Source organism: Methylothermaceae bacteria B42, assembly GCA_001566965.1.
In the GTDB taxonomy this organism is placed as follows: Bacteria; Pseudomonadota; Gammaproteobacteria; order Methylococcales; family Methylothermaceae; genus Methylohalobius.
In genome coordinates, this window is sequence record LSNW01000032.1 from 170,551 (window position 1) to 631,923 (window position 461,373).

General features: G+C 52.0%; 392 protein-coding genes, 9 tRNA genes, 7 pseudogenes and 1 CRISPR repeat array (1 of these 409 only partly in view). Of the genes and pseudogenes, 210 read left to right on the forward strand and 198 right to left on the reverse strand.

Annotation, left to right across the window (positions count from 1 at the left end):
- The first annotated feature begins 202 nt into the window (after positions 1-202).
- Positions 203-409, forward strand: coding sequence for a hypothetical protein (locus AXA67_12020; GenBank protein KXJ39782.1), 207 nt, complete (start codon positions 203-205; stop codon positions 407-409).
- 93 nt (positions 410-502) lie between these two features.
- Here the strand turns inward: AXA67_12020 and AXA67_12025 are convergent, their stop codons facing one another.
- From AXA67_12025 to AXA67_12035, 3 genes are all read right to left on the reverse strand, one after another.
- Positions 503-1,024, reverse strand: a complete 522-nt coding sequence (locus AXA67_12025) for a hypothetical protein (GenBank protein ID KXJ39783.1) — start codon at positions 1,022-1,024, stop codon at positions 503-505.
- 83 nt (positions 1,025-1,107) lie between these two features.
- A complete protein-coding gene (locus AXA67_12030) occupies positions 1,108-1,527 on the reverse strand; it encodes a hypothetical protein (GenBank protein KXJ39784.1) in 420 nt (139 codons plus the stop codon).
- 462 nt (positions 1,528-1,989) lie between these two features.
- On the reverse strand, positions 1,990-4,512 hold the full coding sequence (locus AXA67_12035) for an alpha-glucan phosphorylase (protein ID KXJ39785.1): 2,523 nt from the start codon (positions 4,510-4,512) through the stop codon (positions 1,990-1,992).
- Positions 4,513-4,911: 399 nt separating this feature from the next.
- Here AXA67_12035 and AXA67_12040 point away from each other — a divergent pair, with 399 nt between their 5' ends.
- From AXA67_12040 to AXA67_12085, 10 genes are all read left to right on the forward strand, one after another.
- Complete coding sequence (locus AXA67_12040; GenBank protein ID KXJ40176.1) at positions 4,912-6,666, forward strand: NADP oxidoreductase; 1,755 nt, start codon at positions 4,912-4,914, stop codon at positions 6,664-6,666.
- A gap of 3 nt (positions 6,667-6,669) precedes the next feature.
- Positions 6,670-7,392 (forward strand): NADP oxidoreductase, encoded by a 723-nt coding sequence (locus AXA67_12045; GenBank protein ID KXJ39786.1) that lies wholly within the window; start codon positions 6,670-6,672, stop codon positions 7,390-7,392.
- Positions 7,385-7,924 (forward strand): NADP oxidoreductase, encoded by a 540-nt coding sequence (locus tag AXA67_12050; GenBank protein ID KXJ39787.1) that lies wholly within the window; start codon positions 7,385-7,387, stop codon positions 7,922-7,924. Before AXA67_12045 ends, AXA67_12050 begins: the two co-directional genes overlap by 8 nt.
- Positions 7,917-9,416 (forward strand): NADP oxidoreductase, encoded by a 1,500-nt coding sequence (locus AXA67_12055; GenBank protein ID KXJ39788.1) that lies wholly within the window; start codon positions 7,917-7,919, stop codon positions 9,414-9,416. Before AXA67_12050 ends, AXA67_12055 begins: the two co-directional genes overlap by 8 nt.
- 93 nt (positions 9,417-9,509) lie before the next feature.
- Entirely contained in the window at positions 9,510-9,740 is a 231-nt protein-coding gene (locus AXA67_12060; GenBank protein ID KXJ39789.1) for a hypothetical protein, read from the forward strand.
- Positions 9,740-10,168 (forward strand): hypothetical protein, encoded by a 429-nt coding sequence (locus AXA67_12065; GenBank protein ID KXJ39790.1) that lies wholly within the window; start codon positions 9,740-9,742, stop codon positions 10,166-10,168. The genes AXA67_12060 and AXA67_12065 overlap by 1 nt, the downstream gene beginning before the upstream one ends.
- Before the next feature lie 16 nt (positions 10,169-10,184).
- Entirely contained in the window at positions 10,185-10,643 is a 459-nt protein-coding gene (locus AXA67_12070) for a hypothetical protein (GenBank protein ID KXJ39791.1), read from the forward strand.
- Positions 10,621-10,962, forward strand: coding sequence for a hypothetical protein (locus AXA67_12075; protein ID KXJ39792.1), 342 nt, complete (start codon positions 10,621-10,623; stop codon positions 10,960-10,962). The genes AXA67_12070 and AXA67_12075 overlap by 23 nt, the downstream gene beginning before the upstream one ends.
- A 232-nt stretch (positions 10,963-11,194) precedes the next feature.
- On the forward strand, positions 11,195-13,435 hold the full coding sequence (locus tag AXA67_12080) for an isocitrate dehydrogenase (protein KXJ39793.1): 2,241 nt from the start codon (positions 11,195-11,197) through the stop codon (positions 13,433-13,435).
- Positions 13,436-13,494: 59 nt separating this feature from the next.
- Positions 13,495-13,692, forward strand: coding sequence for a hypothetical protein (locus tag AXA67_12085; GenBank protein ID KXJ39794.1), 198 nt, complete (start codon positions 13,495-13,497; stop codon positions 13,690-13,692).
- A gap of 13 nt (positions 13,693-13,705) precedes the next feature.
- Here AXA67_12085 and AXA67_12090 read toward each other — a convergent pair whose 3' ends face one another.
- The 4 genes from AXA67_12090 to AXA67_12105 all read right to left on the reverse strand — a co-directional run bounded on the left by AXA67_12090 (position 13,706) and on the right by AXA67_12105 (position 17,394).
- Positions 13,706-14,020 (reverse strand): hypothetical protein, encoded by a 315-nt coding sequence (locus tag AXA67_12090; GenBank protein KXJ39795.1) that lies wholly within the window; start codon positions 14,018-14,020, stop codon positions 13,706-13,708.
- Positions 14,017-14,295, reverse strand: a complete 279-nt coding sequence (locus AXA67_12095) for a toxin (protein KXJ39796.1) — start codon at positions 14,293-14,295, stop codon at positions 14,017-14,019. The genes AXA67_12090 and AXA67_12095 overlap by 4 nt, the downstream gene beginning before the upstream one ends.
- A gap of 146 nt (positions 14,296-14,441) precedes the next feature.
- Positions 14,442-15,983, reverse strand: coding sequence for a hypothetical protein (locus tag AXA67_12100; GenBank protein KXJ39797.1), 1,542 nt, complete (start codon positions 15,981-15,983; stop codon positions 14,442-14,444).
- Positions 15,967-17,394 carry a pyruvate kinase gene (locus AXA67_12105; GenBank protein ID KXJ39798.1) on the reverse strand — a complete coding sequence of 476 codons (1,428 nt, stop codon included), beginning with the start codon at positions 17,392-17,394 and terminating at the stop codon, positions 15,967-15,969. Before AXA67_12105 ends, AXA67_12100 begins: the two co-directional genes overlap by 17 nt.
- 53 nt (positions 17,395-17,447) lie before the next feature.
- Between AXA67_12105 and AXA67_12110 the strand changes: the two genes are divergently transcribed.
- Both AXA67_12110 and AXA67_12115 read left to right on the forward strand, forming a co-directional pair.
- Positions 17,448-18,431: a cytochrome D ubiquinol oxidase subunit II gene (locus tag AXA67_12110; GenBank protein ID KXJ39799.1), complete on the forward strand. Its 984-nt coding sequence runs from the start codon at positions 17,448-17,450 to the stop codon at positions 18,429-18,431.
- A gap of 174 nt (positions 18,432-18,605) precedes the next feature.
- Positions 18,606-19,625: a hypothetical protein gene (locus AXA67_12115; GenBank protein ID KXJ39800.1), complete on the forward strand. Its 1,020-nt coding sequence runs from the start codon at positions 18,606-18,608 to the stop codon at positions 19,623-19,625.
- 52 nt (positions 19,626-19,677) lie between these two features.
- On the opposite strand, the gene AXA67_12120 is transcribed toward AXA67_12115, so the two are convergent.
- A complete protein-coding gene (locus AXA67_12120) occupies positions 19,678-20,883 on the reverse strand; it encodes a hypothetical protein (protein ID KXJ39801.1) in 1,206 nt (401 codons plus the stop codon).
- Between the two features lie 111 nt (positions 20,884-20,994).
- Positions 20,995-22,017, reverse strand: coding sequence for a hypothetical protein (locus tag AXA67_12125; protein KXJ39802.1), 1,023 nt, complete (start codon positions 22,015-22,017; stop codon positions 20,995-20,997).
- A gap of 38 nt (positions 22,018-22,055) precedes the next feature.
- Between AXA67_12125 and AXA67_12130 the strand changes: the two genes are divergently transcribed.
- Complete coding sequence (locus AXA67_12130) at positions 22,056-22,688, forward strand: hypothetical protein (GenBank protein KXJ39803.1); 633 nt, start codon at positions 22,056-22,058, stop codon at positions 22,686-22,688.
- Between the two features lie 7 nt (positions 22,689-22,695).
- Here AXA67_12130 and AXA67_12135 read toward each other — a convergent pair whose 3' ends face one another.
- The 4 genes from AXA67_12135 to AXA67_12150 all read right to left on the reverse strand — a co-directional run bounded on the left by AXA67_12135 (position 22,696) and on the right by AXA67_12150 (position 27,843).
- A complete protein-coding gene (locus tag AXA67_12135) occupies positions 22,696-25,254 on the reverse strand; it encodes a hypothetical protein (protein KXJ39804.1) in 2,559 nt (852 codons plus the stop codon).
- Between the two features lie 309 nt (positions 25,255-25,563).
- A complete protein-coding gene (locus AXA67_12140) occupies positions 25,564-26,859 on the reverse strand; it encodes a selenium-binding protein (GenBank protein ID KXJ39805.1) in 1,296 nt (431 codons plus the stop codon).
- Between the two features lie 48 nt (positions 26,860-26,907).
- Entirely contained in the window at positions 26,908-27,186 is a 279-nt protein-coding gene (locus AXA67_12145; GenBank protein ID KXJ39806.1) for a hypothetical protein, read from the reverse strand.
- Between the two features lie 60 nt (positions 27,187-27,246).
- The gene (locus tag AXA67_12150) at positions 27,247-27,843 is read right to left on the reverse strand and encodes a TetR family transcriptional regulator (protein ID KXJ39807.1); all 597 of its coding nucleotides are present in this window, start codon (positions 27,841-27,843) and stop codon (positions 27,247-27,249) included.
- 182 nt (positions 27,844-28,025) lie between these two features.
- On the opposite strand from AXA67_12150, the gene AXA67_12155 reads away from it, so the two are divergent.
- From AXA67_12155 to AXA67_12200, 10 genes are all read left to right on the forward strand, one after another.
- Positions 28,026-29,435: a glutamate--tRNA ligase gene (locus AXA67_12155; protein KXJ39808.1), complete on the forward strand. Its 1,410-nt coding sequence runs from the start codon at positions 28,026-28,028 to the stop codon at positions 29,433-29,435.
- A gap of 453 nt (positions 29,436-29,888) precedes the next feature.
- Positions 29,889-31,142, forward strand: coding sequence for a formylmethanofuran dehydrogenase subunit B (locus AXA67_12160; protein ID KXJ39809.1), 1,254 nt, complete (start codon positions 29,889-29,891; stop codon positions 31,140-31,142).
- 20 nt (positions 31,143-31,162) lie between these two features.
- Entirely contained in the window at positions 31,163-32,830 is a 1,668-nt protein-coding gene (locus AXA67_12165) for a formylmethanofuran dehydrogenase subunit A (GenBank protein KXJ39810.1), read from the forward strand.
- On the forward strand, positions 32,827-33,723 hold the full coding sequence (locus tag AXA67_12170; protein KXJ39811.1) for a formylmethanofuran--tetrahydromethanopterin N-formyltransferase: 897 nt from the start codon (positions 32,827-32,829) through the stop codon (positions 33,721-33,723). The genes AXA67_12165 and AXA67_12170 overlap by 4 nt, the downstream gene beginning before the upstream one ends.
- Positions 33,720-34,535: a formylmethanofuran dehydrogenase subunit C gene (locus tag AXA67_12175; protein KXJ39812.1), complete on the forward strand. Its 816-nt coding sequence runs from the start codon at positions 33,720-33,722 to the stop codon at positions 34,533-34,535. The genes AXA67_12170 and AXA67_12175 overlap by 4 nt, the downstream gene beginning before the upstream one ends.
- A gap of 35 nt (positions 34,536-34,570) precedes the next feature.
- Positions 34,571-35,686, forward strand: a complete 1,116-nt coding sequence (locus AXA67_12180) for a hypothetical protein (protein KXJ39813.1) — start codon at positions 34,571-34,573, stop codon at positions 35,684-35,686.
- Positions 35,687-35,688: 2 nt separating this feature from the next.
- On the forward strand, positions 35,689-36,780 hold the full coding sequence (locus tag AXA67_12185; GenBank protein KXJ39814.1) for a glycosyltransferase: 1,092 nt from the start codon (positions 35,689-35,691) through the stop codon (positions 36,778-36,780).
- A 76-nt stretch (positions 36,781-36,856) separates the two neighbouring features.
- Entirely contained in the window at positions 36,857-37,477 is a 621-nt protein-coding gene (locus AXA67_12190) for a hypothetical protein (protein ID KXJ39815.1), read from the forward strand.
- Between the two features lie 125 nt (positions 37,478-37,602).
- Positions 37,603-38,700, forward strand: coding sequence for a hypothetical protein (locus tag AXA67_12195; protein KXJ40177.1), 1,098 nt, complete (start codon positions 37,603-37,605; stop codon positions 38,698-38,700).
- A gap of 5 nt (positions 38,701-38,705) precedes the next feature.
- Positions 38,706-39,365 (forward strand): sulfotransferase, encoded by a 660-nt coding sequence (locus AXA67_12200; protein ID KXJ39816.1) that lies wholly within the window; start codon positions 38,706-38,708, stop codon positions 39,363-39,365.
- A 149-nt stretch (positions 39,366-39,514) separates the two neighbouring features.
- Here the strand turns inward: AXA67_12200 and AXA67_12205 are convergent, their stop codons facing one another.
- On the reverse strand, positions 39,515-39,802 hold the full coding sequence (locus tag AXA67_12205) for a hypothetical protein (GenBank protein KXJ39817.1): 288 nt from the start codon (positions 39,800-39,802) through the stop codon (positions 39,515-39,517).
- 194 nt (positions 39,803-39,996) lie between these two features.
- Here AXA67_12205 and AXA67_12210 point away from each other — a divergent pair, with 194 nt between their 5' ends.
- From AXA67_12210 to AXA67_12230, 5 genes are all read left to right on the forward strand, one after another.
- Positions 39,997-40,518 carry a hypothetical protein gene (locus tag AXA67_12210; protein KXJ39818.1) on the forward strand — a complete coding sequence of 174 codons (522 nt, stop codon included), beginning with the start codon at positions 39,997-39,999 and terminating at the stop codon, positions 40,516-40,518.
- Between the two features lie 62 nt (positions 40,519-40,580).
- Positions 40,581-41,249 (forward strand): hypothetical protein, encoded by a 669-nt coding sequence (locus tag AXA67_12215; protein ID KXJ39819.1) that lies wholly within the window; start codon positions 40,581-40,583, stop codon positions 41,247-41,249.
- Positions 41,227-42,321: a hypothetical protein gene (locus AXA67_12220; GenBank protein KXJ39820.1), complete on the forward strand. Its 1,095-nt coding sequence runs from the start codon at positions 41,227-41,229 to the stop codon at positions 42,319-42,321. The genes AXA67_12215 and AXA67_12220 overlap by 23 nt, the downstream gene beginning before the upstream one ends.
- Positions 42,318-43,382: a hypothetical protein gene (locus AXA67_12225; GenBank protein KXJ39821.1), complete on the forward strand. Its 1,065-nt coding sequence runs from the start codon at positions 42,318-42,320 to the stop codon at positions 43,380-43,382. The genes AXA67_12220 and AXA67_12225 overlap by 4 nt, the downstream gene beginning before the upstream one ends.
- Complete coding sequence (locus AXA67_12230; protein KXJ39822.1) at positions 43,379-44,452, forward strand: hypothetical protein; 1,074 nt, start codon at positions 43,379-43,381, stop codon at positions 44,450-44,452. The genes AXA67_12225 and AXA67_12230 overlap by 4 nt, the downstream gene beginning before the upstream one ends.
- Positions 44,453-44,540: 88 nt before the next feature.
- Here the strand turns inward: AXA67_12230 and AXA67_12235 are convergent, their stop codons facing one another.
- The 3 genes from AXA67_12235 to AXA67_12245 are packed head-to-tail and all read right to left on the reverse strand — an operon-like array spanning position 44,541 to position 48,943.
- A complete protein-coding gene (locus AXA67_12235) occupies positions 44,541-46,037 on the reverse strand; it encodes a hypothetical protein (GenBank protein KXJ39823.1) in 1,497 nt (498 codons plus the stop codon).
- Positions 46,034-47,524 carry a hypothetical protein gene (locus AXA67_12240; protein ID KXJ39824.1) on the reverse strand — a complete coding sequence of 497 codons (1,491 nt, stop codon included), beginning with the start codon at positions 47,522-47,524 and terminating at the stop codon, positions 46,034-46,036. Before AXA67_12240 ends, AXA67_12235 begins: the two co-directional genes overlap by 4 nt.
- A gap of 42 nt (positions 47,525-47,566) precedes the next feature.
- A complete protein-coding gene (locus AXA67_12245) occupies positions 47,567-48,943 on the reverse strand; it encodes a capsule biosynthesis protein CapK (GenBank protein KXJ39825.1) in 1,377 nt (458 codons plus the stop codon).
- A gap of 22 nt (positions 48,944-48,965) precedes the next feature.
- Between AXA67_12245 and AXA67_12250 the strand changes: the two genes are divergently transcribed.
- Positions 48,966-49,039, forward strand: a tRNA-Gly gene (locus AXA67_12250).
- A gap of 348 nt (positions 49,040-49,387) precedes the next feature.
- Positions 49,388-49,978: a hypothetical protein gene (locus AXA67_12255; GenBank protein KXJ39826.1), complete on the forward strand. Its 591-nt coding sequence runs from the start codon at positions 49,388-49,390 to the stop codon at positions 49,976-49,978.
- Here AXA67_12255 and AXA67_12260 read toward each other — a convergent pair.
- A complete protein-coding gene (locus AXA67_12260) occupies positions 49,955-51,073 on the reverse strand; it encodes an ATP-dependent DNA ligase (protein KXJ40178.1) in 1,119 nt (372 codons plus the stop codon). The two genes, AXA67_12255 and AXA67_12260, sit on opposite strands and share 24 nt — an antisense overlap.
- A gap of 58 nt (positions 51,074-51,131) precedes the next feature.
- On the opposite strand from AXA67_12260, the gene AXA67_12265 reads away from it, so the two are divergent.
- Positions 51,132-51,386 carry a hypothetical protein gene (locus AXA67_12265; protein KXJ40179.1) on the forward strand — a complete coding sequence of 85 codons (255 nt, stop codon included), beginning with the start codon at positions 51,132-51,134 and terminating at the stop codon, positions 51,384-51,386.
- Here AXA67_12265 and AXA67_12270 read toward each other — a convergent pair.
- Positions 51,383-53,050 carry an energy-dependent translational throttle protein EttA gene (locus tag AXA67_12270; protein KXJ39827.1) on the reverse strand — a complete coding sequence of 556 codons (1,668 nt, stop codon included), beginning with the start codon at positions 53,048-53,050 and terminating at the stop codon, positions 51,383-51,385. The two genes, AXA67_12265 and AXA67_12270, sit on opposite strands and share 4 nt — an antisense overlap.
- 305 nt (positions 53,051-53,355) lie before the next feature.
- Here AXA67_12270 and AXA67_12275 point away from each other — a divergent pair, with 305 nt between their 5' ends.
- The 18 genes from AXA67_12275 to AXA67_12360 all read left to right on the forward strand — a co-directional run bounded on the left by AXA67_12275 (position 53,356) and on the right by AXA67_12360 (position 70,121).
- Complete coding sequence (locus AXA67_12275; GenBank protein ID KXJ39828.1) at positions 53,356-54,201, forward strand: hypothetical protein; 846 nt, start codon at positions 53,356-53,358, stop codon at positions 54,199-54,201.
- Positions 54,202-54,552: 351 nt separating this feature from the next.
- Positions 54,553-55,809, forward strand: a complete 1,257-nt coding sequence (gene glyA, locus AXA67_12280; GenBank protein KXJ39829.1) for a serine hydroxymethyltransferase — start codon at positions 54,553-54,555, stop codon at positions 55,807-55,809.
- A gap of 21 nt (positions 55,810-55,830) precedes the next feature.
- The gene (locus AXA67_12285) at positions 55,831-56,289 is read left to right on the forward strand and encodes an NrdR family transcriptional regulator (GenBank protein ID KXJ39830.1); all 459 of its coding nucleotides are present in this window, start codon (positions 55,831-55,833) and stop codon (positions 56,287-56,289) included.
- 6 nt (positions 56,290-56,295) lie between these two features.
- Positions 56,296-57,393 carry a bifunctional diaminohydroxyphosphoribosylaminopyrimidine deaminase/5-amino-6-(5-phosphoribosylamino)uracil reductase gene (locus AXA67_12290; GenBank protein KXJ39831.1) on the forward strand — a complete coding sequence of 366 codons (1,098 nt, stop codon included), beginning with the start codon at positions 56,296-56,298 and terminating at the stop codon, positions 57,391-57,393.
- A gap of 3 nt (positions 57,394-57,396) precedes the next feature.
- Complete coding sequence (locus tag AXA67_12295) at positions 57,397-58,053, forward strand: riboflavin synthase subunit alpha (protein ID KXJ39832.1); 657 nt, start codon at positions 57,397-57,399, stop codon at positions 58,051-58,053.
- Complete coding sequence (locus tag AXA67_12300; GenBank protein KXJ39833.1) at positions 58,050-59,150, forward strand: 3,4-dihydroxy-2-butanone 4-phosphate synthase; 1,101 nt, start codon at positions 58,050-58,052, stop codon at positions 59,148-59,150. The genes AXA67_12295 and AXA67_12300 overlap by 4 nt, the downstream gene beginning before the upstream one ends.
- Before the next feature lie 6 nt (positions 59,151-59,156).
- The gene (ribH, locus tag AXA67_12305; protein KXJ39834.1) at positions 59,157-59,636 is read left to right on the forward strand and encodes a 6,7-dimethyl-8-ribityllumazine synthase; all 480 of its coding nucleotides are present in this window, start codon (positions 59,157-59,159) and stop codon (positions 59,634-59,636) included.
- Complete coding sequence (locus tag AXA67_12310; GenBank protein ID KXJ39835.1) at positions 59,633-60,100, forward strand: N utilization substance protein B; 468 nt, start codon at positions 59,633-59,635, stop codon at positions 60,098-60,100. Before ribH ends, AXA67_12310 begins: the two co-directional genes overlap by 4 nt.
- 31 nt (positions 60,101-60,131) lie before the next feature.
- Entirely contained in the window at positions 60,132-61,079 is a 948-nt protein-coding gene (locus AXA67_12315) for a thiamine-monophosphate kinase (GenBank protein ID KXJ39836.1), read from the forward strand.
- Positions 61,076-61,546 (forward strand): phosphatidylglycerophosphatase, encoded by a 471-nt coding sequence (locus AXA67_12320; GenBank protein ID KXJ39837.1) that lies wholly within the window; start codon positions 61,076-61,078, stop codon positions 61,544-61,546. The genes AXA67_12315 and AXA67_12320 overlap by 4 nt, the downstream gene beginning before the upstream one ends.
- An 87-nt stretch (positions 61,547-61,633) precedes the next feature.
- A tRNA-Met gene (locus AXA67_12325) sits at positions 61,634-61,710 on the forward strand.
- A 134-nt stretch (positions 61,711-61,844) separates the two neighbouring features.
- The gene (locus AXA67_12330) at positions 61,845-62,324 is read left to right on the forward strand and encodes a ribosome maturation factor RimP (GenBank protein ID KXJ39838.1); all 480 of its coding nucleotides are present in this window, start codon (positions 61,845-61,847) and stop codon (positions 62,322-62,324) included.
- Between the two features lie 5 nt (positions 62,325-62,329).
- A complete protein-coding gene (gene nusA, locus AXA67_12335) occupies positions 62,330-63,835 on the forward strand; it encodes a transcription termination/antitermination protein NusA (GenBank protein ID KXJ39839.1) in 1,506 nt (501 codons plus the stop codon).
- Positions 63,836-63,850: 15 nt separating this feature from the next.
- Positions 63,851-66,421 (forward strand): translation initiation factor IF-2, encoded by a 2,571-nt coding sequence (locus AXA67_12340; GenBank protein KXJ39840.1) that lies wholly within the window; start codon positions 63,851-63,853, stop codon positions 66,419-66,421.
- Positions 66,422-66,424: 3 nt separating this feature from the next.
- The gene (locus AXA67_12345) at positions 66,425-66,793 is read left to right on the forward strand and encodes a hypothetical protein (GenBank protein ID KXJ39841.1); all 369 of its coding nucleotides are present in this window, start codon (positions 66,425-66,427) and stop codon (positions 66,791-66,793) included.
- Positions 66,786-67,700: a tRNA pseudouridine synthase B gene (locus AXA67_12350; GenBank protein ID KXJ39842.1), complete on the forward strand. Its 915-nt coding sequence runs from the start codon at positions 66,786-66,788 to the stop codon at positions 67,698-67,700. The genes AXA67_12345 and AXA67_12350 overlap by 8 nt, the downstream gene beginning before the upstream one ends.
- Before the next feature lie 46 nt (positions 67,701-67,746).
- Positions 67,747-68,016, forward strand: a complete 270-nt coding sequence (locus AXA67_12355; GenBank protein ID KXJ39843.1) for a 30S ribosomal protein S15 — start codon at positions 67,747-67,749, stop codon at positions 68,014-68,016.
- A 68-nt stretch (positions 68,017-68,084) separates the two neighbouring features.
- Positions 68,085-70,121 (forward strand): polyribonucleotide nucleotidyltransferase, encoded by a 2,037-nt coding sequence (locus AXA67_12360; protein ID KXJ40180.1) that lies wholly within the window; start codon positions 68,085-68,087, stop codon positions 70,119-70,121.
- A gap of 55 nt (positions 70,122-70,176) precedes the next feature.
- Here the strand turns inward: AXA67_12360 and AXA67_12365 are convergent, their stop codons facing one another.
- From AXA67_12365 to AXA67_12390, 6 genes are all read right to left on the reverse strand, one after another.
- Entirely contained in the window at positions 70,177-71,040 is an 864-nt protein-coding gene (locus AXA67_12365; protein KXJ40181.1) for a hypothetical protein, read from the reverse strand.
- A 2-nt stretch (positions 71,041-71,042) separates the two neighbouring features.
- Positions 71,043-72,707 (reverse strand): hypothetical protein, encoded by a 1,665-nt coding sequence (locus AXA67_12370; GenBank protein KXJ39844.1) that lies wholly within the window; start codon positions 72,705-72,707, stop codon positions 71,043-71,045.
- Between the two features lie 405 nt (positions 72,708-73,112).
- Complete coding sequence (locus AXA67_12375) at positions 73,113-74,300, reverse strand: peptide ABC transporter permease (protein ID KXJ39845.1); 1,188 nt, start codon at positions 74,298-74,300, stop codon at positions 73,113-73,115.
- A 1-nt stretch (position 74,301) separates the two neighbouring features.
- The gene (locus AXA67_12380) at positions 74,302-75,507 is read right to left on the reverse strand and encodes a peptide ABC transporter permease (GenBank protein ID KXJ39846.1); all 1,206 of its coding nucleotides are present in this window, start codon (positions 75,505-75,507) and stop codon (positions 74,302-74,304) included.
- Positions 75,504-76,181, reverse strand: coding sequence for a macrolide ABC transporter ATP-binding protein (locus AXA67_12385; protein KXJ39847.1), 678 nt, complete (start codon positions 76,179-76,181; stop codon positions 75,504-75,506). Before AXA67_12385 ends, AXA67_12380 begins: the two co-directional genes overlap by 4 nt.
- Positions 76,178-77,338, reverse strand: coding sequence for an efflux transporter periplasmic adaptor subunit (locus tag AXA67_12390; GenBank protein KXJ39848.1), 1,161 nt, complete (start codon positions 77,336-77,338; stop codon positions 76,178-76,180). The genes AXA67_12385 and AXA67_12390 overlap by 4 nt, the downstream gene beginning before the upstream one ends.
- A gap of 265 nt (positions 77,339-77,603) precedes the next feature.
- Here AXA67_12390 and AXA67_12395 point away from each other — a divergent pair, with 265 nt between their 5' ends.
- The 15 genes from AXA67_12395 to AXA67_12465 all read left to right on the forward strand — a co-directional run bounded on the left by AXA67_12395 (position 77,604) and on the right by AXA67_12465 (position 91,708).
- Positions 77,604-78,248 (forward strand): hypothetical protein, encoded by a 645-nt coding sequence (locus tag AXA67_12395; GenBank protein ID KXJ39849.1) that lies wholly within the window; start codon positions 77,604-77,606, stop codon positions 78,246-78,248.
- Between the two features lie 95 nt (positions 78,249-78,343).
- Positions 78,344-78,649: a hypothetical protein gene (locus tag AXA67_12400; protein KXJ39850.1), complete on the forward strand. Its 306-nt coding sequence runs from the start codon at positions 78,344-78,346 to the stop codon at positions 78,647-78,649.
- Positions 78,650-78,805: 156 nt separating this feature from the next.
- Positions 78,806-79,396: a cytochrome C gene (locus AXA67_12405; protein KXJ39851.1), complete on the forward strand. Its 591-nt coding sequence runs from the start codon at positions 78,806-78,808 to the stop codon at positions 79,394-79,396.
- Positions 79,397-79,401: 5 nt separating this feature from the next.
- A complete protein-coding gene (locus AXA67_12410; protein ID KXJ39852.1) occupies positions 79,402-80,853 on the forward strand; it encodes a nitric-oxide reductase in 1,452 nt (483 codons plus the stop codon).
- 169 nt (positions 80,854-81,022) lie between these two features.
- Positions 81,023-82,402 (forward strand): ATP synthase subunit beta, encoded by a 1,380-nt coding sequence (locus tag AXA67_12415; protein ID KXJ39853.1) that lies wholly within the window; start codon positions 81,023-81,025, stop codon positions 82,400-82,402.
- Complete coding sequence (locus AXA67_12420; protein ID KXJ39854.1) at positions 82,399-82,803, forward strand: ATP synthase F0F1 subunit epsilon; 405 nt, start codon at positions 82,399-82,401, stop codon at positions 82,801-82,803. Before AXA67_12415 ends, AXA67_12420 begins: the two co-directional genes overlap by 4 nt.
- Positions 82,796-83,080: an ATP synthase gene (locus tag AXA67_12425; GenBank protein ID KXJ39855.1), complete on the forward strand. Its 285-nt coding sequence runs from the start codon at positions 82,796-82,798 to the stop codon at positions 83,078-83,080. Before AXA67_12420 ends, AXA67_12425 begins: the two co-directional genes overlap by 8 nt.
- Entirely contained in the window at positions 83,080-83,772 is a 693-nt protein-coding gene (locus AXA67_12430; GenBank protein KXJ39856.1) for an ATP synthase subunit A, read from the forward strand. The genes AXA67_12425 and AXA67_12430 overlap by 1 nt, the downstream gene beginning before the upstream one ends.
- A gap of 1 nt (position 83,773) precedes the next feature.
- Positions 83,774-84,040, forward strand: coding sequence for an ATP F0F1 synthase subunit C (locus AXA67_12435; protein KXJ39857.1), 267 nt, complete (start codon positions 83,774-83,776; stop codon positions 84,038-84,040).
- Position 84,041: 1 nt separating this feature from the next.
- Positions 84,042-84,782: a hypothetical protein gene (locus AXA67_12440; GenBank protein KXJ39858.1), complete on the forward strand. Its 741-nt coding sequence runs from the start codon at positions 84,042-84,044 to the stop codon at positions 84,780-84,782.
- Between the two features lie 19 nt (positions 84,783-84,801).
- Positions 84,802-86,244 (forward strand): ATP synthase subunit alpha, encoded by a 1,443-nt coding sequence (locus AXA67_12445; protein ID KXJ40182.1) that lies wholly within the window; start codon positions 84,802-84,804, stop codon positions 86,242-86,244.
- Complete coding sequence (locus tag AXA67_12450) at positions 86,241-87,146, forward strand: hypothetical protein (protein ID KXJ39859.1); 906 nt, start codon at positions 86,241-86,243, stop codon at positions 87,144-87,146. Before AXA67_12445 ends, AXA67_12450 begins: the two co-directional genes overlap by 4 nt.
- Positions 87,147-87,292: 146 nt before the next feature.
- Positions 87,293-89,002, forward strand: a complete 1,710-nt coding sequence (locus AXA67_12455) for a hypothetical protein (protein ID KXJ39860.1) — start codon at positions 87,293-87,295, stop codon at positions 89,000-89,002.
- Positions 89,003-89,005: 3 nt separating this feature from the next.
- Complete coding sequence (locus AXA67_12460) at positions 89,006-89,854, forward strand: hypothetical protein (protein KXJ39861.1); 849 nt, start codon at positions 89,006-89,008, stop codon at positions 89,852-89,854.
- Positions 89,855-90,127: 273 nt separating this feature from the next.
- A complete protein-coding gene (locus AXA67_12465; GenBank protein KXJ39862.1) occupies positions 90,128-91,708 on the forward strand; it encodes a hypothetical protein in 1,581 nt (526 codons plus the stop codon).
- 78 nt (positions 91,709-91,786) lie between these two features.
- Here AXA67_12465 and AXA67_12470 read toward each other — a convergent pair whose 3' ends face one another.
- Positions 91,787-92,071 carry a hypothetical protein gene (locus AXA67_12470; protein KXJ39863.1) on the reverse strand — a complete coding sequence of 95 codons (285 nt, stop codon included), beginning with the start codon at positions 92,069-92,071 and terminating at the stop codon, positions 91,787-91,789.
- A 131-nt stretch (positions 92,072-92,202) separates the two neighbouring features.
- Here AXA67_12470 and AXA67_12475 point away from each other — a divergent pair, with 131 nt between their 5' ends.
- Positions 92,203-92,610, forward strand: a complete 408-nt coding sequence (locus tag AXA67_12475; GenBank protein ID KXJ39864.1) for a glyoxalase — start codon at positions 92,203-92,205, stop codon at positions 92,608-92,610.
- On the opposite strand, the gene AXA67_12480 is transcribed toward AXA67_12475, so the two are convergent.
- The 8 genes from AXA67_12480 to AXA67_12515 all read right to left on the reverse strand — a co-directional run bounded on the left by AXA67_12480 (position 92,607) and on the right by AXA67_12515 (position 101,820).
- Positions 92,607-93,572 (reverse strand): radical SAM protein, encoded by a 966-nt coding sequence (locus AXA67_12480; GenBank protein KXJ39865.1) that lies wholly within the window; start codon positions 93,570-93,572, stop codon positions 92,607-92,609. The two genes, AXA67_12475 and AXA67_12480, sit on opposite strands and share 4 nt — an antisense overlap.
- The gene (locus AXA67_12485) at positions 93,544-94,125 is read right to left on the reverse strand and encodes a hypothetical protein (protein KXJ40183.1); all 582 of its coding nucleotides are present in this window, start codon (positions 94,123-94,125) and stop codon (positions 93,544-93,546) included. Before AXA67_12485 ends, AXA67_12480 begins: the two co-directional genes overlap by 29 nt.
- Before the next feature lie 155 nt (positions 94,126-94,280).
- Positions 94,281-96,008 carry a hypothetical protein gene (locus tag AXA67_12490; protein KXJ39866.1) on the reverse strand — a complete coding sequence of 576 codons (1,728 nt, stop codon included), beginning with the start codon at positions 96,006-96,008 and terminating at the stop codon, positions 94,281-94,283.
- Positions 95,995-96,438: a two-component system response regulator gene (locus AXA67_12495; GenBank protein KXJ39867.1), complete on the reverse strand. Its 444-nt coding sequence runs from the start codon at positions 96,436-96,438 to the stop codon at positions 95,995-95,997. The genes AXA67_12490 and AXA67_12495 overlap by 14 nt, the downstream gene beginning before the upstream one ends.
- On the reverse strand, positions 96,431-98,668 hold the full coding sequence (locus AXA67_12500; GenBank protein KXJ39868.1) for a hypothetical protein: 2,238 nt from the start codon (positions 98,666-98,668) through the stop codon (positions 96,431-96,433). The genes AXA67_12495 and AXA67_12500 overlap by 8 nt, the downstream gene beginning before the upstream one ends.
- On the reverse strand, positions 98,665-99,576 hold the full coding sequence (locus AXA67_12505; protein KXJ39869.1) for a hypothetical protein: 912 nt from the start codon (positions 99,574-99,576) through the stop codon (positions 98,665-98,667). The genes AXA67_12500 and AXA67_12505 overlap by 4 nt, the downstream gene beginning before the upstream one ends.
- Before the next feature lie 322 nt (positions 99,577-99,898).
- Positions 99,899-100,564 (reverse strand): hypothetical protein, encoded by a 666-nt coding sequence (locus tag AXA67_12510; GenBank protein KXJ39870.1) that lies wholly within the window; start codon positions 100,562-100,564, stop codon positions 99,899-99,901.
- A gap of 353 nt (positions 100,565-100,917) precedes the next feature.
- The gene (locus tag AXA67_12515) at positions 100,918-101,820 is read right to left on the reverse strand and encodes a zinc metalloprotease HtpX (protein KXJ39871.1); all 903 of its coding nucleotides are present in this window, start codon (positions 101,818-101,820) and stop codon (positions 100,918-100,920) included.
- Positions 101,821-102,121: 301 nt separating this feature from the next.
- Here AXA67_12515 and AXA67_12520 point away from each other — a divergent pair, with 301 nt between their 5' ends.
- From AXA67_12520 to AXA67_12540, 5 genes are all read left to right on the forward strand, one after another.
- Positions 102,122-103,231, forward strand: a complete 1,110-nt coding sequence (locus AXA67_12520) for a sorbosone dehydrogenase (protein ID KXJ39872.1) — start codon at positions 102,122-102,124, stop codon at positions 103,229-103,231.
- Between the two features lie 100 nt (positions 103,232-103,331).
- Positions 103,332-104,309: a peptidase S49 gene (locus AXA67_12525; GenBank protein ID KXJ39873.1), complete on the forward strand. Its 978-nt coding sequence runs from the start codon at positions 103,332-103,334 to the stop codon at positions 104,307-104,309.
- Complete coding sequence (locus AXA67_12530) at positions 104,306-104,554, forward strand: hypothetical protein (protein KXJ39874.1); 249 nt, start codon at positions 104,306-104,308, stop codon at positions 104,552-104,554. The genes AXA67_12525 and AXA67_12530 overlap by 4 nt, the downstream gene beginning before the upstream one ends.
- A gap of 166 nt (positions 104,555-104,720) precedes the next feature.
- Positions 104,721-105,770: a hypothetical protein gene (locus AXA67_12535; GenBank protein KXJ39875.1), complete on the forward strand. Its 1,050-nt coding sequence runs from the start codon at positions 104,721-104,723 to the stop codon at positions 105,768-105,770.
- Entirely contained in the window at positions 105,748-106,704 is a 957-nt protein-coding gene (locus tag AXA67_12540) for a metallophosphoesterase (GenBank protein ID KXJ39876.1), read from the forward strand. Before AXA67_12535 ends, AXA67_12540 begins: the two co-directional genes overlap by 23 nt.
- Here AXA67_12540 and AXA67_12545 read toward each other — a convergent pair.
- Positions 106,701-107,180: a hypothetical protein gene (locus AXA67_12545; GenBank protein ID KXJ39877.1), complete on the reverse strand. Its 480-nt coding sequence runs from the start codon at positions 107,178-107,180 to the stop codon at positions 106,701-106,703. The two genes, AXA67_12540 and AXA67_12545, sit on opposite strands and share 4 nt — an antisense overlap.
- A gap of 79 nt (positions 107,181-107,259) precedes the next feature.
- On the opposite strand from AXA67_12545, the gene AXA67_12550 reads away from it, so the two are divergent.
- Together AXA67_12550 and AXA67_12555 are read left to right on the forward strand one after the other, a co-directional pair.
- A complete protein-coding gene (locus tag AXA67_12550) occupies positions 107,260-107,658 on the forward strand; it encodes an archease (GenBank protein ID KXJ40184.1) in 399 nt (132 codons plus the stop codon).
- 9 nt (positions 107,659-107,667) lie between these two features.
- Complete coding sequence (locus AXA67_12555) at positions 107,668-109,098, forward strand: RNA-splicing ligase RtcB (protein ID KXJ40185.1); 1,431 nt, start codon at positions 107,668-107,670, stop codon at positions 109,096-109,098.
- Positions 109,099-109,319: 221 nt separating this feature from the next.
- Here the strand turns inward: AXA67_12555 and AXA67_12560 are convergent, their stop codons facing one another.
- The 5 genes from AXA67_12560 to AXA67_12580 are packed head-to-tail and all read right to left on the reverse strand — an operon-like array spanning position 109,320 to position 114,979.
- Positions 109,320-109,886, reverse strand: a complete 567-nt coding sequence (locus AXA67_12560) for a hypothetical protein (protein KXJ39878.1) — start codon at positions 109,884-109,886, stop codon at positions 109,320-109,322.
- Between the two features lie 55 nt (positions 109,887-109,941).
- Positions 109,942-110,604: a hypothetical protein gene (locus tag AXA67_12565; GenBank protein ID KXJ39879.1), complete on the reverse strand. Its 663-nt coding sequence runs from the start codon at positions 110,602-110,604 to the stop codon at positions 109,942-109,944.
- A gap of 1 nt (position 110,605) precedes the next feature.
- A complete protein-coding gene (locus tag AXA67_12570) occupies positions 110,606-111,895 on the reverse strand; it encodes an adenosylhomocysteinase (protein KXJ39880.1) in 1,290 nt (429 codons plus the stop codon).
- A complete protein-coding gene (locus AXA67_12575; protein ID KXJ39881.1) occupies positions 111,874-112,557 on the reverse strand; it encodes a hypothetical protein in 684 nt (227 codons plus the stop codon). The genes AXA67_12570 and AXA67_12575 overlap by 22 nt, the downstream gene beginning before the upstream one ends.
- On the reverse strand, positions 112,550-114,979 hold the full coding sequence (locus AXA67_12580; GenBank protein ID KXJ39882.1) for an ATP-dependent protease: 2,430 nt from the start codon (positions 114,977-114,979) through the stop codon (positions 112,550-112,552). Before AXA67_12580 ends, AXA67_12575 begins: the two co-directional genes overlap by 8 nt.
- A 121-nt stretch (positions 114,980-115,100) precedes the next feature.
- On the opposite strand from AXA67_12580, the gene AXA67_12585 reads away from it, so the two are divergent.
- Positions 115,101-116,378 carry a hypothetical protein gene (locus AXA67_12585; GenBank protein KXJ40186.1) on the forward strand — a complete coding sequence of 426 codons (1,278 nt, stop codon included), beginning with the start codon at positions 115,101-115,103 and terminating at the stop codon, positions 116,376-116,378.
- A 217-nt stretch (positions 116,379-116,595) separates the two neighbouring features.
- Here the strand turns inward: AXA67_12585 and AXA67_12590 are convergent.
- From AXA67_12590 to AXA67_12610, 5 genes and pseudogenes are all read right to left on the reverse strand, one after another.
- A pseudogene (locus AXA67_12590) lies at positions 116,596-117,000 on the reverse strand (hypothetical protein).
- The gene (locus AXA67_12595; protein ID KXJ39883.1) at positions 116,984-117,166 is read right to left on the reverse strand and encodes a hypothetical protein; all 183 of its coding nucleotides are present in this window, start codon (positions 117,164-117,166) and stop codon (positions 116,984-116,986) included. The pseudogene AXA67_12590 and the gene AXA67_12595 overlap by 17 nt, the downstream one beginning before the upstream one ends.
- A 17-nt stretch (positions 117,167-117,183) precedes the next feature.
- A complete protein-coding gene (locus tag AXA67_12600; protein KXJ39884.1) occupies positions 117,184-120,546 on the reverse strand; it encodes a hypothetical protein in 3,363 nt (1,120 codons plus the stop codon).
- Between the two features lie 15 nt (positions 120,547-120,561).
- A complete protein-coding gene (locus AXA67_12605; protein KXJ39885.1) occupies positions 120,562-121,056 on the reverse strand; it encodes a hypothetical protein in 495 nt (164 codons plus the stop codon).
- Positions 121,057-121,439: 383 nt separating this feature from the next.
- On the reverse strand, positions 121,440-124,913 hold the full coding sequence (locus AXA67_12610) for a hypothetical protein (GenBank protein ID KXJ39886.1): 3,474 nt from the start codon (positions 124,911-124,913) through the stop codon (positions 121,440-121,442).
- A gap of 229 nt (positions 124,914-125,142) precedes the next feature.
- Between AXA67_12610 and AXA67_12615 the strand changes: the two genes are divergently transcribed.
- Positions 125,143-125,325 carry a hypothetical protein gene (locus AXA67_12615; GenBank protein KXJ39887.1) on the forward strand — a complete coding sequence of 61 codons (183 nt, stop codon included), beginning with the start codon at positions 125,143-125,145 and terminating at the stop codon, positions 125,323-125,325.
- Here the strand turns inward: AXA67_12615 and AXA67_12620 are convergent.
- From AXA67_12620 to AXA67_12635, 4 genes and pseudogenes are all read right to left on the reverse strand, one after another.
- On the reverse strand, positions 125,322-125,828 hold the full coding sequence (locus AXA67_12620) for a hypothetical protein (GenBank protein KXJ39888.1): 507 nt from the start codon (positions 125,826-125,828) through the stop codon (positions 125,322-125,324). The genes AXA67_12615 and AXA67_12620 overlap by 4 nt on opposite strands.
- Positions 125,829-125,834: 6 nt before the next feature.
- Entirely contained in the window at positions 125,835-126,851 is a 1,017-nt protein-coding gene (locus AXA67_12625; protein ID KXJ39889.1) for a hypothetical protein, read from the reverse strand.
- A gap of 369 nt (positions 126,852-127,220) precedes the next feature.
- Positions 127,221-127,424, reverse strand: a pseudogene (locus tag AXA67_12630) (hypothetical protein).
- A gap of 4 nt (positions 127,425-127,428) precedes the next feature.
- On the reverse strand, positions 127,429-128,001 hold the full coding sequence (locus tag AXA67_12635; GenBank protein ID KXJ39890.1) for a hypothetical protein: 573 nt from the start codon (positions 127,999-128,001) through the stop codon (positions 127,429-127,431).
- A 255-nt stretch (positions 128,002-128,256) separates the two neighbouring features.
- Here AXA67_12635 and AXA67_12640 point away from each other — a divergent pair, with 255 nt between their 5' ends.
- The 5 genes from AXA67_12640 to AXA67_12660 all read left to right on the forward strand — a co-directional run bounded on the left by AXA67_12640 (position 128,257) and on the right by AXA67_12660 (position 130,006).
- A complete protein-coding gene (locus AXA67_12640; GenBank protein KXJ39891.1) occupies positions 128,257-128,535 on the forward strand; it encodes an antitoxin in 279 nt (92 codons plus the stop codon).
- Positions 128,535-128,846, forward strand: coding sequence for an addiction module toxin RelE (locus tag AXA67_12645; GenBank protein KXJ39892.1), 312 nt, complete (start codon positions 128,535-128,537; stop codon positions 128,844-128,846). The genes AXA67_12640 and AXA67_12645 overlap by 1 nt, the downstream gene beginning before the upstream one ends.
- A gap of 159 nt (positions 128,847-129,005) precedes the next feature.
- Positions 129,006-129,590: a hypothetical protein gene (locus AXA67_12650; GenBank protein KXJ39893.1), complete on the forward strand. Its 585-nt coding sequence runs from the start codon at positions 129,006-129,008 to the stop codon at positions 129,588-129,590.
- Positions 129,591-129,842: 252 nt separating this feature from the next.
- Positions 129,843-129,918: transfer RNA gene (locus tag AXA67_12655), tRNA-Ala, on the forward strand.
- Between the two features lie 11 nt (positions 129,919-129,929).
- A tRNA-Glu gene (locus AXA67_12660) sits at positions 129,930-130,006 on the forward strand.
- Positions 130,007-130,056: 50 nt separating this feature from the next.
- On the opposite strand, the gene AXA67_12665 is transcribed toward AXA67_12660, so the two are convergent.
- Positions 130,057-132,162, reverse strand: coding sequence for a glycosyl hydrolase family 57 (locus tag AXA67_12665; protein KXJ39894.1), 2,106 nt, complete (start codon positions 132,160-132,162; stop codon positions 130,057-130,059).
- Positions 132,163-132,359: 197 nt separating this feature from the next.
- On the opposite strand from AXA67_12665, the pseudogene AXA67_12670 reads away from it, so the two are divergent.
- Positions 132,360-132,608: pseudogene (locus tag AXA67_12670) on the forward strand (hypothetical protein).
- An 18-nt stretch (positions 132,609-132,626) separates the two neighbouring features.
- On the opposite strand, the gene AXA67_12675 reads toward AXA67_12670, so the two are convergent.
- The 9 genes from AXA67_12675 to AXA67_12715 form a co-directional block, all read right to left on the reverse strand.
- The gene (locus AXA67_12675) at positions 132,627-132,941 is read right to left on the reverse strand and encodes a hypothetical protein (protein KXJ39895.1); all 315 of its coding nucleotides are present in this window, start codon (positions 132,939-132,941) and stop codon (positions 132,627-132,629) included.
- Between the two features lie 69 nt (positions 132,942-133,010).
- Positions 133,011-135,548: direct repeats of the CRISPR family, unit length 29 nt; unit sequence CGGTTCATCCCCGCACATGCGGGGAACGC.
- A 135-nt stretch (positions 135,549-135,683) separates the two neighbouring features.
- The gene (locus AXA67_12680; protein KXJ39896.1) at positions 135,684-135,989 is read right to left on the reverse strand and encodes a type I-E CRISPR-associated endoribonuclease Cas2; all 306 of its coding nucleotides are present in this window, start codon (positions 135,987-135,989) and stop codon (positions 135,684-135,686) included.
- Positions 135,970-136,881 (reverse strand): type I-E CRISPR-associated endonuclease Cas1, encoded by a 912-nt coding sequence (locus AXA67_12685; GenBank protein KXJ39897.1) that lies wholly within the window; start codon positions 136,879-136,881, stop codon positions 135,970-135,972. The genes AXA67_12680 and AXA67_12685 overlap by 20 nt, the downstream gene beginning before the upstream one ends.
- Positions 136,881-137,540: a hypothetical protein gene (locus tag AXA67_12690; protein KXJ39898.1), complete on the reverse strand. Its 660-nt coding sequence runs from the start codon at positions 137,538-137,540 to the stop codon at positions 136,881-136,883. Before AXA67_12690 ends, AXA67_12685 begins: the two co-directional genes overlap by 1 nt.
- A gap of 12 nt (positions 137,541-137,552) precedes the next feature.
- Positions 137,553-138,275: a hypothetical protein gene (locus AXA67_12695; GenBank protein KXJ39899.1), complete on the reverse strand. Its 723-nt coding sequence runs from the start codon at positions 138,273-138,275 to the stop codon at positions 137,553-137,555.
- Positions 138,268-139,344, reverse strand: a complete 1,077-nt coding sequence (locus AXA67_12700; protein ID KXJ39900.1) for a type I-E CRISPR-associated protein Cas7/Cse4/CasC — start codon at positions 139,342-139,344, stop codon at positions 138,268-138,270. Before AXA67_12700 ends, AXA67_12695 begins: the two co-directional genes overlap by 8 nt.
- Before the next feature lie 13 nt (positions 139,345-139,357).
- On the reverse strand, positions 139,358-139,876 hold the full coding sequence (locus tag AXA67_12705; GenBank protein ID KXJ39901.1) for a hypothetical protein: 519 nt from the start codon (positions 139,874-139,876) through the stop codon (positions 139,358-139,360).
- On the reverse strand, positions 139,873-141,468 hold the full coding sequence (locus AXA67_12710) for a hypothetical protein (GenBank protein KXJ39902.1): 1,596 nt from the start codon (positions 141,466-141,468) through the stop codon (positions 139,873-139,875). Before AXA67_12710 ends, AXA67_12705 begins: the two co-directional genes overlap by 4 nt.
- 430 nt (positions 141,469-141,898) lie before the next feature.
- On the reverse strand, positions 141,899-144,649 hold the full coding sequence (locus AXA67_12715; GenBank protein ID KXJ39903.1) for a hypothetical protein: 2,751 nt from the start codon (positions 144,647-144,649) through the stop codon (positions 141,899-141,901).
- 111 nt (positions 144,650-144,760) lie between these two features.
- On the opposite strand from AXA67_12715, the gene AXA67_12720 reads away from it, so the two are divergent.
- A complete protein-coding gene (locus tag AXA67_12720; protein KXJ39904.1) occupies positions 144,761-145,492 on the forward strand; it encodes a hypothetical protein in 732 nt (243 codons plus the stop codon).
- A gap of 15 nt (positions 145,493-145,507) precedes the next feature.
- Here the strand turns inward: AXA67_12720 and AXA67_12725 are convergent, their stop codons facing one another.
- The 3 genes from AXA67_12725 to AXA67_12735 are packed head-to-tail and all read right to left on the reverse strand — an operon-like array spanning position 145,508 to position 149,594.
- A complete protein-coding gene (locus tag AXA67_12725; protein ID KXJ39905.1) occupies positions 145,508-147,160 on the reverse strand; it encodes a hypothetical protein in 1,653 nt (550 codons plus the stop codon).
- A complete protein-coding gene (locus AXA67_12730) occupies positions 147,135-148,892 on the reverse strand; it encodes a hypothetical protein (protein KXJ39906.1) in 1,758 nt (585 codons plus the stop codon). The genes AXA67_12725 and AXA67_12730 overlap by 26 nt, the downstream gene beginning before the upstream one ends.
- Positions 148,893-148,907: 15 nt before the next feature.
- Complete coding sequence (locus tag AXA67_12735) at positions 148,908-149,594, reverse strand: DNA repair protein (GenBank protein KXJ39907.1); 687 nt, start codon at positions 149,592-149,594, stop codon at positions 148,908-148,910.
- Between the two features lie 78 nt (positions 149,595-149,672).
- On the opposite strand from AXA67_12735, the gene AXA67_12740 reads away from it, so the two are divergent.
- Complete coding sequence (locus tag AXA67_12740) at positions 149,673-151,394, forward strand: DNA polymerase III (protein KXJ39908.1); 1,722 nt, start codon at positions 149,673-149,675, stop codon at positions 151,392-151,394.
- Positions 151,395-151,588: 194 nt separating this feature from the next.
- Here the strand turns inward: AXA67_12740 and AXA67_12745 are convergent, their stop codons facing one another.
- Positions 151,589-152,968: a serine endoprotease DegQ gene (locus tag AXA67_12745; protein ID KXJ39909.1), complete on the reverse strand. Its 1,380-nt coding sequence runs from the start codon at positions 152,966-152,968 to the stop codon at positions 151,589-151,591.
- A 316-nt stretch (positions 152,969-153,284) separates the two neighbouring features.
- Here AXA67_12745 and AXA67_12750 point away from each other — a divergent pair, with 316 nt between their 5' ends.
- Both AXA67_12750 and AXA67_12755 read left to right on the forward strand, forming a co-directional pair.
- Positions 153,285-154,214, forward strand: coding sequence for an ABC transporter (locus AXA67_12750; protein ID KXJ39910.1), 930 nt, complete (start codon positions 153,285-153,287; stop codon positions 154,212-154,214).
- A complete protein-coding gene (locus AXA67_12755) occupies positions 154,214-154,978 on the forward strand; it encodes an ABC transporter permease (protein ID KXJ39911.1) in 765 nt (254 codons plus the stop codon). The genes AXA67_12750 and AXA67_12755 overlap by 1 nt, the downstream gene beginning before the upstream one ends.
- On the opposite strand, the gene AXA67_12760 is transcribed toward AXA67_12755, so the two are convergent.
- On the reverse strand, positions 154,968-155,708 hold the full coding sequence (locus AXA67_12760) for a hypothetical protein (protein KXJ39912.1): 741 nt from the start codon (positions 155,706-155,708) through the stop codon (positions 154,968-154,970). The genes AXA67_12755 and AXA67_12760 overlap by 11 nt on opposite strands.
- 121 nt (positions 155,709-155,829) lie before the next feature.
- Between AXA67_12760 and AXA67_12765 the strand changes: the two genes are divergently transcribed.
- Both AXA67_12765 and AXA67_12770 read left to right on the forward strand, forming a co-directional pair.
- Positions 155,830-156,723: a hypothetical protein gene (locus tag AXA67_12765; GenBank protein ID KXJ39913.1), complete on the forward strand. Its 894-nt coding sequence runs from the start codon at positions 155,830-155,832 to the stop codon at positions 156,721-156,723.
- A gap of 352 nt (positions 156,724-157,075) precedes the next feature.
- Positions 157,076-157,837: a hypothetical protein gene (locus AXA67_12770; GenBank protein ID KXJ39914.1), complete on the forward strand. Its 762-nt coding sequence runs from the start codon at positions 157,076-157,078 to the stop codon at positions 157,835-157,837.
- Here the strand turns inward: AXA67_12770 and AXA67_12775 are convergent.
- A complete protein-coding gene (locus tag AXA67_12775) occupies positions 157,823-158,929 on the reverse strand; it encodes a hypothetical protein (GenBank protein KXJ39915.1) in 1,107 nt (368 codons plus the stop codon). The genes AXA67_12770 and AXA67_12775 overlap by 15 nt on opposite strands.
- A 24-nt stretch (positions 158,930-158,953) precedes the next feature.
- On the opposite strand from AXA67_12775, the gene AXA67_12780 reads away from it, so the two are divergent.
- From AXA67_12780 to AXA67_12795, 4 genes are read left to right on the forward strand one after another with little or no spacing between them, the layout of a single operon-like run.
- Positions 158,954-161,113 carry a hypothetical protein gene (locus tag AXA67_12780; protein KXJ39916.1) on the forward strand — a complete coding sequence of 720 codons (2,160 nt, stop codon included), beginning with the start codon at positions 158,954-158,956 and terminating at the stop codon, positions 161,111-161,113.
- 28 nt (positions 161,114-161,141) lie between these two features.
- Positions 161,142-163,388 carry a hypothetical protein gene (locus tag AXA67_12785; GenBank protein ID KXJ39917.1) on the forward strand — a complete coding sequence of 749 codons (2,247 nt, stop codon included), beginning with the start codon at positions 161,142-161,144 and terminating at the stop codon, positions 163,386-163,388.
- The gene (locus AXA67_12790) at positions 163,378-164,409 is read left to right on the forward strand and encodes a hypothetical protein (GenBank protein KXJ39918.1); all 1,032 of its coding nucleotides are present in this window, start codon (positions 163,378-163,380) and stop codon (positions 164,407-164,409) included. The genes AXA67_12785 and AXA67_12790 overlap by 11 nt, the downstream gene beginning before the upstream one ends.
- Positions 164,406-166,862, forward strand: a complete 2,457-nt coding sequence (locus AXA67_12795) for a hypothetical protein (GenBank protein ID KXJ39919.1) — start codon at positions 164,406-164,408, stop codon at positions 166,860-166,862. Before AXA67_12790 ends, AXA67_12795 begins: the two co-directional genes overlap by 4 nt.
- On the opposite strand, the gene AXA67_12800 is transcribed toward AXA67_12795, so the two are convergent.
- From AXA67_12800 to AXA67_12830, 7 genes are all read right to left on the reverse strand, one after another.
- Positions 166,838-167,908 carry a hypothetical protein gene (locus tag AXA67_12800; GenBank protein ID KXJ39920.1) on the reverse strand — a complete coding sequence of 357 codons (1,071 nt, stop codon included), beginning with the start codon at positions 167,906-167,908 and terminating at the stop codon, positions 166,838-166,840. The two genes, AXA67_12795 and AXA67_12800, sit on opposite strands and share 25 nt — an antisense overlap.
- A 3-nt stretch (positions 167,909-167,911) precedes the next feature.
- Complete coding sequence (locus AXA67_12805) at positions 167,912-169,426, reverse strand: phosphogluconate dehydrogenase (NADP(+)-dependent, decarboxylating) (GenBank protein ID KXJ39921.1); 1,515 nt, start codon at positions 169,424-169,426, stop codon at positions 167,912-167,914.
- 445 nt (positions 169,427-169,871) lie between these two features.
- Positions 169,872-170,963, reverse strand: coding sequence for a GTP-binding protein (gene ychF / locus AXA67_12810; GenBank protein KXJ39922.1), 1,092 nt, complete (start codon positions 170,961-170,963; stop codon positions 169,872-169,874).
- 66 nt (positions 170,964-171,029) lie between these two features.
- Positions 171,030-172,466 carry a mannose-1-phosphate guanyltransferase gene (cpsB, locus tag AXA67_12815; protein ID KXJ40187.1) on the reverse strand — a complete coding sequence of 479 codons (1,437 nt, stop codon included), beginning with the start codon at positions 172,464-172,466 and terminating at the stop codon, positions 171,030-171,032.
- A gap of 59 nt (positions 172,467-172,525) precedes the next feature.
- Positions 172,526-173,686 carry a hypothetical protein gene (locus AXA67_12820; GenBank protein ID KXJ39923.1) on the reverse strand — a complete coding sequence of 387 codons (1,161 nt, stop codon included), beginning with the start codon at positions 173,684-173,686 and terminating at the stop codon, positions 172,526-172,528.
- A gap of 5 nt (positions 173,687-173,691) precedes the next feature.
- On the reverse strand, positions 173,692-174,570 hold the full coding sequence (locus tag AXA67_12825; protein ID KXJ39924.1) for a hypothetical protein: 879 nt from the start codon (positions 174,568-174,570) through the stop codon (positions 173,692-173,694).
- A gap of 4 nt (positions 174,571-174,574) precedes the next feature.
- Positions 174,575-175,381, reverse strand: a complete 807-nt coding sequence (locus AXA67_12830) for a hypothetical protein (protein ID KXJ39925.1) — start codon at positions 175,379-175,381, stop codon at positions 174,575-174,577.
- A 36-nt stretch (positions 175,382-175,417) separates the two neighbouring features.
- On the opposite strand from AXA67_12830, the gene AXA67_12835 reads away from it, so the two are divergent.
- A complete protein-coding gene (locus AXA67_12835) occupies positions 175,418-176,344 on the forward strand; it encodes an acetoin utilization protein (protein ID KXJ39926.1) in 927 nt (308 codons plus the stop codon).
- On the opposite strand, the gene AXA67_12840 is transcribed toward AXA67_12835, so the two are convergent.
- From AXA67_12840 to AXA67_12870, 7 genes are all read right to left on the reverse strand, one after another.
- Complete coding sequence (locus AXA67_12840) at positions 176,320-177,642, reverse strand: UDP-glucose 6-dehydrogenase (GenBank protein ID KXJ39927.1); 1,323 nt, start codon at positions 177,640-177,642, stop codon at positions 176,320-176,322. The genes AXA67_12835 and AXA67_12840 overlap by 25 nt on opposite strands.
- A gap of 23 nt (positions 177,643-177,665) precedes the next feature.
- On the reverse strand, positions 177,666-178,856 hold the full coding sequence (locus AXA67_12845; GenBank protein ID KXJ39928.1) for an O-succinylhomoserine sulfhydrylase: 1,191 nt from the start codon (positions 178,854-178,856) through the stop codon (positions 177,666-177,668).
- Positions 178,857-178,867: 11 nt separating this feature from the next.
- Positions 178,868-180,376 carry an amidophosphoribosyltransferase gene (locus AXA67_12850; GenBank protein ID KXJ39929.1) on the reverse strand — a complete coding sequence of 503 codons (1,509 nt, stop codon included), beginning with the start codon at positions 180,374-180,376 and terminating at the stop codon, positions 178,868-178,870.
- Between the two features lie 29 nt (positions 180,377-180,405).
- Positions 180,406-180,897, reverse strand: a complete 492-nt coding sequence (locus AXA67_12855; protein ID KXJ39930.1) for a hypothetical protein — start codon at positions 180,895-180,897, stop codon at positions 180,406-180,408.
- 78 nt (positions 180,898-180,975) lie between these two features.
- Complete coding sequence (locus tag AXA67_12860) at positions 180,976-182,286, reverse strand: recombination factor protein RarA (GenBank protein ID KXJ39931.1); 1,311 nt, start codon at positions 182,284-182,286, stop codon at positions 180,976-180,978.
- Positions 182,286-182,906, reverse strand: coding sequence for an outer membrane lipoprotein carrier protein LolA (locus AXA67_12865; GenBank protein KXJ39932.1), 621 nt, complete (start codon positions 182,904-182,906; stop codon positions 182,286-182,288). The genes AXA67_12860 and AXA67_12865 overlap by 1 nt, the downstream gene beginning before the upstream one ends.
- 2 nt (positions 182,907-182,908) lie before the next feature.
- Positions 182,909-185,176 carry a cell division protein FtsK gene (locus tag AXA67_12870; GenBank protein ID KXJ40188.1) on the reverse strand — a complete coding sequence of 756 codons (2,268 nt, stop codon included), beginning with the start codon at positions 185,174-185,176 and terminating at the stop codon, positions 182,909-182,911.
- A 167-nt stretch (positions 185,177-185,343) separates the two neighbouring features.
- Between AXA67_12870 and AXA67_12875 the strand changes: the two genes are divergently transcribed.
- Together AXA67_12875 and AXA67_12880 are read left to right on the forward strand one after the other, a co-directional pair.
- Positions 185,344-186,300: a thioredoxin reductase gene (locus AXA67_12875; protein KXJ39933.1), complete on the forward strand. Its 957-nt coding sequence runs from the start codon at positions 185,344-185,346 to the stop codon at positions 186,298-186,300.
- An 11-nt stretch (positions 186,301-186,311) separates the two neighbouring features.
- Positions 186,312-187,379 (forward strand): annotated as a pseudogene (locus AXA67_12880) (hypothetical protein).
- Between the two features lie 275 nt (positions 187,380-187,654).
- Here AXA67_12880 and AXA67_12885 read toward each other — a convergent pair.
- Complete coding sequence (locus AXA67_12885; protein KXJ39934.1) at positions 187,655-188,638, reverse strand: hypothetical protein; 984 nt, start codon at positions 188,636-188,638, stop codon at positions 187,655-187,657.
- A gap of 135 nt (positions 188,639-188,773) precedes the next feature.
- The gene (locus tag AXA67_12890) at positions 188,774-190,225 is read right to left on the reverse strand and encodes an ATP-binding protein (GenBank protein ID KXJ39935.1); all 1,452 of its coding nucleotides are present in this window, start codon (positions 190,223-190,225) and stop codon (positions 188,774-188,776) included.
- Between the two features lie 322 nt (positions 190,226-190,547).
- Here AXA67_12890 and AXA67_12895 point away from each other — a divergent pair, with 322 nt between their 5' ends.
- The 14 genes from AXA67_12895 (at position 190,548) to AXA67_12960 (ending at position 211,819) form a co-directional block, all read left to right on the forward strand.
- Positions 190,548-192,026 carry a hypothetical protein gene (locus AXA67_12895; GenBank protein KXJ39936.1) on the forward strand — a complete coding sequence of 493 codons (1,479 nt, stop codon included), beginning with the start codon at positions 190,548-190,550 and terminating at the stop codon, positions 192,024-192,026.
- Between the two features lie 268 nt (positions 192,027-192,294).
- On the forward strand, positions 192,295-193,548 hold the full coding sequence (locus tag AXA67_12900; GenBank protein ID KXJ39937.1) for a hypothetical protein: 1,254 nt from the start codon (positions 192,295-192,297) through the stop codon (positions 193,546-193,548).
- A complete protein-coding gene (locus AXA67_12905; GenBank protein KXJ39938.1) occupies positions 193,541-194,761 on the forward strand; it encodes a hypothetical protein in 1,221 nt (406 codons plus the stop codon). The genes AXA67_12900 and AXA67_12905 overlap by 8 nt, the downstream gene beginning before the upstream one ends.
- A 257-nt stretch (positions 194,762-195,018) precedes the next feature.
- The gene (locus AXA67_12910; GenBank protein KXJ39939.1) at positions 195,019-195,564 is read left to right on the forward strand and encodes a hypothetical protein; all 546 of its coding nucleotides are present in this window, start codon (positions 195,019-195,021) and stop codon (positions 195,562-195,564) included.
- Between the two features lie 221 nt (positions 195,565-195,785).
- Complete coding sequence (locus AXA67_12915; protein ID KXJ39940.1) at positions 195,786-197,843, forward strand: hypothetical protein; 2,058 nt, start codon at positions 195,786-195,788, stop codon at positions 197,841-197,843.
- A 16-nt stretch (positions 197,844-197,859) separates the two neighbouring features.
- Positions 197,860-199,296, forward strand: a complete 1,437-nt coding sequence (locus tag AXA67_12920) for a hypothetical protein (protein KXJ39941.1) — start codon at positions 197,860-197,862, stop codon at positions 199,294-199,296.
- A 225-nt stretch (positions 199,297-199,521) separates the two neighbouring features.
- The gene (locus AXA67_12925) at positions 199,522-202,647 is read left to right on the forward strand and encodes a hypothetical protein (protein ID KXJ39942.1); all 3,126 of its coding nucleotides are present in this window, start codon (positions 199,522-199,524) and stop codon (positions 202,645-202,647) included.
- Positions 202,648-202,768: 121 nt separating this feature from the next.
- On the forward strand, positions 202,769-203,782 hold the full coding sequence (locus tag AXA67_12930; protein ID KXJ39943.1) for an oxidoreductase: 1,014 nt from the start codon (positions 202,769-202,771) through the stop codon (positions 203,780-203,782).
- A 10-nt stretch (positions 203,783-203,792) separates the two neighbouring features.
- A complete protein-coding gene (locus tag AXA67_12935; protein KXJ39944.1) occupies positions 203,793-204,227 on the forward strand; it encodes a hypothetical protein in 435 nt (144 codons plus the stop codon).
- 116 nt (positions 204,228-204,343) lie between these two features.
- Positions 204,344-205,657, forward strand: a complete 1,314-nt coding sequence (locus tag AXA67_12940; protein ID KXJ39945.1) for a hypothetical protein — start codon at positions 204,344-204,346, stop codon at positions 205,655-205,657.
- A gap of 57 nt (positions 205,658-205,714) precedes the next feature.
- The gene (locus tag AXA67_12945; protein ID KXJ39946.1) at positions 205,715-206,689 is read left to right on the forward strand and encodes a hypothetical protein; all 975 of its coding nucleotides are present in this window, start codon (positions 205,715-205,717) and stop codon (positions 206,687-206,689) included.
- A 39-nt stretch (positions 206,690-206,728) separates the two neighbouring features.
- Positions 206,729-209,812: an acriflavin resistance protein gene (locus tag AXA67_12950; protein ID KXJ39947.1), complete on the forward strand. Its 3,084-nt coding sequence runs from the start codon at positions 206,729-206,731 to the stop codon at positions 209,810-209,812.
- A gap of 85 nt (positions 209,813-209,897) precedes the next feature.
- Positions 209,898-210,524, forward strand: coding sequence for a hypothetical protein (locus tag AXA67_12955; GenBank protein ID KXJ39948.1), 627 nt, complete (start codon positions 209,898-209,900; stop codon positions 210,522-210,524).
- The gene (locus tag AXA67_12960) at positions 210,521-211,819 is read left to right on the forward strand and encodes a hypothetical protein (protein KXJ39949.1); all 1,299 of its coding nucleotides are present in this window, start codon (positions 210,521-210,523) and stop codon (positions 211,817-211,819) included. Before AXA67_12955 ends, AXA67_12960 begins: the two co-directional genes overlap by 4 nt.
- A gap of 96 nt (positions 211,820-211,915) precedes the next feature.
- Here the strand turns inward: AXA67_12960 and AXA67_12965 are convergent, their stop codons facing one another.
- The 7 genes from AXA67_12965 to AXA67_12995 form a co-directional block, all read right to left on the reverse strand.
- Positions 211,916-213,322, reverse strand: a complete 1,407-nt coding sequence (locus tag AXA67_12965) for a ribosome biogenesis GTPase Der (GenBank protein ID KXJ39950.1) — start codon at positions 213,320-213,322, stop codon at positions 211,916-211,918.
- Positions 213,315-214,511: a hypothetical protein gene (locus tag AXA67_12970; protein ID KXJ39951.1), complete on the reverse strand. Its 1,197-nt coding sequence runs from the start codon at positions 214,509-214,511 to the stop codon at positions 213,315-213,317. Before AXA67_12970 ends, AXA67_12965 begins: the two co-directional genes overlap by 8 nt.
- A 5-nt stretch (positions 214,512-214,516) precedes the next feature.
- On the reverse strand, positions 214,517-215,152 hold the full coding sequence (locus tag AXA67_12975) for a hypothetical protein (protein ID KXJ39952.1): 636 nt from the start codon (positions 215,150-215,152) through the stop codon (positions 214,517-214,519).
- Between the two features lie 246 nt (positions 215,153-215,398).
- Positions 215,399-216,676, reverse strand: coding sequence for a histidine--tRNA ligase (locus AXA67_12980; GenBank protein KXJ39953.1), 1,278 nt, complete (start codon positions 216,674-216,676; stop codon positions 215,399-215,401).
- Positions 216,673-217,395 (reverse strand): hypothetical protein, encoded by a 723-nt coding sequence (locus AXA67_12985; protein KXJ39954.1) that lies wholly within the window; start codon positions 217,393-217,395, stop codon positions 216,673-216,675. The genes AXA67_12980 and AXA67_12985 overlap by 4 nt, the downstream gene beginning before the upstream one ends.
- On the reverse strand, positions 217,392-218,504 hold the full coding sequence (locus AXA67_12990) for a bifunctional tRNA (adenosine(37)-C2)-methyltransferase TrmG/ribosomal RNA large subunit methyltransferase RlmN (protein KXJ39955.1): 1,113 nt from the start codon (positions 218,502-218,504) through the stop codon (positions 217,392-217,394). The genes AXA67_12985 and AXA67_12990 overlap by 4 nt, the downstream gene beginning before the upstream one ends.
- Positions 218,479-218,910 carry a nucleoside-diphosphate kinase gene (locus AXA67_12995; GenBank protein KXJ39956.1) on the reverse strand — a complete coding sequence of 144 codons (432 nt, stop codon included), beginning with the start codon at positions 218,908-218,910 and terminating at the stop codon, positions 218,479-218,481. Before AXA67_12995 ends, AXA67_12990 begins: the two co-directional genes overlap by 26 nt.
- Positions 218,911-219,133: 223 nt before the next feature.
- On the opposite strand from AXA67_12995, the gene AXA67_13000 reads away from it, so the two are divergent.
- From AXA67_13000 to AXA67_13015, 4 genes are all read left to right on the forward strand, one after another.
- A complete protein-coding gene (locus AXA67_13000; GenBank protein KXJ39957.1) occupies positions 219,134-220,105 on the forward strand; it encodes a malyl-CoA lyase in 972 nt (323 codons plus the stop codon).
- Positions 220,106-220,117: 12 nt separating this feature from the next.
- Positions 220,118-221,293 (forward strand): succinate--CoA ligase subunit beta, encoded by a 1,176-nt coding sequence (sucC, locus tag AXA67_13005; GenBank protein ID KXJ39958.1) that lies wholly within the window; start codon positions 220,118-220,120, stop codon positions 221,291-221,293.
- Positions 221,290-222,177 (forward strand): succinate--CoA ligase subunit alpha, encoded by an 888-nt coding sequence (locus AXA67_13010; protein KXJ39959.1) that lies wholly within the window; start codon positions 221,290-221,292, stop codon positions 222,175-222,177. Before sucC (AXA67_13005) ends, AXA67_13010 begins: the two co-directional genes overlap by 4 nt.
- Positions 222,178-222,265: 88 nt before the next feature.
- The gene (locus tag AXA67_13015; protein ID KXJ39960.1) at positions 222,266-222,802 is read left to right on the forward strand and encodes a hypothetical protein; all 537 of its coding nucleotides are present in this window, start codon (positions 222,266-222,268) and stop codon (positions 222,800-222,802) included.
- 21 nt (positions 222,803-222,823) lie between these two features.
- Here AXA67_13015 and AXA67_13020 read toward each other — a convergent pair whose 3' ends face one another.
- From AXA67_13020 to AXA67_13050, 7 genes are all read right to left on the reverse strand, one after another.
- Positions 222,824-224,698 (reverse strand): hypothetical protein, encoded by a 1,875-nt coding sequence (locus AXA67_13020; protein ID KXJ39961.1) that lies wholly within the window; start codon positions 224,696-224,698, stop codon positions 222,824-222,826.
- 6 nt (positions 224,699-224,704) lie between these two features.
- A complete protein-coding gene (locus tag AXA67_13025) occupies positions 224,705-225,877 on the reverse strand; it encodes a hypothetical protein (protein KXJ39962.1) in 1,173 nt (390 codons plus the stop codon).
- A 129-nt stretch (positions 225,878-226,006) separates the two neighbouring features.
- A complete protein-coding gene (locus tag AXA67_13030) occupies positions 226,007-226,600 on the reverse strand; it encodes a hypothetical protein (protein KXJ39963.1) in 594 nt (197 codons plus the stop codon).
- A complete protein-coding gene (pabB, locus tag AXA67_13035) occupies positions 226,587-227,984 on the reverse strand; it encodes an aminodeoxychorismate synthase component I (protein ID KXJ39964.1) in 1,398 nt (465 codons plus the stop codon). Before pabB ends, AXA67_13030 begins: the two co-directional genes overlap by 14 nt.
- A gap of 195 nt (positions 227,985-228,179) precedes the next feature.
- Positions 228,180-230,621 carry a hypothetical protein gene (locus AXA67_13040; protein KXJ39965.1) on the reverse strand — a complete coding sequence of 814 codons (2,442 nt, stop codon included), beginning with the start codon at positions 230,619-230,621 and terminating at the stop codon, positions 228,180-228,182.
- 861 nt (positions 230,622-231,482) lie between these two features.
- Positions 231,483-232,532, reverse strand: coding sequence for a hypothetical protein (locus AXA67_13045; protein ID KXJ39966.1), 1,050 nt, complete (start codon positions 232,530-232,532; stop codon positions 231,483-231,485).
- A complete protein-coding gene (locus tag AXA67_13050) occupies positions 232,529-233,698 on the reverse strand; it encodes a hypothetical protein (protein KXJ39967.1) in 1,170 nt (389 codons plus the stop codon). Before AXA67_13050 ends, AXA67_13045 begins: the two co-directional genes overlap by 4 nt.
- Before the next feature lie 8 nt (positions 233,699-233,706).
- Here AXA67_13050 and AXA67_13055 point away from each other — a divergent pair, with 8 nt between their 5' ends.
- Positions 233,707-234,363, forward strand: coding sequence for a hypothetical protein (locus AXA67_13055; protein ID KXJ39968.1), 657 nt, complete (start codon positions 233,707-233,709; stop codon positions 234,361-234,363).
- A gap of 98 nt (positions 234,364-234,461) precedes the next feature.
- On the opposite strand, the gene AXA67_13060 is transcribed toward AXA67_13055, so the two are convergent.
- The 11 genes from AXA67_13060 to AXA67_13110 all read right to left on the reverse strand — a co-directional run bounded on the left by AXA67_13060 (position 234,462) and on the right by AXA67_13110 (position 246,523).
- A complete protein-coding gene (locus AXA67_13060) occupies positions 234,462-234,974 on the reverse strand; it encodes an aldehyde-activating protein (protein KXJ39969.1) in 513 nt (170 codons plus the stop codon).
- Positions 234,975-235,059: 85 nt separating this feature from the next.
- Entirely contained in the window at positions 235,060-235,974 is a 915-nt protein-coding gene (locus AXA67_13065; protein KXJ39970.1) for a hypothetical protein, read from the reverse strand.
- Positions 235,975-236,112: 138 nt separating this feature from the next.
- Positions 236,113-237,006 carry a hypothetical protein gene (locus AXA67_13070; GenBank protein ID KXJ39971.1) on the reverse strand — a complete coding sequence of 298 codons (894 nt, stop codon included), beginning with the start codon at positions 237,004-237,006 and terminating at the stop codon, positions 236,113-236,115.
- Entirely contained in the window at positions 237,003-237,977 is a 975-nt protein-coding gene (locus tag AXA67_13075; GenBank protein KXJ39972.1) for a methenyltetrahydromethanopterin cyclohydrolase, read from the reverse strand. Before AXA67_13075 ends, AXA67_13070 begins: the two co-directional genes overlap by 4 nt.
- 31 nt (positions 237,978-238,008) lie before the next feature.
- Positions 238,009-239,139 carry a hypothetical protein gene (locus AXA67_13080; GenBank protein KXJ39973.1) on the reverse strand — a complete coding sequence of 377 codons (1,131 nt, stop codon included), beginning with the start codon at positions 239,137-239,139 and terminating at the stop codon, positions 238,009-238,011.
- 14 nt (positions 239,140-239,153) lie between these two features.
- Positions 239,154-240,077 (reverse strand): GHMP kinase, encoded by a 924-nt coding sequence (locus tag AXA67_13085; protein KXJ40189.1) that lies wholly within the window; start codon positions 240,075-240,077, stop codon positions 239,154-239,156.
- 309 nt (positions 240,078-240,386) lie between these two features.
- Complete coding sequence (locus AXA67_13090; GenBank protein KXJ39974.1) at positions 240,387-243,485, reverse strand: acriflavin resistance protein; 3,099 nt, start codon at positions 243,483-243,485, stop codon at positions 240,387-240,389.
- 47 nt (positions 243,486-243,532) lie between these two features.
- Positions 243,533-244,771: a hypothetical protein gene (locus AXA67_13095; protein KXJ39975.1), complete on the reverse strand. Its 1,239-nt coding sequence runs from the start codon at positions 244,769-244,771 to the stop codon at positions 243,533-243,535.
- A 131-nt stretch (positions 244,772-244,902) separates the two neighbouring features.
- A tRNA-Arg gene (locus AXA67_13100) sits at positions 244,903-244,979 on the reverse strand.
- A gap of 116 nt (positions 244,980-245,095) precedes the next feature.
- Positions 245,096-245,494, reverse strand: coding sequence for a hypothetical protein (locus tag AXA67_13105; GenBank protein ID KXJ39976.1), 399 nt, complete (start codon positions 245,492-245,494; stop codon positions 245,096-245,098).
- A 216-nt stretch (positions 245,495-245,710) separates the two neighbouring features.
- Positions 245,711-246,523: a tungsten ABC transporter substrate-binding protein gene (locus AXA67_13110; protein ID KXJ39977.1), complete on the reverse strand. Its 813-nt coding sequence runs from the start codon at positions 246,521-246,523 to the stop codon at positions 245,711-245,713.
- Between the two features lie 101 nt (positions 246,524-246,624).
- On the opposite strand from AXA67_13110, the gene AXA67_13115 reads away from it, so the two are divergent.
- A complete protein-coding gene (locus AXA67_13115) occupies positions 246,625-246,828 on the forward strand; it encodes a hypothetical protein (GenBank protein KXJ39978.1) in 204 nt (67 codons plus the stop codon).
- Positions 246,829-246,873: 45 nt separating this feature from the next.
- On the opposite strand, the gene AXA67_13120 is transcribed toward AXA67_13115, so the two are convergent.
- Both AXA67_13120 and leuS read right to left on the reverse strand, forming a co-directional pair.
- Positions 246,874-247,752, reverse strand: coding sequence for a hypothetical protein (locus tag AXA67_13120; protein ID KXJ39979.1), 879 nt, complete (start codon positions 247,750-247,752; stop codon positions 246,874-246,876).
- Between the two features lie 52 nt (positions 247,753-247,804).
- On the reverse strand, positions 247,805-250,267 hold the full coding sequence (gene leuS, locus AXA67_13125) for a leucine--tRNA ligase (protein KXJ39980.1): 2,463 nt from the start codon (positions 250,265-250,267) through the stop codon (positions 247,805-247,807).
- A 92-nt stretch (positions 250,268-250,359) separates the two neighbouring features.
- Between leuS and AXA67_13130 the strand changes: the two genes are divergently transcribed.
- From AXA67_13130 to AXA67_13145, 4 genes are all read left to right on the forward strand, one after another.
- A complete protein-coding gene (locus tag AXA67_13130; protein KXJ39981.1) occupies positions 250,360-251,136 on the forward strand; it encodes a cobyric acid synthase in 777 nt (258 codons plus the stop codon).
- A 14-nt stretch (positions 251,137-251,150) separates the two neighbouring features.
- Positions 251,151-252,122 carry an ABC transporter substrate-binding protein gene (locus AXA67_13135; GenBank protein ID KXJ40190.1) on the forward strand — a complete coding sequence of 324 codons (972 nt, stop codon included), beginning with the start codon at positions 251,151-251,153 and terminating at the stop codon, positions 252,120-252,122.
- A gap of 41 nt (positions 252,123-252,163) precedes the next feature.
- Positions 252,164-252,901, forward strand: a complete 738-nt coding sequence (locus AXA67_13140) for an ABC transporter permease (GenBank protein KXJ39982.1) — start codon at positions 252,164-252,166, stop codon at positions 252,899-252,901.
- Between the two features lie 102 nt (positions 252,902-253,003).
- Positions 253,004-253,735, forward strand: a complete 732-nt coding sequence (locus AXA67_13145; GenBank protein KXJ39983.1) for an ABC transporter — start codon at positions 253,004-253,006, stop codon at positions 253,733-253,735.
- A 444-nt stretch (positions 253,736-254,179) separates the two neighbouring features.
- On the opposite strand, the gene AXA67_13150 is transcribed toward AXA67_13145, so the two are convergent.
- Both AXA67_13150 and AXA67_13155 read right to left on the reverse strand, forming a co-directional pair.
- Positions 254,180-255,268: a hypothetical protein gene (locus AXA67_13150; GenBank protein KXJ39984.1), complete on the reverse strand. Its 1,089-nt coding sequence runs from the start codon at positions 255,266-255,268 to the stop codon at positions 254,180-254,182.
- Between the two features lie 159 nt (positions 255,269-255,427).
- Complete coding sequence (locus AXA67_13155; protein ID KXJ40191.1) at positions 255,428-256,459, reverse strand: S-adenosylmethionine:tRNA ribosyltransferase-isomerase; 1,032 nt, start codon at positions 256,457-256,459, stop codon at positions 255,428-255,430.
- Between the two features lie 47 nt (positions 256,460-256,506).
- Here AXA67_13155 and AXA67_13160 point away from each other — a divergent pair.
- The 4 genes from AXA67_13160 (at position 256,507) to AXA67_13175 (ending at position 258,845) form a co-directional block, all read left to right on the forward strand.
- Positions 256,507-256,593, forward strand: a tRNA-Leu gene (locus AXA67_13160).
- Between the two features lie 218 nt (positions 256,594-256,811).
- Positions 256,812-258,077, forward strand: coding sequence for a molybdopterin molybdenumtransferase (locus tag AXA67_13165; GenBank protein ID KXJ39985.1), 1,266 nt, complete (start codon positions 256,812-256,814; stop codon positions 258,075-258,077).
- Positions 258,078-258,147: 70 nt separating this feature from the next.
- Positions 258,148-258,405: a glutaredoxin gene (locus AXA67_13170; GenBank protein ID KXJ39986.1), complete on the forward strand. Its 258-nt coding sequence runs from the start codon at positions 258,148-258,150 to the stop codon at positions 258,403-258,405.
- A gap of 20 nt (positions 258,406-258,425) precedes the next feature.
- Positions 258,426-258,845 carry a thioredoxin gene (locus tag AXA67_13175; GenBank protein ID KXJ39987.1) on the forward strand — a complete coding sequence of 140 codons (420 nt, stop codon included), beginning with the start codon at positions 258,426-258,428 and terminating at the stop codon, positions 258,843-258,845.
- A 90-nt stretch (positions 258,846-258,935) separates the two neighbouring features.
- Here the strand turns inward: AXA67_13175 and AXA67_13180 are convergent, their stop codons facing one another.
- The 4 genes from AXA67_13180 to AXA67_13195 all read right to left on the reverse strand — a co-directional run bounded on the left by AXA67_13180 (position 258,936) and on the right by AXA67_13195 (position 260,684).
- Positions 258,936-259,112 (reverse strand): rubredoxin, encoded by a 177-nt coding sequence (locus AXA67_13180; GenBank protein ID KXJ39988.1) that lies wholly within the window; start codon positions 259,110-259,112, stop codon positions 258,936-258,938.
- A gap of 94 nt (positions 259,113-259,206) precedes the next feature.
- Positions 259,207-260,013, reverse strand: coding sequence for a hypothetical protein (locus tag AXA67_13185; protein KXJ39989.1), 807 nt, complete (start codon positions 260,011-260,013; stop codon positions 259,207-259,209).
- Between the two features lie 171 nt (positions 260,014-260,184).
- Positions 260,185-260,496 carry a hypothetical protein gene (locus AXA67_13190; protein ID KXJ39990.1) on the reverse strand — a complete coding sequence of 104 codons (312 nt, stop codon included), beginning with the start codon at positions 260,494-260,496 and terminating at the stop codon, positions 260,185-260,187.
- The gene (locus AXA67_13195) at positions 260,496-260,684 is read right to left on the reverse strand and encodes a hypothetical protein (GenBank protein ID KXJ39991.1); all 189 of its coding nucleotides are present in this window, start codon (positions 260,682-260,684) and stop codon (positions 260,496-260,498) included. Before AXA67_13195 ends, AXA67_13190 begins: the two co-directional genes overlap by 1 nt.
- Positions 260,685-260,759: 75 nt before the next feature.
- Here AXA67_13195 and AXA67_13200 point away from each other — a divergent pair, with 75 nt between their 5' ends.
- Complete coding sequence (locus AXA67_13200; GenBank protein KXJ39992.1) at positions 260,760-262,625, forward strand: hypothetical protein; 1,866 nt, start codon at positions 260,760-260,762, stop codon at positions 262,623-262,625.
- Between the two features lie 3 nt (positions 262,626-262,628).
- On the opposite strand, the gene AXA67_13205 is transcribed toward AXA67_13200, so the two are convergent.
- From AXA67_13205 to AXA67_13215, 3 genes are read right to left on the reverse strand one after another with little or no spacing between them, the layout of a single operon-like run.
- Positions 262,629-263,414, reverse strand: a complete 786-nt coding sequence (locus tag AXA67_13205; protein KXJ39993.1) for an enoyl-ACP reductase — start codon at positions 263,412-263,414, stop codon at positions 262,629-262,631.
- 37 nt (positions 263,415-263,451) lie between these two features.
- Positions 263,452-264,255 carry a hypothetical protein gene (locus tag AXA67_13210; protein KXJ39994.1) on the reverse strand — a complete coding sequence of 268 codons (804 nt, stop codon included), beginning with the start codon at positions 264,253-264,255 and terminating at the stop codon, positions 263,452-263,454.
- Positions 264,256-264,257: 2 nt separating this feature from the next.
- Entirely contained in the window at positions 264,258-265,175 is a 918-nt protein-coding gene (locus tag AXA67_13215) for a hypothetical protein (GenBank protein ID KXJ39995.1), read from the reverse strand.
- A 77-nt stretch (positions 265,176-265,252) separates the two neighbouring features.
- Between AXA67_13215 and AXA67_13220 the strand changes: the two genes are divergently transcribed.
- Positions 265,253-265,969, forward strand: a complete 717-nt coding sequence (locus AXA67_13220; protein KXJ39996.1) for an orotidine 5'-phosphate decarboxylase — start codon at positions 265,253-265,255, stop codon at positions 265,967-265,969.
- A gap of 65 nt (positions 265,970-266,034) precedes the next feature.
- Here AXA67_13220 and AXA67_13225 read toward each other — a convergent pair whose 3' ends face one another.
- Positions 266,035-268,179 carry a hypothetical protein gene (locus AXA67_13225; GenBank protein KXJ39997.1) on the reverse strand — a complete coding sequence of 715 codons (2,145 nt, stop codon included), beginning with the start codon at positions 268,177-268,179 and terminating at the stop codon, positions 266,035-266,037.
- A gap of 986 nt (positions 268,180-269,165) precedes the next feature.
- Between AXA67_13225 and AXA67_13230 the strand changes: the two genes are divergently transcribed.
- Complete coding sequence (locus AXA67_13230; GenBank protein KXJ40192.1) at positions 269,166-270,113, forward strand: AAA family ATPase; 948 nt, start codon at positions 269,166-269,168, stop codon at positions 270,111-270,113.
- Between the two features lie 44 nt (positions 270,114-270,157).
- Here AXA67_13230 and AXA67_13235 read toward each other — a convergent pair whose 3' ends face one another.
- On the reverse strand, positions 270,158-271,378 hold the full coding sequence (locus tag AXA67_13235; protein KXJ39998.1) for an argininosuccinate synthase: 1,221 nt from the start codon (positions 271,376-271,378) through the stop codon (positions 270,158-270,160).
- A 525-nt stretch (positions 271,379-271,903) separates the two neighbouring features.
- On the opposite strand from AXA67_13235, the gene AXA67_13240 reads away from it, so the two are divergent.
- The 5 genes from AXA67_13240 (at position 271,904) to AXA67_13260 (ending at position 276,737) form a co-directional block, all read left to right on the forward strand.
- A complete protein-coding gene (locus AXA67_13240) occupies positions 271,904-273,073 on the forward strand; it encodes a hypothetical protein (GenBank protein ID KXJ39999.1) in 1,170 nt (389 codons plus the stop codon).
- 319 nt (positions 273,074-273,392) lie between these two features.
- Positions 273,393-273,914 carry a cytochrome C oxidase subunit II gene (locus AXA67_13245; GenBank protein KXJ40000.1) on the forward strand — a complete coding sequence of 174 codons (522 nt, stop codon included), beginning with the start codon at positions 273,393-273,395 and terminating at the stop codon, positions 273,912-273,914.
- A complete protein-coding gene (locus AXA67_13250) occupies positions 273,911-275,533 on the forward strand; it encodes a cytochrome C oxidase subunit I (GenBank protein ID KXJ40001.1) in 1,623 nt (540 codons plus the stop codon). Before AXA67_13245 ends, AXA67_13250 begins: the two co-directional genes overlap by 4 nt.
- Position 275,534: 1 nt before the next feature.
- Complete coding sequence (locus AXA67_13255; GenBank protein ID KXJ40002.1) at positions 275,535-276,188, forward strand: cytochrome C; 654 nt, start codon at positions 275,535-275,537, stop codon at positions 276,186-276,188.
- A 39-nt stretch (positions 276,189-276,227) separates the two neighbouring features.
- Positions 276,228-276,737: a hypothetical protein gene (locus tag AXA67_13260; protein ID KXJ40003.1), complete on the forward strand. Its 510-nt coding sequence runs from the start codon at positions 276,228-276,230 to the stop codon at positions 276,735-276,737.
- On the opposite strand, the gene AXA67_13265 is transcribed toward AXA67_13260, so the two are convergent.
- Positions 276,731-277,135 carry a twitching motility protein PilT gene (locus tag AXA67_13265; GenBank protein KXJ40004.1) on the reverse strand — a complete coding sequence of 135 codons (405 nt, stop codon included), beginning with the start codon at positions 277,133-277,135 and terminating at the stop codon, positions 276,731-276,733. The two genes, AXA67_13260 and AXA67_13265, sit on opposite strands and share 7 nt — an antisense overlap.
- A complete protein-coding gene (locus AXA67_13270) occupies positions 277,132-277,377 on the reverse strand; it encodes a prevent-host-death protein (protein KXJ40005.1) in 246 nt (81 codons plus the stop codon). Before AXA67_13270 ends, AXA67_13265 begins: the two co-directional genes overlap by 4 nt.
- Positions 277,378-277,520: 143 nt before the next feature.
- On the opposite strand from AXA67_13270, the gene AXA67_13275 reads away from it, so the two are divergent.
- Positions 277,521-277,805 (forward strand): hypothetical protein, encoded by a 285-nt coding sequence (locus tag AXA67_13275; protein KXJ40006.1) that lies wholly within the window; start codon positions 277,521-277,523, stop codon positions 277,803-277,805.
- A gap of 165 nt (positions 277,806-277,970) precedes the next feature.
- On the opposite strand, the gene AXA67_13280 is transcribed toward AXA67_13275, so the two are convergent.
- The 3 genes from AXA67_13280 to AXA67_13290 all read right to left on the reverse strand — a co-directional run bounded on the left by AXA67_13280 (position 277,971) and on the right by AXA67_13290 (position 281,958).
- Positions 277,971-279,077, reverse strand: coding sequence for a hypothetical protein (locus AXA67_13280; protein ID KXJ40007.1), 1,107 nt, complete (start codon positions 279,075-279,077; stop codon positions 277,971-277,973).
- A gap of 121 nt (positions 279,078-279,198) precedes the next feature.
- Positions 279,199-281,628, reverse strand: a complete 2,430-nt coding sequence (locus AXA67_13285) for a hypothetical protein (GenBank protein ID KXJ40008.1) — start codon at positions 281,626-281,628, stop codon at positions 279,199-279,201.
- Positions 281,629-281,652: 24 nt separating this feature from the next.
- Positions 281,653-281,958: a hypothetical protein gene (locus AXA67_13290; protein ID KXJ40009.1), complete on the reverse strand. Its 306-nt coding sequence runs from the start codon at positions 281,956-281,958 to the stop codon at positions 281,653-281,655.
- 182 nt (positions 281,959-282,140) lie between these two features.
- Between AXA67_13290 and AXA67_13295 the strand changes: the two genes are divergently transcribed.
- The 3 genes from AXA67_13295 (at position 282,141) to AXA67_13305 (ending at position 286,194) form a co-directional block, all read left to right on the forward strand.
- Positions 282,141-283,337 (forward strand): glycoside hydrolase family 57, encoded by a 1,197-nt coding sequence (locus AXA67_13295; protein ID KXJ40010.1) that lies wholly within the window; start codon positions 282,141-282,143, stop codon positions 283,335-283,337.
- Between the two features lie 173 nt (positions 283,338-283,510).
- The gene (locus tag AXA67_13300; GenBank protein KXJ40011.1) at positions 283,511-284,980 is read left to right on the forward strand and encodes a glycosyl hydrolase family 57; all 1,470 of its coding nucleotides are present in this window, start codon (positions 283,511-283,513) and stop codon (positions 284,978-284,980) included.
- Positions 284,981-285,009: 29 nt separating this feature from the next.
- A complete protein-coding gene (locus tag AXA67_13305) occupies positions 285,010-286,194 on the forward strand; it encodes a hypothetical protein (GenBank protein ID KXJ40012.1) in 1,185 nt (394 codons plus the stop codon).
- A 30-nt stretch (positions 286,195-286,224) separates the two neighbouring features.
- Here AXA67_13305 and AXA67_13310 read toward each other — a convergent pair whose 3' ends face one another.
- The gene (locus AXA67_13310; GenBank protein ID KXJ40013.1) at positions 286,225-287,355 is read right to left on the reverse strand and encodes a hypothetical protein; all 1,131 of its coding nucleotides are present in this window, start codon (positions 287,353-287,355) and stop codon (positions 286,225-286,227) included.
- Between the two features lie 364 nt (positions 287,356-287,719).
- On the opposite strand from AXA67_13310, the gene AXA67_13315 reads away from it, so the two are divergent.
- The 16 genes and pseudogenes from AXA67_13315 to AXA67_13390 all read left to right on the forward strand — a co-directional run bounded on the left by AXA67_13315 (position 287,720) and on the right by AXA67_13390 (position 307,696).
- On the forward strand, positions 287,720-288,973 hold the full coding sequence (locus AXA67_13315; GenBank protein ID KXJ40014.1) for a pyridine nucleotide-disulfide oxidoreductase: 1,254 nt from the start codon (positions 287,720-287,722) through the stop codon (positions 288,971-288,973).
- Positions 288,974-289,101: 128 nt separating this feature from the next.
- Positions 289,102-290,640 carry a cytochrome d terminal oxidase subunit 1 gene (locus tag AXA67_13320; GenBank protein ID KXJ40015.1) on the forward strand — a complete coding sequence of 513 codons (1,539 nt, stop codon included), beginning with the start codon at positions 289,102-289,104 and terminating at the stop codon, positions 290,638-290,640.
- Between the two features lie 11 nt (positions 290,641-290,651).
- Positions 290,652-291,773 (forward strand): cytochrome d ubiquinol oxidase subunit 2, encoded by a 1,122-nt coding sequence (locus tag AXA67_13325; protein ID KXJ40016.1) that lies wholly within the window; start codon positions 290,652-290,654, stop codon positions 291,771-291,773.
- Positions 291,774-292,130: 357 nt separating this feature from the next.
- Positions 292,131-293,744: pseudogene (locus tag AXA67_13330) on the forward strand (sulfate transporter).
- Between the two features lie 455 nt (positions 293,745-294,199).
- Positions 294,200-296,224: a hydantoin racemase gene (locus AXA67_13335; GenBank protein KXJ40193.1), complete on the forward strand. Its 2,025-nt coding sequence runs from the start codon at positions 294,200-294,202 to the stop codon at positions 296,222-296,224.
- A complete protein-coding gene (locus AXA67_13340) occupies positions 296,224-297,165 on the forward strand; it encodes a formate hydrogenlyase (GenBank protein KXJ40017.1) in 942 nt (313 codons plus the stop codon). The genes AXA67_13335 and AXA67_13340 overlap by 1 nt, the downstream gene beginning before the upstream one ends.
- Entirely contained in the window at positions 297,165-297,848 is a 684-nt protein-coding gene (locus tag AXA67_13345; protein KXJ40018.1) for a formate hydrogenlyase, read from the forward strand. Before AXA67_13340 ends, AXA67_13345 begins: the two co-directional genes overlap by 1 nt.
- The gene (locus AXA67_13350; GenBank protein KXJ40019.1) at positions 297,845-299,311 is read left to right on the forward strand and encodes a hydrogenase 4 subunit F; all 1,467 of its coding nucleotides are present in this window, start codon (positions 297,845-297,847) and stop codon (positions 299,309-299,311) included. Before AXA67_13345 ends, AXA67_13350 begins: the two co-directional genes overlap by 4 nt.
- Positions 299,308-300,876 (forward strand): hydrogenase, encoded by a 1,569-nt coding sequence (locus tag AXA67_13355; protein KXJ40020.1) that lies wholly within the window; start codon positions 299,308-299,310, stop codon positions 300,874-300,876. Before AXA67_13350 ends, AXA67_13355 begins: the two co-directional genes overlap by 4 nt.
- Before the next feature lie 121 nt (positions 300,877-300,997).
- On the forward strand, positions 300,998-301,522 hold the full coding sequence (locus AXA67_13360; GenBank protein ID KXJ40021.1) for a hydrogenase: 525 nt from the start codon (positions 300,998-301,000) through the stop codon (positions 301,520-301,522).
- Positions 301,519-302,217 carry a hypothetical protein gene (locus tag AXA67_13365; protein ID KXJ40022.1) on the forward strand — a complete coding sequence of 233 codons (699 nt, stop codon included), beginning with the start codon at positions 301,519-301,521 and terminating at the stop codon, positions 302,215-302,217. The genes AXA67_13360 and AXA67_13365 overlap by 4 nt, the downstream gene beginning before the upstream one ends.
- A 22-nt stretch (positions 302,218-302,239) precedes the next feature.
- The gene (locus AXA67_13370) at positions 302,240-302,581 is read left to right on the forward strand and encodes an alkylphosphonate utilization protein (protein KXJ40023.1); all 342 of its coding nucleotides are present in this window, start codon (positions 302,240-302,242) and stop codon (positions 302,579-302,581) included.
- A 68-nt stretch (positions 302,582-302,649) separates the two neighbouring features.
- Positions 302,650-302,997 carry a hypothetical protein gene (locus tag AXA67_13375; GenBank protein ID KXJ40024.1) on the forward strand — a complete coding sequence of 116 codons (348 nt, stop codon included), beginning with the start codon at positions 302,650-302,652 and terminating at the stop codon, positions 302,995-302,997.
- A 165-nt stretch (positions 302,998-303,162) separates the two neighbouring features.
- Positions 303,163-304,560 carry a hypothetical protein gene (locus AXA67_13380; protein KXJ40025.1) on the forward strand — a complete coding sequence of 466 codons (1,398 nt, stop codon included), beginning with the start codon at positions 303,163-303,165 and terminating at the stop codon, positions 304,558-304,560.
- Positions 304,542-305,915: a Fis family transcriptional regulator gene (locus AXA67_13385; protein KXJ40026.1), complete on the forward strand. Its 1,374-nt coding sequence runs from the start codon at positions 304,542-304,544 to the stop codon at positions 305,913-305,915. The genes AXA67_13380 and AXA67_13385 overlap by 19 nt, the downstream gene beginning before the upstream one ends.
- 386 nt (positions 305,916-306,301) lie before the next feature.
- A complete protein-coding gene (locus AXA67_13390) occupies positions 306,302-307,696 on the forward strand; it encodes a hypothetical protein (protein KXJ40027.1) in 1,395 nt (464 codons plus the stop codon).
- Here the strand turns inward: AXA67_13390 and AXA67_13395 are convergent.
- Positions 307,689-308,024: a transcriptional regulator gene (locus AXA67_13395; GenBank protein ID KXJ40028.1), complete on the reverse strand. Its 336-nt coding sequence runs from the start codon at positions 308,022-308,024 to the stop codon at positions 307,689-307,691. The two genes, AXA67_13390 and AXA67_13395, sit on opposite strands and share 8 nt — an antisense overlap.
- Complete coding sequence (locus AXA67_13400; GenBank protein KXJ40029.1) at positions 308,014-308,244, reverse strand: AbrB family transcriptional regulator; 231 nt, start codon at positions 308,242-308,244, stop codon at positions 308,014-308,016. Before AXA67_13400 ends, AXA67_13395 begins: the two co-directional genes overlap by 11 nt.
- A gap of 38 nt (positions 308,245-308,282) precedes the next feature.
- Between AXA67_13400 and AXA67_13405 the strand changes: the two genes are divergently transcribed.
- Both AXA67_13405 and AXA67_13410 read left to right on the forward strand, forming a co-directional pair.
- Entirely contained in the window at positions 308,283-309,341 is a 1,059-nt protein-coding gene (locus AXA67_13405; GenBank protein ID KXJ40030.1) for a hypothetical protein, read from the forward strand.
- A gap of 1 nt (position 309,342) precedes the next feature.
- Complete coding sequence (locus AXA67_13410) at positions 309,343-312,579, forward strand: acriflavine resistance protein B (protein KXJ40031.1); 3,237 nt, start codon at positions 309,343-309,345, stop codon at positions 312,577-312,579.
- 42 nt (positions 312,580-312,621) lie between these two features.
- Here the strand turns inward: AXA67_13410 and AXA67_13415 are convergent, their stop codons facing one another.
- Entirely contained in the window at positions 312,622-313,665 is a 1,044-nt protein-coding gene (locus tag AXA67_13415; GenBank protein ID KXJ40032.1) for a UDP-glucose 4-epimerase, read from the reverse strand.
- Entirely contained in the window at positions 313,662-314,819 is a 1,158-nt protein-coding gene (locus AXA67_13420) for a lipid-A-disaccharide synthase (GenBank protein KXJ40033.1), read from the reverse strand. Before AXA67_13420 ends, AXA67_13415 begins: the two co-directional genes overlap by 4 nt.
- A 36-nt stretch (positions 314,820-314,855) precedes the next feature.
- Between AXA67_13420 and AXA67_13425 the strand changes: the two are divergent.
- Positions 314,856-315,305: pseudogene (locus AXA67_13425) on the forward strand (diguanylate cyclase).
- Between the two features lie 730 nt (positions 315,306-316,035).
- Here AXA67_13425 and AXA67_13430 read toward each other — a convergent pair.
- From AXA67_13430 to AXA67_13470, 9 genes are all read right to left on the reverse strand, one after another.
- Complete coding sequence (locus AXA67_13430) at positions 316,036-316,902, reverse strand: hypothetical protein (GenBank protein ID KXJ40034.1); 867 nt, start codon at positions 316,900-316,902, stop codon at positions 316,036-316,038.
- Between the two features lie 223 nt (positions 316,903-317,125).
- Positions 317,126-318,655 carry an ATP synthase subunit alpha gene (locus tag AXA67_13435; protein ID KXJ40035.1) on the reverse strand — a complete coding sequence of 510 codons (1,530 nt, stop codon included), beginning with the start codon at positions 318,653-318,655 and terminating at the stop codon, positions 317,126-317,128.
- A complete protein-coding gene (locus tag AXA67_13440; protein ID KXJ40036.1) occupies positions 318,652-319,392 on the reverse strand; it encodes a hypothetical protein in 741 nt (246 codons plus the stop codon). Before AXA67_13440 ends, AXA67_13435 begins: the two co-directional genes overlap by 4 nt.
- Position 319,393: 1 nt before the next feature.
- Positions 319,394-319,669 (reverse strand): ATP synthase F0F1 subunit C, encoded by a 276-nt coding sequence (locus tag AXA67_13445; protein KXJ40037.1) that lies wholly within the window; start codon positions 319,667-319,669, stop codon positions 319,394-319,396.
- The gene (locus AXA67_13450) at positions 319,666-320,373 is read right to left on the reverse strand and encodes a F0F1 ATP synthase subunit A (protein KXJ40038.1); all 708 of its coding nucleotides are present in this window, start codon (positions 320,371-320,373) and stop codon (positions 319,666-319,668) included. Before AXA67_13450 ends, AXA67_13445 begins: the two co-directional genes overlap by 4 nt.
- 3 nt (positions 320,374-320,376) lie before the next feature.
- Positions 320,377-320,661 (reverse strand): hypothetical protein, encoded by a 285-nt coding sequence (locus tag AXA67_13455; GenBank protein ID KXJ40039.1) that lies wholly within the window; start codon positions 320,659-320,661, stop codon positions 320,377-320,379.
- On the reverse strand, positions 320,654-320,962 hold the full coding sequence (locus AXA67_13460; GenBank protein ID KXJ40040.1) for an ATPase F0F1: 309 nt from the start codon (positions 320,960-320,962) through the stop codon (positions 320,654-320,656). The genes AXA67_13455 and AXA67_13460 overlap by 8 nt, the downstream gene beginning before the upstream one ends.
- Entirely contained in the window at positions 320,959-321,351 is a 393-nt protein-coding gene (locus AXA67_13465) for an ATP synthase F0F1 subunit epsilon (protein ID KXJ40041.1), read from the reverse strand. The genes AXA67_13460 and AXA67_13465 overlap by 4 nt, the downstream gene beginning before the upstream one ends.
- Positions 321,323-322,732 carry an ATP synthase subunit beta gene (locus AXA67_13470; protein KXJ40042.1) on the reverse strand — a complete coding sequence of 470 codons (1,410 nt, stop codon included), beginning with the start codon at positions 322,730-322,732 and terminating at the stop codon, positions 321,323-321,325. The genes AXA67_13465 and AXA67_13470 overlap by 29 nt, the downstream gene beginning before the upstream one ends.
- Positions 322,733-322,800: 68 nt before the next feature.
- Here AXA67_13470 and AXA67_13475 point away from each other — a divergent pair, with 68 nt between their 5' ends.
- Positions 322,801-323,352 carry a hypothetical protein gene (locus AXA67_13475; GenBank protein ID KXJ40043.1) on the forward strand — a complete coding sequence of 184 codons (552 nt, stop codon included), beginning with the start codon at positions 322,801-322,803 and terminating at the stop codon, positions 323,350-323,352.
- Here the strand turns inward: AXA67_13475 and AXA67_13480 are convergent.
- Entirely contained in the window at positions 323,327-324,019 is a 693-nt protein-coding gene (locus tag AXA67_13480) for a hypothetical protein (GenBank protein ID KXJ40044.1), read from the reverse strand. The two genes, AXA67_13475 and AXA67_13480, sit on opposite strands and share 26 nt — an antisense overlap.
- On the reverse strand, positions 324,020-324,964 hold the full coding sequence (locus AXA67_13485; GenBank protein KXJ40045.1) for a hypothetical protein: 945 nt from the start codon (positions 324,962-324,964) through the stop codon (positions 324,020-324,022).
- Positions 324,965-325,194: 230 nt separating this feature from the next.
- Here AXA67_13485 and AXA67_13490 point away from each other — a divergent pair, with 230 nt between their 5' ends.
- On the forward strand, positions 325,195-325,926 hold the full coding sequence (locus AXA67_13490) for a hypothetical protein (protein ID KXJ40046.1): 732 nt from the start codon (positions 325,195-325,197) through the stop codon (positions 325,924-325,926).
- Between the two features lie 27 nt (positions 325,927-325,953).
- Here AXA67_13490 and AXA67_13495 read toward each other — a convergent pair whose 3' ends face one another.
- The 7 genes from AXA67_13495 to sucC (AXA67_13525) all read right to left on the reverse strand — a co-directional run bounded on the left by AXA67_13495 (position 325,954) and on the right by sucC (AXA67_13525) (position 334,210).
- Positions 325,954-327,396 (reverse strand): hypothetical protein, encoded by a 1,443-nt coding sequence (locus AXA67_13495; GenBank protein ID KXJ40194.1) that lies wholly within the window; start codon positions 327,394-327,396, stop codon positions 325,954-325,956.
- A 556-nt stretch (positions 327,397-327,952) separates the two neighbouring features.
- Complete coding sequence (locus AXA67_13500) at positions 327,953-328,864, reverse strand: hypothetical protein (GenBank protein KXJ40047.1); 912 nt, start codon at positions 328,862-328,864, stop codon at positions 327,953-327,955.
- Positions 328,865-328,868: 4 nt separating this feature from the next.
- Entirely contained in the window at positions 328,869-329,666 is a 798-nt protein-coding gene (locus AXA67_13505; protein KXJ40048.1) for an ABC transporter, read from the reverse strand.
- A gap of 5 nt (positions 329,667-329,671) precedes the next feature.
- Complete coding sequence (locus AXA67_13510) at positions 329,672-330,424, reverse strand: ABC transporter (GenBank protein KXJ40049.1); 753 nt, start codon at positions 330,422-330,424, stop codon at positions 329,672-329,674.
- Positions 330,425-330,558: 134 nt separating this feature from the next.
- Positions 330,559-332,181, reverse strand: coding sequence for an NAD synthetase (locus AXA67_13515; protein KXJ40050.1), 1,623 nt, complete (start codon positions 332,179-332,181; stop codon positions 330,559-330,561).
- Positions 332,178-333,044 carry a succinate--CoA ligase subunit alpha gene (locus tag AXA67_13520; protein KXJ40051.1) on the reverse strand — a complete coding sequence of 289 codons (867 nt, stop codon included), beginning with the start codon at positions 333,042-333,044 and terminating at the stop codon, positions 332,178-332,180. The genes AXA67_13515 and AXA67_13520 overlap by 4 nt, the downstream gene beginning before the upstream one ends.
- Positions 333,041-334,210, reverse strand: coding sequence for a succinate--CoA ligase subunit beta (sucC, locus tag AXA67_13525; protein KXJ40052.1), 1,170 nt, complete (start codon positions 334,208-334,210; stop codon positions 333,041-333,043). Before sucC (AXA67_13525) ends, AXA67_13520 begins: the two co-directional genes overlap by 4 nt.
- Positions 334,211-334,458: 248 nt before the next feature.
- Here sucC (AXA67_13525) and AXA67_13530 point away from each other — a divergent pair, with 248 nt between their 5' ends.
- Together AXA67_13530 and AXA67_13535 are read left to right on the forward strand one after the other, a co-directional pair.
- Positions 334,459-335,967: a hypothetical protein gene (locus AXA67_13530; protein ID KXJ40053.1), complete on the forward strand. Its 1,509-nt coding sequence runs from the start codon at positions 334,459-334,461 to the stop codon at positions 335,965-335,967.
- Positions 335,964-337,316, forward strand: coding sequence for a two-component system response regulator (locus AXA67_13535; protein KXJ40054.1), 1,353 nt, complete (start codon positions 335,964-335,966; stop codon positions 337,314-337,316). The genes AXA67_13530 and AXA67_13535 overlap by 4 nt, the downstream gene beginning before the upstream one ends.
- On the opposite strand, the gene AXA67_13540 is transcribed toward AXA67_13535, so the two are convergent.
- The 3 genes from AXA67_13540 to AXA67_13550 all read right to left on the reverse strand — a co-directional run bounded on the left by AXA67_13540 (position 337,313) and on the right by AXA67_13550 (position 342,859).
- On the reverse strand, positions 337,313-337,750 hold the full coding sequence (locus tag AXA67_13540) for a hypothetical protein (protein ID KXJ40055.1): 438 nt from the start codon (positions 337,748-337,750) through the stop codon (positions 337,313-337,315). The genes AXA67_13535 and AXA67_13540 overlap by 4 nt on opposite strands.
- A gap of 373 nt (positions 337,751-338,123) precedes the next feature.
- Entirely contained in the window at positions 338,124-341,972 is a 3,849-nt protein-coding gene (locus tag AXA67_13545; GenBank protein KXJ40056.1) for a hypothetical protein, read from the reverse strand.
- Positions 341,969-342,859 (reverse strand): hypothetical protein, encoded by an 891-nt coding sequence (locus AXA67_13550; GenBank protein ID KXJ40057.1) that lies wholly within the window; start codon positions 342,857-342,859, stop codon positions 341,969-341,971. The genes AXA67_13545 and AXA67_13550 overlap by 4 nt, the downstream gene beginning before the upstream one ends.
- 218 nt (positions 342,860-343,077) lie before the next feature.
- Between AXA67_13550 and AXA67_13555 the strand changes: the two genes are divergently transcribed.
- The 17 genes from AXA67_13555 to AXA67_13635 all read left to right on the forward strand — a co-directional run bounded on the left by AXA67_13555 (position 343,078) and on the right by AXA67_13635 (position 359,691).
- The gene (locus tag AXA67_13555; protein KXJ40195.1) at positions 343,078-343,731 is read left to right on the forward strand and encodes a hypothetical protein; all 654 of its coding nucleotides are present in this window, start codon (positions 343,078-343,080) and stop codon (positions 343,729-343,731) included.
- 4 nt (positions 343,732-343,735) lie between these two features.
- Entirely contained in the window at positions 343,736-344,416 is a 681-nt protein-coding gene (locus tag AXA67_13560; GenBank protein KXJ40058.1) for a heme transporter, read from the forward strand.
- Between the two features lie 172 nt (positions 344,417-344,588).
- A complete protein-coding gene (locus tag AXA67_13565; protein KXJ40059.1) occupies positions 344,589-345,362 on the forward strand; it encodes a heme ABC transporter permease in 774 nt (257 codons plus the stop codon).
- 178 nt (positions 345,363-345,540) lie between these two features.
- The gene (locus AXA67_13570) at positions 345,541-345,711 is read left to right on the forward strand and encodes a heme exporter protein CcmD (protein KXJ40060.1); all 171 of its coding nucleotides are present in this window, start codon (positions 345,541-345,543) and stop codon (positions 345,709-345,711) included.
- Positions 345,708-346,169 carry a cytochrome c biogenesis protein CcmE gene (locus tag AXA67_13575; protein KXJ40061.1) on the forward strand — a complete coding sequence of 154 codons (462 nt, stop codon included), beginning with the start codon at positions 345,708-345,710 and terminating at the stop codon, positions 346,167-346,169. The genes AXA67_13570 and AXA67_13575 overlap by 4 nt, the downstream gene beginning before the upstream one ends.
- Positions 346,166-348,142 (forward strand): cytochrome C biogenesis protein, encoded by a 1,977-nt coding sequence (locus AXA67_13580; protein ID KXJ40062.1) that lies wholly within the window; start codon positions 346,166-346,168, stop codon positions 348,140-348,142. Before AXA67_13575 ends, AXA67_13580 begins: the two co-directional genes overlap by 4 nt.
- On the forward strand, positions 348,142-348,672 hold the full coding sequence (locus tag AXA67_13585; GenBank protein KXJ40063.1) for a thiol:disulfide interchange protein: 531 nt from the start codon (positions 348,142-348,144) through the stop codon (positions 348,670-348,672). Before AXA67_13580 ends, AXA67_13585 begins: the two co-directional genes overlap by 1 nt.
- On the forward strand, positions 348,669-349,124 hold the full coding sequence (locus tag AXA67_13590; GenBank protein ID KXJ40064.1) for a hypothetical protein: 456 nt from the start codon (positions 348,669-348,671) through the stop codon (positions 349,122-349,124). The genes AXA67_13585 and AXA67_13590 overlap by 4 nt, the downstream gene beginning before the upstream one ends.
- 3 nt (positions 349,125-349,127) lie before the next feature.
- Positions 349,128-350,327: a hypothetical protein gene (locus AXA67_13595; GenBank protein ID KXJ40065.1), complete on the forward strand. Its 1,200-nt coding sequence runs from the start codon at positions 349,128-349,130 to the stop codon at positions 350,325-350,327.
- A complete protein-coding gene (locus tag AXA67_13600; protein ID KXJ40066.1) occupies positions 350,324-350,905 on the forward strand; it encodes a hypothetical protein in 582 nt (193 codons plus the stop codon). Before AXA67_13595 ends, AXA67_13600 begins: the two co-directional genes overlap by 4 nt.
- Positions 350,902-352,245, forward strand: a complete 1,344-nt coding sequence (locus AXA67_13605) for a nicotinate phosphoribosyltransferase (protein ID KXJ40067.1) — start codon at positions 350,902-350,904, stop codon at positions 352,243-352,245. The genes AXA67_13600 and AXA67_13605 overlap by 4 nt, the downstream gene beginning before the upstream one ends.
- Positions 352,246-352,477: 232 nt before the next feature.
- Positions 352,478-354,472: a hypothetical protein gene (locus AXA67_13610; GenBank protein KXJ40068.1), complete on the forward strand. Its 1,995-nt coding sequence runs from the start codon at positions 352,478-352,480 to the stop codon at positions 354,470-354,472.
- A 472-nt stretch (positions 354,473-354,944) separates the two neighbouring features.
- A complete protein-coding gene (locus tag AXA67_13615; GenBank protein ID KXJ40069.1) occupies positions 354,945-355,397 on the forward strand; it encodes a hypothetical protein in 453 nt (150 codons plus the stop codon).
- Positions 355,394-356,398, forward strand: coding sequence for an alpha/beta hydrolase (locus tag AXA67_13620; protein KXJ40070.1), 1,005 nt, complete (start codon positions 355,394-355,396; stop codon positions 356,396-356,398). Before AXA67_13615 ends, AXA67_13620 begins: the two co-directional genes overlap by 4 nt.
- A gap of 15 nt (positions 356,399-356,413) precedes the next feature.
- Entirely contained in the window at positions 356,414-356,821 is a 408-nt protein-coding gene (locus AXA67_13625) for a hypothetical protein (GenBank protein ID KXJ40071.1), read from the forward strand.
- Between the two features lie 23 nt (positions 356,822-356,844).
- Positions 356,845-359,223 (forward strand): DNA-binding protein, encoded by a 2,379-nt coding sequence (locus tag AXA67_13630; GenBank protein ID KXJ40072.1) that lies wholly within the window; start codon positions 356,845-356,847, stop codon positions 359,221-359,223.
- Positions 359,224-359,691 (forward strand): hypothetical protein, encoded by a 468-nt coding sequence (locus AXA67_13635; GenBank protein ID KXJ40073.1) that lies wholly within the window; start codon positions 359,224-359,226, stop codon positions 359,689-359,691.
- Here AXA67_13635 and AXA67_13640 read toward each other — a convergent pair.
- The 8 genes from AXA67_13640 to AXA67_13675 all read right to left on the reverse strand — a co-directional run bounded on the left by AXA67_13640 (position 359,659) and on the right by AXA67_13675 (position 371,426).
- A complete protein-coding gene (locus AXA67_13640; GenBank protein ID KXJ40074.1) occupies positions 359,659-360,546 on the reverse strand; it encodes a hypothetical protein in 888 nt (295 codons plus the stop codon). The two genes, AXA67_13635 and AXA67_13640, sit on opposite strands and share 33 nt — an antisense overlap.
- 194 nt (positions 360,547-360,740) lie before the next feature.
- Positions 360,741-362,360, reverse strand: coding sequence for a hypothetical protein (locus tag AXA67_13645; GenBank protein ID KXJ40075.1), 1,620 nt, complete (start codon positions 362,358-362,360; stop codon positions 360,741-360,743).
- On the reverse strand, positions 362,348-365,791 hold the full coding sequence (locus tag AXA67_13650; protein ID KXJ40076.1) for a hypothetical protein: 3,444 nt from the start codon (positions 365,789-365,791) through the stop codon (positions 362,348-362,350). Before AXA67_13650 ends, AXA67_13645 begins: the two co-directional genes overlap by 13 nt.
- A complete protein-coding gene (locus AXA67_13655; GenBank protein ID KXJ40077.1) occupies positions 365,788-368,949 on the reverse strand; it encodes a hypothetical protein in 3,162 nt (1,053 codons plus the stop codon). The genes AXA67_13650 and AXA67_13655 overlap by 4 nt, the downstream gene beginning before the upstream one ends.
- Positions 368,950-369,160: 211 nt before the next feature.
- The gene (locus tag AXA67_13660; GenBank protein KXJ40078.1) at positions 369,161-370,165 is read right to left on the reverse strand and encodes a glycerol-3-phosphate dehydrogenase; all 1,005 of its coding nucleotides are present in this window, start codon (positions 370,163-370,165) and stop codon (positions 369,161-369,163) included.
- 15 nt (positions 370,166-370,180) lie between these two features.
- Positions 370,181-370,642, reverse strand: coding sequence for a preprotein translocase subunit SecB (locus tag AXA67_13665; protein KXJ40079.1), 462 nt, complete (start codon positions 370,640-370,642; stop codon positions 370,181-370,183).
- Between the two features lie 3 nt (positions 370,643-370,645).
- On the reverse strand, positions 370,646-371,089 hold the full coding sequence (locus AXA67_13670; protein KXJ40080.1) for a sulfurtransferase: 444 nt from the start codon (positions 371,087-371,089) through the stop codon (positions 370,646-370,648).
- A gap of 31 nt (positions 371,090-371,120) precedes the next feature.
- On the reverse strand, positions 371,121-371,426 hold the full coding sequence (locus AXA67_13675; protein KXJ40081.1) for an ArsR family transcriptional regulator: 306 nt from the start codon (positions 371,424-371,426) through the stop codon (positions 371,121-371,123).
- A gap of 382 nt (positions 371,427-371,808) precedes the next feature.
- Between AXA67_13675 and AXA67_13680 the strand changes: the two genes are divergently transcribed.
- The 3 genes from AXA67_13680 (at position 371,809) to AXA67_13690 (ending at position 376,145) form a co-directional block, all read left to right on the forward strand.
- Positions 371,809-373,365, forward strand: a complete 1,557-nt coding sequence (locus tag AXA67_13680) for a 2,3-bisphosphoglycerate-independent phosphoglycerate mutase (protein ID KXJ40082.1) — start codon at positions 371,809-371,811, stop codon at positions 373,363-373,365.
- A 66-nt stretch (positions 373,366-373,431) separates the two neighbouring features.
- Complete coding sequence (locus AXA67_13685) at positions 373,432-374,553, forward strand: hypothetical protein (GenBank protein KXJ40083.1); 1,122 nt, start codon at positions 373,432-373,434, stop codon at positions 374,551-374,553.
- Between the two features lie 266 nt (positions 374,554-374,819).
- Positions 374,820-376,145 carry a peptidase S41 gene (locus AXA67_13690; GenBank protein ID KXJ40084.1) on the forward strand — a complete coding sequence of 442 codons (1,326 nt, stop codon included), beginning with the start codon at positions 374,820-374,822 and terminating at the stop codon, positions 376,143-376,145.
- A 93-nt stretch (positions 376,146-376,238) separates the two neighbouring features.
- Here AXA67_13690 and AXA67_13695 read toward each other — a convergent pair whose 3' ends face one another.
- From AXA67_13695 to AXA67_13710, 4 genes are all read right to left on the reverse strand, one after another.
- A complete protein-coding gene (locus tag AXA67_13695; protein KXJ40085.1) occupies positions 376,239-376,721 on the reverse strand; it encodes an oxidoreductase in 483 nt (160 codons plus the stop codon).
- On the reverse strand, positions 376,708-378,357 hold the full coding sequence (locus tag AXA67_13700; GenBank protein ID KXJ40086.1) for a sulfite reductase: 1,650 nt from the start codon (positions 378,355-378,357) through the stop codon (positions 376,708-376,710). Before AXA67_13700 ends, AXA67_13695 begins: the two co-directional genes overlap by 14 nt.
- 275 nt (positions 378,358-378,632) lie before the next feature.
- Entirely contained in the window at positions 378,633-379,592 is a 960-nt protein-coding gene (locus AXA67_13705) for an RNA polymerase sigma factor RpoS (GenBank protein KXJ40087.1), read from the reverse strand.
- Between the two features lie 29 nt (positions 379,593-379,621).
- A complete protein-coding gene (locus AXA67_13710) occupies positions 379,622-380,398 on the reverse strand; it encodes a hypothetical protein (GenBank protein ID KXJ40088.1) in 777 nt (258 codons plus the stop codon).
- Positions 380,399-380,532: 134 nt separating this feature from the next.
- Between AXA67_13710 and AXA67_13715 the strand changes: the two genes are divergently transcribed.
- Entirely contained in the window at positions 380,533-385,167 is a 4,635-nt protein-coding gene (locus AXA67_13715; protein ID KXJ40089.1) for a glutamate synthase subunit alpha, read from the forward strand.
- A 39-nt stretch (positions 385,168-385,206) separates the two neighbouring features.
- Positions 385,207-386,649, forward strand: coding sequence for a glutamate synthase (gltD, locus tag AXA67_13720; protein KXJ40090.1), 1,443 nt, complete (start codon positions 385,207-385,209; stop codon positions 386,647-386,649).
- A gap of 69 nt (positions 386,650-386,718) precedes the next feature.
- On the opposite strand, the gene AXA67_13725 is transcribed toward gltD, so the two are convergent.
- Entirely contained in the window at positions 386,719-387,315 is a 597-nt protein-coding gene (locus AXA67_13725) for a hypothetical protein (GenBank protein ID KXJ40091.1), read from the reverse strand.
- A 98-nt stretch (positions 387,316-387,413) separates the two neighbouring features.
- Here AXA67_13725 and AXA67_13730 point away from each other — a divergent pair, with 98 nt between their 5' ends.
- Positions 387,414-388,643, forward strand: a complete 1,230-nt coding sequence (locus AXA67_13730) for a hypothetical protein (GenBank protein KXJ40092.1) — start codon at positions 387,414-387,416, stop codon at positions 388,641-388,643.
- On the opposite strand, the gene AXA67_13735 is transcribed toward AXA67_13730, so the two are convergent.
- The 11 genes from AXA67_13735 to AXA67_13785 form a co-directional block, all read right to left on the reverse strand.
- A tRNA-Pro gene (locus AXA67_13735) sits at positions 388,644-388,720 on the reverse strand.
- 35 nt (positions 388,721-388,755) lie between these two features.
- The gene (ihfA, locus tag AXA67_13740; GenBank protein ID KXJ40093.1) at positions 388,756-389,055 is read right to left on the reverse strand and encodes an integration host factor subunit alpha; all 300 of its coding nucleotides are present in this window, start codon (positions 389,053-389,055) and stop codon (positions 388,756-388,758) included.
- 2 nt (positions 389,056-389,057) lie between these two features.
- The gene (locus tag AXA67_13745) at positions 389,058-391,448 is read right to left on the reverse strand and encodes a phenylalanine--tRNA ligase subunit beta (GenBank protein KXJ40094.1); all 2,391 of its coding nucleotides are present in this window, start codon (positions 391,446-391,448) and stop codon (positions 389,058-389,060) included.
- A gap of 11 nt (positions 391,449-391,459) precedes the next feature.
- Complete coding sequence (locus tag AXA67_13750) at positions 391,460-392,479, reverse strand: phenylalanine--tRNA ligase subunit alpha (protein ID KXJ40196.1); 1,020 nt, start codon at positions 392,477-392,479, stop codon at positions 391,460-391,462.
- 7 nt (positions 392,480-392,486) lie between these two features.
- Positions 392,487-392,834, reverse strand: coding sequence for a 50S ribosomal protein L20 (rplT, locus tag AXA67_13755; GenBank protein KXJ40095.1), 348 nt, complete (start codon positions 392,832-392,834; stop codon positions 392,487-392,489).
- 83 nt (positions 392,835-392,917) lie between these two features.
- The gene (locus AXA67_13760) at positions 392,918-393,115 is read right to left on the reverse strand and encodes a 50S ribosomal protein L35 (protein ID KXJ40096.1); all 198 of its coding nucleotides are present in this window, start codon (positions 393,113-393,115) and stop codon (positions 392,918-392,920) included.
- A 16-nt stretch (positions 393,116-393,131) separates the two neighbouring features.
- Positions 393,132-393,653 carry a translation initiation factor IF-3 gene (locus AXA67_13765; GenBank protein ID KXJ40097.1) on the reverse strand — a complete coding sequence of 174 codons (522 nt, stop codon included), beginning with the start codon at positions 393,651-393,653 and terminating at the stop codon, positions 393,132-393,134.
- Between the two features lie 18 nt (positions 393,654-393,671).
- Positions 393,672-395,600: a threonine--tRNA ligase gene (locus AXA67_13770; protein ID KXJ40098.1), complete on the reverse strand. Its 1,929-nt coding sequence runs from the start codon at positions 395,598-395,600 to the stop codon at positions 393,672-393,674.
- A 61-nt stretch (positions 395,601-395,661) separates the two neighbouring features.
- A tRNA-Val gene (locus AXA67_13775) sits at positions 395,662-395,738 on the reverse strand.
- 88 nt (positions 395,739-395,826) lie between these two features.
- Entirely contained in the window at positions 395,827-397,113 is a 1,287-nt protein-coding gene (locus AXA67_13780) for a hypothetical protein (protein ID KXJ40099.1), read from the reverse strand.
- Positions 397,110-397,895: an HAD family hydrolase gene (locus AXA67_13785; GenBank protein KXJ40100.1), complete on the reverse strand. Its 786-nt coding sequence runs from the start codon at positions 397,893-397,895 to the stop codon at positions 397,110-397,112. Before AXA67_13785 ends, AXA67_13780 begins: the two co-directional genes overlap by 4 nt.
- A gap of 204 nt (positions 397,896-398,099) precedes the next feature.
- Here AXA67_13785 and AXA67_13790 point away from each other — a divergent pair, with 204 nt between their 5' ends.
- From AXA67_13790 to AXA67_13815, 6 genes are all read left to right on the forward strand, one after another.
- On the forward strand, positions 398,100-398,651 hold the full coding sequence (locus AXA67_13790) for an aldehyde-activating protein (GenBank protein KXJ40101.1): 552 nt from the start codon (positions 398,100-398,102) through the stop codon (positions 398,649-398,651).
- 12 nt (positions 398,652-398,663) lie between these two features.
- Positions 398,664-399,680 carry an isocitrate dehydrogenase gene (locus tag AXA67_13795; GenBank protein KXJ40102.1) on the forward strand — a complete coding sequence of 339 codons (1,017 nt, stop codon included), beginning with the start codon at positions 398,664-398,666 and terminating at the stop codon, positions 399,678-399,680.
- 142 nt (positions 399,681-399,822) lie between these two features.
- Positions 399,823-400,824 carry a hypothetical protein gene (locus tag AXA67_13800; protein ID KXJ40103.1) on the forward strand — a complete coding sequence of 334 codons (1,002 nt, stop codon included), beginning with the start codon at positions 399,823-399,825 and terminating at the stop codon, positions 400,822-400,824.
- Positions 400,821-401,840 (forward strand): hypothetical protein, encoded by a 1,020-nt coding sequence (locus AXA67_13805; protein KXJ40104.1) that lies wholly within the window; start codon positions 400,821-400,823, stop codon positions 401,838-401,840. Before AXA67_13800 ends, AXA67_13805 begins: the two co-directional genes overlap by 4 nt.
- A gap of 366 nt (positions 401,841-402,206) precedes the next feature.
- Complete coding sequence (locus tag AXA67_13810) at positions 402,207-404,963, forward strand: valine--tRNA ligase (GenBank protein KXJ40105.1); 2,757 nt, start codon at positions 402,207-402,209, stop codon at positions 404,961-404,963.
- Between the two features lie 405 nt (positions 404,964-405,368).
- Complete coding sequence (locus AXA67_13815) at positions 405,369-407,675, forward strand: hypothetical protein (protein ID KXJ40106.1); 2,307 nt, start codon at positions 405,369-405,371, stop codon at positions 407,673-407,675.
- Between the two features lie 223 nt (positions 407,676-407,898).
- Here AXA67_13815 and AXA67_13820 read toward each other — a convergent pair whose 3' ends face one another.
- Together AXA67_13820 and AXA67_13825 are read right to left on the reverse strand one after the other, a co-directional pair.
- The gene (locus AXA67_13820; GenBank protein KXJ40107.1) at positions 407,899-410,016 is read right to left on the reverse strand and encodes a hypothetical protein; all 2,118 of its coding nucleotides are present in this window, start codon (positions 410,014-410,016) and stop codon (positions 407,899-407,901) included.
- A gap of 9 nt (positions 410,017-410,025) precedes the next feature.
- Complete coding sequence (locus AXA67_13825; GenBank protein ID KXJ40108.1) at positions 410,026-410,799, reverse strand: hypothetical protein; 774 nt, start codon at positions 410,797-410,799, stop codon at positions 410,026-410,028.
- A gap of 306 nt (positions 410,800-411,105) precedes the next feature.
- Between AXA67_13825 and AXA67_13830 the strand changes: the two genes are divergently transcribed.
- The gene (locus AXA67_13830) at positions 411,106-411,825 is read left to right on the forward strand and encodes an arginyl-tRNA--protein transferase (GenBank protein KXJ40109.1); all 720 of its coding nucleotides are present in this window, start codon (positions 411,106-411,108) and stop codon (positions 411,823-411,825) included.
- A gap of 13 nt (positions 411,826-411,838) precedes the next feature.
- On the opposite strand, the gene AXA67_13835 is transcribed toward AXA67_13830, so the two are convergent.
- From AXA67_13835 to AXA67_13845, 3 genes are all read right to left on the reverse strand, one after another.
- Positions 411,839-412,357, reverse strand: coding sequence for a hypothetical protein (locus AXA67_13835; protein ID KXJ40110.1), 519 nt, complete (start codon positions 412,355-412,357; stop codon positions 411,839-411,841).
- On the reverse strand, positions 412,354-412,806 hold the full coding sequence (locus tag AXA67_13840) for an FMN-binding protein (protein KXJ40197.1): 453 nt from the start codon (positions 412,804-412,806) through the stop codon (positions 412,354-412,356). The genes AXA67_13835 and AXA67_13840 overlap by 4 nt, the downstream gene beginning before the upstream one ends.
- 112 nt (positions 412,807-412,918) lie before the next feature.
- Complete coding sequence (locus AXA67_13845) at positions 412,919-414,304, reverse strand: hypothetical protein (GenBank protein ID KXJ40111.1); 1,386 nt, start codon at positions 414,302-414,304, stop codon at positions 412,919-412,921.
- 314 nt (positions 414,305-414,618) lie between these two features.
- Between AXA67_13845 and AXA67_13850 the strand changes: the two genes are divergently transcribed.
- The 5 genes from AXA67_13850 (at position 414,619) to AXA67_13870 (ending at position 419,146) form a co-directional block, all read left to right on the forward strand.
- A complete protein-coding gene (locus AXA67_13850) occupies positions 414,619-415,386 on the forward strand; it encodes a hypothetical protein (protein KXJ40112.1) in 768 nt (255 codons plus the stop codon).
- Positions 415,383-415,568 carry a hypothetical protein gene (locus tag AXA67_13855; protein ID KXJ40113.1) on the forward strand — a complete coding sequence of 62 codons (186 nt, stop codon included), beginning with the start codon at positions 415,383-415,385 and terminating at the stop codon, positions 415,566-415,568. Before AXA67_13850 ends, AXA67_13855 begins: the two co-directional genes overlap by 4 nt.
- Positions 415,569-415,593: 25 nt before the next feature.
- Positions 415,594-416,271 carry a hypothetical protein gene (locus AXA67_13860; GenBank protein KXJ40114.1) on the forward strand — a complete coding sequence of 226 codons (678 nt, stop codon included), beginning with the start codon at positions 415,594-415,596 and terminating at the stop codon, positions 416,269-416,271.
- A 336-nt stretch (positions 416,272-416,607) separates the two neighbouring features.
- Positions 416,608-418,740, forward strand: coding sequence for a hypothetical protein (locus AXA67_13865; GenBank protein ID KXJ40198.1), 2,133 nt, complete (start codon positions 416,608-416,610; stop codon positions 418,738-418,740).
- A gap of 28 nt (positions 418,741-418,768) precedes the next feature.
- Positions 418,769-419,146 (forward strand): hypothetical protein, encoded by a 378-nt coding sequence (locus AXA67_13870; protein ID KXJ40115.1) that lies wholly within the window; start codon positions 418,769-418,771, stop codon positions 419,144-419,146.
- A gap of 27 nt (positions 419,147-419,173) precedes the next feature.
- Here AXA67_13870 and AXA67_13875 read toward each other — a convergent pair whose 3' ends face one another.
- Positions 419,174-419,365 (reverse strand): hypothetical protein, encoded by a 192-nt coding sequence (locus AXA67_13875; protein ID KXJ40116.1) that lies wholly within the window; start codon positions 419,363-419,365, stop codon positions 419,174-419,176.
- On the reverse strand, positions 419,355-421,145 hold the full coding sequence (locus tag AXA67_13880) for a hypothetical protein (protein ID KXJ40199.1): 1,791 nt from the start codon (positions 421,143-421,145) through the stop codon (positions 419,355-419,357). The genes AXA67_13875 and AXA67_13880 overlap by 11 nt, the downstream gene beginning before the upstream one ends.
- A gap of 577 nt (positions 421,146-421,722) precedes the next feature.
- Here AXA67_13880 and AXA67_13885 point away from each other — a divergent pair.
- The 4 genes from AXA67_13885 to AXA67_13900 are packed head-to-tail and all read left to right on the forward strand — an operon-like array spanning position 421,723 to position 426,438.
- Positions 421,723-423,045: a formylmethanofuran dehydrogenase subunit B gene (locus AXA67_13885; protein KXJ40117.1), complete on the forward strand. Its 1,323-nt coding sequence runs from the start codon at positions 421,723-421,725 to the stop codon at positions 423,043-423,045.
- A 20-nt stretch (positions 423,046-423,065) separates the two neighbouring features.
- Positions 423,066-424,706: a formylmethanofuran dehydrogenase subunit A gene (locus AXA67_13890; protein KXJ40118.1), complete on the forward strand. Its 1,641-nt coding sequence runs from the start codon at positions 423,066-423,068 to the stop codon at positions 424,704-424,706.
- Between the two features lie 14 nt (positions 424,707-424,720).
- A complete protein-coding gene (locus tag AXA67_13895) occupies positions 424,721-425,614 on the forward strand; it encodes a formylmethanofuran--tetrahydromethanopterin N-formyltransferase (protein ID KXJ40119.1) in 894 nt (297 codons plus the stop codon).
- A complete protein-coding gene (locus AXA67_13900) occupies positions 425,611-426,438 on the forward strand; it encodes a hypothetical protein (protein KXJ40120.1) in 828 nt (275 codons plus the stop codon). Before AXA67_13895 ends, AXA67_13900 begins: the two co-directional genes overlap by 4 nt.
- 45 nt (positions 426,439-426,483) lie before the next feature.
- Here AXA67_13900 and AXA67_13905 read toward each other — a convergent pair whose 3' ends face one another.
- The 6 genes from AXA67_13905 to AXA67_13930 all read right to left on the reverse strand — a co-directional run bounded on the left by AXA67_13905 (position 426,484) and on the right by AXA67_13930 (position 431,006).
- Positions 426,484-427,437 (reverse strand): hypothetical protein, encoded by a 954-nt coding sequence (locus AXA67_13905; protein ID KXJ40121.1) that lies wholly within the window; start codon positions 427,435-427,437, stop codon positions 426,484-426,486.
- A 6-nt stretch (positions 427,438-427,443) separates the two neighbouring features.
- Positions 427,444-427,956 (reverse strand): hypothetical protein, encoded by a 513-nt coding sequence (locus tag AXA67_13910; GenBank protein ID KXJ40200.1) that lies wholly within the window; start codon positions 427,954-427,956, stop codon positions 427,444-427,446.
- Positions 427,957-428,148: 192 nt separating this feature from the next.
- Positions 428,149-428,760 carry a hypothetical protein gene (locus tag AXA67_13915; protein ID KXJ40122.1) on the reverse strand — a complete coding sequence of 204 codons (612 nt, stop codon included), beginning with the start codon at positions 428,758-428,760 and terminating at the stop codon, positions 428,149-428,151.
- Positions 428,761-428,835: 75 nt separating this feature from the next.
- Positions 428,836-429,270, reverse strand: coding sequence for a hypothetical protein (locus AXA67_13920; GenBank protein ID KXJ40123.1), 435 nt, complete (start codon positions 429,268-429,270; stop codon positions 428,836-428,838).
- Positions 429,267-430,757: an aminopeptidase gene (locus AXA67_13925; protein KXJ40124.1), complete on the reverse strand. Its 1,491-nt coding sequence runs from the start codon at positions 430,755-430,757 to the stop codon at positions 429,267-429,269. The genes AXA67_13920 and AXA67_13925 overlap by 4 nt, the downstream gene beginning before the upstream one ends.
- Positions 430,758-430,778: 21 nt before the next feature.
- Entirely contained in the window at positions 430,779-431,006 is a 228-nt protein-coding gene (locus AXA67_13930) for a hypothetical protein (protein ID KXJ40125.1), read from the reverse strand.
- A 187-nt stretch (positions 431,007-431,193) separates the two neighbouring features.
- On the opposite strand from AXA67_13930, the gene AXA67_13935 reads away from it, so the two are divergent.
- From AXA67_13935 to AXA67_13995, 13 genes are all read left to right on the forward strand, one after another.
- Positions 431,194-431,463 (forward strand): hypothetical protein, encoded by a 270-nt coding sequence (locus AXA67_13935; protein KXJ40126.1) that lies wholly within the window; start codon positions 431,194-431,196, stop codon positions 431,461-431,463.
- Between the two features lie 19 nt (positions 431,464-431,482).
- A complete protein-coding gene (locus tag AXA67_13940; protein KXJ40127.1) occupies positions 431,483-432,886 on the forward strand; it encodes a poly(A) polymerase in 1,404 nt (467 codons plus the stop codon).
- The gene (locus AXA67_13945; GenBank protein ID KXJ40128.1) at positions 432,886-433,389 is read left to right on the forward strand and encodes a 2-amino-4-hydroxy-6-hydroxymethyldihydropteridine pyrophosphokinase; all 504 of its coding nucleotides are present in this window, start codon (positions 432,886-432,888) and stop codon (positions 433,387-433,389) included. Before AXA67_13940 ends, AXA67_13945 begins: the two co-directional genes overlap by 1 nt.
- The gene (gene panB, locus AXA67_13950) at positions 433,376-434,179 is read left to right on the forward strand and encodes a 3-methyl-2-oxobutanoate hydroxymethyltransferase (protein ID KXJ40129.1); all 804 of its coding nucleotides are present in this window, start codon (positions 433,376-433,378) and stop codon (positions 434,177-434,179) included. Before AXA67_13945 ends, panB begins: the two co-directional genes overlap by 14 nt.
- 16 nt (positions 434,180-434,195) lie before the next feature.
- Entirely contained in the window at positions 434,196-435,041 is an 846-nt protein-coding gene (locus AXA67_13955) for a pantoate--beta-alanine ligase (GenBank protein ID KXJ40130.1), read from the forward strand.
- Entirely contained in the window at positions 435,038-435,658 is a 621-nt protein-coding gene (locus AXA67_13960) for a methylthioribulose-1-phosphate dehydratase (GenBank protein KXJ40131.1), read from the forward strand. Before AXA67_13955 ends, AXA67_13960 begins: the two co-directional genes overlap by 4 nt.
- A complete protein-coding gene (locus AXA67_13965; GenBank protein ID KXJ40132.1) occupies positions 435,655-436,215 on the forward strand; it encodes a cupin in 561 nt (186 codons plus the stop codon). The genes AXA67_13960 and AXA67_13965 overlap by 4 nt, the downstream gene beginning before the upstream one ends.
- Positions 436,212-436,886 carry a haloacid dehalogenase gene (locus AXA67_13970; protein ID KXJ40133.1) on the forward strand — a complete coding sequence of 225 codons (675 nt, stop codon included), beginning with the start codon at positions 436,212-436,214 and terminating at the stop codon, positions 436,884-436,886. Before AXA67_13965 ends, AXA67_13970 begins: the two co-directional genes overlap by 4 nt.
- 52 nt (positions 436,887-436,938) lie before the next feature.
- Complete coding sequence (locus AXA67_13975; protein ID KXJ40134.1) at positions 436,939-437,343, forward strand: hypothetical protein; 405 nt, start codon at positions 436,939-436,941, stop codon at positions 437,341-437,343.
- Positions 437,344-437,432: 89 nt separating this feature from the next.
- Positions 437,433-439,115 (forward strand): NADH-quinone oxidoreductase subunit F, encoded by a 1,683-nt coding sequence (locus AXA67_13980; protein KXJ40135.1) that lies wholly within the window; start codon positions 437,433-437,435, stop codon positions 439,113-439,115.
- A gap of 3 nt (positions 439,116-439,118) precedes the next feature.
- Positions 439,119-441,896, forward strand: coding sequence for a formate dehydrogenase (locus AXA67_13985; GenBank protein ID KXJ40136.1), 2,778 nt, complete (start codon positions 439,119-439,121; stop codon positions 441,894-441,896).
- Positions 441,897-442,132: 236 nt separating this feature from the next.
- Entirely contained in the window at positions 442,133-443,977 is a 1,845-nt protein-coding gene (locus tag AXA67_13990) for a methanol dehydrogenase (GenBank protein ID KXJ40137.1), read from the forward strand.
- A gap of 470 nt (positions 443,978-444,447) precedes the next feature.
- Positions 444,448-445,278 carry an ABC transporter substrate-binding protein gene (locus AXA67_13995; GenBank protein KXJ40138.1) on the forward strand — a complete coding sequence of 277 codons (831 nt, stop codon included), beginning with the start codon at positions 444,448-444,450 and terminating at the stop codon, positions 445,276-445,278.
- 72 nt (positions 445,279-445,350) lie between these two features.
- On the opposite strand, the pseudogene AXA67_14000 reads toward AXA67_13995, so the two are convergent.
- From AXA67_14000 to AXA67_14035, 8 genes and pseudogenes are all read right to left on the reverse strand, one after another.
- A pseudogene (locus AXA67_14000) lies at positions 445,351-445,540 on the reverse strand (hypothetical protein).
- Between the two features lie 101 nt (positions 445,541-445,641).
- The gene (locus AXA67_14005) at positions 445,642-447,426 is read right to left on the reverse strand and encodes an acyl-CoA dehydrogenase (protein ID KXJ40139.1); all 1,785 of its coding nucleotides are present in this window, start codon (positions 447,424-447,426) and stop codon (positions 445,642-445,644) included.
- A gap of 14 nt (positions 447,427-447,440) precedes the next feature.
- Positions 447,441-449,753, reverse strand: a complete 2,313-nt coding sequence (locus AXA67_14010; GenBank protein KXJ40140.1) for a 3-hydroxyacyl-CoA dehydrogenase — start codon at positions 449,751-449,753, stop codon at positions 447,441-447,443.
- A complete protein-coding gene (locus AXA67_14015; protein KXJ40141.1) occupies positions 449,753-450,892 on the reverse strand; it encodes an acetyl-CoA acetyltransferase in 1,140 nt (379 codons plus the stop codon). The genes AXA67_14010 and AXA67_14015 overlap by 1 nt, the downstream gene beginning before the upstream one ends.
- Positions 450,885-452,570 (reverse strand): long-chain fatty acid--CoA ligase, encoded by a 1,686-nt coding sequence (locus tag AXA67_14020; GenBank protein ID KXJ40142.1) that lies wholly within the window; start codon positions 452,568-452,570, stop codon positions 450,885-450,887. Before AXA67_14020 ends, AXA67_14015 begins: the two co-directional genes overlap by 8 nt.
- A complete protein-coding gene (locus tag AXA67_14025; protein KXJ40143.1) occupies positions 452,567-454,903 on the reverse strand; it encodes a hypothetical protein in 2,337 nt (778 codons plus the stop codon). Before AXA67_14025 ends, AXA67_14020 begins: the two co-directional genes overlap by 4 nt.
- A 189-nt stretch (positions 454,904-455,092) precedes the next feature.
- Positions 455,093-455,668, reverse strand: coding sequence for a hypothetical protein (locus AXA67_14030; GenBank protein KXJ40144.1), 576 nt, complete (start codon positions 455,666-455,668; stop codon positions 455,093-455,095).
- A gap of 19 nt (positions 455,669-455,687) precedes the next feature.
- On the reverse strand, positions 455,688-456,131 hold the full coding sequence (locus AXA67_14035) for a hypothetical protein (GenBank protein KXJ40145.1): 444 nt from the start codon (positions 456,129-456,131) through the stop codon (positions 455,688-455,690).
- Between the two features lie 167 nt (positions 456,132-456,298).
- Between AXA67_14035 and AXA67_14040 the strand changes: the two genes are divergently transcribed.
- Entirely contained in the window at positions 456,299-459,997 is a 3,699-nt protein-coding gene (locus AXA67_14040; protein ID KXJ40146.1) for a methionine synthase, read from the forward strand.
- Positions 459,998-460,054: 57 nt separating this feature from the next.
- Here AXA67_14040 and AXA67_14045 read toward each other — a convergent pair whose 3' ends face one another.
- The 3 genes from AXA67_14045 to AXA67_14055 all read right to left on the reverse strand — a co-directional run.
- The gene (locus tag AXA67_14045) at positions 460,055-460,942 is read right to left on the reverse strand and encodes a hypothetical protein (protein ID KXJ40147.1); all 888 of its coding nucleotides are present in this window, start codon (positions 460,940-460,942) and stop codon (positions 460,055-460,057) included.
- A 319-nt stretch (positions 460,943-461,261) separates the two neighbouring features.
- Positions 461,262-461,335 (reverse strand) — tRNA-Gln (locus AXA67_14050).
- 17 nt (positions 461,336-461,352) lie between these two features.
- Positions 461,353-461,373 carry the 3' end of a 30S ribosomal protein S9 gene (locus AXA67_14055; GenBank protein ID KXJ40148.1) on the reverse strand. It continues 375 nt past the right edge of the window, so only the last 21 of its 396 coding nucleotides appear in the window; the start codon falls outside the window, past its right edge; it ends in the stop codon at positions 461,353-461,355.

Here is a 461,373-nt window from a genome sequence, read left to right on the forward strand (position 1 = left end):
TGCAGCATTATGATACTTATTCATGACCGCCTCCTCTGGTAAATGGGCTTAGTGGACTGGCCACTATCCAAGCTTCGAATGAAGTGTACGATGTCAATGCATCAAACAAAGGAGGCGATCGGATGAGATTCTACACCCAACTCCATTAATATTTCTTTAGCGTTGATTTGCATACCAAAGCCCTGTACTTTTTCCGATCCACGTGCGCAAGAATATCAAGGTTGATCTGTCGGTGGCCGATCACCTGCAACATGAAATCACGCAGCTGGAAAACTACATCATCCGCAAAACCAAAGTGTTTGATCAGCGTGTAAACCTCCCCTGTTGCACACCCTTCAGGCAGCTTGCTGTCCAATTGATCCTGTCAAATCTGTGTGCGCAGGCGCAGCCTGACACACAATTAAAATGACGGCAGTAGGAACAGCATAACGTATATTTAATAAATCTGAATATTTCGGAAAAAATCGTTTTACCTATTGACAAGAGGCGGTCATATAGATGTCTAGGACTCGTGTTCTTCGTTACTCTTTCTCTCCTTCTGTGTCGCGGTGATCTTTTTTACTCTACCACCAAGCTCACGCTGCTTCGGAACAAATCTCTCCGCCCAGTCATTGATACACTTTAAAAGTGAACCCACAATATCGCCCGTTAGGATTCCAGAACGTTCCAACTCTTCAGCGAATAGACTTTCGTCAACTCCCTTTTTAAATCTATGTGCGACATATCCCAAGACAGCCCCACCAAGAAAAACGCCTAGGGTGATAGACCCAGCCTCAACGGACTTAATCCCGATATACATAAAGTCAGGCTTGGGCCTACCCCAGTATGGGAAGAAATGTAGAATCCTTTGGCGTAGAATCCAAAAGTCTGGTCCTAAATGGTCGAGATATTCGAATTCAATAATCCTATCTATTGACCCTAGGATTTCGTCAAGATCAAAGCGCGTAATGAATTCATCGTACTCGATGGTGATGATGAATTCGGCTTCGTCGTTGCTTCCAGATTCTCTATCTCTTTGATCCATGATTGAGTCCTAATGACAAGCTCAGCGGCGCACGTATTTGGCGTGTCCGCTGAAGCCGCATGTTAGAAAGTGCTAACGAAATTCTACAGACATATACCATCCCATTTCGCTCTATCAATTTCATCCTCCGTGGGCTCTCTCCCAAGCTTCTCTCGTAGACTGACTTTTATTCTTTCCTTTCTTGCCCTCATTTCTTCTTGGCTTGACCGATCCTTTTCGTTTTTCTTAATATATTTCTTAGTGTTTGGATTTTCTACCTTTTCTTGTTCTTCTTTTATCAGAGTCTTATATAAAGCCAACTCATCCCTCAAAGCTTGAACACGAAATTCAATATAAAAAGCTTTTGCCTTTTCTTCATTACCGCTGCTCTTAGAAAATGCTTTAGCCCACAATCCGTCTCTTCGTATTCCATGTTCCAATTCGCGGAGAGCTTCTGCGTAAAGCTCTTCCTCAAGTAATTTCGCGGATATCCGGCTCTTCATGTATAAATCAAATATAGACATTTCTAACAAACCCTATTTATTTCTTCTAGCATATAAGCATTGTATCTGCCGTGCTGTACACGGCAGATACAATGCTTATATGCTAGGCGGATTCCGTCTACATCAATATATCAAGATACAAGGGTAAAACTATCACAGTTAATAATATCCTCGCAACTTAAAGAGCGTCGCTAGCAGCACCAAGTTGGGTTTTGCAATTAAGTATCCGCTTTTTGATTTTTTTCTGCCCACTGGGTAATAACGGGATAGCAAATCCTTGTTAATTTACCGTGAGGTGAAAGTGCCGGTGGCATAAGCGGTGATTGCATGATTTGATTTCCGTATGGGTACGCCCTTTCCTGGCTGTAGGCGTATCATTCCCATGGGTATTGGGTGGTGCGCGGCGGAAGTGATGCTGATAAGCCAAGTATTTGCATTAACTTGCCTGTGGGGCTTAATTGTCTAGCCTCTCATAAAGGTATTTCAGTGATGCCAAAGGATCAACTGATTCTCCAGCGGTACAAAAACATCAGGATGATGTGGCACGATTCTCACGGTATAGTGCTCTGGCGGGCGCGAGGCCGGAGCCTCTCCCGCATAGAGAAAGCCGCCCATGGCGCCCAGGAGGGGGTGTTGCATTTGCATTGGTTGGCGCCAAGGAGAATCTTCGGGATTCAATGGATCAGCGTAGATTTCCACGCGCACGGATTGCGGATTGATGCTTCCGAAATAGACCGGGATGCTTAAGCGGTGAACCTGATTTGCCGTGTCAATGGCGAGTTCGCCGAAGTGGAGGGTATGCCACTGGCTTTGTAGTTGTTTACGCCAATTCATAATCGCCTTTGCCAAAGCCTGGTTGTCGGCGTCGCGCCGCGCCAATGCTTTGGATTGCGGCAGGTAATATTGATCGGTGTATTGCCGCACCATGCGGTTGGCGGAAAAAAATGGCGTCAGTTTGGCCATGCTTTCGCGCATTTTCGCCACCCAGCGGGGTGGTAACCCCCGGTTGTTCCGCTCATAAAATTCAGGGACGACTTCCCGTTCCAAAATATCGTAAAGTTGATTGGCCTCAAATCTGTCCCAGTCGGGATCGGCATCGTGTTCGGCGCCATCGCCAATGGCCCAGCCCACGGTGGGGTCATAAGCTTCCGCCCACCAGCCATCCAGTTCGGAAATGTTCAAGCCGCCATTGACCAGCACCTTCATTCCGGAGGTGCCGCATGCCTCCCAGGGTCGTCTTGGCGTATTGATCCAGGCATCGACGCCTTCCACCAATTGCTCGGCCATTTGCATGTCGTAATCGGGCAGGAAGACTAGCCGGCCGGCAATTTCAGGATGCCTGCGGATGAAATCAATCCATGCCCGTATCATCGCCTGTCCTTCCAGATCCTCCGGATGGGCTTTGCCGGCCAAGACCAACTGGACCGGATGGAGCGGGTCAGAAAGGAGACGGGTTAGCCGCTCTGGTTGCATTAACAGCAGGTTGGGCCGCTTGTAGCCAGTAAACCGGCGTGCAAATCCCAAAGTTAGAATATTAGGGTCCAAAAGTTCGACTTCCTGGGGGAGATAATTAAACGAGGTGGGCCGCTGCTGTCTGAACTCCCGGACAAAAGACACCAAACGGCGACGATTGGCGGCTCTAAATTCCCATAACTCCTCGGCGCTTACTTTGCGAATCCGGTCGCCAATCTGGCAGGGATCGCAAGTCCAGCGTTCCGCACCGCAAGTGGCGGTCCACAGTCGGTCCGCGCCTGGCGAGTCCCAGGAGGGCGTATGCACACCATTGGTCACATGGCCGACGGGTACTTCCGCTTCCGGCCAGCGTGGGAAAAGGGGCGTGAAAATATGGCGGCTGACCTGGCCGTGAAGACGACTGACTGCGTTGACCGCGCCACTGCCACGGATAGCCAAATAGGCCATATTGAAGGATTCGCCAGGGTGATTGGGGTCCGCTCGTCCCAGGGCGAGAAGGTCATCCAGGGAGATCCCCAGCAAATCGCAATAAAAGCCTAAATACCGTTCAATCAAGGTGGGAGAAAAGCGGTCAAATCCAGCCGCCACCGGTGTATGGGTGGTAAACAGATTGCCGGCCCGAGTAACCGTCAATGCCAGCTCAAAATCTACCTGGTGCCTGGTCATATAACTACGCGCCCGTTCCAGTACCGCAAAGGCGGCGTGGCCTTCGTTGAGGTGGCAAATGGTCGGCTGGATTTCCAATCTTTCCAACAATTGCCAGCCGACAATCCCCAGCAGCATTTCCTGCTGCAGGCGAAGTTCGGTGCCGCCGCCATAAAGACGGTCGGTGATGCAACGGTCCGCAGGTGGATTGGCGGGATCATTCAGATCCAGCAGATATAGCCAGGCTCTTCCCACCTGTGCCTGCCAGACCCTGACCCACAAATCAAAGCCATTGAAGCGGTAACGCATCCGCAGGATTTGGCCGTCATTGGTTCGTACCGGCGTAATCGGCAGCTCCCAGGGATTATTATTTGGATAAACCGCTACCTGTTGGCCCTGTTCATCGAGAATCTGGCGGAAATAGCCTTCCTGATAAAGCAGTCCGATGCCAATGACTGGCACTCCCAGGTCACTGCAAGTTTTGAGGAAATCCCCCGACAAAACCCCCAGCCCACCGGAATAAAGGGGGAGCGCTTCGGTCAGGCCATACTCCATGCTGAAGTAGGCGATAGTTTCCAAAGGGGCATCTTTTTTATATGCTTGAAACCAGGTGGACTTTTCCAGGTAAGTACGGCGTTCTTTGGCCAATTCCTGAAGTTTTTGGCAAAAGGCCTTATCTTGCGCCAGGGCTTGCAGGCGGGTAGGGGAAACGCTTTGTAAAATTAGCCAGGGGTTCCCTGTGCGCTTCCATAGTTCCGGGTCCAGCGTCTCCCAAAGCACATCACTGACATGACTCCACGACCAGCGCAGATCCAGGGCAAGCGGGATCAGATCCGATAAGGGTTCTGGAATAGACAGGAAACTGGGAGGGTGGAAATGCGTTTGCAAGGGCTTGTCTCCATCAACAGTTTCAAGAATTGTACTGGGAAAGCTGCGGGATAATGGGATTTTTTTATCTGGCAGGCAGTAACATTGTTTTGTTCCAAAAGGGGTTTAAAACAGGCTTTTTTTTCAAAACGAAGGGAGTGTGGTGACCAATGCGAATGGTCTGCGGGCATTTGCTCTGTGGCGTGATTGAGCAAAATGTGATTTATCATTTGATGAAGGCGGCGAATGTACCCGGCAAAAACCAGGCGATTGCTGAATAATTCAGCATTTCCCAGGTCACGCGGTTCTTTTGCTTGCTCTTCAATGACACCCTTGGTAGGGTTGAGTTTAAACAGCAGTAGTCTAGATTTTTAGGTCTCGAGGCAGGAGAGCTCGGTGGCGGATATCAGCACAGCTAGCATTGTACAAGAGGCTATCAGAGCTCACGGCAACAGAGCGGAGCATTTGCTGGCTGTCCTTAGGTCTATCCAGAAAGCTTGTCACTATCTGCCGCGCCAGGCGCTCCAACTTGTCGCTGATCATTTCGATCTCCCCCTGGCGCGGGTGGAAGGCGTCGCCGAGTTTTATAGCTTCCTGCATACCCAGCCCCGGGGCGAGTATGACATCTATTTCAGTGACTGCGTCATCGACGTTTTCCATGGCTTTGAAGGTCTGATGCAGCGCCTGTGCAACCGCTTGGGGGTTCAGCCTGGCCAGGTGCGGGGCGACGGACGGGTATCCATTGATACTACCTCTTGTACCGGTTTGTGTGACCAGGGGCCGGCGTTGTTGATCAATGGCTCACCTATTCCCCGTCTGACGCCAACGCTTATCGATACTATCGCCAATCACATCGAACGGCGTGTGCCATTATCTCAATGGCCTGCTGAATGGTTTGTCATTGAAGACAATTTTCAGCGCCGTGATCTGCTGCTCAGCACCCGGTGGCAATCTGGGATGGGCCTCAAGAGTGCTTTGCGCCATGGCGCTGAATGGCTGTTGCATGAACTGGATCTTTCCGGTCTGCGTGGCCGCGGCGGAGCGGGATTTCCTACCGCAAAAAAATGGCGGTTTTGCCGTGAGACTCCAGGCGATCACTATATCGTTTGTAATGCGGATGAAGGCGAACCGGGTACTTTCAAGGACCGGGAACTGCTCAAGCATTATGCCGATCAAGTGTTTGAAGGGATGACCCTGGCTGCCTTTGTTACCGGCGCCCGGCAAGGATTTCTTTATCTGCGGGGGGAATACGAATACCTGCTGCCCCATTTACAAGTAACCCTGCGCCAGCGCCGTCGCCGCGGACTGCTGGGACGGAATATTTGCGGTTTAATGGATTTCCATTTCGACATGGACATAGTGCTCGGCGCCGGCGCTTATATCTGCGGCGAGGAATCGGCTTTATTAAATTCCATCGAGGGCGTGCGGCCCCATCCCCGTAACCGCCCCCCATATCCGGTCACCTGTGGGCTATGGCAACAGCCTACTGTGATCAACAATGTGGAAAGCTTTGCCGCAGCCAGTCTTATTACTGTGCATGGTGGCGCTTGGTTCGCAGAAATCGGTACGGAAAAATCCAAAGGCACCAAGTCGCTTTCGATTAGCGGCGATTGTGATCGGCCCGGCATCTATGAAGTACCGTTTGGTGTCACCGTGGCCGAGGTTCTGGAACTGTGCGGGGCCAGTGAAACCTTGGGGGTGCAGGTGGGTGGTCCGGCGGGGACTTTCGTTCATCCACCGGAATACGGCCGCCGCATAGCTTATGAAGAGTTGGGTACGGGCGGTTCTTTCATGGTATTTGGCGCCGACCGGGATCTGATTGATATTGTCACCCGCTTCGCCGGTTTTTTTGCCCACGAAACCTGTGGCTTTTGCACCCCCTGCCGGATAGGCACATCCTTGCAGTTGAAATTGATGGAAAAAATCCGCCGCGGCTGGGCCACGGCTGGCGATATCCAAGAACTGGAAAAGCTGGGACAATTGCTCGAGGCCAGCCACTGTGGCTTGGGTCATACCGCCCATAATCCGGTGCGGCACACCCTGGCCCGCTATGCCGATTATTACCAGGCCAGGCTCAAGGATCTGGATTACTCCCCGGGTTTTGATCTCGATGCCGAACTGGAAACCGCCCGCCAGTTGACGGGAAGGTTTGGCGATCATATTAAACAGGTGTAAATAATGCCTACATTAATTATCGATGGACAAACCATTGATTTCGAGCCAGACCAGACCATCATCGAGGCAGCCATGGCTGCTGGCATTTACATTCCCCATCTGTGCTGGCATCCTGAGTTTCCACCCCACGGCAGTTGCAAGTTGTGCAGTGTCAAGGTCAATGGCCGGCTCTGTTCTGCCTGCTCCTTTCCCGCCGCTGAAGGGCAGGAGGTCGTGGCCAATTCGGAAGAACTGCGCCAATTGCGTTTGGCGCTTACTCAAATGTTATTCGTGGAAGGCAATCACTTTTGTCCTTCGTGCGAGAAAAGCGGCCAGTGTGAACTCCAGGCGATGGGCTATTACGTTGGCATGACCGACAATCATTATCCCCATTTCTTTCCTATACGCGAGATTGACGCTTCTCATCCCCATGTACTCCTTGACCGCGACCGCTGTATTTTCTGCGAGCTATGCGTGCGCGCCAGCCAGGCCGAGGGCAAGAATGTTTTTGAACTGGCCGAGCGCGGCATTCATACCCGCCTGGTGGTCAATTCGCCTACGGGCAAGCTGGGGGACAGCGATCTGGATGTCAACGACCGCGCCGCCCATATCTGCCCGGTGGGCGCGATTATTATCAAGGAAACCGCTTTCCGAACGCCCATTGGCCAGCGTAAATACGACCACAAGACGATTGCCCAGGTCAGTCTGGCGGAAGAGGCGCCGTTGGTGAGGAAGCGGAATGACTGAAAAGATTCGCATTGCCACCACCTCTCTGGCTGGTTGTTTCGGTTGCCATATGTCGTTCATGGACATTGATGAGCGCTTGCTTGATCTGGCCGAAATTGCCGATTTCGACCGCTCGCCTTTGAGTGATATCAAGCACTGCGAGGGCTGTGACATCGGCATTGTCGAGGGTGGGGTATGTAACGCCGAGAATGTCGAGGTGCTTCGGGAATTCCGCAAGAACTGTAAGATTCTGGTGGCCATCGGCGCCTGCGCTATCAACGGCGGCATTCCCGCTCTGCGTAACCGTTATGATCTGGGCGATTGCCTGGAAGAAGCCTTTCTCACCGGAATCGGCGTGACTGATCCCAAAGTGCCCGGTGATCCGGAGCTACCGTTGCTGCTTGACAAGGTCCACCCGATTCACGAGGTGGTGAAAGTGGATTACTCCATTCCCGGTTGCCCACCGTCGGCCGACACCATTTGGGCTGCCTTGACCGCTCTGATCGAAGGCAACGTGCCGCAACTGCCTTATGAACTGATTCGTTATGACTAAGGAACGTTACCGGTATCTGGAGTCTGCCGGAAATCCGCAAAACCTGCGCCGGGTTGCGATCGATCCTGTGACCCGGGTGGAAGGGCACGGTAAAGTGACCTTGCTGCTCGACGAGGACAACCGCGTGTGTCAGGCGCGGCTGCATATTGTCGAGTTCCGCGGCTTTGAGAAGTTTATTCAGGGACGGCCTTACTGGGAGGTGCCGGTGCTGGTGCAGCGCCTGTGCGGCATCTGCCCGGTCAGCCACCTGCTCGCCGGGGCCAAGGCGGTGGACGGCTTGGTAGGAGTGGATCGCATCCCTCCCAGCGCTGAAAAGCTACGCCGACTGCTCCATTACGGTCAAGTACTCCAGTCCCACGCCCTGCATTTTTTCCATCTGGCTTCGCCGGATTTGCTGTTTGGCTTCGACAGCGAGGCGGAGAAACGTAACATTCTAGAACTGCTACGTTCGGAGCGATTCCGTGACATTGCCCTGGAAGGCGTCAAACTGCGCAAGTTTGGGCAGGAGGTTATCCAGGCAGTGATCGGCAAGCGCATTCACGGGGTTGGTCCGATTCCCGGCGGCATGAACAAGCATTTATCTACACAAGACCAGGATTATCTGGCGCCGCAATTGGATGAAGTGATTCACTGGGCCCGGCATGGCCTTGAATTGATTCGCAGCATCTATCTCGCCAATGCCGACTATCACCAGCGCTTTGCGGTTATCCATTCTCATTTCATGGCGCTGGTGACTCCGGAAGGGGGGCATGAACTCTACGATGGCCGGATCCGGGTCAAGGGCGAGGATGGCCAAATTTTGTTCGACCAGCTAAACGACCAGGACTATACCAATTATATTCACGAACAAGTCAAATCCTGGAGCTACATGAAATTCCCCTATCTGGCTGCCCTGGGTCCGGAGGAGGGTTGGTACCGGGTCGGGCCACTGGCACGGATCAATACCTGTAACTTCATCGATACCCCACTGGCCGAGCAAGCGCGGCAGCAATTTATGGAGTTGGATCATGGATTGCCGGTTCAGGCTTCTTTAGCTTTTCACTGGGCGCGGATGATTGAGATTCTTCACTGTGCCGAGAAAATCCGCGATCTTTTGGCCGATTCCCAGCTTTATGCAGGCGAGCTGGAAGCCAAAGGCAATAGATGTCATGAAGGCATCGGGGTAATCGAAGCCCCGAGGGGAGTGCTGATACATCATTATCAAATCGATGACGATGGTCTGGTGACCAAAGCTAATCTGATTGTCTCCACCACTCACAACAACACAGCCATGAACGAATCCATTCGTCAGGTGGCGGCGGAGTACCTGGATGGGCATCAGCTGACCGAACCGCTCCTCAATCGCATCGAGATCGCCATCCGGGCTTACGATCCTTGTTTGTCATGCGCCACCCATGCCATTGGCAAGATGCCGTTGCAGGTTGAACTGGTAGATGCAGCAGGGGAGACTGTACAGCGACTGATCCGTGATGCTGATGGTAGTGTGCGGTAATTTATACAGTTACCCGGTCTTGAATGATTCACATTTTCCTCAAGCTTTTCGTGCTACACTATTCTCGTGTGGCACGAAAAGCTTGGGGAAAATATGAGTAATCTAACCATTCAGATTGATCGTGAAGTTTTGCGCTATGCGCGTCTTCGTGCGTTGAAGGAAGGTACGTCCGTAAATGCGGTGCTGCGGGAATATCTTGAAAACTATGCCGGGGTTCATAATAAACGCCTGGAGGCGGCCGCGGATTTATTGGGTTTGGCCAAAAAAACCCAATCCCGAAGCGGCGGGCATCGATGGCGGCGGGATGAACTACACCAGCGCTGATGGAATTAGCTTTTTTTGACACCAACATTCTTGTTTATCTGTTTGACGCTGATTACCCGGAAAAGCAGCGTCAAACGGAAGTTCTTGTTTCAGAGGCGATGGCTAATGGCAGCCTGATGATAAGTACGCAGGTACTGCAAGAATTTTATGTCATCACTACCCGCAAGTTAGAGGTGCCATTAACATCAGAACAAGCAGAACAGGCAATCCGTGATTTGTTGGCATTCACAGTTGTTTCCGTTGGCGGAGAAATGGTGTTAGACGCTATCCAGCTCTGCCGCCGTTATGAACTGTCTTTCTGGGATAGCTTGATTATCCAGGCTGCGTTGGAAGGCGGCGCAGGAATACTGTACAGCGAAGACTTGCAAAATAATCAACGGTTTGGGGCATTGCGTATTGTCAATTCCTTTGACAAGCCGAATCATTGATGTTCCAAAAGAGAAAATGAGGAACAAGGTGTTGGTACTGGGATTTGGCAACCCCGGCCGTGGTGACGATGGGTTAGGACCCTTGCTGGTGGAACAGCTCGAAGAACGGGTGGATGCCGACGTGACCCTATTGACAACCATGCAGCTTCAGCCGGAGCATATTTTTGACCTCGACCACCATGAACAAGTGCTGCTGGTGGATGCCGGCTTGAACACGCCGGCGCCGTTTGCTTTCGAGCCATTACAACCCTGTCATGATTCATGCGCCTTTTCCCATGCCCTCAGTCCCTGGACCTTGTTGGCCGTTTACCGTGATACACTAAAAAAAACATCCCCTCCTGCGCATCTTCTTACCATCCGTGGTCAGAACTTTGAGTTGGGAGAATCTCTTTCACCCCAGGCCCATGAACATTTGTGTCAGGCACTCTCTTTTGTTGAATCTTGGTTAGCCAATGCACGAGTTGTCGCTGGCTGAAAATCTGCGCGAAATCATCGAAGCCGAGGCCGGTCGTCAGGGGTTTGGGCAGGTGAAAAAAGTATGTCTGCAGATTGGCAAGTTATCCTGTGTCATGCCATCGGCTATGCGGTTCTGTTTCGATGAGGTCATGCGCGGGAGCATGGCGGAAGGGGCTGTCTTGGAGATAGAAGAGGTCGAGGGAAAAGGATTTTGCCCTGTTTGCCGAACAACGGTATCAATGGAAGCGTTGTATGATTTATGTCCTGAATGTCAAAAGCCAATGGACGTAATTCAGGGGTTGGAGATACGGATTCAGGCGTTGGAGGTTGTGGGATGATTCATCAACGCTCATGAAAGGTATTTCCCGGTGATTCACCGCAGAGACGCAGAGGGCGCAGAGAATTTTTGATTTTTATGTCATTGCAAACGTATTCAAGAAATAACAAATGTATCAGCTCTATTTGCTCTTAATTTTTCTTTAAAAAACTCCGCGCCCTCTGCGTCTCTGCGGTGAAAATTATCGTTTCCAGGGGCATTTTAATATAAACCCAAATTCAGGGGGGAGAGCGATGTCAATTGAAAACTCAAAAATCATTTGGACCAAGGTTGACGAGGCGCCGGCCTTGGCGACTTATTCCTTGCTCCCCATCGTTAAGGCCTTTGTATCGGCCGCGGGAGTAACTTTGGATACCCGGGACATTTCTCTTGCTGGCAGGATTTTGGCCAAATTTCCCGAGAGACTGACCTGGCAGCAGCGTGTCAATGATGATTTGACCGAGTTGGGGGAGCTGGTGAAAAGACCCGAGGCCAATATTATCAAACTTCCCAATATCAGCGCTTCTGTGGTTCAGCTCAAGGCGGCTATCAAGGAACTTCAGGAAAAAGGCTATGATTTGCCGGACTATCCGGAAAATCCCGCCACGCAAGAAGAAATGGACTACCGGGCCCGTTATGACCAGGTCAAGGGAAGCGCGGTCAACCCGGTTCTAAGGCAGGGGAACTCCGACCGCCGGATTCCGCCATCGGTGAAAGAATATGCCCGCAAACACCCACATCCCATGGGGCCTTGGACACCAGATAACCAGGCCCATGTCTCCTGCATGACGGGCGGCGATTTTCGCCACAATGAAAAATCCACTACCATCGGCTCGCAAGAGGCGGGTAATTGCCGCCTCGAAATGCACGGCGATGACGGCGCGGTAACGGTGCTCAAGGATAACATCCCTTTGCTTGAAGGCGAGGTGATTGATATTACTGGAATGCGCCGGGACGCCTTGCGAACCTTCCTTGCCGGGCAAATAGAAGATGCCAAAGCCAAAGATGTGCTGTTTAGTGTTCATCTCAAGGCCACCATGATGAAAGTCAGCGATCCCATCATTTTTGGTCATGTGGTGTCGGTTTTCTTTGAGGATGTGTTCAAGAAACACGCCCAGACCTTCAAGGAACTGGGGGTGAATCCCAATAACGGCTTGGCGGAACTGTATAACAAACTTGCCAAGTTGCCGGCGGAGAAAAGAGCCGAAATCGAAGCCGATATCCAGTCCGTTTATGCCAAGCGCCCCAAATTGGCGATGGTGGATTCCGATAAGGGCATCACCAATCTGCACGCCCCCAACGATGTGATTATCGATGCCTCCATGCCCCGGATGATCCGCGAATCTGGGACCATGTGGGGACCGGATGGAAAGCAGCATCAGGCCAAGGCGGTCATTCCCGATTCCAGCTATGCCGGGGTTTATCAAGCGGTTATCGACCATTGCAAACAACACGGGGCTTTTGATCCCGTCACCATGGGGACGGTGCCCAATGTAGGCCTGATGGTGCAAAAAGCGGAGGAGTACGGTTCCCACGACAAGACCTTCGAAATACAAGGTAAAGGCATCGTCAAGGTGATTTCCGAGGCAGGCAATGTGTTGCTGGAAATTCCGGTGGAGGAAGGGGATATCTTCAGAATGTGCCAGACCAAGGACCTGGCAATCCAGGACTGGGCCAAACTGGCGGTAAACCGGGCCAGGGCTACCGGTTGGCCCACGGTGTTCTGGCTGGATTCAGAGCGCCCCCATGACGCGGAGCTGATCAAGAAGGTCAAAACCTGTCTCCAGCGTCATGATACCTCCGGACTGGAAATCAAGATAATGCCCCCGGTTGAGGCGACCAAATATACTTGCGGGCGGATTTCCCGGGGAGAGAATACCATTTCTGTCACCGGGAACGTGCTACGGGACTATCTCACCGACCTTTTTCCCATCCTGGAAGTGGGCACCAGCGCCAAGATGCTGTCCATCGTGCCCTTAATCAACGGTGGCGGCCTGTTCGAAACCGGCGCGGGGGGATCGGCACCCAAGCACGTCCAGCAATTTCTCAAAGAAGGCCACCTGCGTTGGGATTCCCTGGGTGAATTTCTGGCATTGGCGGCTTCCCTGGCGCATCTGGCAGAAAAATACAACAATCCCAAGGCCCAAGTATTGGCTGATACCTTGGACAAGGCCAACGGCAGATACCTGGAAAATGACAAATCTCCCAAAAGAAAGGTTGGCGAACTGGATACCCGGGGCAGCCATTTTTATCTGGCCCTGTATTGGTCCCAGGAACTGGCCTCCCAGCAGGAACTACCGGAATTGAGAACATGCTTTATTCCCATATTTCAAGCGCTTGCCGAGAACGAGGAAAAAATTGTGGCCGAACTCAACGCCGTCCAGGGCAGGCCGCAAAATATCGGTGGTTACTACCGTCCTGATGATTCATTGGCAGCTCAAGCGATGCGTCCCAGCCGGACGTTTAACCGGATTATTGAATCCGCTTCAGGCTAGCCCGGATATTTCACCAGCCGGATTCGGGCTTTCCAATAATTAACTTATTTTTATACAAAATGCTTAAGATTGATGATTTCCGCGAAATCCAATTTGGATTCAGCCCCAATCCTATCCCGGCCCTGGCTTGTTCAGGCACGCCTGGGCTTGGGCTTCCTTCAAGCCATAGCTACGGCTATGCCTTTCAGTCCAGCCCGGCGCCCAGCCGCACCTGTCCTGCGCCATCATCCGGGATGCTGGTGAAATATCCGGGCTAAATGGTGATACGGGTCAGCAGGGTGTTTCTTCCTCTGGCTTGATTTTCTTGTTGGCCACAACATCCCGCAGGCCGCCGGAGACATATTTGTGCAAAATACTTGCTACCAGGGTTTGGTAAGGAATCCCTTCTTCCAGCGCCCGCCTTTGGAGGGCACGTAAATCCCGGCTTGAAATTCTAATATTAATTCTTTTGTCTTTCTTAAACGTGGCTTCGGCTATGGCTTGAATTTTTTTCTTCCGTTTATCGGTAAGCACCGATTCAAATTCACCCGCTTCAAAGTCTTTGAGGATTTCTTTTTCCTCTTTGCTGAGTTTGGTCTTGCTCATGATTTCTCTCCAAGATACTGCCTGGTTGCTTTCCTGCTGGGAATGATAGTTTTCAGGAATATTTCTTCTGTGTTTTCCACATAGGGCACCAAATAGATATACCCGTCTATATCGATGACAAAGATTCTTTGATTTGGGTACTTTTCCTCATTGGGGTGCTTGATATCGTCCATTAAAGCGCCTTGTTGCAAATAAAAAACGACATCTTCAAAGGAAATACCGCGTTCCTCTATGAGTTGCCAATTTTTATCGGTATTCCAGTTGATGTTTTTCATTAATGAAATTATAACAAAAACAACAAGAATGTGTGCCTTTCGGCATCACTTGTATGGTTGTTGTTTGCTTGCTTGAGTGACGGATGTGGTAGCGTTGCATAAGCCTACTGAAACAGATCAGTCATAGGGTTTCGGTAAGAGAAAAACTACGGAACGGAATTGTCCCGTTCATCATCGTCGGCCAGCATATTTAAGCTTTCATCCGTGCCAGCTTCTTCTCGCAAGGTCTGGGGTAGTGTCTTTTTCACCTTGATGCCCAGTTCCACGAATTGCTCTGCCTGGCGGATCAGATTTCCCCGGCCTTCCACCAGTTTTTGCCGCGCGGTCTGGTAGCTGCCGTGGACGGTGTCGAGTTGTTGGCCGATTTTCTCGAAATCTTCCAGAAAGCCGCGCAGTTTGTCATAGAGCCGCCCGGCGCGTTCGGCGATTTTGCGGGTGTTTTCGTTTTGCCGCTCGAAGCGCCACATGTTTTCAATAGTGCGCAGGGTTGCGAGCAGGGTGGTGGGGGTGACGACAATGATCTTGCGCTCAAAGGCCCAGGAGAAAAGCTGGGGATCTTCTTGAAAAGCAGTGGTGAAGGCGGGTTCGATGGGCATGAACATGAGGACGAAATCAAGGGAATTGACCCCCTGAAGGTGCTCATAATTTTTGCCGCTGAGACTGGTAATGTGGTTGCGGATGGCCAGCAAATGGCTTTTTAGCGCGGCCTTGGCTTCGCTCTCATCGTTGGCGGCGACGTAGCTTTGATAGGCGTTGAGGGAGACTTTGGAGTCAATGATGATGTCCTTGCCTTCCGGCAGATGGATAATGACATCCGGTTGCAGACGTTTGCCTTCGTCATCCCGGAAACTGCCCTGGACTTCGTATTCCTGTCCTTTGCGCAGGCCGGAACGTTCCAGCACGGTTTCCAGTACGATTTCCCCCCAAGTGCCCTGTGCCTTTTTGTCACCCTTGAGGGCCAGGGTCAGGTTGCGGGCTTCTTCGTTCAGGCGCTGGTTCATCTCTTGCAGCTGGCGCAAGTGTTCCTGAAGCGAGCCGCGGCCGCGCTGTTCTTCCGTATGGATTTCGTCAATCCGCTTGCGGAAGTCTTGTAATTGGGTGCGGACCGGAGATAACAGCTCGTCGAGTCCCTTGCGGTTCTGTTCGCTGAATTGGCGGCCTTTTTCCTCGAAGATGCGGTGGGCGAGATTTTCAAATTCGGTTTTCAGTTGGGCGCGGGCTTTGTCCAGTTCGGCAAGTTTTTCCTCATTGTGCCGTTGTTGTTCCGCCAGGCGGGTTTTCATCTCCGCCACTTCCGCGTTGAGAGTATGGCGCTGTTGTTCAAGAGACTCGATGCGTTGATCACGCCGGGCAATGTCTTGTTGTTGTTCCTGGATTTTCTGATCCCGCTCCTGGAGCCGGGTTTCCAGGCGGCTGAGGGTATTTTCAGCCTGTCCCAGGCAGTTTTTCAAATCGGTATTTTCCTGTTTCAGCAGGTCAACCGAATCCTGCAGCCTGTGATTGTCCCCGGTAACCTGCTCTAAACGCTGGCGGAGCAGGGCCAGTTCTTTGTCATGGTTGGCTTGGGCCAGGGCGATTTGGTGGCGGGTTTGGCGTTTGTGGAAAAAAAATACCAATAGGCCACCGGCTAACAGCCCGGCAGCCAGCGCAATCCAAACCCACCATTGGGGATCAAGCGTCATGCGCATGGGGTGTTTCGGGCAAAATGATTTCCAGCCGGTTGGTGCCGCCAGGGTGCCCGCGGGAAGGACCTTGAGTAATTACGACGGGGCCTGAGTCAATGCCCTGATTACGGAGCCACTCGCGGACGATGGTCTCCCAGGGGCGGGAGTCATCACCGGTATAGACCGGATACACCCCGTAACTGAAAAGCAGTTGTTGGCAAGTGACGGGTTTGGGGGACAAGGCGATAATCCAGGAAGGCAAATGAAAACGGCCAATGCGTCTGGCGGTAGAGCCGGTTTCCGTCGGGGTGAAGACATAATGGACATTCAACTGCTCCACGGCAGTGACTACATTGAGGGCAATGACTTCACCGATATCCGGGCTGCGTTTGGGAGTCAATGAAGGAAACCAGTTAAGTTCCTTTTCGCTGTGATGGGCGATTTTGCCCAGCATTTTCACCGCGTCCACGGGAAATTTGCCCAGTGCCGATTCTTCCGACAACATTACCGCGTCGGTGCCGTCCAGCACGGCATTGGCGACATCCGTGGCTTCGGCGCGGGTAGGGCGGTTGTGCTCGGTCATGGATTCGAGCATTTGGGTGGCGGTGATAACCGGTTTGGCGGCTTGATTGGCTTTGCGGATCAAGTGTTTCTGCAGGATGGCGATGGTTTCGATAGAGGTTTCCACGCCTAGATCGCCCCGGGCGACCATGATGCCATCGGCGGCCTGAAGAATGGCATCGATATTATCCAGCGCCGCGGCCCGCTCGATTTTGGCAATCACAAAAGGCGAGGCGTCCAAATGGCGGGCGGCTTCACGAACCTGCATAATATCTTCCGCCATTGACACGAATGACACACTGACAGCGTCTATGGCTTGTTCGCAGGCGAACCTGAGCAAGGCCAGGTCGTGTTCGGTGACCGCTGGCAAGGGAACATGCATTCTGGGAATATTGATGCCCTTGTGGGAGCGAAGTTCACCCCCGACCACCACTTGGCACAGAACGGCATCATTGGAGACCGATTCCACCTTCAATTCGATAAAGCCATCGTTGAGGAAAATGGCCTCTCCGGGACGGACTGCCTGGGTAAGCTGGGGGAAATCCACAAACACGCAACTTTGATCGCCAATCATTGGGCGAGTGGTTAACATAAAGGTTTGGCCGGTTTTTAAAACCAGAGGATCGGGGTCGATTTTTCCGATGCGAAGCTTGGGACCGGGCAGGTCCGCAAGAATAGCCACCCGCCGCTTGGTATTATCTGAAGCCTGGCGGATACGAGAGATGGTTTGCCGCCATTGATCACGTTTACCATGGGCGAGATTCAAGCGGGCGATATTCATCCCGCTGCGAATCATCCTTTCCAGAGTATTGACGTGGTCGGAAGCCGGCCCGATGGTAGCAACGATTTTGGTCTTGGCGTGGGGAAATTTCATCATCTTACTATGGTAACCTGACATGCAAATCCATTAAAGATCAGGAGTTGCTAATGGCGGAACAATCACCTTCCCATCCATTGTTGCCCAAACCCGTATCCCCTCAGCGTTTGGAGCCTTTGCCCTGGCAAGCGCCCAAACCGCCGGAAGAGGATCCTGATGCCCCCCGCCGGGTTCAGCAAATTCTCGCCAGCCCCAGTTACCGGCCGGCGGTGCAGGATGTTCAATTTTTGAACCGTTATGAAACCCGCCCGGCGCGGCTGCAACTGGATTACATGAAACCGGAATTGGGATTGCAGGAAAACGGGGTGCGCAACACCATCGTCGTGTTTGGCAGTACCCGGATTCCAGAACCGGCGGCGGCGAAACGGAAACTGGCAGTGCTGAAGGAAGCACTGGCCAAACGGCCCGATAGCGGGGAACTGCAACAGCGAGTCAAAGTGGCGGAAAAAATCGCCGCCAAAAGCCGCTACTACGATATTGCCCGGGAATTTGGCCGACTGGTGGGTCATGCCGGCCACGGCCCTCTCGATTGCCGCCTGGTGGTCATGACCGGTGGCGGTCCGGGAATGATGGAAGCAGCCAATCGCGGCGCCTTCGATGTGGGCGCCAAAACCGTCGGCCTGAATATCACCTTGCCCCACGAGCAATTTCCCAACCCCTATATTACCCCGGAATTGTGTTTTCAATTCCACTATTTCGCCCTGCGCAAAATGCACTTTTTGCTTCGGGCCAAGGCACTGGTGGTATTCCCCGGCGGATACGGCACTTTTGACGAATTATTCGAGACCCTGACCTTAGTCCAAACCCGCAAAATCCGCCCCTTGCCTGTGGTGCTGGTTGGGAAGGAATATTGGCAGCGGGCAGTTAATTTTGATTTTCTGGTAGAGGAGGGGACCATCGACCCTGAAGATAAGGAATTATTCTGGTATGCAGAGACCGCCCAGGAAATTTGGGATGGCATTGTTTGGTGGTACGAGAGCAACGGAGAGTCACTGATTAATGGTGAGCCTTTTCCAGGAGTGGCAGTGGAGTGATGTGTCTGGTCTATTTTTTGGAATAGCTGTATTTATCCCATGCCATCATTCAGGATGCCGGTAGAATATTTAGCCTAAATTTTGCAAGTGATGCGAGCACCGAGGGTGCCAAGCAAGGCTTTAGGCAAGGCGGCAAGCCGATTTTCGCGCAGGAGTAGCAGCGCCACTTCGAGCATGAAATTGGCGCAGCCAACGCAGCATAAAGGCTTGATTCGGCAGCCGAATGCCGAAATACTTGCAGAATTTAAGTTTAGGTTGATGAAGTTAGAAATTCGTCCCAGACTCCTGGTCAGCGCTTGTCTTCTTGGACAAGAGGTGCGATATGACGGGAGACATAAGTGTCACCTTGATGTCATCGCGCTTGCCAAGGACGTGGATCTCATACCCCTTTGTCCTGAAGTGGCTATCGGCCTTGGCATCCCCCGGCCGCCGATTCAACTGGTGGCAGGGGAAAGCGGGATTAAATTGCTGGAGGTCAATGATCCGAACCTGGACCATACCCAGAAAATGGCGGATTTTGTGCGGTCACAGGTTGGTGAAATGGCGTCAATGGACGGTCTAATTGCCAAACGCAACTCACCCAGCTGCGGTTTGGGTAATGTGCCGGTTTATGAGAAAAATGGGGGGTTGATGCACCATTTTGGTCAGGGGGCTTTTTCCGGTTCTCTACAAAGGGTTTATCCGGCGTTACCTGTAATAGAAGAACAAGATTTGGAAGATGCGCAGAAGCGCGGCAATTTTCTCCTGCGGGTTTTTACCCACAGCCGTTGGCGAGATTTAGGAGGCACTTCGTTGACTCTGGAAGCGCTGAAGGATTTTCATCAATGTCATCGCTATTTGCTCATGGCCCGGAGCTTCAATGCCTATCAGCGCTTGGGAAAGATGTTGCAGAATCGCAAAGTAGCCAATCTATCTGTCAATTATCTCCAGCAAATGATGGCGGTACTGAAGCGTGAAGAAAATCGGCGCAACTTGCTGGAAATTGTGCACGCGATTTCGCAGACATTGGCAAGCCAACTCAATCCATCAACTATCCAGGCCATTGATCAAGCGATCGAATCGTGTGGGGAAAAGGAAACGGCGGTGAGTTCCCTCATGACTTTGCTTCGAGAAAACCTCGCTTGTCTTGATTTCGTTGATCCAGCTATTGAGCTGTTTCTTCACCCTTTCCCCGCGGAGTTAATGGCTGAATAAAGCAAAGGCAGACCGTTGAGACGGTCTGCCAAAGATCTGCGGCTATTTCTGCTTATTTTTTTATCTTGTGATAACGTTTCGCAAACAACCCTGTTGTTTCTTCGCTAAAATCGCTTTCCGACCAGGCGACCGTCGGCCTGCCTTTTGCGTCAATGGCAATGTCCAGTTCAGAATATATATTTGTTGGTAATTCGCTGACTACGTTACCTACGGGTCGCCACCTTTTCTTTCTTAGGAGTTTGACGCGAACAAATGGAGTTTCGGGATTTTCCTTATCAATATAGGCAGTTACCACTTTACCTCTTAAAGTGAAATCCAGCACGGGATTTTCCCCGTAGCCGGGACTGGCCAATTCCTTCCAGCGCTTGCCTTTCCAACGCATCACTTTAATTTGCCCGGTTTCCACGTCAGTCAACGCCAGGTAGACTTTGTTGTCGTACACGGCGATCACAGGCGTGCGAGTGTTGGGCATGTTTCCTCCCAATTGCCGCCATTTTTCGCCATTCCAGCGCCAGACTTCGGTTGTATTATTCCCGCCGTAGGACCCACCGGGCCGATGGGTTGCGATATACACCCGGTCCTTCAAATCGATGTCGATATAGGCTCGCGTTGCCCGTCCGGCAAAACTGGTTAAAGATTCTCCGAGAGATACCCACTGGTTAAGGTCATCATCCCAGCGGGCAGCAAAGGCAAAGTGGGCTTTCGAACCAACGTGAGAACTCCAGGTGACAATGGGAGCACCAGAACTATCCAGTACAATGCCATCACAGGCATTGACATTGAATCGGCGACGGCTCCAATTCCCTGATTCTTTTGCGATGGAGCCGCCAATTGGTTGCCACTGCTGTCCGTCCCATCGAAATACATAGGGGCCGCCTTTGATATCGTCAGACTCAGAGACAATCCCGCCACGTCCAGCAGCGCAAAGGTAAAGGTTTTTCTCCGCATCCTGCCCGATGGAGGGATTTTTCAATCCAGCCAAAGGCTCGCCTATCATTTCCCAGTGTTTATTCCGCCATCTCATGACCAAGGTTTCTGATGCATAGGTTTCCCGGTCAGTGTGGGAAAATGCGAGTACAGGATTTTTCCTGGGATCGGCGCTTAGGGAGAATTTCCCGATAAAATCACTAGGATAGGGATTCAGATTATCTCCCAAGTTTGCCCATTCATGATGACTTTCCGCGCTGAAAGATTGACTGGGTAAAGTAAAAAAGAAAGTTAGGATCGCCGTGACCAACAAGCATTTTGAATTCAACATAACGGTTACCTCCTAAACCGCAGGTTTACCTGATTGCGGGGCTTTAGCCTCTTCTGCATGATTGAATATGATTTCAGTATGCCATTTTTCCAATATTTCCAAAATGGCGGACTAACAAATAAACCGTATTAGCGGTTCTCGCAGTTTCAGTTCGGCAACGACTTCTTCCTCCTCGTGTTGGAAGGTTAGCTGCGCTGAGTGATCTTTTGGCAGTAAAGATCGGACCAACTGCAAGCCGGTCCCTAATCCTGTGCCAGTCATCATATCCAAACTCAACGGCTCTCCTTGGTAGCGATTGCGAATGCGTATTTTGGCGCAGTCAGGGGTTTTTTCCACAGATAGGATAACCTTGGGATCGGCTACGTTGCTGTGTTTGATGGCATTAAACAGCAGTTCGTTGATGACCAAGGTCAAGGAAACCGCTTCTCCATCGTTTACTTCAATGGTGTAGTTAGGTATTTCCGTGACAACGGGAACTTGGCCGAATTTCTGACTCGCCCGGGTGGCGATTTTGACCAGATCGCATAAATAGATCCTGTCATCGGGGCTGCGGCTTCTTAAATTGTAGATAAGGGCGATGGAATTGATTTGCCGTATTGGGGCTTCGAGAAGGGTGGAAACCTCTGGGTGGTTGAGGCGTTCGTTATTGAGCAGGCCAACAATGCCTTGCAGGTTGTTTTTGATGCGATGATGAATTTCCCGAATCAATACGTCATATTTTTGCTTTTCCTTGCTGAGGATTTCTTCGGTTTTGGCCTTGATTTCGGTAATGTCTTGGAGAATCAGCAGCAGTTGCCCCTGATCTGGAAGAATGCGAGCAGAAACTAGGGTAGGAATAGCGGTATTTTTCCATCGGGAGAAGAACCTGACTTCTATGGTTTGGGGTTGGCGCGTTCGCCACAGATCCTTCCACCACTGCTGCATGGTTTTAAGATCCTCGGCAAAAAGCAGGGTTTCCCAGTGTTCGCCGATGAGATCGTTGACGGTACATTGCAGCATGGAGGCAAAATAAGTATTGACGCTTTGAATTCTTCCTTCGGCGTCGATTTGCATTGCCCCAATGAGTGCAGAATCGTAACAATTGCAAGGTTGGGAAAGGTCTTGATTCTCGAATTGGTTGTCAGTTTGGTTCATAATAAAACTATGATTAAACTGGAGAAGGATTATGCACAATGAATTCTGAGACAAAGAAAAAAACCAAAATTCTTTTGGTGGATGATGACCGGTTGATTTTGGGAACCCTTGCGAGCGGTTTGCGGGCCCAAGGGTATGAAGTGTTTGAGGCGGTCAGTGGCAATGAGGCGATAAAGCAGGCAAAGAGCGCAAAACCTGACTTGGCCTTGGTGGATGTGCGGTTGCCCGACTTGAGTGGCCCGGAAATTGCCGAGCGGTTGAGCCAGGAAGACGGTATCCCAGTGCTGTTTTTGTCGGCCTATGATGACCGGGAGTCCGTCGAAAAAGCTACCGCCGTCGGCGGTTTGGGTTATTTGGTGAAACCCTTTGCTATCAACCATTTGCTTCCCACCTTGGAAATTGGTCTGCAACGGGCCCGGGAATTGCGCACATTGAAGGAACGGGAAGCCCGTCTGCAAAAGGCGCTGGTACGCAATCGGGAAATCAATGCGGCAGTCGGTGTCTTGATGGAACGGTATCGGATGCCTTACCGGGAAGCGTATGAAAGTTTGCGCAGCCAAGCGCGTACCCAACGTTGCAAGGTCACGACGTTGGCTGCCCAAGTGATTGAATTTAGCGATTTCGTCAATAGTCTGGTTCGCGATTATTGGCCCAAAAGCCGTAGTGGCTAATTGCAAATCAGGCAAACGCATCTTTTAAGACATTCTCCACCTCGTTGACTGCCATTGGCCGGTGAAATAAATAACCTTGGACTTGATCGCATTTCAAGCGAGTGACTTTTGCCATTTGTTCTTGGTCTTCCACCCCTTCGGCAACCACCTGAAGCCCCAGGCTATGGCCGATACCAACGATATGTTGGGCTAGAGCCAAGTCTTCGGCCGTATCCAGATGCTCGATAAAAATACGGTCGATTTTTAGGGTATTGAATGGGAAGTTGCGCAAATAGCTCAAGGAAGAGTAACCCGTGCCAAAATCATCGATAGCGAACCGCACCCCGGCATCCCTGAGGATTTGGATGTTGTTCATGGTACATCGGTTTCTTTCCATCAACGCTGTTTCAGTGATTTCCAGCTCAAGGCTGGGTGCGGGTAATTTTTCTTCTTCGAGGAGCTTTAGTACCCGTTCGGCGAATTGCTCTTCACCGATTTGATGGCTGGAGATATTGACGGCAATTTGCAGTGGCTGGTGATAATTCATTTGCCACCGGTGAATTTGCGTCAGGGCGGTTCGCAGGCACCATTCTCCTATGTCATGGATCAATCCCAGATTTTCCAGCGCGGGAATGAAGTGGTCAGGGGGGACATTACCCAGTTGCTGGTTGTGCCAGCGAAGCAGGGCTTCAAACCCCATGATGGCACCTGTTTCCAGCATGATTTTGGGTTGATAGACCAAACTTAGTTCTCTTCTCTCCAGCGCGCGGTGCAGTTCACTCTCCAAGGTCACTTGATGGGCGGCTTCGGTTTCCATTTCGGCGTTGTAGCAACAGATTCGGTTGTGTCCCTGGAATTTGGCGCGGTACATGGCGGCATCCGCGTACCGGAGCAGTGTGTGGGGATCGTTGCTGTGGATGGGGTAAAGGCTAATGCCGATGCTGGCTTTGACAAAGAATTCCCGCCCTTTCAAAGAGAAGGGTTGATGGAAGGCTTCTAGAATCTTATTGGCAATGGTATAAGCGCTTTCCAAGGAGGTCAGATCGGTAATGACAAAGGTGAATTCATCACCGCCGAACCGGGCCACGATATCGGTTTCACGGATATGTTGAGAGAGCCGGCAAGAGACTTCCTGGAGCAACAGGTCACCGACCAGGTGCCCAAAATTGTCATTGACTTGTTTAAAATCATCCAGATCCAAGAACATGACCGCTAAAAGCTTTTGATACCGGTGGGCGCGGGATAATTCCGATTGCAGCCGTTCCAAATAGAGATCCCGGTTGGGAAGGTGGGTGAGAGAATCGTATCTGGCCAGCCGGTTCAGATCGGCTTCAGCTTTTTTTCGGGCGCTGATATCGTGTAATACGGCTAGAAATAATGGCGGATTAGAGTGAGTTACCGAATTTACGGCAACCTCCAGATGCAACAAATTGCCCTCTTTGTTGAGGCCAAAGGCTTCTAAATGGTCCCTTTTATGTTGCCAGAGATGTTCCAGTAGGTAATGGGAGAAAATAGGCCGGTACCGCTCTCGAAAAAGCAATTTGCTGATGTTGCTGCCTTGTAACTCTTGGGCGCTATAGCCGAAAAGTTTCTCCAGGGCCTGGTTCCAGACTTCTAAGGTACCGTTAGCGCGAAACGTAATAATGCCGTCGGGAACGCTGTCCATCAGGGCGTCCAGGTGGGCGCTTTTTTGAGAACTGAAAAGTTTGAGAGCCTCCTGTTCTGTGTAATCTTCGATGCTGAAAACAAGGCCAAAATCGCCCTCGCCGGCAAATAAGTCATTCAATTTTATAGGCGCTATCTCAATGTGATACAGACAATGGCGGCCATTGCCGCGGACATATTCAAAGTTGAGGGCGAAGGTGCAGCGATTATGTATTACCGAATTGGCCAAATGAGATAAATCAGGTATGGATAATAAGGCATTGAGTTGTCGATTGACTGGATCCTTACATTCAAGCATTTTGGTCAATTGCGGATTGGCAGTGAGGATTTTTAGTGACTGGGTGGTGACGGCCAGGCCGCAAGGGGCGCTTTCTATGATCCGTTCGGCATAGGTTTTCAACGCCGATATTTGTTCCCGTTCGGAATGAACATAGGTTTCCAGGGCCAGACCCATATCGAAGAAAACTTGTTTGACCAGGGCTTGAGTCAATTGGGCGCAAGTTTCTTGGTCCAGTTCCGGGTCTTGCCACAACGCTGGTAGGATATGGTTCAAATAAAGAGCATAGGCGCCCGAATACCATTTGAGTTCCAGGCCAATTTGTTGATGGGTTTGACCGATTTTAAGCCTTCCCTTGACATAGTCTTGATTACAGCGGCCAGCCACCAGGGTATTGAAATATTGGGTGAGCGTTTCCTTCAAGCGTTCGACTTTTCCCGGGGGGTCGAGCAGTTTTTGTAAGGGCTCGAAACCTTGCAGGTGTTGATAGAAGCGGCCGACAAATTGCTTGCCATGATGCTGCAAGCGGGAACGGTGTTGGCCCAAAATAGCCTTATCTTGATTAGAAATGCCTAGAAAGGTTTGGCGCAGTTTAATGTCTTTCGAAGAAATCATCATCTGCAGGGGTTTAAGCATGCTTTTCATCAAATGAACGAATCCTGGGGAAGCTTTGCTTGTTTCGCAAGCGGCTTCCTCCGGTTAAAGGATGCGGGGGAAGGGCATCTGATGATTAATTCTGGGAAAAGCGGGGATAGGGCTTTTCGGTAAGAACTGATGACTATATCAGTTTTTCGCTACTTTAAATTGCTCAATAAAAAAAAGCAATCCCTGCAAGGAAATTATTCAGGGCTTTGTCATCTATTCAAGCCGGGGCAGATAGTCTGCTTCGAAAGCCTTACCTACAGAGAGGTATTCACAGCGTTCTTCGAAGCAGACCACCCCTCAGCCTAAGTCCTAACGGTAAAGCGCGTGGGCGCCAAAACGCATTTGATGAGGACGGCCCAGTTTTTCCTGGATGAAATCGATGGTAAACAGGGGAGATAAGGTTTTGCCATTCCAGCGATAGGCTTTGACGAATTGCTCGTTGTCTTTCCCCTTTTTGTCCCATTTCGATAACAGGGAAGAGCTGAAATACACCCGCTTTCCATCCCAGCTTTGGGACACCATATTGACCTGGGCGCCGATTTTTTTCTTGTAAACCTCTTTAGGATGGAAGGGATCGGAAATATCAAATAGATGGGCAGTGCCGTCCATGAATGTTGTTACCCACAGCCGCTTATCGTCGCTTTCGATGGAAATATCCACTGGCAGGGGCGTTTTGCTGGGATCGCCAATATCAGAAACTGCTTTGGCGTGCCATTTACCCTTATCATCCAGATAAATCAGCCAGATTTTGGCAGTCAACGCGGTGCTGGTCAGGCAATAGTTATGGTTGGGATTCCAAGCGCAACGGATTTCCAGCGGCGCGCCGGGAACATCGAAGATCATTTTGGGTCGACGGTCGTGCAAGTCCCACAGCACCATGGTATTGCCAAATTCCTTCATCGCTTTTTCGTCTTGCACCAGCTCACCGAAATCGCGCATGTAGTTCTTATGGCCGGTAAAAGAGGAGGTCAGCATGATATCCAGGCGGGGCAGGGCGCGGACGTCGTAGCCATAGCCATCGGCGTATTTGCCGGTTTTGATGGCGCCTCGCAAATTATCGTCGGTGGGCATCCAGTAGGTGGCGACATAGTTTCCGTCATTGGTGTATTCGACCAAGGCCGTGCGTCCGCCATAATCCTTGTTATTGGATAAACCGCTGATAATCATCCTGCCAGGTAGGGCATAGGTGGTATGGGGACCGACCACGCCGCCGCTTTTGGCGACGAAATCGTCGATCACCTTCACCAGTTTGGGCTTGGCCGGGTTGGAGTGGACGTCAAAGATAAAAATTTTGCTGGTATCAAGACCGCCCGCCCACAAATATTTACGGTCATCGGTAAACCCCGAGTGATGGGCTTCGTGCCGGCCACCGACGGAAACCGTGTGGATGACTTTGCCAAAGGTTTTCGATTCCGGGTTGGTATCAATGGTGACCAGTTTATCGGAACCATCCCCCAGGCCTTCCATGCCCAAAGTCCAGACGTAGACAAAGTCTTCTTGACCCACTATTTTGGCCATGTAGGGGGAAAGCGGCGTTTCATCACTGAAGCCCTGTTGCCCGAGAAGCAGGCCTAGTGTGATGAGTATCAAATTTAGTAATCGCATAAGTATTATCCTCTTCAGCCTGATTTGCACCCTCATTGAAGGCGATGATTATTTTGCTTCTGCTGTTGTGGGATCGATTTTGGTTTTAACCTCGCTGATTCGGTTGGCGGGAAATCCCCCTTTGGCGGCGTGTTCTTTAATGGCTTCGGCATTGGGCGCGATGTAAACGCAGTAGATTTTGTCTCCGGTAACGTAGCTTTCAACCCATTGAATAGCCGGTCCCATCTCCCTCAATACACCGCAGGATTTTTGGGAAATGGCTTGCAGTTCTTCGGGGGAAAGACTTCCCGCGTCGGGGATTTCACGTTCAATAATGTATTTAGGCATTTTGGCCTCCTTTGTGTGGTTGAATGATTAGGCTGTTTTTCAAAACGGCCTCTGGAAAAATCATGGGGGCAGGGTTTCTTCAAAAACTTGGGTCATAAAAGCATGGAGCGGTGCTGGAGAACGCTCGATTTTCATTCTTAGTAACGCCCCTTGCCAATAATCCACCATAAAATCAGCCAGGCTTTCGGCACTTCGATCGGTGCGGATGAGCTGTCGCTGTTGAGCCTGGGCCAACCCTTGGCTGATTTTGTTGCGATATTTACGTACCGCCTCTTGCAAGGCTTTGCGGCAGGTGTCGCTGGTATCGCCGATTTCTCCCATCAAATTGCCCAACAGGCAACCCCCTTTGAAATCGTTTTCGATTAATTCTTCAATTAAAGCTTCGAAATACCGCCGCAGGGCAGTGACTGGGTCTAGATCGGGTTGAGTTAAAAATTCATCGAGTTGCTGGATAAAAGGCTCGATATAATGGTGGATAACCTCCGCCCCAAATGCCTCTTTGCTGGGAAAATAGTAGTAGAAAGAACCCTTGGGGATGTCAACCGATGCCAGGATATCTTTGATTCCTGTCCCGTGATACCCTCGCTCCATTAATAGTTGCACTCCTTGGTCCAAGATTTTATCCCGCTTAAGTTGTTTGTTGAGGAGACGGCTCATAATTGTATTATATGACCGGTCGTCTAGCAACGCAATATTTGAATTGACTTACTGCTTTGTGACAATGCTTTGGCCATCGTCCAAAAAGTTTATGCATTAAAGGTTCCAATATGCTTTATCAAGCTAAATTAGCCAGTTTGGTATAATTGCTGGATTTTTAATTTTCCGCCTGGATACGTAACATGACCACCGTACGCACCCGTTTCGCTCCCAGCCCTACCGGTTATCTTCACATCGGCGGTGCACGTACCGCTTTATTCAATTGGTTGTATGCCCGCAGGCATGGCGGCCAATTTATTTTGAGGATTGAAGACACAGATCGTGAGCGTTCCACCCGGGAGTCGGTCAACGCTATTTTGGAAAGCATGGCGTGGCTGGGGCTGGATTATGATGAAGGACCTTATTTTCAAAGCGAGCGCTTTCCCCGTTACCGGGAAGTGATTCAACAGCTATTGGATGAAGGCAAGGCCTATTACTGCTACTGCAGCAAGGAAGAGCTGGATGCCATGCGCCAGGAACAGATGGCGCGCAAACAAAAGCCCCGTTACGATGGCCGTTGCCGCAACCGTACTGAGCCCAAACCCGGCGTTGAGCCGGTGACCCGCTTTAAAAACCCTGATTCCGGCACTGTGGTAATTGATGACTTGGTGCGTGGTCGCGTGGTCTTTCGTAACGAAGAATTGGACGATCTGATTATCGCCCGCTCTGACGGCACGCCTACCTACAATTTGACCGTGGTGGTCGACGACCTGGACATGAAGTTGACCCATGTGATTCGCGGCGACGACCATCTGAACAACACCCCGCGCCAAATCAATATCATGCGGGCTTTGGGCGCCGAGCCGCCTAAATTCGCCCATGTTCCCATGATCTTGGGGGAAGATGGCAGCCGCTTGTCCAAGCGTCACGGCGCCGTGAGTGTGTTGGAATACCGTGATCAGGGTTATTTGCCCGAAGCGTTGCTCAATTATTTGGTCCGGTTGGGGTGGGCTTACGGGGACAAGGAGATTTTCTCCGTGGATGAAATGATTGAGCTGTTTGACATCAGCGATGTCAATAAATCGGCTTCCACCTATAATCCCGACAAGCTATTGTGGCTCAATCACCATTACATCATGCACGCTGACCCCCTGCACGTGGCCCACCATCTGCGTTGGCACCTGGGAAGGCTAGATATTGATCCGGCGGAAGGTGGTCCTGATCCCCTGTTGGTCGTCCTTGCCCAGCGGGAGCGATGCAAAACCCTGGTAGAAATGGCCGAGTCCAGTGTTTTCTTTTATCGGGATTTTGACGAATACGATCCGAAGGCCGCGAAAAAGAACTTAAAGCCGGAAGCGTTGGCGCCCCTGAAAAAGCTTTACGAGCAATTCGAGGATATCAGCGAATGGGAACCGGAGCCGCTCCATCAGATAGTAATAGATACCGCCGAGGCATTGGGGCTAAAGCTTGGCAAAGTGGCCCAGCCGCTTCGGGTTGCCCTGTCAGGCACTTCGGTGTCTCCCCCGATCGATGTCACTTTGCACCTCCTTGGGCGGGAGAAAACATTGGTACGCATTCAGCGGGCTATTCACTATATTGAGCGGCAGAACTAAACCCCATTCCTTACTTGTACCCCAGGAATTGGCAACAGCTGAATTTACAAATTTTCAATCCTGAAATTACATGGGCTGGTGGTATAATTAGAAGCTTATATTTAACCCGGATATTTCACCAGCATCCCGGATGATGGCGCAGGACAGGTGCGGCTGGGCGCCGGGCTGGACTGAAAGCAATAGCCGTAGCTATGGCTTGAAGGAAGCCCAAGCCCAGACGTGCCTGGACAAGCCAGGGCCGGGATAGGATTCGGGCTGAATCCAAATTGGATTTCGTAGAAATCATGAAACTTAAGCATTTTATGGTAAAAAATCAGTTAATTACAAAACAGCCCGAAACCGGCTGGTGAAATATCCGGGTTAAGGGGGGATAAGAATCTGCAGGCTCCATTTGCCTGGTAGCCGGTGGTTCATCCAAGCATTTTTCCGCCAATACAATTTTAGAGTAGACGTATGGCCAAAGAAATTGAGCCGGGTTTGTGGGCACATGTTCCCAGCCCATTTTGCGGCATCGGCGCTGATGATTTGAAAATAAGGGTGCGAGGGGATCAAGTCGAGGTACTGGAGAACGGCGACGATGTGACTCTGCCCGCCTTTGAAGAACCCTTGGGAGAACGGCAACCCAGCATCTCAGGCAAGCCGGTGCCCTTGGAGGAAGCCGTATCCCAGGCCGCCAAAATTTTGAAGCATGCCGAGCTGCCTTTGCTTGGCGGGCTAGCCACGGACGTGGCGGGAATGCGGGCCGCGTTGTCACTGGCTGACCGGCTGGGGGCGGTGGTGGACAACATGAACAGCACTGCCGCCATGCGCAATATATTGGTATTGCAAGACAGTGGCTGGATGACGACTACGTTGGCGGAAGTCAGAAATCGCTGCGACCTGCTGGTGGTGGTCGGCGTTGACATGGAAACCCTATTCCCGCGCTTTTTTGAGCGCCATCTTTGGGTGGATGGCATGTTTGCTGAAAATTCCGCCCGGGAAGTGATTTATCTGGGCAAGGCGCCTTCGGGACAACCAAATAGCGTCAGCAAGGTTCTAGCGTGTTCTGACCAAGACCTTCCCGCCGTAGTTGGCATGTTGCGGGCTCTGATTAATGACAGGCCTATTCAGGCCGAGGCCGTCGGTGGTGTGGCCGTGGAAGAACTCAGATCATTGGCCGATAGCTTGAAAAACGCCCGTTACGGCGTGGTCGCCTGGGCGGCGGCAGCGTTGGATTGGCCCCAGGCGGAATTGACGGTGCAGATTTTGTGCGAGATGGTCAAGGACTTGAATCAAACCACCCGCTGCTCCGGCCTGCCTCTGGGGGGTAAGGAAGGCGACCAGACCGCCAATCAGGTTTGCGGGTGGCAAACCGGTTATCCGGTGCGCACCCGTTTCAGCCGGGGATATCCGGAATATGACCCCTATCTCAATGCATGCGATGTATTGATTGAGAGTGGGGAAGCGGATGCCCTGCTTTGGGTATCGGCCTACAATACCAACCGCACCCCGCCCAAGTGCGGTCTGCCCACCATTGTTCTGGGGCGTTGCGGCATGACCTTCGAGCAATCCCCCGATGTCTATATTCCCATTGGCGTTCCCGGTATCGATCACGCAGGCCATACTTACCGCATGGATAACGTGGTGGCGGTTCGTCTGTTCAAGCTGAGGGAAGCGGGATTGCCCAGCACTGCCCAGGTTTTGCAAGCGATTCAAGAAGCTCTTTGATGATCAATTAAGGAAGTTGCATGCTTATTAAATTGACTGGCGGCACGGTTTATGATCCCGCTCACCGGGTCAACGGCCGCGTCCACGATCTTTATATCCAGGATGGCCGGATTGTCGATCCTCCCGCGGGCGCCCATGTGGATAAGGAATACGATCTTCACGGTATGGTGGTGATGGCCGGCGCCATCGACATGCACACCCATATCGGCGGCGGCAAAGTCAACATTGCCCGCACCTTGTTGCCGGAAGATCACCGCGCCGATCCCGAGGCCCATACCGAATTGCTGCGTTCAGGATGTGGCCACGCCGCGCCCAGCACCCTGACTACTGGCTACCGCTATGCCGAGATGGGTTTTACCACCGCCTTTGAACCGGCGGTGTTGCCGGTCAATGCCCGTCAGGCCCACATGGAGATGGGGGATATTCCCATACTCGATAAAGGCGGCTACGCGATGCTGGGGAGTGACGATTTTCTCCTGCGAATGATGCAGTCCGGCGCCGACCAGAAAGCAATCAACGACTATGTGGCCTGGACCTTGAATGCCAGCCAGTGCATCGGCATCAAGGTGGTCAATCCCGGTGGCATCAGTGCTTTCAAGTTCAATCAGCGGGCGCTGGATTTGGATGAGGAACACGAATATTACGGCGTTACACCGCGCCAGGTGCTAAAAGTACTGGCCACGGCCGTCAATGAATTAGCGGTGCCTCATCCGCTCCACGTTCATGGCTGCAACTTGGGGGTTCCCGGCAACATGGAGACGACCCTCAACACCATTACCGGCATTGAAGGGCTGCCCATGCACCTGACGCACATTCAGTTCCACAGCTACGGGACTGAAGGCGATTTCAAGTTTTCTTCCGGCGCCGCCCAGATTGCCGAAGCCATCAACGCCAACAAAAATATCACCGTGGATGTGGGGCAGATTTTGTTTGGCCAAACAGTCACTGCTTCTGGCGATAATATGCGCCAACACGCCAACGCCGGCCACGCCCATCCTCATAAATGGGTGTGCATGGATATCGAGTGTGATGCCGGCTGCGGGGTGGTGCCTTTCAAATACCGGGACAAGAACTTCGTCAATGCCTTGCAATGGGCCATTGGCCTGGAAATTTTCCTGTTGGTGGACAATCCCTGGCAGGTATTTTTGACTACCGATCATCCCAATGGCGCGCCTTTCACCAGTTATCCGCACCTGATCCGGCTGTTGATGGATCGGTCTTTCCGTAACGAGCAACTTTCCCGCCTGCATCCCGAGGCTCAGAAAATGACGACGCTGGCGTCCATCGAAAGGGAATATTCCTTGTATGAAATCGCCATCATGACCCGGGCGGGCGCCGCCGAGTTGGTAGGGTTGTCGGACCGGGGGCACCTGGGCGCCGGGGCCGCGGCGGATATCACCGTTTATGTCCCCGATGACAATAAGGAAAAAATGTTCAGCCATCCCAAATATGTTTTCAAGGATGGTCAATTGGTGGTCAAGGATGGCGAGGTGGTGAAGGTGGTCTGGGGAACCACCCATGTGGTCAAACCCGAGTACGATCCCGCCATTGAAAAATCCCTGGAAAAATATTTTGACCGTTATATGACTATGAAACTGGATAACTTTGTCATCCGGGAAGAGGAAATTTCCGAAGATGGCCGCGGCAGCATCACTATCCATCCTTGCTGGGGAGGGCGGGGCATATGATTATCAACGGCATTGCTATCGACGATACCTTTGCCGAAGCTTTCCCCATGAAAGCCACCCGGGTCATCATCACCGCACTGAATATGGAATGGGCCTACCATGCCGCCCGTGCCATGTCCGGTTTCGCCACCTCGGTGATTGCCTGCGGCTGCGAGGCGGGAATCGAGCGGGAATTGAGCCCTGAGGAAACCCCCGATGGCCGACCGGGGTTGTCGGTCCTGTTCTTTGCCATGGGCGGCAAGGGCTTGACTAAGCAGGTGCAAACCCGGGCCGGGCAATGCGTTTTGACGTCGCCGACTTCCGCCTTGTTTGCCGGGATTGACGAAGGCAAACCCATCCCCCTGGGAGAAAATATGCGCTACTACGGCGATGGGTTCCAGATTTCCAAGGTCATTAATGGCAAGCGTTACTGGCGCATCCCGGTGATGGATGGCGAATTTCTGACCGAGGAAGCCACCTACATGGTGGAAGCGGTCGGTGGCGGTAATTTCCTGATTCTGGCCGAGTCCCAACCCCAGGCGCTGGCGGCGTGCGAGGCGGCGGTAGCGGCAATGAAAAAGATTCCCAATGTCATTATGCCCTTCCCTGGCGGGGTCGTGCGGTCGGGTTCCAAAGTGGGGTCTAAATACAAGGCGCTGAATGCTTCCACTAACGATGCCTTTTGCCCTACTTTGAAAGGTGTGACGAAAAGCCAACTGTCGCCGGAAATTGAATCGGTGATGGAAATTGTGATTGACGGACTTACCAAAGAGGACATCGACAAGGCGATGAAAGCCGGCATCGAAGCGGTGTGTGAGCTGGGTGTGGAAAAGGGCATCCACCGCATAAGTGCCGGGAATTACGGTGGAAAACTAGGACCCTATCACTTTCATTTGCGGGAGATTTTGGCATGACCGGTAATCCGTTAACCCTGACGTTGAAAGCCCAGCCCCCGCGCCGGGTGGATCTTTCCCCCTTGAGTAGTTTGCCTCATTTGACGCCGGCTGAAATCGCTGCGCTTAAATTGTGCATGGGCAAACGCACTTTGCGGGTGGATGAACTGTTCGAGATGAGTGGCGAAGATACCTCCAAACTGGTGATCCAAAACGGTTGCGCCAAACTGGATTATATCGGTAAAGATGCCGATGCTCTGGAAATCACCGTGGAAGGCGATGCCGGCGCTTATTTGGGCATGGGGATGAAGTCGGGCAGCTTACGGGTGACGGGCAACGCCGGCATATTCGCTGCGTGTGAATTGCGTGGCGGCCTGGTGCAGATTGATGGCAATGCCGGCGATTTTCTCGGTGGCGCTTTGCCCGGCAACAAGCGTGGCATGCGCGGCGGACGGGTGTTGGTCAAAGGCAATGTGGGCGCGCGCTGCGGCGATGAAATGCGGCGCGGCATCATTTTGGTGGAAGGCGATGCTGGCGATTACTGCGCTTCCCGCATGATTGCCGGCACCATTGCCGTCATGGGCAAGACCGGCGCCTATCTCGGTTATGCCCTGCGGCGGGGGACGGTGCTGTTATGGCAATCTCCGCAATCGGTTCCTCCCACCTATGGAGATTGCGGCACCCATACTTTGGCCTTTCTGCCTCTATGGTTCTCCGGCTTGAGAGATCTGGACAGCCTGTTTGCCAAACCCGAATCCGCCTTTAATCGAGTGCACCGGTATGGTGGGGATTTGGCCTCCACCGGGAGAGGAGAGATTCTGGTTCGGGCCTGACGGTTGCGCTGGATTCAGGGACAGAACTCACCGCAATGACCCGGGCCTATCCCCCAGTGGCAATGCTTTTGGCTACCTATGGCGCTGGGGGAGTAGAGCGCATGCTGGTGCACTTGGCCAATGGGCTTCAAGCGCAGGAAGTGCCGGTTTATTTTCTGGTGCCGGAAACAGCGCAATCTTACCTGGACCAACTTTCCCCGATGGTCCAACTTATCCCATTACCCTGTAAATCAGCTTCCTTTGTAGCGGATCTCTGCCAAAGGATTGCGGATATCCAACCCGCGATATTATTATCCGCCAAGCTCAAGGATGATTCCCTGGCGCTTGAGGTTAAATCCCGGCTGGCTATGGCCGGTCTTCGATGCTATTTCCGGGTGGGGAGTCCCTTGAGTATTCAAGGCAGGCGCCAGTATGGCCCCTTGGGATATCGCCGCTATATTCGCCGGATTCGCAGGAATTACCAGCAATGTGACGGGGTCATTGTCAATTCCCTGGGTGTGAGGGAAGATTTGAAAACCAGCTTGGGTTTGCCGGATGACAAGATTCACTTTGCCCCCAACCCGACGGTGACGGGTGAATTATTCCGCAGCGCCCAGGCATCGCCGCAACATCCCTGGTTCCATGATAATCAGGTGCCCGTGATCCTGGGCGTTGGCCGTTTGGTCCGGGCCAAGGATTTCACCACGCTTATCCGCGCCTTTGCCAAAGTGCGCCAGGAACGGCGGTGCCGTTTGGTGTTGATTGGGGATGGGCGGCAGCGGCACAGCCTGCAATCTTTGGCGGGAAAATTAGGCGTTGCGGGGGATGTGAATTTTCTTGGATTTGTGGACAATCCCTTTCCCTATCTGGCCCGGGCCGATCTGTTGGTACTGTCTTCCCGCTGGGAAGGTTGCCCCAATGTTTTGATTGAATCGTTGGCCCTGGGCACACCGGTGGTGGCCACCGCTTGTCCCTGTGGGCCGGCGGAGGTGCTGCATTATGGCCGTTATGGGCCTTTGGTTCCGGTGCGTCATCCGGTGGCCCTGGCCCGGGCAATGCTGGAAACCTTGCAGCGCCCCCTTGCGCCTGAGGTGCTTCGCCAGGGCGCCGCGCCTTATACTTTGGAAAGGAGTATTCCCCAGTATCTCAAAGCCTTTGGTCTGGCTATTTAACGATGACGGATTTGGCCGTGTTTTTAGCGACTTCCGGCCACAGCGGCGTGGACCGGATCATGAAAAACCTGATTCCCGCCATGGCCGCCAAAGGAATCGCCATGGATATTTTGCGACTACGGGATCACGGACCTTACTGGGAAAGCCTGCCTCAAGGCGTGCGCCTGATTGATCTGGGAGCCGGCCACGTGAATACGTCGTTGCCGGCATTGGTGGGCTATCTGCGGAAAGTCCGGCCCAAGGTGCTTTTGACCGATAAAGACCGGGTCAACCGGGCGGCATTGTGGGCAAGGAAAATCGCCCAGGTCCCGACCCGGGTGGTAGTCAGGATTGGCACCACGGTGTCGGAAAATCTGGCCAGAAGAAGCTGGTGGGCCAGAACCAGTCAACGGATTTCGCTGCGCTGCTTTTATCCCTGGGCCGACGGCATTATTGTGCCTTCCCGGGGGGCGGCGGAGGATCTTATTCGAGTCAGTGGCTTGCCGGGACGGAAAATTACTGTTGTGCCAAGTCCTGTCATTGTGCCGGAAATGTTTCAAAAGGCGGCGGAAAAAGCCCCTCATCCGTGGCTGGCGGACAACGAAATCCCGGTAATCATTGGGGTTGGCGAATTGTGCGCACGCAAGGATTTTGCCACCTTGATTCAGGCTTTTGCTCAGATCCGCGCAAAGCGGCTTTGCCGGTTGATCATCCTGGGCGAAGGCCGCCAGCGGTCAAAGCTGGAATCATTGATTTGCGACCTTGGTTTGACGGACTGCGTCCATCTGCCGGGTTTTGTCAATCCCTATCCTTGGCTGTCGCGAGCCAGCGTTTTTGTATCTTCCTCCCGCTGCGAGGGATTGCCGGTGGCGTTGATCGAGGCATTGGCCTTGGGCGTCCCATCGGTGGCCGCCGACTGTCCCAGCGGACCCAGGGAAATTTTGGCCGACGGGCGGTATGGGCCACTGGTGCCGGTGGGGGATAGGCAGGCGATGGCGCAGGCGATAGGGACTCTGCTTGAAGAACCTGTTCCATTAGGAGTTTTGCAGAAAGCTGTACAACCTTATTTTCTGGAAAATAGTTTGGGTGCTTATAGGAGGGTTTTGGGATTATAGCCAGAGAGTGATTGTGTGATTTGGTGCTCTGAAATAGAATGAACCTTTCATTAGGTAAAACAAAGGAGCTGTCACCATGAAAATGGCAATATCTTCAATGATTTGGATGGTTTTGTTAGCATCTATATCGTCATCTGTTCGGGCATCGGATCTTACTTGTGTAAATAAAGGGAACGAACCAACGCCGGTTCAAATAGGAGACAAGGTTTCGTGTGGTTTTGAGCAACCCAATGATGTGGATGTGTTTGTTTTATCAGTGAGTAATGAATCCGGGGTTCAAATTATAGTACTTCCTCCTGATGGAAGCTGTGAAGGTATTGATTATTTCGACCCCGAAGTAGAAGTATTTGATTCTTCCAATAGGCTTATTGGTAAGGATTTTTCATTAGGTTCTGCTAGCTGTTATCTTCCAAGTCTTCGATTATTCCCTGTGGCTGGTGAAACCTATTCCATTGTTGTGAACAGCAATAATAAGCAAGCACAGTCAGGAGATTATACCGTTGAGCTAAAATGTATTTCAGGAGATTGCATAAGTGGGAAATTAGTAAATGCGCAGAAATGCAGTGCTAGGTATGACGGTGCTCATCTTGATATTCCCATGGTTACAGTAGGAGAAAGTTCTTACTGGGCGAAATTAAAGCTTATTTCTTCCGCTCCTTTGACGTTTGAACTTTCCGAATATGGAAATAATAAGTGAGCAGGTATTAGATAGCTGTTCCAACTTATCACGTATTCCTCCAGTTGCTTTGATTGATCATTCAGAAAGTCGCTAACCTCCCCTACTGCAGAGCAACTTATCTGGTGGGGGATCAATTGCCCGTAATTCCAGAAGTGCCTGTTTTCCTGAACTTCTCCGGCAGCGGCGGGGTGGAGAAGATGGTGCTCAATCTGATCCGGGGGTTCAGGGACAGAGGGGTTTCCGTGGAATTGCTGGCCACTTCTCGGGACCGGAAACTACCAGCCTTGGAAGGGGTCAGGGTAATCTATCTGGGCCGCCACACCCGTCTGGCGTTGCCGTCACTGGTGCGATATCTGCGCCGGGAATCTCCGCCCCTGTTGTTTGCCGCCAAGGACCGGGCAATCCGTACTGCTTTACTGGCTCGGCGTCTTGCTGGAGTGGAAACCAAAATTGTGGGGCGCTTGGGGACCCATCTTTCCGAGTCTATGCATCACAAAGCTGCTTGGCAAAGGAAGTTGCGTTGTTTACCGATGCAATACTGGTATCCCAAGGCCGACCGGTTGATTGCGGTTTCCCATGGGGTGGCGGAGGATTTGCGACAGACAGTGGGGTTGTCCCGTCAACAGGTCACGGTGATTCGCAATCCCACCATTACCCCTGAATTGTTTGCTCTCGCCGATACAGCGGACTATCATCCTTGGCTGGATGACCCTGTTCCGGTACTGCTGGGGGTGGGGCGGCTTACCCGGCAAAAAGGATTTGATGTGTTGCTGGAAGCATTCGCCCAGGTGCGAAAACAAAGGCATTGCCGGTTGCTGATTTTGGGGGAGGGCAGGCAACGGTTGAATCTGCAGCAACAGGCGCGCCGGTTGGGCGTTGACAAGGAAGTGGCCATGCCCGGCTTTTCCTCCAATCCCTATGCCGCCATGAAGCGGGCGGACCTGTTTGTATTAGCGTCCCGCTGGGAAGGTTCGCCCAATGTGCTGGTTGAGGCGTTGGCGCTGCAATTGCCGGTGGTGGCCGCCGATTGTCCCAGTGGGCCGAGGGAGATATTGAACAATGGCGCCCATGGTCCGTTGGTGCCGGTGGAAGATGCCACTGCCTTGGCCGGCGCCATCCTCCATCAATTGCAATCTTCGCGGCCCAAGGAGAATTTGCCTCGGGCGCTGGAGGACTATACCCTGGAAAAAAGCGCCGATGCCTATTTGCGGGTTTTCTTGGAAGTGCTCCATACCAGGTAAATCCCATGCTATTGTCACTGCGCTACCGCTTTCTTTTCATACATATCGCCAAGACCGGCGGCACCAGCGTGCGCCGGGCGCTGGGGAAATACCGCTGGCGTGATCCCTGGTATTATCCCCAATGGTTTTGCCATAGGATAAGCGCGTGGTCCGGTCACAGGCTGGGAGTCAAACTGCCCCGTCACGCCAAGGCCATTTGCGCCCAGGAAATGTTGCCAAGGGAGCTTTTTGATGACCTGTTCAAATTTGCTTTTGTGCGCAACCCCTGGGATTTGCAAGTCAGTTCCTATCATCACCTGCGCCGGGAGCGGCCGGCTTTGATTGCCCACTGCCAGGATTTTACCGCTTTCCTGCAATGGAAATTGGACCCGGAAAGAGCCCCTCAGTACCACGCCGATATGACCGCCACGCCGCAGACAGATTTCTTGGTGGATCTTCACGGAAATATGATTGTGGATTTCGTGGGCCGGTATGAAAATCTGGAATCGGACTTTTTGACCCTATGCCGGCGGTTGCAATTGCCGGCCACCCCGTTGCCCAGGCTGAGAAAAGCCAACAACCGGCGCGATTACCGGGATTACTATAACGACACCACCGCCGAGCTTGTGGCCGACCGTTATGCCGAAGATATCCGACGCTTTGGATACCGTTTTGATATGTCTTAACTTATCTCTGTCAGTTTGCTTCTCCGGGGACTGGGAAGGGTCTGCCGGACCGAAATTCGTCCATGAATTTAGGCCCGGAGCGGCCATCCATGGCCGCTGGCAGACCCTTCCCAGCCCCCTCTCGCGGAGCTGATAGGTGTTGAGGTATCTTAATCCTCTGACTTGACGCCGATTTTCTTCAGCTTTCTCGATACAGAGACAAAACGCCCCAGCCCGACCCCATTGACAATCAACCCAATCACCAACATCGCGCCACCCAGCACGGTGAAATAAATATCCCCGGGAAACAACCGGATCAACGTCGCCCCCGCCGCCAGTAAAGCCAGTCCCGTGCGCAGATATGCCAATAAGGTACGTTCGATGGCGAGAACAGTGCGTTCATAGGCTAGGTGATCGCGCAGAATCATGTCTTCAAAAGAAAATTTGGAATAGGGCATCAGACAAATTCAGGTAAACGACGGGCGGGTAAAGAATATCAGATCCAATCTTTTATTGAAAAAATAAAATTACCCTGTTTTTTGTGGAGGATTACCACGACTGATTGAGTCGAAATCATTATTGTTGATGGCGAGGGAGGAGATACATGAAAGACTTCCCTCACATTCGATTAACAAACAGTTAGGAGAGTATTATGAAAATGATTAATCTTTCTTTAATTTTTGGTGTTTTTGCCATTGCTATCAGTGGAAGCCCTGCTGTTATGGCAGATGCGGGGAAAACCATTTATCCAGGTTCCATGTGCGTACCTTGGACTGCAAACGATCCGGTTCCCCGTTTGAATTCGAGCCGAATTTTTAATGATAGTACCCGAAGGTGGATGCGAGTTGATTGTCCGATACTCCATCAAGATTTTAGAAAAGGATTTTTAAATCTTCAAAAAGATTCATTAGATGATGCGGATATCGGAGTGATTGATGCGCATTCAACTAGCAATGCCAGGTGCTGGCTTGCCAGTAGGCACCAAAACCTTTCTCGACTGTATTCTTGGAGTGGAGGCACTCGTAACACAGTGGGATTCGGCTCTCATGAGCAGAATTTGGATTTCAAAGGAGTGCCGGCAAACGATAACACTTGGTATTACATTGGTTGCCTAATCCCACCCAAGCAGCATGGTCGCGCTTCTGGAATCACTTACTACTCCAGTGACGAATAATCAGTCAATAACAATGCGGGCCGCAATCGAGCGGCCCGTTTCTTAAATGGAGGAAATCCATGATGAAAAAACAGTATTTTTTAGTTTTGATCATTATTCTAATGGCCTCAACCTTTGTGTTGGCCTGGAGTTATTTTTCCCTGCCCAAAGCACAAGTTTCTCAACAGCAAGCGGCAGGGAGCCAGGAGAATCTGGCACCTGTCATCGCATCTTTATCCCAATCCGTGAGGGAGTTAGAGAAAAAAATGGAGACTCTCTCGGAAAGGATGGAACAGAAAATGAGCATGTTGAAGCAGCAACGGGCCGTTTCGTCGGATACCCTGGAGAGTTCCGAAGAATCCGAAGAAATCAGTGAGGAACAAGCCCAACAACAAGCAGAAGAATGGTATGAAAGGCAGTTGGAAAAATTGGACGCCGCGTTGGTTACAGCGCCCAAGGATGAAAAGTGGTCTGCCCGCACCACAGAGCGTCTGGAGGAGACCTTTGAAAAATTAAATGATTACGAAATCAGGGAAATGTCCTGTAGCGGCACTCTTTGCAAGCTCAATGCCCGTATTTCTCCCCAAGCGCTGGAACAGGAAGGAGGCATTGACGGTCTCTTGCACGGTACAATGGGTTGGGAAGGACAGACCATGGCGAGCGTAGATGAGGAAACTGGTGAAGTGACAGTGTATTTGTTAAGAGAAGGCGTAGATTTACTTTCTGAAAATGAAAACGGGGAAGTTGAGTAGTTCACTTCCCTCGATACACATTCTCGGCAGCCGTCAGTTAGGTGGCGCGGATAGGTTTTATGTCCGATTGGTCGAGGCGCTTCATCAAGGCGATCATTGGGTGCTGGCGGTCAACCGGCCCGCCAGCCCGGTCTCGCCGCTGCTCGAAAGGGCAGGTGTGCCGCAAGTTCAAGTCCCATTGGCCAATCAATGGGACCTTTGGTCGGTCCTGCAAATAAGGCGGCTGGTCCGGCAGTGGCAGCCGGCGGTGGTGCAGACTTACATGGGCCGCGCCACCCGCCTGACCCGGCTACCCAAAAATTCCAGTACCATTCACATTGCACGATTGGGGGGCTATTACAAAATTGACGGTTATTACCGCCATGCCCACGCCTGGGTAGGCAATACCCAAGGCATTTGTGATTATTTGGTGCGGTCGGGGTTGCCGGCGTCCAGGATTTTTAAAATCGGCAATTTCGTGCCGCCGCCAATGGCGTATTCCCCACATCAGATTAGTGAATTTAAAGCGCATTGGGGTATTCCGGAGGAGGCTCTGGTGATTGCGGCGCTCGGGAGGATGTACCCGGTCAAGGGATTTGAGGATTTACTCCAGGCCTTTGCCCGCTTGCCTGGTGAAATCCATCACCGGCCTTTAAGGCTGGTCATTGCCGGAGACGGCCCTCAATTCGGCAATTTGCGGCAATTAGGCCGTGACTTGGGAATCGCTTCGAGAACTACTTGGACCGGCCAGTTAAATCCGCCCGATCCTCTTTATGCCGTGGCCGATATGCTGGTTTGTCCCTCCCGCCATGAACCCCTGGGGAATGTCATTCTGGAAGCCTGGAATTATCGTTTGCCAGTCGTTGCCACATCAACTTTTGGGGCCACGGAATTGATTGAGCCGGATTTTAACGGAATTTTGGTGGAAATCCGGCAACCACAATCTCTCGCCAGTGCCATTCGGAACCTGCTGGTAATGCCTGAGCATGACCGGCGGAAAATAGGCGAGGCAGGATGGCAAACCCTGAAGCGGCATCATAGCCAACAGGCCGTGGTGCAGGCTTATCTTGAGCTGTACCGACTGCTGACATGAATCCAAACCACAGGTTGCCCGTGACACCGCCCCGGCGAATTTTGATAATCCGCCTCAGCGCCATCGGCGACATCGTCTTTGCCAGTGGTTTGATTCCGGCCTTGAAAGCCCGTTATCCCAACGTGGTCATTGACTGGGTGGTGGAAGAATCCTATCAGGATTTGCTAAAAGCCCATCCCGGCTTGGACAAACTTTATCTTTGGCCCCGCCGGCGCTGGGGTGGCTTGTGGCGGGAAAGGCAATGGCCTACTTTGATTGGCGAAATGAAAACCCTGATAAAACAGTTCAGGGCGCGGCGGTATGACTGGATACTCGATACCCAGGGACTGTTCAAAAGCGGCCTGTTCGCCCGCCTGGCCCAAGGTCAATTCCGGGTGGGGCTGGGATCGCGGGAGGGCAGCCAATGGTGGATGGACCAGGTGGTTTCCCGGAAAACCCAGGACCGCCGCATTGCTTCGGAATATCTCCAATTGCTGCGGGAACTGGGCGTGGAACCTGGGGACACTCCGCTCGATATTTATCTTTCCCTTGGGCATCAAAAGGAAGCGGAGGATATTTTAAAGGGTTTAAATATCCATGGCCCTTACGTGGTCATGTGTCCCTTCACCACCCGGCCCCAGAAGCATTGGCTGCAAGCCCGATGGCCACAGTTGGCTAAATCCGTGCAGTCGCAATGGGGTTTCCCTGGTTTGGTAGTAGGCGCGCCTAGTGATAAAGAGGCAGCGGAAGACATTGCTAAGGAAAGCGGCGCTGCCTGTTTATCGGCTGCGGGATTGACCTCCATTGGCGTCAGTGCCGCATTGATCCAAAAGGCAGCGCTGGTGGTGGGGGTGGATACCGGCATGACCCATCTGGGTATCGCGTTTCAGCGTCCCATGGTGGCCCTATTTGGCGCGACCCGCCCTTATCTTGATCCTGGTTTTGCAAAAGCCAAGGTGCTGTATCGCCCCAGGGAGTGTTCTCCCTGCCGCAAGCGGCCAATCTGTCATGGGCGATATGATTGCATGAGGGAATGGCGGGTAAGCGATGTCATGGAAGCCATTGAAAAGGTAATCCGTTGAAAATACTGCATGTGGAAGGTGGCCGCCATTTATACGGCGGTGCCAGGCAAGTGGCCTATTTGCTTAATGGCCTGAGGGATTATCCGGCAGAGCACATCCTGGTGTGTCACCGGTCCAGCCCGTTGCCGCAAGCCATTGATAATCCAAAAGTCCGTATTTTCCCTTGTCCAGTGGGGGGAGACGCGGACCTTGTCTTCGCCTTTCAACTTTACCGCTGGATTCGGCATGAAAAACCCGATATTTTGCACCTTCACAGCCGCCGGGGTGAATTGCCCGCCATGCTGGCTGGTGTGGCGTCCCAGGTGCCGATGATTGTGACCCGACGGGTGGACAATCCTGAAAACCCATGGTTGGCCAAACTGAAATACCGTCATTTCCGGCGGGTGATTGCCATATCCCAAGGCATAGCCGAAGTACTGATCAAACAAGGCTTGCCCGAAGAGAAACTTTCCCTGGTTCATAGCGGCGTGGATACCCAAATTTTCCGGCCCCCCAGGAAAGAATCTATGCGGGGGCAATTGGGGATCCCGCCGGATCACATCGTCATTGCCGTCGTCGCCCAGCTCATTCCCCGCAAGGGCCATCTGGTTTTATTCGAATCGTTATCCAGACTACGCCGCGACTACCCGGAACTAAAGCTGACTAGTTTGGTGTTTGGCAAGGGACCATTGGAAGCGGAACTGAAGGCGCATTGCCAAAAATTGGGCCTTCAAAATCAAGTCCGGTGGATGGGGTATCGTGAAGACATGGCGGAAATTCTGCCTGCCATGGATGTCGTCGTACACCCGGCTTTGAAAGAAGGGCTGGGAGTAGCTTTGCTGGAAGCGGCCGCCTGCGGCTTGCCCATCATTGCCAGCCGCTCGGGTGGGATGCCGGAAGTGGTTGAAGATGGTGTTAATGGTTTGTTAGTCCCGCCGGGTGATCCAAATGCCTTAGGTTGTGCTATCAATCACCTTGCCCGGGATTCAATGTTAAGATCCAAAATGGGAGAGGCGGGCAGACAAAAAGTATTACGGCAATTCTCTATTGCCAGTATGGTGGAAGGCAATTGGCAAGTTTACAAAAGATAGACAATGCTTTTTAAATCAAAGCCAATGATTTTCCCTTTCATCCCATCGGTTATTATTTAAAACGTATGGGATGCAAGAGGAGAAATCATTATGAGATATGACGTTTATTTCTGCCTATTAACCACATATATCCCGTGGGAAAAAGAAAATACAAAAAACTAGGTAATAGAGGAACGGCAGCGAGTTGCCAATTATCCGGTTTGTATGCCCAAACATCACCTTTGACAGGGTCAACCACTCCCAGAAAGGCATCTAATTCCTTGCTATATTTCCATTTTCCCAGCACCCCCCTAAAAGAAGCTTCTAAGCCCTCTAATGATGGCGCAATAGGGTCGTTTTCATTCGTTAGTAAATTTAATGTCCATTCGCTTGGGTTGTTTTTTACATCGGACGGTGGAAGCAATTCCCATACATCATAATCCCCGCCCCATAATATAAAACGTTGGCGCACAGGATCATAATCCATGCCGTAGTCGCCTAATTTCTGAAAATCAAAAACACCCCCAACTACCTGGGGCACAAAGTTTATATTCTTGTTGTTTTCTCCCGGTTCATCCAATAACCATAGATTAAAGTCTTTGGTTATTCCCGCCATTCTTAGGAAAAGATTATGGTCAGGGGAATAGGCTCCCGCCCCTTGGCCTGAAAAAGTATCACTGGCTGTACCTACTAACTCATAAGCATCTTGAGAAGGGTCACTCAGATCATTTACAGTATATTTAAATAAACTATTTTTGCTTTGTATATACAAGACATCTTTACCCCCTTCAGAGGTATAGGCTGTTGCCCCATTCACCATGGATTCTAATGCCCTTCCATTAATGTTCGAATTCAAAATATTATCCCGGTTTTGCCACATGTTTCCTCCAACTACCTGGGGATACTTGGCAGGATTGACTTGAGAACCGGTCGCGCCACCAACTTTGTTAGGATCAGCTTTGCTTGGATCCCAGAAATAAGGGCCTGACAAAATACTGCTATTACTGGCAAGGTCGGGTCGTCTAAATGGTCCGCTGCCATAGGCTGCTCCCCCAAAAGTTACGAAACGATCCACGGTGGGGAGGTATTCCGAGTTATCATATGTATGTGCCGAAACAGGCGCGTCATCCACGCCGAAGACTGAGGTGAACACCCCGCCCCAAGGATCATGGTCGAGAGGGGTAAATTTAATGGCACTAGGTAACGAAGCTCGCTCCCATTGTAATGTGGAAGCGCGCCAGCGGTAGACATCGTTGCCGGTATAGTTGGCGTGTCCGCCTCCATAAAAAATCAAGTCCCCCCGTTTGCTATCCCACGCCATGGAACTCCAAGCGCCAATAATCCTGCCAGGGTCCCCTTTAACGGTACCTTCGGGAGGGGGATTGGGTATTTGATCCGATGGTGTCCATACCTCCTGGAATTGATTCGTGTTCAGCTTGATCCAGCTATTTTCCGGAATGGTGTTTAATTTTTCGATAGCCGGGGAGATATCGGTAAATGTAAAGTTATCCGCATGAAGAAGTTTTAAAGGCAGAGTAGCGCTGACTAGCGCGGAGGTGAAACAGAGTGATTTTTTAAGTGTATTTTTATTTATCGAATTCCTCATTGTTGATGAGATTGCTTGGTTGTATGGCGTAAAAATAAATTTATAAACTTAAATTTCCATCTTTGCTGTTCTGTTTTTAGGGATTTTAAAGGTATAAACAGAAAGAAAATGGCATAAGAAAATCCTCCTACAAGTGTCATATATAATATATAATATATATCGTTGTTTTTTATATGATTAGGTATCCATGTTTCAGCAGCGAAAAGAGTGATAACTAAAATGGAATTCAATAAGATAGCGGGAGCTATAGCAAAAAAAATTCTCGATTTTTTTGCTTTTATACAACTGGTGGCTAAAAAATACTGATGAAAAGCGGTGTATATAAGGGAGAATACTACCGCCAAGGCAATACCCTTGAGCCCATGGGGGAGGGCGATAATGATAGATAAACACATAATGATTAAGCTTGAAACTAGAACAAACAAATCACGATGCAACCAATTTCTTGCGGCTAATACGTTAGAAGAGAGTGTGCTAACCATCCAAAAAGGCCAAGCATATGCTAATATCATTAAGGGAGTAGAAGATTCAACCCACTTTTCTCCGTATAAAACACTAACTATTGGTTTTGCCAACCACTCCAATCCTACGTAAACAGGTGTTGCATAGACAGCAAGAAGTGCGATGCTTCTAAAGAAAATGTATTGACACCTGTCATGGTTATCTTGTTCAACGGAAAGGACCCGAAATAATACTGGTTGTACTGATCCGGAAAAGAAAGTATGAGGCATCATGGCTAAGCTTTCACCTTTATTATAAAGCCCTACACTTGCGGGTCCCAGTGTGCGGGAGAGAATAAAAATGCTGACTTGATTCCTTAAGTAAAGAATAATGTCACTCATCGCCTTAAACATTCCATATTGTGCCAAATGCTTTCCCTTTTTAAAATCAAAATTAAATCTCGGCAACCATCTGGTAATTATAAACAACATAAATATATTTGTTATTGATCCAATAATTCCACCCCAAATTAAACTCCATACTCCAAAACCTTTGAAAGCTAGGATTATGCTGGATATCGATGAAATTAAAAGCGCTATGAAGTCTAAAAGCATTTTTAGTTGGAAGCGCATTTCTCTCTGCAGCATGCTGTTTGGCAAGTTGGCTAGCGGCCTATAAACAAAAGATATTGCAGATAATCTTAGAAGGTCGGTATATATATCATTGTTATACCATTTGGAAAACCATGGAGAAGAAAAATAAAATATCAAATAGATTAAAGTTCCAGCTAAGAATTGTAAGGTAAATACAATATTGTAATCTTTTTTTGTGACATTTTTTTCGCGTATCAGGGCTTGCACCATCCCTCCTCCAGCGAAAAAGCCTGCCAACCCGGTGAATACCTGAATTGTTAACAGCGTTCCAAATTCCTCCGGCGCCAATAGACGTGCTAATATAATTCCGGTAATAAAATTAAGTACATAATTGGCAGTGTTGCCTGTAAGAACCCACGAAATGGTAGAGTATAAATCTTTTTTTGTTGTCATTAATGGGTTCTTTCTGACTTTTGTGATTAGATTAGGTGAGGATTAAGAGTGTTTGATATGACTGACTACATACCGGTATTTGCCAGATTTATCTGGTACAATATCATTAACAATATCAATTGTTACATCGACATCATTACCCAACCTTTTTCGAATGCCCTCTGCGATTAACTTGTTTTTATCATCCGTCCAATGCTTGGGGTTTCGTACCAGTTTTATTTTTATGAATTTTGGGGATTTTTGAATAATTCTAAACTTTCTTACACCCGGGATATCCCGAACTACATATATTAGGGATAATGCGTGCATTACTGTTCCGTCAGAGCGGATGATAAAATCGGTTTGCCGGCCACTAATTTCTTTTAATACATTTAATCCTCGGCCTTTTTGACATGTTTCAGAACTCCATTTGGCCATATCTCCGGTACGATACCGTATAAATGGTTGAACTTCTGATGCCAGATTGGTAATTGTAACTTCTCCTATCTCACCATCAGCCACTGGGAGATTTTTATTATTAAGAAGCTCTATTATTATCCACTCCGAATTTACCAGCATTTGACCCTGGGGCGATTCCAAAGCCATGAGGCCGGCATCTCTGGCGCCATATTCATTGGCTACTGGTACGTTAAAGATTCTAGTTAAAAGTTCACGTTGGTGGGGGTATAGTGGTTCTCCTGTTGTACAGACGACCTTAAGTTGCGGAATTTTTATTTGTTTTCCTTCTTTTTCCGAATATTCGGCCAGTAAAGCTAGGCTGCTGGCATAGCCATAGATGCATTTGGGTTGATACGCATTCAAAATGTCAATATAGTTGGCCATGTGATGTTCGGACATCTCGAATGCATTTAGAAGCAATTGGTTACATAATCTATCTCGAATCTGTTTGATTTTGTCGGTACGATTTAATTCCGTAGGTGCGCCCCAGAGAAAAACTTCTCTGTCCCCAGGTTCTAATCCCCACCACTTTCTTGCCCTCATTCTGCATGCCGCATCCACTGCCTGACGTTTCCGCCCAAAGTAAAAAATCAATGGTTCTCCCGTTGAACCTCCGGTGTTGTAGCGATAAATTCCACCAGGAGCATCTTTCCAAACCATTTCGTTGCCATGGCGCCGAGCGTCTTCCTTGTCCATGAGAGGTAACTGCTTAAATTCGTCCCAGGTTAAATGCTTAGGGTCGATTCCAGCTTTTCTAATTCTTTCTGCGTGCCAGGGGCAATGATGAAGAGCGGAACTTAGAAGTTTACGCAAACGCTTAAGTTGTAAACGTTTAATTTCTTCACAGGTGAGGTACTGGGTTCGCTCTAATTCCGCCCAATATCCGAAGGTAGGGCGACCGAGCAAAGCTTCATGAGCTCTAAAAATATTCCTGCTAAAAATGCTTGGAAAGGACCAGGTACTTGTTTTAACGAGGGGCATGGATATAATCACATAAGTAAATGCGGGTGTAGTTCAATGGTAGAACCTCAGCTTCCCAAGCTGATGACGTGGGTTCGATTCCCATCACCCGCTCCAGCCCGGTTCTCAGACATTATGGTCCATTGAACAGGCCCCACCACCACAGCACGCCGTTATGGGGTGGCCGCAGTTCCCCTGATTACAGGCAGGCTCAGGGTTTTTCAAGGTTGTACTGGATATGACGTTTCCGCCAGTAATGAGCCTTTCTACCGGCGTATCTGGAGGGGTGTTTCCGGGGTCTATTTCTGCCAAGCGACAAAGCTCTCCCCAGGTTTGAATCGTATCGGTCATTCGGTGACGGACTTCAACCGTAGTCTGATTTGCTTTGCAAAAATAGTCGTAAGTAGGCATGGTGGTTTGTCAGGTAAAAGGGTATTTTATAAATTTTAGTTCAACGGAGACTGAATGGACCGCTTTATTCTCGATACTAGTATTTTCACCAACCCGGATGTCTATTCCCAGTTTGGCGAAGAGCCGCTGGTTGCCATGCACGCCTTTTTGAGCCTTGCCCGTAAAACCGGGGCGGAATTTTACATGCCCAGCTCTGTTTATGATGAACTTCAGCTGATGCGGGAGAAGACCGGGGTGCCCACGGAATTCGAGGCGGTAGTGAGGATTCGTTCCCCCCGGCGTTTCAATATCCAAATCCCGGCCGGCATATTATACGAATTTATTGAAGAGGTGCGAGTCCGCATCGACCGGGGTTTGAGAATTGCGGAGGAGCACGCCAAAATGCTTGGCGACGGTAGCGCGGAAGAAGATGTCGGACGGGTCATCAATCGACTGCGGGGGCGGTACCGGGAGGCGCTGCGACAAGGGATCATCGACAGCCGCGAGGATATGGATGTGTTGCTCCTAGCTTATGAAATGGATGGCGTGTTGCTTTCGGCGGATGCAGGGCTGAGAACCTGGGCGGATAAGGTGGGCGTCAAAATCATCATGCCCCATAACTTGCTTCATGTCATGGAGAAGCTAGTCGAATATCATTCGGCCTGACAACAAATCCCCCAGCATCCCGGTGAGGTGCGGGTAAATACGGTCGAATTCGAGCAGCCAGTGACCTTCTTCCTGATGCAGATCACGCTGCACGATTTTAATGCGTCTGCTGGCCCGTTTGAGGTGATTGAGCATCAATTCGGCGTTTTCTTTCTCCCGGAAACGGCAGCGGAATGTGGTATATACGCGATGTTCCCTGCGATAGTGCTCTACTGCCCGGTGGAGTCCGTCGAGAAATGCCCCTCCCAGATCCTGCTTCATAGTGGCGGAGGCGGTCAACCCATTCTCTTCTAAAAACAGTGCCAGCCGCAGTAACCGATTGGTGAAATATTCCGGGGGCAATTCCATCAGATTATCGGCGGCAGCGCGAATATCATCGATGTTGGAATTGCCGGTCACATATTTGGCCCGGTGATCCCGCTCCGAGTCTTCTTTGAAGACGATGCCTTCGTGCCATTTTTGGTGCAGATCCAAGATTAGATGGCGGATTGCCTCCACATTTTCTATCTCAAATCGGCCAAAACGCGGCACTGATGGCAAGCTGTATTTTTCAAGCAGAGTGAGTTTTTCTTCATAAGGGAAAAAACCAGGCTTGCCAACCGCCATTAAATCAAAGACAAACAACTGGATATCGGTTTTGACAAAAGGCGGATAGCTTTCCAGGTAAGGATTGTCGGGACCTGCGACTTCGGCGCAAACGATTATGCCCGGCTCCTTTTGGAAAATCTCCAAAGGCATCAGATCCGGCAGGCGGTCGGTGGTGAAGGGGCAAATGAATCCCCCGCGGGTCAATGCAACGATTTTGTCCCCTATGCGAGCGATCCTGACATTAAACCCGTTGATTTTTTCTTCCGCCCAGAATGGGGCTTGAAAGTGAGCTTTGAGACCGGCTTCCAGCGCCAATACCCGGCCAATATGGGGATAGCCAAAGACCACCTGTTCCCCAAACACGGCGGTGCCCCGGGGAATGTGTTTCCAATCGTCAATGGCGTGGTAATACTCTAATCCTTTAAAATCTTTCGTTAAAAACTTCTTTCTTTCAAGCGCTGCAGGCAGTTGTTGCAGAACAGTTTGGTCTGTGACGGTGATTGGCATGGCTTTCACTTCAGCGGTATGATGCATGGCATTGTAACTCTGCCCAGATGCCATGACCATGGAATGTCGCGTAGGTTGCGGCGCGTGCTGTATCGCGCCATCCATATCCAGCCCTATTCCGGGGATGCCGGAAGGCAAGCCTGCAGGAGTTCGTTGCATTCAGTTGACCGAAGATAATCGCTGCCGTTTGTTTGGGAAGCCCGAACGCCCCAGTGTCTGCATTCGATTTCAAGCCGAACTTGAAATGTGTGGAGAAAGCAGCACTGAGGCATTGATCAACTTGAAACGCCTGGAAAAGCTGACAGAAGCTTAAGCCACTAACCTTTTGTATTTGATTCGATGGGGCCGGTTGGCGTCATCCCCTAACCGCCGTTTACGGTCTGCTTCATAATCCGCGTAATTTCCCTCAAACCAGACTACTCGGCTGTCTCCTTCAAAAGCCAGCATGTGAGTGGCGATACGATCCAGGAACCAGCGGTCGTGAGAGGTGACCACGACACAGCCGGGAAACGCTAGCAAGGCTTCTTCCAGTGCGCGCAGGGTTTCCACATCCAGATCGTTGGTGGGTTCGTCCAGTAGCAATAAATTGCCGCCGCTTTTGAGCAGCTTGGCCAAGTGGACCCGGTTTCGTTCCCCACCTGATAAGTCCTTGATGCGTTTTTGCTGATCGGCGCCTTTGAAATTGAAACGGCCGACATAGGCGCGGGAAGGGGTCTTGTAATTGCCTACTTCAATCATGTCCAGGCCATCGGAAATTTCTTCCCATACGGTTTTGTCTGGGTCAAGGGATTCGCGGCTTTGATCCACGTAGGCCAACTGCACGGTGTCGCCAATGTGCAAGGTGCCTGCATCGGGTTGCTCCTGGCCGGCAATCATCCGGAAAAGGGTGGTTTTCCCCGCCCCGTTGGGACCAATGACTCCGACAATTCCGCCAGGCGGAAGATTGAAACTCAGTTCTTCAAACAAAAGCCTGTCGCCATAAGCTTTTTTTAATCCATCGGCTTCGACGACCAAATCCCCCAGACGCGGACCGGGCGGGATGTAAATTTCCTGGGTTTCGTTGCGTTTTTGGAATTCCTGAGATGATAGTTCCTCAAACCGGGCCAAGCGGGCCTTGGATTTGGCATGGCGCCCCTTGGGATTGCTGCGCACCCATTCCAATTCCGCTTTCATGGCCTTGATGCGGGCGTTTTCCTGCTTTTCCTCCATTTCCAGGCGTTTTTCCTTTTGCGCCAACCAGGAACTGTAATTACCTTCCCAAGGGATGCCATGGCCCCGATCCAGCTCCAGAATCCAGCCAGCGACGTTATCGAGGAAATAACGGTCATGGGTAACCGCTACCACAGTGCCGGGATATTCGTGCAGAAACCGCTCCAGCCAGGCAACCGATTCAGCATCGAGATGGTTGGTGGGTTCATCCAGCAGTAGCATGTCCGGATTGGACAATAATAACCGGCACAATGCCACCCGCCTTTTTTCACCGCCCGAGAGGGGGCCGATTTTGGCGTCCCAATCCGGCAATCTTAAAGCATCGGCGGCGACTTCCAGTTTGCGTTCCAGATTCCAGGCGTCGGCGGCATCTATTTTGGCCTGTAATTCAGCTTGTTCTGCCAGCAGCCTGTCGAAGTCGGCATCCGGTTCGGCAAAAGCATTGCTTATCTTTTCGAAACGTTTCAATAACGCCACGGTTTCCGCCACCCCTTCTTCGACGGCCTCGCGTACGGTCATTTCAGCGTCCAGTTGGGGTTCCTGGGGTAAAAAACCGATTTTGATGCCGGGCATAGGCCGAGCTTCGCCATCGTGTTCCTTATCCACTCCGGCCATTATCTTCAATAAAGAGGATTTACCCGAACCATTCAGTCCCAATACCCCGATTTTGGCGCCAGGAAAAAACGACAACGAAATATCCTTGAGAATGGTGCGGTTGGGCGGCACGGTTTTGCTCACCCGGTGCATGGTAAAAATATATTGGGCCATGGTTATCAATCAGATGGTTAAACTTGGGCAGGCATTGTACTGTATTTGTGGCAAAAGTGGATTGGCCTGTTTTGTAGAGAGTGAAAGATTCTGGCGAATGATCTTTCATTAAGGTGTAAAAAATAGACGAAAAATGTAGGAAAAAAATGAGATAACTGTCATAAATTTTTTCACTCAATTTGTGTGTTGCATGAAAAAACTAATTAAAACAAATAGATACAAGATTGGCATGGAAAGTGTATTTATACTTGCAGGAGAGGTTGTTGAGGGCACCCTTGTTAAGTATTTAATTTGGAGTGCCAAAGATGCGTTTATTTCAAAAAAGGTTTTTTCACTTAAGTTTAGTGTTAACTTTGACTTTGCCTGCTTTCTCCGTATCGGCGGTCCCTTTTGCCGTGGATGGTGATCTTAAAGACTGGATCAATCAGCCACAAGGCCAGGCTACAGATTGGCAACCTTATAAAACCAACGTTTTCTATTCTATAGAAGACCAATATAAAGATTTCCTTAATCCAGGCTATGGAGGCCAGGATTACGATGCCGAGGCAATGTATGTTGCCATTGATTCAGGTAATTTATACATCACCGTAGTATCCGGTGTTGACTCTTCCGTTATTGACTGGCCCCCTGGTGATATTGCCATTGATTTTGGAAATGACGACACTTTCGAATACGGTGTAGTGACTTATAGCGACGAAGATAATAGTAAAGGAGGGATAGGTTCGGCAGGTGACTTTTACGAAGTGTCAGAATGGAACTACGGGATCTGGGAGGATGATCCAAATACTGGATATAGTAAAAATGCTCATCCAACTAATATCAAGTCAGGTGAGAAAAAGGGTGAAGTGCCTTATTCACTCAATAAAGCCAAGTGGGATGGCAGCCAAATTTCTAAATTAGGAGCATATCCCACCAATTCAGACGACTCACATCAGCATTACGTTTTTGAAACCGCCATTCCCTTGAATCTATTTGACCCTAATCTGCTGGGGCAGAAATTCACCGTTCACTGGACCATGGCCTGCGCCAACGACTGGATTGAAGTGGATCCGGTTACCGTACCCGAACCGCCAGTAACTTTATTGATGGGTATTGGCTTGGCTGGTATGGCGATGCGTAAAGGCTTGAAGCGCCGACAGCCGGATAAGTAACCAAACTGATGTTACGCACTGTCATTTCGAGCGTAGCGAGAAATCTTGCAATCGCCCCAAAATGGATGCTGATGTGTCAGATTTCTCCCTCTGGTCGAAATGACAGTCAAGGATTGCGCAAGCCTGTGCCTATCTGCCGGTGGCTGCGTAACATCAGTAACCAAAGTTCAATGGTGCTCTCTTGATTGCTTGGTATTCTTAGAGGAATACAAAGGTAATCGATATCACAACGCCCTGAGATCAGGGCGTTTTTTTATTTCCGAGGGAAAATTTTGGCCGCGGGGAATGAGAACCCTTTAGAATAGTAACAATATAAAAAATTCGAGAAATTTGTCCAGGAGAGTGATTTTTATGTTCAGCAAAGGTATGGAAATTGCCGGATTTGATGACGATTTGTGGGCGGCGATTCAAAACGAAGTGCGGCGTCAGGAAGACCATGTGGAGTTGATTGCCTCGGAAAATTACGCCAGCCCCCGGGTGCTTCAGGCGCAAGGGACCGTGCTTACCAACAAATATGCGGAAGGCTATCCGGGCAAGCGTTATTACGGTGGGTGCGAGTATGTGGATGTGGTGGAAAGCCTTGCCATCGAACGGGCCAAGGCGCTGTTCGATGCGGACTATGCCAACGTCCAGCCCCATTCCGGTTCCCAGGCCAACGCGGCGGTTTATCTGGCGTTACTTCAGCCGGGCGATACGATTATGGGCATGAGCCTTGCCCACGGTGGCCACTTGACCCACGGCGCCAAGGTGAATTTTTCCGGCAAACTGTTTAACGCGGTGCAATATGGCATCAATCCCGAGACCGGCGAGATCGATTATGGCCAAGTGGAAGCGCTGGCAAAAGAGCATAAACCAAAGATGATTATCGCCGGATTTTCCGCCTATTCCCGGGTGGTGGACTGGCAAAGATTCCGGGAGATCGCCGATGCCATCGGTGCTTGGTTTGTGGTGGATATGGCTCACGTGGCGGGCTTGGTGGCCGCTGGCGTTTATCCCAATCCAGTGCCCCTTGCCGATGTGACTACCACTACAACCCATAAAACGCTTCGTGGCCCCCGTGGCGGGTTGATTTTGGCCAAATCCAATCCGGATTTGGAGAAAAAGCTCAATTCCATGGTCTTTCCGGGCACCCAGGGCGGTCCCTTGATGCATGTGATTGCCGCCAAGGCGGTTTCCTTCCGGGAAGCCCAAGGCCCGGAATTTCGGGATTACCAAGTGCAAGTGGTGGAAAATGCTCGGGCCATGGCGCAAACTTTCATAGAACGCGATTTCCATATCGTCTCCGGTGGCACGGACAACCATTTGTTTCTGGTGGATCTGATTGACAAGGGCATTACCGGCAAGCAAGCGGAGGAAGCGTTGGGGAGGGCCAATATCACCGTCAACAAGAATACGGTTCCCAACGATCCCCAATCACCCTTTGTAACCAGCGGCATCCGGGTGGGTACGCCGGCAGCGACGACTCGGGGTTTTGGGGTCAGGGAATGCCAGCAACTTGCCCATTGGATGTGCGATGTGATGAATAATATCGATGATGAAGATGCCATTGCCCAGATCAAGGACGAGATTCTTAAACTTTGCCGCCGTTTTCCAGTCTATGGCCATTGATGCAGAAAGAATGGATTACCCATGCACTGCCCTTTTTGTAACGCGCCAGATACGCGGGTAATCGACAGCCGCCTGACCCCGGATGGGAAAGTCAGGCGGCGGCGGGAATGCAGCGCGTGCAAAGAGCGCTTTACCACTTACGAAAGTGCGGAATTAACATTGCCAAGAGTGATTAAAAGCGATAACCGGCGAGAAGCTTTTGATGAGGAAAAACTGCGCTGTGGATTGCTGCGGGCATTGGAAAAACGGCCGGTAGCAAGCGAACAGGTGGATGCCTGTGTGCAAAAGATCAAAGAAACCTTAATGCGCCGTGGTGACCGGGAAGTACCCGCACGAATGATTGGGGAGATGGTGATGGATGAGTTGAAGGCTCTGGATAGGGTGGCCTATGTACGCTTTGCATCTGTTTATCGCAGTTTTGAGGATGTGAGCGAGTTCCGCAAGGTCATTGAAGGACTTGAAAGCGAGTCTTCCGATTAATCTTACATGACTCACTCAACAGATCATCATTGGATGGCCCGTGCCCTGAGGCTGGCGGAGCGCGGGTTATTTACGACCGATCCCAATCCCAGGGTAGGGTGTGTTTTGGTCAAAAATGGCCGCATTGTCGGGGAGGGGTGGCACAGAAAAGCCGGTGGACCTCATGCGGAAATTGAAGCATTGAAAGCCGCTGGAACCCACCCTCGCGGCGCGGATTGCTATGTTACCCTGGAGCCTTGCTGCCATCACGGGCGCACACCGCCTTGCACCGATGCCTTGATTAAAGCGGGGATCAAGCGGGTAATTGCGGCAATGATTGATCCCAATCCCCAAGTCGCCGGTAATGGGTTGCAAAAATTACAGGAGACGGGGATTGAAACCGCCAGCGGTATTCTGACCGGTGAGGCTGAATTGCTCAACCGGGGGTTTTGCAAGCGGATGAGGGATGGCCGCCCCTGGGTCACATCGAAGCTGGCCGCCAGCCTGGATGGCAGAACTGCTCTGGCTTCGGGAGAGAGCCGCTGGATTACCTCCAATGCCGCGCGCCGGGATGTGCACCGGATCAGAGCGCGCAGTTCCGCCATCATCACTGGCATCGATACGGTTTTGGCGGATAACCCTGCTTTGACAGCGCGGTTGGAGCCAGAAATAGAAGTCGTACAACCCATCCGCGTGGTAGTGGATTCCAAATTGCGCATGCCCATGGATGCAAAAATGCTTCGACTGCCGGGTGAAACCTGGATCGCCACGGTTGCCAATGATAAAGATAAACGGCAGGCACTGGAACAGCGGGGGGCTAAAGTATTGGTCTTGCCTGATGATGGGCAAGGGAGAGTGGATCTTCGGCAATTGATGGATCACTTAGGCGACAGGCAAATCAATGAAGTATTGATTGAAGCAGGTCCCCGGTTGAATGGCGCTCTGCTAAGTCAAGGATTGGTGGATGAGTGGCTGTTGTATTTGGCGCCTAAATTATTGGGGGATAGCGCCAGAGGCTTGTTCCATTTGCCAGGGATTGAGTCGATGACTGATTCCATCGGCCTTTCAATGACAGATATCCGTCTAATCGGCCCGGATCTAAGAATTCATTTTCATCAAGGTTAAAAGATGTTTACCGGAATCATTCAAGCGATTGGCAGGATTGAAGCCCTGTCTCCCCGGGGCGGCGATGTGCGATTGACCATTGCTTCGGGAAAATTGCCCCTTGACGAAGTCAAGTTGGGCGATAGTATCGCCATCAGCGGCGTTTGCTTGACCGCCGTTGCGGTTGACAGCCAAACCTTTAGCGCGGATGTCTCCCGGGAGACTCTGAGTTTGACCACCCTGGGCAACCTCAAATCGGGCGATCCGGTAAATTTGGAATTGGCCATGACGCCGGCCACCCGCTTTGGCGGGCATATCGTTAGCGGTCATGTGGATGGCATTGGAAAAGTAACCCAACGTTGGGAAGACGCCCGTTCCACGAGATTCCGGATTGAGTCTCCCAAGGCGCTGGCAAAATATATCGCCACCAAGGGTTCGATTTGCGTGGACGGCATCAGTTTGACGGTGAATCGGGTAGAAGGGGCGGCCTTTGAGGTCAATATCATTCCCCATACCCTGGCTGAAACAACCTTAGGCAATACGCTGGTCGGCAATCCGGTCAATTTGGAAGTAGACCTGATTGCCCGCTATCTGGAAAGGCTGTTAATGGGTGATAAGCAGATAGATGGAATTACTCTGGATTTATTGAATCGCAGTGGATTTACCGGGGCGAAGCCATGAATACCATAGAAGAAATCATCGACGACCTCCGCCAGGGCAAGATGGTGGTCATTATGGATGACGAATCCCGGGAGAACGAGGGGGATTTAATTCTGGCGGCCAGTTTCACCCGGCCCGAGGATATCAATTTCATGGCCCACCACGCCCGTGGCTTGATTTGCCTGACATTGACCCGGGAGCGGTGTAAACAATTACGTCTTCCCTTAATGGTGAATGAAAACCAAACCCCCCATTCCACCAATTTCACCGTTTCCATCGACGCCGCCCAAGGCATTACCACGGGTATTTCCGCCGCCGACCGGGCCCTCACCATTCAAGCGGCGGTCGCGCCAAACGCCAAGCCGGAAGATCTGGTTCAGCCGGGACATATTTTCCCTTTGATGGCCCACCCCGGCGGTGTTTTGAGCCGCGCCGGCCATACCGAAGCTGGCTGCGATCTGGCCCGTTTGGCGGGCCTGGAACCTGCGGCGGTCATTGTCGAAATCCTCAACGAAGACGGGACGATGGCCCGGCGTGGGGAGCTGGAACGGTTCGCCCGGGAGTACGGGCTTAAAATTGGCACCATTGCCGATTTGATCCGCTTCAGGATGCAGACCGAGCAAACCGTGGAGCGGGTCAGCGAATGCCATTTCCCGACCGAGTACGGGGATTTTAAGTTGATTGCTTTCCAGGACAAAGTGGATAATAAGCTGCACTTGGCTTTGGTTATGGGCGAAGTGGCGGGGGATGAACCGGTACTGGTCCGGGTGCATGCCCGCAGCCTTCTGACGGACTTGCTGGCATCCACCCGCGAACCCGGCATTACCATCCGGGCGGCGATGCGCAAGATCGCCGAGGAAGGTCGGGGCGTGCTGGTGGTAATTCGTAAAGAAGAAGATAGCAAGTCACTGGTGGAAAAAATCCATCGCTATCAATTACAAGATAACGGGATAGAAACTTCCCCTGAAGAATCGCCGGAAGATTGGCGCGCCACCGGCACCGGCGCGCAGATTCTCGCCGATCTTGGTGTGCATAAATTGAAGGTGTTGGGGGCGCCTAAGAAATTCAAGGGGCTTCCAGGGTATGATCTGGAAGTGGTCGATTACGTGGAGATATAACCGAATATGACAGAGATAAAAACACTGGAAGGCGCCTTACAGGCAACCGGGATGCGTTTCGCTATTGTGGCGGCGCGCTTTAATGGATTCATTGTTGAGCAGTTAGTGCAAGGGGCGGTGGATGGTTTGGTTCGCCACGGCGCGGAACCTGCCAATATTCGAATACTGAAAACACCTGGCGCTTTTGAGTTGCCCTTGGCTATTGAGGCGGTTGCCGAGCACGGTGGAGTGGATGCCATTATCGCTTTAGGGGTCGTCATCCGCGGCGCCACGCCTCATTTCGATTATGTGGCGGGAGAGTGTGTCAAGGGCATTTCGGCGGTTACCATGAAATACAAAGTGCCTGTGGCGTTTGGAGTGTTGACCACTGACACCATCGAGCAAGCCATCGAGCGGGCTGGAACCAAGGCGGGAAACAAGGGGTTTGATGCCGCCATGACAGCCATTGAAATGGTGGATTTATTGCGGCAAATAAAAAATTCATGAGTTTCGAGAAAAAAAAAGCCAAACCTTCGCGCAGTGCTGCCCGGCGCAGTGCGCTGCAAGCCCTGTATCAATGGCAGATGACAGCGCAATCGCCTTTGGATATCGAACGCCAATTCCTCAAATCAGAAGAATCTGGCGGTGCGCTGCCGGAATATTTTTCCGTTTTATTGCGAGGGGTGACCGATCATTGCCAGGAAATTGACCATGCCCTTAGTGAATTCACTGACCGGCCGGTGGTGCAGATTGATCCCATTGAAAGAGCCGTCCTACGTTTGGGCGCTTATGAACTTTTGTACCACTGGGAGGTGCCTTACCGGGTGGTCCTCAATGAAGCCATTAACCTTGCCAAACGCTTCGGCGCTACCCAGCAAAGCTATAAATATGTCAATGGCGTGCTCGACAAACTGGCCCATAAAGTGAGATCAACGGAAGTCAAGGGCACAAATCCTGAACGCACATTCTAATATTTCCCTGAACGATCTTTTCTAACATTCCTTGGACGAATTCGCCCTCATTCAACGCTTTTTCACTCGCCGTCCCAGACGCAAAGATACCTTTGTCGGCATTGGTGACGATGGCGCGCTTTTGTCACCTCCTGAGGGGGAAGCCGTCGTTGCCACCATGGATACGTTGGTGGAAAACGTGCATTTTTTCCCCGAAGTTGCGCCGGAGGATCTCGGCCACAAGGCGTTGGCCGTCAATTTAAGCGATCTTGCAGCCATGGGCGCGAGGCCCGGCTGGGCTTTCCTGGCACTGACTTTACCAAAAGCCGATGAGGCCTGGTTGGAATCCTTTGCCAATGGGCTTTTGTCTCTGGCGGATGAATTCAATGTTGATTTGGCTGGTGGCGATACGACTCGAGGGCCTTTGACTGTCACCCTTCAAGCGTTGGGTTTTGTGAAAGCCTCCCTCGCGCTGAAAAGATCCGGGGCCAAGGTAGGGGATGGGATTTATGTTAGCGGAACCTTGGGCAGCGCCGGCCTGGGTTTGAAAATTCTCCAGCAGCAGATCAGTTGGCCCGATCCCGCTGCAGAAGAACGATTGTTGCGGCCAACCCCAAGGGTACGCTTGGGTATTGCGCTTCGGGGCTTGGCCCATGCTTGTATTGATATTTCCGATGGGCTGGCCGCCGATCTTTATCATATTTTAAATGCCAGTGATGTAGGCGCCAGGGTTGAATTTGACCGCTTGCCTTTGAATAAAGGCGTTAAGCGATATATCGCCGAAACCGGGGATTGGCAAATGCCTTTGACTGCCGGGGATGACTATGAATTGTGTTTCACCATGCCACCGGAAAAGGAGCCGAATCTTGCGGCAAGCTTGCAAAACAGTGGGGTGACATGGCATCGTATTGGGATAATAGAACAACAATCAGGGCTGCGCCTATATAAAGGGGGAAAGGTGACAGTTCTGTCACCTGCGGGGTATCAACACTTTTCATGAGCACAAAACCATTCATTTTTAAAAGCTCGCGCCTGGAATATTGGATAGCCTCCGGCTTTGGGGCGGGGATATCAACCTGCGCACCCGGCACTTTGGGCACCTTGGTCGCTATTCCGTTGTATTGGGGGTTAAAGTCCCTGAGTCCTTCCTTGTATTTGGCCGCCATAGTCTTGGGTTTTATTTTCGGCGTCTATATTTGCAGCCAACTCTGTGATGAATTGGGTTTCGATGATCATCCAGGCATTGTCTGGGATGAAATTGTTGGCTTTTGGATCGCGATGTTGGGATCACCCCTTACCTGGCCTTATATTGTGGTTGGATTTTTGTTGTTCCGTTTTTTTGACATCGTCAAGCCTTGGCCCATCCGTTGGTGCGAGCAAAGAATCAAGGGGGGGCTGGGAGTCATGTTGGATGATGTTTTGGCCGGCGTTTTTACCGCTATCTTATTGAACTTTCTTCCCCTTTAATGGACTAACCGTTTGTCCGAGTGAATGGGGTTTGTAAAACAACTATTGAGATACCGAAAGAATATCGGTATAATCTTACAGATCAATCGCGGGGTGGAGCAGTCCGGTAGCTCGTCGGGCTCATAACCCGAAGGTCGCAGGTTCAAATCCTGCCCCCGCAACCAATTAGCCCCGTTATGGGGTTTTTTATTTTATCTAAGGTGTTCAGACTTAAGAATGCCTTTGCAGGATGCAAGACGATAACAAGATGGGCCCTGGGCCCATTTTTTGTGGGCGGAATATTTGCATCATTTAACATATGAGTAAAGTGTCAGATCAGTTAAAACAGCTATTAGAGCCAGTCATTACCGGACTTGGCTACGAATTGGTCGGTATCGAATGGACCGCCGATCCCAAACAAAGGCGGGTGCTGCGTATTTATATTGATATTGAGGATGGTGTCACCGTTGATGATTGCGAGTTGGTGAGCGGGCAAATCAGCGCGTTGTTGGATGTGGAAGACCCCATTCCTGGAAACTATGTGCTGGAAGTCTCTTCCCCCGGCCTTGACCGACCCTTGTTTACGCTGGCGCATTTTCGCCGTTTCATCGGCGAGCCGGTGCGCATACATTTGCAGCAACCACTGGAGGGCCGAAAACGGTTTAAAGGCACAATTAAAGCGATTCATGATAATCAGGTCACGCTTGTCTCTCAGGAAGGCGAGACGGTGGACATTCCTTTCGAATGGATTGAAAAAGCCCGGTTGGTGCCTGATTACAACGCAATTTTGAAAGGGTAAAGGCGATGACGAATAAAGAAATCCTAAGAGTTGTCGAAGTGGTCTCCAATGAAAAGGACATCGACAAAGAGATTATTTTCCAGGCGCTGGAAACCGCTTTAGCCACGGCAACGGCACGAAAACACGACAACCAGATTGACGTGCGGGTGGAGATCAACCGGGATACCGGCGAATATAAAACCTTCCGGCGCTGGAAGGTGGTCGAGCCAGAGGAGCTGGAAGATCCGGAAAAGGAGATGACGCTGGAGGAAGCTCGCAAACTCGATCCCAATGCTGAAATCGGTAGTTTTGTGGAGCAGCCGATGGAATCGATTGCATTCGGCCGGATTGCCGCGCAAACCGCGAAGCAGGTCATCATCCAGAAGGTCCGGGAAGCTGAACGGCGCAAAGTCGTCGAAGCCTACAAAGATCGTATTGGTCAACTGGTTACTGGCGTGGTCAAGCGGGTAGAGCGGGGTAACGTTTTTCTCGATCTGGGCGGAAATGCAGAGGCTTTAATTCCCCGGGAGGAAACTATCCCGAACGAATCCTTCCGGATTGGCGACCGGGTCCGCGGCTATTTGAAAGAGGTTCGGGAAGACAGCCGCGGTCCTCAATTGATTGTCAGTCGTACCGCGCCTGAGTTATTGATTGAGTTATTCAAGCTGGAAGTACCGGAAATCGGCGAGGGCGTCATTGAAATCAAAGGTGCCGCGAGGGAGCCTGGCGCGCGGGCGAAAATTGCCGTCAAAAGCAACGACCCAAGGCTCGACCCTATTGGCGCTTGTATTGGCATGCGCGGTTCCAGAGTTCAGGCAGTGACCAATGAACTCAACGGAGAAAAGGTCGATATCGTACTCTGGGATGAAAATGACGCCCAGTTTGTGATCAACGCCATGGCCCCGGCGGATATTGTCTCTATCGTGATGGACGAGGATAACCACAGCATGGATATCGCGGTGGCCGACGAGAACCTTTCCCAGGCCATCGGCCGTGGTGGTCAAAACGTGCGCCTGGCCAGTCAACTCACTGGGTGGGAATTGAATGTCATGTCGATTTCCGAAATGGAAGAAAAACGCCAAGGGGAAGCTGAAACCGTCAAGCAAATGTTTATGGATCAGCTGGATATCGATGAGGATCTGGCGGAAACGCTGGTGCAGGAAGGCTTTACCTCTCTGGAGGAGTTGGCCTATGTACCGGCCAAGGAATTAATGGAAATTGAAGCGTTTGATGAAGAACTGGTGGAAGAGCTTCGCCGGCGCGCCAGAGATGCGCTTTTGATCAAGGCCATTGCCAGTGAGGAACAGACTGAACTGCAAGGACCGGAGCAAGACCTTCTAGAAATGGAGGGTATGGATAAAGAATTGGCCTATAAATTGGCCGCCGCCGGCATTCGCTCCATGGAAGATTTAGCGGAAATGTCTGTGGATGAACTAATGGAAATCGCTGACGATTTAGACAAGGAGCGCGCTGCTGAATTGATTATGAAAGCGCGCGAACCGTGGTTTGCGGAAAGTCAGGCGGGTGAGTAAGAAGAGGAAACGCATATGAGTGAAGTGACGGTAAGACAATTGGCTGATACGGTGGGCATCCCCTTGGACCGGCTGCTCAATCAATTGAGTAATGCGGGTTTGGATAAAAATGACGCCGATGATGTATTGAGTGACGAAGAGAAAGTCCAGCTCTTATCTTTTCTCCGCCAGAGTCACGGTAAAAACGAAAAAGTAGAAACTTCCGAACCCAAACGGGTCACCTTGAAGCGAAAAGAAGTCAAGGAACTTAAACAAGGACGCGTGCCGGGTCGCGGGACAAAAACCGTGAGTGTCGAGGTTCGTAAACGCCGGACCTATGTCAAACGCAGCGAAATTTCAGGCCTGACGCCCCAGCAGCAGGAAGCGGAGCGCGCCCGCCAGGCACTGGAAGAACAACGTCGACAGCAGGCGCTGGAAGAAGCCCGTCGCCGTGAGGAGGAAGAACAACGCCGCCTTGCGGAAGAAAAAGCCAGATTAGAAGCAGAGCGTAAGCAGCGCGAGGAAGAAGAAAAGCGCAGGGCCGAAGAAGCGCGGCTTGCACAGGAAGCCAAAACCGCCCAAGCCGAAGGCGCAGCGCCCGAAATTGAAACTCAAGCACCGACGACGCTCGAGAGAGCGATGGAAGCTGAGAAACCGGTGGAAACTGAACCTGTGGAGATTCCACCGGTTGAGACCGGGAAAAAGCCAGAAAAGGCCAAGGCCAAACGCGAAGAAAAGAAAAAAGAAAGGCCCGCCCGTAAGAAACTGGAAGCCTCAGATAAACTCTTGGCAGCCAAAGCGCGCAAGAAAAAGAAGGCCAAGGCGGAAGTCAGCCGGCCTACCACCCCGATGGTTCGAGAAGTGGTGATCCCAGAAGCCATTACCGTTTCGGAATTGGCACAGCGGATGGCGGTCAAGGCTTCAGAAGTCATCAAACAGCTCATGCAGCTCGGCATTATGGCGACGATCAATCAAACCCTGGATCAGGAAACCGCGGCCATCGTCGTCGAAGAACTCGGTCACAAGGTCAAGTTGCAAAGCGCCGAGGACATGGAAGAAGCTCTGCTGGAACAGGCAACCGTGCCACTGTCCGAGGAAAAGCCCCGGCCTCCGGTGGTTACCATCATGGGTCACGTGGATCACGGTAAGACTTCCTTGCTGGATTATATCCGCCGCACCCGGGTGGCAGCCAAGGAAGCAGGCGGCATTACCCAGCATATCGGTGCTTATCAGGTAAAGGCCGATCACGGCAAAATCACCTTTCTGGATACCCCAGGTCACGCCGCGTTTACCGCCATGCGCGCCCGGGGCGCCAAAGTGACGGACATTGTTATTTTGGTGGTGGCCGCCGATGACGGCGTGATGCCTCAAACCAAGGAAGCCATTGAACACGCCCGTGCCGCGGGTGTGCCATTAATCGTGGCTATCAACAAAATCGATAAGCCGGAAGCCGACCCTGACCGGGTGAAGCAAGAACTGGCGGCTTTGGAAGTCATTCCCGAAGATTGGGGCGGTGATACTCAGTTCGTCAATGTCTCGGCCAAGACCGGTCAGGGCGTGGATGAATTGTTGGAAGCCATCCTGCTTCAATCGGAACTGTTGGAATTGAAAGCGCCCACCAAGGGTAGCGCCCGGGGCGTCGTGATTGAATCCCGTCTGGACCGGGGTAGAGGACCTGTGGCCGATGTATTGATCCAGGCCGGGACCTTGAAAAAAGGCGATGCGGTGCTATGCGGTGAACACTATGGCCGGGTGCGCGCCATGTTCGACGAGAACGGCCGCCAATTGAAGGAAGCGGGGCCTTCCACGCCGGCGGAAATTTTGGGTCTTTCCGGTGTACCCCAAGCCGGAGATGATCTCATTGCCGTCAAGGACGAGAAGATTGCCAAGGAAATAGCTGATCTGCGAGCTGAAAAAGCGCGTTCCAAAAAGCTGGCGGCGCAACAAGCAGCCAAGCTGGACGAAGTCTTCCAGAAGATGGAGGAAGGCGAGGTGGTGGATCTCAATTTGGTGGTCAAGGCCGACGTTCAAGGCAGCTTGGAAGCCATCCGCGATGCCCTGACCAAATTGTCCACCGACAAAGTCCGGGTACAAGTAGTCTCCGGTGGCGTTGGCGGGATCAACGAAGGAGATGTCAATTTGGCGCTCGCTTCCAATGCGGTCATTATCGGCTTTAATGTCCGCGCCGATGCCGGCGCGCGCAAGTTGGCCGAAGAAAAGGGCATTGAGATCCGCTATTACAGCGTCATCTACGATGTGATTGACGATGTCAAAAAGTCCATCAAGGGTATGTTGGCGCCAGAAATGAAAGAACGCATCGTCGGCGTGGCCGAGGTCCGCCAAGTGTTCCGTCATCCGAAATTCGGCCAGATTGCCGGTTGCATGGTCAAGGAAGGTTTCGTGCGCCGCAATCTCCCCATCCGCGTGTTGCGGGACAACGTTGTGATCTACGAAGGCCAGTTGGAATCCCTGCGCCGCTTTAAGGAAGATGTCGCGGAAGTCAAAGCCGGCATGGAGTGCGGCATCGGAGTGAAAAATTACAACGATGTCCGTGAAGGGGACTTGATTGAAGTCTTCGAACGAGTAGAGGTGGAAGCCAAGGCTTAACTTATGCCCAAGGAATTTGAACGTTCCCAGCGGGTTGCTTCACAATTGCAGCGGGAATTGGCGGACTTGATTCGCAGCGAATTGAAGGATCCCAGGCTGGGTTGGGTGACCGTCAACGACGTGGAGGTCAGCCGCGATCTGGCGGTTGCCAAAATCTATGTCAGTACTCTGGAGGAAGGGCAGTTGGCGCCTTCCCTGGAAGCGCTACAACACGCGGCCCCTTTTTTGCGGCGTGAATTGGGCAAGCGGTTACGCATGCGTGTCATACCCGAACTGAGATTCTACAAAGATACCGCGATCGAGCGGGGGCAGCGTATCACTCAATTGTTGGATGAGATTGCTAAAAAGCAAGGCAATGAATCAGATGAATAAAGCTAAACGCCCACGGGGCGAAAATATCAACGGCATTGTATTGCTGGATAAATCACCCGGATATACCTCGAACCAGGTATTGCAGAAGGTCAAACGCTTGCTGGGCGCGTGCAAGGCAGGCCATACCGGCAGTTTGGACCCCATGGCCACAGGGCTGTTGCCTATCTGTCTGGGAGAAGCCACCAAGGTATCTCCCTTTTTACTCAATAGCGACAAGCGTTATTTATTTACCATTCGGCTGGGCGTGGCTACAGCGACCGGTGATGCGGAAGGCGAGATTCTCGAACGTCAGCCCGTCCCTGAATTGACCGAACAAGCGGTGGAAAGTGTACTTGAGAGCTTTGTTGGAGAAATCGAGCAGATACCTCCCATGTATTCCGCCCTCAAACAGGGCGGCAAGCGCCTTTATGAACTGGCGCGCCAGGGGATAGAAGTGGATCGTCCGTCCCGTCGGGTGACGGTTCATGAGCTGCATTTGCTGGAAATGGGCCGCGACTGGCTGACCATCGACGCCCTTTGCTCCAAGGGAACCTTCATTCGCACCTTGGCCGAGGACATTGGCAAAGCCCTTGGGACGCTCGGTCATGTGGAAAGCTTGCGCCGCACCCAAGTAGGGGATTTTGACCTCGAGGACGCGATCACCATGGATCAGCTGGAAGCCATGCCCCTGGAAGAACGCCGGGAATTGTTGCGGGCCGTGGATAGCGCCGTGTCATCCTGGCCGGAAGTGGCCTTGTCTGACGATATGGCATTTTACCTGTTGCGGGGACAGCCAGTACTGATTCCCAAATTGCAAGCACAAGGATTTGTCCGCCTGTATAATCGTGACGGACTTTTTTTGGGCGTTGGCGAGGTACTCGATGATGGTCGGGTTGCGCCACGCCGGTTGTTCAAAATGGCGGCATAAAGCCGTTCAATTTTTATTGAAACCATCAATCTAGGAGATAGAAACCATGCCTTTGACCGCTGAAGAAAAAAGCCAAATCATGAAAGAATATCAACGCTCGGAAGGAGATACCGGTTCTCCGGAAGTGCAAGTGGCGCTGTTGACCCATCGCATCAATCAACTGACGCCCCATTTCCAGCAGCATAAAAAAGACGTCCATTCCCGCCGTGGTCTGTTGCGGCTTGTCAATCAGCGCCGCAAGTTGCTCGCCTATCTCAAGCGTAAAGATGTCGAACGCTACCGCAACCTGATTGAAAAACTGGGACTTCGTAAGTAAGACTATTTAAAGGTAAAACAGTGAAACCGATTCGCAAAGAATTTCAGTACGGTGACCGCAAGGTCGTTATGGAAACCGGCGAGATAGCTCGTCAGGCTGATGGCGCCGTGATGGTGGATATGGATGGCACCGTGGTGTTGGTCACGGTGGTAGGCGTCAAGGAGGCTTCACCCGGAACGGATTTCTTTCCCTTGACCGTTAACTACCAGGAAAAGTCCTATGCCGCAGGCCGTATCCCAGGCGGTTTTTTCAAGCGGGAAGGGCGTCCCACGGAGAAAGAGACCCTCACCTCCCGTCTCATCGACCGGCCCATCCGGCCGCTGTTTCCAGAAGGATTTCATAACGAAGTGCAGATTATTGCGACGGTTTTGTCTTCCAATCCGGAAGTGGACGGCGATATTCCCGCCATGATAGGCGCTTCGGCGGCGCTTGCCATTTCAGGCTTGCCTTTTCATGGGCCCATTGGCGCGGCCCGGGTGGGTTATAAAGATGGCCAATACTTGCTCAATCCGGATATCGGTCAATTGGACGACTCCCAGTTGGATCTGGTGGTTGCCGGGACTGAAAAGGCCGTGCTGATGGTGGAATCGGAGGCCAAGGAACTGCCGGAGGACGTCATGCTCAACGCGGTGTTGTTCGGCCACGAGCAGATGCAAGCGGTAATTCAAGCGGTAAACGAGTTGGCGGAAATGGTCAACCCAGAGCCTTGGGAAGTCACCGTCGCCGAGTCCAATCCAGAATTGGAAGAATTAGTGGTTACCCACGCCAGGGACGCGTTGTCGGTGGCCTATCAAATCCGGGTGAAAAAAGAACGTTCCCAGAAGCTCAAGGAAATCCGCCAATCCGTCGTGGAGGCATTAACTTCCGATGAACGTTTCGAACCTGGGGAAGTAAAAGAAGCACTGGAGAAACTGGAGAAGAAACTGGTTCGCGGCAAAATCCTCGAGGATAAGATTCGCATTGATGGCCGGGGTCCGGAAGATATCCGTCCGATCACCATTCGCACCAAAGTGCTTCCCCGCACCCACGGTTCCGCGCTGTTTACCCGCGGCGAAACCCAGGCCTTGGTGATTGCCACCTTGGGTACCGGGCGCGATGCGCAGTTGATTGACGCCATCGAAGGCGAATACTGGGAATCCTTTATGCTCCATTACAACTTCCCGCCTTTCTGCGTGGGCGAGGTGGGCTTTGTTGGATCCCCCAAGCGCCGGGAAATCGGCCACGGCAAATTGGCCAAACGCGCTATCCAGGCGGTGATGCCCAAGGAAGAGGATTTTCCTTATGTGATTCGGGTGGTGTCGGAAATTACCGAGTCCAATGGCTCCAGCTCCATGGCCAGCGTCTGCGGTACCAGTTTGGCGTTGATGGATGCTGGCGTTCCCATCAAGGCGCCCGTGGCCGGCATCGCCATGGGCCTGATCAAAGAAGCGGACACCTATGCCGTTCTGTCCGACATCATGGGGGACGAAGATCACCTGGGCGATATGGATTTCAAAGTGGCAGGGACGGCCGAAGGGGTGACCGCGCTGCAAATGGATATCAAGATCGAGGGGATTACCCCCGAGATTATGCAGACAGCCTTGAACCAAGCCAAACAAGGCCGCTTCCATATTCTTGAAAAGATGAATGAGGTGCTGGCCGAGCCACGTAAAGAAATGTCCGACTATGCGCCCAGAATTACCACATTTCGTATCGATCCCAGCAAGATCCGTGATGTGATTGGTAAAGGCGGGGCTACCATTCGCAGTATCACCGAGGAGACCGGCGTCAGCATTGATATCAGCGATGACGGGATCGTCAAGATCGCTTCGGTGGACAAGCAGGCGGGTCAGGAAGCCCGCCGCCGGGTGGAAGAAATCACCGCCGATGTGGAAGTGGGCAAGGAATACGAAGGCAAGGTGGTGCGGATCATGGATTTTGGCGCTTTCGTCAATATTCTGCCAGGCCGCGATGGTCTGCTGCACATTTCCCAGATTACCGAAGGCCGGCTGGAAAATGTCCGCGATGTCCTCAAGGAAGGGGATGTGGTCAGGGTCAAGGTATTGGAAATCGACCGCCAGGGCCGGGTACGGTTAAGTATGAAAGGGGTCAAGCAACCTTCTTAAGGAGGGCTTTCCCATGAAAACCGGCGGAAATTCCGCCGGTTTTTTCGATTGTTAGTTAACCGTTGCCATCTTTTCCCGCCCAGGCGATGGTTTCCGTGGTGCAAAAAACGCACTCATTGCCTTGATGGTCTATTCCAATCCAACCGTATTCCCGGCCTTTTGTCTGAGCTTCTTTTAAGCACTTTTCTGAGGCAGTCAGTATCGTATGACCGTCCCTCACCCGGGTTTCAAGTCTGGCTGCCAAAGCATCGTCAACAATCTGTTCACCAATGCCAGTACAACTGATGGCCGCAAAAGCCGAGGCGTAATTGCCAGCCACCGTCGCAGAATCGGATATTCGTTCGGGGTAATTGGCCCCGTGACCGCCAGTTGAGGTGGCTGCCGCCAGCCGGCCCTGCTTATCCATTACCACGGCGCCGACGGTGCCGTAACCTTGATTGGGTTGTTTCAGAGTCTTCATCCAGCGTTGTATCGACTCTGGGGTTAGCGGGGACTTAGGTGCAATACCCATTTCCCGGGCAATCAATTGGGCGCCCAAAGGACCCACCACAGATTCTTCCTTTTCTTGCAGATAGGCTGCCAGACGCGATGGGTTGAGAAGATGGGTTGCCAGCATGACGCCGGAAAATTTTCCCCGGCAGCCATCCATTAACGAGGCTGATAGGCGGGCCAAGCCGTCGCTTTGCAGCACGGCCCCCCGGCCGGCATTGAATAACGGGCAATCTTCCAGCTTTTGAACGGCTAGGGTCACGGTTTCCAATGCGCTCAATCCCGACTCAAGTTGAGGCCAGACTTCAGAAAGGATGCGCTGCAATGATAGCTGACGCTGCGCTTCGATGGTTTTATCTTTGGTTTTTTTACCGGCGCCGCCGTGGATCAAGAGAATAGGAGGCGATGCCTGTTGAATGGAAAAAGTCATCATTATGCAAGTTCGAAGGTAGCCTCTTGAGTAGTGCAAACTTGGTTGCGCCCGTTCTTTTTGGCAAGATAAAGACTCTTATCGGCGGTTGCGATTAATTCATCCAGATCGCTCACATTGTAGTCCACGCTTGCTACGCCAATACTGACAGAGAAGAACAGCGATTTATTTCCGTCCGTTAATCTGATATTACTTGCTTTTTCTCGTATCCGTTCAGCAAAAGAAAACGCTTCTGGTAAGGAGGTTTCCCCCATAAACAGGACAAATTCCTCACCACCCCAGCGGGCTGCCACATCTGAAGTTCTGGCTTCCTTCATCAAAATTTGGGCTACTTTTTTTAGCACCACGTCGCCGTAGCTATGGCCAAAAACATCGTTGATTCTCTTGAAGTGATCGATATCTATCATCACCAGTGACATGGCGCGCTTTTTACGAATGCAATTATTCCAAATGGGCCGGGTCTGCCAGTAAAAAGCGCGACGATTGTTCATGCTGGTGAGGGGATCCAACATGGCAAGTTCCAATGCTTCCATTTTTTGGTGATTCAGAGTGCGGAATTGATCGGCAAGCGCGAATGCCAGTAATAGGGCGTCAATGGTTAACCCTATTTCTGCGGATCGGTGACCCAAAATACTATAGGGAATTAGCGCCTCAACGGTCAGTATGCTGAACATGGATGTGACTATATGGGTGACCGTGCCAAGTAGAAAAAAACGGGCGGCACGTTCACCAGCACGTAGTGAAAGCACTCCTAACAGGATCATGCCTATGCAATAAGCTTGCGTAAACATTAAGATTAATGAAATAGCCAGCGGATAGTTATGAGCCACGATTATTATCCCGGCTATCGTGCTAAGGCAGCCCGTGCTGATCCAGATTACCCAGTGATATAACCTGGGAAAAGCGAGTTTTATATCGAGGAAATGAAGAGCAAAAAGAAGGCCCGTAAAAGGGAATAGAAGATTAAAAATGAAGTGAGACGAGAATTGCCACTGAGGCGAGTTAGGCCAGAGCCAACGATAGCCGTGGCCAGTATAGGTGATATTCAATAGCAGGAATGCAGTCAGATAGGCGGAGTAATAAAAATATCGGGCGCTTTTAAGACTCAAGAAGAGTAGGAAGTTATAGGCAGCAAGCAAGGAGAGTCCACCATAAAGCAACCCATAGCTATAACCCTCTAAGAGATCCCTTTGATAGTCCTGGTCAGGGCTGGTGAGAAAAACCGGCAAGATCATGGGCTCGACGGTTGCGGCTCTGATTAAGACTAAGGTTTCCCCGGGAGGGAAAGGATAGTCAAAATCAAAGTACCGATCAGGGATAGGCCGCTGATGAAAAGGAAACATATCTCCGGTCTGGAATTCCTTGATCAGCCGATTATGCGCCAAAAAATAAACGTGGATTTTGTCTAGCCAGGAATTTTTGAGACTAAGCCGCCGAAGCAATGGAGCTTCAGTGTCATTTTTCACTTCTATAGCTAGCCAAATAGGATTGGAACCAATGCCGAAATTGAGTAGCTCATGGGATGAGGTTTTGAATACTCCATGGCGGTATTTTTGTGAGGCGGCGGCCATATCCAACGGTTGGGATTCTTGGAACCATGAAATAGACTTGCCGATCGGCGCGGTACTGGGTTGAGTAATGTTCAGCGTGCCTGCTTGAACAGGCATGAATATCAATCCGAAGAGGCCACAAAATATAAGCCATAAGGAAAACCGTAGAAATTGATATCTCAGCACCTATTCACCGAACTAGCTGTAAGAGGAAAATGCCAGGCAAATTTTTTGATTTCACCTGTTGCGCTCAATCCTATGTATGATAAGAAAACATAGAGCATCACGCGCTTTTCGGCGCCAGCACCACTATTTTATGCGCCATTTCATCTTCCTTGGATCACAGGAACCGCTGAATAATTCAGCGGTTCCTTAAAGAAAGGTAATGCTATTATCCAACGCTTTTGCCATCTAAGCTTAACAGAACCTGACTCAAATTTAGAAATCAAAAAGGTTTCGTAGAGGTTGGAAGTGAAATTTTTTGACTAACGTCTAGGTTAATGATGTTAAGCTGGTTTTTCATTATTCCGCCCGCAAACTCACCACAGGATCCAGTCTAGAAGCCCGCCAGGCTGGCATTACGCCACTAATCAGGCCAACGCTTATTGCAATTGCTTCTGCCAGCAGCGCGTAATCCCAATGGACGCGGGCGGGAATTTCCGGCACGAATAAAGCGATAAGTCCGGCCCCGCCGCTGCCGATGGCAAGTCCGGCGCTGCCGCCAAGCAGGGCCAATAGCATGGCTTCTCCTAAAAACAGCAGCAAGATTTGCCGGCGCCGCGCTCCCAAGGCCCTCAACAGGCCGATTTCGCCACGCCGTTCGGTGACGGCGACGGTTTGGATGGTGAGAATGCCGATGCCGCCGACGACCAATGATATTCCCCCCAAGGTCCCCACGGCCATGGTCAGCACGTCTAAAATCGAGCCCAGGGTTTCCAGCATTTGGTCCTGGGTAATCAAGGTGAAATCTTCCTGGCCATGGCGGCGGAGCAGTAATTCGCGTACCCGCTTGACTACCTGATTGCTGTTTAGTTCGGGACGGTAAAGGATATCGATTTCCATCAGGCTTTCCCGGTTGAAAATGCCGAGGGCGCGTTTGACCGGGATGTAAACCGCATCGTCCAAGTCGAATCCCAGCATTTTTCCCTTCGGCGCCGTGACTCCGACAATGCGGTAACTTTCCCCGGCGATACGAAGTCGCCGGCCCAACGGCGAGCGGGTTCCAAAAAGCGCATGCCGGACTTTGGTTCCCAACACCACCAAGGGACGATTGCCCGGGGGCAAAAAGCGGCCCACTGCCGGACGCATTTGCCAGACCTTAGGCAATTCGGGACCGACCCCGTATAAAGTAGTGCGGCGCGTGTGTTCGCCGGTCTTGACTTCCACATTGCCCATTACCATGGGGACCACGCCGAGTGCGTAAGGCAAACGGCGCAGGGCTCGGGCATCGTTCACCGTCAACGGTCTTACCGTGCTAATCAGGGCGGCAGAGGCGCCAAAGGTTTGGGATTTTCCTGGTGTCACCGCAACGAGATGGGTGCCAAATTGGGTGAATTGCGCCAGTACGAACCGTTCCACGCCGCCGCTAATGGCCGTGAGCAGGACCACCGCGGCAATGCCGATGGCAATCCCCAAGCCAGTGAGAAAGCTGCGGCTGCCATAGGCGGTTACCGACTTGAATATCAGAAAAAAATAATCGATGCCGCGCATATTAATGGGGATGCAGAGCGATTACCGGGTCAAGACGGGCTGCCCGCCGCGCCGGTAACAAGCCAAACATAAGCCCTGTGCCCAGGGCGACTACCGCCGCCATGGGCAAAGACCAAGGGGCAGCCTGCAGTGCTACAGCGGGCCAAAAACGATTGAGCACCGCCAGGGTACTCAGGGCCAGCGTCATGCCGCAACCGGCCCCTAGCAAGGACAAGACCAGAGCTTCAGCCAGGAACAATTGCAATATCCTGGCGGTGCTGGCGCCGAGGGCTTTCAAAAGGCCGATTTCCGGGGTGCGCTGGGCCACGGAAATCAGCATCACGTTCATAATCAAGATGCCGGCCACAATCAAGCTGATGGCGGCGATGCCCGCCACAGCGAGTGTCAGGCTTCGGAGAATGCGGTCAAAGGCTGACAGGATGGCGTCCTGGGTCAAGACGGTAATATCGTTTTCCCCTTCATGGCGGGTTTGAATGATGGTTTCGATGGCTTGTTTCGCCCGGGTAATCACATCTCGTCGGCTGGCCTGGACCAGGATACGGAACAAACCTGGGGTATTGAACAAAACTTGGGCGGAAGTGACTGGTATCACGGCGATTTTATCCAATTCCTCGCCCAGGGCGTGGCCGCTGCTTTGTAAAATCCCGATGACCCGGAAGCGGCGGTCGGCAATTCTTAGCCAACGCCCGAGGGCGGGCTCTTCGCGGAACAGTGCCTGTTTTATCGTCTTTCCCAGTACGACCACGGGGCGGCCACGATGGGGATCGCCGCCAGGCAGGAATTTTCCCTGCGCCATTTCCAGACGGCGAATCTCGAAAAAAGACGAGGTGGTGCCGATGATATTGCTTTCCCGGCTGCGGTTGCCATATTGCACCGGCGCGGAACCGACGACAATCGGCGCGACCCTTTCAATGGCGCTGCTGCGCAGCAACGCCAAGGCGTCGTCAAGAGTCAGGTCACGGGGCGTTTCACCAAGCAAAGGCGGTGGTCCACCCCGGGTTTCATTGCGGCCCGGCAGGACTATGAGAAGGTTGGTGCCAAGGCCGGCAAAGCGGTCCACAACATAACGCCTGGCACTGTCGCCCAGGGCGGTGAGCAGGATCACCGCGGCCGTGGCCACCGCCATTGCCAATAGTGTCAGGCCGGTCCTTAGCGGGTAGGCAGTCAGGGCATGAAAAGCAAAACCGAGCCGGTCACGGAATGTCATTGTCTGCCTGAGTCCAAAAGAATTTCCCCGTCACGCATTTCGATACGCCGATGGGCGCGGGCGCCCAATTCCCGGTCGTGGGTGACTAGAATCAGCGTGGGACCTTGACGGTTGAGGGTTTCCAAAACATCGATCACCTCCTGTCCGGAAGCGTGATCCAGATTGCCGGTCGGTTCATCGGCGAGGATCAAGGAAGGCCGCATGGCAATCGCCCGGGCAATGGCTACCCGCTGCTGTTGCCCGCCCGAGAGTTCCGCGGGACGGTGCCGGGCCCGGTCGCTGAGAGAAAAATTGCCAAGGAGTTCGTTGACCCTTTGGCGCCGTTGAGCGGCGGGAATGCCTGCCAGCATCATGGGCAGTTCTATATTTTCCGCGGCGGTCAATCGGGGAATCAAATGAAATACTTGAAACACAAAGCCGATCTTTTGTTGCCGCATCAGGGCCCGGGCTTCTTCGTCCAAGCTGGTGGTTTCCACCCCATCCAGCCGGTAGCTGCCCCGATTGGGGCGGTCGAGGAGGCCAAGGACATTGAGCAGCGTGCTTTTTCCCGAGCCCGATGGTCCCATGACAGACAGGTATTCGCCCGCCGCAATGGTCAGATTGATGGCGCGGAGCGCATGAACGGGTTCGCCGCCTACCCAAAAAGTGCGTTCAATGTCTTTCAGTTCAATCACGAGCTCTCATCCTGCTCAATGACCGCCGGCGCTCCCGCTTTCACGCCTTCCCGATCCAAGGAAATCACCACAAGTTCCCCTGCTTTTAATCCCTGTTTGATCTCGGTCCATTCCCAGTTACTGAGGCCGGTTTCAATTTGGCGCGCTTGTAAGCGGCTGGTGTCTTGATTGAAAATCAAGACAGTTTGATTTTCCTTGACCGCTTCGGTGGGAATGCGCAAAACACCGTCGCGGCGGGCGAGAATGATTTCCACGTCGGCGCTGTAGCCCGCGCGCTGGCGCTTTTCATCGCCGGGATTGACGAAATTGACTTCCACTTCCACGGTGCGGGCTTGTTTTTCCTTTTCCAGAACATAGGGGGCGATACGCCGCAGCCGCCCGGGAAAATGCTGCTTGCCAAAGGCGTCAATATGAATGCGGGTTTCAAGGCCGGGTTTGAGGTGGGCGCTGTCGATTTCGTCGATGGGCGCCGAGACATAGAAGCATCCACTGGCTATCAAATCGATGGCGGGGGGAGTGGCGACACCCGGCGGGGAAGGGGTGATATATTCACTGACTTCACCATAGACTTCTGCCACCACGCCATCAAAAGGCGCATATAACACCGTCTTGGCGAGTTGCGCTTGCGCCAATCTGAGTCGGGCTTGGCGGATGGCGACGGTCGCCCGGGCAGCTTGGCAATCTTGACTTTTGGCCTTGGCTTCGGTGGCGGTTTGATCGAACAGTTCTTGGGAGATCAGTTGCTTTTTCAGGAGGGGACGCAGCCTGGCTGCTTCCGTGCGGGCGTTGGCGGCTCGCAGGCATGCGGCTCTGGCGGTTGCCCGGGCGGTTTCTATTTCGCTTTCGGCCAAGGCGACCTGAGCTTTGAGATCTCGGTTCCACAGGCTTAGCAATAATTGCCCTTTTTTGACCTGATCCCCTTCGTGGACCCACAGGGATTCAATCTGACCGCCAATATTGGTGGAGAGGCGGCTGCGCTGGCACGCCTTGACGGTTCCCACCCGGGTGTTGGCCACGGTTTGCTCCACCACCCCGCGCGCCACTTTATGAACACGCACGGGTACCGGTTGCGGACGGGTGAAATACCATACCATGCCGCCAATGCCGGCGAGGCTGAGCAAAATAATAAGCAAAGGGCGTAAGGGTAATCGTGGCATGGTATTCACTCGGCAAAGCGCCAAGGCTCCGTCATCTACTCAAGCCGGGGCAGGTGGTCTGCTTCGAAAAACGCCGTGAATACGTCCTGTAGGCTCCACGCCGGCCTCCCTGCCGGCGAGGTTTTCGAATCAGACCACCTGCCCCTGCTATCAATACTTAACGCGTTTAAATGACGCGGTCCTTGAGCAGGTGCCGATCTGTATTACTTCTTAAAATGAAATGATGGTAAGCTAAGTCTACAGAATCCAACGCGCTGGAGGAATCATGTTGGAATGTTGCGGCCATGCCAATGCGGCGAGTGGATTATTTTCCCGTCTTGCCCGTTATTATCGCCTGCGTTACCAAATTTTTGGCTTGGAGAAAACCCAACGCCAGTTAGTGGCGGGATTGGACAAAGTGAGATACCAAGGCGCCAGCTTGTTGGAAATCGGCTGCGGGGTGGGGTATTTGCATCAATGGCTATTGCGGCATGGCGCCAGCAAGGCAACAGGCGTGGACTTGTCTGCCAGTATGTTGGCCGAGGCGGAGAAATTGGCCAGCCAGCAGGGCTTGGCAGACCGCGTGCGTTACCTCCAGGGGGACTTTCTAGCGATATCCAAGGATTTGGAATCGGCCGATATCACGCTCCTCGACAAAGTCATTTGCTGTTATCCCGATGCCAAGTCGTTGTTGGCATGCGCTGTGTCCCATACCAACAGAGCCATTGCCCTGACCTATCCCCGGGATATCTGGCTGACCCGCCTCAGCATCAAGTTACTGAATAGTTTTTTAGCCTGGCGCGGCAGTGAATTTCGCACCTTTGTCCATGATCCCCAAAAGATCGAACAATGGATCAACGCCCAGGGTTTTCGAAAGTGTTATCAGAACCAGACATGGACTTGGCTGACTCACGTGTATGAGCGTGAGTAGATAAAAGAATTTTAATAAGGAGTCAAAATGGGTTTACAACATGGCGGTTTATTCTTTAACATGCATATTATCTACTACATAAGCGAGCCGCTATTGTGATTGAACCCGTTGCCCTGGGGAATTTCTTTTTGTTTTTCTTTGATGCTGCTTTGGTCATTTTGGCGGCGTTTTGTTATGCGGCGTTCTATGCCTTGGGGCGGTTGCAAGGGAAAAAGGCTTTTTTGGTTATCGCCGCTGTCAGTTATGGGATACTGGCCATCGCTACCGCGGGATTGGCGGTGTTAGGCAATCTGAACGGGACGTGGCGGATTTTGGCGGTTCTGTTATTGGTAGGGTATGGGTTGGCGCCACTGTTGATTTGGCGATTGTGCGTGGCTACCCATGAAAGTGAAGCTGACTAAGAGGCTGTCTCAATATAGGGATCGGGATTGGCTTTTGGGAAACGCCGTTAACTCATCCCTGAGGGCTTGATGGTGGCCATCCAGGCCGCCAACATTCCCAAAAGCCAATCCCGATCCCCGCCATGATCTATCGAAATACATTCTAAAGGGGAGTGAATGATGGAAAACATACCATTTTGGGCATCAACCAATTTTTGGAAAAAAACGGCTATTTGGGTGACGGCGGGATCTTTCGTCGTCCTGATTTTTTTGACCTTTGACACCATGCGTCAAACCATGGCGGGTACGGTCCGGGTGCCAGATTATACCGTTATCAACAAGCACATCGATTATCAATACGATGAGAAACAAAGGCGTTCGGTGCCGGTCATTGCCGGGGAGGCGCCGCTGTTTGGCAAGATCATGGATGCGAGCGAGGCGGAAAAATGGGTTACGTTGGGGAAAAAGACCATCCAGGCAAAGAACTGTATGAATTGTCATACCTTGCTGGGCAACGGCGCTTATTATGCCCCGGATTTGACCAAGGCCTGGCTGGATCCCGCCTGGGGGCCGGAAGCGGTGCGTCCCCAATTGATGAAAATGTTTCTCATGGATCCGGAGGGCAATGCCAGGACTTACGGCACCGGACGCAAAATGCCCAATCTGGGCATCACCGAAGAAGAAGCCAAGGGCATTATCGCTTTTCTTAAATGGATGTCATCCATCAATACCAATGGATTTCCATATAACTTCAAGACTGGGGGGTGAAGGCTATGGTCAGAGCATTTGACAGTAATTATTTAAATGGCGGCCAAAAGCTGGCCATCAAATATTTTTCGGTGGCGGTGATTTTATTTTTCGCCCAACTGTTGTTTGGCTTGTTGGCCGGGGCGCAATATCTGCATCCCGATTTTCTTCACGGTATCCTGGATTTTAACGTGAACCGCATGGTCCATATCAACGCCATGATTGTATGGATGCTCTATGGGTTTATTGGATCGGTCTATTGGTTCCTGGAGGAAGAAAGCGGACGGGAAGTGGTCGGGTTGAAATTGGGCAACTTAGGGTTTTGGCTGTTGACCGCCGCAGTGACCGTCGTGGTGTTGGTTTATTTGTTGGTGCAGACCGGGCCTGGCAACGATTTTACCCGTTGGTTCATCAACGAAGGCCGTGAATATATCGAAGCGCCCCGGTGGGCGGATATCGGCATTGTTATAGTCATGCTGATATTCTTCTATAACGTTGCCATGACTTTCGCCAAGGGGAAATGGTCAGGTATCGCCGGAGTGTTGACTCTCGATCTGATTGCCCTGGCGGGCTTGTATTTGGCCGGGATGTTCTTTGTCACCAATATTTCCATCGACCAATATTGGTGGTGGTGGGTGGTCCACCTCTGGGTGGAAGCCACCTGGGAAGTGCTGGTGGGTTGTATGGTGGCCTGGAGCCTTATCCATATCCTGGGGGCGCGCCGCAAAATTGTCGAAACCTGGCTTTATATCGAAGTGGCGCTGATGTTCGGCTCGGGAATTCTGGGATTGGGACATCATTATTTTTGGGCCGGACAGCCTGAATACTGGCTATCCATTGGCGGCTTTTTCTCGGCTCTGGAGCCTATTCCGCTGGTGGCAATGGTGGTCCACTCTATCTATGATGCTGGGGTGCATCACTTGAAGAACCGCAACCATCCCGCTTTGGCATGGATTATCGCCCACACTTTCGGTAACTTTCTGGGAGCTGGCGTGTGGGGATTCATGCACACCTTGCCGCAGGTGAACCTCTATACCCACGGCACCCAATGGACCAGCTCGCACGGTCATTTGGCCTTCTTTGGCGCCTATGCCACGATTAATATTGCTTTCTTCTATTTGGCGGTACAGCGCTGGCGCGGCGATGTCTGGATGGGGGCCAATCTGCTCGGCGGCTGGCGTTGGAAATGGGCCATGACCCTATTGAGCGTGGGGGTGATGGGGATGACCATGGCGCTGTTGATTGCCGGTTACGAGCAATCTTTCATCGAACGCGCCCAAGGGGGCTCCACCTGGAGCGCCTACTTTGCCGCCCAGACCCATCCCTGGTTCGTGGAGTCCATGGCCTGGCGGATGTTGTTCGGCTGGGTAACCATTGCCGGGTTTGCGCTTTTGGTTTGGGATTTATTGACGGTCGGCAAATACGAAACCCGTGCGGTGGAAGCCTTGGAGGAAGAGCCTGCGTTGACATCGGCATAGATACATAGTTACATTACGATGTTGGGCGGTTTTTTTAGAATGCCGTAAATACATTCCAAACAAGCTAGCCGGCGGCCATCTAGGCCGTCGGCATCTCCACTAGTATCCGCCTTTCGTTCAGTGGTATGGATTCATCGGCATTTCCCTCAGTATAAAAGCAGGTATTCCCATGGAGGAAGAAGCTAACGGCAAAATCCCCATCGGCACTATTGCCGAAGTCCATGGCCCGGTGGTGGTGATTGCCTGTGACCGTCTTCCGCCACTGCACCAAGCGCTATGCGCGGCGCTGGATCACGAGGAATATACCTTCGAGGTCCACCAGCATCTGGATGAACGCCACGTGCGGGCGATTACCCTCCACCGGACCACTGGACTGCAGCGGGGGATGCCGGTGTATGACACTCAGGCTCCTCTTCATGTGCCGGTGACCGATGCCTGTTTGGGGCGGCTTCTCAATGTCTTTGGCGAGCCTTTGGACGGCCAGGCGCCGCTGGCAACCCAGGAATATCGCAACATTCACGCCCGGCCCGCGGCCCTCAGCGAGGCGGTGGGCATCACGGGTATTCTCGAGACCGGCATCAAGGTCATCGATTTGCTGTGCCCTTTTGTCCGGGGCGGCAAGACTGGCTTGTTTGGCGGCGCTGGCGTGGGGAAGACGGTGCTGATTATGGAATTCATGCACGCGGTGATTTCCCTGCATCAAGGGGTGTCGGTGTTTGCCGGCGTCGGGGAGCGCATCCGCGAAGGACACGAGTTGTGGAAAGAGCTGCAAGCCGCCGGGGTGATGGAGAAATCCCTGTTGGTGTTCGGGCAAATGGACGAATCTCCCGGAGTGCGTTTCCGGGTCGGCCTGACGGCACTGACCTATTCCGAATATCTGCGGGACTCTTTACACAAGGAAGTCCTGTTTCTGGTGGATAATATTTTCCGGTTCGTCCAGGCTGGCAGCGAAATTTCCAGCTTGCTGGGGAGAATGCCCGCCACCGTCGGCTATCAACCCACCTTGAATACCGAAGTGGCGGAAATCGAAGAGCGGATCGTTTCCACCCAAAAGGGCGCGGTCACTTCGGTGCAAGCGGTCTACGTGCCCGCTGATGATATGACCGATCCTGCCGTCAGCGCCATCCTCAGCCATCTCGACACCACCGTGATTTTGTCCCGGGCAATCGCTGCCCAAGGGCTTTATCCGGCGGTGGACCCGCTACGTTCCGGCAGCAAAATGATGGACCGCCATTTTTTGGGTGACCGCCATTACACTATCGCCGAGGGGGTAAGGGAACACTTGGCCCGCTATGCCGAGCTTCAGGATGTGATTGCCATGTTGGGATTGGAAGAACTTTCACTGGAAGATCGCCGTATCGTCCACCGGGCCCGGCGTCTGCAACGGTATTTGACCCAGCCCTTTCACGTCACCGCCCATTACACCGGCATCAAGGGGGCATCCGTGCCCTTGGAGAAGACGCTGGAAGATTGCGAGGGCTTTCTGGCGGGTAAATATGACGATCTTGCCGAAGAAGCTTGTTATATGCGCGGGACAATGGAATCATGAACGGAAAGATGGTGCTGCATTTACAAGACGCCACCCATACGGAGCAGATCGACAATGTCGCCGCTTTCTGGGGCCGTGACGGAACCGGCAGTTTCAGCCTGTGGCCGGGCCACGTGCGGATGATGACCTCGCTGGAGTTTGGCTTGGCCCGTTTCCGCACCGGCCAGGATTGGGAATATTTGGCTTTGCCGGGAGCGCTTTTGTATTTGATTGACAATCAAATTTATCTGAGCACCCGCCGTTTCATCCGCGACCGGAATTTGGACCAGATCAGCGCTGTTCTGGAAACCCAGTTGGCCAAAGAGGAACAGCAATTGCGGCAAATCAAGCAAAGCCTCCACAAAATGGAGGAGGAAATGTTCAAACGCTTGTGGGAGTTGGGAAGGAAATACCGTGTCTGATTCACGGGGCGATCTGCAATTGTGGCCCCGGATAATCAAGCGCCAGGTTCAGCGTATCAAACGGGCGGCGGAAGAAGAACGCACCCTGCTGGCGCAGTTGACGTATCTGGGGACCGCGGGACTGGTTTTGGTTCTGCCAGTGGTGGCCGGTGCTTATCTTGGCCGTTGGCTTGACAGCTTGTTGCCCGGCTATTCGTTTCAATGGACCTTGAGCCTGATCCTGGTGGGGCTGGCGCTGGGCATTGTCAATCTCTGGTTGTTGTTCCGGGAGGATTGATGGGCGGCGAGATATTTCCCCGCGTCTTGTTTTCCTTAGGGCCGGTGCAATTGACCGATACTTTCTTGACCGCCCTGGCGCTGACTTTTTTTCTCTGGCTCGCGGGGTGGTGGCTGGCCCGGCGGCATGCATTGAAACCGGGATTGCTTCAGACCGCCATAGAGGGAGCGGTGCTGGCGATGGAAGACGCGGTCCGCCAGGTGCTACCCCAGCACGTGGCATTGGTGGCGCCTTTCATTATGGGATTGTGGTGGTTCCTGTTGGCGGCCAATTTGATTGGCCTGATTCCCGGATTGCAATCCCCCACCCGGGATTTGTCGATTACCTCGGCCCTGGCGCTGTTGGTTTTCTTATCGGTGCATTGGTTTGGCATCCGCAGCCAGGGAATCAAACGTTATTTGATTCATTATGTCCGGCCTTTTCCTTTTTTGCTCCCTTTTCATTTGGTGAGCGAGATCAGCCGCACGGTAGCCTTGGCGGTGCGCTTGTTCGGCAATATGATGAGCCTGGATCTGGTGGCGTTGATTGTATTGATGTTGGCGGGTTTTTTGGTGCCGGTGCCAATTTTGATGCTGCATATCGTGGAGGCGCTGGTGCAGGCGTATATTTTCGGAATGTTGGCGTTGGTTTATATTGCCGGGGGGATTCAATCCCATATCCGGCGGGAAACGATGGAAGAGAGGGGCAGTTGAAATGGCGCATGATATGACGTGGATCGTATTGGGCTCGACGGTAGCGGCGGCTTTGGGCATTGGTATCGGTGTCTTGGGGCCGGGATTGGGGATGGGGCGGGCCATTGCCCAAGCCCTGGATGCCTTGGCCAGGCAACCGGAGGCAGAAAAGATTTTGATGCGGACCTTATTCATCGGCCTGGCGATGATTGAGTCGCTGGCCATTTATTGCCTGGTGATTATCCTGATTATCTTATTCCGCAATCCGTTGTTGGAATACGTTCTCTGACATGGAAATCAACTGGTCCACCTTTGTCCTGGAAATCATCAATTTCCTGGTTCTGGTATGGCTGCTCAAGCGCTTTTTGTATTTGCCGGTCAAACAGACCATCGAGCGCCGTCAACAAGCCATCGAAGCCAGATTAACCGAAGCCGACCGCCTCAAACAGGAAGCCGAGGCAATGAAGGCCCGTTACGAAAACCGTCTGGCGGATTGGGAAAAAGAAAAAAAACAGGCCTGGAAGGCGCTGCAACAAGAAATCGAGGCCGAGCGCCAGCGCCGCCTCCAGGCTATTGAACAGGAATTGGCCGAGGTCCGTAAAAAGGCGGAAGTGGTCTGGGAGCAGGAAAAGCGTGAATGGCGCCGCCATGCCGAACAACAAGCCCTGAAACTAGGGGCGGCTTTTGTTGCCAAGTTGCTCGAGCGTCTGGCGGATGAACACCTTCACCAAAGACTGATCACCCTGTTGCTGGAAGATTTACACCAATGGCCGAAGGACCATCGTCAAACCTTGCGACGGGAGTATCAAAGCAACCCTGGGCCAATCCGGGTCATCTCCGCGTATCCGCTTTCCACGTCACATCAACAAGCTTTGACAAACGCCCTTGAACAATTTCTGGGGGATGATCTGGAAATTCACTTCGTCGAAGACGCTTCTTTAATGGCCGGGGTGCGTATGGATCTGGGCGCCTATGTGATCCGCGCCAACCTCAAGGATGAATTGGAGTTCTTCGCCCATGGCCACCTCTGACCACGAACAAAATACACTAATCCGGGCGCTGCAAGCGCGCTTGCAACAGTATTCACTTCAGCCCCGCCTGGTGGAGCAGGGGACGGTGCTCTCGGTGGGTGACGGCATTGCCTGGATTGCGGGGCTGCCTTCTGCGGCCATGGATGATCTATTGGCGTTCGACGATGGCAGCGAGGGAATGGTGTTTGCCCTGGATCAAACCCGGGTAGGGGCGATTCTGTTGCGAGAAACCGATCAACTCACCGCCGGGACCGTGGTCCACCGGGCCGGGCGTATTCTGAGTATTCCAGTGGGGGATGCGCTGTTGGGCAGGGTGGTGGATCCTTTGGGCAATCCCCTCGATGGCCTGGAGCCGCCGGTGTGCGCCGTGCAGCAACCCCTGGATGCCCCTTCTCCTCCCATCATCGAACGGGACTTCGTCCAGACCCCTTTGTATACCGGCGCCAAAATCATCGATACCATGATTCCCATCGGGCGGGGGCAACGTCAGCTCATTATCGGCGACGAGGGTACCGGGCGCAGCTCTTTGGCTCTGGATACCGTTATCCATCAGCGCGGCCAGCATGTGAATTGTATTTATGTGCTGATTGGGCAAAAGCGCTCCAGCGTGGTGGCTACCTTGGAAACCCTGCGCAAATTCGGTGCCATGGAATACACCACGGTTGTCGTCGGCGAGGCTTTCGCCCTGCCCGGGCTCAAATATCTGGCGCCCATGGCGGGCTGCGCGATTGCCGAATATTGGATGCGCCGGGGCCGGGACACTCTGGTGGTCTATGACGATCTGAGCACCCACGCCTATACTTACCGGGAACTCTCATTGTTGCTGCGCCGGCCTCCCGGGCGGGAAGCCTATCCAGGGGATATTTTTTATCTCCACTCGCGCCTGCTGGAGCGTTCCACCCGCCTGTCGGCGGATTATGGCGGTGGCAGCATGACTGCCTTGCCCATCGTGGAAACCAAACAGGGAGAAATCGCCGCCTATATTCCCACCAATCTGATTTCCATTACCGATGGCCAGATTTATCTCGATCAACATCTCTTTGCCGCCGGTTTCCGGCCCGCTATCGATATCGGTAGATCGGTTTCCCGCATAGGCGGCAAGGCCCAGCATCCCAGGATCAAAGAAGAAGCGGGGCAGATGAAGTTGGACTATCTCCAATTTCTGGAACTAGAAGTCTTCACCCGCTTTGGCGCCAAGCTGGAAGAAACCATGGCGCGTAAACTCCATCGTGGCCGCATTTTGCGCGAGATTCTCAAGCAGGACCGTTTGCATCCACTGCCCATAGAATTTCATCTGGCCTGGCTGATTGCTTTCAATGAAGGTCTGTTCGATGCGTTTTCTCCGCCAGAGGCCGCTGCTAAGCTGCCAATGCTCGAAGACAAGGTTCAAGCTGCTGGTTTGCGCCTGGAAGATCCCAGGGAGGTTTGGGTGCGGCACCTGCAGGACTGGTTGCAGACATGACCCGGCGCCGGGAGGTGGAAACCCACCTGCAAACCTTGGGTGAGATCCGCGAGATCATGGCGGCGATGAAAAACCTGTCCTTTATGGAAACCCGCAAATTGTCGGCATTTATTGAAGCGCAACAACAAGCCGTGCAATCCATTGAAAGAGCCGGTGCCGATTTTCTGCATTTTTACCACGATTTTACGCCTGTTCCCAAATCAGGGCCCATGATCTTTGTCATTGTGGGTTCCGAGCGGGGTTTCTGCGGTGACTACAACGAAGCGCTGATAGAACGGGTAATAATGCACTGTCAAAAATTACAGTGCCAGCCCTTTTGGCTGCCGGTGGGAAGCAAGCTGGGGGAAAAACTGGCGGAAGACAGCAGGGTGATTACCAGTTTGGCAGGGGCGGCCGTGGCTGAAGAAGTGCCTCCCGTCCTGCAACAAGTGGTGGAAACCTTAGATCAATTGGAACGCACAAAGCAAATTGCCGGGGTATCGGCCATCTACCACACCGTCGATGAAATCAGGAGGACTTCACTCCTGCCGCCCTTCCAATCCCTGGAGGTGCCGCCGCCGGAAAAAGCCGGTCCCCCTTTTTTATATCTCCCCCCCCAGCAATTTTTGACCGAACTGACCGACCATTACCTTTTCGCCGCTCTTCACGCCCTGTTCTACAGCGCGCTACTGGCCGAACACCAGCGGCGTATCCAACACCTGGAAGGCGCACTCAAGCGTCTGGATGAACAAACCGAGAAACTCAAGATTCAACGCAACATCCTAAGGCAAGAAGAGATCACTGAAGAAATTGAACAAATCCTCCTCAGCGCCCAGGCTGTGGCAACGGAATTGGCGGTGAAAAAACATCGTGGTAACTGCCAGTGGCCTCATGGGTGGTCTTCTTCCGGCATGGGCGAGTAGTTGCCCATCGTGAATCCAAGCATGGCAGTGCGGTAAGCAAATTTGTGGTTTTCTATTGAGACTCGAACTGAGAAGAGAAGCTCAACCTCGCCGTGATGTTAAAATGAAATCGTTGATGAATTCACTGGTCTGTTTCAGAATCCACCTTGTATAACCAATACTTTAATTTCCAGGAACCGCCTTTTTCCATTGCCCCCGATCCTGCCTTTTTGTATATGAGCCGCCGCCATCAGGAAGGTTTGGCGCATTTGTTGTACGGAATTAATAGCGGTGGCTTCGTGGTGTTGACCGGGGAGGTGGGGACCGGAAAAACGACCCTTTGTCATGGTTTATTACAACAATTACCCGATGATGTTGATATAGCGCTGATTCTGAATCCAAAATTGAATTCTTTGGAATTATTGGCCAATATTTGTGATGAACTGGGAATTGACTATAACCCGGAAAAAGCGGGCCTGAAAGACTTTACCGATTTACTGAATACTTACTTGCTGGACGCCCACGCCCGTGGCAGACGTACCGTGCTTTTGATTGACGAGGCACAAAATCTTAGTATGGAGGTATTGGAACAAATACGCTTGTTGACCAATCTGGAAACCTCCAAAACCAAACTCCTGCAAATTGTGTTGGTTGGGCAGCCGGAACTCAAAAGAATTCTGAGTCAAAAGGAGCTGCGCCAGCTCAATCAACGTATTACCGCCCGCTATCATCTTGAGCCCCTGGATTTGGAAGAAACCCAACTATATATCAAACACCGCCTGGTCATCAGCGGTGGCGAGGAAAATGTTTTTAAAAAGAGCGCGATTAAGCGTATTTATACCCTGTCTCAGGGTATTCCCCGATTGATTAATCTTCTTTGTGACCGCGCCTTGCTGGGTGCGTATGCAAGCGGGGTGAAAACCGTCACCCCAAAAATAGTTGAGCAAGCGGCAAAGGAAGTCCTGGAATCCGAAAACAAGCCATATAGGCGCATATCTTTGTTGTTTTTTCTACTGATTCTGGTGACTGCAGGCTTGTTTATGTTCAATTTAAACCCTTCGTTTTTTAGTTCGGTTTTTACTGACAAGGCCATTGTTGTCGCCGAAAATCGCACTAAAACTGAAACACCAGTAGAGGAAGCGCCAATAGAGGATTTTATTTCCCTGAAAGCGGAAAACATACTGAGCCCTGAAAAATTCGCTATACCTTCATTACCAACCGCAAAGGAGAGGGCGCCGGAAACAACCGCTGAAAACTTTTCTGAATATATCAGCAACCCAGAATTATCTTTTGAAAATGCGTTTGCTCAAGCACTCGCCCTTTGGGGTGAAAAGGCACCACATGGTAAAAAAATTGACTGTGATTCTCTTAAGCAAAAAGGATTACGGTGCTTAATCGATCATGGTTCCTTGAAAGATGTTCTGAAGTATAACCGGCCGGCAGTTTTGGAGTTTTCCCTGCCGGATGGACGAAAACGTCATGCACTATTGATTGGAATGGATCGGGGCTACCCGATCATTCGCTCCGTTGATGGCAAAGATCTCACGTTTCCTCTGGAGGAAGTGCTTAAATTCTGGCAGGGTTATTATTTGATTTTATGGAAATCGCCGTTAATTCATAATATGAAAGGGATTTATCCCGGACAAGCTTCTCCTAATGTCTTGTGGCTGAGAAAGCAAATGGATCGGATTGATGGGCAAGATTCCATCGATGTCCCCCAACCAGATGTCTTTGATACACGGTTGGAGGACCGTGTCAAAACATTCCAGAAGCTTCACGGTTTACAACAGGACAGTATTGTGGGGTCAAGAACCATGATCATTCTGCAAAATAGCATTCAAGCAGAAAACTTCCCTAAACTGAAATATCTAAAATAAGCTATGTCCTACATACTCAAAGCTATTCGCAAAGCAGAACTGGAAAGACAGCGGGACAATAAAGCCGATTTAAAAAATGCAATTTTACAGTCACAACAACCACCACCAGAAAAACACAAGCATCGATTGCTCATTATATTATTAATCTGTAACTTGACAGCTTTCTTGCTGTTTTTTTGGTATCACCAGCGGCAAAATAAAGCCAAAAAGACTGATACCGTGGCAACCATCGAATCGATCACACTTGCCAGGCAAAATCCCCCCGCCTTTTCGAAAACAGGGATAATTAAATCGAGTAAGCATTCTTCAGAGCAGGTAAAAAAAACTAAAGTGGCCTCAGTTGAGAATAAAGTTTCCCTTGAGACACTGCTGGAAAAGAAACCAGTTAGAGGTGAGGAAAAATCGAAAACCAAAATTACTACAGAAAGCCTCAAGCCGAAAATCTCAACCAATCATAAATCAATTATCGTAGCTAAAAAACCAAAAACAGCGCTGGTCAAAGACCAGTCAAAACCTATTGTAAACGAAGACAACACTAATATTAAATCTATAAAAACTTCGTCAAATTCTCAAATTGTTCAGTCACACCCAAGTGTAAACCGAAAAATTTATACTGAACAACGCATTCCATTTCTTGACGAACTTCCACTCAGCTTTCAACATATGGTTCCGAAGCTGAATATCAACGTTCATGCCTATTCAGATGACCCTCAAGAACGTTTTATTATTGTCGATATGGTTCGTTATGAAGAAGGTCAAAAAGTCACTCAAGATTTAAAATTAGAAGAAATCAGACCCGATGAACTGGTACTCACTTTCTCTGGGAAAACATTCCGTATAAAACGCCCTTGATTGTCAGGTGTCGATAGATTATTTAGTGGTAATTTAATCGAACCAGAACAGTGTGCTAACAAAACCTATCCTTCGGTATGTTTTATTCTACTTTGGTATGGTAGGTATCGTGCTTCATAAAAAACTATATTGAAATCGAAGAATAATATGCATAGAAACCTTGTGCTGGCATGTATTAAAGAATTATGATTAGTAATAATAGGATAAAAATAAAGGTATGGCGCATAGCTGTATATAAAAAATTAAGGGAAATAAAGGGTGTTATGAAACATTATGAGATTTGATGGCAAGCTAATGTCAGGCACAGGTCTAGATAAATTTGTTTCAAGAATAAATAATTCTTGGATCGTTTCTTTAATTGTTTTATTTTTATGTATAGTAGCGGTCTTGATACTATATGAAGAAACATTTGTTGAGATGGTGGAAATTTGGCGGGATCATGGAGCATTTACTTATGGATATTTAATACTTCCGATATCACTTTGGTTGCTATGGCGAAATCGCATTAATCTTTCCTATTTAAATCCAAACCCTGAGTTGAGAGGGTTGATTTTGCTTTTGATTTTCTGCGTAGTTTGGTTAATAGCGGATTTGTTGGGTTTTTCCTATATCAAGCAGTTGGCTTCAGTCGCTTTGCTAATTTCATTGTTCCTATGTGTGTTAGGCGCCTCTGTATTTAAGCATATGCTTTTTCCATTGCTTTTTTTGTTGTTTTTAGTCCCGCCTGTAAATCTTCATAATTATCTCGTGCCAATAATGATGGAGGTTTCCGCTGATATTGCGGAATTTTTGCTGCAAATAACTGGGGTATCAGTGTATAGAGAAGGGACAACACTTCATACCCCAACGGGTAATTGGTATGTGGCTCCAGCATGTAGTGGGACTCAATATTTAATAACCTCTGTAATTATAGGGTGTGTGTTTGCATATATTGCTTATAAAAACAATAATAAAAGGTTGGTTTTTATATCTATATCAGCATTGCTTCCTATTATCGGTAATGGGTTGCGTATTTACAGCACGATCATGTTAGGTGCTTTAAGTGGAATGAATGTAGCCATTACCTTTGATCATGTTTTTTATGGGCTTATTTTTTTTGGGATAATTGTTTCTGTAATGTTTTTTATCGGGTCTTTCTGGTGGGAATACGATTCGTCTGATAATGCAAAATACCAGTCATGTAAAACTAAGGAAAGTAATAATGTTTTTATGTCCAGTAATATTTATAATCTTATAAAGACAGGAGTCTTTGTTGTTTTAATTTCACTAAGTTTTCCCTTGGTCGCCCATAAAATAAAACATGATTTTACTCAGCAACCTGCAAGAATTAATATTCCTTTAGCGATGGCTGGATGGAAGGTGAATTACGAAAAATCATCGGCCTGGTATCCTGTTATTGAGCAAGCAAGATCGGAAATGTATCAGTCATATATAAAAGGAGATAAAGAGGTTGTGCTTTATGTGGGGGAGCTTGAACCTTTTTTTGATGTTTCTAAGGTTTCACCTGCTGGTTCTGTAAGGAATATTGAGTCGCAGCTTAAAATTGTCAAGCGAAGATTGACGTTGCCAATAGGTGATTTTGATGTAAAGGAAAAGGTGGTAAATTCAATTGATATAAATTCAGGGGGTATTAAAAAGCTAGTTATTTGGTATTGGTATTTTTTTGATAAAACAAATACAATCAATAAACCAGAAGTTAAGCTCTTAGAAACAATTTCTGCTTTAAAGGGGGATCGTAAGCGAACATACTTAATTGTTGTTGCTTCACCCATTAAAAGCGATATTCCAAGCGCCCGTCTGGCGTTATTTTCTTTTATATATGATACCTTTTATGAATTGGAAATGTACTTATAAAATTTCTCTATCTCATCTCTCCTGCCTTTTCATTTTCATTAAGAGTTAAACCTGTTAGTTGAATTGGCCCTTGGAATTTTATGGGATTTCTTCAATGTAAGTACGGCCAATGGGGGTTTGAACGTAAAGGCTTTTGCCGTTCACCTTGGTCCAAAAATAGTAGTAACCCTTGGCAGGTTCGGAAGTCACCTTGCCATTGCGGACAATCCAACTTTTCACATGCGGGCCGTCGGCATAAGTGACTTTGTAATTGCCTTCCAGCCAGGTCACCCCGATGCGAGCGAGCCGATTCTGTTGTTCTTCACTGCAGGCAATAAGCCCCAGGCTCGCGGTAACCAAAAGTATTCCTATGAGTTTTAGCATTTGTGTTCCTTGTGACTTAGTCAATAGGGGCTATTGTAACGCCGCAATTTTGTAAAGAACGGAATTTTGTGGATAGGGCATAATCAATTCCGGGTAAAATGAATACCAATGTTTAGATTAAGGAGTTTGCAATGGCAAAAAATCCATTTCATTTGCATCACGTGAGTTTGCTGGTTTCCGACACCAAAAGAGCGTTGGATTTTTATTGTGGGGTGCTTGGCATGGAGATAACCCAGCGCCCGGATTTGCCATTTCCCGGTGCCTGGCTACAGATTGCCGAACATCAACAAGTGCATTTACTGGAACTGCCCAACCCTGATCCGGTGGAAGGCCGCCCTGAGCATGGGGGGCGTGACCGGCATTTTGCCCTGGTGGTTCCAGATTTGGAAGTGATTCGGCAAGCATTGGAAAAAGCAGGCGTGGTGTATTCGGCGAGCAAATCCGGACGCCGGGCGTTGTTTTGCCGCGACCCGGATGGTAATGCCATAGAATTCTTCGAGAAAGGCGTCGTGGCGGGCACTGAACGGCTGTTTGATTAAGCTTTCAGGGCGCCGCCGCAACTGCTGCCCTGGCCGGCGGTGCAGCCGTAACAGTGATCGTCTGTGGCAATTATACCGTTATCTATCAAATCCAAACTAACCTCCCGCAAATGGGTTCTACGACCAGCTAAAGGCAGCTTGAGCATTTGGTTGAAGTCGCAGTCATAGACATAACCTCGCCAGTCCACGCTGATGGTTGTGCGGCACATCAATCCTTCCAGATTGGCGGCGTCAAAGCTGTCTCGCAAAAGTTGCAGATAATGCTGCAATTTCCCTTCTCTTTCCAAGGCATGGGCAAAGCGGCGGATGGGCATATTGGTCAGGGTGTAAAGGCGGTCGAAGGTGATACCGAATTGTTTGCTGAGGTGCGCTTTATAGGCGGTTTCCAGGCTTTCCTGAGACGGGGGCAACCGGGGGCCTTGGGGGTTGAATACCAAGTTGAGTTTGAGTTCGCCGCCTGCGCCGTATCCCAGCCGGTTGAGCTTTTTCAGAGCGGCGATACTGGCTTGGAATACACCCTTGCCTCGTTGTTTGTCGACGTTGTCTTCCAAATAGCAGGGCAGGGATGCGACGATTTCCACTTGCTGTTCGGCGAGGAAAGCGGCAAGGTTTTCATAGCCAGGTTCTTCCAGAATGGTGAGGTTGCAGCGGTCAATGACGTGAACGCCCAACTGCCGCGCCTTGGACACCAGCAGCCGGAAATGAGGATTCATTTCCGGAGCGCCGCCAGTAAGATCCAGGGTTTTGACTTGGCCACGGCGGAGAAAATCCAGCACTTCCCCGATCGTGGAGCGGTCCATGCTTTCCGTGCGTTTGGGGCCGGCGTCCACGTGACAGTGGGTGCAGGCCAGATTGCAGCGATAGCCTAGATTGACCTGAAGCACTTCCAAGCGGCCGCGGCGGATGGTGGGAAAGTCCGTGGTGTTTTCCACTTCAATCTTCTGAAAACCAAATGTCGCCATAATAGGCCGCCGTCGATTTTTTGCTGTTGTCACTGTCGGTCATGATGGCAATCACGTCGATTTTCTCCGCGGGTTTGCCAAAAACCCGTTGCCAGTCGGCGCGCAGATCTCTTTTCTCGCACCGCCACTGGCCGGGTTTGTCCTTGGCATTTCTTACCGCCAACATCATGACATTGTCACCCGCAAAGGCATTGGGCCACAAGCTTTCTTTCGCTTGGCTGCTGGACCAGACGTAATTGAGGGCCCGGGTTCGCCAAAAGGCCAGGCCGCCTTTTTTGACGAGATATATCCGGGCGGCGTAATCGTCTCCCGGTTTGCTGGTTTCCGGGAGCGGCGGCAGCGGTTGAATTAGCTGCCAGCACCAATGCAAATAAGGGGTTTTGGCGACATTCACTTCGATTTCCTTGAACAGTCCGGAAGCGCTGGCTTTGCTTTCTGCTTTCAGCACGGTTCTGTCATTCAATTTGGCGAATTGGTAGTAGGTCTGTCCGGCAAAACTTTTCGTCTTCCAATTTTTGAGGTCTCCCTCGGAGAAATTACCTACTGTGAGGATTTCCCCCGCGTGAACGGTCAATGCGGCGAGGAGGAGTAACCTGATCCAGCTATTGGTTTTGATTCCCATTGATTTGGGGTTGAATGATATTAAATTCGTTTTAGGAAGCGATTTTATTTCTAATGCTCAATTTAGTCGCGGAAGGAGCGAAGAGCTTACAAGCAATGGGGGAGTAAATGCTTTCCCTGTTTGGTGAAAAGTGAGGGATAGTGAATGGCCCAGCCTTGGGCATAATCAACCCCCATCACTGTGAGATTTTGGAGAATTGCTTCGGATTCTACAAATTCCGCGACGGTTTGCATGCCGGCAATATGGCAGATAGTGTTGACCGACTCTACAATCGCTTTGTCGATTTCATTCTCCAGCATGGCTTGGACAAAACTTCCATCAATTTTAATATAGTCCACCGTCAAGGACTTAAGATAAGAAAAAGAGGTCATGCCTGTACCGAAATCATCGAGCGCGACTTTACATCCCATTTTACGCAAGGCTTGAATTAGCTCTAGGGCATTTTCTAAATCTGCAATAGCAGCAGTTTCGGTGATTTCGAAACCGATACACTGAGGGGGAATACCATGGCTATTTAATTGTCGCTGGATATAGTTGATCAGGCTAGCATCGCTGAGAGAGTTGGCTGACAGATTGATAAAATAGGCAGCGATTGTTGCTTGATTCCCGGTAAGCAGTTGTTGATGCTGAATTTGTTCACAAGTATGGCGAATAACCCAACGGTCAACTTCCGCCATGAAATTATAACGCTCAGCGGCGGGTATAAAATAATCTGGCGTAATAAGATGATGTTCCTCATCTTCCATCCTAAGCAGCAATTCATAATGCGGGTTGCCGACTTGAAGGGGTAGAATTTGCTGCTGAAATAAAACCAAGCTGTCATTTTCCACTGCAGCGCGAAGCCGTTGCAGCCAATGCATTTCTCCGAAGCGCTGAGTAATCAGTTTATCGCCTTCTGTATATACATGGACGCGATTGCGGCCTTGATCTTTGGCGGCGTAACAAGCCATGTCTGCCAGGCTTAACAACGTTTGAGCATTCCCATTACCTTCAATGGGAACCACGCCAATGCTGGCGCCCACCTTAAAGTGCCGGTTTTCCCATATAAATTGATAGGACTGAATACTCTGTAAAAGCGTTTGCGCAATTTGTTCAGCTCTTTGTAGTGGACAATGCCGCAGCAAAATTCCAAATTCATCTCCTCCGAGCCTAGCAAGTGCGTCGCTATCGCGAATTTTCCGTTGCAGTTGTTGAGCTAGACGCCGTAAGAGTTCATCGCCCGCCAGATGTCCACAGGTGTCATTGATGACTTTGAACTGATCCAAATCGAGATAAAGTAGGGCGTGGATATTGCCCTCTTCGTTTGCTTCCATTACGGCTTCATTTAAGCCCTGTTCGAATCTGACGCGATTAATTAAACCGGTAAGACTGTCGTGAAAAGCCATATGGCGAATGAGAGCCTCGGCTTTCTGATGGGCGCGGCGGTTTTCCGCTTCCCTTAGCTCGCGTTCGACGGCGGGTAGTAAGCGAGCAAGATTGCATTTCATTACATAGTCGTGGGCGCCTGATTTCATGGCATCCACGGCGACTTCCTCACCGATGCTGCCGGAAACAAGAATAAATGGCATATTTGGATTGAACTGGCGAACGATTTCCAAGGCACGCTTGGAATCAAATCCGGGTAAATTATGGTCGGCAATGACCAAATCCCAGGTTTTCTCTCCGAGCGCAGTCTTCATGGTTAGTTCTGAATCGACTCTCGCCATCAGCACGGTATAGCCGCCGTGTTGAATTTCCCGGACAATGAGAAGGGCATCGTCCTCGGAATCTTCTACAATCAGTATCCGGATTTCCTTGCAATCAGTTTTCCCCATAGGGGACCTCGTTCAATACTAGCCAATAAAGTCCAAGTTGCCGGGCTGCTTCAACAAATTGCACAAAATCCACCGGTTTGCGTACATAGCTATTGGCGCCTAAATCATAGCTGCGGATCATGTCTTGTTCTTCATTGGAAGAAGTGAGAATGACTACTGGAATTGAACGAGTGTGGCGGTTTGCACGTAAGCGTTCTAAAACTCGCAGACCATCGATTTTAGGAAGTTTCAGGTCTAGTAGAATAACTTGAGGCAGGATGGAAGTATCACGGTTGCTGTAGGCGCCTTCCCCGAATAGATAATCGAGTGCTTCTTGGCCGTCCCGGGCAACGATGATTTTATTGGCCAAATTATGTTTGCGCAGAGCCCGTAGTGTCAAAGCTTCATCGTCAGGATTATCTTCGACTAGGAGTATGATTTTATTATCCATGCTGGACTTCCTTTGAATCGGCTTCCTGTTGAGGCTCTGTTTGACCTGCTTGGGCAACCAAGGTAAAAAAGAAAGCGGCCCCTTGATCGATTTCCGCTTCCGTCCAAATCTTACCGCCGTGGCGAAGGATGATCCGTTGTACGGTGGCGAGCCCAACGCCAGTACCCGGGAATTCACTGGTTTGGTGAAGGCGTTGGAAGGCACCAAAAAGCTTGTCGGCATAACGCATATCAAATCCCGCCCCATTATCAGCAATATAAAATACCTCCGGCCGATCCCCCATTCGATCAAATGTAATCAGCGCGTCGGTTTTCTTAGAAGTAAATTTCCAAGCATTGCTGAGTAGATTTTCTAGCATAATTCTAAGCAACTTTTCATCCCCTTTAACCGTAAGGTTTTGGCCAATGATAAAAGTGATATGACGATCAGGTTCTGTTGCTTGCAGTTCGCTAATGATGTGCTTTGCCAATTGGGAGAGATCAATATTTTGCCAATTCAACGCAGCCTTATTGATTCTAGATAATTGCAATAAATCATCAATTAATGCACTCATCCGCTGTGCACCTTGCCTGACCCGATTGAGATAATCCAGGGCGGTTTCATCGAGCTGGTCGCTATAATCCTCAATTAACGCCAGGCTAAATCCATCAATAGCCCTAAGAGGCGAGCGCAAATCGTGAGAAACAGAATAGGAAAATGATTCCAGCTCTGTGTTCGCCGCCTGGAGTTGGGCGGTTCTGCTCGCAACTAATTGTTCGAGATGATCACGATGTTCGGCTAATTGCTTTTCAAGGCGTTTGCGTTCGGTAAGATCAACTATCATGGCAAAGAAAAGAGTTTGTTCGCAGTTTTGTGAATATTGCAAGCGAACATCAACCGGATAGAAGCTGCCATCTTTGCGGCGGTGACGCGTTTCGAAGATGAGTATGGGCACTTTTCCTTGGCGTAGCGGTTTAAGCATGTGGGTGTAAGCCGATAAGGTGTAATCGGTTTTTAAGTCAAGGGGCGTGAGCTGCTGCATTTCCTGTAGGGAATAACCGAGGTTGTTTAATGCGCCTTGAGATACTTGTATGAACCTGAGTGATTCACCATCAAACAGGTACAACTCTTCATAGGAGTACTGAAAAATATGACGGAGACGTCTTTCTAATTCATTGGCTTTGCGAAACGCACTGATGTCTTCCACAGAAGACCAAATGTACTGTTGCCCTTCCTCTTCAATGAGTAATCCCGAGAGCCTGATTGGGACGCGATATCCATCTTTGTGTAGATATTCCTTTTCATAGGGTCCATACCGGCTGTGTTGGCGCAAGGCATCCAGTTGGACTTGCTCTTGATCCATGTAACATTTAGGCGTGATTTGCCAGTAGGTTAGCCCAAGGACTTCATCCTTTGTGTAACCGATGATTCTTGCAAACGCGGAATTGACCTTGACCAAGGTGCCATCCATTTCGCAAAGGGCCAGGCCCACGGGGGAAGTGTCGAATAATTTATCGAGAAATTGTTGGCGCGATTGTATTTGTATTTGGAGATTCTGCCGTTCTGCCATCATAGCGGTAAAGGACTTTCCTAAAAGATTCAGTTCCTTGGAACCTGTGAGGGGAACTTCATCTGAAGCAATTGGTTTGCCTTGGCCAAAGCGCTTTACCAAATTAGTCAGTTGCTTTAAGGGGTTGGAAATCCGCTTGACGGTGATAATGGTGAGGATAACGCCTAAGACAAATATAAATACTGATGCGATGAGCACTTGCTGGTATAACGCCTGCAGATTGTCCTGTAATTGCTTATTGCTGATGCCTATGTAAAGGTGGGCTGGCAGCCCCGAAATTAAGGGCGCGCTAAAGTGCTCAATGGTGAAACTTGAGGTGTGGAAATGAAGAAAATTGTCTTCGCCGTCAGGGTATCTTAGGGTGTCTAATAAACTTAGGGGAAATCCTTCCTGAAAGGTATGGGCGAAAAGACGGCCGTTGAAGTCGGTGAGGTAGAGGTAGGCAATCTCCGGTTCTGTTTGTTGCTCTTGTTTCAGCAGTTGCTCGGTTTCTATTTGCTTGCCGTTAATGACTTTATCAGTAAGGGTTTCAGCCAACAGAAGGTGCAATCCTTGAGTGTGGCGATGAAGTTCTTGTTGATAAGCTTGTTTGTATATGTGAGTGATGAACAAGGTTAAGGCCAATACGGTAACCAACAATAGCCCAGTGACAAGCAATAGAATTTGGCGGGACAAGCTCATTTTGGATCTTCAGGTAAAAGAAGGGGCTCGAGTAGATGGAGTTTTTCAGCCCAGATCTGTAAAGGCCTGTAATCTTTTTCACTGGCGGCTACAAAACCCTTGGGCATTTCTGTGGCTTCCCAATGATATAGCCCTGGCTTGTCCTTGCCTCGGGGGTCGAAATCAATCAATGCTTGTCGCACTTTTTGGCGAATATCCTCTGGCACGCTCCTGTGGCTAAAGATTCCACTAGAGGGGTATAGCTCGGAAATGGCTAATGGACGTACCCTTCCAGCGGCGATTAGCCGCAAAGCAAGCGTGTCTTGCATGCCGCAAGCATCTGCCAGAGCCGCCATGACTTTTTCCACACAACCTTGGTGAGAACCTGCAAAAATATAAGATCCCAAATCCTGGAGCCTTAAACCCGCCTTGTAAAGCATGATACGGGGTATCCAATAGCCTTGGGTGGATGTTCTACTGCCGAAAACAAACCGCTTACCTTTTAAATCGCGTAGGTTTTTTAAGGCACTCCCAGGCAAAACAACAATGACAGCGCGGTAGCCTGCATCACCCTTGGCATTTACGCCCCGCACTAGGGGCCGAATGGAGGCACGGTTATGGCGGGCAACGAGATAACTTCCAGCGCCAATCACAGCAAAATGTATCTTGCCTCGCGTTAGGTCATCAATAAGTTGGTGAGCGCTGGGACTGAAATGCAGAGTAAATTCAAGACGGGTAGTGCGTTCCAAATAATTTAGCAATGGCAGATATTGGCGGGCATCCTCTTTGGGGCTATTGCGTAAGTCAAAACCAAATTTCCAACTTTGAGGTTTGCCCTGACTGGAAATGGCAAGGCGAATTTCTTCTCTGCTTGCCGCTTGATTTAGATCAAGCAGAGGAAGGTCGGAACTATCTGAACACCCGCCCAATAACGCATAACCAAACGCTATGAACAGCGCTAAAAACGGAAACGCAATAATGAGAATTTCCTCATTAAATATCTAGGGCGGAATGTACTGCGGCCATATGTATATGTCAATAATTAATAAATGGTCCTTGAGCTTTTTTTGCTCAAGGGCCGGGGAAAGTCGTTTAATGTAAGGAAAGCAAAAAGCGTGCTTTTTGCTTTCCTTAACTTTGCAATGTACAAAATGGACTTTTCAGAGTTTCCTTGGCTGAATCCTGTAATGCTAGCCCGATGCCAGCTGCTGCCGGATTCGGGCAAGGAACATTTTGTAACTATGATTAAGGCTATTTTGCTACCTTTCGAATGGTAATTTTGGCAACCGGATTTCTCCAGTCATACTGTGCCGGAGTTAGATCCCCGATACCATGAATGCCTGAATGGATATGTACAAAACCTTCGCCTTCGCCTTTGACTGCGGGATTGGCGCATTCTCCCGGCAACTGCCCGGGGATATTGCTACAGCTTTCGTCATTGGCTTCGCTGCCGGCGTCAAAAGCGTTGACGAAATAAGTCACAGATTGATCGCTGGTGGGCAGTGGCTGGCCATTTAATGCCAGAAATGCGTCGTTACTGAAAATTAGCATTGAAAGCACGGTAAGGTGGGTCGCATTATCATCGCCCTTGAGAAGGAGAGTGGTTTTTTTGCCCGGAGTCAACGGTCCTCCAGAATCCTTGCCGTCTTTGATTAAATTAGGAAATTGAGATATCAGACTCAATGCGGGAGCCGTATTGCCTTCTTCGGCAATGGCAACTAATTGAGAAATGGCAGGCTCACCCGCCATAAAAGCGTGGATGCCTTGCTTGTGGGTCAAGGCTAAGATGGGGGAAAAGGTTTGCCCTCGGGTCAGGTTTGTAATGGTGACTTCATATTCGTCTTCAGCCAAAGCAAGGCAGCTTATGCTGCTGATCGATACAAAAAACAGCCCCAAAAAAATTCTAGATAGCTTCATGGTTACCTCCATATTATGGATTGCCTGTTTGTACTAGGCGTGAAAGCCATAGTGACTTTGTTTTCGTCCCACGGTTATAGGGATGAATAATCCCGGTAATAACAAACTAAAAAGTCAGCCTTACCAGAACGTCAGCTTACTGCACCTAACGCTCAAGGTCCATGGCTGAGCCGCTATAAGATGAAGTTTTGGGTTCTCGAATGACGGTAGCGTTAACCCGAGTTATTCCATTGTAATGGGAAGGGTGTATCAAACCGTAATCTGAAACGCCTTCTTTACGAGGGCACAATTTGTAGTCGCAGGATTGACAGGTTTGATAGGTTTAAAAAAGGCGGCCTCAAGGCCGCCAGATTTTAGCTTTGCAGCCGCTTGAGTGCCTCGATTCTTTCTTCGATGGGAGGGTGACTCATAAAGAGCCGGGCAATGCCACGGCCAATGGCGCCGTTGATGCCAAAGGCGGCGAATTCTCCGGGTAAGTCATGGGGTTGGGAAAGCCGGCGCAGGGCTTCCAGCGCGGCGATCATTTTAGAGCGCCCCGCCAAGCGGGCGCCGCCGGCGTCTGCCCTGAATTCCCGCCAGCGGGAAAACCACATGACAATCATGGTGGCAAAAATGGACAGGACAACTTGAGCGATGAGTTGGGTAATGTAGTAGGCCGGTCCATAACCGTAATAACCGCCTTCATCATCCCGGGATTGGAATAATGTCCGGTCTACCAAATGACCGATAATGGTGGCGAAGAAGTAGACAAAGGTGTTGACCACGCCTTGTACCAAGGCCAGTGTCACCATATCGCCGTTGGCAACGTGACTGATTTCGTGGCCGAGCACAGCTTCTATCTCGTCGGCATCCATAGTTTCCAATAGGCGGGTGCTGACCGCAACCAAGGCTTCGTTTTTACTCATGCCCGTGGCGAAGGCGTTGGCTTCAGGGAGGTTGAAAATCCCCACTTCCGGCATACCAATGCCGGCTTGCCTGGCAAGCCGTTCCACAGTGGAAACAAGCCATGCCTCGGTTTGATTGGTCGGGTGTTCGATGATATAGACCCCCATGGATGATTTGGCCATCCATTTGGATAGAACTAAGGAAATCAGCGACCCACTCATGCCGATGAGGGCAGAAAAAAGGAGCAGAGCGTTCAAATCCAAATGTATCCCCTGGCGATCTAGGTAGGTTCCCAGTCCTAGCACTTGAAACAAGATGCTGATGGCCAGCAAAATAGCGCCATTAGTTGCTAGAAAAAGTAATATTCGCATAGGTTATGGTTCCTCCTGGATAGCAAAAACACTGTTTGCAAATGCGTGGTCTCGTAAATGTTAGGGCAATCTCTACCCCGCGCAATTATAAACGATTAAGTAAGGGGAAAAGATTGCCTTTCACGCAAAAGACCGGTACAAGGTGTGTTTCATTCTTTGGGCTAATGCTCTAGATGGGGGAGGTAACGAAAAGTTTCAAGGCCGAAATTTAAGAATATGGCCTAACCGATTTGGAATAGACGAAAAAATCTTTAACCATGATAATAAGAAGCATTCGTTTTATAGTGTGGAGGGCAAACAAATGAAACTTGCAGCTTTTTTCCTGATTTTGTTGAGCCTGCCACCAATGGCTTGGGCACAGGCCGATTCCATTCTTTCCGCCATTAAGTTGCCTCCAGGGTTTCAAATTGAGTATTTTGCCAAAGAGGTGCCCAACGCCCGCTCGTTGGCTTTAGGGGAGGATGGCACCGTTTACGTGGGGACGCGTACCGAGGGGAAAGTCTATGCCTTGCGTGACGTCAATGGCGATGGGCGTGCGGACAAAAAATATATCCTCGCCAAAGGCTTGAAAATGCCCAACGGCGTAGTGGTACATCAAGGCAATCTGTATGTGGCCGAGGTCTCGCGGATTATCCGTTTCGATCAAATAGGCAAACACCTGCAAAATCCCCCCAAACCTAAAGTGATCTTCGACCGCTTTCCCAATGATCTCTGGCACGGCTGGAAATATCTACGGATCGGGCCGGATAATAAGCTTTATACAGCGGTAGGCGCGCCTTGTAACGTATGTCTGTCCCGGGAAAGGATCTACGCGACCATTGTCCGCTTGAACCTGGATGGCAGCGGGTTTGAGATTTTTGCCGAGGGGGTGCGCAACAGCGTTGGCTTTGATTGGCACCCACAAAGTAAAACTCTTTGGTTTACCGATAACGGCCGGGATTGGCTGGGGGATGATCGTCCACCCGACGAGCTCAATCATGCGCCCAAAAAAGGGATGCATTTTGGCTATCCCTATTGCCACGGTGGTGATATCCCGGATCCCCGCTACGGGACGGAAGCCTCCTGCGGTGACTTTATTCCCCCCGCATGGCGGTTTGACGCCCATGTGGCGCCGTTGGGCATCCGCTTTTATACCGGCGATCAATTTCCGAATGTCTATCAAGGGCAACTTTTTGTTGCCCAGCATGGCTCCTGGAACCGTTCCAATCCCGTGGGTTATCGGATTGTCACGCTAAAATTCAAGAAGGGTGTTCCCGTGGAAGAAACGGTTTTTGCGCAGGGATGGTTACAGCCGCGCGGCAGAGTCCTTGGCCGTCCCGTGGATATACTGCAAATGCCTGACGGTTCTTTGCTTGTCTCTGATGATCACAGGGGAGCAATCTACCGGATCCGCTTTGTCAAGGAAAAATAGCGTTATTACGCTTAGGTTCACAGTGGCTGTCCTATTATGACTAGAAAGCATAATGCAGGGAGGAGTGTAAAGGATGAAATTGTAAATATTAGGAGTAAAAATGACCGATTCGCATCATTCAGATTCGGTCCCAGGCAGACGGGATAAGGCTTTCTCCTGGGAACGGGAAGTATTGGAAAAGCTGGCTCTGGAAGGTATTGCTGAGCAGCGCCGGGCCAGGCGTTGGAGTATTTTCTTCAAGTTTTTGTTTTTTGCCTATTTATTAGGCGTGACATTAACGGCGCTCAGGCCCATGTCGACGGGCTTTATCGGAGATAAACCCCATACCGCCGCTGTGGATGTGAACGGCATCATTGTCGAAAAAGCCCCTGGCAATGCTGAAAATTTGATTAAAGGATTAAAAAGGGCGGCGGAGAACCAGCAGACCAAAGGCATTGTCCTGCGCATGAATTCACCCGGTGGCAGCCCGGTTCAAGCCGCCTATGTTTATGAGGCGATCCGGCGGCTTAAACAGGAAAAACCTGATTTACCAGTCATCGCCGTCGTTTCGGATGTTTGCGCTTCCGGTTGTTATTATATTGCCGCCGCTGCTGACAAGATCTATGTCAATCCTTCCAGCATCGTCGGCTCCATCGGCGTCATCATGAACGGTTTCGGGTTTGTGGAAACCCTTCGCAAGCTGGGCGTGGAGCGTCGTTTATTGACGGCCGGCGAACATAAAGCATTGCTGGATCCCTTTTCCCCCGTCAAGCCCGAAGAAAAAGCCCATGTTCAAGGCTTGTTGAAGGAAATCCACCAGCAATTTATTGCCGCCGTGAAACGAGGCCGGGGAGATCGGTTAAAAGACGATCCGAAATTATTTTCCGGTTTAATCTGGACAGGCAGCAAAAGCGTGGAATTGGGTTTGGCCGATGGTATCGGTGATGACCGCTCAGTAGCCAAGGAAGTCATTGGTGCGGAAAAGATTGTCAATTTTACCCCCCAGGAAAACTTTTTTGATCGATTATCCCGTCAAGTGGGTTCTACCTTGGGTAATGTGGTCTGGCAAGCGCTAGCAGGGAATGGAGGACTGCGATGAAAATTACTCTAAAAAATATAGGGCTTGCAATGCTGTTGGCAGCGTCTTCCGTATTCGCTGAAGAAAAGCCAGTTAATATGGATGAAGCGGCTAAAATCGTTCAAAAAGAATTGGGTGGCCGGGTGTTGGGTGGTAAAACCGTGGAGGAGCAAGGGGCCAAATATCATATCATCCGCATTTTAACCCCCGATGGACGAGTACAGCATATAAAAGTAGACAGCAAGACCGGAAAAATCATTAAGTAATTTCACCAGAAAGTTTGGGGTTAATTTATTAGTTTATAAGGTTTTGATGCTGATTGAATCTTTGTCCGCTGGAGCTATCCGTTAGATAAAATGTTGCTGGCAACTAGATTGCTACTCTTCGGTGTCATAACTATCCAATTACAATTTTTTTACATTATCTATATCAGTGAAACCTGCTTTTCAGGCGCATTTGGTCAACGATCCCTTTGGCGATCCCGCGCTCTACATCGAATTTCTGTTTCAAAGACGGGCGCTTTTATTTGATCTTGGGGATATTCATGCGCTGTCTCCCAGAAAGCTGCTGCGTTTGACACATATTTTCGTTTCCCATGCCCATATGGATCACTTCTATGGCTTCGATTACTTGTTACGGGTATGTTTGGGCCGGGCGATGACTATCCATTTATATGGTCCAACAGGCTTTATTGATCACGTGGCGAACCGGTTGGGAGGATACACCTGGAACTTGGTGGAAAACTATTCGGATGAGTTGGTTTTTATCGCACACCAATGGGATGGGGGAGAATGGCTGCAGCGGGCCCGGTTCCGTTGTCGCAAAGCCTTCGTCAAAGAAGGATTAGATCCTATTCCAGTGAGAAATAATATACTCTTGGATGAGCCAGGGTTGAAAGTGAAATCTACGGTTCTGGATCATAAGATTCCGTGTCTGGCCTTTTTACTGGAAGAGCCGCTTCACGTCAATGTATGGAAAAACAAGCTAGACGAACTGGGGTTGCCTACCGGGCCTTGGCTGCAAGATTTAAAACAAGCCGTGTTCCAGGGCAAACCGGATGATTTCCCGATTGTGGTCAAATGGTGTGATAGGCGGGGAGAATACGAGCAGCGTTATTTATTGGGAGAACTGAAAGCCAAGATCTTACAAATCGTCCCTGGTTTGAAAATCGGTTATGTGGTGGATACACTTTACTGTGAAGCGAATCGTCAAGCATTACAAGCCCTGTTAACCGGCGTGGATTGGCTTTTTATTGAAGCCAGTTTTTCCCAGGAGGAAGTCGAATCTGCTACCGAAAAATATCATTTGACCGCGTGGCAGGCGGGACAAATCGCCCGCCGGGTTGGCGCAAAAAGAATGATTCCCTTTCATTTTTCCACCCGCTACAAAAAAGAGCCCGAGCGTTTATATCAAGAGGCACTGCTGAGTTTTGGTGGGCAAACATGGCAGGTTGGCGGCCATGAAAGCGCCACCCGTGGATAAAGCCCTGCAAAAAGTGCTGGAGCAGCGCGTTGGCCGGGCCCACATGAATCAGCGTCTGGGGATGGAGCTAGATTTTGAAAGGCGCGTCTTTGGGGGGTTGGGACGCAATTTCTTCCATATTGAAAATTGGTATTCCATTCACGGAATGATCCGTCATACTTTGAGACTGTGTGGACTGCACGGACGCGGAAAACGTAATGCCCGAAAAATCCAGGTTACCCAGAACGAAGTCTGGTTGTCCCGCTTACCCTCTGAATTTGACGGTTACACCCTGCTTCATCTGACCGATTTGCACCTGGATATGAGCCCGGATATACCGGAAGTGCTTTCTGCTGCCATCCACAATCTGGAATACGATGTGTGCGTTTTCACTGGCGATTTCCGGGCGCGTACCTTTGGTCCCTGGCAGCCATGCCTGGAGGGATTAAAACGAGTTATCCCGCGATTGAAAGGACCGCTTTTTGGCGTTTTGGGCAACCACGACACCCTTTGCATGGTTCCAGGAATGGAGGCCATGGGCATTCAAATGTTAATGAATGAGGCAGTGAAAATTGAACGCGATGGCGCCGCCATCTATTTGGCAGGCATTGACGATCCCCACTACTACCGGGCCGATAATCTGGAGAAAGCGCTGGATGCCATTCCCGATCACGCAACGACAATTCTATTGGCCCACTCTCCGGAAATTTATCGCAACGCCGCCTATGCCAAATGCGATTTGATGCTGTGTGGTCATACCCATGGTGGCCAGATTTGTCTGCCTGGGGGGGTTCCTCTCATACGCAATGCCAATGCGCCTTATGCGTTATGTGCCGGGGCTTGGGAGTACGCGGGTTTACAGGGATTTACCTCCCGGGGCTGTGGGGTAAGCGTGGTGGATGTACGCCTCAATTGCCTGCCTGAAGTGGTCTTGCACACTTTGCGTCGGGGTTAATAAGGCCGCTTGCGGATGCCCAGCTGGTAGAGCAGGGGAGAGATGGTAATCTCCAGCACGAAAAACACCGCTACCAATAAAGAAATGGTTTCCCAATCCAAGTCGAATTGGTTCTTGACAGCAAGCAAGGGCAGCAAACTTTCAGGAATTTGATCCAGCCCCGGCGCTTTGCCGCTCGATTCAATCCCTAATCGCCGTTTGCAAAAGCTCGAGATCAAATCTCCCGCCATGGCCGACGCCGCAATGGTAAATCCGATGCTTGCATTCATGCCCAATAACTGGGCGAATACGGGGGTGACCGCTAGAGAGGCAATAATCCCCCGCCAGGTTTTGGCGCTGCCAAATAAAGGCAGGCCATCGGCAAGCTTTAGACCAGCGTCCAGTGGTAGCGCATAGCGTTCTTTGAAGATATCCCAAGCAATCACCGGTGCGCCATTGGCTACCAACACTAAAAGCAGCAACTTGAATTCGAGCATGTCAGGCCCCATATTATTTTGAAACATCATATCAGTTAGGGTTGTGAGCGTGGCGGGCAAGTGGGAACACTTTGAACACATGGCCGATATCGGCGTACGGGGGTTTGGGTCAACGCCAGAGGAGGCATTTGCCCAGACGGCAGTGGCTATGACTGCGGTGATTTGCAATCCTAATCATGTCGATCCCCGGGAAAAAATGACGATAGAAGTCGAGCGGGAAGATGGCGATAGTCTCGAAGATCTGCTGGTGGATTTCCTCAATGCAGTGATATATGAAATGGCGGTGCGCGGTATGTTATTCAGCCGCTTTCAAGTTACCATCGATGATCATCGCCTCAAGGCAGATTGCTGGGGGGAGCCGGTAGATCGGCAGAAACATCAGCCAGCGGTGGAGGTCAAAGGAGCAACCTACACGGAACTGAAGGTGGGCCAAACCGAAGACGGCCAATGGATGGCCCAATGTATTCTCGATGTGTAAGGTGCAATGATGGATATTAGCCAACTGGTACAGCTCGATGAATGTCTCTGGCGTATCCCGCCCAAGGGAAAGATGCGGGCGCCGGTCTTGATTTTCGCCGACCGTGAATTAATCCAGGAAATGGATGACAAGGTTGCCGAACAGGCTGCTAACGTCACCACTTTGCCTGGCATTGTCGGTGCCTGTTATGTGATGCCCGATGCCCACTGGGGCTATGGTTTTCCCATTGGCGGGGTGGCGGCTTTCGATCCCGATCAAGGCGGGGTAATTTCCGCGGGTGGGGTCGGATTTGATATCTCCTGCGGCGTGCGGACACTGCGCACGGGTTTGAAACGAGAGGATATCGAGCCCGTCAAACAGACTCTTGCTGAAGCTTTGTTTAGCACCGTGCCGGCAGGGGTTGGGAGCCGGGGACAAATAAGCCTTAGCGAATCGGAAATGGATGCGATGCTGGCCGGTGGTGCCAAGTGGGCCGTGGAACAAGGTTACGGCAGGCCCGAAGATCTGGAACGGATTGAAGAAAAAGGTTGCATGGCCGGCGCGGTTCCCAGTGAAGTTTCCGCCAAAGCCCGCAAGCGCCAGCGCCGGGAAATGGGGACTTTGGGTTCTGGGAACCATTATCTGGAAGTGCAGGTGGTTTCCGATGTTTATTCACCCGAGGTTGCCAGGGTATTGGGGTTGGAACTGGACGATATTGTTGTCACCATCCATTGCGGTTCCCGGGGGCTTGGTCATCAAATCGGTACCGAATACCTGAAAAAAATGCAAAAAGCCGCCCAAGAAGCAGGCATTGAACTACCGGACCGGGAATTGGCTTGCGCGCCTTTGAATTCCCCAGTGGGCCAAAGTTATTTGGGGGCCATGCGTTCGGCCATCAACTGCGCACTGGCTAATCGTCAAATCATTACCCATCTGGTGCGCAAAGTATTTGCCGAATTATTCCCCGAAGCGGATTTGGCATTGATCTATGACGTTTCCCACAATACTTGCAAAGTGGAAACCCACAAATTCGACGGACAAGCAAAACAGGTTTATGTGCATCGCAAAGGCGCCACGCGGGCGTTTGGCCCAGGGCACCCTGAGCTTCCCGAAGTATTCAGGGAAACGGGGCAACCTGTCATTATCGGTGGTTCCATGGGGACGGCATCTTATATTTTGATAGGGACTGATGATAGTGAAAAGTTGTCATTATCTTCTGCTTGTCATGGCGCCGGGCGGAGGATGAGCCGCCGTCAGGCGAACAAAACCTGGAAAGGCCAGACGCTCATCAGCGAATTGGAACAGCAAGGGATCATTGTCCGCAGTCCTTCTTTCCGTGGGGTAGCAGAGGAAGCACCGGAAGCTTACAAGGATGTGGACGCGGTAGTGCGCGTGGCGGATAAGGCAGGGCTGGCCAGTCTTGTTGTTAAAATGCGGCCTTTGGTGTGTATCAAGGGATAAGAAACTTACTCATAAGGTCACGCTATGCCCTTGATTTTGGCGGTACTGCCTTGTACCTCGGGAATCGGTGAAGTATTCAGCGATTCTTAACCCTTGGCCGTGAGGGCGGATTCGGGAAAAGTTCGGAAGGGTCGATCTCGATTCCCTTTAGGGTCGATGCCTGCAAGATTTCCCCCGGTTTATGACGGCATTCATGGAATAACCTCGATTCTGCTGAGTTGTTAATCGAACAATTGACCTGGATTCAGTTTGATCCCGGAAATGGTTTCTGCCTGTATGATTTCCCCGGCCTGGTATGCCTGGACGCTGGTATATCCTTGGGGCGTGGGGTTGCGGTACACTTCGATAACCTGATTTTCCAGGTCGATTAACCATACTTCTGGGATTCCATGGCGGGCATAGAGGGGGATTTTGACGTTGTGGTCGTAATCGAGGGAGGTGTCGGCGACTTCTATCAGTAGTAATACATCTTTTGCCGTGGGAGTGTGGGTTGCGTAAAAATCCGACCGTGGCCGCAGTATCACAATATCGGGTTGCGGCTCCGAAGACTCGTCCAGCAGGATGGGGTTTTGTACATCCAACAATGCCTTGCCATTGATTTGCCTCGAGAGCGTATGAATCAATTTGCGTACCGAACTTGCGTGTGGATTGCCGATTGGCCCCATATCAATAATTTCCCCCTCAATCAATTCCACCCGTTTGTCTTCGGGAAAAATCCCCGCTTCCCCCATGCGCTGGAATTCTTCGACCGTAATGCGGTGGCGTTTGGGTACGATTGCAACATTCATAAAATCACCTCGATACCTATTGACAGTATTGATTTGATTGTATCAGAAGGTGGTTTCAAGCCAATAATACGGCGATCACCCCAGTGATAAAGATGCCGTCAAAAGTCCCGGCGCCGCCAATGGAGGCGATGGGCGAGCCCAGGTGGCGAATATCTTTAAGGTGGAGAATATCGGCGCCGATCAATACCCCCAAGGTGCCGCAAATGTAGGCGAAAGGCGCGCGGTATTCATCGCCCAAAATGATGGCGACAACTGCGGCGGCCAAAGGTGCGATCAAAGCGGGCATGGCGATCCCCATGCCGGGAATGGGACGGCTGAGGAAATAGCTGAGGCCCGAAACGATGGCAACGCCGAGCAAAAGGGGTGGGAGCGGGAGGTCGAGCCGGTTGATCAAATAGGCAGAAAACAAGATAGGCACCAAGCAGCCTCCGACATTGACGGCGATGATGGTGCGGCCTGTGAAGGGCAGGGGCGGGGGTTTCAACAAGCCGAACGGGGTTTCGATGATCTCGGGTGGGGGATCGGCGCGCATAGAAAACAGAGGCAGATTGATCCAGCTACCGAGCAGTGAGCCTAAAAGCATCAGCATGGTGGCTTCCGGCGACAAGCCAAGCTTTTGGAAAGAGAGGGTAATCAACTGCAACTGGATAAAGGTCAGCAGGAAAACCAGCAGAAAAAAGAACATCAAGAAGTGAAACATGGAAAAAGGGGAACGCATATCAAGTGCCCTCCTGCCAAGAGGCCAAGTAGGCTTCTTGTTCGGGTGTAAGTTGGTCGATGGTGATTTCCATAGCGGCGAGCTTGAGTTTGGCGACCCGTTCGTCAATGACGGCGGGAACCGGATAGACTTTGTTATCCAAGGTTTTAGCTTGCTTGACAAGATATTCCACCGCCAAGGCCTGGTTGGCGAAACTCATGTCCATAACTGCGGCGGGATGGCCTTCGGCGGCGGCCAGATTCACCAATCGTCCTTCCGCCAGGAGGCGGAGTTTCCGGCCATCTTTGAGCACAAACTCTTCCACGTGCTGCCGCGGCTGTTGTTTTTCCTCAGCCAGCCTCTCCAAGGCGGGAATATTGATTTCCACGTTGAAATGGCCGGCATTGGCCAGGACACAGCCGTCCTTCATGACAGCGAAGTGTGAAGCGTCCACGACATGTTTGTCGCCGCTGGCGGTAACGATGAAATCGGCTATTTTGGCGGCATCGGTTAAAGGCATGACTTGAAAGCCATCCATTACCGCCTCCAGCGCGCGTAAGGGTTTGACTTCCGTGACAACGACGTGGGCGCCATGGCCTTTCGCCCGTAGGGCGATGCCGCGACCGCACCAACCGTAACCGCAAACCACGAAGGTCTTGCCCGCCAATAGAATATTGGTCGCCCGAATCACCCCATCCAACGCGCTTTGGCCGGTGCCATAGCGGTTGTCGAACAGGTGTTTGGTCAAAGCATCGTTGACGGCAATAATGGGATAGCCCAAGGCTTTTTCTCTTGCCATGGCGCGCAGACGAATGACGCCGGTGGTGGTCTCTTCCGTGCCGCCAATGACCGTTTCTAAAAGATCCCGCCGCTCACGGTGCAAGGTACTGACTAAATCGGCGCCATCGTCCAAGGTGATTTGCGGGCGTGTGTCCAGTACCGCGCGAATGTGCTGATAATAAGTTTCGGAATCTTCCCCCTGGCGGGCAAAAACCAGGATGTCGTCCGCCACCAGGGCGGCGGCCACGTCATCCTGGGTACTGAGGGGATTGCTGGCGCAAAGCACCACTTGAGCGCCGCCGCTTTTGAGCGTTCGGGCCAGATTGGCGGTTTCCGTGGTGATATGCAAACAGCCGCCGATGTGCACGCCTTGCAGTGGTTTTTCCTGTTCAAATTGTTGACGGATAAGCGCCAGCACTGGCATTTCCGCCGCCGCCCAACCGATGCGTTTTTCACCTTCAGTGGCAAGAAAAGGATTATTGATATCGTAGGAATGGACAATCATTGCATTTATACCAACAGTACTGGACATGGGGCCAGCAAAGGGAGCCGTTTGGCCAAGGGGCTCGAGCGGGGGCAAAAAACCGCGCTGCAGCCTTGCTTGTTGAGCAGGTCGATAAATCCATCCGGTTCCATCAGAATAAACTGGTTTTCCGTCATGGCGGTTGATTTTTTGGGTTGGGGGCCCGCTATCAGCAGCGGGTAATTTTCGCCGCCGGCAAATTCCGCCGCCAACGCCAATGTTTTGTCTGCTTCGGGCGAATTATCGAACCACACCCATACTGGCGGTCTACGGCGGATTGCAGTCCACTCGTGGACTGTGCTGAATACCAGAAAATCCCCTTCCCCCGCCATCTCCAGTACCGATTCTGTATAGTTACCTTGGACGATTTGAAAATCACCCGCCAACGGCAACTGGTTTTGGATTTCTGCCAGCCACTGCCGAACCTGAGTGATTTGCAGGTGGTGCAGTTGTTCCAGACGGGGCGGTTCGAAAGCCGTCAGGGCACCGGAAAGCCGGTCGATTTCCTGGACGAAAGGCAATTCAGAGGCATAACGCAGTTCAACGTTTTCAATAAAAACCGCGGTGAGGGGCAACTGTTTCTGTACCGCCAAATGCGCGCCGATTTCCAGCGCCCGGCGGCGGAGTCTCAAACTGTTTAAGGCGACCAGAACGCGGCAATTGTCACTCATGATTGTTGTTACCAGATTTGTCTTTGTGGGAGTGGCTGAAGCTTTTCTTGAGTTCGGCAAATTTTCGGAGCTGGCGTTCCACTCGGCCGTTGATGCTGTCTTCGGGAAAGGCGCCGTCTTCCCCCCGTTCACCCGCGGGTAGCCCCATGAATAATGCCAGGGCCTGGTCAACGGTAGTCACCGGATAAACATGAAACCGCCCGGCCTTGGTGGCCTCCACGATATCTTGGCGCACCATCAGGTTTTGCACGTTGGCTGCAGGGATAATGACCCCTTGCTGGCCGGTCAATCCCTTGTGCCGGCAGATGTCAAAGAAGCCTTCGATTTTTTCATTCACGCCGCCAATGGGTTGGACTTGTCCCAATTGATTGACTGAGCCGGTCACCGCCAAATCCTGGCGCAGAGGCAGATCCGCCAGGGAGGAAAGCAACGCGCACAATTCCGCCAGGGAAGCGCTGTCGCCTTCGACGGGTCCGTAAGACTGTTCAAACACCAGACTGGCGGCCAGGGAAAGAGGTTGCACCCGGGCATAGCGGGCCGCCATGAAATGGGACAAAATCAATACCCCTTTGGAGTGAATTTTTCCGCCCAGTTCGGTTTCCCGTTCGATATCGATGATTTTACCGTCTCCCATGCGGGTGGTGGCGGTGATCCGGGTTGGCCGGCCGAAACTGAAATCTCCCAGGGAAATGACCGACAAGCCGTTGATCTGTCCGATTTGTTTCCCTTCGGTATCGATGAGCAAGGCGCCCCGTTGAATGAGCTCTTGCACCCGGGAGCGGAGCCGGTCGCTGCGGTATATCCGGGCATCGATAGCGGCCTGAATATCGGCCCGGGCGATGGTTTGCCGGCCATGACGGCGGGCCTGGTAATCGGCTTCCTTGAGAAGATCGGCGAGCATGCGAAGATGGGCGGTGATTTTTTCCGCATCCTCGATTTCCCGGGCAGCCTGTTCGATTACTCTCATCACCGCGGATTTGTCCAGGGGGAGCAGATTTTCTTTCCTCGCCAAGGTGGCTAAAACCTGAGCAAACAGTTGATGAGTTTGGGGATTTCTGGGGAGTTCTCCTTCAAAGTCCGCGGGGATTTTGAACAAATCCTTGAATTCCGGATCGAGGGCTTCCAATAGATAATACAGCAACCGATCGCCTGTCAAAATGACCCGGACATTCAACGGAATCGGTTCCGGCTCCAGGGGCAGGGTGTTGATCAGGCTCAAGGTTTTTTCCAGGGATTCGATTTTGATTTCCTTGGACTGCAGAGTTCGTTTCAAGGTATCCCAAGCATGGGGCTGGGTGAGCACTTTCAACGCATCCAAAATCAGATAACCGCCGTTGGCTTTATGGAGCGCGCCGGCTTTGATCATGCTGAAATCGGTAACCAAGGTGCCCATCAGGGCGTGGTAGTCGATCCGGCCAAGAAGGTTGGCGTGATTGGGCAAGGTTTCGTGGATGACCGGTGCGCCTTCATCGCCGCTGCGATCCACCAGCAGATTGATATGGTAACGCTTGAGCCGTTCTTCCGCCCGGGAAATCAAAAAGGGCAAGGGAATGGGAGGCGCGGGTTGGGGCAGGAAATCTTCTACATGATCGATGATATCTTGCTCCACGGCATCCAAAAATTGGGCTACCGCTTCGATATCCCGGTAACGAGTTTTAAGGTCGTCGATCAGATGGCCGACGGCGTATTGGGTGATTTCCCGGTTCAGCTGACGGAGTTTCTCCCGGGTTTCCTTGCGCCAGGCGGGAAATTGGCGCAGCAATTTCTGTAATTGTTGTTGTAGCTCTTTGACCTGTTCTTCAATTTTCTTCTGCACCTCGGGCGGCAATTGATTGAAGACTTCCGGGCTCATCACTTGTCCTTCGTGAGTCAGCGGAGCAAAGGCAAAGCCAGTGGGGGTTTCTAACAGGGCAATACCTTGCTCGCGGGCTTGCTCGCGCAGTGCCTCAATGGCTTTGGCTTCCCGCTCACGGGCAGCCTGTTCCAGTTCTTCCACCCGGGCGCGGTATTCTTCGCCTTCGAATGCCGCCGGGATAGCGCTGCGCAAATCTTCTATCAAATCTTCCATGTCTTGGCGAAGCTTGCGCCCCTGACCGGCGGGCAGCGCCATGGCCTTGGGTTTGACCGGGTCCTTGAAGTTATGGATATAACACCAGTCTTCCGGCGTGGGTTTGTGTTTTGCCTGTTGCCCAACCACATCCAGGATGGCGGTGAGTTTGCCAATGCCGGTAGGGCCCAAGGCGAATACGTTGAACCCCGGGTCTTCCATCTCCACCCCAAAATGTAACGCTTCCATTGCCCTTTGTTGTTCGAATACCAAGGGGACATCAGGAAGTTCTTCCGTAGTTTGGAAGGTAAATTGCGCTGGATCGCAGGCGGAATAGAGCTTTTCAGGGGGTAGTGGCGAGAGTTGTTGAGTCATTCCTTACTCCTGGACTTTACCCTTATTGTAAAGTAAGCCATTCGCTAATGGTGATTTGAATTTTCATCAAATCCCCTTCATTTATCCAAATGATGAAAGTGATTATGGAATAATTGAATCCATGGAGACCACAGCGATTACTGAAACCTATCTCACCCTATTCAGCAATTTGCTTGTCGCCCTGGCGATCGGCTTTTTGATCGGCCTGGAACGGGGGTGGTCCAAGCGGGAACTGGAACCAGGCCGGCGGATCGCTGGTATCCGCACCTTTGGCTTGATCAGTTTGCTTGGAGGGTTGACCATGTTGTTGGGGCGGGAATCCAGTATCTGGGTGATTGCCCTGGCCTTCGGCGGGCTTGGGTTATTGGTGGCCTCGGCGGCTTTTATCGAAGCGCAGCGGACCGGGGAATATGGTATCACCACGGAAGTGGCGGCCTTTATCGCCTTCATACTCGGGGCATTGGCCATGACCCCCCATGCCAAATTAGCCGCGGCGACCGCCGTGATTACCGCAATTATATTGGGAACCAAGCCGCTTTTACACCAATGGGTGCGAAAACTGGCACCGGAAGAAATCTATGCGGTTTTTAAACTGCTCTTGATTTCTGTCGTGATGCTGCCCATCCTCCCCAGGCGTACCTACGATCCGTGGGGAGCTTTCAACCCGTATGAAATCTGGTGGATGGTGGTATTGATTTGCGCTATTTCCTTTGTCGGTTATTTTGCCGTCAAGATAGCGGGGGCGGGACGGGGAATCTTATTGACCGGTATATTGGGCGGGCTGGTGTCTTCCACCGCCGTGACTTTGAGTCTTTCCCGAATGGCAAAAGCCTCCCCCGAAGGGCACCGGATTTTTGCCGCCGGCGTAATCGCCGCTTCCACCACCATGTTTCCCAGGATTCTAATGATAGCCGGTGTGCTTAGGCCGAAATTGAGTGAATTACTACTATGGCCTATTTTGCTGGTTACAGGATTGGGCTACCTGTTTGTGTGGTGGCTGGTTCGCGGCCAGCCCCGTCATATTTCCACACCGACAGTCCATCTGCAAAACCCTTTTGAATTTGGCACGGCGCTTCGTTTCGGCTTGCTATTAGCCGGGATAATCTGGCTGACCCAAATTCTGAAAAATTGGCTGGGAAGCGTGGGAATCTATCTGACCGCCGCCATTTCCGGTATGACGGATGTGGATGCCATTACCCTATCCCTGGCCAGATTGGCGGAGGATCCCGCCATGCTAAAAATCGCCGCATGGGGCATTTTGTTGGCGGCGGTGGTCAATACCATTGTCAAGGCGGGAATGACCGTGTTTATTGCGGGCGGGGCGATGGCCCGTTATGTGACAGTGGTTTTTGTGCTTATGTTAGTCGTTGGAACGATAGGGTTGAGTATGAGTCTCTAATACTTTCGTTATTTTGGGGTCCAAATTTATCTTGAGGACTTGCTGGGCCGGACGGTAGACGGGATTACCAGTGAAGCACTTCGGCTGGACTGGAAGCCTATTGTTGAACAGGAAGCTGACCATGTCTGATGGTTTGGACAGCTTCTTTGAGAAATCACCAACACAATGCCACATCACTGGCGCCTACGCTGCCATCGCCATCAGCGTCCTTTTCGACGCCTTTGACGCCGGTATGATTGTAGGTCAGATAGCCGCATTTATCATTTGCTTGCAGCCCGCCAGCTACCGGTGTTGCCCGGAGGGTAAAACTCTTGGCCGTCAAAGTGGTGGCACTAATGGTGTAGTGGCCTTCCTTTGAGCTGGCGAAGGCGGAGGCTAGCTTGGTGTTATCGGAATTGTCCACCGCAGGGCAATTGCTGTTGTTGTAAGCGTTGTATTCGGTATAACACCGTTCCAGCATTTGCGCTCTTTCCAACAGGGTTGATTTGGCATCTGTCCGCCGGGTTTTGCGCATATGTTCTACATAACTAGGATAGGCGACCGTTGCTAAGATCCCGACTATCGCAACGGCAATCATGAGTTCGATGAGGGTGAAGCCTATCTGTTTAATCTTTGTCTTCATCGTTTTCCTGCTTTTGTGGCGATGGTTGTTCATTGGAATCACTGGTTTGCTCAGATACAGAGTCGCTCTCTTCGCTAGTTGGGAGAGGCGCAATAGTCATGGCGCCAGCGGTAAAACTTGCTAATAGTATTCCTGATAATAGTACTGGTTTTATTGGGTTTTGCATGGAGATCTCCTATAAGTTTAGTTACCGAAAATTTGCCGCCAGGATAACCGGCCGGATTTGACTGATTTGCCTTCCAAAAGCGTGCCAATGGCGCCGGTACTTTGGCTGATAATTTTAACTTCCGATTCTTTGTCTTTGTCCACGACTGTTGGCGTGGTTGGAATACCGCTCAGCTTTTTACCAGTTGGGGGGATTTTTTCATCATTTCCATCATTGTCTTCATCGTAGCTGAATTGGTCATCTTGATTGATTTTTTTGTCATTCGTAATGTCGAAGGGTGGTTTGTCCAGTCGAGCGCCGGTCAGATAATTGACTTCCATAATCCAGCCAGAGCCACCCGCAGCACAGGGATCAGTGGAATCGGGAATAAGGGTAACAAAAACCGACCGTTTTAAGCGGTAAATGGGGTTGTACGCCACCCGTTCCCCTGATGTAGAGAGATCCATATACCAGCCCCGATCATTAGAATAATCCACTGTTTTATTGGTAGTGAGCCGGTAATCAACGCTTAATTTGTTGAAATTACCCGGAATAATTGTTTGCTCTACTAATTTACTTCTACCAGTGACCAAAGAAACACTACCATCGGATTTGTTATCCCAAATGCCGTATAGTGTCTGAGTATCAGTATTGGTAAGATCTGCTTGTTCCAGATATTTACCCGTGCCAAAGCTGACCATCTGCCCGCCATCGGGGTGAAATACTACAAGTGGCGCGGTGGTGATGGGTTGAACTTTGTTGCCGCTATCCTTAGCCGTAAAAAGCTTGCCTTTGGTCCATTTACTTGGGTCGGAATCGGTGAGATCGAATTTCCACAGATTGCCTTCAAGATCGCCGGCATAGGCCAGATCAATATCGCCGTCTCCGTCGGTATCGATAGGCGTTGGCGTGGCGAGACCGTTGGGTGTGGCAGTAGAACCTACGCCTGTGTCGATTTTGATGTAATCGCCACTATCCGTCCAGTCTCCATCCATGCCACCTTCCAGGAACAGGATAAACAGCGCGGCATGGCCACTGCCTTTGTGGCCATCGTCCTCGCTGTTGTTATAGCCATTTCCCACAATCAACGCCCATTTGCCGTTGTTCATCTTGGCGAGTTGAGCGGACTGGTGGGTTAGTTGATTCAGCATCGGTTGATTATAAGAATAGCCCAGATCAGGATCGTCCTCGTCAGTGAATTCCCACAATACAATTTCGCTGGCGTTGGACTCAGAGAAATTATTAGGGTTAGTGATATCCAAAGCATAGTAACCCTGGCCGCCGCCATTGAGACCACCGCTCAGGACTGTTTTCCAATCGCCGTTGATTTGAACATCGGCCACCATAGGCGAACCATCCACAAAATAATGGTGTGGAACGGTAGGAGTTACATTGGTTTTGCCATAGTCCTTATGGGTCAGTTTGCTCAAATTTTTGTAAACGGGCCCTGGCACATAGGCGATTTTTTCTTCTCCGTTGCTCGCATCAAAACCGTGAAGCATGCCATCATTAGCGCCCACATAAATGATAGGGGTGCGGCCATTGCCAGAATTGGAGGCGGCAATGTTGGAAACAAAAGAAGCATAGCTACTGTCAGCATAGCCAGCTTGGGGGGCACCGACATAAAATGGTGAAGAATGTACGACATCTCCTAGTTTACTGCTGCGGCTTCTGAAGCCTGAAACATCGTTCCCTCTAAGGAAATCAACCCGGTTGCTTCCTTGGCCATCGCTAGTGCCGAAAGGATCTTTATTGAGAAGATCTGCTTGCGTCGTGTCAGTCTGGCTATTGATATGTGACCAAGTAAAGGGGATACCATCGTGGCTGTCTCGGCTGATTGTGATGATTTTCCGACTTGCAGGGGATTGGGTGTCGATGACATCTCCGGCATCCCAGTTGGGGGAGCCAGAAATAAAACCGGTGCTGTCGATATCGAGTGACAATAACTGACCGCTCCAGTCTCCGCTGTTGAAGCGGGCCTGATAAACTTTACTATTGGATATCAATGAAGTAGAGTTGGTTGCTGCCGAAGCCGCCGAACCTGCCTTATCCAGGATATTCGTGAAAATTGCATCGAAGGCATTTTGCAGACTGGTGGGATCGTCAGCAAGAAAAGCAGTATTGGTTCCACCCGCGCTCGCAATTTGATCCAAGGTGGTGGGATCGGTGCCATAGGGTAGGGCAAAGCCTACCACATAGGTTTCCACTCCCGCATTATGCAGTGCGTCGGCGGCATTGGCCGCCGCAGTGATGGCCGCTGCAGGATCACTGATGGGGTTGCCATTTTTGTCGGTGGAGGGAAGCCCATCGGTAAGCAGCGCCACAAAATCCTTGCCACAGGAATTGGGCGGGGCAGGCTGGGGGCCGCCTTCGTCCACTTGCGTCAAATTGCCTTCGAAATAATCCTTGGCGGTCAGCAGCGTACCTTCAATCGGAGTCAGGCCTGCGTTTTGCAGAGGATAATCGGGATCAGTGGGTTTATTGTCAGTAAATTGCGATGGTGCCAGCTTTTTATCTAAATTAGATGCTTGGCTGGAATCTAATTCTGCAATTGGAACATGAAGGTAGCCTCGGCCAGGTGAAGAATTGGAAAACCATGTGGGGCTAACCCAGTCCCACGTTAGAAAATGGCCGAAATCCAAAATATTTTGAGCCAGATCGCTGTCGGTTGGAAAAAAATTAGAAGTAAACCAAAGATTGGAAAAACCCGAGGCAGCCTCGCTAGCACTGTTTCCCCAAGTAGGAATGGTATCGGAATCACCGGTTTTAGTGTGAAAACAACGGTATGTGTCCCAAGGGCCTCCTGGGTAAGTTTCAGTGCCGTTGTCAAAATCTGCGGTAGTCGAATAGCAGTAAGCATGGCCAAAATTGTTACTTGCGTAGAACGGCAAGGCGACATTGTAGTATATGAAATGTCCTGGATCAGAGGCGTTGGGAACACGGTATTTCTTGGTAGTGGAGTCTCTGGCGCCAGTGAAGGAAGGATCGTAATTAGATGGATCAAAACTGGCATCATAAGGAGAATTATGAAGCTGTCGAGCCGTGACTCCAGATTGCTGATAAGCCATCAAACCCAGATTGATTTTACCCATATAGCGATCAATTAAACCATCGGGATCACTCGGATTGTCGGGATTGACTGTGCGGCTAGTATCTTTACTCCTGACTACCTTGCGGGCGATTTCAGATTTGCTATCTTGGCTGGCGCTGCCCACGGCCGAGCCATTGGCGGCTTCATCCATGCTGTTGGAATTGTCCAGAATGACTAAAACATTTGGTTTGGCTGAGGTAGTAGCAAACAAAGGCGCCTTGGAAAGATCCAGTAAAGCAGCCTCAAGCGGACTCGTTAGCCCTGTGAATAACATGCTTTGGATGGCAATATGAATCAACTTATGCTTCATTGGAATAACTCCGGCTTAGGGTTTGTAGACAGCTTGAAGAATTACTTGAGTATCAGGGTTACCGCCGCAGGCGGTTGTGGTGACGCGGTATCTGGTTTGCCACTGCCCGCCAAAGGTTTTAGCTTTGAACCCTTCAATCCAATATTTTGGCTGGCAGCTGACATTGGCAATGGCTGTGGCGTTTGTATTGGTGCCATAAGGCACCCCTTTGTTTTTAGTGGCCGAATTTTTCCATACTTGGTTGAAGCCTGTAGTGGCATCGCAAAGTCCATTTGTACAGGAGGTATTGAAACCAGTAAGGCCGGAAATGTTGGTAAAAATATCCGTTTCCGCATCCCTCAAAGCAACTTCCGCAGCTTGAAACGCTACATTCATGTCACGGAAGTTTCCCGCCATTTTTTCCTGGAGCAGATTGGATTGCATGGCGGTGACGCCAATCATGGTCATGACGGTCAGCATCAACAGGCTGACAATGAGCACGGCGCCGGTTTGTTTGTTCTTAGTCATCATATTGGTACTCTTTTGGCTGTCAGTTACTGCAAGTTAGCTTTTTATGGAGACCGTTTTGGTAGACACGTTTAGTATTTGTGCAATGGCCGCCAAAGCGGACTTCACCCCTGTTCAGTAAATAAATGGGTTTCCATTCCCAGTTGAGTCATTTCTCTTCTATAACTATAGGAAAGGATTAAGGATAAGTGGGGCGGTATCCGACAAATGGACGGATTTTTGGGGTAAGCGGTAGATTTTGAAAAAGAAGGTGATATAAAAAGATGGCGCCAACCTAAAAAGCGTGGTTTAACTCGCGCTTTTTAGTGAAGATCAAAGCTCTTATTTGATTTGCTGAGAATAGTAGCAAACACGCCCGACACAGCCATGCCGAGCGTTGTTTTGCCTCAATTCCCAAAGAGTTGCCGCCATGATAGCCGACCGTATATGCCCGCGGGTTTGCTTTCCAGCAAGGTACCCAAGGCGCCGGTGCTCTGGCTGATGATTTTGACTTCCGTTTCTTTGTCCTTGTCCAGCACGGCGGGGGTAGTAGGGATGCCATCCAGTTTTTTGCCTGTGGGCGGCAAGTTTTCATCCGTGCCGTCGCTATCTTCGTCATAGGCAATTTTGTCGTTATTGTTGATTTTGTTGTCACCATTGACATCGAAAGGCGGTTCATCCAGGCGAGAGCCATTCAGATAATCCAACTCCATAATCCAGCCATAGCCGCCGGCAGCGCAAGGATCGGATGAATCGGGTATCATGGTGACGAAAACTGAACGTTGATCCCGAGCTATCGGGTTATAAGCCACCCGCTCGCCAGAGGTTGGCAAATCCATATACCAGCCACGTTTGTTGGTATAATCCACAGAATTCTTAGTGCTGAGTCGGTAATCAATTCCCGCAACTTTTTTTACTCCAATTACTTTTTGCTCTACTAAAGCATTTCTATTAGTAATGGTGGATACGCCACCGCCAGCTCGGTTGTCCCAGAGCCCATAGAGGGTTTGAGTAGTGCTAGTGGACAAGTCTGACTGTTCCAAGTATTTGCCGGTGCCAAAACTAACCATATAACCGCCTTGAGGATGAGGTACAACAATAGGTGCGGTGGTGATAGGTTGTTTTTTTCCATTACTATCTTTAGCTTGGAACAACTTTTTCTTTTTCCACTTTGTAGGATCAGAATTTTTGAGATTGAATTTCCATAAGTTGCCTCGCAGATCACCTGCATAGGCCAAGTCGATGTCACCGTCACCATCGGTATCAATGGGCATGGGCGTAGCCAGGCCGTTGGGTGTGGAGGTATTGCCGATGCCTGTATCAATTTTGATGTAGTCACCGCTATCCGTCCAGTCACCGTCTATTCCGCCTTCAAGGAATAAAATGAATAGCGCTGCATGACCAGTACTGCTTGCGGTACAAAGAGTTGCAGGATCACTATCGCTACAAGCCCCATTTTCGTCTTCGCTATTGTTATAGCCATTACCCACAATCAACGCCCACTTGCCATTATTCATTTTGGCAATTTGAGCCGATTGGTGGGTGAGGAAATTCAATGGTGGTTGATTGTAGGTATAACCTAAATCGGCGTCATCCTCATCGGTAAATTCCCAAAGCACTAGATCGGCGGCTTTGGATTCTGAGAAATTGGAAGGATTAGAAATATCCAGTGCATAGTAGCCTTGACCGCCGCCATTGAGACCACCTGCCAGAATTGTCTTCCAACTGCTGTTAACTTCAGCATCGGCCACCATGGGCGAGCTATCCACATAATAGCGATGGGGTAGAAGCGTGCGGCCATAAAGTGAATTGGTAAGCGCGCTAAGATTTTTATAAACCGAGCCTGGGACATAAGCGATTTTTTCTTCTCCAGTCGCAGCAGCAAAACCGTGGAGCATACCATCATTGGCACCTACATAGATCATGGGTTCACGGGAAGCTTTTGAAGCGGCAAAAGTCGCATAACTGCTGTCAATATAGCCTGCTTTGGGAGGGCCAACAAAAAACGGCGCCGAGTGTACAATGTCGCCTAATTTACTGCTTCGGGTTCTAAAACCCTTAATCTCACTGCCTCGCAGAAAATCTACCCTGTCGTTGCCAAGGTTGTCTGCAGTACCAAAACCATTCTGATTGAGTAAATCCTTCTGAGTGGTATCGGAAAGACCAGAGATGGCACTCCAAGTGAAGGGAATGCCATCTTTAGAATCACGTCCAAAGGTGATGATTGTCCGGTTTGAAGGCATTTTATCTCCGGCATCCCAATTGGCAGTGCTGCTAATGGTGCCTGATAAGTCAATATCATATGACAATAACTGACCGCTCCAATCACTGCTATCGAATCTGGCCTGAAAGACTTTACTGTTGGTAGTCAATGAAGTTGAGCTGGCAGCCGCCGAAGCGGCTGATGAAATGCTTTTTTTGATAGTCTTAAAGGCTTTATTCAAAGCGATGACCATTTTTTCAGGTTGTGTGACGAAGACGAAGTTATCCGGGACACCATCATAATCGGCATCCCATTCCTCTTGAAGGTTGGGTTCATTATTGTTATCAATATCCACAAAGCCGCCATACTTTCCAGCTAACCACAGCATATTTTTGTTGCCATCAAGAGGATTGGAATTGTATTCCTGTGTATCAAGAAAAAACGAAGTGATGGTTTGCTTATCGTCAAAATCGCTGCGTATATCGTGGGTGTTGGCGTAATAGGCTAATCCTGCAATGTAATAAGAATTTTGTTTCCCTGGATAAGGGCAGGTTCCCATCACTTCCCCTAAAGCGGAAACGAACTTGCTGGAGCAAGTATTATCAAAATTGGAGAAACCGCCACCTACCGAATCATTGGTACCTGAAAGAGTTCCACTGGTCCAGGTGCCGGAATTACTCCACGTGACCCCGTTTAATCCTTCAAGTTGACCGACTGTGTTAGTTAGGCTGCATACGTTAATTTGACTGCTAGAATCAGGGTCAATAAAAGAACTGGCATTAGTGGGCTCTCCATAATCACCATCATCAACAGTTTTACCGTTAACCGTTGAATTGTTGAAACATGTACCTGGAAGTTTTTTATCCCGCCACGGATTCGCATCATTAATGCCGATTATGAAATTCTTTTGGCATTTATACTGAATAGGATCGGACCAATTAGTTAAAACCTGAAAGCCCCCTTTTTGAGCATCAGATAGCCCATTGGCATATTCTGGGGTCCTACCCAGATTCATGAAGTAGCGTATACTCTCATAATACAGTTCACTAGCAGGGTCATAGGATTTGTAGCCATGTTCACTGAACTTGTTGATGTAATTAATAACGCCACTATTCAGTCCACCTCCGGCGCCATCGGGATTATTGATTAAAAGGCCGTCCTCATCTATTTCCATTTTGGGGTTCGTTGTCGTTCCACCACTGCCATCTGGCATTTTGGGGCCCACAAATTTCATATTGGAACGAAGCACCCCACCATCCCTTGATTTTGAATTATCAAGTGAATAACTTGTAACAGCAAAACGCATGAAATCAGCGTTTCTTTGAATCAAACCTTCAGGTTTCCAATATGTGGAACCACCATCGCTATATTGAGTGCAGTTATCTTCGGGCATGGTGGGATCACAGACTTTAACCCGGACTTCATAGATACCATTTTGGCTACCACCGTCGGTAGTACCGATTTTTAGTTTGAAAGCCTCATTTGTGATGAAAATCTCACTGTCAGAAAATGGAGTGACAGTACTGGGGTCTACATTCAAAGACGCTCTGAGTTTCTTTTTGGGATACCAGTTATCATTGGAGTGTCTTCTAGCCCTTTTGATAATTGTCAACGATTTAGTATCTACAACCCGGTTCCCCCCGGTCATTGTCCAGATAAACTCATCAATGGCAGTCATAGTTGCCCAATTGAGGAAATTACCGCTCCACTGGCCGCTGCACTCGTGTAGGGCGTTTGTTGCTCCTACTGGCTCAAAATAATCACTGCTGCTATTGTATGAATAGCATTTTTTAGGATCAAAATAGCCAAGATACTCATGATTATTAAAGTAACAAACACCAAATCCGCCAACTCTTCCTGAGCATCCGGGAGGGTTTCCCGGTTGATCAGCGTATGCGGCACCACCCATGGGGGTTTCCACTGACATATTGAAAAGAATATTAGGGGAGACGGGTAGCGTTAAGTATAAAGGGCTTTGTGATAAATCTATTAAAGCAGCATGGGATGAGCTACCGACGCCTGCCAGGATTAAACTTTGCAAGATGAAAGGTAAAGGCTTTAGTTTCATGAAAGACGATATCCTAATTTAGGGACTGAAAACAGATTGAACCGTGACTCGAGTATCAGCATTACCACCACATCCAGTGGATGTGATTCTGTAGCGGACTTTCCAAGAAGGACTGCCTGCTGGCCAGCTTTTGAACCCTTCTATCCAATATCTTGGTTGGCAACTGACATTGGCAATGGCTATAGCACCGGTGTTGGAGCCATAAGTCACGCCGTTGTCTTCGGTATCTCCGCTGCCAGTGTCCTTCCATACACTATTGAATCCGGAAGTGGCGTCACAAAGTCCATTTGAGCAAGATGAGTTAAAGCCGGTTAAGCCAGTTACCCGAATGCTAACATCAGCTTCACCATCCCTTAGACCCGCTTCCGCCGCTTGAAAGGCAAGGTTGGTATCGCGGAAATTCCCCGCCATTTTTTCCTGGAGCAGGTTGGATTGCATGGCGGTGACGCCAATCATGGTCATGATGGTTAACATCAACAGGCTGACAATGAGCGCAGCGCCGGTTTGTTTTTTAGGTGTCATCATTTCGTTTTATGGCAAGCGGTTACGAATGCCGAAGGTGGCGGTATAGACTTTTCGCAAACGGCGGTCACTGGGTGTGATAGTGGCGCCGTTAAAGGTATAGGATTGAGGGGCGTTGGTAATGTTGTCTTCGGTGGATTGGAGTAGCAAACTCACCCGCACGCTGGTGACTTGACTCCAGTCGCTTACATTATTGGCAGGCACAAATTGATTTGCAGAATCATCGTTATCTGTATCTATACCGTATAGAACTTGCATGTTTTCGACGCCTTCAATTAGTTCTTCAGCGGGACTTGAGTCATTTTTGCGATATAGGGCCGGATTGCCGGCGGGATTGTTTCTAATATAAAATGTGCGAGTGCTAATTTTGGTAAGGGAACCGTTACCGGCATAGCAGGCTCCCAAGTCCTTTGTGGAATTCCCTGGGTTCGAACCTCCGGTGTTATGTACAACGGTTGCAGAGCTGGTGTTAACATTAGTGATTTGAAAAATAGAAGCTCTAGAGCAATTTCCAGCAATCACAATGTCACCAGCTGACAACCCCGAGGTATTTGCAACTTTTAAATTGGCCGTATGGCTAGCGGCATTGGTGCAGTCTCCGGTATTGCTGGGTTGCCCTGTAATCGGTGTTTCGTTTCCAAAAACTCCACGGATAGTTAGAATGTCTCGGCCAGGTAGAGGGCTTGTAATGCTGTTATCCGGCGTTGTATCCCAGGCTGATGAACTGGTAGCTTCCAAACCTTCTACAGCAGTATTGAAATCGTAAAGAAAGGATGTCGTATCGTTAAGAGTGTTGACGATAGTTCGGTCACGAGTTGCACATCCTAAATATCCCGCCATGCGCAAATCTCTGGATAGAAGTTCCATCATAAACCGGGCATTTTCCTGAAGCCTGGAAGAAGCCTCGGCGACCCGGTAGGTTTGCTTGTTGGCGACAAAGATTTGGATGACACCGGCGGTGAGAATCAGCCCAGCCACCAGCGAGACCATGATTTCCACCAGGGAGATGCCGCGTTGTCTTTTCATGGGAGCGATCCTAATTTATGGTTGAAAGGTGGTGCTGAAGCGTTTTATGATCGGGTCTCCGTCGTCATCGAATTCATCCACCCACCAGATTTTTACGGTATAAAGGTTGCCGCCATCGCAATCGATTTCATCGTCATCGGTAATGTCAATGGCGCCATCATTGTCATCGTCGCCGCCATCGTCAGGCGTACTGTCCTTGCAGACGATACCAGTACCCTGGGGGAGCTCCCGGGCCAGGGTATCCAGCCATTCTTGGGCATCGTGCTGGGCCAATTCCTGGGCAGTGCAATTATTGGGGGTATTGCCATCCCAGACGCAGCCCTTGTCCGTGGCAGTGGGTTTGTCATAAAAACCGCCATCAACCCCGGCTTTGTTGGCCCGGATTCGGTCGGCCATGTCGTAGGCGAGCAAAGTGGCCTGGGTGCGCAGATTGGCGCTGTGGTTGCTTTTCAGTCCCGTGGTTTGCAGTCCCGCCAGTCCCAGCAGACCGATGCCCAGGACCAGGACTGAGACTAAAATTTCGACTAAAGTGAATCCACTTTGATAGCGTGTGAAAAAAGATATTTTATTCATATCGTTACGGGGAACAGCTAGTGATATCGTTGCCATCGTTATCTTCCGGAATTTGGTTTTTATCTGCATCAGAAGCAATTCGTACTCTGCCAGTTTTATTAATAAAAATGGCACGAGAGTTTTTGATTTGATTTTCATGGCAAATGACAAACCGGCCATTATTGTTACTTTGGCCACTAGCCTTATAAGTCAGGAAATTGGTAAAGTTGTTTGACCTCAACGAATAACTGTCTCTTAATCCTGGCAGGACTCTTAATATTTCTTCTCCTGAATCTACTTGTGCAGGGCTGTCTTTGTCTTCATTGACGAATACAATCCAGCCATCCTCCCATTGGGTTCCGCTACCGGTGCAGGAAGTTCCTGTATTACTTTTACATATTGAAATAGCCTTTCCGCGTTTAATTGCTTCGCTACGAGCAAGATTGAGAGAGCCTACCAGCATGTTAGTGGCGGTGGTCAACCGGTTATTTATGGTCATCTCCTTAAAACTCGGCACGCCCACGGTCAGCACAATCGCCGCCATGGCCACGGTGACTACTAATTCAATTAAGGTGAAACCTGTCATTTGATTTTTCATTCCAAGCCATTTTGATGTTTTGCTTGATAATAACTATAGGCAAGGATTGAAATTTGGTGGGGAGGCTTCCGACCAGCGGCGGGTTTTTGGGGATGAATGGCAAGTCAGTACGGGATTAGCCTTGTGTTTCATAATGGTTTTCGTTCCTCCATCATTAACAATAATTCCTTTTTGTTTCAGGCTTGTTTTCTACTGAACAGGGCTGTTATAAGGTGCTATAATCAGCACCTGATTGATGTTGAATTAAAGTGAACAATGGGAATCAAGTTTTCCGAGGACGTGGTGCCACTGACGGATTTGAAGATCAACCCGGGTAAAGTGGTCCGGCATGCTGCCGAGGCACACCGGCCGGTACTCCTGACCAGTCGTGGGCGTGGAGTGGCCGTGGTGCAATCGGTTGCGGATTATGAAGCTTCCGAGGAGGAGCGAGAGTTCATGCGGGCGGTGGTGGCCGGTCTTGCTGATCTCGATGCCGGGCGGGAGTTGTCCCTGGAAGAGGCAAAGAACCGGCTTGGGCTGTCAACTTCGGAGTGATGCCGTTGGGCAAAGTTACTGTACGCTTTGCGGAATCGGCGGTTGCCGATCTTGGGAAGATACGCTTTTGGTATGCGGAACAGGGCGTTCCCAATGTCGGGGAGAGGCTTATCACCGGGATATTCCAACGAATTGAAGCATTAGAAAAGCATCCTGAGCAGGGTAGAATCGTGCCTGAGTTTGATCAGCCTTTTTTAAGGGAGTTGATTCAGCCGCCTTTTCGTATCGTTTATCGGCATGATCCGGGCAAGGTTCGCATTGTGCGCGTCTCGCGCAGTGAGCGGTTGCTACGATTGCCGAAGACGCCTTGACCCCCTGTCAAGTCTTGCAAAGATCCAGCTGGTGAAATAGCCAAGTTAACTGCGTGGAATTAATAGGCAAATACAAAAAAGTCACACCAGAGAAAGGTTGTATTTCCGTTCCAGCGCTTGTCTTATAATAGGATGTTCTTATATCAGAGGAATTGAAAGATGAGCCTGCCCAGACGTGATGATGCCCATCATACTTACGGGGAATATTACCAATGGACCGATGATACCCGTTATGAGCTCATAGATGGCGTGGCCTATGCCATGGCCCCGGCTCCTACGCGGATTCATCAGGAGGTATTATTGGAACTGGCCCGCCAGGTGGCCAACGCTTTGCTTGATCATTCCTGCAAGGCATTTATTGTTCCCTTCGATGTGCGCTTGCCGAAGGCGGACGAAGCCGACGAGATGGTGGATACCGTGATGCAGCCCGATCTTTCGGTGGTTTGCGATCCCGGCAAACTCGATGAACGCGGCTGCCGGGGCGCGCCGGACTGGATTGTCGAGGTACTGTCACCGGCCACCGCTGGTCACGATCATATTCGCAAACGCGCCGTTTACGAGCGGGCCGGTGTGCGCGAGTATTGGCTCGTGCATCCGGTCGACCGGATTGTGGCAGTGTATCGCCTGCGGGACGGACACTATGGCGCGCCCGAGGTTCGCGAACTGGAAGGTCAGCAGGCGGTGGATGTGTTACCGCAGGTGGAAATCGATTGGAACCGCTTTACAGATTTGTTTGAGAGTTGAAAACGATGATCAGCAGCAATGTTTTAGGTCATCATTTACGCTGGAGTTGCCATTAGCATCAATGGGTAGGGAAGGGGCCAAGCCGCTTTTGTTGCCATCAAGGGGAATGGAATTGTATTCCTGACTATCGAGAAGAAATGAAGTGGACGAAGGTTGATACGAGAAGAGGAAGCTCCCCTACAAATAGGCAAAATTTTTGGAAGAGTTACTAGACAAGCTGGGTTCTCGGTTTTATAATGGGCAACTCTTTTGGGGGCCATAGCTCAGCTGGGAGAGCGCTACAATGGCATTGTAGAGGTCGCCGGTTCGATCCCGGCTGGCTCCACCAAGGGAAACCTAGTCCCCATCGTCTAGTCGGCCTAGGACACAGCCCTTTCAAGGCTGCGACACGGGTTCGAATCCCGTTGGGGACGCCATGTTCAAAAGGCCCGCTAATGCGGGCCTTTTTCTTTGGGCCTTGGCTATTTTAACCTAAAAATATCCTTTCCAGCGCCCCCACGGTGATATTGCCGTGGTTGTCTTCCGACTCAATGTAATAACGTACGTCTCCTCCGCCTGGCGGTAGTTGGGCGGTGTAATAATCGGCGGAGACGGAAGCGCCGGTTTGGCTGGGGTAGGGGCCGTGGTTGGTCATTTTAAGGCGTTTTTCGCCGTTTTCCGTGCGCATGATCAGGGTGACCCGTTTCAATCCGGAAATGTCGTGGATAAAAGTGTGTACGGTGGCTTCCTTGGGGGCAGGTTGCAAGCAGCCTTGGCCCCAACGTTGGCCGCCGGGATTTTCCGGGGTGACCCAGGGCGGAAAAATCGTCGGGCCGGTGCGGTCGTTGCCGGCTATGTCCCTGGCGGCGGAACCTAAGCGTTGCCATCCCAGATTAGCGGCTTCGGTGACTTGGCCGTCCCACACATCCTGACCCGTCCAGTACCAGTAACAACTGGTCTCGGCGGTCAGCATCAGGCGGATGGCCTGGGGCAGGGCGGGATAGTCAGGGAAGTTATCTTCTACCGTGTGCACCAGATTCTGGAATGCGGTCAGCACCGCCCAGGAATTCAGATCCTGCGAATAGGCTTGGTCATAGCGGCTGAACCACTTCATAAACTGGGGGTCGCCGTTGTCGGCGCCGCTCCATGAACCGGGTTCGATATGAATGGCCTGGGCAGGATCGGGCGGAAATTGTTGCAGATAATCTTCAATGGTGGTCAATTCAAATCGGGGATCTTGCTGGAGCCAGCGGACCATCTGTCCCGTGTTGTGACCGTAGTAGCTATCCGCCCCACCGCCGTGATTGTCGCCATCAGAGTGAAGCAGGAAAAAAGGTGGATGCTGAGGATCAAAATGGCCGGTTTTGACAATTTGTTCATAGACTTGCCCCAATACTTCCGGGTACTGTAGGGCGCCGAATCCGCCCCGGGCATCCTCATTGCCAATGTAACGCTCCGCGGGGACGGCGATAATTTTGTGGACTTCTCCAGTAGGATCTTCGTAAGCGACATATTCCGGCCGCAGCAGGCTTGGCGATATTTTCGATCCCGCCCACACATTATGCAGTTGCAACCAGTCATCCACGGGGGGATTGATCTGCTCCGCTGGGTTGGGCGGCAACATGCCTTCCTCGATGCCAGCGTAAGGATAGTCTCGGCAGGCCCGGTAGCGGTGGATGGAATCGTAGATGACAGCTTCAATGCCGGCCTGCTTCAACGCTGGAATCATACGGACATGGAAAGCAGTCTCCGGCGGGAAAAGCACCCGGGAAGCTTCAACGCCAAATTGGTCGCGAATAAGCTGCCGGTGCCATTCTATCTGCCGCACAATATTGCGGGGCGGAATCAAAGGCATCAGGGGATGAAAATAGCCAAAAGCGGAGAAAGCCAGGCGCGGATTGCCAAGCTCGGTCTTGGCGCTGACCATTTCTCTCAGTTCATTCTTCCATCCCGAAAAACGGCCGCCGCACAAACCTTCCGCTTCCGCCCGGTTCAACTGCTCGATCAGCGATCCGCTCCAGCTGGTGGACAAGCCCCCGTGGGGTAAATTACCCTCGATATATTGGCGAATCGCCATGGGAACAAAGCCGGTGTAATTACCTACCCGGGACCCGAAGATTTCTTCCTTCTCGCCATCCCAATAATTGGGATCGGCGGCCCGGTAATAAGGTTGGTGCATGTGCTTGTGGATGCCAAAATAGACTTTGACGCCGTCCACGGATTCGATTTTGGGCGTAGCCGGTTTGGGGGCGATCAAAGTCAATGGACGAAATTCCTTGATCCAATCCCCGCCACCGGCCTGGCTCAAATCCGCCTTGCGGCAACCCTCGATCTGCACGGTTATATCGCCCCCGCCAAGCAACCCTTCGGGAATTTCTGCAACATAGCTACAGCCAGTTTTATCGCCTTTGATGCAGCGGATCGCTTCATCCTTGATAATTTTTTGGGTTCCTTGCCCATGGAAAATGACTTGTGGAAATGGAATTTCGCCATCCGCCTGAAAAGAAATGGAAAAAGCAGGGTTTTTCCCCTGAGCATTACATTGCAGTTGTTGTGGAATATCGATATTTAGAAACCGGGTAAAAAGGCTCATGCATTAACTCCTGTGTTTCTTCATAAAATGGCGGAGCTGAAGCAACCTGTCAAGCACGGCTAACCTCGCCTATAACTAAACCGGTTTCATGGCTCCCATCAACAAGAGCGGTTGCACATTGAGTATTTTCTCAATAATCCATGTGTGCATAAATCATATATGTTTATGTTCATATATAACATTTTGAGGGGTTGCCAATGAATGCCTACGCCCATCCTTCTCCGCATCCTGAAACTGTACTCGCCAAAGCAGTCCTGCGCGCCTCCGAACAGCTTGGACTCAAACAGGCCGAGTTGGCCGCGGTCATTGGCATTCACCGCACGGCGGTCAGCCGCTTGAAAAAAAACCGCGCTCTCGATCCCCATTCCAAGGAAGGTGAGCTGGCGCTGTTATTGATACGGTTGGCCAGGGCGTTATTTGCCTTGACGGGTGGCGACAAGGAATGGATGCTTCTTGTAAACCCGTTATTTTCCATTTTCGATCATGCTCGCCAAATAATCCGGTAATTGTCCCTGATACTCGCCATGGACGATATCGCCCAAATGCCACCACCAATGCTCTAGCGGCTTATCGGGGTGATCTTCCATTACCTGCGGTTCTATATTTTCATCGGCGTAATTTAGCGCTTCATCTAATAGGATTTCATCAATGATAAAAACCTCCTTACGTTCAGATGGAGTCAATTGCTCCCATTCTTCCTGTAATCTATCGCGGTCTGTCAACGCATTAATGCTTATTGGGCGGGCGTCGTTGACCTCGATATCGTAGCTGCGAACCATATATAGGTCAGCCATATTTTTGATAAATATCGTCTATGGTATCAGGATATAGGGTAATCAAAAGCCCGCCGGTTCATCCCCGCACATGCGGGGAACGCAATTGCAGTCGGGAGGGTGTCTAATGGGCACTCGGTTCATCCCCGCACATGCGGGGAACGCGCGCAAATATTTTGCCGCAGTATAAACACTGCCGGTTCATCCCCGCACATGCGGGGAACGCAGAACCAACATGACGAAGTGATGGAGGGGCAGCGGTTCATCCCCGCACATGCGGGGAACGCCATTTAAATGACGAATCAGCATTGCTAACAAAACGGTTCATCCCCGCACATGCGGGGAACGCGCGGCGGTAAAAAATAGCAGCCGAGTAGATATGCGGTTCATCCCCGCACATGCGGGGAACGCGAAATGTTAACCCCTATGGTAAATGACACAGACGGTTCATCCCCGCACATGCGGGGAACGCGATATTTGACTTTGCTGTATCGTATGGCTATACGGTTCATCCCCGCACATGCGGGGAACGCCGAGACCGGCGTATACAATCTGCATCCCGCGTCGGTTCATCCCCGCACATGCGGGGAACGCACCTAAATCAGACTCATCAAGAAACTGACGGACGGTTCATCCCCGCACATGCGGGGAACGCCGCCGGTGCAGTAGAAAGAAAGCATTGTTGTTCGGTTCATCCCCGCACATGCGGGGAACGCGTTGATGACGCCAACGACTTTCTTGCCAGCCATACGGTTCATCCCCGCACATGCGGGGAACGCAACAATGACCATACCAGCCCGGAGAACGCCGACGGTTCATCCCCGCACATGCGGGGAACGCTAATACTCTAACAGTCCGATACGGTAAAAACTCGGTTCATCCCCGCACATGCGGGGAACGCGACGGCGATGAGATCGCCGCGACCGAAGCTGATCGGTTCATCCCCGCACATGCGGGGAACGCGCGACTTCGACAATTAACCGTTGGGCGATGGACGGTTCATCCCCGCACATGCGGGGAACGCCACCAACACGGCTTCCGTGCCGTGCCGGATTGCGGTTCATCCCCGCACATGCGGGGAACGCATTAACCTAATGTCGCTAATTAGCGCCTCTGTCGGTTCATCCCCGCACATGCGGGGAACGCGCCCTTTTCTGCGACGCTTAATTGTAGCCTGGCGGTTCATCCCCGCACATGCGGGGAACGCGTCTTTGTGCTTATTTTGAGAGACGCCCATTCTGGTTCATCCCCGCACATGCGGGGAACGCGATAGTGCAGATAGCGCGGTGCCGACATACAAACGGTTCATCCCCGCACATGCGGGGAACGCGCCAGTGACCATTTTTGGATGCTTGGAACTGCCGGTTCATCCCCGCACATGCGGGGAACGCTCTTTCATCTCCATAATGTCTAGGATTGTCTGCGGTTCATCCCCGCACATGCGGGGAACGCAACCGTTTCTCTTGTTATAGCGAAAAACATATCGGTTCATCCCCGCACATGCGGGGAACGCTTGATCTGCGCCATCTTCTGCATTAGGCTCATCGGTTCATCCCCGCACATGCGGGGAACGCAACCAAGTCATAATCGTATGTTGACGCATAGCCGGTTCATCCCCGCACATGCGGGGAACGCCTAACACGTCTAATTGCCGATGCCGAATCCCACGGTTCATCCCCGCACATGCGGGGAACGCCTCGTTATATTGGTCGATTGACAGACCAGCAACGGTTCATCCCCGCACATGCGGGGAACGCTCGGTCTCAAACCAGCGCCGGTGGCGTTTTGGCGGTTCATCCCCGCACATGCGGGGAACGCAACAAGTCGCTGGCAGTTAGGTTGTTTATGATCGGTTCATCCCCGCACATGCGGGGAACGCCTCATCCCATTTGTGCTGCCACAACCCCTTGACGGTTCATCCCCGCACATGCGGGGAACGCCCGCACCCTTGGGGAGCGCTGACGCCAGCATTCGGTTCATCCCCGCACATGCGGGGAACGCTTGCATCGCTACCAGGCAGTTCCCAGGTTTGCCGGTTCATCCCCGCACATGCGGGGAACGCGGCCTCGGCAACATTGTTAAATGTCGCTCCATCCGGTTCATCCCCGCACATGCGGGGAACGCTCTCCTAACCCTGGCGTGGCGATCCAGCAATACGGTTCATCCCCGCACATGCGGGGAACGCTCTTTCCGGGTTACCCCCAACGCCTCAGCCATCGGTTCATCCCCGCACATGCGGGGAACGCTTGTTAAGGTCTGAAATCATGGCTTTAACTGTCGGTTCATCCCCGCACATGCGGGGAACGCCGCATACGCTTCGTTTGCCTTGGCGACAGAATCGGTTCATCCCCGCACATGCGGGGAACGCGCGCACGCGGTATATCCGAGTCTTTGCTAACAACGGTTCATCCCCGCACATGCGGGGAACGCGTCACGGCAAAATGCCGAGGACGGTTTGCCATCGGTTCATCCCCGCACATGCGGGGAACGCAAAATTAGGCGACTGCATGATGACATCGCCGCCGGTTCATCCCCGCACATGCGGGGAACGCATCAATAGCGCCGGCGCCTGGGACTGCGTATGCGGTTCATCCCCGCACATGCGGGGAACGCACTTCCATCAATCCCTTGATATTCAAGAGATTTTGGAAGCAAGTAAATTGTACCAGCGGAATGCCCGTATGGGTATTTTTATAACCTGTTGAAATTTCAATGGATTTGCTTCTGCCTTTTTGTTAAAGAGCCCATCTACCAGCCGTCCTTGTGTTCCTCCTGTGGTTCCGGCAGGAAAGATACCAACTTGAGACCGTCAAGTTCAATGGGAATTCGGCGGTTCTTGCCCACGGTGTCGAAGTCGAAGCCCGACTCCGTGTTGGTGCTCCAGATGATCACAGCATTGCCGTCTTCGATCCCCGCCTTGACTTGTTCCCACAGCATTTCCCGCACCCTCCGCGATAGTTTGCCCACATAGACACCGGCACGGACTTCCACCAGCCAGACGGCGAGGCGCCCACGCAGTCGTGGTGGGGCGTTTTCAACCACGATGACCAGCATCGCCGATATTCTCCGGGTTGGGAATGGCCGGGGGGACGGTTTCCTTGGGAGGCTTTGGAGGCGCCAGGCCGCCGGCGGCGAGAAGCTGTTCGATGGTGGGGATGATCTGTTTCAGAATCTTCTTCTGCCGGAACAGGTCACGGCAGGCTTGACGAACCTGACGTTCGGCCTGCCGGGGTTTCTTGGCCGCGATGCGGAAAGCCAGGGGCACCACGGTGTCGAATTTGAAGATGTCGGCGATATCGTAGACGAAGGAGAGCGGCTTGCCCGTGTGGATGAAACCGACCGCCGGGGCGTAACCCGCCGCCAGCACCGCCGCTTCGGTGATGCCGTACAGGCAGGCGGTGGCCGAGGAGACGCAACGGTTGGGCAGGTCGCTGGCGTCCCAGACTTCCGGATCGTAGTCCCGTCGTTTCCATTTGACGCCGTACTGCCGGGCCAGCAGCTGATACATCTTGCGCACCCGCACCCCCTCGATGCCGCGTAACTGCTCGACGCTGCGTCTTTCTGGCGGTTTTTCGCCGAAACGCAGCTCGTACATCTTCCGCACCACCTTGAGGCGGGCCTTTTCATCCAATGCCAGTTTGGCTTGATACAGCAGGTGGTCGGCCCGGGCGCCACCCGGCTGGCCCGAGGCATAGAGGCGGACGCCGGCCTCACCGACCCACACCAGCAGGGTGCCGACCCGCGCGGCCAAGGCGGCGGCCCGGTGGGACACCCGGGTGCCCGGCTCCAGCATGATGCAGGCGATGGAACCAACCGGAATTTGGGTCCGTACCCCGTTCTGGTCCACCACCACGAAGGCGCCGTCGATGACATCGATCTGGCCCTTCTCGATGAAGATCATCGACACCCGTTCCTTCATGGGGATGGGTTTGAGCGGCGGCAGCATCACACTCTCCTGACCAGCATCAGGCCGCAGCCGAAGGCCTTGGCCGGGCCGATGCCGTTGTACAGTGCCTGGACGAAGGTATCCGGTTCGGTGACCGTGAGTAGGCCGGTGAAGTCCAGGGTGCTGAAGTGAATGGTGCGGCTGCCCTGGCGGCAGTGATGTTGCCGGTAGCCGTCCACCCGCACGGCCTTGGGATCGAAGCGGAAACCGTGCCGTTCCCCCTGGCGCTGCAGCCACTCCAGGCCGGCGTCGTGGGCCAGGGTCATCAGCGGGGGGCGCTCGCTGGCCGGAAGGGCTTTCCAGTTCATTCGCCGTTTGCACTCCATGACCACGTCGTGGCGTTCCTGCCCCCGGCGGACGACCGGATTGGCCCGCAGGCTGAAGGCCAGGCGCTGTCCCGGCCGCAGGCGGGGGGCGAGGGGCTTGGGCGGGTCGATACGCCACAGTCCCAGAGGATTGACCGGTGGACGCCAGGAAAGCAGGAAATAGCGCGGCCGGCCCCGGTGAACGTCGCGGCGGTAGAGAAAGTCGCGTCCGGCATCGGGGTCGGGGTCGAAAAGCTGCCAGAGCATCTGATGCTCGCGGTACGCATCCCCCAGCTGCCGGACGATGGCGCCTGTGTCGGGGTGTGCGAGGAGGGTGAGCCGGGTCAGGTACATGATCGTCTCCTGTCAGGCCATGGCGTGATGTTCGTCGCGGGTGGCGAACTGCCAGCGCCGCCGGCTGCCGGGCAGGTCGCGGCGGGGCACCACCCAGAGTTTTTCTTGCTCGGTGAAGCCGTACTCCAGGCCGGCCGGAAGCGGTTCTTCCCAGAAGTAGCGGTGTTTCTCCGGTCGCTTCAGGGGGCTCAGCCGCTCGTCAGGGGGGAAACGGTCAAAGCCATCACGTAGTGTGGTAGTAGTGACGACCCGGGGGTTCAGGGGGAGCGCCGGCGGGCAGGATTTGCGTCCCAAGTAAAGCACGAATCGGGGCTGTCGTAGCGCCTTTTCCAACTCTTCCAGGGAATGGGGCGCGTACTCCCGGCGCCACAGGGCGCAGGTCCAGGCGGCCTCGACCTGGTAATCGCGCTGGGACAGGATGGTGTAGAGATCGTCCACCGAAAGTTCTTCGCGCCGGGTGTGGAAACGGCGACCCCTTCGGGCCGGGGGCACCTGAGTGGTGTGATAGTCGCGCAAAAGCTCCCCTTCGGCGTCGATCCGCACCGCCAGGCCGTAGCCTCCGGCTAGGGCCGCCAGTTCCTTCTCCTGCTCGCGGGTCAGGCCGAGCGCTGCGCCCAGCAGGCCGGTGATCTGGGACTTGCCCGGATGGGTGGCGGTAGGGCGGTATTCCCCCACTGCCGGCTCCCCCCAGCTGGCCAGCGGGCCATAGAGCTGGAACAGCAGCAGCTCAGCCATCGTCCAGCCCCCCTTTGGCATAAGCGATAACCTCGGCAAGGCTGCCCTGGCGGGTCAGGGTGTTCATGACCGCGGCGTTCGGGTCGCCATCGCCGTAGGCCTGATCGAGACACTGGCGCTCGTTCTCCAGGGCCTCGATGGCATTGGCCAGCAGGCCGTCCCGGCCGGCTTCTGCCGGCTTGAGGTAGGCTACCGCCAGGCTGCGGGGCTGGCTGTCGCCCTTCTCGCACAGGACGTAGCTGGCCCGGGCGCGGGAGGCGAAGCTGTTCTGCTTGCCGGTGGGGGCGACGATGGCGGCACTCTGCACCAGTGCCTCAATGGTGCGTTCGGCCAGCTCCCGGTCACCGCCGAGGTTGTCCACCAGCAGACGGCGGTCGAGACAGAGATAGAGATAGAACAGCCCGGCGCCGAATTCGGTTTCCCCCATGTGGCCGGCGCCCACGTCCTCCTCGCCGCGGTTGAGGTCGTCCACGGCGGTGTAAAAATCGTCCTCCACCGCGACTTTGTGGACGGTGATGGCGTGAGCCACCTGACAGGCGGCTTCGGTGTTGAAGCGGGGCACGTCGGCGAGCATGCGGCCGAACAGGGCGATGTCGGCGGCGCTGTGGCGCTGGCGAAGCAGATTGAGATCGTCTTCTTCCGGGCCCTGGCCGGTTTCGATCAGGCGCCGGACCAGCGCGTCGATGGCTGCCTGCTCCTCGGGGCTGAAATGGGCCAATTGTTCGATGTGCAGGGCCTCGGCGCTGCCGTCGTCCTTGGGTTTCTTCAGTTTGCCGAACACCTGGGCGATCTGCCGCGCCCACTCGCGGGCCTGTTTCTCCGCGACGCCGCCGGCGGTCAGACGGTTGAAGATCTCCTCTCCCATGCGCTTGGTGCGGATGCCGAGATGACCTTTCAGTTTCTCCTGGAACACCTCCGAAGTCCGCCAGGCGCGCTTGAGGCTCTGGGAAGAAACCCGCAGCCGTTCGGCCCCGCCCATCAGGGCGGTCTTGGGGCGGCCCAGGTCGTCGCGGTTGAGGTTGGCGGGGGGATAGGCGGTCAGAAGATGCAGTTGGATGAAGCGTGCCATGGTTCGGTCTCCTTCAGGCGGTTTTCGGCAGTTTGGGGAAGTAGGCGAAGGCCCATTGTTTCTGAATGTTCGGCCCCCACCAGAACATCGACTCGGCCAGTTCGTACAGGTTGGCCTGGTGGTCGAGCAGGGCGAGGATGCGGATCATGGGGCGGTAGAGTTCAGCGCGCGGCGTGCGCAGCAGGCGGCGGAAGCGCAACTGTGACACCACTGGCCGGTCGCCTTTGCTGCGGGCCATGCGTTCGGGCAAAGTGGTGGTGTCGTGCAATACGGCCTGTTCCGCGTGTGGGTCCAGATGGGCGGCCAGACCGGCGATGAGCGGGATACGCTCGATCCAGCCCCCATGGTCCCTGACCGGTGTGGCTTTGAGGCGGGTGATCAAATCGATGCTGACCGGAAACAGGACGGCATCCCCGGCGGATTTGGCCCGGCGCAGTTCGGCACGGGCGCCGCGGTCCTGGGCGAGGCCCAGCCACCAGTCCCGCAGCGATTGCCCGGCAGACACGTGCGGGGCGAAGGTTTGCAAGTTCATGCGGCTTTCTCCTTGGGTTGATTGATGAGCAGGAGTTTTTTCAATTTGGCGCCATAGAGTTGTTTCACCAACTTGTCCCGGGCCAGGGCCACCCGTGCAGGATCGGAAAAGGCCAGTTCTTCGCTGGCGGTATGCTCGTCGAACAGCGCGAGGGCGGCGGCAGTCAAAGTCCGGTGCCACTGGCCCAGCAGCGGGCGGCCGTCGTCTCCGTGTTCCAGGGCGGTAAGCAAAGCGGGCAGCAGGGCATAGAAATCGGCCTCGGTGTGCTGATAGAAGGCGTCGGTGAGGAATCCGGTGTCGCCGCGGACATCGCCGGGGCGCTTGAACCACGCTTCCTTGACCTGTTTTCTCACCAGGTTGGCGCAGACTTCCGCCGCTTCGATCAGCTGGCCGACCCGTCTCGCCAAGGTTTCGCGGATGTCGTCGGGCACCTGGTACAAAGGCAGGACGGCCTCGTACCAGCTGCGCGGTTTCATGTTGTCCATGTCGTAACCGAAGGCCCAGACGATCAGACGGCCGCTGCGGATCTCGCTCTGGATCTCCCGCACCACGATGGCGGGGGTGACGCGCTGTTTGCCTTCCGGTTCCTCGTAGATCAGTCCCAGCCAGTGACGGTAGGTGATGCCGCCTGGTTGGGGATGGAGGGGTAGGGGTTCGGCGTTGTCCCGTTCCTGGTAGGGCGTGAGGGGGTGACGCCAGGCACCAGCGTAGTTGATGCCATAGTTGAGGGTGACGTAGTGCGTCAGCAGGCGGTCTTTCCGCTGGCACAGGTCGCAGACGCCGTCACGGGTGTGGTCGAAGTCGAGGCGAATGCGCCGGGGCATGGCCCAGTACATCTGATAAGGGTGGGCGTCCTCGGGCGTGACGGTCTGACTCTTCTCGCTAGTGCGGGTGGGGGCGAGCCAGGGGAAGATATATTCGTGACCGGTCAGTTTGCGGTTGCCGGTCAGCCGGACGGTCTCGGGCAATACGTTGAGCCACAGGTTGTGCCACAGGGTGTCCGGCAGACCGCTGCCCTCCAGGTCCACGGCTACCAGGGTGGTGAGTGGTCCGCCGCCGCGCAGGGAAGTCCGGTGTCCGGCCCCGCCCGACGGGGCGTTGATCTGCAGGGTGAACAGGGCGGTGACCGCACAGACGGGGCATAGCGCCTCCACATGGCCGCGCTTGATGAAGTGGTCGGCGTTGTTGCGCAGGGTGTTGTCGCCAGGGGCCTCGATCAGCAGCGAAGCGATCTCGTTCGTGGCTGGCTTGCGTTTACCATTCAGAGATTCGAGTTTGTCATAGTCCTGCATGAAACGCGGCCCGGTGCCGTCCACCTCGAAAGCTGTGTGATAACGGGAGAAGGCGGCATCCAGCTGTTCCTTCGTGGGTGGACGCTCCAGCCGCTCCTCCCATTCGTCGTCGTTCTTTGGCGCGAGGCAGGTCTGCAGCAGGCCGATGAGGAACTGGGCCAGGGCACCGTTGAAATCGGCCCGGGGACTGTCGAGGGCGACCGGGGGATTGTCCTTCGCGGCAATCTCGGCCGGTCGGATCAGGGTACGGGTGCCGTCTTGGAGACGGACGGGGAGCCAGGGGGTGTCGAGCAGGTTCATCATTTCCTCCAAAACTCTATCCGAAGCACGCTTCCTATCTGAATGGCACGGAGGCGACGGATGATGGAAATTATCAATAAATACAATAGGTTACTTGATATCCCGTCCGATATCTTTTGGACAATCGTTTCTATCAGCATGGTCTGGACCTCCGGAGGAATCTTGAATTTGCGTTGATATTATCAGCATCAAAAGACTTACGCAATATTTTATGTGTTACAATGGAGCGTAGTCTGTTCCCTTAAGTCTTAAGGGATGATCCGTCTTTTGATGCGGATGAAGGGTTTAGGCCCAATACGTTCCCTGCTTCGGCAGGGATTGACTTTGTTGTACAACTCCCTCTGCACAAGCAGTTCAAGGGCTGGCAGGATATGTCTGACTGGATCAATATGGCGGACTAGATACGAACCTAGTCTAGCTACGCGTAAGGCTACTCCGGAAAGAAAAGTCCCTGGGTTTGAGAATAGACAAGCGCTTTGGTTCGTGCCTGTTCGGTCTGAACCGATCCAATCCAGTCATGCGCTTCTTCTTGATGCATGACGACAACCACACCCCATTTTCCCTTTCCTGGCAGACCTTCCTTCAGTTTCAGCCAGTTTTCCTGTGAGATTCCTGATGGAATGACCTCGCGCTCCGCTAGGGTCTGCCGCAGGGTCAGGCTGCTCTCCAGCCAGGCTTCCGGGGTGGTGTTGTCGGTGTGCAGCGGCAGCAGGCGGCCTTGTTCCAGCCGCGCCAGCCACACGGTGGTAGTCGGCTCGCCCAGGCGGGTGGGGGCGGTGTCCTCGTCGAGCCAGGGACCGTCCAGCTGGTAACCCTGTTCCAGAGGCAACGCCTTGTCCTCGGCGATGCTGGTCTTGCCGCGGTAAAGACCATCGGCTTCCAGAGCTTTTTCCTGCAGACGCTCGGGGAAGTCGTCAAACGGATCGGTGCCATAAACCCCCTCGATCAACTGGCGGGCGTCGTCGGGCATGGTGAAGCCGCCCTTCTCCCGCAGCAACTTCATTGCCAGCCACAAATGGGCGTCCTCGGCCTCGTACACGGCCGCGGTCCCCGGCAGGGCCCGGCGCAGCCAGTCGGCGGCCGGATCGTCGTTCCAGGGCGGGGCCAGCACGGTCAGTTTCGGGATGCCGCGCCGGTCCGGAGCATCGGGGGTGAAACAGCCTTCCCGGTCGCGGGGATGACGCTGCAGGCGGCCGGCGCGCTGGATCAGCAGGTCGATGGGGGCCAGATCCGAGATCATCACATCGAAATCCAGATCCAGGGACTGTTCCACCACCTGGGTGGCGATGAGAATCCGCCCGCGGCGCTGTTCGGGGCCGGAATGCTTGCCGAACGCGGCCAGGACCCGCTGTTCGATTTCCATTCGGTCGTGGAGGATGAAGCGGGCGTGGAACAGATCCAGGTGCCAGTCCGGGTGGTTTTGCCGCAGGGTTTCGAAGCGCCGGCGGGCGTCATCCACCGTGTTGCAGATCCAGCAGGCGCAGCGGCCCTGGGCGACCGTTTCGGCCAGGAGCGTCTCGGCTTCGTCCTCCCCCTTGATGAAATCCACTTTGACACGGCGGGCCACTTCCGGGCGGGTGGCCAGCGGCTGCCGGTGAAGCTCATCGCCGCCGAAGACGGTGGCGAGCGGATAGTCCTCGGTCGGTTCGATGTCGTCGATCTCCCGTCCCATCCCTTCGGCGAAAGCCCGGATCAGGGCGCTTTTCTGTCTGTGGGGCAGGGTGGCCGACAGCAGGATGGCGCTGCCACCGGCCCCGGCGTGGGCGCGGAGCAGATGTTCGAGCAGCCGGTTCATGTAGGCGTCGCAGGCATGGACCTCGTCCACGATCAGCACCTTGTCCAGCAGGCCGAGCAGACGCAGGGACTGATGGCGGGAGGCGAGGATAGCCAAAAGGGCCTGGTCGATGGTGCCGACCCCCACTTCCGCCAGCAGGGCCTTCTTGCGGTTGTCGGCCAGCCAGGCGCTGCAGCGGGTTGCGGCCGCTTCGGTGCCGTCGCCGTAGTCGTTTTCCGGGGGCGGTGGAGGGAGGAGGCGGTCACGCACCAGTTCGGCCCGGCTGTGGGCCAGCACCAGGGAAGGCTGTGCATCGGGGACGAACAGTCGGGCATAGACCGGTGGCTTGCCGCCACCGAGACGCTGATACATACCGTTGGCGGTGGCCATGGTGGGCAGACCCAGGTACAGTCCCCCACCGCCGTTCTTCCGCAGCAGCCGCTGGGCCAACAGCAGGGCCGCCTCGGTCTTGCCGGCGCCGGTGACATCCTCGAGGATGAACAATTGCGGGCCTCTGCCCAGGGGGACGGTTTCCGCCCACTGCTGCAGCGGGGTGGGTAGCAGGTTTTGTGGCGGATCGGCGAAACAGTCGGCCAGGGTGAAACGCTTTGCCGGCGGGTCCGGATTCAGGCCGGCGGCCTCGATGGCCTTTCCGGCCCGTTCGAGGGCGTGGTTCCAGTAGTCACCGAGCGGCAGGATGTCCTCGCAGTAGGGAAAGAACTCGCGGTTGGAGCCGAGCCAGTCGGCCAGCACGGTCAGCCCCGCCAGCCACCAGGTGGCTTCGGCGGGGATGTCGATCTGAGGCAGCGTATTGCTGCCTGCCAGATCGATGACGGCCTGGAGGAAGGACCGGGCGGCCTCGACATCGCATTCCTCGAACGAATCACTCAGGCAGCTAGAGATGTCTTCACCTGGGGGCTGGCCGTGGTGGCCGGTGACCACCCGCATCCAGGCATCGGCATCACTGTTGCTGCTCCGCCGCCGCAGGTGCCGGGTGGATATCTGCGGCATGAGCCTGTGTTTCCACAGGACGTAACCCAGGGTGTCGTGGCGGGTGGGATAGCCCCTGTCGCTCTTGCGTCCCTGTAACTTTTCGAGCAGATCGGGACGCAGGTTCTGGAAGCCGGTGGCGAACTTGCCCAGATCGTGAAGAGCAAAGAAAATTAAAATACAGGTTTCCAGATCATCGCTTTTCAGCCTGGTTAAAATTTCCACTCGTTGACGCCAACGGTGGAAATGGCGCAGCAGTGACACACCACAAGCAGCTACGTCTAAACAATGATAAGGTAACCGGTGTAAATCGTTGTCATTACCGGCTTTGCCCCAGTATTGAAAAAAATTTAGTGGCAAGGTTTCAGTATTTGGATGGTATTGGAATCTGAAAAATAGTTCAAAATAGCTTGTCAACTATTGAATCCTACCGATTTTCCCATAGTGCATTGTGTATTTGGAAGTTTTTATTTTTCGATTTTTTGATCTTGTGTTGATGAGATGAAGCATCCTGTTGTCATTATTGGTATGGGGGAATTGGGTGGTGAGTTTGCCTGTGGATTTCTTCGCGGTGGTTACCCGGTTGTGCCGGTGCTGCGGGGTATGGCAATGGCGGAAGTGGCTGTGCCTGAACCGGTGTTGGTGTTGATAGCCGTGGCGGAAAATGATCTCCAACGGGTGTTGGAGCAATTGCCGATGGCTTGGCGCGATCATATTGTCCTGGTGCAAAACGAGTTAACACCGAGGGACTGGCAATGTCACGGATTGAAAAACGTGACTGTGGCAGTGGTGTGGTTCGAGAAAAAGCCTGGCAAACCCTTGACGGATATTCTTTTTACACCGGTATTTGGGCCAAAGGCCGATCTGGTTATCGAAACGCTGAACCGAATAGGGGTAACGACCCGTCTTCTCGTGAGTGGGGAAGAGCTGATTTTCGAGCTGGCGCGAAAGAGTCTGTATATACTCACCCTCAATATTGCTGCCCTGAAGATGCCAGTCAGCGCTGGGGAAATTTGGCGGCATCACAATGAGTTGGCATGTCAAGTGGCCGGTGAGGTGCTGCAGGTGTTGGAATTGCGTTTCGGCCGGCCATTGCCCCGGCAATTGATGATTGAGGCCATGGCGGCGGGTATCGAGGATTACCCAAACCGTCCTGCCAGAGGCCGCCGGGCCGTCGAGAGGCTTGAGCGGGTTTTGGCCGATGCCAGAGATGCTGATTTGGTGTTGCCTGTTCTGGAAGGTATTGGCGCCGATATTTAAACGCCGGAAATGGCCTTACTTTGCCGCCACCATTCGTTTCAAATAGGTATTGTTTAGTGTTTCTGTTGGCGGCGTTTGGTTGTCGGCCTTGTCGATTTGTTCTATCAAGGCTTGTGCCTGGTTGAGGATTTGCTGGCGGCGTTGCTGAAGGTTTTCCAGTACCCCCGTGACTTCCTCCTCAACCTGCTCAAATCCGGCATCCAGGCCGTTTTTAAGGCCCCGCAACGCGGTTTTTTCCAAGGAAGGTTGGAGCAGGCGGTGGAGGAGGTGGGGGATGAGCCAGGCGAGAAGGATCAATAGGCCGCTGTGGATGGCAAAGTCCAGCCCCAGGTATTCGCCTTCACCCAGGTAGCCTTGGTAATAACGCATGACCACTTGATAACCGGCCCAGCCGCTGGCGGCCAGGGGCAGGAGGATTCGCAGAATACCGGTTAGTTTCAGTGCGAACCGTTGCAACCGGTTGCCAGGGTTGGCCAGGGCCAGGCGCAGGGATTTTTGCGCTTTGTCCACCAGGGTGTCGGCCAGCTTGGGTTTGTAATCCTTGAGGGCTTTGCGGACCGGTTCGGCGGGGAGGCCTAGTGACTCGGCTTCCAGGGCGGCCTGGTCGAGGGCGTCTTCCAGGCGTTTTTGCACCCAAACATCCATCATTAACGATTGGGTTAATTGGGATTCGTCATTGTCTTCCGGGTCGCTAGGTTTCTGGCGTTTTAGCCGTTTTTGGCCTTTGGCGGTGACTTCCTTGGCCAGCGCTTGCAAGGGCCATTGGAGGCCGGGAGCCAGTTCTTCCAGGGTTTGACGCCAGTGTTGGCGCCAGCGCTGAATCAGGGTTTGGAACGCTTCGGATTCTCCCAGCGCTGATTGGGTTTCTTGCAGTATTTGTTTCAGGGCCTGGCGGTGGGCCTGTTCTCCCCGGGCTTGCAATTGGGAAATGGTATGGGAGTTGGCCAGCGCCGTGAGGATTTCTTCCAGCTTGCCGAAATCGTCTGGTTTGCGGGCGGTAATATCTTCACGGCTGTCGCAGCGCAAGATGATCGGATTTTGGAACCCTGCTTGTTTTAATTGGGCGGCGAAGTCGTCAATTTGTTCTTCTACCCCTTGATCCCAATGGTTCATGACAAACAGCCAGGCGTGGTCGCGGGCGTTTTCCAGCAGGATTTCCCAGCCTCTGTCGTCGCGGTAGCGTTCCGGGCTGACGACATAGATCAGAATATCGATGTGGGGCAGCCAGGCCAGGGCCAGTTCCCGGTTGGCGTGCTCGACGCTGTCGATATCCGGCATGTCGATCCACAGAATGTCCTTGCGGTTATGGTTGCGGTGATGGGCGGTATTGACTTTTTCCAGGGGCATGTCGGAAGGCAGGCGCTCGATTTTTACCGACTCGTGGGCGAACAGGGTCACTTCGCGGGAAGTGGGGCGTTCCACGCCGGTTTTGGCTATGGGTTCTCCCGCCAGGCGGTTGAGGAGAGTGCTTTTGCCCACGCCGGTGCCGCCAAAAAAGGCCACCACCAAAGGCCGGGCGCTGGAAGCGAATAAATCTTCTGGAGAGGCGGTTTCCAGCTGCTTAAGGCGCTGCAATTGGTTTTGTGTTAACCAGCCGGCTTCCGCGGCTTGGCTGGCCCATTGCCGGGCCTGCTGCAACAGGTTACTGGAAGAGGGATTTGAGGCCATAGCGTTTTTCCTGTAATTCTTTTTCTGCTGCTTCCAAGGTTTCGGAATTTATGCCAAAGCTGGTGTCGGCGTGCATGTGTCGGGGCAGGGCTTCCAGGGGTTGTTGAAGTTGCTTCTCAAGCAATTCACGGACCGATTGCAATTGCGTCTTTTTTAATTTGTCGGCGACCCGGTCCAGGTACTTGCCCAGGGCGCTTTCGGTGAGCAGGGAAGTGATGGACAGCACCGCCGGGGCGAGGACGAAGTCCTGGGGACCGATGCCGCCGGTATGAAAAACCACCGCTAGGGCGGCGGCGTCCGCGGTTACTCGGGTGGCGCGCAGGCTGTTGAGGGTGGCGGGCATTTCTTCCAGTTTGTGATAAAGTTCCTGAGCGGCTTCTTCCACCTGGGGTTGGAAATCCTGGTAATAAGCTTCCACCGCGGTTTGAAACTGTTTTTTCCATTGGTCGTGACGTTGCCGCAAATGGGTGGCCAAGGCTTGCCACCACTCCGAAAGCATCGCCTGGGACTGGCTGTTTTCCTGGGCGGCTTGTTGCAACTGTAATAAAGCATGCTCCACGGCATTTTGCAGGATAACCAATTCCTGAATGTTTTCACCGGTCCGTTTCGGTTTGCGTTTGAACAGGGCCCGGATCGGCCAGGTAATGGCCTTGCGGAAATACATCATGGGCTTGGCCAGCCCCGGCACTTCCAGCAAGATCAACAGTTCCGCCAGGGCGCGCTGGAAAGTCTCGTAAGCGTAGGGGTGGTCCAGGTAATCGTGGCGGTAAATTTCCACCGCTTGCACCAGGGTTTTGTCCACCAATTGGCGCCATGCTTTCTGGGCCCGGATTTCGGCCCGCACCGGTTCGGTCCACGCGGGCCAATGTTTGCGGGCCAGTTGTTTGATAGGGTCTTCCAGCGCTTGACGGTTGACTTGTTTCATCACTGCTGGCAGATGTTGCGCCAGTAGTTGATGCCCCTTTTCTTTCAGCAAGTCCAGCGCTTGCATGTATTCCAGGGTAACCACCGGGCGCGGGGGATCGCTGCGATAGCGTTGCCACTTTTCCCGCCAGGATTTAAGCAGGGTTTCCCGGTGGGCAGGGCGGACTTTATTGAGGCAAACCAGGGTTGGTTGTGCCAGAGGTTCCAGTAACTCCAGCATTTCCCATACCGATTCGTCGGCGTATTTATCCTTGCTGACCACAATCAACAGGATATCGGCCAACGCGGCGGTGCGGATGACGTTGTCGCGGTATTGACTGGCGGTAATCGAGTCAAAATCGGGGGTGTCCCAGATCATGACAGGCTCCAGGGTGGAGGTCGCGGGGCGCTGGACAAATTCCACGCCGATGCAATCATAATGGTCTTTGGGAAGTTCAGTCACCGGTAACTGTTCCTGGCCGGGAAAAAAGTCCTTCAGCCAATCCGCCTGGGCGCGCTCGACTCCGTAGAGAAAGGCCTGTGGATGAATGGTGTAACCCGCCAGGGGGCTGACGCCGGCTGCTTCTGTTCCCATCAGCAGGTTGACCACCGTGCTTTTGCCCGATTGGGTTGGACCCAATACCACCAGTTGCAGGGGATGATCAGGACGGTTCTTGTTCAAATTGGTTTTTTCCAGGGCAGCCTTGGCCAGCGTCAGGGACGGTAAGTTGCTGTGCAGGAGGGAGGCCAGGGGGGAATCTTTGGGGAGATGGTCGATGATCTCGCGGCTGCGGTCGTGCAAACGGGAAAGAAGATCCTGTAGGGTCATAATCGTGTGGTGTGGTTATTCGGCGGGCAGGGCAGGGGGATGTTCCAGAGTGCGCATGAATTGTTCGGCCTGGGCGATGGATTTGTCCATCACTTCAATCATGCCGGCGATATCCATCGTCACGTGAACCAGTTCGTGCTGCAAGGCGGCGATGGCCTGGGCGTTGAGGTTGTGCTTCAAGTAAAGCACCTGGTCCCGGAAGGCATTGAGCACCGGATCGATCTTGCTTTCCGCCCGGCGCATGGCGGTCATCAAGGTTTTGTAATGGCGTTGGGTGCGTTTGAGTTTTTGCCGGCTTTTGCCACGCAGGGAGCGGTTGGTATATTGCTCCAACTCCTGTTCCCATTCGTGAAACAGGGCGATGGCCAGATCCTCAATGGCGTCGATATGGTCGCGGACTGCCTGGGCTTTTTGCTCGCTGAGATCGAACTCGCGTTTCAATTGTTTGTAATATAAAAGCAAGCCGCCGCCGTCAAATTCCACCAATGCGGAGAATTTTTCCAGGGTGGTTTGAAACTGATCCCGGGTTTCTTCCAGGCTGCCGCGCGCGTCTTCCACCCGGGCTACCAGAAAGTCTCGCTTGTGACTGCCGCTGGTGGATTCGGCCAATTGGTAATACATGCGCTTGAAGCGGCCACCCACAAATCGTCCCAGACGCTGGGTGAGGGTAAGGCGACGGCGGTGTTTCATGGGTAATTTCATAGCGCGGAATACACTGGCAACTCGATTAAGTAATGCGTATTGTAACAAAGTAAAGTATGAACTGAGTCTGACAGCACCATGGCTATTAGTAACAGCGAAATCGCCGATATTTTTGACCAGCTTGCCGATCTGCTCGATATCGAAGGGGAAAATCCTTACCGGGTTCGGGCCTATCGCAATGCCGCCCGCAATATCCGAGGCCAGCCCCGGAGTTTGGCCGATATGGTGGCCGCCGGCGAAGATTTGACCCAGTTGCCGGGGATTGGGCAAGCCATTGCAGAAAAGATTAAGACGATTATTACCACCGGAAAGTTGCCTCAGTTGGAAGAAGTTTTGGCAAGGACCCCGAAAACTTTATTGACCCTGCTGAAAATCGAAGGGCTGGGGCCGAAGCGGGTCAAGGCTTTGTTTGAGCAATTGAACATCAAATCCCTGGAGGATCTCGAGCGGGCGGCGCGGCAGGGGAAAATCCGTCAATTGCCGGGATTCGGTCCCAAGACCGAGGCGCTGATACTCAAGCATATTCAGCGTCCCGTGATTGGCGAGCAGCGCTTTCTTCACTTTGAAGCGGCAGGGATTGCCCGCGCCATCATCGAGTATTTACGCGGCGCCAAGGGCGTGGACAAGATTGTGGTAGCCGGCAGTTACCGGCGCTGGAAGGAGACCGTGGGGGACCTGGATATCTTGGTGACAGTGCAAGGGGATTCCCCTGTCATGGAAAGGTTTGTGTCTTACGAGCGGATTGATGAAATATTCTCCCAAGGGCCGACTCGCTCCAGCGTGCGCCTCAAAAACGGCCTGCAAGTGGATTTGCGGGTAGTGGCCGATGCAAGCTTCGGCGCGGCGCTGCAATATTTTACCGGTTCCAAGGCCCATAACATCGCCGTGCGCACCATGGCGGTCAAGCAAGGCTTAAAGATCAACGAGTATGGTGTTTTCCGCGGAGAACAGCGCATGGCCGGTAAAACCGAGGAGGAAGTCTATCAGAGTTTGGGATTGCCCCTAATCGTGCCTGAATTGCGGGAAGGGCGGGGCGAGGTGGAAGCCGCCGTGGCCGGTGAGCTGCCGGAGCTTGTGACTGTGGAACAAATCCGCGGTGACCTGCATTGCCACACTAAGGAAACCGACGGTCAAAATTCCCTGGAAGAAATGGCCCAGGCCGCTCAAGCGCTGGGATATGAGTATCTAGCCATTACCGATCACTCCAAGCGGCTGACGGTGGCCAAGGGCTTGGATGAAAGGCGTTTGCGCCAACAGATGGAAGTGATCGACCGTCTGAACGAGTCTCTGCGGGGGATTCGAATTCTCAAGGCCATTGAAGTGGATATTTTGGAAGATGGCAGTCTGGATTTGGCCGACAGTGTGTTGAAAGATTTGGATCTGACCGTTTGTTCCGTGCATCATAAGTTCAATCTATCCAAACAAAAACAAACCGAGCGTATTCTCAAGGCGATGGATAATCCGTATTTCAATATCCTCGCCCACCCCAGCGGGCGGTTGATACATAAACGGGATCCTTATCCGGTGGATATGGAAAAAATCATGCAAGGCGCCAAGGAGCGGGACTGCTTTCTGGAAATCAACGCCCAGCCCGAACGTCTGGATTTAAATGACGAAGGATGCCTCATGGCCAGGGAAATTGGATTGAAGTTGGCGATTTCCACCGATGCCCACAGCGCGGTGGGGCTGAAACTGATGAATTATGGCGTGGCCCAGGCCCGGCGGGGGTGGTTGGGGCCGGAGGATATTCTCAATACCCGGCCGCTGGCAGAGCTTTTGAAGCTGATAAGAAGGCAATAGGGGAGGGGCGGGGATTCCCGCTCCCCTATTGAGGCTGTCGCAAAAGTCCATCCTTGGACTTTTGCGACTCGGAATCGGAAAAGTGCGATTTTCCGATTCCTCCATTTTCAATGGCTTATGGCCATCGAAAATGGCGATGCATCCCTGCATCGCAGAAGCTGGCGCCTTTTGCGACACCCTCCTATTTTTCATGGTTATTTCTCAACCACCAGGAACAAGGCGAAGTTGCCCCGCTGTATCCTGAGCAGCAAGCGGTTGGGGGATTTGCCGGCCACCTGGAAGAATTCGGCAACTGATTTCACCGGCCTGCGGTTGACTGACAAAATCACGTCGCCTTCCCGCAAACCTGCCTGCCAGGCGGGGCTTCCCATCTGCACGTCAGCCACCATAATGCCTTCCACCCGGCCGTAGAGCGGATGTTCGGGGACGATTTCCGAGAAGGTGGCCCCTTCCAGCAGGGGAATTTCACCAGCCACGGCGCCTTCTGCTACCGGTTGGCCAATTTTGGCGGTTAATTTGAGGGTTTCGCCATCGCGGACAAGTTCGATTTCCGCTTTTTCACCAATCCGCTTGAGGCCCACCATGTTGCGCAAGGTGGCGGAGTTTTTCACCTTCTTGCCGTCAAAACGAATGATGACATCGCCAGGTTTAATCCCTGCTTTGTCCGCGGCGCTACCTTTGGTGACGCCGGAAACCAATGCGCCTTGGGTGGTCTTCAAGCCCATGGCCTTGGCTAGCTCCGGGGTGATATCTTGCACCTGGACGCCCAGCAGCCCCCGTTTGACGCCGCCATGCTCAATTATCTGCTCCATGATTTCCTTGGCCATATTGATGGGGATGGCAAAGCCGATGCCTACATTACCACCGCTGGGGCCGACAATAGCGGTATTGATGCCAATCAACTGGCCGCGCAAGTCCACCAACGCGCCTCCGGAGTTGCCGGGATTGATGGAAGCATCGGTTTGGATGAAGTTTTCGTAACCTTCAATCCCCAGTCCCGTGCGTCCCAAGGCACTGACAATGCCAGAGGTTACAGTCTGGCCCAGACCAAAGGGATTCCCGATGGCGACCACGAAATCCCCCACTTGCAATTGGTCGGAATTGCCGAGTGGGATTTCGGTCAAATTGTCTTTTTCCACTTGCAATACCGCGATGTCGGTTTCAGGATCTGAACCTACCAATTTGGCTTTTAAGCGCCGCTTGTCCTTTAAGGTGACAAAGATCTTATCGGCGTTTTTCACCACGTGATGGTTAGTGAGAATATAGCCATTGTCCTCATCCACAATCACGCCGGAACCGATGCTTTGGGTGCGCCGTTCCCGGGGAATGGGCGGCATATTACGGAAGAAATGCCGGAAAAAAGGATCATTGAGCAAAGGGTTATCCTGGATCACCACTTTACCCGAGGTGGCGATATTAACCACCGCCGGCAGAACGTTTTTCAGCATGGGCGCCAGGGTGGGGACCTCTTGATTGTTGTCCCCTTTGAACCAAGGAATAATCCCGGCGTGGCTGGTGGAGACCAGTCCCAACAACGGGAGAATAAAAACAAAGCCTCTCAATATGGATTTCATCATCGCTTTCCCTAAATTAAATTGAAATTTTCCGGTCCCATAAATATGGGGATGTTTTACAGCGTACTCAAGTAGATAGCGACGGTATTTTGCTACAATAGTTCGTTTGTTTCCAGCGGTAAAACAGTTTGAACAGGGTCACATCATCTAAACACGTGAAGGATTGATTGAAGGGGCAGGTGGTCTGATTTTCGAAAGCCTCGCCGGCATGGAGGCCGGCGTGGAGCCTACAGGGAGGTATTCACGGCGTTTTTCGAAGCAGACCACCTGCTCCGCCGGCATCAATAGATGATGGAGCCCTGACAGTTTGAACGTCATGCAAGCATTAATTTTAAAAGACCTGAAAAAAATCTATGACAATGGATTTGAAGCACTGCGTGGCATCAATCTGGCGGTGCAGGCGGGGGATTTCTTCGCCTTGTTGGGGCCAAACGGCGCGGGTAAGTCCACTACCATCGGCATCATCACGTCACTAGTGAATAAAACCGCGGGCAAGGTCTGGATATTTGACCACGATTTGGACCGGGAAACGGCTCAGGCCAAGCGCTGTATCGGGTTGGTGCCGCAGGAAATCAATTTCAATCAATTTGAAACCGTGGGCCAGATTGTATTGAATCAAGCAGGTTACTACGGCATCCCAAGACGCCGGGCCCGTCCCCAAGTGGAGAAGGTGTTAAAACAATTGGAATTGTGGGACCGGCGCAATCAGGTCTCAAGGCGTCTGTCCGGGGGCATGAAACGGCGCTTGATGATTGCCCGGGCCTTGGTGCATTCTCCTAGGTTGTTGATTCTCGACGAACCCACCGCAGGGGTGGACATTGAAATCCGTTATTCCATGTGGGAATTTTTGCGCCGGATCAATCAGCAAGGCACGACAATTATCCTGACGACTCATTATCTGGAGGAAGCAGAACAACTGTGCCGCAATGTGGCCATTATTGATCATGGCGCGATCATCGAGTCCACCTCCATGGTGGATTTGCTGGACAAGCTCGATACCAACGCTTTTTATTTGGATCTGCGCCGTCCCCTGACCGAGGCGCCGGAAGTCCCCGGGTACGAGATCCAATTGGGGGAACCCAAAGTATTGGAGGTTTTGGTGCCCAAGGCCTTGGGATTGAACCGGTTGTTTGAAGCCTTATCCCGGGCCGGGGTCGAAGTGGCTAATATCCGCCCTCGAAGCAACCGGCTGGAACAGTTGTTTTTCCAACGGGTACAACAAGGCAAACGGAAACAGGCTGCCTGATGGGATACTGGACTGCTTATCGTACTTTGGCCGGCAAGGAAATCCACCGCTTTATGCGGATTTGGCCGCAAACCCTGTTACCGCCATTGGTGACTACGTCCCTGTATTTTTTGATCTTTGGCGCGCTGATGGGGCCGCGTATCGGTCCCATGGCGGGTATTCCCTATATCGATTACATCGTTCCCGGTATCATTTTGATGGCGGTCATCAATCATTCCTATGCCAATGTAGTGTCTTCCTTCTATTCCGCTAAATTTCAGCGCCACATTGAAGAGATGCTAATCGCGCCGATGCCGGCGTGGGTGATTTTATCCGGTTATATCACCGGCGGCGTGACCCGGGGATTGCTGGTAGGCGCTATCGTGACAGGCATCGCGGCGTTTTTTACTGATCTGAAAATTGCCCATCCCGAATTGGCGATTGCGGTAGCCTTGTCAACGTCGGTTCTTTTTGCCCTGGGCGGTTTTATCAACGCGGTTTTCGCCAATAGTTTTGACGATATTTCCATCATTCCCAACTTTGTGCTTACCCCGCTAGTGTACCTGGGCGGCGTTTTTTATTCCATTACCTTGCTGCCGGAACCTTGGCACAGCGCCTCCTTGGCCAATCCTATTCTGTATATGGTCAATGCCTTTCGTTTCGGGTTTTTAGGCGTCGCCGATGTCAATCTGACCACCGCCTTTTTGATGGTAGGGGGATTGATCTTAACTTTGGGACTGTCGGGGCTGTTTTTTCTATGGAAAGGGGTAGGAATCAAACATTAGCGGACTTTTTCCCGCAGCAGGACAGCTGCCTGAGGCTGTCCATATCCAAAATGGTGACTTTTTTTCCGCGAAGCCTGATCCAGCCTTCTTTTTCGAATTGTTTGAGGGTGCGGCTGACAGTAGCCAAAGCGAGATCCAAATAATTCCCCAACTCTTGCCGGGTAAAGCCGATTGAGAATTCGCGGGTGGAAAATCCCCGGTAACCGTAGCGGCTGGAGAGATCCATTAAAAAAGAAGATACTCTTTCTTCCGCTGTTTTTTTGATGAAAACCAGTTGTTCCCGCTGTATTTCCAAAGCATCGCCAGCGTGGCGCAAAATTTCCTTGAATAAAGGCGGGATACGCAAGCAAAGTTGAGTGATTTGGGAAGCCGGCAGTTCACAATAACTCAAAGTATCCAGTGCCTGAGCCGTACAACGATAGGTTTTGCCGGAAAAACCGTCAAACCCGAGCAGTTCCCCAGGAAGCAACAACGAGAGAATATGCTCATTGCCGCACTCGTCTTGATACGAAAGTTTGGCACACCCGGATTTGACCGCAATGAGTCCGTGGAAAGGATCGCCCGCCCGAAACAAATAGTCACCCTTGTGCAAAACCTTGCGGCGTTGAACCGCATTATCCAATTTGGTGACTTCTTCTTGCGTCAAACCGCGGGGAAAGCAAATGGTATTAAACCCACAATTGTTGCAGGTGACTTCCAGGTATTGATTTGTTTGAGGTGCTGCTTGCATTGGCGAAGAAAAGTTTGTCATAGGTCAAATTATACCCAATATTAAATATGGCAAATGGTAAAGATTTACCCAATATGTTATTTTCATAATATTTATACCGTTATCTAAGTTTACAATCAAAATGTCACAATCAAATTTAACCCTAAAATTTAACAGACTTCTAACAGCGTTAACCCAATTAACCAAACAAATTGAACAAGATAAAAACATTGCCGCCTGGGTCTTTGACACTAACAGAAAAGAATTGATGGGAGCAGAGGCGAGAAGGCAGTTTGTTAACGTTTTAGAACTCTTGGAGTTCACCGATGACAGGGATGGCAGGGAAACGGATATTTGCCCTGGCATCATAGGCGCCTCACCGCAAACCCTTTGGCTGGCGGCTGAGTTGAATCAAGCCAAGGATCAGTTTAAACAGGCGGTGATTGCCATGAATAAACTAGAAAAGCAGGGCGCGCATCGGGTAATGAAGCAACACGGTTACCCGAGAGTCCATTTCAAACAGATCTATCGGCATATTCCAATCATTTTGAAAAAACCGGAATCCATTCGCTTTACGTGGGGAGCGACCCGTTCCATCAAAAGAATTTCCCGCCAAGAAGCTTACCGGCGGCTGGTTGAAGCGGCAGGTGACAATCCATCCTATGGCTACCAACAGCAGTTTCAAGCACTGGAAGCGCTGCCAAAAGATGAATTTATCGCTATTGTTCAGGACCTTAAGCCACACATCAAGGCCAATCTTTGTTGGATTCAAAGACAGATGGAAGAAAAACGGATTACCCGCAAGATGATAAGCGCTGCCTTGGCTATTCTGGTTCCTTTGAATCCGGGAGAAAGTCTGCCTAAACATCATGCGTCTTTTCCAGACGACAGAAAAAAAAGAAAACCTCGAGGGGACTTCAAAATTGAACCAGAACCTTTTTTGCCTTCCATCCGTGGTCACCGTTATCTGAAGTCTTTGAATCAACCAGTCGTCTCAGAAGACCAGCAAGATGAAAGCCAAAATTCCAGTGCTTAACTAATGTTACGCAGGTACCGGCAGATAGGTGTAGACTTGCGCAATCCTTGGCTTTCATTTCGACCGGAGGGAGAAATCTTGACACATCAGCATCCATTTTGGGGCGGCTGCAAGATTTCTCGCAAGTTCTCTCATTTCGTTCGAGACAGGGCTCGAAATGACAGTGCGTAACATCGGTGCTTAACTTGATAGGACGTAAGAGGGTAAGGCGGGCTTTTTCAAAGTTGAACAACTAGGCGCAGTGAAGAGACTTACCAATTTATGAAGTACTCCAGGGGGAATAATTATAATTTAACATAATATATATTATACGAAGTTATGTGTCATAGTATTGCCAACGCCACTTGGAGTTATGGTTGGCTATCCCCATAATGCACCATTGAACAATCACAAAAAAAGGAGTATGGCAATCATGGCGCTCAACTTGAATAATCTGAAAATCCATCACCAAGATCAAAACCAGCAGGCTTTCAATGATGTCCTGGCTGAGTTTTTACCGCAACTCAAGCTTTATATCACGGCACGGCTCCGCTATGCGGAATTTTCAGGACTGATTCCCCAGAGAATGTATTTTCCCAGTGACATTGCCGATGAGATCTATTTAGAAGTATTCGAAAATTTCAGCCGAGAGGATCTCGACCCAAAGCAGCTCAAAATTCGACTTTTTAAATTGGCGGACCAGCGTTTGGAAAAGATTCTAAAAGAAGAAGCGCAATGGCAAGAACGGAAAGTGTCAATCCACGAGATTGTGCGGGAAGAAGTGAAAAGTTTGGAAGAAACTTTCTATCCCGAAGAGGTGTTTGATGACATCGAATATCAACAGGAAGCTTATCGTCCCAAATTATTTCTCCTGGAAGAAGGTTTTGAAACGGATTTATTGGATTTTTTAGCACTGGAAAAAAGCAAGGTCAAAGATATAAAGACCCGGCAGCTTTTAGCCCAGGCATACCAAAGCCTTCCCCCAATGAGCCGGATTATCCTAGAACTCAAGGTGAATGGCGGCTTGAGCGAAGAAGAAATCGCTGACATCCGGGAGATGAAAGCCGAGGAAGTCGCAGCCATTTTAGAAGCGGTCAAAAAGCGGTTTCGTAACGCTTTGTCATCCAGTGTTTGACAACGAGTTGCGATGACAAGGCAGGAATGGCTCGGGATCAGTAATGGGCGGTCTTTCAAGAATGATATCGGCAAGTAACTGGGCCGCTGCCAGCCCCATGACCACCCCATTGCGAAAATGGCCGCAATTATAAAAAAGGTTTGTGATTTGCGGATGAGGTCCTATATAAGGGATGCCATCGGGAGATCCCGGCCGTATGCCCGCCCAATGAAGTTCGACGGGATAATCTTTCAAGGCTGGCAAGGTGGTCACGGCAAATTGATAGAGACGCCGGTAACCAGATGCCGTCGGGCGTTTATCATAACCTGATTCCTCCACCGTGCTCCCGGCCAAAATTCTGCCGTCAAGCCTAGGAATCAAATAATGCTCGCCAGCTTGCACCATCGTTTGGAGCAGGCCAGGCCTGCTTTTGAATAACAGCATCTGGCCCTTTACCGGATGAATCGCCGGTTGCCAGAAATCGTTCATTTTAAACCGGGCGGACCAAGCCCCCGCCGTGACAATAAAATTTTCCGCTGAAAAGGCGCGTTGGGCCGTTTTGACGGCGGTGGCTTGATCTTCAGACATTTCCCAATCCATCACCGGAGATTGTTCAAACACTTGGACTTTCCTCAACTGCAAATCTTGCCGGAGTGCTTTTAACAGCCGGGGATTGCGGATCTGGGCGATGTCTGGCAGCCATAAATGTGTCCCGGATTGGTCTTCCAATCCCGTTTGAATACTACTCACTTGCTTTCCGGATAAAACGGTTGCATTCGTTGCCGTGTTTCGGCACCATGAAAGCGCATCATTCAAATCTGGCAATGACAGCCACAACATACCGCAACGGCTCCACTGAGGATCAATATTAGTCGTTTGTTGTAGTTGCTGTGAAAGGAGGGGATATTGTTGTTGGCTCCAATGGCATAACGCGTTGATGGGAGACGGTTGCCGCCAGGGATAAAGGGGGGACAAAATGCCGCCGCCTGCCCAAGAGGCTTCCTGACCTATTCGGCCCTGCTCCAAAATGGTGACTTCAGCGCCATGGCTGGCCAATTCTCTCGCAATCAGCAGTCCACTGATGCCGCCACCGATAACAATAAAATCGCTCATTCGGTTCCTAAGGTAATAAAAACAATGAAAAAACTGGCGATTGGTTTATGGTTTCTTTCCTGTCTGGTTTTAGCGTTTGTTGCCGCTATCCAGGTGGACAACCATATCCAATTGCTACTCGCTACGTTTTTGGTAGTGCTCCTGTTATTGCTGCGCCTAGCGCCCCGCTTGGGCTATTTAAGGGTGTTGTTCCTGTCAATATGCGCCTTTTTAGTACTCAGGTACGGGGTTTGGAGAGTGACCAGCACCCTGAATTATGATGATTTCCCAAGTTTTTCAGCCGCGATATTACTATTTGCTGCCGAAGTTTATGGCATGGGATTGTTTTTCCTGAGCAGTTTTGTCAACGCCCGGCCCATTTCCCGCGACCCGCCTCCCCTGCCTTCGGACCAAAACCAATGGCCCTCGGTAGCCGTTTTGATACCCACATTGAACGAACCGCAAGAGCTGCTCAAAGTCACCCTCACCGCCGCTTTGGCCATGGATTATCCCAAACACAAATTTCAAGTGTATCTACTAGATGACGGCGCAACCCGAGAAAAAAGGAATTCATCAGATCCCACCACAGCCAACCAGGCCTGGCAACGGTATGATGAATTATTTCAATTATGCCACGATTTAGGGGTTAAATATCATACTCGTCAGGAAAATGCCCAAGCCAAGGCTGGAAACTTAAACGCCATTCTTCCTGAAATCCGTCAAGATTTGATATTGGTGCTCGATTCCGATCACGTACCAACCGTGGATTTTTTGCAAAAAACAGTCGGTTTCTTTATTGAAAACAGCAAGCTTTTTTTGCTGCAAACGCCACATTTTTTTATCAATCCCGATCCCCTGGAAAAAAATCTTGAATTCTCTTACCAAATCCCTTCCGAGAACCACATGTTTTATGAGGCAATCCAGGCCGGCCTGGATTTTTGGGAGGCTTCATTTTTTTGCGGCTCTGCGGCCCTGCTCCGTATGGATGCCCTGCGCGATTGTGGCGGATTTTCAGGCAAAACCGTCACCGAAGACGCCGAAACCGCTCTGTTACTCCATAGCCAGGGCTGGCAATCCAAGTATATTTTAACCCCATTGATATCCGGGCTGCAGCCAGAGACTTTTACCAGTTTTGTCGCTCAAAGAGTCCGCTGGGCGCAAGGTATGCTGCAGCTATTGCTATCCCGTAACCCACTAACTTTGAAAGGATTGAAACCTTGGCAAAGATTGGGTTACGCCTCGAATATGGTTTTTTGGCTGTTTCCCTTTGCCCGGGTGGTATTTTTGATTTCCCCATTATTCTTTCTGTATTTCGGGCTGAAAATCTACGATGCCAATGGGGAGGAAATCCTTAGTTACGCCGTTCCCTATTTGATGGCCTTGATATTGCTCAATCATTATTTGTTTGGCCGGGTAAGATGGTTCATGGTGTCTGATATTTACGAATCCATGCAGTCTTTATTCCTATTGCCTGCAATTATCAACGTACTGAAAAACCCCATTTCTCCCAGTTTTAAAGTCACACCAAAAATTGAAAACGTACAAAATGACACCATTTCCCCACTGGCAAAACCCTTTTACTTATTAATTTTGGTGAATACCTTGGCTATTTTCCTTGGAATTTACAAGTTTAATACCCTGCCGGAACAACGGACTTTGGTCTTGATTACTCTGGCTTGGGCTATTTTCAATGGCATCATCATCATGACCAGTCTGGGAGCACTTTACGAAAGACGGCAAAGAAGAATCTCCCCTAGATTACCGGCCGGTGACATTTCTGCAATGTTAATTTTACAAAACCGGGATGAAATCCCGGTCAAGATACGCGATCTTTCCGTAGGTGGCATCAGTATTTTGATCGCGGAATCGATATTGCGGGAACTGTCTGGAGATATTCACTTGAAGTTACATCATCCCATCGATAATGAAACCTTCATTATCCGAGTGGCCGTTGCCAATCAGGGAGAGATGGACGGATTTACCCGGATAGGTTTAAGGTTTGTCACTGATAATCAAGAAGAATACAGAAATCTGGTTTTGCTGGTCCATGGTTCTAGCGAAAGGTGGCAGCAGCTCCTGAAAAATCGTGACAGAGACTTTGGTATTTTGGCCAGTTTCCGTATATTAATAAAAAACGGTTTTTACCATGCCTGGTTTCATCTAAAAACGCTGCTCTTTTATCGAAATTCCACTGAATTTGGTTAAGCTTTGAAACCAAGAATAAGGAAATATTATGAAAAGAATAAAATTGTTTTACTGTCAGATTTTCGGGATTTTATGCTTTAGTCTTGTATTTCCCTGTCAATCTCTGCAAGCAAAAATTCTGGAAATTCCCTTGGCAAAAATCATGACCCGGCCCGAGGCGATTCAGCTTCATGGCGTGGAAGATTTTTATGAGCTCAGCTTGCCGGTTTCCGCCCGCCACCGGATTGACAAATCCCGCTTGGTTTTGGATTTTCGTCATTCGAATGTATTGGTGCCGTCCCGGTCTCAACTTCGAGTTCGCGTCAACGGGATTACCATCGGCCAATTTGTGCTGAATCCCAAAAGTCCGCGGCAACTGGAGACTATGGAATTTCCGCCGGAATTGCTTACCCCTGGATACAACCGGATCGAATTTTCCGTCGCCCAACATTACACCGACCAACAATGCGAAGCCCCCGATTCGCCCGAATTGTGGAGCGAGATTGACAGCCTGCGTTCCAAATTTATTTTGGAAGCCTCTCCCAAAATGCTCAAGCCCACCCTGGCTCAATTGGAAGATCTTTTTGACGAGCATTTACTCGAATTTCCATTGCAAATCCTGATGCCCAAAATCACTACCCAATCCCTGCAGTGGGGAGCATTGGCAACCCAAGGGATCGCGCTGCGGCTGAATTACCGCACACCGAAACTTTATTTTTCCCCGCCTCCCTTGCGCCCGGCTTCCGAATCGGGGCCGGCGGGATTGGATTTCGCCTCACTTAGCCACGATGCCATTCTCATTGGCACCAAAAATGAGCTACAGCTGTGGCTGCCAGAGAATGTGCATGGCGCTATTCAAGGGCCTTATTTACATATCATGGCGCAGCCAGGTCAATCCGAGCGTCTTTTATTGGTGATCAGCGGCAATAACGATCAGGAAGTCACCCAGGCCGCCCAGGCCTTTGCGCTGTTGAACTATCCATTCCCCGATACCCAAAGTACGGTCATCCATTCATTGGATCTACCCTCCATGGCCCGGGCAAACCCACCGCTGGTCAAAACAGACGCCACTTATTCTTTTGCCCAATTGGGCCTTCCAACCACTTCATTTAATGCCAGCATGCAACCCAAACCGGCGGAAATGGTGGTAAAGCTGCCACCGGACTTCTACGCTTCCGAGCATGCCAGCGCGACTTTTAGCCTGCACCTGGCATATAGCGGGGGGATGCGCCGCGATTCAGTTCTGGAAGTGCGTATCAATGATGTCCTTCAAGACACCATCCAGCTCAACGAAGAAAGCGGCGCCCACTATCGTGATTACCAAATTGTTCTGCCCATGCGCAACTTTTCGCCAGGCCCCAACCGCATCACATTCCGGCCCATATTGGCACCATTGATTACGGGGGAGTGTACCTATATCAACCTGGATAATCTCAATGTCACCTTGTTTGACGATTCCACTTTGACTTTGCCCGATGCGGATCACTACACCGCCCTGCCTAATTTGGCCTTGTTTTCCCGCACGGGTTTTCCCTATACCCAACCTGCCGATGGTTCTGATATGGCCGTGCAATTACTGGATGACAAACCTTCCACGGCAATTGCCGCCTGGTTGGTCATGGGGAAACTGGCCCAGATCAATCAAGTGCCGCTCTGGAATACGGCATTCGTCACAACCCCTGCCGCCGAAGACCGTCATCGCCTGATTTTTGGCCAGTCCAATGAGATCCCTAATGATTTACTCAAAAAGGCCCCAATTGGCAAGACGCCGCAAGGCACTCGTTGGCCTTATGCTTTATGGAAAGGTTATGAACCGCCAAAGCAATCTTGGTGGCGGCGGTTCCTATCCCCAGAAAGCACCCCAAAACCGAAAGTAACTCCCTATGCGGCGCAAATGACCCACACTGGTGATAGTGGCCAATACGGTTTGGTCACCGCATTTCAATCCCCGGACCACCCTAAACGATTGATAACCGCATTTTTGGCCAAAACTTCTGAAAATTTGGCTAAATCCGCTTATCGTTTGACCCAACCGGAAATGTGGGGACAATTGAAAGGCGATTTGGCCGTGTGGATCCCAAAAGCGCCCAAATTGGCCTGGCAAGAAAGCGGCAAAGCATTTTATGTGGGCAAGATAAGCCCCACCCGGGCGATGGGTTATCATTTCAATCGCCATCCCTGGCAGTGGTTGTTGGCCATGGTCGGTATTTTACTGCTGTTTGCCTGGCTTACCCACCGGTTGCTGGCCCGCTTCAAACACCGCCGTCATCCCGATGCCAATGAGATTGCGCCTTGATTTTTTCCTCAGGTGGGTTGTGTTTTTTCTCATCTTTGGACTAGGGCTTGCCGGTTGCACGCCGCCGGGAATTTCGGCTTCCCAATGGCAAGGGTATAAAAGCCGTTTTATCACTTCCGACGGGCGGGTGATAGATACCGGCAATGGCAATGTTTCCCATTCCGAGGGACAAGGGTTTGGCATGTTGTTGGCTGTCGCCATGGATGACAAGCAAACTTTTGAAAAAATCTGGCAGTGGACCCGGAGCAACCTTCAAGTCCGCCGCGACCATTTGTTTATGTGGCGCCGCCGGCCAAAGGTTCCGGTGGCGCAGGAAGACCGCAACAATGCCACGGACGGGGATATATTGATTGCCTGGGCGCTACTGGAGGGGGCCGGTCGCTGGCCATCAGCGCCTTCTTTAAAACAACAGGCAATGCTGATTTTGAGTGATATCAAGGCCCGACTGATCCGCCAGTGGCGTCACCAGCCGGTATTGCTGCCGGGCGAGCAAGGATTCGAACACGATTCGGTGCTCACCATTAATTTGTCCTATTGGGTTTTCCCGGCTTTAAAAAGATTTTCCGAAGAAGATCCGGACCCCGTTTGGCGGCAGTTGACAGAAAGCGGCCTGCAATTGTTGGAGGAAGCCCGCTTTGGCCGCTGGCAACTGCCGCCGGATTGGCTGGGTTTAAAAGACAAACCGGTGTTGCCCGACCACCATCCACCGGTGTTCGGTTATAACGCCGTACGCATCCCATTATATTTACTCTGGGCGGGTTACCAGGAAGCCGATCTGTTTGAGCCTTATCTGGCCTTTTGGAACCATACCGATGATTTCATGCCGGCGTGGACCAATCTACGGAACAATTGCATGGATTCCTACGATGCTCCGCCCGGCTTTAAGGCAATCCATGCCTTGATTCGGAAACAAATCAAGCACCAGTGGTGGCGGTTGCCTTCCGCTTCCAAGGACGATAATTACTATTCCGCCAGCCTGACCCTATTATCCCGGCTGGCCTTGATGCATGGACGGACATGAAGCGGCTGGCATTCCTGCTTACTTTGATTTTCCTGCTGCCTGCCTGGGGTGATGCGGGTAAAGGACCGGATGAAAGAATCTTGTGGCAGCTTTTTCATGCCAAAAAACATCGTCTTTTGAAAAAGGCCATAGAAGAATACCGCACGCAATATCCAGGCTGGTCCCCTCCCCCCCATCTTCTGCAACCCTTAAAGCGCTCGGCTGCCGTAGATCCAATCACGCGCCGTCAACAACAATTACGGCGTTTGTTCAGGCAACAGCGGATCAAAGAGGCTCTGGCCCTGGGTGAACGTTATCCTACGGCCCTAAATTGCGATGCCATTGATGTGTTGTGGGAGTCGGCGCAGGTTTTTGTCCTCGCCAATCGAATAGACCGGGCCGTCAACCTTTATCGCCGCGCACTACAGTGCGGTGATCGCAAGTTGAAAATCACAACCCTGCAAAAAGCAGCCGCCCATTTGTCCAATCCCGAGACTTATGAAAACCTGCTGGCCGATGCAGGCAAGATTTTACCCGCCACAGACGTAGAAGCTCTGCGCTATCAGTACTACCGCAATTTGCTACTGGAACAGTTGAAACAGTCGCCGCCGGAAACCATCACCAAAACCGTGGAAAAAATTCATCCACAAATCCTGGAAAAACAGGATATCGCCATGGCCAAATCCCTGGGTTGGTTTTACTTCAACCAGGAACATTACCACACCGCACGGTATTGGTTTAAAAAAGGACTAGGCTGGCACCCGCAAGATAGTGATTTGGCCTTTGGCTTGGCGCTAACCTTATATGCCCTTGGGGAAAAAGAACCAGCCCTGACCCTGGCAAAACGATACTCTCACCGTTATCAACCCATGAGGAATCTGGCCCGTATATTGTTGTTGGAAAATGCCTGGGCACAGTTCCGCCAAGGAAACTATGATAAGAGCCGTGTTTTAGCCTATGAAGCGGCGCGCCTGGGTGAAACCGCCGATGAAAAAACAGAAGAACTTTTGGCCTGGCTTGATTTTCAGCAATCCCGTTATCTGAGCGCGGCTCAACGTTTCGAAGACCTGTATCGCCAAAATCAAACACAAAAATACGCTCAAGCCTGGATTCTGAGCTTGGATAAAGCGGGACAAGAGTCAACCATTAAACGGGTGGAACAACAATATGCTGGTGATCCCATAGTCATCCGTACCCTGACCAGCTATCGGGTTTCCCGCCTGGCCCAAAGAAAGCAATTTCTCGCGGCCCACGATATCGCCCCGGAGCAATTTCCCAAATTGAAAAACATCCAATCCCCCGGGTTTGAAACCTTCGGCATGTATCGTTTCCGCTCCGGTAAACGGGGGCTGGACCGGCTGCATACTCTGATTGCCCCGGCTTTCCAAGGGTCTTTTACCCAGGGCAGGCACCGTTTGACCCTGCTGGTTGGCGGCATGGATTTGGAAAGCAAGCGCTTGAACGCCAAATCCGCCGGGAGCCTCTTCCCTACCCGGCAGCTTCAGCAAGCTTTCGAAAATAGCTTTTGCCAGGGATTTAATTCCGTGGCGGATTGCTTGAGCCCCCGTCACCATATTGAAGCGCAAACCCTGCGCTTGACTTACGAGCAACAGGGATGGCTGAATCTTTATAGCCGTTTTGGCCTGACCCCAATCAATTCCGTTATTGCTCCCCTTCCCACCTTTAATCTGGGCGTGGTGCAACAACAATCCTGGGGCAGTTGGAATGTGGAGGCTTATGCCAAGCCGGTCCAGCAGTCGTTGCTGGCTTTTACTGGCTTGGAAGAACAGCGCAGCGGGATTAAATGGGGCAGAGTGGTTCGACTGGGCCTGAAAGGGTCGGTGTTTTACCGTTTTTCCGACCATTGGGGCTTGTCTCAATCGCTGGATTGGCAGTTTCTCGATGGCCGTCGGGTGCGGGATAATTGGGCGGTGGAATATAGCGCTTCTTTGGGCTACCAGTTTCCATTCGAGCACTTTGACTACTTTGTGATCGGACCTTATTTCAGTTTTCAGCACTATCGCCACAATCTTAATCATTTTACCCCGGGTCATGGGGGGTATTTCAGCCCCCAATACTTCTATAATCAAGGGTTGGGACTGAATTTCCTGACATCGGAAGGCCAACGCTTCATCGTCAAGGGCCGGCTCAATCTGGGCTTCCAATATTTCCATGAAAAGCCTTCGCCTTGGTTGCCGTTGGGATGCTTTGGCAGACTGCGGGATGACTTTTGCGAAGCCAATAAAAAAATTGAATATGCCAGCAACCGGGAAAGTAATTTCGCACCCGATCTGGAAATCAAAGGCTTGTGGCTGGTCCAGCCTCAACTCATGATAGGCGGCGGTTTTTTTGCCCGCAAAACCATGGATTGGGAAGAACTGGGCGCTGGGCTTTATGTTCGATATCTACTGGCGCCCCGGCAAGCGGTGTTCAGCAGCGATATCCCCAATTATTTATTCGGCGCTTTTGAATAACGCCGCGCCAGGCCAATCATAAAAATCCCGGTCAAAAGCAGCAATGGCGGCTCTGGAATGGGCGTCAAAGGCGTACTGGGCGTCAAGGGTTCAAATGGATACCAATTGGTTTGCCCTGCGCAAAAACGCAAATGGTCCGGGATGGAGGTATCTGCGCATTTGTCCGACTCGGGATGGCCACGTAAGCTGGCGCCGATCAAATTGCCATCTAAATGGCCGTTGTAGAAAGCAATATCCGCCCATGGGGCAAGAATGCTGCCCTTCATGCCAATCTCGTGGAGTTTGAGCGTTTCTGCCTCGTAAAAATTAAACAATATGTCTTGGGTTAGACTGCCGTCATGGCGAGACGACTTTTCAGGCAAATTATCAGGAATACGCTCAAAATCGGTGCCAATTTTCCGGAAAAAGGCAAAATCGCTTATATCGGCTAGGTTTCCTGCGACATTGATGAGGATTGTCGCGTCCAAGGGAACATCGAGGTAGAAACCTTGGAGGGTATCGAACAAGGAAGATTCAAGCGTGAAAATATTGAGCGGTTGGTTACCTTCCAGAATCAAATCACAACCTGATTGAAAACACGCCTGGCGAAGCTCTCCGTTTTCCTCAAGCGCGTCCCATTGAAGGGACTTTTGCTTTATCTCATTTTCCATTTGACCGAAATTCAAAGGATTTCCGGGTATATAATCGCCATTGGGGTGATTCGGATCGTCATCATAAAATCCGACGTTATCTATCACAGCAATGCCGCCGCTGCGGGCGTTGCCATGGTAAATACGGCCATGGCTAAAATTCAGATCTCCCCCGACAATAAGCGTATCTTTATGGTTAGCGCTGTCCCCCAATTGCCTGGCAATGCCATAATGGGAAAGGGTCAAATTTCCGCCAACCGCCAGCGCCCCTTCGATATCCGAATAGTGATGATCCATATCGCCAAAAACCAGGACATTAAAATCCCCGGCTTCTTCCAGGGTGATTGCGATGGCCTGTGACGTGATGGGCGCAAGCAAGCCCATTCCCGCCAACAAAACCGCTGAAATGTTTTTCATAAACTACTCCGGTATTTCCTGCTCTTGCCGGTCTCCTGACCAATCGAGATGATAATGCTTGCCCCTGGGGCGATCAACCCGCTGGTAGGTGTGAGCGCCAAAATAATCCCGCTGCGCTTGAATCAAGTTGGCTGGCAAGGTCGCACTTCGGTAACTGTCAAAATACGCCAGCGCCGAACTCAATGCAGGGATAGGCTGGCCATTGACAACTGCTGAGGCAACCACTTTACGCCATGAAGCTTGACCAGAATGCACCACATCCCGGAAATAAGGATCGAGCAGCAAATTCTCCAACGCCGGATTGGCTTGATAGGCGCTGGTAATTTTCTGCAGAAAACGCGCCCGGATAATACAGCCACCCCGCCAGATTTTCGCCAGGGTGGCAAAATCAAAATGCCAGCCAAATGGGTTCTGGGCTTCCCTAAGCAACTGAAATCCCTGGGCATAGGCACATATTTTGGCGCCATATAAAGTGGCTTGGATTTGTTTTTTAAATGCACTTGGATCAGTGGGCAATTGGGGTTCAGGGGCAGGGAAAATGCTGCTGGCCTTCTGTCGTTCCTGTTTCATGGCGGACATATAGCGGGCAAATACTGCTTCGGCTAGGGAGTTGGTTGGGACGCCAAGATCCAAGGCACTGATGGCGGTCCATTTGCCCGTGCCTTTTTGTCCCGCGACATCCAGGATTTTTTCCACCAGAAAACCTTCGCCATGGGGATCGGGTTGCTGCAATATATCGGCGGTGATTTCAATTAAATAGCTGGCCAGATCTCCCTGATTCCAGGTAGTAAACAATTGGCCGATTTGATTTTCAGGCAGTTTCAGCAGGTGCTTGAGGAGCCAATAACACTCGGCGATCAACTGCATGTCGATATATTCGATGCCATTGTGAACCATTTTGACATAGTGCCCGGCGCCATTTTCCCCCACCCGCGCGGCACAGGGCTCGCCCCCTGTGACTGGCCTGCCGGGTTTGGCCCCTTCGATGGGTTCGCCGGTTTTAGGGTCGACCTTGGCGGCGATAGCCATCCAAATGGGCTCGATTTTTTGCCATGCTTCGAGTGTCCCTCCGGCCATCAAAGAAGGTCCATAACGGGCGCCGGTTTCACCGCCAGAAACCCCGGAGCCGATAAAATCGATATTCTGCTGGCGAAGCTCGCGTTCCCGCCGAATCGTATCCAGCCAATAGGCGTTGCCGCAATCGACAATGACATCACCAGGGTCGAGAAAGGCAAGCAGGCTTTCGATGGTCAAGTCCGTTGGCTTGCCTGCTTTAACCAGCAGCAGAATTTTTCTCGGTTTTTCGATTGCCTGAACAAAAGCTTCCAGCTCATGAAATCCCAAAATCGATTGCCACGAAGGTTCGTGTTGGCGGCAATAGTTTAAAAATTCATTGGTCACGTGGGGAGTGCGGTTATAGACCGCTGTTTGGTAACCGTGATCCGCCAGATTCAGGCTGAGATTTTTCCCCATGACCCCCAGTCCAATCACTCCCAACTGCGCTTTTATAGCCGTCATTAAATATGCCTCCAAAATGCAACTTAAAGAAATAATCTATTATCTATAGACAAACAATAAAATCTTTGCTTAAAATAAGGTTCGATGAGCCAATTGGTTCACGGCAAGATCGATACGTTATTGTAATCGATCTATGGAAGAACCCTGATTCATCAGGGTGATTTTAACTATAAAACTACAAGTATGAGGTGGAGAAATGGCAGACGAAACCCAAGAAAAAGACAATTTTTGGTTGATTATCGGAGTTCTGATTGCTGCGGTAGTGGTCGGTGTAATTCTGCTCAAGAAGCGGGAAACTTCTTCCGTCCCCTATCAGGCATGGGAAGAAATCCGGGCGGAAGAAGCAAAAGCTAAAAAATAATAACAATACACCCTTCCGTGCCATAACTTAGAAGGCCCCTTATGTTTAGGGGCCTTCTTTTATAGGACCAACCATGGTGATTATTTAGACATTGAAACGAAAGTGCGCTACATCGCCTTCCTGCATCACATATTCCTTGCCCTCCAAGCGCCATTTACCGGCGTCTTTCGCGCCCTGCTCACCGCGATAGCGGATAAAATCCTCAAAGGCGATTATCTCGGCGCGTATAAATCCCTTTTCGAAATCGGTATGAATCACGCCCGCGGCCTGGGGCGCCGTTGCGCCCTTGTGGACAGTCCAGGCCCGTACTTCCTTTTCTCCAGCGGTAAAAAAAGTTTGCAGGTTCAATAACCGGTACGCGGCCCGTACCACCCGGTCCAGACCTGCTTCGGCAAGGCCCAGTTCTTCCAGAAAGGCGTGTTTGTCTTCTTCGTCCAGCTGTACGATTTCCGCCTCGATGGCAGCGCAAACCGGCACGACTTCGGCATTTTCGGCCTTTGCATATTCTTTCACCTGCTCAAGCAAAGGATTATCTTCAAACCCGCTTTCTTCCACATTGGCAATGTAAAGGGTTGGTTTGGCGGTCAATAAATGCCATCCCTTTAAACGGTTTGTTTCATCTTCGGTGAGCGATAAGCGCCGGATGGGTTCACCACGATCCAGCTGGGCCGCGAGTTTTTCCAGCAATGACTTTTCCGAGAGCGCTTCTTTATCCCCCGATTTGGTGCTTCGAATCGCTTTCTGCAGGGCTTTTTCCACGGTTGCCAGATCCGCAAGCATCAATTCGGTATTGATGACTTCAATATCGCGTATTGGGTCTACAGAACCTGCCACGTGTGTCACATCGCCGTCATTAAAACAGCGTACCACGTGGGCAATGGCGTCGGTTTCCCGGATATGGCCTAAAAATTGGTTGCCAAGCCCTTCTCCCTTGGAGGCACCTGCTACCAAACCGGCAATATCGACAAATTCAATGGTGGTGGGCAGGGTTCTTTGGGGCTGGATAATTTCCGCCAGCTGTTGCAGGCGGGGATCAGGTACCGGCACGACGCCAACATTGGGATCAATGGTACAGAAAGGGTAATTTTCCGCAGCAATTTCGGCGCGGGTCAATGCATTGAAAAGGGTGGACTTGCCCACATTGGGCAATCCCACAATGCCACAGTGTAGTGCCATAATGGTTCCATATAGGTAAGGGTTAAAAAAACGGGCAATTGTTAAATTAGTGATCAAAAGCGATAGTTATTCACTATCGTCAAAGCGGAGGATATCGTCTTCTTCCAAATAGCTTCCAGATTGGACTTCAATCAGTTCCAGAGGGATTTTTCCTGGATTTTCCAGCCGGTGTTTGACGCCGATGGGAATATAGGTGGATTGATTCTCGGTAAGCAGAAAAGTTTCCTCACCCCGGGTTACCCGGGCGGTTCCTTGCACCACAATCCAGTGCTCTGCCCGGTGATGATGTAACTGAGAAACCACTACCGCGCTGGGTTTCACCGTTAAACGATTGACCTTATAACGATCGCCTTTGCCGATGGTTTCAATGGTGCCCCAGGGCCGGTGAATTTTGGGGTGATGGAGATACTCGTAACGGCCTGCTTGTTTTAAATATTCCGCAACACTGCGAACTTTCTGAGCACAGTCCTTGTGAGTGACCAGTATGGCATCGGTAGTCTCGGCGACGATCAAATCCTTGACGCCGATGGCCGCCACCAGGCGATCATTGGCATAGACCAAAGTATCCTCAACATCCTCGATAAAAACATCGCCGCGCAGAATATTGCCATGTTCATCCGTCTCGCTGACATCCCACATCGCTGGCCAAGCGCCCAAATCGGACCAACCGGCATCCAAGGGCAGGACAAGCGCGCTTCCTGGGTTATGGCTGGTAATCTTTTCCATGACTGCGTAGTCAATGGAATCGGAAGGGCACTGGGCGAATTGGGTTGGATCAAGGCGGAAAAAATCCGCGTCTTGTTGCCCTCTCTCCAGCGCTTGTTGGCACGCGGCCAAAATGTCCGGGCGGAAGCGTTCAATCGCCTCCAGCCAGACGCTGGCGCGCATCACAAAGATTCCGCTATTCCATAAATATTGGCCCGATGCCAGATATTCCCGAGCGGTTTCCAGATTTGGCTTCTCTTCGAAAGCATCCAGTACGAATGCGGACTTGTCGAAAGCATCTCCCTTGCGAATATAGCCAAAACCGGTTTCTGGATGGGTAGGAACGATGCCAAAGGTAATCAGATACCCTTCCTGGGCCAATTTCACCGCATGGGCCAGGGTTTCACAAAAAATTTCCTGGTGACGAATGACATGATCGGAAGGCATGACCACCAGAGCCGGATCGTTGTCTTCCTGACGGGCCAACAGGGCCGCCACTGTCAAAGCAGGCGCGGTGTTCCGCCCCACCGGTTCCAAAATAATGGCGGGATGAGACAGGCCCAATTCCCGCAATTGTTCCGCTACCAGAAAACGATGGGCTTCATTGCATACCACCAGGGTGGTGCAACGCGCTATCTCATGATGACTTTGCTCCAAACAACGAACCCTGTCCACGGTTTGTTGCAGCAAGGTTTTATTGCCTGTGAGTGCTAGAAATTGTTTCGGATAAGCGACCCGTGACAGAGGCCAAAGGCGGGTGCCAGATCCTCCCGAGAGGATGACCGCTTGAATTGCAATCTTCATATCGTCTTTTGATAATTTTTAAAAATATTATGCGCTAAAATCCAAAAGGATTTTTAGCACTTGACTACAACTTGATTGCGGCCACTACGTTTGGCTTTGTAAAGCGCAGCATCGGCTTCCCGGAGCATGGCTTCCAATTGGGGGTGACCCTCCGAAGGTCGCCAACAACTCACCCCAATACTGACGGAAACGTTAATGTGATGATTTTGGTAAATAATTGGTAAAGATTGAATGGATTGACGGATCCTTTCTGCCAAACTTTTCCCTGACTCGCAATCGGTTTCCGGCATGAGAAGAACGAATTCCTCTCCGCCAAAACGCGCCAAAATATCGCTTTGGCGAACTGCATTTTGCAACATTGTGGCAATCTTTTGCAAGACCAGATCCCCGCCAGCGTGACCATAGCGATCATTGATAGATTTAAAGCGATCCAAATCGAGTAAGGCGAGGCTTACGGCTTCGCCATTTCTATCCGCGCGGGCCAAGATTTTTTCTGTGGCAGGAAAAAAATAACGGCGGTTGTAGAGGCCGGTCATTTCGTCCCTGAGGGATAAATGTTCATATTTAGCTTTCAATAACTGCGCTTCTCCCAAAGCAGATTCAAGCTCTGTAGTACGGAGGCGGATTTTCCTTTCCATTCGCCGCAGCAGTCTATTGTTGCTGATCAGTTGACCCAAAATACCGCAATAGACGATTAACAACCGTTGGTGCCATTCATTAAAAAAGTTGGGTTGAGGGTGGGAAATATTCAAAACTCCCAGCAGTTCTCCTGCCGCTTCAATTGGGGCACACATCAGGGAACCGGGAATATTATTGGATGATTGACCTTGTTTTACTTGAAATCTTGGATCTTCATGACAATTGCGGCAATGTTGGATTGTCCGGCTCTGGGCTGTGGTACCAATGACGCCTTCGCCAATTTGAAACCGTTGCGGGGCATGCTTTTTTACCGGGTTGTCATCGAGCATATCCTCCCAGTCCAAACCGGAGGCATTGACTAATTCATTACCTTGCAAAAGGAATACCGAACAGCGCTCCATATCCTGGTTCTGGATTAATACTTTAAGCGCAGAGCGGATCAGGCTATTTTCATCTTGGGCCAAGCTGCCAAGGGCAACAAGAGAACGGAGGGCGGACAGGGAGTTGAGTAACTCGAGAAATTGCGGTCCAAGATCCTCGGCCGATTCTCGTTTAACGGTGTATTCTGTATTCATCTGTGTTAGTGGAATTGGCGCGCAAGGGTCTGTAATTCCTGCTTTTTCATGCCAACTCTGGCCATGATTTTTTCAATGGCTTGAGAAGGTATATTTAGAAGCCGGCTCAATTCTCCCACTCCGGGTTCTATATCTTCACTGTCGAGAATCATGGATGAAAGCTGCCTGGCACCAGCCAATAATTGCGATAACCTTGGCGCCTGATGTAGTTGTTCCAGCCCTTGACTTTGGTCACCAATCGCATGGGCATAGATTTCAGGCAGTTGCCAGCGCAGTATGATCCATTTACCAATTTGATATTGATCGGTTTCAAATTTTTCTTGCAGCAATTGGTGAATACAGACTGAATCTTGACGGGCCTCTTGGAAAATTTGCTGCATTAATTCTGGCTGACCACTGACAAGAGCAAGGATGCCCAATTGCATCAATAATCCAGCGGTGTAAGCCAAGGCAGGTTCTGGTTTTTCTGGATCTGTGAGAGCAAAGGTAAGTTGTTGGGCAAATTGGGCATTCAGCAAAGTATTCAACCAAAAACGTTCGGAATGAAATCCAGGGCATTGGGCAGGCTTCAAGTTTTCGGCAAGCATTATGGCGAGTGAAAGGCTTTTCACCATATTCAAACCCAAATGAACAATGGCTTCCTTGAGGGTGTGAATTTTTCCTGCCCGGCCAAAATAGGCAGAATTGGCCAGTCCAACCAGCCTTGCAGTGAGAGCAGGACACTCCGCCAATAATTCTCCCAGCAACTCGATATCGATATCCGGATCATTGACCGCTGCCAAAATCCGTTGCCGGTTTTGTGGCAATGGAGGCAGAGATTTGAGTTTTTGAATTTCAAAGCGCAGGGTCTGGGCGTGCATCACAACCAATGATTGAGCTGTCATTGGTTTAAAGTATAGAAGACATTGCCTCCAAACGCTGGAGCTCTTCAATAGTAAACCCTGCTTGCAGTCTCAGGTTTTGGTTAATGGGCCTGCGTATTTTTCCGCCAAGATACTTTTCGATCATTTGAAAGTAAACGCTTTGCGGATTTTGTTCTTCTGCATGGCATAGGGTTTGAAACCAGCGGCTACCCTTGGCAACATGCCCTATCTCGTCGGAGAGAATTTTCGTTAAAATCCCGGCGCTTTTTGTATCGCCGACTTGTTCAAGCCTGTCAATCATCGCTGGCGTGACATCCAGTCCCCTCGCTTCCATGAAACGAGGCACCAAGGCCATCCTGGCGAGGATATTTTCCGCAGTATCTTCCGCAATTTGCCAGAGCCCGTTGTGAACGGGCAAATCCCCATAATCGGCGCCAAGTTCATTCAATCGGTTCCTCAGCAGGCAAAAATGGGTCATTTCTTCTATGGCCACTTCCAGCCAATCACGATAATAAGTGACTGGTAAGTTACGATAGCGGTAAACGCCATCCCAATGGAGCATAATGGCGTTGAATTCGATATGGGCGACTGCATGCAACAATGCCACCCTGCCCTCTACGGTAGATAACTTGCGTTGCTTTAAATCTTTAGGTTCTACCCAGCGCAGTTGTTTTGGAAATTGCACCCGGTCTATGGGCAACGGCGGGAAGGCTTCCGAAAAATCCAGGGATTGACTTTCGAGAAGCTGTTTGGCTCGACAGGTAATGTCTAACTTGCTTTCCAAATTTGGAGAAGTCAAACAGGCCTCGGCAAGTTGAAAAATATTGTTCATAATCTGCACTGGGATTGTTGAAATAGCAGGAAGACAGTGACCACTTTGTTATATTCCCATCCTGACTGCCTGAAACACGACACGGGCCCCGGCCATCCTGAACGCAGTGCCAGGCTGGAAGCGATTTTAAAAGCCCTGGAGAAACCGCAATTTAAGGCACTGACCCGTTTGCAGGCGCCAGAAGCCACCATGGATCAATTATCTCTCATCCACCCCGAACTTTATATCGACGCAATTTTTAAGGCCATACCCAAATCCGGCTATCACTATTTGGATCCGGATACGGTTGTCTCGCCGGGCTCCGGTGTTGCCGCCTTACGGGCTGCAGGCGCGGTTTGCGCTGCAGTGGATCAAGTGATGGCAGGCAAAGCCAATAACGCCTTTTGCGCCATCAGGCCGCCGGGGCATCACGCGAAACCGAGTCGGGCCATGGGCTTTTGTCTTTTTAATAATGTCGCAATCGCTGCAAGTCATGCCATAACTCGATGGCGCATTGATCGAGTTGCTATTGTCGATTTCGATGTTCATCATGGCAATGGGACCCAGGCGGCATTCGAAAAAAAACCCAAGGTGCTTTATGCTTCCACCCACCAATTCCCGTTTTATCCGGGCACCGGCAGCGCGGAAGAAACCGGCGTGGGCAATTTGGTCAACGTCCCCTTGCCGGCAGGCACCGATGGTTCCAGGTTCCGGCAGGCGGTTTCAGATCGGATTCTTCCCGCCATCCGTCACTTCAAGCCCCAATTATTGCTGGTTTCCGCAGGTTTTGATGGCCACAAACAGGATCCGTTAGCCTCGTGGTTGCTCGAAGAAGAAGATTATGTTTGGATTACCCGGCAATTACTGGATTTTGACCTTCCCTTGGTTTCCAGCCTGGAAGGGGGATATCACCTGGAAGCGCTGGCGGCCAGTGTCGCCAGCCATGTTCAAGCGTTGCTTCAAGCCCGGCCGATGCCAAAATAATCAAAGCCCTGATTCTTGACGAATGCCGGATCGTAGAGGTTTCTGCCATCGAAAATGACCGGCGTCTTCAAGGCCGCTTTCATTACCTGAAAATCCGGGCTTCGAAATACATTCCATTCGGTCACTAAGGCCAAACCATCAGCCCCTTCCAGGGCCGCCATCGGCGAATCTGTCAGCTGTAAATCCTCCCGCTCCCCATAAATCCGCCGGGCTTCATCCATGGCGACCGGATCGTGGGCCTGAACCTTGGCGCCGGCTTCCCAAAGCGCTTCCATCAAAACCCGGCTGGGTGCTTCGCGCATATCGTCGGTGTTGGGCTTGAAAGCCAGCCCCCAAATGGCAAGGGTTTTGCCATTTAGATCCCCTTTGAAATGGCTTTTTATCTTCTCAAACAAACGGCGTTTTTGCCGTTCATTCACCGCTTCCACCGCTTGTAATAACTCCGCCTGGTAATCCACTTCCCGGGCGCTGCGTTCCAGGGCTTTGACATCCTTGGGAAAACACGAACCGCCATAGCCGCAACCGGGATAAATAAAGTGATAGCCGATGCGGGGATCAGAGCCGATCCCGACCCGTACTTGTTCAATATCGGCATCCAGTTTTTCCGCCAGATTGGCCAGCTCGTTCATAAAGCTGATTTTAGTGGCCAACATGGCATTAGCGGCGTATTTGGTCAGTTCGGCGGAACGGATATCCATGGCAATCAAACGGTCGTGATTTCGGTTGAAAGGAGCGTAAAGCGCCTTTAACAGTTCCGCAGTGCGGGGATTATCAGTACCGACGATGATGCGGTCCGGTTTCATAAAGTCGTCAATTGCCGCCCCTTCCTTGAGAAATTCCGGATTGGAAACCACGTCGAATTCCACTTGTTTGCCCTGTTCGGTCAAAATCCGGCCAAGTTCGGCCCTTACTTTATCCGCAGTGCCCACCGGCACGGTGGACTTGTTCACAACAATTTTGTAATCCTGCATATTTTCGGCAATGGTCCGGGCCACCGCCAGAACATATTGCAGATCGGCGCTGCCATCTTCATCGGGCGGCGTTCCCACCGCGATGAATTGGAACAATCCGTGGGACACGCCTTCCTCGGAATCGGTGGTAAAGCGCAGTCTTCCCGCTTCCCGGTTGCGGGCAATGATCTGATCCAGTCCCGGCTCATGGATAGGCACTTCACCGTTGTTCAAACGCTGAATCTTGTCGGCGTCAATATCCACACATACCACTTCGTTGCCGACCTCGGCAAGACAAGCGCCGGTTACCAGACCGACATAGCCGGATCCATAGATAGTCACTTTCATTCCGGTTCTCCCTTCAAATCAGTTTAAGCATTCAGACCACGCTCAAGATCGGCGGTGATATCATCCAGATCTTCGAGCCCCACGGAAATACGCACGAGATTATCTTTAATCCCCGCTTTCTCCCGCTCTTCAGGGGATAATCGCCCATGGGTGGTGGTCGCTGGATGGGTAATGGTGGTTTTTACGTCCCCCAGATTGGCGGTAATAGATAAAATTTCAGTCTGATCTATCAACTTCCAGGCTGCATTCTGGCCACCCTGTACTTCAAAACTGATGATGCCGCCCGCGCCGGATTGTTGGCTTTGCGCCAATTTGTATTGAGGATGAGAAGGCAGCCCTGGATAGAATACCCGTTCAATTTTTGGGTGATCGTTCAACCACTGGGCCAAGCCCAACGCATTCTCGCAGTGGGCCCTCATGCGCAGCTTCAGGGTTTCCAGGCCAGTCAAAAACACCCAAGCGTTGAACGGGCTCATGGCCGCGCCGCCAGTGCGGAGAAAAGGATAGATTTCCTTATCCAGCAATTCCCTCGGCCCCACAATGGCGCCACCGACACAGCGTCCCTGACCATCCAGGTACTTGGTAGCGGAGTGCACCACAATATCGGCCCCCAGCGCCAGTGGTTTCTGTAGCGCCGGCGTACAAAACACATTATCGACTACCAGCAAACAGCCATGGGTATGCGCTAAATCCGCCAGGGCTTTGATATCGGCAATCTCGGTCAGCGGGTTGGATGGGGTTTCCAAAAACAGGAACCGGGTATCGGGGCGAATGGCCGATTCCCAGGCATTGAGGTCGGTCAAATCGACAAACGTGGTCTCCACGCCGAATTTAGCCATGAAATTCTGAAACAACAACACCGTATTGCCAAAAACGGCCCGAGAACACACCACGTGGTTGCTCGCTTTCAACAATCCCATGCACAAGGTCATAATCGCCGCCATGCCGGAAGCAACACCAATGCAACGTTCGCCGCCTTCCAGGGCGGCCAAGCGTTCTTCAAAGGTCCTTACCGTGGGATTGGTGAAACGCGAGTAGATATTGCCGGGTTCGTCTCCCGAGAAACGGGCCTGGGCCTGGCGGGCGCTGTCGAAGACATAGCTTGAGGTAACGAAAATGGGATCGGAGTGTTCATTTTCCGGGGTGCGATGTTGGCCCGCCCGTACACTTTGGGTTTCGAGTCCGTATTTTTTCCAATCGATGTTCTGAGTCACGGGTGGCTTCCTTATACTGAATTGTGCAAATCGATGATTGTGGTTTGTGAATTGTGGTTTTGTTGCGCCTCGTCCGAGCGGCATCGACTCAAATGCTGCAAATATTGCGGGCTGATGTCGCCGGTGATGTATTGGCCGCTAAAACACGAAGTCTCAAAGTGTTGAATTGCTGGATTTCCTTGCTTTACCGCCGCGATCAAATCTTCCAGGTCTTGATAGATCAACCAGTCGGCGCCCAGCAGGGATTGGATTTCCTCTTCCGTCCGGTCATGGGCGATTAATTCATGGGCGGCCGGCATATCGATGCCATAAACATAAGGATAACGAACCGGCGGCGAGGCGGAGGCGAAATATACCTTTTTGGCGCCAGCTTCGCGTGCCATGTGAATAATTTGTTTGGAGGTAGTGCCCCGGACAATGGAATCATCCACCAATAAAACATTCTTACCCTTGAATTCCAGATCAATGGGATTTAGTTTCCTGCGCACCGATTTTTGCCGCTGTTGTTGCCCTGGCATAATGAAGGTCCGGCCAATATAGCGGTTTTTGATAAAACCTTCCCGGTAAAGCACGCCAAGCTGGTTCGCCAGTTCCAAGGCAGTGGTGCGGCTGGTATCGGGAATTGGGATAACCACGTCGATATCGTGATCCGGACGCAGCCGCAGGATTTTTTGCGCCAGTTTTTCCCCCATGCGCAGGCGGGATTTATACACGGAAATATCATCGATGATGGAATCGGGCCGAGCGAAATAAACGAATTCGAAGATACACGGCGCGTGTACGTCATTGTTGGCGCATAAACGGCTGTGAAAGGTGCCGTCCTTCTCGATGAATACCGCCTCGCCGGGCTGAATATCCCGCATCAATTCAAAACCCAAGACATCTAACGCCACGCTTTCGGAGGCAATCATGTACTCCGGGCCGTTACCCGTGTCACGGCGGCCAATCACCGCCGGCCTGATACCATAAGGATCTCGAAAACCCAGCACACCAAAACCCGTAATCATGGCCACCACCGCATAAGCGCCCCGGCAGCGGCGATGCACGGCGGTGACGGCATCGAACACATCGCTTACGTCCAAACGCAGTTTACCGAGACTTTGCAGTTCGTGGGCGAAGATATTCAAGAGCACTTCCGAGTCGGAATCGGTATTGATATGGCGTTGATCCTGCAAAAACAATTCTTGTTTCAGAATTTCCGAATTAGTCAAATTACCATTGTGCCCCAGGGTGATACCGTAAGGGGAATTGACGTAGAAAGGTTGAGCTTCCGCCGAGCTGGTACAGCCCGCGGTAGGATAACGGACATGCCCGATTCCCATGGTACCGGGCAAGTTGAGCATGTGTTCGGTATGAAAAACATCCCGCACCAGCCCCCGATCCTTACGCAGATAGAAACGGCCGCCCTCGTAGGTAACGATGCCAGCGGCATCTTGTCCCCGGTGCTGGAGGACTGTGAGCGCTTCGTATAAGTCTTGATTGACTGGGGAATGGGAAACGATGCCTGCTATGCCACACATATTTCAGACCCGAAGTAGTAGATGAATAATCACGGTTGATGCACCAATTTTAGGTAATCATCGGAGTTGAGGCGGGCTAAAACCACCGCCCAATCCTCCAGCCAAGGCAAAAACATGGACTCATGCCACCAAGGCTCTGAAACCAATTGAGATGAGCGGGCAAATAGTACCATCAGGACTATCAGTAACACTCCTCTCGCAAAACCAAACAACAAGCCGCCCAAACGATTAAATGCTCGAAACAGGCCGTGATTAATTAAGGTGCCGAGCAAATACCCAGCAATTTTACCAACCGCCAGTGTCGTCAGGAACAAGAGGATAAAAGCCAATCCAAGACGGAGAGATGGATCCTCGATCCAAGACTGTAACTGAATGGCCAAGGCAGAATCATAACGCAATCCAATCCACACCGCCGAAGCCCAGGTAAGCAGCGAAAAAGTCTCGCGGACAAAGCCCCGCAGCAGACCGATCAAGGCTGAAATGGCGATAAAGCCCAGGATGGCATGGTCAATCCAGATCAATGGTTAATGCTCAATGATTAGAGAAAGGAGATTGTATCAAAGCTATAACCCGAATATTGCACCAGAAACCGGCATGCCTTATTTTTGCTGGCGGGCCGCGTCCAAAGCTTTAAGATGGGCGAGCTTTTCCTTGATTTTTATTTCCAGCCCCCGGTCCACGGGATGATAATACTGCCGGCCATCCATTTCCTCCGGGAAATAATTTTCGCCGGCGGCATAGGCTTCAGGTTCGTCATGGGCATAGCGGTAACGCTTGCCATAGCCCAGTTCTTTCATCAAACGGGTTGGGGCATTGCGCAAATGCACGGGGACTTCCAAACTGCCGGTAGAAGCCGCATCTTTTTGTGCCGCTTGATAGGCCCGGTAAACGGCGTTGCTCTTGGGTGCGCAGGCAAGATACACGGCTGCTTGCGCCAAGGACAACTCCCCTTCCGGGCTGCCCAACCGCTCTTGCGCTTCCCAGGCATTCAGGGCCAATTGCAGTCCCCGGGGATCGGCGTTGCCAATATCTTCGCTGGCGATCCGCACTAGACGCCGGGCAATATAGAAAGGATCGCAACCGCCATCCAGCATCCGGCACAGCCAATACAACGAGGCGTCAGGATCACTGCCACGAATCGATTTATGCAGCGCTGAAATTTGGTCATAAAACGCATCCCCGCCTTTATCAAAACGCCTGACGCTGCCGCCGGCGAGCACATCTTTGGCGAGAGATTCGGTGATAATGGCCCGGCCCTGGTCATCCAGGGCCAGATCCACGGCAATTTCCAGCAAATTCAATAATCTCCGGGCATCTCCATCGGCGGCTTGCACAAACCATTGCTCAATTTCCGGGGAGATTTCCACTTGCAAACTACCCAAGCCCCTTGGATCACGGAGTGCCCGCTGGAAAACCTGATGGAGATCTTCGCAGGTCAACGTTTTCAGTACATAAACCCGCGCCCGGGACAGCAAGGCATTATTCAAAGCGAAAGAAGGGTTTTCCGTGGTGGCGCCGATGAAAAAAATCGTGCCATCCTCAATGTGGGGCAAAAAAGCGTCTTGTTGGGCTTTGTTGAAGCGATGGACCTCATCCACAAAGAGAATAGTGGCTTTCCCCTGCTGTAGAAAAATCTTGGCTTTTTTGATGGATTCTCGAATTTTTTTGATATTGGATAAAACAGCAGATAACGGTATAAATTTTGCGTTAGCGACTTCTGCAATCATGCGGGCCAACGTCGTTTTTCCTGTACCTGGCGGCCCCCATAACACCATGGAATGGAGACGCCCGGAATGAATCGCTTCATACAAGGGTTTCCCAGGTGCGAGTAAATGCCTTTGACCGGCAAAGTCATCCAATGACGTTGGGCGCATCCGGTCGGCGAGAGGACGGGAGAAGTCGATATCCATCAGCCCTCAAATACATCCACCCCGGTGGGCGGGGTGAAGTTAAAAATCCCTTTGGGCATCAAATGATTTTTCTTTAGATTTTTGAACTGAATCCGGGTCAATTGGCCGAAGTTGTCCGCCATTTCCATCCATTGCAGTTGGCCTTTTTTCATTTCCACCTTCAAGCTTTTGAAAACGTCCTCCTCGCTTTTAGGCGCCAGCTCGACCCAGCTAATATCACCCTCCCTCCCCTGGGACTTGATGACGAAACGCTCACTCAACTTGACTTTACCGCTCAACAATAAGGCAGGCGCCGATCCCAGCGCTTCATCGACAAGCTTGACCGTTACTTGTTCCAGGTCCGGGTCATAAAACCAAACCTTCTTGCCATCGGAAACAATTTCCTGCTTGAACGGCGTTTCGTAGTTCCAGCGGAATTGTCCCGGCCGCTGTAAATAGAATTTGCCCTGGCTGCGCTGACTCACCCGGCCATGCTCGTCAATCACTTCCTGCTCGAACCGGGCGGAAAGGGTTTTGATCGACGCCAAAAATTGTTCCAGCGCTTGTATCGGTTTGACGCTGGCACTATTGGCAACGGTTAACCAAAACAAGCAAGCCAATAAAATAAATAAATTTCTCAACTTTAATCCTCCACCGGTGGTGGCGCCAGTACGGTTCGGGAACCATTCCCTTCCGCCGGGCTGACCACACCCGCCCGTTCCATTTCCTCGACAATCCGAGCCGCCCGATTGTATCCAATTCTGAACTTGCGCTGGACACTGGAAACCGATACCCGGCGGGTCTCGGTGACAAATCTGACGGCTTCATCGTAAAGCTCATCTTCCTCGCCGTCCCCCTCTTCAGTCAAAGAGCCACTGCCATCACTATCCTCCTTATACCGGGTGATATCCTCGATATACTGAGGACGGCCTGTTTGCTTCAACCAGGCAACGACTTGCAGTACTTCGTGGTCATCCACAAATGCACCGTGGGCGCGCTGGGGGAAACCGGTTCCCGGCGGCAGGAACAACATATCCCCACTGCCGAGCAAGGTTTCCGCGCCGCCCTGATCGAGAATGGTGCGCGAATCAATTTTGGAGGAAACCTGAAAGGCAATCCGGGTAGGCACGTTGGCCTTGATCAAGCCGGTCAACACATCCACCGACGGACGCTGGGTCGCCAAAATCAAGTGCAGACCCGCCGCTCTGGCCTTCTGGGCAAGACGGGCAATCAACTCCTCCACTTTCTTGCCAACAATCATCATCATGTCGGCCAGCTCGTCTATGACGACGACAATGACGGGCAAAGGTTCCAGGGTGGGCCAACTTCCTCCCTCTTCCATATCGGCGGCATTGAAAAAGGGATCCTTGATGGGCTCGCCGGCATCGATGGCCGCCTGGATCTTGCGGTTATAACCGGCCAGGTTCCGAACCTTCAGCATCGACATCAGCCGGTAACGGCGCTCCATCTCCGCCACGCACCAGCGCAAGGCGCTGGCGGCTTCCTTCATGTCGGTCACCACCGGGCTCAGCAAATGGGGAATCCCCTCATAGACCGACAATTCCAGCATTTTGGGGTCAATCATAATCAAGCGGACCTGGTCATGAGTCGCCTTGTAGAGCATGCTCAAAATCATGGCGTTAATGGCTACCGATTTACCGGCGCCGGTGGTGCCCGCTACCAGAAGATGGGGCATTTTCGCCAGATCCGCCACCACCGGACGGCCGGAGATATCCTTGCCCAGCACCAGGGTGACAGGGGATTTGGCTTGCTGGTATTCACGACTGGCCAGCACCTCCCGTAGAAACACCGTCTCCCGCTCCCGGTTGGGGATTTCCAGCCCCACATAGGATTTGCCCGGGATGACCTCGACAATGCGCACACTGGGCACCGACAAGGATCGCGCCAGATCCTTGGAGAGGTTGCTGATCCGGCTGACTTTCACGCCAGGCGCCGGTTGAATTTCAAAGCGGGTAATGACAGGTCCCGGATGTACCTCTTTGACTTCCGCCTGAACACCAAAGTCTGAAAGAATCGCCTCCACATGGCGGGACATGGATTCCAAATCTTCCTTGGAATAGCGGTCCACGTGGCCTTCCCCCGCCACCAGCAAATCCAGCGGCGGCAGGGAATCATGGGCCAAAGGTAGCTGGGTTTGAACCGAGGCCTGCGCCTTTTTGGTGATGACCGGTGATTTTTTATTTGCTTCAGGCGTTGAATCTTGCTCTTCCAAATTCAACTTCGGCTCACGTTTTTTGATTTTTTTAGGTTTTGCCGGCACTGAAACCGAAGGGGCGGTTGCTTGCACCTCTCGATTCGAGGCCTTTTTCTCCCACAGGGAAGCGAAAAACGCCCCGAGTTTTAAGGTGCATTTACCCGTCACCTCCATCACCGTCAACCACGAAATCCCGGTAAAAAAAGTCAACCCTGCCAGCAAGATCACCAGCAAGGCAAGCGTAGCGCCGAGCACACCGAATTTGCCCAGCAACCACTCTCCCAGTTCGCTTCCCAAAATACCGCCGGTAGTTTCCGGCAAATCGGGGGTGGACCTGGGGAAATGAATGTATGCCAGCCCCGTGCCTGCAATCACCGTGGCGATGAATCCCATCCATCTGAGCCCCAGCAACCAGCGCGATCTGCTGTTCTCTTTCATGCCGCGCCAGACCAAAAAACCATGCCAGATCACCATCACCGGCAACAGAAAGGCCATAACCCCAAATAGGGTGAAGGTCAAATCAGCCAACCACGCGCCAACAGTCCCCCCGGCATTGGCAAGTGGCCGGCCCGTGCCCGTATGGCGCCAACCGGGATCCTCCAGGTCATAACTCAACAAGGAAAGGAACAGATACACCCCGAGGGCAACAAAAGCCACAAGAATGACTTCACGCAAACCGTGGAAGACCCGTTCCACGGCTTCATCGGCAACAAGTTTTTTAGTTTGGGACAAGGGAATAACGCCACTGGATAGTGAAAACTATAATCATTGTTGATAAAAAAGCTCGGATTGGCAAGGTACTAATGATGACAAATGGTATTATTTGCAGTCATCATAATACTAACGCAGGAGGAAATTCGCCCATGAGCCAAATCAAACATTGCCGTCTGTTGATTCTGGGATCGGGGCCGGCAGGCTATACCGCGGCTATCTATGCCGCCAGGGCCAATTTGAATCCAGTACTGATCACTGGTATTGAACAAGGCGGTCAATTAATGACTACTACCGACGTGGAAAACTGGCCCGGCGAACCCAACGGTGTTCAAGGACCGGAACTCATGGAGCGGATGCGTCAGCACGCGGAAAACTTTAACACGGAAATGATCTTTGACCACATCCACACCACTGATCTGAGTCAAAAACCTTTTGTCCTGGAAGGCGACGCCGGCACTTATACGTGTGATGCGCTGATTGTGGCAACCGGTTCTTCCGCCCGCTATTTAGGATTGCCTTCGGAAGAAAAATACAAAGGCCGGGGCGTTTCCGCCTGCGCCACTTGCGACGGGTTTTTCTACAAAGACCAGCCCGTGGCAGTCGTTGGCGGTGGCAACACCGCCGTCGAAGAAGCCATCTACCTGTCCAACATTTGTTCCCACGTAACTTTAGTCCACCGCCGGGATAAACTGCGGGCCGAAAAAATCCTGGTGGACCGGCTGATGAAACGGGTCGAGGAAGGCAAAATCGGCATCGAATGGAATCACGTCGTAGATGAAATATTGGGGGACGATCAAGGGGTCAATGGACTGAGAATCAAACATGTCCATGATGGCAGCACCAAAGTGCTGCAGGTGAGCGGGGTATTCATCGCCATTGGCCATACGCCCAATACCAAGATCTTCGAAGGTCAATTGGAGCTGGACCACGGCTATATCAAAATCAAAGGCAGCGGCGACAACCAGGGCAATGCCACCGCCACCAGCGTGCCAGGCGTTTTCGCCGCCGGCGATGTGGCTGATCCTGTCTACCGACAGGCTGTCACATCGGCGGGAACAGGTTGCATGGCCGCCTTGGACGCGGAGAAATTTTTGGAGGGAGAGTAGCGGAATTACCCTTGGTACATTCCACTCTCTCGTTGCTACTCTTTGCCCTTTTGCTACTCTGCTCTTTCCCTGTAAAGAGCGGGGTTTTGCTATTGCCCAAAACAGCGCTTGAGCCTAATGAAGTCGCGGTGGTTGTTAACGACCGCGACACTCTTAGCCTGAAGATTGGCCGGTATTACCTGGCCCAAAGAAAAATTCCCAAACAAAATCTTATTCACGTGAATTTCCCGCCCAATCGGGACAAGATTTCCATTCCCCTGTTTCAAAAACAATTCAAGCGTGTTGCTCAACAGACAGAAAAAACCATACAAGCCTATGTTCTGACTTGGGCCCGCCCATACCGGGTTGGGTGCATGTCAATCACATCGGCTTTCGCCACCGGTTTTGATCGGGATTATTGCGCGGCAAAGCAGGATTTATCCCAACCTTGCGGCATTACCCAAAGAAGTCCTTATTTCAATAGTACTAGCTTTGCGCCTTACCGGGATTTCAAGCTTCGTCCATCCGTGGCGCTGGCAGCGTTTAGTTTTGAGGAAGCCAAGCGATTAATTGACCGGGGCGTTGCCGCGGATGAAACCTTCCCCAAAGGCACTGCTTATTTGCTGGAAACCAGCGATAAAAACCGTAGCGTCAGGGCAGTGTTATTCCCTTCCATCAAAAAAAAATTAGGGCACCGAATCTCTATTCAGATTTTAAAGCAGGACACCCTGAAAAATAAAAGCGATGTGCTTTTCTATTTTACTGGCAAAACCTGGGTGGAAGGTCTGGAAACACTGAAGTTTCTCCCGGGAGCCGCCGCCGACCACCTGACATCCGCAGGCGGGCAGATGCGGCCCAGGGACAAACCTGGCAGGCAAATGAGCGCCATCCGATGGCTGGAGGCTGGCGCAACCGGAAGTTTCGGCACCGTGGTGGAACCTTGTAATTATCTAACTAAATTTCCCCATCCCGGGGTTTTGATGGAAAATTATCTCAATGGCGCCACATTACTGGAAGCCTATTGGAAAAGCGTGGCGTGGCCCGGGGAGGGACTTTTTATTGGCGAGCCTTTGAGCCGGCCCTTCGGCCGTAATCAAATCGCATTCGATGGAGGCAAGCTATCCTTCCAATATTATGGCTTGCCCCCTGGCCTGTATCAGCTCCTTGCGGCCGATGCCGCACCCGGACCCTATCAGTTTACGGGGCATTATTTAAGAATTTCAAAGCGGGGGGAAAGCATCACTCTGACTGGTTTGAATTCACCGTTTTACCAACTCAAACCAGCCTCTGATGTTCCAACGCCTCGATAAAGTCTTCACAAAAAAGCCCGCTTCCAGTAGGAGGCGGGCTTTTTGTTTCAGAACAAGGAGAGAGATTATTCCGACCTTCCTTGCCTTCTCATGCCAGCCAAACCAAGGACGGCGCCGCCAAACAAGAACACGGCCGGCGGCAAGGGAACCGCGGCGACATAATCAACCTTGACATTGGCACTCTCCAGCACGACGTCGTCTCCCGCCAATTGGCCATTAATGTAGACATCGTAAGTTCCTGAATTTAAAGCCAGTTGCCAGCCGCCAGTATCCATGGTTGTCGTTGAGCCAACGACATTGCCTGATAGGTCCTTGATAACCACATCCAAACCCGACAGGCCTTCTCCAGGAGTGTAGAAATCATCATCCACCACTGAATCGTCATAAGCCACGCCGGTAAGATAAGGACCCTCACTGTTATAGGCAAAATCCTGGGTAGCTATAACCGAGGGCAAAGTGCCGGAAGAAAAACCGCCCCAGGCGGAATCAAACTGGACGCTGATGCCCACATTTTCAAAATTGTCCTGGAGGAGATTCAGTCGATGACCTCGCCCAGCGATGCCAGTATCCACGAACAAATCCACCACCAATTGCTTGGTTGTTTCGGTGGAAACACCAGTAAATGTGGAATTTCCCCTGACCGCCAGGTTTTCCCCGGAACCCCAAGACCCGGTGAAAGGATAGCCAGCATTATCCATTCTGTCATGGGGTGAAGTCCCGTCAGTGCCAGTATGGCCAAAAAAATCGTTGTCCAGCATATCCTTGGAATGGCCATGGGCCGACTGAAACAAGCTTGAGTGCCATGCCAGCGGTTGCCTAGAGTTTGTTCCTAATGTCCCTGGGGCTAACCCTTCACTCAGATCGCCTGAAAGATAGTCATTCGCCCATCCTTGTGGATTGGCCCGCAGGTCATTGACCAATTCCAGCATGTATTGATCAAATTGAGTAGGTGCTAGAACCGCACTAAATGCTGGGTTGCATACACTCCAACCCAAAGTGGCGATACCTGCCAAAGCGAATAATCCCTTCCTTTTTATTTCCATGTTCATCAAACCTCGCTATTGAATTTCGTATCTGCAAGAAAGCCTATGCATGCTTTCTCCCTTGTCCAATGGATTTTCCATGAAACGTGGCTTTTTTATCATAAGTTTCAAAGTAATAGCAACTTATGTTCCTCTATGTACTTATCGTCTTCCCAACAGCGACCCCATAATCCCACGGATAAGTTGACGGCCGATTTGCCTACCGACACTGCGCGCGGCGCTTTTCAAAAACGCCTCGCCAATGCTTTGTCGGCTGGAACCGCGGGATGTCCTTTTTGGTGCAACGGATGCCTGCCGCAGCGCGGCTTCCTTTTGGGCCCGCACCTGCAGTAATTCATAGGCGGATTCCCGGTCCAATTCCTGTTCGTATTTCCCCCGCAGGGGTGAACGCTCAATGATTTCAAGCCGTTTTTGTTCATCCATGGGGCCTATTTGCGATCTGGGCGGGCAAATCAAGATCCTTTCCACCGGCGTGGGCGCACCTTTTTTGTCCAGCACGGAAACCAATGCTTCACCGGTTCCCAATTCGGTAATCGCCTTTTCGGTGTCAATAGCGGGATTGGGGCGAAAAGTTTGGGCCACGACTTTTACTGCTTTTTTCTCTTTGGGGGTAAAGGCTCGCAAGGCATGTTGAATCCGGCAACCCAATTGGGCGGATACCGTATCAGGCAGATCCAGGGGGCTTTGGCTGATGAAAAACACCCCCACCCCCTTGGAACGTATTAACCGCACCACTTGTTCAATCGTATCCAGCAGTGCTTTTGGCGCCCGTTTGAAAAGCAGGTGGGCTTCATCAAAAAACAAGACTAATTTAGGTTTTTCCTGGTCACCCACTTCCGGCAGGTTTTCGAATAATTCCGACAGCAGCCAGAGTAAAAAGGCGGCATATAAACGAGGAGAACGCTGGATCAGCTCGGTGGCATCCAAAATGCTGATGACGCCCTGGCCGGAAAAATCAACATGCATCAAATCATCCAGCTGCAACGCCGGTTCGCCAAAAAAACCTTCGGCGCCCTGCTCTTCCAGCACCAATAGGCGGCGCTGAATCGCTCCCAGACTGGCGGACGAGAGATGACCATAGTGCCCCAAAGCCTTGCGGTTGTCTCCCATCCAGCGCAAAAGGGACTGCAAGTCTTTAAGATCCAGTAGCAGCAACCCTTCGTCATCGGCAATCTTGAAAGCACTGTAAAGCACGCCCGTCTGGGTGTCGTTCAATTCCAGCAAGGTGCTCAGCAATAATGGCCCCATCTCGGAAACCGTCGCCCGCACCGGGTGGCCTTGACGTGCAAAGATATCCCAGAACACCACGGGAAACGGCCGGGGAGAAAAATCCTCAATCCCGATGCGGCTGATTCGCTCCTGGATTTTGTCATTGACTTTCCCAGGCGCGGCAATGCCGGAGAGATCCCCTTTCACATCCGCCATAAAGACCGGCACCCCCGCTTGGGAAAAACCTTCCGCCAATACCTGTAGCGATACGGTTTTTCCGGTGCCCGTCGCCCCGGCAATCAGACCGTGGCGGTTCGCCATCGCAATATCGAGAATAACCTGGGTTTGGCCATTGCCTCCCAAAAGGATCTGATTATTTTTCATTCTGTTCTTTCCAATCTTAAAGTTTGTGAAACCGTTACCTGTTTGTTTCTGGGAAAGCGCTATATTTCGTTAAAAGCGCCTTCAATCTTTCAACGCCGACATCAATCTAGACAATTGTAGTGCCGAGGAAACAATGCTCTTAGAACTTCGTTTGGTGAAAAAACTGCTGACAGAAAAATTCAAATCATTTGCCCGCCCAATCTGTCTCATTGTCCTCTTACCACTTTTCCCCTTACCAACGTTAGTTTTAGCAGAAACAGAAAGTAGTCTGATTCCGAGCTTAAGGTCCTTACCTGCACTTAGCCAGGAAATGTCAAGCTTGATGCCCCCTCCCGAGGTGATTGTTCTCTTTCAGCCCCCCCTCTATACCAACCAGTTCCTTGAAGAAGGCCGTCCTTCAAACATGGATCAAGAATCCCAAAAATTTAAAGTCTCGGTTTATAACGAGACAAAAGAAAACGTCTTGTTTGAAATGGCGCCACAGGATATCAAAATTGTCCGAAATTATAGCCAACTTCCGCTCGCTACCCTACAGGTTAATGATCGTGAAACCCTGAATCAGTTACTGGCTAATCCTTCAGTTAAAGCCGTCTATAAAAACCCTAAATTCCGGCCATTCCTTTCAGAAAGTTTAAGCTTTATTGAGCAACCAGAAGTTTTCGCCCATGGTTTGGGCGGTGCTGGAACCACTGTTGCGGTATTGGATACCGGGGTCGATTATACCCGCTCTGCTTTTGGCGAATGCCCCTCACCTGGCGCGGAGGGATGCAGGGTCGTTCATGCCCAGGATTTTGGCCACGATGACAATACCCTTGATGCCCATCCACGCAAACATGGTACTAATGTCGCCGGCATTGTCCTGGGCGTCGCCCCAGAGACCCGGATAGCCGCCCTGGACGTATTTAGGTCTGACGTGGCCTATGGCTCGGATATTCTTGCCGCCATCAATTGGGCCATTGAGAATCAAGCCAGGTATAACATCGTCGCTTTGAATCTCAGTCTTGGCGGTGGACGTTATACCTCCGTTTGCGAAAACAGTTTTTTTGCCACCGCCTTTGCCCACGCCCGGGCCGCTGGGATCATTCCAGTGATTGCCTCTGGCAACAATGGTTACAACGATAGCATCGCCTCCCCTGCCTGCGCCCCTGGGGCGGTCAGAGTAGGCGCTGTCTATGATCAGGATTGGGGAAATGTAAATTGGGGCCAATGCAGCGATGACTTGGTCACTGCCGATACTCTTACATGTTTCAGTAATACCGCTTCTTTTTTAACCCTTCTTGCCCCTGGCGTGGGCATTACAGCCGCCGGCATCACCATGAGCGGCACCTCTCAGGCGACGCCCCATGTCGCGGGCGCCATTGCAATACTAAGGGCACCTAATGCTTTCCCGAACGATACGCCAGCTCAAACCATTCAGCGATTGGTGGAAACAGGCACCGCTGTCACTGATCCTGATAACGGCCTAAGCTTTCCGAGAATGAATTTGGCAGCCGCGGCTTTCTTTTCTCCTTTCTCGGATACTGACGGGGATGGCGTACTTGATAATCAAGACAACTGTATCGAAATAGCCAATCCCAACCAACTGGACACTAATGGCGATGGCTTTGGAAATGCATGTGATGCCGATCTTGATAATAACGGTTTTGTGAGCTTTGCCGATCTTGCCTTATTCAAGGCCGCCTTCGGTACCTCCAATGCCGATGCCGATTTAGACGGCAGTGGATTTGTCAGCTTTGCTGATCTGGACCGATTCAAGGCATTGTTTGGCAAACCGCCCGGGCCATCTGCCAATCTCCCTTAAATTACCTATCCATGGCAGGGAGGCTGGCGCGGAGTCTACAAGGACATATTCACGACGTTTTCGAAGCAGGCCTTGCCCAGTTCCCGTAGATGACCGAGCCATCCCTGCTGGCACATCCCGACCCATTCCCACTGAAATTCTTCCCTCTCAGCCTTTCCTCACTCTGTTACAATGAGCCGACATTGAATCAGGAGCCATATCCTGGTAGTTTTACTTTCTATCTCAATTAAGTTCGCCGAATTCTCACTAGACTCTCCAGAGTACCGTTATGACCGGTTGGCTAGCGCAAAAAATCGATCAAACCCAGACTCTTTTCGTTAGCCTGCTTCGCATCTGGACCATTCCCATCGTCCTGCTTTTAAGCCTGGCATCCGGCTTTACCACCTATTATGGAATGTCCCATTTCATTACCCCCTGGATCGCACTAATCATCACCGTCGCTATTCAATCCATTATTGTGATCTGCTCTCTGGAACTGGCCTCGATCCGCTGGAAGGCCAATCGCGGCCGGTTTTTGAGCGTGGCGGCTTCATTGGCTATCAGCCTGGCGGCTTCCATTTCTTTTTCCTATTTCAAATTCTACGAAGTCGCCAATCAAGAAGCGATTTATCTCGGCAGATTGGAGAATGTCCGGCACAAAATTCAGGCCTATCTGGAAGACGTACAAAGCGCCAAAGCAGCACTGATCCAGAGCCAGCAAGCCCGATTGTCTAAAGCTGAAGAAGATGCCCAAGCCGCCTATTTCGGCACCCATCCGGAAATCTCTCCCCGTTACCGGGGGAAAGTGGGCAAAGGGCCATTTTGGCGCCATTACAACGAAATCATCCAACAGCAAAAGGCCAAGCTCGAAGTGTTGCGGCAGAAATTGACGCCGTTGGATCAAAAAATCAACGTGCTGCAAACCGCCTTGAACCGCCTCGATGGCGCGAGCGTGGAACAAAAATCCTATCAAGCCATGCTGGAGGCGCTGCAACAGGTCCATTTACATATCAACCGCGTCATCACCGAGTTTGGCGGCGAGCCTTTGCCCGAACCCGCCATCAGCACCCATGCCCAGCTGACGGAAAAAATCCGCCCTTCCTTTGCCATGTGGCATAACTTTTCGCTTTTCGCGTTTTTGTGCGCGGCGATGGTGGATCTATTCACCGTGCTTTTATCCTATCGGCTCGAATTAAGCGCACCCGCGCCCTTGAGCAAGGACGAACAGGAGTTGTCGTTGAAGCTCCTAAGCCATTTCCATGATTACCGGATCAACGAAAACGATGAGCTGGAGTTGGTGATCGAGAAATCCGAACTGGAACGGGCCCGCCGTTATTCGGATTGGCCGCGGCTGTTTGCCGTGGGACTGCTGCTGAAACGCGGCCTATTGCGCAAAGTGGACAAACGCACAGTGGAATTTTCCCCAGGTCTCTATTCGTTGATGGCCGAACAAATGAGCGATCAACTCAAATCCTTACAAAAACAGCGACAACCGAAGACAAAACCAGAAAGCGCCGAAACCACCGAGCAAAGCCATGGATGACTGGTTCCTGCTGAAACTGGAAAGTCCCGGCCATCACGAAGATTGGGAACCCGGATTTGAAGCCGGACGCTGTTTGGTATACACCCGATTAGGGCCATATCGACAATTGCGTCTTCGCCCACCGGGGTTCCAGCCACGCTTTTATCACAAACTTTATCCATTACCCATCGAGACCTGGCTGCTGAATACTCAATCCTGCCTCAACGGGGGGCTTTGCTGCCTGGAAATCAACTTGAAAATCCGCTTTCAAGCCACCTTGCGTTACGTGGAAAATAATCCGGAATCCCTACCCCAGGTGAACGACTATATCCGCTCGCAACTGGAGACCCTGGTTTTAGATGCGGTGGAAGGGGAAATGACCGCCTTGGCGGATGGGCATTGGCTTGACACGGGCCTTGCCGAGGCTGAAATTCAAGTGGCCAGCGCCGTAAACGAAACCTTGGCGCTCCATCACGTGCAATGCCGTACCCACTGCCAAATTACCCCTCATTTTCACTCTCTTCATGACACCGAAAAAAAAGAAGGGTTTATCTATAAAGACGCTTATTTAAAAATTCTGCGACGGCAACTGGAATTTGAACGGCACCGGCAATGGGAACTCAAGCGCCAACAAGAAGAAACCCTCAAGCAAGAATTGGAACAACTGCGCCTGTCCCTGGAAGCCACCTACCAAAAGCAGTCAGAGGAAGCCCAGCATAGAAAAAAACAGCTCGAAGCCCAATACGAATTCAACGCCCAACAGCAAAAGATGGAGGCGAAGCTGCACCAACAAAAGCTTATCCATCAAACCCGGCTGGAGGAAATGGAACTGGAACGGAAAATCATCCGCTCACGCAAACGCCGGGAAGTGGAAGCCAAATTGAAAGCAGAAAAAGCCGCCCATTTAAAAAACCTGCAGGAAACCGAGCGGAAAATCCAGAAAGAGCTGACCGAATCACAGCTCGAAGCGCAACGGGAAAGGGAGCAAATGCGCGATAAGGAAATCGACGGCTATGAAAAATTACTCAACGATATCCGGTTTGAGGCGGCCAGCAAACTGCGGGACAAGGATGAAATTATCTCGGCATTGGAAGCGCAGCTGGAAGAAATCCGCGCCTTGCAGAAAACCGGCACCGAACTCGCCACCACGGAAAGTCCGGTCAATTATAGCTGGCTCGACCGCCTCGCCCATCTGACCGGCAGATTGCTGTTTTTTTACCGGAACCGGGGCTAATCAGGTTTGTTGTCAATACAAAATAATATTAATATCAAACAGTTGCATCGTATATGGATTTTTAGTATAAAAAAACCTGGCATTGATGCCCGAGGGAGATATTGAGGGAATTTTATGATACGGAAACATCAAATTGTTCTAGTATTCTTTTCTATTCGTCAAAATAGCTTTTTTATCGCTAAAGTGCTTTCATTGCCTGCCTTTCCCTAGGAAACGGCGGGCATTTTTATACCTTAAAAAAATGGAGGGAGGAACCTATGTTAAAACATACCAAATATATCACTGCCTTGGGTCTGATGACCTGGGCTTTTAATTCGAATGCAGTGGTTTTATCTTTAGATCCTGCCAGGCAAATTGCGCAAGCAGGGGACGAGATCACCCTGGACGTGCTTTATGATACCGAGGGCAAAAGCACGGTAGGCGGCGGCTTTTCCATAAAATTCGACGACACCGCTTTTGATCTTCAAAAAGTGGCATTTGATGACAACTTGCCTGACGACCCTGGTTTTCGTGTCAGTCCGGATTTATCCCAAAAAAGCGATACTTTCAATTTGGGTTTTGGAAATTTTAGTGGCATTCAAGGCTCCGGCAAGGCTATCACCCTTTTTTTTCAGGCGCTTAAGCCAGGAGAATTCAATTTTATTCTCGGCAAACCTTTGCCTCCTGAGGATCCATTTAAAGAACCAGTCAGTTTTAACAACGCAACAGTGACAGTGCAAGCCGTGCCCATCCCTGCCGCCATTGGCCTGTTCGCAAGCGGTCTGGTGGGTATTGGGCTCAAATTGAGACGAAAACTCACTTAGCGAAACTTGCTAACGTATAACCCGAAAGAAAAAGAATGATTTTAGATGTTAGGCAATTCCAGTCGGTGCTGAGTTGGCGAAATCGACCGTCACTGGGGGGAACGCGGGCAATGTTCCTTTTAAGCTGAGACAGATGCCTGGGCTATTTGCATAACGAATAAACTCATTCTTGGTGAGGTTATGCTGGGACATACACAACTGTTTTAAGGAGGAAACCATCAATGCATCATAAACGCGGCGCCTTATGCTTTACTTTATTTTTCCGCTCTTGGGCGAGGATAGTTTTGGCATTGTCCCTGATCTATTCGTCTTCTGGAATTGCCCAGGATACCGACGGAGATGGCATTGACAATCAATTCGACAATTGCATTGAAATCGCTAACCCCGATCAGCGCGACAGCAATGGTGACGGATTTGGCAATGCCTGTGACGCCGATCTGGATAACAACGGCTTTGTCAGTTTCAACGATCTGGCCCTATTCAAAAGCGCCTTCAATACCTCCAACGCCGACGCCGACCTGGACGGCAGCGGCTTTGTCAGTTTCAATGACCTGGTTATTTTCAAAACCTTGTTCAACAAGCCGCCGGGGCCCGCTGGCAGCGGTGCCAGCCTTTCCAAGGCCGATGCCGCCCGTTTTCTCACCCAGGCGACATTCGGACCAACCGATGAAGCCATTGATCATCTGGTCCGCCTGGGCAGTTATGAAGCCTGGATCGAGGAACAATTCAACACCCCCGCCAGCTTATTGCTTCCAGGAGCCAAATATATCTATCGGAAGTATTACGAATATTGCCTGACCCATCCTCCCGAATGGGGTTGTCCCGTCAGCCTGCGGGAAGCGCTAACACGGGGGCAAGATGATGTTATTGATACCGAATACAGCCAATTCCGCCATGTCTGGTGGAAAAATGTCATCAACGGAGAGGATCAGCTTCGTCAAAGGGTTGCTTTTGCCTTGAGCGAAATCCTCGTGGTTTCCGACTTGCCTGACGCTTTGAGTTCTTCGCAGTTCGCCGTTGCCGATTATTACGATACGCTGATCCGGCACGCCTTCGGCAACTACCGGGAACTGCTGGAAGCGGTCACCTTGCATCCGGTGATGGGTATCTATCTCAGCCATGCGCAAAACGAAAAGGCCGATCCGCAGCGCAACGTGCGGCCGGATGAAAATTATGCCCGGGAGTTGATGCAACTGTTCACCATTGGGCTGCACGAACTCCATCAAAACGGCACCCCCAAAACCGATCTCTCGGGAAAACCCATTCCAACTTACGGCCAGGCGGAGATTCAGGAATTCTCCAAGGTGTTCACCGGCTGGAACTTCGCCGGCATTCCCTGGGGGGAATGGCACCAACTTGCCGACAAAACCAAACCGATGGTACCCAATGAAAATTATCACGATACCAGCGAAAAACATCTGTTGAACGGAACCGTTCTGCCTGCGGGGCAAACCGCCCGCCAGGATCTGGAAGCAGCGCTGGACAATGTCTTCAATCACCCCAATGTCGGTCCCTTTATCGCCAGGCGCTTGATTCAGCGACTGGTGACCAGCAATCCCAGCCCCGGTTACATCGCCCGGGTAGCAGCCGCCTTCAATGACAACGGCGAAGGCGTGCGCGGTGATATGAAAGCGGTCATCAAAGCCATCCTGCTGGATTCCGAGGCCAGAAATGGCCACAGAAACAAGGCAAACTTTGGTAAGCTCCGGGAGCCGCTTTTAACTATTACCCATCTGTGGCGCGCCTTTCGCGCTGTGCCCATCAAAGGCGGCGAATGGGACGTACCTCCGACCATTGCCGTTTACAATTCACCTGGTTCTTATTACGGCTTGTTCTCTTTCGAAAAGGATATCGGCCAAAATTTGTTGCGTTCCCCTTCGGTTTTCAATTTCTTCCAGCCGGATTATGCGCCGCCGGGCAAAATCCGCAAAGCCGGGCTCACCGCGCCAGAATTCCAGATCGCCACGGCCAGCAATGTCATGGGCCTGACCAATACCCTCAACTATCATATTCAATGGTCTGAACCGAGCAACCGGCCGGATGATTGGACTTACCTGAGACTCAACAAGGAAACCGATCTGGCTGCCCACCCCGGACAACTCCTGGATCATCTGAATATTCTGCTCATGAACGGCGATATGAGCAACGAGATGAGAGATATCATCCTCAATCACCTCAACAGCCCGGATTTTCCCGATGGCAGGGAAGGACTGAAGGCCCGGGCACGGGATGCTATCTCGCTGATTGTCAATTCGCCTGAATACCTGATTCAAAAATAAATCAAGGGAGGAAATCATGGGAAATGGAATAAACCGCAGACGTTTTCTACAACGCATGGCATGGCTGGGAGGCGGATCCGCCTTGTTGGCGACCCAAAATCAATTCCGGCTGCTCAATGCCGCCTTGGCGGCGCCCGGCAAATACGCCAATCTGACCGACCATAGAAGTTTGGTCTGCGTTTTTTTAATGGGCGGCAACGATTCCCACAATATGTTCGTGCCCTATGCCAACGCCGAATACCAAAAATACAAGAAGGTGCGGCAGGGCATGGCGATTGCCCGTAGTCAGCTCCATCCCGTCCGGGGCAGTCAGTACGCTTTCCATTCCAATTTGAAGGGATTGCGCGATCTTTATAACGAAGGCCGTCTGGCGATTGTGAACAATATTGGGCCGCTATTCGGGGAAATTACGCCCACGGCTTATTTCGATTTTCTCGAGGGCAATAACGCTGGTTTGAATGTTCCCCGCAATCTCTTTTCCCACAGCGATCAGCAAGAAACCTGGCAGACAGGTAAATCGACAGGTGCGGGGAAAATACATCCGGGCTGGGGCGGCAAAATGGCGGACCGCCTGATGGCCGCCAATACCAATCCAGCCGTTCCAATCAGCTATACCCTTTCTGGCAATAACCCTTGGCAGGCTGGCGTCGTCTCCCACCCTTTTGGAATCCAGCCCGGTCAAGGCGTTGGCTCTTTCGAGGACTTCGATCAGCGGGAATGGCCACCCTGGCAAAAGTCCAGGGCCGCGGCTTGGGATGCGATTTTAAAACTTCAAAGCAGCCATCTATTGCAACAACAAGCGGCCGCTTCTTTTCTCAATACCCGGAAACGCGCCAACTTGCTTAGAAATGCCCTGGAACAAAGCCCGCCGTTGCAAACTCCTTACAACCCGGAAAACAACCTTGCCCAACAGTTACGCACCATCGCCAAACTCATCGCCGCCCGTGAATCACTGGGGTTGAAACGGCAAATCTTTTTTGCCAGTTTGGGAAGTTTTGATACCCATAGCATGCAGTTGACCGAGCACCAGAACCTTTTCACCTCGCTAAACGATGCTCTGGTAAGCTTTCAACGCACGCTAGAGGAATTGAACGTGGAAGACAGCGTGACGACTTTCACCGCTTCGGAATTCGGTCGCACCTTGACCATTAACGGTGATGGCACCGATCATGCTTGGGCTTGTGATTTACTGGTCATGGGTGGTGCCGTGGACGGGGGCAAGGTCCATGGCGAACCGATTGAATATTCCGACCAGTCCCTGGGCGAACACTGGGGCGAAAAGCTCTTTGGCCCCAGGGACGTTGGTTCGGGCAGGTTCATCCCAAAATATTCCACCGACCAGTACGGAGCTACCCTGGCAAAATGGATGGGAATTACCGACGGCGATCTGATAAAGATTTTCCCTCACCTGAATAACTTTTCCACCCGGGATTTAGGCTTTATGAACGGCTAATGAAATCTCAAAGGCAAGCTTTTTGGACATTTTGCCCGAACTAGAACTAAACGCGGTTTAAGTCTTCCTTCCGCGAGCGTTGGTGGCCGGGCGCCACAAGTCTCTCTTGGCCGGGTCCGAGCATAAACGTCGCGCGAAAGGGCTTAAGGCGTCACGCGGGAGGAAGACCAAGATGAAAAGGGATGATTCATTCTTACAGGCCATTGTCCGCAGGAGGTAAGCATCATGAACAAATCCATCCAAGCACCTTGGGGAAAATCAAGGAATCTGCTTTCGCTGACAATCTTTACATGGCTGCTTTCGGCCTACCTGCCCTGCCATGGCGGACAAGCCGTTTTAAACTCCGACTGGCATATCGATCCCGATGGTGACGGCGTTACCTCTCCGCTGGATCTGTGCCCCGCCGTGTATGATCCAGATCAAAAGGATGATGATGGCGATGGCTTGGGTAACCGCTGTGATCCGGACTATGCGCCCCCGGAAAAAGACGGGCCGGTTACTGACCTACACGCCGAACACGTCACCCCCTATGGTGCTTGGTTCAATTTCACCTCCCCCAGAACGTCCGCTTCCGGATGGAGCGCGGTGCTGGTTTGGAGCACGCGCGAAGACCAGCTTGCCGACCCTCAATCAGCCCTCGGCTTACAAGAACAGGGTCAAGCCATTGAAATCCAGAAAATTTGGGCGGATTACGGCGAACCTGTCAACCGTTCCCTCCGCTGGCGCAATCTCGGTTGGGACAGATCCAGAAAAAATTATTCAACGCCCCTCTGGATTACGACCTTGCAACCCGATACCACTTACTATTTCACCGTCATCACAAACAATCAAAGGGGCAATATCATCAAAATCCACACCCAGCCAGCGCCTAGACTCAAACTGGCACCCACCCATCCCCGGGTCTTCGCTGATCGGGAACTGATACAGCAATGGCGCAACCGGCGCAATCATGGGGACAACGAGTGGCTTTTCTGGGAATCGAAGTTAGCCCTTGAAATTCAAAAAGCCATCAAGGATTTTCGTCATATTGGGGATGCCCACTTCTGTCTTCCCGCTGCGCTTTTGTATCAGGTGAGCGGCGATAAAACCCATCGCAACCAAGCCCTGAGTCTGCTTCAAAAAACCTTGCACGATTTTTGGCTGTCTCCAGGTAAACTGAATGGGAATAACTATCGCTGGGCAGATAATCAGCTGGGTTATTGCTTGGATATGCTTTGGGACGAACTTTCCCTTACCCAGCGCAATGAAGCGGCGGCGGCCATGCTTTCCGCTTTTTATGAAGAAAAAGGCAGACTCAACCGCCCGGAAGATACCGACGAATGGGCTTCCGTCACCCGGGCCTTGATTGTCATTGGCCTAACCCTTTGTCATTCAGCAGGTATCGACGGCCAATATTCCGAAAAGGCCTGCCAAATGCTTGATCTAGGGATGCGACGCTGGTACGGCACGCAATTAGTCAAGGCGCGGCGGAACCAGGGCAGTTTCGCCTTGAGCGGTGGCTACCTATCCGACGGCATCCGTTATGGACAAGGCACCTTTGCTTACTGGATGGAAACTTTCTGGAATCTGACAAACGCGGGGATCGATTTTTCTGACTATGGGCCTTTCATAGAAAACAATCTCTATGCCATGAAAATCCACGCCACCACCCCCCAAGGACGGGGTTATGCAACACTTCGGGACGTAGAGAGTTTTGAATTCAGCTTTAGCGGCAAACCCTTTTCTGAACCCAACAGCTTCCCCGCTTTTAGGCGTTCCGATTTCGCCCGTAAAATACTCTTTCAAGCAGGCCTGTTAAAACGGTTGGGGGAAACTGCCGCCGCTGGCATCGCCCGTTGGCACGTTAATACTTACTACCTCGATGCAATTTCAGGTTTAACCACCTTCTACAGAATGCTGTTTGATTACCATGCCATTCCTCAAATTGACCCTGGCCAAACCCTATCCCCTGTTTTTTTTGATAGTGGCTTTGGCGTATTCTATGATCGCAGCAGTTGGTCTCCGGACGCATCCTATCTTGTATTAAGAGGCGGTTGGGGCGGATTCGATCACCATCTGGGCGATACTGGCTCGATACAGTTTTACCGCCGGGGCCGGTGGGTTATCAACCGCAATCTCTCCTGCTGCCAGCGCGGTAACACCGCAGAGGCAGATAATGTCCTCCAACTTCAAATTCCATGGGATAAGGGAAGCAAGGATGCCCTTTCTCAATATGATTCGGTTTACCACGATGACCAAGGGAAATATCAACATCTGGAAAGCCCAGATAACAGCCAACGGCATTTAATTGTCGACCGCAGTCAAAGCTTCACCCTGGTGGTATTCGACACGACTGGCGCCTATAACGGCCGTACCCAGCCGTTACACTATTACCATCGAGTCCAACGCGCGGTGTTGTGGGAAAAAGGCAAAGGTGGCGCGGATTATCTTTATATATATGACTTTGTAGAACCTAGTGCTGAAGCGCCACCTCTCCTTAAAAGAAAACAAACTTTCAACTTTTATCAAGCGCCACCCACCGTCAACGGCGCCACCGCAGTCATTGAGATCCCGGCCGAAACCGCGTTAACCGCCCAACGCGTGGATGTCGCCGCGATCTTTCCAGCGCAATCAGCAATGTCAGCCATTCCCCCGGAAGGTTCTCCAACAGACGGGGGCCTATATTCTTACCGTTTACAAATCGAGCCGGAGGATGGCAATAGGCTAACAATGATCACACTTTTCCGCATTGCGGATGAGTCAGACTTGCCCGTGGAGGCCGCCTGGGGATGGTCGGGGGAACGATGGAAAATCGTTGGCCAGGATAATCACGCCGCGATCTTTCCTATTTCAGGATATGGGCAACCGCATTATTATGGCGAGTCGATTATCCCAAAAACCTCAGGGAAAGTCGTGAGCGTCATCTGGACAGGACTCGCTGCTGACCGGAGATACACGATCAACGCCGTAATCCAAGACGGTAATACCCGATTATCACTCTCCCCTGGCGGGCGGTTCCATGCAGATTCGAGCGGCGTTATAAGGTTTTTGGTAAAAGAAAATGGCCAAGTCATACTCGATCCTCAAAGCGATCAAGACCAAGATGGCATCAAAAATTCTAATGATAATTGCCTCTACGTTGCCAACCCCAAGCAACGTGATACCGACCAGGATGGTTACGGCAATGCTTGCGATGCCGATCTGGATAATAGTGGTTTTGTCAGTTTCGGTGATCTGGACCTGTTCCGCGCCAGGTTTGGAACCGGTGACCCCGATGCCGATTTTGACGGCAACGGCTTTGTCAGTTTTGGTGATTTAGCGATTTTCCGCCAACTATTCGGTCACGCACCCGGACCTGTGGCGGCAAAATAAGGCGGTATTCATCCTCTCGCAGAGCCGTATCGATCCCTTTTGATGACTCTTATCAGCCTCAAATGCTCTATAATCCGATTCCATGATTTCAATAGATGAACATTTAGAAGGTGGAAAAATTATGGCTGAAGCAACCAAACTCCGCTGGGGCATTCTGGGCGCCGCCAGAATGACTCAAGTCATGCTACCGGCTCTGATTACCGCCGATAACGCCCAACTGGTCGCTATTGCCAGCCGCCGCCCGGGCGCCGCGGCAAAGGTGCTTAACCAATGTGCCCCCCAAATAAGCGGGGTTAAGACCTACGATGACCCTTCTCTATTACTGAAAGATTCCGAGGTGGAAGCCGTGTATTTGCCCATGGCCAACGAGGAACATGGGGAATGGGCGCTTAAGGTGCTTGAACACGGCAAGCACGTCTTATGCGAAAAACCCATGGCGCTGAAAGTGGAAGAAATTGAGGCTATCGAACAAGCGGCAACCAAGCGCAAACTCAAAGCCATGGAAGGATTTATGTACCGCTTCCATCCCCAGCACCAAAGAACTTGGGAGATCATTAATACGGGGCTCATTGGCGACATCCGCACCATCCGTTCCACCTTTTCGTTCCCGATGACACCCGCGCGAATGTACCGAATCAGCCGATCCATCGATCAAGGCGGCGGTGCCATGTGGGATATCGGTTGTTATGCCATCCATGTATGCCGGATGTTTTTCCAGGAACCGCCGTCATCGGTCATCGCCATGGTTACCACTATCGATAGCGGAGCGGATGTGAGCGACAGCGGCGTATTGGATTATGGCGATGGCAGGTATGCCCATTTCGACTTCAGTTTTCAGCGGGCCAGAAGGGCCGAATATGAGATTATCGGCACCCAGGGAGGGCTCAAATGCCACAATGTCTGGGCCAAGCCGGGGGATATCCCAGTCATTTCCTGGCAGACCGACAGTGGCAGACAATGCGTGGAGCAGCTCCCTCCCGCCAATCACTTCCGCCTGGAAATCGAGCATTTTTCCGATTGCGTTTTGAATGACACCTCCCCTGCCCTAACTCTGGTGGATGCCAAAATGAACTGCAAAACCATCAATGCCGCTTTGCAATCCATGACCAGCGGGCAAAGGATTGATATCGGCTAATGATGGTCCGATGCCTGATATCTTTACCGTGGGGCATTCAAACCAGTCCATGGCGGATCTCGTCCAGTTGCTGCGGGCCTGGGGGGTGGTAAAGCTGATAGATATCCGCAGCAACCCCAATTCAAAACGCCAACCCCACTTTAGCCGCCAGCACTTGGAACTGACCCTGCCTGAGCATGGTATTGATTATGGTTGGCTGGGTGATTTATTGGGAGGCATGCGCAGGGAAGGCTATCCCGCCTATATGAAGACCCACGCTTTCGAACTGGGATTGCTGCGTCTAGAAGCCAACGCCGCAGCACCCCCGGCGGCTATCCTATGCGCGGAACGGAATTGGCGCCATTGTCACCGCCAGTATGTGGCCGATGCGTTGAAAGACCGGGGATGGTCTGTCTGGCATTTATGGGATCAATCAACCCGGGAAGAACACCGGCCGTTATTCTAAGTAATCTTGTTATCACTTCACCCCGGTTAAGGAAAAATAACCTCTTTATCCTCTTTACCCCCTTGTTTCTGAACAACTGGCCACCATATAGATTGAGGAATTTTTCAATAACGGACTTGCGCCAAAAACAATTCAAAATCAAAGGAACCTCAATGAATATCACCAACATTACAAAAATAGATTCAGATCTGTTCTCCCTTGAACTGATAGGAGACGATGAAAGGGGCTATGACTTTCTGACCGATGAATGCCTTCTGGAACTCAAGCAACTAAAATCTCCGAAGGGGCTGCTGAGCGTCTATTTGGACATCCGCCCCGAGACCTTGCAAACCAAGCCTCTCCTGACCCGGTTCAAAAATTTGATCAAGGAAATCCAGCAAGCCAAGGAAGGCGATTGGGATCGGGATGAAAAAATGCTGTTTGATGCCGTCGTGGCGGAGATGTCCCAGCGCCTGGATCTGGAAAGCAAAGCAGTGCAAGGCAAAGGCTTGGTTCTATTTGCAAGCCCAAGCCGGATCAACCCGAAAAGCAAAAAACTGGACTACGATCTGATTAAAGTCTTCCATTTACCTGACGCCCCCAGCGATCTTGTTGTATGGAGTCAAACGCCAGTACTGGAACCCTTGCTGATTCAGAAAGATGAACACGCAGAAACCGGCGTCGTGTTATTTGATCGCGAATCCGTCCGGTTCTTTCTTTATTCCATGGGGGAAGCGGCGGAATACACTCTCAAGTTTTTGAACCCGGATCCATTCCCCATGACCAAGGCCCATAGCTGGCATGGCTACGGCACCCACAACCACCATCAATGGCAGGAAGAGCATTACAAACACTATTTGCGCCACGCTGCTACCGCCATTGCCAAAATTGCCGAAAAAACCAGGTGGAAATGGTTAGTTCTCGCCAGTCCGGATACGCAAGAACCCAAACACTTGGTGGATTTTCTGCCAAAGGCCCTCCAATCCAAAGCGATTGGTTATGCCTCCATGCCCATGACATGCTCTTTGAATGAAGTACGCGATCAAGTCGCCCCCATTGTCCGGCAAGCTGAAATTAATGAAGAAAAAGCCACGCTGGAACAATGGGTGGGCGAACTGGAAAGACCTGGCGGACTGGCGGTTTCCGGCGTTGAAGATACCGTAAACGCAGCTCAACAGTTCCGCTTGTTGACATTGATTTTCCCTGCGGACTTCGTGCAAAAGGGCTGGCAATGTGAATCCTGTCAAGCCTGGTCGGCGGATCTGCAAGAAACACCGCTTCCCAAGTGCCCCTATTGCGGCTCTGATCAATTAATCGAAAAAGCGGACATTATCGGGGAAATTGCTGTCCAGACCATTCACTCAGGTGGTCATGTGGAAGTGGTGCGGGAACCGGATCACCGCAGCATTGTAGCCAATCACGGCATGATTGGCGGGTTGCTGCGGTTTTAGGGCCAGAACACTGAGGGGCTGATAGAATAATACTATTTGTCCCCATTCAGAGTTTGCATGCCTCTAAACCAACTGATTACGCTGCTCGGCCCTGTTCTATGTCTTTTAGCCGGCTTGAGCGCCCAGGCTGAAACCAGTCACCCCGGCGAAGATACACCGCCGGGGTTTTCAATCGAACTCAGCCCGGAGCTACAACAGTTAGCCGGGATTCGTATCAAAACCCTGACCGAAACATCCCCTTTGCCAGATATCATGGCTTATGCCAAGGTAATCAATCCTCAACCGCTGCTGGAAGGTCTCACCCGCCTTCGTCAACTGGCGATTCAGCTCAAGGCGAGGCAGTCCATTGCCGGTTTGGCAAAAACGCGGTATCTACGCTTACAGTCATTGGGGAACAGCACCCAACGCAGCAAAGTGGAACAGGCGAAACAAGATTGGCTGATCGCCTCGAGCGAGGTTGAAACCTTAAAATTAAAACTTCAGCAAGAAAACGCCGGATTTGTGACTCAATGGGGCACGGAATTGCGCCAATGGGCGGAAAACCAGCCTGTTCGGCTGACAGCCCTGCGACAGGGGAAAATCAGACTGGTCGGACTAGTTTCTTCGCAATCTTGCAAACCCTGCCCTAAGCAAGCCGCCATCGAATACCACCAACAAATAATCCCCTTGGATTACGTCGCCTCCCTGCCCAGCGCCGATCCCGTCTTGAATCGAGCTGGATTCCTGTTTATTGCTGAAGACGCACGGCTTCCGGTAGGCCAACGTCTGACAGGCTGGTTCACCCAATCCCAAAACGCCATTGTCATCCCCGCCTCCGCGGTTGTCTGGCGATCGGGCGCCCCCTGGGTTTTTGTGCAAACAGAAGACAATCGCTTTCAACGCCGCAGACTTTTGGCATATCGGCAAGGCATAAGAAAGTGGTGGGTAAACGATGGCTTGATAAGCGGTGAAAAGGTTGTCGTGGACGGCGCCCAGATTTTGTTATCTTCGGCGTTTCGGGAACAAGTACCAGAAGAAGATGACGACGACTGACCCGGCAACCGGTTCAACCGATTCAATTACCCATTAAATATGCTGTCTGCACTGATTAGAGGCGCCATCCATTTCCGGGGCGCGGTGATTGGATTGAGCTTGCTGCTCATGTTTTATGGCGGTTGGCGCCTGTCCCAGGCAGGTCTGGATATCTTCCCTGAATTTTCCCCCAAACAAGTCATCATTCAAACCGAAGCGCCGGGCTTGACCGCCGGGCAGGTGGAAAAACGCATTACCCAGGCCATCGAAAATACATTAGGCGGTCTGCTCGGATTAAAGACCCTGCGCTCTGAATCCATCCAGGGCCTATCCGTAGTAACTGCGGTGTTCGAACCCGACATCGATATTTACCGCGCCCGCCAACAAGTCAGCGAACGCCTGGCCGCCCTGGCCCCACAACTGCCGCATGGAACCGGACCACCGCTGGCTGTGCCTTTGTCGTCCTCCTCTGCCACCATTCTTACCCTGGGATTGGTCTCCCGGCAACAAGACCGGCTCGCTTTGAGAGACTGGGTGGACTGGACTTTGGTACCGCAACTGAAGGCAGTGCCGGGGGTTGCGGATGTCAATGTCTTTGGTGGTGGCGAGCGGCAACTGCAAATCCAGTTGGATCCGGAAAAGCTGCACAGATACCGGATTGGCATTAATCAGATAATCCAGGCGCTGGAAACCAGCCTGAAACGCAGCGGCTTGGGATTTATCCAAACCCCCAATCAACGACTCCAACTCACCCTGAATGCCGACAGGGATCTGGCAAACAACATCCACCAACTGGTGCTGCGTCACCAACAAGGACAGAGTCTCACACTGGGTCACGTGACGGAAATCGCCTGGGGCGAAGCGCCTCCCATCAGCGCCGCCCAAATCGACGGCAAACGCGGCCTGGTACTGATGGTTATTGGACAATACGGCGCCAATACGCTGACCGTCTCCCGCTCCGTGGAACAAGTTTTGAGCAACCTAAAGCCGTTACTGGAAAAACAAGGCATCACCCTCTACCCCCGCCTGTTCCGCCCCGCCGATTATATTGAACGCTCTATCCGAAATCTGGGCGGCCATTTATTGCTTGGCGCCTTGTTTGTGTTGGTGGTGCTGTATGCCTTTTTGTTTGACTGGCGCAGCGCGCTCATCTCCGCCCTGGCCATCCCCCTGTCCCTGTTGGGCGCGGTGGTGGTACTGCTCCAAGCCGGGGTAAATCTCAACATCATGGTACTGGGGGGGCTGGCCATTGCCCTCGGTGAAGTCGTCGATGACGCGATTATCGATACCGAAAACATTTTCCGGAGACTGCGGGAAAACCGCCAAGCACCCAATCCCCGTCCCCTGGCCCAAGTCGTTTTACAGGCTTCCCTGGAAGTTCGCGGCTCGGTGGTTTACGCCACCTTCATCGTCGCCTTGGTATTTGTCCCGCTATTGACCCTCGGTGGCGTGGCAGGCAGGCTGTTTGCACCGCTGGGCATGGCCTATATTCTTGCCATCCTGGCATCACTGCTGGTGGCCTTGACCGTTACCCCGGCGCTGGGATATTTGCTTCTCGGCCAAAGCCGCCGTGACCAACACCCGCCTTTGCTAGGCTGGCTGCAACCGCGCTATGTCCGGCTTTTACACTGGGTTCATCAACGCTTCCATTCGGTCTGGCTTGGCACGGTATGTATCAGCCTGATTGCCCTCGTCTCCCTGGCATTTATCGGCGGGCGCTTTCTGCCGGAACTCCGTGAAGGTCACTACATCGTCCATACCGCCAGCCTGCCCGGCACTTCCCTGGAGACCTCTTTGAAAATAGGCAAACAGCTCACCGAAGCATTTTTGCGGATTCCAGGCATCGTGTCGGTGTCCCAATGGGCGGGCCGGGCGGAAAGGGGCGCGGACACCTACGGCAGCCATTACAGCGAATACGAAGTCCATCTTCAGGAAATGACGGGCCGGCAGCAGCAGCGCATACTGGAACGGCTGCGCGATATTCTGGACCGATTTCCCGGCATCGCCTATGAAGCCAATACCTTCCTGAAAGAAAGGATTGACGAAACCCTGTCGGGATACACTGCCTCGGTAGCCATTAACCTCTATGGTCCCGACCTGGAGCAACTGGACCGGCTGGCCCGGCAAACCGCCAACCTGATCCGGCAAATCCCCGGCGCCCGGGAAGTTCGCCTGAGAACCGGCAGCACCCTGCCCCAATTAGAAATCACTCCCGATTTCCAGGCCCTGGCTCTGTGGGGTCTGCCTTTAAGCGACCTATCCCGCTCCCTGGCAACGGCCTATCAAGGCTATGCCATCGGGGAAATCTACCGGGGCAACCGCACCCATCCCGTTACGCTCATCCTGCCCCCTTCCCTGCGTCAACAACTCGATCCTCTTTCCCATCTGCCACTGACGAATGACGAGGGAAAGCTGGTGGAATTGAATCATCTGGCCAAGATCCGGCAAACCGAAGACCGCTACAACCTGCTCCACCGCAATGCCCAGCGCGTACAAACCGTAACCTGTAATCCCTCCGGTGACTGGGACCAGTTCATCACCGAATTGAAACGCAGAATCCTCCAGGAAATCGACTTCCCGCCGGGCTATTACCCTGAATTCACCGGCGCCGCAGTGGAACAACGCCATGCCCGCCAGCAGCTCATACTCCACGCCTTGCTGGCGGGCGCTGGCGTATTGCTGCTGATTTATATCGCCCTGGGATCTTGGCGGCTGACACTACTGACCATCATCAACCTGCCCTTCGCCCTGGTAGGCGGGGTGGCGGCCGTCTGGCTCGGGGGCGGCATGATTTCAGCCGGATCCCTGGTGGGATTTGTCACCCTGTTCGGCATTACCGTGCGCAACGCCATCATGCTCATGGCCCACTACCGCCGCTTGGTTGTCGGCGAAGGCATGCCCTGGAATCTTCAAACCAGCATTCTCGGCGCCAGCCAGCGCCTGCCCGCCATCTTGATGACCGCCCTGGTTACCGCCCTGGCCATGCTCCCCATTGCCCTCAACAGCGACAATCCTGGACGGGAAATCATGGGCCCCATGGCGGCGATCATTATTGGCGGATTGTTTTCTTCCACCCTGTTGACCTTGCTCTTAATGCCCACGTTGTTATTACATTGGGGAAAAATTCATAAAAACCAACTATAATAATCCGCTAAATCAAATAACTAGATTTAGCGCAGCAAGGCTAAATTAACACGCATATCTGTTCACAGCCATAGGCAATAAAGTTATGAAACTATTACGACTTTTGGGACCCTGGTATAGGGGTTTCTTGTTTTTCTCGCTTGTTTTATTTGGAAGCGGCCAACTCCATGCCACCGCCATCCGGCAGGTCAACCTGGAAGAAATGCTGCGTCAGTCAGAACTTGTTTTTGACGGCGTGGTAGTCAATACGGAGGTCAAGGAGAACGCGTATGGACGCCTGGCCACAGAAATAACTTTTAAAGTCATTGACGTCCTCAAAGGCGATCCTGGCGGCTCGACAATCACCTTGGTTTTCATGGGTGGCACAAAAGACGGCAAAACCTTGAAAGTAGGCGAAATGGATTATCCCGCCATTGGTGAGCGGGGCATTTATTTTGTCGAGTCTCTCAAACGAAGGCTGGTGAATCCCCTCTTCGGTTGGTCCCAAGGCAGATTTATTGTGATTAAAGATGAGGACGGAACCCACAGAGTTTATACCGCCCAAAAAACCCCCGTTACCGGGTTAATCTCTTCCCCTATTCCTCCCTCCCGCCAATTTAGCCGCGGAGTTGCCCAGGGCGTGCAAACCAGCAAGCAAGCACTGACGAAAAACGCTTTGTCCATCCAACAATTTAAACGGCAACTCAAGGAAAAATGGGAGACTATTCAATGAAACACTTAAGCTGGCTTTGCTTGATCTTGCTTACCCCATCTATTTATGCCTATGAGCTGAGTGGACAGAAATGGCCATCCCCTGAAGTCACAATGGCCTTTGATATCGTCAACACCAAGGGGGAAGCCAAAGCACCTAACGGACAAACATGGAACTCGGCCGTTGAAGAAGCCGCCCAACGTTGGAATACCCGGACTGGTTTTACTTTTCATACAAAGCTGAATCCCGCGCTTAAAAACGTCGATGTTTGTCAAGATGACGAGATCAATAGCGTTCAATTCCGGCTAGATGATTGCGGGTTTGATTTTGGATCCACGGTTCTTGCCCTCACTTTGAGTCTTTTTGTTGGAGAGGAACTTATAGAAACGGATATAGAAATCAACGACAATGAACCCTGGGATATCTACTCGGGTAAAGTGCGAGCTGACGTTTCTGATTTCAGGCGAGTTGCCGCCCATGAGTTGGGCCACGTCATTGGGCTTGAGCATGAAGATAAAATCCCTTCTCTTATGGATTCATTCATAGAAGACACGGAGTTCCCTTTAAAAGATGATATTCAAGGCGCCAGCACCATTTATGGTCTGCCAATGGAGCTACCCGATGGTTGCCGGCAGGTCACCCCTCTAACACTCAACCAGGTCACAGCCGGAAAATTTGATGATCTAGATTGCCGCAAGCTGGATTTGACAAACTTTGTGACCGATCAGGCACCGGTTGACCTATATCGTATCAATCTTCCAACCTCGGGGACGGTGGTGATCCACGTCAATTCAGAAGCCGTAGCGGATAACCTTTTAGCGCTTTTTGACGGCAACCGGACTAATTTAATCACCTACGCCACGAAAAACGGCGGAGATAATAATTCCTATATCGTCCGGGATCTGTCTGCGGGCAGCTATCAACTTGCGGTCACCTCAGCCTCATCCATTGCCGTTACCGGCGATTACGCATTGCAAGTCATCACAAATGGAAGTGGGCCGGCTCCGGCAGTATTTGATAAAAGCAGCAAATCCATCATCATTGACAGCGCTAACCTGAACGGCACCTTTTATCGAGCAACCCTGGAATGGTATAAAAATCCCAATGACCCCAAAGGCATGTACTGGAAGCTTTCAACCTTCGGCCCTGCCACCAATACCACGCCAGGGGTAACCGTTTTTCCTAACATGGAGGTGACTTTTCACCCGGTGGAAGCCTTTGGGCGAAAATACGATGCGGTACTCGAGCGGTATAAAAATCCTGATGACCTCAATGGGTTATATTGGCGCTTAAAATCCGTCAATCTGAGACCTTAGCCCGCTAAATTTTTTCCATGCTTCCAGCGATACGCATTGTATCGCTGGAAGCGTTTTTGGAATCCTTAGAGCCCAAATCTCAAGGATTGGCTTGCTCTATTTCCTTTTCTTGACGTGCTTAATCAAGCGTTTGCGTTTTTTGATTTGCCTTTCGGTCAATTTATTGAAGCGTCCGGCAAAGGGATTCTCGCTGGAGCGGAATTCCAGACGGATAGGAGTGCCTTGAAGCCCCAATCGTTCACGGAAGGCGTTATTGAGATAACGGCGGTAGGCCGCGGGTATTCTTTCGGTTTGATTGCCGTGGATAATGATGACCGGGGGATTTTTTCCGCCTTGATGGGCAAATTTCAGTTTGATTCTGCGGCCGCGCGCCAAGGGTGGTTGGTGTTGTTCCACCGCCTGGCGCAATATTTTGGTGAGCTGGGCAGTAGAAAATTCGGCTCTTGCATGACGGTAGAGCTTGGGAATTTCGTCAAATAAATTCCCCACCCCCGTCCCATGCAGGGCGGAAATCGGGATTTTCCTGGCGAAATCGATGAACTGAAGTTTCAGTTCCAATTGATCCCGCAGCAACCGCTTTTGCTCCTGACTCAGACCATCCCACTTGTTCAGACCAACAATCAATGCCTTGCCCGACTCCAACACCATCCCCAACAATCTGGCGTCCTGATCGCTAACCCCTTCCTGGGCATCAATGAGAAAAATCACCACATGGGCATGATCCATGGATTGAATGGCTTTAATGACGCTGAACTTTTCTATCGTTTCGTCAATTCGGGCGCGGCGGCGGATGCCGGCGGTATCAATTAAGGTATAGAGAATGCCATCACGCTCAAAGGGAATGGCGATACTGTCACGGGTGGTACCCGGGAGATCGGCCACCACCACGCGCTCTTCTCCCAGCAGACGATTGACCAGCGTGGACTTTCCCACGTTAGGCTTGCCTACCACCACCACTCTGATGGTATCTTCTCCTTGTGCTTCTATTTGTTCATCGGCAACCGGGGGCAACCATTTTTCCACTCGCGCCAATAGAGAAGCCACGCCCCTTCCGTGCGCGGCTGAAATCATCGCGGGTTCCCCGAACCCCAACAAAGAAAACTCCGCCGCGGCAAAGGCGGGATCTTCCCCGTCAATCTTGTTTATCACAAGCAGAATGGGCTTGTTAGCTTTGCGCAACTGATCGGCAATTGCCTGGTCGGATGCCGTCAACCCTTCCCGCGCATCCACGAGAAACAAAATTAAATCCGCTTCTTCCAAAGCCGCTTGCACTTGCTGCAGCGCCGCCTTTTCTACGCCCTCTTTCCCCTCGGTGATTCCCCCGGTATCCACGAGCAAGAAATCCCTGTCGCCCCGCTGGCAACGGCCATACTGGCGATCTCTCGTCAAACCGGGATAATCCGCCACCAACGCGTCACGGGAGCGGGTAAGATAATTAAACAAGGTGGATTTGCCGACATTCGGCCGCCCAACCAGGGCTACCACGGGCAATAATTTACTCATTCGTGACTGTCAATACGGCCAGATCGCCGTCACTGGCATATGAAATTAAATAGTCTTCATGCACCACCGGCGCGGTGCGGATCGGGCTGCGGCTAATGCGGATTCTACCCATCTGATGGCCGTCTTCCCGGGATAGAAAATGCAAATAGCCCTTATAGTCTCCCACCACCAAGTAATCCTTGTAAATGACGGGCGAGGTCAGCTTTCGCCGGTGCAGATCGGTTTGTTTCCAATATGGCCTGCCGGTGTTCTTGTCGAGACTCCAGACATCGCTATTTTCATCGGTGATAAAAACGTAACGCCAAGAGATGGCCGGATTGCTGGAAGCCACTATCCGGTCATTCCGCCAAATCACTTCCCCATCCACCAGCGAGACTGCTACAACACCCCCGTGATAAGCGGTAACAAAGATAATATTGTCATCAATCACCGGCTTGGAATCGATATCCACCAAGCGATCCACTTCGGAAACGCCGCGGGTCAGAGCGACCTGCCTTTCCCAAAGAATCTTACCGTCACTCAAACGCAATACCGCCAGTTTTCCCTTGGCAAACCCTACTACCACTACATCACTTTCGATAGTGGGCGCGCCCGAGCCGCGCAAACTCAATGGGGAAGCGCGCTGTTCGTAGCTCCACAGCACCTTGCCGTTCGCTTCATCCAGGGCAAAAAGGGCCCCGTCGTTGCTATGCACGACAACAATGCCTTGGGAAACCTCAGGGGGTGCCAAAACCTCGCTGGAAACCTTGGCTGTCCATAACGTCTCGCCATCTTCCTGACGAACAGCGATAACTTCTGCTTCCGAAGTTCCGACAATCACGCTCTCCAACCCCAAACTCGGGCCGGAGGAAATGGGTTGTTCCGTCTCCACTTCCCAAATCGTTTCGCCGTCTTCAAACCGGATTGCGGTAATCAATCCATCCTGGTCCGCGGCAAAAAGCTTGTCGCCGGCATTTGCCAAAGTCAGCGCCAACCAATGGCCATCATCGCCGGCGCCGATATCTTCATCCCAGAGGACTTCAATTTCTATCTCGGGATCGATGGATTTCAATTCTCGGGGCGGGTCGGCCACTTCTCCGCCTCCGGTCACTAAATCCACCGTGCCTGAAATGGCATTGCTGAATGAAGCGCCCAAGGACTGACATCCCGCCAATGCGATAGAAATCACTAACAGGGTAAGTAAGCGCATATATGTTAGGACGAACCTAAACCCAAGTCGTTCAGTTTGGTACGAAGATAAGCGTGATCCCGGCCCAGAGCCAAGGCCCGGCGGTAAGCATCGGCAGCTTCTTCTAGCTTGCCTTGGGCTTTATAAATATCCCCCTTGAGTTCTTCATACTGGCCGCCAAAACGCCCCGGATCGCCCACTTCCTTGGAAGTTAACAAAGAAAGCGCTTCATCCGGGGTTCCCATAGCCAATAGCACCCGGGCCATCCGCAACCGGGCAATGTGGCGATAGTTGGCGTCCTTGGATTGGGTCATCAACTGGCCCAGAGACTTCTTGGCTTCTTCCAGCTTGCCTGCATCAACTGACAACTTGGCTTGAATCAAATGCGCGAAATCAGCGTAGGCTGTCTTTGGATATTGCTCCAATAGCCGCTGGGTCACGCCTTGGGCCAATTCCGGTTTATTCTGATCCACCGCTTGCAAAAGCTGCATGTAAAGGTCGGAAGCCCCCTCTGCCCGGGTTTTTTGGTAGTTTTGCCAGGTATTCCAGCCAATAATGCCCGCAATCCCTAAAACCACCCCGGCAATTACTGACGTGCCGTTTTCTTTCCACCAGCGTTTGAGCGCTTCTACCTGCTCTTCTTCATGAATATGTGTAGCCACTTGGACTCCTTAATAATGAAATTTTTACTGTCTAAAACTGAATGCTGCAAAGACATTCGAGTCTTTTATTGAGGACCTAAATTCCGCAAGTGTTTCGGTATTCGGCTGCCAAATCAAGCCTTTATGCTGTGTTGGCCGCACCCATTTTATGCTCGAAGTAGTGCTGCTACTCCTGCGCGAAAATTGGCTTGCCGCCTTGCCTAAAGCCTTGCTTGATACCCTCGGTGCTCGAATCACTTGCAAAATTTAGGTAGGAAACATTTGACTTCGAATCAATGCCATCAATTGCTCCCAGCTAACCGTCTGTTGCTCTTCCGCCTCGCGCAACGGTTTGACGCCAACCCGTTTTTGTTCGGCCTCATCCTCGCCCAGAATCAAGGCATAGCGGGCGCCGCTTTTATCTGCTTTTTTGAATTGGCTTTTAAAACTGCCACCCCCACAATGCACGATGAGGCGCAGGCCCGGGAATTCATCACGCAACTGCTCCGCAAGCATCAACCCTTGCCTTTCCGCCTTTGCTCCTACCCGGATCATATAAAAGTGAGGGCCGGGTACTTCAGCCAGGGAGGACTCTTCCAGCAAGGCAATCAGCCGCTCCAGCCCCAGGGCAAAACCCACAGCCGGCGTTGGCCTGCCGTTTAACTGCGAAACCAACCCATCATAGCGGCCGCCGGCACAAACGGTACCTTGGGCGCCCAACTGTGAAGTTACCCACTCGAAAACCGTCAGACAGTAATAATCCAAACCGCGTACAAGCCGGGGATTCAAGGTATAGGTAACGCCCATTTCATCCAAAAGCGAGGTCAGGGTTTGAAAGTGGGCTCTTGATTCCTCACCGAGATAGTCCAGCAAACTAGGCGCTCCGGCAATCAAGCTTTGCATCTCGGGATTTTTGCTGTCCAAAATCCGCAAAGGATTGGTGCGCAAGCGGCGGCGGCTGTCTTCATCCAGTACCTCTTCATAGATACTGAAATACGCCACCAGCTCTTCACGATATTGCCTACGTTCTTCAAGGGTGCCCAGGGAATTGAGTTGCAGCTCCAATTTATCGAGAATACCCAACCGCTTCCACCAGCGCCAGTTGAGCAAAATCAGCTCCGCGTCGATATCAGGACCCGGCATCCCATAGGCTTCCACGCCCACTTGATAAAATTGACGATAACGCCCTTTCTGGGGGCGTTCATGCCGGAACATGGGACCTTGATACCATAGCCTCTGCACTTGATGATGCAGCAGTCCGTGTTCCAGGCAGGCCCGCACGCAACCGGCGGTGCCTTCCGGCCTCAGGGTCAGGGATTCGCCATTGCGATCTTCAAAGGTGTACATCTCCTTTTCTACGATGTCGGTCACTTCGCCGATGGAGCGTTTAAAAAGTTCTGTCTTCTCAACGATGGGCAGACGGATTTCCCGGTAGCCATAACTTTCCAGGCAATCCACCAAAATGGATTCTATTTTCCGCCATAACGGCGTTTGATCCGGGAGGATATCATGCATCCCCCGAACCGCTTGGATTTTGTCACTCATGGGGAAATACGTTGCAGTTGTTCTTGGTAGGCGCGGGCGGCCTGGCTATCCCCCAAAGCGGTTTCAATTTTGGCCGCAAGCCGCAGCAAATCCTCGGTTAACCTGGCCTGAGCCTTGTATCTTTCTATAAAAGCGCGGGCCGAGAGATACCGTCCTTTTTGGAAACTTAGCTGCGCCATGGCCGCCAGTACTGGCGGATAATTGGCATTCAATGCCAAAGCCTGGCGCAAAAATCCTTCAGCTTTAGCCAAATCCCCCGCCTTAATGGCACATTCTCCGGCATTGGTCAAAGCAATCCAGCGACTGTCATAGAGAGGGTCAGAAGCCGCCCGTTGGAGGATTTTCAACCCTTCCTCAAACTTCCCTTGACCACATAAATACCGACCATAATTATTCAGAATTATGGGATTTTCCGGCGCCAGCTTTCTGGCCTTGGCATAATGTTTTTCCGCCTCCGCCAGCTTGCCCAGCCGCTCATAAAGCACCCCCAAGGTTCCATAAGCCTCGGCATTTTTAGGGTTGAGTTCAATGGCTTTATTCAAATCGTGGAGTGCGATTTTGAATTTGCCTTCCGATAGATAGATAGCGCCTTTCTTGGCGTAAGTCTGGGAAAGCCTGTGAATACGCTCGGCATCTTGCGTCCTTTTGGAAGGGCCGCCAGAGGAACATGCCGTCAATGCCAACAGCAAGACTAAAAGAGATACCAATCTTGTAATCACAATACCTCCGCTTCCAGCTTGAATTCCCGCCGGGGACGGGATTTCGCTTGCACTTTCCCGACCAATTGACCGCAAGCAGCGTCAATATCCTCCCCGCGGGTTTTGCGTACCGTGGTCAAAAAACCCGCTGCTTGCAAAATCGCCTGAAAACGCGCGATACGTTCCGGGGGGGTGCAGCGGTAGGGTGCGCCTTCAAAACGGTTAAAAGGAATCAAGTTGATTTTGGATGGCATTTTACTCAATAGCTTGACCAAACGCCGGGCATCTTCGGGTGAATCATTGATGCCATCCAACATGACATACTCCCAAGTAATTTTGCGCCCTTTTTGTCTTTCCAAATGAATAAATTCGTAACAAGCTTCCATCAACTGGGTCAAAGGATACTTGCGATTGATTGGCACCAGTTCGTCCCGAAGTGAATCCGTGGTGGCGTGTAAAGAAACCGCGAGACTGGCATCAGATTCCTGCCCCAAACGCAGGATGGCAGGGACAAGACCCGCGGTACTGACGGTAACCCGGCGCTTGGCAAAGCCATAGGCCAAATCATCCATCATCAAATCCAGAGCGCTGACTACCGCGTCAAAGTTGAGCAATGGCTCCCCCATGCCCATCAAGACCACATTGGAGATATGCCCTTCCCCAAGCATCTGACGGGCATGCCAAACTTGGGCGACAATCTCGCCCGCTGTCAGATTACGGCTGAATCCCTGCCGGGCGGTAGCGCAAAATGCACAGTTGAGAGCACAGCCCACTTGGGAGGAAACGCATAGCGTTCCGCGCCGGGCTTCCGGAATGAATACAGTTTCGATACGGTTGCCATCGGTCAGTTCCAGCAGCCATTTACGGGTGCCATCGGTAGACTGTTGACTGCGGACTTCATTCAAAACCGGAATTTCCGCCAGTTGCGACAATCGCTCTCGAAGCGCCTTACTCAAATCCGTCATAGCCCCAAAATCCACAACGCCGCGGTCGTGAATCCATTTGAGCACCTGTCTGGCACGGAAAGGCTTTTCGCCCAACCCGGTGAAAAAGTTCTCGAGGGCCCGGCGGTCGAGCCCCATAAGATTGACTTTCGCCTGGGAATTAGCGGGTACGGGGGAAGATTTCATTTTCCTTGAAGAAATAATTGATTTCCCACTGGGCGGTTTCAGGGCTGTCGGAACCGTGTACGGCATTTTCTTCGATACTGGCGCCAAAGTCCGCCCGGATGGTGCCGGGCGCGGCTTCCTTGGGATTGGTGGCGCCCATCAATTCCCGGTTCAAGGCAATAGCATTTTCACCTTCCAATACCTGGACAACAATGGGGCCGGAAATCATGTATTCCACCAACTCGCCAAAAAAAGGGCGTTCTTTGTGAACGGCATAAAAACCTTCCGCCTGTTCCCGGGTCAGGTGCATCATTTTAGCGCCAACCACGGCCAATCCCGCATCTTCAAAACGGCTGATGATCTTGCCGATAACATTTTTCGCTACCGCATCCGGTTTGATAATAGACAAGGTACGTTCTATTGCCATATTTTCCTCTGGTCTCCAAGAATTAAAAGCTTTCCATTATAACCGATATCCAACTTGGATTCTGTAATTGATATTGACTTGAGAATCAAGTCTCTGATAGCGCCAACATTTTGACTCATTTCATCGTATAATATTGGGTTTTTTAAACTCGCTTAAGCGCCTGTGATGTATTCAAAAAAACTTAGGCGACCTACAAACCCAATGGATACTTTGAGAACACTTTATGGCAGTCAAAAACCGCCTTCACCGTAGTGAACTTGCTGTTCCGGGCAGCAATCCGAGAATGCTGGAAAAAGCGCCTTCAGCCGGCGCCGATATGGTCTTCCTTGATCTGGAAGACGCCGTCGCTCCCGACGACAAAGAACAAGCCCGGATTAATGTCATTCACGCACTGAACACCTACAACTGGTCCAAGTGTTCAGTTTCCGTGCGAATCAACGGACTGGATACCCATTATTGCTACCGCGACATCGTCGATGTCGTGGAACAGGCCGGGGATAAACTCGATACTCTCCTGATCCCCAAAGTGAATAGACCGGATGATATCTACTTTGTTGCCACCCTGCTGGACCAAATCGAACAAGCCAAACACCTTAAACCCATCAATCTTCATATTTTGATTGAAACCGCCCAAGGCATGGACAATGTGCGGGAAATCGCCCGCGCCTGCCCCCAGCGGTTGGAAGCCATGGTCTTTGGTGTTGCGGACTATGCCGCATCGGTTCAGGCCCGCACCACCAATATCGGCGGCGCCAATCCTGATTATTCGGTATTGACCGACCCGGATGAAAATGGCCGGCGCCATACCCACTGGGGCGATCAATGGCATTTTGCCATCGCCCGCATGGTAGTTGCCTGCCGGGCCAACGGACTCCGGCCTATTGACGGTCCTTTCGGGGATTTCAGCGATCCCGATGGCTATTTGTCTGCTGCCCGCCGGGCAGCTGCTTTGGGGTGCGAGGGAAAATGGGCCATTCATCCTTCCCAGGTTACCTTGGCCAATGAAGTTTTTACCCCTTCACCGCAAGAAGTCGACCGGGCCCGCCGTATTTTGGCCGCCATGGAGGATGCCGCCAAGGAAGGCAAAGGCGCGGTTTCCCTGGATGGACGCCTGATAGACGCCGCTTCCATCAAAATGGCGGAAAACCTGATTGCAAAAATAGAACAAATCGAGTCACGAAGCTCCAGCAACTAACGAGTACAGTGCATGAATATCCATGAATATCAAGCCAAAGAGCTGCTCAGGTCCTACGGCGTCGCTGTCCCTGTCGGCAATGTCGCATTTTCCAACAGCCAGGCCGCCGTCATCGCCGAACAAATCAACGGCAATCAATGGGTGATCAAGGCCCAAATCCACGCTGGCGGCCGGGGCAAGGCCGGTGGCGTCAAGGTTGCTTCTTCCATTGAAGAGGTCCAGAAAATCACTGATGAAATGATCGGTATGACCCTGGTCACCCACCAAACAGGACCGCAGGGCCGGGTTGTCAAGCGGGTGCTGGTTGAGCAAGCTAGCGATATCAAACAGGAATTCTATCTGGGATTTGTCATCGACCGGGCCAGCCAGCGAATCACCATCGTCGCCTCATCCGAAGGCGGCGTGGATATCGAGGAAGTCGCCGCTAAATCCCCTGAGAAAATTATTACGGAAACCATTGATCCCGCCGTCGGCCTGGTGGACTTCCAGTGCCGCAAGGTGGCCGCCGCCATCGGCCTGAAAGACAAGAAATTAATGTCCCAGGCAGTCAAAATCATGAAACGGATCTACCGCTGTTTTCGCGACAAGGATGCTTTGCAGGCGGAAATCAACCCCTTGGCCATCGTCGACGATGGGCAGTTGGTCTGCCTGGATGCCAAGTTCAACTTTGATGACAATGCCCTCTACCGCCGCCCCGATATCAACGAATTGCGCGATCTGGACGAGGAAGATCCCAAAGAAGTGGAGGCTTCAGGCCATGGCCTCAATTACATTGCTTTGGATGGCAACATAGGTTGTATTGTCAACGGCGCGGGACTGGCCATGGCTACGATGGATGCCATCACCCTGCACGGCGGCATGCCGGCGAATTTCCTGGATGTGGGCGGCGGCGCATCGCCGGAAAAAGTCACCAATGCCTGCCGGATTGTCATGGAAGATCCCAACGTGAAAGCGCTGCTGGTAAATATTTTCGCCGGCATCAACCGCTGCGACTGGATAGCCACCGGCCTGATTCAGGCTTACACCACCCTGGATATCAAACTACCCATGATCGTTCGCCTGGCGGGCACCAATGTGGAAGAAGGCCGTAAAATCCTCAATGAGTCCGGTTTGCCGTTTGTCCAGGCCAGTAATCTCAATGATGCGGCGGAAAAGGCCGTTGCCACCGTCAAGGAGTCCCATTCATGAGCGTTTTCGTTAATAAAGATTCAAAGGTCATTTTCCAGGGTTTTACCGGCCAACACGCTACTTTCCATGCCGAAGAGGCTATTAAAAACGGCACCAATGTGGTGGGCGGGGTAACTCCCGGCAAAGGCGGGACCACGCATATGGGGCTGCCGGTATTCGATACCGTTGCCGAGGCGGTGGAAGCCACTGGCGCCGATGTTTCCGGCATATTCGTGCCGCCGCCGTTTGCCGCCGACGCCATCATGGAAGCCATCGATGCCGGGATCAAGGTAGCCGTGGTCATTGCCGATGGCATTCCAGTCCAGGATATGGTCCGGGTGCAGCGTTACCGGCACGGTCGTAATTGTATTGTTATCGGTCCCAATACCCCTGGCATCATCACCCCCGGCGAATGCAAAGTAGGGATTATGCCTTCCCATATCTACCAACCCGGCCGCATCGGCGTGGTTTCCCGTTCCGGGACCTTGAATTACGAAGCCGTGGAGCAAATGACGGCGATGGGGCTGGGGCAATCCAGTTCCGTCGGCATCGGCGGCGATCCGGTCAATGGCACCGACTTTGTCACCGTATTGAAAGCCTTTGAGGAAGACCGCGATACCGATCTGGTGGTGATGATTGGCGAAATCGGCGGTCCACAAGAGGTTGCCGCCGCCCGCTGGGCCAAGGAAAACATGAGCAAACCCGTGGTCGGTTTTGTCGCCGGGCTTTCCGCGCCACCGGGACGGCGCATGGGCCATGCCGGCGCCATTATCTCCGGCGAATCCGACACTGCGTCGGCAAAAATGGATGCCATGGAACAACTGGGTTTGTATGTTGCGAGAAATCCAGCTCACATCGGGGAAACGGTGCTCCGGGCTCTGGAGGAAAACGGCATCAAGGCTTAACAGTTCCCTGATACCATGTTTATACGCAATCACAAGCTCTTAAGGTAAGATGGTGCGGTAGCAATTCACTACGCTAAAAGGTGATCCCATGATCCAACCAGAGTTATTGCCTCATTACACCATTAGCGATTACCGACAATGGCAGGGGGATTGGGAGCTGATTGACGGGATTCCTTACGCCATGGCGCCCAGCCCCACCGTGACCCACCAACGCATCGGGCTTAAAATAGCCCGCCAACTGGACGAATTGCTCGAGAAATGCGCTTCTTGTCTGGCGCTTTACGAAACGGACTGGATAGTCTGTGAAAACACTGTCGTGTGCCCCGACGTTATGGTCATTTGCGGGAATATTGAAGGAGACTATCCTACCCAGCCACCCAAAATTATTTTCGAAATCATTTCCCCCTCCACCGCCGTCCAGGATGAGCGGCTTAAATTCGAGCTTTACCGGGAGGAAGGCGTCACCAGTTATATTCTCGTGTACCCAGAAGACAAAGTAGCCAAGCTGTTTGAGCTGAAAGACGGACAATATGTCAAAGTGATTGAAACTGCCACGGGAGAATACGAATTCGTACTCGAAGAGAATTGCCGTTTTACCTTCGATTTTTCCCGCATTTGGCCTTGATCTGTCAGCAAGGTTGGTTTTTTAAGGAACGCCGGGATTCAACAAAGTTGAAACCGTCGTCTCAATCAACGGCAATTTAGCCTCTGCCGCCCGTCTCCCCGCTTCAACCATCTCATCAAAACGGTCGAAATTGTAGCCGGAGTAAATGTGGGTGTCGGGCTCGATTAGAATATCGGCGATTTCCGCCTCGTGCGCACCATGGGTCCAGGCCTGGAGTTCCCACGAAAAGGCAATGATAAAACGCAAACCCATAAAATGGCTGGCCTTCTCCTTCAACCACTTAAGGGTCTTCTCGGCTTCCATCTCCCGGGTTTCCGGCGAGGGAATGACGTTTACCGCCAAACGGACGCCGCAACGATGCCCTTCCAGCACATCTAGGGGAATCCGGCTCATCAAAGCGCCATCGGTCAAAAGCTGTCCGTTCCTTTCTAACACGGGAAACAGTCCGGGTATTGCTGAAGTGGCCAATGCCGCTTCCACGGCAGGACCTGTATGGATGACCACCCGTTGCCCCCGCACCAAATCCGCGGCAATTACCGCACACGGTTTTTTCAGCTGGCTGATTTGTTTATCGCCGAAGACCTCATAAGCAGCCCTGGCAACCTTGCTCCCCACATAAAGCGATCCCCTGGGATATAGCGCCAAATCACGGATTTTTTTATTTCCTCCCAACATTTCTCTGATTAATTCAATGGATTGGCCAGCGCTTCCAGTCATGGCATACACCAGCGCCACAATCCCGCCCATGCTGGTGCCGGAAAGGCAATCCACCGGAATTTTGGCTTGTTCCAAAACCTCCAGCACCCCCAGATGCGCAAATCCCCGGGCCGCGCCGGCGGAAAGGGAAAGCCCCACCTCCCGCCTTGTTATCCAGCGTGCCAGCCAATCCACGGAATGAGGCGCATTAGACAAATAACCATTGGATTGCATTTCCCTGTCTTGCTGTAAATCTGCTGCAGTAATATGAAAATGCCACGATTGGTTGCTAGAAGCACCTTTTTCAGAAAGGCCGTCTGTAAGGATCACTTGGGCAAATCCGCCATGATGGCCTGTTTTCTTTGGCGCAAGATCATGCTCTAACGAAGGGACGGCATCGGTCACCGCCAATACAGCGTCTCTCTCCGATAGATTTTCGGCAAAAGAAAGATAATCTTCCCCGGATATCGCTAAAATCAAAACTTGATTGACGCCACCATCACGCTTCCATCGTTGAAGCAAATGTCTTTTCCATTCGATGGAAGCCCCGGAAACCGTAAAACAATGGTTGGTATCGGTAAAAACCTCCGCCCCGGCCATTGCCGGAAAAAAAGCATCAGGGCGCGGCTTCCAAGCGGCGTTGTCGCTTTCAGATGGCGGCAGGACAAAATCGACTAAAATGGAACCCGGATTGTAATAGGCAACCGTTTTGGCCAGGGTTTGCAAAAATAGTTTCTGATGCGGTAGCGGCTGAGCAATCACCACACAACAGCAAGTGGGCCCCGTTTCCACCTCCGCCAAGTTGGAACGGTGCCGTAGCCGATGCACCAGCATTTCAATCAGCGCCCGGTAAACTTCAGGCTCGCTGTCCAGCAGTTGGCGAAAAGCCTGTTTGGAAAGCCGGTAAACCCGGGTTTCCTTGACTGTCCTTACCGTGGCGGTCACCGGGATATCCGCCAGCAGTGACATTTCTCCAAAGACCTGACCCGGCCCCAAAAAAATCTGGTAGCGCTTGGCGCCGGACAACAAATTGACGGTTACCCCGCCCGAGGCAATCGCATAGAAATAGCGCCCTGGTTCCCCCCGGCGGCATAGCGTGGAAAAAGGCGGAAACACGTGACATTCCATCATTTCCGCCACCCGCTCGAGCACTTTGGGCGACAACGAGGCGAAAAACGGAATATCCCGCAGATTCTCCATTGGCAATTATCCGGGGAAAAGCGCCACCCACCTGGATTTCAGCTTGTCAGTCGCCGCTGCAGGATCAATCACGCGCAATCTCCCGGCTTCTTCTTGTAACAAATCCAAATGTTTCAATTTTTCCAGCCCGTCCCTGACTTCATAATCCATGGCAAAGTCCAGCTGCTCTTTTACAAAAGCCTCGACTTTTTCGTCCAATGCCTTTTGCGTCAACCCCGGTTGCTCCAGCAAAAAATAATAACCCAGCAGCGCTTCCTTGTGCTCTTCGGCGCTCGCCAACTCCACCAGATAGGCCACGGCCCCCAGGTTGTTATCCAGATTATAAAAGTACAGATTTTTCGCCAATTGCATCATGTACTCGGTGCGTTGCACCAAAACCGATGACACTTGCTTCCAGATAATGCCGCCGATGGCCGCCACGGCGCCAATGGCAGCGGTTGGATTGGCAGCCGCGGACAACTTGCCAATGGCGCTGGCAATCCCAGTCACCGCCCCGCCACCACCGGTCACCGCCAGTTTGATTTTGTCAAACAGGCGCATTTTGACCTTGGTATTGGGAAAGATGGTTTCCAGGTCGGAATGGGGAATGTCCTTGAACAATTTCATATAAATGGGCGCGGGCGCTTGGCCGTTCTCCGGCTTGAGCTGTAGTAATACAAACAGACGCCGGTAAACTGGCACTTGGATCTGCTCTTCCTTCAGAAACAGGGATTGCCAGCGCCGCAGCTTGTCAGTACGCACTGCAGTGCCCCGATAGAAAATCAAGGTTTCCTGAAATTCACTCAGGTCCACGCTTACCTCCACCCCGTAGGGGGAGGTTTTATTCAAGGCCTCATTCAGCATTTGCTGGTCCAGCAGATTGAAATTGGCATCCTGTAGAAAACTTTCAACTTTGGCAATCAGGCGCTTTTTAGCCTCCTCTTCATCCCCCAAATTCATAGGTTTAACCATGTCATGGTCCGGATTGAATGGCATATACAGAGGTTTAAGCTCTTCCAATTCCCTGGCGTAAACTGCATCGTAAACCGTTGCCAAGGCTTCGATAAAGCGGGAAAAAGCTTTATCTTCAGGGTGATCCTGCCGCCACCTTTGGACCAGCAAATGGGCCAATTCAGCAGACGAGAGAGGAATAAACCGTTCGAGAACTTCCTGGTTATATTGAATGTTTAATTCGGACACTAATCACTCCTTTTAGAGATTTTTTAGCCTTTGTGACAGATTAAATACCGGGTTACGCTAATGCCAACCATACCTTCCGCGGGCTTTGGATGATAACACGGCAGTCTGAGAAGCCAACGGGTTGCGTCATCATGGTTTTTCATAAAAAGTCAGCAATTGTTTTGCAAATGCGCCGTATTGAGAACGGTGCCAGCATTCGATGGATATTGAAGAGGGGGCAAAGCGGAGAAATTGATTATCTAGTATCCCCGATGCCGCCAAATCCGGCAGATGCCTGACGAACCGGACTTGGGGCGCGGACTTCACCAACAAAAGCCGGTCAGCTTTTAATCGGCCCGCAAGCCAGGCAGACAGGCTATCGGAGGTCACTTCCCAATCGGCGGGTATGCCGGTGCGCTCCAACTCATCAAGGTTTGGCAACCAGATACAAGCCTGTTGCTGGCAGAGCTTCGCTCTGACCGACTCAACCCCCCCGGCCAACAATAACCCAGGTTCCAAGCCATTCAGCATTCGCCCGAATTGATGCATAGCCAAGACCGCCATGGCATGGGCTGTACTATCGTTGAATTGCCAACGTTGCTGGGCTTCCCGCACCTCATCGGCAAATCTGCCGCCACCCGGTACAATCACCACCCGCCCCTGGCCAAATTGGGCGATAGTTTTCAGCCAATAGATTAAAGATTCGTTTTCCCCCAGGCTGCCGCCCAGCTTAACCACCCACATGATCGGCCGCCCTGAGACCGAAATGGGAAAGCACGTGAATCAGCGCCGCAGCTTTGTCGAAACTTTCCTGATACTCCCGCTTGACATCGGAATCGGCGACAATGCCACCGCCCGCCCAAAAACGGATGGTGTTGTCGGAAAAAACCAGCGTGCGAATGGCGATGTTGGTATCCATGGCCCCATCATAACCAACATAACCTAACGAGCCGCAATAGATTCCGCGGCGAACAGGCTCCAACTCTTCGATAATTTCCATGGCGCGGATCTTGGGCGCGCCGGTAATCGATCCGCCAGGGAAACACCCCCGCAATAAGTCCAAGGCGTGCTTGTCTTCTTCCAGATCCCCCACCACGGTGCTCACCAAATGGTGCACGGTAGCATAGCTCTCCACCTCGAACAGTTTGGGCACTTTGACCGACCCCAGTTTGCAGGTTTTGCTGAGATCATTCCGTAACAGATCGACAATCATCACATTTTCGGCCCGGTCTTTAATGCTTTCCGACAGGGCTTCTATTTGATAAAGATCCAACTCGGGATTGAGACTGCGGGGACGGGTGCCCTTGATGGGTTTGGTTTCCACCCTGCCCCCGCGCACTTGCAGAAACCGTTCGGGGGAAGAGCTTAAAACCGACCCTTGTGGAAAATTCATGAAACCGGCAAAGGGCGCGGGATTGTATTGCCGGAGGGAGACATACACGCCCCACGGATCCCCTTGGGCAGCCGCGCTGAAGCGCTGGGCGAAATTGACCTGATAGCAATCCCCCTCGCGAATATAGTGTTGAATCCGGGTAAAAGCCCGGGAATAGGCATCCCATGTCAGGTTGGACTTTATGTCACTGAATAAATAAAAAGTACCGGGATATACCGGCTCTGGATTGGTTAGCTGCTTCAGCAATTGCGGCCAATGCGCGGCGACTTCCGGGGTGGGCTGTCCCACCAGCCAGGACTTTCTCTTGCCATGATCAACCACGCAGGCCCAATTGTAGATCCCTACTGCCATGTCGGGGATATGTTCCAGATCCTCGGTCGACAGTGGCAGCCTTTCCAACCGCCGGGCAAGATCATAGGCAAAATAGCCAATCGCACCGCCGCTAAAGGGGATGCCTGCAACAGGATCACGCGGCTCCCCAAGCGCTTCTTTAAGAAGGTGAAAAGGGTCTTCCGGAGATAGACGAACCCCTCCGGAATCGCGAATTTCCGTCATCGCATCCCGGGTCACCAAGGTCTTTACCGGGTTGGCGGCGAAGATATCATACCGCCCCTGCCGGCCATGGGGATGGCTGCTGTCGAGAAAAACCGCCCAAGGCTCCCGCGCCCATTGGGCAAACAATTCGGCGCTGTCTTCCCGGTAGGGAAGTTCGGCAATAAGAGGCTGGTTAAGCATAGTGGAACAACCGATGAATCAAGCCAACGGATGCATCATAACAAGTCCTTGGCATTTTAACATGGGCCTTCCTCGCAATCGCTTCTTATACAGGGAAGGAGCTTGCTTATGAACTGGTTTTATAGAATTGTAGGCAAGTTAAAAAAGAAAGGCCTGAATAACTCAGGCCTTTCTAGCTCTTGACTTCAACCAAGCTTATTGCGTCGGTGGGTAGTCGTAGAAAGGTTCGCCCACCCAGAACGGACGCATCATTTCGTGATCCTCGTGTTCGAGGATATGGCAATGATAGACAAACAATCCCGGAATGTTAAAGTGGGCGATGATTCGCGTCACTTCCCCTGGTTTGGCTTCTACCGTATCCTGCCAACCGCTTTCCTCGGGCGGCGCGGGAACTTTAGAACCAATCAGCTTGAGGGTTTCGGGATGTCCCGGAACGAAACTGGCCACGTCAAACCTTTGCCGGTCCAGCACCTGGAATTGGACTTGGTGGACATGAATGGGATGGCTGTCCTCCGAAATGTTAATGAACTCCCATATTTCCGTGGCATTGAGATTGGGGGTCTCGGTCACAGGATCCCCCCAATTTAACGGGCCATCTTTGGCAGTGCCAAGCATGGTTTTCAAACGGCCAATCTCATCCGTCGTTTCGGTAAGAAGAATCTGGCGTACTTTATCGACATTGCCAGGATCCAACCTTTGCACCGGAACCAGGACATCAGGCAGATTTACTTTTGGTACTGATTTATCCAGCTTCTTGGTCACCTTGAACGCCATGATTTTACCGGTGGTTTCCGGGTTCACCGGATCGCCTCCGGGAAAGGGCGTGGGTGCATCGTTGCTGATTATAAGCGTTTTGCCTTTGAACTCTTTTCTGGAAAAATCCACTATCACATCAATCCGCTGCGCCGGAGCCACACTGACGGTATCCACCGCTACTGGACTGGGCAGCAATCCCCCGCCAGAACCGATTTTGATGAAGCCCTTGGACACCGGCTGGCCATCCATCTGCAAACGCATGCGATAGAAGCGGGAGCCGGAACCGTTAAGAATACGGAAGCGGTATTTCCTAGGTTCCACTTCCATCACCGGCCAAGCCTTGCCATTGACAAGAATAAAATCGCCGAAAAATTCGGGAACAATGGAAGGCACCGGCTTGCCTGTTTCCGGATCCAGGGAAACCGGATTGCCGTTGGCGTCCCTGAAGCTTTCCTCGGGATAAGCCAGACCGCCATCATCGTAAAAGGAACGGTCCTGAATGACCAGCGGTACTTCGTAAGGGTAACTTGGCAACTTGTTTTCCTGTTGCAGTTGCTTTTCAATATCATCCCGGAGCAAGTAAAAACCCGCCAATCCGGCATATACATTCAACCGGGTAATCCCCATGGCGTGGGGGTGATACCATAAAGCGGCCCCTTGCTGATCGTTCCGGTAACGGAAAGTACCCGTGGGGCCGTAAGGTAAATCCCATTGCATCAGTGGCCCACCATCCTTGAATTTTTTGGTCGTCCACGCCTCTGGATAACCATCGCTGTCGCTATCGGTATGACCTCCATGGAGATGCACCACCGTCCTAATCTGTGGACGGCAGGGATTAGGGACTGGATTGCCATCCGCATCCAGCTCTGGCCCCGGCGGATCTTCATCGTTATCGGCGCCATAGGGACCACAATGCACCGTGGTATCCACCGGCAACAAATGGCGCTTTGGCAACCAATTCAGCCACCGCACCCGTACCGGGTCACCCCTGTCAGCCACCAAGGTGGGTCCTGGAAAGCTGAGTTTACCACTGGGCGCGTCATTTTCCCGGGCATCGCCAAAACCCCATACGCGGGTATAGAGCTGCTTGCCGGTGGCCGGGTCAATCAAACCAATCTTGGTTTTGATTTGGTCCATCACCACTTCATAATAAGACTCGCCATCGATGGTACCGTAAGGTTGCAGGACAAAGCCGGGATCCAGCGGATTCGGCAGCGGGTTGACAAACTTGGGCTGGGTGTTGGGATCCAGCAAATGGGCGGAAGGCGCCTGTCCATCGGGGAACTGAATGGCCAGCTTGAAAAAATCATAGGGGTAACAACTCCATTGGGTTGCCGGTTTACCGCTATGCTTTTTTCCTTTAGCAATGTGCAAACATTTGCCGCTGTGTTGCGCTTCCAGACGGAAAAAATCCCCCCGGGCGCTGATGCGCCACTGCTGATTCAACTCTCCATGACAGGGCCATTGGATAATATCGGCACCATCGTCCAAATCCTCTCTCGCCACGTCCAGGCACATGCCGGTTGCCTGGTTTTTGATGGTAAAAACATCGGTTTTGCCGGCCACCGGCAGCAGCTTCCAGATTTGATAATCACTGCCATCACACTGGCTTTGGACCACCTTCGCTTCCTTGTCATCAGATCTGTCCTCAATGTCCAAACACTTGTCGCTATGTTTCATCACCAAAGTGCTTGTCACCCCGGCACTACCCATTACAGGAACTGTGGGCACAGTGGCTTTTTTATCGGTATTAAACGAAAAAGCGTGTGCCTGAGGATCTGCCGATGGCTTATCAATCAGGTTGACGGCATTGGATGTCACGGGAAGAAACAGCAACGCTCCTCCCATTAAAACAATGTTTGGCAAGGATTTTTTATACATTTTTCCCCCTCCAAATACGAACTGGCCTGAAAGAAATACCCCCTTTTCTTATCAGGACATTTTTTAAAATGAATAGCATTTCCCTTTCTATTCGCGGGAAACTCTGATCTATTCATCCCCAATTATCAGAGTGAAATTGAAATCCAGAGCAAAATGGATTTCATAGAATCAGGCGAGTAAAACCACCCTTCGGCTGGTTGTCCTTGTCCACCGAATATCTAGGAGTCAAGTTAATGGGCTAGATAATACCCCTTATCCCTGATATGTAAGTATATTAGTCTTTTATCATCAGTCAATATTTTTTTATACGTACTATTTTTCTTATATCAAGGAAACCTAAGATAATTCGTCCAAGAAACACCCGTATACAAAAAACACTAGATGCAGTTTTTTTATTCAATATCAATCACTTGGAATGGTAGATTTTGATCGCACCTCCATGTCCCGCGGAAATCTCTAACAGAATCTAAAGTTCCTCAATGTTTGATCTGGATCAAATATGATTTTTTCTCCTAAAAAAACTGAAGCGTAAGTTAAGGAATTGAGTTCTTTCATAATGGGTGCGAGTTCAGCCTTTTAACGCCAAACAAGCACCTTATGCCCGTGATTGTCGATAGGAGAGGAGAGGAGAGGAGAAGAGCAGGTAAATGACTGATGTTACGCAGCCGCCAGCAGGTACACTCAGGTTTACGCAATCCCTAGTTGTCATTTCGACCGGAGGGAGAAATCTTCACACTCAGCCTCGATTTGGATCAACTACAAGATTTCTCGCAAGCTCTCTCACTTCGTTCGAGACAGGGCTCGAAATGATTGTGCGTGACATCAGTAAATACGAGCCCGCCAGGCGGAAATTATTTCTGACTATCTAAGGAAATCACGAAGCATCCATGCCAAGGCCGCGGCAGGGGCGCAATCGGCAACGGAAAAATCGCCGTGACAGGTTTCCGAAAACTGGAAATAAACCGCGAAGTCTTGATAGTCGATTTCCAGCCTTCTGGCTAATTCTGGCAGGAGAAAACGCCCAACTCCGGCGCCAACCAGGGTCATTTGTTCCGCCGGCAGGCGGGATAAATGGCGCAAACAGGTGTATGTCAACTGCTGTAACTGTATTTCCCGGCAAGCCATGGCAAGCATTTGCCATTCCCTTTCTGAAGCGCATGCCGCGTCCAGCCCCAGCATTCTCGCCAGACGCTGGATGCTGGCTAGCCGGGTCTTGGCCTTGCCGTCCGCAGTGGGCGTTAGATCGGCATGAATTGGCAGCACTTGCAGAACCCGGTAAACATCCGCCATGTTGGCGAAATATTCGGCCATGAGAGGTATCTGCTGGCCACGGAAAGGCAGGCAGTCGGACAGGACCATCAAAGGCGTCCGCACTACGCCAGCATAAACCAATTCCCCGGTTTTCAGGCGATCATGGTCATCTTCTCCCAAACATTTGAAGTCACCTTTAACGACGGGCAAAAAATCCGTGGTGGTGCTGCCAATATCGATACATAAGATCACATCGTTTTTTTGACATTGTCCAAGAAAGTGCGCAGTAATCCGCCAATTCTGGGAGGCTGTTTGGTGGTAGTTTTTGGGGTCAAAATTAGATAACGGTATAAATCCCTGGGTGGAATAAACAAAAGTATTCCGGGAAGGGATGATTTGGGTAAAACTATTCAGAAGCGCCCGCACCCCTTCCTGCCGGCTCTCGAACAAATCCACCATCTCACCGGTCATGGTCAGGCCGTGAAAGCAATTTTCCGGCAATTGCCGATGGATGGCCTTCAGAGACTTTGAAAGGACAGCCATTCCTTGCCATAAGGGGCAGTATTGCTGGAAAACGGAAACCACTTTACCTTCTGCCTGGAGGACGACAGCTTTTATATGCGCCCCGCCCAAATCCCATCCTACATAGTAATGAATCATGCCATCACCCTGATTTCCTTGCCTGTGATTTGCCGTCTTTTTGAGGCCAATTCATCCAGTGAAGCCTGCCCCTTCGCCAACCAGACTACCCATTCCGCCACGTTGATACCCAATGCCAGGCGAATGCCAGTATAAGAAAGGCTCACCCTGGGATTGATCTCCACCACCAAAAGCCGGTCCCTTGAACGGATCAAATCAATACCCACATACCCCCATAATCCTGGAATCAAGCGGGCAATTTTTGCGCACAGACGCTGACATGAATTCTTGTCTGTATCACAGATGTTGACGCTACAGGCCTTGAGCACCAGGGATTCGCCTTGCCAAGCAAGGTGCTGGTGGTTGACGGTTAACAACAATGCCCCGCCCCCGGCAAAAATGGCTGACAGGCTGAGGGTTTCGCCAGCAATATAAGGTTGCAGAATCCAGTCTTGGGCCTGATATCCCCCCAGTTCCGCCCGGGACTGAACCCGTCGAATCCCCTCGCAACCCACATCATTTCTGGGTTTGATAATCCAGGGCGGGGGGAATTGATTTTTAAATTCTTGAGCCAAACATCCAGGCACCGAATCGACGCCACCCTTCTCCAAGACAGTACCAGTGACCAATTTGTCTGAACAAATTCGGATGGCTTCGGGATGACAACCCAACAGGTATTTGTTGGCTGCAAGCACATCTGTGGCCAGGCTATATAAAATGCCATTGGTTTCCGGGGCCACAATCCACACCGCCTCCGCCCAATCCAGGCCTGCTCTCCAGTTTTCTTGCCACTGCCCTGGCGAGGCGATGGGGGCAATCTCGATGGCATTGTTTTTCACGGGCCTAAAGATTTGGCGGCTTGAGATTTCTTTAGCTACCGGGGTATTGCCTCCGTGGGTGTTGGCGGCCTGGATGGCCGCCATCAAGTCCTCAGGGAAGAGTTTACAACGTCCCACGGAAGCAATACCCCGGTGGCTTGGGTGTATAAAACAAATAGGAGAGCAGTTTTTTACTGTCAAGGGCGGCAAGCGGTAGTCCCGCAAAACACGCAACGTCACTTGAGGAAGCAACGCCAAATCCGCCACCAACGCTTGCAGCATTGCTTCTCCGCCCTTGGCAAGCTCCCCCGGCAAGGGTTTTCCAACCATGCCGCCGCCGGTAATATATTCCAATACCAGAATTTTCATGGCATTTGATGAAACTGATTCCCGTTATCGATTTGCTGCAAGGACAGGCGGTAATGGCCCTACGCGGCCAACGTCAATCCTACCAGCCGTTAAGCACGCCTCTATGCCCCGACAGCCGACCTGAGCAGGTGATTGAAGCTTATCTTGGCCTTTACCCCTTCGACTGTATTTATATTGCCGATCTCGACAGCATTCAAAGCCAAGGAAACAACCATAAGACCATCACCAGCCTACAGCGACGCTTTCCTCATTTGCAGTTTTGGGTGGATGCCGGTTATCCAACATTGCCCCATTCTCCCTACATTATTCCCGTGATTGGCAGTGAATCCTTACAGCCTTCCGATCTCGAAGTCCTGCCATCTTTGTCCGGCAACTGGATTTTATCATTGGATTTCAATGGCAACGGTTTTCTAGGCCCCCTCGAGCTGTTGGAAAACACGATGCAATGGCCAAAATCTGTGATTATTATGACGCTGGCTAAAGTCGGCAGCTTGGAAGGTCCTGATTGGAACCGGCTAAGATCGGTAGTGCAGCGCGATCCATCCAGGCACTGGATTGCCGCTGGCGGCATCCGTCATCAACAAGATTGTAATCGCCTAGCCAGGTTTGGCATTCACTGTGTTCTTGTCGCCAGCGCTTTACATTACGGCAAAATCAAACTGTAAAGCACATTGGATTTTTTCGAGATCCCCTGAAAAAAACAAAAGCCGCCACTTCGGTTGAAGTAGCGGCCTTAGGACCGGGAATGAATGAAGCGCTCGGATCAGTCGTGCGCGGCAAAAGGATGGTGGCTACGCTTGGCCATTTCTACCACTTCCCCCGCCTTGGGCTCACCCGCAACCGCACGCTTGATTGCTTCCTTGGTTGCTTCGTAATTGTAATCCTGAATCTTGGCATCGTCTTCTGCCAGCCAGTGGATGAAAACGGCGACGCAAATATAAAGGTCGTCGGCTTCGTCCAGAGGAATGGTACCATCTTCCACACACTCGGTTACCGCCATGGCCACGCCACGCTGCGCTGGGCCAAACATCTGGGTCGCCTGCTTGCCATTTTTGATGGTAACCTTGTTGTACATAATCGTCGCCGGTTTGCACATCAGGTTGGGAGCCACCACCGCCAAAAGGCTGGAATGCCCGCTTTTCTGGTTAACCAGACAATTGGCAAACGCAGTTTCCACAGCGCTATTGCGGGGACCGATCATGAGATCGATATGCGCCACTTCATTGCCTTCCCCCTTCAAGGATTCGCCAATCATTACTTTGCTGATTTTAGCCACTCTACTTGTCTCCTCTGTCTTGGATGATGAAAAAAATGATAAAAATTTCCCGATTAACGACATTGTTGTTCTCCCCACAAGAGCATTAAGGAACAACGTCCCCAGCCACTCTACCCTGCCCCGGCCCATTCCTTGAATTTCCCGGAGTCAGGAGTTGTTCCAGGCGCACCGCCAATAGGGTCGCAACCGTCAAATCAGCCGTGGTGCCTGGGTTGATACCCGCCGCTTTGAACGCCGCATCTACTTCCTTGAGCTGCGGCAATATTTGTTCCGGATTCGCGGCACGTTGTAACAAATCTTCCAAATGCGCGCATTTGGCGGAAATCATGGATGTATATCGTTTGCCGAACTTGCGCTCGACATGGCTATCAGGAATATCCCGAAGCAACTGAACAAACACGAATACCGCCGCCCATCGCTCATCTGCCCATTGGTTAACCCCAATATGATAACCGGGAATAGCCTGCTGAAAAACATCTTTATAATCGCTAACATAATTATAGGCGATTCTGTCACGATTTTTGGCCAATTCCATGGCTTTTAACAGGGTGACTGTCGGCTTGTGAGCGACATCTTCCGCTTCCGTTTCCCCCAAGCCGCCAGGCTTTGCCAATCGAATGGCCCTGTAAACCCAATCGGCATCCTGCACTGTGGTAGCCTGTAATGTTTGGCGCAAACGCCCCCTTAACTCCCCTTCGCTTTGGCGCAAAACGGCCTCTATCAAGGGCGCCGCCAGCAGAATGATGCCTAGGTTCGTATTGCAACCCACCTTTTCCCAGGTAGCTTTAACGGCTTGATAAATCCTTTCTCCCAACGTCAATGAAGGATCGACCAAGTGCCCGACGCTCACCTGAGCGCTGACAATAAAGTCATTCACTGTCATCCCGTGTCCTGGGGAATAAACGCTGACATTACCCGGCTTGAAAGCCTCCACATCCAGTCGGCATGCGTCCAAATAAGCTTGGGCCAAAACCGTTCGATTCAGGATTTCCGTTCCCATCAATGTAAAATCATTCCGCAGGTATTCCGGTCTTTCTTCTGTGGATGTTGGCGGCCCGGATGGCCGCCATCAAGCTCCCAAGGACGGGTTTACAGCGCTCCACGGAAGAAAGACCGGAATACCTTGGCTGCCGGAAAATCATGGATAAACCCCACAATGCCGCAAAAAATCCTCCACTAACAGGGCTGTCACATCCGTTTCGGTCACACTCTGCAGTCCTTTCCAGGCGGGGATGCCGTTCGCTTCGAGAACCCAATAATTGCCTTCCGTGTCATAAAGGATGTCCACACCCGCATAATCGAGAAGCAAAGTCCGTGCCGACTTTTCCGCCAAATGGCACAGCCTGGAATCAAGATCAGCCTTTTCGCACCGCCCGCCTTGCGCCACATTGGTGCGCCAATCCGCACCATAGCGGCTCATGGCGGCCACGGCTTTCCCCGCGATGACGAAAACCCGCCAATCCCGTACCGGATGGGAAGGAATATATTTCTGCAAATAATACACGCCACCGGCAGGTTTAAGGGTGGCAATTGATGCGATACTTCGGTGCAACTCAATACCTTCCCCCTGGGCGCCAAACAAGGGTTTGCTGACAAGCCAATCCCCTCCGCGAAATACCGCCTCGGCAATGGCCAATGCCTGCGCCCGTTGTTTTGTTATCCAGGTAGGCGGCGTTGGAATGCCCTGCTGGTGCAGTAAAAAACTGGCAATGGCTTTATCCACGCTGAGTTCGATGCCCCGGGTGGGGTTGTAAATCTTGACGCCGGATTTTTCCAGGATATGCAGCAAATTAAGGTAGGTGATGATCTGCTCCAGGCTTCCTCCGGGAACCCCGCGCACAAATACCCCGCCAGGAAATGAGGCGCCGAAGCCCGGGAAAGTCACCGGCAAGGTGCCTTGTTCCAGGCTGATTTGACCATCCATCAAGGAAACGAACCGGATATCGCAGCCACGTTCGGCAAAAGCTTGCCGCAACCGGCGGCCATGCCAGCCGGGATCATCGGTGACAATCGCGAATTCGGGCCGGCTCATCCTCCGAAGGATTTGGCCAGCAATGCTTCATCCAGCTTGCCTGCCCGGAAGCTGCGCCCGGTTTCCACCGCGGTGACAATGACACTTGCGGGACTGAACAGCATGGGATCGACTTTGAAGAAATCGTATTCGTATTCCTTGAACACTTGGGCAAAGGGTTTGCCATAATCCCGGGAGGTGGAACTGGGCAGATCCTTGGCCAATTTCTCCGCCGCTTCGTCACTGCCTTTCACGAACAAATGAACTTGGCCGCCAAACAAAATCGCATCATTGGTGCGACCCATGGCGGTGATGAAATCCGGCGCCGGCGGCGGAACCGGGGCGGTGCCCGAACCGTCAATGATATGTTCCAGAGGAAAATGTAGTTCATGGGTCTTGTGCATGGCCACTTCCAGTACCCGGGCCACCACTTGCAGACCTCCCGCCAGGCTTGAGGTTGGGGTAAGAACAACCGTCAAACCCGAAGCGCCAATGGAACAATCATTGGCGATTTTATCCAGCAATGCCATTGGCGGCGGTTTGTCCACTTCCATAATCAATACCGTGGCATCGGCCTGATCCCGGTATTTAAGCTCCTCGAATAATGTCTCCTTGCTGCACAAGGCCCGCGCCGGCCCTGATCCGAGCGCGTAAAAGGCTTCCTTCCCTTTGCCGTGGGACAAGCTCCAGCCGGCATACTGGCTGCCAAGACAAGAAAGCACGGGATCGGTGGCGTGAACATTCACCCGTAGCGGCCAATCCGGGGTAATGGCGCTGTGATTCAAAGTAACAGTGCCCATGCCGCCCATGCATATTTCCGCGATTCTGCGCCCGGCTTCCAATCCACCATCGGCTTCAATGCCGGCATCCACCAAAGTCACGCCATTTTCCAGACGGGTGACTTTCAGACGCAACATGTTGGCATCTTTTAACAAGGACTCCACTAAAGGCTGGGCGGTGAAGTTCACGCTCACCAGCGCTTGTTCAGTCATTTTTCACTCCCCTTAAAAAATTTATTGCCATTTACGAAACTTTAATTCCAAGACCGGGTGCTGCCGCCAACTGCCTTTCCAACCAGTGTTTTCGCCATCGCAGCCGACGCTCGACAACCGCTATTGAATTTCCCTGCGCCGTGACGCTGCAAACAGGTTCACCAGCGCCCACAGAGTCTGACGGATCAGGCAAATCCACACACCAGGATGGCCACGGCATATCCTTGGGAATCGCTACAGGTTCCTGGCTAAACACCACCTGTAACCCCCGCGCGGGTCCTGGTTCAGGCGTCACCCGGCATTCGCCTTGGCAGGCTTGCACGTGAGCCGCCAATAATCCATCGGGCCAATCATCGTCCCACAAACCCAGTACCGCGCCGGGACGGGGATTGAGCTCCAAAATCGCAGGGCCTGACTCAGTGACCATAAAATCCAGCCCATGCATGCCGCGCAAATGCCACGCTTCAATCATTCGCCAGGCATACTCCTTGACCAATTTTGTTGTTTCCGGTGAAAGCGCGGCCCGATTGATCGCCCCGGCATACCCAAAGGGTTGTTGGGCATTATAATCGGCTTGATAGAGTCTGTTAAATGCTCCCCAAACCAATCGCCGCTTGTCCGCCAGAAAGGCATAGGTAAAAACCGCGCCTGGCAAGCGTTTCTGGAAATAAACCTTGCCGTTTCCCAAGGCCGCGGGCGTCAGGGCCACCTTTACCCCACCGCACCCGCCTCCCTGTTTGGCCAGCCAACCGGTTAGGTCTTTTGGCTGCCGCCAGGTGATATCCGGATAAGGAATTTGTAGCGAGTCCAAGGCGGCAAAAAATAATTCCGGATCGGAACACAGATGCAGCACCTCAGGGCCGTTACCGAGCAATGGGCAAAGTTGGGAGATTTCTTCCACAACCTCTGGAAGACTTTCTAATCCACTGCCGTACACCCAGCCTGCCGGTAAATATTGACGTATCAACGCTTGAGCCAATTTGATTAATGCCTGTCCATTCAATTCAGTTTGATCCCCGGGAATCTTACGCCAGGCGTGGGCAACCTTCCGCGTATCCAGATCCCCAAACCGGTCCAACACCAAAGGCCGCCATCCGCCACGCCTGGCGGAAACGGCCAACATTCGGGCCGATTGGGCAATCAAAAGAATACTATCCGGCATTATCGCCAGCGTTCTCAGTGAGACGCCCCCATACATTCAATCCCGGCGCCGGAATTTCGGGCGGCAACCAGCTGAAATCTCAGCGCTTCGAAGCGGCGAAATTCCTGTTGGATTTGGCATAAAACAGACTCTGCCTTGACAGGATCGGGAATCAAGCAAAATCCCGTGGGTCCCCACGAACTTTGCCCGAGCCCCACAAACCCTTCATTTTCCAACCAAAGCAGCGCTTGGGCTACCCGCTGGCTGGTATATCGCCCCCCCTGCGCGGAGGCAAAATATTCGCCGTTGGCTCTTTGAATCTCGGCGATAACCTGAGCGAAATTTTCAGCATTTGCCTCGGCCAAGGCAGGCAGCCCCCGGATCAGCAGCTTGTGACAAAGCCCTGTGGCGACTGACACGGGAAACGCGGGCAACTGCTTGAATGCTTGCGTCTCCTGGACACCGGAAAGTCCCTGGGCGCGCCTGTCAAAAATCAACAGCCAACGCCAATGGGAAGGTACCGCTATGCGGGACAATAGCGGCGGTGTCACAGTGTCAGCCCCCCTACCGCCATCGACAATAAACCCACCCTGCTCGAAAGCCGCAATGCCAATGCCGGAACGGGCGCCGCGGCCACTCAGCCGGGCAATCTCCCTGACACTCAAATTCAGGCCCCAAAATTTGGCCAAAGCCATCCCAACCGCCAACGCCAGTTGCGTACCCGAGCCCAACCCGGCATGGGAAGGGATAACCGAATCCACATGAATCCGGGATTGAGATGGAAGATCCAAAACTTTCAGAAAATGCGCTATTTGAGCTTCAAGACGGGGTTCAGATTGGCCGGAAACTTCCAATGCCCGGGCCCGGCTCACGGTCACCGTGGTTTGAATGGATTCCAATGCCATGCCGATACTGCCAAAACTGCGGCCCAGCTCCCCGCTCAAATCCATAAACCCCATGTGAAGCCGGGCCGGAGCTATAACTTTGACGGATTGAAAGGCAGGAGACGGGGTTTGTTTATCCATTGAGAATATTTATCTTGCTACTTGATATTTCTACGGCATTCAAAAGCAGTTCTAGTTTTCCTTTCGTGGGTGTTGGCGGCCATTCGGGCCGCCAACACTCCCCCATGGAAGGGTTAACGGCATCCAACGAAAGAAAACTGGAACTACTTAGGCGCACGAAATCATGAAAATTCAACAACCCTTGCAGGTAAACTTAAACTCGACCGAAGAAAGCTAAAAATTCCAATCACCGTCTGAACGAGATTACCACGAAGCCAGCTTTTCCCGCCAATCTTCATATACATAGAGCAAGGCGGGAATAACCAGCAGCACCAAAGCCGTGGCGAAAAATAAACCGAAAGCGATGGACACCGCCATGGGAATCAGGAATTTCGCTTGTAGGGAGGTTTCGAACAATAGCGGCAACAGACCGGCGATGGTGGTTAATGAGGTCAACAGTACCGCGCGCAGCCTTTGACAGGCGGCTTCTTCCAGGGCCCGGCGCAAATCCATGCCGCCGCGCCGCAGATGATGATAAAAACTGACCAGAATGATGGAGTCATTGACCACAATTCCCGAAAGACCAAAAATGCCGAACAGAGACAAAATCGTCAAATCAATTCCCATCACCATATGACCGACAACCGCGCCCACCAGGCCAAAAGGAATGGCGGCCATGACAATTAAGGGCCAGCCATAAGAGCCAAACACCCAAGCCAAAATCAGATAGATCAGCATCAGCCCCATCAATCCGCCGCGCCGCATGTCCGCCAGGGTTTCTGCCCGGTCTTCCGCGCGCCCGGAACTGCCGTATTCAATCCCGTATTGTTTCGCCAGTTGCGGCAAGGTTTCGGTCATCAGGCTTTCCATTACCAAACCGGGTTTATTCACATGGGTGTTGATTTCCGCCGACACCTCCACGGCAAGCCGGCCATTGGCATGCCGCAAAATCTCAAATCCTTGCCTGGAACGGGCCTTGGCCACGGTATGGAGGGGGACAAACTCTCCCGTGGGCAACTTTATCTGAAAGTTTTCCAGCACCTTCAAATGGGCGCGTTCCTCTTCCGCCAGGCGGACCCGGACTTCCACTTCATCGGGACCATCCTGAAATATCTGCACCAACTTCCCGGCAAAGGCCGTGCGCAGTTGCCGCCCCAATGCCTCCGGTGTAAGTCCCAAAGACTCGCCGATGGGGGTCAGGCGATAGATCCATTGCTCCCGGCCATAAGGCAGATCTTCCGTCACATCCGTCAAACCCGGAATCGCTTTTAAAGTTTCCACCAGATCCACGGCGGCCCGCTTCAAATCATGAGCATCATCGCCTACCAGCCGCACGCTCACATCCCGCCCAGGGGGACCCACCTGGCGCGCCACGATAATCAAATTGTCCAGCCCTGGCGCGGCGGGGATTTTCTTGCGCCAGGCTTCGATCACCTCCCAACTGCGGACGTCCCTTTCCTCCGAAGGCACAAGCTCCACTATGATGGCCCCCAAATGTTCCGCTTGCTGCTGTAATCTGCCGTCATTACTCAACCCCTGGCCTTGAATCCTCACCACGGTACGCAGTAATGGCTTTGAAGATAATTCCCGGGCGGTTTGCCGCAAACGATCTTCCATCTCAGCCAAATAAGCCTTGACTTTTTCCTTGGGCGTGCCTGGCACGAAACCGACAGTCGCATAAAGAATATCGGCTTCCGGCGCGGCAAAAAACAAGAAATGAACCCTGCCTCCCGCCACCAACCCCAATGAAATAATCAGTAAACTGCACGCTGCCGCGAGGGTCAGACCACGATTTCGAAGCGCCGCGCGCACCAATGGGCGGAATCGTTGTTCTTTAAAGCGGCGAAAAGCGTTATCGAATTTGCGGCGCAGTTTGCCTTCCTCGCCAGCGTGCATCTTGGCGAAAGCATGGCGTAAATGGGCCGGCAATACCCAAAAGCTTTCCATTAGCGACGCCAATATAACCGAGATCACCACCAAGGGAATGGCAAACAGGATTTTACCCGTGGGGCCTCCCACCAACATCAAGGGCAAAAAGGCGGCGATGGTGGTCATGGAGGATGCCGTGACCGGCCCTAACATGCGCCGGGCGCCCCCTTCGGCCGCCGACAAAGGGGTTTCACCCATTTGATAGTGGGCCAAGGCATCCTCTCCCACGACAATGGCGTCATCGACGATGATCCCCAAGGCCATAATCAGCCCAAACAGGCTGATCATATTGATGCTGCCACCGGCAACATAAAGAAGGAGCAGCGTCGCCATAAAAGAAACCGGGATGCCAAAAGCCACCCAAAACGCCACCCGCCCGCTCAAGAACAAATACAAAATGGCAACCACCAACACCAATCCCGTCGCACCATTTTTCAGCAGCAAATTAATCCGCTCGCGAATCATTTCCCAGGTCTTGTTATAGACATGGAGATAAACCGATTGGGGTAATTGCCCTTCAACTTCCGCCAGCCAGCGATTGAAAATTTCCGCCGATTTAAAGGAATCTCCGTGCTCCGCGCGCCGTATTTGCAGCTCCACCGCCGGTTTCCCTTGAAATGTCAGGAAAGTGCTGTTATTGAGCGGTTGCCGCTTGATTTTCGCGACACCCCCGAGTTCAATCCTAGCGGATGGGTCCGCCGACAAAGGAATTTTGGAAAATTCCAGCTCGGTTCGCCGCTGCTCGGTCACCCGCAATACTTTCAGCAACTCCCTGTCGCCAAAACTGCCTGCTGGAATGTCCCGGCTAAACTGGTCAATGCGCTCGGCAATCTGCTCCAGGCCCATACCCAGCACATCCAAAGCCTCATGGGTGAATTCAATGGCGATTTCTTCTTCCGGCAAGCCTATAACATTGACTTTATCGATACCGCGGTCAAGAAGCTCGCGTTCAAAACGGTGGGCCAATGGGCGCAGTTCATCCAGATCTTCTCCGTATATCACCAGACGGGAGACAGGTTCATAACGGGCGATATGGGTAATCTGGGGATCTTCCGCATCCCGGGGCAGATTACGGAACTCATCCACCTTTTGCTTGACTTGGTTGAGCGCCAGAAGGATGTCCGTTCCTTCCCTGAATTCCAGGGTAATGGCGCTGCGCCCTTCAGCGGAGGTGGAAGTCATCTTGCGCAGATCATCCACGGACTTGAGAACTTGCTCCAAGGGCGTGGTCAAACCCGTTTCCACATCTTCCGCGCTAGCCCCTGGCCAAATCACGCTGACCCGGACGATATCCAGGCTAAAGTTGGGAAAAAACTGGACATTGAGCTTTTCCAACGCGAAAACACCGCCCATAATCATCAGGATCATGAGGAGGTTGGCGGCAACCTTGTGGCGCGCAAAAAAAGGTATCCAGCCATCGCTGTGGTTTGCCATTAAGTGCTATCGCCGGTAAATCATTGAAATAAAAAACGCTATGGCGGTCATTTCTTCGCCTTGATTTCAACCGGTAAACCAGCAGCCGCGTTGGGCAAGTGCGTCACTAACACTTTGTCACCAGGATGAAGCTGCCTGGACGCCACCAGCAACCAGGAACCTTGCTTATCACCAGCATAATCCCCAAGAATGGTGACTTTTACCGGTTGCAACCGGCCATCCACAATCTTGTAAACCCTATTACTGCCATAAAGCGCGGCATAGGGAAGCGGCACGGCGTTCTCCCGGGGAGGACGCTGGAGAACGAGACTGGCAGTCATGCCCAGACGAAGATGCTCGTTTCCCCCGGTGATTTCAAACAAGGCATCAATCCCGCCCGCCGCGGCACTGCCAGACAAACGGGACAACAAGGCGGTAAAAGGGATGCCCGCGCTTTCGCCTTGGGCCGGCAAATGATTTTGCCTTGCCAGGGCTTGCTGGATTTCCGCTTGAAACGGTGTGGGAATCCGCGCTCTTAGTTCCAGCCCCCGCCAGGGATAAAAGCTCAGCAGCACTTGATGGGATTGGACAAAATCGCCAGCGGCTACCTCTACTTTAGCCACAACACCATCAAAGGGGGCGATCACCTGGCTGCGCTCCAGGGCCAATTGCGCGGTTTCAAGCGCCGCCTGGGCGCGTTGTAGTTTAGCCTCAAGCTGGGTCAACCTGGCCTTGTGTTCATTGACCGCCAATTGCCGCGCCACCACCGCCAGCGACTGACGCTCATATTCTGCTTTCTCCTTGTCCACGGCGGCAGCGGAAAGCAAATTTTTACGCAAGAGTTTTTCCGCCCTTGCCACCGCGTTTTTCATGAGCGACAGCAGTGACTTCTCATGTTCAAGTGCTCGTAAATCACTGGCGTAACGCACTTTTTCCTGTGCCAACTGGGCTTGCAATTCGGCCACGTCCGAGCGGGTCTGAACCACTTGAGGCTCGAAATCCCTCGGGTCCAAGCGTAACAAAATTTGCCCGCTCTTAACCGCTTCCCCCTCCTGAACCCTCACCTCCCACACCCTGGCTTTTCCCGGCGCCGCCGCCTGCACCAAATCAGGGCTTTCTACTTGGCCGTACAAGGTCAACACCGGTCGCAATGCGCGGGGATTAACCGTCACAGCCTCCACTTGCCAAACCCGTTCTCGCACCGCCAGGGCCGGTGGACGGGGACGGGTCAAGATCAGCACGACAAATAGCAGAAACCCCAGTGCCAACAACGCCCAGGGCCAGTAACGCTGATACTGATCTTTCATAAATGACTATTGACCGGTTTAATTGTTATTTCTAGAGAATTCAATATTTAGATTTCGCCTGCAAGCGGCAGATTTCATAAACTCGCTGCAATCGGGATGGAAGGCGTTTGTTGGCAGTGGCGCTAAAATTTTGGCGCCCCGGCCAGGATTCGAACCTGGGACCTTCCCCTTAGGAGGGGGACGCTCTATCCAGCTGAGCTACCGAGGCATTTGGTAGTTAATTCTAACAAAATGATGAACTGAATAGAAAAAAAATGGAGGGTTGATCGGACCTCATGCCCTCCTTTGGCATCACTCTCTGATTTCATGATTTTTTCTCTGACGCTATTTGGAAAATTTGCCTGCATCCTCCCCATACAGACGAAGCAGCAAGGCGGCCTCTTCCCGGGTAAAGCCGCATTCCTGGGCCAGATCTTCCGCTTCCACGCCTTGTTTGATCCGTTCGATGGCTTGCTGGTAGGAAGGCGTCTCTGAAGATTCACGCAGTTCTAAATGTTCGGTCAAAGCAGTGATTTCTGCCAGCCGGCGGGATTGTTCCAGCCCGCGCTCATCCATCCTGACCGCGGCAGCACACAGTCCAGAAATATCCTTAAGGAGTCTTTGTTGAGTATCGGTCAATTGCTGGCAGACAGCTTCCAAACGCTGTTGCCGCAGCCATAGCCATACTATGGTGCCGACCAACAGCACAACCAATAAGAAAAGGAGTGAAGTCGCAAAAGTCATTTAAGCAAATTCATCAATTTGAAGAGAGTGATCGCCTTTTCCAGAATCCTTCTGTTGATTTTCAGAAGCGTTGCTACCCTTTGCTTTTGCTGGGTTAAGGCCCTCTTTTTGGTTTTGCTTGGGCTGAATGGGTTTGACTGGCCAAATTTTTTCCAAGGGTTTGATTTCAACCATATCCAGAGACTTTGCAATATAATAGTTTCAGTGTAGCAGCTCCTATTTGTCTTTATCCTTAATAGCATCCGGATAAAACAGCTGCTCCCCATGGATTTTAAATTCCGCAATCATTTTTTGTCCTATAGGGCCGGTCAGAAATGTGAGGTAGTGGTGGGCGGCATCATAGGCGATATTGGGGCAATACTGGGGATTCACGGCGATAATGTGGTAAGGGTTGTGTAATTGAGGATCCCCTTCGAACAGCAAGGCAAGGTCAAGTTTATTTTTCATTGCCAGCCAGGTGCCCCGGTCGGTAAGAATATAGGCTTGTTTGTTGTCGGCAAACTGGAGCGCCGCCCCCATGCCTTGGCCGATGGCGTAATACCAGTTTCCCTCAGGAATGATTCCGGCCTGTTTCCAGATTTGCTTTTCTTTTTTGTGGGTTCCGGAATCGTCCCCGCGGGAAACAAAAGGCGCTTGATTTTGGGCAATTTTCTGTAAAGCTTTAACGGCAGTTTTAGCTCTACGGATATTCGCTGGATCTTCTCCAGGGCCTGCGATAATAAAATCATTATGCATCACCGCCATCCGGTCTACGCCGTAACCTGTTTTGACAAACCGCTCTTCGGCTTCCGGCGCATGGACCAATACCGCATCCACGTCACAATTCTCCCCCAGTTTTAGCGCCTTGCCGGTACCCATCGCGATCACATCCACTGAAATGCCTGTCTTTTGGGTAAATTCTGGATTGATCACTGACAACAATCCGGAATTGTCAGTGCTGGTCGTGGTTGCCAATCGCAAGCGTTGCCCGGTCAATGCCGGCTGGAAAAACAGTAAGAGCATGATGACAAAGAAAATTTTACGCCACATCTTTTTTGAACTTTATCTCCAATGAAATATTAATTCAGACACGGAACTTTTTATGAAATTCTGAATCTCACCTTAACAAATGGCAAAGAGGAGGAGTCGCCATGGCTTATGCCAAGCCATTTTTGGCCCATGATCCTGTTTTCCAGACAAGTTCCAGGTTTGATTCAGATTCGGAAGAAATCGAGGCGGACCTGAGAGAAAGGCGGAAACCGGCTTGTTTCATGACAGAACAACGCTATTTTTGTACTCGCCGGTGTATTTTTACCAAAGAGTGTAAAAAGCTGAAAGCTGTCTGGTTACGCTAAGAATTTATTTTGAGCGTTTTGGTCAGTCGACCAAAACGCTCTTTTTCATTGAATGTGTTGAATACAGCTTTGCAGATCCCCGCTTTTCACCCCCACTGTAAATGCTTCCACCCGTTGCCTGGCGCTGCCGTGGGTAAAGGCATCGGGCACCACGTAACCCTGGGACTGCTTCTGCAGCACATCATCGCCAATGGCACTGGCCGCATTCAGTGCTTCTTCAATATCTCCCGGCTCTAGTATATTAAATTGTTGTTGGGCGTGGTTTGTCCACACCCCGGAATAACAGTCCGCCATTAATTCCACCTTGACTTGTAAAGCATTGGCCTGCGCCCGGCCCCGTACCCGCTGTTGGGCATGTCTGACTTTTTGCAAAATCCCTTGCAGATTTTGCACATGATGGCCTACTTCATGGGCCAAGACATAGGCCTGGGCAAAATCTCCGGTCACGCCGTGGCGGCGCTTGAGCTGCTCAAAGAATCCCAGATCCACATAGATTTTCTGGTCCATGGGACAATAAAAAGGCCCCGCTTGAGCGCTGGCGTAGCCACAGCCACTCATGACAGTGCCGCGGTATAAAACCAACACCGGCGGGGTATAGCGCAGGCCGTATTTAGGCAGAAGTTCACCCCATACCGCTTCGGTATCGGCCAAAACGGTTTTGATGAACTGGACCTGTTCCTCTTCTTTCTTCGGATCCATAACCGTGGACGAACCGCCGCCCAACATGGACATTGGATTGAATCCACTGAAATACAGCAAGCCCCCCACCAACAATATGGCCCAGCCAATCTTGGTGCCCAGCAAGGGCTTGATCATGGGATACAGGAACATGATGGTTCTCAGGGAAGGCATTCGCCGCCGTCCCGCACTGGTATACCGACGGTCTTCCACGTTACTGCTTTGCCGTCTGTTACGCCATCTCATAAGCTTTCCTTCATAAAATTACGGCCTTGAATAAAACCCACAGGCCTGTATGTCACCCTGCAACAACGATATTAACCAACCGCTTGGGCACCACAATTACCTTGCGAACGCTCTTGCCCTCAATAAAACGCTTCACATTCGGTTCGTTCAATGCGGTTTGCTCAACCTGAGCCTTGTCGGCCTGTGCAGGCACCTGGATTTTTCCCCGCAGTTTACCATTGACTTGCACCACCAATTCAATGGTGTCTTGCACCAGGGCGCTTTCATCCACCCCGGGCCAGGGGGCATTGATTACTGGATCCTCATGCCCCATAGCCTCCCAAAGAGCTTGGCAGATGTGGGGAACGATGGGCGTCAACATTAGGATGACAGCCTCCAGCCCTTCTTTTTTGACCGCCAGACCTTGCGGGGAGGTTTCCTCAAATTTCGCCAAAGCATTCAAAAGCTCCATATTGGCGGCAATGGCGGTATTAAAGGTATAACGCCTCCCCATGGCATCGGTGACTTTGGCAATGGTTTGATGGATTTGCCGGCGCACGGTTTTTTGATCTTCTGTCAAATTAGCCCTGTCCAAAGCCGGAATTTCATTTTGGCCGTTGACGAAAATCGCCACTTGCCGCCACAACCGCTTGAGAAAACGGAAGGAACCTTCCACGCCGCTGTCAGACCATTCCAGAGATTGATCGGGAGGCGCGGCAAACAAGATAAACAAGCGCACCGTATCGGCGCCGTATTTTTCAATCAGGCTTTCCGGATCCACCACATTACCTTTGGATTTGGACATCTTGGCGCCGTCTTTCAGCACCATGCCTTGGGTCAGTAGATTTTGGAAAGGCTCGTCACAGCTCACCAGTCCGGCGTCGCGCATCAATTTGTGATAGAAGCGGGCGTAGAGCAAATGCAGGATTGCATGCTCGATGCCGCCGACGTATTGATCCACCGGCAACCAATAATCAGCCCGCTCCCGGTCCAGCATGCCGGTCATATAATCCGGGCAGGTGAAGCGGGCGAAATACCATGAGGATTCCATGAAAGTATCAAAAGTATCGGTTTCCCGCTTGGCAGGGCTGCCATCGGGGGCAGTGGTTTTGTAAAATTCCGGGTTGGTTTTCAGCGGCGAATGCACCCCATCCAAGGTGACATCCAGGGGCAGTTCCACTGGCAGTTGGTCCTCCGGCACGGGAATCGGCGTGCCATCTTCCAAATAGATAATGGGAATCGGCGTGCCCCAGTAACGCTGGCGGGAAACACCCCAATCGCGCAAACGGTATTGAACCACCTTTTTGCCCTTGCCTTGTTGCTCCAGATATTCGGCAATCGCGTCAAAGGCTTGCTCCGAAGTCAAGCCATCGAATTGTCCGGAGTTAATCAAAACCCCTTTTTCCACAAACGCACCTTGCTCAAGGTCGCATTCCGTCTCTGGATCCTTGGGGGCAATGACCTGCTTGATAGGCAGGCCGTAATGACGGGCAAACTCCCAATCGCGCTGGTCATGGGCAGGCACCGACATCACCGCCCCGCTTCCGTATTCCATCAGCACGAAATTGGCGGCCCACACCGGGACTTTTTCTCCCGAGATAGGGTGAATGGCATAAAGGCCGGTGGCGCAGCCCTTTTTTTCCATGGTGGCAAGGTCGGCCTCAGCCACGCTGGTTTGCCGGCACTGGTCAATAAATTGTTTCAGCTCGGAGTTGCTTTGCGCGGCCTTGAGCGCCAGAGGATGTTCCGGCGCCAAAGCCACGTAGGTCACGCCCATCACGGTATCGGGCCGGGTGGTAAAAATAGTGATCTTGTCATTGCTATCGACCAATTCGAACACCATTTCCACCCCTTCCGAGCGGCCGATCCAGTTGCGCTGCATGGTTTTGACCTGTTCGGGCCAACCTTCCAACTTGTCCAGATCTTCCAGCAGCTCTTCGGCATAGGCGGTAATTTTCAAGAACCACTGGGGAATTTCCCGGCGCTCTACCAACGCCCCACTACGCCATCCCCGGCCATCAATCACTTGTTCGTTGGCCAGCACGGTCTGATCCACTGGATCCCAATTCACCGTGGCCATTTTCCGGTAAACCAGGCCTTTGTCGAACAGCTTGGTGAAAAACCACTGTTCCCAGCGATAGTAATCGGGATCGCAAGTGGCAATCTCGCGCTTCCAGTCATAGGCGAATCCCAGGCGCTTGAGCTGCCCCTTCATGTATTCGATATTGTCATAGGTCCATTTCGCCGGATGGATGCCGTGTTTGGCGGCGGCATTTTCCGCCGGCAGGCCGAAAGCATCCCACCCCATCGGTTGCAAAACGTTCTTGCCCAGCATCCGTTGATAACGGGCAATGGCATCGCCAATGGTGTAATTGCGCACATGCCCCATGTGCAGGCGACCGCTGGGATAGGGAAACATGCTCAGGCAATAGAATTTTTCCTTGCCGGGGTCTTCGGTGACTTCAAAGGCACGGGTGTGCTCCCAGTGTTGCTGGACTTTTTCTTCAATTTCGTGGGGGTGATAATTTTCGTCCATCCGACTCGATTTATCCTCTAAGTAAAAGTGTTAGAATGCTAAGAGTTTATTAACTAATCTGATTTTAAACGACAACAGGGGGAGCGGTCATCATGCGCAGGGTCATCTTTAATCAAAAAGGCGGCGTGGGCAAATCCACCATCACCTGCAACCTGGCGGCCATCAGTGCCCAAGAGGGCAAAAGCACGCTGGTGGTGGATCTGGATATCCAGGGTAACACTACTCATTACCTGATGGGGCATGCCATTGACGATCCAGAGCAAACTTTGGCGAGGTTTTTCCGGGAGACGGTGAGCCTGAATCCGTTCGGTAAAAACCAAAAAGCCTCGGCCCGGGACTTGATTCAAAACACACCCTACGACAATCTTTATATATTGGCCTCCCACCCGGAAATGGAAGCGCTGCAAAGCCGGCTGGAATCCCGTTACAAGATCTACAAATTACGGGAAGCGCTGGAACAGCTCAACGATTTCGAATATATCTATATCGACACGCCGCCAATTCTTAATTTCTTCAGCCGCTCGGCTTTGATTGCGGCGGAAAAGTGCTTGATTCCGTTTGATTGTGACGCTTTTTCCCGCGATGCGCTGTATAAATTGCTGGAAGCCATTACGGAAGTCAAAATGGATCATAACCCGCACTTGGAAGTGGAAGGCGTGGTAGTCAACCAATTTCAGGGACGCGCCAAACTGCCGCAAATGCTGGTGGAAGAGCTTTCCAAGGAAGGTCATCCGGTCCTTTCCACGCGGATTTCTCCTTCCGTCAAGGTGCGTGAATCCCACAGCGAATCCAAACCGTTGATTCACTATGCCCCTGACCATAAGCTGACCGAGGAATTCAAAACCCTTTACCGGGAGTTACACCATTGATTCAATCAAGACTTCTGTTATGGGGATTGTTGTTATTTGCAGGCGGGTTGCCCGCATTATCCCATTCCGCCCCCCGCACCCTGACCGTCGGCGCTCTGGCCTACGGTACGGTCAACTGGGAATTGACCGTCATTGAACGGGAAGGATTCGACCGCCGCCACGGTTTCAAAATGACCCTCCGCAAACTGGCCAGCCCCCAGGCCGGAAAGATCGCCTTGCAGTCCAAGGCCGCGGATTTGATTGTCACCGACTGGATCTGGGTGGCTCAGCAACGCAGCAAAGGCGAGGACTTCACCTCAGTCCCCTACTCTCTGACTCACGGCGCTTTGGTTGTCCCGCCCCAATCCAATATCAGCAGCGTGAAAGATCTGGCGGGGAAGCGGATTGGCATTGCCGGCGGCGCCCTGGATAAAAATTGGCTGCTGCTCCAGGCCTTGGCCAGGAAACAATACAATCTGGATTTAGCCAGAACGGCCGAGCCTGTGTATGGCGCCCCGCCGCTGCTCAACCAGCAATTACTTCAGGGACGCCTGGATGCGGTTTTAAATTACTGGCACTATGCCACCCGTCTGGAAGCCCAAGGTTATAGACAACTGCTAAACGGACGGGATATTCTCAAAGGGCTGGACTTGACGCCGCCGGTTCCCACCTTGGGCTATGTTTTCCGGGAACGCTGGGCCCAGGGCAATCAAGATATGCTCAATGCCTTTATCCGGGCCGCCTACCAGGCCAAGGATGCTATCTGTTCTGGTGACCGGGTTTGGGCTTATGTCGCCCCCTTGACCGGCAGCAAGGACACAAGGCTGCAGAACCTATTGCGGCAACGGTATTGTGAAGGACGCTTGCGCAGCTGGGGACAGGACGAAATGAAGACCGCCAAAAAACTCTACCGGATTCTGCGTGAACTGGGCGGGGAGAAATTGACAGGACCGTCCCCCGAGTTGCCCCGGGGAACATTCTGGTTCCAATTTCAACTACCTCGCTAATTGCCAAAACCTGCCCGGAATTGTTTCACTCAATGAATTAAATGACTCGACTGATTCCCGCCGCTTCGCTGCTGGCCTTGCTGGCAGCGTGGCAATGGCTGGCCTGGCAGTTCGATTCCCGCCTGCTTCCCCCGCCTGCTGAAGTTGCCCTCACCTTGATTCAACACCTGAAAACAGGCGAGCTTCCCTATCATCTCGGTATCACTTTGAGCCGATTGGGGTTGAGTTTTCTATTGGCTATGCTGCTGGGATGCGCCCTGGGGATCTTGTTGGGACGACACCCGGCGCTGGATCGTTTTTTTGACAGTTGGTTGACATTATTTCTCAACATCCCGGCCCTGGTTACCATTATTCTTTGCTACGTCTGGTTTGGACTCACTGAAACCGCGGCAATTTTAGCGGTGGTCGTGAACAAAGTGCCTAACGTGACCGTCATATTGCGGGAAGGCACCCGGCAGATAGATAGAAACCTGCTGGAAATGGCCCAATGTTACCGGTTTGGGCGCTGGAAGACCCTACGCCATGTGATTTGGCCGCAACTTTATCCTTTTGTTATGACAGCGGCGCGGACCGGGCTGGCGCTGATCTGGAAAATCATTCTGGTGGTGGAACTACTCGGGCGCAGTAACGGGATGGGTTATCAACTGCATCTTTTTTTCCAGATGTTTGATGTGGCGGCCATCCTCGCCTACACCCTGGCGTTTGTGGTAGTCATCCAGCTTCTGGAATGGGGCCTTCTTCAACCATTGGACCGTTATGCCCAACGCTGGCGCCGATGAACCCACAACCACATCATTCAATCTCGCAAGGCATTGATACCGGGGCAGGCTGTCTGATTCGAAAGCCTCACCGGCTCCCATAGATAACGGAGCGCTGCACCGATGAATCAGATCCACATTCACATTGAGCGGAAGGTCTATCCTGACCGGGGAAACAACCCACCCCATACGGCGATTGAGAATCTCAGCCTTAGCTTGAATGAACACGAATTCGTTTGTTTGGTGGGGCCTTCTGGTTGCGGCAAAACTACTTTGCTGAATATCATTGCCGGCCTCGATCCGGAGTTTGCCGGCAGCATTGAATTTCCTTTGCAGAGGACTCCCCATCTGGGCTATGTCTTCCAGGAGCCGCGCTTGTTGCCGTGGCGCACGGTCAGGGAGAATCTCACCCTGGCGCTGCCTAAAAAACAGGATCCGGCCATTATTGATGAGTTACTGGCAATCACAGGCTTGTCCAAATTTCAGCACGTCTATCCCCAGCGTTTGTCCTTGGGGATGAGCCGTCGGGTGGCCCTGGCGAGGGCGTTCACCGTCGCCCCGGATCTGTTATTAATGGACGAGCCGTTCGTTTCCCTGGATGCCCCCACCGCGCAATCCATGCGGGAATTGTTAATCCGGCTCTGGTCGGAGCGTCCCCACACCGTATTGTTTGTCACCCACGATTTGCGGGAAGCCATTGCCTTTGCCGACCGCTTGGTATTTCTCACTCCGCCCCCTGCCACCATTCAATCGGAACTCGAAATCCCCCTGCCCCGGATTCAGCGGACAGAAACAGTCATAGAAGACCTGCGCCGCAAACTGTTACCAAGGCATTGCCCGGCCGGGACAAAATAATCCCACCTAAATTTTGCAAGTGATTCGAGCACCGAGGGTTTCAAGCAAGGCTTTAGGCAAGGCGGCAAGCCAATTTTCGCACAGGAGTAGCAGCGCTACTTCGAGCATAAAATTGGCGCGGCCAACGCAGCATAAAGCCCTGATTTGGCAGCCGAATGCCGAAACACTTGCAGAATTTAGGCCCCACCTCTTTGTGGCAAATGCCTCAAAAACGGGGCAATTGCCCTATTTGTGTCTTCATCACACGCCGCTTTGCGCGCATAAAATAAATCTATCTTGTTGAATTAAAAGAATTTACTAAAAATGGCACGGTGACTGCACTATATAAATTGCATAACCTCTTCAACCTGTTAACCGGCGCCTTTATCTTTCGCGCACTCCTCCTCTCAAGTGGAAGTCGGAAGTTTAAGGCAAATCCACCTTATCAAAGGCGCCGGTCTTTTTTTAGGCCTCCCGATAAACCCGTTTAACCCAACGCGACAAAACCGGCACGCCAATAAAAAGGTACGGGTAATAACTGATGGTCCGCCAAAACAGCGCCATCGGCAACACCAGCCCAAGCGGTGCCATATCAGAAAACATCAGGGTAAATCCGGCTTCTGCCACGCCGGAACTGCCAGGAGTTGGCGAAATTACCATAATAATGAACAAAGCAGCCTGGCGGGCAATGGCCAGCGCATGTTCATACAGCCCCATTGGCAACCTGGAAAACGCCGCCAAAATACAATTCAAAACCATATAGCGGGCAAACCAAGCAACTGCGGTTATCCCCCAAAGCTTCCACCAGAAATTTTTGGGCTTATCCCTAAGTTCCACTGATGTAATCAACAAATCCCGCGCGGTGCGTAGTCCCCAACGCCGCCAACGCTTGAAAATTCGAAACATAAACAGAATTCTCAGTAAGCGGTTCATCACCTTGGGCCACACAAACAAGCTGGCGCCCAAAAACAGCACATAGACAAAAATAGCGCCGTAAGCCAACCAGAAAATGGTCATCAGACCTAGTGAGATAAGATCGGAGTGCATATCCGCCAAACCGGCAAAAACCGCTTCTTTGCCGACTATCCACAACCCCAAAGGAAGCATGGTCAAATAGAAGATTTCATCTAAAAGAACCGTGGTAAAAACGATAGCCGTGCTTCGGCCCACGGTCAGTTTTTCTTTGATCAACATAAAAACCGCCACTGCCGCCCCACCCATCACTGAAGGCGACACCGCGGCGAAAAAGTCCCAGAGCAAAATCACCTCGATAACCGAGCGCCAAGGCAAATGTCCATCCGTGAGAATCCGCAGTTGAACCATATAGGCAAAATCCCGCAGCACCACCATCATCACAGCCAGTGCCAGCCAAAACCAAGTTTTCCCCTGCCATTGGAGTTGCTGGAGCGCGGTTTTGAAATCAACGCCATGGGTAGTCACATCCTGATAAATCAGGTAAGCAACCAGCAACAAGCCAATCAATATGGGCAGAAGAATCCGGCGGGAATTAAACTGATACGGAATTTCATGACGGCTATCCGAAGCCAAGCGCATTTAAAGCCTCCTTCATGAATGAATATTGAATCTTTGATGGCCACCAGATGAATAAAATCCCGCCATTCTCGTTTAGTGTCTTCGGCAGAAATCAATCCCGTCAAATTATAAAGATTGCTGGCGCTGTAAGAATTGTGAAAGGTTTGGTGAAGCCAGGAATTACACAACCCGGCGGGTCACATACATGGCATCTCCATAACTAAAAAATCGATATTCCTTATCCACCGCATGGTAATAGGCCGACATGACTTGTTCATACCCGGCAAAGGCGCATACCAACATCAGTAAAGTCGATTCTGGAAGATGGAAATTAGTAATCATGGCATCAACGCACCGGAACGGGTAGCCAGGACGAATAAATAATCGGGTTGCACCTCTGCCGGGCTTGAGTTCCCCCTGTTGACAAGCGCTTTCCAAGGTTCTGACGACCGTAGTTCCCACTGCGATAATGCGTCCGCCACGGGAACGGGCCTGGCTAATTTCGGCCGCAGCCCCTTCACCGATTTCAAACCACTCCTGGTGCATTTCATGTTCTTCCAGATTTTCCACCCGCAATGGCTGAAACGTCCCCGCACCCACATGCAAAGTGACGTAAGTCATAGCCACACCTTTTTTCTTGAGCCGGGCCATTAGATGGAAATCAAAATGCAGCCCCGCGGTAGGTGCTGCCACCGCGCCAGGCTGGCGGGCAAAGACCGTTTGATAGCGTTGATGATCCTGCGCCGAATCTGGCCGATCGATATAGGGAGGCAAGGGGATGTGCCCAATTTCCTGCAAAACACAATACAGATCATTTATGGCTTCAAATTGCAGCAAAAAAAGATCTTTATTTCTTTCCACCACAGAGCATCGATAACCTTTATCCAGCTCAATCCCGCTGCCAGGACGGGGCGACTTGCTTGCCCGGATTTGAGCCCAGGCACGCCCATTCGCAAGCACCCGCTCCAATAGTATTTCCACCTTGCCCCCGGTTTGTTTGCGTCCATAAAGCCGGGCTGGGATCACCTTGGTGTCATTAAAGACCAGAAGGTCCCGAGGATCGATCAAATCCACAATATCGGTGAATTTTTTGTCCTCAATTAGCCCGCTGCCGCCATTTAAAACCAATAATCTGCTGGCGCTGCGCTCAGCCAAAGGCACTTGGGCAATCAATCGGCTGGGAAGAGGATAATTAAAATCACTTTTTCGCATCTCGCCTTGGCTCAAATATAAAGAATGGGTATAATAACTAATTCTTGGCCGAGGTGGCGAAACTGGTAGACGCGCCAGACTCAAAATCTGGTGGTGGCAACACCGTGGGAGTTCGAGTCTCCCCCTCGGCACCATCCATCTTTCCGCATGATAAAAGCTATTGCATGAGCCTCATGGAAGGCGAAATGGCAAGGTCTTTACAAGTCTTGTAAGAGCCAAATAGAATCCTTGTATACAAAATAACCGGGGTAAAATAACCAAAGTCGGATTAGTATATCAGACAATCAATCCAGCTTTGGTGTGATGGGCGCAGCCAAGCATGAAGATTTCCTAGGGAGATGAGATCCACCATATGATTTATCCTTCCGCAAGTTGCGCCGATTTATTTGAGCCAGGACTGTTATCACTGGACAAAGCAGTCAGTTCGGTATTGGATCAAATTATTCCAATATCTGAAACCGAATACCTCTCCATTCAAGATGCCCTCCATCGAGTGCTGGCTTTATCCCCCATTTCTAACATAAATGTACCTTCCCATACCAATTCTGCTGTTGATGGCTATGCCATCCATCACCAAGACATTCCTCCAGAAAACAAAACAAAAATTTTAACCATTGCTGGGGAAGCGCTTGCGGGGAAACCATACATAGGGAAATTGCAACCTGGCCAAGCCATAAGAATTATGACAGGCGCCAGCCTACCGGAGGGTAGCGGCGCTGTATTAATGCAGGAACAAGTTAAAGTTCTCAACAACGATCAAATTCTCATTGATGGCAAACATCGCTCTGGTGAAAATATCCGCCTCGCAGGGGAAGATATTCAGAAAGGAGAGGCCATTATCCCAGCGGGTAAATTATTGCTGCCCGCCGATCTGGGATTGATCGCGTCCGTTGGTCAAAGCGAGGTCTGTGTGACCCGCAAAATCCGTGTCGGCATCATTTCTACCGGCAATGAAATCCTGCCCCAAGGCGCTTTTCTCGAACCTGGAAAGATTTATGACAGTAATCGATTTTCCCTCATTGGCGCACTGGGACATTTACCAGTGCAAATCCATGACTATGGAATCATTCCTGATGACCCTGAACAATTAAAACAGACCTTTTTGGAAGCGGCACAGCGTTGTGATGCGGTTATCAGTTCAGGTGGAGTGTCGGTTGGCGAGGCTGATTATGCCAAACTAGTTTTAGCCGAGTTGGGTGATATCAATTTCTGGAAAGTAGCCATTAAACCCGGCCGGCCAATGGCATTCGGCAAAATTGGTGATTCCGTGTTCTTTGGACTGCCTGGAAACCCCGTGGCCGTCATGGTCACTTTTTATGTATTTGTTCTTCCGGCCCTGCACAAACTGGCGGGAATCACTGAACAATTTCACCTCCCTACTTTTCCCGCCAGGACAATTGAAAAGTTGCGCAAAAAACCCGGTCGCACTGAATTCCAGCGCGGGATTATGAACCGGACTGAAAACGGCCAGTGGCAAGTGAAATGCACGGGCAAACAGGGTTCCGGCATCCTAAAGTCGATGAGCCAGGCCAATTGTTTTATTGTCTTGGAACATGATAGGGGCAATGTGGAAGCCGGAGAGTGGGTTGAAATATTACCTTTTGCTTGTCTGCCGTAGATAAATTATCACTTTCTTAACCTCCTGCCCTTGTTTTCTACTCATTTGCCCAAATATTAAAAACCAGCTTATGAACAAAGTCATTATGTATTCAACAGCACGCTGCCCCTTTTGCGTTATGGCGGAACGTTTGCTCACCAGCAAACCGGGGATAGAAATTGAAAAAATCAGCGTCGACCAAGACCCAGAAAAATTTCAGGAAATGCTCGACAAATCGAGGCGGCGAACGGTGCCGCAAATTTTCATTGGCAATGTACATGTCGGTGGGTTTCAGGAGTTAGCCGAACTGAATCGCACTGGTGAACTAGATAAACTTCTCGGAATTTAAAATTTAACAAGGAAATTTCAATGCATATCGTATGCGGCCATTGTTTAAGTGTTAACCGGGTTCCACAACAGCGGCTGGGTGAACGGCCAAAATGCGGCAAATGCCACGCTGAGTTATTAGATGGCGAAGTGGTGGAATTAAGAGAGCAAAACTTCTATAAATTTGTTGGGAAAAACGACTTGCCGGTAGTCGTGGATTTTTGGGCCCCCTGGTGCGGCCCTTGCCGGATGATGGCGCCAGCATTTGCGCAAGCCGCTGCTGAGTTACGCCAGCACGCAAGATTTGCCAAAGTCAATACGGAAGAATGTCCTGCACTGGCACAAAGGTTTGGAATTCGTAGCATCCCTACATTGATTCTGTTTCGCTCCGGCCAAGAAGTTGACCGGGTATCGGGAGCGCTAAATACCCATCAGTTAATTCAGTGGGTGGAAAGCCATTAATGTAAGCATTTTCTGCCGAAACAAAAGCATTGGATACAGCCCCTTGAACTTAAACCGTATAATTCCCAATGCCCATATTGAAAAGAGGGGTCACTCCTCAAGCAATTCAAAATCGTCCTTTGTAGCGCCACAATCGGGGCAGACCCAATCATCGGGCACATCTTCCCATCGGGTTCCGGGGGGGATGCCATCTTCCGGATCTCCTTCCGCTTCGTCATAGATATAACCACAAACGACACAAACATATTTTTTATAATCGCTGCTCATACGTTGGTTTATTCCTTTATTTTTCCTTGCAAATTATTTAACTATATCCGCTGGCGTCTAAATTTCCAAGTAAACACTTTCAGCCAGTCTTGCCTTAAAGAATTCTCAAATCACTCGGATGGCGAACTAAAATTGAGTATCTGCCCTTTCTCCTGGATGGCCAGCCCCTCACCTCCACTGACCGATGCAAATAGTGGCCTAGCGGCGGAAAGTAACGCAAATTGGCCTTGGGGATCACAACAGCGACATTACCCGCGAACTTCAACCTGACATATTTCCGCCCTTCCACCACCTGTCGTGGCTTGCCTAGCCATCGATGCCAGCCACGGTATTTTTTCTTTGTTAGATTTTCTATGGGGATGGGCTGATAATCGGATTTACCCCAAATCCCCCGGCCAGCGCTTTCTGCTTCCTCTTGCGCAGCCAGCAATTGTTTCGCAAATTTTAAATTGGGGGGATGAAGGTTGGCTATTGCCAATCCATCCCGAACCAGTTTAACGTTGATATTTTCCCCGGATTCGGTAAATAAATAAGCCAAAGTCCTGTGATATTTGTCTTTGCGCTGCGCATCATATTCCAATCGGACCTTTTTCCCTAGGATCCACTCTTCTAGCCGACGTTTTGCTTCCTCCCCACCTGCCTCGCCCAGTTTTTGATGGCTCTCGACTTCCGGCGCGTTAATATTCAAAAGACGTATCCGGCGGCCGTCCTCTAATTTAACTGTATCACCATCAAATACATACACCACCCGCAAGTAAACATATTCTTTTTTGAGAGCAAGAACCTTGGCATTGCTGACACGGCGGTCACTGTAATGCAATACTCCTTTTGCATCACGCCAACGGTAAATATCGGCTGATGCATTGACTGCCAAAAAAAATGCGAGGAAGGCGGGAATCACATGTTGCAAACAGAAAAACACGGCTTATTTAATTACGACTTGTACAGTCAACTATAGAACAATAGAAAAGCATCACTCACCCATAAAAAAAGGCGGAATAGCCCGCCTTTTTTTATAGTAAACCAGTACGTTAAAACACAACTGGCGTGCCAGATGACCTTTCAAATTACTTCAAACCAGGGTTTCCAACTGCCGGATTTGCTTATAGCCCGCGTTGGCCAATTCCATTCCGCCAGTAACAATGGTTTGATACGCATTGGGCATTTGGTACACCCGATAGCAAAGATATCCTACTGCCGCCAAAGCAGCCGGTACGGAAACAATGGCAGACAAGCCAATCAAACCTGCTCCTTGAATCAACAAGGACAAAATGTCCAGCGGCAATAATAAAAAAGCGCCAAAATACGTCAAAACAAAAAAAGAATAAAGCAGCAGTGTCAAGAATTCAAAAAGCCGAATCAAACCAAGATTGAGCCATTTCATCACAAGCGTTGTCTCCAGAGGCCAAATCCAAAACCAACCGAACCTTTGGGTACGGTCACCAGTTCTTTAATTTCGGAATTATAGCACAGGCCTTTTCTGTCACTCATAACCTTTTCCTCTTTATAACAGTTGTATTCTTCTAATATGTCATAAAAGTTGATGGCAGGATGGGAACCGAAAACTACCATCGCTACAACACCTAAAATTTCAACAACATAGCGCGCAAAGAGCTACAATGAGAACAATATATCAGGCTCGTATCAATGACTGGAAGTCACCTTAATTATCGCCGCACGCTTAAGCCCAGCCGGCTGTTGGATGGGTTAATCGTTTTCCTGACAGCATTGCTGTTATTGATGACGCTTGTCTCCTCTGCTGTCCCTTTTTATTTTTCTATTTTTGTTTTTATTCTAGCGATCTTTACAATCATCCGTTTTGGGTTAGCCCGTTCATCGGTCGATAAGCGAGTACGCCAACCCCAAAGGTTTGATCTTCTCAGCCGGTTTCCGGAAACCAACCCCAATCCCATTTTTCATTTATCCAAAGATGGGCAAATCGATTATGCCAACGCCGGGTGTGAATTATTTTTAAAACACTTTCATCTGCCCCCGGATCCAGCCAAGCTTCTCCCACCCAATCTCGATGATCGTTTAAAGCAATTACAGCAATCCGGCCAACGCTACGACATCTGGGAATACACTATCAATGACCGGTTCGTTGCCTGTCAAACGGCTGCCCAAGAGGATGGCTATTATCTCTATATCACAGACATCAGTGACCGGAAGCGAATAGAGAACGAACTCGCCTGGCACGCCTATCACGATGTCATCACCGGGCTCCCCAATCGCTACCGTTTCCAGCAAGATCTTGAAGAGGCACTACGGAAGAATCAATCTTGCCCCCAGACCGCGGTCTTCCTATTGAACATCGACCGTTTCCGGTTTTTTATCGGCAGTTTGGGTTATTGGCTCTGCGACAGGTTATTACTCGCGGTTTCCCAACGATTGAAGGAAACCATTGAGCAGTCCCGGCTAACTGGCCAAATCACGCTTTACCGGTTCGAGGCGGACACTTTCGCCCTGTTGCTGGAAAATTACCGGGACCCGGATTTGCCGCAAAAAGTTGCTCAAGAACTTATCGACAGCCTGCATAAGCCCATTTATATAGACCACCGCGAATTTTGTGTAACCATTAGTTGCGGCATCAGTGTTTTTCCAAAGGATGGGGAAGATTTCTCCTCTTTGCTGCATGCCGCGGATCTGGCACTGCAGCACGCCAAAAAAAGAGGCGGCGGTGACTGCCAAGTGCACACGGCGGATATGGATGAAAGAACCCGTCACCGCTTGAAACTGGAAAGCTATCTACGCCATGCCATCGAGCACGATGAACTGGAACTGTATTATCAACCACAGGTATCGATCAAAAATAGCACCCTCACCGGCGCGGAAATCACGCTACGCTGGCGACATCCGGAACACGAGCTTCTCAAACCCCAGGACTTTATCCCTTTGGCGGAAGAAACCGGCCTGATCGCCCCAATCAGCGAATGGATTTTACGCCATGCCCTGATGCAACATCGCCACTGGCAAACCCAGGGACTCCCGGCAATTCGCCTGGCAGTCAATATCTCCGCCCAGCAATTTCATCAGCAAGACCTGCCTCAACTTATCCAGCGTCTCCTACAAGAGTCGCAGGTGGATACCCGATACCTGGAACTGGAGATTACAGAATCGGCGGCCATGTTTGACATCAACCACACAGTGATTGTCATGCAGCAACTCAAACAACTTGGCGTGCAGTTGGCTTTGGATGATTTTGGCACCGGCTTTTCCTCCCTGGCCTACTTGCGCCGTTTTCCATTGGATACCTTAAAAATTGACCAATCCTTCGTCCACCCCATGGACAAGGAAGAAGAAGAAGACGCCGCCGCCATCATCAAGGGCATCATCAGCCTGGGCCATAGTTTACGGCTCAATGTCCTGGCCGAAGGCATAGAGACCCCAGCACAACTTCGGCTCCTAAGAAAATTCGGATGTGATGAAGGCCAAGGTTTTCTGTTCAGCAAACCCGTCCCTGGGAAAACCTTCGAAACCTTCCTTGCCCGGGGCAAATTCCAAATCGATGAATAGTGCTCAGATCTCGAACGCCAAACCAATAATATTATAACCCGCATCCACGTAGACAATCTCGCCCGTAATTCCAGAGGCGAGATCCGAACATAAGAAAGCGCCCGCATTGCCGACTTCCTCGATGGTGACATTTTTCCGCAAGGGCGCGGCATTTTCCGCTTTGCTGAGCATTTCCCGGAAATTACTGATGCCTGATGCCGCCAAGGTGCGAATCGGCCCGGCGGATACCGCGTTGACCCTGATGCCCTCAGGCCCCAACGAAGAAGCCATGTAACGGACATTGGCTTCCAAACTCGCCTTGGCTACGCCCATTACATTGTAATTGGGAATAACCCGCTCGGCGCCAAGATAACTTAACGTCAACAACGCCGCGTTGCGGCCCTGCATCATGGGCCGACCCGCCTTGGCCAGCGCCGCAAAACTGTAGGAGCTGATGTCGTGAGCGATTTGAAAAGCCTCGCGATCCACCGATTCTAGGTAATCGCCTTCCAAAGCGCTTCTGGGAGCATAAGCCACTGAATGCACAATCCCATCCAAGCCATCCCAATGCTGTCCCAAATAGTCGAATACGCCTTGGATTTCATCGTCGCTGCTGACATCACAAGCCACCGTCAAATTGGAATCACATTGGCCCGCCAGTTTTTCCACCCGATCCTTGAGTTTGTCGTTCTGATAAGTAAAGGCCAGCGCCGCCCCTTCCCGATGCATGGCCTGGGCAATGCCCCAAGCGATCGAACGATTGCTGGCCAATCCGACAATCAAAATCTTTTTACCCTGCAAAAATCCCATTGGTTGATCTCCTTACCATTTCAAAAAATTCTGACTATTATCTTTCAGATTCCTCTTGGACGCCAACGAGATTTGTTTCTATTTTTGTCACCGCCTTACCCAACCGCCGGCATATTTCTGAAACAATGGCCTCCTGATCAGGCACCTCAAACTCAGACGGAAACGTCAACTTCAGCCTGATATTTTGAGGCATCGCGTGAAATCCCAACCGCGCTTGCGGAGGCAGCACTAAATCCTTGAGTAAGGCTTCGATTTTTGATTCCCCCATGCCGTTGACGTGAATCACTACCCGCATGGACCTGGGCAAGGAAAACAAATAAGGCAATTGCTTTTCCACATATTCACTAAACATCGCCTCCATTTCCCGAGGCACGCCAGGCAAAAAATAAAAATGACACCCCTCGGCTGTAAGGTAAAATCCAGGCGCTGTCCCCCAGTGGTTATCCAAACGCCGGGCACCTTTGGGAAGCAGCGCCTGCTTGCGGTTGCTCTCCGGCATTCTCTGTTTTCTTTTCTGGAACCTTTCCTCAATCATCAACAAGGCGGCAGGATCTAGCTTCAAGGGAAGGCTAAATGCCTGGCCAACGGCTTCCGCGGTCAAATCATCCCGGGTAGGACCGAGCCCTCCGGTACAGATACAACAATCCGCCCGGCGGGAAATTTCTTGCAAAACGGAAACCAAGTCTTCCAGCCTGTCCCCCACCGCCGTATGCCGGGCAATCAGAAATCCCAAATCAACCAAGCGCTGGGAGAGCCAGGCGCTGTTACTATCGACGATTTCGCCGCTGACAATTTCATCGCCCTGGGAAAGAATTTCCGCATATGGGACTAGTGTATTCATGATTAGCTCTGTAAAAACTCAAACCAAAGGGGAAGTGTCAGCATACTCAGCAATGTGGTTACTGTCACCAAAAGGGCATAGAGGCGGCTATCCAATCGAAACCGGTCGCACAAGACAATGCCAAACAACATGCTGGGCATCGCCGCTTCCAACACCAACGCTGTACCCTTAACTCCCGCAAAACTCAAATGGCCGATCAACCACCAACCAAACACCGGCATTAAAAACAGTTTGAATACGCTCACCGGCAGCACAAAAGGCACCATGGGTCGGCGAAAGGTGCGCCAATCCAGAGCCAATCCCAGACACAAGAGCATCAAAGGCGTTACCCCTTGCGCCAACATGCTCAAAAATGCCAGAGCCCAGAGTGGCCACTGCAAATCCATTAGATTTAACCCGATGGCCACCAGCGCCCCCCAAAGTGGCGGTATTTTCATCAATCCCACCCAAAAAACTTCATCCTTGCCAGAGCTTCCAAAGTTTCTCGCCACCTGAATGCCCAGGGTCATGACCAAAGGGGTACAGGCAAACAGATCCAACTGGATTGCCAATAAAGCCGCCCAATCTCCAAAAACCTGTTGAAGCACCGGCAAGCCCAAAAAAGTCACATTGGGGAAAGTCACCGCCAACCATATTGCACCGGCTTGTTGGGAGGAGATTTTTTTCACCTTGATCCATAAGGCGGTGATCAAGGCCCCAAAGACGGTAATTGCGATCCCGAAAAAAGAAATCCGGGCTGTCTCCGCTGCGATATCAGCACCGTTCATCAGCTTTAAGATAAGCGCTGGCAGAAACAAGTAGTAAACCACCGCCGCCAACACTTGCCGGGTTTGATCGGCATCCATGCCTCCCGGACGGAATAGCCGCCAAAGCCAGCCACAGAAAATCATCAACCCCATCTGCGCCAGTACGCTCAACATGGAAGTTCTCCTGCACGGGCGGACAAATTCTGTATCATGACCAGCAAAATATTTTCCCAATCAACGTGAGTATTGCGATGTCATTATCGACTAAATCCATTCCCGTCAACGAACATTTAATCGTCGCCTTGGACTTTCCCTCTCATCAACAGGCCAAAAAGTTGGTGGAAACGCTGGGAGATGAAGTGTCATTCTATAAAATTGGCCTGGAACTTTTCATGGCCGGCGATTATTTCCAGTTGATTGACTGGCTCCAGCAAAGAAACAAAAAAATTTTTGCTGATCTCAAATTCTACGATATCCCCGCCACGGTGGAACGTGCAGTCCGGGCGCTAAGCAAGACAGGGGTGCAGTTTGCCACCGTACACGGCGACAGGGCAATTATGCAGGCCGCCGCTTGCGGTAAGGGTGATATGCGGATATTGGCGGTCACGGTGCTTACTAGCCTGGATGAAAAGGGCCTGGAAGAGATGGGATTCCAAGGCAACCTGCAATCGTTGGTGGTCAATAGGGCATCTCAGGCCTGGGAAGTGGGACTGGATGGGGTAATCGCTTCTGGGTTGGAGGCTGGATTGATACGTCAAACTGTCGGTACCGGTCCTTTAATTGTCTCGCCTGGCATTCGCCCCGAGGGAACATTGGCCAACGACCAAAAAAGGATTACCACCGTTAAGCAAGCCTTCGAGCTAGGGGTAGATTATATTGTGGTGGGCCGTCCGATCCGCGATGCCAAAGACCCAAAAGCCGCCGCCCAGGCTATTCAGCAGCAAATCCAAGCCCTGTTTGCAAAATAAAAGGAGGCATGAAAAGTTCAAGCCTCCTTCTTCAGTTTCAAGAACAGATTAGGAAATGCTGCTCATCAGAACTCATAACTCAAGGTCGCATAAACATTCCGCCCAGGATTGCGGACCCGTTGCCCCACGGCCAATTTATTACCCCGGGCACGGTTGATGCCGTTGAGGTGGTCAGCGTGTTCATTATCGAAGATATTATCCACCCCAAATGCCACTTTCAGCCCATCGACGTACTTGTAACTGGGCTGGTATTGGAGGCGCACATTCAAGATACTCCAGTCTGATGTTTTGCGTTCGTTGTTGAACTTGGCCACCTTGTTTTGACGCAAAGCACCCACGTATTCCGTGGAAAAGGCAAAATCCCAAATGGAATAAGTCACTTTCAAGCGGCCGTTGAATGGCGCAATCCGGTAGAGATTGTCATCGGGACCGCTAATCCGCTCCCCCCGGGTGTAGTTCAATAGGCCGTCCACGCGCCAGTGATCGCCAATCGAAAAGCCAGCCTGGGCATCAGCGCCGTAGATTTGCGCGTCGATATTGGCATACTGCAATACGCAATCAGCGCCAGTGGAAGGTCCATTGGGACAACCATTGGGTAATAACACATTGGCCACGTTTCGAACCACTTTGTCAGTCGCTGGAACGCCTTGAATGTAATCATTGATGTAACGGTAGAAGCCCCTAGGCTCAAAATAGACGTTCTGCAGCATCCACAACTCGTCCAGGTGCAAATCAAAACCGGCCACCACTTCGTAGGCCTTTTGGCTGTCCAAACCCACGTTGCCTACATAAACCCTACCGTCGGCCAAGCCACCAGTGGCTTCAATGGGAAGCCAGAGATACCGTTGCTGATAAGTGGGAGCCTGGGTTTTGCGCGCCAGACCCAAAGTCAAATCCAAGCTATCGGAAAAGGAATAACGCAAGTCCAGAGCCAGATCCACATCGTTTTGCCGTTGCTTCCGGTTAGAACCATTGAAACGATCCCGTAAAATCCCCGGGCCTTTCAGATTTCGTGCTGGCAACGAATCCACCCGGCCTGCATCCATATAGGTATGGCGATACCGGACCCCGGCCAGCAATTGTAGTTTTTTGATAGGTTCGCCCCGCCATTCCACATAAGCGCCATAACGATTACGCCGGACATCATTGAAAGCTTCTACGAAAAAAGCCTTGTTATTGGGATTTTTCACAACTGCATCATGACTGGCAATATCGCCATCAAAACCGATTTCCAGCTCGCCATTGGCAATTTCAGGCAGTGTCCAAGCAAACTTGTAACCCCCAGCTTCAACCTCGGTCTTCATATAGCGGAATTTTTTGGGATCTGCAGGCGGCTGGCGCAAATGGTAGTTTGTCATGACGTGCCGGGAACTCTGGTACCATCCCTTGAACTTGACCTTGCCGATACTGCCCATATCCCAACCGTAATCACCGTGGACAACATCGGCATCCACGTAGCGGATATCCATTGGCAGCGAAGGGGTGCCGGAAAAACCGGTGTGCTTGTTATCATAGGTGATTCCGAACTCGTGGCCGCTGCGCTTGATCCCAAGCCCAACCTGATAGGTATCGCGGGCGTATTCGGTAGGATCCAGCACCGTATCTCCCTTGTAGCGATAATCGTCTCCGCGCTCGGTGGTGCCCGAGAAATGGACCCGGTAGTGTTGGTTGGCGACACCCGCCAAAACCGCTCCGTAACGGCCATCGTTGACCCAACTGTAGCCAGCCGCGCCAAAACCGTGAAATTCAAACTGGCTGGAATCGGTAAAATCCACCTTGCGGCTTTCTGTGATAATGGAGCCCCCCATGGTTTCCAGTCCGCTGCTTACTGGCGTGACATCCCGCCAGGTTTTAATGCTACGAACCATGGTCACCGGGATATAACTCATTCGGGAATCCATGGAGTTAGGCCCGGCGTTTTTCAGGCTCATCCCATCAGTGAGCACATTGACCGGTTCGTTATATAGCCCCCGGAAATAGGCGATTCCGGTCAGAGGACCATTTCGGTGAACATTCGCGCCAGGCACGTATTTCAGCAAATCCGCGGCGTCCAAAGAAGACACCGTCCCCGGCCTTAGCGCGGTGGTGCCTGGCTCCATCAATTCACCTTCCACCGTTAGGGTAGGTAGCTCTTCATATTCGCCGTAAGCTAAAGGAAATTGCATTGCCACCGCCAACGCAAGTACTTTTGGCATCCAGGATTTGTTCATTTAAATTGACCTCTGCTGGTTTGAAAATTGTTGTTAAATTGTACAAGTTTTGTTGCAAAATTATGATTTCAAGTGCTCATGCAATTTGGATGCCTAGAGATCTATGTTTTTGTTTTAAAAAGTTAATCCAGAAAAGGCCAGCCTTTTACTTCCTCTTTACTGCGTGATATGCCACAACAACTGTGTGATATCACACACCTTTTCCGGTCTCACCCTCCCCTATCACCGGCTTTGTGATATGGTTTGTGACTATGTCTTTTTTAGATAACCTGGACCCAATCTTCATCGTTGCCTTTTTGATGGGCCTGTTCAGTAGCTTCCACTGCCTGGGGATGTGCGGCTCTATCATTGGCACCCTCACTCTCAGTCTCAGCCGGGAAATCAGGGAACACAAGCGCACCCTCACGCCTTTTGTACTGAGTTATAACCTGGGGCGCATTTTAAGTTATTCCCTTGCCGGGGTGATTGCCGGTAGCCTGCGCTATGTCCTAGAACTGCCTTTGGGGGAAGGACAAGGACACCGAATTCTGCAAATCATAGCCGCTGCCATCATGGCGGGCGCAGGCCTTTATTTGGCTGGATGGTTTCCCCGCTTTGCCTACCTGGAGAGAATCGGTGCCCGCTTGTGGCGTAAGATTGAACCCATCGGCCGGCATCTTATCCCCGTCACCAACCTTTCCCAGGCTTTCTTGTTCGGCATGGTTTGGGGCTGGCTCCCTTGTGGATTAGTCTATTCCGCTCTGGCCTTGGCCGCTACCAGTGGGGATCCTGAACGGGGTGCCTTGACCATGGCGGCTTTTGGCGCCGGGACTTTACCCGCCGTAATGGGGGTGGGTATAATGACGAACTGGATGACAAAATTGGCCAGAATGCGCCGCTTCAGACAGTTTGCCGGTTTGATACTGATATTACTGGCGGTGCTGGCAGCCTTCCCAGGGCTCAATCCACTGGTTATGCAACAAATAAAGAAAAATGGGGTGGATCTGATGGAAAAGTTTAAATCGCTCATTGGCCAATCGCCGAATTTCGAGGCGCTTCTGCGCAGCGCCAAAATGGTGGCGGCAACCGATGTGACGGTGCTGATTTCTGGCGAAACCGGGACGGGTAAGGAGGTACTCGCCAGCGCCCTGCAGCAATCCAGCCCCCGAGCCGACATGCCGTTCATTACCATCAATTGCGCCGCGCTCCCTGAATCCCTGGCCGAATCAGAGCTGTTCGGCCACCGCAAAGGGGCATTCACCGGTGCCACCAGCAATCAACTGGGCAAGCTGCAGGCTGCGGACTGGGGCACCTTGTTTCTCGATGAAATCGACTCCATGCCCCAAAACCTCCAGGCCAAGCTCCTTAGATTTCTTGAAACCGGAGAATGTCAGCCGGTTGGCGCTACCGAAACCGAAAAAGTCAATGTTCGCATCATCGCCGCCAGTAACGCGGATCTGGAAAAGAAAATCGAAACCGGGGAATTCCGCAAGGACCTCTATTACCGGTTGAATGTGGTGCCCCTGGAAATTCCGCCTTTGCGCGAACGCAAGGAAGATATCATTTTGTTGGCCAATCATTTTATGCAGCGCTCCGCCGACTCCCATGGTTTGGAACCGGCAAAATTCTCTAAAAATGCGATGCGGGCATTACAGAATTACAACTGGCCAGGCAACGTCAGGGAGCTTCGCAATGTATGCGAGCGGTTGTCTATTCTTTTGGCGGGCCGCACCATCGAGCCGGAGAATCTCCCTGCCGAAATCACCGCCGACAAAAAACGCAAAGACACGCCCGTCACCCTGCCTGATACCGGCCTGTCATTGGAAGAAGTGGAAATCGACCTGATCCGTCAGGCCCTTTCCCGCACCCAGGGTAACCGCAGCCGATCGGCCCGCTTGCTGGGCATCAGCCGGGATACCTTGTTATACCGGATGAATAAATACGGGATTACCTGAGCAATCCAATAAAAGGGCCGGATATCCGGCCCTTTTTCTTTATCTCAAAACTTCATTCCCTTGCGCGCTTCAATTCTAAGACGCAGCGCGTTCAGCTTGATAAACCCTTCGGCATCTTTTTGATTGTAGGCACCTTCATCATCCTCGAAGGTGGCTATCCCTGGGTCAAACAAACTGTTGGTTTCAGAACGCCGCCCTACCACTTGTACATTGCCTTTATAGAGTTTGAGCCGCACTGTACCGTTTACGGTCTGCTGAGACGCGTCTATCATGGTTTGCAGCATCTTGCGCTCTGGGCTCCACCAGTAGCCGTTATAAATTAACGTGGCGTAGCGGGGCATGATTTCATCCTTGAGGTGGGCAACCTCCCGGTCCAGGGTAAGGGATTCCATCGCCCGGTGGGCCTTCAGCATAATGGTGCCGCCCGGTGTCTCGTAACAACCGCGGGACTTCATCCCCACGTAGCGATTCTCAACGATATCCAGACGCCCCACCCCATGCCGGCCGCCAATTTGATTAAGGGTCTCCAAGATTTCGGCGGGGGACATGGATTGGCCATTGATGGCGACGATATCGCCTTTTTCATAGGTCAATTCGAGCACTTCGGGCTCGTCCGGCGCTTGTTCAGGAGAATTTGTCCAGCGCCACATGGATGCTTCCGGTTCCTCCCAGGGATCTTCCAGAATGCCTCCTTCATAGGAAATATGCAGTAAGTTGGCATCCATGGAGTAAGGCGATGATTTGCCTTGTTTCATTTCAATGGGAATACCATGCCTCTCGGCGTAAGCCAATAATTTTTCCCGGGAGTTGAGATCCCATTCCCGCCACGGGGCAATGATTTTAATCTCGGGTTTCAGGGCGTAGGCGCCTAGCTCAAAACGTACCTGGTCATTGCCTTTCCCGGTCGCGCCATGGGAAATGGCGTCGGCGCCCACTTCATTGGCGATTTCAATCAGGCGTTTGGCAATCAGCGGCCTGGCAATGGAAGTGCCAAGCAAATATTCGCCCTCATAGATAGTATTGGCACGGAACATGGGGAAAACAAAATCCCGCACAAATTCTTCCCGCAAATCATCGATATAAATTTCCTTGATACCGAGAAGCTTGGCTTTTTCCCGGGCTGGTTCCAGCTCTTCCCCCTGGCCGATATCGGCGGTAAAGGTGACAACCTCGCAGTTATAGGTTTCTTGCAGCCACTTCAAAATTACCGAAGTGTCCAATCCTCCGGAATAGGCCAATACGACTTTATTTATTTTTTCCGCCATGGTTTTCTATGCCTTAATGCTTGGGTCATAATTGGATTTCATATTGCTTTACCTAAATTTTGCAAGTGATTCGAGCACCGAGGGTGTCAAGCAAGGCTTTAGACAAGGCGGCAAGCCAATTTTCGCACAGGAGCAGCAGCGCTACTTCGAGCATAAAATGGGTGCAGTCAACGCAGCATAAATACTTGATTTGGCAGCCGAATGCCGAAATACTTGCAGAATTTAGGTTTTATTATATCGGAAACTTGCAGCGCCAGAGGGAAGACATGGCTCCAAGCCAGGACCACGTCATTTAAGCACGTATAAGATTGATTGAAGGGGTAGGTGGTCTGATTCGAAAGCCTCGCCGGCAGGGAGGCCGGCGTGGAGCCTACAGGGACGTATTTACGGCGTTTTTCGAAGCAGACCACATACCCCGGCTTGAATAGATGACGGAACCCTGGGTGCCAAGTGCTACTGAATTGGATTGCAACACCATGCTTGCTTGTACATCGTTAACAATCATCTATTAGCCACTTGTTTTGAATGAAAACTCTATCTATTCCCCATCACGTCTATTTGGTTTCAGAAGATGCTGCTCCCAATATAACCCCGGCGCTGGACAGAACCCTCCGGCCTACTGAAGTGACGCTGGTGGTAAGCCCGGATATGAATCAACGCGCCCTTTGGCTGAGCCGCGTTTTGAAGCAAGCGGCGGGCGTAAAAGTGAATACCTGGCAGGTGGATGACGCTTGGGATGTGGAACATCTGCTCGAGCGTTTTATGTCGCTACTGGAACAGACACCATCACTGCCGGCGCTCAACGCGACAGGGGGCACCAAACCGATGAGCATTGCCGCCTTCGAAGCCTTCCGCGCCTATGAATGCCCGGTATTCTATGTCCACCCTTTTACCGATGAATTGTACTGGCTCCATCCTCAACACTTGCCCAGCCATCAACTGGAGGATCGAATCAAACTACGCCATTTTCTAATGGCCTATGGCGCAGAAATCAAATCTGAAGGGAGTAGCGGCATCCTCCCCGCTTATCAGGCACTCACGGAGCATTTGATCCAAGAAATCCAGCAATATGGGCAAGTCATCGCCACGCTTAATTGGTACGCAACCTTGGCCGAAGAAACGCTCATCTCCCCTCCTCTGCAACGGGACCATTTGCAATGGCCAGCTTTCACTAAACTTCTCACCCGCTTTGAAGACGCTGGCGTGCTGCAAATCAAAGACGCCTGCCTTATCTTTCCCGATGAAACCGCCCGTGCTTTTGTCAATGGCGGATGGCTGGAACAGTACGTCTATCTGCAAGTGGTCAAACTGCGTCAACAGTTACCCATCATCCAGGACGTCAAGCAACATCTGAAAATTACACGAGGCACAGCCACAGCAAAAATAGAGAACGAATTGGATGTGGCTTTGCTGGCCAATAATCGGCTTTATCTGATCGAATGCAAAACCCGCCGCTTTCCTGTTAAAAAACCCTCCGAAGGCCCGGGCGCGGAAGCCATCTATAAATTGGATACGCTCAAGGAATTGTTTGGAGGCTTGCACTGCCAAGGGATGATTGTCAGCTATTTACCCATGCGCGAGGCTGACATCCGCCGTGCTCGCGACTTAGGTATTGAGATCTGCCAGGCTGGGCAACTACAAAATTTGAGCCATTACATTCAAGCGTGGATTCTGGCAAAACAAATCAGTTCTTGAATAAGATGGCTCATCCCTGCTTCATCCCTAAATCGGACTGTCGCAACCGTTCTTCTTCCCAGTAAAAAAGTTCCAAAAAAAAAACGTATCAATGCTTGATTTCTTTGAATAATTTTAGCAAACTCTGATTTTCACATCTGCGAGGAGGATTTGTCATGGGCCAACCACTCAGCGAAAAAGAAAAGCAGCAAATACTCAATTCCCCACCCAAAGGCACCTGGGCACTGATGCTCATGGTTGGCATCGGGATGGCCGTCGCTTGGTTATTCCTCTATTTCGGGGTCTTCATTCCCCGTGGCAGCGTTCAATGAGGTGAATCATGCATATCGATCCATTAGAAAAAAAATGGCTCTACATTGCCTTTGGCATGGTGGGACTATTCCTGGGGGCAATTTTTCTCACTGCTTTGATTCCAGGCATTCATCCACCGAGTAACGTGGAAACCATCGATTCCGCCCGTTTGCACTTGAGTGAAGAGTTTGCCGAAGATAATTTAGGCGTCAAAATCAATCCCGACGGCACCATCAGGGTAACCATGGTAGCTGGCCGCTATGGCTTTTTCCCTCGCCATATTACCCTTCCCGCCGATACACCCGTCACTTTCCGCTGGGCCAGCATTGATGTATTGCACGGGGTCCACATGCCCATGACCAATATGAGTACTATGGTAGTTCCAGGGTTCGTGGCGCAGGTAACCACTGTCTTCCCCAAGCCCGGTGACTATCCGCTACTGTGCAACGAATATTGCGGAACCGGTCATGATTTCATGTGGAGTAAGGTCACCATTGTGGCCAAACAAACCTGGGAGCGCGAACACCCAAACCAAGGAGGTAAGTCATGATAGACACTCAAGTTAGACGTTTGAGCGCCTGGAATATGATTGTGGCCTTCGCCGCCTTCATCCTCGCTTGCTTCATGGGCTTCTTCCAGGTACTGGAGCGCAGCGGACTGTTTGATTTCCTGGAATCTCCCAAACTATACTTCACCTCGGTCAGTACCCATGGAGTACTCATGGCTTACGTCCTGACCACTTTTTTCATCATGGGTTTTGGCTATTACACTGCCGCCACCACGTTGAAACGGCCCATCTGGAAGCCCACCATCGCTTGGGCGGGATTTGCCATCACTTTGTTTGGTACTGTCTTGGCGGCCATTCCGCTGCTCACCGGAAAGGCCTCTGTTCTCTACACCTTCTACCCGCCTATCCAGGCTCACCCCGCCTTTTACATCGGCGCGGCTCTCCTGGTAGTGGGTTCATGGGTATGGTGCGCCATCATGGTAATCATGGCCGTACAATGGAAACGGGATAATCCTGATCAACCGCTGCCGTTGGCCATGTTCGCCACCGTCGCTAACGCCTTGCTGTGGCTTTGGACCAGTGCCGGTGTGGCCATGGAGGTGGTATTTCAGCTCATTCCTTGGGCCTTGGGATGGAGCGACACCATAGATCCGGGCCTTGCTCGCACATTGTTTGCCTGGACCTTGCATCCCATTGTTTATTTTTGGTTGATACCCGCCTATACAGCCTTGTATTGTTTCGTACCAAGAGCCGCCGGTGGATACCTTTTCAGTGACGAGATGGCGCGGCTGGCATTTCTGGGACTGTTGGTCTTCAGCCTCCCCATTGGATTTCATCACCTTTACATGGATCCCGAACAAGCCGCGGGCTGGAAGCTAATGCATGGCGTGGGAACTTTCATTGTCGCGGTCCCCACCCTGGTAACGGGATTTACGGTATTAGCTTCCATGGAAATTGCCGGCCGCCTCAATGGCGGCAAAGGACTGTTTGGCTGGATCGGCGCCCTACCCTGGCGCAACCCCATGGTACTGGCGGCAATTCTGGCCTTTCTTATGTTAGTCCTGGGGGGCTTCGGCGGCATCGTCAACGCCAGCTACGCCTTGAACGCCATGGTTCATAATACCGCTTGGGTACCGGGGCATTTCCATCTAATCTTTGCGGGAACCACCGTGATCATGTATTTTGCCATTGCTTACCACCTTTGGCCAAAGATCACGGGCAAAAAACTTTATTCCAATACCCAAGCCTTGATTCAACTGTGGACCTGGTTCATTGGCATGACTGTCCTCAGTTCCCCCTGGCACATTCTGGGAATGCTGGGACAACCCCGGCGAATCTCCAGTGTCACCTATAATAGTTTACTTACCCTGGCCTGGGATCCTTATGAATTGTTCATGGTTATTGGTGGCGCCATCCTCCTGGGATCGGCCTGTCTTTTCATTTATATCCTCGTGAAAACTCAGGTCAATTCAGAGCAGGAGACAAATGTGGAACCTGAGTATTCCCAGCCCATCCATCAGCCGGAAGACATGCCCCCTTGGGTGGAAAACATCAAGCTTTGGAATATCGTGATTGCGGTTTATATGCTGGCGAGTTTTGGCATTCCCATCGCCCAATTCTTTTTCATGGATACTTTCGATTCAATTCCCTGGGGGTACTGACATGCAAAAATGGATAATTGGACTCAGCTGTCTGCTGGCGACCGGGTTAATCCAGGCGGAACCTTCCAGCAAAGTTGCCTGGACGGCGGAAACACTGAACCTGGTGGAAAGTGGCAATCCCGAAAAAGGCAAGCAACTGGCCGAGACTTGCGCCAGTTGCCATGGTAGCGAAGGCATCAGCACCAACCCGGCTTTCCCTTCCCTGGCGGGGCAGTTGCCTACTTACCTGTACCGGCAACTGAGGGATTACAAGGATGGTAGCCGGCAGAACCCCCTGATGCAGAATTTCGCCAGTGGCCTGAGTGATCAGGACATGGCTGACCTGGCCGCCTGGTACGCACAGCTCCCTCCACCTGTCCGGGAACGCACTGGCGAAAAGGACTTTGAGAAGATCATGCCCCTGGTTATCCATGGGGACAGCAAGCGGATAATTCCCCCTTGCTATGCCTGTCATGGCGCCCATGGCGAAGGGGAAAAAATCGACACGCCTAGAATTGCCGGTCAGTCGGTTGAATTTTTAAAGCAAGTGCTAAAGGATTACAAAACCGGCATCCGCCACAATGATATCTATCGCAGGATGCGCCTGATCGCCGAACAGCTCACTGATGAGGAAATCGAAGGACTGGCGGAATATTATTCTACCCTGCAACCCTGACTCAGATAATCGGGGCAGTCACCCTGCCCCGTGTTCCCCATGCTTTCCAAAAAGATTTTACTTTTTCTTAGTCTTTTAACAGTTTGGGTTGCTCACCCTGCCCCCGCCACCAATGCCTGGGACATGCCTCCCTTACTGCTCCCTGATTTACAGGGAAAACAACATAATCTCTATGATTGGCATGGACGTGTCATCCTGCTCAACTTCTGGGCCAGTTGGTGTGGTCCGTGCCAGATTGAACTTCCCCATCTGGTGGATTATCAAAAACGATACGGCGGCCAAGGGCTGCAGGTCATCGGTATTGGTCTGGACGACCCCGCCAAACTGGCTAATGTGGCCCGCACCTTGAATCTCCCGTATCCCATCCTTCACGCTCCCGCCAAACAAGCGGTCACCCTGCTGCAACAGTGGGGCGATCGTCCCGGGGTTTTACCTTATACGGTGGTGATTGACCGGGATGGCACGATGGTTTTCCAGCGAGTAGGCGTCTTCGACGACGAAGCTTTCGAGCTCGTAGTATTACCTTTGCTCCAAAGTCCCGTTCATTGAATCTGAATATCGTTAATATGAAGCACCGGTGCGGGATAGCGGACAACCTGCTTATCGGCAGTGAGCAAAGTAACGCCCTCAACCAGGGACTGAGCCACAAGCATGCGGTCAAAAGGGTCCTTATGGATTGCCGGCAATAGCCCTATTTCCACCGCATGACGGCTGGAAACCGGCAGCTCCTCATAGCCATTATCCAATAACCCACGGCGCAGCACCCGGCAATCCACCTGAAAATCCGGCCGATTCAAGCCGGTTTTAATCGCAATCTCCCACATACTGGCGGCGCTGAACCATAACTCATTGCCTGCATCCTTCAAAAGCAGTCTTGCACAATCAGGCAACCGCTCTGGCATGCCAGCGGCCCAGAGCAAGACGTGCGTATCCAACAGCAGCTTCACGCTTCCCGGTTAAAAAGTTGTTCAATGACCTCCTCACCCATGCGGTCAAAGTCTTCGGGCACTTTGATTTGCCCTGATAAAAAACCAAGCCGCCTTTTCTGACCCGGTTCCGGGGCATCCAGCGCCATCAGTTTTGCAATGGGTTTGCCGGCCTTGGCGATAATGATCGTTTCGCCCTTGGCTGCCTCTTCGACAATGCGGGAGAGATGGGTCTTCGCCTCATGCATGTTAACGGTTTTCATGATATGATTCCAACTAAACCAATCGAACTTAGTTTATCATGTTTCTGCTTTTAAAAAGCCAACAAGAGATTTTTATTTTCCGTATCTACGCTTCCATGGTTATTATGTTGGAGAATATTTAAGAAACATCAGAAGAGGATGTCATGCTGGGAGGTTTAATTGCCATCGCTGTCGCCGTCTGGTTCTTTACCAGCGCCCAAAAGGCGCCCGGTAAGGAACCTGTTCAATGGGCCGCCATTGGCGTGGGCGTCTATTACGGAATATTGTTTTTATGGACCATTGTGACGGATATCGGCTTCATGGCCGATTTACACCACAAAAGCATCACCATTGGCGCAATCGTCCACTATATGGGGCCGGCGCTGGGGATTTTGGCTACTTGGTGGGTAAGAAGGCAATGGCTTTTGCCATCTAAAAAAGCAAATTGACCCGCGCACCGCTAAGGAAACGCTGATTAATTCACAATTTTCATTCCCGCGAAAGCGGGAATCTATAACCCATTGAAAATAAAGCACTGGAGTCCGAGTTTCCGCTCCGCTTCGCCCGAAATGACGAATAAATCAGCGATTCCTAAGGATCTTCCTCCAAAACCCTTATTGGGCTAAGTTCTTAACGTCGCCCTTTCGCGCACTATGCCATTGCACTGGGTAACGGGAAAGAACCTGTTCCAAGAAAGCAGGCATTTTCTCAGCAAGAAAAGCTCGCTTGACCCTGTCCTTGATAGCGGAAAAAGCTTTCTGTTGGCCTGGCTTGCGGTCCGTAATAATGAGCAAGTGAAAACCGCGCGGGGTTTGAATGACCTCACTGACGGTATTATCCGGCAAGGTCGCCAATGCTTTTTCAATTGCAGGCATGCCACTGCCTTCCTTCATCCACCCCATATCTCCGGCATTCTTTCGGCCGTAAGGGTCGATGCTGAATTCCTTGGCCAGTTTGAACAGGCTTTCCCCCGCCAGGATCTTATGCCTGAGCATCTCTGCCAACTTACGATCTGCCACGACAATCTGGCCAATCCGGCGCCGCTCCGGTATTTTTCCAATCTCAGGATGGCGCTGATAATAATCGCGCAAAACCGACTCATCGGGAATCCATTCCTTTTCCTTATGTTTGAGTAAAGAAGACACCAGCAACTCCCGCCTGAAACCGTTTACCTGTTCATTGACCTTAATACCAGCTTCCAGGGCCCCTTTTGCCAACAACTGCGTTTCGCTCAAATCCCCAAAGCGGCGCTTGAGCTCATTCAGTTTATCTTCCTTGCGCGCTTTGTATTGGCGGGAGATGTAAACGGCCCGGGCAGCGGAAAGGGCATCCAGATCCATACCTAAGGTGTCTCGCCAACGTTGCTCCTGATCATTGGGAATGGTGATTTGCTCCCGGAGTTGTTGAAGATAGCGTTGGGCCAAAAGACCTGCTTCAAAACTTTTGATTTCCGCCTTGAACTCAGGTGTCTGATCCAGTTTGAGTCTTTCCGCCTCCAGTCCCAGCGCCTGGAAATGAATCAAGCGTTGCAGCAAATCGCCGCGCAGGCTCGCCTGTTCATCAGCATCCAGGGTGGGAAATTGGGTGGCGAATGGCGAGGATTGGAGGGTTTTTTCCAACAGATCTTCGGTAATCGGCCGGCCACCCACCGTCACAATGACTCCTGCCCAGGCAGAAGTGCTAAAAACGACGAAAAATAACAAAGAAATTTTGCGGTTCATACGCTTCTCGATATGGGTGTAAGCAGGATAACAGAGTTCAAGAGTGCCTTGAATTCAAGACACTCTTGATCCCTTACGCCTTCGTAAAGAAAAGACTCCCTGTAAAAACTGGTACCAGTTTTTACCTTGGGTTTTTCCCGCCCAAATCCGGCGCATTGGCATGCATCCAGGCAACCGCGGCATCAAAATCATCGCCAATCTTCTTGCCTTGCCAGGTCATACCCTCAGCCAATAGCGGCACACCCTTGGCATTGGTTTCGTGGCAAGAAGCGCATTTGAGTGGCCCATGACTGCCATCGGGATTGTATTGCGGCGCCTGTTTATAGGTGGTGGTATCCACCCTTGGGGTCACCGGATACAGCCCATGGATGGACTGGTGGCAAGCCTGGCACGCCAGCCCGGAATGCCCCTTGGAATAACGCATCAAGCTATATTTCCCCGGTTGGTTGATGGGAAACGCCACGCCTCCCTGGCCTTCCACAAACGGCGCTTCATGGCAATCAGCGCAGTGAGGTTCTCCCGGCGCCAACCAATAATCGCGGCCGTGATCAGCAGCATCGTAAGGAACCGCCAGAGCATCGTCAGCACCCTTCGGCAATTTCAACGATTTGGGATCGGTTTTGGGATTGGCGGAGAGAATCGTCACGTTGATATCGCCATCCTCATCTTTATGAATCAAAGGATTTCCGCCTTTCATGGCAATCACAGCGATATCAGCAACCGTGCGTTCCTTGGCCCAGGTTGCCAGAATCCCGGATTTCCCTGGGGTATCGTGGCCATTTTTGTCCAGCACGACTTTGGGATCAATGTATCGCTCGATGAGTTCCTTTTCGGATACGCCAATGGCCAGGGCAATGGCCTCCAGGGACTTGTTACGCAAGGTTTCCCCTTCCTGACGGAAGGCGTGGGTAATATTGTCTCGTTGATACAGTTCCCGTGACAGTTGGTTGTGACAGTTGGTACACCACAATCCCTTGCCCCCCTTGCCATTGCCAATCTGGGAAACATTGGCTTGCAGCCATTTACCAATGGCGTTGAGGTGTTCTGGCGTTTCCACCCCGTCTTTATCCTTGCCCGGGTTGGAATGGACATCGCGGCCGGCAAAACATCCGCCCTTGGTGTCACGGTTATCGGCGTCGGCATAATGATTGGTGCCCTGTGGTGTGATCGGATAGCCATCCAAGGACCCATCCTGGCGGTGGGCCGGGTGACAACCCGCGCAGGTACCCGTGCGCCCCAGGGAATCCGGCAACGGCCGCACCTGTTGATGCGCGGTATGCAATGCTTCGCTTAAAGGGGGCAAGGGCACATCGGCAGGGGATTTTTGCCCGGTCAATGCCTCGGCAATACCCTTCGATTGCAGCACTCCGATCACATTATCGGCGTGACACTTTTGGCACAGCACCGGATCCCGGCCAAGGCGATTACTCAAAGAACGGCTATCAGGATTGTATTTGGCAATAAAGTTAGTCCCATGCTTGGCATCGTGAATTTGCAGGATGGAAACGGAAGTCGCTTTCAAACTGGCGATATAATCACTGGCATTCATGCCTTTCCAGAAAGCAAATTCCCGTTTGTACAAGGTATATTTCTTGCCGTTGGCGTTTTCGTTGGCATGGCAATTGGCACAGTTGGGCACATCAATGGGATTCGTACCAGTAAACATAACGGGTTTGCCCGTATGACTGTCCAAAATCGGCTCCCCGGTCTTGGCGTCCACCAACTTGACCCATGCTTCCTGATAAGGGCGAATATCGCTCTCTACGATAGTCAAGGGATTTTTGGTGACGGTACTATCGTTGAAAGGCGTCAGTGGCAGCCCCAAGGCATCCCAAATGCCGGGATTGGTCAGCACAATGGGAACATTATCCAGTACCGGCGCTTTAGTGAAGACAATAGTGCCGGTATCCCCAGTGTAATGGAGATGACCGCCTTTCATTGGACTGGGAACCGCCGCACCGGCAGGACCGTTATCCAGCGGCACCGGAATCTCCAGCCCTACCCGCTTCTTTTCGCTATCCTTGCTGGTGTTTTTGGGATTGGCCCCCGTTAAGTCCTTGTAAACATAAAGATGGGTCCAATAGGCATTGGCGACATTTTCATTGGCGCCGTATTTGCCATCGCCATTGACGTCGTAGGGAACAGTCCAGTAATAGAGTTTGGCCCCTTCCGAATAGGTATTATCCACATGACCGTATTCCAGCTTCATGCGTTTTTTGCCATCCACCAGTACTGTGGGATCATTGGGATCGGCGCCTAACAGTTTGGGCAGGTCGTAAGGTCCCTTGCCGGTTTTGACCACCTGACTCTGGATTGAATTGTAAGGGGGCAAAATACAACAATAGGAAAAATCAAAACCGGTGCAATGCATGCCCAGCTCATAATTAATCGTAATGTTGTAGTCGTTTTTGGGCTTTTGCGTTTCAGGCATGGCCACCGCCATGCCTGGATAAATCAACGCAAACGCCAGCCAATGAAAAAAAGCGGATCGGATTTTCATCATGCGCTCCTTTGGTGTTCCCGCACCTCTCTGGGTTGGATGATCAGACAATAGCGGCAGCCGCCATACGCCCTGCTATTTTTTCAAGCTTTCGTAATAGGCAGCAATATTGGCTATATCTTCGTCACTGAGTCCGGAAACCATGGCTTTCATCACTGCATGGCTGCGGGCATCGGTCTTATAGGCCATCATGGAAGCCACCAGATACTCGGCATTCTGTCCCGCCAGATTGGGGTAAGAAGGCTTGGTGGCGATGCCGTCAGCACCATGACAACCGGCGCAAGCAGCCGCTTTTGCCTTGCCTGCCTCGATATCGGCCGCTTGGGCTACCGATACTACCCCCACGAATGCTGACGCGACTAGAATAGAAAATGTTTTCATTGTTTCTTCCTCCCATTCAACGAACTTTGTATTGGAGTTTGCATCATACCCTAGAAAATTACAATTTTCTAATGCGTTTTACAGGAACGTCATTACTTGGTATTTTGTCCAATCGCAATTTTGCACTCACTGTCTTGGTTTGTCCAAGGCTTTTTCACTCATCTTGAACTCATTATCTATCGATGACACCCCCTTATCACGCGCTTGTTCTTAACCTCCATCAACCGACCAGCAATTTGACTGACCTCTGGCACCACAACCGCTGGGAAGCCAAGGAAATTCTTTTTGCCATGGACCGCATTCCCAGGAGCCTGTGGGGCTATGAAGATATTGCCCGGGTCCATTTGTCATTATCCGGAACATTACTGGAAACCCTCGCCGATCCTTCCTTTCAATCAATGGTGTACGGCGCGGTGGATGCCGGCACTTTGCTGTGGCATTTTCAAAATACCCAGTTGTTCGAAATTCTGGGGACCGGCTACTACCATCCGGTCCTGCCGCTGATTCCCGAAGCCGACCGTAAAGAACACCTAGAGCGTTGGTTGAACATAGGCCGTCATTTGTTCTGGCGTGAGCATTTTCAAGGTTTTTGGCCACCTGAAATGGGATTTTGCATGGAGCTAATCTCCTTCTTGAAACAAATGGGTTACCGCTATGTATTGGTGGACAGCGAACACGTGGAGCCAGTAACCCCGATGGAGTGGCCGCAGCTCCTCTACCGCCCTCATATCGCCCGTCATGAAGGCGAAGAAATTATCGTCATTGTCCGCGACCGGGATCTGTCCAATGCCCAGGAGTCGGGCATGGAAGTGGACTGGTTTTGCCGCGAAGTGGAAGGACGCACCCGCTGGTGCGATGCCCCGCCCCTGGTGACTACCTGCACCGATGGCGATAATGGCGGATGGTTCCGCAATGTCACTAAAGGAGCGAATTTTTGGGATGCCTTCTATATTCCGTTACTAGAAAGAGCCCGCACCCACCAAAGTTCTCCCCAACCTATTTTTATTGGTGACTACCTGGATCGCTATGGCGTCCACGGTGAAGTCCGGGTACGTACCGGTGCCTGGAATACCGGCTGGCACCATGGCCGGGATTTCACCCAGTGGACAGGTTCACAGCGGCAAAAAGACGGTCTCCAAGCCATTCGGGAATTCAGCAAACAATTTCATGATCTGCGCTGGCGTGCCGGTGAACTTGGTAAAAACACGCCGCCGCTTCAGGATGTTCTGGAAGAAAGTCTGACCTATCTTTTGCGGGCGGAAACCAGTTGTCATTTCTACTGGGGAGAAGCCTGGGTGGAAAGGGCGGAAAAGGATTTAGAAGCCGCCCGGCAAACGCTGGAACAAGCCAGACCCTGGGTAAAATCGGACACAGCATAACCGTCTTTCCTCAAAGACTTCCAAACACCGCGACGCTTTATAAAATATTCACACATCAGGTTAACGATATAGGTACGGAGTATCGTATGCGCCTTCCATGGTGCGCTAAGCGCACCCTACCAACTTAATCATCATTTCATTAAAACCTGCGATCAATCAGGAGAACACACACCATGAGCCAAAACGAATTACCAGAAATCATTGACGGTTTGCCCAATATCAGCGGCAGTGAGGATCTGGTACAAGCCAGCATCGAAAAACACGCCGGCGATACCCTTTATTTAGGCAAAAGCGGCATCGATTTCGACCAAGTGGTAAGCGCATGCGCCATCGCCCTGCACATGCACCAACCCTTGATTCCGGCCGGCGGGGACGACCTGCAGACCGCCGAAATCATCAGCAATCTCCAATATATGATGGAGCACCAGGATATTGGGGATAACCACAATGCACCGGTATTTCATTGGTGTTACAAGCGCATGGGTGAGTTTATTCCTCAACTGTTTGGCGAAGGCAAGCAACCCAGGGCTGGTTTGGACTATTCAGGCACTTTGTTTTATGGCCTGAGAAAAATGGGCCTGCACGACGTCTTTGACGCCCTGATCCCTCTGGCGACTGATCCCCATACCCAACACGGCGCCGAATGGTTGGGCACGGCCTGGGGCCATGCGGTCGCCCCTTCCACGCCGGTCCAGGATTTTCGCCTTCACGTTCGCGCCTGGCAGCATCACTTCGCCGCTATTTTTGGTCTCGAAGCCGTAGCCAGGGTACGGGGATTTTCACCGCCGGAAATGGCCCTGCCCAATCAACCCGATGTCGCCTACGAATTTGTCAAAACCCTGAAAGACTGCGGCTTTCAATGGGTGTTAGTGCAAGAACACACGGTAGAGCAGCCTGACAATGGCTGGGGGCCGGAGCACAAACACCTGCCCCATCGCCTAGTGTGCCGCAACAGCAAGGGAGAAACCGCGGAAATCATCGCCATCATCAAAACCCAGGGGAGCGACACCAAATTGGTGGCGCAAATGCAGCCTTACTACGAAGCCAAGGGACTCAGCCGCCAAACCCTCGCAGGCCATTCGATACCGCCCCTGGTGACCCAGATTGCCGATGGCGAAAACGGCGGCGTGATGATGAATGAATTTCCGCCAAAATACATGGAAGTCATTCGCGAGGCCAGCGGCTCACGCACGCCGGTCGTCAATGTCAGCGAGTATCTCGAGTATATTTTTTCTCTCGGCATTCAAGAACAAGACCTTCCCGCGCTTCAACCCAAAAACCAGAAACTGCTCTGGGATCGCTTCCAACCCGGCGAGGGCCCGGAAAAACTGGAAAAGGTCATCGAACAACTGCGTCAAGAAAATCACGAATTCCACATGGAAGGGGGCAGTTGGACCGATGATATTTCCTGGGTCAAAGGCTATGACGACCTGCTCCAACCCATGGATGAAGTCAGCGCCCTGTTCTATGAAAAAGTCATCAAACCCGGTATTCCCACCAGCGATCCCCGCTACCGCAAAGCCTTGTTCCATCTAATGGTGTGCGAAACCAGCTGCTTCCGTTATTGGGGACAGGGCATCTGGGTGGACTATGGCCGTGAACTCTGCCGGCGCGCCCGGGAAATTTTGGAAAAAGAATTCTAGGATCATTACCCAACCATGGCTATTCCTCAATGAAAATCGGATTTCTGTTTAATCATTACGCCACTCACCAGGTTCCCCATGCGGCACCTTACGCTTTCGAGTTATCCCGTAGATATTCACAACACGAGGTCATTATTGCTTGCGCGTCTGAGCAAGAAATGGCGCTAGTAAAAGAAATTGCCAGCCTTTATCCCGGCCACCGCTGCCAATTCATCAAGTTATCGCCTCCCTGGCATTATCAACTGATCGATCCTTTGATTTCCAAATGGTCCTTTAAACGCAAAAAGGAAGTTCTGAAAAACAATCTTGACTTCTTCCGCAGCCTGGACGTATTGGTAGCCCCGGAGCGTCACTGCATGAAACTGCGCACCCAATATGGTCTGGACAAACTGATCATGATCCACACCCGCCACGGTGCTGGAGACCGGGAAGGCGGCTTTGACGATCGCTCCGGCGCTTTTGATTTCACCTTGCTGCCCGGGCAAAAATATGTCGACCGGCTTGGCGAACTGAATCTATTACGTGAAGGAACCTATGCCTCAGTCGGCTGGGCCAAGTTTGAAGTCATTCAAGGTTTGCGGAAACAACGGAAAAAGTTTTTCCATAACGACCGCCCTGTGGTTGTCTACAACCCCCACTTCGATCAGCGGGTTTCCTCCTGGCAACCGATGGGAATCCAGGTGCTCGAATTTTTCGCCGACAATCGCGACTACAACTTGATTTTTGCGCCTCATGTGGTTTTGTTCAAACGCCGCATTCGCCACGGAGCCTATTTGCCGAAAAAGTTTAAAAACATGCCTAATATTCACATCGATCTAGGCAGCCCAGCCTCGGCGGACATGACCTATATGCTATCTTCCGATATCTATTTAGGCGATGTCAGCAGTCAGGTTTACGAATTCCTGCTGGAACCCAGACCTTGTATTTTCCTCAATGGGCATCAAGTAGATTGGCGAGGCAATCCCTTCTATTTCCATTGGACTTTGGGACAAGTGGTAAATGATATTGACAAAGAACTACGGCCGGCCCTGGAAAAAACTTTTTCGCTCCAGCCAGAATTTCTACCCAGGCAAAAACAAGCCTTTGCCTATACTTTCCGCACCGAAACCGATAGTACGGCGGCGCAACGTGGCGCCGACGCCATCGCCGGGTTCTTAAAAGACAAAAGAGGAAAACCTGAAGACAATCGCGTACAGCCAGCCGAAACAGCCTGAATTTCCGCAATGCATGCCGGCCAGGCTCGTTTATTTTGCAAATTGCGAAAAAACCTTTAGATAACCTGCCACTGCCGCCGGAAGCGAATATTCTCTGGCTCTCTGCTTGAGGAGATCTGCCTGTGGCGGCGAAGTCAAAGTACTCAGCATGGCCTCGGCCAAAGCCTCCTCATCTCCTACGGGCACTAGCGCCCCATAACGTCCATTGGCAAGGATTTCTTCCGGCCCACTGGGACAACGGGTGCTGACAATGGGGCAACCGCAAGCCATGGCTTCTATCAGCACCCCTGGCGACCCTTCCCAGGCGGAAGATAACACAAACAGATCGGCGCTTGCCATCCAGGCATAAGGGTTGTGCATAAAACCCGGGAAAACCACATCTTCGGCAATGCCCAACTGCTTACTTAATTGCACTAGCGACCGGCGTTGTTTGCCCTCTCCCAAAATTACCAAGAGCGCGGGTAGTTGTTGTCGAAGCCGGGCAAATGCCTTTATTAAAGTAGGAAAGTCCTTTTGTGGCGTTAACCGTCCCGCGCCAAGAACCACCGGACGCCCTTGATCAAAAATCCAGGCGCAATCTTCCGGCACGGGAATATTGGCTAATGTTTCGATTTCCGGCGTGAATGTTGGATTATTGACGGTAACCACTCTATCCCCCAAAGACTTGATATGCCTCCGCAAATCCTGGGAGATCCCTTCCGAGACGCCAATGGCGGCATCAGCCCAGCCATAACACCAGCGGGCAATCCGTAAGCGGATATTTTCCTGTGAGCGCCGGTGTGATTCGGTCAAGTGGTTACTTACCCTCAGCACTACCGGCACTTTACCCTTCGCTAATTTGGCTGCCCACAGCGCACTCAGATGGGCATGATTGGCCGCCGACAAAAGCACATCCGGCCGCTCGGATTGCAAATACCGAATCAAGCCGGGTACGGCTCCCATTAATTGACGGCGGCGGGTGCGGAAAAAAAATTTCGCACGGGGCAATTCCAAAACCCGTGGACGGATATCCTCGGGACAGCTATTTGCCAAAGGACCTTCCGCGGCAACCAGCAACAGATCCACTTCCAACCCTTGTTCCGCGAATCCTGCCGCCAATGCCAAAGTTCGGCGAGTCGCCCCGCCACCGGTCAATCCGTAAAGATAGATCGCTATTCGCATGTCGCCTCACCCATTATCTTTTTACATATAGATATTCCATTTATGAATATTTGATACCCGCCTTATGAAAATTCGATATTGTTATATACATATATCAATACTACAATTTCGAAAAATCTGACTAGTTCGGTCGGAAATTTATTTTCAACCACGACTAATCATGATTTTAACGGTTCCATCGACATTGCTGAGCGGTAAAAAAACCGCAGGGAGTTTGGCGTTGGGTAGTTTTCGAGCTGGCGATTTGGCGCCTGGATTTTCCAAATCCGCCCTTGTCGTTGCCGGCATCAACGAATACTCAGCCTGAACACCGGAAAAAAGCATGGATTATTTAAATCACCTTTTCCAGAAGGAGGTTAACGTTATGACTCAAAAATATAGTCGTCATCATTCCGTATTAATTATTGGCGGTGGCGCCGCCGGCGCAGGCATGGCCCATCGGCTAATCAACCAACTGAAATGTGATGATGTGGCAGTCGTCGAACCTGCCGAATATCACTATTATCAGCCCATGTGGACTTTGGTAGGCGCGGGAATCGCCTCTAAAAGGCGCACCCGCAAGCCCATGTCGGCATTGTTGCCAAAAGAGGCTGTGTTAATCAAAGATCGCGTCGTGGCGGTAGATCCCGACGCCCGTTTGGTGGAAACCGCTGCCGGAGAAAAAATCAGTTACGACTGGCTTGTCGTAGCCGCCGGGCTCAAGCTCGACTGGAACAAAATCGAAGGTCTCAATAAAGCAATCATTGGCCAATACGGGATTTGCAGCAATTACAGCTACGACACCGTCCATCACACCTTTGAAATGATCCGTCATTTCAAAGGGGGCTCCGCTTTGTTCACCATGCCGCCTATGCCCATCAAATGTCCAGGCGCGCCCCAAAAAATCGCCTATCTGGCCGAAGATTACTTCCGCCGCAAGGGCATTCGCGATAAATCCGTGGTGAAATTTTACACTACCACACCGGGCATTTTTGGTGTCAAGAAATATGCGGACGCTTTGATGAACCAAGTCATCAAACCCCGCAATATCGAAACCCGCTTCCGTCACAATCTGGTGGCGATCCGTCCTGAATCCCGCGAAGCGGTGTTCGAAAACTTGGACACCGGCGAGACAGTGGTGGAAAAATACGACCTTATCCATGTCACCCCACCCCAGAGCGCCCCCGATTTTATCCGTAACAGCGCTCTTGCCAACAGCGCCGGTTGGGTGGATGTGGACCAATACACGCTACAGCACAACCGCTATCCCAATGTTTTTGCTCTAGGTGACTGCGCTGGTACGCCCAACTCCAAGACTGCCGCCGCGGTACGCTCGCAAGCGCCGGTGGTGGCGCGCAATCTCGCCACTGTCATGGGCGGCGGGGAACCCAAGGCCAAGTACGATGGTTATGGCTCCTGTCCGCTCGTCACCGGCTATGGCCGCACCATTCTGGCCGAATTTATTTATGGCGGCAAGGTGCGTGAGACTTTTCCCTTCGACCAGGGTAAGGAGCGCCTAAGCATGTATTTGCTCAAGCGCTACGTTCTGCCTCTGGTGTATTGGCAAGGCCTGGTAAAAGGCCGTCAATGGCCTAAACCTTTGCCAAGGGATCTCGGCAGCGACCATGCGCCAGTCTAACCGGCTATTGTCCGAAATTATTCTGGTTTTAATATTCAAAGCCTTGTTTTTCTGGGGTATTTGGGCCTGTTGTTTTCGGCAGGTCCAACCGCCCCAGATCAAGGCGCCATTCTTGGAGGAGGTACACCATGGTCATGACCGATAGTGTCGTCGAGCTATCCCGCTTGCAGTTCGCTATCACTGCCTTGTACCACTTTTTGTTCGTACCGTTGACGTTGGGGCTGAGCTTTCTGCTGGCCATCATGGAGTCGGTCTATGTCATGACCGGCATTCCGGCTTACAAAGAGATGACCAAGTTCTGGGGAAAGTTATTCGGTATCAATTACGCATTGGGCGTGACTACCGGCCTGCCACTGGAATTCCAGTTTGGCAGTAACTGGGCTTACTATTCCCATTACGTCGGCGACGTGTTTGGCCCGCTACTGGCGGCCGAGGGACTGATCGCCTTCTTTTTGGAGTCCACCTTCGTCGGCCTATTCTTCCTCGGCTGGGAACGCCTCAGCAAACTTCAACATCTGGTGGTGACCTGGCTACTGGCCATTGGCGGCAGCCTGTCGGCGCTATGGATTCTCATCGCCAACGGCTGGATGCAACACCCCGTGGGGGCCGAATTCAATTTCGATACCCTGCGCATGGAGTTGGCCAGTTTCCCTGAGGTATTCTTCAATCCAGTGGCCCAGGTCAAATTTGTCCATACCGTGGCGGCAGGATACACCACTGGCGCCATGTTCATACTGGGCATCAGCGCTTGGTACCTGCTCAAGGGCAAGCATCTGGCCATAGCTCGGCGCTCGTTTGCCATTGCCGCGAGCTTTGGCCTGGCTTCCGTACTTTCGGTTATCGTGCTGGGAGACGAAAGTGGCTATAACGCCGGGGAAACCCAAAAGGTCAAGCTGGCGGCCATCGAAGCCGAGTGGGAAACCGAAGAACCACCGGCAGCCTTCACCCTGGTGGGCTTGCCTGATGATCAGGCCGAGACTACCCGTTTTGCCATCAAGATTCCCTATGTGCTAGGCCTGATTGCCACCCGTTCGGTGGATGAGGAAGTGCTGGGGATCAAAGATCTACGCAAACGAGCCAGGCAGCGGATAGAAAATGGACTGATTGCCTATCAAGCATTGGAAGATTTACGCCGCAAGCCGGAGGACAATACTGCCCGCCAGTTGTTGGCCACTTATCACGAAGACCTGGGCTACGCCCTATTATTGAAACGTTATCGTGATGATATCCTCAACGCCAGCGAAAAAGAAATCGAACAGGCGGCCCATGACAGTATTCCCAAAGTAGCACCCTTGTTCTGGACATTCCGCGGCATGGTGTTTGCTGGCTTTGCCATGTTATTTATTTTCGCCGCCGCATTCTACTATTGCGCCCGGCGCGTGGCTGGTCAGCAACGCTGGCTGCTGAAACTGGCCTTCTATGGCATCCCCTTGCCTTGGATCGCTTCCGAACTAGGGTGGTTCGTGGCTGAATACGGCCGCCAACCCTGGACCATCAGTGGCATATTACCTACATTCTTAAGTGCCTCCAATCTCCAGCACGGTGATGTGCTCCTCACCATAAGCGCTTTCGCGGCCTTCTATTCAATTCTGTTGGTAGTGGAGATGTTTCTGATGATCCGCACTATCCGACAAGGACCGGAAGCCTCTGCAACAGCAACCGCATAGGAGAATAAACGATGGATTACGATACTCTGAAAGTGATCTGGTGGTTAATCGTTGGTTTTTACATGATCGGATTTGCCCTCACCGTCGGCTTTGATCTAGGTATTGCCATGTTGCTGCCTATTCTTGGAAAGTACGACACCGAGCGCCGCACCATTATTGCGACGGTAATGGGCACCTGGGAAGGTAATCAGGTTTGGCTGGTGACGCTGGGGGGAATCTTGTTCGCGGTCTGGCCGCTGGTCTATGGCGCGCTGTTTTCCGGGCCTTACCTGGCTATTATGGCGCTGCTGTTTTCCCTGTTGTTGCGCCCAGCCGGCTTCGATTTCCGGGATAAACTCACAGTGCCAGCTTGGCGGCGTTTCTGGGATTGGGCGCTATTCGCCGGCGGGCTATTGCCTGCCCTGCTGCTTGGCGTCGTCATTGGCAATATCCTCCTGGGGCTGCCATTCCGCTTTGACCAAGATTTGCGGATGACTTATGAAGGTGGCTTCTTTGATCTGCTGCATCCGTTTGCTTTACTGTGCGGAGTGATTACTACCGCGCTGTTGGTACTCCATGGCGCCAATTTTCTCCAGTGTCGGACTTTGGGGAGCATTTGTTTTAGAGCCAGAACCGCCGCCACTGTTGGCGCTTTGGTGGCGGTTGCTGGCATGGTGATAGCGACCCTCAGCCTGTTTGCCATCGATGGCTATGCCATCACCGCCATGCCTGATCCAGCCAACACCTTGTCACCGTTGGAAAAACAGGTTCAACCAGTCAGCGCCGGGTGGCTTGCCAACTTTCTCCACCACCCCTGGATGTTACTGGCGCCAGTGACTGCCATGGGCGGCACATTGATGGCGGCGGCCTTCGCCCGCCAATTCATCCCAGCTCTGGCATTTTGGACCAGTGGCGCAGCTCTGGCGGCCATTTTGCTGACTGTCGGCCTTGCCTTGTTTCCTTTTCTGCTGCCTTCATCCATAGATCCAAACAGTAGCTTGACGGTATGGGATGCCGCCTCTAGTTCATTTACCTTGAAATTGGTATTTGCCTTTACCTTGATATTCATGCCCATCGTCATTGTCTATACCGGGTGGGTTTATCGGGTCCTTTGGGGACAAATCACGGCGGAAAATCTAGAAACCCATTCATGAAAGGAGGAACAACGATGTGGTATTTCGCGTGGGCTTTGGGTGTCGGTTTTGCATGTTCTTTCGCAATTCTCAACGCCATGTGGCTGGAATTAAACTGCAATCTGGATGCGCCTCAAGCCAAGCCGGCGGAAGATGAGATTGTGTCTCGTTTCGGCAGGTGGCGGCGAGGTTAATCTATAACGGATAAAAAGCAAGCGATTGGTTGAAATCCACCAACTCCCCTGGTGGATTTCAACCAATACCCCGTGGGTTACCCCCCAAAATCCTCGACTATAACCCTAATTCAACCAAGCTTATATATGGCATGGAAATTGCTTAACCAATATTTAGTGACACTGCAATAGGAGTTCGAGTCTCATGTCCCAAACAGCCGCTGCACTACCAAAAACCGGCCTGGCCGGCTTGAAGGAACACTGGCGCGAAGATCTTATCGCCGGATTCCAGATTTTTCTCATCGCCCTCCCCCTATGCCTGGGAATTGCGATGGCCTCGAACTTTCCACCCATGGCAGGGATCATCGCCGCCTTTGTGGGGGGATTGCTCGTTTCCCGGATCAATGGTTCCTACATCACCATTTCGGGACCCGCGGCCGGACTGATTGTCGTTACCCTGGGGGCGGTGGAAAGCCTGGGACATGGGGATCCAATAGCAGGTTATCACGGCGCCCTGGCGGCGATTGTCGTTGCCGGTCTTGTGCAAGTCTTGCTGGGTATCCTGCGCGCCGGCCGTTTCGTAGCCTTGGCGCCGGCTTCGGTAGTGCACGGCATGCTGGCGGCCATCGGCATCATTATCATCGTCAAGCAATTCTACGTCATGCTCGATGTCAAGCCGGAAGGAGAATTGCTGGAAAACCTGGCCGCCATGCCGCATGCGTTCACGGAGATGAACCCGGAAATCGCGCTCATCGGTTTCGTCAGCCTGGCAATCCTGATCGTTTGGGAAATCCTCAAGCCCAAGGTCAAACTATTACAGATCATCCCTGCCCCTATTGTCGTGGTAGGTGTGGGGCTCGCTCTAAGTTTGTATTTCGATCTGGAGCACCACCACAAATACTCGTGGCACTCCACCTTTTATGAAGTCGGTCCTCAAGAGCTCCTGCCCGTTCCGCAAAGCTTTTTTGACGGCTTCGCCTTTCCGGATTTTTCCATGATCGGCACCGCCGCGTTCTGGATTGCGGTTATCAGTATCTGCTTGGTATCCAGTCTGGAGAGCCTGTTATCGGCGGCAGCCATCGACAAGCTCGACCCCTGGCAGCGCCAGAGTGATCTCAATAAAGACTTGCGCGGTCTGGGCATCGGCACTTCGGTCTCGGGCGCCATCGGCGGTTTGCCGATGATTTCGGAAATCGTCCGTTCCACCGCCAACATCCAATTCGGCGCCCGCACCCAGTGGTCCAACTTTTTTCATGGCCTGTTCATGCTGGTATTCGTGGCCCTGTTTCCGCAAATCATCCACGAGATTCCCAAAGCGGCCCTGGCCGGGCTATTGGTGTTCACCGGCTACAAGCTGGCCTCGCCCCGGGAGTTCTACAAGACCTGGGAGATCGGCAAGGAACAACTATTCCTTTTCGTTCTCACCATCATTGCCGTGCTCGCCACCGACTTGCTCATCGGGGTGGCGATCGGCATCGCCGCCAAAATCATCCTCCATGTCCTCCGTGGGGTCAATCTCAAACAGTTGTTCAAGATCTCCTTTGATCTCAAACAAACCGATCCCGATACCTATCACGTCAGTATTGACGGCGCCGCTATCTTTTCCAACTTCCTCGGCCTCAAGACCGCTCTGGCGGAATTACCGTCAGGAAAGACAGTCATTTTCGACCTGACCCACGCCGACTTTATCGATCACACGGTGATGGAATTCCTCCACGAATTTTGTGAAGACTATGAGCGCCGCGGGGGGCACTGCGAAATCCACGGACTGGAACTGCACGAAGCCGCTTCCGAACACCCGTTGGCGGCCCGGCGGCAAGCTACTGAACGTCTGAAGAACGGCTTTTTAAAGATTGAAGACGAAGGCGACCGCACAATTGTAAAAATTGGTGGCGGCAAACTTTTGGAACGGCTCAACAAGGAAATTCGCCAGGAGTTGGAACAACTGCCCAGAGACAAAAAGATCATTTTTGATTTGTCCGACGCCTGGTGTTTTGCCCAACCACCGCTGGATTATATCAATGCATTTATCGACGAGCGTCCTAGTGGAACCTGCGAAGTCAGGGGTTTGGAGGGTAAACCTGTTGCCAGGGAAAAACGCTCATGATCCGTAACCTCGTCACCCAAACCATCCACCGCGCAGGCCATCTGGCCGGGCGAACGCTGAAAGACACTTTTACCTTTTTCCGCCAGCGGCCTCAACTCGTCATGAGCCTGGCCGGCGCGGTACTGTTAATCACTGTGTATTGGCTCATTGCCGGAAAGGAGGCGGCCCTGCCCTTCACCCTGTTGGCGGTCATTTTTTCTCTGGCCTCGGGGTTTGTCGGTTTGGGCGCGGACCGTCATCCCCGTCTGCTGCGCCATACTTCCTTTGGCCTGTTGGGTTTATCCGGCATCGCCGGGTTACTGGGCGGCGGCACCGCCCTGATTGGCGGCGTCTCGCTGGATTTCAGCCTTCCCTTGGGGCTCCCTTGGCTGGCCTGGCATCTGCACCTGGATGCCCTGGCCGGCTTCTTTCTCTGCGTCATCAGCGTGGTTCTACTGGCAGTGGCACTGTTCGGCCCCCACTATGTCCAGGAATACGAACACGGCCCCCATCCCTTGTCCCTGTTGGCTCTGGCCACGGGTTTGTTCATTGCTGGCATGCAGCTGGTCCTGTTGGCCGCCGATGCCTTTTTCTTCATGATTGCCTGGGAGCTGATGTCGGTAGCCAGCTATTTTCTGGTGGCTTATAGCCACGAACACGCCGCCAACCGCCACGCTGCTTTTATCTATCTGCTGATGGCCGAAATCGGCGCCTTGCTTATCATTCTCGCCTATGGCGTCTTGGTGGGTTTTGGCGATGGCTTCACCTTCGAGCAAATGCGCCATGCCGAACTTACCCCTCTGTGGGCGGCGGTGGCCTTCGTCCTCGCCATGGCTGGTTTTGGCATGAAGGCCGGGATCGTTCCCCTCCACGCCTGGCTGCCGGAAGCCCATCCGGTCGCCCCTTCCCACATCTCGGCATTGATGAGCGGCGTGATGCTAAAAGTCGCGGTCTATGGCTTTATCCGTTTTACCTTCGACCTGGTCGGCCCGGAACACTTCCACTGGGGCTGGGGCGTGGCGGTACTGGTGGCTGGCGCCGCCTCCGCGGTTTTGGGCGTCCTCTACGCGCTGATGCAGCACAATCTCAAGCGTCTGCTCGCCTATCATTCGGTGGAGAATATCGGCATCATCTTCATGGGCTTGGGACTGGCCTTGCTGTTTTATAGCGATGGCAAACCCACCTTGGGCGCCATTGGCCTGATTGCCGCCCTCTATCACACCCTCAATCACGCCATTTTCAAAAGCTTGTTGTTTTTGGGCGCCGGGGTGATTTTGCAACGGACCCATGAAAGCGACATCGAGCACATGGGAGGGCTGATACACCGTATGCCAATCACTGCGGTATGGTTTCTCGTCGGCTGCATCAGCATCTCGGCGCTGCCCCCCTTCAATGGCTTCGTTTCGGAATGGCTGACTTATCAGGCAGCCTTGCAGGTTTCTTCCCTCGATAGCGGTGTACTGCGCAGTTTTGTGCCGGTGACCGCTGCCATGCTGGCCCTCACGGGTGGCTTGGCGGCGGCCTGTTTCGTCAAGGTTTTCGGCGTGGTTTTCCTTGGCAAGCCCCGCAGTCATCATGCCCACCGGGCCCGCCGCCTCGAATCCACCAGCGCCCTGGCTGGCATGGGCTGGTTGGCGGGGCTGTGCCTGTTATTGGGTATTCTGCCAACACCCTTGGTTCGTCTGCTGGAGGGCGTCAGCCTGCAACTGACCGGTGCGGGATTGCCGGAAAGCGCCAGCCGCGGATGGCTCTGGCTGGCGCCGGTTTCTCCCGAAAATGCATCCTACGCCGCGCTACTGGTCATGCTGGCCATGGGGCTAGCCTGGCTTTTGAGCTACGAATGGCTGCATCCCGGCCATGAACATCCCGAGCGCCAGGCTTATCCCTGGGACTGCGGTTTCGGGGAACTTAATGCGCGGATGCAGTACACCGCCAGCGCCTTCGCCATGCCCTTCCGGCGTATTTTTGCCGATACCCTGATAGTTCACGAAGATATCGACAAAAACACTACCGGCCCGGACCAGCTCAAGGTGACGGGTATCCGCTACCATCTCCACGTCAGCGACCTTCTATGGCTGTGGTTTTATGAACCGGTGGCAAAATTACTCCACTGGGCGGTGCGCCGAGTAGGGAAAATCCAGACCGGCAACATCCGCGTCTATCTGGGCTATTCCTTTTTCACATTAATCTTTCTGTTATGGGTGATTAGCTGATGGCTTGGATTCTCAATCTTATACAAGTGGCCCTGTTTGTCGCCGCAGCGCCCCTGCTGGCCGGCTGGATCAAGAAGCTCAAATGTTGGAGTCAGAACCGCCGGGCGCCTTCCATCCTTCAGCCTTACCGGGATCTTTCCAAGTTGCTGCGGAAGGAAACCGTGGTAGCGGAGAACGCTTCGTGGATTTTTCACATGGCGCCCTACATCATCTTTTCGGTGGCGGTACTGGCGGCGGCCATCGTTCCCTTGGTGGCGGTGCAATTGCCCACGGCCCGGATGGCCGACGTGATTGTATTGGTCGGTTTTTTCGGTCTGGCCCGGTTCTTTCAGGCCCTGGCGGGGCTGGATATCGGCACCGCTTTTGGCGGCATGGGATCGTCACGGGAAATGACCATCGCTTCCCTCGCGGAACCGGCCATGCTAATGGCGATATTCACGCTGGCGGTCTCCATGTCCACCACCAATCTTTCGGCGGCTATTGAAACCTTGCTTCATGAACCCCTGACCATCCGCCCCTCCTTTGTTTTCGCGGGGCTAGGCCTGGCCCTGGTGGCGATTGCCGAGACCGGGCGCATTCCGGTAGACAATCCCGCCACCCATCTGGAACTTACCATGATCCACGAGGCCATGATTCTCGAATATAGCGGCCACCACCTTGCTTTGATTGAATGGGCGGCGCAAATCCGCATGGCCATTTACGCGGTACTGTTGGTCAATATCTTCCTGCCCTGGGGACTGGCGGTTAATTTCACCTGGACAGCCTTGGGCTGGGGGGTGCTGGCGGTTACGGGCAAATTAATTCTCTTGGCCGTGGTTTTGGTTCTGGCGGAAACGGCGCTCGCCAAAATGCGTCTATTCCGGGCGCCTCACTTTCTCGGCTTCGCTTATTTACTTGCCTTGCTGGGCATGCTCACCCACGTGATTATGGAGGTTGGCTAATGGAAGCACTCGAACCCCTCTACGGACAAGCGGTATTTTTATTGGCCGCCTTAATTTTGTTCACTTCGTTCGTGATGCTGGCGCAAAGCCGCGTCACGACCCTGGTCAACCTGTTCGCCCTTCAGGGATTGCTGCTAGCGGCCACCACTGCTCTGGTAGCTTTAGTGCAAGATACGCCCCATTTATTGATTTCCGCAGGGCTGACCTTTGCCCTGAAGGCGGTCTTGATACCGTTACTCTTGCATTGGTTGATCTTGCGCATGGGACTGCACCGTGCCGAGGATGAAGTCAAACGGCCTTTGCAATTACTGCTGGGGGCCGCCTCGATTGTGGTATTCAGCTACTACGTGACCTTGCCGGTAGTTCAATTGTCTGAACTGGAAACCCGCAATATCATCGCCACCAGCGCCGCGACGCTATTGCTGGGCATGTTGTTGATGATCTCTCACCGCCAAGCCATCAGTCACGTGGTGGGATTCATGGCCATGGAAAACGCCCTGTTCTTCTCCGCCGTCGTCGCCACTTACGGCATGCCGCTGGTGGTGGAACTGGGGGTGGCTTTTGATGTCATGGTGGCGGCGGTGATTTTTGGGGTATTCTTTTTTCAAATCCGGGAAAGCATCGATTCCCTGGACGTGGACCGTCTCAGCCGCCTGACAGAAACCGAGGAGCCAGAAGCATGATCGCACTGTATCTGTTATTAATCATTCCCTTCCTTGGCATGGGCGTGCTGGCGTGGGTGGGTGACCGCCCCTGGGCAGGACGGGTGAATAACTGGCTCAATGCAGCCACATTAATTATCTCAATCCTTTTAGCGCTGACTGTGCTCCGGGCCGGCACCTTGATTTCCGATGACCGCTTTTGGCTGGTGGATGCCTTCAACGTTTACCTGATTGCTCTCACGGCCCTGGTGGGATTGACCACAGGCATCTTTTCCGGCCCTTACATGGAGCACGAGCGCAAGATCGGCCGCCTTACCCCAAGGCGATTGCGTCTCTATTACGCCATGTACCAGGGCTTCATGCTGGCGATGTACTTGATTCTGGTGACCAACAACATGGGGATCATGTGGGTGGCGATGGAAGGCGCTACCCTGGCCACCGTATTGCTGGTCAGTTTGTACCGTACCCCAGAATCGGTGGAAGCGGCCTGGAAATACTTCATTCTCTGCGGCGTTGGCATCGCGCAAGCGCTGTTTGGCACGATTTTGCTTTACTTCGCCGCTTCCCAGGTGCTCGGCACCGGCGACGAAGCCCTGGAATGGACCACGCTTTACGTCCACGCCGCGGAATTCGATCCCACGGTCATGAAAATCGCCTTCGTATTCTTGCTGGTGGGCTATGGCACCAAGGTGGGCTTGGTGCCGATGCACAGTTGGCTGCCTGACGCCCATTCCGAAGGCCCGACTCCCATGTCGGCGATTCTTTCCGGTCTGCTGCTCAACGATGCCTTGTATGCCATCGTCCGCAGCAAGATGATTGTCACCCAAGCGGTACCGGGCAACCTGCCCGGATTTCTGATGATGGGATTCGGCCTGCTGTCGTTTTTGGTGGCGGTCTTGTTCCTTCACCGCCAGCGGGATATCAAACGCCTATTCAGCTATTCATCGATCGAACACATGGGCACCATGACCTTTGCCTTTGGCATCGGCACGCCGCTGGCCACATTCGCGGCGCTGATGCACATGACGGTGCATTCCCTGACCAAATCGGCGATCTTCGTCACCGTCGGCCACGCCGCCCAAATCGCCGGCACCCAGCGGATGGATAAAATCCGCGGCCTGATAGCCACCCAACCCCAGGTGGGCTGGGGCCTGCTGGTGGGCACCCTGGCGATAGCCGGATTTCCACCCTTTGGCGTATTCGTGAGCGAATTTCTGGTACTCGTGGCGACCATGGAATCCTATCCCTGGTTGACCCTGCCGCTCCTGCTGGGGCTGGCGATTGCCTTCGGCGGACTGTTCCGCCACCTGCACCCCATCGTCTTCGGCAAGCAACCCCAAGGCCAGAATCCGGTTCAGGCCAATATGGCGCCGGTCTTTGTCCATCTGGCGCTGGTACTGTTACTCGGGTTGATGATTCCCGGTGTCCTGGCGGACTGGTTTGATCACGCCGCCCAATTGATCAGTGGAGGAATGCCGCAATGACACAATGGACCGCTTACAGCAACGCCCTGACTTGGGCGGATATCGACTACACCCAGACCTCGTTGTCACCAGTAACCGTTTGGCAAATTCCCCCTGCTACCTGGGGCATGGCCGCCGAACTGGCCCACAAGCAACAACTCCGTTGGAGCGCCGGGTGGGGCGAGGATCTAGGCGAGCACATCCGTTTGAACGCCTTGTTTGAACAGGGCGGCAACTATCTTCTGCTGCGCACCGAAGTGCCGGCGGAGCAACCGGAGCTGCCCTCCCAGGCGCGTTACTTTCCGGCTGCCGACCGCAGCGAACGCCACACTCAGGATATGTTGGGCGTGGCCTTTACCGATCATCCCGATCCCCGGCGCTGGACCCGTCATCAAGCCTGGGACAAAGATCAATTTCCTCTGCGTCAAGCCTTCCCCGCCGATGCCACCCCCGGGGAAACGACGCCGGCCGACAAGGATTATCCCTTCGTCAAGGCCCAGGGAGCCAGCGTTTACGAAATACCTGTGGGACCGGTCCACGCCGGGATTATTGAACCGGGACATTTTCGTTTTCAAGCGGTGGGGGAAACGGTTTTAAACCTGGAAGAACGTCTGGGCTATGTTCACAAAGGGATTGAAAAAATTGCCGAGGAACGAGATCCAGCAGGGTTGGCCCGCCTGGCCGGCCGGGTGTCGGGGGATACCACGGTGGGCCACGCCTGGGCCGCCTGCCAAGCGATGGAACGGGCGGCGGGCATGGACATTCCACCACGCGCCGCCTATCTAAGAGCCATCCTGGCCGAGCGCGAACGCATTGCCAACCATTTGGGGGACATGGGCGCCATTTGCAACGATGTGGCTTTCACCTTTGCCCACTATCAATTCGCCCGCCTGCGTGAAAACCTGCTGCGCAGCAACCGAGATATTTTCGGCCATCGCCTGCTTATGGACCGGATCGTCCCCGGCGGTGTCGCCATGGACTTGAATGCCGATGCCGTCACCCGGCTTGATGGGGAACTCACCCGGCTCGGCAAGGAACTGGACGAATTGTTGACTATCATCGACCGCAACACTTCCCTGGGCGACCGGATTTACACCACCGGCGTTTTATCCAAGGAAACCGCCGGTACCATAGGCTGCCTTGGCTATGTGGGCCGTTCCAGTGGCCAAGATTACGACGTTCGCCGTCACGCCCCCTACCCGCCTTATGACCAATTCACAGTCAAAGCGCCGGTGGAAGAAGAAGGCGATGTCGCTTCCCGCTTTTGGATACGCTACAAGGAAATCCGCGTGGCCATGCGGCTGTTGCGACTCCTGCAGGGAAGGCTGCCGGCGGGAGAAATTCAGGCCCCGTTCCCCACGCCGGAAGATGGCGCCGAAGGGGTAGGCATCGTCGAGGGCTGGCGAGGCGAGACAATTGCTTACGTCCGCTTTGGCGCGCAAGGTAAGGTAGCGCGTTATTTTCCCCGAGATCCCAGTTGGCTCAACTGGCCGGCGTTGGAACGGATCGTGCTGGAAAATATCGTGCCGGACTTTCCGGTGTGCAATAAATCGGTCAACGGTTCCTATTCCGGCGTGGATCTTTGACGAGGATTCGCCGGATGCGCTGTGCATATCCGGGATGCATGAACTAGGTCGGATAAGGTACGTCAGCGCCGCATCCGGCAACCTGGGGATTAAAATCAAATCACAAGAGAGATAGACGAACATGTGGCGCTTATATGTCAAAATGCTCAAAACCGGCATCAAAACCGAGCCAGTACGTAAAATAGCCCGCGATCCCGAGGTGGAACACTTGGGAGCGGAAGTCAAACGGTTGGTGAACAAGGATTTCGCCGGCAGCCTGGCTATCCGCGAAGTGGACACCGGTTCGTGCAATGGCTGCGAATTGGAAATTCACGCCCTGAACAATGTATATTACGATGTGGAGCGCTTTGGCGTTCATTTCGTTGCCTCGCCCCGTCATGCCGATATGCTGCTGGTGACAGGTCCCGTGTCACGCCATATGGAGACCGCCTTGCTGCGCACTTACGAAGCCACCCCCGATCCCAAGTGGGTGATCGCCTGTGGCGACTGCGCGGTATGCGGCGGGGAATTCGGCGTTTCCTACGCCAGTTGCGGGGCCGTGGACAATGTCATCCCCGTGGATGTCAAAATCCCCGGCTGCCCGCCGCCACCGAGCGTTTTACTCGCCGGCATCCTTGAAGCCATCGGGAAAAGGAGAAAATCATGAAGCAATCAATCCCTTGGAAAGGGTTGTCTCTGCTACTGGGAGGAATACTTTTTGCCAGTAACGCGCTGGCTACCCAAAAGGATTTTCTGGGATGGTACGGATTATCCGCGCAGGGCGGTTTTGGGGCCCTGTCCCCCCTGCTGAAGAACTTCAGTTGGAGTTTTCTGAATCAAGCCCGCCTGGGAGACCATCACCGCGATCTGAAGGAAAACCTGCTGTTCATTCAATTCAATTACCATTTCAACGATCAACTCCACGTGGGGCTGGGTTACACCCGGGATTGGCTCGACCGCTTCAACGAAAACCGCGCCTACGAAGAGATCGGCTGGCGTTCCAAAACCTCTGACTGGGGCCGGTGGACGACGCGCACCCGCCTGGAACAGCGGGTCAACGATAAGCTCCACTCCAACAACATGGGGGTTCGCATCCGCGAACTGGTGCAATGGAGCCATCCCTTGCCCGGCCTGCCAAAGGTGGACTTTCTGTTGAACGACGAAGTCATGTGGTATCTCAATTCCAGCGCCTGGCGCAGCGACGGTTTTACCGAAAACCGGGCTTTCGCCGGATTTTCCCTGCCGCTGGTGGACAAAACCAAGCTCACCCTGGGCTATATGAACCAGTTCGTCCGCAAGGGCACTTCGAAAAATCATTTGCTCCATCACATTCTTTTTGTCAATATCGGTTTCCATTTTTGAACAACGATCAAGAGGCATCCCATTGAGCACCTTCCCTCCCTGTCCCCACTGCAATTCTGAATATACCTACGAAGACGGCCATCTCTACGTTTGCCCCGAATGCGCCCACGAATGGGGTAAAGACAGCCCACAAGAAACCGCGGAAGACACTTTCACCGTCACTGACGCCCACGGCAATATTTTGAAGGATGGGGACAGCGTCACCATCATCAAGGATCTTAAAGTCAAAGGCTCCTCAGCGGTGGTCAAAGTGGGCACCAAGGTCAAAAACATCCGCTTGGTGGAAGGGGATCATAACATCGACTGCAAAATCCCCGGCATCGGGGCAATGAAGCTGAAATCCGAGTTTGTGAAAAAGGCTTAAAAAAACGACAGGTGAAACAGAAAGCGCTTCGACCACCTTTCCGGCAAACCCTTTGGTACCGGCTGATCATGGCCGGTGGGGTAGCCTATACTGTGATCTGGAGCGTTCTCCTCTATTTCGGCTGGACGGATTCGCCTACCATCATTCTTTGGTGCGACGTCATAACGGGTATCATTCTGCTCCATCTGGCCTACGACATTTACCACCGTGGTGATCGTTTTACCGAAACCCGTCTTTTGGTCCGGCTGATACGCCTGATTAGCCTTTTGTACGCCAGCGCCTGGACCGTAATTATTATGTTCACCTTCGGCTCAGAGTTATTATTGCCGTTCGATTTGATTTCCCTTTACATCACCCTGTCCTTGTCCTACGCCTTGTGGAAAAGCCTGCTTTCAAAGCGCTCCCCCTCAATCTAAGATAAAATAGATAGCCCCATTGATTCACCGGCACTTATCACACTAAAACCTTATCGTTTGACGGAATAGCGCACTCTTTACCGCGGTGGACAATGCCAGAAAATGCCACGGATCACTTCAGCGATTTAATACCGACAGATTTATCGTTTCCACCGTAAAGGGACAATGAAAGCGCTTCACCCCCTCCTCTACCGGCCCGTCATCATTACCGCAGTAGGCTTGAGCCTGCTTCTCGTTTTGGTGCTGGTGGCCTTCATCCTCTTGACCTGGAGAAATCTGGCGCGGATTCACCGGATCGAAACCACGGTTAGCCAGGTCAACCGTCTCCAGACCGTCAATTACCAGCTCCAAAAAACATTGCCGGCAACTCCCGGCCCCGCCTTGCCATCTCTGCTTGAGAAGCAACTGAAAACCCTAGCCACCCAGGACTTACGAACCGACATAGAGTCCATTTTGAACCTGCTCCATCAATCTCAACCCGGCCAATTGACATTGGCCTACCAGCAACTTCAACACCTGTTGGAAAAAGAAAATCTCCGGGAACAAAACATGCTCACTCAAGTGGTTGCCGATACCGAATTGGAATTGAAGGCCGCCTTGGGCGGGTTGACTGCCCTATTGTTGCTGCTGATTCTGGGAGGCATCCTGACCCGCTATTGGTTGCTGACGCCCTTGCGTAAAATGAACGGCTTGTTGCTACAACTGGCTGAAGGCCGCTTCGAACCCATTATGGCGGAGGATACCGGCCCCCCCTGGCGCCCACTTCTGGATAACTATAACTATATGGTGACCCGTCTGGCAGCCTTGGAAAAAGCCCGTCAAGAACGCACACGTTCCCTTGAATCCCAAGTCCGCAGCGCCGCCGCAACTTTACTGGCGCAAAGCCGGACGCTGGCGCGGGCGGAGCGGCTGGCCGCGGTGGGCGAAGTGGCCGCCGGGGTCGCCCATGAATTACGCAATCCCCTGGCTGGCATTCAAATGGCGCTGCACAATCTGCGTTCGGAAAATACCAATCCCGAAGTACGCCAACGCTTCGACCTCATCATCGCCGAAATGGAACGGCTCAGCCGCCACCTCAACCAGCTACTCGACCAAGCCCGCCACCAACCGGAGCCGTTGCGGGAAATTGATCTGGACCGGGTCATTGAGGAAATCTTGGCGCTGTTACAATACCAGATTCCCGGCAATATCCAGCTTCATTATCGAAATGCCGGCCCCTTGCGGGTACACTTGCCAGAAACCACCCTGCGTCAATCCCTGATTAATCTGATTCTCAATGCCGTTCAGGCATTGGGCAAACAAAAGGGCAATATCTGGATCACTGCCCAGGCCAAGGACAACATGCTACGGCTGGAGGTCAGCGATGACGGCCCCGGTTTCCCCAAGGATCTGCTTTCCCACGGCATCCGCCCCTTCACCACTGGCAAAGACGGCGGCACCGGCCTGGGATTGCTGATGGTCAAACGCTTTGTCACCAGCCTTGACGGTCGAATCCTCTTGGGCGAGCGGCAGCCGCGAGGCGCTCATATTATCTTGGAGATCCCATGCGCAACTCCTTGTTAATCATCGAGGACGAAATTCTCCTGGGTGAAGAATTGGCCCGCCGCTACCGTCATCTCGGCTGGGAAGTCTGGCTGGCCAAGAACCTGGAAGAAGCGCGCAACTTTTACCAAAAAAAGGAAATCGAACCCCTGGTCGTGCTTTCCGACATGAATTTGCCCGATGGCAGTGTCCTGGATTTTCTTGAAAAAATGGGTGGACGGCAACCCGGTTGCGAATGGATATTCCTCACCGGCTACGGCAGCGTGCCGGATTCAGTGCGGGCGTTGCGATTGGGGGCCTATGAATTCCTGGAGAAACCCTGTGGCCCGGACCGGCTTCAGCTCATTCTGGAGTCGGCCGCCCGCAGTGCTCAGGCGCAACGCCGTTTGGCTTTCGAAACCAGCCAGCGGCACAACCGGTTCAGCCCCGAGGTATTCGTGGGTGAAAGCCCCCAGGTTTCCCGCTTGCGACAGCTCCTTGGCCGCTTGGCACAAATACCCTTTTCTTCTCTGGTTATCCTGGGTAAAACGGGCACCGGCAAAGGGCTGGCGGCGCGGGTGCTTCATTCCAGCGGCCCCCGCTCCCAAGGTCCTTGGGTGGAACTCAACTGTGCCGCTCTGCCCAAAGATATGGTGGAAGCGGAATTGTTCGGTTATGAGGCCGGCGCATTCACAGGGGCCAAGGGACGTCATCACGGCCTGTTGGAACAAGCCGATGGCGGCACGCTGTTTTTGGACGAAATCGGTGAACTGGATCTCGGCATCCAAGCCAAGCTGCTTAAGGCCGTGGAGGACAAGCGTTTCCGGCGCCTGGGCGGCGAGCGGGAAATTCAGGTGGATGTACAGATCATCGCCGCCAGCAACCGGAATTTGGAAGAAATGGTGAAAGAAGGTTTGTTTCGCGGCGATCTCTATCACCGTTTGAGCGTCTTTTTAGTGGAAATGCCGCCTCTGCGCGCCCGCAAGGAAGATCTCAAAGCACTCGTTCATTTGTTTGTCTCAGAATTCAATACCAAGGCGGACAGACGGGTCAAAATCATTCCGGAAGCCGGGTGGGAACAATTTGAAAGTTATCACTGGCCCGGCAATATCAGGGAACTGCGCAATTTGATCGAACGCTGTGTACTATTGGCGGAAGATGAATTGTTCCCCTGCCAGTGGATCCAATTGCCAGGGCAGCATATCTCTTTCGAGACAAACAGTAACACCATCGCCTTACCCTTGGATGGCACTCTGTCGCTGGAAGAGATGGAGCGGAAAATCATCGAAACCGCCCTTGCCCGCACGGAAGGCAATGTTACCGCCGCCGCCAGACTGCTCAAGGCCAGCCGAGAAACCCTGCGCTACCGGATCCAAAAACACAAAATCTCAATCTGACCGCAATTTCCAACTTCCTATCGAAACCAACGAATAACTACTCACTCATACCGGAAGCAGGCCCCCCTGGGGACCCGAACAATACGGCGACAGTATATTTTCATCCAATCATCCGTTTTCCTAAGACCCTTGCCATAAATCAAACAAGCCTCCGTCATCTATTCAAGCCAGGGCACGTGGTCTGCTTCAAAAACTTCGCCGGCAGGGAAGCCAACGTGGAGTCTACAGAGACGTAGTTTACGGCGTTTTTCGAAGCAAACCACCTGCCTCTGTAATCAATACCTTACGTGTTTAAATGATATGGCCCTGATAAATCAAAGAATTGAATTTGATTTATTCGATATTCCTAATAGAATGGGAAGCCGCGTTCACAAGGAAGGCATTGAATGAAAGCACTAAAGCTTGTTTTTCTGTGTTTCCTGATAATTAATCTTCAGGCAGTCCCTCTTTATGCCGAAAACCTGGGAATAGATGCTGATGTCTTGCCTTCCGCGCCGTTAACTCTATCTCAAGCGATTGATCTAGCGCTTATTCGTAATCCCGATCTCCATGCGGCTCAAGCTCGGATTCAAATGGCACAGGGTCGCCTCAAAGAAGTGGAAGCCGCTTTTTATCCCCAATTTAAAGCCGGGTTGAGCTATGTCTCATCAAACAATCCTTCCCGGGCTTTTGGCATGATTGTCGCCCAGCGCAGGTTTGACTTCGGCATGGACATCAACGATCCAGGGTTTCAGGAAGATTTCCGCCCTGAAATAGGCATGCAATGGTCGCTATTTCGTGGTGGACAGGATTATTATCAACGTCAGGCCGCCAAGCTGGGCATCGATGCAACTGAGGCACAAAAAACCGCTATCCGCAACGGCTTGGCCACCGCGGTAAGCGCCTCGTTTTATGCTTTGCTAGAAGCGCCACAGCGGATCGATGTGGCCAAACGTACCCTGACCACCGTCAGTAAAGAGCTGGAATTCATGCGTGCCCGCAAAGCCCAGGGCATGGCGCTTAAATCCGATGTCTTATCTTTGGAGGTCCGCTTGGCTCAAGCCCAAGAGCAGCAAATTCAAGCATTGAACGCCAAGGAAGCAGCAAAAGCCGCTTTGCGTACCCTGTTGGCTTTTCCACCTGAAGCACGGCTGGAGGTCATTTCCGGTGACAGTACCCAAGTACCAGCCACCCCCGGTGAATTTAACGATTGGCTCCAAAAGGCGTTGACTCACCGGCCCGAGCTGATTGCCGCGGACAAGCAAGTAAAGGCCCAGGAAAAGGTGGTGAAAGCGGCACAAGGCGCTCGCCTGCCTCGGTTGAATGTCTTTGCCACTTATGGCCAAAATAGTAAAAACCCTCAATTTTCAACCAATAAAGACAATCTCACCATGGGTGTGCAGGCGGAGGTGGATTTATTCACTGGCGGCGCCATCAGCGCCCGGATCCATCAGGCCAAACAAAAATTAGATGAAATCCGCGCCTTGAGGCAACAAACCCAGTTGCAGGTGGAAAAAGAAGTGAAACAAGCCTGGTTGAATTTGCGGGAAGCCTTGGCACGCCTCGAAGTCGCCAAACGGGCATTGGCGGCCGCAGATGAGGCATTGAAGCTGGTCCGCGCCCAACATCGCGGCGGAACCGCCACCGTTACCCGCTTTCTTGAAGCTGAAACTGATGCCGCCGCTGCCCGCCTGCATTTAATTACTGCCCGCTTTTATGCACTCGTCGCCGAGGCCGAGCTCAAACGCGCCACCGGCGAATGGATACACCGAGAATCAAGTGATGATCCACCGTTTAATTGAACAAGCGTTGAAGGGCGTTTTCGACCCTAGCGCCATCATGGTTAGACAGCCGTCCCAAAACGCCGTCGATCAACCGGTGATCCAGAGTAAACAACTTGAACCGGACCTTGGATGGCGCAGGCAAACCGGCTTGTTTCAGATCCCGCAAAAGGCAATCCAGTGGCCAGGGAGAATGATGGGCGGAAGTAATCATAGCCATCACCGAATGGCTAATGGGCGTATTAAATTCTGGTGCGGAAGACAGCACCAACGCCGGCCGCCGTTTACTCGTATTACGGTCGGTGAAAGGGAACGGCACCCGAATCACAGTGAATCGTTCATAGGTCACGAAAGGCCTCCTCGTCAGCTTCAGAGTGCCATTCGCCCAGGGTTTCTTCAACGGCTTTCAAGTATTCCATATCCAACGGTGTCGCCCGCCGAACCCGAACGATGCCTTTTTCGTCCACCTCCCAGACAATCCGATCACCAGGACAGATTCCCAGGATTTTACGAATATCCGCAGGAATGGTGGCCTGCCCTTTCGTGGTCACCTTAACAATATGAGTCATAATGTTTATCTAATGTATTACAGTAATACCATCATACCATGAAACTCACCAGCAAACTCGTTTGGGGCCCGCTCGCCGTCCTCGGCCTGATTGGGCTACTCGCCTGGATTCAGGGCGCTTTTGCGGAAAAGGTCCCGCCGGGCCGCACCCCATTGGCATTGAAAAAGGCCTCCGGCCACACCGTTAAAGTCGAAGCCCGCACCCTTCCCCGCCGATTGGATTGGCCCGCCACCGTCAGTGCTGACACTGTTGCCCGCATTGCCCCAAAAATCCCGGGGCGAATTCTTGAGATCACCGTGGACATCGGCGCCCAGGTACCAAAAGGCCAATTGCTGGCCCGCCTGGATGACAGCCAGATCCGCGCTCAATTACGCGCCGCCCAGGCCGCCCTGGCCGCAGCGAAAGCCCAGGCCCAACGGGCAGCGGCGGATGCCCGCCGGATACGCAATCTATTCAAACAGCAGGCCGCCACCCAGCGGGACCTTGATGCAGCCGTGGCCGCCGAACGAGGCAGCCGGGCTCGAGTCGAGCAAGCCAGGCAGCAGATCCAAGCCATTCAGGCGCAACTCAAAGAAACCCGCCTTTACGCCCCTTTTGCCGGAAGTGTGATTGAACGGTTGGCCGATCCTGGCGACATGGGCCTGCCCGGACGGCCAATTCTCACCTTGCAGAATCCCCGGCAACTGGAAGTCAAAACCCACGTCCCGGAGCAATGCGCCCGCTTTTTGAGCCTGGGATCACCTGTGACAATAAACGTGCCCGGCCAAGACCTCCAACTCGAGGCGGCAGTAACGGAAATGGCCGCCGCTGCCGATGCCTTCACCCACACGATCGAGGTCAAGGCGGCGTTACCGCCAGATCAACCAGTGCTGCCGGGCGCCTTCGCCTGGTTTGGGCAGACTTGCGGCGAGGAACAATTATTGTTGCTTCCCGCCGCGGCGGTGCGTCAGGTGGGGCAACTAGAGGAAGTGCAGTACGTCACCGAAGGCCACATACAAACCCGCCTAGTGCGCACCGGCCGGCGTATCGACGGGCAAATTGAGATTCTCGCCGGGTTGAAGTCGGGAGACCAAGTCCAGCTACCCAAGGTGAACTGAGATGGCAGAACAGGAGAAGGCCTTGGGTTTCACCGCCCGCATCGTCAAGCTTTTCATCGAATCGAACTTGTCGCCATTGATTCTGATTGGCTCGATGCTGATGGGTCTTGCCGCGCTACTATTGACCCCCCGTGAAGAGGAGCCACAGATTGTCGTCCCAGTGATGGACGTATTGGTCGAAGCGCCCGGGGCTTCGGTGGATGAAGTGGAAAAACTGGTGGCCACCCCGCTGGAACATAAGCTGTGGGAGATTCCGGGCGTGGAGTATGTTTACTCCATGTCCATGCCTGGGCGGGCCATCGCCACGGTGCGTTATTACGTTGGCGAGGACCGCGAGGACAGCCTGCTCAAGACCTGGAGCAAGCTCATGTCCAACCGGGAAATCATCCCACCCTTTGTCACCTCTTGGACGGTCAAGCCGGTGGAGATCGACGATGTTCCCATCGTTCTGCTTACCCTCTCCTCCCCGGATCCCGCATATGGCACCTACGAGTTACGACGTGTGGCCGAAGAGCTGCTCGACAAGATCGGCCAAGTGGACAATACCGGCAAAATCTGGATTTCCGGTGGCCAGCGCCGCACCCTGCGCATCTATCCCGACCCGGCCAAACTGGCCGCCCATCATCTGAGTCTACTGGAGCTGATGGGAGCACTGCAAAAGGCCAATTTCAACCTTCAGGCCGGCGAATTCAACCACGACAACCGCCGGCTGCGCCTGGAAGCCGGCCCTTTTTGGAAATCGCTGGAAAATGCCGCCAGTACCGTGGTTGGTCAATACCAGGGCCGTCCGGTCTATCTGCGGGAAGTGGCGAAATTAGAAGACGGCCCCGCCGAGGTAGAGACCCTGACCCGTATCGGATTCGGGCCCCAGGCTGAACACAGCAAGCGCATTGCAGGCCCTGACGCGACGAGCGGAGACGGCCATCCGGCGGTGACCATTGCCGTGCCCAAACGCCGCGGCGCCAACGCCGTCACCGTGGCCCGGGACGTCATCGAACAGGTGAAATCTCTTCACGGCGGCGTCATTCCTTCCCAAGTGACCGTCACCGTCACCCGGGACTACGGCGAAACCGCCAATGATAAGGTCAACGAATTGGTGGAACATTTATTTGTCGCTATCGCCACCGTCATCGTTCTTTTAGCCATTGCCTTGGGGGTGCGCGAAGCCTTCATCGTCGCCATCGCCGTGCCCATGACCCTGGGAGTGACCCTGTTTTGCGACTTGGTATTTGGTTATACCATCAACCGCGTCACCTTGTTCGCGCTCATCCTATCGCTGGGCCTGCTGGTGGATGACCCCATTGTCGATGTAGAGAACATTTACCGCCACTTCAAGCTCCGCAAACAACCGCCGCTACAAGCGGCCTTGACCGCAGTGGACGAAGTACGGCCGCCGACTATTTATGCCACCTTCACCGTCATCGTCTCATTCTTGCCGATGTTTTACATCACGGGCATGATGGGGCCCTACATGGCGCCCATGGCATTCAACGTCCCGGTGGCCATGTTGATGTCGTTGTTGGTAGCTTTCACCGTTACGCCATGGGCCAGTTACCACCTGCTCAAGGCAGAATATGGCAGACCCGGGGAAAAACCCTACGATATTCATGAAAGCCTCATCTACCACTGGTACCAAAAAGCCTTGGGTCCTTTGATTGCCAACGCTGGCCGGGCACGGCTGTTTCTAGGTTTTATCGTTCTGCTTTTCTTCCTCTCGTGCCTGTTGGTGGTCTTCGCCATTCCCCTCAAATTGCTGCCCTTCGATAATAAGAACGAAATGCAGTTGGTAATCGACATGCCCCGGGGCACTACCCTCGAAGAAACCGATGCGGTGGCCCGGGATCTGGAAGATTATCTGGCCACGGTCAACGAAGTCACTGACTTCGAAACCTACATCGGCCTTGGCTCCCCCATGGATTTCAACGGCTTGGTTCGCCACTACTACCTGCGCCATGGCAGCTATCAGGGCGACATTCGCATCAACCTAGTACATAAGCACGAGCGTGACCATCAATCCCACGAAATCGCCCTGAGAATCCGCCCGGATATCGAAGCCATTGCCGCCAAACACGGGGCTAGCGTCAAGATAGTGGAAATCCCGCCAGGGCCGCCGGTGCTTTCCACCGTGGTGGCTGAGGTCTATGGCCCTCCCGGGGTGGCCTATGCTGATCTGGTCCAGAACACACTACGCATGCGCCACGATGGCTTTGAAAAACTCGATATTCTGGTGGATGTGGACGACTTCGTGGATGAGCCCCAGACCCGTCTCAACTTCCACATTGACCAGGCCAAGGCCGCCTTGCATGGCATCAGCGTGGCTCAGATTTCCAAGACCTTGGCAAGCGCCCTGGGGGGCACCAAAGTCGGCCTGCTCCACGCCGAGTACGAACGCCAACCTGCCCCCGCCATTGTTCGTATCCAACGTCCGCTGCGTTCCCACCCCGAAATTCTCGCCAGCCTGCGGGTACGGAGCGCCGATGGCCAACTGATCCCGTTGGGCGAGTTGGGGCACTTTATCGAGGAAAAAGTGCCAGTGACCCGTTATCATAAAAACCTTAAGCCGGTGGGCTATGTGATTGCGGAAATGGCGGGCCATGCGCCGGTGGAAGCGGTAATCGCCTTGACCCGGATGTTCGAGGATAACCCGTTGCCGCAAGGCTATGATTTCACCTTGCGCGGCGAAGGCGAATGGAAGATCACCGTGGATGTGTTCCGGGATTTGGGCCTGGCCTTTGCCGCCGCCTTGGTAATGATCTATGTGCTGCTGGTGATGCAAACAGACTCCCTAGGGATGCCCATCGTCATCATGATGGCCATTCCGCTGACCGTCATTGGCATCATGCCCGGTTTCTGGCTTCTAAATTTGCTTCCTGAACCCATCCAGGGCTATCCCAACCCTGTTTTTTTCACCGCCACGGCCATGATCGGCATGATCGCGCTGGCCGGCATCGTGGTTCGCAACTCCATCATCCTCATCGACTTCATCCAACGTCTCCAGGCCCAAGGCAAACCCCTTAGTGAGGCCCTCATCGAAGCCGGTGCCGTGCGCCTGCGCCCCATCTTTCTGACCGCTGGCGCCGCCATGTTTGGCTCCGTTGTCATCACCCTCGACCCAATCTTCTCGGGGCTGGCCTGGAGCTTTATCTTCGGTATCTTCGCGTCCACCAGCTTCACGTTGCTGGTGATTCCGGTGGTGTACTATCTTTTAAATCGAAAAAAGCAAGAAGTTAGCGATTAAAACTCTGCGCCCTACGCGTCTCCGCGGTGATACAAATACATCTCAATCCGGATACCCTTCAGGATTGCTCGATTGCCAACGCCAGGCGTCGCGGGTCATGTCTTCGATATTTTTTTCCGCTTTCCAGTCCAGCTCCGATGCCGCCAGGGAGGGATCAGCGTAACATTCGGCCACATCACCTGGGCGGCGGTCGACGATCTGGTAGGGGATTTTGACGCCACAGGCCTGCTCGAAGGCTTTGACCACATCCAACACGCTATAGCCAGTGCCCGTGCCGAGGTTATAGGTGAAAACCTGGCCTGGAGGACGGGTGAGCTGTTTATCCACGGCTTTGACATGGGCCTTGGCCAAATCGACAACGTGAATATAATCACGCACGCCAGTGCCGTCACGGGTAGGATAATCGCCGCCGAATACCTGCAGTTGTTTGAGTTTCCCCACCGCCACTTGGGTAATGTAAGGCATAAGATTGTTGGGAATGCCGTTGGGGTCTTCGCCGATCATACCACTATGGTGGGCGCCAACAGGATTGAAATATCGCAGCAAGGTCACGGTCCATGGCATCTGGCTCTGCAATAATTGATCGGCGTTGACCAGATCCCGGAGAATTTCTTCGATGAAGAGCTTGGTGCGGCCATAGGGGTTAGTGGCTTGCAGTGGAAAGTCTTCGGTAATGGGGACGGTATGGGGATCGCCGTATACTGTCGCCGAAGAGCTGAAAACCATGCGCTTGACGCCGGCTGCTTGCATGGCCTCGCAAAGCACCAAAGTACCCGTGATATTGTTGTGGTAATACAAAAGCGGCTTCTCGCAGGACTCCCCTACTGCCTTGAGCCCAGCAAAATGGACCACAATATCAGTTGGATATTGTTGCAAAACCCGGTCCATGGTCTGACGGTCGCCAATATCCGCTTCAATAAAGGGTATCTTGTGACCGGTAATTTCCTCCACCCGGCGTATGGCTTCATATTTGCTGTTGCTAAGATTATCCACTACCACTATCTGGTAGCCCGCATTCAGTAACTCCACACAAGTATGGCTGCCAATATAACCCGCACCTCCTGTGACCAACACATATCCGCTCATTCCAATTGTCCTCCTTGGTGTAATAGATTTGCCGCAAGCCTGGCCAGATTTTCCGCGGCGCGTTGATTACCTAACTGCTTTTTCACTCCGGCCAACTGGCTTCGCTGAGAGTTCGCATATTCAGGATTGGCCAAAATTCGCTTCAGCTCTTCCTCTATTTTAGTCGGTGAAACTTGATCCTGGATGAATTCCCGGCAAATTTCCCTATCGGCCAGAATATTTGGGAGTCCAATATAAGGGGTCTTGACCAACCATTTTCCAATCCGGTATGTCAGAGGCGACAGACGATAGACAATCACCATGGGGACCTGTAATAGCGCCAGCTCCAAAGTAGCCGTTCCAGAACATACCACGGCGGCGTCACAGTATTGCAAGACTTCATAGGCATGCTGTCTGATAATCTTTAAAGACAGCGGCTTTGACCAGACTTGCGAAATCAACGCATCGGAAATCGATGGAGCAAGACTAATCAGCCCCTGGACTTTCGGATCTGAGGCGCTTAGCAATTCCCAAGCATGAGCCATGACGGGCAGTAACCGCTTGACTTCATCTTCCCGGCTTCCCGGCAACAAGGCGATGATCGGCCGGCCTGGGTCCAACTCAAAAAATTGGCAGACCTTTTCCCGGGTCCATGAGGGTTGCACCTGTTGCACGAGGGGATGGCCCACATAAGTTGCGGGCAACTTGACCTTTTCATAATAAGGCAGTTCAAAAGGGAATATCACCGCCATGTGATCCACCGCCTGGGCATAATCTTTAAGCCTTCCGGGGCGCCAGGCCCAAACTTGAGGCCCCACATAAAATAACACTTTTACTCCGGCGCGCTTGGCAAACCGGGCCAGGCGCAGATTAAATTCCTTGTAGTCGATGCAAATCAGCAAATCCGGGCGCCGCGACAGGATTTCCGCTTGCATTTTTCTTAATGCTTTTCGGATTTGGCGATAGCGTTTGAAAACATCAGTCACGCCGATGACACTCAGTCCGTTAGCATCAATCAATAACTCAACACCCGCCGCCTGCATTTCCTCCCCACCCATGCCGAAACCAGACACCCCCTTTAATTGTCTTTTGAGGGTAAGATAGAATAGCGCGCCATGCCTGTCTCCGGAGGCCTCTCCGGCGGATAACATGACGCGATAGTTTTTTTCAGGCATGATCCAGATTCATATTAATAAAGCTCAAAAAAAGCAATGAAAAAAAACCTGACCGATTTTTTCTTTGATACGTCCATGGAGGAATGGCGGCTTCTCAATTTTTATCAGAGATTTGAACAAGTCGTCGCGGTGACAGTAACCATCGTCATCTCAATCGTGGTGGTGTTCGCCCTGTTTGGGTTGCTCAAAGAGGTATTTTCAGGACTGATATTAGGTAGGCTGGATCCCCTGGAACACCGCACTTTCAAGACGATTTTCGGGATGATTATGACGGTGCTCATTGCGATGGAATTCAAGCATTCCATCATCAAGGTGGCGGCGCGCAAGGAAAGCATCATCAAGGTCAGAACCGTTGTCATGATCGCCCTGATGGCTTTAGCGAGGAAAATGATCATTCTCGATTTGGATAAAATTCAACCAGCCTCTTTGATTGCCCTGGCGGTTGCCATCATCGCTCTGGGAATAGTGCTGTGGTTTCTGCGAGAACCCAGGGAACCGGCCTATAATAAAAGCGCTCACTCCCGCAATTCCTTTGGCCGGGTAATGCCGATCAAACGCCCTTTTCCGGGACCAAGATCCTTCCAGGCGCCGTCTACTTCCAAACGGGCCAACGCGGCAGTAGGGAGTAATTTTAACGCACCATCAGAAATTGACCCTGTCAATAACTCCAGTAAATCACTCAGTCCGGGATTGTGCCCCACCAACAATACTTTGCGCGAAGTTTCCGGACACTCTCGCAGCACCGCGAGCAAGTCGGAGACATCTGCATTGTAGATTCTTTCTTCCCAGCTGATTTGTTCGAGAGGAAATCCCAACTCCCGGCATACTCGTTTGACGGTCTGCTTGGCTCGCCTGGCGGGTGAGGCAATGATGGTATCGGGCACCCAATCTTGAGCTGCCATCCACTTCCCCATCCGCGGCGCGTCTCTTTTGCCCCGTTCATTCAAAGGGCGGTCGAAATCTGTGGGGGCGTCGGTATTCCAGGCGGATTTGGCATGGCGCAATAAGCCTAATTCATGTTTTTCGCTCATCTTTCCTCGCTTTCTGATCAGGGTACCGTCATCTATTCATGCCGGGGCGGGTGGTCTGCTTCGAAAAACGCCGTAAATACGTCCCTGTAGGCTCCACGCCGGCCTCCCTGCCGGCGAGGCTTTCGAATCAGACCACCCGCCCCTTCAATCAATCCTTTACGTATTTATATGACGTGGTCTTGGCTTTATGATACTTCACCTTGTAACACTTCGAAGCCTGAAACCACTTCCAGCAACTCGGAAGTAATGGTTTCTTGGCGCAGTTGCTGATAAGTCCTTGTCAGTTGCTCCAACCGCTGGCCGATATTTTTTTCCGCCAGTTGCATGGAAATCAATCGTTGCCCGTGTTCGCTCGCCAAGGATTCGGCACAGGCGCGATAGAGGGAAATAAAAAGATGTTGCCGCGTCAACGCGGCGAACAGGACGTTGGGATTCATGGTGTAGGTGGGCAAGCTACGGCCCTGCCAGGTTTTCTTTTTCAAACGTCTAAAATAGTGTTCATCCAAGGGCAGCAATAGTTGCTGGATGGGACGGTAGCGCCCCCGGCCACTGTGTTTATGGTAAAACAATTTCACTTCATTGATCCCTTCGGCTTGCCAGCTTTCGATTTTCTGGAGAATTTGCTGGACCGTCAGAGTTATGCCGGCTACCGATCCGGGCACAAAAAAACACTCTTCGACCCGAAAACCCAGGGACTCAAGTCCCATGTCCGCCCGCGCGCCCACCGCAAGCAAGCGGGTTCCTTTGGAAGGCTTTAATTTTTCGCGGACATATTCCAAAAGCAGCTCGTTGAACCGGCCACACAACCCTTGATCGGAACCGAATACGATGGCAGCTTTTTCCCCGTTTTTTAACCGCCGGGCGGGGAAAGCCACGTGACGCACCAAGACCTGCAAACCCATTTCCACGGTGTCGCTGTAATCCCCCAGGGATTGGACCGCCTTTTCATACTGGCGGATACTGACCGCTGCCAATACTTTCATGGTACGGACAATGTCCTTGAGCTGGCGGGAGGTATCAATGGCTCGTTGCAAGGTTTCCAGGGTTTGCATTAGCTTCAGTCTTCTGTAAGGGGACAAGAGAAGCAATTGCTTCCATGCCTGTAAAATTTGGGCAGCTTGATATTCTCAAGTGTTCCGGTCTTCCTTCCGTGGGTGTTGGCGGCCTGGATGGCCGCCATCAAGCCCTCAGGGATGAGTTCACGGCGTCCCACGGAAGGAAGACCGGAACACCTTGGTTGCATAAATTCATAGGCAAGATTGCTAATTAACAAAATCAACTTTCCATTTCTGCTACCGCTTTTTTGATCAATTGCAGCAGCAACTGCTTTTCTTCCTTAGTGAGGTTCTTTCCCTGGGCAAGATTGGCAAAACTTGCCTTTTGCGCCATCACCATTGTGCGGATTCTTCTTTCCGCAGCCCGGATTTCATCCACGGAAACTGTATCGAGCAACCCTTCATTCAAGGCGAACAGCACCGCAATTTGTTCCAATGGGGTCAGGGCATCGCCTTCTTCCTGTTTCAAAATCTCCCGCACCCGGCGGCCCCGTTCGATAGCCTGGCGGGTTCGCTCATCCAGGCGGGTTCCGAAGCGGGCGAAGGTTTCCAGTTCTTCAAACTGCGCATAGGCCAGTTTAAGCAGGCCGGTAACCTCGCGGTAAGCAGGCAATTGTGCCTTGCCGCCGACACGGGAAACGGATTTCCCCACATCCACCGCCGGCAGTTGACCGCTCTGAAATAGCAGTGGAGAAACGTATATCTGACCATCGGTAATGGAAATCAAATTAGTGGGAATATAGGCGGAAATATTTTGCGCCTGGGTTTCGACAATGGGCAAGGCGGTCAAACTACCGCCGCCAAATTCCGGTTTCAATCGGGTAGAACGCTCCAACAACCGGGAGTGAATATAGAAAATATCTCCCGGGTAGGCTTCCCTTCCCGGAGGACGGCGCAGCAACAGGGAAAGCTCCCGATAGGCATCGGCGTGACGAGTAAGATCATCATACACTACCAGAACATCCCGCCCCTGGGCCATGAACCATTCGCCAATGGTGGTGGCGGCATAAGGCGCAATGAACTGAAGTCCGGCCGGCATCTCCCCACTGGCAACCACTACCACGCAATATTTCATCGCATCTTCCGCCCGCAACCTGGCAAGCACCCTGGCTACTGTCTGCATGCGCTGACCAATGGCGCAGTAAATACAAATGACATCCTGGTCGTGCTGATTGAGCACGGTATCGACCGCAATGGTGGTCTTGCCGGTCTGACGGTCGCCGACAATCAATTCCCGCTGCCCCCTGCCAACAGGAATCAACGCATCAACCACTTTGATTCCGGTTTGCAGGGGCACCGTGACCGGCGCCCGCTGAATAATCGCCGGAGCTTCCCGCTCCACTGGCCAGCGCTCATCGCTAACGATTCGCCCGCCATCATCCAAGGACCGCCCCAATGGATCAATCACCCGACCCAACAGACCGTTCCCCACAGCGGTATCCAATACCCTGCCGGTGAGGAATACGCTGCCGCCCGCCTTCAACGCTTGTTCAGGGTCCAACAAAACCGCACCCACTTCATGGGGATCCAGATTGAATGCCACGCCGGCCACATCGGCTTCAAATTGCAAGACTTCCATCGCCAATACCCCAGGCAGCCCCCGAATTCTGGCAATGCCGCGGTCGATTTTCAAAATCCGCCCGATTTCTTTGGGAGTCAGGGTAAAGCGATAAGACTCCATCGATTTTTTTAATATTTCCGTACTTTCGTGGATGAAGGGAGCCCACACCGAAGCCGTTTCTTTGTTCATGCTGGTAAGGCTTGTTTGAGAGAAGATTCCAATTCATCCAAATAAGCCGCGAGATTCCAGTGCCAGATACGGCCGTCTGCTTCCAAAGCAATGCCACACAACAAGTTGGGTTGCAGGTCAAATTCAATAGTGATATCCGAGCGCAGCTGCTTTAGGGCGCTTTCAATTTGCTGGCGCTGAGTGTCTTTCAGCGTAAAGCTGGTAGTGACTTTCCACACATTTTCCCCGCTCTCCATCAGCAACCGTTTTTGCTCCAGGCTCAATGATGCCAATTGCTGGAGGAATTTTTTCACCATCAAGGTTTCCAAATCGAAATCCGCCAAATCCCGCAGCGCCTTGCGCGATAATTCCAGCAATTGTTCTGTCAGGACATTTTTCAATTCATTCAGGAGTGCCGCTTGCTCCTGAGCCAACTCTTGCATCCATTGCAACCGTTTTTGCGCCACTTCCTCGCGGGCTTTTTCAAGTAAAGCCTGGCGTTCGGATTCCGCCTCCTGACAAGCCTGTTTTAAAATCTCCTGGCGCTGGGTTTCAATCGCTTCCAGCTTTTGCCGATAGGTGGCAATCATGCGCTCTGCCTTGGCTCTTAACCTTGCAGCTTCATTGAGGCGCGATTCGATATAGCGCTCCCGCGCTTCCATGTTAGCGACAATGGGCCGATATAAAAATCGTTTCAGTAAGGCCAGCAGAATCAAAAAGTTGACGATCTGGGCGATGACCGTGATCCAGTCGATCACCTTAACCTCCGGCGCTACGGAAATATTCCCAATAGGGGTTGGCGAACAGCAAAATCATGGTCACCACAAAACAGTAGATGGCGGTGGATTCCACCATGGCCAAGCCGACAAACAAAGTGCGGGTGATGGTATTGGCTTCGTCCGGCTGCTGGGCAATGGCCGACAACGCCTGAGCCACTGCCCGCCCTTCCCCCAACGCTGGCCCAATGGCGCCTAGACCGATGGTCAAACCTGCGGTAAAGATGGAAACGGCGGCAATCAAGGTTTCTGATGTCATGTCTCTTCCTCGTTTTTATCTAGTTTTTCAATCTTTTCCTGAACGACGACGCTGGCCGAAGCGATATAAACCAACGCCAGAATGGCGAAAATATAGGCCTGGATAAAGCCGGTCAACAGTCCCAACAACTGCATCACAATGGGAAAGAAAAACGGTGTCAGAGTCAACAATACCGCACCAATCACCGCCCCGCTCATGATATTGCCATACAACCTGACCGCCAGCGCCAAAGTACGGGAGAATTCACCAATGATATTAAAGGGCAGCATAATCGGCGTGGGCTGTAGATATTGCAGGAGATAATTTTTCCAGCCCACTGCGCGGATGCCGTACAAAGGCACGGCGATGAAGACACAAATCGCCAAGGCCGTGGTGGTGGACAGGGAAGAGGTAGGCGGAATATAACCCGGTACGATGGCCAGCAAATTGGACAGGGCAATAAATAAAAACAATGTGCCGACAAAAGGCAAATGCTGGTCGGGTTCCTGATGGGTCACATCGCGGATCTGCCCCCGGATCACATTCACCAGCGATTCCAAAAAATTCTGCCACCGCCCCGGCCTTATCTTTGGCGACAGTCGCCGGGTTGCCAGCCAAGCTCCGAATACCAGGAGCGCCATCACGCCCCAGGTGTACACCAAGGTGGCGTTGATTTTAAACAGGCCGAATTGCCAGTAGAGGGTTTGGTCGGGGTTGAATTGCATGATTTATCCTGATTCTGGCTTTTTTTGTACCATTGCCGTCCCTATCACCCGTACAGTCACAAAACCCACCACCGCCACCAACAAACGCCGCCAGTCTTCCGCCATCAACCAGAATAACCCGGTCACGGTAACCGCTGTCCTCACCGCAAAGCTCGCCAACATCCACACAGCGGGATGACGAACTTCCGGGAGCTTTTTTACCGCCCACCATAGCCCGCCGTAAAAAAAAGCTCCCAGTCCTGCGCCAGCAACAAATAAACCGAGCCAAAGCAATATCCCTTCAATCACGGCGGCTTTCTTTCTTGATCCACTGCCAGGCGTTGTAACAGCCCAGCGCCACCCCGGCGAAGAGGAAGGTTAAAGTCCACGACGGAGGGCCTGGATATTGCCTGTCCAGCCACCAACCCAAGGCAATGCCAAGCAATGTGGGCACCGCCACGGACCATCCCACCATGCCGAACATCCCTAAACCAAACCACACGCTTTGCTTTTCCTCCCGACGCGCCTTTAGGTGACGCTTTACTTTTTTTTCAACAGCAAGAGGGAGTTTTTCTTCCCCGGGCGGCTCGTTTTTCGGGTCATCGCTCACTTCAGCACCTCCCGAAATTCACCATAACGGCGCAGGATCCCGGCTTCCAGACGGGCCAAAACGCTGCGGGTAGTGCGCTCGACTTCATCCAATTGCAGGATTTCAGTCTCCACCTGTTGCTTCAAGGTTTCCAGTTGTTCGCCGCGCACCGCTTTGTAAGTGGAAATCTGTACCTGGAAGCCACATTTGACCAAAATTCCTTCATCAATGGCTACATACCAAGTCTGCCGCTGCGCATCGACATAGGTCAATACACCCGCTGCCAAGGCCGCCACAAAATCCACATGCCGGGGCTCTAAACAGAAATAACCGTTTTCAGCTTCGGCGATGATTTTACTGGCGGTGGTTTCCAGAAATACTTCACTGGGCAGCAGAATCTTCAACTTCACGCTGAACCTCATCTATGGTTCCGATCATATATAGGAACTGTTCCGGCACATCTTTGAATTCATCGTTGAGAATCCGCTCACAGCCATCGATCGTATTCTCCAGATTCACCAACACCCCGGGCTTGCCGGTGAAGTGTTCGGTAGTGAAAAAAGGCTGGGTAAGGAACCGTTCCAGCCGCCGCGCCCGGTTGACCGTCAAACGGTCGGCTTCGGACAATTCTTCAATCCCCAGCATAGCGATAATATCTTGCAGCTCTTGATACTCCGCCAAAACCTGACGCACTCGGCGCGCCACCCGGTAATGACGAGTCCCGACCACTGAAGGGTGAAGCATTTTGGAACGGGATTGCAGCGGATCCACCGCCGGATAAAACCCTTGCGCGGCCCGTTGCCGGGACAACACCACCGAGGCGGAAAGATGACCGAAGGTACTGGCGGCAGCCGGATCGGTAAAATCATCAGCAGGTACATAGACCGCCTGAATGGAAGTCATGCTGCCGTGAACGGTGGAACAAATCCGCTCTTCCAATTCCGCCAGCTCGGTTGCTAGGGTGGGTTGATACCCTACCCTGGACGGAATCCGCCCCATCAATCCCGACACTTCCGTCCCCGCCTGAATAAAACGGAAAATGTTGTCAATCAATAGGAGTACGTCCTGATTACGGTCATCGCGGAAATACTCCGCCATGGTCAAGGCGCTATGACCCACCCGGAAACGGACCCCGGGCGACTCATTCATTTGCCCAAACACCAGCACCGCATTCTCAAGCACGCCGGCTTCCTTCATAGTGCGGTAGAGTTCTTCCGCCTCCCGGCAACGCTCGCCAATGCCACAGAAAATACTGACACCACGGTATTTGCCCATCATATTATGAATCAACTCGGTAATGACCACGGTCTTTCCCACCCCGGCACCGCCAAACAAGCCCGCCGTGCCGCCTTTTTCCAAGGGCGACAAAAGATCGATGATCTTGATGCCGGTTTCGAATACTTCCGGCGCGACTTTGCGTTTCGCCAGAGGTACGGATTGGTGGTGGATAGACCGGTACTCCCCAGAATCACCCAACTCATAACCATCGATAGGCTGGCCCAGCATATTCACCATCCGGCCCAACAATATTTCTCCCACCGGCACCTGGATCTGCCCGCCGCTATCGATGACCTGGTCTCCCCGCTGCAAACCTTGGGTATTGGTAAAAGCCAGACAGCGGGCCGTCTGTTGATCCAGGTGGGCCGTGACTTCCAGCAATACCTGACCAGAAATTCCTGCCTTTAAACATTGAAATAAGGGTGGGACACCTTGAGGAAACCTCACATCCACCACGCTTGCGCGAACCGATTGGATGCTGCCTGCTTTAGAGGCTTGAATGGAAGTTTCCATGAGATCCCTCTACGATACAATGAAACGCAAAAGCAATGATAAAAGAATACTAACCCAGAGGTAATGCCATGAACAGCGATCGTTTTAAACTAGCCGCCATCCTCGCCTTCATCCGCGCCACCATGATCTTGCCATTGGCATCATTGGCGTCGCAACTGGCAGGAAATCCAGGCTTTGGACCCATGATGATCACCGCGTTATTGACCCTGCTCAATTTCGCTCTGTTTGTCTATATCATTACCACCTTCAAGGGCTTGCTCAACGAGCGCTTTGGCTATCACAGCCTTGATCTAACCATTTATGGATTAATTGGTCTCAACGCCCTCACGATTTTGGTTCTGTTAGGTCCTATGTTATTACCCGGACAGATCAGCGGGGGTACTGGCTTCATGGCCATCATAAGCTTGGCTTACGGTTTGGTGTTGATTGGCTATGCCTTTCAAATATTAAAGATGGACAACCCCTTGTTCGGCTTTCAAAAACCCTATGGGTATCTGGTCGCTGCGTCCGGGCTTGGCTTTGCTTCCATGGTGTTGGCCGGTGTCGGGGTGATATTCGGGGCGGTGGCCGATATCCTTCTCGGAGTGATCTTTATCAAGGCAAGCGGAAAGTCCGAATAAATTCCCAAACCGACCCCCAAGGCACACTGCCCCACAGTGCCACTGCCGCCAAAATCAGAAACAGAAAGCCGCTCAATTTGTGAATGATATGGATAGGCAAATGTTGAAACACCGTTCGCCCGGCAATCACGCCTATAGCGGAAGTCATGGCCAGAGCCGCAGTCGCCCCTGCCCAGACCGCAACCGGGTTGACTGTGGTACTTAGTCCCGCCACGGCAATCTGGGTTTTGTCCCCGAATTCCGCTAGGAAAATCATTAGCAATGTGGTGATGAAAATGCTATGGCCGCTTTTTTCGGTAATCTTCTCGTCCTCCTCTTCCTCATCCGCTGACCACAAAACGTGCAGCCCAAACCCCGCAAATAGCACTGCTACCGTTACTCCTACCAGCCAACGGGGCAGCCAAGCGGCCACCACGGCGCCAAACACCACCGCCAACAAATTCAATAAGGAAAAAGCAGTTACCGCTCCCAACAATACTGGCCAGGGGCGGTGCCGGGTCGCCAGAGTCATGCAAACCAATTGGCTCTTATCACCGATTTCTGCGGCGGCAATCAAGGCAAAACTGGTGAAAGCGCCCATCCACCACGTACGCTCCGTAATCAAAGCAACAGTCAAAATCCACCATTGCTTGAGCTCCGACCAGTGGTTTTGTAGCAAATCGACCATTTAGCCGAGGGTGGTTTCCAAGATAGTCATAATGGCGAATCCTACCAAGACACCGAACACCGCCAAACGGGAACGCTCTTTGGCTTGAATCTCGGGGATGATTTCATAGGCGATCACATACAACATGGCGCCGGCGGCAAAACCCATGGCCAGGGGCAGCAGCACTTCAAAGACCGTCACCAGCGTCACCCCCAGCAACCCCCCCACTGGCTCCACCAGCCCGGAAATCATGGCAATGACTACTGCTTTCCAGGGTTTATATCCCACCCCAATCAGAGGCAACGCTACCGCCATCCCCTCGGGGATATTCTGGGCGCCGATGGCAATGGCCAATAGCGTCCCATTACTCCAATCCCCACCGCCAAAACTCACGCCCACGGACAACCCTTCCGGGAAGTTGTGAATGGTGATTGCCACCACAAAGATCCATACCTTGCGCAAGGCGGTAGAAATTTCCGCATCGCCACCAAAGATATCATGGGGCACCGTCCTTTCCGCCCAGTCCAAAAACCAGGCGCCGAGCATAATCCCGGCAACCACCACATACACCCCAAGCCCAGGCCATAACGCATTGCCAAATTCCACGCCCGGCTCCACCAGGGAATAAGCCGTCGCCGCCAGCATAATGCCCGCGGCCATGCCCATCATGAAATTAACGGTGCGAAAGGAAATTTCCTTCATAAATACCGCTGGCAGCGCCCCCAGCACCGTCGCAAGCCCGGCCACCACGCTGGCGAAAAAGCCGACCACCACGGTGGCGCCGAAGATCCAATAGAGACCGCCGAAGACCACCACTTGGCTGAGCAAAAAAATACCCAAACCGATTGAAATTTGCATCGCCAAGGACAATTGCAAGAATCGCTGATAGAGGGGATGCTGTTGAATCCTCTCCCACAGGCCCAACGTTTTATTTTGTATTTGTTCTTGAAGCGTTGTTAGATTCATTGGATCATCCCCCTCTTAAGGTAAATCTATGCCATAACATGCCATAAGTTCGATCTGAGAAAAAACCAGCGGCCATTTTTTCAAAGGTGTATAAAGAATACCTTAAATTGGAGGTAATCAGCAGCCCGAATTTAGAAATAACCAACCCTTCTCCTTCCGGGAGAAGCGCCTTTTCCATCGACCAAACCACGAGTTACAATTAGCCGCAAAAATTCGGGAGAATATGGTCCATGGAAATCTATGAGATTCCGGGGTTCACTCACCCGGTCAGTTCCCTGACCCATTTAATCGGTGCTGGCGTGTTCGCCATTTTGAGCATCCCCCTGGTTAAACAATGCCGGCTTTGCCGTCTGTGCCGGTGGACGGCGGGAATCTTCTCCTTCACCATTGTGCTGTTACTGTCGATGAGCGGCGTTTATCATCTCCTCGCGACGGGGGGAACCGGACACGAAGTTTTCGCGCGCCTGGATCATTCCGCCATCTTCATCCTGATCGCCGGCAGCTTTACCCCGCTGCAACCGTTGTTTTTTCGCAGTTGGTGGGGACGATGGGGAATGCTGGGATTGGTCTGGCTTCTGGCGATTACTGGTATCGTCCTGAAAGCAGTCTTTTTTCATAACATCCCTGAGGTGCTGGGACTTGCCCTTTATCTTGGCCTGGGCTGGCTGGGACTGGGTTCCGGCATCGCGCTGGCCCGACATTTCGGCTTTGCTTTCATCCGGCCCATGGTTTGGGGAGGATTATCCTATACAATAGGTGCCATCGCTGACTATGCCCGGTGGCCGGTGCTGATTCCAGGTATCCTGGGACCCCACGAACTCATGCACTTGGGCGTTCTGGGGGGTATCGCCGGCTTTTGGTGGTTCTTTTATAGCCGCATACCCGTGATCCAGGAGGGTATCACCAAAAAAAATGACCAACAAAATATCCAAAAGCAAAACCCCTCCTTGCAGGAGGGGTAGATAAATGGTGTCAAATATTTTGTTTTCTCAACGCATTTTTTCAACCCAGCGCCTAGCTAGATCGCCAGCGGCTTCCCGGGCACCCAGTCCGAAAGCCAGAGCAAAGGCTACCGCCACGGCACCCAGGGTCAACACAAAGGCAGCATTGACGATATCTTCGGCGATGCCCATTTCCCGCAATCCCATCGCGGTCACCACCAGCATGATAGCCACCCGCGCCACTTGGGCCAGGGGATTGGGACGGCCTTCCGGAGAAGCGCGGCTTATCGCTGTATAAGCCAAATTGGCCAGCCAGAAGCCGGCAATCAGAATGATACTGCCGAGCAGGATTTTACCGCCAAAGCGAATCAAATAACTCACCAGCTCGGAAACCTGGGATAACCCAAGACGATTGGTTGCCTCCACAAATGCAAATAGCAGAATAAAAAATGTCAAAAGACGTCCTGCCAGTATACTAGGCGTCATTGCACCTTCTTGACTCCGCCAAGGCAGTCCGAGACGCTGGGGTAATTGGTCGAAACCGACCCCGGACAAGATATTGACCGTCAATCCCGAAACCAATTTGGCGACAAACCAGGCAATGCCCAAAATCAACGCCGCGGCAATCAAATTGGGAATCACCGTTAAAATCGCCGAGAGCATTTGGGTGGCAGGCTCCGATATTGCCTCGATTTGAAGGGCATTGAGAGCGGCAATCAAGGCCGGGATCAGGACAAAAATAAACACGAGAGTGCCAACCAGTTTTGACAGGGTCATTTCCCCAGTCAATCCAGCCTTGCGCCCTAGGGTATTGACCCCGGAAACATCGAGAATATTGGTAACCAAATCACGCAAGATCCTGGCGACCAGCCAGCCGACAAAACCCAGCACCAAAGCGCCGAAAATGTTTGGCAACATCGCCAACACCTTGTTGACCATGTTCTGAACCGGACCCAGCAATCCCTTGAGTTCAAATGCTTCAAGAATCGCGGGTAAAAAAATCAGCAGAATCAGCCAAAAGACAATATTGCCCAGGGATATCGCCAAGGTTTCCCCTTCCGGCTCCGCCGCCAGACGCTCGGTAAGCCGGCTTTTCTCCAACAGTTTGCTAATGGAAATCCGCCCGAGCAAAGCCAACAGCCAAGCCAACAAAGTCAGGCCCAAGCCGGCAAATAATTTCGGCAGATAGGCAAATACCTGAGTAGTCAACGCTTGCAAGGGTTCGGAGACCATTTTCAGGTCAAGCGCGTCGAAAAAAGCAATAAAAACCAGCGCTAAGAGCAGGTAATACACTAGCCGTGTCACCCACAATTCCACATTCCATTCACTGTGGGTAGCCGCCTTGATTTTTTCGTTAAGGTCAAGCAGCCGTAATCCACGCCGCACCAACAAACGAATCACCAAAGCCAAAAACCAACCGACAATCAACAGCACCACAGCGCCAATGACTTTGGTTACTTTATCTCCCAATACAGCCGCCACTGGCGCCAGCCACTGGGATACGGTTTCATTCCAAAGGGTTAATTGTTCTTGCATACGAATCCTCCTCCTGAATCAGGTTTTAACATCTACTCTGATGACGTTACTTACAAATCGAGCCTCCTTGTCCAAGAAACTCAACTGAATACCGCACCTTCAAGAGAGGCTCAGCCTTAAACCTGCGCTTTTTTAAGTGCGCATAAGTTTTATAGTGGGGACAGATATTGGAATTTCAATAGAAAATGCAAAGTTTTTGTTATTTACTGATGTTACGCACTTGCCCGGAATGCCCTCTCCACCGCCCCCTCTCCCACAGGGAGAGGGGAGTCAACGCTTGGTTTTCGCCGCTCCCATCGTTATAGATGGAGGCCAGAAAACACTCCATATTACCTTCCTCGCCGGCACGGCAAGGTCAGGGAATCCACCCTTGGCCCCGCTTGGGGGGAGGGTTGGGGAGGGGGAGGATAATATGGAACGAACGTGCGTAACATCAGTGATTTATTCCTTGTAGCTAAACTTTTTTTCATCCGGAAGATTGAAATAGCCCATCTCCCAAGCAACAGTTTTTTCAACTCCCAATGCAATAACTCGGCAACCAGCTCTCATTCACCATCTCCGCCGGTACGGTGGAATAATCAAAGCGTCGGGCATCCTCAATCATCCGGTCAATGTCGAACAGGAACTTGGCTTCGGGAATATCGGAAAAGAATACTTTGAACAAGGGCGCAATCATCCATTTCGACAGCTTTATCCCGACGGGGCCGATAAAGTTACGCCGCTGTCCCACATGAGCCAGTTCATCCACCATGATTTCACGCAGCAGTTGATGTAACCGCTGGCATGCCTCGGGTTCCCTTTCTTTAAGCAATTCGTCGAATAGCCGGTCCAAATGTTGATAGAAAACCATGCCCATGAGTTCGGTGACAAACGCCGGCGCATCCATCAAAAAACCCGGCAACTTGGGAAAAGTGCGGTAAACTGCTTGCATCAATGGCCCTGGCGGCGCCCATTCCACCTCATCCAAATGAAAAGTCAGCAGCATTTTATGAAACAACCGGATATGGGTGAACTCCTCGGCCAAATGGACCCGGCTGATCTTGTCTTCCACACTGAGGCATTGTGCCATGGACGGCGTGGCGTCCCACGCGCCGCAGATCCCCACCCATTCATGGCGGGCGAATTTGTAGATGCAAGTCAGCATCAAGGTCAATTTGTCTACTTTTGCCGGATCATCCTGCCAAGACACACAGTTGCGGTAGAAAATCCGCGGATCCGGCAAAGGGGCACGGGATCTCACCGGTTGGTCTTGAAAGGCTTTCAGCTTTTCTCTTTTTCTGGAGAGATCCCGCTCACTTTCCAGTAATTCCCCCGCGTGACGCTGGGAAAAATCCCAATAGGATAAAAAGTTCCGCTCACGCTCTTCCCGCGTGCACGGAGTAAAAATTGATGTGGTTCTCGTTTCTTTTGCTTTATCTGACATTTCCTTATTCCCCCAATTGCAATAACAAATTACGCTGCCGGGCCACGTGAAAAGACCATAAAAACACCAATCCTCCCAGCAGCAAATAGAGTCCGTTAAGTCCCACTGCCCAGTAAAAATGATTCCAGATGAATTCGTGCTGAATCATCAATCCCCGCATTCCCTCGAATACATGGGCGGAGGGCAAGGCCAGGGCGATGGGTTGAATCCATGCGGGTAACACCGAAACCGGATAATAAATGCCGCTGACAGGCGCCAGAGCAAAAATCAACGCCCACGCCAACCCTTCCGCCCCCAAGCCATACCGAAGCACCAAAGAAATGACCACCAGTCCGATAGCCCAACCCATTACTAGTAAATTGATAAAAAAGGCGAGCAAGGGAAGCCCCATGTCGAAAATGGAATACTCGTAGAGCGCTATCGCCAGCAGCGCCGCCGCACCGACGCCGATCAGGGTTCGCAAGAGACTGATGGCCATCAAAGCCAATACCCACTCCCACGGACGCAGGGGTGTGACAAACAATTGACCGAGATTGCGCGACCACATCTCTTCGAGAAAGACGACCGATACCCCCAGTTGGGCCCGGAACAATACATCCCATAACAGGACGGCTGCGATAAACAATCCCGCCGCCTGGGCCAGCCATTCGCTCTGGCCGGCCAGGAAACGATTGATCAGTCCCCATAGAATCATCTGAACCGTAGGCCAATAGGCCAATTCCAGCAAGCGGGGCCAGGAACCTTTTAACAGGTAGAGATAACGCACCACAAGCGCATGAATTCTGCCCAGGCTGGCGAGCATGTTTCTCACTGTTCCCCACCACGGGCAATGTCGATAAACACTTGTTCCAGGGTTTCCCGGCTGTATTTCTCAATCAAGGCTTGAGGTGAACCTTGGTCGGCAATCCGGCCATTGTTCATGATAAAGACATAGTCACAAAGCCGCTCTACTTCCGTCATGTTATGGGAAGCCAGCAGAAAAGTAGCATGGCATCTTTGCCGGTAATTCATCAAGTAACCCCGTATCCGCTCGGCGGAATCGGGATCCAAGGAAGCCGTGGGTTCATCCATGAGCAACACTTCGGGGTAATTTAACAAGGATTTGGCCAGCGCTACCCGGGTTTTCTGGCCAGAAGACAAGGAACGGTAGCGGCGATTTTGCAGCTCGAGCAAATCCAATTCTTCACATAATTCCCCGAGGCGGGCCTTGCGCCGTGGAATCCCATACAGACGGGCATAGATATCCAGGTTTTGCCACACGGTCAGGCGGTGGGGCAAATCCACGTAAGGAGAAGTAAAATTCATCCGCGCCAAGGCGGAGTAGCGATTTTTCAGCATATCCACGCCCAACACCCTAACCCGGCCAGAACTTGGCAGCAACAACCCCAACAGGATGGATAAGGTGGTGGTTTTACCCGCGCCGTTGCCACCCAATAGGGCGCAGGTTTGGCCCTGATGCACTTGAAAGGAAATCCTATCCAAGGCAACGACCTTGTCGTAACGTTTGGATAAGTCCTTAACTTCAATAACCGGCTGGGTCTCCCGCATCTTCAAATTTATCTCAATCAGTCATGTTAGGAAGACACCCGGGACTGGCTATTGGAAATGCTGACGGCCTGGATGGCCGACATCAAGCCCCCAGGGAGGGTTTACGGCGCTTCCCAAAAACCGGGGCGCCTATCGAGGCGGGTAGCTTATGGCTTGAAGCCATGGGTAATCGGCCAGCGCCGGTCCCGGCCAAAGGCGCGAGGGGTAATACGAACCCCTGGCGGCGCCTGACGGCGCTTGTATTCGTTGCGGTCCACCATTTGCACCACCCGCTCCACCACTTTCCTGTCGAATCCGGCGGCAATGATCTCTGCAACAGCGCGATCCTGTTCCACATATAATTCAAGGATGGGGTCCAAAATGCTGTATGGGGGCAAGCTATCTTCGTCCTTTTGATCCGGCGCCAGCTCCGCTGAAGGCGGGCGTTCCAACACCCGCTGGGGAATCACCGGACGAATGGCATTGATGGTTTCCGCCAGTTGATAGACCTTGAGTTTCATGACGTCTTTGATGGGAGCGAATCCTCCCGCCATATCCCCATAGAGCGTGGCATAACCCACACTCATTTCACTTTTGTTGCCGGTGGAAAGGACTAGTTTGCCGGTTTTGTTGGAAATCGCCATCAGGGTAATTCCACGGCAACGGGCCTGAATATTTTCCTCAGTCACGTCCCAGGGTTTGCCGGCAAATTCCTCCTTGAGCATCTCCAAAAAAGCATTGAAAGCCGGCTCAATGGAGATAACGCTGTATTTCACCCCCAAATTTTCCGCCAGGGCTTTGGCGTCTTCCAGACTGATGTTGGAAGTAAACCGCGACGGCATCATCACCGCCTCGACATTTTCGGGACCTAAAGCGTCCGCCGCCAAAGCCAGCACCACGGAAGAATCAATCCCACCGGACAACCCCAATACCGCGCCGCGGAAATGATTTTTGTGGGTGTAGTCGCGGATGGCCAATACGATGGCTTTATAAATGCTCATCGATTCATCTTCAATGGGCGTCAACAGGCCCGCATGGGGTTTGACGTTATCTCCATCCCAGTCGAACTCGGCTACCGTCAAGGACTCTTCAAATTCGGGCGCCCTCAGCACCACTTCGCCATGAGAATCCATGACAAAAGAAGCGCCGTCGAAAACTAATTCATCCTGACCGCAGATCTGGTTGACGTACACCACCGGCACGCCGGTGGCGGCAATACGGGCATGGACCGCCGCTTCCCGCTGACCCACTTTGTGAATATGAAAAGGCGAGGCGTTGATATTCAAGATCAACCTGGCCCCGGCGTTGACTGCTTGTTCCACCACGCCCGCGTGCCAGATATCCTCACAAATGGAGAGCCCCACCGGCACACCTTTCATCAAGCACAATCCTGAGGCCTCTCCCGGAGAAAAGTAACGTTTTTCGTCGAACACGCCGTAATTAGGCAGTTCGTGTTTGTGATAGACCAAACGCACCTGACCATCGGCCAAAACCGCTGCGGCGTTATATAGTCTGCCGTCATATTGCTGAGGGAATCCGACGATGACCTCAATCCCCTTGACCGCTTCTCTGATTCTATCCAGTCCCTGCCGGCAAGCGTGGATAAAATCCGCCCGCAGCAACAAATCATCGGGCGGATAACCAGAAATGGCCAATTCCGTGAATATTACCGCGTGGGCTTTCAGTTCATCCCGGGCGCGCTGGGCCGTGGCGATAATTTTAGCCACGTTGCCCTCGATATCCCCCACCAAATAATTGAGCTGAGCCAGGGCCAAACGTAACCGGGTCATAGGCTGGCTTTCATGGCCGCGCCCATATCCGTGGGCGAATCCACCACCACAACCCCGGCATCGCGCAGGGCCTTCACCTTGGCTTCCGCCGTCCCCTTGCCACCGCTGACAATAGCCCCCGCATGTCCCATGCGCCGTCCAGGCGGCGCGGTGCGGCCAGCGATATAGGCCACGACTGGTTTGGTAACATGATGTTTAATGTAATCGGCCGCTTCTTCTTCCTCCTGGCCGCCGATCTCCCCCACCAGGATCATCCCTTTGGTATCCGGGTCGGATTCAAACAGCGCCAGCGCCTCGATAAAATTCATCCCGTGAATCGGGTCGCCGCCAATGCCGATGCACGTACTTTGCCCCAACCCTTCCTGAGTGGTTTGCCAAACCGCCTCATAGGTCAAGGTGCCCGAGCGGGAAACAATCCCCACCGAACCCGGCTTGTGAATAAAGCCCGGCATGATGCCTATCTTGCACTGGCCGGGGGTGATGATTCCGGGACAGTTGGGACCGATCAACACACAATCGTAATCTTGCAGCGTCGCTTTCACCCGCAGCATATGGAGGGTGGGAATGCCCTCGGTGATGCAAACCACCAAACGGATCCCGCAATCAGCCGCTTCCAGGATGGCGTCGGCGGCAAACGGCGGCGGCACGTAAATGACGCTGGCCTCGGCCCCGGTTGCCTGAACCGCTTCACGCACCGTATTGAATACCGGCAATTCCAGATGGGTTTGTCCGCCCCGGCCCGGTGTGACCCCGCCGACTAATTGCGTGCCATATTCCAAGGCCTGACGGGAATGAAAAGTTGCCTGCTTGCCGGTAAACCCCTGGCAAATGACTTTGGTAACGCGATCTACCAGCACGCTCATAACTGACCTCCCGCAGCGGCCACTGCCTTTTGCGCCGCTTCCTTTAAATCCACCGCGGCGATAATCGACAGGCCGGATTTTTCCAAAAGCCGCCGCCCGGCATCGGCATTGGTGCCTTCCAGCCGGACTACCACGGGTATTGAAACTCCCACTTCCTTGACCGCGGCAATAATACCTTCGGCAATCAAATCACAGCGGACAATACCACCGAAAATATTCACGAGAATCGCTTTGACTTTGGGGTCGGAAAGGATGATCTTGAAAGCTTCCGCCACCCTTTCCGCCGTGGTTCCACCTCCCACGTCGAGAAAATTGGCAGGCTCGCCGCCGCATTGCTTGACCAAATCCAGAGTCGCCATCGCCAGACCGGCGCCGTTAACCATGCAGCCGATATTCCCGTCCAGAGCGATGTAATTGAGATCATGTTCGCTGGCCTTGCGTTCTTTTTCGTCCTCTTGGCTGGGATCGCGCAGCGCTTCGATTTCAGGATGGGCGTAAAGGGCATTGTCGTCAAATTCCAATTTGGCGTCCAAAGCCACTAGCTGTCCTTCTGTTGTCAACGCCAGGGGGTTGATTTCTATCTGGGAAGCATCTTTATCCTGAAACAAACGGTAAAGATTTTTCAACAAACCCACAAATTGCTGGACTTGTTTCCCCTCCAAATCCATCCCAAATCCGGATTCGCGCCCTTGATAATCTTGCGGGCCCGCAGCTGGATGAATGAAAAATTTAAGAATTTTATCCGGTGTACGGGCCGCTACCTCTTCTATTTCCATGCCGCCAGCGGCGGAAGCGATGACCGAGATTCTTTCCCGGCCCCGATCGATGACCATGCTTAAATACAATTCTTCCGCAATCGAAGTCGCCCGCTCGACTAATACCGCGTTGACTGGCAGCCCCTTGGGTCTGGTTTGATGGGTTACCAAGGTCATTCCCAACAGTTTTGCAGCCGCTTCCCGCGTCTGACTGGGACTATCCACCATAAGAACGCCGCCGGCTTTGCCCCGGCCACCGGCATGTACCTGTGCTTTCACCAGCCATTTATCGCCGCCCAATTTTTCGGCGGCCTGCTGCGCTTCTTCAGGGGTATAAGCCACTTGTCCCAGGGGAACCGGAATCCCGTAGTCAGACAATAACGCTTTGGATTGAAATTCGTGAATATTCATGGAAAATTTTGCCTTTGATGGAAAAGTTCGGCGCTATACTTGGCATAGCGCTATAGAAGATGGTTACTTTTTTACCGCTTGTTTTTTTATCTTGGCTATTCTAAGCCAACCACACTGCTTGATGCGAGCCCATGCAACCAGGAAATCAATCACTAAGACCTTGTCCTTTTTCAAGCTATAGGATTCCTAACGACCAGGCATGGCGGCTGGTTAAGGTATTTGCAACCTATCAGTGTATTCTTTCTGCGTTGCTCGTTCTATTGTATTTCACTCAACTCGGGCCCAATCATCTGGGCAGCCACGCCCCAAAACTATATGAATGGACCACTTTAGGCTACCTGACAGCGTCCTTCGCTTCGCTTTATTTTTTGATTGCGCATAAGCTTGGCTACCGATTGCAGGCAGTAGCCCATATCAGCCTGGATTTGATTGCCATCCCGCTGATCATTTTTGCCTGCGGCGGTCTGCAAATCGGCTTTGGTATTTTACTGGCGGTAACCGTTGCCGCTGGCGGCCTTTTGATTGGCGGCCGCTGCGCTTTGGGAATTGCGGCATTGGCGAGCATCTCTGTACTGGCGGTGGAAGCCGCCGGTGACTTGCTCAATGCATTTGATACCACCAGTTATTCCTACGCCGGCATGTTGGGCACGGCTTATTTCACCATTGCGCTTCTTTCCATCGCCCTGGCGCAACAGGCAGAAAAAAGCGAAGCATTGGCGGAACAACGCGGCATCGATCTTGCCAATCTCAAGCAACTCAACGAATTTATCGTCCAACATTTACAATCGGGCATTTTGATACTGGACGAGACTTACCGCATCCGGCTTTTGAATGACTCCGCCCTGCGCCTGCTCAAACTCGATGCCAAACCTTCAGATCTGGCTGATCTGCCCGATAGATTAATCATTCACTTTCGAAGGTGGCTCCAGCAGCCCGAATCTAATTCCGTCACTTTGCAAAGCGATTCGGATTCCATTCATGTCCGTTTCAGCCGCCTAACCACCCAGGGTGAAACCTTGACCATGATTTTTCTGGAAGACGTGGCGCTCTATCAACAGCGGGTACAGGAAAGCAAACTGGCCTCCCTGGGCCGGTTGACCGCCGGCATCGCCCACGAAATCCGCAACCCCTTGAGCGCCATCAGTCACGCCGGGCAATTGTTGGGAGAAAACCCGGCGCTGGATGCGCAAGACCAACGCCTGGTGGAAATCATCCAGAACCATTCCCGCCGGGTCAACGACATTATTGGCAATGTGCTGGAACTTTCCCGCCGCAAACCCTCCCAACGCAGCAAGCTGAACATGGCGCATTGGCTGCCGCGGTTCTATGATGAATTCAAGGAGGAACATTTGGGATTGAAGGATGTGTTCGAGATCCATATAAAAGACGAACCGCTCTATGCCCTCGTCGATGCTTCCCAACTGCGTCAGATTTTGACTAACCTTTGCACTAACGCCTTGAAATATGGCGCAACTGGCGATAAAAATGTGGAAATTCATTTGTACCGTCACCCGGAGCAGGACAAACCGACGCTTGAAGTGGTGGATTACGGCCCCGGTATCCCGCCGGATACCTTACGCCAAGTGTTCGATCCTTTTTTCACCACCTCTTCCACGGGCACCGGACTAGGACTCTATATTGCCCGGGAACTGGCCCAATTGAACCAGGCCACCTTGGAATATGAGAAGAACAGCCGGCAAGGCAGCCGCTTCCGAATCATCCTTGCCGACGCGGAACAACTCACGGTGGAACTATGACACACGCCCTCGCTCTCGTTGTTGATGATGAACCAGATATACTGGAACTGTTGGAACTAACCCTGGCGCGGATGGACATCAAAGTCAGAACCGCCGCCAATCTGGATGAAGCCAAAAATTGGCTTAATCAGGAACAATTCCAACTCTGCCTGACCGACATGAAGCTACCTGATGGCAGCGGCCTGGAACTGGTGGAATATATCCAGGCCAACACGCCAGCATTGCCGGTGGCAGTCATCACAGCTCACGGCAGCATGGAGCTGGCCGTACAGGCTTTGAAACTGGGCGCCTTTGATTTTGTTTCCAAACCGGTTGATTTGAAAATCCTGCGCAAACTGGTGGGTAGCGCCATGACCCTTTCCAAGGAACTCGGTAAAAAGGACAACCGCTCGCGGGATATCTTGCTGGGAGAGTCCGAGGTGATGCGGGAAATCCGGGGCAAAATCGTCAAGCTGGGACGCACCCAGGCGCCCATTTTCATTAGCGGCGCTTCCGGCACTGGCAAAGAACTGGTTGCGCGCCTGATTCATGCCAAAAGTCCACGGGCGAACAAACCTTTTATCGCCGTCAATTGTGGCGCCATCCCGGCGGAATTAATGGAGAGTGAGTTTTTCGGCCACCGCAAGGGCAGCTTTTCCGGCGCGGTGGCGGATAAAACCGGTCTCTTTCAAGCCGCCGATGGGGGTACGTTGTTTCTCGACGAAGTGGCCGACTTACCTCTGTCTCTGCAGGTCAAACTGCTGCGGGCCATCCAGGAAAAATCCGTCCGTCCCGTCGGGGATCAACAGGAGATTCCCGTGGACGTAAGGATCCTGAGCGCAACCCACAAGAATCTAAAAAAAATGGTAGATGAAGGACAATTCCGCCAAGATTTGTTTTACCGGATCAATGTCATTGAATTGCCCGTGCCCGCCTTAAAAGATCGCAAAGAGGATATTCCCCAACTGTCGGAACACATCCTCGCGCGGTTGGGTGAACTCAACAGCGTGAGCGCTTTGAAATTGACGCCTAAAGCTTTGGAGGCCCTTCAGCGATATTCCTTTCCGGGCAACGTACGGGAACTGGAAAATATTCTTGAAAGAGCCGCCGCACTCTGCGAGGGGGGCACCATTGACATTGAAGATTTAAACCTGCCCGCACAGCAAACAGAAACCACGGAAAACCCAAGCGAAGAACCCACCCCACCAAACGGCGTTTTTTCCCTGGAGAATTATCTGGATGAGATCGAAAGACGAACTATTCTCAACGTCCTGGAGCAGACCCGCTGGAACCGTACCGCTGCTGCAAAACAGCTCGGCCTGACCTTCCGCTCCCTGCGTTACCGATTGAAAAAACTAGGCATTGATTAAGCCCAATATTTTTTCATTTGCTTCAATTTCTCCAGCGCTTCCTTCACTTTCTGGTTGTTTTTTTCGTCCTTCAAATCCGTATTGTTATAAATTTTGTCCAGCAAACCTTCCTTGACCAGCGCCTCCTTAATCCAGCGTTTGGCAAACCGGTAATTGGTAGGCACTGCGGCGGTCTCGCCAGTTTCAGGATTTTTCAAGGTCTTAACCTTTTCAGCCTCCTCGGCTGTTGCAACCTCCTGTTGACTCTCAACTGGCTTTTCAGCGGCAGGCTCTACCTCAGCCACCGGAGATTCCTCCTTCTCAGCTACCGGCGCTTGGGACTTGGCTTGTTGTGGATGCGTTGGCTGGCCTTTATTCGCGAAAGTCGCAGTGAGTAAAATATAAGCGACGTAAACGACAAAAAGAATAGTAATTCCGATTAATAAGGTCTCCATTAATTCCTCCCCTTCAATAATTAATTTTTGTATAACCTTCAAGGCCCATAGGGTAGCCGATAGAGCCCATGAGAGACAAGAGCAAGTCTCTTTGAATGACGCATGAGTCTAGAAGACAGGCATCATTTCAATGTGGCGGGGTCAAGCCAAAACATTGCAAATCTGAACCTTGGCAAACCAAATGGCGTTTGTTGCATAACCTCTCCATCTTGGCTGTCCAAGGGGAGATGAAATCAATATTGGCGCTCTAAAGATGCCAACTGAGAATTTGTACTCATCCACTTTCGCTTTCCCATTCTTGGTATTGTGGCTACTATTCGCATCACAAAAACACGTTAAACCCATATTCATATGCAGCTTCCCAATCTATAGATCAAGACAAAACGGACTTACTGGCATATTTAATGAAGTCTTCCTCAGGCAACGGCGGGCTATAGAAAAACCCTTGGAAAATCGGGCAACCATGGCTCTTGAGAAACTGCCGCTGCACTTCGTTTTCAACCCCTTCTGCCACAACATCCAATCCCAAATGCCGGGCCATGGATAACATGGTCTCAATAATGACGCAGTCGTTGGCATCCACAGCAATATCATTGATGAACGAACGGTCAATTTTCAGCTGATCCAGAGGCAATCGTTTGAGATACAGCAGGGATGAATAACCTGTCCCAAAATCATCGATGGAAAACCGAACTCCCAGTCGTTTTAAGGCCCGTATTTTCGTAATGGTGTCATTTATATCTTCAATAACGATATTTTCGGTCAATTCCAACATGAGTTTCCGCGCATTGATTCGGCAACTCTTGAGTACTGACTGCACTTGCTCGACGAACCCCGCTTGATGAAACTGTCTGGGGCTAATGTTTACCGCCAAATGATCCAGCCTTTGAAAGAAGGGCTGCGATTGCCAAGTGCCCATATACCGGCAGGCCTCTTTCAACACCCACTGTCCCAGGGGTAGTATCAGACCGCTTTCTTCGGCGATGGGAATAAATTCGTTGGGAGGTACCCACCCGTCTTCCGGGTGATACCATCGCAACAACGCTTCCACCCCCACTAGATCCCCAGCCACATTATGCTGGGGTTGAAAATAAAGCTGGAGCTGATTTTGTTCAAGCGCGGCGCGCAAATCCTTTTCCATTTGCAGGCGGACATCGGCAGCCACCTGCATGGCCGGGAGATAGAAACAGATGGCATTGCGGCCCATGGATTTTGCCCGATACATGGCAGTGTCGGCCTGTTTGAGCAAGTCATCTGGCGCTTCAGGGCCGGCAAACAAAGTGATGCCGATGCTGATGGAGGTTTGATAGCTTTGCCCGTTCAATTCATAGGGCGCGGCTATATGCTTTTTGATCTTTTCCGCGACGATTCTGACTTGATTGGCTGCTTTGGTGGAATCCGGCTCCAATTCCGGCAACAATACCACAAACTCGTCTCCCCCCAGGCGAGCAACCGTATCCTCCACCCGCAGATGCTGGCGCAACCTTTCCGATACCTGGACCAAAAGGGCATCCCCCACTTGATGGCCCCAAGCATCATTCAAATGCTTGAAATTATCCAAATCCAGAAACATCAATGCCCCATAGCTCCGGTGACGGTCTGCGACGCCCAACTCTTGCCTCAGCCGGTCCATGAACAACCGGCGATTGGGAAGATTGGTCAAGGGATCGTAAAATGCCAGGCGCTGGATTTCTTGTTCCGCCTTTTGCCTTTCCAGTTCCGCGCTGGCGCGCGCAGCAAACATGCGCAGAACCGACAAAATGTAATTTTCATCGGTTAAAGGCTTAGTGTCACAAATGACTAGAATGCCAATGACATTTCCCTGACTGTTTTGCAACGGCGTACCCGCGTAGCCTTCCACCTTCATTTCAACCAGGAGGTGATCTTGTGGAAAAAGGGATTGAACACCCCGGGGAAAAATACAAGCACCACGACTCACCACATTGGCACAAGGCGTATTTTCCAATTCATAACGAAAGCTTTTCACCCATTCGCCTTTACTCCATCCGTTCAGCACTTCCACCTGTAAAGATGATTGGTTCAATGTCCCTACAAACGCATAATCAACCTCCAAGCCTTCCCCCAGTTGCCGCACCATGGTCTGAAAGAAATCCTCCCCTACCTTGCTTCCAATATCTTCGGCAAGCAACCGGGTGAAATAATCGATTTTCCGTTGCTCGGTCACATCGTGTACAGTCACGTAAAGCAACATTTCAGAATCAACCTCTATCTGACTAGCATGAAGTTCCACCTGCCGGCGCTGACCGGAACGCAATCGATGGGAATAAACTTCCGGGCCAGCTTCGTTGCCTTCCTCAATCACATGCGCTTCTTCGATCCAATCTAGGGGCATGCCTTGCATTTCATTACGGCTGTAGCCATAGAACCGGCAAGCGGCATCATTGGCGTCGATGATGATCCGCTTCTTCTCATCAATCAACAATGCAGCAACCTTGCCTTTTTCAAACAGGTGCCGGTATCGGGCTTCGCTCGCCAACAGTTTTTTTTGCAAGGCATAGGTTTCTGTCACATCCCTGAAGACAAGCACCACCCCTGTGATTGCACCGGTATGATCCCGCATCGGCGCGGCGCTGTCGGCGATCTGGAAGCGCCTCCCATCTTTGGAAATCAAAACCGTGTCATTGGCCAAACCGACGACTTTGCCGTCGGCGAAGACTTTTTCCACCGGATTTTCCGCCGGCTGGCCGGTTTGCGCATCAACAATGTGAAAGACTTCCACCAGTGGTTTTCCCAGCACATCTTTTTTATTCCAGCCGGTCAAGCGTTCCGCCATGGGATTCATGCGTTCGACCTTCCCGTGGGCATCCGTTGCAATCACTGCGTCTCCGATGGAATCCAAGGTCACTTGCAGACGCTGTTCGCTGGCGCGCAAGGCGGTCTCTGCCTTTTTCCGCTGGGCCTCGCGCTCAAAATTCTCCAGGGCGAAGGAAATATCGCTGGCTAGCTCGGTCAAAAGGATCAATAAATCTTCGGAAAAATAGTTTTCTTCCTCTGCATAAACCAGAAAAACGCCCACCACTTTGGCGTCACAGTGAATGGGAAAAGAAGCACAACTGGCCAGTTGAAAACGGGAGGCTTGCCGGTGCCAAGGCTGGCTAAGGGGGTTTTTCAGAAAATCGTTGATCACTACGCTGCGATCTTCCAGCACCGCAGTCGCTGCCGGCCCCCGGCCTTCCGGCAGGGTATTGTCCAAGGGTATCCAAAGACTTTCCACATATTGCTTGCAACTTTCATCGTTTGCCGCACAAGCCTCGAGGATGAGTACTTTCCTTTCTTCATCCACAACTCCCACCCAAGCCAGTTTAAATCCCGCCCTTTCGACGGCAATCCGGCAAAGCGCGTCGAAAACTTCTTCTCGTTTTTGGGCGCGGATGATAACTTGGTTGGTTTCAGCCAACGTGTCATACAAGGACTTTTGGCGTTCCAACAAACGTTGCCCCGCCGCTATTTTATCCGCCATTTGGTTGAAGGTCTTGGTCAATTGTATCAATTCACCTTGGCCTTCCAATTCCATTCTGACACCTAAATCTCCTTCCCCGAAGTGCCGCGCCACTTCGGTCATATGGGCGAGGGGTTGAATCAAATGGGCTTTCAACTGCCGCCACAGTATTCCCAGCGCCAGAATCACCATGGTGCCCAACACCAATGTGGAGTTGAGCAGATTCATCCAAAGTTGATGAATTTGCGGCCCCAGATCGTAACGGGCGTAAAGGATACCGATCCGTTGGCCCCGCAATCGATGGGCTTGATTCATCCAAGCAACAGGGTAATAAGCTTGAACAAACTCATGGGAATGACCAAGAAAAACTACTGGCCGATGGCGTTGCCGAACGCTTGCGAACCGGCTGATTTCGAACAAGGGATCCGCTTTTACCGCATCCAGTCCTTTCCAGGCCAAACGGTTGGCGAAATCGATCCGGCCCTGATCGTCAGCCAGCAGAATCACTTTCAAGTCCGGATCCACCGCCCATAACGTCAATAACCGTTCCGCCTCCACCTTATCAGGTTCAGCCAGGGCATTTTCCAATTCCAACTGTAAACGCCCAAGATCGTGTCTTAAATGTTCAATGGCGTGAACCTGAACCCTTCGTATCTCCCGAATGCCATAGAGAACCGACAACCCCAACCAAAGCCCCATCACAATCACCATAAAAGAAAAAGCCAGCGATTTCCCAAGACTTCGGGTGTAGATAGGGCTCATGGAATCTTCCGGGGTAAAAAGCGGGGATCGGTCAACTGGGAGAAACGGAGAGGATGATCAAGCAATTCATTTTTTAGCATCAAGTCCGCCAATTCCCTGGCCCTTGTTTGCAAGGGTGAAGGAGCGCCCGTAAGATAATAACGGTTTTCTTGCAAGGAAGGCAGTTTCATCCCCTGATAAGACTGCAAAATCGCCTTTTCCGACAATCCCAACCGGCCTTGCATTCGAGAAACCGCCTCCTGGGGAGTGGCTTTTAAGAATTGCACCGCTTGAAAATAACCGTGCAATAGTTTTTCTAACACAGCCTGATTAGGTTCGATGACCTCTTTTCTGACCACCAACACATCAACAATGCGGCCTGGGATCCTGCTGCTATCGAATAGTTTCCTTGCACCTTCCTGTATCAGATAAGTGGCCACCGGATCAAAGGTGACTACCGCATCCACTTGGCCCTGCAGAAACGCTTGATGATGTTGGTCTACGGTCAACCTTTGCAAATTGATATCATCAAGAGTCAATCCCGCGGCGGCCAACGCGCCATCGAGTAATATGGCGCCGACACCGGTATGCTCCACGCCAATCGTCTTGCCCCGTAGCTGTGGCAAAGCGCTAATACCGGACCGGGCCAACAACATATCACCGCCCGCGGATACATCCATCACCAGAATCACCCGCAGGTCGTATTGATCTTGGAGCAATGTCAGTGCCTCATCCAGCGTCAATGCAGCGGCATCCAGCTCTCCATTGCGGAAAAGATGAAGAACGTCGGTGGCCGAATGCAACTCCACCAAATGAATGTCCTGATCGCGGTATAATCCCATGGATCTGGCCAGATAAAGGGGTTCGTAACCGGGCCAGACATTGGTGCCAACGCGTAAAGGGGGCATTCCCGGTTGATCGAGGCGGACCACCCCCCAAAAAACCAGGACAGGGAAGATAATTAAAGCGATTGACAGCAGAAATCGACGCAAAACAATATTAATTGGTTATTAACCGGCCCATTTTTATAAACATTTAGAATATAAACCCGATTGTAACAAACAAAAAAAAAATGGATTTTAACTACCACGGTGACTACCCACTCAAGTATAGAACCAAACCAGTGATGGAAAACTCAAAGTTGTCAAAAAATAAAGGACAGTTCAGCGCCGAAAATCTGGAATGCATCCGTAGCGATAGATTACTGTTTTCCCGCCTCAGTTTTTCCCTTGATTCAGGCGAAATGCTGCACGTGGAGGGCGAAAATGGGAGCGGAAAAACCAGTTTGCTCAGAATTTTGTGTGGTTTGAGCCCGCCAGCATCGGGGGAAATTTATTGGCAGGGAAATACGGTGAGAAAAAACCGCACCCGGTTTTTGGAAAATATAGCCTATATCGGCCATCACGCCGGAATCAAAGGAGAATTAACCCCTTTGGAAAATCTAGCGTTGGTGCTCAAACTTCACCCAACCCATTCAAAGGCCGATTTATCACAAATTTTGGCCGATGTGGGACTTTACGGCCACGAAGATGTACCCGCTCGCACGCTATCGGCCGGCCAAAGACAACGCATTGCCTTGGCCCGCTTGCTACTCCAAAAGGCCATTTTGTGGATTCTGGATGAACCGTTTACTTCTCTGGATGTGAAAGGCCGCGCCTGGTTGCAAGATTTGCTGGATCATCACCTTCAACGCGGTGGGATGATTATTTTGACGGCCCATCATCTGCTTGAATCCAGCCGACCCATGCGCCGACTCTGTTTAAACGAATATCAGTCTTAAACCTATGGCATCCCATCCTTTGACCGCCTTTTGGGCAATCTTGCGCCGTGATCTGCTGCTGGCCTTCCGCCACCGTGGCGAGTTGGCCAATCCCTTGTTGTTCTTTCTGATGATTGTCAGCCTCTATCCCCTTGGCATCAGTCCGGAACCTGACCTGCTCCGCACCATTGCTCCTGGCGCGGTATGGATCGCGGCATTGTTGTCGGCTTTGTTTTCCATGGAGAATTTATTCCGCAGTGACTTCCAGGACGGCACCTTGGAACAGATCACGCTCAGCCCCCAACCCTTGCCTCTGTTGCTCGGCGCCAAAATTCTGGCCCACTGGCTGGTCAGCGGCCTGCCGATGATTTTGATGGCGCCGGTCTTGGCGCTGCTGCTTTCCATGCCGGCTTCCGCCACCTGGACGCTCGTCTACACATTAGCCTTGGGCACCCCTCTGTTGAGTCTGATCGGCGCGGTAGGTACCGCTTTGACCCTGGGACTCAAACGGGGCGGCGTGTTGCTGACCTTGTTAGTCATGCCGCTTTATATTCCCATCTTGATATTCGCCACCAATGCGGTATCCGCAGCGGCAGCGGGCATGCCTATCACGGGCCAGCTTTATTTTCTGGCAGCCCTGTTAGTCTTGGCCTTGACCTTGTCGCCCCTTGCCATTGCCGCGGCGGTGCGCATCAGTTTGAGCTGATCTGGTATCATTGCTTTTTCTTGCAACTTTTTTAGTTGGTTATGTATAAAAGCATTTTTCCACGAGTTAACGGGAATTTGGCTAATAGCTGGATACACCCAAATGGGCATGTTACATTCCTGAAATCCCTAGTTAACGACAGGATGTTTGAAAACTTTTACAAGGTAGTTTTATGTGGTCATTTTTCCATAAATTAGCTTCTCCCAAGCACTTTTACCGCATTGCCGGCGCCTGGATTCCCTGGCTGGGAGGCATTACTTTACTGTTAATGGCAGTGGGTCTCTATCTGGGACTGTGGGTCGCGCCGCCCGATTATCAACAAGGCGACAGTTACCGGATCATGTTCGTCCACGTCCCCGCGGCCTGGATGTCATTGTTTATTTATGTCTTCATGGCGGTTTGCGGCGGCATTGGCTTGATCTGGAACATGAAAATGGCCGATATCATGGCCATGACCTCCGCCCCCATCGGCGCTTCGTTTACTTTCCTGGCGCTGGTGACAGGTTCCATATGGGGCAAGCCCATGTGGGGGACCTGGTGGGTATGGGACGCCCGCCTGACCTCGGAATTAATCCTGTTATTTCTCTATTTAGGCTATATCGCCCTCCAGAACGCCATTGAAGATCCCCGCACCGCCGCCCGGGCCGGTGCGATCCTGGCCATTGTGGGCAGTGTCAATATTCCCATCATCCACTATTCGGTGGAATGGTGGAATACCTTGCATCAAGGCCCCACGGTGACCCGCATGGACAAACCCGCCATTCACCCCAGCATGCTTTGGCCTTTGTTATTGATGGCTCTGGCATTTCAATTGTATTTCTTTACCTTATTACTGATGCGGGCCCGGGTGGAACTGCTTTACCGAGAACGGCGCAGCCGCTGGGTGAGGGAATTGCTGGGGAACTCGCGGACACCCAAACTCTCCAACAACAGGGAGGCGGTCTAGTATGCTTGGAATTGGTTACCTTTATTTTCCTTATCACTCAATGAGGTGTTCCGTATTCCCTTCCGTGGGTGTTGGCGGCCTGGATGGCCGCCATCAAGCCCCCATGGATGGGTTCACGGCGTCCCACGGAAGGGAATACAACACCAAGTCTTCGTAAAATATAGAGGCAAGCAATCTTATGACATGGAATGAATTCATCCACATGGGCGGTTACGGCGCATACGTCTGGAGCGCCTATGGACTTACCGCCATTGTCTTGATCTGGAATCTGGTCTCAACCTTGCTGCGCAAGCGGGAAGTTTTCAAAACCTTGCAACGTAGCCTCAAACAACAAGAGAATCTACCATGACACCGCGTCAACGCCGAATGATTTGGGTTGCCGTCATTATCACCGGGGTTAGCCTGGCTACATTTCTAGCCTTGGCGGCATTTCAAAAAAACTTGCTCTATTTTTACACCCCATCCCAGATTCAAGCGGGGGAAGCGCCCACCGGCTATGCCTTCCGCGTGGGGGGGCTGGTGGAAAAAGGCAGCGTCAAGCGGCAGCCAGACAGCCTGGCTGTCCGCTTCACCCTCACCGACGGCAACGCCAAGGTAACCGTCTTTTATGACGGCATTCTTCCTGACCTTTTCCGGGAAGGTCAAGGCATCATCGCCATCGGCCAACTCCAACCAGACGGTCTGTTCAAAGCCAGCCAGGTATTGGCCAAGCACGATGAAAACTACATGCCGCCGGAAGTCGCCGATGCCCTGAAAAAAACTGGCGCCATGCCGCCCGTGGATGAATTCAAGGGAGCTGCCCGATGATTGCGGAATTCGGGCAACTGGCCCTGGTAATAGCCCTGTTGATGGCGGTATTACAGGCGGTATTTCCCCTGGCCGGAGCGGCTTTGAAAGTCCCCGTCTGGATGGCGGTGGCCCGCCCCGCGGCGCGGGCTCAGTTTTTGTTTCTGGCGGTTTCTTTCTATTGTCTTACCCAGAGTTTTATCAGCAACGATTTTTCCGTGCGCTATGTGGCCGAGCATTCCAACTCCGCCCTGCCGCTGGTCTACCGCATCGCTGCCGTGTGGGGCGCTCACGAGGGCTCGGTATTGTTGTGGGCCCTGATCCTGGGGCTTTGGACCGCGGCCGTGAGTATTTTCAACCGCGGGCTTGCGGAACCTTTCGTGGCCCGAATTCTCGGGATCATGGGCCTGATAAGCATCGGCATTTTGCTGTTTATCCTGTTAACTTCCAATCCCTTCGAGCGCTTGATCCCCATGCCGCCAGACGGCCGAGACTTGAACCCCCTGCTCCAGGATTTTGGCCTGGCGGTTCACCCGCCCATGTTGTATATGGGCTATGTGGGCATGGCAGTCCCCTTTAGCTTTGCCATCGCCGCCCTGCTCTCCGGCTCTCTGGATGCCGCCTGGGCCCGTTGGTCACGCCCGTGGACGCTGGTTGCCTGGTCTTTCCTTACTTTGGGCATCACCCTCGGCTCCTGGTGGGCTTATTATGAACTGGGCTGGGGCGGCTGGTGGTTCTGGGATCCGGTGGAAAACGCTTCTTTCATGCCGTGGCTGATGGCAACCGCGCTAATCCATTCCCTGGCGGTAACGGAAAAACGCGGGGCCTTCAAGGTGTGGACGGTATTGCTGGCCATTTTCGCCTTTTCTCTGAGCTTGCTGGGCATGTTTCTGGTGCGGTCCGGCGTCCTGGTTTCGGTTCACGCCTTCGCCAACGATCCGGAAAGAGGCCTGTTTATTCTGATATTCCTGGGATTGGTGATTGGCGGCTCTCTACTGCTTTATGCCCTGCGGGCGCCGGCGGTCAAAGACCATGCCCGTTTTTCCCTGTTTTCCAAGGAATCTTTGCTTCTGCTCAACAATATTCTGCTGGTTATTGCCGCTGCCAGCGTCCTGCTGGGCACTTTGTACCCGCTGGTGCTGGATGCCCTTAAGCTGGGTAAAATCTCCGTCGGCCCCCCTTACTTCAGCAGCGTCTTTACGCCGGTTACCGCGCCGCTGTTCATTTTGGCGGGGATCGGGCCACTGGTGGCCTGGCGCCAAGGGGACTTCAAAAAACTATGGCAACAGTTACGTTGGTTTATTCCGGTCAGTTTGATTGGCGCTATCATTGTCACCGCCATCTGGTTTGATCCTAAACAAATCCAAAGCCTGGCTGCTTTGGCCTGCGCCATCTGGCTGGCCACCACTTCTCTTTTTCCTCTGATGCAAAGAATCCGTTTGCGCGGCGGCTGGCGGGGATTGAAACAGCCCACCAGCTTCTATGGCATGACCCTGGCCCATTTTGGCCTGGCGGTCTTTTTGGTGGGCGTGGCTATTTCCAATCACTATAGCTTGGAAAAAATCGTCCGCCTGGCCCCTGGAGATACCGCCCAACTGGGCAACTACCGCTTTGTATTTAATGGCGTCAGGGAAAAAGAAGGACCCAACTATACCGCCGATGAAGGCACCTTTGAGATCTACTCTGGGGATGAAAGAATCGCCACCCTTAAACCTCAAAAACGCTTTTACCCTGTGCAACGTAACATCATGACCGAAGCCGCCATCGATCCCGCCCTGTCACGGGATATCTATGTGGCCCTGGGCGAGGCCATGGAAAATGGCGCCTGGAGTGTGCGTCTTTATGTCAAGCCCGCGATTCGCTGGATCTGGCTGGGCGGACTGCTGATGATGACCGGGGGATTGCTGGCGGCGGCTGACCGGCGCTACCGGGTTACCAAATCCGTCCCGCAAACGGATACCCTGGCGGAACCGGAATTAATGGTGAAAGGCTGATGCTGAAGTATCTGTTACCTTTAGGATTGTTTGTAGGATTGGTGATCTTGCTGGCCGTGGGTTTAACCTTGAATCCAAGGGAGGTTCCCTCCCCTTTAATCGGCAAGCCCGCGCCCCAATTTCAACTGCCCAGCCTGAAAAACCCCAACCAAACCGTCAGTTCAGATATTTTCAAGGGCAAGGTGACCTTACTGAATGTCTGGGCCTCCTGGTGCGTGGCCTGCCGCCAGGAACACCCTTTTCTGCTGGAATTGTCGCGCCAGGGCGAAGTTTCCATCGTCGGACTCAATTATAAAGATGCCCGGGAAGCCGCCCACGGCTGGCTGACCAATCTAGGCAATCCCTACCAAATCAATGCTTTCGACGCCGATGGCAAAGTGGCGATTGACTGGGGAGTTTACGGGGTACCCGAAACTTTCGTCATCGACCAAAAAGGCATTATCCGCTACAAACATATCGGCCCCATCACCCTGCAAGATTGGGAGCAAAAACTGGTGCCGTTGATCCGTTACTTGAAAAAGAAATCATGAGAATTACTTTTTTTCTACTGTTGGTATTGCTAAATTCAGCCGCCGCCAATGCGGGGATTGAAATCCGCAACTTTCCCAGCCCGGAACTGGAACAGCGCTACCAACATCTGATTGAAGAACTGCGCTGCCTGGTTTGCCAAAACCAATCCCTGGCCGATTCCAATGCCGATTTGGCGGAAGATCTGCGCGATGAAGTCTATAACATGCTCATTCAAGGCAAGCAAGACAAGGAAATCGTCGATTTTCTGGTGAACCGGTACGGGGATTTTGTACTTTACCGCCCCCCGGTCAAAAAAACCACGGCGCTGCTTTGGTTTGGACCCTTTGCGGCCCTTGCCATCGGCGGTTTCACCTTTTGGCGGCTGGTCAGGCGCCGCCGCCCTCAAATCGCCGAAACGTTATCCGAGAAAGAAAAGCAGCGTTTAAACCAACTATTACACAAGGACGAGTAATCCATGACAACTTTCTGGTTACTGGCGGCAGCCACCGTGCTGCTGGCCTATGGTCTGTTTTGGTGGCACTTACGAAAGCCAGTCAAATTTTCCTCGCAAACGCAAACCGAAGCGAATATCGCCGTTCACAAACAGCGCCGCCAGGAACTGGAACAAGAACTGGCGGAAGGCAAAATCGACCCGGCTGAATTCGAACGGCTGACCGTGGAGTTGGATCGGGAACTGCTCGACCAACTGCCCCAAAGCAACCCTTCAGAAAATACAGCCTCACCCTACAAGGGCCTCTCGCTGGTTATCGCTACGCTGGTAAGCTTGCCTATCATTGCCTTTGCCCTCTACATGCAATTGGGCCGGCCCGACTTGCTTGCGGGCGTTCAGTCCCAACCCCGGAATGCGCCCCCTTCGCTCGAAGCGGCAGTGGAACGCTTAAATCAAAGACTTGCCGAAAATCCCAAGGATTTGGAAGGCTGGGTACTGCTAGCCCGTACCTATCAGGCTCTGGGACACCCGCAAAAAGCGGTGCAGGCCTACTCGAAAGCTTTGAAACTCAACCCCGATCATCCCGAACTCAAACTCCGTTACGCCGAAGCCCTGGCCCAAACCCAACAAGGCAGTTTTCTTGGCAAACCGGAAAAGCTCATCCAGCAAGTGCTAGAAACCCACAAGGATTACCCATACGCCCTGTGGCTGGCGGGCATGGCCGCGATTCAAAAAGGGGATAAACCAACCGCCAAGCAATATTGGGACACCCTGCTTCAGCAAATGCCGCCCCAAAGTCCCGCCGCCAAGCAGCTCATCAGCATGATGGATCGGGCCGGATTGCCGGTGCCCAAACAAGCCGCTCAAGCCCCCTCAGGAACCCAAATTACTGTAAAAGTTTCCCTGTCCCCAGAGCTGGCTAACAAAGCAAAACCGACGGACAGTTTGTTTATCTTCGCCCGCGCCGCCGAAGGCCCGCCCATGCCATTGGCGATTGTCCGCAAGCAAGTCAAGGACCTGCCTGTCACTGTGACCCTGGATGACTCCATGGCCATGATGCCGCAGATGAAACTATCCAAATTCGATCAAGTCATCCTTGGAGCGCGCATCGCCAAAACCGGCGACGCCAAAGGCGCGCCGGGCGATCTGGAAGGCTGGACAAAACCAATTGCCATCCCGCACAATGAACCTATTACTATCATCATTAATCAAGTGCGCCAATGATCAAGCTGACGCCTCAAGATGCGTTATTGATTGTGGATGTGCAGAAAGATTTCCTCCCTGGCGGTGCCCTGGCGGTTCCCAAAGGGAATGAGGTCATTCCGGTTCTCAACCGCTATATCGACCACTTTACTGCCGAAGGCAGGCCCGTTTTTGCCACCCGCGATTGGCATCCGCCCGATCACTGTTCCTTTCAACCCCAAGGTGGTCCTTGGCCGCCCCATTGCGTTGCCGGAAGCGACGGAGCCCGATTCGCGCCAGAATTGAAATTGCCTGAAGATGTAGAAATCATTTCCAAGGCCACGGAAAAAGACCGGGAAGCCTACTCCGGATTTCAAGGGACGGAACTGGCGGAAAAGCTGCAGCGCCTGGGCATACAGCGCTTATTCATCGGCGGACTGGCCACCGATTACTGCGTGCTCAACACCGTTCGCGATGCAATTGTCAACGGCTTCGAAGTCTTCCTTTTGACCGATGCCATCCGCGCCGTCAACGTACACCCGGAAGATGAAGCCAAGGCCCTGGATGAAATGCGCCGCCTGGGTGCCCGTTTCATTACCCTTGAAGATCTGGACGAATGACCGACCTTCAAAGCGTCCTCCTTACCGACCTTTACCAGCTCACCATGTTGCAAGGCTATTGGCGGGAGGGGATGAATGATAACGCCGTGTTCGAACTGTTCGTGCGCAAATTCCCGCCCAATCGTAATTTCTTGATCGCCGCCGGCCTGGAACAGGCTCTGGACTATTTGGAGAACCTCCGTTTCACGGAAGAAGAATGCAATTTTCTGCAAGGAACCGGCTTTTTTGACTCTGAATTTATCGACTGGCTGGCCCAACTGACTTTCACCGGCGATGTGGACGCTATGCCGGAAGGTACCGTCTTTTTTCCAGACGAACCCATTCTCCGGGTCACCGCTCCCCTGCCCCAAGCGCAACTGGTGGAAACCCGTCTGATCAACCTGCTGCAATTTCAAACCTTGATTGCTTCCAAGGCTGCCCGCTGCGTTCTCGCCGCCCCCGGCAAATTGCTGGTGGACTTTGGCCTGCGCCGGGCCCACGGCAGCGAAGCCGGGCTGCTGGCGGCACGGGCTGCCTATCTGGCAGGATTTACCGGTACTTCCAACGTCCTGGCGGGCATGGAATTCAGCATCCCCATCTTTGGTACCATGGCCCATTCCTATATCATGGCCCACGATGATGAATTAGAAGCTTTCCGCGCTTTCGCCCACGCCCAGCCCAATAACGTGGTACTACTGATTGATACGTACGACACGTTAAAAGCCGTGGACAAAGTCATCGCCCTGGCCGAAGAATTGAAGCGGGAAAATATCACCATCAAGGCCGTGCGGATTGATAGCGGTGATCTGGCCGCCCTAGCAAAACAAGTGAGGCAAAAGCTAGATCACGCCGGTCTCGATCAAATTGGCATTTTTGCCAGCGGCGATTTGGATGAATACGCCTTAAAGCGTTTTACCCACGATAATATTCCCATCGGCGGCTTTGGCATCGGCACCAAACTCACCACTTCCAACGATGTCCCCTACCTCAATTGCGCCTACAAACTGCAAGAATACGCCAGCATCGCCAGACGCAAAGTCTCGAAGGGTAAACAAACCTGGCCCGGCCGCAAGCAAGTCTACCGCCGATATGACGCCTCTGGGAAAATAGAAAAGGACATCATTACGCTAATGAATGACCCGCAAGAAGGGGAGGCGCTATTGCAGCCAGTGATGAAGAACGGAAAACGCCTGCAAACACCAGAATCGCTCGGCGCTATTCGTGAAAGGACAGCTTATAATCTTGAGGCCTTGCCTTCCGGGCTTCAAACGCTTGATCAAACCACTCAATACCCGGTTGAAATCTCCCCTTGCTTGATCCGTTTAACTCAGGAAATTGACAAAAAAATCGGCCTCAGGTGACTCTCATTCAATCGAATCAAAGAAAGACGCCTCGCTCAAACACCATTGATTCTTTTCTCATTTAACCCTTTACTTTCTCGTTCCTGCCGCTGATTTTTCTACTACCCTTTTATCAATAGGGTTTAATGATTTTCCTGTTTACTTACCAATTTTTTTGAAGCCGACTGGCGATACAAACCGCGTAAATTATAGCTAGAGTGAGAATATGATTACTACACCTGCTACTTCTCTAATGAACCGGCTGAAATGTTCCAGCAAAATGCTGTTAATTTCTGTCGTATTCATGATCCCTCTGTTGATAACTTTGATTTTTCTGGTGATAGCGGAAATCCGGGAAATCCGCTTTACCGAGAAAGAACGGCTAGGCCTGGCATATATCATTCCTTTAACCAAATTGGTGCAACACTTTCCAGAACATCGGGGCATGACCAACGCCTACCTTTTAGGTAAGTCTTCATTGAAAGAAAAAATCTTGCAAAAAAGAAATGAGATCACCCAGGATTTCCAAGCTGTGGATACCGTCAATCAGCGTTTGGGAAAACTTTTTGGCGTCAGTGGCTCCTGGCAAAAAATTAAGTCTACTTGGAATCAATTGGCCCAAGATGCCGATGCTGGCGTTAACAGCGAAGCAATTTTTAAGCGGCATTCTGCCTTGGTTAGTGACCTCTTCTTTTTAATCAATGATATCAGCGACCGCTCTAATCTGACTTTAGACACCCATCTGGACACCCACTATATCAGCGCATCGATAACCAAGTTTCTGCCCCAAGCAGCTGAATATCTGGGACAAGCCAGAGGCATGGCTTCTGGCATGGCGGCAAGGCAGCAAATCAGCCGAGAGAAACAGATCCAATTATCGGTCCTGTTGACAACCGTGGAAAAAAGCATTCAGCAAATGGAAAGAGCCAAAAAAATATTAGATCAGGCCCATACCCAGGCTACAGACAAAATCTCTAACCAATTTGCCAATATTATTTCTGCCGCAAAAAATTATTTGGCTTACTTGCATGCTCAAATTCTTAACCGCGATTTTATCGAAGCTGATGCAACCGAGGTATTTCACCGCGGCACTAAAGTCATCAATTCAAATATAACCCTCCTTAACTCATTAATCCCCCAACTCGATCAAATGCTGACCGAAAGAATTGGCCGTCTTAAAGTAAAAATGTATGGATTGATTGCCGTATCCATTTCCTTGACGGCATTGGCCCTCTATTTTTTCGCAGGATTTCATCAATCCTTCATTACCGCTATTTTCAAACTCAATAACGGGGCGAGACAATTAACCAAAGGTAATTTAAAAACCAGAATCTTTTTGGAGAATAAAGATGAGTTTGCTGAACTGGCAAATGCTTTCAATCATATGGCCGAACAATTTTCAGACATCATCCAGCATATGGAAGGAATGATCGAGGAAATGAGCCAATCTGCGTTACAGATGTCAAAAACTTGTAACGATTCCAGCAAAGGCGTTGAATTGCAAAGGGATGAAATACAAAAAGTTGTCAATGCCATCGACGATTTAGCGCTCACTGTAGAAGAGATTGCTCAAAACACCCTTAGAACAGCCGATTCCACAAAAAAAGTCAGTCAAAATGTTTTTGAGGGAACCAAAATCTCAGCGGAAACGGCGAATACCGTTCTGACCTTAAGCAATGAAATAGGAACTGCCGCCACAGTCATTGGAAACCTGGCGGCAGATGGAGAAAAAATCGGTACGGTTCTCGATGTAATTGGCAGTATTGCGGAACAAACCAATCTCCTTGCTTTGAATGCCGCCATTGAGGCCGCAAGAGCAGGAGAACAAGGAAGGGGATTTGCAGTCGTTGCTGAAGAGGTTAGAACATTAGCCAGTCGGACGCAAGAAGCCACTCAAGAAATCCATGGAATGATTCAGCGCATTCAGGAAGGTACCTTAAAAGCAGTCCAAGTCATGGAGAAAGGTAAAAAGATTTCCATGACCACGGTGGAAAACACCAAAAAAGAAAGTGAATTTCTTGGGGGAGTCGTCGATTCAATTTCTCACATTGATGAAATGATTTTGCAAATAGCCAGCGCCACCGAACAACAATCTAAAGCCGCGAATGAAATTAAACAAAGCATGGAAAATATTTACCAAGTCACCACCCGGACCCTTGAGGGATCCAGCCAAATTTATTCAAGCAGTGAAAACCTGGCGGTATTGTCATCAGATATCCGTAAAGATATTAGCCAATTCAGCATATGACTCCTAAATTAAGCCGATCTTTGTTGCACTGGAAAAATTCTGTTCAGGAATAATAGGCATCTGAAAGCTTTATTTATTGTGTCATGATCCAATCGCTGTCCCCAAACTCATGGAAGGCATCCCCCTTTTCTGGGTTTGAAATAATTGGAAGTACTGGAAAAGATTAGCTAGCCAAATCAGTACTTTAAACGTCTATGGCGGACTGGATGGTATCCTCAAGGACATGGTGAGCATCCCCCGTGGCTTTTGGAAAACCGTGAATGAATGAGGATGCGTTGTTGCCTGGACTTTCGTCAAGCTCTGCTGAGGGTTTGAGTAGTATACTAGCGATTTAACTACTCAATCCCTCGCTTTGTCGTACTCTATCGTCAACCAGACTTATCAATCCGAATACCACATCAAACGCTCGCGTTTTATCGCAGTGCTGGCGCCGTGTAATAACCTGGAAACAATCCAGCACTTTCTATCAGAAATGCATACCCAGCACCCCCAAGCCAGCCACGTAACCTTTGCCTGGCGATTGTTGACCGATCAGGGATTGCGGGAACGGTTTTCCGATGCCGGTGAACCTTCAGGAACTGCTGGCCGTCCAATTCTTGCTCACCTGCAAGGCAAGGATCTGATTAACTGCTGCCTGGCGGTGATCCGCTATTTTGGCGGCATCAAACTGGGCGCTGGAGGGCTGGCCAGGGCCTATGGACAGGCAGCCAAGCAGGTGCTTGAAATCGCGCAAATGCATCCCCATATCGTTTACAGAACCATGACCATGACTATCGATTACTCGCAATATCAAACATTACCCAAACGGCTGGAGTCTTTAGGGGTTTTAATGGGTGAGGCGCAATTTGGAACACAAGTGACAGTCACCCTTGAGGTGCCGGAAAACCAATGGGAGCCAGTTCAACAATTGATAGAGCGCCTATGAGAATTGTCGGATTTCTAAATCTATTCGTTTTACTATTACTAACTGCTTGCGCCACCCGTCCCCCTAGTTTCTCCACCTCTTTGAAGGGACCTGCCTTGACACCGGAGACTTTTATCACCAGCGACGGATGGCCTTTGCCTTTGCATCAATGGCAACCTGGGAAACAAGCAGAAGCTGTTATTGTCGCCTTACATGGTTTCAACGATTACGGCCGGTTTATCGAACAACCCGCCCATTATTTCAACAAGGCAGGCATTGCTGTTTACTCTTACGATCAAAGGGGATTCGGCGCTTCTCCCGGGCGGGGCAGATGGGCGGGAACAAAAACCTACGCCAACGACCTGGCGACTTTTGTTGACCTGTTAAGACAGCGTCATCCGGACACGCCGCTTTATGTACTGGGTGAAAGCATGGGCGGCGCGGTCACCGCGGTTGCCGCCGTCAACGGACTTCCCAACGTGGACGGGTTGATTTTGGCCGCACCTGCGGTCTGGGCCCGTTGGACCATGCCCTGGTATCAGCGCAGTTTATTGTGGCTGGGAAGCCATGTGGCGCCGTGGATGAAACTGACCAGAAAAGGCCTTGAAATCACGCCTTCCGACAATATAGAGATGCTAAGAGCGTTGTCGCAAGACCCGTTGGTGATTAAGGCCACCCGGATTGACGCTATCGCTGGATTGACCAACTTAATGGACAGCGCCCTGGCATCCGCCCCGAAATTGAATACCCCGACCCTGCTGCTTTACGGCGAAAAGGACGAAATAGTGCCAAAAGAACCAACTTTAGCGTTCATCCGCCAGGCCAAACCGAACATCCTTAAAACCGCCTGGTATGACGAAGGCTATCACATGCTGCTGCGGGACCTTCAGGGCGAGCGTTACTGGCGGGATATTCTGGCCTGGATCAGGCAACCTCACGGACCTTTACCATCTGGCGCTGATAATCATTTACCGGAATTGAATTCCTCCAAAATCATGACCATGAAAGAAATAACAGAGTAATACAAGAGGGACATAATGCGACAACGCGACCCGCTCGACTGGATGTGGCTTCAAGCGATAGAAATGCTGGAAAAGGCGGAACGATTCAATCGCCTTTTTTTCCAGATCCAGCGCTCCCGCGCCCGGCTGCCCGCCTGGGAACCGCCTGTTGATATGGTGGAAACTTTGAATGAGCTGCACATCACGGCGGTACTGCCAGGTATCCGTGCCGAACAGGTGGAAGTGGTGATCGAAGGGGGAATGGTCAGAATTGCCGGCGAGCGCCTACCCCCGGTGATGCCATCCACTACCCAAATCCATCGGCTGGAAATACCTTTCGGCCGGTTTGAACGCCGAATTCATTTACCCCCGGGACGTTATGAATTACTTCATTCTGAATACCAACAAGGTTGCCTGCGCATAAGCTTTCGCAAACGCGCCTAACCTCAGACAGGGAAAGAATTGCCATGACTGAAGCACAAAACAATACCACTGATATCACCGAAACCGCAGAAAAAGAAACCATCATCCAACTTCCGGAAAGTGCCTTACCCATTATTCCGGTCCGCAATGTCGTTCTGTTCCCAGGCGTCATTATCCCTTTGAGCATCGGGCGCGACCGCTCCATTGCCGCGGCCCAACACGCACTTAAAGCGGAACAGCCGGTCGGCCTGCTGCTGCAAAAGGATGCGGGCATTGATAAACCCATGCCCAGTGACCTCTACACGGTAGGCACTACAGCCAATATATTGCGCTACGTGACCGCGCCGGATGGCACCCATCATATAGTTTGCCAAGGGGAACAACGATTCCGAGTCAAGGAGTATCTGGAAGGGTATCCTTTTCTGGTGGCGGAAATTGAGCCTATTAGCGAAGAAGAAGCCATCAGCGCTGAAATCGAAGCTCGCATGCTGCAATTGAAAGAGCAAGTGGGAGAGTTGTTGGAATTGATGCCCCAAGCGCCTTCCGAATTGGTCAATGCGGTCCAGCAGATCAATACCCCGGGCATGCTGGCGGATATGGTGGCGGCGTTTATCGACATTGAGCCAGAGAAAAAACAAGCCCTGTTGGAAACCACCGATGTTGCGGAGCGGCTGGATAAGCTCCTGGATCACGTCAGCCGCCGCCTTGAAGTATTGCGTTTGTCTCAGGAAATCAGCGAGCGCACCAAAAAATCCATGGATGAACGGCAGCGCGAATACCTGCTGCGCGAACAACTTAAAACCATCCAACAAGAGCTGGGAGAAGGCGAAGAGCAGGCGGAAGAAATCAACGAACTGCGCGAAGCCATCGAAAAAGCCGGCATGCCTGAGGAAGTCAAGGAGCACGCTCTCAAGGAGCTAAAGCGGCTGGAACGGATGCACGAATCTCAGGCGGAATATGGCATGCTCCGCACCTATTTGGAATGGCTGACAGAACTGCCCTGGTCCAAGGACACCGAGGAAAAGCTGGAAATCAGCGAAGCCCGCCGCATTCTCGACGAAGATCACCACGATCTGGAGAAGGTCAAGCGGAGGATTCTCGAATACCTGGCGGTACGCAAACTCAATCCCCAAGGCAAAAGCCCGATTCTCTGTTTCGTCGGTCCTCCGGGGGTAGGTAAAACCTCTCTCGGCCAAAGCATTGCCAAGGCGACAGGGAGAAAATTTGTCCGTGTCGCCTTGGGGGGCGTCCATGACGAAGCGGAAATCCGCGGCCACCGCCGCACCTATATCGGCGCCATGCCGGGAAATATCATTCAGGCCATTCGCAAGGCGGGTAGCCGCAATTGCGTGATGATGCTGGACGAAATAGACAAACTGGGCGCCGGCGCTTTCCACGGCGATCCCGCCGCCGCTTTGCTGGAAGTGCTGGATCCCGAGCAAAACGCTAACTTCCGGGATAACTATTTGGGCGTGCCCTTTGATTTGAGCAAAGTCATGTTCATCTGCACTGCCAACGTGCTCGATACCATCCCAAGGCCATTGCTCGACCGGATGGAAATCATCGAAATCCCAGGCTACACGGAAACCGACAAACTCCAGATCGCCCGCCGCTACCTGGTCAAACGGCAATTGGAAGCCTGCGGATTGACTCCGGAGCAATGCGAGATCACCGATGACGCACTGCTTACCATTATCCGTCACTATACCCGGGAAGCGGGAGTGAGGAATCTTGAGCGGGAAATCGGCGCGGTATTCCGGCATGCGGCCATTGAGATTGCTGAAAAAGGCAAGGAAAAAGTGCGGATTGACGCCGATGACATCGCAAAAATTCTTGGGCCGCCGCGCTATGAAAGCGAAGTAGCCATGCGTACCAGCATTCCGGGCGTAGCCACGGGCTTGGCTTGGACTCCGGTAGGCGGCGATATTCTGTTTATCGAGGCCACCAAGACGCCAGGTAACGGCAAGCTGATCCTTACCGGCCACCTGGGGGATGTGATGAAGGAAAGCGCCCAGGCTGCATTGACATTGGTCAAGGCCAGAAGTGAAACCCTGGGTATCGATCCAAAAGTGTTTTCTGAATCCGATGTCCACGTTCACGTCCCCGCCGGCGCCACTCCCAAGGATGGACCCAGTGCCGGTGTGGCAATCTTCGTGGCCTTGGTTTCACTCTTCACGGACAAACCGGTCCGGCCGGATGTGGCCATGACCGGGGAAATCAGCCTGCGAGGTTTGGTCTTGCCGGTAGGCGGCATCAAGGAAAAAGTATTAGCGGCGCTGCAAGCCGGCATCAAAACCGTCATGCTTCCCGCCCGCAACAAGAAAGAATGGGAAGATATCCCGCCGGAGGCTAAAGAAAAGCTGCGCTTTGTCTGGCTGGAAAATGTGGATCAAGCCATAGAAGAAGCAATTGGTAAAATTTAAATGAAGAAGCGTTGGAAGTGGCCTTTTTACGCCGGCCTGCTCGCCCTAGTGATTGCTGGTCAGTGGTTTATGAACCGCAATCTCGTTTCCGGACCGGCGCCTGCTTTACAAGGCACCACCTTAAATGGACAAAGCTTTGATCTTCGCCAATTCAAGGGGCAGCCGGCGGTGGTTTATTTTTGGGCGACCTGGTGCAAAATCTGCAGCGCGATGGAAAGCACCATTGCGGATATTGCCAAGGATTACCCGGTTATCTCAATCGCCACTCAATCAGGAACGGCAAAGACTCTTGCAAAAGCCAACCGAGTCACCATAACCGACCCGGATGGGAAGATTGGACAACGCTTTGGCATCCGGGGCGTGCCTACCGCGTTTATTCTGGATAAGAAGGGCAATATCCGCTATGCCGCCGTAGGCTATACCACCGAATGGGGCTTACGCGCCCGCCTCTGGCTGGCCAAGCAATAATCCCCGGATCAAACCCAGTTTGTGTTTGATCATGGCTGAATTCACCGGCCCCATGCGCAGTAGTTGTTTTTGCGCGCGGCTCAAGTTCTCCAGGGACGGGTCGGCGAATTTATACATTACCGAAGGCTTGAGTAAAATCACCTTCCCTTGAATATGGGGGGTTTTCAGCAAATGTTCGATGCCCTGAATCAATGTAGTTTCAAACGCCTGACCAGGCTTGGTAAATTCGGCAAACGCCTCGTCCACCAGGGGTTTGATCAGCCGATACAGTTTTACCAGGCCTTCCTCGTCAATCGCATTCACCGCTTCCGCTAATCGGTCATACCGATGATATCCCGCCGGGTCCATCACATATTGGCCTTTAGCTTTTTCCTTGACTGGAAACGGAGTTTTAGGCGCCCAAAACATAAATTGCTTGCGCGGTACTTTCCCGTGCGCCACTTCATTCACTAATAACACCGTCTTTCGAATCAGGTCAGACTCAGTATTAATCCAATGCACAAATTCCGGGTGTGGATTAACAGCCGGTAACTGCTCCCGCAACCATTGATCACTGTCTGCCAGACTTTCCGGCGGCACAAGCGCCTGGCTTTCGACAGGTTGTTCCACATTTTTTTCTGTTGGCTTGGAGGGTTGGGTTTCAGGTACCGGTTTACTCCGCGGTTTAGCCTTCCCTGCAGGAATCTCGGGAGCTTGGGAACGAGTGACAATCTTATCCAAATGACTGGCCTTTTCCAGCCGATAAGCCTTCCAAAGAGAATAGCCCGCCACTCCCAGTACACCGGCAAAAAGAATAGCCCATATGCCTTTCCTGACAGGCGACGCTTTGTATTCTATTTCAAGATCGTCGGACATTAACTCTCCCCTTGGTGACAAGCACAAAAATATGCGTTTTTATATCACAATTGGACGGGAAAGTTTTGCCCTATTTTTTAGGATATAGCAGTGCCTTGGCTATCCTGCGGCTACCACAAGTGTGCTTCAGGGCCCTGGACAATCGTTTGAGAAGAATTATCTCTGAACTGAGTGTCAGGGGGAATTAGACCACATTAGGACTTTCTCAATTGATCCCGTAGCCCGGAAAACCGTTTGGTGGGACAGGAAACGGCTTTCGCCAATGCCTGGGCCGATCCCAGTACCGTGACTCGATGCCGGGCCCGGGTGACCGCGGTGTAGAGGAGTTCTCGGGTCAACAGCGGGGAATCCGGCGGTGGCAGAATCAGGACAATTTCGTCAAATTCCGAGCCCTGGGCTTTATGGACGGTCATGGCATAGGCGGTTTGGTGGGCGGGCAAGCGAGCCGGGAGGAAATGGCCTATGGCGCTGTCTTGTGGAAAAAAAACCCGAAGGCCCCGGCGCCCCATGCCGGCTATGCCAATGTCGCCGTTGTAAAGACCGGCCCGGTAATGGTTTTCCAGAATCATCACCGGCCGGCCGGGATACCAGTCGGGAATTCTGGTTGAATTGATCAAACCCCGTTCCAGGCTCCGGTTCAGGCCGGTCAGGCCAAACCGGCCCTGGCGATGGACGCAAAGCACTTGAAACCGCTCGAAAGCGGCTAACCCCTCGGCGGGATCGCAACATTGCCGCCACGGTTGCAGTTGCCGCTGTAATTCGGGGAGTGCCAAATCCCGGAGGCTGCCTGTCTCATACAAAGTAATATCGGGTGTGGATGGATCGCGCAGCAGTGCCAGCACTTCTTCGGTTTGTCCGGCATTGATTGCTTGGGCCATCTTTCCAAGACCTGCCGCCGCGTCGAAACGATAGCTGCGATCCAGAAAGACAATATTTTCGGTCAATACGCTTTCTCCGGCAGCGCAGATTTCCCCCAGTACCGCCCCCGCCTCCACCGACGCCAGCTGATCTTTATCCCCAAGTAATATCAGGCGGGTTTCCGGAGACACCGCTTCCAGCAATTTGGTCATCAATGCCAGATCAATCATGGAAGCTTCGTCCACCACGACGACATCAGCGGCTAAAGGATTGTCCCGGTGATGGCGGAAGTTGACCGAGTTGGCACGGTATCCCAACAGCCGATGCAACGTCTGGGCGCTGGCAGGCATCAATTCCCGTACTTGGCGGGAGATGGGCAGGCGACTGCCGGCTTGGGCCAATGCCTGCTGCATACGGGCCGCCGCCTTGCCCGTGGGCGCGGCCAGTTCAATTTGCAAATCTTGCCGCCATGTCAGCAATGCCGCCAGCAGTCCGGCAACGGTGGTGGTTTTGCCGGTGCCAGGTCCTCCGCTGATCAGGCACAGCGCCCGGTTGGCGGCGGTTTGCGCCGCGCGGCGCTGGGCTGGGGCACCTGGAAACAGAGACGATAATGTCCGTTGCAGCAAATCCGGGGGCGGAACCTCGATCTTGCTTTCCGCCTGTTCCTGTAATCGATGCGCCAGGCGGGATTCATAGTGCCAGTAACGGTGAAAATACAGCCGGCCCGCAGTATCCAGAATCAGGGGCTTGTCCTCGCCCGGCCCTCCCACCGCCGGACATTGACGCATTGATTCCAGCATCGGGGAAGACAACGGCAAGCAGACATGCCCTTCCCGAACCGCGGCGCTCAATTGCAGGACTTGCCGGCGAACGTCTTCCGGTTCGCCGCCGGCGAGCAAGTCCGCCAATTGGCGGTCCAAAGGCTCGAACTCCTCCTGACTTGCTAAGTCAGCCATTGTTCCAGCGCCTCAATCATTGCCCGGGACGGCCGGTCGCGGTAAATCCCGCATTGGGGACCGGTCTGGGACGTCATGCCCCGGAGGAAAAGGTAATAGACGCCACCAAAATGCTCGTCGTAATCGTAATCTTTAAGCCGCAGCTTCAAAAACCGGTGCAGGGCCACGGTATAAAGCAGATACTGCAAGTAATAATGGGCCTGGGCCACCGCTTCGGTCATGGCTTCTTCCGTGTATCCAGCGGGGCTAGCAGCCAGATAATTGGACTTGTAGTCCACCACCCAGTACCTCCCTCCCCTGCGGAAAATCAAATCCATAAAGCCTTTTAAATAACCCTGGACGGTGGACGCATTCAAACGGGCAGCGGCCCGGCGCAGAGTAGGGGACGGTAAATGATCGCTCAACAGGGCTCGCAAACGGTCCGCCTGGATTTCTCCCATGGGCAAATAAAACGCCATTTCGTTTATCCGGTCGCCATTGGGCAGTTGTTGCAGGCAAAAAAAGTCACCTTCTTCCAACGGCGTTGCTAAAACACCTTGCAGCCAGGGACACAAAATCTCCGGAGCAATCTCATGAAAGCCGCTGCGGGATAATGCCGGACTTATCACCATGTCCCACTGCTCCGCAACAGGTTGCGTAAAATCCAGATGTTCCAAAATTGCGTGCAGGCAGACGCCGGCTTTTGGACCGATGGGAAAAATCCTGTCTTCGTCCTCCGGTTCCCTGGGGACCAGTTGATCGTAATCCGGCTGTTCATGCGCCTGGCCGGACACCAGGCCGCTATAGCTGGTGACTTGCCAGGGTTGGGGAATCTTACCGGAGAAGCGCCTCGCCTTCCCTGTTTTTTCAGGCGCGGTTGAAGATGCCGCCCCTCTGATTTTGGGTTCCGGCAATGGGATGCTGCGGAGATTTCCCTCACAGGCATTTTCCAGAGCCTGCAAGTCCTCCGCCATCTGCCGCCAGGCAAAGCCTTCCTGGGTCAACTTTTCGCCATGCAACAACCAGCCAATGGAAGACTGATTGACGCTTTTGAGCCAGCCGGTGACCAAAGTGCAATGGCGCCTGGCCCGGGTCAGGGCGACATAGGCCAGGCGCAGCTCTTCCGCCTGTTGTTCTTCCCATGCCAGTTTTTTGTGCTGCCGCCAATCCGGGGACCCCAGTTCAAGGTGAGCTTGACAGCCTTGCCCAGGATCGTGAAACAAAAAAGGCGGTTTGATCCTCTTATCATCACCGCCATCCCAGAGAAAAGGGCAATAGACTATTTCGTATTCCAATCCCTTGCTGCGATGGATGGTGACAATTTGCACCAGTTGCGCGTCGCTTTCCAGACGCAATTCGGCATCATCGGGAAGGCGGATTTCCTCCCGGATCAGGCGCTGAAACCAGCGGATCAAACCCTCCATACCCCAGTTTTGCTGCAAATGCTGACGGTGCAGTAATTCCGCCAGATGCAGCCAGTTGGTCAGGCAACGCTCGCCGTCGAGGCGGTTGAGAAACCGGCCATGCACGTGTTGGCGCGCCAAAATGGCCTGAAACATGGCCATTACCCCCTGCTTGCGCCAGAGTTGCTGCCAATGCTGGAAACATTCGACCCATCCTTCCCAGCCGTCCGGCTGTTCCTCCAGTTGCAGTAAATCGTCTCCCGTCAGGCCAATCAAATCCGTCACCAGCGCCGCCCGCAGCCGTTCCTCGTCGTGGAGCCAGGCCACCGCTTCCAGCACCCGCAACAGGTCATCGGCCTGGGGCGTGGCGAACACGCTGTCATCGGTTTTCAGCACCGAGGCGATGCCCCTTGCCGCCAAGGCTTGGCGCATTTGTCCGGCTTGGGCGTTTTTTCTTACCAAAATGGCAATATCGCTGCCCTTGAGTTCGCCACTTCCCAGCAAACTGGCAATGTCATCAGCCACTGCCGCTGCAATTTTTTCTCTGGCCTCTTCTTTATTCCAAAATTTGTTCGCTTTATTCCTAGACTCATCTGTCCCCAGGGCCCAAATCCGCAGGGGCGGATAATCCAGCGGCGGAGGATCGCCTGCTTGCGCAGCTTCCACTTCGATATAAGATACCGCTTCCAGGCGGAAAGGGAGGGGATGACGGGTAAAAAGCTGGTTGAGGGCCGATACCAACGGCCGGGATGACCGCCAGTTGACCGCCAGGGTTTGAACATCCGGGGTTTCCCGCCTAGCCTGCAGATAAGCATACAAATCAGCGCCACGGAAACTGTAGATGGCCTGTTTGGGATCGCCGACAAAAAACAGCGATTGCCCGTGGCCGCCATAGATCGCTTGAAAAATCCGGTATTGGGTGGGATCGGTATCCTGGAATTCATCAATCAACGCCACCGGATAACGGTCCCTGGCCCATTGCGCCAGACTTTCTCCATGTTTTCCCTGCAATGCCTGATCAAGACGCAGCAACAGGTCGTCAAAGGTCAATACCCCCAATTGATATTTGCTGTCTTCCATATTCCGCCGTACTTCCCTGAGCGCCCGGCAGCGCCACGTGGCCTGGGCCCATTCGCGGGCCTTAAGCCACAGGTCATGAGTTTCTTGCCAGCGACTCAGGCATTCGAACCATTCATGGCGGGGCGGCTCTCCCTTGCACTTGGCTTGCAGTTCAGCGGGAGTGAATCTTTGGAGACATTCAGGCACCAACACCGGATCACCATTGACCAGGTTCTCTCCCACAATAGCCAGCCAGCGGGGTAAATTGCTTTTGGAATAGGAACGGCGGTTCAGAGCGGGATGGGTTGCCAGCAGTTGGCGGATTTCCGGTTCGCAACGGCGCCAAATCGCCGCGGCGGCTTCATGGGCTTGTTGAACAGCCTGCAAGGCGGTTTGCTCGTCAATTGGGGGCTGGCAACCCAAAAGCGGCAAATCCGGCTTTCCCAGCCAGTGGCGCAGTTGATCGGAAAGAGTTTCCGGCGTCGATTCATTCAGCCACGGCCAACCGTCTTCCAAATGCCGGCGGAAGAAGTCATAAACTGCCTCCAGCCGCAATTCGCTGTCATCCTTGAGGAGTTCGTTGTCAAAAGCAATGCCCGACTCCAGCGCGGTTTCGTTCAATAGCCTGCGGCAAAAGCCATGAATGGTGTAGACCGGCGCGTTATCAAAACTGCGGATGGCGCGTAGCAGCTTTCTTTGGGCCTCGTCAGACTGGTAGCGGGCAACCAATGATTGCAAAAATTCGTCCTCGCTGCTGTGGCCACAAAACGCCAACAGCCCATCCACCAAGCGTTCCCACAATTTGCCGCGCAGCTCTTCCGTCGCTGCCTCGGTAAATGTCACCACCAGAATGTCTTCCACCTGAACCTCGGTTTCCAGCAGCAACCGGAGATACAGGCCAGTCAAGGTCCAGGTTTTGCCGGTGCCGGCGCTGGCTTCAATCAGATGGCGGCCTTGAAGTTCAATGGTAGTGATATCCAACGGCTTCATTCCATTACCTCCCGGTGCCGCCACACCGTGGCCCACGCAGATTGACTCCAATAGACGAATTTTTCATCGAGGACGCTATCGCTCTCCTTGAACACCAGCCGGTGATAGGGTTCCAGCTTTTCTCCGGGAGATCTGTCATTGCCGCGCCAGGTTTGCAGAGCGTAGTTAAAGGCTTTTTCGTGCTGCCCTGATTCATCCCCCTTTCTTTTCCCGCGGGAAAAGGTTTTGGCAAAGCTGAATCCGCTTCTCAGAAACCAATGGAGCGGGTGTGTGTGGCCTTCCCGAAACCCCTGATAGAGAATTTCCAGGTCATCAACGGGCTGTGAAACCGGGGTCAATATTTCCTGCTTCAGCGTCAATTGCTTGTCAGGATAGACAAGCCTGGTGGTCTTGGGGGAATGGGCGCACATTAACAGATGTTCGATCCAGAACCGGACCCATTCATTGTCGTACGGTTCGCTCAACAGCAGTATGACCCGTTCCTTCCCGCCGGCACTTTCCAAACTGCCCATCACCAATAACCCTGACGGAAGCCCGGCTTCCAGGGCAAGGGGTTCATCTTCCCCGCTTTCGCCAAAAGCCGCCGCGTGCAGCTGGTTCACCAGCTCGGTTTCCCGGGCCAGTAAATGGCTGCCAGGCTTGCCATAAGGGAGCATGCCGTAGGCGCGCAGGCGTTTTTCCATGATTTCCACGGAATGCCCGGCTTCCAGATCGGCGAGGATGATTTTCCGGAGCCTGCGCGCATCGGATTTTTCCAGGCCGAACACCTCGCGTTCAGGAAGAACCGTGGGCGTCGGTCTTAAATTGATACCTAATTGCTTTTGGCAAAACCAGCGCACCGGATGGCGCCAAAAAGCAATCATATCGTCGATGGTTAACTGTTTTGGCGGGTCAGGCAGAGGCAGAGGGCAGGACAAAAACGGGCGCTCGGCGTTTTCGGTAGTGTTCAGGGCAAACTCCCGGTAAGTGAATAAACTGTCATCACTTAAATAACGGCGGCTGAAGCCTTGCAAGGGATGTTCCACCACCAATTGCTCGCGGGCAATGCCGTATCCCCGCTCGATATAATCCAGCAATTCGCTCACCAGCACCGAAGGCGGCAACCGGGTGTTGTCGCGCACACTCTGTCCAACGTAGCTGAGATAAAAATAATCCCGCGCCGCCAGCAACGATTCGAGAAATAGATAACGGTCTTCGATGCGCTGGGAGCGGTCGCCACGGCGGTATTCGCCGGCGCTGAGGTCAAAACTGTAACGGGATTCCGGACGGGGAAACGCCTTGTCATTCATGCCAATGAGATAAACTACCCTAAAAGGCACGCTGCGCATGGGCGTCAAAGCACAAAAAGTCACTTTGCCGGTTAAATAATTGGCCTGCTCCGGCTGACGGTTCAAAACGTCCAAAATCAGCTTTTGGAATAACGGGAAATCGATGGGGTCAGCATAGCCTGCCTGATCACATTGCTGTAGCAGGGCGTGGAGATGATTGCGCAACCGCTGGCGGCCTTCCTGCATCTGCTCTTGTTCGCCGATTAGCTGATCCAGCACGACCTCCAGGCACATTATCCAGTCGCCCAGCGTCAACTGCTCGTCGCGCCATGGGTGCAGGGCAAACAAATTCTCCGCCCAAGCCACAAAACGCCCCAGCGCCACCGCCAGACTCCCCTCTACTTCCGGGTAGGGGTAGTCATCGCCAAAGGGCTTGTCGCTATCAAATACCGCTCCCAGCAATAACCGCCGCAGGCCCAGCCACCAGGTATTTTCTGGGGTGGCGGGCAAGTCCAGCCGCCGGCGCATGGCTTCATCCACGCCCCAGCGAATCCGGGTTTCCTGGCACCAGTGGGCAATCCGCGCGACATTTTCTTCACTTAATCCCGCTTGCTCCCGGACTGGCTCGTAGTCCAGCAACGCCAGTAATCGATTCACCTCGAAGCGGCTGGTGGGCAATTCCAGCACCGCCGCCAGAATTTCCGCCACCGGCTCGCTGGTCAGCAGGGCGCGGTCGGCCAGGGCGTAGGGGATTTTGGGCTCGTGGGTGGCGAATACCGCTTCGATATACGGAGCATATTGATCCAGATTCGGCGTCATCACCACAATATCGCCAGGCTGCAGACTGGGATCGGATTGGAACAAATCCAGGAGTTGATCGTGCAGGACTTCCAATTCCCGCATGGGGGTATGGCAGCTATGAATGGAGAGGGACTTGGCAACGGCCACCGTGGTGGGCATGACAGTACGGTCGATCAAATCCAGAATATCGGATTGCAGGCAGTGGAGCAACGTCGCTGTGCCCGGTGCTTGAAAGGATTCGTGGGTTTGATCTTTTCCCAGCCCTTCCAGCAAATCAAAAAAATCCCGTCCTTGCCTGCCCCAGGATGCTAAAAGCGGATTACCCACTTCCAAAAAAGGCGCTACCGGATCGGGCGCTGCCAATTGGGTTCGCTCAGAGACAATATCCCCCCAATATTGGCGGCAGGGGTTGAGGAGAAAAAAATGAACGTCCAGATACTCGGATACCGCTTTGATCAAACGGAGATAACCGGGTGACAATTCCGCCAGTCCAAAAAAACTTACTCGTTGGGGCAATGATTGACGCTGCTCTAGAGAAAGGGTCTGCAAGCGCTCAAAAAACGCCGTTTGCAGTTCAATCCAGTGAGCCGCCTCGGACTGGCTTTTCAACAAGCGCCACAGCTTGGCCTGCCAGTGGCTTTTCTTGCCCTGCTCCCAAGCGGAAATCCAGTCGGGCCGGTAGAACAGATAATGATCGTAGATCCGCTCCAGCTGCCCGGCCAACCCAAACCGGCGAACACCATCGGCGCCAGCCAAATAACCCGCCAGTTCCGGAAACTTTTCCCCTTCCTTTTCCAACAAGGCCAGAATCCGCCACACCAACACGCCCGGTTGAAAAGGCGCGGTTTCCGGCAACCCCGCCAATACCCGGCGCAGCAGCCCCCACATGAATTCCGCCGGGAACAAAAACTCCAAATGGGCAGCCACGTTCAATTCCCTGGCAAGCTGCAGCGACAACCAGCGGGCCATGCCATAATTTTGCACCACTACTATCTCCGGCGCGAATACATCCGTCAGCGGCTGACAGTGAAGCTTGGCATATGCCAGCGCCAGATCCTCCAGCCGGTTGCTTTCGTGGGTAATGAGCATGGCTCAATGGGCAAAATTTCTATTTAGGCATCGATTCGGGCAGGCGCCCAGCATGGTTTTGCCTCTAGATTCCCGCTTTCGCGGGAATGACGCCAGAATTGAGGCGCTTAATCCACATCATTCCCGGAGAAAAAGCGGAATAAATCCGGTCATTCATCATACGGGACACGGTGATAAGTAAAGAGGTATAGCAGGCTTCTAACATCCTGCACTAACAGGCTTCCGGTTTGCGGTCCCGAAGTAGCAGATTTTTTACCCCTTCCCGGGGTGCCAATCCTTGATACAGCACTTGATAAACCTGTTCGACAATGGGCATTTCCACCCCCTTGGATTGGGCCAGCTGATAGACAAGCTTGGCAGTTAAAATGCCTTCAATCTGTTGGCCTATTTCAGCTTTGAGTTCGTCCAGGTTGCGGCCCTGTCCGAGGCCCAAACCCAAACGGCGATTGCGGGACTGGTTATCCGTGCAGGTAAGGATGAGATCGCCAACCCCTGCCAATCCCATTAAAGTCCTGGCCTTGGCGCCCATGGCTTCTCCCAGGCGCATCATTTCGGCAAGCCCCCGGGTAATCAGCGCGGCCCGGGCATTGGCGCCAAAACCCATGCCGTCGGAAATGCCAGCGGCAATGGCCAGCACATTTTTGACTGAACCGCCAAGCTGAACACCCACCAGATCGTCCGAAGTATAGACCCGGAAATACGCATTGTGTAAGAATTCCGCCAAATCCAGGGCAAATGGGGCATCAGGGGAAGCCACTGTGATAGCGGTTGGCAGGCCTTGCGCCACTTCCCGGGCAAAAGTGGGACCTGAAATTGCCGCCAGTGGCCGGGACGGACCCAACACTTCCGCCGCGACTTCGTGGAGCAACCGACCGCTGTCAGGATCCAGTCCCTTGGTGCCCCAGGCAACTCGGGTGGTTTCCGCCAAAAAAGGCTTGAAAGATTGCAGACAATCACGAAAACCGTGACTGGGCACCACAACTAAAAGAATTTCTTTCTCGTTAATAGCGGTTGCCAAATCGGTTTCAAAGTCGATCCGATGCGATAATGGCATGCCCGGCAAATAACGCTCATTGCGGTGGGAACCGGCAAGGGTGCGAATATGATCGGCATTGATATCCCATAAAGTAACGCCAAAACCGTTACTCGCAATAAGATTTGCCAGCGCCGTTCCCCAGGAGCCGGCACCCAGGACGGTGATCGCCGTTCCACTCATCAAGAAAAAAACCCTTTAGTTGGGCTTGCCGGTGGCGCCTTCTTGCTGGGCCTGCTGCTGCATTTTTTGGGCATAGATAGCCTCGAAGTTGACCGGCGGCAGCACCATAGGCATGAACCCGCCTTTCAATGACAGGTCGGAAACCACTTCCCGGGCATAGGGAAATAGCGTATTTGGACAATAGATCCCCAGCAGTGGCCCCATTTCTTCCTTTTCGAATCCTTGCGCGGCGAAAATACCAGCCTGAGCCACTTCCACCAGATAGGCGGTTTTCTCTTCCAGCTTGACCGTTACGGTGACGGTGAGCACCACTTCATAAACACCTTCCTCCAATTCCTGGGCATTGCTGGCCAGATTGAATTCCACATTCGGCTCCCACTTCTGGGTAAAAACCTGGGGGGAGTTAGGTGTCTCAAAAGAAACGTCCTTGACGTACACTTTTTGAATGGCAAATTGTTTTTCCACTTGATCGGCCATAAGTTATTTTCCCTTGTGTTTTTTGGGTTTAGTAATTGGCAGATTGGCTTCTTCCCAAGCCATCATGCCACCTTTGAGCATGGTGACTTTTTCAAAACCGGCTTTCTGCAAGGTTTTGCAGGCAGCCGGAGAGCGGGTTCCAGACTGGCAGGTAACGATGACGGGTTGATGCTTAAAAGGCGCTAACTCGTCAAGGCGCTCTTCCAGTTTACCTAGGGGAATCAACTTGGCATCGGCGATATGGCCTTTGTCCCATTCGCTGGGCTCTCTGACATCGACAACGACAGCGTCTTCCTGATTGATTAGCATTACCGCTTGAAGCGGGGTGACCAGTTTATATTTTCGCGTCAAACTTTCAAGTAAATCACGCACCAATAATACGGTAACCACTGCAAATCCTATCACCAAATAGAGGTGATTCCCCACAAATTCAAAAAAACGCTCCATGCTGGTTCCTTAATCTTTTATTGTTCAATATTCAATGATGGCGGCAAAAAACTTCCCGGATCATGTCAATCAACTTGATGGTACGTTGATCATCGATCTGGTAATAAACACGATTGGCTTGCTTATCAAAACTCAACAGTCCCTTGTCCCGCAATATCGCCAAATGCTGCGAGACGTTACTCTGGGTGGTTCCAACCTTGTCGACAATTTCTTGTACACTGGCGGCGCCGTCACCCAAAGTGCATAATATTTTCAATCGTAAGGGATGTGACATGGCTTTCAAGCATTTTGCCGCATGGATGATATCTGCTTCGTCAGCTATGAGCATTTTTGACATAGATCTACCGGCACTAAATAATTTACACAAAAAGGCAACCACCCGGAATTAGTCCAGGAGGTCACTTAATCCCACCACCATTTGATGATGAGATACGTTATTATAACGATTTTCGATGCTCATGCTTTGGTAAAAAAACCATATTCTTATACTGTCTGATATGCCGCCATGAAGGCAGCGTAAAATTATAATGCAAAAGAACTTCGGTTTTTTTGGCGCTTTAGGGGAACGCTGAACAATTCATCCGGGAATTCCCGGCACAAAAAATCAATCGCTTGCAGCGCTTGATTTTGGCGGCACGCCCTTGTTCCGCGAGAAACCCTGAATAAATCAGGCTTTCCTTGGCATAACTTACTTAAACTCTTTCTCAGGGAGGTTACTGTTGAATAAGAAACGCCCCAAACCCCTTGTTCTAATTGTTCTGGACGGTTTTGGCTATAGTGAAACACGGGAACACAATGCCATCGCCTTGGCTAATACACCCGTTTGGGATAAGCTCTGGAATGAATATCCCCATACTCTGCTCCATTCCGGGGGACTAGCCGTGGGACTGCCTGAAGGGCAGATGGGGAATTCCGAAGTCGGTCACCTACATCTGGGCTGTGGCCGGTTATTACCCCAAGAGCTGGTGCGCATTAACCTGGCCATTGAAGACGGCTCGTTTTTCAAAAACCCCACGCTTTGTGACGCAGTGGATCGTGCGTTGAAAAATGGCAAGGCTCTGCATATCCTGGGGCTTCTGTCTCCCGGGGGCGTCCACAGCCATGAACTACAAATCCAGGCCATGGCAGAGCTTGCCGTAAAACGGGGTCTGGACAAAGTCTATTTACATGCGTTTCTCGATGGCCGCGACACTCCCCCCAAAAGCGCTGGTGAATCTATCCGCCGCACCCAGGAAAAACTGGAACAATTGGGTCACGGACAAATCGCTTCCCTCACGGGGCGTTTTTACGCGATGGACCGGGACCAGCGGTGGGAAAGAACAGAAGCCGCTTACAACCTGTTGGTTTTAGGGGAAGCAGAATACACTGCCCCCGATCCTTTGACCGGACTGCAAATGGCTTACGAACGCGGCGAAACCGATGAATTCGTCCAACCCACCGCCATCGTTCCACCAGGCGACGTCATGCACGTGATCGAAGACGGTGATGTGGTGGTATTCATGAACTTCCGCGCCGACCGCGCCCGCCAATTGACCCGGGCCTTTATCGAAAAAGATTTCGATGGGTTCAAGCGCAAACGAGTGCCCAAACTGGGAGGGTTCGTCACTCTGACAGAGTACCACAAGGACTTTGATGTCCCCGTCGCCTTTCCGCCCATTGAAATCACCAACAGCCTTGGCGAAGTACTCTCCAAAAATGGCTTGACCCAGTTGCGTTTGGCGGAGACAGAAAAATATGCCCACGTCACTTTCTTTTTTAACGGTGGGGTGGAAGACCCTTTTCCAGGAGAAGAAAGGATTTTGATTCCCTCCCCCAAGGTAAGAACCTATGACTTAAAGCCGGAAATGAGTGCTTTTGAAGTGACGGAAGTCATGGTAGAGTCCATCGAAAAGCAGAAATTCGATGTCATTATATGTAACTATGCCAACGGCGATATGGTTGGCCACACCGGCAATGAAGCCGCCGCCATCAAAGCCATCGAAGCCTTGGATCAGTGTTTGGGGAAAATCACCGTTGCCTTGGATCACGCTGGCGGGGAAATGCTGGTAACCGCCGATCACGGCAATGCCGAACAAATGTTGGATCCTGAAACCGGCCAGCCCCATACCGCCCACACTCTCAATCCCGTCCCTCTGGTTTATTATCGGGGTGAATCGGGGACACTCAAAGCGGAAGGCGGCAGCCTGGCGGACATTGCCCCTACCATGCTGGATATTTTAGGGCTGGAAAAACCCCAGGAAATGACCGGCCAGTCTCTGCTTCTCAAAAAATCATAGGCATTAAATACTACCGTGACCCCTCGGGAATCTTTAAACAGGCCAGCAATTCGAGCTTGTCTCGGGTTGCTGGCTTTTATTTTTTGCCTCGCCGCCAGTGCCGCGGACCAAAAGAAGGATTTATCCATCTTGGATGGAAAAATCCGCGCACTGCGTCAACAAATGACCCAGCTTTTCTCCAAACGGCAGTCACTGGAGAATGAACTGGCAAAAATAGAAAAACAAAGCGGGCATCTAGCAAAAAAGATCCGCCGCCTAAAAAGCCAATCCATCCAACTCAAAGAAAAGAAGCATGATATAGAGAAAAAACTGGCCCGGGAAAAAGCAGCGTTAGACAGGCTTAAATCCCAATTAGCCCATAATATTCGCGCTGCCTATTCGATAGGTAAGCAAGAACCTCTCAAATTATTGCTGCACCAAAATCAAGTCGCCACCTTAAGCCGGACACTGACGTATTACCGTTATTTCAACCGTGCGAGACTGGCAGAAATTGCGCAGGTCAAACAGCAGCTGGCGTCTATCCAAGCCCTGACAAAAAGCTTGGAGCAAAAAGAGAGCCACCTTCAATCCGTGCTAGAAGAACTCAAACAAGAAAGGCTCGCCCTTGAGCAATTGAAAAAGAGTCGGAAAAAACTTCTATCTCTAATAAAATCCAAACTCAAAACCCAAAAAGACAAACTGGCTCAGCTTCAAAAAAATAAACACAATCTAGAAAAACTGATTCAAAAAGCCCAGCAAGCGTCCACATTTTTACCTTCCATCAATCAAGGCAAACCTTTTCACCAACTGAAAGGCCAACTCCATTGGCCGGTAAAAGGCAAGCTTGTTAGACGCTTCGGCAGCCGCAGGTCAAGCGGCACCCGATGGGAAGGGGTTATCATTCAAGCCCCTGAAGGCACACCTGTGCGCGCCATCTACCCCGGACACGTTATATTTGCCGATTGGCTCAAGGGTTATGGCCTGCTTTTAATTCTCAAACACGACAATCAATTCATGTCCATCTATGCTTTCAATCAAAGCTTGATGAAAAATGTGGGCGATCCCGTGGAAGCGGGTGAAATTATCGCTACGATAGGCCGCAGCGGCGGACGTTCCAGCCCAGGATTGTACTTTGCCATCCGCAAAAGCGGGAAACCCATCAACCCGGAGCGATGGTGCCGCAAGACCAAACGGGGTAGAGTAAGTTGATTCCAGGCACAATTATCAAAAAGATGTCATAATTAGCAAGTTTAAACTTCATTTTTACTTTGTTGCGTATACCCATAACTGGAAACACGGACTGGTTTTAAATTTTCTGGGAATTTTCACGTAGCGGCATCTTACATGTACGCCCTACCATGGCACTGGGAAATTATGGGTAACAGGAACTGAGGAAGTCTGACTTCTTTTTTTAAAGTTCACTATAGACAAAGTAACAATGTTTTTTTCCGGCAATTTATATTTAAGGAAGATCGATGCGCAAGACCACGAATCTATTTTTAATTGCACTAGGCGCTTTTTTGGGCATTCTGCTGGGAACCTGTGGCAGTGTCCTAGCGGAACGGGAGGCTAAAAAAGCCGAGACCATCCCCTTTGTTGAGCTAAAAACCTTTACTGAAGTTTTTGGCCGGATTCAACAGGATTATGTAGAGCCTGTTACTGACAAAAAATTGCTTGAAAACGCCATCCGTGGCATGTTAACCGGGCTTGACCCCCATTCCAGTTATTTATCGCCCGATCAATACAAGGAGCTGCGCATCGGTACCACTGGTCAATTTGGCGGACTTGGAATTGAGGTCACGATGGAAAATGGCTTTGTCAAAGTTATCGCCCCCATTGACGATACCCCGGCGCAAAAAGCTGGCATCAAACCCGGCGATTTAATCATCCGCTTGGATGAGAAACCGGTCAAAGGTATGTCGTTGCAAGATGCGGTAAAAATTATGCGCGGCAAACCAGGTACTGATATTGTCCTGACCATCGTCCGGGAAGGGGAAGACAAACCCCTGAAGATCAAAATCACCCGGGATATCATCAAAATCAAGAGTGTTAAAAGCAAGCTGCTGGAAAAAGGCTATGGTTACCTGCGCATCACCAGCTTTCAATCCCGCACCGGCAGCCAGATGCTCAAAGAGATTAAAAAACTTCGGAAAAAAGGCGATCTGAAAGGCATCGTGCTGGATTTGCGCAACAATCCAGGCGGCGTGCTCAACGCCGCCGTGGCTGTCAGCGACGCGTTTTTGGACCAAGGCTTGATTGTCTATACCGATGGCCGGATTGAAGACGCCAAAATGAAGTTTGAGGCGACCCCGGGTGATATTCTCAGAGATGTCCCCATGGTAGTACTAATCAATACAGGTTCCGCTTCCGCCTCGGAGATTGTCGCTGGCGCCCTCCAGGATCACAAACGCGCCATTATCATGGGGCAAAAATCCTTCGGCAAGGGATCGGTGCAAACCATTCTGCCTTTGAGCAATGGCGGGGCCATCAAGCTCACCACAGCCCGCTATTACACCCCTTCTGGTCGCTCAATTCAGGCCGAGGGCATTGTGCCGGATATTCCCTTGGGAACCATACGGTTGGAAACCATTGCCGAAGCAGAGGAATTCAAACCCCTCACTGAAGCTGATCTTTCAAGGCATCTAGAAAATGGCACCAAGCCAGAAAAAGAGAAAAAAGAATCGGGCAAACAGGAGAAGAACGACAAGGAAAACGAGATGCTTCTCAAGGACTATCCTTTACATGAAGCGCTTAATGTTCTGAAAGGTATCAATATTGCCAAACAGAGCTTGAAGAAATAAGCACCCGAATTGGCACAAGGAAGTGCCAATACGAAAAAGCCGTCCCAAAGGACGGCTTTTCATTATCTTCTGACAGTATCTGCTAATTCGCAATTATATTTTGCGGCTCAACAGCAACCCGGGACCATCCACAGCCGGTTGATACCGGACAGAAAACAATTCTAGCTGCGAAAGAACTTGCTCCAAAGGCTCAGGGCCTTGATACTCAAAAGCGTTGACGCCGACCCTTGCCATGTAATAAACCTGATCTGCCAAAAAATCCCCGCTGACGCGGATTTCACCATTAAATCCATAACGTTCCCGCAATAATCTCGCGTAAGAAAAACAACGGCCATCGGTAAATTTCGGAAACTCCAGGACAATTAACTGCAACTGATCAAGGTCGTCCCTCAGTTCATCCAGGGGTTCTATTCCGCTCAAACGCACACCAATTTCACCGTCCCTGCTGACTAGAACCTCCTTTTCCACCTGCCAACGGGCAAACGGTACAGAAATCTTACCGTTAGGTGGTATTTCCTCATCGCTTAAATGACGCCACGCATCTTCGACGATAGCACGGTCTTTAATGATTCGCATACACGCGCTCCTTAAATGGCTCAATGCCTACCCGGCGCACCATATCAAGAAAGGGTTCATCTTCCTGTCTTAAGTCCACATAGGTCTGAATGATCGTTTCCATCGCCGTAGCCACTTGATCCTTGGCCAACGCTGGACCTAGTCGTGTTCCCAGGGACGCGTCATCAGAAGACGAACCGCCCAAGGTCAACTGATACCATTCTTCACCTTTTTTATCGACACCCAAAATGCCAATATGACCAACGCTGTGATGACCGCATCCATTCATGCAACCAGACAGATTGACACGAATTTCCCCCAAATCATACAGATAATCCAAGTCTTCAAAACGGGCATGGATTTCCTTGGCGATAGGAATCGAGCTAGCGTTGGCCAACGCGCAATAGTCCAGACCAGGACAGCAAATCATATCGGTGAGTTTGCCAATATTCGGGGTTGCGAGAGTGAGATCGGCGAGGGCTTGCCATAACGCATACAGCTCGGATTCACGCACGTCGGAAAACACCAAATTCTGCGTATGGGTCACCCGCACCACGCCAAAGCTGTAACGATCCGCCAAATCCGCAACCGCATCCAATTGTGAAGCCGACATATCCCCCGGCGCCTCCCCTGGCGGCTTGAGGGATAGAAACACAACCCGGTAACCCTTCACCTTGTGTGCTACCGTATTGTGGGTGTACCAGGCGGAAAAAACTTTATTTTGCTGACGTTCTTCCTGCCATTTCACCGGCGCGGCAGATGAATCATAGTCGGGTCTAACAAAGCGGTTTTGATACCACTGGACAACCGAGTCCTCCAGCAACAATTTGTCCTGGATAGTTTGCCAGTGATCTTCCACTTGACGACGGAACTCCTCCACCCCCATTTCTTTAACCAGGATTTTAATCCGCGCCTTGAATTTATTATCCCGACGGCCATGAAGGTTATAAACCCGCAAAATGGCTTCCAAATAGGAAAGCAAATGTTTTTTCTCGAGAAAAGGACGGATCACCTGGCCGATAATTGGGGTACGTCCCAGCCCTCCTCCGACAATCACTTCGAACCCCACTTCACCCACATCGTTTTTCACCAGGCGCAAGCCAATGTCATGGACCCGCACTGCCGCCCGATCACGAGAAGCGCCGGTGACCGCTATCTTGAACTTACGCGGCAGAAAAGCAAATTCAGGATGCAAGGTAGACCATTGCCGGATAATTTCACAATAAGGTCTGGGATCTTCCACCTCATCGGCACACACGCCAGCCAATGGATCACTAGTTGTATTACGGATACAATTGCCACTGGTTTGAATCGCATGCATCTGGACTTTAGCTAAATCAGAAAGTATGGCGGGAACGTCCTCCACTTTTGGCCAGTTAAGCTGAATATTCTGGCGGGTAGTGAAATGCACAAAACCCTTGTCGTAAGTGCGCGCGATGTGGGCAATCATCCTCAATTGCCGGCTCGACAAATGACCATAAGGCACAGCGATACGCAACATCGGGGCATAACGCTGAATATATAGGCCATTTTGCAGCCTCAGGGGCAAGAACTGCTCTTCGGTCAGCCGCCCTTCGAAATAGCGCTTCGCTTGATCTCTAAACTGCTCTGCGCGTTGCTCTACTAAGAGCTGGTCCCGTTCATCATATTGGTACATGGTCACCCTCGTTTAGCCATAGCAGCATAATTCACTACCTTAGCCTTATAATTATCCCCCGGCTTCTAATAAAAAAAAATAATAAAAAACGCTATAACTAAAACGCAAATGAATATAGCCTCATTGGTACCAATATTATTTGTCCTCTTTATATCTTAAGTAACTGAAACAAAAGAGTGACTATCACAGTAGCCGGGCCTCTTCACCCTTACAGGCAAAAAAAACCCGCCATAAAGGCGGGTGTCCAGTCACATGACTTAATTTGGAGGAGTCTTTCAATGGAAAATCGTGTCAGCGGAAAATCCTTCCGCTTCTAGCATGTCTCGCATCTTTTTTACCGCTTCCATCTGGATTTGGCGAACACGCTCACGGGTAACCTGCATTTCCCGGGCAACTTGTTCCAAGGTGGACAATTCGTAACCCCAAAGGCCATACCGGCGCAATAACACTTCCCGATGTTTTTCTGGCAACTGTTTTAGCCACTGGTCCATCCGTGCCCGCATGGCGTCTTCTTGAACGGTTTCTTCCGGCCCGTCGACGGCTTCATCGGTCATAATTTCCAACAAGGGCTTATCCGATTCCTTGCCATAGGGTACATCCACCGAGCTGGTGCGCTCGTTGAGTTTCAGCATTTTCTCGACATCCTTGACCGGCTTGTCCAGAAATTCAGCAATATCTTCTGCGGTGGGATCCCGATCAAGCTTTTGCGCCAATTGCCGTTGCGCTTTCAGGTAAACATTCATTTCCTTGACGATATGAATCGGCAAGCGAATCGTACGTGTCTGGTTCATCAACGCCCGCTCAATGGTTTGACGGATCCACCAAGTGGCGTAGGTAGAAAATCTAAATCCCCGGGCCGGCTCGAATTTTTCTACCGCGCGAATCAGGCCCAAATTACCTTCTTCAATCAAATCCAACAAAGGCAAACCGCGGTTTAGATAACGGCGGGCGATCTTAACTACTAGGCGGAGATTACTTTCAATCATTTTTTTCCGCGCTGCTTCATCGCCTTCGCGGGCCAATGTGCCGTAATGCTTTTCGTCATCTGCGGTTAATAATTGGGAACGGCTCAGCTCATTTAAATAGATGCGGGTGGCGTCAAATTGAGCGCTCGTCTCCACTGGCACTTCTTCGGCAACCGGGCTCGCCTCCGCTTGCCATTCTTGAGCCAAATCAGTTTCAGTTATTTCTGCTTCTGCTGTGTTCATTTCAAATACTTGTTCAGACATCCCCATTTCCCCGTTGTGGTTTCAACTGCCTCGAGTTATCGCCTTGGTAAATAATGCAAAGGATTGACCGGTTTGCCACGCTTACGGATCTCGAAGTGCAACACACTGCGCCTCCCTCTGCCCTGGCCGACTTCCGCAATAATCTGGCCTTTCTTCACTCTTTGGCCTTCCTTGACCAGGAGCCGGCGATTATTGCCATAAGCCGATAAGTAAATTTCATCGTGCTTAACGATGACGAGATTTCCATATCCCACCAAACCGCTACCGCTATAGACGACGCTTCCATTGCCAATGGCCCGAACCGGAGTCCCCGGTGGCGCCTTGATATCAATCCCTTTGCCGCCTGTTTGGTGAAAATTCCTTACAATCACCCCCTTTAACGGCCACTGCCAAACAACCTTTAGCTTTTTTTTGAAATTTTTTTTAATTTTTTTGGATTTTGGTCTACGGGATGCTTTAGTGGACTTTACAGAAGGCCTGCGCGACTTGGCGGGCGGGTGGAGATGAAGGCGTTGGCCACTGTATATCGTATAGGGGGAGCGAATCCGGTTCCAGCGCGCCAATGTTTTATAATTGAGTCCTGCCCGGCGGGCGACGGAATAAAGCGTATCTCCTGTTTTGACCCGATAATGGCGTCCATGAATGGGCGTCGTATCGACACGCTTGAACAAAGAGGAGCCGCCACAGCCTGACACTAACAAAAAGAATACAACCACCCCACCCCAGCGCCTCAGCACTTGCTTTTTAATTGGCCAAAACAAAGCCGAAGAGGCAGGGACAAAAAACACTGCGATCTTGCAAATTAAATTCAAGTCTCTTATTCTTTAGTGCTTTTCTTTGAATTGGCGGGGCCGGAAGAGTGGCCAAAAATCACTCAATAAATCACTCTTTCAAAGGAAAAAGCTTCCAATAGGTCCCCTACACGATGATCCGAACGAGGTCGAATATGAATCATAACCGATTACCACGCAGACAAGGTTTGTACGATCCCAGCCACGAGCACGATGCCTGTGGAGTCGGTTTCGTTGCCGACATTAAAGGGCGCAAAAGCCATTCCATTATCCAACACGGGTTGGAAATCGTCACTAACTTAACCCACCGGGGCGCTGTGGGTGCAGATCCATTAGCGGGTGACGGCGCCGGTATTTTGATTCAAATCCCAGATACCTTCTTGCATGAGGAATGTGCAAAATCGGCCATCGAACTTCCAGCGGTTGGGCACTATGGCGTCGGTATGATCTTTCTACCCCGTTCTGCTTCCAACCGGGAAAAATGCGAACAGATTTTAGAAGAGGCTATCATTGAGGAAGGCCAAACCGTTTTGGGTTGGCGCGATGTACCCACCGATAATCAGGGAATCGGCCAATCGGTCAAAGATGTGGAGCCGGTGGTTCGTCAAATTTTTATTGGCCGCGGTAGCAATTGCCCGGATCAAGATAGCTTTGAGCGCAAGCTTTTTGTCATCCGCAAGCTGGTTGAAAATCAAGTCGGAAAATTACAGCTTGAAGATGGCGCCAATTTCTACATTCCCTCTTTTTCATCCAGAACCCTAGCCTACAAAGGCATGCTTCTGGCCGCTCAGGTGGGAGATTATTACCCTGAACTGCACGATGAGCGCATTGTCTCGGCAATGGCTCTGGTACATCAGCGTTTTTCCACCAATACTTTTCCGTCCTGGGATCTGGCCCAACCATTCCGGATGATCGCCCACAACGGGGAAATCAACACCTTGCGCGGCAACATCAACTGGATGGCTGCCCGCCGTCATGCGATGAAGTCGGAATTACTCGGAGAGGATTTGAACAAACTCTGGCCGTTGATTGCCGAAGGCCAATCGGATTCGGCCTGTTTCGACAATGCGCTGGAGTTGCTGGTAGCCGGCGGATACTCTCTCGCTCACGCCATGATGCTTCTGATCCCCGAAGCCTGGGCAGGCAATCCGTTAATGGATGAAAAAAGGCGCGCATTCTACGAATACCATGCCGCATTGATGGAACCCTGGGATGGCCCTGCCGCCATAGCTTTTACCGACGGCCGCCAAATCGGCGCGACCTTGGATCGGAACGGCCTGCGCCCAGCACGCTATTTGATTACCGAAGACGGCTTGGTGGTGATGGCCTCGGAAATGGGCGTACTGCATGTCCCGGAAGAGAAAATCATTAAAAAATGGCGCTTGCAGCCCGGCAAAATGTTCCTGATTGATATGGAAAAAGGCCGTATCATCGATGACGCGGAACTGAAAGCTGATCTGGCGGAACAAGCCCCTTACCAAGAATGGCTGGACAAAACCCAAATCCAACTGGAAACGCTGCCGCCTGAAGTCGCGCCGATGGCACCTGACGAGGAAACACTGATAAATCGCCTGCAAGACTTCGGTTACACTCAGGAAGATATTAAATTCTTCCTGCAACCCATGTCTGTCAGTGGCCAGGACCCGGTGGGGTCCATGGGCAACGACGCATCTTTGGCGGTATTGTCAAAGCGCTCAAGGCTGCTTTATGACTATTTCAAACAAGGTTTTGCCCAGGTAACCAACCCGGCTATCGACCCGATTCGCGAAGAACTGGTCATGTCGCTGGTTACCTTGATTGGCCCCAGGCCCAATTTGCTCGGCCGCAATCAGGGCGATCTCCATATGCGGCTGGAAGCGCATCAACCCATTCTCACGAACACCGATCTGGAAAAAATCCGCTACATTGAACCGAGAACCCACGGCGCTTTCCGCACGGCCACCTTGAGCTTCTGCTTCCTCGCTGACGAAGGCGTTGAGGGAATGAAAAAGGCGCTTGATCGTTTGTGCGAAAGAGCCGAACAAGCTGTTCTCGACGGTAACAATATTTTGATCCTTTCAGACCGGGATGTGGATGCCAGGCATGCCGCCATTCCAGCCTTGCTTGCAACCTCCGCGGTTCATCACCATTTGATCCGCAAAGGCTTGCGCACGGAAGTCGGCCTGGTCATTGAAACCGGGGAAGCACGGGAAGTTCACCATTTCTGCACCCTTGCCGGCTACGGTGCGGAGGCCATCAATCCCTATCTGGCCTTTGATGCCCTCTCCCATCTTTGCAACAAACTTCCCGAGCCATTAAGCGAAGAGGAAGCCCACAAACGCTATATCAAAGCGGTTGACAAGGGCATCCTGAAAGTGATGTCCAAAATGGGGATCTCCACTTACCAGTCCTATTGCGGGGCGCAGATTTTCAATGCCTTGGGGCTGAACCAAAGCTTCCTGGACCAATACTTCGCCGGTACTGTCAGTACCACCGAAGGTGCGGGGCTTGACGAAATTGCCGTGGAAACCCTTAAGCGTCACCGGCTCGCTTACAGCGAAGCGCTGGACTACAGAGAAGCGCTTGACGTGGGCGGGGAATTCGCCTTCCGGCTGCGGGGGGAAGATCACATTTGGACCCCGGATACCATTGCCAAGCTCCAACACGCAACCCGCAGCAACAACTGGGAAACCTACGAAGAATTCGCCCAACTAATCAACGAACAAAGCGAACGTCATTTGACCCTGCGCGGCTTGATGCGTTTCAAGTTCGACCGCGAACCGGTACCTTTGGATGAAGTCGAGCCTGCCAAGGAGATCGTCAAACGCTTCGCCACCGGCGCCATGTCGTTCGGCTCCATTTCCTGGGAAGCGCATACTACCTTGGCGATTGCCATGAACCGGATTGGCGGTAAATCCAACACGGGGGAAGGCGGCGAATTGCCGGAGCGCTTCAAACCCCTCTCTAACGGCGATTCGATGCGTTCGGCCATTAAACAAGTGGCGTCGGGCCGTTTTGGGGTCACCACCGAATATCTGGTGAACGCTGACGACATTCAAATCAAGATTGCTCAAGGCGCAAAACCCGGTGAGGGCGGGCAGTTGCCTGGCCATAAGGTGGATAAAATTATTGCCAAGGTGCGCCATTCCACCCCAGGCGTTGGGCTGATATCCCCTCCGCCCCATCATGATATTTACTCTATCGAAGACTTGAAACAATTGATCTTCGATCTCAAATGCGTCAATCCCGGCGCCCGCATCAGCGTCAAGCTGGTTTCTGAAGTGGGTGTCGGCACCATTGCCGCCGGCGTTTCCAAAGCCCACGCCGATCACGTTACCATTGCGGGTTATGATGGCGGCACTGGCGCCAGTCCATTAACCTCCATCAAACATGCGGGCTTGCCTTGGGAGGTCGGCCTGGCGGAAACCCACCAGACATTGGTACTGAACAATCTGCGCAGCAGAATCTGTGTGCAAGTGGATGGCGGGCTGCGTACTGGTCGGGATGTGGTCATCGGCGCGCTGTTGGGCGCCGATGAATTTGGTTTCGCAACAGCGCCTTTGATTGTCGAGGGCTGTATCATGATGCGCAAATGCCACCTTAATACCTGTCCGGTTGGCGTGGCCACCCAGGATCCTGAATTGCGCAAGCGATTCGTCGGCAAACCGGAGCACGTCGTGAACTATTTTTTCTTCGTAGCCGAGGAAGTGCGCCGACTGATGGCCGAATTGGGTTATCGTAAAATTGACGAAATGATTGGCCAATCGGATCGACTCGACATGGCTGATGCCATCGATCACTGGAAAGCCAAGGGCCTGGATTACACTAAAATCCTGGCCAAGCCCAAACCAGCGCCCGGGGTCAAAATTTTCAATTGCGAAAAGCAGCCCCATGAAATTGACAAGGCCTTGGACCATAAGCTCATCGCCAAAGCCCAACCGGCCTTGGAAAACAAGCAACCGGTCACAATTCAGACGCCGGTTCGCAACATCCATCGCACCGTCGGTGCCATGTTGTCCGGTGAAGTCGCCAAACGGTATGGCCATGAAGGGCTTCCCGATGACACTATCCATATCAAACTCAACGGCATTGCCGGCCAAAGTTTCGGCGCTTGGCTCACTCGAGGGGTAACGCTGGAATTAGATGGCGAAGCCAACGATTATGTTGGCAAGGGCTTATCAGGGGGCAGAATTATTATTTATCCTCCCAAGGAAACCCCGATTGTGCCAGAGGAAAACATCATTGTCGGCAACACGGTTCTCTATGGCGCCATTAGCGGTGAATGTTACTTCCGCGGCGTGGCGGGCGAACGCTTTGCGGTCCGCAATTCCGGTGCCATCGCCGTTGTAGAAGGCGTGGGTGACCACGGTTGTGAATACATGACAGGTGGCGTTGTGGTCGTGCTCGGGCAAACCGGGCGCAATTTCGCTGCCGGCATGTCAGGGGGCATTGCATACGTCCTTGACGAGGAAGGTGACTTTGAGAAGCGCTGTAATCTCGCCATGGTGGAATTGGAGCCCATTTTGGAAGAGGATCTGGCGATTGAAGAGTTAGAGCATCAAGGGGGGGATCTGGAAACCCACGGCTGGGTCAAGGTAGCCCACGACATGACTCGTTATGACGAGCACCGTCTCAAATCCCTGATTCAGACTCACCTGCACTATACCGATAGCCAGCAGGCCAGACGGATACTTGAAAACTGGTCTCAATACCGGAACAAGTTCGTCAAAGTAATGCCTGTCGATTACCGGCGTGCATTGCAACAACTACAAATGGAACAGGAACAAGCGCGTGTTCGCTTGAGCGCCTAACCGAAAAATCCCAAGATAAAGAGATAAAGAGGTTCAAGCATGGGAAAACCTACCGGTTTCCTTGAAATCCAACGTCATGATCGGGGCTATGCCCCAGTGGCAGACCGTATCCAGCATTTTCGCGAATTCGTCATTCCATTGTCACCGGAAGAAGTCGCCAGCCAGGGCGCGCGCTGTATGGATTGCGGCATCCCCTATTGCCACAGTGGCTGCCCGGTCAATAATTTGATTCCTGACTGGAACGACTTGGTCTATCGCAATAAATGGCGAGAAGCCATAGAAGCGCTGCACCGCACTAATAATTTCCCAGAATTCACCGGCCGGGTCTGCCCTGCTCCCTGTGAAGCGGCATGTACCTTGAATTTGGATGACAACCCGGTCACCATCAAAACCATTGAGTGCAGCATTGTCGATAAAGCCTGGGAAGAAGGCTGGATCCAGCCAGAAATTCCTGAGTCCCGTACCGGAAAACAGGTCGCAATCATAGGTTCAGGGCCTTCTGGCATGGCTTGCGCACAACAATTGGCCCGGGCAGGTCACCGGGTGGTGGTCTATGAAAAAAACGACCGTATCGGCGGACTGATGCGTTACGGCATCCCTGATTTCAAATTTGAAAAGCACCATATTGACCGGCGCATGGCGCAAATGCGCGCGGAAGGCGTGATTTTCCGGCCAAATACCCACATTGGCGTGGATGTTCCGGTTTCCGATCTACTGGAAAAATACGATGCTGTGGTACTGGCCGGTGGATCTGAGAAACCCAGGGACTTGAATGTTCCTGGCCGAGATTTAAAAGGCATCCATTTCGCCATGGAATTTCTGCCTCAGCAAAATCGCCGGGTTGCAGGGGATCGGATTCCACCTGAAAAAAGCATCACCGCAACAGGCAAAAGGGTTGTTGTCATTGGCGGCGGAGACACAGGATCCGATTGCGTTGGAACCTCTATTCGCCAAGGCGCGTTGTCGGTTGTGCAATTGGAACTCCTCCCCAAACCACCAGACAAGGAAGACAAGCTATTGACTTGGCCCTATTGGCCACAAAAATTGCGCACCTCCACCTCTCATGAAGAAGGCTGCGAGCGCATGTGGAGCGTCAATACCAAGTCTTTCGAAGGCAAAGACGGCCATGTCACCAAACTTCACGGTATTCAAGTGGAATGGTCACAAGATGAAAACGGTCGCTGGCAAATGAAGGAAATGGAAGGCAGTGAATTTGAGCTGGATGCCGACCTGGTCCTCCTTGCCATGGGATTTGTCCACCCAGTACAGGAAGGGATGCTCAAGGAACTGGGCGTGGAACTTGATCCCCGGGGCAACGTTAAAACCGATACCAAAAGCTATCGCACCTCCATTGATAAAGTCTTTGCCGCAGGCGATATGAGAAGAGGCCAGTCATTGGTCGTCTGGGCAATCCGGGAAGGACGCCAAGCCGCCCGCGCGGTAGACGAATATTTAATGGGTTATTCAGAACTGCCCGCCTGAACGAAACCATTTCATCTTTGCGGGTGCGTCCAGTAATTGCCTAGTTCAATATCAGCGATGCACCCGCAGCTACGGGGAAAGGGCTTTCCATATCGCTGTCCAAGTGTCCAACAGATACCAATCCAGCGGCTTGTCCAAGGCATTCTCCAAGCGTAACTGAATCATCCGAGCCGTGGTGCCATAAAAACAGGCATTGGCAACCACCGGGTCCATGCGCCTTAGTTCTCCGGCCTTGATACCTTCTTTCATGATTTCGGTTAATAAAAGAAAGGGGGGCGACATGCTCAGAGGCTTCTCATTGGGAAGAAATTCTTGATGATGGGCCATGATTATAAAACCCATGACGTCGGCAGCATCTTCGGTCAAGGTAAAAAACAGTTCGACAATCGCACGAAGACGCTCGAAAGAGTTTTTAGTTTTGTTTTTTATCTCTTTAATCGATTCATTTAAAGAAGTGATGATATCCTGGTACAAAGCATCGGCAATCGCTTCTTTATTCTTGAAATAATGATAGATAGTCCCAGTACTAACATCCGCTTCTCGCCGAATGTCCGCCACTGATGTATTAAAATAACCCTTTTGGGTAAAAAGCTTCAGTGCTGCTTTGAGGATTTCATCATTAGGTTCTTTTTTGTCTGATTTTTTCTTTGCTTGTGCCATTACCATTTTGTTTTTTTATAGTTCCTTTGGTTCGGTTCCGTGTATTTTATTCTTATATCCCCTCCTTTGTCATTAATCGATCGAATGTTCGCTCGATTTAAAACATGATAACCCGTTTTCTTAAATTTTTTGCATGGTTTGCCTTCACAGCATTGAGTATTATTACTAGCCTGTTTTTCTTACTGTTCTCATCCAAGCCGATTGTCACCAAAAGTAAATTTACATTTCAAGAAAAAAATCATCCACGCATTGCCACATTATTGGGCAACCAACCGGCGGGAATTATCACAATAGATGAAACAACCCTGGCAAAAGCGCTTCATAGTTTTCTTAACCAACAAGGCATCAGCAACCAAACCCGCGTTCTAATCACACCCAACCACATTAAACTCGATACAACTTTGAACCTAAGTTCACTACGTCCATACTTGAACGTTAAAATACTCTTAAAACCCCATAAAAAGCGGTTGAAACTAGCTTCATTAACTGTCGGTTCCCTGCCATTACCACCCGTTCTTCTCGAAGAAGCGATGCTGTGGACAGCAAACCAAGCACCCACAGGTAACCTAATAGCCTCGATATCTACCACCCCAATTCAGCTAGACAACAGATTCCTAGTTATTAGCGCCGAAAGAAACAACGCCTTAGCCAAAGCCGGTTCTGGATCGTTCTTAAAGGCACTGGATGATCCCCGGCTGATCCCTTATTGCCGGGTAACAAGCCGCTGGAGCCATACCAGCGAAGATCGGGAACTATCCAGCTATTTACAATTTTTATTTAATCGCGCATACCACCACACCGCTTTGAAAGATGCGGTGCGGGAAAATAAGGCACTGCTTCAAGTCGCAGCCGCTTACGTCAATGGATATGATCCCTGTCAATTATTTGGGATACGAAATGCGTCTGCCCCTCCAAAGAAAAAGACATTATTAGTTTTTCAACGCCACGATTTAGCTCAGCATTTCATAGTATCGGCTGCTATTGCCGCCACCGACAATCAGTTTCTGGCAAAGAGCTTAGGTCTTTATAAGGAGATGATGGACTTTGATACCGGCAGTGGATTCAGTTTCAGTGATATTGCCGCAGACAAAGCTGGTGCTCGCTTCGGCGCTTTGGCTGTAGAATCGCCACAAAGCGCGAGACGTTTACAACAAATTATGCGTACAGTGCGAAGAGCTGACTTTTTTATGCCAAGAACCCAGGGTCTGCCGGATCATTTGAGCCGAACAAGATTTGAAAGCCGTTTTGGAGGATTGAAGGGGAAAGAATACACCAGAATGAAGGCGCTGATAGAACGGAGGATACAAATGTGTCCTTTGTATCGGTATTTTTAATGGTCGGGACGGAAGGATTTGAACCTTCGACCCCCACAACCCCATTGTGGTGCGCTACCAGACTGCGCTACGCCCCGATATCTTTACTATTATACTACAGAAAATCCGTTAGTTAAGATTCTTCTTGGGTAAAAGAATCTATCTTGCTTTTTAGCTTTTGCCCGGCTTTAAAGGTAACAACGCGACGGGCACTGACAGGAATTTCCTCCCCTGTTTTGGGATTTCTGCCTGGACGCTCGTTTTTATCGCGCAGGTCAAAATTTCCAAATCCAGAGATTTTGACTGCCTCGCCCCGTTCCAGGGCGTTTTTAATTTCTTCGAAGAAAAAGTCCACCAATTCCTTGGCGTCTTTGCGATTCAAGCCAATTTCTTCGTACAATTTCTCCACAATATCGGCTTTAGTCACTGTCATTGCTATCCTCTTAATTTGGCGCCAAACTGATCCGCTAACTTCTGTAATATTTTATTTACGATTACATCAATATCGGAATCAGTCAAGGTTTTTTCAGGATGTTGCAATATCAGTCCCAAAGCAATGCTTTTTTGCCCCGCTTCAAGCCCCTTTCCCTGATAGACATCAAATAATATGACGTCTTGAAGCACGTCCACCTGGCAATCAAAAATCGCATCTATTAAGCTTTGTGTGTTTACCTGCTGAGGAATCACTAGAGCAATATCCCGGCGCACGTAGGGATATTTGGATAAGGGTCGAAATACTGGGATCGCTTGATGAGTCAGCGCACTTTGCCGAATTTCGAACAAAAAGATATTTTGATCAAAATCCAAATCCCGGGCAATTTCAGGGTGTAGCATGCCTATCCAGCCACACGCTTGCCCATTTTTTCGATGGATGATTCTCGCCGATTGACCTGGATGCAATGCTGAATGGGAATCGGCCTGAAACACAAAGTCCCGCCCTACCCGCGTCAGGGATAAAACAGCCTCAACATCCGCCTTCAAATCAAAAAAATCAACATCTCGTGGCATTTCTCCCCATTGTTCAGGGAAAACAGTGCCAGTGGCCAAGCCTGCCAGATATTTTTCCTGCTCAATCTTGCCATTTTGCCGATAAAACCGCATCCCGGTTTCAAAAAGACGAATACGCCGCTGCTGGCGGTTTATATTGTACTGAGCAGTCGTTAGCAGCCCTGTCCACAACGTAGTGCGCATCACACCAATTTCAGACGACAATGGATTCAGCAAAGGGACGGCTTCGAGATCAGGGGTGAGTTTTTCTTGCAACGAAGCATCGACAAAACTATAGGTAACCACCTCCTGAAATCCGCGGTCAACCAATGCATCTTTTACTCGATCCAAAGGCAACTGGTTTTCCGGAACCGGCTGAAGCGGGGTCGGGAAGGCAAGGGTTCGAACCGGCAGATTGTTATAGCCATAAACCCTGGCCACTTCTTCAATCAAATCTGCTTCAATAGCGATATCAAAGCGGAAGCTTGGCGGCCTGACACTCCAGACACCACCTTCTCCTTCCAACTGCATCCCCAGACGCCGAAGAATGTCTTCAATTTCAGTGTCATTGATATGAAGGCCCAGCAAGTCATCAACCCGCTGACTCCGTAGCTCTATCAAGGGGCGCCTTGGCAAATACTGTTCGACAACTTTTTCATTAATCGGTCCGGCGCTGCCGCCGGCGATTTGCAATATCAGCTCACTCGCCCTTTCTATCGCCCTAGACTGCAAACCAGGGTCAACACCCCGCTCAAAACGATGGGAAGAATCGGTATGCAGCCCAAAACGGCGGGCTTTACCCATAATCGCTTCGGGGCTAAAAAACGCGCATTCCAAAAATATCGTCTGCGTGGTATCGGTCACTGCAGAACCTTTGCCGCCCATGATGCCCGCCAGCGCCAAAGGATTGACTTCATCGGCAATCACTAGGACATCCTCAGAAAGCTCGACCTCCTGTTCATCCAGCAATACCAACTTTTCACCTTGCCGGCCCATGCGGACTTGGATGCCCCCTTGCAATTTATCCGCGTCAAAAGCGTGCAAAGGTTGCCCCAATTCCAACATGACGTAATTGGTAATATCGACAATCGCGCTGATACTGCGAATTCCACTGCGGCGCAATCGTTCCTGCATCCAAATAGGTGTAGGCGCCAAGGGGTCAATATTTGTGATTAAACGCCCCAAATAACGAGGACAGGCATTTTCTGCTTCTGTGGCAATGGTGATCGGGAGAACTGTAGAGCCACTTGCAGGAACGGGGGAAACTGAAAGCGGACGCCAATCGACTTTATTCAATAACGCGGCCTCCCGGGCAATCCCTTCAATGCTCAGGCAATCCGCACGATTTGGGGTCAAATCCACATCAATGATTGTGTCTTCAAGCTGCAAATATTGGCGCAGGTCTTCTCCCACCGGGGCATCATCTGGAAGTTCCCACAGTCCAGATGCCGCCTCTGCCAAACCCAGCTCGCGGGCAGAACAAAGCATTCCCAGCGATTCCACGCCACGCAGCTTGGCTTTTTTAATCTTCATTCCACCGGGTAATGTGGCACCGACGGTAGCCAAAGGCGCCTTCATCCCCTCACGAACATTGGGGGCGCCACAAACAATGGGCAACAATGTCTCTGCTGCGATGGATACTTGACACACACGCAATTTATCGGCGTTGGGATGGGGTTGGACAGAGACCACCTGGGCAATAACCACACCAGAAAAGTCGGGCGCTGCCGGCTCCACACTATCGACTTCCAGCCCCGCCATGGTCAATTGTTCAACCAAAGTTTGGGTATCTACCGGCGGGTTGACGTGTTCTCGCAACCAAGCTTCGCTAAAGCGCATAATGATTTATTTCAGTGAAATTGTTCGAGAAAACGTAAATCGTTCTCGAAAAAAAGACGAAGATCGTTGATTCCGTACCGAAGCATGGCAAGACGCTCGACCCCAAGGCCAAAAGCAAATCCACTATACCGCTGCGGGTCGATTTTCACGAACTCAAAGACACTCGGATGGATCATGCCGCACCCCATCACCTCCAGCCAACCACTTTGACCACATACTCGGCATCCCTTGCCCTGGCACATGACACATGCGATATCCACTTCAGCGGAAGGTTCGGTAAAAGGAAAATAAGATGGCCGAAAACGCACCTCAACATCTTGCTCGAAAAAATTGCGCAAAAATTCGTCGAGAATACCGCGCAAGTGAGCAAAACTCACCCCTTCATCCACCAAGAAGCCTTCCACTTGATGGAACATGGGTGTGTGGGTCAAGTCGGAATCGCAGCGATAAACACGGCCCGGAGCAATAATTTTGAAAGGAGGAGACCCCGCCTCCATGACCCGGATCTGTACCGGAGAGGTGTGGGTTCTTAATAACGTATGCTCGTCAATGTAAAAAGTATCGTGCATCGCACGGGCGGGATGATGCGCAGGGATATTTAGCGCCTCGAAGTTATGATAATCATCTTCGATTTCCGGACCCTCTGCCACTTGAAACCCCACGCTGGCAAAAATTTTTTCAATCCTGCGCATCGTCAGAGTGACCGGATGTAGTCCTTCGGCGCGCTGCCCCCGCCCCGGTAGCGTCACATCAATCGACTCGGCGGCCAGCCTTTCCGATAACTGGGCCTGCTGCAAAGCGAGCTGCCGGGTTTCTAGTGCCTGCTGGAATTTCTGCCGGGCCTCGTTAACGACCTTACCCACCTGAGGCCGCTGTTCCGGTGGCAAATTACCCAGCGCTTTCATTCGCTGGGTAAATAACCCTTTCTTGCCAAGATAACGAACCCGAACCTGGTCTAGGGACTGAAGATCCTTGGCTGACTCTAGATCATTTTCTGCCTGAGCCAGCAGGGCTTCCACCGAATCAGTCACAGGCAAATCAGCCTTGGGCAATTTTAGCCAGTTCTGCAAAGGCTTCTTTGTCGTTCACCGCCAAATCAGCCAATATTTTTCTATCGATGTCGATTGATGCTTTTTTGAGTCCCGCCATGAAACGGCTATAAGACAAACCATGCTCACGCGCGGCTGCATTGATGCGGGTTATCCACAATGCCCGGAACTGGCGTTTGCGCTGACGGCGGTCGCGATAAGCGTATTGGCCCGCCTTAATGACCGCCTGTTTCGCAACCCGGTATACGCGGCTGCGGGCGCCATAGTAACCCTTGGCCTGTTTCAGAATTTTCTTGTGACGCTTTCGCGCCGTCACTCCACGTTTTACTCTCGGCATGATAACCTCTCGTTACTTTCACCTGTCAAAGCAGGCTATCGTTCAATCCAAATCACTAAGAAGGGTATTAGATCAATTTCGACTCAGGCGTAAGGAAGCAGTTGTTTTGCTTCCCGGGTATCGGAAGCGCTCAAATAATCCTTATGACGCAAGTGACGCTTACGCTTGGTGGTCTTTTTAGTCAAAATGTGGCGGCGGTTCGCGTGGTTGCGCTTAAACTTCCCTGACCCCGTCCGCTTAAAGCGCTTAGCGGCGCCGCGATTGCTTTTTAACTTTGGCATGAAAAAACTCCTAAGTTTACTTTCTCTTTTTCGGGGCAAGCACCATTACCATTTGCCTGCCTTCCAGTTTTGGATGCTGCTCAACAACGGCGTATTCTTCCAGATCCTTTTCAACGCGCTTTAACAATTCCATTCCTAATTCCCTATGAGCCATTTCCCGCCCTCGGAAACGCACGGTTACCTTGGCCTTGTCACCATCACTTAAAAACCTGATCAAGTTTTTAAGCTTAATCTGATAGTCACCTTCCCCAGTCCCTGGACGGAATTTAATTTCCTTGACCTGAATTTGCTTTTGCTTCTTCTTGGCTGCCTGTTGTTTCTTGCTGATTTCAAAGCGAAATTTGCCGTAATCCATGATCCGGCAAACCGGCGGATCCGCCTGGGGAGCAATTTCCACCAAATCCAACCCCGCTTCTTCGGCAATTCGCAACGCCTCAGCAATTGGGACTACCCCCAATTGCTCGCCTTCAGCGTCTATTAACCTTACCTTCGGCGCCCTAATTTCGTCGTTTCGACGTACTTCTGTTTTAGCAGCGATGCTGACTTCTCCTCAATTTTACGATTCCAACTCTACAACGGGCTGTTTGGCCCTTACCTGTTCATCCAACCATGATACCAGGCTTTCCAGCGCCATAGCTCCCTTGTCCGTTCCTTGCTGGGTTCGCACCGTTACCTGCCGGGCTTCCATTTCCTTGTCGCCAACAATCAGCAAGTAAGGCACACGTTGCATGGAATGCTCGCGGATTTTATAGCCGATCTTCTCGTTTCTCAAGTCGGTTTCCACCCTAAAGCCACGAGAACGCAAAATTTCCTGGATTTGCAAGGCGTAGTCCTTGTGGCGATCGGTGATATTTAGAATGACGGCCTGCACAGGCGCCAACCATAAGGGCAATAACCCGGCATAATGCTCGAGCAAAATGCCAATAAAGCGTTCCAAGGAACCCAATATGGCCCGGTGCAGCATCACTGGGGTTTGCCGGCTCCCGTCCTCGGCAATGTAGGTTGCCCCAAGGCGGCCGGGCATGGAAAAGTCCACTTGAATCGTCCCCAATTGCCAGACCCGGTTCAAACAATCCTTGAGGGAAAATTCGATTTTAGGGCCGTAAAAAGCCCCCTCGCCTGGTTGCAGCTGCCAATCCAGACCCTTGCGATTTAGCGCTTCTTCCAATGCTTTTTCCGCCTTATCCCAAATTTCATCGCTTCCCACCCGATTCTCCGGACGCGTGGATAATTTCACGGGGACATCTTCAAATCCAAAGTCCCGATATACCTCGAACAACAAATCAATAAAGGCGGAAACTTCTTCTTGAATTTGAGATTCTGCACAAAAGATATGGGCATCGTCCTGGACGAAGCTGCGCACCCGCATCAACCCGTGTAGCGTTCCGGATGGCTCGTTGCGATGGCAAGAACCAAATTCCGCCATCCGCAACGGCAAATCCCGGTAACTCTTGAGCCCTTGATTGTAAATCTGCACGTGACAAGGGCAATTCATGGGCTTGATTGCGTAATCGCGATTTTCCGAGTGGGTGGTAAAAATCATGTCCTGGAACTTATCCCAGTGACCGGACTTTTCCCACAAAGAACGATCCACTACCAGCGGGGTTTTGACTTCCTGATAATCGTGTTGGCGCAATTTTTCCCGAATATATTGCTCGATAATCTGATATATCCGCCAACCCTTGTCATGCCAAAACACCATTCCCGGCGCTTCTTCCTGGATATGGAACAAATCCAACTGCTTGCCGAGCTTGCGATGGTCCCGCTTCTCCGCTTCTTCAAGCCTATGCAAATATTGCTTGAGCTGTTTTTTATCCGCCCACGCCGTGCCATAAATCCTTTGCAACATTTCATTGCTAGAATCGCCGCGCCAGTAGGCGCCCGCCACTTTGGTCAGCTTAAAGGCTTTCAGCTTGCCGGTATCGGGCACATGGGGACCGCGGCATAAATCGGTAAAATCGCCTTGCGAATAAAGAGAAATGGTTTCCCCTTGTGGAATATCTTCAATGATTTGGGCTTTATACTCTTCCCCCTGGCGGCGGAAAAAACCGATTGCCTCGTCCCGGGGCATTTCTTTGCGCTCCACTGGCAAAGCGGCCTTGGCCAATTGGTGCATTTTTTGCTCAATTTTTTCCAGATCTTCTGGCGTAAAGCTGCGTTCAAAGGCGAAATCGTAGTAAAAACCGTCTTCAATTACCGGCCCGATAGTTACTTGCGCTTCAGGAAATAATTCTTTTACCGCCTGGGCCAATAAATGGGCGGTAGAATGACGCACCACTTCCAACCCCGCCTCTTCCTTGGGGGTAATAATTTCCACCTGGGCATCTTGGTGGATAACCGCACTCAAATCCACCAATTGCCCATTCACGCGCCCTGCAACCGCAGCCTTGGCTAGTCCGGGACCGATTGCCTCGGCCACTTCTCGTACCGTCACCGGGCGATCAAAGGCCAGCTGCTTGCCATCAGGAAGTGTTACTATTGGCATAAACTTTTACATCAACACTAAAAAATAAAGCACCGCCAAGCGATGCCTTCTATAAATCGAGTGGTAGGCGCGATTGGATTCGAACCAACGACCCCCACCATGTCAAGGTGGTGCTCTAACCAACTGAGCTACGCGCCTGAATATCTTAGTAATTATGCACTATGATGGATTGAATGTAAACAAACACCCTCTCGAAATTTGCGCAAACACCCTGATAGATTGACTCTTAAACTGTACTTATACCACCTATATATCTCTCGGAAACCAATGCCTCACCAGTCAGTTGCATCAAGACAAACAATTGCGACGGCAAATCCGGGCAGCGTTTGAGCCGCTCTGTTAAATAGCCGTTCTTTTGGGGTTGGAGGACGAAGAAATCCGCCGATTTTCCCTTTTCAAAATTCCCTGTCTCGTGGGCCAATCTCAGTGCCTGTGCGCCCCCCAAAGTAATCAGATAAAGTAATTGCTCCGGGCTCAATCGACATTGTTGCAGTTGTTGAATCTTGTAGGCATCTTGTGTCTCCTGCCACACAGTAAAATGCAGTCCTGCGCCAATATCGGTACCAAGGGCCAAGGGAATTTCATAGGCAAGATGCCGTTCCAGTGGAAATAATCCACTGCCAAGAAACAGGTTACTGCTGGGGCAATGACAGACTGCGCCACCAGCTTCGGCGATGCGCTGCAATTCCTCATCCCCAGCATGAATATTGTGGATCAACAGTGTCTTGGAGCCTAGCAAATCATAATGGTCATAGACATCAAGGTAATATTTGGCGTTGGGAAATAATTGCTTGACCGCGGCAATTTCTTCCTGGCTTTCGTTGATATGGGTCTGTAAATAACAATCCGGATTGGCCTTTAAAATTTCTCCACACATTGCCAACATTACCGGTGAACAAGACAAGGCAAACCGAGGCATCAGGGCATAGTGCAGCAATGGCTCGTCCCGGCAATAGTCAATGAACCGTTGACTGAGTTCCTCCGCTTTTTCAGGAGAAAGGCGTAATGCTTCTGGCCCGCCCTGATCCATTAATGTCAGGCCGGAAATCAAACGCAGCCCTTGCTGTTTAGCGGACTCGAAAAGGGCCATGGTGGCTTCAGGAAATTGGGAGCCGAATACCGCAGCCGTGGTAACCCCGCCCCGGATCAAGTGACTTATCAATTGATTGGCGGCCTTTTGCGCAAAACCGGCGTCTTGAAATTCCATCTCGGCGGGAAAAATGGTTTCGTTGAGCCAGGAAAGCAAGCCTTTATTGGCCGCCGCCACGGCGTAATATTGAGGAAAGTGCAGGTGGGCATCCACCAACCCCGGCAGCAACCAAGCGCCATCATGGGAGTAAATAGCTGTTTCCGAATCAATCTTGTGCAGCAATTCTCTCCGATCACCGACAGCCAAGATGCGGCCAGCCCCATCGATCCATATCCCCCCGTCTTCGATGATTTCCAGACAATTGGATTGCTTGAAGGGATTACCAAGCAAATGCGCGATAGTCCCAGTATGGAGCTGATTCATTCCGACAGGCCCAGCACCTTGGGCAAATCGGCAATCGAATCAATCACCAGATCTGGCTGAATTTTCGAAGCTTTCACAAAAGACTCCCGGTACTTGCCCGTTTTCACCAATATACCCATCAATCCAGCCTGCTGCCCACCGCCGATATCCGATTCGATATCGTCGCCAACAATCGCCACCTGGGAAGCAGGCAGTCCCATATCCTGAAGCGCCATTTGGAAAAAGTCGATTGACGGCTTGCCCATGATTTTCGCTTGCTTGCCACTGGCATATTCCAAGGCGACGACAAAGCCGCCAATGTCCATCTGCAAGCCGGATTCGGTCTGCCAAAACCGGTTTTTATGCATGGCGATCAGCTCTGCCCCTGAAAACAATAACCGGAAAGCGCGATTGAGAATGGCATAATTCCAAGCCTCGCCGATATCTCCAATCACCACCGCATCAGCCTTTTCATCCGATTGCTGAAACCTGGTAAAATCCTGCTTCACATCCTCGGCCAACAGCAAGTGACAAACAGGCCTGCCTTTGGACTTCAAATACAACAATGCCGCCTGTGGAGCGCTGATGATTTCTGATTTCGGAATATCGAACCCTAACCCGGCGAGTTTCTTTTGCAGAGAAGCCAAAGAACGCGTGCTGGTATTGGTAATAAAACGCAGCTTGTAACCATGCTGGCGAATTGCGGAAATTGCGTTATGCGCGCCTTCTATTACTGTATCGCCCACATATAACACGCCATCAAGATCCAACAGCAATCCCCGAATGCCCTCGATTTTTTTCATCTTAGTCATCCATCAATTTTCAGTCTGATTCAATGTTGCTTTACTCAACCTATCAGTTCCACGAGAGGGGGCAGACCCTTCCCAGCCCCCGGACAAGCAAACTGACAGGTGGCAAGGTTGCTTTACGAAGACAAACCCACACTAAACCGGTACTGGTATAATATTGCACCTTTTTTTGCCAACGTCCAAAAGAGGAAGCTAACCATGTCTGATATCCCCGTTTTCAAAACCGGCGAAGCCACGGTTTTCGCCAGCAACGATCAAGGCACCGACGCCATGCCCGAAGTGGTCCTGGGGGCGCTGAACGGGCCTGTGGGTAATGCCTTCGCGACGCTGATGGGCCAGACCGAAGGCCACACCCGGCTGTTTGCCATCCGCGCCTGTAACCAGCAGGTTAAACCCGCCACCTTGATGGTACCCAAGGTCACCATGAAAAGTACGGCTTATATCAATTTGTTCTTTGGCGTGGTTCAGTCCGCCATTGCCGACGCGGTGATTGATTCGGTCATCGACGGCGTCATTCCCAAGGACTGGGCCAACGAAGTAGGTATCATTGTCAATGTGTGGCTCGACCCCTGGTGCGCCGAGCAAGAAAATCCAGACAAAAAGGATCTTTACCGCACCAATTATGAAGCCACCAAACTGGCCATCAAGCGGGCAATCAACGACGAGCCGACTATCGAGGAACTGATTGAAAACCGCAACAAAATCCATCATGAAATGTATGATCCTGTCACCGGCGAGTCTAAATGGTAAGCGGAGATCAGCATGCATAAAGTAACCTTAATCCCCGGTGACGGGATTGGTCCTGAAATCACCGAAGCCGCCGTCCGGGTCATCGAAGCGACAGGCGTCCCCATCGAATGGGACCGGCAACTGGCGGGCATGGCGGCAGTGGAGAAATACGGCGATCCTTTGCCGGAACCGACCCTCGCCTCTTTTCGCGCCAACAAAGTCGCCTTGAAAGCGCCGTTGACGACACCCGTGGGCGGCGGTTACCGGAGCGTCAATGTCACCTTGCGCCAGGAGTTCAATCTCTTCGCCAATGTCCGCCCCGCCCTTTCCTTTAAAGGCACCCAGGTGCCCTATACCGATGTCGACCTGGTCACGGTGCGGGAAAATACCGAGGGGCTTTACGCCGGCATTGAACACTTCATCAAGGCGGGCGGGGAAAATATCGCCGCGGAAAGCATTGCCGTGGTTACCCGGGAAGGCTGCCGAAATATTATCAACTACGCCTTCCAATATGCCCGCAACCATGGCCGCAAAAAAGTCACGGTGGTGCACAAAGCCAATATTCTCAAGTGCACCTCCGGACTGTTTTTGGAAATGGGCCGGGAAGTGGCGAAAAATTATCCCGACATCGACTTCGAAGACAGAATTGTGGATGCCTGCGCCATGCTGATGGTCATGAAACCCAGTCAATTCGATGTCATGGTCACCACCAATTTGTTCGGAGACATTCTTTCCGATTTGGCGGCGGGGCTGGTGGGCGGCCTTGGGCTCACCGCCGGCGCCAATATCGGCAAGGAAGCGGCGATGTTCGAGGCAGTGCACGGCAGCGCCCCGGATATTGCCGGCAAAGGCATCGCCAACCCAACCGCTTTGATCATGGCCGGAAAGATGATGCTGGATCATTTGGGGGAGCGGGAGGCTGCCGCACGCATTGACCAGGCAGTTCGCGCCGTGATTGAAGAAGGCAAGCACGTCACCCCTGATCTTAAACCAGGTTCTACCTGCACCACGAGCGAAATGGCCAGCGCCATTATTGAAAAAATCCGCTAATCAAAACAACACAGGCCGGTAATTGCCGGCCTGTTCACGCCTTTGAGACGAACGCCAATCATTACCTTAAACCGCGGGAATTTCGATCTAAACTTACAGAGACGTCTACTTTTACGCCCTGTTAATCACTTGAGAAGCTGATATGAACGATCAAATACCAAATCCCCCGCAATTTCTACGATTTCAATTCACCGGCACTGGCGGCGAATATTTCAAAATATGGATTGTCAATTTGCTTTTGACCATCTTGACGCTGGGTATTTACTCCGCTTGGGCCAAAGTCCGCCGGGAACGGTACTTTTATAGCAACACACACTTGGCTGAACATACCTTTGAGTACCTGGCCGAACCCATGGCTATCCTCAAAGGCCGGGCCATCGCCTTCGCCGTGCTGGCCGGCTCATCCGCCGTTGCCAGTTTTTTCCCCTTGGCTGAACCGGCATTTTCCCTGGCTTTCTTGGCCCTGCTGCCGTGGATAGTCGTCAAGGGACTGAAATTCCGGATGCGCAATTCGGCCTTTAAAAATATCTCCTTCAATTTTAATGGCAATTACGGGGAAGCCGCCAAAGCCTATATTCTCTGGCCCTTGTTGACACCATTGACCTTGGGCCTCACCGCGCCATTGATGTTCCACCGCCAAAACCGATTGCTCGTTGCCAACACCCAATATGGCACGACACCCTTTGAATTTTCAGCCACCCCCAAGGATTTTTATAAAGTCGTGGGAATCTATGTGCTCGCCATGGCGCTGGCCTTCGCGCTTGTATTTCTGGTTGCCAGAGACTTTCTTCCTCAGGCTTTTGTGGTGGCCATCATTCCACTGGGGCTGCTTGCATACGCTTATTTCCGCAGTCACATCATCAATACCGTCTTTAATCACACCGAGTTTGGGCCACACCAATTGGAAAGCCGCCTGCAAACCAAAGGTTTATTCTGGATCTATCTAACCAATGCTCTTGGGATCGCGCTGACAGCGGGCCTTTTTGCTCCCTGGGCCAAAGTCCGGCTGGCGAAATACAAAGCCGATCACACCGTGCTGATCGCCCAGGGAAATCTAGATGATTTCGTTGCTGGCCAACATCAGGAAGTCAGTAGCGTGGGCTCGGAAATGAGCGAAGCGTTTGATGTTGATTTGGGATTATGACGACGCTGCATGGCTATTATTATGACGGCAAAACCTCCTACGCCGTCCCCGCCACCCTGGAAATTCAGCGGGAAGGGTTCGCGCTGTTGCAAGCCAACGGCGAGCAGCAGCGCTTTCCGCTGAAAAAAGTCCGCATCAGCTCGCGCCTGGGCCGAACGCCCAGGAACTTTTACTTTCCCGGGGGAAGCAAGTTCGAAACCGTGGAAAACGATATCGTGGACCAGGCCCTGGCCGATTTTGGAATGCACGGCAAACAACGCTGGCTCCACAAAATGGAAAGCAAACTCGGATACGTTATCTTGTTTGCCATTCTCACCCTGGCAATTACCTTTGGCTTTGTTCGTTATGGCATGCCGGTACTGGCCAACATGGCCGCCTTTTCCCTGCCGGCGTCCACCAGTGCCGCTCTGGGCAAGGGTGCCCTGGACCTGATGGATAAGGCCCTGCTGGAACCATCGCAACTAGAATTGGACACCCGGCGTCGGCTACAAAAACATTTTCAGGCGCTCGTTGCCGAGCAATCCGAAGACTATCCATTCCAATTACTCTTCCGCCATGGCGCCAAAATCGGGGCGAATGCCTTCGCCCTCCCCTCCGGCACCATTGTCATGACCGACGAATTGGTCAAACTGGCTGACAATGATGAGCAATTACTGGCGGTCATGGCCCACGAAATCGGGCACGTGATTCACCGTCACGCCCTGCGCCGCGTCATTCAAAATTCTTTTCTGGCGCTGATGATTATTTTGGTCACGGGAGACCTTTCCTCTTCCAGCTCTCTGATTGCCGCCCTGCCCACCTTGTTGGTGGAAGCCCAATATTCGCAAGCTTTTGAAATCGAAGCCGATCAGTTCGCCACCCGCTATCTCTGCTCTCATGGCCTAGGAACTGAACCTTTTGAAAATATTCTCAAGAAACTGGGGCAAAGCCATCATTCGCAAATCCCCGATTACCTCTCCAGCCACCCGGCCACTGAAAAAAGAATCGCGGCCCTGGAAAACGCTTGTTCGAATTAACCAGCCGTCGAATTACCAAGGCCACATTATTTAAACACGTAAAGGATTAATTGAAGGGGCAGGTGGTCTGCTTCGAAAGCCTCGCCGGCAGGGATGCCGGCGTGGAGCCTACAGGGGCGAGCCGGACCGAAAGTCCAGTGGACTTTCGCAGCCGGGCGAGCGCCCGAACAGGGAGGTTTGGGCAGGACTTTCTTGCACAGCAGGACTGCGCAGCAAGAAAGTATTTACGGCGTTTTTCGAAGCAGACCACCTGTCCCGGCTGGAATAGATGACCGAGTCTTGATCGGAGTACAAAGGTTTTCGAACAGGTACCGTTTTCGATGTTAAAATTTGCTGCCTTATTCAACCAATCTCGCTATTGATTCTATGGAAACCACCTACGACCCCCATGCAATAGAACAACGTTGGTACAAACTTTGGGAAGAGCGGGGTTACTTTTCCCCCTCCGGCGAAGGTGAGCCTTACTGCATCATGATTCCGCCGCCCAATGTCACCGGCAGTCTGCATATGGGTCACGCCTTCCAGGACACCATTATGGATGGCCTGATCCGCTATCACCGGATGCGGGGAAACAATACTCTTTGGCAACCCGGTACCGATCATGCGGGCATCGCCACCCAGATGGTCGTGGAACGGTTATTGGCGCAAGAAGGGAAGACCCGTCACGATTTGGGGCGGGAACAATTTATTGACCGGGTTTGGGAATGGAAAGCCCAATCCGGCGGCACCATTACCCGCCAACTGCGGCGTCTCGGCGCTTCGGTGGACTGGTCCCGGGAACGCTTCACCATGGATGAAGGGCTATCCCGCGCGGTGCGTGAAGTGTTTGTCAAACTGTATGAAGAAGGCTTGATCTACCGGGGCAAGCGCCTGGTCAACTGGGATCCGGTGTTGCATACCGCCGTTTCCGATCTGGAAGTTATCTCGGAAGAAGAAAAAGGTCACCTGTGGCACATCCGCTACCCACTGGCCGACGGCTCCGGTTTCTTGGTGGTGGCCACCACCCGGCCGGAAACCATGCTGGGGGATGTGGCCGTCGCGGTTCACCCGGAAGACGAGCGCTATCGCCATCTGATTGGCAAAACCGTCAAACTTCCTCTCACTAACCGGGAAATCCCCATTATTGGCGATGACTATGTGGATCCCGAGTTCGGCACCGGATGCCTGAAAATTACGCCAGCCCATGATTTTAATGATTACGAAGTGGGCAAGCGCCACAACCTCCCCCAGATCAACATTTTCACCCCAGACGCCAAAATCAATGACAACGCCCCACCTCCGTACCAAGGGCTGGACCGTTTTGAAGCACGCAAGAAAATTGTCAAAGATCTGGAAAAACAGGGATTGCTGGAAAAGGTTGAAGACCACGTCCTCAAAGTACCGCGCGGCGACCGTAGCGGCGCGGTGATCGAGCCTTATCTGACCGACCAATGGTTTGTGAAAGCCGCGCCCTTGGCGGAGCCGGCCATGCTGGTGGTCAAGGAAGGTAAAATCCGCTTTATCCCGGAAAACTGGAGCAAAACCTATTTCCAATGGCTGGAGAACATCGAGGATTGGTGCATCAGCCGCCAAATCTGGTGGGGCCACCGGATTCCCGCCTGGTACGATGAGGCAGGCAATATCTATGTGGGACACAATGAGGCGGAAGTCCGGGAAAAATTCAATCTCGGCAACCGGCCATTAAAACAGGATGAGGACGTTCTGGATACCTGGTTTTCTTCCGCCCTTTGGCCCTTCTCCACCCTGGGCTGGCCGGATCAAACCCCGGAACTGGCCACCTTCTATCCCACCAGCGTGCTGGTGACCGGTTTTGACATTATCTTTTTCTGGGTCGCCCGCATGGTGATGATGGGGCTCAAGTTCATGGGCGACGTGCCCTTCCGTGATGTCTATATCCACGGTCTGGTGCGGGACGCCCACGGTCAGAAGATGTCCAAATCCAAAGGCAATGTCCTCGATCCCCTGGATTTGATTGACGGCATCACCCTCGAAGAGCTGATAAAAAAACGTACCGCCGGCTTGATGCAGCCACAAATGGCCAAAAAGATCGAAGCACAAACCCGCAAGGAATTCCCGGACGGCATTCCTTCCTACGGAGCGGATGCCCTGCGCTTTACCTTCGCGGCCCTGGCCACCACGGGGCGGGACATCCGCTTTGACCTGGGGCGCATAGAAGGTTACCGCAACTTCTGCAACAAGCTATGGAATGCCTCCCGCTATGTCTTCATGAACACCGAGAATCAGGATCTCGGCTACCAAGGCGCCGAAATCGAATACACCCAGGTTGACCACTGGATTCGCTCACGCTTCCAACGTGCCTTGAAAACCGCCATCGAATCCATTGAGAACTATCGCTTCGATTTGGCGGCCACCGCCATTTATGAATTCCTCTGGGATGAATATTGCGACTGGTACCTGGAGCTGGCCAAGGTCACCCTGGCGGAAGGGATGCCAGCCCAGCAACGGGGAACCCGTCGCACCCTGATTGAAGTGTTGGAAGCCTTTCTGCGCCTGGCCCACCCGATCATTCCCTTCATCACTGAGGAAATCTGGCAGAAGGCAAAAACCATCGCCGGGATTGAAGGGGAAACCATCATGCGCCAGCCCTTCCCAGCCCTGGATGAAACCTTAATTCACGAACCCACTGAAAAAGAAGTCCTGTGGCTGCAAACCTTTATTTTAGGTTTGCGCAGAATCCGCGGTGAAATGAACATCCCGCCCGGCAAACCCCTCCCCGTCCTGTTACAACACGGGCAAGATTTAGATCGTCAGCGGGTGGAAAACTGGCGTCCGTGGTTGATACGCTTCGGCCGGATCGAATCCTTTGGGTGGCTTGAAGATCAACAAACTCCGCCGGAATCGGCCATCACCTTGGTTGACGAGCTAAAAGTCTTGATCCCCATGGCCGGGCTGATTGACAAGGAGGCCGAATTACAACGACTGGCCAAGGAAATCGACAAGCTCAAAAAAGAACTGCCACGGGTCGAAGGGAAACTGAAAAACCCGAAATTCGTGGAAAAAGCACCAGAAGCCGTGGTTGCCAAGGAACGGCAAAAACTGGAAGAAATGCATTCGGCCCTCTCCCGGCTGGAAGAACAGCAACAACGTATCAGCAAGCTTTAATTCATTCCCTGTCGGCCCTTATTCATCGGTTCAAAATCAACCTAAATTTTGTTGCAAGTGATTCGAGCACCGAGGGTGTCAAGCAAGGCTTTAGGCAAGGCGGCAAGCCAATTTTCGCGCAGGCGTGGCAGCGCTACTTCGAGCATAAAATTGGTGCGGCCAACGCAGCATAAAGGCTTGATTTGGCAGCCGAATGCCGAAACACTTGCAGAATTTAGGTTCAAATAAATAAGGGCCTTTTTCCGCCTGCCAACTAACCTATTTGTAAGGTCACGAGCTTTTCAGGTAGGATACATTTTACCTCTAATATCATATTATTCGCACACGCAATAGAAGCACTCCCGCACATGGGTGATTCATGGGCATCCGCTAATTGAAATAGGAAACATATTAGAAAAAAGTTTGATGGGGGAAATCATGCCTTATTGTATCAAGAAGTTTTTTGCAACAATTGGAATACTTTGCTTTTGGCTGCTCTCATTCAGTGTCTTTGCCTGTGACACCAGTAATTTCAAATGGTCCGGCGAAACCGGCATTCTTTATGTCACAGGACCGGTCACTTGCACCTTGAGCGACATCAATACTATCGGATTACACGAAGTTCTTGAGCAAGTCGACCCTTTTAACCACGTATGGATATTGCGCGCCAATTTACACTTGAAAGAAGGCGCGAGACTGGATCTCCACGGCACTTCCATCGGCGGTGATGTCGATGAACTGCGGCTGGCCAGCCCCGGTAATTTTGGCAACATCCATCTTCGCGCTGAGTGGGGAACGGTGGATGTGCAAGATACTTTGATTACCTCATGGAACGAAAGCACAAATACCGTTGACGACGATACCAGCGACGGGCGGGCTTTTATTCATGTCCGTTCCCGATTGTCGCCGGATGGCAAGCCCAATGAATCCACAATGAATATCATCAATAGCGAGGTACGCTATTTGGGCTACTCCGCCGGGGAATCCTATGGGCTGGTTTGGAAAGTACTGGGAAGAACATTTGATACCACCGATGTCTTCGGTGACATCAAAAACAGCTATATTCATCACAACTATATGGGCATCTACACCTACGGCGCTTTTGGGATGAATATCACCGACAATGAAGTCGCCTTCAATGAAGCCTACGGCATCGACCCCCACGATGATTCCGACAGCTTGGTCATCACCGGCAATTTCGTCCATGACAATGGCAATCACGGGATCATTTGTTCGCAGCGTTGCGATCATCTGGTGATCAGCAACAACACTTCCGTACGCAACCGCCACGGCATTATGCTCCATCGTGATACCAATGATTCCTTTGTGGAAAACAACGTCGTGACCGATAACCGGGACACCGGAATTGTCTTATTCGAAAGCCACAACAATATCGTCCGAAACAACGAAGTAAGGCGCAATCGTAACGGTATCCGCCTTTCCATCGGCAGTCACGATAATTTGATTGAAAACAATACAGTCACCGACAGCACCAAATACGGTTTGTATCTCTACCAAGGTTCCGATATTCCCGCCACCACCAATGGCAGGCCCAGCAATAATATCTTTCGCAACAACTTGGTTGAAAACTACCTGGTGGGTATTCGCCTGAAGGACAGCGACCAAAACTTGTTTGTCAACAATACTTTTATAGGGCCGGGAAAATTCAAGCTGGATCGAGGGATGGATAACGAATTACGCGATAACATCTATTCTCAACTTCCCACCATCCGAACCTACGGCAATGATCAGATCAACAGTCACACGATTGTCACCACCCAAAACGATGTGGTGATCAAATTAGATTCGTTTTCCACCACGGTGGTACAAAATCCGGCCCATCGAATCTATCTGCCCGAGGAAAACAGCGTCGTCACCGTATCCACGCTCACCGGCGCGGAAATGTATCTCGATTACGGCCAAATTGGCACGAAGTCTTTCGTCCAAGCACTGGCGTTTTTTATTCAGCCAAAAACCGGCTCTGTGGACGTATTTGATATTCTTTGGGGTGAAAATCTCAAGCAATGGTCAATCATCGCTACAGACGTGGCTGATAAAGTGACTTATAAAGTAGGAGACCTTCAACCTTCAACCGATTACAAAGTATTCAAGAACGGAACGATTTTAGGCATTTTTACGACTAGCGCCGCCGGTTTCTTGACATTTAGCGATACGCCGGGAACGACTGGGGTTATTGATTTTGAAGTGACTAAAAATGCCAATGGCGGCCAAACCCAGATTCTCGAAGCCATAGCCGACGCCTATGTACGAGACGGCATCTATTCCGGCCAAAATTACGGCACATTAGACAAACTGAGGGTCAAAAAAAGCAAAACCAATTACAATCGGCAGAGCTATATCAAATTTGATATTTCCAGTCTGCCAACCTCACCTCAACAAGCGACATTGCGCCTCACCGCCAAGCTGACCAGCACCGGCTCGATCAACACACAACTCTTCGCAGTCTCCGACAATAGCTGGACTGAAACCGGCATCGTATGGGACAACAAGCCCCAAACAGGGAATTTGCTGGGGAGCCGGCAGATTGAAAACACCGATTACACCGAAATAACCTTTGATGTAAGCGGATATATCGCCCAATTGCGGCAACAAGGCATCAGCGAAGCAAGCTTTGCCTTGATCAACGCCGATACTTCCCGCCCCCTATTCCAAATCCGTTCACGGGAAATTTCCAATGCCAGCCAGCGGCCTCAGCTGGTGGTCGTTGAATAGGAGATAAACTACTCATCCCTCACCCGCAAGTGAGGGTGTTACTAAAGGCAACAGCCTCTACGATGCAGGGATGCATCGCCATTTTCGATGGCCATAAGCCATTGAAAATGGAGGAACCGGAAAATCGCGTATTTCCGATTCCGAGTCGCAAAAATCCAAGGATGGGCTTTTGCGACATCTTCAGTAAGGGGGGATGAGCGACTCGCGGAATACCGTCCTCATTTCACTTCTCATCCAATACCCAGATACCTTCTGAATTAAACAGGTTTCTTGCTTCCCATTTCCGCAAGGTTTCGCAGTCTTTCATATACATTTCAGGACAGGAGTGAACCGGTTGTTTTCCGTTCTCTACTTGCTCCAGCCACCGTTCCCAAGCCCTAATGGCAGGCACGGAAAAACGGGGATCGCGGCTTTCCCCCAATGCGTAAATGGTGACGGGCACCACCCTGCCCTTGACCATAAATTTTCCCAGCCTTCTATGTGCTATTTGTAACAAATCCGCCATGGGGATAAATTCTTCGCTGGCGATGATATCGGTTGTAAACAACCGGGTGAGACTTTCCAAACGGGCGGCCAAATTCAAGGGATCACCCAGAATGCCGAATTTCCGCACTCCGCCGCTGGGACCGATATCACCCATTACCACTTTGCCGGAAGCCAGGCCAATCCCGGCATTAATAATGGCAGCCACTTGCTTCAACGCTTGCTCTGGAAAACGGTGGGCGTACCGCTGAGGAAGGGTGGAAAAAAAATTTTTTTGCAGCCGCGCCATTTCCAACGCGCCCAGCAGCGCATTGCGATAGATTTCATCCCGGTCTTTTTTCCACACCGGCCAGTAATAACACACCATGTCCCCTACATAGCTTTCCAACCATCCTTGGTATTTTTTTTGCAGAACCAGGGAGGTTTCTTGCAAATAATCATTCATCAATTCCAGGACGTAAGCCGGGTCTTTCAATAACCCCGTAACTGTGGTGTAGTGAGTCAAATCGCTCATCAAAACGATGGTTTCGTAGCGCTGGTTGCGGAATCTTTGATTTTGCCGTAACGAAATCAACAAATCATGAATTTGGTCCGGCATGTATTGGCGAATCAAATTCCCTTCCCGCATCCCCACCACTAAATTCAAACCGGTAACCTGAAAAGCCCCGCTCAAATAAACGGCCATGGAAGCCACGACCGGCCAAAGCTGCATCTGTTTTTGCCAAAAGCATATTCCTATCAACCCAATCAGCACGAGTACGCTCCCCGACCACAAGACAATTTGGCGCTGACGCAACCCTAAAAACACACTCAATATCGCCACTGCGGCGAACAACAAAATTTTTAAGATCAAGGGAGGCGCACGGGGATGATCTTCACTGAGCAATGTCTCCACCGCATCCGCCAGATATTGTGAACCCGGCGTCAATAGATGGGGCCCCCACCAAGCCGTAGTCATGGGCGTCACCACCATATCGGTGGATTCAGAAGGTGAGGTTAACTGCAAAATCACCGCTTTACCTTCAAACAACCGGGCAATTCGCATTGCCTCCCTATGCTGACAAGAAGCCAAGAGACTCACCGGCGCCAGTAAACGGCCGTTATTCAAACTGACCTGATAAAGGGGATGACTCAAGCGTATACGGCGGCAGGAGTAACGGCCGTCACAAAGCTCGTTGTCTCGAGTCTTCGTCAAAGCCTGGTTGACTTTTTCCGGCGCCACCCACTTGGCCAATTGGATGACGGCATGATCGTCGCTCAAATCCATCCATCGCAAAATCGAAGAACGCTTTGTCACCAGACGATCGCTGACCACCAATCCTTGTTCAGGAATAAACATCGAGGCTTCCCAACCATATAAAAGGAAATCCGGCAGTTGCGCTTGACCCGGTAAATAAGGAGCAACTTTAAATTTTACGATAGCCTGTTGCGACAATTTCAAGGGTGCCGTCCCTGCTTCGCTACTGGCAAGAAGACACTGGGAAGTCCCTTTCGCCACGCAATGGGGGGAAGACCAACGCACGCCTTCCCCTTGATGATCCAAACACAGGGCGTAGGGCATGTTGGTTTCCAATTCCTTGCTCAAGCGGGCGTCCATGAATACACCTTTCGCCCCTGCCAGAATCAAACGCTCCGTAGCCAAAGCGAACAACGGCAACGTTTGCTTGCGGCCAACCCGCACCGGCACCTGATGATCCAAGACCACAATACCGATGTGCCGCCATTGTTTCCGCGCCCGATAGACGACAGCGGCGTCATGCACCCAATAATCCAGGGCATTGGAAAAAATCCAATCCACCGCCAATCCCGCCAGAACAGCCATTAGAACAAAAAGCAGGGCAAGGCGTGGGGCGGTCACGTCATCTGGCTAAAACGTGGTGGATAAGAAAACAGGTTGTTGCGGTTTTGGGTATGGAAAAAACTGGATGACATCTTGAACACAAGCCATCAATTCAGAAGAATTCGAATGCGAAGAGGCGCTGCTGATTTCCCGGGCTTTACCTTCCGGGGTGACGGTCCATTGCCAATGCGCGGGCTCACTCGAGCCATATATTTCCCGGCACATCCGCGCCTCCGCCTGCAAAGCGGCTAATACCTTCGTTTCTGGATAGCCTTCCTCGCTGGTGTCTGATTGATCGAGTGGCGAGCGCAACACCAATGAAGTCCCCAGGGCCGGGGTTTTTTCCCACAAAGGAATCCTGATTAAAGAGGCCACACAGACAAAAGCATTTTTTTCTCCCTGCCGACTGTCACACATCAATCGTTTACCGTCCCAGGGGCGACAAATGCCCAAGGACTTCAAATCAATCCAAGGCAATTGGGAATATTGCAAGCGCATTTTAATAGCGGTAGTAGAGTGGCGGTTCTGGCATACCATTTGATAGTAGCCTTGTTCTTCCCCGGAGGCAGGGGCTTTCAACCAAACCCTCGACCCAGGGGGAATTTGCAAGACGGCTCCCAAGGAAAGCTCATCCGCTTCTGTACACAAATCGGCCAGAATCACCACGCCCTGGCTTTTGCCACTTTCTAACCGGATACCGCTACAGGGTCCGGCAACCACACCGGGCCCACAACTGATTGTCAACATGAATCCTACAATCCAGTTGACGGAAGAATTATGTTTTGGCTTGCGCTGTTTCATTGTGTGACACTGTTGGATTACGATTTAAAAAACAATTTAACAAACCCTTCCCTTTTAGTTTGGAAACTATTCCAGACCGGAACGGGATGCAAGGCAATTTTACACAGTCTCCTGACCCCACACTTCGTGGCAGCGTAAAGTCTCAGGGCTCCGTCATCTATTCAAGCCAAATCAGACCACCTACCCCTTCAATCAATCCTTTACGTGTTTAAACGACGTGGCCAAGCGTAGTGTCTTTAGACATGTTGTCTATTGGCGGTAGAACATACTATAGTAAACACGACTGACTCGACCGGCGATACGCCCATGCTTTCAGACCTGCAACACCTCCAGGAATTTTATATCACCGCGCCCCACAGTTGCGATTATTTGGCGGACGAGACAGCGCGCATGTTATTTCTGCCACCGGATATCGAGCTGTCCACCGCCGCCTATACGGATTTGGTATGCCGGGGATTCAGGCGCAGCGGAAATTTGGTTTACCGGCCCCATTGCAGTGATTGTTCGGCCTGCGTCCCTATCCGAATCCCGGTTGAAGGTTTTAGACCCAACCGCAGTCAAAAGCGTTGCTGGGGTAAAAATCAGGATCTTCAAATAATCCCTCAACCTGCGGAATTCCGGCAAGAACACTTCGATTTATACAAACGTTATCTCCATTCACGTCACGCCGGCGGCACAATGGTGGATTCCACGCCGGAGGATTACGTCAATTTTTTGACCTGCCACTGGTGCGAGACGATTTTCTATGAATTTAAGCTTCAGGGGCAGTTATTGGCGGTAGCGGTTGCAGATCAACTCGATACGGGGTTATCCGCGGTTTACACCTTTTTTGACCCGGCATATCAACAGAGGGGTCTGGGAACATTTGCCGTTTTATGGGAAATTCAGGAAACGGCGAGAAAAGGCCAGCCCTGGCTTTATTTGGGCTACTGGATTGCCCAGTGCCAAAAGATGGCCTATAAAATCCAGTATAAGCCGGCGGAAATTTATCTAAACCAAAAATGGCACCTGCTGACAGAGGAGTAAACCCTACCATCACTCAGTGTACATGCCAGGGACGGGGACGCTTGGATGACTTTATCCGGGTAGCAATCAAAGAATAACCCACTGAAAGAATCAGGGCCAACAAGGTCAGCTCCAACAGGACAAACGCGCCCACCTTAAACCAGGCGAACCCGGGATGAACAAAGCGCACCAACCAGCCACCGGCTTCGTTGGCCACCGCCGCAACAAAACTCAACCCACCGAGGGTAATTTTCACCCCCACCGGCAGCTCGGTCATGAGCATCAAATGGACCAAAGTCATCACCAACATACCCATGGCGAAAAGATGAAAGTGGGTCACTTCCAAAAGGCTTTCATAACTGCGGGGCGGGCGGAAGTCTTCTTCCGACCCCAAGTAATAAGCCACCACCGAGGCCGGATCCAGGTTCATTTTATGGAAATACATCAGCCCGTTACTTACCCAGAACAAGGCGATGTAACCGAGAAACATCAATATCACCGCATTAAGCAACGCCTTACGCCGGTGTTCGCCAGTAACGAAAAAACGCATTATTTTTTATCCTGCCCAGCTACCGCCACTTGATAAATAGCCAGCACCTTGCGCACGCTGTCGAGCGCCGCTCGGGCGCTCAAGGTCGCGCCGGTGATTCCCTCCACGCCCCCGCCCAAGCGCAAATCCTCGATAGGCTTATCAAAGAGTTGGACAAACCAACGGGCTGGAGGTTGATATTCCGGCGGTTCATGAAAAGCCAACACTTCTATGCGTCGTAATTTTCCACCTGGTTTCAATACAATCAGCAAAGTCTCCGGCTTGGTGCGAACGGTGTGGGTTTCTATAGCCGCGTATCCCATCACCTTGCCATCCTTTTTTCCCACATAGAACGTGAAGAGACTGGAATCTATTTTGACCCTCGCCAGACGCTCGGCCGCTTTTCGTTGCGCTTCGGTAAGAAAAAGCGGAAGCAATGCCACTTCCGCTTCTTTACCGAACGCCAATTCCATGGCTTCCTGCTTACTGTAATAAACACGGGCCAAACTCGCGGTGGAAAGAAGCACCACTAGCAAACCCAACAGGAAATTCAGCAACCTTTGTTTTCTCAAACCCCATCCTACTTTAGAAAATAAAGCCTAGCCCAACATTAAATTCATCGGCCAACGTGCCTTCATCCGCATCGATATTGCGGTAATCCGCCTTGATGACAATATTGGGAATCGGCTTGTAGTTGAGACCCACCTGCCACAGGTGACGGTCGAACCGGCCATCGTCGGCAAAGCCGCTTGGCGCCTGGGCAATCGTATCCCACTGTTCATAGCGGAAAAAAGGCGCCAGGTAGTGGGTCGACTCCGGCATCAACAACGGCAGAATATTATAGCCAAGTTCCGTGTACCAGCCGAATTGTTCCTCACCCACGGTTTCACCCACTGCGGCACTGACCTTGGCGGCATCATCAATATGGCTCCACGCACCTAAAGCACGGAACTCCCAACCACGATACTTCCATTGCACATGCCCTTCGTAGAGCTGTGTGAATACATCGGCGCTGCCAATCTCATCCTGACCGGAATTACCCAGATAGGCAGAGGTGCCCACCGTTAAACCGGTCAATTGGGGCACGGCATAATCCACCCGTCCTACCCAGGCCAAATTCTCCGCCTTGGCTTTACTGGCGCCCTGGCGTCCGCCACGAATGCCGCTGGATGAAAAACCACTAGCGTCCAAGCCATTGACAACATAAGTGGTATAGGTCAGCCCTGGGAACAGTTCACCAAACAAACCCACGCCAAACTCCCGCCAGGTGGACGGAATAATCCGCCTTTCCACTTCGGGACGGTTATTGCCAAAGTAAAATGGCGGCTCGTGAATGGGGTTGAGGAAGCCCATGGGTATCAGCACTACCCCGGCGCGGATATTGACTCTTGGATCGAGGAAAAAATCCAGTGCGGCAAATTCCACCGAAACCGACCCTTTTTTCCCGGTTGAAGCGTGCTCAAACTCCAGTTCACTGTTAAATAAAATCCAATCGTTGAATTTGTAACCGGTATAGAGCACCAATCGGACAAAATCGGCATTATCTTTTTTGCCGTTTTGGTCATCGGTAAAAATCTGATAACGGCCTTCCCCGTATCCACCGATGGAAAGACCCTTGCCTACCTGATAAACCTTGGACGCCGCAGGCCCCAATCCATACATACTTTTGTATTTCGGCTCTTCGGGAATCACCAGCAAAGTGCGCATTTTCTCCAACTCCTGGGCCAAAATGGAAGTTTTGCGCTTGAGTTCCTTAACTTCCTCCTTCTCCGGCACCGGCTCGCCTGTCTCCTTGGCAACCCCCTTTTTACCCTTCAACTGGGCCTTGAGAGCTTCGATTTCCTTTTGCTGTTGTTTGACAATCTCCCATAACTCCCGGTTGCTTGGCATATCCTCAGCGTTCGCTGGAATATAAGCGATCATCAGAGACATCACTCCCAGCATGGCCGCCGCACTCTTTTTCAGCTTCATTGTGCCTCCTTATTTTCTTCTCAAAAACCTGAGGAAGCAGATTTTATTACAAATGAGAATTGTTTTCAATATCTATATTCATACAATCAGGATTTTTATGAAATGGCAATAGCTGGAAATACAAGTCGAAAGCCTGCACTTACGACATTCCCTTCAAGCTATTACACGGAAGCATGTATGTGGTCGGGACGCACAAATGAATGTAAACCGTTTAGCCCCTCAATCAGTCCTTTCGTCGGAATCTTCCATATCCCGCTCTTTTTTCAGCTAATCTTTAATTTGTAAACAACCACTCATCTTAGCGACTGAGTTCGATGGCTTTTGCCAAAATAAAATCCATAATGACTTTGGCTATTGATCAAAGGAATCACTCGAGACAACAAGGGGTTTCCTTGGTCGAGATCATGGTTTCGTTGGTGGCGGGTTTGATTTTAACGGCCGGCGTCATCCAGATCTTCATCGCCAATAAGCAGACTTACCGGGTGAACAACGCCTCCGCCAGAATCCAGGAAAACGCCCGTTTTGCGTTAGAAACTTTGGGACGATACTTGCGGATCGCCGGATACAAAAGTAATGGCCAAATTGATGACGTAACCGCTTTTCCCGCAGTGGCAGCCGCTAATCCTATCGATCTAGGCTTTTCTGCGGGACAAGTTTTGTCGGGGACAGACAGCGAGGTGAGATTTCGCTATCAAAGCGATGGAGATATGACCACTTGCGGGGGTAGCAGCGCAAATTTGGGCGACATGGTCAATACACGCCTTTTTCTCGAGAACGGCAACTTGAAATGCAAAGCGGAAGTCCTGGACCTTTCTTCTTCGCCCCCGACCCAACAAAGCGATAACACCCAAACCCTGATTGACAACGTCACCAACCTCACTCTCCTCTACGGTATCGATACCGATGCCGATAATGCCGCCAATCGTTACGACAAAGCAGCGAACGTAGGCGATTGGAAGCAAGTGGTCAGTCTCCGGTTGACACTGACCCTGCAATCCTCTGAAAACAATACAAGCATTTCCGGAAATTCCCTACAAAAATCCTATACCACCACCATTGGCCTGCGTAACCGACTGCGATGACTGTTTTAAAGCCTTTTCCCAACGAACGCCGCCAACAGGGTGCGGTTTTGATTGTCAGCCTGCTGCTTCTACTTGTGATGACGTTGCTCGGGGTCACCGCCATGCAATCCAACATGTTGGAAGAAAAAATGGCGGGGAATTTCTGGAGCCGCAATCTCGCCTTTCAGGCCAAGGACAAGTGAGAAACGGCGGCAACCCCGGGCAGGATTGATTTCCACCCAAACCGGCTGTGTCAACAAAGTCAATGCCGACGGCTCAATGGCCAACACCATTAAAACAAAGAAAGGCAAAACCAAAGCCAAAGGCTTGATTGGACCTAACGGCGAACGCTTTGATGGCGCACTCGCCATCCAAATCATTCGTGCCGATACTCCAGCCAGTGCTCTGGAACTCAACCATAATGGTGGTGATCCAAAATACGGCTGGCGGGTCAAGCAATCGGAATTCAGCCAATGGGTGATCGCCGAATATACCAGCTTTTGGCATCACCCGAACAAATACTGCTATGGACAAGCCGGTTGGGGTCCCGCGCCGGAACAGGACTTTGTATCCGACGGCAAGACCGAAACCCCCGCACCGGGTTCGGCTGATCCGAAAGACGGCGTATTCGGTGTAGGTGTCACCATCATCGACATCACCACCACGGTCAGCGGCAATAACACGACAACGGTAACGACTTATAGCGACAACACCACCTACACTAAAATTGTGACCAACAATGGTGATGGCAGTAAAACCATCAAGCATATTTATCCCGATGGCACTGTAGAAGTCACCACTGTTTCGGATGTAAGCCCAAGTTCGAAATACGGAAGAGGCAAAAACGAGAATGTCTCAACCCGTTCGACAGGCCGTCTTTCGTGGCGTGAAATAATCAGTAACTAACGGCGTAACCATAAGCTTTTAGATTTGAAGTCATAAAAACTCATACTTTCAAGAGAGAAGAGGGATTCCAATTGCTCGATTTGGAATCCTTCTTTTTTGCTGCTTTTCAATTCACCCTTCCATGGCTGTTTCCAAAAAATTATTTTCGCCATCCCATTTAATGGACTTGTCAACAGGATTTTGATACTTTGTACGATTAGTATTACTCTATTGTATGATTTAATATCACAACACTTTGCGATATTTGATTTCGTTTCTGCACTATGTATTTGCTACAGAAAGTAGCCGGAGGATACCAGTATGGGGTTGATGAATCCGAAAATCCAAACAAAACGTTTGCGTGAATTCCTATGCTGTCGATTGGCCAAGATACCCCATGTATTTGCGGCAATACTGTTGGCTTTGCTGGGTCTGCCTACTACAGCGTTTGCTGACAATGCCGTGCAACTGAAGGTTCTCGTTATTACTTCGGGGCCGAATGATTTGGGGTACGACTATATCAAACCAATCCTGGACGAGATGGGGGTGCCTTACGATACTCTGGATGCCAGTAGCGCCAGTCTAACGGCAGAGACCTTATCCCCCAATGGTTGTAGCGCTGCCACGGCAGGTTGTATCGGTAACTATAATGGCATAATCTTGACTTTGACCGATGCCGGTTTAGCCATGGCGCCGGCAGAGTGGGATATCCTCCACGCTTATGAGAAGGATTTTCACGTCCGTGAATCGGTTATCAGCGGCTTTCCCGGCACTTATTGGGATCCCAATCCCCCTTGGGGTGTTTATTTGGATTACGGGCAGACTCTAACCAGTAGCGGTACCTATCCCAATACCCAATGGTCAGGCTCTGCAACCAATGGAACAACGGTCTACGAATATTTGCAAACCAATAATTCGCTGCCAATCACTGATTTCGCCTTCGCCGCGGTTCCCAGAAACGATAATCTTGTACTTCGGGATGGCACCGTGGCCAGCGTGGAACCGCTGCTCACCACCGCCAATGGTGAAACATTAATTTCCATCGTTCGTTATTATTCGCAATCAGACCCTTCCGTTCCCGTCCGTGAAGTGCTGCTTTCTAGCATCACCAATGCCAGCTATCTCATCCATTCTCAGGCGTTGGGCTACGAGTTTGTGAATTTCGCGACACAAGGTGTATTTGTGGGGGGGAGATACATCTATATGAATGTACACTTGGATGATCTTTTCCTTTCCAACGACCAGTGGGACCCGGTTAACAACGTCACCGACCCCGCCATTCAAGCTCGCTTGACTGGCCACGATATTGCCAATGCCGTGGCCGCACAAAATGCATTTCGTAGCGCATTCGCCACCGTGCCCGCGCAATTTAAGATTGAATTTCCGTTCAACGGCGCCGGTGCCGTGGTCGATCCAACGGCAAAAAAGAAAAAGCTGGCCATCAATTATGCTGATGACTTAGTCTCAGCGATTCGAGCCAATAAAAATTCATTTAGGTATATCAATCATACCTTCAGCCATGCGGATATGGATAATCCACCCGCCTCCCCGGGCGATCCCTGCGATTATGAGACTCTGCCCTCGGTAACGGCAATCAAACAGCAAATCACCAAGAACCGCCGGGTGTGGAAATTGCTGGACTTGCCCCAAAAGAGACAAAACAAGCGGATACTCATCAGCGGCAATCACTCAGGCCTGAAGGATCGTAACTGCACCGACATCCCGGAGCTTCATCCAGAGATGTCTAATGTACAAGACGATGACATACCCTATCCACAAGGCGCCAATCCGATGTTTTTCGAGGCCATGGCCAGCGTCGGTGTGGATTACATTGCATCTGACTCGTCACAACTGAATCAGGATGTAGAGCATTACATCACCCAGGTGGACGATGGCAGCAATACTGACCGGATTATGCTACCCCGGTATCCCACCAATATTTTCTACAATGTAACCGCCCCCGATCAGTTGACGGATGAGTACAATTACATTTTCTATGAACGCTTTGTGAACAACGGGCAAGATCCCTGTACAATTCCAGGCGCGATTTGCACTCCGCGCACCTATGAAGAAATTCTCGCGGCCGAAGCAGAAACCACCCTGCGGCATATGATGAGCTTCAAAAAATGGGCGCACTATTTTCATCAATCCAACGCGGTGGATTATGGTAGTGGCAATACCCTTATTTTTGATTGGCTCAACGCCGTATTTACAGAGTACGAACAATTATTCAAATTGCCTGTTAAAAATTATCCTTACTTCCGTCTTGGCGATATGACCAAGGAAAGATTAATCGCCAAATCGGCAACCATCCAGGCAATCTGGAATCGCGATACCAACGAAGTAACCCTTTCCGCTGACCGTTTTGTGCCCAATTTATTAGTAACCGGTCTCGAAGGAGGTGATCTGTATGGCGGTCAATATATTCGGGAATTGGATATTACGACTACGCCACAGTCAATTAACGTCAATAGAGCATTGAATCAGTAATTCCATTAATTTATAGGAGGGGGAATAAATGCGCAAATCTAATGCTTTCAAGCCCATTTCCGTGACACTGGCCATGGTCATGGGAGCCGTTTTCTCTTGTGGCGCAATTTTTTCTTCAACAGCCCAGGCGGCACCCGGAAAAAACCCAACAAAGCACGTAAAAAAGGAAAAGAAAATTGAAATCCGCAAGAAAGAAGAAGAGCGGATTGCGACGGAAGATTACGACAAATTCCGTCGCCAAAATATCAGGCTTGCCCAATACTATAAAGAGATGGCAAAAAGAGTACAAAAACAAGGCGGCGACCCGACACCGCTTCTGAAAGCGGCCGAGCATTTTCAGGCTAAGAACAAACTCAAACCCGCGGCAAAGCCAATTCGGCCAACCCCCAACAATCCAGAGCGCTGAAAAGCCATATTGATGGCCTGGTCTTAGCTATCTAAGCGCCAGGCCCCTTCCCGATTGGAGGGTGTCGCGAAAGCCCATCCTTGGACTTTTGCGACTCGGAATCGGAAAAGCGCGATTTTCCGATTCCTCCATTTTCAATGACTTATGGCCATCGAAAATGGCGATGCAGAGGCTGTCGCCTAATGCGACACCTTCGATTGGAAGGAATTTAATAAACATCCCGCAGATAGCGCTTGGCGCTCACCAGCCCATCCACATATTCCTCCGCCTGTTCGGTGGATTTGCCCCCCTGCTCGGCAATAATGTCAATCAAGGCTTGGTGTACATCCTTGGCCATCCTTTCCGCATCGCCACAGACATAAAAGCAAGCGCCTTCTTCCAGCCAGCCATAGAGCTCCTTGGCGTTTTCTAGCATTCGGTTTTGGACGTAGATTTTTCGCTCCTGATCGCGGGAGAAAGCCAGATCCAGGCGGGTCAGAAAGCCCTCCTCGTGCATTTTGTCCAGCTCCTCGCCGTAAAGATAATCAGTAGCCCGGTGCTGGTCGCCGAAGAACAGCCAGTTTTTGCCGCCGGCGCCGGTGGCGCGGCGCTCCTGGAGAAAAGCCCGAAACGGCGCCAAGCCGGTGCCGGGACCCACCATGATAATGGGCGTGTCGCCGCTTTCGGGTAGTCGGAAATTTTTGTTGGGCTGGACATAAACGGGGAGTTTTTGCCCTACCTCTGCCCGGGCAAGAAAATTGGAGCACACCCCTTCCCGGTCGCGATCGAAACTGTGGTAGCGGACCACCCCCACCAACAAATGCACCTGGTCTGGAAAAGCCTTGAGGCTGGAAGCGATGGAATAAAGCCGCGCCGGGATTTTGCGCAGTAGATTGGCAAAGTCCTGCGCCGAGATATCTCCCGGAGGATATTCCATGACCATATCGAGAATCTGCCGGCCCCAGGTATAGTCGCTGAAGGCCTGGGCATCGCAGGTTTCAAGGAAGGATTTTAACTCCCGGCTGCCCACCAGCTCAGCGTATTTTTCCATCACCGGCCGGCTTAGAGCGGTCACATCCAGGCGATCCAACAACGCTTGGCGCAAAGGCATTGTTTCCTTGCTGACGGTGACCTCTTCATCACCCGTCATCCCCAATGCTTTCAGCAGATCTTCCACATAGGCTGGGTTATTAGCGGGATACACCCCTAGCGCATCCCCAGGCTCATAAGTGACACCCGATTCCTTCAAGTCTATCTCGATATGCCGGGTCTCTTTGGCTGAACCTTCGCCATTGAGGTTGATGTTGACCATCACCGGCGCGGGATAGGGATTGGTCTTGCTGACCCCGCTTTTCTTTTTGGCGGCTGGCGCCGACGTTGCAGATGAAGCAGTCTCTCCGGCCAAGGATTGATAGGTTTCCAGCACTTGCTGCATCCATTCCTCGGCCGGTTCCTCGAAATCCACATCGGCATCCACCCGATCCATGATCCGTTGTGCGCCGGCCTTCTCCAGATATTCGTCGAAATCCTTGCCGGTTTTGCAAAAAAATTGATAACTGCTGTCGCCCAAGGCAAATACCGCATATTTCACCTTATCCAAAGGAGGGCCGGAATAGTTCTTCAGGTAGGCGTGGAGTTTTTCCGCCGCGATGGGTGGATCTCCCTCACCGTGGGTGCTGACAATAACAAACAGAAGCTGCTCTTTGTCCAGCTCCTCGGGATCGAAATCTTCCATGTCCATCAGGCGGGCGTTGAATCCCCGGGAAGAAGCCATTTCCATCAGGGTTTCCGCCAGTCCTTCCCCGTTGCCGGTATGGGAACCGTAGAGGATGGTCATCAGCGGCAGATCGGCTGGAGAAGGTCCCGCGGCTGCCGGCACTCCGGCGGGCATGCCGCTTAAAGCCGCGAAATATCCACTGAGCCAGGCGGCCTGGGTGGGCGCCAGGGGTTCCTTGAGCAGAGCGTTGAGATATTCCACCTGTTGCGGGGTCAACGGCGCCGAGGGTTGACCGGCCGGAATCTCACCGGGCACTGTGGTGGCGGGCGCTCGAGCAAGAAGGGTACCGTCCTCGCCGATGGGGCCTTCAATTTCCACTTCCAGATGCTTGGAAGAAGGCATGCCGGTACCGGCGGTATCGCCATCCATGAACAGACTGGAGACCGGCCCATAGGCCATGAAAGCCAATCCCGGGGTAGCGTCGTCCCCTTTACGCTCCTTGCAAGTGACGATCGCTTCGATGCCGTTGCCGGATTTGAGGCGGATACGGTCCCCTTTTTTCAATCCCAACTTCGCCATGTCCTCACGGTGCAGTTCCACCGTGGATGTCTCGTTGACGTAATCCTTCTTCAATTTACCGGCATTGAGGGATGTGCCCTGCCGGCTGGTGCGGACGGGAACCAGGGTTATGCGTTCGGCCATACGTTTTCTCCAGGCGAAATTGAAATTTCAATCAAGCATAAAAAATATCCTCGCTGGGGACAAGCTTATTGTTACTTCTTGATAAACTAATTGTTGAAAAATGCCCTTACATTGGTTACAAAGACAGGGTGAGAAATAAATTTCCGAATCCACTTGCCCACTCCCAGGGGAGAAAACGATGAGCGAAGCAAAAACCATTGAAAATGCCGTATGCACCTTTTGCGGTTGTGTTTGTGACGATATTGAGTTGGAAGTCGCCCCCGATGGCAAAAGCATCAAAAGGGCGGGCAATGCCTGTGAACTGGGGCGGGCCTGGTTTTTGGAACACAAAATCGAGGATTACCCCATGGCACTGGTGGACGGTCAGGAAGCCACGGTCGAGGAAGCCGTCGATGCCGCCGCCCGTATTTTAGTGGAAGCCAAATTTCCGGCCATTTACGGTCTGAGCGATACCACTTGCGAGGCACAGAAGGAAGCGGTTGCCATCGCCGATTATGTCAATGGCAATATCGATACCACGACATCCGTCTGTCATGGCCCCAGCGGCATGGCATTCCAAGGAACCGGCGAGAGCACCGCCAGCCTGGGCGAAATCAAAAACCGTGCCGATTTCATTATGTATTGGGGCGGCAACCCGGTGGAAGCCCATCCCCGCCATTTCGAGCGCTATTCCGCCAAGGCCAAGGGGATTTACCTGCCCAACGGCCGCGCCGACCGCACCATTGTGATGGTGGATATCCGCAAGACCCGCAGCGCGTCGGAAGCCGATATTTTTCTTCAAGTCAAGCCGGGCACCGACTTTGAAGTGTTGTGGGCGTTGCGGGCATTGGTGCGCGGCAAGTATGTGGATGAAACCATCGAAGAGCGCACCGGCATCCCGCTGGAAACCTTGCAGGATCTGGTGGAGCGGATGAAGAACTGTAACTTCGGCGTGATCTTCTTCGGCATGGGTCTGAGCATGACCCGGGGACGCCATTTCAATGTCGCGGCGCTGCTGGCGTTGGCGACCGATTTGAATGCTTACACCCATTTTGTTGCCAACCCGGTGCGGGGGCACGGTAACGTGACCGGCGCCGATAACGTGGTTTCCTGGCAGACCGGCTATCCTTTCGGCGTCAATTTCAACCGCGGCTATCCCCGCTTCAATCCCGGCGAGTTCACTACCGTGGATGTCCTGGCCCGGGGCGACGCCGACGCGCTGATAGTGATTGCCAGCGATCCGGCGGCCAATTTTCCCCGCAAGGCCATCGAGCACTTGAAATCCATTCCGGTCATCACCCTCGACCCCAAACCCACCCGCACCAGCCAGGAAGCCAAAGTCGCCTTTACGGTAGCCACTTACGGCGTCAACGTGCCGGGTACGGTGTACCGCATGGACAATGTCCCCCTTCCCTTGCGGCCCGCGTTCGAATCCCCCTACCCGACCGACGAAGAAATCCTGCGGGCGATCAAGGAGAAGATATGCGAATTGAAAGGCATCCAGCGCAAGAATGTGGCTTGACTACTACGAAAAGGTAATCCATGGCATCCGAGCTCAAAATCAAGAACGGTAAAGTTTACGATCCCATCAACGGCATCAACGGGGAAATCCGGGACATCTGCATCCGTGACGGCAAAATCGTCGATAGCGTCTCAGACGATGCGACCGAACTGGATGCCAGCGGCATGGTCGTCATGCCGGGCGGCGTGGACATGCACTGTCACATCGCCGGCCACAAGGTCAACCTGGCCCGGAAGTTCCAGCCCGAGGACCATCGCCACGATGTGCAACCAAGGGTGGGCGGACTGCGTTCCGGTTCCGGCGGCACGGTGCCCTCCACCTTCGCCACCGGCTACCGCTACGCGACCTTGGGCTACACCACGGCCATGGAAGCGGCCATCCCCCCCTTGGGCGCGCGCCATGCCCTGGAAGAACTGCACGATACCCCGGTCATCGACAAGGGTTTTTATTTGCTCTTGGCCAATAACGTCTGTCTGAACCAATTATTGGAACAAGGGCGGATGGACGAATTCCGCGATGCGGTGGCGTGGTGGTTGACCCATTCCAAGGCCTATGCCATCAAGCTGGTCAACCCGGGCGGCGACGAACCCTGGAAAGGACGCAAGAATTCCAACGTTCACGACCTCGATCAACCCATCAGCGGGTTTGATTTGACACCCCGCAAGATTATCAAGGCCCTGATTGATGTCAGCAACGATTTGGGACTGCCCCACCCCGCCCATATCCACTGCAACAACCTGGGCCACAGTGGCAACTACAAAACCACTCTGGAAACCATGAAAACCGCCGACGGCCGCCGCGTTCACATCACTCACATCCAATTCCACAGCTATGGCGGCGAACTGGGCAAAAACCCCACCTCGGCCGCGAGGGAAATCGTCGATTACATCAACGAGCACCCCAACATCAGCGCCGACGTGGGCCAGGTGATGTTCGGCAAGGCCACCATCATGACCGCCGACGCGCCCTTGACCTGGCTGCTGCGCAACATGAAGAAGGACAAATGGATCAATGCCGACACCGAATGCGAAAGCGGTTGCGGCATCATTCCGTTTTCCTATCAGGAACATGTTTACACTCACGCCCTGCAATGGGCCATCGGTCTGGAGCTATTCCTGCTGTCCAAGGACCCATGGCGCATGGTGCTATCCACCGACCACCCCAACGGCGGCTCGTTCGAAAATTACCCCAAGCTCATCAAACTGTTGATGGACAAATCCTTCCGCGACGAGGAAGCCAAAAAAGCCAACCCCAAGGCCATCGCCAACACCAGCCTGCTCGATATCGACCGGGAATTCACCCTGCAGGAAATCGCCATCGTCACCCGCGCCGGCCCCGCCAGATTATTGGGGCTGAAGAACAAAGGCCACCTCGGTATAGGCGCCGACGCCGATGTCACCATCTACGACGAAATGGAGGATAAAGAGGCCATGTTCAATGCCGCCCGTTATGTATTGAAAGGCGGCCAGTTTTTCATCAACAACCACGAATTCTGCTTCGATTATGAAGGCAGCGTCTATCACGTGGCGCCGGAATATAACCGGGAAATCGAAACCGTGCTCAAACCCTTCTTCGAGGATTATTATTCGGTGCAATTCGAAAACTACCCGGTGGATGACCGTTACATCGCCCACGGTGTCACCGTACCAACGACTCAATAATACACAATCACACTATGTTCATTGAATCGACAGAAATCATAGATACCTTTGCCGAAGCCTTCGCCATGTGGGGCAGCCGCGTCGTCATCACCGGGGAAACCGAGAAATGGGCCATGGCGGCGGCCCGCTCCATGACCGGCTTTGCCACCTCGGTCATCGGCTGTAAATGCGAAGCCGGCATCGAACGTAAAATCCCCGCGGAGGAAACCCCGGACGGCCGCCCCGGCGTCAGCGTGCTGCTCTTTGCCGGCAGTCCCAAGGGGGTGGGCAACCGGTTGGTGGAGCGTATCGGCCAATGTGTGATGACCTGTCCCACCACCGCTTGTTACAACGGCCTGGAAGCTGACGAAACCGTCAATGTTGGGGGAAAGCTGCGTTACTTCGGGGATGGCTACCAGGCCAGCAAGGTGCTGGGCAACACCCGCTTGTGGCGCATTCCGGTGATGGAGGGCGAATTTGTCATAGAAGAATCCTTTGGCGTCCAGCCCGCCGTCGGTGGCGGTAATTTCCTGGTGCTGGGACAAAATTTGACCGCCACCCTCAATGCGGTGGAAGCGGCCGTCGAGGCCATGCAAGTGCCGGGGGCGATTCTGCCTTTTCCCGACGGCGTGGTCCGCAGCGGCAGCAAACCGGGCTCCCGGTACAAGGCCCTGCCCGCTTCCACCAACGATGCTTATTGCCCCTCCCTGCGAGGACAGGTTCCCGAAACCTGTTTGCCGGATTCGGTTTCCTGCGTCCTGGAAATCGTGATTGACGGTCTGGATGAAAAAGCCGTGGCTGAATCCATGCGCCGAGGCATCCAAGCCGCGGCAGGTGAAGGCATCGTTCAAATCACCGCCGGCAACTACGGCGGCAATCTGGGCCAGTTCCACTTACATCTCCACGAAATCTTGCAAGGTGGATCATGAGATTAACACTGCATACCGCACCCGATGTACCCTTGGAAGCCGAGGTAATCTGTCCCGACCAGTTGCTGGGCAAAAGTCCGGAAGAAGTCGCCAAATTGGCGGTCTTTCATGGCAACGACAAAGCAACCCTGGGGGATTTTTTCTCCGTACATGGGAAAGTCCAAGACGACACCATCACCGTCGAGGGCGACCTGGGCAAGGTCAAGTTGATTGGCAGTGGCATGTCTCAAGGCCGTTTACGCATCGAAGGCAATGTCGGCGCCCATCTGGGCGCGGAAATGTCCGGCGGCGAAATCACCGTGACCGGCAACGCCGGCGACTGGGTGGGCCGGGAAATGTCCGGCGGCCGCATCACCATCAAGGGCAACGCCGGCCATATGGTCGGCAGCGCGGTGCGCGGCACCGCGGTCGGCATGCTGGGCGGCGAAATCATCATCCACGGCAGCGCCAGAAACGAAGTGGGCAACGGCATGCGCCGGGGGCTTATCGCCATTGGCGCCGGCAGTGGCGATTTCACCGGCGTCAACATGAAGGCTGGCACCATCGTGGTCCTGGGAGAAATGGGCCAACGTCCCGGCGCCGGCATGGTCCGCGGCACCATCATCACCACCCAACCCGTCACCCTACTCCCCACCTTCAACTATGACACTACCTACCGTCCTCCCATTATCAGAACCATCCTCCTGTATCTGCGCAAACAAGGCTTCACGATTGAAGATGACTATCTTAACGGTTCTTATCAGCGTTGGAGCGGGGATTCGATTGAATTGAATAAAGGTGAGATTTTGGTTTTTTCTGACGGCAATACAAAGTACGAAGATTAGTGCCGCTATCAAGACATATGTACCCGATACACAATGGATTGGAAATCAGGAAGAACCCATTCGATGGCATTTATTCACATACACACAGTTTAGCAATTGTTGCCGGAAGTCTTGCGGTATTCTTGATGTGGAAATGATTTCAACTCGACTATCAGTAGAGGCTTGGCAAGGATGGCTTTCAAAGGAACCATCGGCGATATTGAATAGATACCAGCCTTTTTCGGTGAAAAATATGCCTTTGATTCGCTCTGGCTGGATGGACATCAAAAGTGTTTCTAAACAAGCAAAATTAAACTGATGCCTTCTGTCGAATGTAAATCCGCGGGTTTGAAACGGTTGTTGAGTGGTTGCGCGGTTGTGCGCATGGGGAAACTTGGCGGTTCTGTCAGCGCGGCTGGCTAAATCCAACCATGCAAGTTCCAGTTGCGCGTTGATGGTTTCAGAAATCACGGTTTTCGGTGGCCGGCAGGCTTGGGCATAGGCATTAAACCGGTTCACATCTTCTTCGTTGGCCAAGTCAGTTTTATTGGCAATCAGAATGTCCGCCAACTGCATTTGATCAACGAAGTTTTCGTTGCTGAGGTAACGTTTATCCGATAGTTTTCTTGGATCAACCAGGCAGATGCTTGCCCTGACATCCAGAGTCTGCCTGAAAAAACCGGTATTGAGCATGTCCAATACTTTTTGGGGATGTCCGAGCCCTGTCGGTTCTATCAGCAATCGGTCGGGACGGGTTTCCCTCAACAGCCTGTTGATGGCGGTCTGGAAAGGCAGGCCGACTGCGCAGCAAAGGCATCCGCCTGGAATTTCCTTGATGACGGCGCCCGATTTGGCATAGATCGCGCCGTCTATGCCAATTTCTCCAAATTCATTGACCAATACCGCCCACTTTTGTCGCCGGGGCTTCTGGCGAAGCAGGTTCAATATTGCGGTAGTTTTGCCAACGCCCAAAAAACCTAAAATAAGATTGGTGGGCACCTGCTGAATGAGCGTTGGCATTGAAGGTTATTCTTCCAGGATTTTTGCATGCTCAATGATGACGGGTTCAACTGGTACATCGCTGTAAGGACCTTTGCGGCCGGTTTGAACCTTGGCGATTTCATCCACCACATCCATGCCCTCCACGACTTTGCCAAAGACGGCATAGCCCCATCCCTGTGGGGTCTTGTTTTGGTAGTTGAGAAAGTCGTTATCCACCAGATTGATAAAAAATTGCGCCGTGGCTGAATCAGGATCGGAGGTGCGGGCCATGGCGATTGTACCGTGGTCGTTTTCCAGACCATTGTCCGCTTCGTTTGGGATCGGAGGATGAGTCGCTTTTTGTTGCAGATCCGCTGTCATGCCACCACCTTGAATCATGAAATTGGGAATAACCCGGTGAAAGATGGTGCCGTCATAGAAACCTTCTTTCACGTAAGTCAAAAAATTCTCCACCGTTTTGGGGGCTTTTTCGGGATACAGTTCCACGACAACTCGGCCTTTTGTCGTTTCAAGCGTTACTTTAGGGTGTTGCGTCATGGTGGCTCCTTTTGATTGTGATGCTGTGGCCGGCGTCTTTGACGAATTGGCCTTGTCCGCACAGGCCTGGGTAAGGGCGGTTAGGATAAAAAGAAAAAGAATGGAGAATAGTTTAAAAGCCGGATAGGGTTGTTTTTTCATTAACATTTCCTTTTGGCAAGCTAAAATAGGGCTTTGGGAGGTTTTTCTTGATCAGGATTTGGGCGGGTGAAAAGGTTGGCCCCACGTTCCAAAATGCACCAGCTCTTCCAATGTCTTGCGTTCCCTTGGGGTTAATTCCCTTTCCTTGAGATCCTCTTCCAGCTGATCTGGGTTACCAGGCCAGCCAACGGCAATCACGGTTTTTACGATGTATCCTTCCGGAACCCCTAAAGCCAGACCCAATTCTTCTTTTTTGAATCCAGCCATTTGGTGGGTTGCCAAGCCTGACGCCGTCGCTTGCAGGCAGAAACTGGCATTGGCTTGGCCCAGGTCATGTTCGGCATAGCCATTGGGCCTCTTATCTTCAAGATAAGGATACGTGATAGCGACTACGAAGAGCGGAACGTGACGGTTCCAGCGCTGATTGACAGGCACCAAATGATCGAAAACGATTTGCCAGGACTGGGGATTTTGAAAACGATCGGCCACAATAAACCGCCATGGTTGGGCATTGTAGGTGGAGGCCGACCAACGGGCCGCTTCCAGGCAGGAAGTCAGCAGCTCGATCGGTACCGGCCGCTCAGGATCAAAAGCTCTCGGGCTCCAGCGTTGAGCAATGAGAGGGTGAACCGGGGCCTGAATATTTAATCGTTGTTGCGCCATGGATGATCCTTTATCCGTTGGTTAATCGAGGCTGTATAGAATGCACAAAAATTGTACTCGTTATCCCGCGTTCTGTCAGGACTCAATCTTGTGGGTATGAAGTTCCGCCTCTTGTTCCTGGTAAATCCGATATTTTTTGCGCCCGGCTTGGCGTATTTCCGGCACCTCATTGATGACTTCGGCAATCCGGTGGATTTGTTGCCAGTTTTCAGGCGGATTGGGATTCAAATTGATCAGCAGCTCATCGAATGACTCCGGCGCCTCACTGGTACCGATGACGATTGGGACCATAGGGTCATTGGGATAATTCTCGGCTAAAATATGGGGAATGAAACTTCCCTGGCGGAAGGTCCATAGCAAATCGTCGAGAATCTTTGCCTCGGTATCATCGGCAGCCAGGATGAAAACCTTGTGACCGGTTCGGTAGGCTTTTTCGGCAATCCGGCAGGCATAAGCACGCCGGGTATGCGGATCTTGGCCCGGGAGCAGATAAAAGTCCACCCGGGTCATGTTTCTACTTGGGAAAGTAGAAACTCGCTCAATAACGGCACGGGACGGCCCGTTGCGCCCTTGTTGGCGCCGGAGTTCCAGGCAGTGCCGGCAATATCCAAATGAGCCCAGGTAAAATTCTCGGTAAACCGGGCCAGAAAACAGGCAGCGGTGATAGCGCCCGCATTTCTGTCGCCAATATTGGGCATATCGGCAAAGTTGGATTTGAGTTGCTCCTGGTATTCCTCCCACAACGGCATCCGCCAGGCCCGGTCCAAAGCATTTTCGCCCGCTTCGAGCAAGGCTTTGGCCAGATCGTCGTTATTGGAGAACAACCCCGTCGCATGTTTGCCCAAAGCGATCACGCAAGCGCCGGTGAGGGTGGCGATGTCGATGACTTTTTGGGGATTGAAACGCCCGGTATAGGTCAAGGCATCACAAAGGATAAGCCGGCCTTCCGCGTCGGTATTGAGGATTTCCACGGTTTTGCCGGCCATGGTTTTCACGATATCTCCAGGTTTGACGGCCTGGCCGTCGGGCAGATTTTCCGAGGAAGGAACGACTCCTACCACATTCAGCGATAAATCCAACTGGGCGATGGTCTTCAAAGTACCCAGCACGCTGGCGCCCCCACACATATCGTATTTCATTTCATCCATGGTTTGGGAGGGCTTGAGAGAAATCCCGCCAGCATCGAAGGTCAGCCCCTTCCCCACCAACGCAATCGGCTGGTCCTTGGCCTTGCCGCCCTTGTATTCGAGCACAATCAGTTTGGCCGGCTGGCGGCTGCCTTTGGAAACCGCCAATAAAGCCCCCATGCCCAGCTTTTCCATGTCGGATTCTTCCAGAACCTGGACCTTGAGTTTGCTGTACTGATCCGCTAATTTCAATGCCGTTTCGGCCAGGTATGTGGGGGTACAAACATTACCCGGAAGATTGGCCAAGTCTTTACATAGCCGCATCCCTTCGGCAATGGCATGACCTTCTTCCATGCCTTTGTCAGCTAATCGGGATTCTTCCTTATCCTTACAATGCAAAAGAAGCTGATCGAGCTTCGGCAGATCGCCGGGTTCGGATTTGAGCTCGGTAAAACGGTAACAAGCATCCTGGAATAATAAAGCTGTCTGGCGGGCTTTCCAACCGCAATCATGGTTGTCAACCGGCACTTCCAACAAGGTGGATAAACCCTGTTTGACCGGAGAATCCGCAATCTTTTTTGCCGCCGCTGACAACGCTTTGCAGTATTTTTTTGCGTTCAGATCCGTCTTCTTGCCCAAACCAACCAGAAGCAGGCGGTCGGCTTTGCAACCGGGCAGCTGGTGTAATAAGAGAAGATCCCCGGGCTGACCCTTAAAATCCTCTTGCTTGATAATTTTCCTGACCAGGCCGTCACTGAGAGCATCGATATGTTCGGCGCTTTCCGTCAATTTGTTTTTTTCGTAAACGCCGGCAATCAAGCATGGGACGCGTTTTTTCTCTATGGCGCCAGTATGGGTGGCAAAATTCATGGGGTATTTCCTTATGGGGTATCAATTATTGGCTTGAGCAGTCTCTTCCGGAGCAGTGGGTTGGTTGTCTTCGGGGACAGCCAGGCGGGATCCGAAAAACATGGAAATATAAACAAGCACCCCAAGCAGGATAACGTTCACTAAACCGGGAAGACGGCCAAACGCCAGGATAAAAAAATCGATCACAAAGATGGCGGTCATTGCCGGGTGGGCCAGGAACTCTTCAGGTTTGAACTTGATCTTAAACATAAATACCTCCTCTCACATATGGTTTTACGAAATGGGAATAAAGCAGTAAGCATATTAATTATAAGGGATGTTTCCGATTGCATCACAGACGTTTTTGGTTAGACATAAGAATCGGCCCCCATACGATTTTTCCGGGCCCTTGGTAATGTGATAGGATTTTTCTAATTCAACCGGATGGAGCACTGTGATGACTGAACGAGAGAAACTGCGCGAAGGCCTAGAAGCATTAAGAAGCGAAATTAAAAATCTACAAGGCACGGACGCAGCAAGCAAGCAAAGATTGGAAGACTTGGCCGAACGCGTGGAAAAACAGCTGGCGAAAACTGGCGAAAAAAACGAACATCACAACCTAATCCAGGAGCTTGAAGAAGAAATCATGCGGTTTGAAGTGGCGCATCCCCGGCTGACAGCGATTATCAACGATCTAATGGTTACATTGAGCAACATGGGGATTTGAACGAAACGCCCGTGATATTATCCAACATTTACACACCAGACGATTAACTTTGCCGATTCTGAATTTAGTCAAAAAACTTTTCAAACAGGACAGTTCCGGCCAATCATCGGAAAAAATCGTGTCTCATCCCAGGATTTATGCCCGGCCGGAACACACGATTTCCAGATCGCAGATTAGCCCCAATGCCTTAAAGGTACTCTATCGCCTGAAAAAAGGAGGCTATAGAGCTTGTCTGGTGGGAGGCTGTGTGCGGGATCTTTTGCTCGGGCGGGAGCCTAAAGACTTTGACGTGGCGACAGATGCCCGGCCCGAGGAAGTCAAAGCCCTGTTTCGCAATTGCCGCTTGATAGGACGCCGTTTCCGTCTGGCCCACGTGCGCTTTGGCCGGGAAATCATTGAAGTGGCGACATTCAGAGCGGGCCTGCCGAGAGGCCAAGGGGACGATTGGGCGCAGGAAGAAGCAACCGGCCGTTTGCTGCGGGATAATGTCTACGGCACCATAGAAGAAGACGCCTGGCGGCGGGATTTTACCGTTAACGCCCTCTACTACGATATAAAAGACTTTTCCGTCGTGGACTATGTGGGCGGTATGGAAGATCTTCACAGCGGAGTGCTCCGTTTGATTGGCGATCCTCAGGTGCGGTTTCGTGAAGATCCTGTCCGGATGCTTCGGGCAATTCGTTTTATGATCAAGTTGGGCTTTAAGCTGGATCCTTCCCTTGAAGTCCATCTCAAGCCATTCGCGCCCCTATTGCAAGATATTCCCCCAGCCCGCCTTTATGATGAAGTTCTGAAAATGTTCATGGGCGGTTATGCCGTGCAAACCTTTGAACTACTGCGCCATTATGAGCTGTTTTCCCCACTGTTTCCGGCAACAGAACAAGCGTTAAGCCTGGAAGAGCAAGGCTTCCCCCTGGTGTTTTTGGCCCACGCCCTGGAAAATACCGACAAACGCTTGGCCGAAGGTAAAATTGTCACGCCTTATTTCCTGTATGCGGCTTTGTTGTGGGAACCGGTACGCCTGACCGCCAAGCAACGGGAAATGCTGGGTACACCGCCAGTGGTCGCCATGCAGGAAGCTGCGGGGGAGGTACTTTCTGAGCAGGTGAAACACGTGGCAATCCCCCGCCGTATCAGTTTGCCCATGCGCGAGGTTTGGAATCTACAACCCCGATTTGAACAGCGCCGGGGCGCCCGCCCCTTTCGCTTGTTGAGCCATCCGCGATTTCGTGCTGCCTATGATTTCCTGGTTCTGAGGGGGCAATCAGGAGAGGCGGAGCCTGAACTGGTAGACTGGTGGACCCGTTTTCAAACCGCACCGGAAGGTGAACGCAAAAAAATGCTGGAAGGGCCGCGCCGCAAAACCCGCCGACGCCGTTCAAGGCGAAAATCCGCTACCAAGCAATCCTCTCCTCAGGAATAATGGAAACCACTATTGCCTATATTGGTCTGGGCAGCAATCTTAATCATCCGGTTGAGCAAATTAAACAGGCGCGGGCAGCCATTGCCAACTTGGAAAGCACCCAGGAAAAGCGCTTTTCCAGCCTGTACCGGACCGACCCCATGGGCCCCGATCAGCCGGATTATATTAATGCCGTGATGGCTGTGGAAACCTGCCTGTCTCCCGAGGCATTATTGACCCGTTTGCAAAACATAGAGCGGGATCAAGGCCGGGTGCGCCGTGGCGACAGATGGGGGCCAAGATCCCTGGACCTTGATATACTCTTGTTTGGCCGCTACTGCATCCGCACCGAGCGGCTTACCATCCCCCATTATGGTATTGCCGAGCGGGCTTTTGTCCTCTACCCTTTGGCGGAAATCGCCCCTCCTGATCTACTTATTCCCGGCAAAAGCCTATTGAGTGACCTTCTGCGCCGTTGTCCCCCGGAGGGGATTCAGCGCCTGGGAGAAAATGACGATGTCTAAGTTTTTGACCGTCGCAGATCTGAAACAATTAAAACAAACGGGCGAGAAAATCGCTTGCCTGACAGCCTATGATGCGACTTTTGCCAAGACATTAGACGCTGCCGGGGTTGATATCCTGTTGGTAGGTGATTCGCTGGGCATGGTTATACAGGGGCAATCGACAACCTTACCGGTGACCCTGGATTACATGGTCTATCACACCGCCTGCGTCAATCGCGGACGTGAGCGGGCACTGTTGATTGCCGATTTGCCGTTTATGACCTGCTGGTCCCCGGAAGCCGCGCTGCAAAGCGCCGCCCGGCTGATCCAGCAAGGTGGCGCGGAGATGGTCAAACTCGAAGGTGGCCGTCACCGTAGGGATGCCATCCGCTTGCTGGTTCAGGAAGGGATTCCGGTATGCGGCCATCTAGGCTTGCTGCCGCAATCCATTCACCGTTTGGGAGGCTATAAAGTTCAGGGAGTCGCACCTCACGATGCCGAGAAATTGCTGGAAGAAGCTTGCTTGCTGGAAGAGGCAGGCGCAGAGCTGCTGGTGCTCGAATGTATTCCCGCCACTTTGGCCCGGGCAATTACCATGGAAATAACCATTCCTACCATCGGCATTGGCGCGGGACCCGATTGTGACGGCCAGGTGCTAGTGCTATACGACATGCTGGGATTGACCATCGGCAAACCCCCACGCTTCGTGAAGGATTTTCTTGCCGGCGCTGGAGATATCAACTCTGCCGTGTCTGCATACGTGGCCGCGGTTAAGTCCGGGCAATTTCCTTCTCCGCAACACAGTTATTAGCGCAACTGACAGCCTGATGCACTGGGTTAGCACCGAAACCAATTTACGCAGACAGCTTGATGCCTGGCGCTGCTCAGGCGACACTATCGCCCTGGTGCCGACCATGGGTAATCTGCATCCCGGCCATCTGAGTTTGGTGGAAACCGCAAAAGCAAGAGCAAACCGGGTGGTGGTCAGTATTTTCGTGAATCCCTTGCAGTTCGGACCCAACGAGGATTACGCCCGTTATCCCAGGACTCTGGAGGCAGATCGAGAAAAATTAGCAAATTGTGGCGTGGATTTGTTGTTTTCTCCACCGGTGGAAGAGATTTATCCCCAAGGATCAAAAAAGACTACTTATATCGAAGTGCCGGGGCTGTCTGATATCCTTTGTGGCGCATCGCGTCCAGGCCACTTTAGAGGTGTGGCGACGGTAGTTGCCAAGCTATTCAATCTGGTGCAGCCCCATCTTGCCGTCTTTGGTGAAAAGGACTTTCAACAACTGTTGGTCATTCGGAAAATGGTGGCGGACTTGAATTTTCCGGTAGAGATTATTGGTGCGCCCATTGTCCGGGAAGCCGATGGTTTGGCCATGAGTTCGCGCAATCAATACCTTTCGTCACAGGAAAGGAAAGTGGCGCCAAGCCTGTATCAGGTATTATGCGAAACAAGATCTGCCATCAAAGCGGGGGAACAGGATTACTACCGGCTTGCCAAGGCGCAAACAGCCAAATTGCGCCAACTGGGTTTCGACCCGGATTATTTCTCAATTCTGCGCGCCCATGATTTGGGCGAACCTTCACCAGGGGATTCCCCTTTGGTCATTCTGACGGCAGCAAAATTGGGCCAGACCCGTCTGATTGATAATTTGGTGGTCTCGTGACGATAGAAACGGAATTTCAACAGCGCGCCAAAGAACTCATCGACGTGGGCAAAGTTTTGCATCACCAAGGATGGGTGCCCGCCACCAGCGGCAATTTCTCTGCCCGTTTATCTGATGGCAGCATTGCAATCACTGTTTCCGGACGGCATAAGGGGCGCTTGACCATAGAAGATTTAATGCGGGTAGATACCCAAGGGCAATCCCTTGATGGGCGCAGGCCTTCAGCGGAAGCCGCACTGCACCTGGCCCTCTACGCCCGCTTTCCAGCCATTCAATCGGTGCTGCATCCCCATTCGCCAGCGGCGATTTTAGCCTCCCGCCTGTTTAAGAATAAGGTGATCTTGGAAGATCATGAATTGCTGAAAGCCTTGGAAGGCATCGATACCCACGAGCACCGGTTGATTGTGCCCATCTTCGCCAACGATCAGGACATCCCCAGGTTGGCCAACAAAATCAATGATTATATTGACCGGCATGGCGACATTCTGGCCTATATCATCGCTGGCCACGGTTTTTATACCTGGGGCCGGAGCGTAGAAGATGCAATGAGGAGCGTGGAGGCGTTAGAATTCATGTTCGATTGCGAGACTAGATATTACGGAGTGAAACCTTTATGAGCATTTTGACGGTGCATTCAGAAACCGCTTTTGAACCGTTTGAGCGTTATACCGATCATTCAGAGATCGCTACCCGCCTGGACCGGATCGGAATCTTGTTTGAGCGCTGGAAAACGGACCGCCCCTTGAATGAAAAGGATGATTCCGAGGCGATTTTGGCGGCCCATAGTGATTCCATCGAGCGTTTGAAGCAGCAATACGGCTTCCAGTCGGCGGATGTGATCCGAGTTTCGCCAGACCATACAGACAGAGAAGCGCTCAGACAAAAATTCCTTTCCGAGCATACCCATAGCGATTTTGAAGTGCGGTTTTTTGTCGGTGGCCGGGGTCTGTTTTACCTCCATCCTGATGACAAAGTGTACATCGTGCTATGCGAAGCCGGCGATTTGATCAGCGTGCCGGCTGGAACGCGGCACTGGTTTGACATGGGCGCCCTACCGGATTTGAAGGTAATCCGCCTTTTCACCACCCCTGAAGGTTGGGAAGCTCAATATACTGGCAGCGATATTGCAGACCGTTTTCCAAAATTTGAAGAATATATGCAGCGCTGCGGATGACCAGAGCGATAGTCACCGATATCGAAGGGACGACTTCTTCCTTGAGTTTTGTCAAGGATGTCTTGTTCCCCTATGCCCGGGAAAGACTTTCCGGCTTTGTCGCTAAAAACCAAGATGATCCCAAGGTCAAGCCACTGCTGGAAGAGGTGCGTCAGCTGGTTGGCAGAGAAATGACCGTGCCGCAGGTCATTACCCAATTGCTGCATTGGAGCGACGCCGATAAAAAGATAGCGCCCTTAAAAGCCATTCAAGGCATGATTTGGGAAGAAGGTTATCAAAAGGGCGACTTCGAGGGCCACGTTTATCCCGATGCCGTGGAACAGCTTGGTCTTTGGCGGGAACAGGGCATTCAGCTTTATGTGTATTCATCAGGCTCTGTAGCGGCCCAGAAACTGTTGTTTTCCCATACCGAATGGGGTGATTTGACGCCGATATTCTCCGGTTTTTTCGACACCCGGACCGGATCCAAGAAAGATTCAAGCTCGTATACAAAAATTGCCCACACTATTGGCTTCCCCGCCCGTGAAATTTTGTTTCTTTCCGATATCAAAGAAGAACTGGAAGCCGCCGCGCAAGCAGGCATGGAAGTTTATTGGCTGGTACGGGAAGGTGAACTGGATCCCAACGCGCCTTTTCGGCAGGTGCGTGATTTTAGTCAAATCGAAGTCTAACTGCTAAGTGGTAGAATTTAATAGATCTAAGTACTTTTGATTAGGAGTAGAAATGTTTGCACTAAAGCACGGGATAATCGCAGGATTAGTGATGTTGAGTATTGCCGGGTGCGCCAGCCAGGGCGAGAAACAAGTGACACAGGCGTCTCAGCAAGCCCAGGCGAAACCCCTGGTGAATAACTTCCCCACCCAGGCGCGGGTGGAATACGTGTTCCAATGTATGCGCGATCATGGCGGGCAAAATTATGACAACCTGTACCACTGCAGCTGTAAAATGGATGAACTGGCCAAACAGATGGATTATCAGGAATATTCAGAAGCCATTGTCTTCAAGAACCTTAAGTCCATGCCCGGCGAGCGCGGCGGACTTTTCCGCGACCCCCCCCAATCGAAGACCTTGCGAAACAAGCTGAAACAGGTAGAAGAAGCCGCCGAAGCTCATTGTTTCCTAAAATGAAATTAACATGCAAACAATAAGCGTTTGAATTCCTAATGGCTCTCTGTATATCCTTGCAAGGATAAATCACTACTGTGCAGGTAGGTTATATGGCTGTGGAACGGGTAAAAGGCGGCAAGAAAAAAAGACGGGTAGCGCGGGGCAGGCCTGTAGATCTCCAAGCGTTGGAGCAAGTGCGATCCCTACTGGGAGATGCGCCGCGGCGACGGGATTTGTTGATAGAGCATCTTCACAAGATTCAGGATGCTTTTAAGCATATCCACGCCAAACATGTTGTGGCCCTGGCTCATGAAATGAAATTGTCACCAGCGGAAGTCTACGAGGTTGCCAGTTTCTATCATCACTTCGATGTGGTTAAGGAAGGCGAAACTCCACCGCCGCCTTTGACTATCCGGGTTTGTGATTCGGTGACCTGCGAAATGCACGGCGCCAAGGCTTTGCTGGAAGCATTGCAACAAGGCTTGGGGGAAAGCCGGGTGATCACCGCGCCTTGCGTGGGACGTTGTCAGCATGCCCCTGTCGCCATCGTGGGCCAAAATCCCGTCGATCAGGCCAACGCGGAAAAAGTGAAGGCGGCAGTGGAAAACGGTGCAGTTGAAGCGCAACTACCTGCGTATATCGATTACCAGGCGTATCGTTCCAAGGGCGGATATACGCTGCTCAAGTCATGTCTAGATCAAGGCAAAGACCCGGAGACAGTGATTGCCGCGATGAAAGATTCCGGTCTTCGGGGGCTGGGTGGCGCCGGATTCCCGGCAGGCGTCAAATGGGAAATCGTCAAGAAACAGCCTGAGCCTCGATTAATGGCGGTGAATATCGACGAAGGGGAACCCGGCACTTTCAAGGACCGCCATTATCTGGAATCCGATCCCCACCGTTTTCTCGAAGGTATGCTGATTGCCGCATGGGCCGTGGGTATTCAGGAAATCTATATTTATCTGCGGGACGAATATCCTGCCTGCCGCAAGATCTTGCAAACAGAATTGGCCAAGCTCCAGGCCGATCCGCCTGTGCAAGCCCAATTGCCGCCCATTCATTTGCGCCGCGGCGCCGGGGCTTATATTTGCGGAGAAGAGTCGGCCATGGTGGAATCCATCGAAGGCAAGCGCGGCATGCCCCGCTTGCGGCCACCCTATCTAGCGGAAGTGGGGTTATTTGGCCGCCCAACCCTGGAACACAACATGGAAACCCTGTATTGGGTACGCGATATTGTAGAAAGAGGCCCTGATTGGTTCACCTCCCACGGCCGTCATGGACGCAAGGGCCTGCGCTCCTTCTCGGTATCCGGGCGGGTGCAAAAACCTGGCGTACACTTGGCGCCGGCGGGGATTACCGTCAAGGAACTGATTGAGGAATACTGCGGCGGCATGCTGCCTGGGCACGAATTTTACGGCTATTTCCCCGGGGGCGCGTCTGGCGGTATCTTGCCAGCGTCTTTAGGGGACATTCCCCTGGATTTCGATACCCTCAACCCTTACGGCTGCTTTATCGGCTCGGCGGCGGTCATCATTTTCTCCCACCACGACAGTGCCAAGGCATTGGCATTGAATGCGACCCGCTTCTTTGAAGATGAGTCCTGCGGTCAATGTACCCCATGCCGCGTGGGTACCGCCAAGGCGGCGCTTTTGATGGAACGGGGTGAATGGGACCAGGAGCGATTGGAGGATTTGTGCCAAGTGATGGCCGATGCGTCCATTTGCGGCCTTGGCCAAGCGGCGCCAAATCCCATCCGTTGTGTTTTTAAATATTTCCCTCAAGAGTTGGAGCGCTGAATTATGGCTGCCAATCCCGATTTTGTGAAAGAATTGAAAACCCTCAAATTTACTCTGGACGGTCAGGAAATTACTGCAGTCGAAGGGGAAACCATACTCGAAGCCGCCAAACGGCACGGTATCGAGATTCCCCATCTTTGTTACAAAGAAGGAATGCGCGCGGATGGCAACTGCCGTGCCTGCGTGGTGGAAATTGAAGGCGAGAGAGTGTTGGCGCCTTCCTGCTGCCGGGCGCCAAAAGAAGGCATGACTGTCAAGGCACGGAGCGAGCGCGCGGAAAAATCCCAAAAAATGGTGCTGGAACTGCTCTTGGCGGACATGCCCGATCAGGGGAAATCCCCTTACCGCGATGATTCCGAATTGGACTATTGGGTACAGAAATTGGACGTGGGTACGCCTCGCTATCCTTCCCGCAGCCAGCCCGCCCCTGATTTATCCCATCCCGCCATGGCGGTCAACTTGGACGCCTGTATCCAGTGCACTCGCTGTGTGCGCGCCTGCCGCGAGGAGCAAGCCAATGACGTGATTGGTTATGCTTTCCGGGGCGCGGCGGCCAAGATTGTTTTCGACCTGGATGATCCCATGGGGGATAGCACTTGCGTGGCTTGCGGTGAGTGTGTTCAAGCCTGCCCAACGGGTGCCTTGATGCCGGCGGGCGATGTGGGGCATCTGCCGGTAGACAAAAAAGTGGATTCCACTTGTCCTTATTGCGGGGTTGGTTGCCTGTTGACCTATAACATCCGTGACAACCGTATTCTCTATGTGGAAGGGCGCAATGGAGAAACCAATCACAGTCGCCTGTGCGTCAAAGGCCGTTTTGGCTTTGATTATGTCCATAATCCCTATCGTCTTACCAAGCCCTTGATTCGCAAGGAAGACGCTGCTAAAACCACCGAACTATTGGATCCCGATAATCTTTATGATGTCTTCCGTGAAGCAACCTGGGAAGAAGCACTGGATTTTGCCGCTGGCGGATTGAAACAAATCCGCGATCGGCATGGCCCCAAAGCCTTGGCTGGCTTTGGGTCGGCCAAGGGAAGCAATGAAGAGGCCTACCTGTTTCAAAAGCTGGTGCGTACCGGCTTTGGCAGTAACAATGTCGATCACTGTACCCGCTTGTGCCACGCTTCCTCGGTGGTGGCTTTGCTCGAATGCATCGGTTCCGGGGCGGTGTCCAATCCCGTGGCGGATGTGATGAAAGCGGAAGTAATTGTCATCATTGGCTCCAACCCCACTGTCAATCACCCGGTCGCGGCGACTTGGATCAAGAATGCGGTCAGAGACGGCGCCAAGTTGATTGTGATGGACCCCATCCGCACCGAAATTTGCCGTTTTGCCGAATATTCATTGCAATTCAGGCCGGATACCGATGTTGCCCTGCTCAATGGCATCATGCATACCATTGTCGAGGAAGGGCTGACTGACCAGAATTACATTGACCAATGGACCGAGGGCTTTGAGCGGCTAAGTCAACATTTGAAAGAATATCCCCCGGAAAGGGTTTCGCCTATTTGCGGCATACCCGCCGAGACCATCCGTGAAGTCGCCAGGCTGTATGCCACATCCAAGGGTTCAATGATTTTGTGGGGCATGGGTATCTCCCAACACATCCATGGCACCGACAATGCCCGCTGCCTGATTTCCATGGCATTGATGACGGGACAGATCGGTCGCCCCGGGACGGGTCTTCACCCGCTGCGGGGGCAAAATAACGTCCAGGGGGCGTCTGACGCGGGATTGATACCCATGGTGTTCCCCGATTACCAAAAGGTGGATGATCCTCAGATCCGGCAAAAATTCGAACAGCTTTGGAATAGCCCGTTGGACCCTCAACCCGGTTTGACCGTGGTGGAAGTTCTGCACGCGATTGATGCGCAGCAAGTGCGCGGAATGTACATCGAAGGAGAAAATCCGGCTATGTCAGACCCCAATGTTTCCCATGCCCGGGCAGCGTTGGCCAAGCTGGATCACTTGGTGGTTCAAGACATTTTTCTAACCGAAACCGCCGGTTTTGCCGATGTCATATTGCCAGCCTCGGCTTTCCCGGAAAAAACCGGCACCTTTACCAATACCGACCGTAGGGTACAGCTGGGCCGTCAGGCAATTAATCCCCCTGGAGAGGCACGCCAGGATTGGTGGATTATCCAGGAAATCGCCCGGCGTATCGGATTGGACTGGAATTATTCCGGTCCCACCGAAGTATTTAACGAAATGCGCCAGGCCATGCCGAGTATTGCAGGGATCACCTGGGAACGTCTAGAGCAAGAAGATTCGGTTATCTACCCCTGTGAGAAAGAAGGCGATCCAGGGGAACCTGTGATTTTCACCCAAGGCTTTCCAACGCCATCGGGCCGGGGCAAAATGGTGCCGGCCAAATTTATTCACGCCGCGGAAATGCCAGATGAGGAATATCCTTTTGTCTTTATCACCGGACGGCAACTGGAACATTGGCATACAGGCAGCATGACCCGCCACGCGGCTGTACTTGATGCCATCGAGCCTGACCCGATCGCGGTCATCCATCCTGAAGATTTGGCGGCAATTAGCGTGGAGCCCGGTGGGCTTATTACGTTAGAATCGCGCCGCGGCAGAGTTTCCGCCTATGCCCGACCAGATATCGGCATGCAGCGGGGGACAGTGTTTATGGCGTTTTGTTACAATGAGGCGGCTGCCAACCTGCTCACTAATGAGGCGCTGGATCCTGATGCCAAAATCCCTGAGTTCAAGTTTTGCGCCATCAAAGTGCATCCAGGGGGGCAACCGGGGAAACGAATCCATTAATTTTTGAGTGCCGGGTATGATTGTGTTATCACGCAAACCTAACCTTGCGCATGGAAATAGCAACGAAAGGGTTGATGAAGACAGTCCTTTCTTGACTTTTAGGGCAAAATCCTTCAATTTACTGCCCTAAGGATTGACCGGGAAAAGTCATGGCAGTGTTTAGGAAAATTTCCTATTCACAAAGACCGATTCCGTGTCAGTGACTTACCATCAGCAAAAACAATGAGGAGGATCACATGAAGAAACCCTTGAAGAATGGCCTGATCGCAGCGGCTGTCATGTCGGTGTTAGCTGTGCCTGGGGTGCAAGCGAACCAAGAAGTCATCAGACTGAGCAAAAACGCATCCAACTGGGCGATTTGGGGCGGTAATTATTGGGGTACCCGCTACAGCGAACTGGATCAAATCAACAATAAAAATGCTGGGAATTTAGCGCCGGCATGGACATTTTCTACTGGCAAATTGAAAGGCCACGAAGGCGGACCGTTATTTATCAACGGTGTGCTTTACGTTCATACACCATTCCCCAATAAAGTTTTCGCGATTGATCCGAAGGATCAGCACATTATCTGGGCGTATGAACCAACCCAGGATGCTGATGAAACCATCCCGGTCATGTGTTGTGACGTGGTCAACCGTGGTCTGGCCTACGGGGATGGCAAAATCATTCTCCAACAAGCCGACACGACTTTGACCGCCCTGGACGCCAAAACCGGTAAAGTGGTTTGGCAAGTGAAAAACGGCGACCCCAAAGTCGGGATGACCAATACCAACTCACCCTTGGTAGTCAAGGACAAGGTGCTGACTGGTATCTCTGGTGGTGAGTTCGGGGTTCGCGGTTTTATTGCGGCCTATAACCTCAAGGACGGCAAGCTGGCATGGAAGATGTACAGCACCGGTCCAGATAAAGAAGTGGGCCTGGACCCCAAGAAAACCATGACCTGGATGGGAAGCGAAAAAGGCTTGCAGCCGGTCGGCAAGGATTCTAGCCTGAAAACCTGGGAAGGGGATCAATGGAAAATCGGTGGCGGTACTACCTGGGGTTGGTACAGCTATGATCCGAAATTGAATTTGATCTACTACGGCTCTGGGAACCCCGGCACCTGGAATCCTGTACAACGTCCTGGCGACAACAAGTGGTCTATGACCATTTGGGCACGCGATGCTGACACCGGCGTTGCCAAGTGGGTCTATCAAATGACGCCACACGACGAATGGGACTACGACGGCATCAACGAAATGGTGCTGGCGGATCAAAAAATCAACGGCAAAATGCGCAAAACCCTGGTGCATTTCGACCGTAACGGTTTTGCCTACACCCTGGACCGTGAAACTGGTGAATTGCTGGTCGCGGAAAAGTACGACAAAGCGGTTAACTGGGCCAAGGAAGTCAACAAGAAAACTGGCCGTCCCGTGGTCGATCCCAAGTACAGCACCGAGGAAAACGGCGAGGACGTCAATACCGAAGACGTTTGTCCCGCAGCCTTGGGTTCCAAGAACCAAGGTCCCGTGGCTTATTCACCACGCACCGGTTATTTCTATGTGCCAGGCAACCATGTGTGCATGAACTACGAACCTTTCGAGGTTGAATACACACCGGGTCAGCCTTATGTGGGCGCCACCTTAACCATGTTCCCAGCGGGACGCGACGTTAAGACCGGCAAAAAGAACGGTTCCAGCAATCTGGGTGTGTTCACCGCATGGGATGCCAAGACCGGTAAAATTGTCTGGTCTTACGATGAACCTTTCTCGGTTTGGAGCGGTGTGTTGGCCACCAAAGGTGACATCGTAGTTCACGGTACCCTGGAAGGCTATCTGAAAGTCCGTGATGCCAAAACCGGTAAGGAACTCTACAAGTTCAAGACCCCATCCGGCATCATCGGTAATCCCAACACCTGGAAGTTCAACGGCAAGCAATACATTGGTGTCTTGTCTGGCCTGGGTGGTTGGGCTGGTATCGGCATGGCCGCTGGCCTGGAAGAAGATACTGAAGGTCTGGGCGCTGTGGGCGCATACCGCTCTTTGGATAAATTCACCCAGTTGGGCGGCGTGCTGACGACTTTCGCTTTGCCGAAAAAGTAAGTTAGCTTTAGCGCTTTAATAGGAATGGCCCTGGCCGGGTTTCTGGCCGGGGCTTTTTTATATACCTAAATTTTGCAAGTGATTCGAGCACCGAGGGTGTCAAGCTCACCACCTATCAATTTGCTTTTTCGGAGGCGGGGAAGGGGCTGCCGGACCGAAATACGTCCATGAATTTAGGCCCGGAGCGGCCATCCATGGCCGCCCACAGCCCCTTCCTCCGCCTCCTCTGCGGAACTGATAGGTGGCAAGGATGTCAAGCAAGGCCTTGGGCAAGGCGGCAAGCCAATTTCGCGCAGGCGTAACAGCGCTACTTCGAGCATAAAATTGGTGCGGCCAACGCAGCATAAAGGCTTGATTTGGCAGCCGAATGCCGAAACACTTGCAGAATTAAGGTTATATTGATCCTTTTGAATTTATTGCGTCTAATAATCAGAGTTTCAAGATTAGAACTTAGTGAATGGAGTAATTCTATGATCCGGTTTTTAGGTATTACAGTCTGTGTTTTTGCTATTTTCATGGCACAGCCAACCATGGCCAAGGAATCCTTCCGGGTATGCGCCGATCCTGTCAATCCCCCGCTGTCTGACAAGAAACAGCAAGGGTTCGAGAATAAAATTGCCCAGTTGTTTGCCAAGGAATTGGGTCAAGAAATAACTTACACTTGGTTTCCCCAGCGGATCGGTTTTTTGCGCAATACCTTAAAAGCCAAGGATCCGGAAACCAAGGAATATAAATGCGATGTGGTGATGGGTGTTCCAGCAGGCTATGAATTGGCGGCCACCACCAAGCCTTATTACCGTTCCACCTATGTATTGATTGTTGCCAAAGGCAAGGGCTTTGATGATATCCACAGCCCGGAACAACTGGAGCAACTACCGCCTGAACGCAAAAAGGATCTGAAGATCGCCATGTTTGACCGCACGCCCGGGGTGACCTGGTTGCTTCGTCATCACCTGCTCAAACAGGGAAAAACCTACCAGGCCATGACCGGGGATCTCAATGAGAATACAGCGATGCGCTTGGAAAAAGCATTCGCCAAGGGCGATATCAATATGGCCATCGTGTGGGGGCCCATCGGTGCCTATCTTCCCTGGAAGCATCCTGATGATTTTAAATTGATTCCCCTCAAGTCAGAAAAAGGCATCCGCTTCAACTATGCCATATCCATGGCGGTTCGCCGGGGGGACAAGGAAAGACAGCAGCAATTACAGAATCTTTTGAATCAAAAGCACGATGACATCCTTGCCCTGCTTCGTGAATATAAAGTGCCTTTGGTGGATAAAGAAGGCAATCCTTTGTAAGTCCAGAGGAACAAAAGGAGACCGGCGGCAAGCAAAGCCCGCCGCCGGTAAAGAGTGGAGGCGTCGATACGCTCAGCGGTAGGAAGACATTGCCGGATCTTTAGCAATCGCTTCCGCGCTGGTTTTATATTTACCGTGTTCTGATTTTTTGACCATCCACATAGTAACTGCCACCGCGATGACAACCGCTGCAATAATATGCCAAAAGTAATCTTTTTCTTTATCTTGAGTCGCCATAAAGAACTCCTCTTGTTTTAAACAATAGTGACTGATGAACAGTCGCTGGCTAAATTACCATGTATAATTTGTGGGTATTTTGACACAAGTCAAATTTTGGATGGTTTCACTAAAAGCATGGACCGGTCAGAACCGGTCCGTCTCAAACTCCATAATGGCTGGCGCGCCCGCCATGATGCTGGAAAAAAGCGATCCGCTGCGGGGTAGGATTTTTTCCATATAGAAACGCGCGGTGGCGATTTTGGCTTGGTAGAATCCTTGAGGATCGTTCTCCAACTTGGCCAACGCGGTTTCTGACATCCGCAGCCACATCCATCCCAGCGCTACCAGTCCGAACAATTGTAGATAATCGTAAGCGACTGCCGCCCCTTCGTCAGGATCTTGCATGCCCTTGAGAGCGATTTGCACGCTGGCCCGTTGCAGGCGGCCAAAGGCCTTGGCTACGGCACCCACCATGGGGGCGAGATGAGGATGGTTGCGCCGCTCGCTGAGATAGGCCTCCAAAGGCTGGAAAAACGTTCTAAGATGCCTGCCTGCATGAGCGGGCAATTTCCGGCCGATTAAATCCAGGGCCTGGATCCCGTTGGTTCCTTCATAGAGCTGGCCGATACGCGCATCACGCACTAATTGTTCGACACCATTTTCGGTGATATAGCCGTGTCCACCATAGACTTGTACTGCCAGGTTGGTGGCTTCGAAGCCTAAATCGGTAAAGAAGGCTTTCATCACCGGGGTGATCAGGGCGATGAAATCTTCGGCTTCCTGTCTTGCCTTTTCGTTGGTTTGTCTTTCGGAATGATCCAGTCGGGCGGCGGCCCACACGCTCATGGCCCGCATGCCTTCGTTATAGGCCCGCATGGTCAGAAGCATCCGCCGCACATCGGCATGGACAATGATGGGATCGGCGGGTTTGTCAGGATTCACCGGCCCTTTCAAAGCCCGGCCCTGAAGGCGCTCGCGGGCGTAATGAACGGCATTTTGATAGCCGATTTCCGCCAGCCCCAGACCTTGCAACCCTACCCACAGGCGGGCCCGATTCATCATCAAAAACATGGCTCGAAGACCTTGATTCTCCTTGCCAATCAGCCAGCCCTTGGCGTTATTGAAGCTCAAGGTGCAGGTGCTGGAGGCGCGGATTCCCATTTTGTGCTCGATGGAGACGCATTCGACGCCATTGGCAGGGCCAAGGGCGCCGTCTACCTGCGGGACAAATTTGGGCACTAAAAACAAACTGATGCCTTTGGTTCCGGGCGGTGCGTCAGGGGTACGGGCCAACACCATATGGATGATGTTTTCCGTAAGATCGTGTTCGCCGGCGGAAATGAAGATTTTGCCGCCGTTCAATTGATAGCTGCCGTCTGCCTGGGGGACCGCGCGGGTACGGATGAGGCCCAGATCGGTACCACACTGGGGTTCGGTCAGGCACATGGTGCCGCTCCAGCGCCCTTCCACCAAAGGCGGGAGGTAAAGGGATTTCAGTTCATCGGTGCCGTATTGGTGGAGGAGTTCATAGACCCCGTGGGTTAATTCGGAATATATAGCGAACGAAAGGTTGGTGGAGCAAATCATCTCCCCCACCATGCAATGAAGCATGTGGGGCAGGCCTTGGCCGCCAAATTCGGGATCGCAACTGAGGGAAGGCCAGCCGCCTTCGATATATTGCCGGTAGGCTTCCTTGTACCCCTTGGGGGTAAAGACCTGGCCGTTTTCAAACCGGCAACCTTCCTGATCACCGCTTTGGTTCAGGGGCAGCAGCACTTTTTCGCAAAACCGCGCGGCTTCTTCCAAAACAGCGCCCAACAGGTCCGGGGAAACGTCCTCCATACCCGGCAGCGACTGCAAATCACCGCCTTGGAGCAGTTCTTCGTAAACAAAGCGCATATCGCGCAGAGGGGCGGAGTAGGTCAACATGATGGTTACCTCATTCAGTTGCGCAACGGTTTACCGGTGTCCAGCATGTGTTCCAGCCGGGCCAGGGTTTTGGGTTGGCGGATTAAATGCATAAAGGCCTGCCGCTCCAGTCCCAAAATGTCGTTTTCGCCAATTTCATCCACCAGATCGGTATCACCCCCGCTGAGAACCCGAGCCAAGTGCTTGGCAATTTCCGCATCGTATTCACTGGCTTGGCCTTTGAGGCGCAGTTGATGGACGCCCATGTCCAATGCGGCTTGGCCAGTCGGACCGGGCAGATGGTAAGCCGGGGGTGCGGTAATGGCGTAATTTTCACAAAGCTTGAGAGCCAACTGCTTGGCGTCGTGCAGTACCCGATCCCTGTTCATGGTAATGCCGTCTTGGGCATCCAAAATCCTTTGCTTTTGGGCCTCGAAGGCGGAGCCTGACACCTTGGCCAGGCCGATTTGCTCGAAGGATTGACTTACTGGCGGAATAGGGCCGCCGGGTCGGTCGGGCGCCTGGCTATGGCGGCACAGCATTTCTTTGCAGCCGCCCCACGCGGGAATCAACCCGACCCCTACTTCCACCAGTCCAGAATAAAGTTCGGCATGGCTTTGGCGGGCATCGCAGTGGAGCAGGATTTCGCAGCCGCCGCCCAGCGCCATGCCAGATGGCGCGCCAACCACAGGAAAAGGGGCGTATTTCAGTGCCTTGAAGGTGCTTTGCCCCTGGGCGACCAAGCGTTCGATTTCATCCCACAGGGCGGTATTGATGGCAAACATCAAGACTCCCAGATTGGCGCCGGCGGAAAAGTGCTGGGCTTCGTTATAAATGACCAGGGCTTTGAAATCCCGGGCGACGATGGTGATGGTCTTTTCAATCATCTCCATCACCAAAGGATCCAGGGTGTTCATCTTGCTGTGGAACTCCAAACAGGCCACGCCGTCACCGATATCCCAGAGGCTGGCGGAAGCATTTTTTGCCACTGGCTTGCTGGCGATTTTGATATCTTCCAAAAGCAGCACGCCTGTAGGACGCCGAATCGGTTGATATTGGCCGTCGAATCCAAGCTGCCACTTTTGTTGGTCACGGATTTGGTAAAAACGCTCCGCCTTTTGAAGCAAGTCGGGCACAGGCTGGTTTTCTGCTTCCAGTTTCTGGCGGAACCAGTTCACGCCCAGTTTATCGATCAGTTCAAAAGGCCCGTATTTCCAGTTGTAACCCATCTTCATGGCTTGGTCTATCGAATGGATATCGTGGGCGATTTCAGGCGCCACTTGCACGGCATACAGCAGGGTTTGGGAAAAGACCCGCCAAGCGTAGCGGCCAGCCTTGTCGGGGAAGGTTAAAAAACCTTGCAATCCTTCCCGGCGGGCAGCGGACAAGCCGGCCAAATTTGGTTTTTGGGCGGGCCGGTATTCCCCTGTGGCCAAATCCAACGCTTGTTTAACGCGCTTGCCCCCGGAGGTATCGAGGCGGTAAAAACCGCCCTTGCCTTTGCGCCCGGTAAATCCCGAGGCGATCATTTTTTCCAGAAAGTCCGGGATCCGGGCGATCTGTTGCAAAGAATCGGCGGCGGGCAGACGCTGCTGAAGGTTGGCGAGGATCTTGGGCATTAAATCCAGCCCTACCAAATCGAGCAGGCCGAAAATGCCGGTTTTGGGAATGCCTAAGGGGCGTAGGGCAGCGTCGGCTTCCTCGACCGTCAAACCCAGCTCCAGAGCGCTCAATAATCCCCATTGCAACCAGTAGCTGCCAATCCGGTTGGCAATGAAGCCCGGCGTGTCCTTGCACTGGATAACGGTTTTTCCCAGGTGGTGATCCAGACAGGTGATGAGTGCTTCCAAGCGGGTGCTTTCGCACTGTCCAGGCACCACTTCCAGCAACCGCATGTAACGGGGCGGGTTAAAGAAATGGGTAATACAAAAACGATTGGCCAGGTCTTCCGAAAGACCCGAGGTTAACTGGGCCAAGGGCAAGGTAGAGGTATTGGAAGACAGCACGGCAGAAGGTTTCAGGAACGGTTCAATTTTCTGGTAAAGGGATTGCTTGATGGCAAGATCCTCGATCACCGCTTCACAGACCCAATCGGCTTCTGTGAGCCATTCCAGATGATCTTCCAGATTGCCGGGCCGGATCCTGCGGGCGAATTTCGGCAACATCAAAGGCGCAGGCTGCATTTTCAGCAGACGGTCGATAGCGCCTTTGGCGAGCATATCCCGGTCAGGAGCACCTTCCGGCACAATATCCAACAACATCACTTCCAGCCCAGCGTTGGCCGCCTGGGCGGCAATCTGCGCCCCCATCACCCCAGCACCCAGGATGGCTACTTTTTGCACGCTCATCACACTGCCTCCAGAACCGTCGCCATGCCTTGTCCGCCGCCTACGCAAAGGGTTGCTAGGGCATAACGTTTGCCCGTACGCTTGAGCAGTTGCGCCGCTTTGCCGGTGATTCTGGCGCCACTGGCGCCGAGGGGATGGCCCAAAGCAATGGCGCCCCCGTCCAGGTTAATTTTACTGAGGTCCAGGTTGAGCTCTTTGACCACCGAAAGCACTTGGGCGGCGAACGCTTCGTTGATTTCAATCAGGTCAATGTCGTCGAGGGTCAAACCCGCCCTCTGGAGCGCCTTTTGGGTGGCCCCCACAGGGCCGATACCCATAATTTCCGGCGCGCATCCGGTGACCGCCATGCTTTTGATCTTAGCCAACGGCTCCAGATTATGGCGGCTGGCAAATTCCATGCTGCAGACCAAAACTGCGCTGGCACCATCGGTAAGCGGGGAAGAAGTGCCGGCGGTAATGGTGCCATCGGCAAGAAAAGCGGGCTTGAGTTGCGCCAGTTTTTCCAGGCTGGTATCGCTGCGGATGCAGCCATCTTCGGTAACTTCATTTCCGTCAGGAGTTCGAATGGGGACGATTTCTTCCCGGAAACGCCCCTCGGCCTGGGCGGCGGCTGCCTTTTGATGGCTGCTCAAGGCGAATTTTTCCTGCTCTTCCCGGGGGATGGCGTATTTCTTGGCCAGGTTTTCCGCAGTCTCTCCCATGCTCATATAGGCTTGGGGGAATTTTTCGTAGAGTCCGGGATGGGGCATGGGGTTATAACCGCCCATGGGGATACGGGTCATGCTTTCCACGCCGGCGCAGATAAAGGCCTCACCGCTGCCCCAGCGGATGGCGCCGGCGGCGCTGTGGATGGATTGCATGGAGGAGCCGCACCAGCGGTTGATGGTTTGACCGGCGATAGGTTGTGGCAGTCCCGCCAGGAATACCACCATCCGGCCTAAATTAAAGCCTTGCTCGGCTTCCTGGAAAGCACAGCCCAGCATGATTTCTTCGATCTCCTCGGGGGGTACTTTGCTGCGTTTCAGCAAGCCCTGGATGACCTGGGCGGTCAGATCGTCGGGCCGGGTGCGGATAAGGGCGCCCTTGTGGGCCGGGGTGAAGGGGGAACGGCAATAGCTGGCGATGACCACATCATTCATCTTTAAGCTCCTCTTTTAGCTGACGGCGCAAGATTTTGCCCACGGTGGTTTTGGGCAGTTCGTCTCTGAATTCAATATATTTGGGGATCTTATAGCCAGTCAAGTTGGCGCGGCAGAAGATTTTTAGTTCTTTTACGGTAAGATCGGGATCGTCGGCGACCACGAAAACTTTGATGGCTTCGCCGGTTTTTTCATCGGGAACGCCAATGGCGGCGCATTCTTTCACCTTGGGGTGACTGACAATGACCTGTTCGATTTCGTTAGGATAAACGTTGAAACCGGATACCAGAATCATGTCTTTTTTGCGATCGACAATATAGAAGAAGCCTTTGTCGTCCATTTTGGCGATATCGCCGGTTCTCAGCCAACCGTCTTCGGTGAATACGGCTTTACTTTCCTCTGGCTGCTTCCAGTAGCCCCGCATGACTTGAGGCCCCCGGACGCATAATTCCCCCTCTTTGCCGATGGGTTGCGGTTCGCCGCCATCAAGGATACAACAGTCGGTGGAAGGCAGTGGCAGGCCGATGCTGCCGGTAAAGGCTTCAATATCCAATGGATTGAGGGTGACCACCGGCGAGGTTTCGGTCAAGCCATAGCCTTCAATCACCGGACTGCCGGTAATTTGCTGCCAGTCTTCCGCCACCGCTTTTTGCATGGACATGCCGCCGGCCATGGTGAGCTTGAGGTCGGAAAAATGCAGCTGCTTGAAACCCGGCGTATGCATTAAATGAATAAACAAGGTGTTGACGCCGGTGAGCACGGTAAAACGGATTTTGGACAGCTTTTTGACAAACAGCTTCAAGTCCCGGGGATTGGTAATCAGGTGGTTGTTCACTCCCAATGTCAAACCAACCCACAGGTTCGCGGTCAGGGCAAAGATATGGTAAAGCGGCAAGGCGGTCACCACATCTTCCTCGCCAATCAACATCCGCCGGTGCCAGTCCTCACAGGTAAGCCAAAGCCGAACCTGTTCGATATTGGCGAGAAGGTTGCCGTGGGTGAGCATAGCGCCCTTGGGGGTGCCGGTGGTGCCGCCGGTATATTGCAGAAATGCCAAATCTTCTTGGTTGAGCGTCACTTCAGGGCGCACTGGTTGGCCTTGTTCCAGAGCCTGGCGCAAGGGAATGGCGGTTGGGAGGTGGTAAGGCGGCACTTTACGGCGCACGTATTTTAAAACTGTGTTGATAAGCTGGCGTTTGGGGAAGCCGCATAGATCCCCGGCGCTGGTGAGAATGATATGATGGGTGGGGACTTCATCCAGCACCTTTTCCAGAACATAGGCAAAATTCTCCAAAATAACGATAGCTTCGGCCTCCGAGTCTTGAAGCTCATAAGCCAATTCCCGGGGGGTGAACAAAGGGTTGACATTGACCACCGTCAGCCCGGCGCGCAACGCCCCCAGAAGCACAACCGGATATTGCAGCAGATTGGGCAACATGATGGCTATTCTGGTGCCGGGCTTGAGCTGCAAGTGCCGGTGGAGATAATCGGCAAACCTGAGTGACAACAAATTCCACTGATGATAAGTAAATGTGGTTCCCAAATTTTCCAGGGCGGGCAAATCGGCAAATTGTTTGCTGCATTGTTCGAATAGTTCGACCAGGGACGCTTGCCCGGGAGGGGTGATGGTCTCTGGAAGACAGGGAGGATATTGTTGTAGCCAAGGTTTAATCGTCATGATGCTGCAACCATTTGTGGCTGATTATGGGGCCGGGTGCATTGATTGAGAAAGAACAAAATCATGTCATGGACGCCACCGGGATCGTTAAAAACGATATCGTGCTTCGAAGAAGTGATGAGCGTCAGGGTCTTTTGCTGGGTACCCAATTTGTCAAAAATGATCTCGGCGCTGTCGGGCTCGACGACCGGATCGCGGTCACTTTGAATCAAAAGTACCCGGCAATGGACATTGCCGAGATGTTTTTCCGTTTCCGAAATCAACCGCTTTAGCTCGTTTAACGCGCGGATGGGAATGTGGCGGTAATTGGTTTCCGGGTGCTCGGATTCGTGGACCGTAAACTCCTTGAGTCCGCCTGCCGCCACCCATTGGGTTAGCACATTGGCTTGATGGACTAAAGGCACCAAGGACATGACGGGGTCGCGAAACTTCACCGGCGGCGCCACGGCGACAACCCCCATCAAACAGTCGGGTTGATCGGCTGCCATTCTCAGTGCCAGGACGGCACCAGTGGAGAAACCGACAACGGTTATCTTCTCTGTCAAATCTTCGAGAATGCGGTAGCCCCGCCATGCCGAATCGAGCCAATCCTGCCAGCTACGTTCACGCAGATCACAAGGGGATGTGCCATGGCCCTTCAGCCGGACTGCCAATACCATGTACCCTTGTTGGACTAGATGTTCGGCCAATGGCCGCATGACCGCGGGGGAAGCCAACAGGCCGTGGATCAATAACACGCCCCGGTTGGAAGGTGTCGACGGCTCAAGCAAATAGGGCTCACCGCTGATAGTGACGGTTTCGTTTTCATTGATGGGTTCGAAACAGGGGGCGGAATAAAATGCTTTGTCCCAACGCCAGGCTTGCAATTCATCGTCAAAACGAAGCAAGGCCAATTCCCGGCGGCTTATTTCTCTGGCCCGCTCATAGGCATTGGCAATGACCCCCTTGAGATCAGGTAGCGGCGCCACTTCATTGGCATACACGGCAACGGGATTTTCCAGGCGGATGGTATCGAATTCAAATTCCTCGCAAAGCTTGGGCAAAAAATAGTATGCGTCTTCTACGGATTCAATCAGCTCAGCATCTTCAGCGGTACCAATGAATTGATGGAGTGCAGGGGGCTCTTTATCCGGCAGTTGGGCATAAAGTTCAGGATTGCGAAGACTGCGATGCAAGAAAAATTCTTTTTTTTGCTGAATTTGCTTAATCGTTAAATAAAGCACCATACGGAAATCCGCCCGGGTGATCTTCCCGTGCCTTTTTTCGAGGCAATGGTAAATCAAGGTGGCTGCAAGGTGACTTAAATTGATGGTGACCGCTTTATACATGGCATCCATATAGTGATCACGGATGCATTGGGCGTTTTGGCGTATTCTTTGGGCCAGCAGTTTGGTTTTCCATTCACTGCTGTGACGCCAAGAGAAAATCTCACCCAGGCTTTGGACTTCGTGAAAAACCGATTTCAAAATCCACCGTTCCCATGAATTCCAACATTCAGCCACGGGGACAGGCTCACCTAAATGGATATCCATATCCGTATCTTTTATAAGCAAATTGCCCTCAATCAACAGCTCTTCCAAATGCCGTTTGCTCAAACCGGGACGGATGATATCCACCGCTTCCCGGATGACGTTGTCATCAATCCGCAGTGGATAGAAAGTGATATTGGCTGGAATGATAATGGTGGGCTGAGCGGCGCGTTCCAGCAAAAGCGCTTGATCGGATAATTGGCATTGTTGCAGCCAGCGCTGGAGTTTGTCTTGTTGGTTTAACCGCTTGGCTTCCAGAATGGCCTGTTTGAAAATGTCCAATCCCAGCCCCAATACCGCGGCGCCGGTATGGTGTTTGCGTTGCCCGGCAGCGGTGCGAGAAAAAATGCTGTAGCGTCCTTTGGTATCGATGACACGCCGGTCCTTAACCATGCCCCCTTCCGGAAAAATGATGACTTTATGGCCGCGCAGGATTTGAGTGGCCAACAGCGGCATTAAATCGGGCGTATCGTGGGGAATGGCGCCAATGGATAACAAAAGCTGGGCGAGACTCTCGTCTGCTTCGAACAATTCCCGGTGGGCGATGGCGCAGCAATAGGCGCCGGTGGATTCATAGATTAAATATTGGGGAATTAAGGTTTCAAAGCGGGCGAAGTGATTGAAGACAAAGATTTGCCCCTTGCGCACCCAGTCGTCTGGATCGTGAAGCTTGAAATTAATATGCAGAAAACGCTTGATGAAGCGGAAAAGCTTGACCAGACGATCATAAACATCAGTATCGATGTTGTATTGGTCATACGGCAACTGCCGGAATTTAGCCAGTACCGTATCAGACTCGGGCATCGCCAGAACCTTTTTCAGGAAGTGTTGTTATTAAGTGTGCGCCTGAAGGCGCGGAAATTCAAGCATTCTGGTAATTTTTACGCTTTTGCACCAAAGGTTTTTTATTTTCTGTAAACCTCCAAGCATAAAAAAACGGGCCATTTGGCCCGTTTTTTAAAAAGATAGATCGCTTACGTTTTAAGAAATAAATTAAGTTGCCATACTTACCATAACGAGCAAGATTACTTTGATTACCAGATAGAATAAAGCCAAGATAATGAAAGTGGCTAAAACCAACAATGTGGTATGACCTGCCCCGCCCAATTTGGCGGCAAACCAATCCATCAACTTGCCCCAGATACTGGAAATGGTGCCCCAGAAAAACTTGAGCACAAACGCAGTGGCAACCACCAGGAAAGCAATGATCAAGGGCATGTAGGCTTCCATGCGGATGCGGAATTCCTGATCCAGGTTTTCGCCATATACCGCAAAGTAATTGACGATGAAAGCCAAGGACTGAACCGTCACCATGGATAAACCAAAAGACAGGATGAATTTGTCCACGGCTGGATTGTTACTGAGCTTTACATCATCCAGGTAGAGTTTCATGATGATATAGCCAGGCAGAAACATAATCAGAATAGCGCTTAGAATTTTTTTGATTAGATCCAGCGGCGGGGTGGTGGTAAACACCATAAAAATACCGATGAACACGGCGCTGACAACCAGAATGCCGCCCCACAGCATAATGTCGTCTTTATACTTGCTATTGATATTCACATTCATAACACACTCTCCTTACTATTTATTTACGTTTGAAAAAATAGAAACCTTCAACGCCACCTTGGAGAACCATCGTGCCGTCTCCCAGGTCATAGATACGATAAATCAAGGTCTTACCAGGACGACCAGGCACATCGGTGACGATATTGCCATTTTTGATTTCATAGTGAAATTCTTGTTCATCATTGCGTTTGAAGTGCCTATTGTAGCCAGAAGTTTTCAGGGTTCCGTCAGGGCGAAATTCCCAAGTGCGATTTTCCGGGATACGTTCGCCGGTATAACGGGGCGCCACTTCAACCAAAATCCAAGTGCCCACGATGGGACTGGCGTCTTTAAGCTTAACAGGATTGCGATTGCCAACCTCTTCAGCCTTGGCTGCGGATGGCTTTTTGACCTTCATCGCTTGACTTGCCCCAGCAACTGCGAATAGGCAGGCAGCGATCAGTGTAAGGAAAAATTTATTCATGGGAATCCTCCTCAAGTTTTTAATTATTCTCTTCTTATGTACGCGCCATAAGACAGATATCCCATTATCGCAAAACTAAGCGGAAAAAATCAGGTGTTTTTCGCTGGCAAGCCTTTCTTGGTTAAAAGTTATAAAATCCATACTCTTGAAAAAACAGAAATCACCCAATGAGCCCAACAATAAACCGAACCAAAGAACTCAAAACCCTACTGAATCAACGCATTTTGGTCCTGGACGGCGCCATGGGCACCATGATTCAGGGCTACCGCTTGCAAGAGGAGGATTATCGAGGACAGCGGTTTCAGGATTGGCCTTCTGACTTGAAAGGGAACAACGATTTGTTGTCCCTGACCCAACCTCAAATCATTGAAGAAATCCACCGCAAATATCTCCAGGCTGGAGCCGATATTATCGAGACTAACACCTTCAATGCCACCCAGGTGGCGATGGCCGATTATGGCATGGAAGCGCTGGCGCGGGAAATCAACCTGGAATCCGCCCGAATTGCCCGCCGGGTTGCGGAGGATTTTACCGCGCAAAATCCGGACAAACCCCGTTTTGTGGCAGGCGTTTTAGGGCCCACCAACCGCACCGCTTCCATTTCACCCGATGTGAATGATCCAGGGTTTCGCAACATCAACTTCCAGCAATTGGTGGAAGCCTATACCGAAGCCATCGATGGCCTGGTGGCGGGCGGCGCTGATATTTTATTGGTGGAGACCATTTTCGATACCCTCAACGCCAAGGCGGCCGTATTCGCCATTAAGCAATATTTCGACGACCACGGTCTTGAACTGCCGATTATGATCTCCGGCACCATCACCGACGCTTCCGGCCGGACTTTGTCGGGGCAGACCGCCGAGGCCTTTTGGAACGCCTTGCAGCATGCAGAGCCTATCTCGTTCGGCTTTAACTGCGCGTTGGGACCTCAGGAGTTGCGCCAATATATCGAGGAAATCTCCGGCTATGTAAACACGCACATTTCCGCCCACCCCAATGCGGGTCTGCCCAACGAATTTGGCGAGTATGACCAGTCTCCGGAAGAAATGGTCCAGGAAATCTCAGAATGGGCCAGAAGCGGTTTTCTCAATATCATCGGCGGCTGCTGTGGGACCACACCTGACCATATCCATGCGATTGCGGAAGCGGTCAGCCACATTCCACCCCGCCAGATCCCTGAAGTTCCCGTGGCTTGCCGGCTGTCCGGACTGGAGCCGCTTAACATCGAGGAAGACTCTCTGTTTGTGAATATTGGCGAGCGTACCAATGTGACCGGCTCCGCCCGGTTCCGCCGCTTGATCCGGGAAGAGGATTACGATTCAGCTTTGGAGGTAGCCCAGCAACAGGTGGAAAACGGTGCTCAAATCATCGACGTGAACATGGACGAAGGCATGCTCGATTCCAAGGCGGCGATGATCCGGTTCTTGAATCTGGTGGGGGCAGAGCCCGATATCGCCCGGGTGCCGGTGATGATTGATTCGTCCAAGTGGGAGGTGATCGAAGCAGGGCTGCAATGCATCCAAGGCAAGGGCATTATCAATTCCATTTCCCTCAAGGAAGGAGAAGATAAATTTCTGGAACACGCCCGGCTGGCGCGCCGTTATGGCGCGGCGGTAGTGGTCATGGCCTTTGATGAAGAAGGCCAGGCAGATACCCGTGACCGCAAGGTGGAAATTTGTACCCGGGCTTACCGGTTACTGCGGGAAAAACTCGATTTCCCGCCCCAGGATATCATTTTCGACCCCAATGTATTCGCCGTGGCCACGGGGATTGCCGAGCACCGCCGCTATGGACTGGATTTCATCGAAGCGGTGGCGAAAATAAAGCAAACCCTCCCCTATGCCTTGACTTCGGGGGGTATTTCCAACGTTTCTTTTTCTTTCCGCGGCAACGATCTGGTCCGCGAGGCAATCCATGCGGTTTTCCTCTATCACGCCATCCAGGCGGGGCTCGATATGGGTATCGTCAATGCGGGGCAACTTGGCATCTACGAAGAGGTCCCTCAAGAACTGCGCGACGCCATCGAGGATGTCATTTTATGCCGGCGGGAAGATGCTGACGAGCGTTTGCTCGAAGTGGCGGAGAAATTCCGTGGCGAAGGCGCCAGCCAGGCCAAGGAGGACGAAGAATGGCGCAGCTGGCCGGTGGAAAAGCGGCTCGAGCACGCCTTGGTCAAAGGGATTACCGATTATATCGAAGAAGACACCGAAGAAGCCCGGCTCAAATTCGAGCGTCCACTGCATGTGATTGAAGGGCCGTTGATGGCGGGCATGAATGTGGTAGGCGATCTGTTTGGCTCCGGCAAGATGTTCCTACCTCAGGTGGTTAAGTCGGCCCGGGTTATGAAAAAAGCAGTGGCCTATTTGATGCCCTACATGGACGCCGAACGGCAGGAGGGAGAAACCGCCGGAAAAATCCTCATGGCCACGGTAAAGGGGGATGTCCACGATATCGGCAAAAACATTGTCGGCGTGGTGCTGCAATGCAACGGTTTTGAAGTGGTGGATCTGGGCGTCATGGTGCCCGCCGATAAAATTCTCCACACCGCGCAAGAAGAAAAAGTGGATATTATCGGCCTGTCGGGGCTCATTACCCCTTCGCTGGATGAAATGGTGCACGTGGCCAAGGAAATGGAGCGCCAGGGCATGGATCTGCCCTTGATGATTGGCGGCGCCACCACCTCACGAGTACACACGGCGGTGAAAATCGATCCCCATTATCACGCGCCGGTGGTGTATGTGTCCGATGCCTCCCGCAGCGTTGGCGTTGCCGGGAGCCTTTTGAGCGAGGATCTGCGCGAGCCTTTTGTTCAGCAATTGATGGAAGAATACGAACAAGTGCGCCAACGTCACGCCAAAAAGCAAGACCGTACCCAACTATTCCCCATCATTGAAGCGCGGCGAAATCGTTTTCGCGATGATTGGGCCCACTATCAACCCCCTGCCCCCAAACAGGCTGGACTTCAAGTATTCGAGGATTATCCGTTGGAACGGCTGGTGGATACTATCGACTGGTCTCCTTTCTTTCAAGCCTGGGAATTGGCGGGGAGTTATCCAAAGATTCTCGATGACAAGATTGTCGGCAAGGAGGCACGCAAACTCTTGGCCGACGCCCGGCAAATGCTGGAAAAGATTGTCAACAAAGGTTGGCTCAAGGCGCGGGCGGTTTTTGGCCTGTTTCCCGCCGCTTCCCGTGGCGATGATATTCTGGTCTATATAGATGAAAGCCGCCGGGAGGTTCAAACTACCCTTCACCATCTGCGCCAGCAACATCAAAAACCGCAAGGGCAGCCGAATTATTGCCTGGCGGATTTTATCGCGCCGGAAGAAGCAGCGATTCCAGACTGGATAGGCGCGTTTGCGGTCAACGCCGGCATTGGCATCGAGGAGCATTTGCACCGTTTTGAACGTGACCACGATGACTACCACGCCATCATGCTCAAAGCATTGGCGGACCGGTTGGCCGAAGCTTTTGCCGAACATCTGCATCAACGGGTGCGCAAAGCGTTTTGGGGCTATGCGCCGGAAGAATCCTTGAGCAATGAAGACCTTATCAAGGAAAGATATCAAGGTATCCGTCCGGCGCCAGGCTATCCCGCCTGTCCCGATCATACCGAAAAACGTACTTTGTTTGATTTACTCAAAGCCGAAGATAATGCAGGATTGGTTTTGACCGAGAGTTTTGCCATGGTACCGACGGCAGCCGTCAGTGGATGGTATTTCTCCCACCCGCAAGCGACCTATTTCAATGTAGGAAAAATCGGCCGCGACCAAGTGGAGGATTACGCCCGCCGCAAGGGCTGGCCGGTGGAAAAGGTGGAAAAATGGTTGGCGCCTAATCTGGCGTATGTGCCGGAAGAAAAGTAATTTCAAAAAAACTCCGGTGGATCATGGCGACCCACCGGAAGTCGGTTCCCCCGAGCCTCAGGTGGCAACGGAATTCTTGTTGCGAAAGAAGAGGGTCAAAAAGCCGAAGGCGCTGCCCAGCATCCAGACAGATGGGGGCAGTGGAACTGCATTGACACCCACACTAACTTGTAATGTGGCATCTCGGCCTTCGGGAAGAAAAATCCCCACACAGCCCGATTTCCCCAACTTTTGGCAAATACTATCATCCAGTGGGTTGACGCCTTCAATTTTTAATAGACTGGTATAAGTATGGCCAAAGTAATCAAAATTCGCGGCAAATACACCCTGTTCTTGGGAATAGATCATACCCATCGGTTCAACTACAGCAATATCCACACAGCCGGTACTTAAGCAAGCTGCTGAATCGGGGGTATCCATGTAATAAATATGCCAAAACAAAGGTTGATGATTTTCTCCTGTCCCGGGGATCCCTTGCTCATAAAAATTGGGCGCGACCGCATCTGACCATGCACCATCCATTAAACCTGCATAGGTCAAAGAGGGCTGGCTGCCGTCGTTGAGTCCGTTTTTAAATTCTATTGCTACGGTGTTTACCATGCCTCCATTGGTAATCATTTCTCCTTCGTGATGTCCGCCAGTGGCTCCCCCTACTGAAATTGAACTACCATTACCCCAGGACAGGGTAGAGGGCGCGCCGGCAAAACTGGGTTCGACACTTGGATTTGATCCTATGATACCTGTCGCTAATTTTTTCGGGATGGCACCTGTCTTTGGATTGATCCAAAAAGCTGGTCCTCCAGCAGTTGAAGCGGTGACAGTAAAGCCAGATTCCACATGAAACTTCCATTTTTGCACGGGTGGTGGCACTACTACCGCAGCAAAAGTATTGGTGAATATTCCAGCTAATATGATGGAAAAAAAATACTTGTAGAATTGATTCATTTGGAAGCCCCCTCCCTATTTAAATTGTAAATACAATCTTGTGTCGCATTTCAGCGACGCATGCATTGTAGACTATGTCGCTGAATAGCGACTGAATAGAAAGTTAACAAAAGCTTAACAAATGGCTTTTTATTTTGTTTTGAGAAACAACTGATCTTTGATCATCTAACGGCAGCAATGAGTTATCTATTTCAAGGGATTTGCATGAAGAGAAGCGAAAAAAGTGGGTAAAAATCATTTTTTCGGCCAATCTGGGGGTAATGGGGGTAACTGCTGAATTGCGCCCAATAAAAAACCACCCGTATGAGTGGCTTTTTATTGGCTGGGGGACCAGGATTCGAACCTGGGTTGGCGGAGTCAGAGTCCGCAGTCCTACCGCTAGACGATCCCCCAAATACCGGAGTAGTGAATTAGCGTTTAGAGAATTGCGG

Coding starts and splice junctions, on each gene's coding strand:
- AXA67_12025 (KXJ39783.1), bottom strand. CDS start 1,024: ATGGATCAAAGAGATAGAGAATCTGGAAGCAACGACGAAGCCGAATTC.
- AXA67_12030 (KXJ39784.1), bottom strand. CDS start 1,527: ATGTCTATATTTGATTTATACATGAAGAGCCGGATATCCGCGAAATTA.
- AXA67_12045 (KXJ39786.1), top strand. CDS start 6,670: ATGCCTACATTAATTATCGATGGACAAACCATTGATTTCGAGCCAGAC.
- AXA67_12050 (KXJ39787.1), top strand. CDS start 7,385: ATGACTGAAAAGATTCGCATTGCCACCACCTCTCTGGCTGGTTGTTTC.
- AXA67_12055 (KXJ39788.1), top strand. CDS start 7,917: ATGACTAAGGAACGTTACCGGTATCTGGAGTCTGCCGGAAATCCGCAA.
- AXA67_12060 (KXJ39789.1), top strand. CDS start 9,510: ATGAGTAATCTAACCATTCAGATTGATCGTGAAGTTTTGCGCTATGCG.
- AXA67_12065 (KXJ39790.1), top strand. CDS start 9,740: ATGGAATTAGCTTTTTTTGACACCAACATTCTTGTTTATCTGTTTGAC.
- AXA67_12070 (KXJ39791.1), top strand. CDS start 10,185: ATGAGGAACAAGGTGTTGGTACTGGGATTTGGCAACCCCGGCCGTGGT.
- AXA67_12075 (KXJ39792.1), top strand. CDS start 10,621: ATGCACGAGTTGTCGCTGGCTGAAAATCTGCGCGAAATCATCGAAGCC.
- AXA67_12080 (KXJ39793.1), top strand. CDS start 11,195: ATGTCAATTGAAAACTCAAAAATCATTTGGACCAAGGTTGACGAGGCG.
- AXA67_12085 (KXJ39794.1), top strand. CDS start 13,495: ATGCTTAAGATTGATGATTTCCGCGAAATCCAATTTGGATTCAGCCCC.
- AXA67_12090 (KXJ39795.1), bottom strand. CDS start 14,020: ATGAGCAAGACCAAACTCAGCAAAGAGGAAAAAGAAATCCTCAAAGAC.
- AXA67_12095 (KXJ39796.1), bottom strand. CDS start 14,295: ATGAAAAACATCAACTGGAATACCGATAAAAATTGGCAACTCATAGAG.
- AXA67_12100 (KXJ39797.1), bottom strand. CDS start 15,983: ATGCGCATGACGCTTGATCCCCAATGGTGGGTTTGGATTGCGCTGGCT.
- AXA67_12105 (KXJ39798.1), bottom strand. CDS start 17,394: ATGAAATTTCCCCACGCCAAGACCAAAATCGTTGCTACCATCGGGCCG.
- AXA67_12110 (KXJ39799.1), top strand. CDS start 17,448: ATGGCGGAACAATCACCTTCCCATCCATTGTTGCCCAAACCCGTATCC.
- AXA67_12115 (KXJ39800.1), top strand. CDS start 18,606: ATGAAATTGGCGCAGCCAACGCAGCATAAAGGCTTGATTCGGCAGCCG.
- AXA67_12120 (KXJ39801.1), bottom strand. CDS start 20,883: ATGTTGAATTCAAAATGCTTGTTGGTCACGGCGATCCTAACTTTCTTT.
- AXA67_12125 (KXJ39802.1), bottom strand. CDS start 22,017: ATGAACCAAACTGACAACCAATTCGAGAATCAAGACCTTTCCCAACCT.
- AXA67_12130 (KXJ39803.1), top strand. CDS start 22,056: ATGAATTCTGAGACAAAGAAAAAAACCAAAATTCTTTTGGTGGATGAT.
- AXA67_12135 (KXJ39804.1), bottom strand. CDS start 25,254: ATGAAAAGCATGCTTAAACCCCTGCAGATGATGATTTCTTCGAAAGAC.
- AXA67_12140 (KXJ39805.1), bottom strand. CDS start 26,859: ATGCGATTACTAAATTTGATACTCATCACACTAGGCCTGCTTCTCGGG.
- AXA67_12145 (KXJ39806.1), bottom strand. CDS start 27,186: ATGCCTAAATACATTATTGAACGTGAAATCCCCGACGCGGGAAGTCTT.
- AXA67_12150 (KXJ39807.1), bottom strand. CDS start 27,843: ATGAGCCGTCTCCTCAACAAACAACTTAAGCGGGATAAAATCTTGGAC.
- AXA67_12155 (KXJ39808.1), top strand. CDS start 28,026: ATGACCACCGTACGCACCCGTTTCGCTCCCAGCCCTACCGGTTATCTT.
- AXA67_12160 (KXJ39809.1), top strand. CDS start 29,889: ATGGCCAAAGAAATTGAGCCGGGTTTGTGGGCACATGTTCCCAGCCCA.
- AXA67_12165 (KXJ39810.1), top strand. CDS start 31,163: ATGCTTATTAAATTGACTGGCGGCACGGTTTATGATCCCGCTCACCGG.
- AXA67_12170 (KXJ39811.1), top strand. CDS start 32,827: ATGATTATCAACGGCATTGCTATCGACGATACCTTTGCCGAAGCTTTC.
- AXA67_12175 (KXJ39812.1), top strand. CDS start 33,720: ATGACCGGTAATCCGTTAACCCTGACGTTGAAAGCCCAGCCCCCGCGC.
- AXA67_12180 (KXJ39813.1), top strand. CDS start 34,571: ATGACCCGGGCCTATCCCCCAGTGGCAATGCTTTTGGCTACCTATGGC.
- AXA67_12185 (KXJ39814.1), top strand. CDS start 35,689: ATGACGGATTTGGCCGTGTTTTTAGCGACTTCCGGCCACAGCGGCGTG.
- AXA67_12190 (KXJ39815.1), top strand. CDS start 36,857: ATGAAAATGGCAATATCTTCAATGATTTGGATGGTTTTGTTAGCATCT.
- AXA67_12200 (KXJ39816.1), top strand. CDS start 38,706: ATGCTATTGTCACTGCGCTACCGCTTTCTTTTCATACATATCGCCAAG.
- AXA67_12205 (KXJ39817.1), bottom strand. CDS start 39,802: ATGCCCTATTCCAAATTTTCTTTTGAAGACATGATTCTGCGCGATCAC.
- AXA67_12210 (KXJ39818.1), top strand. CDS start 39,997: ATGAAAATGATTAATCTTTCTTTAATTTTTGGTGTTTTTGCCATTGCT.
- AXA67_12215 (KXJ39819.1), top strand. CDS start 40,581: ATGAAAAAACAGTATTTTTTAGTTTTGATCATTATTCTAATGGCCTCA.
- AXA67_12220 (KXJ39820.1), top strand. CDS start 41,227: ATGAAAACGGGGAAGTTGAGTAGTTCACTTCCCTCGATACACATTCTC.
- AXA67_12225 (KXJ39821.1), top strand. CDS start 42,318: ATGAATCCAAACCACAGGTTGCCCGTGACACCGCCCCGGCGAATTTTG.
- AXA67_12235 (KXJ39823.1), bottom strand. CDS start 46,037: ATGAGGAATTCGATAAATAAAAATACACTTAAAAAATCACTCTGTTTC.
- AXA67_12240 (KXJ39824.1), bottom strand. CDS start 47,524: ATGACAACAAAAAAAGATTTATACTCTACCATTTCGTGGGTTCTTACA.
- AXA67_12245 (KXJ39825.1), bottom strand. CDS start 48,943: ATGCCCCTCGTTAAAACAAGTACCTGGTCCTTTCCAAGCATTTTTAGC.
- AXA67_12255 (KXJ39826.1), top strand. CDS start 49,388: ATGGACCGCTTTATTCTCGATACTAGTATTTTCACCAACCCGGATGTC.
- AXA67_12260 (KXJ40178.1), bottom strand. CDS start 51,073: ATGCCAATCACCGTCACAGACCAAACTGTTCTGCAACAACTGCCTGCA.
- AXA67_12265 (KXJ40179.1), top strand. CDS start 51,132: ATGGAATGTCGCGTAGGTTGCGGCGCGTGCTGTATCGCGCCATCCATA.
- AXA67_12270 (KXJ39827.1), bottom strand. CDS start 53,050: ATGGCCCAATATATTTTTACCATGCACCGGGTGAGCAAAACCGTGCCG.
- AXA67_12275 (KXJ39828.1), top strand. CDS start 53,356: ATGCGTTTATTTCAAAAAAGGTTTTTTCACTTAAGTTTAGTGTTAACT.
- glyA (KXJ39829.1), top strand. CDS start 54,553: ATGTTCAGCAAAGGTATGGAAATTGCCGGATTTGATGACGATTTGTGG.
- AXA67_12285 (KXJ39830.1), top strand. CDS start 55,831: ATGCACTGCCCTTTTTGTAACGCGCCAGATACGCGGGTAATCGACAGC.
- AXA67_12290 (KXJ39831.1), top strand. CDS start 56,296: ATGACTCACTCAACAGATCATCATTGGATGGCCCGTGCCCTGAGGCTG.
- AXA67_12295 (KXJ39832.1), top strand. CDS start 57,397: ATGTTTACCGGAATCATTCAAGCGATTGGCAGGATTGAAGCCCTGTCT.
- AXA67_12300 (KXJ39833.1), top strand. CDS start 58,050: ATGAATACCATAGAAGAAATCATCGACGACCTCCGCCAGGGCAAGATG.
- ribH (KXJ39834.1), top strand. CDS start 59,157: ATGACAGAGATAAAAACACTGGAAGGCGCCTTACAGGCAACCGGGATG.
- AXA67_12310 (KXJ39835.1), top strand. CDS start 59,633: ATGAGTTTCGAGAAAAAAAAAGCCAAACCTTCGCGCAGTGCTGCCCGG.
- AXA67_12320 (KXJ39837.1), top strand. CDS start 61,076: ATGAGCACAAAACCATTCATTTTTAAAAGCTCGCGCCTGGAATATTGG.
- AXA67_12330 (KXJ39838.1), top strand. CDS start 61,845: ATGAGTAAAGTGTCAGATCAGTTAAAACAGCTATTAGAGCCAGTCATT.
- nusA (KXJ39839.1), top strand. CDS start 62,330: ATGACGAATAAAGAAATCCTAAGAGTTGTCGAAGTGGTCTCCAATGAA.
- AXA67_12340 (KXJ39840.1), top strand. CDS start 63,851: ATGAGTGAAGTGACGGTAAGACAATTGGCTGATACGGTGGGCATCCCC.
- AXA67_12345 (KXJ39841.1), top strand. CDS start 66,425: ATGCCCAAGGAATTTGAACGTTCCCAGCGGGTTGCTTCACAATTGCAG.
- AXA67_12350 (KXJ39842.1), top strand. CDS start 66,786: ATGAATAAAGCTAAACGCCCACGGGGCGAAAATATCAACGGCATTGTA.
- AXA67_12355 (KXJ39843.1), top strand. CDS start 67,747: ATGCCTTTGACCGCTGAAGAAAAAAGCCAAATCATGAAAGAATATCAA.
- AXA67_12360 (KXJ40180.1), top strand. CDS start 68,085: ATGGAAACCGGCGAGATAGCTCGTCAGGCTGATGGCGCCGTGATGGTG.
- AXA67_12365 (KXJ40181.1), bottom strand. CDS start 71,040: ATGACTTTTTCCATTCAACAGGCATCGCCTCCTATTCTCTTGATCCAC.
- AXA67_12370 (KXJ39844.1), bottom strand. CDS start 72,707: ATGCCTGTTCAAGCAGGCACGCTGAACATTACTCAACCCAGTACCGCG.
- AXA67_12375 (KXJ39845.1), bottom strand. CDS start 74,300: ATGCGCGGCATCGATTATTTTTTTCTGATATTCAAGTCGGTAACCGCC.
- AXA67_12380 (KXJ39846.1), bottom strand. CDS start 75,507: ATGACATTCCGTGACCGGCTCGGTTTTGCTTTTCATGCCCTGACTGCC.
- AXA67_12390 (KXJ39848.1), bottom strand. CDS start 77,338: ATGCCACGATTACCCTTACGCCCTTTGCTTATTATTTTGCTCAGCCTC.
- AXA67_12395 (KXJ39849.1), top strand. CDS start 77,604: ATGTTGGAATGTTGCGGCCATGCCAATGCGGCGAGTGGATTATTTTCC.
- AXA67_12405 (KXJ39851.1), top strand. CDS start 78,806: ATGATGGAAAACATACCATTTTGGGCATCAACCAATTTTTGGAAAAAA.
- AXA67_12410 (KXJ39852.1), top strand. CDS start 79,402: ATGGTCAGAGCATTTGACAGTAATTATTTAAATGGCGGCCAAAAGCTG.
- AXA67_12415 (KXJ39853.1), top strand. CDS start 81,023: ATGGAGGAAGAAGCTAACGGCAAAATCCCCATCGGCACTATTGCCGAA.
- AXA67_12420 (KXJ39854.1), top strand. CDS start 82,399: ATGAACGGAAAGATGGTGCTGCATTTACAAGACGCCACCCATACGGAG.
- AXA67_12430 (KXJ39856.1), top strand. CDS start 83,080: ATGGGCGGCGAGATATTTCCCCGCGTCTTGTTTTCCTTAGGGCCGGTG.
- AXA67_12435 (KXJ39857.1), top strand. CDS start 83,774: ATGGCGCATGATATGACGTGGATCGTATTGGGCTCGACGGTAGCGGCG.
- AXA67_12440 (KXJ39858.1), top strand. CDS start 84,042: ATGGAAATCAACTGGTCCACCTTTGTCCTGGAAATCATCAATTTCCTG.
- AXA67_12450 (KXJ39859.1), top strand. CDS start 86,241: ATGACCCGGCGCCGGGAGGTGGAAACCCACCTGCAAACCTTGGGTGAG.
- AXA67_12460 (KXJ39861.1), top strand. CDS start 89,006: ATGTCCTACATACTCAAAGCTATTCGCAAAGCAGAACTGGAAAGACAG.
- AXA67_12465 (KXJ39862.1), top strand. CDS start 90,128: ATGAGATTTGATGGCAAGCTAATGTCAGGCACAGGTCTAGATAAATTT.
- AXA67_12470 (KXJ39863.1), bottom strand. CDS start 92,071: ATGCTAAAACTCATAGGAATACTTTTGGTTACCGCGAGCCTGGGGCTT.
- AXA67_12475 (KXJ39864.1), top strand. CDS start 92,203: ATGGCAAAAAATCCATTTCATTTGCATCACGTGAGTTTGCTGGTTTCC.
- AXA67_12480 (KXJ39865.1), bottom strand. CDS start 93,572: ATGGCGACATTTGGTTTTCAGAAGATTGAAGTGGAAAACACCACGGAC.
- AXA67_12490 (KXJ39866.1), bottom strand. CDS start 96,008: ATGGGGAAAACTGATTGCAAGGAAATCCGGATACTGATTGTAGAAGAT.
- AXA67_12495 (KXJ39867.1), bottom strand. CDS start 96,438: ATGGATAATAAAATCATACTCCTAGTCGAAGATAATCCTGACGATGAA.
- AXA67_12500 (KXJ39868.1), bottom strand. CDS start 98,668: ATGAGCTTGTCCCGCCAAATTCTATTGCTTGTCACTGGGCTATTGTTG.
- AXA67_12510 (KXJ39870.1), bottom strand. CDS start 100,564: ATGAAGCTATCTAGAATTTTTTTGGGGCTGTTTTTTGTATCGATCAGC.
- AXA67_12515 (KXJ39871.1), bottom strand. CDS start 101,820: ATGCGAATATTACTTTTTCTAGCAACTAATGGCGCTATTTTGCTGGCC.
- AXA67_12520 (KXJ39872.1), top strand. CDS start 102,122: ATGAAACTTGCAGCTTTTTTCCTGATTTTGTTGAGCCTGCCACCAATG.
- AXA67_12525 (KXJ39873.1), top strand. CDS start 103,332: ATGACCGATTCGCATCATTCAGATTCGGTCCCAGGCAGACGGGATAAG.
- AXA67_12530 (KXJ39874.1), top strand. CDS start 104,306: ATGAAAATTACTCTAAAAAATATAGGGCTTGCAATGCTGTTGGCAGCG.
- AXA67_12540 (KXJ39876.1), top strand. CDS start 105,748: ATGAAAGCGCCACCCGTGGATAAAGCCCTGCAAAAAGTGCTGGAGCAG.
- AXA67_12545 (KXJ39877.1), bottom strand. CDS start 107,180: ATGCTCGAATTCAAGTTGCTGCTTTTAGTGTTGGTAGCCAATGGCGCA.
- AXA67_12550 (KXJ40184.1), top strand. CDS start 107,260: ATGGCCGATATCGGCGTACGGGGGTTTGGGTCAACGCCAGAGGAGGCA.
- AXA67_12555 (KXJ40185.1), top strand. CDS start 107,668: ATGGATATTAGCCAACTGGTACAGCTCGATGAATGTCTCTGGCGTATC.
- AXA67_12560 (KXJ39878.1), bottom strand. CDS start 109,886: ATGAATGTTGCAATCGTACCCAAACGCCACCGCATTACGGTCGAAGAA.
- AXA67_12565 (KXJ39879.1), bottom strand. CDS start 110,604: ATGCGTTCCCCTTTTTCCATGTTTCACTTCTTGATGTTCTTTTTTCTG.
- AXA67_12570 (KXJ39880.1), bottom strand. CDS start 111,895: ATGTCCAGTACTGTTGGTATAAATGCAATGATTGTCCATTCCTACGAT.
- AXA67_12575 (KXJ39881.1), bottom strand. CDS start 112,557: ATGAGTGACAATTGCCGCGTTCTGGTCGCCTTAAACAGTTTGAGACTC.
- AXA67_12580 (KXJ39882.1), bottom strand. CDS start 114,979: ATGACTCAACAACTCTCGCCACTACCCCCTGAAAAGCTCTATTCCGCC.
- AXA67_12585 (KXJ40186.1), top strand. CDS start 115,101: ATGGAGACCACAGCGATTACTGAAACCTATCTCACCCTATTCAGCAAT.
- AXA67_12595 (KXJ39883.1), bottom strand. CDS start 117,166: ATGCAAAACCCAATAAAACCAGTACTATTATCAGGAATACTATTAGCA.
- AXA67_12600 (KXJ39884.1), bottom strand. CDS start 120,546: ATGAAGCATAAGTTGATTCATATTGCCATCCAAAGCATGTTATTCACA.
- AXA67_12605 (KXJ39885.1), bottom strand. CDS start 121,056: ATGATGACTAAGAACAAACAAACCGGCGCCGTGCTCATTGTCAGCCTG.
- AXA67_12610 (KXJ39886.1), bottom strand. CDS start 124,913: ATGACTGCCATTGATGAGTTTATCTGGACAATGACCGGGGGGAACCGG.
- AXA67_12615 (KXJ39887.1), top strand. CDS start 125,143: ATGGGGGTTTCCACTGACATATTGAAAAGAATATTAGGGGAGACGGGT.
- AXA67_12620 (KXJ39888.1), bottom strand. CDS start 125,828: ATGATGACACCTAAAAAACAAACCGGCGCTGCGCTCATTGTCAGCCTG.
- AXA67_12625 (KXJ39889.1), bottom strand. CDS start 126,851: ATGAAAAGACAACGCGGCATCTCCCTGGTGGAAATCATGGTCTCGCTG.
- AXA67_12635 (KXJ39890.1), bottom strand. CDS start 128,001: ATGAAAAATCAAATGACAGGTTTCACCTTAATTGAATTAGTAGTCACC.
- AXA67_12640 (KXJ39891.1), top strand. CDS start 128,257: ATGGGAATCAAGTTTTCCGAGGACGTGGTGCCACTGACGGATTTGAAG.
- AXA67_12645 (KXJ39892.1), top strand. CDS start 128,535: ATGCCGTTGGGCAAAGTTACTGTACGCTTTGCGGAATCGGCGGTTGCC.
- AXA67_12650 (KXJ39893.1), top strand. CDS start 129,006: ATGAGCCTGCCCAGACGTGATGATGCCCATCATACTTACGGGGAATAT.
- AXA67_12665 (KXJ39894.1), bottom strand. CDS start 132,162: ATGAGCCTTTTTACCCGGTTTCTAAATATCGATATTCCACAACAACTG.
- AXA67_12675 (KXJ39895.1), bottom strand. CDS start 132,941: ATGGTTCGCAGCTACGATATCGAGGTCAACGACGCCCGCCCAATAAGC.
- AXA67_12680 (KXJ39896.1), bottom strand. CDS start 135,989: ATGCTGGTCATCGTGGTTGAAAACGCCCCACCACGACTGCGTGGGCGC.
- AXA67_12685 (KXJ39897.1), bottom strand. CDS start 136,881: ATGCTGCCGCCGCTCAAACCCATCCCCATGAAGGAACGGGTGTCGATG.
- AXA67_12690 (KXJ39898.1), bottom strand. CDS start 137,540: ATGTACCTGACCCGGCTCACCCTCCTCGCACACCCCGACACAGGCGCC.
- AXA67_12695 (KXJ39899.1), bottom strand. CDS start 138,275: ATGGCTGAGCTGCTGCTGTTCCAGCTCTATGGCCCGCTGGCCAGCTGG.
- AXA67_12700 (KXJ39900.1), bottom strand. CDS start 139,344: ATGGCACGCTTCATCCAACTGCATCTTCTGACCGCCTATCCCCCCGCC.
- AXA67_12705 (KXJ39901.1), bottom strand. CDS start 139,876: ATGAACTTGCAAACCTTCGCCCCGCACGTGTCTGCCGGGCAATCGCTG.
- AXA67_12710 (KXJ39902.1), bottom strand. CDS start 141,468: ATGAACCTGCTCGACACCCCCTGGCTCCCCGTCCGTCTCCAAGACGGC.
- AXA67_12720 (KXJ39904.1), top strand. CDS start 144,761: ATGGGGGAATTGGGTGGTGAGTTTGCCTGTGGATTTCTTCGCGGTGGT.
- AXA67_12725 (KXJ39905.1), bottom strand. CDS start 147,160: ATGGCCTCAAATCCCTCTTCCAGTAACCTGTTGCAGCAGGCCCGGCAA.
- AXA67_12730 (KXJ39906.1), bottom strand. CDS start 148,892: ATGACCCTACAGGATCTTCTTTCCCGTTTGCACGACCGCAGCCGCGAG.
- AXA67_12735 (KXJ39907.1), bottom strand. CDS start 149,594: ATGAAATTACCCATGAAACACCGCCGTCGCCTTACCCTCACCCAGCGT.
- AXA67_12740 (KXJ39908.1), top strand. CDS start 149,673: ATGGCTATTAGTAACAGCGAAATCGCCGATATTTTTGACCAGCTTGCC.
- AXA67_12745 (KXJ39909.1), bottom strand. CDS start 152,968: ATGAAATCCATATTGAGAGGCTTTGTTTTTATTCTCCCGTTGTTGGGA.
- AXA67_12750 (KXJ39910.1), top strand. CDS start 153,285: ATGCAAGCATTAATTTTAAAAGACCTGAAAAAAATCTATGACAATGGA.
- AXA67_12755 (KXJ39911.1), top strand. CDS start 154,214: ATGGGATACTGGACTGCTTATCGTACTTTGGCCGGCAAGGAAATCCAC.
- AXA67_12760 (KXJ39912.1), bottom strand. CDS start 155,708: ATGCAAGCAGCACCTCAAACAAATCAATACCTGGAAGTCACCTGCAAC.
- AXA67_12765 (KXJ39913.1), top strand. CDS start 155,830: ATGTCACAATCAAATTTAACCCTAAAATTTAACAGACTTCTAACAGCG.
- AXA67_12770 (KXJ39914.1), top strand. CDS start 157,076: ATGGTTGGCTATCCCCATAATGCACCATTGAACAATCACAAAAAAAGG.
- AXA67_12775 (KXJ39915.1), bottom strand. CDS start 158,929: ATGAGCGATTTTATTGTTATCGGTGGCGGCATCAGTGGACTGCTGATT.
- AXA67_12780 (KXJ39916.1), top strand. CDS start 158,954: ATGAAAAAACTGGCGATTGGTTTATGGTTTCTTTCCTGTCTGGTTTTA.
- AXA67_12785 (KXJ39917.1), top strand. CDS start 161,142: ATGAAAAGAATAAAATTGTTTTACTGTCAGATTTTCGGGATTTTATGC.
- AXA67_12795 (KXJ39919.1), top strand. CDS start 164,406: ATGAAGCGGCTGGCATTCCTGCTTACTTTGATTTTCCTGCTGCCTGCC.
- AXA67_12800 (KXJ39920.1), bottom strand. CDS start 167,908: ATGAAAAACATTTCAGCGGTTTTGTTGGCGGGAATGGGCTTGCTTGCG.
- AXA67_12805 (KXJ39921.1), bottom strand. CDS start 169,426: ATGACGGCTATAAAAGCGCAGTTGGGAGTGATTGGACTGGGGGTCATG.
- ychF (KXJ39922.1), bottom strand. CDS start 170,963: ATGGCACTACACTGTGGCATTGTGGGATTGCCCAATGTGGGCAAGTCC.
- AXA67_12820 (KXJ39923.1), bottom strand. CDS start 173,686: ATGAATACAGAATACACCGTTAAACGAGAATCGGCCGAGGATCTTGGA.
- AXA67_12825 (KXJ39924.1), bottom strand. CDS start 174,570: ATGACAGCTCAATCATTGGTTGTGATGCACGCCCAGACCCTGCGCTTT.
- AXA67_12830 (KXJ39925.1), bottom strand. CDS start 175,381: ATGAACAATATTTTTCAACTTGCCGAGGCCTGTTTGACTTCTCCAAAT.
- AXA67_12840 (KXJ39927.1), bottom strand. CDS start 177,642: ATGAAAGTGACTATCTATGGATCCGGCTATGTCGGTCTGGTAACCGGC.
- AXA67_12850 (KXJ39929.1), bottom strand. CDS start 180,376: ATGTGTGGCATAGCAGGCATCGTTTCCCATTCCCCAGTCAATCAAGAC.
- AXA67_12860 (KXJ39931.1), bottom strand. CDS start 182,286: ATGGATATCGACTTCTCCCGTCCTCTCGCCGACCGGATGCGCCCAACG.
- AXA67_12875 (KXJ39933.1), top strand. CDS start 185,344: ATGAGCCAAATCAAACATTGCCGTCTGTTGATTCTGGGATCGGGGCCG.
- AXA67_12885 (KXJ39934.1), bottom strand. CDS start 188,638: ATGAACATGGAAATAAAAAGGAAGGGATTATTCGCTTTGGCAGGTATC.
- AXA67_12890 (KXJ39935.1), bottom strand. CDS start 190,225: ATGAAAAATAATCAGATCCTTTTGGGAGGCAATGGCCAAACCCAGGTT.
- AXA67_12895 (KXJ39936.1), top strand. CDS start 190,548: ATGCCCCCTCCCGAGGTGATTGTTCTCTTTCAGCCCCCCCTCTATACC.
- AXA67_12900 (KXJ39937.1), top strand. CDS start 192,295: ATGACCGGTTGGCTAGCGCAAAAAATCGATCAAACCCAGACTCTTTTC.
- AXA67_12905 (KXJ39938.1), top strand. CDS start 193,541: ATGGATGACTGGTTCCTGCTGAAACTGGAAAGTCCCGGCCATCACGAA.
- AXA67_12910 (KXJ39939.1), top strand. CDS start 195,019: ATGTTAAAACATACCAAATATATCACTGCCTTGGGTCTGATGACCTGG.
- AXA67_12915 (KXJ39940.1), top strand. CDS start 195,786: ATGCATCATAAACGCGGCGCCTTATGCTTTACTTTATTTTTCCGCTCT.
- AXA67_12920 (KXJ39941.1), top strand. CDS start 197,860: ATGGGAAATGGAATAAACCGCAGACGTTTTCTACAACGCATGGCATGG.
- AXA67_12925 (KXJ39942.1), top strand. CDS start 199,522: ATGAACAAATCCATCCAAGCACCTTGGGGAAAATCAAGGAATCTGCTT.
- AXA67_12930 (KXJ39943.1), top strand. CDS start 202,769: ATGGCTGAAGCAACCAAACTCCGCTGGGGCATTCTGGGCGCCGCCAGA.
- AXA67_12935 (KXJ39944.1), top strand. CDS start 203,793: ATGCCTGATATCTTTACCGTGGGGCATTCAAACCAGTCCATGGCGGAT.
- AXA67_12945 (KXJ39946.1), top strand. CDS start 205,715: ATGCCTCTAAACCAACTGATTACGCTGCTCGGCCCTGTTCTATGTCTT.
- AXA67_12950 (KXJ39947.1), top strand. CDS start 206,729: ATGCTGTCTGCACTGATTAGAGGCGCCATCCATTTCCGGGGCGCGGTG.
- AXA67_12955 (KXJ39948.1), top strand. CDS start 209,898: ATGAAACTATTACGACTTTTGGGACCCTGGTATAGGGGTTTCTTGTTT.
- AXA67_12960 (KXJ39949.1), top strand. CDS start 210,521: ATGAAACACTTAAGCTGGCTTTGCTTGATCTTGCTTACCCCATCTATT.
- AXA67_12965 (KXJ39950.1), bottom strand. CDS start 213,322: ATGAGTAAATTATTGCCCGTGGTAGCCCTGGTTGGGCGGCCGAATGTC.
- AXA67_12970 (KXJ39951.1), bottom strand. CDS start 214,511: ATGCGCTTACTTACCCTGTTAGTGATTTCTATCGCATTGGCGGGATGT.
- AXA67_12980 (KXJ39953.1), bottom strand. CDS start 216,676: ATGAGTGACAAAATCCAAGCGGTTCGGGGGATGCATGATATCCTCCCG.
- AXA67_12990 (KXJ39955.1), bottom strand. CDS start 218,504: ATGAAATCTTCCCCCGTACCCGCTAATTCCCAGGCGAAAGTCAATCTT.
- AXA67_12995 (KXJ39956.1), bottom strand. CDS start 218,910: ATGGCAATAGAACGTACCTTGTCTATTATCAAACCGGATGCGGTAGCG.
- AXA67_13000 (KXJ39957.1), top strand. CDS start 219,134: ATGGCAGTCAAAAACCGCCTTCACCGTAGTGAACTTGCTGTTCCGGGC.
- sucC (KXJ39958.1), top strand. CDS start 220,118: ATGAATATCCATGAATATCAAGCCAAAGAGCTGCTCAGGTCCTACGGC.
- AXA67_13010 (KXJ39959.1), top strand. CDS start 221,290: ATGAGCGTTTTCGTTAATAAAGATTCAAAGGTCATTTTCCAGGGTTTT.
- AXA67_13015 (KXJ39960.1), top strand. CDS start 222,266: ATGATCCAACCAGAGTTATTGCCTCATTACACCATTAGCGATTACCGA.
- AXA67_13020 (KXJ39961.1), bottom strand. CDS start 224,698: ATGGAGAATCTGCGGGATATTCCGTTTTTCGCCTCGTTGTCGCCCAAA.
- AXA67_13030 (KXJ39963.1), bottom strand. CDS start 226,600: ATGTGGGTGGTTAAGCTGGGCGGCAGCCTGGGGGAAAACGAATCTTTA.
- pabB (KXJ39964.1), bottom strand. CDS start 227,984: ATGCTTAACCAGCCTCTTATTGCCGAACTTCCCTACCGGGAAGACAGC.
- AXA67_13040 (KXJ39965.1), bottom strand. CDS start 230,621: ATGTATAAAAAATCCTTGCCAAACATTGTTTTAATGGGAGGAGCGTTG.
- AXA67_13045 (KXJ39966.1), bottom strand. CDS start 232,532: ATGATTCATTACTATGTAGGATGGGATTTGGGCGGGGCGCATATAAAA.
- AXA67_13050 (KXJ39967.1), bottom strand. CDS start 233,698: ATGAAAATTCTGGTATTGGAATATATTACCGGCGGCGGCATGGTTGGA.
- AXA67_13055 (KXJ39968.1), top strand. CDS start 233,707: ATGAAACTGATTCCCGTTATCGATTTGCTGCAAGGACAGGCGGTAATG.
- AXA67_13065 (KXJ39970.1), bottom strand. CDS start 235,974: ATGGGAACGGAAATCCTGAATCGAACGGTTTTGGCCCAAGCTTATTTG.
- AXA67_13070 (KXJ39971.1), bottom strand. CDS start 237,006: ATGAGCCGGCCCGAATTCGCGATTGTCACCGATGATCCCGGCTGGCAT.
- AXA67_13075 (KXJ39972.1), bottom strand. CDS start 237,977: ATGACTGAACAAGCGCTGGTGAGCGTGAACTTCACCGCCCAGCCTTTA.
- AXA67_13080 (KXJ39973.1), bottom strand. CDS start 239,139: ATGCCGGATAGTATTCTTTTGATTGCCCAATCGGCCCGAATGTTGGCC.
- AXA67_13085 (KXJ40189.1), bottom strand. CDS start 240,077: ATGGGGTTTATGGATTTGAGCGGGGAGCTGGGCCGCAGTTTTGGCAGT.
- AXA67_13090 (KXJ39974.1), bottom strand. CDS start 243,485: ATGGCAAACCACAGCGATGGCTGGATACCTTTTTTTGCGCGCCACAAG.
- AXA67_13095 (KXJ39975.1), bottom strand. CDS start 244,771: ATGAAAGATCAGTATCAGCGTTACTGGCCCTGGGCGTTGTTGGCACTG.
- AXA67_13105 (KXJ39976.1), bottom strand. CDS start 245,494: ATGACTTTTGCGACTTCACTCCTTTTCTTATTGGTTGTGCTGTTGGTC.
- AXA67_13110 (KXJ39977.1), bottom strand. CDS start 246,523: ATGTGGCGTAAAATTTTCTTTGTCATCATGCTCTTACTGTTTTTCCAG.
- AXA67_13115 (KXJ39978.1), top strand. CDS start 246,625: ATGGCTTATGCCAAGCCATTTTTGGCCCATGATCCTGTTTTCCAGACA.
- AXA67_13120 (KXJ39979.1), bottom strand. CDS start 247,752: ATGAGATGGCGTAACAGACGGCAAAGCAGTAACGTGGAAGACCGTCGG.
- leuS (KXJ39980.1), bottom strand. CDS start 250,267: ATGGACGAAAATTATCACCCCCACGAAATTGAAGAAAAAGTCCAGCAA.
- AXA67_13130 (KXJ39981.1), top strand. CDS start 250,360: ATGCGCAGGGTCATCTTTAATCAAAAAGGCGGCGTGGGCAAATCCACC.
- AXA67_13140 (KXJ39982.1), top strand. CDS start 252,164: ATGACTCGACTGATTCCCGCCGCTTCGCTGCTGGCCTTGCTGGCAGCG.
- AXA67_13145 (KXJ39983.1), top strand. CDS start 253,004: ATGAATCAGATCCACATTCACATTGAGCGGAAGGTCTATCCTGACCGG.
- AXA67_13150 (KXJ39984.1), bottom strand. CDS start 255,268: ATGCGCTTGGCTTCGGATAGCCGTCATGAAATTCCGTATCAGTTTAAT.
- AXA67_13155 (KXJ40191.1), bottom strand. CDS start 256,459: ATGCGAAAAAGTGATTTTAATTATCCTCTTCCCAGCCGATTGATTGCC.
- AXA67_13165 (KXJ39985.1), top strand. CDS start 256,812: ATGATTTATCCTTCCGCAAGTTGCGCCGATTTATTTGAGCCAGGACTG.
- AXA67_13170 (KXJ39986.1), top strand. CDS start 258,148: ATGAACAAAGTCATTATGTATTCAACAGCACGCTGCCCCTTTTGCGTT.
- AXA67_13175 (KXJ39987.1), top strand. CDS start 258,426: ATGCATATCGTATGCGGCCATTGTTTAAGTGTTAACCGGGTTCCACAA.
- AXA67_13180 (KXJ39988.1), bottom strand. CDS start 259,112: ATGAGCAGCGATTATAAAAAATATGTTTGTGTCGTTTGTGGTTATATC.
- AXA67_13190 (KXJ39990.1), bottom strand. CDS start 260,496: ATGAAATGGCTCAATCTTGGTTTGATTCGGCTTTTTGAATTCTTGACA.
- AXA67_13195 (KXJ39991.1), bottom strand. CDS start 260,684: ATGGTAGTTTTCGGTTCCCATCCTGCCATCAACTTTTATGACATATTA.
- AXA67_13200 (KXJ39992.1), top strand. CDS start 260,760: ATGACTGGAAGTCACCTTAATTATCGCCGCACGCTTAAGCCCAGCCGG.
- AXA67_13205 (KXJ39993.1), bottom strand. CDS start 263,414: ATGGGATTTTTGCAGGGTAAAAAGATTTTGATTGTCGGATTGGCCAGC.
- AXA67_13210 (KXJ39994.1), bottom strand. CDS start 264,255: ATGAATACACTAGTCCCATATGCGGAAATTCTTTCCCAGGGCGATGAA.
- AXA67_13215 (KXJ39995.1), bottom strand. CDS start 265,175: ATGTTGAGCGTACTGGCGCAGATGGGGTTGATGATTTTCTGTGGCTGG.
- AXA67_13220 (KXJ39996.1), top strand. CDS start 265,253: ATGTCATTATCGACTAAATCCATTCCCGTCAACGAACATTTAATCGTC.
- AXA67_13225 (KXJ39997.1), bottom strand. CDS start 268,179: ATGAACAAATCCTGGATGCCAAAAGTACTTGCGTTGGCGGTGGCAATG.
- AXA67_13230 (KXJ40192.1), top strand. CDS start 269,166: ATGGAAAAGTTTAAATCGCTCATTGGCCAATCGCCGAATTTCGAGGCG.
- AXA67_13235 (KXJ39998.1), bottom strand. CDS start 271,378: ATGGCGGAAAAAATAAATAAAGTCGTATTGGCCTATTCCGGAGGATTG.
- AXA67_13240 (KXJ39999.1), top strand. CDS start 271,904: ATGAAAACTCTATCTATTCCCCATCACGTCTATTTGGTTTCAGAAGAT.
- AXA67_13245 (KXJ40000.1), top strand. CDS start 273,393: ATGCATATCGATCCATTAGAAAAAAAATGGCTCTACATTGCCTTTGGC.
- AXA67_13250 (KXJ40001.1), top strand. CDS start 273,911: ATGATAGACACTCAAGTTAGACGTTTGAGCGCCTGGAATATGATTGTG.
- AXA67_13255 (KXJ40002.1), top strand. CDS start 275,535: ATGCAAAAATGGATAATTGGACTCAGCTGTCTGCTGGCGACCGGGTTA.
- AXA67_13260 (KXJ40003.1), top strand. CDS start 276,228: ATGCTTTCCAAAAAGATTTTACTTTTTCTTAGTCTTTTAACAGTTTGG.
- AXA67_13270 (KXJ40005.1), bottom strand. CDS start 277,377: ATGAAAACCGTTAACATGCATGAGGCGAAGACCCATCTCTCCCGCATT.
- AXA67_13275 (KXJ40006.1), top strand. CDS start 277,521: ATGCTGGGAGGTTTAATTGCCATCGCTGTCGCCGTCTGGTTCTTTACC.
- AXA67_13280 (KXJ40007.1), bottom strand. CDS start 279,077: ATGAACCGCAAAATTTCTTTGTTATTTTTCGTCGTTTTTAGCACTTCT.
- AXA67_13290 (KXJ40009.1), bottom strand. CDS start 281,958: ATGAAAACATTTTCTATTCTAGTCGCGTCAGCATTCGTGGGGGTAGTA.
- AXA67_13295 (KXJ40010.1), top strand. CDS start 282,141: ATGACACCCCCTTATCACGCGCTTGTTCTTAACCTCCATCAACCGACC.
- AXA67_13300 (KXJ40011.1), top strand. CDS start 283,511: ATGAGCCAAAACGAATTACCAGAAATCATTGACGGTTTGCCCAATATC.
- AXA67_13305 (KXJ40012.1), top strand. CDS start 285,010: ATGAAAATCGGATTTCTGTTTAATCATTACGCCACTCACCAGGTTCCC.
- AXA67_13310 (KXJ40013.1), bottom strand. CDS start 287,355: ATGCGAATAGCGATCTATCTTTACGGATTGACCGGTGGCGGGGCGACT.
- AXA67_13315 (KXJ40014.1), top strand. CDS start 287,720: ATGACTCAAAAATATAGTCGTCATCATTCCGTATTAATTATTGGCGGT.
- AXA67_13320 (KXJ40015.1), top strand. CDS start 289,102: ATGGTCATGACCGATAGTGTCGTCGAGCTATCCCGCTTGCAGTTCGCT.
- AXA67_13325 (KXJ40016.1), top strand. CDS start 290,652: ATGGATTACGATACTCTGAAAGTGATCTGGTGGTTAATCGTTGGTTTT.
- AXA67_13340 (KXJ40017.1), top strand. CDS start 296,224: ATGGCTTGGATTCTCAATCTTATACAAGTGGCCCTGTTTGTCGCCGCA.
- AXA67_13345 (KXJ40018.1), top strand. CDS start 297,165: ATGGAAGCACTCGAACCCCTCTACGGACAAGCGGTATTTTTATTGGCC.
- AXA67_13350 (KXJ40019.1), top strand. CDS start 297,845: ATGATCGCACTGTATCTGTTATTAATCATTCCCTTCCTTGGCATGGGC.
- AXA67_13355 (KXJ40020.1), top strand. CDS start 299,308: ATGACACAATGGACCGCTTACAGCAACGCCCTGACTTGGGCGGATATC.
- AXA67_13360 (KXJ40021.1), top strand. CDS start 300,998: ATGTGGCGCTTATATGTCAAAATGCTCAAAACCGGCATCAAAACCGAG.
- AXA67_13365 (KXJ40022.1), top strand. CDS start 301,519: ATGAAGCAATCAATCCCTTGGAAAGGGTTGTCTCTGCTACTGGGAGGA.
- AXA67_13375 (KXJ40024.1), top strand. CDS start 302,650: ATGGCCGGTGGGGTAGCCTATACTGTGATCTGGAGCGTTCTCCTCTAT.
- AXA67_13380 (KXJ40025.1), top strand. CDS start 303,163: ATGAAAGCGCTTCACCCCCTCCTCTACCGGCCCGTCATCATTACCGCA.
- AXA67_13385 (KXJ40026.1), top strand. CDS start 304,542: ATGCGCAACTCCTTGTTAATCATCGAGGACGAAATTCTCCTGGGTGAA.
- AXA67_13390 (KXJ40027.1), top strand. CDS start 306,302: ATGAAAGCACTAAAGCTTGTTTTTCTGTGTTTCCTGATAATTAATCTT.
- AXA67_13400 (KXJ40029.1), bottom strand. CDS start 308,244: ATGACTCATATTGTTAAGGTGACCACGAAAGGGCAGGCCACCATTCCT.
- AXA67_13405 (KXJ40030.1), top strand. CDS start 308,283: ATGAAACTCACCAGCAAACTCGTTTGGGGCCCGCTCGCCGTCCTCGGC.
- AXA67_13410 (KXJ40031.1), top strand. CDS start 309,343: ATGGCAGAACAGGAGAAGGCCTTGGGTTTCACCGCCCGCATCGTCAAG.
- AXA67_13415 (KXJ40032.1), bottom strand. CDS start 313,665: ATGAGCGGATATGTGTTGGTCACAGGAGGTGCGGGTTATATTGGCAGC.
- AXA67_13420 (KXJ40033.1), bottom strand. CDS start 314,819: ATGCCTGAAAAAAACTATCGCGTCATGTTATCCGCCGGAGAGGCCTCC.
- AXA67_13430 (KXJ40034.1), bottom strand. CDS start 316,902: ATGCAAACCCTGGAAACCTTGCAACGAGCCATTGATACCTCCCGCCAG.
- AXA67_13435 (KXJ40035.1), bottom strand. CDS start 318,655: ATGAACAAAGAAACGGCTTCGGTGTGGGCTCCCTTCATCCACGAAAGT.
- AXA67_13445 (KXJ40037.1), bottom strand. CDS start 319,669: ATGACATCAGAAACCTTGATTGCCGCCGTTTCCATCTTTACCGCAGGT.
- AXA67_13450 (KXJ40038.1), bottom strand. CDS start 320,373: ATGCAATTCAACCCCGACCAAACCCTCTACTGGCAATTCGGCCTGTTT.
- AXA67_13470 (KXJ40042.1), bottom strand. CDS start 322,732: ATGGAAACTTCCATTCAAGCCTCTAAAGCAGGCAGCATCCAATCGGTT.
- AXA67_13475 (KXJ40043.1), top strand. CDS start 322,801: ATGAACAGCGATCGTTTTAAACTAGCCGCCATCCTCGCCTTCATCCGC.
- AXA67_13480 (KXJ40044.1), bottom strand. CDS start 324,019: ATGGTCGATTTGCTACAAAACCACTGGTCGGAGCTCAAGCAATGGTGG.
- AXA67_13485 (KXJ40045.1), bottom strand. CDS start 324,964: ATGAATCTAACAACGCTTCAAGAACAAATACAAAATAAAACGTTGGGC.
- AXA67_13490 (KXJ40046.1), top strand. CDS start 325,195: ATGGAAATCTATGAGATTCCGGGGTTCACTCACCCGGTCAGTTCCCTG.
- AXA67_13500 (KXJ40047.1), bottom strand. CDS start 328,864: ATGTCAGATAAAGCAAAAGAAACGAGAACCACATCAATTTTTACTCCG.
- AXA67_13505 (KXJ40048.1), bottom strand. CDS start 329,666: ATGCTCGCCAGCCTGGGCAGAATTCATGCGCTTGTGGTGCGTTATCTC.
- AXA67_13515 (KXJ40050.1), bottom strand. CDS start 332,181: ATGACCCGGTTACGTTTGGCCCTGGCTCAGCTCAATTATTTGGTGGGG.
- AXA67_13520 (KXJ40051.1), bottom strand. CDS start 333,044: ATGAGCGTGCTGGTAGATCGCGTTACCAAAGTCATTTGCCAGGGGTTT.
- sucC (KXJ40052.1), bottom strand. CDS start 334,210: ATGAATATTCACGAATTTCAATCCAAAGCGTTATTGTCTGACTACGGG.
- AXA67_13535 (KXJ40054.1), top strand. CDS start 335,964: ATGACACACGCCCTCGCTCTCGTTGTTGATGATGAACCAGATATACTG.
- AXA67_13540 (KXJ40055.1), bottom strand. CDS start 337,750: ATGGAGACCTTATTAATCGGAATTACTATTCTTTTTGTCGTTTACGTC.
- AXA67_13545 (KXJ40056.1), bottom strand. CDS start 341,972: ATGAGCCCTATCTACACCCGAAGTCTTGGGAAATCGCTGGCTTTTTCT.
- AXA67_13550 (KXJ40057.1), bottom strand. CDS start 342,859: ATGCCCCCTTTACGCGTTGGCACCAATGTCTGGCCCGGTTACGAACCC.
- AXA67_13555 (KXJ40195.1), top strand. CDS start 343,078: ATGGAAAACTCAAAGTTGTCAAAAAATAAAGGACAGTTCAGCGCCGAA.
- AXA67_13560 (KXJ40058.1), top strand. CDS start 343,736: ATGGCATCCCATCCTTTGACCGCCTTTTGGGCAATCTTGCGCCGTGAT.
- AXA67_13565 (KXJ40059.1), top strand. CDS start 344,589: ATGTGGTCATTTTTCCATAAATTAGCTTCTCCCAAGCACTTTTACCGC.
- AXA67_13570 (KXJ40060.1), top strand. CDS start 345,541: ATGACATGGAATGAATTCATCCACATGGGCGGTTACGGCGCATACGTC.
- AXA67_13575 (KXJ40061.1), top strand. CDS start 345,708: ATGACACCGCGTCAACGCCGAATGATTTGGGTTGCCGTCATTATCACC.
- AXA67_13580 (KXJ40062.1), top strand. CDS start 346,166: ATGATTGCGGAATTCGGGCAACTGGCCCTGGTAATAGCCCTGTTGATG.
- AXA67_13585 (KXJ40063.1), top strand. CDS start 348,142: ATGCTGAAGTATCTGTTACCTTTAGGATTGTTTGTAGGATTGGTGATC.
- AXA67_13590 (KXJ40064.1), top strand. CDS start 348,669: ATGAGAATTACTTTTTTTCTACTGTTGGTATTGCTAAATTCAGCCGCC.
- AXA67_13595 (KXJ40065.1), top strand. CDS start 349,128: ATGACAACTTTCTGGTTACTGGCGGCAGCCACCGTGCTGCTGGCCTAT.
- AXA67_13600 (KXJ40066.1), top strand. CDS start 350,324: ATGATCAAGCTGACGCCTCAAGATGCGTTATTGATTGTGGATGTGCAG.
- AXA67_13605 (KXJ40067.1), top strand. CDS start 350,902: ATGACCGACCTTCAAAGCGTCCTCCTTACCGACCTTTACCAGCTCACC.
- AXA67_13610 (KXJ40068.1), top strand. CDS start 352,478: ATGAACCGGCTGAAATGTTCCAGCAAAATGCTGTTAATTTCTGTCGTA.
- AXA67_13615 (KXJ40069.1), top strand. CDS start 354,945: ATGCATACCCAGCACCCCCAAGCCAGCCACGTAACCTTTGCCTGGCGA.
- AXA67_13620 (KXJ40070.1), top strand. CDS start 355,394: ATGAGAATTGTCGGATTTCTAAATCTATTCGTTTTACTATTACTAACT.
- AXA67_13625 (KXJ40071.1), top strand. CDS start 356,414: ATGCGACAACGCGACCCGCTCGACTGGATGTGGCTTCAAGCGATAGAA.
- AXA67_13630 (KXJ40072.1), top strand. CDS start 356,845: ATGACTGAAGCACAAAACAATACCACTGATATCACCGAAACCGCAGAA.
- AXA67_13635 (KXJ40073.1), top strand. CDS start 359,224: ATGAAGAAGCGTTGGAAGTGGCCTTTTTACGCCGGCCTGCTCGCCCTA.
- AXA67_13640 (KXJ40074.1), bottom strand. CDS start 360,546: ATGTCCGACGATCTTGAAATAGAATACAAAGCGTCGCCTGTCAGGAAA.
- AXA67_13645 (KXJ40075.1), bottom strand. CDS start 362,360: ATGGCTGACTTAGCAAGTCAGGAGGAGTTCGAGCCTTTGGACCGCCAA.
- AXA67_13650 (KXJ40076.1), bottom strand. CDS start 365,791: ATGAAGCCGTTGGATATCACTACCATTGAACTTCAAGGCCGCCATCTG.
- AXA67_13655 (KXJ40077.1), bottom strand. CDS start 368,949: ATGCTCATTACCCACGAAAGCAACCGGCTGGAGGATCTGGCGCTGGCA.
- AXA67_13660 (KXJ40078.1), bottom strand. CDS start 370,165: ATGAGTGGAACGGCGATCACCGTCCTGGGTGCCGGCTCCTGGGGAACG.
- AXA67_13665 (KXJ40079.1), bottom strand. CDS start 370,642: ATGGCCGATCAAGTGGAAAAACAATTTGCCATTCAAAAAGTGTACGTC.
- AXA67_13670 (KXJ40080.1), bottom strand. CDS start 371,089: ATGGAGCGTTTTTTTGAATTTGTGGGGAATCACCTCTATTTGGTGATA.
- AXA67_13675 (KXJ40081.1), bottom strand. CDS start 371,426: ATGTCAAAAATGCTCATAGCTGACGAAGCAGATATCATCCATGCGGCA.
- AXA67_13690 (KXJ40084.1), top strand. CDS start 374,820: ATGCGCAAGACCACGAATCTATTTTTAATTGCACTAGGCGCTTTTTTG.
- AXA67_13695 (KXJ40085.1), bottom strand. CDS start 376,721: ATGCGAATCATTAAAGACCGTGCTATCGTCGAAGATGCGTGGCGTCAT.
- AXA67_13700 (KXJ40086.1), bottom strand. CDS start 378,357: ATGTACCAATATGATGAACGGGACCAGCTCTTAGTAGAGCAACGCGCA.
- AXA67_13705 (KXJ40087.1), bottom strand. CDS start 379,592: ATGGGGATGTCTGAACAAGTATTTGAAATGAACACAGCAGAAGCAGAA.
- AXA67_13715 (KXJ40089.1), top strand. CDS start 380,533: ATGAATCATAACCGATTACCACGCAGACAAGGTTTGTACGATCCCAGC.
- gltD (KXJ40090.1), top strand. CDS start 385,207: ATGGGAAAACCTACCGGTTTCCTTGAAATCCAACGTCATGATCGGGGC.
- AXA67_13725 (KXJ40091.1), bottom strand. CDS start 387,315: ATGGTAATGGCACAAGCAAAGAAAAAATCAGACAAAAAAGAACCTAAT.
- AXA67_13730 (KXJ40092.1), top strand. CDS start 387,414: ATGATAACCCGTTTTCTTAAATTTTTTGCATGGTTTGCCTTCACAGCA.
- ihfA (KXJ40093.1), bottom strand. CDS start 389,055: ATGACAGTGACTAAAGCCGATATTGTGGAGAAATTGTACGAAGAAATT.
- AXA67_13745 (KXJ40094.1), bottom strand. CDS start 391,448: ATGCGCTTTAGCGAAGCTTGGTTGCGAGAACACGTCAACCCGCCGGTA.
- rplT (KXJ40095.1), bottom strand. CDS start 392,834: ATGCCGAGAGTAAAACGTGGAGTGACGGCGCGAAAGCGTCACAAGAAA.
- AXA67_13760 (KXJ40096.1), bottom strand. CDS start 393,115: ATGCCAAAGTTAAAAAGCAATCGCGGCGCCGCTAAGCGCTTTAAGCGG.
- AXA67_13770 (KXJ40098.1), bottom strand. CDS start 395,600: ATGCCAATAGTAACACTTCCTGATGGCAAGCAGCTGGCCTTTGATCGC.
- AXA67_13780 (KXJ40099.1), bottom strand. CDS start 397,113: ATGAATCAGCTCCATACTGGGACTATCGCGCATTTGCTTGGTAATCCC.
- AXA67_13785 (KXJ40100.1), bottom strand. CDS start 397,895: ATGAAAAAAATCGAGGGCATTCGGGGATTGCTGTTGGATCTTGATGGC.
- AXA67_13790 (KXJ40101.1), top strand. CDS start 398,100: ATGTCTGATATCCCCGTTTTCAAAACCGGCGAAGCCACGGTTTTCGCC.
- AXA67_13795 (KXJ40102.1), top strand. CDS start 398,664: ATGCATAAAGTAACCTTAATCCCCGGTGACGGGATTGGTCCTGAAATC.
- AXA67_13800 (KXJ40103.1), top strand. CDS start 399,823: ATGAACGATCAAATACCAAATCCCCCGCAATTTCTACGATTTCAATTC.
- AXA67_13805 (KXJ40104.1), top strand. CDS start 400,821: ATGACGACGCTGCATGGCTATTATTATGACGGCAAAACCTCCTACGCC.
- AXA67_13810 (KXJ40105.1), top strand. CDS start 402,207: ATGGAAACCACCTACGACCCCCATGCAATAGAACAACGTTGGTACAAA.
- AXA67_13815 (KXJ40106.1), top strand. CDS start 405,369: ATGGGGGAAATCATGCCTTATTGTATCAAGAAGTTTTTTGCAACAATT.
- AXA67_13825 (KXJ40108.1), bottom strand. CDS start 410,799: ATGAAACAGCGCAAGCCAAAACATAATTCTTCCGTCAACTGGATTGTA.
- AXA67_13830 (KXJ40109.1), top strand. CDS start 411,106: ATGCTTTCAGACCTGCAACACCTCCAGGAATTTTATATCACCGCGCCC.
- AXA67_13840 (KXJ40197.1), bottom strand. CDS start 412,806: ATGGAATTGGCGTTCGGTAAAGAAGCGGAAGTGGCATTGCTTCCGCTT.
- AXA67_13845 (KXJ40111.1), bottom strand. CDS start 414,304: ATGAAGCTGAAAAAGAGTGCGGCGGCCATGCTGGGAGTGATGTCTCTG.
- AXA67_13850 (KXJ40112.1), top strand. CDS start 414,619: ATGGCTTTTGCCAAAATAAAATCCATAATGACTTTGGCTATTGATCAA.
- AXA67_13855 (KXJ40113.1), top strand. CDS start 415,383: ATGACTGTTTTAAAGCCTTTTCCCAACGAACGCCGCCAACAGGGTGCG.
- AXA67_13870 (KXJ40115.1), top strand. CDS start 418,769: ATGCGCAAATCTAATGCTTTCAAGCCCATTTCCGTGACACTGGCCATG.
- AXA67_13875 (KXJ40116.1), bottom strand. CDS start 419,365: ATGTTTATTAAATTCCTTCCAATCGAAGGTGTCGCATTAGGCGACAGC.
- AXA67_13885 (KXJ40117.1), top strand. CDS start 421,723: ATGAGCGAAGCAAAAACCATTGAAAATGCCGTATGCACCTTTTGCGGT.
- AXA67_13890 (KXJ40118.1), top strand. CDS start 423,066: ATGGCATCCGAGCTCAAAATCAAGAACGGTAAAGTTTACGATCCCATC.
- AXA67_13895 (KXJ40119.1), top strand. CDS start 424,721: ATGTTCATTGAATCGACAGAAATCATAGATACCTTTGCCGAAGCCTTC.
- AXA67_13900 (KXJ40120.1), top strand. CDS start 425,611: ATGAGATTAACACTGCATACCGCACCCGATGTACCCTTGGAAGCCGAG.
- AXA67_13905 (KXJ40121.1), bottom strand. CDS start 427,437: ATGCCAACGCTCATTCAGCAGGTGCCCACCAATCTTATTTTAGGTTTT.
- AXA67_13910 (KXJ40200.1), bottom strand. CDS start 427,956: ATGACGCAACACCCTAAAGTAACGCTTGAAACGACAAAAGGCCGAGTT.
- AXA67_13915 (KXJ40122.1), bottom strand. CDS start 428,760: ATGGCGCAACAACGATTAAATATTCAGGCCCCGGTTCACCCTCTCATT.
- AXA67_13920 (KXJ40123.1), bottom strand. CDS start 429,270: ATGACCCGGGTGGACTTTTATCTGCTCCCGGGCCAAGATCCGCATACC.
- AXA67_13925 (KXJ40124.1), bottom strand. CDS start 430,757: ATGAATTTTGCCACCCATACTGGCGCCATAGAGAAAAAACGCGTCCCA.
- AXA67_13930 (KXJ40125.1), bottom strand. CDS start 431,006: ATGTTTAAGATCAAGTTCAAACCTGAAGAGTTCCTGGCCCACCCGGCA.
- AXA67_13935 (KXJ40126.1), top strand. CDS start 431,194: ATGACTGAACGAGAGAAACTGCGCGAAGGCCTAGAAGCATTAAGAAGC.
- AXA67_13945 (KXJ40128.1), top strand. CDS start 432,886: ATGGAAACCACTATTGCCTATATTGGTCTGGGCAGCAATCTTAATCAT.
- panB (KXJ40129.1), top strand. CDS start 433,376: ATGACGATGTCTAAGTTTTTGACCGTCGCAGATCTGAAACAATTAAAA.
- AXA67_13955 (KXJ40130.1), top strand. CDS start 434,196: ATGCACTGGGTTAGCACCGAAACCAATTTACGCAGACAGCTTGATGCC.
- AXA67_13965 (KXJ40132.1), top strand. CDS start 435,655: ATGAGCATTTTGACGGTGCATTCAGAAACCGCTTTTGAACCGTTTGAG.
- AXA67_13970 (KXJ40133.1), top strand. CDS start 436,212: ATGACCAGAGCGATAGTCACCGATATCGAAGGGACGACTTCTTCCTTG.
- AXA67_13975 (KXJ40134.1), top strand. CDS start 436,939: ATGTTTGCACTAAAGCACGGGATAATCGCAGGATTAGTGATGTTGAGT.
- AXA67_13980 (KXJ40135.1), top strand. CDS start 437,433: ATGGCTGTGGAACGGGTAAAAGGCGGCAAGAAAAAAAGACGGGTAGCG.
- AXA67_13985 (KXJ40136.1), top strand. CDS start 439,119: ATGGCTGCCAATCCCGATTTTGTGAAAGAATTGAAAACCCTCAAATTT.
- AXA67_13990 (KXJ40137.1), top strand. CDS start 442,133: ATGAAGAAACCCTTGAAGAATGGCCTGATCGCAGCGGCTGTCATGTCG.
- AXA67_13995 (KXJ40138.1), top strand. CDS start 444,448: ATGATCCGGTTTTTAGGTATTACAGTCTGTGTTTTTGCTATTTTCATG.
- AXA67_14005 (KXJ40139.1), bottom strand. CDS start 447,426: ATGTTGACCTACTCCGCCCCTCTGCGCGATATGCGCTTTGTTTACGAA.
- AXA67_14010 (KXJ40140.1), bottom strand. CDS start 449,753: ATGAGCGTGCAAAAAGTAGCCATCCTGGGTGCTGGGGTGATGGGGGCG.
- AXA67_14015 (KXJ40141.1), bottom strand. CDS start 450,892: ATGAATGATGTGGTCATCGCCAGCTATTGCCGTTCCCCCTTCACCCCG.
- AXA67_14020 (KXJ40142.1), bottom strand. CDS start 452,570: ATGACGATTAAACCTTGGCTACAACAATATCCTCCCTGTCTTCCAGAG.
- AXA67_14025 (KXJ40143.1), bottom strand. CDS start 454,903: ATGCCCGAGTCTGATACGGTACTGGCTAAATTCCGGCAGTTGCCGTAT.
- AXA67_14030 (KXJ40144.1), bottom strand. CDS start 455,668: ATGAATGTGAATATCAATAGCAAGTATAAAGACGACATTATGCTGTGG.
- AXA67_14035 (KXJ40145.1), bottom strand. CDS start 456,131: ATGAATAAATTTTTCCTTACACTGATCGCTGCCTGCCTATTCGCAGTT.
- AXA67_14040 (KXJ40146.1), top strand. CDS start 456,299: ATGAGCCCAACAATAAACCGAACCAAAGAACTCAAAACCCTACTGAAT.
- AXA67_14045 (KXJ40147.1), bottom strand. CDS start 460,942: ATGAATCAATTCTACAAGTATTTTTTTTCCATCATATTAGCTGGAATA.